Source organism: Glutamicibacter sp. MOO4 (genome assembly GCF_056934395.1).
On sequence record NZ_CM167800.1, the window covers coordinates 2,297,049 to 2,754,813 of the forward strand.

General features: G+C 55.7%; 421 protein-coding genes, 1 tRNA gene, 8 pseudogenes, 3 riboswitches and 1 other annotated feature (1 of these 434 running past the window's edge). Of the genes and pseudogenes, 166 read left to right on the top strand and 264 right to left on the bottom strand.

The genetic code is table 11. The features are described from left to right. The first annotated feature begins 15 nt into the window (after window positions 1–15). The 3 genes from AC1Z3F_RS10730 (at window position 16) to AC1Z3F_RS10740 (ending at window position 2,259) form a co-directional block, all read left to right on the top strand. Window positions 16–729 (top strand): SDR family oxidoreductase, encoded by a 714-nt coding sequence (locus tag AC1Z3F_RS10730; protein WP_262199411.1) that lies wholly within the window; start codon window positions 16–18, stop codon window positions 727–729. Between the two features lie 119 nt (window positions 730–848). Next, the gene (locus AC1Z3F_RS10735; RefSeq protein WP_262199410.1) at window positions 849–2,027 is read left to right on the top strand and encodes a S8 family serine peptidase; all 1,179 of its coding nucleotides are present in this window, start codon (window positions 849–851) and stop codon (window positions 2,025–2,027) included. Window positions 2,028–2,031: 4 nt separating this feature from the next. Continuing rightward, on the top strand, window positions 2,032–2,259 hold the full coding sequence (locus AC1Z3F_RS10740) for a hypothetical protein (RefSeq protein ID WP_131089082.1): 228 nt from the start codon (window positions 2,032–2,034) through the stop codon (window positions 2,257–2,259). A gap of 19 nt (window positions 2,260–2,278) precedes the next feature. Here AC1Z3F_RS10740 and AC1Z3F_RS10745 read toward each other — a convergent pair whose 3' ends face one another. Genes AC1Z3F_RS10745 through AC1Z3F_RS10760 form a run of 4 tightly spaced genes read right to left on the bottom strand, consistent with a single transcriptional unit; the run spans window position 2,279 to window position 7,299 of the window. Then, window positions 2,279–2,884 carry a sarcosine oxidase subunit gamma gene (locus AC1Z3F_RS10745; RefSeq protein ID WP_262199409.1) on the bottom strand — a complete coding sequence of 202 codons (606 nt, stop codon included), beginning with the start codon at window positions 2,882–2,884 and terminating at the stop codon, window positions 2,279–2,281. Beyond that, entirely contained in the window at window positions 2,877–5,774 is a 2,898-nt protein-coding gene (locus tag AC1Z3F_RS10750; RefSeq protein WP_483565686.1) for a sarcosine oxidase subunit alpha family protein, read from the bottom strand. Before AC1Z3F_RS10750 ends, AC1Z3F_RS10745 begins: the two co-directional genes overlap by 8 nt. Beyond that, complete coding sequence (locus AC1Z3F_RS10755; protein ID WP_262199408.1) at window positions 5,771–6,070, bottom strand: sarcosine oxidase subunit delta; 300 nt, start codon at window positions 6,068–6,070, stop codon at window positions 5,771–5,773. Before AC1Z3F_RS10755 ends, AC1Z3F_RS10750 begins: the two co-directional genes overlap by 4 nt. Before the next feature lie 11 nt (window positions 6,071–6,081). Then, on the bottom strand, window positions 6,082–7,299 hold the full coding sequence (locus tag AC1Z3F_RS10760; RefSeq protein WP_262199407.1) for a sarcosine oxidase subunit beta family protein: 1,218 nt from the start codon (window positions 7,297–7,299) through the stop codon (window positions 6,082–6,084). A gap of 152 nt (window positions 7,300–7,451) precedes the next feature. Between AC1Z3F_RS10760 and AC1Z3F_RS10765 the strand changes: the two genes are divergently transcribed. Next, a complete protein-coding gene (locus AC1Z3F_RS10765) occupies window positions 7,452–8,084 on the top strand; it encodes a GntR family transcriptional regulator (RefSeq protein WP_262199406.1) in 633 nt (210 codons plus the stop codon). Between the two features lie 105 nt (window positions 8,085–8,189). On the opposite strand, the gene AC1Z3F_RS10770 is transcribed toward AC1Z3F_RS10765, so the two are convergent. Both AC1Z3F_RS10770 and AC1Z3F_RS10775 read right to left on the bottom strand, forming a co-directional pair. Further along, window positions 8,190–8,606 (bottom strand): hypothetical protein, encoded by a 417-nt coding sequence (locus AC1Z3F_RS10770; RefSeq protein ID WP_262199405.1) that lies wholly within the window; start codon window positions 8,604–8,606, stop codon window positions 8,190–8,192. 216 nt (window positions 8,607–8,822) lie between these two features. Then, window positions 8,823–8,895 (bottom strand) — tRNA-Ala (locus tag AC1Z3F_RS10775). Window positions 8,896–9,086: 191 nt separating this feature from the next. Between AC1Z3F_RS10775 and AC1Z3F_RS10780 the strand changes: the two genes are divergently transcribed. Further along, window positions 9,087–9,512: a VOC family protein gene (locus AC1Z3F_RS10780; protein WP_262199404.1), complete on the top strand. Its 426-nt coding sequence runs from the start codon at window positions 9,087–9,089 to the stop codon at window positions 9,510–9,512. On the opposite strand, the gene AC1Z3F_RS10785 is transcribed toward AC1Z3F_RS10780, so the two are convergent. Next, on the bottom strand, window positions 9,509–10,735 hold the full coding sequence (locus AC1Z3F_RS10785) for an MFS transporter (protein ID WP_262199403.1): 1,227 nt from the start codon (window positions 10,733–10,735) through the stop codon (window positions 9,509–9,511). The two genes, AC1Z3F_RS10780 and AC1Z3F_RS10785, sit on opposite strands and share 4 nt — an antisense overlap. Before the next feature lie 143 nt (window positions 10,736–10,878). Here AC1Z3F_RS10785 and AC1Z3F_RS10790 point away from each other — a divergent pair, with 143 nt between their 5' ends. Further along, on the top strand, window positions 10,879–11,820 hold the full coding sequence (locus tag AC1Z3F_RS10790) for an endonuclease/exonuclease/phosphatase family protein (protein ID WP_131089090.1): 942 nt from the start codon (window positions 10,879–10,881) through the stop codon (window positions 11,818–11,820). Window positions 11,821–11,825: 5 nt separating this feature from the next. On the opposite strand, the gene AC1Z3F_RS10795 is transcribed toward AC1Z3F_RS10790, so the two are convergent. After that, window positions 11,826–12,500 carry an alpha-ketoglutarate-dependent dioxygenase AlkB family protein gene (locus AC1Z3F_RS10795; protein WP_483565687.1) on the bottom strand — a complete coding sequence of 225 codons (675 nt, stop codon included), beginning with the start codon at window positions 12,498–12,500 and terminating at the stop codon, window positions 11,826–11,828. A 290-nt stretch (window positions 12,501–12,790) separates the two neighbouring features. Here AC1Z3F_RS10795 and cobA point away from each other — a divergent pair, with 290 nt between their 5' ends. The 6 genes from cobA to AC1Z3F_RS10825 all read left to right on the top strand — a co-directional run bounded on the left by cobA (window position 12,791) and on the right by AC1Z3F_RS10825 (window position 19,672). Further along, window positions 12,791–13,792, top strand: coding sequence for a uroporphyrinogen-III C-methyltransferase (gene cobA / locus AC1Z3F_RS10800; RefSeq protein ID WP_131089092.1), 1,002 nt, complete (start codon window positions 12,791–12,793; stop codon window positions 13,790–13,792). Further along, complete coding sequence (locus tag AC1Z3F_RS10805) at window positions 13,792–14,892, top strand: uroporphyrinogen-III synthase (RefSeq protein WP_131089093.1); 1,101 nt, start codon at window positions 13,792–13,794, stop codon at window positions 14,890–14,892. The genes cobA and AC1Z3F_RS10805 overlap by 1 nt, the downstream gene beginning before the upstream one ends. Window positions 14,893–14,975: 83 nt before the next feature. Beyond that, complete coding sequence (locus AC1Z3F_RS10810; protein ID WP_131089094.1) at window positions 14,976–15,755, top strand: IclR family transcriptional regulator; 780 nt, start codon at window positions 14,976–14,978, stop codon at window positions 15,753–15,755. Between the two features lie 154 nt (window positions 15,756–15,909). Continuing rightward, complete coding sequence (locus AC1Z3F_RS10815) at window positions 15,910–16,938, top strand: S66 family peptidase (protein ID WP_131089095.1); 1,029 nt, start codon at window positions 15,910–15,912, stop codon at window positions 16,936–16,938. Between the two features lie 361 nt (window positions 16,939–17,299). Further along, complete coding sequence (gene hutU, locus AC1Z3F_RS10820; RefSeq protein ID WP_131089096.1) at window positions 17,300–18,970, top strand: urocanate hydratase; 1,671 nt, start codon at window positions 17,300–17,302, stop codon at window positions 18,968–18,970. A gap of 228 nt (window positions 18,971–19,198) precedes the next feature. Then, window positions 19,199–19,672, top strand: coding sequence for a hypothetical protein (locus tag AC1Z3F_RS10825; RefSeq protein WP_483565688.1), 474 nt, complete (start codon window positions 19,199–19,201; stop codon window positions 19,670–19,672). Window positions 19,673–19,847: 175 nt separating this feature from the next. On the opposite strand, the gene AC1Z3F_RS10830 is transcribed toward AC1Z3F_RS10825, so the two are convergent. Further along, window positions 19,848–20,357 (bottom strand): Dps family protein, encoded by a 510-nt coding sequence (locus tag AC1Z3F_RS10830; RefSeq protein WP_131089098.1) that lies wholly within the window; start codon window positions 20,355–20,357, stop codon window positions 19,848–19,850. A 187-nt stretch (window positions 20,358–20,544) separates the two neighbouring features. Further along, on the bottom strand, window positions 20,545–20,772 hold the full coding sequence (locus tag AC1Z3F_RS10835) for a hypothetical protein (protein WP_483565689.1): 228 nt from the start codon (window positions 20,770–20,772) through the stop codon (window positions 20,545–20,547). Between the two features lie 901 nt (window positions 20,773–21,673). On the opposite strand from AC1Z3F_RS10835, the gene hutH reads away from it, so the two are divergent. Then, window positions 21,674–23,215: a histidine ammonia-lyase gene (gene hutH, locus AC1Z3F_RS10840; protein WP_483565690.1), complete on the top strand. Its 1,542-nt coding sequence runs from the start codon at window positions 21,674–21,676 to the stop codon at window positions 23,213–23,215. Between the two features lie 108 nt (window positions 23,216–23,323). Then, window positions 23,324–23,746, top strand: coding sequence for an aspartate 1-decarboxylase (gene panD / locus AC1Z3F_RS10845; protein WP_131089101.1), 423 nt, complete (start codon window positions 23,324–23,326; stop codon window positions 23,744–23,746). A gap of 6 nt (window positions 23,747–23,752) precedes the next feature. On the opposite strand, the gene AC1Z3F_RS10850 is transcribed toward panD, so the two are convergent. Together AC1Z3F_RS10850 and AC1Z3F_RS10855 are read right to left on the bottom strand one after the other, a co-directional pair. After that, entirely contained in the window at window positions 23,753–26,209 is a 2,457-nt protein-coding gene (locus tag AC1Z3F_RS10850; protein ID WP_131089102.1) for an excinuclease ABC subunit UvrA, read from the bottom strand. 83 nt (window positions 26,210–26,292) lie between these two features. Continuing rightward, window positions 26,293–26,643, bottom strand: a complete 351-nt coding sequence (locus tag AC1Z3F_RS10855) for a hypothetical protein (protein ID WP_483565691.1) — start codon at window positions 26,641–26,643, stop codon at window positions 26,293–26,295. Between the two features lie 166 nt (window positions 26,644–26,809). On the opposite strand from AC1Z3F_RS10855, the gene AC1Z3F_RS10860 reads away from it, so the two are divergent. Next, the gene (locus AC1Z3F_RS10860) at window positions 26,810–27,292 is read left to right on the top strand and encodes a DUF6328 family protein (RefSeq protein ID WP_262199393.1); all 483 of its coding nucleotides are present in this window, start codon (window positions 26,810–26,812) and stop codon (window positions 27,290–27,292) included. A gap of 9 nt (window positions 27,293–27,301) precedes the next feature. On the opposite strand, the gene AC1Z3F_RS10865 is transcribed toward AC1Z3F_RS10860, so the two are convergent. The 4 genes from AC1Z3F_RS10865 to AC1Z3F_RS10880 form a co-directional block, all read right to left on the bottom strand. Next, complete coding sequence (locus AC1Z3F_RS10865) at window positions 27,302–28,108, bottom strand: oxygenase MpaB family protein (RefSeq protein WP_483565692.1); 807 nt, start codon at window positions 28,106–28,108, stop codon at window positions 27,302–27,304. Between the two features lie 109 nt (window positions 28,109–28,217). Further along, on the bottom strand, window positions 28,218–28,481 hold the full coding sequence (locus AC1Z3F_RS10870; RefSeq protein WP_483565693.1) for a GH32 C-terminal domain-containing protein: 264 nt from the start codon (window positions 28,479–28,481) through the stop codon (window positions 28,218–28,220). Window positions 28,482–28,529: 48 nt separating this feature from the next. Beyond that, the gene (locus tag AC1Z3F_RS10875; protein ID WP_483565694.1) at window positions 28,530–28,925 is read right to left on the bottom strand and encodes a hypothetical protein; all 396 of its coding nucleotides are present in this window, start codon (window positions 28,923–28,925) and stop codon (window positions 28,530–28,532) included. Between the two features lie 52 nt (window positions 28,926–28,977). After that, complete coding sequence (locus tag AC1Z3F_RS10880) at window positions 28,978–29,406, bottom strand: hypothetical protein (protein WP_483565695.1); 429 nt, start codon at window positions 29,404–29,406, stop codon at window positions 28,978–28,980. 196 nt (window positions 29,407–29,602) lie between these two features. Here AC1Z3F_RS10880 and AC1Z3F_RS10885 point away from each other — a divergent pair, with 196 nt between their 5' ends. Next, the gene (locus tag AC1Z3F_RS10885; protein ID WP_483565696.1) at window positions 29,603–30,541 is read left to right on the top strand and encodes a carbohydrate kinase family protein; all 939 of its coding nucleotides are present in this window, start codon (window positions 29,603–29,605) and stop codon (window positions 30,539–30,541) included. Between the two features lie 32 nt (window positions 30,542–30,573). Here AC1Z3F_RS10885 and AC1Z3F_RS10890 read toward each other — a convergent pair whose 3' ends face one another. The 7 genes from AC1Z3F_RS10890 to AC1Z3F_RS10920 form a co-directional block, all read right to left on the bottom strand. After that, window positions 30,574–31,017: a hypothetical protein gene (locus tag AC1Z3F_RS10890; protein WP_131089112.1), complete on the bottom strand. Its 444-nt coding sequence runs from the start codon at window positions 31,015–31,017 to the stop codon at window positions 30,574–30,576. 159 nt (window positions 31,018–31,176) lie between these two features. Next, window positions 31,177–31,560, bottom strand: a complete 384-nt coding sequence (gene rbsD / locus AC1Z3F_RS10895) for a D-ribose pyranase (protein ID WP_262199389.1) — start codon at window positions 31,558–31,560, stop codon at window positions 31,177–31,179. Between the two features lie 35 nt (window positions 31,561–31,595). Next, a complete protein-coding gene (locus AC1Z3F_RS10900) occupies window positions 31,596–32,519 on the bottom strand; it encodes a ribokinase (protein WP_483565697.1) in 924 nt (307 codons plus the stop codon). A 74-nt stretch (window positions 32,520–32,593) separates the two neighbouring features. Then, a complete protein-coding gene (locus AC1Z3F_RS10905) occupies window positions 32,594–33,532 on the bottom strand; it encodes a substrate-binding domain-containing protein (RefSeq protein WP_262199387.1) in 939 nt (312 codons plus the stop codon). 40 nt (window positions 33,533–33,572) lie between these two features. Continuing rightward, window positions 33,573–34,541 carry an ABC transporter permease gene (locus AC1Z3F_RS10910; protein ID WP_483565698.1) on the bottom strand — a complete coding sequence of 323 codons (969 nt, stop codon included), beginning with the start codon at window positions 34,539–34,541 and terminating at the stop codon, window positions 33,573–33,575. Next, entirely contained in the window at window positions 34,542–36,056 is a 1,515-nt protein-coding gene (locus tag AC1Z3F_RS10915) for a sugar ABC transporter ATP-binding protein (RefSeq protein WP_483565699.1), read from the bottom strand. A 19-nt stretch (window positions 36,057–36,075) separates the two neighbouring features. After that, entirely contained in the window at window positions 36,076–37,110 is a 1,035-nt protein-coding gene (locus tag AC1Z3F_RS10920) for a LacI family DNA-binding transcriptional regulator (protein ID WP_483565700.1), read from the bottom strand. Between the two features lie 252 nt (window positions 37,111–37,362). Here AC1Z3F_RS10920 and AC1Z3F_RS10925 point away from each other — a divergent pair, with 252 nt between their 5' ends. Together AC1Z3F_RS10925 and AC1Z3F_RS10930 are read left to right on the top strand one after the other, a co-directional pair. Beyond that, entirely contained in the window at window positions 37,363–38,052 is a 690-nt protein-coding gene (locus tag AC1Z3F_RS10925; protein ID WP_483565701.1) for a metal-dependent transcriptional regulator, read from the top strand. A 200-nt stretch (window positions 38,053–38,252) separates the two neighbouring features. Then, window positions 38,253–39,212, top strand: coding sequence for an HNH endonuclease family protein (locus AC1Z3F_RS10930; RefSeq protein ID WP_483565702.1), 960 nt, complete (start codon window positions 38,253–38,255; stop codon window positions 39,210–39,212). Window positions 39,213–39,303: 91 nt separating this feature from the next. Here the strand turns inward: AC1Z3F_RS10930 and AC1Z3F_RS10935 are convergent, their stop codons facing one another. The 6 genes from AC1Z3F_RS10935 to AC1Z3F_RS10960 all read right to left on the bottom strand — a co-directional run bounded on the left by AC1Z3F_RS10935 (window position 39,304) and on the right by AC1Z3F_RS10960 (window position 44,546). Continuing rightward, complete coding sequence (locus tag AC1Z3F_RS10935) at window positions 39,304–40,179, bottom strand: metal ABC transporter permease (protein ID WP_483565703.1); 876 nt, start codon at window positions 40,177–40,179, stop codon at window positions 39,304–39,306. Then, window positions 40,176–40,931 (bottom strand): metal ABC transporter ATP-binding protein, encoded by a 756-nt coding sequence (locus AC1Z3F_RS10940; protein WP_483565704.1) that lies wholly within the window; start codon window positions 40,929–40,931, stop codon window positions 40,176–40,178. Before AC1Z3F_RS10940 ends, AC1Z3F_RS10935 begins: the two co-directional genes overlap by 4 nt. Next, window positions 40,928–41,872 (bottom strand): metal ABC transporter substrate-binding protein, encoded by a 945-nt coding sequence (locus tag AC1Z3F_RS10945; protein WP_278184785.1) that lies wholly within the window; start codon window positions 41,870–41,872, stop codon window positions 40,928–40,930. Before AC1Z3F_RS10945 ends, AC1Z3F_RS10940 begins: the two co-directional genes overlap by 4 nt. 134 nt (window positions 41,873–42,006) lie before the next feature. Beyond that, a complete protein-coding gene (gene hutG / locus AC1Z3F_RS10950; protein ID WP_483565705.1) occupies window positions 42,007–42,963 on the bottom strand; it encodes a formimidoylglutamase in 957 nt (318 codons plus the stop codon). A gap of 86 nt (window positions 42,964–43,049) precedes the next feature. Next, complete coding sequence (locus AC1Z3F_RS10955; protein WP_483565706.1) at window positions 43,050–43,703, bottom strand: peptidyl-tRNA hydrolase; 654 nt, start codon at window positions 43,701–43,703, stop codon at window positions 43,050–43,052. 24 nt (window positions 43,704–43,727) lie between these two features. After that, entirely contained in the window at window positions 43,728–44,546 is an 819-nt protein-coding gene (locus tag AC1Z3F_RS10960) for a hypothetical protein (RefSeq protein ID WP_483565707.1), read from the bottom strand. A 462-nt stretch (window positions 44,547–45,008) separates the two neighbouring features. On the opposite strand from AC1Z3F_RS10960, the gene AC1Z3F_RS10965 reads away from it, so the two are divergent. Beyond that, entirely contained in the window at window positions 45,009–45,797 is a 789-nt protein-coding gene (locus AC1Z3F_RS10965) for a MerR family transcriptional regulator (protein ID WP_131089126.1), read from the top strand. Here AC1Z3F_RS10965 and AC1Z3F_RS10970 read toward each other — a convergent pair. After that, a complete protein-coding gene (locus AC1Z3F_RS10970; protein ID WP_131089832.1) occupies window positions 45,784–45,990 on the bottom strand; it encodes a helix-turn-helix domain-containing protein in 207 nt (68 codons plus the stop codon). The two genes, AC1Z3F_RS10965 and AC1Z3F_RS10970, sit on opposite strands and share 14 nt — an antisense overlap. A gap of 236 nt (window positions 45,991–46,226) precedes the next feature. On the opposite strand from AC1Z3F_RS10970, the gene AC1Z3F_RS10975 reads away from it, so the two are divergent. Beyond that, the gene (locus tag AC1Z3F_RS10975) at window positions 46,227–46,715 is read left to right on the top strand and encodes an Lrp/AsnC family transcriptional regulator (protein ID WP_131089127.1); all 489 of its coding nucleotides are present in this window, start codon (window positions 46,227–46,229) and stop codon (window positions 46,713–46,715) included. On the opposite strand, the gene AC1Z3F_RS10980 is transcribed toward AC1Z3F_RS10975, so the two are convergent. From AC1Z3F_RS10980 to AC1Z3F_RS10995, 4 genes are all read right to left on the bottom strand, one after another. After that, entirely contained in the window at window positions 46,712–47,116 is a 405-nt protein-coding gene (locus AC1Z3F_RS10980; RefSeq protein WP_131089128.1) for an arsenate-mycothiol transferase ArsC, read from the bottom strand. The genes AC1Z3F_RS10975 and AC1Z3F_RS10980 overlap by 4 nt on opposite strands. Before the next feature lie 64 nt (window positions 47,117–47,180). Next, the gene (locus AC1Z3F_RS10985) at window positions 47,181–48,704 is read right to left on the bottom strand and encodes an APC family permease (protein WP_131089129.1); all 1,524 of its coding nucleotides are present in this window, start codon (window positions 48,702–48,704) and stop codon (window positions 47,181–47,183) included. An 88-nt stretch (window positions 48,705–48,792) separates the two neighbouring features. Then, on the bottom strand, window positions 48,793–49,665 hold the full coding sequence (locus AC1Z3F_RS10990) for a universal stress protein (protein ID WP_131089130.1): 873 nt from the start codon (window positions 49,663–49,665) through the stop codon (window positions 48,793–48,795). A 3-nt stretch (window positions 49,666–49,668) separates the two neighbouring features. Further along, window positions 49,669–51,096: a flavin monoamine oxidase family protein gene (locus AC1Z3F_RS10995; protein WP_131089131.1), complete on the bottom strand. Its 1,428-nt coding sequence runs from the start codon at window positions 51,094–51,096 to the stop codon at window positions 49,669–49,671. 105 nt (window positions 51,097–51,201) lie between these two features. Between AC1Z3F_RS10995 and AC1Z3F_RS11000 the strand changes: the two genes are divergently transcribed. Then, window positions 51,202–51,858, top strand: a complete 657-nt coding sequence (locus AC1Z3F_RS11000; protein ID WP_131089132.1) for a TetR/AcrR family transcriptional regulator — start codon at window positions 51,202–51,204, stop codon at window positions 51,856–51,858. After that, complete coding sequence (locus tag AC1Z3F_RS11005; RefSeq protein ID WP_131089133.1) at window positions 51,851–52,072, top strand: LapA family protein; 222 nt, start codon at window positions 51,851–51,853, stop codon at window positions 52,070–52,072. The genes AC1Z3F_RS11000 and AC1Z3F_RS11005 overlap by 8 nt, the downstream gene beginning before the upstream one ends. Here AC1Z3F_RS11005 and AC1Z3F_RS11010 read toward each other — a convergent pair. The 9 genes from AC1Z3F_RS11010 to AC1Z3F_RS11050 all read right to left on the bottom strand — a co-directional run bounded on the left by AC1Z3F_RS11010 (window position 52,069) and on the right by AC1Z3F_RS11050 (window position 58,297). Continuing rightward, on the bottom strand, window positions 52,069–52,257 hold the full coding sequence (locus AC1Z3F_RS11010) for a hypothetical protein (protein ID WP_131089134.1): 189 nt from the start codon (window positions 52,255–52,257) through the stop codon (window positions 52,069–52,071). The two genes, AC1Z3F_RS11005 and AC1Z3F_RS11010, sit on opposite strands and share 4 nt — an antisense overlap. Window positions 52,258–52,419: 162 nt before the next feature. Continuing rightward, on the bottom strand, window positions 52,420–52,791 hold the full coding sequence (locus tag AC1Z3F_RS11015) for a hypothetical protein (protein ID WP_131089135.1): 372 nt from the start codon (window positions 52,789–52,791) through the stop codon (window positions 52,420–52,422). Between the two features lie 266 nt (window positions 52,792–53,057). Then, entirely contained in the window at window positions 53,058–53,303 is a 246-nt protein-coding gene (locus AC1Z3F_RS11020; protein ID WP_131089136.1) for a hypothetical protein, read from the bottom strand. A gap of 196 nt (window positions 53,304–53,499) precedes the next feature. Then, complete coding sequence (locus AC1Z3F_RS11025; protein WP_131089137.1) at window positions 53,500–53,988, bottom strand: Lrp/AsnC family transcriptional regulator; 489 nt, start codon at window positions 53,986–53,988, stop codon at window positions 53,500–53,502. 53 nt (window positions 53,989–54,041) lie between these two features. Further along, a complete protein-coding gene (locus tag AC1Z3F_RS11030) occupies window positions 54,042–54,554 on the bottom strand; it encodes a DedA family protein (protein WP_262199373.1) in 513 nt (170 codons plus the stop codon). Between the two features lie 2 nt (window positions 54,555–54,556). Then, entirely contained in the window at window positions 54,557–55,813 is a 1,257-nt protein-coding gene (locus AC1Z3F_RS11035; RefSeq protein ID WP_262199372.1) for an MFS transporter, read from the bottom strand. Next, the gene (locus tag AC1Z3F_RS11040; protein ID WP_483565708.1) at window positions 55,810–56,952 is read right to left on the bottom strand and encodes an NAD(P)/FAD-dependent oxidoreductase; all 1,143 of its coding nucleotides are present in this window, start codon (window positions 56,950–56,952) and stop codon (window positions 55,810–55,812) included. The genes AC1Z3F_RS11035 and AC1Z3F_RS11040 overlap by 4 nt, the downstream gene beginning before the upstream one ends. After that, the gene (locus AC1Z3F_RS11045) at window positions 56,953–57,270 is read right to left on the bottom strand and encodes a bifunctional 3-phenylpropionate/cinnamic acid dioxygenase ferredoxin subunit (RefSeq protein WP_131089141.1); all 318 of its coding nucleotides are present in this window, start codon (window positions 57,268–57,270) and stop codon (window positions 56,953–56,955) included. It abuts the gene before it with no gap. Between the two features lie 97 nt (window positions 57,271–57,367). After that, on the bottom strand, window positions 57,368–58,297 hold the full coding sequence (locus tag AC1Z3F_RS11050; RefSeq protein WP_483565709.1) for an N-acetylglucosamine kinase: 930 nt from the start codon (window positions 58,295–58,297) through the stop codon (window positions 57,368–57,370). Between the two features lie 565 nt (window positions 58,298–58,862). Here AC1Z3F_RS11050 and AC1Z3F_RS11055 point away from each other — a divergent pair. Beyond that, window positions 58,863–60,806, top strand: coding sequence for a S8 family serine peptidase (locus AC1Z3F_RS11055; protein ID WP_483565710.1), 1,944 nt, complete (start codon window positions 58,863–58,865; stop codon window positions 60,804–60,806). Window positions 60,807–60,904: 98 nt separating this feature from the next. On the opposite strand, the gene AC1Z3F_RS11060 is transcribed toward AC1Z3F_RS11055, so the two are convergent. Genes AC1Z3F_RS11060 through AC1Z3F_RS11080 form a run of 5 tightly spaced genes read right to left on the bottom strand, consistent with a single transcriptional unit; the run spans window position 60,905 to window position 66,675 of the window. Next, window positions 60,905–61,957, bottom strand: a complete 1,053-nt coding sequence (locus AC1Z3F_RS11060) for an ABC transporter ATP-binding protein (RefSeq protein ID WP_262199360.1) — start codon at window positions 61,955–61,957, stop codon at window positions 60,905–60,907. Next, complete coding sequence (locus AC1Z3F_RS11065; RefSeq protein ID WP_483566955.1) at window positions 61,954–63,015, bottom strand: ABC transporter ATP-binding protein; 1,062 nt, start codon at window positions 63,013–63,015, stop codon at window positions 61,954–61,956. Before AC1Z3F_RS11065 ends, AC1Z3F_RS11060 begins: the two co-directional genes overlap by 4 nt. Beyond that, entirely contained in the window at window positions 63,015–64,037 is a 1,023-nt protein-coding gene (locus tag AC1Z3F_RS11070; RefSeq protein ID WP_483565711.1) for an ABC transporter permease, read from the bottom strand. The genes AC1Z3F_RS11065 and AC1Z3F_RS11070 overlap by 1 nt, the downstream gene beginning before the upstream one ends. After that, window positions 64,037–65,077 carry an ABC transporter permease gene (locus AC1Z3F_RS11075; protein WP_262199357.1) on the bottom strand — a complete coding sequence of 347 codons (1,041 nt, stop codon included), beginning with the start codon at window positions 65,075–65,077 and terminating at the stop codon, window positions 64,037–64,039. The genes AC1Z3F_RS11070 and AC1Z3F_RS11075 overlap by 1 nt, the downstream gene beginning before the upstream one ends. A gap of 26 nt (window positions 65,078–65,103) precedes the next feature. Further along, the gene (locus tag AC1Z3F_RS11080) at window positions 65,104–66,675 is read right to left on the bottom strand and encodes an ABC transporter substrate-binding protein (protein WP_483565712.1); all 1,572 of its coding nucleotides are present in this window, start codon (window positions 66,673–66,675) and stop codon (window positions 65,104–65,106) included. A gap of 274 nt (window positions 66,676–66,949) precedes the next feature. On the opposite strand from AC1Z3F_RS11080, the gene AC1Z3F_RS11085 reads away from it, so the two are divergent. The 3 genes from AC1Z3F_RS11085 to AC1Z3F_RS11095 all read left to right on the top strand — a co-directional run bounded on the left by AC1Z3F_RS11085 (window position 66,950) and on the right by AC1Z3F_RS11095 (window position 70,030). Continuing rightward, complete coding sequence (locus AC1Z3F_RS11085; RefSeq protein ID WP_483565713.1) at window positions 66,950–67,942, top strand: 2-hydroxyacid dehydrogenase; 993 nt, start codon at window positions 66,950–66,952, stop codon at window positions 67,940–67,942. 198 nt (window positions 67,943–68,140) lie between these two features. Beyond that, window positions 68,141–69,274, top strand: a complete 1,134-nt coding sequence (locus tag AC1Z3F_RS11090) for an L-talarate/galactarate dehydratase (RefSeq protein ID WP_483565714.1) — start codon at window positions 68,141–68,143, stop codon at window positions 69,272–69,274. A 69-nt stretch (window positions 69,275–69,343) separates the two neighbouring features. After that, window positions 69,344–70,030 carry a FadR/GntR family transcriptional regulator gene (locus AC1Z3F_RS11095; protein ID WP_483565715.1) on the top strand — a complete coding sequence of 229 codons (687 nt, stop codon included), beginning with the start codon at window positions 69,344–69,346 and terminating at the stop codon, window positions 70,028–70,030. 109 nt (window positions 70,031–70,139) lie between these two features. On the opposite strand, the gene AC1Z3F_RS11100 is transcribed toward AC1Z3F_RS11095, so the two are convergent. The 5 genes from AC1Z3F_RS11100 to AC1Z3F_RS11120 form a co-directional block, all read right to left on the bottom strand. Then, window positions 70,140–71,498 (bottom strand): gluconate:H+ symporter, encoded by a 1,359-nt coding sequence (locus tag AC1Z3F_RS11100; protein ID WP_483565716.1) that lies wholly within the window; start codon window positions 71,496–71,498, stop codon window positions 70,140–70,142. Between the two features lie 424 nt (window positions 71,499–71,922). After that, window positions 71,923–72,315, bottom strand: coding sequence for a universal stress protein (locus tag AC1Z3F_RS11105; RefSeq protein WP_131089152.1), 393 nt, complete (start codon window positions 72,313–72,315; stop codon window positions 71,923–71,925). After that, on the bottom strand, window positions 72,312–73,847 hold the full coding sequence (locus AC1Z3F_RS11110) for a tripartite tricarboxylate transporter permease (protein ID WP_262199351.1): 1,536 nt from the start codon (window positions 73,845–73,847) through the stop codon (window positions 72,312–72,314). Before AC1Z3F_RS11110 ends, AC1Z3F_RS11105 begins: the two co-directional genes overlap by 4 nt. A gap of 21 nt (window positions 73,848–73,868) precedes the next feature. Next, on the bottom strand, window positions 73,869–74,450 hold the full coding sequence (locus AC1Z3F_RS11115) for a tripartite tricarboxylate transporter TctB family protein (protein ID WP_262199350.1): 582 nt from the start codon (window positions 74,448–74,450) through the stop codon (window positions 73,869–73,871). A gap of 42 nt (window positions 74,451–74,492) precedes the next feature. Beyond that, window positions 74,493–75,494, bottom strand: a complete 1,002-nt coding sequence (locus AC1Z3F_RS11120; protein WP_131089155.1) for a Bug family tripartite tricarboxylate transporter substrate binding protein — start codon at window positions 75,492–75,494, stop codon at window positions 74,493–74,495. 150 nt (window positions 75,495–75,644) lie between these two features. Between AC1Z3F_RS11120 and AC1Z3F_RS11125 the strand changes: the two genes are divergently transcribed. The 6 genes from AC1Z3F_RS11125 to AC1Z3F_RS11150 all read left to right on the top strand — a co-directional run bounded on the left by AC1Z3F_RS11125 (window position 75,645) and on the right by AC1Z3F_RS11150 (window position 82,604). Further along, the gene (locus AC1Z3F_RS11125) at window positions 75,645–76,544 is read left to right on the top strand and encodes a LysR family transcriptional regulator (RefSeq protein WP_262199349.1); all 900 of its coding nucleotides are present in this window, start codon (window positions 75,645–75,647) and stop codon (window positions 76,542–76,544) included. A gap of 132 nt (window positions 76,545–76,676) precedes the next feature. Continuing rightward, window positions 76,677–77,615 (top strand): 5-dehydro-4-deoxyglucarate dehydratase, encoded by a 939-nt coding sequence (gene kdgD / locus AC1Z3F_RS11130; protein ID WP_483565717.1) that lies wholly within the window; start codon window positions 76,677–76,679, stop codon window positions 77,613–77,615. Between the two features lie 38 nt (window positions 77,616–77,653). Continuing rightward, the gene (locus AC1Z3F_RS11135; protein ID WP_483565718.1) at window positions 77,654–79,255 is read left to right on the top strand and encodes an aldehyde dehydrogenase (NADP(+)); all 1,602 of its coding nucleotides are present in this window, start codon (window positions 77,654–77,656) and stop codon (window positions 79,253–79,255) included. Between the two features lie 3 nt (window positions 79,256–79,258). Then, window positions 79,259–80,587: an enolase C-terminal domain-like protein gene (locus AC1Z3F_RS11140; RefSeq protein ID WP_262199346.1), complete on the top strand. Its 1,329-nt coding sequence runs from the start codon at window positions 79,259–79,261 to the stop codon at window positions 80,585–80,587. Between the two features lie 128 nt (window positions 80,588–80,715). Then, complete coding sequence (locus tag AC1Z3F_RS11145) at window positions 80,716–81,657, top strand: AEC family transporter (protein WP_483565719.1); 942 nt, start codon at window positions 80,716–80,718, stop codon at window positions 81,655–81,657. A 17-nt stretch (window positions 81,658–81,674) separates the two neighbouring features. Next, window positions 81,675–82,604: an AEC family transporter gene (locus tag AC1Z3F_RS11150; RefSeq protein WP_262199344.1), complete on the top strand. Its 930-nt coding sequence runs from the start codon at window positions 81,675–81,677 to the stop codon at window positions 82,602–82,604. 31 nt (window positions 82,605–82,635) lie between these two features. Here AC1Z3F_RS11150 and AC1Z3F_RS11155 read toward each other — a convergent pair whose 3' ends face one another. Further along, entirely contained in the window at window positions 82,636–83,589 is a 954-nt protein-coding gene (locus tag AC1Z3F_RS11155; protein WP_131089162.1) for a LysR family transcriptional regulator, read from the bottom strand. Between the two features lie 167 nt (window positions 83,590–83,756). Here AC1Z3F_RS11155 and AC1Z3F_RS11160 point away from each other — a divergent pair, with 167 nt between their 5' ends. Genes AC1Z3F_RS11160 through AC1Z3F_RS11170 form a run of 3 tightly spaced genes read left to right on the top strand, consistent with a single transcriptional unit; the run spans window position 83,757 to window position 86,465 of the window. After that, window positions 83,757–85,013: an enolase C-terminal domain-like protein gene (locus AC1Z3F_RS11160; protein WP_483565720.1), complete on the top strand. Its 1,257-nt coding sequence runs from the start codon at window positions 83,757–83,759 to the stop codon at window positions 85,011–85,013. Further along, window positions 85,007–86,011 carry an NAD(P)-dependent oxidoreductase gene (locus AC1Z3F_RS11165; RefSeq protein ID WP_483565721.1) on the top strand — a complete coding sequence of 335 codons (1,005 nt, stop codon included), beginning with the start codon at window positions 85,007–85,009 and terminating at the stop codon, window positions 86,009–86,011. Before AC1Z3F_RS11160 ends, AC1Z3F_RS11165 begins: the two co-directional genes overlap by 7 nt. Before the next feature lie 10 nt (window positions 86,012–86,021). Next, the gene (locus AC1Z3F_RS11170; protein ID WP_131089165.1) at window positions 86,022–86,465 is read left to right on the top strand and encodes a MarR family winged helix-turn-helix transcriptional regulator; all 444 of its coding nucleotides are present in this window, start codon (window positions 86,022–86,024) and stop codon (window positions 86,463–86,465) included. A gap of 15 nt (window positions 86,466–86,480) precedes the next feature. Here the strand turns inward: AC1Z3F_RS11170 and AC1Z3F_RS11175 are convergent, their stop codons facing one another. Beyond that, window positions 86,481–89,696, bottom strand: a complete 3,216-nt coding sequence (locus AC1Z3F_RS11175) for a DEAD/DEAH box helicase (RefSeq protein WP_483565722.1) — start codon at window positions 89,694–89,696, stop codon at window positions 86,481–86,483. 138 nt (window positions 89,697–89,834) lie between these two features. Continuing rightward, window positions 89,835–89,955: riboswitch (SAM riboswitch) on the top strand. Between the two features lie 33 nt (window positions 89,956–89,988). On the opposite strand from AC1Z3F_RS11175, the gene AC1Z3F_RS11180 reads away from it, so the two are divergent. Beyond that, window positions 89,989–90,543 (top strand): OsmC family protein, encoded by a 555-nt coding sequence (locus tag AC1Z3F_RS11180; RefSeq protein ID WP_262199340.1) that lies wholly within the window; start codon window positions 89,989–89,991, stop codon window positions 90,541–90,543. A gap of 74 nt (window positions 90,544–90,617) precedes the next feature. Here AC1Z3F_RS11180 and AC1Z3F_RS11185 read toward each other — a convergent pair whose 3' ends face one another. The 3 genes from AC1Z3F_RS11185 to AC1Z3F_RS11195 all read right to left on the bottom strand — a co-directional run bounded on the left by AC1Z3F_RS11185 (window position 90,618) and on the right by AC1Z3F_RS11195 (window position 93,521). Continuing rightward, the gene (locus AC1Z3F_RS11185) at window positions 90,618–91,673 is read right to left on the bottom strand and encodes an L-idonate 5-dehydrogenase (RefSeq protein ID WP_483565723.1); all 1,056 of its coding nucleotides are present in this window, start codon (window positions 91,671–91,673) and stop codon (window positions 90,618–90,620) included. Beyond that, window positions 91,663–92,433 (bottom strand): SDR family oxidoreductase, encoded by a 771-nt coding sequence (locus tag AC1Z3F_RS11190; RefSeq protein ID WP_262199338.1) that lies wholly within the window; start codon window positions 92,431–92,433, stop codon window positions 91,663–91,665. Before AC1Z3F_RS11190 ends, AC1Z3F_RS11185 begins: the two co-directional genes overlap by 11 nt. 608 nt (window positions 92,434–93,041) lie before the next feature. Further along, window positions 93,042–93,521, bottom strand: a complete 480-nt coding sequence (locus AC1Z3F_RS11195) for a MarR family winged helix-turn-helix transcriptional regulator (protein ID WP_483565724.1) — start codon at window positions 93,519–93,521, stop codon at window positions 93,042–93,044. 64 nt (window positions 93,522–93,585) lie between these two features. On the opposite strand from AC1Z3F_RS11195, the gene AC1Z3F_RS11200 reads away from it, so the two are divergent. Next, entirely contained in the window at window positions 93,586–94,428 is an 843-nt protein-coding gene (locus AC1Z3F_RS11200) for an SDR family NAD(P)-dependent oxidoreductase (protein ID WP_483565725.1), read from the top strand. A gap of 145 nt (window positions 94,429–94,573) precedes the next feature. On the opposite strand, the gene AC1Z3F_RS11205 is transcribed toward AC1Z3F_RS11200, so the two are convergent. Together AC1Z3F_RS11205 and AC1Z3F_RS11210 are read right to left on the bottom strand one after the other, a co-directional pair. Further along, on the bottom strand, window positions 94,574–95,281 hold the full coding sequence (locus AC1Z3F_RS11205) for a FadR/GntR family transcriptional regulator (RefSeq protein ID WP_262199335.1): 708 nt from the start codon (window positions 95,279–95,281) through the stop codon (window positions 94,574–94,576). A gap of 26 nt (window positions 95,282–95,307) precedes the next feature. Next, window positions 95,308–97,020 (bottom strand): L-lactate permease, encoded by a 1,713-nt coding sequence (locus AC1Z3F_RS11210; RefSeq protein WP_483565726.1) that lies wholly within the window; start codon window positions 97,018–97,020, stop codon window positions 95,308–95,310. 111 nt (window positions 97,021–97,131) lie between these two features. Here AC1Z3F_RS11210 and AC1Z3F_RS11215 point away from each other — a divergent pair, with 111 nt between their 5' ends. Genes AC1Z3F_RS11215 through AC1Z3F_RS11225 form a run of 3 tightly spaced genes read left to right on the top strand, consistent with a single transcriptional unit; the run spans window position 97,132 to window position 99,994 of the window. Then, a complete protein-coding gene (locus AC1Z3F_RS11215; RefSeq protein WP_483565727.1) occupies window positions 97,132–97,896 on the top strand; it encodes a (Fe-S)-binding protein in 765 nt (254 codons plus the stop codon). Window positions 97,897–97,913: 17 nt separating this feature from the next. Further along, a complete protein-coding gene (locus AC1Z3F_RS11220; protein WP_483566956.1) occupies window positions 97,914–99,365 on the top strand; it encodes a LutB/LldF family L-lactate oxidation iron-sulfur protein in 1,452 nt (483 codons plus the stop codon). Beyond that, complete coding sequence (locus AC1Z3F_RS11225) at window positions 99,362–99,994, top strand: LutC/YkgG family protein (RefSeq protein WP_483565728.1); 633 nt, start codon at window positions 99,362–99,364, stop codon at window positions 99,992–99,994. The genes AC1Z3F_RS11220 and AC1Z3F_RS11225 overlap by 4 nt, the downstream gene beginning before the upstream one ends. A gap of 80 nt (window positions 99,995–100,074) precedes the next feature. On the opposite strand, the gene aztD is transcribed toward AC1Z3F_RS11225, so the two are convergent. The 4 genes from aztD to aztB are packed head-to-tail and all read right to left on the bottom strand — an operon-like array spanning window position 100,075 to window position 104,297. Beyond that, complete coding sequence (aztD, locus tag AC1Z3F_RS11230) at window positions 100,075–101,241, bottom strand: zinc metallochaperone AztD (RefSeq protein WP_483565729.1); 1,167 nt, start codon at window positions 101,239–101,241, stop codon at window positions 100,075–100,077. Window positions 101,242–101,260: 19 nt separating this feature from the next. Further along, window positions 101,261–102,184: a metal ABC transporter substrate-binding protein gene (locus tag AC1Z3F_RS11235; RefSeq protein WP_131089176.1), complete on the bottom strand. Its 924-nt coding sequence runs from the start codon at window positions 102,182–102,184 to the stop codon at window positions 101,261–101,263. Then, window positions 102,184–103,431 carry an ABC transporter gene (locus AC1Z3F_RS11240; RefSeq protein ID WP_483565730.1) on the bottom strand — a complete coding sequence of 416 codons (1,248 nt, stop codon included), beginning with the start codon at window positions 103,429–103,431 and terminating at the stop codon, window positions 102,184–102,186. The genes AC1Z3F_RS11235 and AC1Z3F_RS11240 overlap by 1 nt, the downstream gene beginning before the upstream one ends. After that, window positions 103,428–104,297 carry a zinc ABC transporter permease AztB gene (gene aztB, locus AC1Z3F_RS11245; RefSeq protein WP_483565731.1) on the bottom strand — a complete coding sequence of 290 codons (870 nt, stop codon included), beginning with the start codon at window positions 104,295–104,297 and terminating at the stop codon, window positions 103,428–103,430. The genes AC1Z3F_RS11240 and aztB overlap by 4 nt, the downstream gene beginning before the upstream one ends. A gap of 53 nt (window positions 104,298–104,350) precedes the next feature. Between aztB and AC1Z3F_RS11250 the strand changes: the two genes are divergently transcribed. Next, window positions 104,351–104,998 (top strand): metal ABC transporter ATP-binding protein, encoded by a 648-nt coding sequence (locus tag AC1Z3F_RS11250; RefSeq protein WP_444614231.1) that lies wholly within the window; start codon window positions 104,351–104,353, stop codon window positions 104,996–104,998. 58 nt (window positions 104,999–105,056) lie between these two features. On the opposite strand, the gene AC1Z3F_RS11255 is transcribed toward AC1Z3F_RS11250, so the two are convergent. Next, window positions 105,057–105,710 (bottom strand): LysE family translocator, encoded by a 654-nt coding sequence (locus tag AC1Z3F_RS11255; RefSeq protein ID WP_483565732.1) that lies wholly within the window; start codon window positions 105,708–105,710, stop codon window positions 105,057–105,059. A gap of 158 nt (window positions 105,711–105,868) precedes the next feature. Here AC1Z3F_RS11255 and AC1Z3F_RS11260 point away from each other — a divergent pair, with 158 nt between their 5' ends. Continuing rightward, window positions 105,869–106,315 (top strand): hypothetical protein, encoded by a 447-nt coding sequence (locus tag AC1Z3F_RS11260; RefSeq protein ID WP_483565733.1) that lies wholly within the window; start codon window positions 105,869–105,871, stop codon window positions 106,313–106,315. Window positions 106,316–106,431: 116 nt separating this feature from the next. Here AC1Z3F_RS11260 and AC1Z3F_RS11265 read toward each other — a convergent pair whose 3' ends face one another. The 5 genes from AC1Z3F_RS11265 to AC1Z3F_RS11285 all read right to left on the bottom strand — a co-directional run bounded on the left by AC1Z3F_RS11265 (window position 106,432) and on the right by AC1Z3F_RS11285 (window position 110,955). After that, window positions 106,432–106,980: a YceI family protein gene (locus tag AC1Z3F_RS11265; protein WP_483565734.1), complete on the bottom strand. Its 549-nt coding sequence runs from the start codon at window positions 106,978–106,980 to the stop codon at window positions 106,432–106,434. Between the two features lie 379 nt (window positions 106,981–107,359). After that, window positions 107,360–108,337: a glycine betaine ABC transporter substrate-binding protein gene (locus tag AC1Z3F_RS11270; RefSeq protein ID WP_131089182.1), complete on the bottom strand. Its 978-nt coding sequence runs from the start codon at window positions 108,335–108,337 to the stop codon at window positions 107,360–107,362. Continuing rightward, a complete protein-coding gene (locus tag AC1Z3F_RS11275) occupies window positions 108,334–109,062 on the bottom strand; it encodes an ABC transporter permease (protein ID WP_131089183.1) in 729 nt (242 codons plus the stop codon). Before AC1Z3F_RS11275 ends, AC1Z3F_RS11270 begins: the two co-directional genes overlap by 4 nt. Then, a complete protein-coding gene (locus AC1Z3F_RS11280; protein WP_483566957.1) occupies window positions 109,059–110,261 on the bottom strand; it encodes a betaine/proline/choline family ABC transporter ATP-binding protein in 1,203 nt (400 codons plus the stop codon). Before AC1Z3F_RS11280 ends, AC1Z3F_RS11275 begins: the two co-directional genes overlap by 4 nt. A gap of 52 nt (window positions 110,262–110,313) precedes the next feature. Continuing rightward, entirely contained in the window at window positions 110,314–110,955 is a 642-nt protein-coding gene (locus AC1Z3F_RS11285) for an ABC transporter permease (RefSeq protein WP_444614234.1), read from the bottom strand. Between the two features lie 215 nt (window positions 110,956–111,170). Between AC1Z3F_RS11285 and AC1Z3F_RS11290 the strand changes: the two genes are divergently transcribed. From AC1Z3F_RS11290 to AC1Z3F_RS11305, 4 genes are all read left to right on the top strand, one after another. Further along, the gene (locus AC1Z3F_RS11290) at window positions 111,171–112,028 is read left to right on the top strand and encodes a fumarylacetoacetate hydrolase family protein (RefSeq protein WP_131089186.1); all 858 of its coding nucleotides are present in this window, start codon (window positions 111,171–111,173) and stop codon (window positions 112,026–112,028) included. Between the two features lie 100 nt (window positions 112,029–112,128). Continuing rightward, the gene (locus tag AC1Z3F_RS11295) at window positions 112,129–113,169 is read left to right on the top strand and encodes a GTP-binding protein (protein WP_483565735.1); all 1,041 of its coding nucleotides are present in this window, start codon (window positions 112,129–112,131) and stop codon (window positions 113,167–113,169) included. Between the two features lie 38 nt (window positions 113,170–113,207). After that, complete coding sequence (gene ykgO, locus AC1Z3F_RS11300; RefSeq protein ID WP_131089188.1) at window positions 113,208–113,330, top strand: type B 50S ribosomal protein L36; 123 nt, start codon at window positions 113,208–113,210, stop codon at window positions 113,328–113,330. Window positions 113,331–113,505: 175 nt separating this feature from the next. After that, window positions 113,506–114,996, top strand: coding sequence for an alanine/glycine:cation symporter family protein (locus AC1Z3F_RS11305; protein ID WP_262199323.1), 1,491 nt, complete (start codon window positions 113,506–113,508; stop codon window positions 114,994–114,996). Window positions 114,997–115,120: 124 nt separating this feature from the next. On the opposite strand, the gene AC1Z3F_RS11310 is transcribed toward AC1Z3F_RS11305, so the two are convergent. Continuing rightward, the gene (locus tag AC1Z3F_RS11310) at window positions 115,121–115,966 is read right to left on the bottom strand and encodes an HpcH/HpaI aldolase/citrate lyase family protein (RefSeq protein WP_131089190.1); all 846 of its coding nucleotides are present in this window, start codon (window positions 115,964–115,966) and stop codon (window positions 115,121–115,123) included. Window positions 115,967–116,146: 180 nt separating this feature from the next. Here AC1Z3F_RS11310 and AC1Z3F_RS11315 point away from each other — a divergent pair, with 180 nt between their 5' ends. Beyond that, window positions 116,147–117,649, top strand: coding sequence for an amino acid permease (locus AC1Z3F_RS11315; protein ID WP_396268417.1), 1,503 nt, complete (start codon window positions 116,147–116,149; stop codon window positions 117,647–117,649). Between the two features lie 561 nt (window positions 117,650–118,210). Here the strand turns inward: AC1Z3F_RS11315 and AC1Z3F_RS11320 are convergent. Both AC1Z3F_RS11320 and AC1Z3F_RS11325 read right to left on the bottom strand, forming a co-directional pair. Further along, window positions 118,211–118,729: a hypothetical protein gene (locus AC1Z3F_RS11320; RefSeq protein ID WP_483565736.1), complete on the bottom strand. Its 519-nt coding sequence runs from the start codon at window positions 118,727–118,729 to the stop codon at window positions 118,211–118,213. A 161-nt stretch (window positions 118,730–118,890) separates the two neighbouring features. After that, window positions 118,891–120,066, bottom strand: coding sequence for an NAD(P)-dependent malic enzyme (locus AC1Z3F_RS11325; RefSeq protein ID WP_483565737.1), 1,176 nt, complete (start codon window positions 120,064–120,066; stop codon window positions 118,891–118,893). Between the two features lie 380 nt (window positions 120,067–120,446). Between AC1Z3F_RS11325 and AC1Z3F_RS11330 the strand changes: the two genes are divergently transcribed. Next, window positions 120,447–120,836, top strand: coding sequence for a helix-turn-helix domain-containing protein (locus tag AC1Z3F_RS11330; RefSeq protein WP_131089194.1), 390 nt, complete (start codon window positions 120,447–120,449; stop codon window positions 120,834–120,836). A 178-nt stretch (window positions 120,837–121,014) separates the two neighbouring features. Beyond that, window positions 121,015–122,256, top strand: a complete 1,242-nt coding sequence (locus AC1Z3F_RS11335) for an aminotransferase-like domain-containing protein (RefSeq protein WP_483565738.1) — start codon at window positions 121,015–121,017, stop codon at window positions 122,254–122,256. Between the two features lie 14 nt (window positions 122,257–122,270). On the opposite strand, the gene AC1Z3F_RS11340 is transcribed toward AC1Z3F_RS11335, so the two are convergent. The 3 genes and pseudogenes from AC1Z3F_RS11340 to AC1Z3F_RS11350 all read right to left on the bottom strand — a co-directional run bounded on the left by AC1Z3F_RS11340 (window position 122,271) and on the right by AC1Z3F_RS11350 (window position 125,786). After that, window positions 122,271–123,041 (bottom strand): IclR family transcriptional regulator domain-containing protein, encoded by a 771-nt coding sequence (locus tag AC1Z3F_RS11340; RefSeq protein ID WP_444614241.1) that lies wholly within the window; start codon window positions 123,039–123,041, stop codon window positions 122,271–122,273. 18 nt (window positions 123,042–123,059) lie between these two features. Then, window positions 123,060–124,913: a bifunctional sugar phosphate isomerase/epimerase/4-hydroxyphenylpyruvate dioxygenase family protein gene (locus tag AC1Z3F_RS11345; RefSeq protein WP_483565739.1), complete on the bottom strand. Its 1,854-nt coding sequence runs from the start codon at window positions 124,911–124,913 to the stop codon at window positions 123,060–123,062. Further along, window positions 124,913–125,786, bottom strand: a pseudogene (locus AC1Z3F_RS11350) (shikimate dehydrogenase). The gene AC1Z3F_RS11345 and the pseudogene AC1Z3F_RS11350 overlap by 1 nt, the downstream one beginning before the upstream one ends. Window positions 125,787–125,938: 152 nt before the next feature. Between AC1Z3F_RS11350 and AC1Z3F_RS11355 the strand changes: the two are divergent. Then, complete coding sequence (locus AC1Z3F_RS11355; protein ID WP_483565740.1) at window positions 125,939–127,276, top strand: MFS transporter; 1,338 nt, start codon at window positions 125,939–125,941, stop codon at window positions 127,274–127,276. A gap of 113 nt (window positions 127,277–127,389) precedes the next feature. Here the strand turns inward: AC1Z3F_RS11355 and AC1Z3F_RS11360 are convergent, their stop codons facing one another. Then, the gene (locus AC1Z3F_RS11360; protein WP_131089200.1) at window positions 127,390–128,319 is read right to left on the bottom strand and encodes a LysR family transcriptional regulator; all 930 of its coding nucleotides are present in this window, start codon (window positions 128,317–128,319) and stop codon (window positions 127,390–127,392) included. A 72-nt stretch (window positions 128,320–128,391) separates the two neighbouring features. Here AC1Z3F_RS11360 and AC1Z3F_RS11365 point away from each other — a divergent pair, with 72 nt between their 5' ends. Continuing rightward, window positions 128,392–129,453: a YeiH family protein gene (locus AC1Z3F_RS11365; RefSeq protein WP_483565741.1), complete on the top strand. Its 1,062-nt coding sequence runs from the start codon at window positions 128,392–128,394 to the stop codon at window positions 129,451–129,453. A gap of 348 nt (window positions 129,454–129,801) precedes the next feature. Here AC1Z3F_RS11365 and AC1Z3F_RS11370 read toward each other — a convergent pair whose 3' ends face one another. From AC1Z3F_RS11370 to AC1Z3F_RS11405, 8 genes are all read right to left on the bottom strand, one after another. Next, window positions 129,802–130,026, bottom strand: coding sequence for a hypothetical protein (locus tag AC1Z3F_RS11370; RefSeq protein WP_131089201.1), 225 nt, complete (start codon window positions 130,024–130,026; stop codon window positions 129,802–129,804). Between the two features lie 76 nt (window positions 130,027–130,102). Beyond that, on the bottom strand, window positions 130,103–131,107 hold the full coding sequence (locus AC1Z3F_RS11375; RefSeq protein ID WP_165477301.1) for a sugar phosphate isomerase/epimerase family protein: 1,005 nt from the start codon (window positions 131,105–131,107) through the stop codon (window positions 130,103–130,105). Further along, entirely contained in the window at window positions 131,104–132,243 is a 1,140-nt protein-coding gene (locus AC1Z3F_RS11380) for a Gfo/Idh/MocA family protein (protein WP_483565742.1), read from the bottom strand. Before AC1Z3F_RS11380 ends, AC1Z3F_RS11375 begins: the two co-directional genes overlap by 4 nt. Window positions 132,244–132,321: 78 nt before the next feature. Beyond that, the gene (iolC, locus tag AC1Z3F_RS11385) at window positions 132,322–133,296 is read right to left on the bottom strand and encodes a 5-dehydro-2-deoxygluconokinase (RefSeq protein WP_242632494.1); all 975 of its coding nucleotides are present in this window, start codon (window positions 133,294–133,296) and stop codon (window positions 132,322–132,324) included. Then, on the bottom strand, window positions 133,293–134,204 hold the full coding sequence (locus tag AC1Z3F_RS11390; protein WP_131089204.1) for a hypothetical protein: 912 nt from the start codon (window positions 134,202–134,204) through the stop codon (window positions 133,293–133,295). The genes iolC and AC1Z3F_RS11390 overlap by 4 nt, the downstream gene beginning before the upstream one ends. Next, window positions 134,201–135,169, bottom strand: a complete 969-nt coding sequence (locus AC1Z3F_RS11395) for a cyclase family protein (RefSeq protein WP_131089205.1) — start codon at window positions 135,167–135,169, stop codon at window positions 134,201–134,203. The genes AC1Z3F_RS11390 and AC1Z3F_RS11395 overlap by 4 nt, the downstream gene beginning before the upstream one ends. 95 nt (window positions 135,170–135,264) lie before the next feature. Then, complete coding sequence (locus AC1Z3F_RS11400; RefSeq protein WP_131089206.1) at window positions 135,265–136,140, bottom strand: Gfo/Idh/MocA family protein; 876 nt, start codon at window positions 136,138–136,140, stop codon at window positions 135,265–135,267. Between the two features lie 118 nt (window positions 136,141–136,258). After that, window positions 136,259–137,728: an APC family permease gene (locus AC1Z3F_RS11405; protein WP_131089207.1), complete on the bottom strand. Its 1,470-nt coding sequence runs from the start codon at window positions 137,726–137,728 to the stop codon at window positions 136,259–136,261. A gap of 256 nt (window positions 137,729–137,984) precedes the next feature. Here AC1Z3F_RS11405 and AC1Z3F_RS11410 point away from each other — a divergent pair, with 256 nt between their 5' ends. The 5 genes from AC1Z3F_RS11410 (at window position 137,985) to AC1Z3F_RS11430 (ending at window position 143,964) form a co-directional block, all read left to right on the top strand. Next, a complete protein-coding gene (locus tag AC1Z3F_RS11410) occupies window positions 137,985–139,274 on the top strand; it encodes an FAD-dependent oxidoreductase (protein ID WP_131089208.1) in 1,290 nt (429 codons plus the stop codon). Between the two features lie 57 nt (window positions 139,275–139,331). Continuing rightward, on the top strand, window positions 139,332–140,990 hold the full coding sequence (locus AC1Z3F_RS11415) for a cytochrome P450 (protein WP_483565743.1): 1,659 nt from the start codon (window positions 139,332–139,334) through the stop codon (window positions 140,988–140,990). A 264-nt stretch (window positions 140,991–141,254) separates the two neighbouring features. Then, window positions 141,255–141,965 carry a TetR/AcrR family transcriptional regulator gene (locus AC1Z3F_RS11420; RefSeq protein WP_131089210.1) on the top strand — a complete coding sequence of 237 codons (711 nt, stop codon included), beginning with the start codon at window positions 141,255–141,257 and terminating at the stop codon, window positions 141,963–141,965. Window positions 141,966–142,098: 133 nt separating this feature from the next. After that, window positions 142,099–142,617: a VOC family protein gene (locus tag AC1Z3F_RS11425; RefSeq protein ID WP_131089211.1), complete on the top strand. Its 519-nt coding sequence runs from the start codon at window positions 142,099–142,101 to the stop codon at window positions 142,615–142,617. A gap of 138 nt (window positions 142,618–142,755) precedes the next feature. Next, complete coding sequence (locus tag AC1Z3F_RS11430) at window positions 142,756–143,964, top strand: MFS transporter (RefSeq protein ID WP_131089212.1); 1,209 nt, start codon at window positions 142,756–142,758, stop codon at window positions 143,962–143,964. Window positions 143,965–144,006: 42 nt separating this feature from the next. On the opposite strand, the gene AC1Z3F_RS11435 is transcribed toward AC1Z3F_RS11430, so the two are convergent. Continuing rightward, the gene (locus AC1Z3F_RS11435) at window positions 144,007–144,786 is read right to left on the bottom strand and encodes a 3-hydroxybutyrate dehydrogenase (RefSeq protein WP_131089213.1); all 780 of its coding nucleotides are present in this window, start codon (window positions 144,784–144,786) and stop codon (window positions 144,007–144,009) included. 257 nt (window positions 144,787–145,043) lie between these two features. Between AC1Z3F_RS11435 and AC1Z3F_RS11440 the strand changes: the two genes are divergently transcribed. After that, window positions 145,044–145,751, top strand: a complete 708-nt coding sequence (locus AC1Z3F_RS11440) for an NUDIX hydrolase (RefSeq protein ID WP_131089214.1) — start codon at window positions 145,044–145,046, stop codon at window positions 145,749–145,751. A gap of 7 nt (window positions 145,752–145,758) precedes the next feature. On the opposite strand, the gene AC1Z3F_RS11445 is transcribed toward AC1Z3F_RS11440, so the two are convergent. Both AC1Z3F_RS11445 and AC1Z3F_RS11450 read right to left on the bottom strand, forming a co-directional pair. Next, on the bottom strand, window positions 145,759–146,895 hold the full coding sequence (locus AC1Z3F_RS11445; RefSeq protein WP_483565744.1) for an acyl-CoA dehydrogenase family protein: 1,137 nt from the start codon (window positions 146,893–146,895) through the stop codon (window positions 145,759–145,761). 74 nt (window positions 146,896–146,969) lie between these two features. Next, window positions 146,970–147,353 (bottom strand): winged helix-turn-helix transcriptional regulator, encoded by a 384-nt coding sequence (locus AC1Z3F_RS11450; protein ID WP_131089216.1) that lies wholly within the window; start codon window positions 147,351–147,353, stop codon window positions 146,970–146,972. 84 nt (window positions 147,354–147,437) lie between these two features. Here AC1Z3F_RS11450 and AC1Z3F_RS11455 point away from each other — a divergent pair, with 84 nt between their 5' ends. The 5 genes from AC1Z3F_RS11455 to AC1Z3F_RS11475 all read left to right on the top strand — a co-directional run bounded on the left by AC1Z3F_RS11455 (window position 147,438) and on the right by AC1Z3F_RS11475 (window position 153,173). Continuing rightward, complete coding sequence (locus tag AC1Z3F_RS11455; RefSeq protein WP_483565745.1) at window positions 147,438–148,046, top strand: NAD(P)-dependent oxidoreductase; 609 nt, start codon at window positions 147,438–147,440, stop codon at window positions 148,044–148,046. 131 nt (window positions 148,047–148,177) lie between these two features. Further along, window positions 148,178–149,839, top strand: coding sequence for an ABC transporter substrate-binding protein (locus tag AC1Z3F_RS11460; protein ID WP_131089218.1), 1,662 nt, complete (start codon window positions 148,178–148,180; stop codon window positions 149,837–149,839). A gap of 6 nt (window positions 149,840–149,845) precedes the next feature. Next, on the top strand, window positions 149,846–150,778 hold the full coding sequence (locus AC1Z3F_RS11465; RefSeq protein ID WP_483565746.1) for an ABC transporter permease: 933 nt from the start codon (window positions 149,846–149,848) through the stop codon (window positions 150,776–150,778). Next, window positions 150,775–151,572: an ABC transporter permease gene (locus AC1Z3F_RS11470; protein ID WP_483565747.1), complete on the top strand. Its 798-nt coding sequence runs from the start codon at window positions 150,775–150,777 to the stop codon at window positions 151,570–151,572. Before AC1Z3F_RS11465 ends, AC1Z3F_RS11470 begins: the two co-directional genes overlap by 4 nt. After that, window positions 151,569–153,173, top strand: a complete 1,605-nt coding sequence (locus AC1Z3F_RS11475; RefSeq protein ID WP_483565748.1) for a dipeptide ABC transporter ATP-binding protein — start codon at window positions 151,569–151,571, stop codon at window positions 153,171–153,173. Before AC1Z3F_RS11470 ends, AC1Z3F_RS11475 begins: the two co-directional genes overlap by 4 nt. On the opposite strand, the gene AC1Z3F_RS11480 is transcribed toward AC1Z3F_RS11475, so the two are convergent. The 6 genes from AC1Z3F_RS11480 to AC1Z3F_RS11505 form a co-directional block, all read right to left on the bottom strand. Then, entirely contained in the window at window positions 153,170–154,858 is a 1,689-nt protein-coding gene (locus tag AC1Z3F_RS11480) for a long-chain-fatty-acid--CoA ligase (protein ID WP_483565749.1), read from the bottom strand. The genes AC1Z3F_RS11475 and AC1Z3F_RS11480 overlap by 4 nt on opposite strands. A gap of 53 nt (window positions 154,859–154,911) precedes the next feature. Next, entirely contained in the window at window positions 154,912–155,541 is a 630-nt protein-coding gene (locus AC1Z3F_RS11485) for a hypothetical protein (protein WP_483565750.1), read from the bottom strand. 45 nt (window positions 155,542–155,586) lie between these two features. Further along, window positions 155,587–157,128: a nicotinate phosphoribosyltransferase gene (locus tag AC1Z3F_RS11490; protein ID WP_483565751.1), complete on the bottom strand. Its 1,542-nt coding sequence runs from the start codon at window positions 157,126–157,128 to the stop codon at window positions 155,587–155,589. A gap of 16 nt (window positions 157,129–157,144) precedes the next feature. Beyond that, window positions 157,145–157,972: a ribose-phosphate pyrophosphokinase-like domain-containing protein gene (locus AC1Z3F_RS11495; RefSeq protein WP_444614262.1), complete on the bottom strand. Its 828-nt coding sequence runs from the start codon at window positions 157,970–157,972 to the stop codon at window positions 157,145–157,147. A gap of 114 nt (window positions 157,973–158,086) precedes the next feature. Next, window positions 158,087–159,187 carry an alanine racemase gene (locus AC1Z3F_RS11500; protein ID WP_483565752.1) on the bottom strand — a complete coding sequence of 367 codons (1,101 nt, stop codon included), beginning with the start codon at window positions 159,185–159,187 and terminating at the stop codon, window positions 158,087–158,089. Window positions 159,188–159,293: 106 nt separating this feature from the next. Beyond that, window positions 159,294–160,082, bottom strand: a complete 789-nt coding sequence (locus AC1Z3F_RS11505; RefSeq protein ID WP_483565753.1) for an IclR family transcriptional regulator — start codon at window positions 160,080–160,082, stop codon at window positions 159,294–159,296. 70 nt (window positions 160,083–160,152) lie between these two features. Here AC1Z3F_RS11505 and AC1Z3F_RS11510 point away from each other — a divergent pair, with 70 nt between their 5' ends. The 5 genes from AC1Z3F_RS11510 (at window position 160,153) to AC1Z3F_RS11530 (ending at window position 166,095) form a co-directional block, all read left to right on the top strand. Further along, the gene (locus AC1Z3F_RS11510; RefSeq protein WP_262199287.1) at window positions 160,153–160,608 is read left to right on the top strand and encodes a VOC family protein; all 456 of its coding nucleotides are present in this window, start codon (window positions 160,153–160,155) and stop codon (window positions 160,606–160,608) included. Window positions 160,609–160,771: 163 nt separating this feature from the next. Next, window positions 160,772–161,476, top strand: coding sequence for a CoA transferase subunit A (locus AC1Z3F_RS11515; RefSeq protein WP_483565754.1), 705 nt, complete (start codon window positions 160,772–160,774; stop codon window positions 161,474–161,476). Window positions 161,477–161,478: 2 nt separating this feature from the next. Beyond that, on the top strand, window positions 161,479–162,129 hold the full coding sequence (locus AC1Z3F_RS11520; protein ID WP_131089230.1) for a CoA transferase subunit B: 651 nt from the start codon (window positions 161,479–161,481) through the stop codon (window positions 162,127–162,129). Then, the gene (locus AC1Z3F_RS11525; protein WP_483565755.1) at window positions 162,126–163,295 is read left to right on the top strand and encodes an acetyl-CoA C-acyltransferase; all 1,170 of its coding nucleotides are present in this window, start codon (window positions 162,126–162,128) and stop codon (window positions 163,293–163,295) included. The genes AC1Z3F_RS11520 and AC1Z3F_RS11525 overlap by 4 nt, the downstream gene beginning before the upstream one ends. Before the next feature lie 238 nt (window positions 163,296–163,533). Continuing rightward, window positions 163,534–166,095: a hypothetical protein gene (locus AC1Z3F_RS11530; RefSeq protein WP_483565756.1), complete on the top strand. Its 2,562-nt coding sequence runs from the start codon at window positions 163,534–163,536 to the stop codon at window positions 166,093–166,095. A gap of 70 nt (window positions 166,096–166,165) precedes the next feature. On the opposite strand, the gene AC1Z3F_RS11535 is transcribed toward AC1Z3F_RS11530, so the two are convergent. Together AC1Z3F_RS11535 and AC1Z3F_RS11540 are read right to left on the bottom strand one after the other, a co-directional pair. Then, entirely contained in the window at window positions 166,166–166,726 is a 561-nt protein-coding gene (locus AC1Z3F_RS11535) for a histidine phosphatase family protein (protein WP_262199279.1), read from the bottom strand. 63 nt (window positions 166,727–166,789) lie between these two features. Further along, window positions 166,790–167,623, bottom strand: a complete 834-nt coding sequence (locus AC1Z3F_RS11540; RefSeq protein WP_483565757.1) for a metallophosphoesterase family protein — start codon at window positions 167,621–167,623, stop codon at window positions 166,790–166,792. Window positions 167,624–167,867: 244 nt separating this feature from the next. On the opposite strand from AC1Z3F_RS11540, the gene AC1Z3F_RS11545 reads away from it, so the two are divergent. The 6 genes from AC1Z3F_RS11545 to AC1Z3F_RS11570 all read left to right on the top strand — a co-directional run bounded on the left by AC1Z3F_RS11545 (window position 167,868) and on the right by AC1Z3F_RS11570 (window position 174,118). Continuing rightward, entirely contained in the window at window positions 167,868–168,818 is a 951-nt protein-coding gene (locus tag AC1Z3F_RS11545; protein ID WP_131089235.1) for a beta-ketoacyl-ACP synthase III, read from the top strand. Window positions 168,819–168,959: 141 nt separating this feature from the next. After that, on the top strand, window positions 168,960–169,664 hold the full coding sequence (locus AC1Z3F_RS11550) for a FadR/GntR family transcriptional regulator (protein WP_483565758.1): 705 nt from the start codon (window positions 168,960–168,962) through the stop codon (window positions 169,662–169,664). Continuing rightward, window positions 169,661–170,656: an asparaginase gene (locus AC1Z3F_RS11555; protein WP_483565759.1), complete on the top strand. Its 996-nt coding sequence runs from the start codon at window positions 169,661–169,663 to the stop codon at window positions 170,654–170,656. The genes AC1Z3F_RS11550 and AC1Z3F_RS11555 overlap by 4 nt, the downstream gene beginning before the upstream one ends. 46 nt (window positions 170,657–170,702) lie before the next feature. Then, a complete protein-coding gene (locus AC1Z3F_RS11560; RefSeq protein WP_483565760.1) occupies window positions 170,703–172,118 on the top strand; it encodes an aspartate ammonia-lyase in 1,416 nt (471 codons plus the stop codon). A 14-nt stretch (window positions 172,119–172,132) separates the two neighbouring features. Beyond that, on the top strand, window positions 172,133–173,611 hold the full coding sequence (locus AC1Z3F_RS11565; RefSeq protein WP_483565761.1) for an amino acid permease: 1,479 nt from the start codon (window positions 172,133–172,135) through the stop codon (window positions 173,609–173,611). Window positions 173,612–173,791: 180 nt separating this feature from the next. Next, window positions 173,792–174,118, top strand: coding sequence for a hypothetical protein (locus tag AC1Z3F_RS11570; RefSeq protein ID WP_444614275.1), 327 nt, complete (start codon window positions 173,792–173,794; stop codon window positions 174,116–174,118). Between the two features lie 69 nt (window positions 174,119–174,187). On the opposite strand, the gene AC1Z3F_RS11575 is transcribed toward AC1Z3F_RS11570, so the two are convergent. After that, window positions 174,188–174,958 carry a hypothetical protein gene (locus AC1Z3F_RS11575; protein WP_483565762.1) on the bottom strand — a complete coding sequence of 257 codons (771 nt, stop codon included), beginning with the start codon at window positions 174,956–174,958 and terminating at the stop codon, window positions 174,188–174,190. A gap of 280 nt (window positions 174,959–175,238) precedes the next feature. Between AC1Z3F_RS11575 and AC1Z3F_RS11580 the strand changes: the two genes are divergently transcribed. After that, window positions 175,239–177,305, top strand: coding sequence for a S9 family peptidase (locus AC1Z3F_RS11580; protein ID WP_131089240.1), 2,067 nt, complete (start codon window positions 175,239–175,241; stop codon window positions 177,303–177,305). Window positions 177,306–177,344: 39 nt separating this feature from the next. Here the strand turns inward: AC1Z3F_RS11580 and AC1Z3F_RS11585 are convergent, their stop codons facing one another. From AC1Z3F_RS11585 to AC1Z3F_RS11620, 8 genes are all read right to left on the bottom strand, one after another. Next, on the bottom strand, window positions 177,345–179,840 hold the full coding sequence (locus AC1Z3F_RS11585; RefSeq protein WP_483565763.1) for a hypothetical protein: 2,496 nt from the start codon (window positions 179,838–179,840) through the stop codon (window positions 177,345–177,347). Between the two features lie 80 nt (window positions 179,841–179,920). Then, window positions 179,921–181,420: a hypothetical protein gene (locus AC1Z3F_RS11590; RefSeq protein ID WP_131089242.1), complete on the bottom strand. Its 1,500-nt coding sequence runs from the start codon at window positions 181,418–181,420 to the stop codon at window positions 179,921–179,923. A gap of 58 nt (window positions 181,421–181,478) precedes the next feature. Next, complete coding sequence (locus AC1Z3F_RS11595; protein WP_131089243.1) at window positions 181,479–182,396, bottom strand: sigma factor-like helix-turn-helix DNA-binding protein; 918 nt, start codon at window positions 182,394–182,396, stop codon at window positions 181,479–181,481. A gap of 8 nt (window positions 182,397–182,404) precedes the next feature. After that, a complete protein-coding gene (locus AC1Z3F_RS11600) occupies window positions 182,405–182,839 on the bottom strand; it encodes a carboxymuconolactone decarboxylase family protein (RefSeq protein ID WP_242632495.1) in 435 nt (144 codons plus the stop codon). Window positions 182,840–182,976: 137 nt separating this feature from the next. Next, window positions 182,977–184,392, bottom strand: coding sequence for a dihydrolipoamide acetyltransferase family protein (locus tag AC1Z3F_RS11605; protein WP_131089245.1), 1,416 nt, complete (start codon window positions 184,390–184,392; stop codon window positions 182,977–182,979). 21 nt (window positions 184,393–184,413) lie between these two features. Next, window positions 184,414–185,391, bottom strand: a complete 978-nt coding sequence (locus AC1Z3F_RS11610) for an alpha-ketoacid dehydrogenase subunit beta (RefSeq protein ID WP_131089246.1) — start codon at window positions 185,389–185,391, stop codon at window positions 184,414–184,416. Then, window positions 185,392–186,534 (bottom strand): pyruvate dehydrogenase (acetyl-transferring) E1 component subunit alpha, encoded by a 1,143-nt coding sequence (pdhA, locus tag AC1Z3F_RS11615; RefSeq protein WP_131089247.1) that lies wholly within the window; start codon window positions 186,532–186,534, stop codon window positions 185,392–185,394. It abuts the gene before it with no gap. 121 nt (window positions 186,535–186,655) lie between these two features. Then, window positions 186,656–187,771, bottom strand: a complete 1,116-nt coding sequence (locus tag AC1Z3F_RS11620; protein WP_483565764.1) for a histidinol-phosphate transaminase — start codon at window positions 187,769–187,771, stop codon at window positions 186,656–186,658. A gap of 82 nt (window positions 187,772–187,853) precedes the next feature. Between AC1Z3F_RS11620 and AC1Z3F_RS11625 the strand changes: the two genes are divergently transcribed. Beyond that, complete coding sequence (locus tag AC1Z3F_RS11625; RefSeq protein ID WP_131089249.1) at window positions 187,854–188,240, top strand: phage holin family protein; 387 nt, start codon at window positions 187,854–187,856, stop codon at window positions 188,238–188,240. A 97-nt stretch (window positions 188,241–188,337) separates the two neighbouring features. Here AC1Z3F_RS11625 and AC1Z3F_RS11630 read toward each other — a convergent pair whose 3' ends face one another. Together AC1Z3F_RS11630 and AC1Z3F_RS11635 are read right to left on the bottom strand one after the other, a co-directional pair. Beyond that, on the bottom strand, window positions 188,338–189,693 hold the full coding sequence (locus AC1Z3F_RS11630) for a hypothetical protein (RefSeq protein WP_131089250.1): 1,356 nt from the start codon (window positions 189,691–189,693) through the stop codon (window positions 188,338–188,340). A 2-nt stretch (window positions 189,694–189,695) separates the two neighbouring features. After that, a complete protein-coding gene (locus tag AC1Z3F_RS11635) occupies window positions 189,696–189,968 on the bottom strand; it encodes a hypothetical protein (RefSeq protein WP_131089251.1) in 273 nt (90 codons plus the stop codon). A 139-nt stretch (window positions 189,969–190,107) separates the two neighbouring features. Here AC1Z3F_RS11635 and purB point away from each other — a divergent pair, with 139 nt between their 5' ends. After that, window positions 190,108–191,517 (top strand): adenylosuccinate lyase, encoded by a 1,410-nt coding sequence (purB, locus tag AC1Z3F_RS11640; RefSeq protein WP_444614289.1) that lies wholly within the window; start codon window positions 190,108–190,110, stop codon window positions 191,515–191,517. 96 nt (window positions 191,518–191,613) lie between these two features. Here the strand turns inward: purB and hxlA are convergent, their stop codons facing one another. Beyond that, complete coding sequence (gene hxlA / locus AC1Z3F_RS11645) at window positions 191,614–192,237, bottom strand: 3-hexulose-6-phosphate synthase (RefSeq protein ID WP_483565765.1); 624 nt, start codon at window positions 192,235–192,237, stop codon at window positions 191,614–191,616. A gap of 63 nt (window positions 192,238–192,300) precedes the next feature. After that, on the bottom strand, window positions 192,301–192,897 hold the full coding sequence (gene hxlB, locus AC1Z3F_RS11650) for a 6-phospho-3-hexuloisomerase (RefSeq protein ID WP_444614291.1): 597 nt from the start codon (window positions 192,895–192,897) through the stop codon (window positions 192,301–192,303). A gap of 161 nt (window positions 192,898–193,058) precedes the next feature. Between hxlB and AC1Z3F_RS11655 the strand changes: the two genes are divergently transcribed. Then, entirely contained in the window at window positions 193,059–194,375 is a 1,317-nt protein-coding gene (locus tag AC1Z3F_RS11655) for a helix-turn-helix transcriptional regulator (protein WP_483565766.1), read from the top strand. Here AC1Z3F_RS11655 and AC1Z3F_RS11660 read toward each other — a convergent pair. The 6 genes from AC1Z3F_RS11660 to AC1Z3F_RS11685 form a co-directional block, all read right to left on the bottom strand. After that, window positions 194,372–194,881, bottom strand: coding sequence for a flavin reductase family protein (locus AC1Z3F_RS11660; protein WP_483565767.1), 510 nt, complete (start codon window positions 194,879–194,881; stop codon window positions 194,372–194,374). The genes AC1Z3F_RS11655 and AC1Z3F_RS11660 overlap by 4 nt on opposite strands. Beyond that, a complete protein-coding gene (locus tag AC1Z3F_RS11665; RefSeq protein WP_483565768.1) occupies window positions 194,878–196,212 on the bottom strand; it encodes an NtaA/DmoA family FMN-dependent monooxygenase in 1,335 nt (444 codons plus the stop codon). Before AC1Z3F_RS11665 ends, AC1Z3F_RS11660 begins: the two co-directional genes overlap by 4 nt. 96 nt (window positions 196,213–196,308) lie before the next feature. Further along, window positions 196,309–197,508 (bottom strand): MFS transporter, encoded by a 1,200-nt coding sequence (locus tag AC1Z3F_RS11670; RefSeq protein ID WP_483565769.1) that lies wholly within the window; start codon window positions 197,506–197,508, stop codon window positions 196,309–196,311. A 64-nt stretch (window positions 197,509–197,572) separates the two neighbouring features. Next, a complete protein-coding gene (locus AC1Z3F_RS11675) occupies window positions 197,573–197,968 on the bottom strand; it encodes a MerR family transcriptional regulator (RefSeq protein WP_483565770.1) in 396 nt (131 codons plus the stop codon). A 146-nt stretch (window positions 197,969–198,114) separates the two neighbouring features. Further along, complete coding sequence (locus tag AC1Z3F_RS11680) at window positions 198,115–198,864, bottom strand: hypothetical protein (RefSeq protein WP_483565771.1); 750 nt, start codon at window positions 198,862–198,864, stop codon at window positions 198,115–198,117. A gap of 92 nt (window positions 198,865–198,956) precedes the next feature. Beyond that, entirely contained in the window at window positions 198,957–200,393 is a 1,437-nt protein-coding gene (locus AC1Z3F_RS11685; RefSeq protein ID WP_131089254.1) for an amino acid permease, read from the bottom strand. A gap of 129 nt (window positions 200,394–200,522) precedes the next feature. On the opposite strand from AC1Z3F_RS11685, the gene mmuM reads away from it, so the two are divergent. Then, the gene (gene mmuM, locus AC1Z3F_RS11690) at window positions 200,523–201,470 is read left to right on the top strand and encodes a homocysteine S-methyltransferase (RefSeq protein WP_483565772.1); all 948 of its coding nucleotides are present in this window, start codon (window positions 200,523–200,525) and stop codon (window positions 201,468–201,470) included. On the opposite strand, the gene AC1Z3F_RS11695 is transcribed toward mmuM, so the two are convergent. Then, window positions 201,467–202,306 (bottom strand): helix-turn-helix transcriptional regulator, encoded by an 840-nt coding sequence (locus AC1Z3F_RS11695; protein ID WP_483565773.1) that lies wholly within the window; start codon window positions 202,304–202,306, stop codon window positions 201,467–201,469. The two genes, mmuM and AC1Z3F_RS11695, sit on opposite strands and share 4 nt — an antisense overlap. 149 nt (window positions 202,307–202,455) lie before the next feature. Between AC1Z3F_RS11695 and AC1Z3F_RS11700 the strand changes: the two genes are divergently transcribed. Further along, a complete protein-coding gene (locus tag AC1Z3F_RS11700) occupies window positions 202,456–203,637 on the top strand; it encodes an MFS transporter (protein ID WP_483565774.1) in 1,182 nt (393 codons plus the stop codon). Here AC1Z3F_RS11700 and xdhC read toward each other — a convergent pair. The 5 genes from xdhC to AC1Z3F_RS11725 form a co-directional block, all read right to left on the bottom strand. Next, window positions 203,634–204,476 (bottom strand): xanthine dehydrogenase accessory protein XdhC, encoded by an 843-nt coding sequence (xdhC, locus tag AC1Z3F_RS11705; RefSeq protein ID WP_131089258.1) that lies wholly within the window; start codon window positions 204,474–204,476, stop codon window positions 203,634–203,636. The two genes, AC1Z3F_RS11700 and xdhC, sit on opposite strands and share 4 nt — an antisense overlap. 2 nt (window positions 204,477–204,478) lie before the next feature. Then, window positions 204,479–206,806 carry a xanthine dehydrogenase molybdopterin binding subunit gene (xdhB, locus tag AC1Z3F_RS11710; protein WP_262199256.1) on the bottom strand — a complete coding sequence of 776 codons (2,328 nt, stop codon included), beginning with the start codon at window positions 206,804–206,806 and terminating at the stop codon, window positions 204,479–204,481. Next, a complete protein-coding gene (locus AC1Z3F_RS11715) occupies window positions 206,806–208,293 on the bottom strand; it encodes a xanthine dehydrogenase small subunit (protein ID WP_483565775.1) in 1,488 nt (495 codons plus the stop codon). The genes xdhB and AC1Z3F_RS11715 overlap by 1 nt, the downstream gene beginning before the upstream one ends. 178 nt (window positions 208,294–208,471) lie before the next feature. After that, window positions 208,472–209,956: an NCS2 family permease gene (locus AC1Z3F_RS11720; protein WP_483565776.1), complete on the bottom strand. Its 1,485-nt coding sequence runs from the start codon at window positions 209,954–209,956 to the stop codon at window positions 208,472–208,474. Between the two features lie 9 nt (window positions 209,957–209,965). Continuing rightward, window positions 209,966–210,451 (bottom strand): nucleoside deaminase, encoded by a 486-nt coding sequence (locus tag AC1Z3F_RS11725; protein WP_262199253.1) that lies wholly within the window; start codon window positions 210,449–210,451, stop codon window positions 209,966–209,968. 367 nt (window positions 210,452–210,818) lie between these two features. Between AC1Z3F_RS11725 and AC1Z3F_RS11730 the strand changes: the two genes are divergently transcribed. Genes AC1Z3F_RS11730 through AC1Z3F_RS11740 form a run of 3 tightly spaced genes read left to right on the top strand, consistent with a single transcriptional unit; the run spans window position 210,819 to window position 215,783 of the window. Beyond that, window positions 210,819–212,201 (top strand): MFS transporter, encoded by a 1,383-nt coding sequence (locus AC1Z3F_RS11730; protein WP_483565777.1) that lies wholly within the window; start codon window positions 210,819–210,821, stop codon window positions 212,199–212,201. 1 nt (window position 212,202) lies between these two features. Beyond that, entirely contained in the window at window positions 212,203–214,317 is a 2,115-nt protein-coding gene (locus AC1Z3F_RS11735) for a molybdopterin oxidoreductase family protein (RefSeq protein ID WP_483565778.1), read from the top strand. Next, window positions 214,314–215,783, top strand: a complete 1,470-nt coding sequence (locus AC1Z3F_RS11740) for an FAD-dependent oxidoreductase (protein ID WP_483565779.1) — start codon at window positions 214,314–214,316, stop codon at window positions 215,781–215,783. The genes AC1Z3F_RS11735 and AC1Z3F_RS11740 overlap by 4 nt, the downstream gene beginning before the upstream one ends. A 212-nt stretch (window positions 215,784–215,995) precedes the next feature. Here the strand turns inward: AC1Z3F_RS11740 and nirD are convergent, their stop codons facing one another. After that, window positions 215,996–216,373 (bottom strand): nitrite reductase small subunit NirD, encoded by a 378-nt coding sequence (nirD, locus tag AC1Z3F_RS11745; RefSeq protein WP_131089266.1) that lies wholly within the window; start codon window positions 216,371–216,373, stop codon window positions 215,996–215,998. Between the two features lie 359 nt (window positions 216,374–216,732). Between nirD and nirB the strand changes: the two genes are divergently transcribed. Further along, a complete protein-coding gene (gene nirB / locus AC1Z3F_RS11750; protein WP_483565780.1) occupies window positions 216,733–219,336 on the top strand; it encodes a nitrite reductase large subunit NirB in 2,604 nt (867 codons plus the stop codon). A 37-nt stretch (window positions 219,337–219,373) separates the two neighbouring features. On the opposite strand, the gene AC1Z3F_RS11755 is transcribed toward nirB, so the two are convergent. Next, window positions 219,374–220,363, bottom strand: coding sequence for an aldo/keto reductase (locus AC1Z3F_RS11755; RefSeq protein WP_483565781.1), 990 nt, complete (start codon window positions 220,361–220,363; stop codon window positions 219,374–219,376). Window positions 220,364–220,477: 114 nt separating this feature from the next. On the opposite strand from AC1Z3F_RS11755, the gene AC1Z3F_RS11760 reads away from it, so the two are divergent. Then, window positions 220,478–221,359, top strand: coding sequence for an SPFH domain-containing protein (locus tag AC1Z3F_RS11760; protein ID WP_483565782.1), 882 nt, complete (start codon window positions 220,478–220,480; stop codon window positions 221,357–221,359). A gap of 67 nt (window positions 221,360–221,426) precedes the next feature. Here AC1Z3F_RS11760 and AC1Z3F_RS11765 read toward each other — a convergent pair whose 3' ends face one another. The 3 genes from AC1Z3F_RS11765 to fdhD form a co-directional block, all read right to left on the bottom strand. After that, entirely contained in the window at window positions 221,427–222,908 is a 1,482-nt protein-coding gene (locus tag AC1Z3F_RS11765; protein WP_483565783.1) for a nucleobase:cation symporter-2 family protein, read from the bottom strand. Between the two features lie 84 nt (window positions 222,909–222,992). Further along, window positions 222,993–225,314, bottom strand: a complete 2,322-nt coding sequence (locus AC1Z3F_RS11770; protein WP_483565784.1) for an FdhF/YdeP family oxidoreductase — start codon at window positions 225,312–225,314, stop codon at window positions 222,993–222,995. 57 nt (window positions 225,315–225,371) lie between these two features. After that, window positions 225,372–226,202 (bottom strand): formate dehydrogenase accessory sulfurtransferase FdhD, encoded by an 831-nt coding sequence (gene fdhD / locus AC1Z3F_RS11775; RefSeq protein WP_483565785.1) that lies wholly within the window; start codon window positions 226,200–226,202, stop codon window positions 225,372–225,374. Window positions 226,203–226,265: 63 nt separating this feature from the next. Here fdhD and AC1Z3F_RS11780 point away from each other — a divergent pair, with 63 nt between their 5' ends. Next, a complete protein-coding gene (locus tag AC1Z3F_RS11780; protein WP_483565786.1) occupies window positions 226,266–227,063 on the top strand; it encodes a GNAT family N-acetyltransferase in 798 nt (265 codons plus the stop codon). 15 nt (window positions 227,064–227,078) lie between these two features. Here the strand turns inward: AC1Z3F_RS11780 and AC1Z3F_RS11785 are convergent, their stop codons facing one another. After that, window positions 227,079–227,807: a VOC family protein gene (locus tag AC1Z3F_RS11785; RefSeq protein ID WP_483565787.1), complete on the bottom strand. Its 729-nt coding sequence runs from the start codon at window positions 227,805–227,807 to the stop codon at window positions 227,079–227,081. Between the two features lie 207 nt (window positions 227,808–228,014). On the opposite strand from AC1Z3F_RS11785, the gene AC1Z3F_RS11790 reads away from it, so the two are divergent. From AC1Z3F_RS11790 to AC1Z3F_RS11800, 3 genes are all read left to right on the top strand, one after another. Then, window positions 228,015–229,562 carry a long-chain-fatty-acid--CoA ligase gene (locus AC1Z3F_RS11790; RefSeq protein ID WP_444614317.1) on the top strand — a complete coding sequence of 516 codons (1,548 nt, stop codon included), beginning with the start codon at window positions 228,015–228,017 and terminating at the stop codon, window positions 229,560–229,562. 35 nt (window positions 229,563–229,597) lie between these two features. Then, window positions 229,598–230,098, top strand: a complete 501-nt coding sequence (locus tag AC1Z3F_RS11795) for a DUF456 domain-containing protein (RefSeq protein ID WP_131089290.1) — start codon at window positions 229,598–229,600, stop codon at window positions 230,096–230,098. Window positions 230,099–230,505: 407 nt separating this feature from the next. Continuing rightward, the gene (locus AC1Z3F_RS11800) at window positions 230,506–231,153 is read left to right on the top strand and encodes a DedA family protein (protein WP_483566958.1); all 648 of its coding nucleotides are present in this window, start codon (window positions 230,506–230,508) and stop codon (window positions 231,151–231,153) included. Between the two features lie 3 nt (window positions 231,154–231,156). On the opposite strand, the gene AC1Z3F_RS11805 is transcribed toward AC1Z3F_RS11800, so the two are convergent. From AC1Z3F_RS11805 to AC1Z3F_RS11815, 3 genes are all read right to left on the bottom strand, one after another. Next, a complete protein-coding gene (locus tag AC1Z3F_RS11805; RefSeq protein ID WP_483565788.1) occupies window positions 231,157–231,513 on the bottom strand; it encodes a DUF2695 domain-containing protein in 357 nt (118 codons plus the stop codon). Between the two features lie 108 nt (window positions 231,514–231,621). Beyond that, a complete protein-coding gene (locus AC1Z3F_RS11810; RefSeq protein WP_483565789.1) occupies window positions 231,622–232,818 on the bottom strand; it encodes a pyridoxal phosphate-dependent aminotransferase in 1,197 nt (398 codons plus the stop codon). Between the two features lie 139 nt (window positions 232,819–232,957). Beyond that, window positions 232,958–233,221, bottom strand: coding sequence for a hypothetical protein (locus tag AC1Z3F_RS11815; protein WP_483565790.1), 264 nt, complete (start codon window positions 233,219–233,221; stop codon window positions 232,958–232,960). A 154-nt stretch (window positions 233,222–233,375) separates the two neighbouring features. Here AC1Z3F_RS11815 and AC1Z3F_RS11820 point away from each other — a divergent pair, with 154 nt between their 5' ends. Beyond that, a complete protein-coding gene (locus tag AC1Z3F_RS11820; RefSeq protein ID WP_483565791.1) occupies window positions 233,376–233,633 on the top strand; it encodes a hypothetical protein in 258 nt (85 codons plus the stop codon). Window positions 233,634–233,697: 64 nt separating this feature from the next. Here AC1Z3F_RS11820 and rlmN read toward each other — a convergent pair whose 3' ends face one another. The 5 genes from rlmN to AC1Z3F_RS11845 all read right to left on the bottom strand — a co-directional run bounded on the left by rlmN (window position 233,698) and on the right by AC1Z3F_RS11845 (window position 238,729). Further along, window positions 233,698–234,996 carry a dual-specificity RNA methyltransferase RlmN gene (rlmN, locus tag AC1Z3F_RS11825; protein ID WP_242632499.1) on the bottom strand — a complete coding sequence of 433 codons (1,299 nt, stop codon included), beginning with the start codon at window positions 234,994–234,996 and terminating at the stop codon, window positions 233,698–233,700. A 111-nt stretch (window positions 234,997–235,107) separates the two neighbouring features. Further along, entirely contained in the window at window positions 235,108–235,704 is a 597-nt protein-coding gene (locus AC1Z3F_RS11830) for a hypothetical protein (protein WP_483565792.1), read from the bottom strand. Between the two features lie 356 nt (window positions 235,705–236,060). Further along, window positions 236,061–236,723 (bottom strand): GOLPH3/VPS74 family protein, encoded by a 663-nt coding sequence (locus AC1Z3F_RS11835; RefSeq protein WP_444614325.1) that lies wholly within the window; start codon window positions 236,721–236,723, stop codon window positions 236,061–236,063. A 53-nt stretch (window positions 236,724–236,776) separates the two neighbouring features. Further along, window positions 236,777–237,934: a hypothetical protein gene (locus AC1Z3F_RS11840; protein ID WP_483565793.1), complete on the bottom strand. Its 1,158-nt coding sequence runs from the start codon at window positions 237,932–237,934 to the stop codon at window positions 236,777–236,779. Window positions 237,935–237,985: 51 nt separating this feature from the next. Beyond that, window positions 237,986–238,729 carry a sulfite exporter TauE/SafE family protein gene (locus AC1Z3F_RS11845; RefSeq protein ID WP_483565794.1) on the bottom strand — a complete coding sequence of 248 codons (744 nt, stop codon included), beginning with the start codon at window positions 238,727–238,729 and terminating at the stop codon, window positions 237,986–237,988. Window positions 238,730–238,835: 106 nt separating this feature from the next. On the opposite strand from AC1Z3F_RS11845, the gene AC1Z3F_RS11850 reads away from it, so the two are divergent. Beyond that, window positions 238,836–240,008, top strand: a complete 1,173-nt coding sequence (locus AC1Z3F_RS11850; RefSeq protein ID WP_483565795.1) for an FAD-dependent oxidoreductase — start codon at window positions 238,836–238,838, stop codon at window positions 240,006–240,008. Between the two features lie 11 nt (window positions 240,009–240,019). Here the strand turns inward: AC1Z3F_RS11850 and AC1Z3F_RS11855 are convergent, their stop codons facing one another. Beyond that, on the bottom strand, window positions 240,020–241,042 hold the full coding sequence (locus tag AC1Z3F_RS11855) for an agmatine deiminase family protein (protein WP_483565796.1): 1,023 nt from the start codon (window positions 241,040–241,042) through the stop codon (window positions 240,020–240,022). Beyond that, complete coding sequence (locus AC1Z3F_RS11860) at window positions 241,035–242,012, bottom strand: nitrilase-related carbon-nitrogen hydrolase (protein WP_483565797.1); 978 nt, start codon at window positions 242,010–242,012, stop codon at window positions 241,035–241,037. Before AC1Z3F_RS11860 ends, AC1Z3F_RS11855 begins: the two co-directional genes overlap by 8 nt. 143 nt (window positions 242,013–242,155) lie before the next feature. Here AC1Z3F_RS11860 and AC1Z3F_RS11865 point away from each other — a divergent pair, with 143 nt between their 5' ends. Then, entirely contained in the window at window positions 242,156–242,761 is a 606-nt protein-coding gene (locus AC1Z3F_RS11865) for a TetR/AcrR family transcriptional regulator (protein ID WP_131089306.1), read from the top strand. Window positions 242,762–242,763: 2 nt separating this feature from the next. Here the strand turns inward: AC1Z3F_RS11865 and glsA are convergent, their stop codons facing one another. After that, complete coding sequence (glsA, locus tag AC1Z3F_RS11870) at window positions 242,764–243,792, bottom strand: glutaminase A (RefSeq protein WP_131089843.1); 1,029 nt, start codon at window positions 243,790–243,792, stop codon at window positions 242,764–242,766. A 209-nt stretch (window positions 243,793–244,001) separates the two neighbouring features. Here glsA and AC1Z3F_RS11875 point away from each other — a divergent pair, with 209 nt between their 5' ends. Both AC1Z3F_RS11875 and AC1Z3F_RS11880 read left to right on the top strand, forming a co-directional pair. Then, window positions 244,002–244,424, top strand: coding sequence for an acyl-CoA thioesterase (locus tag AC1Z3F_RS11875; RefSeq protein WP_131089307.1), 423 nt, complete (start codon window positions 244,002–244,004; stop codon window positions 244,422–244,424). Window positions 244,425–244,627: 203 nt separating this feature from the next. Next, complete coding sequence (locus AC1Z3F_RS11880) at window positions 244,628–245,050, top strand: VOC family protein (protein WP_483565798.1); 423 nt, start codon at window positions 244,628–244,630, stop codon at window positions 245,048–245,050. 4 nt (window positions 245,051–245,054) lie between these two features. Here the strand turns inward: AC1Z3F_RS11880 and AC1Z3F_RS11885 are convergent, their stop codons facing one another. Further along, the gene (locus tag AC1Z3F_RS11885; protein WP_131089309.1) at window positions 245,055–245,894 is read right to left on the bottom strand and encodes an SGNH/GDSL hydrolase family protein; all 840 of its coding nucleotides are present in this window, start codon (window positions 245,892–245,894) and stop codon (window positions 245,055–245,057) included. Between the two features lie 220 nt (window positions 245,895–246,114). Here AC1Z3F_RS11885 and AC1Z3F_RS11890 point away from each other — a divergent pair, with 220 nt between their 5' ends. From AC1Z3F_RS11890 to AC1Z3F_RS11900, 3 genes are read left to right on the top strand one after another with little or no spacing between them, the layout of a single operon-like run. Next, on the top strand, window positions 246,115–247,389 hold the full coding sequence (locus AC1Z3F_RS11890; RefSeq protein ID WP_483565800.1) for a sensor histidine kinase: 1,275 nt from the start codon (window positions 246,115–246,117) through the stop codon (window positions 247,387–247,389). Next, window positions 247,377–248,066, top strand: a complete 690-nt coding sequence (locus tag AC1Z3F_RS11895) for a response regulator transcription factor (RefSeq protein ID WP_483565801.1) — start codon at window positions 247,377–247,379, stop codon at window positions 248,064–248,066. Before AC1Z3F_RS11890 ends, AC1Z3F_RS11895 begins: the two co-directional genes overlap by 13 nt. After that, a complete protein-coding gene (locus tag AC1Z3F_RS11900; protein ID WP_483565802.1) occupies window positions 248,063–248,926 on the top strand; it encodes a DUF4097 family beta strand repeat-containing protein in 864 nt (287 codons plus the stop codon). The genes AC1Z3F_RS11895 and AC1Z3F_RS11900 overlap by 4 nt, the downstream gene beginning before the upstream one ends. Window positions 248,927–248,999: 73 nt before the next feature. Here the strand turns inward: AC1Z3F_RS11900 and AC1Z3F_RS11905 are convergent, their stop codons facing one another. The 3 genes from AC1Z3F_RS11905 to AC1Z3F_RS11915 all read right to left on the bottom strand — a co-directional run bounded on the left by AC1Z3F_RS11905 (window position 249,000) and on the right by AC1Z3F_RS11915 (window position 251,456). Beyond that, entirely contained in the window at window positions 249,000–249,827 is an 828-nt protein-coding gene (locus AC1Z3F_RS11905; protein WP_483565803.1) for a PspA/IM30 family protein, read from the bottom strand. Window positions 249,828–249,908: 81 nt separating this feature from the next. Then, window positions 249,909–250,628: an AAA family ATPase gene (locus tag AC1Z3F_RS11910; RefSeq protein ID WP_483565804.1), complete on the bottom strand. Its 720-nt coding sequence runs from the start codon at window positions 250,626–250,628 to the stop codon at window positions 249,909–249,911. 150 nt (window positions 250,629–250,778) lie between these two features. After that, entirely contained in the window at window positions 250,779–251,456 is a 678-nt protein-coding gene (locus AC1Z3F_RS11915) for an Abi family protein (protein ID WP_483565805.1), read from the bottom strand. Between the two features lie 488 nt (window positions 251,457–251,944). On the opposite strand from AC1Z3F_RS11915, the gene AC1Z3F_RS11920 reads away from it, so the two are divergent. Both AC1Z3F_RS11920 and AC1Z3F_RS11925 read left to right on the top strand, forming a co-directional pair. Continuing rightward, entirely contained in the window at window positions 251,945–252,715 is a 771-nt protein-coding gene (locus tag AC1Z3F_RS11920) for a hypothetical protein (RefSeq protein ID WP_483565806.1), read from the top strand. A gap of 29 nt (window positions 252,716–252,744) precedes the next feature. Then, on the top strand, window positions 252,745–253,329 hold the full coding sequence (locus AC1Z3F_RS11925; protein WP_483565807.1) for an RES family NAD+ phosphorylase: 585 nt from the start codon (window positions 252,745–252,747) through the stop codon (window positions 253,327–253,329). An 80-nt stretch (window positions 253,330–253,409) separates the two neighbouring features. On the opposite strand, the gene AC1Z3F_RS11930 is transcribed toward AC1Z3F_RS11925, so the two are convergent. Then, window positions 253,410–255,305, bottom strand: a complete 1,896-nt coding sequence (locus tag AC1Z3F_RS11930) for an FAD-dependent monooxygenase (protein WP_483565808.1) — start codon at window positions 255,303–255,305, stop codon at window positions 253,410–253,412. A 273-nt stretch (window positions 255,306–255,578) separates the two neighbouring features. Here AC1Z3F_RS11930 and AC1Z3F_RS11935 point away from each other — a divergent pair, with 273 nt between their 5' ends. The 3 genes from AC1Z3F_RS11935 to AC1Z3F_RS11945 all read left to right on the top strand — a co-directional run bounded on the left by AC1Z3F_RS11935 (window position 255,579) and on the right by AC1Z3F_RS11945 (window position 259,316). After that, window positions 255,579–257,276: a purine-cytosine permease family protein gene (locus AC1Z3F_RS11935; RefSeq protein ID WP_483565809.1), complete on the top strand. Its 1,698-nt coding sequence runs from the start codon at window positions 255,579–255,581 to the stop codon at window positions 257,274–257,276. Window positions 257,277–257,464: 188 nt separating this feature from the next. Further along, a complete protein-coding gene (locus AC1Z3F_RS11940) occupies window positions 257,465–258,133 on the top strand; it encodes an IclR family transcriptional regulator (RefSeq protein WP_483565810.1) in 669 nt (222 codons plus the stop codon). A 415-nt stretch (window positions 258,134–258,548) separates the two neighbouring features. Beyond that, window positions 258,549–259,316, top strand: coding sequence for a DUF2786 domain-containing protein (locus AC1Z3F_RS11945; protein ID WP_262199204.1), 768 nt, complete (start codon window positions 258,549–258,551; stop codon window positions 259,314–259,316). Window positions 259,317–259,472: 156 nt separating this feature from the next. On the opposite strand, the gene AC1Z3F_RS11950 is transcribed toward AC1Z3F_RS11945, so the two are convergent. Continuing rightward, window positions 259,473–259,931, bottom strand: a complete 459-nt coding sequence (locus tag AC1Z3F_RS11950) for a GatB/YqeY domain-containing protein (RefSeq protein ID WP_483565811.1) — start codon at window positions 259,929–259,931, stop codon at window positions 259,473–259,475. Between the two features lie 83 nt (window positions 259,932–260,014). On the opposite strand from AC1Z3F_RS11950, the gene AC1Z3F_RS11955 reads away from it, so the two are divergent. Continuing rightward, complete coding sequence (locus tag AC1Z3F_RS11955) at window positions 260,015–261,382, top strand: DUF4232 domain-containing protein (RefSeq protein WP_483565812.1); 1,368 nt, start codon at window positions 260,015–260,017, stop codon at window positions 261,380–261,382. Between the two features lie 34 nt (window positions 261,383–261,416). Here the strand turns inward: AC1Z3F_RS11955 and AC1Z3F_RS11960 are convergent, their stop codons facing one another. Together AC1Z3F_RS11960 and AC1Z3F_RS11965 are read right to left on the bottom strand one after the other, a co-directional pair. After that, entirely contained in the window at window positions 261,417–262,691 is a 1,275-nt protein-coding gene (locus AC1Z3F_RS11960) for a carboxylate--amine ligase (protein ID WP_483565813.1), read from the bottom strand. A gap of 14 nt (window positions 262,692–262,705) precedes the next feature. Then, the gene (locus AC1Z3F_RS11965; RefSeq protein ID WP_483565814.1) at window positions 262,706–263,848 is read right to left on the bottom strand and encodes a lipid II:glycine glycyltransferase FemX; all 1,143 of its coding nucleotides are present in this window, start codon (window positions 263,846–263,848) and stop codon (window positions 262,706–262,708) included. A gap of 96 nt (window positions 263,849–263,944) precedes the next feature. Between AC1Z3F_RS11965 and AC1Z3F_RS11970 the strand changes: the two genes are divergently transcribed. The 3 genes from AC1Z3F_RS11970 to AC1Z3F_RS11980 are packed head-to-tail and all read left to right on the top strand — an operon-like array spanning window position 263,945 to window position 266,955. Beyond that, entirely contained in the window at window positions 263,945–264,274 is a 330-nt protein-coding gene (locus AC1Z3F_RS11970; protein ID WP_131089326.1) for a metal-sensitive transcriptional regulator, read from the top strand. A 56-nt stretch (window positions 264,275–264,330) separates the two neighbouring features. Beyond that, on the top strand, window positions 264,331–264,651 hold the full coding sequence (locus tag AC1Z3F_RS11975; protein WP_483565815.1) for a heavy-metal-associated domain-containing protein: 321 nt from the start codon (window positions 264,331–264,333) through the stop codon (window positions 264,649–264,651). A 57-nt stretch (window positions 264,652–264,708) separates the two neighbouring features. Next, on the top strand, window positions 264,709–266,955 hold the full coding sequence (locus AC1Z3F_RS11980; RefSeq protein WP_483565816.1) for a heavy metal translocating P-type ATPase: 2,247 nt from the start codon (window positions 264,709–264,711) through the stop codon (window positions 266,953–266,955). Window positions 266,956–266,962: 7 nt separating this feature from the next. Here AC1Z3F_RS11980 and AC1Z3F_RS11985 read toward each other — a convergent pair whose 3' ends face one another. Together AC1Z3F_RS11985 and AC1Z3F_RS11990 are read right to left on the bottom strand one after the other, a co-directional pair. Beyond that, on the bottom strand, window positions 266,963–267,202 hold the full coding sequence (locus AC1Z3F_RS11985) for a hypothetical protein (protein ID WP_483565817.1): 240 nt from the start codon (window positions 267,200–267,202) through the stop codon (window positions 266,963–266,965). A 57-nt stretch (window positions 267,203–267,259) separates the two neighbouring features. Continuing rightward, window positions 267,260–267,730 carry a hypothetical protein gene (locus AC1Z3F_RS11990; protein ID WP_483565818.1) on the bottom strand — a complete coding sequence of 157 codons (471 nt, stop codon included), beginning with the start codon at window positions 267,728–267,730 and terminating at the stop codon, window positions 267,260–267,262. A gap of 191 nt (window positions 267,731–267,921) precedes the next feature. Further along, window positions 267,922–268,020, top strand: a riboswitch (glycine riboswitch). A 1-nt stretch (window position 268,021) separates the two neighbouring features. Then, window positions 268,022–268,129, top strand: a riboswitch (glycine riboswitch). A 175-nt stretch (window positions 268,130–268,304) separates the two neighbouring features. Here AC1Z3F_RS11990 and cycA point away from each other — a divergent pair. Beyond that, the gene (cycA, locus tag AC1Z3F_RS11995) at window positions 268,305–269,810 is read left to right on the top strand and encodes a D-serine/D-alanine/glycine transporter (RefSeq protein ID WP_483565819.1); all 1,506 of its coding nucleotides are present in this window, start codon (window positions 268,305–268,307) and stop codon (window positions 269,808–269,810) included. 172 nt (window positions 269,811–269,982) lie between these two features. After that, the gene (locus AC1Z3F_RS12000) at window positions 269,983–270,387 is read left to right on the top strand and encodes a 4a-hydroxytetrahydrobiopterin dehydratase (protein WP_483565820.1); all 405 of its coding nucleotides are present in this window, start codon (window positions 269,983–269,985) and stop codon (window positions 270,385–270,387) included. Here the strand turns inward: AC1Z3F_RS12000 and AC1Z3F_RS12005 are convergent. Then, window positions 270,358–271,389 (bottom strand): FUSC family protein, encoded by a 1,032-nt coding sequence (locus tag AC1Z3F_RS12005; protein WP_483565821.1) that lies wholly within the window; start codon window positions 271,387–271,389, stop codon window positions 270,358–270,360. The two genes, AC1Z3F_RS12000 and AC1Z3F_RS12005, sit on opposite strands and share 30 nt — an antisense overlap. Beyond that, window positions 271,389–271,838, bottom strand: a complete 450-nt coding sequence (locus tag AC1Z3F_RS12010) for a MarR family winged helix-turn-helix transcriptional regulator (protein WP_483565822.1) — start codon at window positions 271,836–271,838, stop codon at window positions 271,389–271,391. The genes AC1Z3F_RS12005 and AC1Z3F_RS12010 overlap by 1 nt, the downstream gene beginning before the upstream one ends. A 474-nt stretch (window positions 271,839–272,312) precedes the next feature. On the opposite strand from AC1Z3F_RS12010, the gene AC1Z3F_RS12015 reads away from it, so the two are divergent. Further along, entirely contained in the window at window positions 272,313–272,861 is a 549-nt protein-coding gene (locus tag AC1Z3F_RS12015; RefSeq protein ID WP_483565823.1) for a CGNR zinc finger domain-containing protein, read from the top strand. 183 nt (window positions 272,862–273,044) lie between these two features. Here AC1Z3F_RS12015 and AC1Z3F_RS12020 read toward each other — a convergent pair whose 3' ends face one another. Then, complete coding sequence (locus AC1Z3F_RS12020) at window positions 273,045–273,662, bottom strand: TetR/AcrR family transcriptional regulator (RefSeq protein ID WP_483565824.1); 618 nt, start codon at window positions 273,660–273,662, stop codon at window positions 273,045–273,047. A gap of 83 nt (window positions 273,663–273,745) precedes the next feature. Between AC1Z3F_RS12020 and AC1Z3F_RS12025 the strand changes: the two genes are divergently transcribed. Then, entirely contained in the window at window positions 273,746–274,081 is a 336-nt protein-coding gene (locus tag AC1Z3F_RS12025; RefSeq protein WP_483565825.1) for a putative antibiotic biosynthesis monooxygenase, read from the top strand. Window positions 274,082–274,237: 156 nt separating this feature from the next. Further along, window positions 274,238–274,549: a WCX domain-containing protein gene (locus AC1Z3F_RS12030; protein ID WP_131089339.1), complete on the top strand. Its 312-nt coding sequence runs from the start codon at window positions 274,238–274,240 to the stop codon at window positions 274,547–274,549. A 39-nt stretch (window positions 274,550–274,588) separates the two neighbouring features. Here the strand turns inward: AC1Z3F_RS12030 and rraA are convergent, their stop codons facing one another. From rraA to AC1Z3F_RS12075, 9 genes are all read right to left on the bottom strand, one after another. Further along, on the bottom strand, window positions 274,589–275,065 hold the full coding sequence (gene rraA, locus AC1Z3F_RS12035; protein ID WP_483565826.1) for a ribonuclease E activity regulator RraA: 477 nt from the start codon (window positions 275,063–275,065) through the stop codon (window positions 274,589–274,591). A gap of 80 nt (window positions 275,066–275,145) precedes the next feature. Then, on the bottom strand, window positions 275,146–276,540 hold the full coding sequence (locus AC1Z3F_RS12040; protein ID WP_483566959.1) for an amino acid permease: 1,395 nt from the start codon (window positions 276,538–276,540) through the stop codon (window positions 275,146–275,148). A gap of 181 nt (window positions 276,541–276,721) precedes the next feature. After that, on the bottom strand, window positions 276,722–277,015 hold the full coding sequence (locus AC1Z3F_RS12045; RefSeq protein WP_483565827.1) for a hypothetical protein: 294 nt from the start codon (window positions 277,013–277,015) through the stop codon (window positions 276,722–276,724). Window positions 277,016–277,053: 38 nt separating this feature from the next. Further along, entirely contained in the window at window positions 277,054–277,647 is a 594-nt protein-coding gene (locus AC1Z3F_RS12050; RefSeq protein WP_483565828.1) for a DUF308 domain-containing protein, read from the bottom strand. Window positions 277,648–277,738: 91 nt separating this feature from the next. Next, window positions 277,739–277,963 carry a hypothetical protein gene (locus AC1Z3F_RS12055; RefSeq protein ID WP_483565829.1) on the bottom strand — a complete coding sequence of 75 codons (225 nt, stop codon included), beginning with the start codon at window positions 277,961–277,963 and terminating at the stop codon, window positions 277,739–277,741. A gap of 181 nt (window positions 277,964–278,144) precedes the next feature. Next, window positions 278,145–279,368 (bottom strand): alpha-hydroxy acid oxidase, encoded by a 1,224-nt coding sequence (locus AC1Z3F_RS12060; RefSeq protein ID WP_483565830.1) that lies wholly within the window; start codon window positions 279,366–279,368, stop codon window positions 278,145–278,147. 135 nt (window positions 279,369–279,503) lie between these two features. Continuing rightward, window positions 279,504–280,232 carry a phosphatase PAP2 family protein gene (locus tag AC1Z3F_RS12065; RefSeq protein ID WP_483565831.1) on the bottom strand — a complete coding sequence of 243 codons (729 nt, stop codon included), beginning with the start codon at window positions 280,230–280,232 and terminating at the stop codon, window positions 279,504–279,506. 143 nt (window positions 280,233–280,375) lie between these two features. Next, window positions 280,376–280,918 carry a DUF2127 domain-containing protein gene (locus AC1Z3F_RS12070; protein WP_483565832.1) on the bottom strand — a complete coding sequence of 181 codons (543 nt, stop codon included), beginning with the start codon at window positions 280,916–280,918 and terminating at the stop codon, window positions 280,376–280,378. Between the two features lie 83 nt (window positions 280,919–281,001). Then, window positions 281,002–282,342 carry an MATE family efflux transporter gene (locus tag AC1Z3F_RS12075; RefSeq protein WP_483565833.1) on the bottom strand — a complete coding sequence of 447 codons (1,341 nt, stop codon included), beginning with the start codon at window positions 282,340–282,342 and terminating at the stop codon, window positions 281,002–281,004. A gap of 575 nt (window positions 282,343–282,917) precedes the next feature. Between AC1Z3F_RS12075 and AC1Z3F_RS12080 the strand changes: the two genes are divergently transcribed. Continuing rightward, a complete protein-coding gene (locus tag AC1Z3F_RS12080; protein ID WP_483565834.1) occupies window positions 282,918–283,331 on the top strand; it encodes an MBL fold metallo-hydrolase in 414 nt (137 codons plus the stop codon). Window positions 283,332–283,367: 36 nt separating this feature from the next. On the opposite strand, the gene AC1Z3F_RS12085 is transcribed toward AC1Z3F_RS12080, so the two are convergent. From AC1Z3F_RS12085 to AC1Z3F_RS12135, 11 genes are all read right to left on the bottom strand, one after another. Beyond that, window positions 283,368–284,570 carry an MFS transporter gene (locus tag AC1Z3F_RS12085; protein ID WP_483565835.1) on the bottom strand — a complete coding sequence of 401 codons (1,203 nt, stop codon included), beginning with the start codon at window positions 284,568–284,570 and terminating at the stop codon, window positions 283,368–283,370. A gap of 4 nt (window positions 284,571–284,574) precedes the next feature. Then, entirely contained in the window at window positions 284,575–285,345 is a 771-nt protein-coding gene (locus AC1Z3F_RS12090; RefSeq protein ID WP_131089345.1) for a CPBP family intramembrane glutamic endopeptidase, read from the bottom strand. A 173-nt stretch (window positions 285,346–285,518) separates the two neighbouring features. Further along, the gene (aqpZ, locus tag AC1Z3F_RS12095; RefSeq protein ID WP_483565836.1) at window positions 285,519–286,283 is read right to left on the bottom strand and encodes an aquaporin Z; all 765 of its coding nucleotides are present in this window, start codon (window positions 286,281–286,283) and stop codon (window positions 285,519–285,521) included. Window positions 286,284–286,492: 209 nt separating this feature from the next. Beyond that, window positions 286,493–287,545 carry an FUSC family protein gene (locus AC1Z3F_RS12100; protein ID WP_483565837.1) on the bottom strand — a complete coding sequence of 351 codons (1,053 nt, stop codon included), beginning with the start codon at window positions 287,543–287,545 and terminating at the stop codon, window positions 286,493–286,495. A gap of 175 nt (window positions 287,546–287,720) precedes the next feature. Beyond that, window positions 287,721–288,641: a LysR family transcriptional regulator gene (locus AC1Z3F_RS12105; RefSeq protein ID WP_483565838.1), complete on the bottom strand. Its 921-nt coding sequence runs from the start codon at window positions 288,639–288,641 to the stop codon at window positions 287,721–287,723. 154 nt (window positions 288,642–288,795) lie between these two features. Continuing rightward, window positions 288,796–290,880, bottom strand: a complete 2,085-nt coding sequence (locus tag AC1Z3F_RS12110) for an ABC transporter ATP-binding protein (protein WP_483565839.1) — start codon at window positions 290,878–290,880, stop codon at window positions 288,796–288,798. After that, window positions 290,881–292,614: an ABC transporter ATP-binding protein gene (locus tag AC1Z3F_RS12115; protein ID WP_483565840.1), complete on the bottom strand. Its 1,734-nt coding sequence runs from the start codon at window positions 292,612–292,614 to the stop codon at window positions 290,881–290,883. A 250-nt stretch (window positions 292,615–292,864) separates the two neighbouring features. Beyond that, window positions 292,865–293,515 carry a 4a-hydroxytetrahydrobiopterin dehydratase gene (locus tag AC1Z3F_RS12120; protein WP_483565841.1) on the bottom strand — a complete coding sequence of 217 codons (651 nt, stop codon included), beginning with the start codon at window positions 293,513–293,515 and terminating at the stop codon, window positions 292,865–292,867. A 143-nt stretch (window positions 293,516–293,658) separates the two neighbouring features. Next, window positions 293,659–293,919 (bottom strand): hypothetical protein, encoded by a 261-nt coding sequence (locus AC1Z3F_RS12125; RefSeq protein ID WP_262199189.1) that lies wholly within the window; start codon window positions 293,917–293,919, stop codon window positions 293,659–293,661. A 103-nt stretch (window positions 293,920–294,022) separates the two neighbouring features. Next, window positions 294,023–294,181: a hypothetical protein gene (locus AC1Z3F_RS12130; protein ID WP_483565842.1), complete on the bottom strand. Its 159-nt coding sequence runs from the start codon at window positions 294,179–294,181 to the stop codon at window positions 294,023–294,025. A gap of 35 nt (window positions 294,182–294,216) precedes the next feature. After that, window positions 294,217–294,483 (bottom strand): DUF7218 family protein, encoded by a 267-nt coding sequence (locus AC1Z3F_RS12135; protein WP_483565843.1) that lies wholly within the window; start codon window positions 294,481–294,483, stop codon window positions 294,217–294,219. Window positions 294,484–294,780: 297 nt separating this feature from the next. Here AC1Z3F_RS12135 and AC1Z3F_RS12140 point away from each other — a divergent pair, with 297 nt between their 5' ends. Beyond that, window positions 294,781–295,671: an SDR family oxidoreductase gene (locus tag AC1Z3F_RS12140; protein WP_483565844.1), complete on the top strand. Its 891-nt coding sequence runs from the start codon at window positions 294,781–294,783 to the stop codon at window positions 295,669–295,671. A gap of 28 nt (window positions 295,672–295,699) precedes the next feature. On the opposite strand, the gene AC1Z3F_RS12145 is transcribed toward AC1Z3F_RS12140, so the two are convergent. Beyond that, window positions 295,700–296,800 carry a hypothetical protein gene (locus tag AC1Z3F_RS12145; protein ID WP_483565845.1) on the bottom strand — a complete coding sequence of 367 codons (1,101 nt, stop codon included), beginning with the start codon at window positions 296,798–296,800 and terminating at the stop codon, window positions 295,700–295,702. Between the two features lie 245 nt (window positions 296,801–297,045). Between AC1Z3F_RS12145 and bcp the strand changes: the two genes are divergently transcribed. Then, the gene (gene bcp, locus AC1Z3F_RS12150; RefSeq protein WP_444614361.1) at window positions 297,046–297,522 is read left to right on the top strand and encodes a thioredoxin-dependent thiol peroxidase; all 477 of its coding nucleotides are present in this window, start codon (window positions 297,046–297,048) and stop codon (window positions 297,520–297,522) included. An 85-nt stretch (window positions 297,523–297,607) separates the two neighbouring features. Here the strand turns inward: bcp and AC1Z3F_RS12155 are convergent, their stop codons facing one another. Next, on the bottom strand, window positions 297,608–298,984 hold the full coding sequence (locus tag AC1Z3F_RS12155) for an NAD-dependent succinate-semialdehyde dehydrogenase (RefSeq protein ID WP_483565846.1): 1,377 nt from the start codon (window positions 298,982–298,984) through the stop codon (window positions 297,608–297,610). A 306-nt stretch (window positions 298,985–299,290) separates the two neighbouring features. Then, window positions 299,291–299,962, bottom strand: a complete 672-nt coding sequence (locus AC1Z3F_RS12160) for a flavodoxin (RefSeq protein WP_483565847.1) — start codon at window positions 299,960–299,962, stop codon at window positions 299,291–299,293. Window positions 299,963–300,068: 106 nt separating this feature from the next. Here AC1Z3F_RS12160 and AC1Z3F_RS12165 point away from each other — a divergent pair, with 106 nt between their 5' ends. The 9 genes from AC1Z3F_RS12165 to AC1Z3F_RS12205 all read left to right on the top strand — a co-directional run bounded on the left by AC1Z3F_RS12165 (window position 300,069) and on the right by AC1Z3F_RS12205 (window position 310,515). Continuing rightward, window positions 300,069–300,380, top strand: a complete 312-nt coding sequence (locus AC1Z3F_RS12165; RefSeq protein WP_418908600.1) for a transposase — start codon at window positions 300,069–300,071, stop codon at window positions 300,378–300,380. Further along, window positions 300,338–300,469 (top strand) — a sequence feature (AL1L pseudoknot). (Overlaps the previous gene by 43 nt.) Then, entirely contained in the window at window positions 300,380–301,300 is a 921-nt protein-coding gene (locus AC1Z3F_RS12170; protein ID WP_483566960.1) for an IS3 family transposase, read from the top strand. It overlaps the preceding feature by 90 nt. The genes AC1Z3F_RS12165 and AC1Z3F_RS12170 overlap by 1 nt, the downstream gene beginning before the upstream one ends. A gap of 92 nt (window positions 301,301–301,392) precedes the next feature. After that, window positions 301,393–302,676, top strand: a complete 1,284-nt coding sequence (locus AC1Z3F_RS12175; RefSeq protein ID WP_483565848.1) for an MFS transporter — start codon at window positions 301,393–301,395, stop codon at window positions 302,674–302,676. Window positions 302,677–302,892: 216 nt separating this feature from the next. After that, the gene (locus AC1Z3F_RS12180) at window positions 302,893–304,434 is read left to right on the top strand and encodes an ABC transporter substrate-binding protein (protein WP_483565849.1); all 1,542 of its coding nucleotides are present in this window, start codon (window positions 302,893–302,895) and stop codon (window positions 304,432–304,434) included. A 1-nt stretch (window position 304,435) separates the two neighbouring features. Further along, the gene (locus AC1Z3F_RS12185; RefSeq protein ID WP_131089366.1) at window positions 304,436–305,389 is read left to right on the top strand and encodes an ABC transporter permease; all 954 of its coding nucleotides are present in this window, start codon (window positions 304,436–304,438) and stop codon (window positions 305,387–305,389) included. Continuing rightward, on the top strand, window positions 305,382–306,233 hold the full coding sequence (locus AC1Z3F_RS12190) for an ABC transporter permease (RefSeq protein WP_483565850.1): 852 nt from the start codon (window positions 305,382–305,384) through the stop codon (window positions 306,231–306,233). The genes AC1Z3F_RS12185 and AC1Z3F_RS12190 overlap by 8 nt, the downstream gene beginning before the upstream one ends. Next, window positions 306,226–307,758, top strand: a complete 1,533-nt coding sequence (locus AC1Z3F_RS12195; RefSeq protein ID WP_483565851.1) for an ABC transporter ATP-binding protein — start codon at window positions 306,226–306,228, stop codon at window positions 307,756–307,758. Before AC1Z3F_RS12190 ends, AC1Z3F_RS12195 begins: the two co-directional genes overlap by 8 nt. Before the next feature lie 287 nt (window positions 307,759–308,045). Then, a protein-coding gene (locus AC1Z3F_RS12200) for an IS3 family transposase (RefSeq protein ID WP_483565852.1) occupies window positions 308,046–309,193 on the top strand; the annotation gives its coding sequence in 2 pieces (ribosomal slippage) (window positions 308,046–308,319 and window positions 308,319–309,193; 1,149 coding nt in all). Window positions 309,194–309,378: 185 nt separating this feature from the next. After that, window positions 309,379–310,515, top strand: a complete 1,137-nt coding sequence (locus AC1Z3F_RS12205) for a ferrochelatase (protein WP_483565853.1) — start codon at window positions 309,379–309,381, stop codon at window positions 310,513–310,515. A 181-nt stretch (window positions 310,516–310,696) separates the two neighbouring features. Here the strand turns inward: AC1Z3F_RS12205 and AC1Z3F_RS12210 are convergent, their stop codons facing one another. The 6 genes from AC1Z3F_RS12210 to AC1Z3F_RS12235 form a co-directional block, all read right to left on the bottom strand. Further along, window positions 310,697–310,900 (bottom strand): cold-shock protein, encoded by a 204-nt coding sequence (locus AC1Z3F_RS12210; RefSeq protein WP_131089371.1) that lies wholly within the window; start codon window positions 310,898–310,900, stop codon window positions 310,697–310,699. A gap of 468 nt (window positions 310,901–311,368) precedes the next feature. After that, entirely contained in the window at window positions 311,369–312,466 is a 1,098-nt protein-coding gene (locus tag AC1Z3F_RS12215) for a fatty acid desaturase family protein (protein WP_483565854.1), read from the bottom strand. Between the two features lie 251 nt (window positions 312,467–312,717). Then, window positions 312,718–312,954, bottom strand: coding sequence for a hypothetical protein (locus AC1Z3F_RS12220; RefSeq protein ID WP_483565855.1), 237 nt, complete (start codon window positions 312,952–312,954; stop codon window positions 312,718–312,720). Between the two features lie 638 nt (window positions 312,955–313,592). Beyond that, complete coding sequence (locus AC1Z3F_RS12225; RefSeq protein WP_483565856.1) at window positions 313,593–313,910, bottom strand: hypothetical protein; 318 nt, start codon at window positions 313,908–313,910, stop codon at window positions 313,593–313,595. Then, window positions 313,907–314,278 (bottom strand): hypothetical protein, encoded by a 372-nt coding sequence (locus tag AC1Z3F_RS12230; RefSeq protein ID WP_483565857.1) that lies wholly within the window; start codon window positions 314,276–314,278, stop codon window positions 313,907–313,909. Before AC1Z3F_RS12230 ends, AC1Z3F_RS12225 begins: the two co-directional genes overlap by 4 nt. A gap of 48 nt (window positions 314,279–314,326) precedes the next feature. After that, complete coding sequence (locus tag AC1Z3F_RS12235) at window positions 314,327–314,728, bottom strand: hypothetical protein (RefSeq protein ID WP_483565858.1); 402 nt, start codon at window positions 314,726–314,728, stop codon at window positions 314,327–314,329. Here AC1Z3F_RS12235 and AC1Z3F_RS12240 point away from each other — a divergent pair. The 3 genes and pseudogenes from AC1Z3F_RS12240 to AC1Z3F_RS12250 all read left to right on the top strand — a co-directional run. After that, window positions 314,712–314,945: a DDE-type integrase/transposase/recombinase gene (locus AC1Z3F_RS12240; RefSeq protein ID WP_483565859.1), complete on the top strand. Its 234-nt coding sequence runs from the start codon at window positions 314,712–314,714 to the stop codon at window positions 314,943–314,945. The genes AC1Z3F_RS12235 and AC1Z3F_RS12240 overlap by 17 nt on opposite strands. Further along, window positions 314,876–315,118 (top strand): integrase core domain-containing protein, encoded by a 243-nt coding sequence (locus tag AC1Z3F_RS12245; protein ID WP_483566961.1) that lies wholly within the window; start codon window positions 314,876–314,878, stop codon window positions 315,116–315,118. Before AC1Z3F_RS12240 ends, AC1Z3F_RS12245 begins: the two co-directional genes overlap by 70 nt. A gap of 96 nt (window positions 315,119–315,214) precedes the next feature. After that, a pseudogene (locus AC1Z3F_RS12250) lies at window positions 315,215–316,361 on the top strand (IS3 family transposase); the annotation flags it as partial. 173 nt (window positions 316,362–316,534) lie between these two features. Here AC1Z3F_RS12250 and AC1Z3F_RS12255 read toward each other — a convergent pair. The 4 genes and pseudogenes from AC1Z3F_RS12255 to AC1Z3F_RS12270 all read right to left on the bottom strand — a co-directional run bounded on the left by AC1Z3F_RS12255 (window position 316,535) and on the right by AC1Z3F_RS12270 (window position 321,924). After that, a pseudogene (locus AC1Z3F_RS12255) lies at window positions 316,535–317,731 on the bottom strand (IS1249 family transposase). Between the two features lie 116 nt (window positions 317,732–317,847). Beyond that, the gene (locus tag AC1Z3F_RS12260; protein ID WP_483565860.1) at window positions 317,848–318,159 is read right to left on the bottom strand and encodes a putative quinol monooxygenase; all 312 of its coding nucleotides are present in this window, start codon (window positions 318,157–318,159) and stop codon (window positions 317,848–317,850) included. Beyond that, a complete protein-coding gene (locus AC1Z3F_RS12265; protein ID WP_483565861.1) occupies window positions 318,152–318,715 on the bottom strand; it encodes a type 1 glutamine amidotransferase domain-containing protein in 564 nt (187 codons plus the stop codon). The genes AC1Z3F_RS12260 and AC1Z3F_RS12265 overlap by 8 nt, the downstream gene beginning before the upstream one ends. 563 nt (window positions 318,716–319,278) lie before the next feature. After that, window positions 319,279–321,924 carry an excinuclease ABC subunit UvrA gene (locus AC1Z3F_RS12270; protein WP_483565862.1) on the bottom strand — a complete coding sequence of 882 codons (2,646 nt, stop codon included), beginning with the start codon at window positions 321,922–321,924 and terminating at the stop codon, window positions 319,279–319,281. 553 nt (window positions 321,925–322,477) lie between these two features. On the opposite strand from AC1Z3F_RS12270, the gene AC1Z3F_RS12275 reads away from it, so the two are divergent. Then, window positions 322,478–323,671, top strand: coding sequence for an alcohol dehydrogenase catalytic domain-containing protein (locus tag AC1Z3F_RS12275; protein ID WP_483565863.1), 1,194 nt, complete (start codon window positions 322,478–322,480; stop codon window positions 323,669–323,671). A gap of 685 nt (window positions 323,672–324,356) precedes the next feature. On the opposite strand, the gene nhaA is transcribed toward AC1Z3F_RS12275, so the two are convergent. The 13 genes and pseudogenes from nhaA to AC1Z3F_RS12340 form a co-directional block, all read right to left on the bottom strand. After that, window positions 324,357–326,195 carry a Na+/H+ antiporter NhaA gene (gene nhaA, locus AC1Z3F_RS12280; protein WP_483565864.1) on the bottom strand — a complete coding sequence of 613 codons (1,839 nt, stop codon included), beginning with the start codon at window positions 326,193–326,195 and terminating at the stop codon, window positions 324,357–324,359. Between the two features lie 340 nt (window positions 326,196–326,535). Beyond that, window positions 326,536–327,838, bottom strand: a pseudogene (locus AC1Z3F_RS12285) (ISL3 family transposase). Between the two features lie 539 nt (window positions 327,839–328,377). Further along, a complete protein-coding gene (locus AC1Z3F_RS12290) occupies window positions 328,378–329,451 on the bottom strand; it encodes an alkene reductase (RefSeq protein WP_483565865.1) in 1,074 nt (357 codons plus the stop codon). A gap of 170 nt (window positions 329,452–329,621) precedes the next feature. After that, window positions 329,622–331,007 carry an ABC transporter ATP-binding protein gene (locus AC1Z3F_RS12295; protein WP_483565866.1) on the bottom strand — a complete coding sequence of 462 codons (1,386 nt, stop codon included), beginning with the start codon at window positions 331,005–331,007 and terminating at the stop codon, window positions 329,622–329,624. Next, entirely contained in the window at window positions 331,007–331,765 is a 759-nt protein-coding gene (locus AC1Z3F_RS12300) for an energy-coupling factor transporter transmembrane component T family protein (protein ID WP_483565867.1), read from the bottom strand. The genes AC1Z3F_RS12295 and AC1Z3F_RS12300 overlap by 1 nt, the downstream gene beginning before the upstream one ends. A gap of 11 nt (window positions 331,766–331,776) precedes the next feature. After that, a complete protein-coding gene (locus AC1Z3F_RS12305; protein WP_483565868.1) occupies window positions 331,777–332,583 on the bottom strand; it encodes an ECF transporter S component in 807 nt (268 codons plus the stop codon). Between the two features lie 128 nt (window positions 332,584–332,711). Beyond that, the gene (locus AC1Z3F_RS12310; RefSeq protein ID WP_483566962.1) at window positions 332,712–333,755 is read right to left on the bottom strand and encodes a nucleoside hydrolase; all 1,044 of its coding nucleotides are present in this window, start codon (window positions 333,753–333,755) and stop codon (window positions 332,712–332,714) included. Window positions 333,756–333,861: 106 nt separating this feature from the next. Continuing rightward, a complete protein-coding gene (locus AC1Z3F_RS12315) occupies window positions 333,862–336,849 on the bottom strand; it encodes a DEAD/DEAH box helicase (protein ID WP_483565869.1) in 2,988 nt (995 codons plus the stop codon). After that, window positions 336,846–337,235, bottom strand: coding sequence for a (deoxy)nucleoside triphosphate pyrophosphohydrolase (locus AC1Z3F_RS12320; protein ID WP_131089377.1), 390 nt, complete (start codon window positions 337,233–337,235; stop codon window positions 336,846–336,848). Before AC1Z3F_RS12320 ends, AC1Z3F_RS12315 begins: the two co-directional genes overlap by 4 nt. Window positions 337,236–337,449: 214 nt before the next feature. Next, a complete protein-coding gene (locus tag AC1Z3F_RS12325; protein ID WP_483565870.1) occupies window positions 337,450–338,772 on the bottom strand; it encodes an MFS transporter in 1,323 nt (440 codons plus the stop codon). A 5-nt stretch (window positions 338,773–338,777) separates the two neighbouring features. Then, window positions 338,778–339,926: a galactonate dehydratase gene (gene dgoD / locus AC1Z3F_RS12330; protein WP_483565871.1), complete on the bottom strand. Its 1,149-nt coding sequence runs from the start codon at window positions 339,924–339,926 to the stop codon at window positions 338,778–338,780. Then, window positions 339,923–340,567, bottom strand: coding sequence for a 2-dehydro-3-deoxy-6-phosphogalactonate aldolase (locus AC1Z3F_RS12335; protein WP_483565872.1), 645 nt, complete (start codon window positions 340,565–340,567; stop codon window positions 339,923–339,925). The genes dgoD and AC1Z3F_RS12335 overlap by 4 nt, the downstream gene beginning before the upstream one ends. A gap of 42 nt (window positions 340,568–340,609) precedes the next feature. Continuing rightward, window positions 340,610–341,602 (bottom strand): 2-dehydro-3-deoxygalactonokinase, encoded by a 993-nt coding sequence (locus AC1Z3F_RS12340; protein WP_483565873.1) that lies wholly within the window; start codon window positions 341,600–341,602, stop codon window positions 340,610–340,612. A gap of 150 nt (window positions 341,603–341,752) precedes the next feature. Between AC1Z3F_RS12340 and AC1Z3F_RS12345 the strand changes: the two genes are divergently transcribed. Next, entirely contained in the window at window positions 341,753–342,550 is a 798-nt protein-coding gene (locus tag AC1Z3F_RS12345; protein WP_262199170.1) for an IclR family transcriptional regulator, read from the top strand. A 13-nt stretch (window positions 342,551–342,563) separates the two neighbouring features. Here AC1Z3F_RS12345 and AC1Z3F_RS12350 read toward each other — a convergent pair whose 3' ends face one another. The 3 genes from AC1Z3F_RS12350 to AC1Z3F_RS12360 all read right to left on the bottom strand — a co-directional run bounded on the left by AC1Z3F_RS12350 (window position 342,564) and on the right by AC1Z3F_RS12360 (window position 346,655). Next, complete coding sequence (locus tag AC1Z3F_RS12350) at window positions 342,564–343,247, bottom strand: response regulator (RefSeq protein ID WP_483565874.1); 684 nt, start codon at window positions 343,245–343,247, stop codon at window positions 342,564–342,566. Further along, window positions 343,244–345,127 carry an ATP-binding protein gene (locus AC1Z3F_RS12355; protein ID WP_483565875.1) on the bottom strand — a complete coding sequence of 628 codons (1,884 nt, stop codon included), beginning with the start codon at window positions 345,125–345,127 and terminating at the stop codon, window positions 343,244–343,246. The genes AC1Z3F_RS12350 and AC1Z3F_RS12355 overlap by 4 nt, the downstream gene beginning before the upstream one ends. 79 nt (window positions 345,128–345,206) lie before the next feature. Continuing rightward, window positions 345,207–346,655: a TrkH family potassium uptake protein gene (locus AC1Z3F_RS12360; RefSeq protein WP_483565876.1), complete on the bottom strand. Its 1,449-nt coding sequence runs from the start codon at window positions 346,653–346,655 to the stop codon at window positions 345,207–345,209. 565 nt (window positions 346,656–347,220) lie between these two features. Here AC1Z3F_RS12360 and AC1Z3F_RS12365 point away from each other — a divergent pair. Continuing rightward, window positions 347,221–349,032, top strand: a complete 1,812-nt coding sequence (locus tag AC1Z3F_RS12365) for an APC family permease (RefSeq protein WP_483566963.1) — start codon at window positions 347,221–347,223, stop codon at window positions 349,030–349,032. 48 nt (window positions 349,033–349,080) lie between these two features. Here the strand turns inward: AC1Z3F_RS12365 and AC1Z3F_RS12370 are convergent, their stop codons facing one another. From AC1Z3F_RS12370 to AC1Z3F_RS12390, 5 genes are all read right to left on the bottom strand, one after another. Continuing rightward, complete coding sequence (locus tag AC1Z3F_RS12370) at window positions 349,081–350,466, bottom strand: alanine racemase (RefSeq protein WP_483565877.1); 1,386 nt, start codon at window positions 350,464–350,466, stop codon at window positions 349,081–349,083. Window positions 350,467–350,495: 29 nt separating this feature from the next. After that, complete coding sequence (locus AC1Z3F_RS12375; RefSeq protein WP_483565878.1) at window positions 350,496–352,091, bottom strand: FAD/NAD(P)-binding protein; 1,596 nt, start codon at window positions 352,089–352,091, stop codon at window positions 350,496–350,498. Then, window positions 352,088–353,080: a pyridoxal-phosphate dependent enzyme gene (locus tag AC1Z3F_RS12380; protein WP_483566964.1), complete on the bottom strand. Its 993-nt coding sequence runs from the start codon at window positions 353,078–353,080 to the stop codon at window positions 352,088–352,090. The genes AC1Z3F_RS12375 and AC1Z3F_RS12380 overlap by 4 nt, the downstream gene beginning before the upstream one ends. Before the next feature lie 170 nt (window positions 353,081–353,250). Beyond that, window positions 353,251–354,633: a purine-cytosine permease family protein gene (locus AC1Z3F_RS12385; protein WP_483565879.1), complete on the bottom strand. Its 1,383-nt coding sequence runs from the start codon at window positions 354,631–354,633 to the stop codon at window positions 353,251–353,253. Next, complete coding sequence (locus AC1Z3F_RS12390; protein WP_483565880.1) at window positions 354,630–355,079, bottom strand: YybH family protein; 450 nt, start codon at window positions 355,077–355,079, stop codon at window positions 354,630–354,632. Before AC1Z3F_RS12390 ends, AC1Z3F_RS12385 begins: the two co-directional genes overlap by 4 nt. 215 nt (window positions 355,080–355,294) lie before the next feature. On the opposite strand from AC1Z3F_RS12390, the gene AC1Z3F_RS12395 reads away from it, so the two are divergent. The 3 genes from AC1Z3F_RS12395 to AC1Z3F_RS12405 are packed head-to-tail and all read left to right on the top strand — an operon-like array spanning window position 355,295 to window position 357,508. After that, window positions 355,295–355,903, top strand: a complete 609-nt coding sequence (locus AC1Z3F_RS12395; protein ID WP_131089391.1) for a helix-turn-helix domain-containing protein — start codon at window positions 355,295–355,297, stop codon at window positions 355,901–355,903. After that, window positions 355,893–356,612, top strand: a complete 720-nt coding sequence (locus AC1Z3F_RS12400; protein ID WP_483565881.1) for a B3/B4 domain-containing protein — start codon at window positions 355,893–355,895, stop codon at window positions 356,610–356,612. The genes AC1Z3F_RS12395 and AC1Z3F_RS12400 overlap by 11 nt, the downstream gene beginning before the upstream one ends. Then, the gene (locus tag AC1Z3F_RS12405) at window positions 356,609–357,508 is read left to right on the top strand and encodes an EamA family transporter (RefSeq protein ID WP_444614397.1); all 900 of its coding nucleotides are present in this window, start codon (window positions 356,609–356,611) and stop codon (window positions 357,506–357,508) included. The genes AC1Z3F_RS12400 and AC1Z3F_RS12405 overlap by 4 nt, the downstream gene beginning before the upstream one ends. Before the next feature lie 228 nt (window positions 357,509–357,736). Here AC1Z3F_RS12405 and AC1Z3F_RS12410 read toward each other — a convergent pair whose 3' ends face one another. From AC1Z3F_RS12410 to AC1Z3F_RS12420, 3 genes are all read right to left on the bottom strand, one after another. Next, window positions 357,737–357,964, bottom strand: coding sequence for a hypothetical protein (locus tag AC1Z3F_RS12410; RefSeq protein ID WP_483565882.1), 228 nt, complete (start codon window positions 357,962–357,964; stop codon window positions 357,737–357,739). 259 nt (window positions 357,965–358,223) lie between these two features. Then, the gene (locus AC1Z3F_RS12415; protein WP_483565883.1) at window positions 358,224–358,601 is read right to left on the bottom strand and encodes a VOC family protein; all 378 of its coding nucleotides are present in this window, start codon (window positions 358,599–358,601) and stop codon (window positions 358,224–358,226) included. 134 nt (window positions 358,602–358,735) lie between these two features. Then, on the bottom strand, window positions 358,736–360,199 hold the full coding sequence (locus AC1Z3F_RS12420; RefSeq protein ID WP_483565884.1) for an amino acid permease: 1,464 nt from the start codon (window positions 360,197–360,199) through the stop codon (window positions 358,736–358,738). Window positions 360,200–360,526: 327 nt separating this feature from the next. On the opposite strand from AC1Z3F_RS12420, the gene AC1Z3F_RS12425 reads away from it, so the two are divergent. Continuing rightward, window positions 360,527–361,462 (top strand): hypothetical protein, encoded by a 936-nt coding sequence (locus tag AC1Z3F_RS12425; RefSeq protein WP_483565885.1) that lies wholly within the window; start codon window positions 360,527–360,529, stop codon window positions 361,460–361,462. On the opposite strand, the gene AC1Z3F_RS12430 is transcribed toward AC1Z3F_RS12425, so the two are convergent. Then, entirely contained in the window at window positions 361,434–362,741 is a 1,308-nt protein-coding gene (locus AC1Z3F_RS12430) for an ISL3 family transposase (RefSeq protein WP_483565886.1), read from the bottom strand. The genes AC1Z3F_RS12425 and AC1Z3F_RS12430 overlap by 29 nt on opposite strands. Window positions 362,742–362,981: 240 nt before the next feature. Here AC1Z3F_RS12430 and AC1Z3F_RS12435 point away from each other — a divergent pair, with 240 nt between their 5' ends. From AC1Z3F_RS12435 to AC1Z3F_RS12445, 3 genes are all read left to right on the top strand, one after another. Beyond that, window positions 362,982–363,950 carry a GGDEF domain-containing protein gene (locus AC1Z3F_RS12435; RefSeq protein ID WP_483565887.1) on the top strand — a complete coding sequence of 323 codons (969 nt, stop codon included), beginning with the start codon at window positions 362,982–362,984 and terminating at the stop codon, window positions 363,948–363,950. A gap of 699 nt (window positions 363,951–364,649) precedes the next feature. Further along, on the top strand, window positions 364,650–365,186 hold the full coding sequence (locus AC1Z3F_RS12440; protein ID WP_483565888.1) for a hypothetical protein: 537 nt from the start codon (window positions 364,650–364,652) through the stop codon (window positions 365,184–365,186). Next, entirely contained in the window at window positions 365,186–365,653 is a 468-nt protein-coding gene (locus AC1Z3F_RS12445) for a DUF421 domain-containing protein (protein ID WP_483565889.1), read from the top strand. Before AC1Z3F_RS12440 ends, AC1Z3F_RS12445 begins: the two co-directional genes overlap by 1 nt. Before the next feature lie 9 nt (window positions 365,654–365,662). Here the strand turns inward: AC1Z3F_RS12445 and AC1Z3F_RS12450 are convergent, their stop codons facing one another. The 3 genes and pseudogenes from AC1Z3F_RS12450 to AC1Z3F_RS12460 all read right to left on the bottom strand — a co-directional run bounded on the left by AC1Z3F_RS12450 (window position 365,663) and on the right by AC1Z3F_RS12460 (window position 366,632). Continuing rightward, window positions 365,663–365,986, bottom strand: coding sequence for a hypothetical protein (locus AC1Z3F_RS12450; RefSeq protein ID WP_483565890.1), 324 nt, complete (start codon window positions 365,984–365,986; stop codon window positions 365,663–365,665). Continuing rightward, window positions 365,967–366,314, bottom strand: a pseudogene (locus AC1Z3F_RS12455) (isochorismatase family protein); the annotation flags it as partial. The gene AC1Z3F_RS12450 and the pseudogene AC1Z3F_RS12455, both read right to left, overlap by 20 nt. 33 nt (window positions 366,315–366,347) lie before the next feature. After that, a complete protein-coding gene (locus tag AC1Z3F_RS12460; protein WP_483565891.1) occupies window positions 366,348–366,632 on the bottom strand; it encodes a hypothetical protein in 285 nt (94 codons plus the stop codon). A 191-nt stretch (window positions 366,633–366,823) separates the two neighbouring features. Here AC1Z3F_RS12460 and AC1Z3F_RS12465 point away from each other — a divergent pair, with 191 nt between their 5' ends. Beyond that, window positions 366,824–366,958 carry a hypothetical protein gene (locus AC1Z3F_RS12465; RefSeq protein WP_483565892.1) on the top strand — a complete coding sequence of 45 codons (135 nt, stop codon included), beginning with the start codon at window positions 366,824–366,826 and terminating at the stop codon, window positions 366,956–366,958. 123 nt (window positions 366,959–367,081) lie between these two features. On the opposite strand, the gene AC1Z3F_RS12470 is transcribed toward AC1Z3F_RS12465, so the two are convergent. From AC1Z3F_RS12470 to AC1Z3F_RS12480, 3 genes and pseudogenes are all read right to left on the bottom strand, one after another. Beyond that, complete coding sequence (locus AC1Z3F_RS12470; RefSeq protein ID WP_483565893.1) at window positions 367,082–367,327, bottom strand: hypothetical protein; 246 nt, start codon at window positions 367,325–367,327, stop codon at window positions 367,082–367,084. Window positions 367,328–367,354: 27 nt separating this feature from the next. Further along, window positions 367,355–367,504 (bottom strand): hypothetical protein, encoded by a 150-nt coding sequence (locus AC1Z3F_RS12475; protein WP_483565894.1) that lies wholly within the window; start codon window positions 367,502–367,504, stop codon window positions 367,355–367,357. 34 nt (window positions 367,505–367,538) lie between these two features. Then, window positions 367,539–367,797, bottom strand: a pseudogene (locus tag AC1Z3F_RS12480) (DUF7218 family protein). A 284-nt stretch (window positions 367,798–368,081) separates the two neighbouring features. Between AC1Z3F_RS12480 and AC1Z3F_RS12485 the strand changes: the two are divergent. Beyond that, the gene (locus tag AC1Z3F_RS12485; RefSeq protein ID WP_483565895.1) at window positions 368,082–368,975 is read left to right on the top strand and encodes an SDR family oxidoreductase; all 894 of its coding nucleotides are present in this window, start codon (window positions 368,082–368,084) and stop codon (window positions 368,973–368,975) included. A 38-nt stretch (window positions 368,976–369,013) separates the two neighbouring features. Here AC1Z3F_RS12485 and AC1Z3F_RS12490 read toward each other — a convergent pair whose 3' ends face one another. Further along, window positions 369,014–370,114, bottom strand: coding sequence for a hypothetical protein (locus AC1Z3F_RS12490; RefSeq protein WP_483565896.1), 1,101 nt, complete (start codon window positions 370,112–370,114; stop codon window positions 369,014–369,016). 458 nt (window positions 370,115–370,572) lie between these two features. On the opposite strand from AC1Z3F_RS12490, the gene AC1Z3F_RS12495 reads away from it, so the two are divergent. After that, window positions 370,573–371,745 (top strand): alcohol dehydrogenase catalytic domain-containing protein, encoded by a 1,173-nt coding sequence (locus AC1Z3F_RS12495; protein WP_483565897.1) that lies wholly within the window; start codon window positions 370,573–370,575, stop codon window positions 371,743–371,745. Between the two features lie 4 nt (window positions 371,746–371,749). Here AC1Z3F_RS12495 and ku read toward each other — a convergent pair whose 3' ends face one another. Then, a complete protein-coding gene (gene ku / locus AC1Z3F_RS12500; protein ID WP_483565898.1) occupies window positions 371,750–372,703 on the bottom strand; it encodes a non-homologous end joining protein Ku in 954 nt (317 codons plus the stop codon). A 159-nt stretch (window positions 372,704–372,862) separates the two neighbouring features. On the opposite strand from ku, the gene AC1Z3F_RS12505 reads away from it, so the two are divergent. Together AC1Z3F_RS12505 and AC1Z3F_RS12510 are read left to right on the top strand one after the other, a co-directional pair. After that, on the top strand, window positions 372,863–375,379 hold the full coding sequence (locus AC1Z3F_RS12505; RefSeq protein WP_483565899.1) for an ATP-dependent DNA ligase: 2,517 nt from the start codon (window positions 372,863–372,865) through the stop codon (window positions 375,377–375,379). Window positions 375,380–375,393: 14 nt separating this feature from the next. Next, window positions 375,394–375,651, top strand: coding sequence for a DUF4235 domain-containing protein (locus AC1Z3F_RS12510; protein WP_483565900.1), 258 nt, complete (start codon window positions 375,394–375,396; stop codon window positions 375,649–375,651). Between the two features lie 327 nt (window positions 375,652–375,978). Here AC1Z3F_RS12510 and AC1Z3F_RS12515 read toward each other — a convergent pair whose 3' ends face one another. The 5 genes from AC1Z3F_RS12515 to AC1Z3F_RS12535 form a co-directional block, all read right to left on the bottom strand. After that, window positions 375,979–377,061, bottom strand: coding sequence for a carboxylate-amine ligase (locus tag AC1Z3F_RS12515; protein WP_483565901.1), 1,083 nt, complete (start codon window positions 377,059–377,061; stop codon window positions 375,979–375,981). 158 nt (window positions 377,062–377,219) lie between these two features. Further along, on the bottom strand, window positions 377,220–379,316 hold the full coding sequence (locus AC1Z3F_RS12520; protein WP_483565902.1) for a catalase: 2,097 nt from the start codon (window positions 379,314–379,316) through the stop codon (window positions 377,220–377,222). 491 nt (window positions 379,317–379,807) lie between these two features. After that, window positions 379,808–380,023, bottom strand: a complete 216-nt coding sequence (locus tag AC1Z3F_RS12525; protein ID WP_334122047.1) for a CDGSH iron-sulfur domain-containing protein — start codon at window positions 380,021–380,023, stop codon at window positions 379,808–379,810. Next, on the bottom strand, window positions 380,020–381,048 hold the full coding sequence (locus tag AC1Z3F_RS12530) for an iron-containing redox enzyme family protein (RefSeq protein ID WP_483565903.1): 1,029 nt from the start codon (window positions 381,046–381,048) through the stop codon (window positions 380,020–380,022). The genes AC1Z3F_RS12525 and AC1Z3F_RS12530 overlap by 4 nt, the downstream gene beginning before the upstream one ends. Before the next feature lie 638 nt (window positions 381,049–381,686). After that, entirely contained in the window at window positions 381,687–381,995 is a 309-nt protein-coding gene (locus AC1Z3F_RS12535; RefSeq protein ID WP_483565904.1) for a DUF4193 family protein, read from the bottom strand. A gap of 277 nt (window positions 381,996–382,272) precedes the next feature. On the opposite strand from AC1Z3F_RS12535, the gene AC1Z3F_RS12540 reads away from it, so the two are divergent. Together AC1Z3F_RS12540 and AC1Z3F_RS12545 are read left to right on the top strand one after the other, a co-directional pair. Continuing rightward, a complete protein-coding gene (locus AC1Z3F_RS12540) occupies window positions 382,273–383,400 on the top strand; it encodes a glycosyltransferase (protein WP_483565905.1) in 1,128 nt (375 codons plus the stop codon). Next, entirely contained in the window at window positions 383,397–384,464 is a 1,068-nt protein-coding gene (locus AC1Z3F_RS12545; RefSeq protein WP_483565906.1) for a glycosyltransferase, read from the top strand. Before AC1Z3F_RS12540 ends, AC1Z3F_RS12545 begins: the two co-directional genes overlap by 4 nt. Window positions 384,465–384,469: 5 nt before the next feature. On the opposite strand, the gene AC1Z3F_RS12550 is transcribed toward AC1Z3F_RS12545, so the two are convergent. Further along, window positions 384,470–385,327 (bottom strand): glycosyltransferase family 2 protein, encoded by an 858-nt coding sequence (locus AC1Z3F_RS12550; protein WP_483565907.1) that lies wholly within the window; start codon window positions 385,325–385,327, stop codon window positions 384,470–384,472. Between the two features lie 94 nt (window positions 385,328–385,421). Here AC1Z3F_RS12550 and AC1Z3F_RS12555 point away from each other — a divergent pair, with 94 nt between their 5' ends. Together AC1Z3F_RS12555 and AC1Z3F_RS12560 are read left to right on the top strand one after the other, a co-directional pair. Further along, window positions 385,422–386,537, top strand: coding sequence for a glycosyltransferase family protein (locus tag AC1Z3F_RS12555; protein WP_483565908.1), 1,116 nt, complete (start codon window positions 385,422–385,424; stop codon window positions 386,535–386,537). A 445-nt stretch (window positions 386,538–386,982) separates the two neighbouring features. After that, window positions 386,983–387,213 (top strand): IS3 family transposase, encoded by a 231-nt coding sequence (locus AC1Z3F_RS12560; protein WP_483565909.1) that lies wholly within the window; start codon window positions 386,983–386,985, stop codon window positions 387,211–387,213. Window positions 387,214–387,286: 73 nt separating this feature from the next. Here the strand turns inward: AC1Z3F_RS12560 and AC1Z3F_RS12565 are convergent, their stop codons facing one another. After that, window positions 387,287–387,547, bottom strand: coding sequence for a GlsB/YeaQ/YmgE family stress response membrane protein (locus tag AC1Z3F_RS12565; RefSeq protein WP_334122054.1), 261 nt, complete (start codon window positions 387,545–387,547; stop codon window positions 387,287–387,289). 1,283 nt (window positions 387,548–388,830) lie between these two features. On the opposite strand from AC1Z3F_RS12565, the gene AC1Z3F_RS12570 reads away from it, so the two are divergent. After that, entirely contained in the window at window positions 388,831–389,097 is a 267-nt protein-coding gene (locus tag AC1Z3F_RS12570; protein WP_483565910.1) for a hypothetical protein, read from the top strand. A 220-nt stretch (window positions 389,098–389,317) separates the two neighbouring features. Here AC1Z3F_RS12570 and AC1Z3F_RS12575 read toward each other — a convergent pair whose 3' ends face one another. From AC1Z3F_RS12575 to AC1Z3F_RS12585, 3 genes are all read right to left on the bottom strand, one after another. Next, on the bottom strand, window positions 389,318–389,752 hold the full coding sequence (locus AC1Z3F_RS12575; protein ID WP_483565911.1) for a hypothetical protein: 435 nt from the start codon (window positions 389,750–389,752) through the stop codon (window positions 389,318–389,320). Window positions 389,753–391,616: 1,864 nt separating this feature from the next. Then, the gene (locus AC1Z3F_RS12580; protein ID WP_483565912.1) at window positions 391,617–391,907 is read right to left on the bottom strand and encodes a hypothetical protein; all 291 of its coding nucleotides are present in this window, start codon (window positions 391,905–391,907) and stop codon (window positions 391,617–391,619) included. 1,090 nt (window positions 391,908–392,997) lie between these two features. After that, complete coding sequence (locus tag AC1Z3F_RS12585) at window positions 392,998–394,164, bottom strand: YihY/virulence factor BrkB family protein (RefSeq protein WP_483565913.1); 1,167 nt, start codon at window positions 394,162–394,164, stop codon at window positions 392,998–393,000. Between the two features lie 194 nt (window positions 394,165–394,358). Between AC1Z3F_RS12585 and AC1Z3F_RS12590 the strand changes: the two are divergent. Both AC1Z3F_RS12590 and AC1Z3F_RS12595 read left to right on the top strand, forming a co-directional pair. Beyond that, window positions 394,359–395,543 (top strand): annotated as a pseudogene (locus AC1Z3F_RS12590) (IS3 family transposase). Between the two features lie 243 nt (window positions 395,544–395,786). Further along, window positions 395,787–396,182 carry an ankyrin repeat domain-containing protein gene (locus tag AC1Z3F_RS12595; protein ID WP_483565914.1) on the top strand — a complete coding sequence of 132 codons (396 nt, stop codon included), beginning with the start codon at window positions 395,787–395,789 and terminating at the stop codon, window positions 396,180–396,182. Between the two features lie 98 nt (window positions 396,183–396,280). Here AC1Z3F_RS12595 and AC1Z3F_RS12600 read toward each other — a convergent pair whose 3' ends face one another. From AC1Z3F_RS12600 to AC1Z3F_RS12610, 3 genes are all read right to left on the bottom strand, one after another. Next, a complete protein-coding gene (locus tag AC1Z3F_RS12600; RefSeq protein WP_483565915.1) occupies window positions 396,281–397,780 on the bottom strand; it encodes a catalase in 1,500 nt (499 codons plus the stop codon). Window positions 397,781–397,784: 4 nt separating this feature from the next. After that, complete coding sequence (locus AC1Z3F_RS12605; protein ID WP_262199115.1) at window positions 397,785–398,249, bottom strand: Fur family transcriptional regulator; 465 nt, start codon at window positions 398,247–398,249, stop codon at window positions 397,785–397,787. Window positions 398,250–398,494: 245 nt separating this feature from the next. Continuing rightward, complete coding sequence (locus tag AC1Z3F_RS12610; RefSeq protein ID WP_483565916.1) at window positions 398,495–399,529, bottom strand: IS630 family transposase; 1,035 nt, start codon at window positions 399,527–399,529, stop codon at window positions 398,495–398,497. A 908-nt stretch (window positions 399,530–400,437) separates the two neighbouring features. Here AC1Z3F_RS12610 and AC1Z3F_RS12615 point away from each other — a divergent pair. Continuing rightward, complete coding sequence (locus AC1Z3F_RS12615; protein WP_131089396.1) at window positions 400,438–400,800, top strand: hypothetical protein; 363 nt, start codon at window positions 400,438–400,440, stop codon at window positions 400,798–400,800. A 53-nt stretch (window positions 400,801–400,853) separates the two neighbouring features. Here AC1Z3F_RS12615 and AC1Z3F_RS12620 read toward each other — a convergent pair whose 3' ends face one another. The 3 genes from AC1Z3F_RS12620 to arsB are packed head-to-tail and all read right to left on the bottom strand — an operon-like array spanning window position 400,854 to window position 403,803. Then, a complete protein-coding gene (locus tag AC1Z3F_RS12620) occupies window positions 400,854–402,266 on the bottom strand; it encodes an FAD-dependent oxidoreductase (protein ID WP_483565917.1) in 1,413 nt (470 codons plus the stop codon). A gap of 35 nt (window positions 402,267–402,301) precedes the next feature. After that, entirely contained in the window at window positions 402,302–402,715 is a 414-nt protein-coding gene (locus tag AC1Z3F_RS12625; protein ID WP_131089398.1) for an arsenate reductase ArsC, read from the bottom strand. Window positions 402,716–402,729: 14 nt separating this feature from the next. Next, window positions 402,730–403,803 carry an ACR3 family arsenite efflux transporter gene (arsB, locus tag AC1Z3F_RS12630; RefSeq protein ID WP_131089852.1) on the bottom strand — a complete coding sequence of 358 codons (1,074 nt, stop codon included), beginning with the start codon at window positions 403,801–403,803 and terminating at the stop codon, window positions 402,730–402,732. 123 nt (window positions 403,804–403,926) lie between these two features. On the opposite strand from arsB, the gene AC1Z3F_RS12635 reads away from it, so the two are divergent. Further along, window positions 403,927–404,298, top strand: a complete 372-nt coding sequence (locus AC1Z3F_RS12635) for an ArsR/SmtB family transcription factor (RefSeq protein ID WP_483565918.1) — start codon at window positions 403,927–403,929, stop codon at window positions 404,296–404,298. A 56-nt stretch (window positions 404,299–404,354) separates the two neighbouring features. Here AC1Z3F_RS12635 and AC1Z3F_RS12640 read toward each other — a convergent pair whose 3' ends face one another. The 12 genes from AC1Z3F_RS12640 to purU form a co-directional block, all read right to left on the bottom strand. Further along, window positions 404,355–404,870: an N-acetyltransferase family protein gene (locus tag AC1Z3F_RS12640; protein ID WP_483565919.1), complete on the bottom strand. Its 516-nt coding sequence runs from the start codon at window positions 404,868–404,870 to the stop codon at window positions 404,355–404,357. Between the two features lie 69 nt (window positions 404,871–404,939). After that, window positions 404,940–405,761, bottom strand: a complete 822-nt coding sequence (locus tag AC1Z3F_RS12645; protein ID WP_483565920.1) for an enoyl-CoA hydratase/isomerase family protein — start codon at window positions 405,759–405,761, stop codon at window positions 404,940–404,942. 116 nt (window positions 405,762–405,877) lie between these two features. After that, window positions 405,878–407,377 carry an aldehyde dehydrogenase family protein gene (locus AC1Z3F_RS12650; protein WP_483565921.1) on the bottom strand — a complete coding sequence of 500 codons (1,500 nt, stop codon included), beginning with the start codon at window positions 407,375–407,377 and terminating at the stop codon, window positions 405,878–405,880. Between the two features lie 36 nt (window positions 407,378–407,413). Beyond that, complete coding sequence (mmsB, locus tag AC1Z3F_RS12655; RefSeq protein ID WP_483565922.1) at window positions 407,414–408,328, bottom strand: 3-hydroxyisobutyrate dehydrogenase; 915 nt, start codon at window positions 408,326–408,328, stop codon at window positions 407,414–407,416. 62 nt (window positions 408,329–408,390) lie between these two features. After that, a complete protein-coding gene (locus AC1Z3F_RS12660) occupies window positions 408,391–409,527 on the bottom strand; it encodes an acyl-CoA dehydrogenase family protein (RefSeq protein WP_131089403.1) in 1,137 nt (378 codons plus the stop codon). 202 nt (window positions 409,528–409,729) lie between these two features. Beyond that, entirely contained in the window at window positions 409,730–410,146 is a 417-nt protein-coding gene (locus tag AC1Z3F_RS12665) for a helix-turn-helix domain-containing protein (protein WP_483565923.1), read from the bottom strand. A gap of 138 nt (window positions 410,147–410,284) precedes the next feature. After that, entirely contained in the window at window positions 410,285–410,620 is a 336-nt protein-coding gene (locus AC1Z3F_RS12670) for a type II toxin-antitoxin system HicB family antitoxin (RefSeq protein WP_483565924.1), read from the bottom strand. 94 nt (window positions 410,621–410,714) lie between these two features. Next, complete coding sequence (locus tag AC1Z3F_RS12675; protein WP_483565925.1) at window positions 410,715–412,592, bottom strand: glycerophosphoryl diester phosphodiesterase membrane domain-containing protein; 1,878 nt, start codon at window positions 412,590–412,592, stop codon at window positions 410,715–410,717. Between the two features lie 175 nt (window positions 412,593–412,767). Beyond that, complete coding sequence (locus tag AC1Z3F_RS12680; RefSeq protein ID WP_483565926.1) at window positions 412,768–413,244, bottom strand: hypothetical protein; 477 nt, start codon at window positions 413,242–413,244, stop codon at window positions 412,768–412,770. A gap of 156 nt (window positions 413,245–413,400) precedes the next feature. Continuing rightward, window positions 413,401–415,311, bottom strand: a complete 1,911-nt coding sequence (locus tag AC1Z3F_RS12685) for a glycerophosphoryl diester phosphodiesterase membrane domain-containing protein (protein WP_483565927.1) — start codon at window positions 415,309–415,311, stop codon at window positions 413,401–413,403. 755 nt (window positions 415,312–416,066) lie between these two features. Continuing rightward, entirely contained in the window at window positions 416,067–417,110 is a 1,044-nt protein-coding gene (locus AC1Z3F_RS12690) for a M14 family zinc carboxypeptidase (RefSeq protein ID WP_483566965.1), read from the bottom strand. A 261-nt stretch (window positions 417,111–417,371) separates the two neighbouring features. Continuing rightward, entirely contained in the window at window positions 417,372–418,244 is an 873-nt protein-coding gene (gene purU / locus AC1Z3F_RS12695) for a formyltetrahydrofolate deformylase (protein ID WP_131089410.1), read from the bottom strand. Window positions 418,245–418,594: 350 nt separating this feature from the next. Here purU and AC1Z3F_RS12700 point away from each other — a divergent pair, with 350 nt between their 5' ends. After that, a complete protein-coding gene (locus AC1Z3F_RS12700) occupies window positions 418,595–419,257 on the top strand; it encodes a GntR family transcriptional regulator (RefSeq protein ID WP_483565928.1) in 663 nt (220 codons plus the stop codon). Between the two features lie 44 nt (window positions 419,258–419,301). Here the strand turns inward: AC1Z3F_RS12700 and AC1Z3F_RS12705 are convergent, their stop codons facing one another. The 3 genes from AC1Z3F_RS12705 to AC1Z3F_RS12715 form a co-directional block, all read right to left on the bottom strand. Further along, complete coding sequence (locus AC1Z3F_RS12705; RefSeq protein WP_131089412.1) at window positions 419,302–421,125, bottom strand: BCCT family transporter; 1,824 nt, start codon at window positions 421,123–421,125, stop codon at window positions 419,302–419,304. 234 nt (window positions 421,126–421,359) lie between these two features. After that, window positions 421,360–422,574, bottom strand: coding sequence for a formaldehyde dehydrogenase, glutathione-independent (fdhA, locus tag AC1Z3F_RS12710; RefSeq protein WP_131089413.1), 1,215 nt, complete (start codon window positions 422,572–422,574; stop codon window positions 421,360–421,362). A 130-nt stretch (window positions 422,575–422,704) separates the two neighbouring features. Next, window positions 422,705–423,640 carry a LysR family transcriptional regulator gene (locus AC1Z3F_RS12715; RefSeq protein WP_483565929.1) on the bottom strand — a complete coding sequence of 312 codons (936 nt, stop codon included), beginning with the start codon at window positions 423,638–423,640 and terminating at the stop codon, window positions 422,705–422,707. 156 nt (window positions 423,641–423,796) lie between these two features. Between AC1Z3F_RS12715 and AC1Z3F_RS12720 the strand changes: the two genes are divergently transcribed. The 4 genes from AC1Z3F_RS12720 (at window position 423,797) to AC1Z3F_RS12735 (ending at window position 429,647) form a co-directional block, all read left to right on the top strand. Beyond that, window positions 423,797–425,101: an aromatic ring-hydroxylating oxygenase subunit alpha gene (locus tag AC1Z3F_RS12720; protein WP_483565930.1), complete on the top strand. Its 1,305-nt coding sequence runs from the start codon at window positions 423,797–423,799 to the stop codon at window positions 425,099–425,101. After that, a complete protein-coding gene (locus tag AC1Z3F_RS12725; RefSeq protein WP_483565931.1) occupies window positions 425,098–426,486 on the top strand; it encodes a flavin reductase family protein in 1,389 nt (462 codons plus the stop codon). The genes AC1Z3F_RS12720 and AC1Z3F_RS12725 overlap by 4 nt, the downstream gene beginning before the upstream one ends. Window positions 426,487–426,534: 48 nt before the next feature. Further along, window positions 426,535–429,054 carry a GcvT family protein gene (locus AC1Z3F_RS12730; RefSeq protein ID WP_483565932.1) on the top strand — a complete coding sequence of 840 codons (2,520 nt, stop codon included), beginning with the start codon at window positions 426,535–426,537 and terminating at the stop codon, window positions 429,052–429,054. Window positions 429,055–429,386: 332 nt separating this feature from the next. After that, window positions 429,387–429,647, top strand: a complete 261-nt coding sequence (locus tag AC1Z3F_RS12735) for a GlsB/YeaQ/YmgE family stress response membrane protein (protein ID WP_131089418.1) — start codon at window positions 429,387–429,389, stop codon at window positions 429,645–429,647. A 375-nt stretch (window positions 429,648–430,022) separates the two neighbouring features. Here the strand turns inward: AC1Z3F_RS12735 and AC1Z3F_RS12740 are convergent, their stop codons facing one another. Further along, window positions 430,023–430,583, bottom strand: coding sequence for a MarR family winged helix-turn-helix transcriptional regulator (locus tag AC1Z3F_RS12740; RefSeq protein ID WP_131089419.1), 561 nt, complete (start codon window positions 430,581–430,583; stop codon window positions 430,023–430,025). Between the two features lie 238 nt (window positions 430,584–430,821). Between AC1Z3F_RS12740 and AC1Z3F_RS12745 the strand changes: the two genes are divergently transcribed. Together AC1Z3F_RS12745 and AC1Z3F_RS12750 are read left to right on the top strand one after the other, a co-directional pair. Beyond that, complete coding sequence (locus AC1Z3F_RS12745; RefSeq protein WP_131089420.1) at window positions 430,822–431,214, top strand: hypothetical protein; 393 nt, start codon at window positions 430,822–430,824, stop codon at window positions 431,212–431,214. A gap of 103 nt (window positions 431,215–431,317) precedes the next feature. Next, the gene (locus AC1Z3F_RS12750; protein WP_131089421.1) at window positions 431,318–431,791 is read left to right on the top strand and encodes a hypothetical protein; all 474 of its coding nucleotides are present in this window, start codon (window positions 431,318–431,320) and stop codon (window positions 431,789–431,791) included. 149 nt (window positions 431,792–431,940) lie between these two features. Here the strand turns inward: AC1Z3F_RS12750 and AC1Z3F_RS12755 are convergent, their stop codons facing one another. From AC1Z3F_RS12755 to AC1Z3F_RS12770, 4 genes are all read right to left on the bottom strand, one after another. Further along, window positions 431,941–433,344, bottom strand: a complete 1,404-nt coding sequence (locus AC1Z3F_RS12755; RefSeq protein WP_131089422.1) for a cryptochrome/photolyase family protein — start codon at window positions 433,342–433,344, stop codon at window positions 431,941–431,943. A gap of 1,349 nt (window positions 433,345–434,693) precedes the next feature. Further along, window positions 434,694–435,581, bottom strand: coding sequence for a bifunctional 5,10-methylenetetrahydrofolate dehydrogenase/5,10-methenyltetrahydrofolate cyclohydrolase (locus tag AC1Z3F_RS12760; RefSeq protein ID WP_131089423.1), 888 nt, complete (start codon window positions 435,579–435,581; stop codon window positions 434,694–434,696). Further along, window positions 435,578–436,201, bottom strand: coding sequence for a cyclodeaminase/cyclohydrolase family protein (locus AC1Z3F_RS12765; RefSeq protein WP_165477314.1), 624 nt, complete (start codon window positions 436,199–436,201; stop codon window positions 435,578–435,580). Before AC1Z3F_RS12765 ends, AC1Z3F_RS12760 begins: the two co-directional genes overlap by 4 nt. A 280-nt stretch (window positions 436,202–436,481) precedes the next feature. After that, a complete protein-coding gene (locus AC1Z3F_RS12770; RefSeq protein ID WP_131089425.1) occupies window positions 436,482–437,387 on the bottom strand; it encodes a LysR family transcriptional regulator in 906 nt (301 codons plus the stop codon). A 279-nt stretch (window positions 437,388–437,666) separates the two neighbouring features. On the opposite strand from AC1Z3F_RS12770, the gene AC1Z3F_RS12775 reads away from it, so the two are divergent. The 6 genes and pseudogenes from AC1Z3F_RS12775 (at window position 437,667) to AC1Z3F_RS12800 (ending at window position 444,461) form a co-directional block, all read left to right on the top strand. After that, window positions 437,667–439,025 (top strand): PrpF domain-containing protein, encoded by a 1,359-nt coding sequence (locus AC1Z3F_RS12775; protein ID WP_242632506.1) that lies wholly within the window; start codon window positions 437,667–437,669, stop codon window positions 439,023–439,025. Beyond that, the gene (locus AC1Z3F_RS12780; protein ID WP_165477315.1) at window positions 438,959–439,936 is read left to right on the top strand and encodes a type 2 periplasmic-binding domain-containing protein; all 978 of its coding nucleotides are present in this window, start codon (window positions 438,959–438,961) and stop codon (window positions 439,934–439,936) included. The genes AC1Z3F_RS12775 and AC1Z3F_RS12780 overlap by 67 nt, the downstream gene beginning before the upstream one ends. Before the next feature lie 102 nt (window positions 439,937–440,038). Next, window positions 440,039–442,038: pseudogene (locus tag AC1Z3F_RS12785) on the top strand (tripartite tricarboxylate transporter permease). A 9-nt stretch (window positions 442,039–442,047) separates the two neighbouring features. Beyond that, window positions 442,048–442,425, top strand: coding sequence for a universal stress protein (locus tag AC1Z3F_RS12790; protein WP_131089426.1), 378 nt, complete (start codon window positions 442,048–442,050; stop codon window positions 442,423–442,425). Window positions 442,426–442,584: 159 nt separating this feature from the next. Beyond that, on the top strand, window positions 442,585–443,019 hold the full coding sequence (locus AC1Z3F_RS12795) for a MarR family winged helix-turn-helix transcriptional regulator (RefSeq protein ID WP_131089427.1): 435 nt from the start codon (window positions 442,585–442,587) through the stop codon (window positions 443,017–443,019). Continuing rightward, the gene (locus tag AC1Z3F_RS12800; protein WP_131089428.1) at window positions 443,016–444,461 is read left to right on the top strand and encodes an MFS transporter; all 1,446 of its coding nucleotides are present in this window, start codon (window positions 443,016–443,018) and stop codon (window positions 444,459–444,461) included. The genes AC1Z3F_RS12795 and AC1Z3F_RS12800 overlap by 4 nt, the downstream gene beginning before the upstream one ends. A 52-nt stretch (window positions 444,462–444,513) precedes the next feature. Here the strand turns inward: AC1Z3F_RS12800 and AC1Z3F_RS12805 are convergent, their stop codons facing one another. The 8 genes from AC1Z3F_RS12805 to AC1Z3F_RS12840 form a co-directional block, all read right to left on the bottom strand. Beyond that, a complete protein-coding gene (locus AC1Z3F_RS12805) occupies window positions 444,514–444,810 on the bottom strand; it encodes an antibiotic biosynthesis monooxygenase family protein (RefSeq protein WP_131089429.1) in 297 nt (98 codons plus the stop codon). Between the two features lie 120 nt (window positions 444,811–444,930). Further along, the gene (locus AC1Z3F_RS12810; RefSeq protein ID WP_131089430.1) at window positions 444,931–445,461 is read right to left on the bottom strand and encodes an ASCH domain-containing protein; all 531 of its coding nucleotides are present in this window, start codon (window positions 445,459–445,461) and stop codon (window positions 444,931–444,933) included. A 78-nt stretch (window positions 445,462–445,539) separates the two neighbouring features. Further along, on the bottom strand, window positions 445,540–445,887 hold the full coding sequence (locus tag AC1Z3F_RS12815) for a hypothetical protein (protein WP_262199087.1): 348 nt from the start codon (window positions 445,885–445,887) through the stop codon (window positions 445,540–445,542). A gap of 161 nt (window positions 445,888–446,048) precedes the next feature. Further along, window positions 446,049–447,434, bottom strand: coding sequence for an allantoinase AllB (gene allB, locus AC1Z3F_RS12820; RefSeq protein WP_131089432.1), 1,386 nt, complete (start codon window positions 447,432–447,434; stop codon window positions 446,049–446,051). A gap of 147 nt (window positions 447,435–447,581) precedes the next feature. Further along, complete coding sequence (gene gcl, locus AC1Z3F_RS12825; protein WP_131089433.1) at window positions 447,582–449,375, bottom strand: glyoxylate carboligase; 1,794 nt, start codon at window positions 449,373–449,375, stop codon at window positions 447,582–447,584. A 59-nt stretch (window positions 449,376–449,434) separates the two neighbouring features. Beyond that, entirely contained in the window at window positions 449,435–449,557 is a 123-nt protein-coding gene (locus AC1Z3F_RS12830; RefSeq protein ID WP_262199085.1) for a hypothetical protein, read from the bottom strand. 70 nt (window positions 449,558–449,627) lie between these two features. Continuing rightward, window positions 449,628–450,527 carry a 2-hydroxy-3-oxopropionate reductase gene (locus tag AC1Z3F_RS12835; protein WP_483565933.1) on the bottom strand — a complete coding sequence of 300 codons (900 nt, stop codon included), beginning with the start codon at window positions 450,525–450,527 and terminating at the stop codon, window positions 449,628–449,630. Window positions 450,528–450,536: 9 nt separating this feature from the next. Further along, a complete protein-coding gene (locus tag AC1Z3F_RS12840; protein WP_131089435.1) occupies window positions 450,537–451,355 on the bottom strand; it encodes a hydroxypyruvate isomerase family protein in 819 nt (272 codons plus the stop codon). A 662-nt stretch (window positions 451,356–452,017) separates the two neighbouring features. Between AC1Z3F_RS12840 and AC1Z3F_RS12845 the strand changes: the two genes are divergently transcribed. Together AC1Z3F_RS12845 and AC1Z3F_RS12850 are read left to right on the top strand one after the other, a co-directional pair. Beyond that, window positions 452,018–453,547, top strand: coding sequence for an NCS1 family nucleobase:cation symporter-1 (locus AC1Z3F_RS12845; RefSeq protein WP_483565934.1), 1,530 nt, complete (start codon window positions 452,018–452,020; stop codon window positions 453,545–453,547). A 7-nt stretch (window positions 453,548–453,554) separates the two neighbouring features. Next, the gene (locus AC1Z3F_RS12850; protein WP_483565935.1) at window positions 453,555–454,292 is read left to right on the top strand and encodes an aspartate/glutamate racemase family protein; all 738 of its coding nucleotides are present in this window, start codon (window positions 453,555–453,557) and stop codon (window positions 454,290–454,292) included. A gap of 130 nt (window positions 454,293–454,422) precedes the next feature. Here the strand turns inward: AC1Z3F_RS12850 and AC1Z3F_RS12855 are convergent, their stop codons facing one another. Further along, window positions 454,423–455,154, bottom strand: a complete 732-nt coding sequence (locus AC1Z3F_RS12855; protein ID WP_483565936.1) for a YoaK family protein — start codon at window positions 455,152–455,154, stop codon at window positions 454,423–454,425. A gap of 386 nt (window positions 455,155–455,540) precedes the next feature. Next, entirely contained in the window at window positions 455,541–456,227 is a 687-nt protein-coding gene (locus AC1Z3F_RS12860; RefSeq protein WP_483565937.1) for an SDR family oxidoreductase, read from the bottom strand. 185 nt (window positions 456,228–456,412) lie between these two features. On the opposite strand from AC1Z3F_RS12860, the gene AC1Z3F_RS12865 reads away from it, so the two are divergent. Then, a complete protein-coding gene (locus AC1Z3F_RS12865) occupies window positions 456,413–456,622 on the top strand; it encodes a hypothetical protein (RefSeq protein WP_131089443.1) in 210 nt (69 codons plus the stop codon). Here the strand turns inward: AC1Z3F_RS12865 and AC1Z3F_RS12870 are convergent. Next, window positions 456,619–457,212 (bottom strand): GNAT family N-acetyltransferase, encoded by a 594-nt coding sequence (locus AC1Z3F_RS12870; RefSeq protein ID WP_483565938.1) that lies wholly within the window; start codon window positions 457,210–457,212, stop codon window positions 456,619–456,621. The two genes, AC1Z3F_RS12865 and AC1Z3F_RS12870, sit on opposite strands and share 4 nt — an antisense overlap. Window positions 457,213–457,474: 262 nt before the next feature. Here AC1Z3F_RS12870 and AC1Z3F_RS12875 point away from each other — a divergent pair, with 262 nt between their 5' ends. Further along, window positions 457,475–457,765 carry the beginning of a siderophore ABC transporter substrate-binding protein gene (locus AC1Z3F_RS12875; RefSeq protein WP_483565939.1) on the top strand. Its footprint extends 696 nt past the window's final position, so the window shows 291 of its 987 coding nt (coding positions 1–291); its start codon is at window positions 457,475–457,477; its stop codon lies off the right edge, out of view.

Below are 457,765 nucleotides of genomic sequence, written 5' to 3' on the forward strand. Positions count from 1 at the left end.
GTAGGAAGCATTCTCATGACTTCACTTAAAGATGCAGTAGTTCTAGTCACCGGCGCAAACGGCGGAATCGGTGGACACTTTGTCCGCGAAGCTCTGGCCCGTGGCGCAGCCAAGGTCTACGCCTCGGCCCGCAACCCACAAGTTTGGGATGACGAGCGTGTTGTACCGCTGACCCTGGATGTCACCGACTCTGCATCCATCAAGGCCGCCGTCGAAGCCGCACCAGATGTCACCGTATTGATCAACAACGCAGGCGCAGGCGTAAGCACCTCAGAAATCCTCGTCCAGAGCGACGAAGAAATCCGGGCCAATGTCGAGACCAACTTCCTCGGCCCACTCTTCCTGGCTCGTGCCTACGCACCAGTGCTTTCGGCCAAGGGCGGGAACACCGCGATCATCGATATCCACTCGGCGCTCTCCTGGTACGCCGTGGCAGGGATCTACTCGGCTACCAAGGCAGCCCTGTGGTCAGCGACCAACTCCCTGCGCCTCGAACTGCAGCCAGCAGGCGTTCAAGTAGTCGGCGTGCACGTGGGCTACGTTGATACCGCAATGGCGGCGCATGCCACCGAACCAAAACTGGATCCATCAGTTCTGGTGACCAAGGTGCTTGACGCTACCGAGGCTGGAGAATTTGAAGTTCTAGCTGACGAAACCTCGGTTCAGGTGAAGTCCGGACTTTCTGCTCCTTTGGAAGCCTTGTACCCACAGCTGGCACAGGTCAAGTAAAGCAGCCAAGTAAAAGCTCGCTGGGTATTGGACGGCGGGCATGGTGACTTGTCGGGCCTTGCTTGTACAGTACGAAGCACTCGCAGGTGCAACGTCCACGAACCAGCAAGGAGCCCGACATGTTCAGCAAAAACTCTCCACGCTCAGCAGCCACCGAAGTTCCCGACCGCTTTGTGATCATCTTTGATTCGGCGGATCCGGCAACCCCGGGCATCGCTGCCGAAGCTCGCGAGCAGCAAGTTCCTCAACTGCTAACCGAACAGGGCTACTCCATCAGCGAGTACTTCCCAATGTTGGGCATCGCGGTGGTCACCAGCAAAGCTGACCAGCTTGATGATTTCCGCCAACGCTGCGCAGGCCACCAATTGCCAGCCGAGGTGGTACCCGAACTGATCTACCGCATCCTTCCGGATGCTGTAGCCAAGGACAGTTTCACCGACACGGGGCAGTTCACTTGGGGACTGCAAGCTGTGGGCGCAGATCTCAGCTCTTACACCGGCAAGGGCATCAACCTCGCGGTTCTGGATACCGGCTTTGATGCTAACCACCCGGATTTTGCCGGACGCAACGTCACCACCAAATCCCTGGTGGACGGCGAAGATGCTGCCGACAGCCACGGTCATGGAACCCACTGCATCGGCACCTCCTGTGGACCACGCACTCCTGAGCAAGGCCCGGGTTATGGCGTGGCCAGCGAGGCGAATATCTTTGCCGGCAAGGTGCTCGGCGCCGACGGCTCAGGTTCTGACTCCACTATCCTCGCTGGCATTAACTGGGCCTTGGAAAACAAATGCCAAGTCATTTCGATGTCTCTGGGCGCAGATGTTAAAACCGTGCACCCGCCCTATGTCACCGCAGGCCGGCGCGCCTTGGAACTAGGATCTTTGATCGTGGCCGCCGCCGGCAACAATGCCCAGCGGTCCGCGGGAAACCCCGGCTTTGTAGGTGCACCAGCTAATAGCCCGTACATCATGGCGGTGGCCGCGGTGGACTCAAAACTGGCGGTCGCTGACTTCTCGGCCCAAGCGATCAGCACCGAGGGCGGCGAGGTGGACATTGCCGGTCCTGGTGTAGATGTTTATTCTTCGTGGCCAGGCTCGCAACGCTACAACACCATCAGTGGTACCTCCATGGCTACCCCGCATGTGGCCGGGCTTGCTGCACTGCTGGCCGAATCCACCGGACTACGAGCCCAAGAACTGTGGGACAAGTTAGTCCAAGAAGCTCGCAGCCTGTCTTTGCCGACCACCGATGTGGGTGCCGGCCTGGCCCAAGCCCCCACCAGCGCAGAAAGCTAGGCTCATGTCCGACTCTGAATTACCGGTATATGTCATCACGCTGGCCGAAGGCATTGAAGCCACCGGCGCGGTGAGTGAACTTGAATCTCACGGTTTACAAGTTAAACGAGTGCTCGCTGCCCTGGGCCAAGTTATTGGTCAGGGCAGCGAGCAGGTTGCTACACAGTTACGTGGATTAGATTCCGTGCAATCGGTGGATGCCCAACGCACCTACCGCGCACTAGACGAGTAGCCCGTCCAGGCTAACCCGGCTAGATCGATTCGGTACGAAATTCGATCATCGCATCAATGAGCCAACGCGCGGTGTGCTCGGTGAAGGAAGCTCGCGGCATGATCCGCCAGCTTTCTTCACCGGTACGCCAGAGCAATACTGGAATGTTAGCCAGTGATGTAGTGATCGCGTGATTCACCGCAAATGCTCGTGGATGAAGATCTGCCGGACAGCTCTTGCGTAGCACCAGCGGGGCTTTAGCGCCGGTAAGTTCCAGCACGCTGCGGTTGGCCGAAAGGTCCACTACCTGTCCTGGATTTTCCCCTAGAGCTTGATCGAGTTTAGCCGCCAGTTGCGCATCCTCCGGGGCCGCCACCAAGAACTCGTCCGGGCCCAACCAGAGCACTGCCACGGTATCCACTTCACCACGCACCTCTCCGACCTTTTGAGGCAAACCCACACCGGTAGCTGTTGCCACGGCGTCAAAGCCAGCACTGCCCGGTGCACAACGCACCGAGACCTTGGTGCTGAAGGCAACTTCACTCAACGACAATGCCCCGGGCACCGAAGCGTCAGCCATTTCTTGGTACAGGTGCGCTGCAGGGGACACACGTGTTTCATTTTTGATCAAAGTGTCATTAGCCATCTCGACGGCTTCCTTCCGGGTCAAAGAGGACGGTTTCACCGATGGTGACCTCAACAAGCTGGCCATTTACCGGGGTTCGCAGGGTTTCACCAATGCGGTTGCGCCCATTTTTGATTAGCGCCAAACCAAAGGTTCGGCCCAATGCAGCCGAGTTATAGGAGCTGGTGACCCAGCCGTCCATTGGGGTGATCCCCTCGGCAGCCAGTTCCTCCACCGATACCAGTGCTGCACCTTCTGGCAAGAGTAGGTTCTTATCTACCGGCAACACCGAGACCAGGTGCTTGCGGTCCTCGCGCTGGTTATCTGCTCGTGAGTAGGAGCGGTTACCGACAAAGTCCTTAAGCTTGGAAACAACCCAATCCATACCGGCATCTTGCGGGGTGACCGTACCGTCGGTGTCCTGACCGACAATAATGAAGCCCTTTTCTGCACGCAGTACGTGCATGGTTTCGGTGCCATAGGGGGTGATACCAAATTCTTGGCCGGCCTCGTACACGTCCTGCCAAACCTTGAGTCCATGCCAAGCCGGGATGGCAATTTCAAAGGCTAATTCTCCAGAGAAGGAGATGCGCGATAGTCGTGCTTCAATCCCGGAATCCAGCACGATGTCTTGGAATGCCATGAACTTAAAAGCTTCGTTGGAGACATCAACGCTGGAGGCGAGCTTGGCGATTACTTCGCGGGACTTTGGCCCCACTACTGCTACGGTGGCTAGCTGTTCGGTCACCGAGGTGCACACCACGTCCAGCTCTGGCCATTCGGTCTGCAACCATTCTTCCAACCAGTCCAGTACCGCCGCCGCGTTACCGGTGGTGGTGTGCATCAAGAAGCGATCTTCAGCCAAACGCAGGGTTACACCATCATCAAAGATCATGCCGTCGGGCTTGCACATCACGCCGTAGCGCCCCATGCCAACCTTGAGCTTGGTGTAGCCGTTGGTGTAGATGCGGTTCAGGAATTCTGCGGCGTCTGCTCCGCGAATTTCAATTTTGCCTAAGGTGGTGGCATCAAGCATGCCCACCGATTCACGTACGGCCTTGGACTCACGGTAAACCGCGGTTTCCATGTCTTCGCCGGCTTGTGGGTAGTACCAAGGGCGCTTCCACTGTCCAACATCTTCAAATTCTGCCCCGCGCTCTACATGCCAGGAATGCATGGCGGTCAACCGTGCAGGATCCAACTGGTCCCCGCGGTTGCGTCCAGCCAAGGCGGCAAATGCCACCGGGGTGTACGGGGCACGGAAGGTGGTGGTGCCAACGGTGGCCGGGTTTTCAATGCCCAGAACCGCGGCAATCACACCGATAGCAGCTACACCGGAAGTCTTGCCCTGATCATTAGCGGTAGAGATCGAGGTGTAACGCTTGATATGTTCCACCGACTGCATGCCAGCGCCTGTAGCGCGCAGTACGTCAGCTACTGTCTGGTCACGCTGCAGGTCCACAAAGTGGAACTTGTAGTTTGCTGCGTCATCACCAAATCGTGAGGGCACCAGCCAGACCGGACGGGTTTCACCCATCGTTGCATCCAGGGCCTGTGGCACCCGAGCAACGGTGTCAAAACCGGCAGCGCTCGCTGCGGCTGCACCGGTGGCAGCGCCCGTGGACAAGGCGCTAGCGGTATCAAGCAGTCCAGTCACGGCACCAGCCAAATGCTGCTTGGCTACCGCGTTGGCGGGGACAAAAGCATGAATGCTGGTATTCCAGTCCAGCTTGCCCTGGCGCTGCGAGTGCAGGTGTACTACCGGGTTGAAGCCACCGGCCACAGCCAGCACGTCGACATCAATGCGGGTTACTTCGCCCAGCTCACGCTGTTCATCTAAGGTGGCAACAAAGATGGCTGAAAGCTCCCCCTCCTCATTGGCTTCGGTATCAACCACAGCAGAGCCCGAGATGACTTGCACCCCGTCGGCTACCGCTTGAGCGGCCGCGGCGGAAATGTTCTGCCGTGCATCAATGACTGCCACCACCGAACCGGAGGCAGCTAATTCGCTGACCAATTGGTAGGCAGAGTCGTTGGTGGTGAAGACCGCGATCTTCTCCCCTGCACGAACCCCGTAACGGTTCAAGTAACTGCGCACCGCACCGGCAAGCATGATGCCCGGGCGGTCATTGTTTTCAAATACCACCGGACGCTCGTGGGCGCCGGTAGCCAGCACGACCTGTCCGGCACGGATGTGCCAGATGCGTTCGCGGGAAACACCGGGTGCAACCGCAGCATCGAGGTGCACGGTGCGACGTTCAACAGCCACCAGGTAGTTGGCATCATAGGAGCCAAAAACCGTGGTGCGCTGCAGGTGTGTGGTCTCCTCGGCCTGCGCCAAGTCACCGACCACTTCGCTGATCCAGTCGGTGGAATCCTGTCCATCAATCTGCTCGCCGGCAGTATCCAGAAGTGTTCCGCCAGCTTCGGGGCGCTCATCGAGGAGCATTACCCGGGCGCCGGAGCGCGAGGCTTCACGCGCTGCGGCCAAACCGGCAGGACCTGCACCAACCACCAGGACATCGGTGTGTACATGTACGTGGTCATAGTAGGCAGTGTCGGTATTTGGATCCAGCACACCCAAACCGGAGAGCAGGCTAACGGCTACGCCCTCGGTGACCGAGACGGTCGTTGCCGGAAGCATGGATTCGTTGGTGTCTGCTTCATGACGAGCAGCCACGGTAATCAGTGCATTGGGCTCTTCTACCCCGGCGGCCAGAATGCCGCGCGGGCGCTTCAGGTAGAGCGAGGGACCACAGGCACGAATCCCGTTGGCCAACATCGCACTGGCGACGGTGTCTCCGCGGAAGGCGGAGATTTGGTGACCATCGATGCTCAAGTTCAGCGGTTCGTCTCGGTTGATCCGGGCACGTGAGCTGAGTTCTTCGCTCAGACGTTGCGGCTTGCTCATCGGGTGCCTCCTTGAAGCTGCTGGATCTCAGGTTGCGCCTCACCGGCGCCATAAACGGCCAAAAATTCGTAGCTGACGGTATCGCGTAGGGCGTTGAACCACTTGCGGCAGCCACCGGAGTGGACCCAGCGTTCGGCAAAAATGCCTTTTTTATTGCCTCGGTAGAACAGGTAACGAGACCATTCTTTGTCGCTTAGCTCGGCCGGGTTTTCTGGATAGGCAACGTGTGCTTCTCCGCCGTAGCCGAATTCGTTTTCATTGCGTGGCCCGCAGTGCGGGCAGTCAATTAGCATCATGGTGGCTGCTCCTAGTGTGCGACGGCTGCCGCGCCGTGTTCATCGATCAGGTGGCCGGTTTCAAATCGTTCCAAGCTAAATGGGGCATTTAGCGGATGGGCCTCATCGTGGGCGATGGTGTGTGCCAGCGTGAAGCCAGCACCCGGGGTGCCCTTAAACCCTCCGGTGCCCCAGCCGCAGTTCACATACAGGTTCTGGATTGGGGTCTTGGAAATAATCGGTGAGGCGTCCAAGGTGGTGTCCACAATGCCGCCCCAGGTACGCAATACGTGGGCTCGGGCGAAGATTGGGAAAAGTTCCACGGCCGCTGCCATCTGCTCTTCAATCACGTGGAACGCACCGCGCTGACCGTAACCGTTGTACGAGTCAATGCCTGCACCCATCACCAGTTCACCCTTGTGAGCTTGGGAGACGTAGACATGGATGTGGTTGGACATGACTACCGTGGGGTGTACCGGTTCAAAGAGTTCGGAGACCAGTGCCTGCAGTGGGTGGGACTGGATGGGCAGTTCAAATCCGGCCATTTCGGCCAGTACCGAGGAGTGCCCGGCGCCAGCTAGTGCGACCTTGCCGGCGTTGATGGTGCCACGGGTGGTCTTCACTCCGGTAACCTTCTCGCCATCCTTGATGAAGCCGGTGACTTCGCAGTTCTGGATGATGTCTACGCCCAGCTCATTGGCTTTGCGGGCGAAGGCCCAGGCAACGTGGTCGTGCTTGGCGATACCGGCGCGTGGCTGCCAGGTGGCGCCCATGACCGGGTAGCGGATGTTGTCGCTGGTATTGATGATGGGGCAGGCTTCCTTGACCTGGGATGGGTCAAGCCATTCTGCGTCTACCCCGTTGAGCTTATTAGCTTCCACACGACGTACCGATTCGCGTACGTCGCCTAGGGTGTGAGCCAAGTTTAGAACACCGCGCTGGGAGAAGAGGAAGTCGTATTCCAGATCTTCGGGTAGTTGTTCCCAGAGTTTCAGTGACTTTTCGTAGATGCCAGCCGATTCATCCCAGAGGTAGTTCGAGCGGATGATGGTGGTGTTGCGGGCCATGTTCCCGCCAGCCAACCAACCCTTTTCTATGACTGCCACGTTGGTGATGCCGTGGTTCTTCGCCAAGAAGTACGCAGTAGCCAAGCCGTGGCCACCTCCGCCGACGATAACTACGTCATAAGACTTTTTAGGGTCCGGGTTCGCCCACAGGAACTCCGGGTGCTCAGGTAGCAGATCAGCCACAGTGAATCTCCAATCTCCGCCAGGACCATTTCAATGTATGAATTGCCGACAACTGATATATCAATCTGCAATTCACTGTATGATAGAAAACGAAACCCGGTCAATGGGTTGGCGAAAATTACGTGGATGCTACGCACAGCAGGAGGACTTCAGTGAGTGAATCTCTCTCAGATCGCGCCTACCAGATACTGCGCGACCGTTTAATCATGTTGGACATTGCTCCAGGTGAGCCGATCAATGAGGCTGCCTTGGTGCAAGAACTGAACATCGGGCGCACTCCCCTACGCGAAGCTCTCAAGCGCTTGGAAGTTGACCATCTAGTTCATTCTTATCCGCGTCGCGGAACCTTTGCCACGCGGGTGGACATCACTGAACTTGCGGCCATCACCGAAGTCCGCCTTGCCCTAGAGCCACTGGCAGCTGATCGCGCGGCAGCATTAGGCGGCGGATCGTTACGTGCCCAGATTGAACAGACCCTGCACGCCATTACGAACTTCAAGGGTGATGAGTCACGGCGCACGCTGATGGAAAATGATTTGGCCGTACACCGGCTGATCTACCAAGCTGCAGCAAACCATCACATGGAAGAGACGCTGATCAGGTTGGACAACCTAGCTACCCGCATCTGGTGCCTGACCTTGGATCGCTTGCCAAGCATTGAGGAACACATCGCTGAACATCAGGCGTTGTTACAGGCCGTACTGGATCAAGACCCATCTACCGCCAGCGAGCTTGCCCGCGAACATATCGCCAGCTTCGAGTCTTCGGTGCGCGCAGTACTCTAGGTTCCGCCTGTCGGTGCCTCTCACCTGCCTCGCGTGAACCATCCATTCTCTTGGGCCCCTCGCCACGATTTCGGGTTCATCATGGGAAGCGATCAAGCAGGATCACTAGCGACGGTCTGGAAAGTCTCCTTCGTAGTCATTCCATGTACCTGCTAGTTCTTGCATCGCCCATAGCTGGTGCTCCACAGAAGCGTCTTTGCCCGCAAAGTCCATGACGATGTAGTTCATTGTGAACCCGTCCTGAAGCGTATCGCCGAATTCCTTGGCGCGGTCTTTGCTCTCGAATCGAAAATAGTTGGCCTCTGTGGTGCTGTAGCTTTCAACGCAATCCACCGATGCTGCGCAGGCAATTTCAGTATTTTCTTCCGGCTGAGTCGTGACATCTACTGATCCCTGGCTGTCGGAGTTTACAAGCTCCTGCAGAGTCAGAGCACGCTGCGGGTCCGCTATCGAACACCCAGCCAACGATGGCACAGCGAGAAATACTGCGCCTAAAAGGACGAGACCCGAGCGTGAATTCATTCTTTTATTTTCACACCTTCACTTGGGAAGTACACCCTACTTGCGGATGATTTACCCCGAGCAGCGAGTGTTCTTGTCATCCTGCATACACAAAGAATCCGATACCCTAGGCCAACGTTGAAGGTCCTAGGAGCCAACCAGAGGAGATCTTCGGATTCGCGTGAGGAAAAGAAAAATCTCCCGGTCAATTGACCGAGAGATCTTTATTCAAATTTGTGGAGGTAAGGGGATTCGAACCCCTGACCTTCTGCATGCCATGCAGACGCGCTACCAACTGCGCCATACCCCCAATAGAGTTGGATTCATTGATATTTCTATCGTTGAACCGAGATAAAACTCTACCGGAGGGTATCGAAAAACACCAAATCCGCTCTCAGAGACCCTAATCACAGGCCACTATTCTAATTGTCCGTGCACAGTGGTAAGAATGATCTCGGGGCCGATCGGTTCCAACAGACATTGAGTGAAAGGCGCGTTCCCATGGCCATTGGAATGACCCCATACCTTCGCTTCGCCGGTGATGCCCGCGAAGCCATGGAATTCTATAACGCAGCCCTCGGCGGCGAGCTATCGATGATGACTTTCCAGGAGGGAATGAACGACGGCAATCCAGCTACGGCTGATTTGATCATGCATTCTTCACTGTTCATTGAACGCGGAATCCACCTGATGGCCTCGGATACCCCACCAGAAATGAACGTCACCGGCAACGGCGTCATCGCGCTAAGCAGCGACGCCACCAACACCGCCGACGACGACGTGCTCCACAAGTGGTGGGAAACCCTCGGTGAAGGCGCCACTATCGAAATGCCATTGGAGAAGGCCCCGTGGGGCGACTCCTTCGGTCAGCTCCGCGACAAGTTCGGCGTGGTCTGGATGTTCAATATTTCAGCTGTTCGCGGCTAATCAGCAACGGTATGCTCGCGGGCCGCGACAGCGTCTCGGCCCACGAGCAGGCCAATCTTCTTGGCACGCATCTGCGTAATCAAAGCAATGAGCAAGCCCAAGACGGCCAACCCTGCGCCCACCAACGACGGTGCACGGTAACCGAAGCCAGCGGAAATCACTGCCGCGCCCAAGGCCGCGCCCAAGGCATTAGCCACGTTCAGTGCCGAGTGATTCAGCGAGGCAGCTAGGGACTGGGCATGCGGTGCCGAGTCCATCAGCAGGGTCTGCAAACTTGGAATCAACAGGGACCCAACGGCACCCAAAATGAAGACCATGATCATCGTTGGGATGACCCAGCTAGCCACAGCGGCGAAGACCAGCATGGTTGCAGCCATCAGGATGCTCGAAAGCTTGATGGCACCAAACACCGACCAGTCAGCCAAGCGGCCACCAATCAAAGAACCAATCACCATGCCCAGGCCATACAGCGCCAAGGCAATAGGTACTAGGTTGATGGCCAGCCCGGACTCTTCGGTCAAGGTTGGGGAGATGTAGGAATACACCGCGAAGAAACCACCGAAGCCCACGATTCCGGTGGCCATGGCCAACCAGATCTGGGGACTCTTCAAAGCGGTAAGTTCACGTCGAATACTTGCTCCGGCTTCTACCTTGCGCCATGGAACAAAGAGCGTAATCAGTGCGGCGGTCACCAATCCGATAAAGGCAACAATGTAGAACATTGAGCGCCAGCCAGCTTGCTGTCCAAGCATGGTTACCAGCGGAACACCACCGACGTTGGCTACCGACAACCCCAGCATGACCCACGCAATGGCGCGGCCACGCATGGTTCCTGGCACCAAGCTACCGGCCAGCACACCGGCCAAGCCAAAGTACGCACCGTGGGGAAGCCCAGCAAGGAAACGGGTAATAAGCATGGTGTTGTAATCAGGAGCAAAAGCCGAGGAAAGATTTGCCAGGGTGAAGAAAAGGATCAGCAGCTGCACCGCACGCTTGCGTGGGATTTTCGCAGCCATAGCGGTCAGTACGGGCGCACCAATAACTACACCCATGGCGTAAGCGCTAATCATCAGACCCATTTGTGAGTTGCTGACATTTAGATCGGTGGCGCCTTCCTGAAGCAGGCCCATCATTGAAAATTCGGTAACGCCGATACCAAAGCCACCCATGGCCAGAGCGAGGATCGCCAATAATAATTTTCCGCCGGACAGGTAGGCAGTCATTTAGTACTCAATTCTAGGCTGTTGCTTGATCGCGGCATCCTCGGCGCTCTATTCCTATCGTAGTGACTGTGTCGAATCGCCGGGGTACTTCTCCAGCTGAAAATTACGAATCCCACAGTATTTTGTGCCACTGTTTAAGTCCTATGTCTCATGCATCGCACCAACGCCTTCCGATCTCGCTGATTATCGCGAGGATCTTTTTTGTTCTGCTCTGCCTAGCGCTGGCAGGGCTTTTGGTATTCCATCAACAGATCCCCGATGTCTTGGGACTTGGACTTGTTGTAGATAATTTGGCTCCCTGGGCGGGACTGGGCATCCCGGTGCTATTCCTTATCGCCCTGGTGGTGCGAGGCCGGGCTAGCTTCATCGGCCTACTTGTTCCTGTGGTTGTCTGGGCGGTCCTGTTTGGGCCAAACTTCATCCCCGCTACCCAACATGCACCGCAGGCTGCCCTGAAGGTCGCAACCCAAAACGTGCACGAATCAGCCGGAGTGCAGGCAGCCAAGGAGCTAGCTGACGCAGGGGCAGAGGTTATTACTCTGCAAGAAATCGGCGAAGGCCAAGAAGACCAGATCAGTGCAGAACTGGCCAAATCTCATCCCTACAAGTACATGGTCAGTACCGTAGGTGTATGGAGCGCCTACCCGCTGGAGAACCCGGAACCACTAGATTTGGGGCTGGGTTGGAATCGAGCCCTACGCGTTGATGTGAATACCGGGCAAAGTACCGTGCGGCTGTATTCAGTTCATGCTGCCTCGGCACGTCCCACCGGACACGATGAACGCGACATGATGCTAGCGTCGCTTGCTAACTTCGTCTCCAAAGATCAGTCGGCGAGGATTGTTGCTGCCGGCGACTTCAACGCCACCAGCACCGACCGGCACTTTGCACCCATTGCCAAGGCCATGGATGAGGCCAAATACAGCAAGTGGGGACTGGCCTTGACTTGGCCGCGCTCCCCCTTCCCGATGCTGGGCATTGATCACGTGATGCTGCGTGGGGTGGATTCTGCCGGACTTGAACGCCTAGAGATTGGCGATTCTGACCATTACGCCCTGCAAGCCACCGTCGATTTGGATAGCTAAAGCAGCTAACTGTCGCTCAGACCGGTCTGTCGGAGGGTGATGTTGATGCGTCCGGCGCCCAACTGACTTTCGGCCGGGGCGGTACCCGGATGGATCTTTGTCACCCCGTGATAGGCAAAGCGCGCCGGGCCGTCAAAGATGAATAGGTCTCCTGAAGCCAAGCGCAGTTCTTGCCAGGGACGATTGCGATTTTCCGTATTGCCAAGCCGGAAGGTTGCCGAGTCCCCGATGGAAAGAGATACCACCGGGGCGTTGATACGTTCCTCGGCATCTTGATGCATGCCCATCGTGGCGTGCTGATCATAAAAATTCACAATGGCTGCGTCCGGTTGGTAGGCGGCAGCACGTGCGGCATCACCGGTAGCTTCTGCGAGTGCTTGCTGGCCTAAACGAACCAACCATTGTTCCATGGGTGCCACTGGTGCACCGCCGAGGTCATCGGCGGTTTTTGAGTACCGGTTGGGACTCCAGTGCCAGCCCAAACTTAAAGATTGCACGCTCATGGGATGACCATTAATTTGCGTGCGGTGGGGAGGAACGGGTCCGTGTCCCCACTGGAAAAAGCGTGCGACAATCCAATCCTGCGCGGTAGGGCTTAGCCAACCGGGCAGGTGCCACGCTCCGGGACGAACTTGTCCCCCGGTGCGTTCAAAGGCACTGTCATCAAATAGTGACTCCATGTACCCAGCGTGCCTGTTGCAGGCATCGACCGGCAAGCTCCTGTGTATTCGCTCACTGAATTTTGCAGGTTGACCGGCCCAGTGCCTTGCAACACTAATCACACTAATGTCGTTGTGTTTCTTCCTACCGACTCGAAGATTTCCAGAAGGTTAACCTTTATTCGAATTATTACAGCCGAAACATTTGCGATACCTCTGGGAAAAGCTGGCACTCTAGGCTGGAAAGCACCTACTTATTCCAAGGAGCACACCATGTCATACACGAAATTCCGGCAAGGATCGAGGCAATCATGATCGGCGTTGACCTCGAACTTGCCCAGTGCATGGTGTTGATTGTTGGTAACCGCATCGCAAACAGAACCGTTGCGGAGCGCTTTTTGGCCCAGGGAAGCACACTGCTGTTCGCCGAGGATCCGCAGCAGGCCGCTGAGCTAATCGGCCAGGCCGGCTTGCTGGTGGTTTGTGATGCAGAGCCAGAACGCTTCGACGCTGTGGTGAGCACCGCGCGAATCCCGGTGATGCGCGCTCAGCCAGCTGCTCCTGCCGGTTCAATTACTCTGCTCGGCGGAGGCCCCGGAGCTTTGGATCTTATGACCCTTCGCGGAGTGCGTGCGCTGGCCGAAGCAGAAGTGATCTATGCTGACCGATTAGGTCCTAGCGAGCACCTGGCCGTTCTGGCACCGCAGGCAAAAATTATTGACGCCGGCAAACTGCCGGGGCACCACAAACTTACCCAACGTGAAATTGAAGCCCAGATGATTCAGTCGGCCAAGGCCGGAGCCAAAGTGGTTCGACTAAAAGGTGGAGACCCATTTGTCTTCGGTCGCGGATTTGAAGAAGTTGCTGCGGCCACCGACGCTAATGTTCCAGTCAGCGTGATTCCAGGGTTGAGCTCCTGCATCACTGTGCCTGGCGCAGCCGGTATCCCGGTCACCGCACGCGGGGTGAACACCATGTTTACCGTCGTTTCCGGCCATGACCCGCTGAGCCTGGATCAGCTAGAACACCTTGCCAAGCTTGGTGGCAGCATCGTGATTCTGATGGGCATGGGCACCGTGGAGCAGACCGTCTCTGGACTTCTTCAAGTAGGCATGCCCAAGGATATGCCGTGTGCCATCATCCAGTCCGGAACTACGGACATCCAACGCACCAGCCACACCCAACTTGATCAGTTGGCTGGCACAGCCCGCAATCACTCCAATCCTGCAGTGATTGTCATTGGTGAAGTTGCCGCCTTGCCACAATCACTGGTTCAAGCGGTACCTACAGAACAAATTTTGGAGACCGCCTAATGAATATCGTCAAACCTTTAGCCGGATTCCGAATTGCGGTTACCAGTGACCGTCGCTCAGCTGAACTGATTGAAGCTTTTGAACGCCGTGGCGCCGAAGTCACGCACACCCCCCTGCTTCGCCTGGCCCCGCTAGATGATGAACAACAGCTGCTTGCCCAGACGCACAAACTCATCGAGGCTAAACCTCAAGTTGTGGTGATTACCACCGCTTACGGGTTCCGCCGCTGGCTGGACACCGCTGAGGCTGCTGGTATTGGTGATGAACTGATTACCGCGTTCAGCCAGTCCGATCTCTATGTTCGTGGGGCCAAAGCCCACGGTTCGGTCCGTGCACTGGGTCTTGAACCTGCCGCGTTGGCTAAGGATGGACGCAGTTCCACACTCATCGAGTTGCTTAAGGGCAAGCTTGAAGGCGCCACGGTGGCCCTGCAGTTGCACGCTGACTCGGATCACGGGATGCCGCAGCAGCTTCGTGAGCTAGGTGCCAAGCGAGTGATCAAGGTTGAACCCTACCGTTGGCAAGACACCAGCAGCGACACCGGGATCTCCGCCTTGGTTGAAGGACTATGCGCCGCCCACTTTGATGCGGTGACCTTCACCAGTGCACCAAGTGTGCACGCACTGTTTGCGGCAGCCAATGCTCGCAATCGCCTGCCTGCCCTGCAGCGCTCACTAGCCGAGCGTGTAGCCGTGGCCACCGTTGGGCCGGTCACTGCCTCGCCTTTGGAAGAAGCCGGCATCAGCCCCTTGGTTCCCGAACGCCACCGCATGGGTGCGATGATCGGTCAGCTCGTTGAGCACCTCGGCTCGCTAGGTACTTTGCAAGCAGAAACGGTCCACGGGCAGGTACAACTACGCGGACGAACGCTGTCCATTGATGATCAAAACTGCGAGTTGACTCCCGGTCAGGCCGAATTGGTCCGGGCCCTAATCGAGGCCGGCGGCAGTGTGCTCTCACGTGATGAACTAGGTGCCGCTTTGCCTGAGGTGAGCTCGCGTCATGCCTTGGATATGACCCTGAGTCGTTTGCGCCGGGCCTTGCCACAGCCGGAAATCATCACCACCGTGATCAAACGCGGCTACCGGCTGAACGTATAAACCATTGACGGGACCTCAATAGCTACCTGAGCTCTGCCCAAGACTAGAGTGTCTTGCAGAGCACCATGTACTAAGGAGGTCCCATGGGCAGTAAGGTCCCCGCAGCTGATAACACCTTGAGGATTCTTAGGCTTTTAGCTAGCAGGAAAACTCCCACTCCGGCCGCGATGATTGCCACCTTGTTGGAACTTCCACGTTCTAGCGTCTACCAGCTACTCTCGGTCATGCTTGATCAAGGATTTATCACCCATTACCCGGAAGAAAAATCCTACGGTTTAGGCATTGCCGCCTTCGAATTATCAAGCGCCTACACCCGCCAGGAACCTCTGGCTCGACTTGGGGCACCACTAATCGCGCAGCTGGTGGATAAGGTCGGAGAAAGCGCGCATCTGGCCATCCTCCATGGCTCGGACGTTCTGTACATCGTGGAAGAACGCGCCAAGGGCCGCCCCTCGCTAGTCACCGACGTAGGTGTTCGTCTACCCTCGCACCTTACCGCTTCGGGGCGTGCCATTTTGGCGGCGCTGCCCAAGTCCCAGGCTCGTGCCCTCTACCCCAATGCGGCCAGCTTTTCGGATCGAGTAGAACACTCATCGATCACCAACTATTCGCAATTGCGGCGCGAACTAGAACAGTGTGCGCAACGCGGATATGCAATAGAACGCGGGGACGTCACCCCAGACTTCCACTCTCTTGCAGTGGAAATTCGTGACGCGAATAATTGGCCAGTTGCTGCTATCGCAGTCACTTTCCTCGCAGACCGGGTCCCAGAGCAACAATGGGACAAACTGCTGACACAGATCCGGTCCACGGCGGCAGCCTTGACCACACGGATCCAAGGACGCCGACTGAGTCAGGCGTAAATACGACCGGCAGTCAAGGTTTACACTTGCCAGGGATTCATGCCGAAAGCGGTGGTTCAGCTACGTATTCAAATTCAACACTAACGTCAGCTTAAGAAGACGACACGTGGAATGTATTCTGGGCTCACTTGGATTGGCATGGGAGTATGAATCCATGGAGATTCGATACCCGCAGCCGCTCATGACCGGTGACATCATCGGCGTTACATCACCATCAAGCGGTGTTCCAAGCGAGCTCGTGGGGCGTCTTGACTTCGCTCTACAACACCTGCGAGATCTGGGTTTTGTGGTGGATCTTGGTAACTGCATGGATGGCGCTACACACATTAGTGCGCCGGTCGAACAACGCGCCGAAGAACTCATGAGGATGCTCCTTGATCCGAAAATCAAGGCCGTCGTTCCGCCTTGGGGTGGAGTCACAGCTATCGACATATTGCCTCATCTGGATTTTGAGGCAATCTCCGCGGCGGAGCCGACCTGGATTGTGGGATACTCCGACATTTCAACGTTGATCGCGCCCCTCACCTTGCTAACCGGAAATGCAACCATCCACGGCGGCAACCTGATGGACACGCCTTATCGGGTTCCCGATTCTTTGCGGTCCTGGCTTGATGTCGCTTCATTATCTGCTGGTGACACTTTCAAGCAGTCTCCACCAGGCGTTTACAGAATCAACGACTGGGATGACTGGAGCGTGGAGCCAGAAGCCACCGAACATGCATGGAACGGCAAGGGAACTTGGGAGCGCTTGGATGCAGGGCTCGATGAAGTGAGCGTGTCAGGTCGGTTGATTGGCGGATGCATCGAAACGCTGGCCAATCTTGCCGGCACTCCGTATCTGAGAACCGAATCCTTGCGGAACGACCCGGCTGATCCGCTAATCGTTTACATTGAAGCCTCCGGCGTCGAGGCCACCACGATCTGCCGTCATCTGCACGGCATGCGTTTGACTGGATTCTTTGACGGTGCCGCCGCCATCATTGTCGGACGTACTGGCGCACCAGATTCTGACACTCTCACCCAAAACGAAGCAGTTCTCGACGCTCTGGGAACGCTCGACGTTCCCATCATCGGTAACGTTGAATGCGGTCACGTTCCACCACATCTAGCCATCATCAACGGAGCCCAAGGACGGTTAGTGTTCACCGACAAGGAGCAATATTTAGCACAGACGCTGGCCTGATTCGAGCCGGCTAGTTCAGTCCACGGCGTCAAAAATGGTCCCATTCCTAGTTCATGCCCCACTGGCGGCGAGTGCGGCCCCTGCTAGGAGTTCGGCATCGTATGGAACTCGAAGCTCCAAATTATTGGTCATTAGCTCAAGTGATCTGTTGGACCACATGCTGGTAGGCATGTGGTCCTCCTGGCACGGCGTCGCTTTGCTGATCTGACCGGCCAACGAATCCTGGCTGGTCCAATTCAGCGGACCCAAATTCTTACGCATTCTGAAATACCGGACAGCTCTACCTGTTCGGAGGTACTCAGCGGATGCCCCATGACCAATGATGTAAATAGTTAGCTACATTACATTGTTAGGAATTGTCATGAGCCACGAAGCCCGCGTCGTCCGCGCCCCCAGGGGTACTCAACTCAATGCAAAGTCATGGGCCACCGAAGCCCCCTTGCGCATGCTGATGAACAACCTTGACCCCGAGGTGGCAGAGCGCCCTGATGATCTAGTGGTGTACGGCGGCACCGGTAAAGCAGCCCGCTCTTGGGAAGCCTTTGATGCCATCGTGGAAACGCTCAAGGATCTTGAAGACAATGAAACTCTTCTGGTGCAGTCGGGTAAACCTGTTGGCGTCTTCAAGACCAACAAATGGGCACCACGAGTACTCATCGCCAACTCAAATCTCGTAGGTGATTGGGCCAACTGGGAGCACTTCCGCAAGCTGGAAGCCGAAGGCCTGATGATGTACGGGCAGATGACCGCTGGATCTTGGATCTACATCGGAACTCAAGGCATCTTGCAGGGCACCTATGAAACCTTCGCTGCCATTGCTGACAAGCGTTTTAATGGTTCTCTTGCTGGAACCCTCACGCTGACCGGCGGTTGCGGTGGCATGGGCGGGGCACAACCACTAGCGGTGACGCTCAATGGCGGTGCCGTACTGATCATCGATGTTGATGAGGCACGCTTGCGCCGTCGCTTGTCCAAGCGATACTTAGACGATGTAGAACTGGATTTGGAGCAAGCTCTTAAAAAGGTGTTTGCTGCCAAGGCCGAGGGCAGGGCGCTGTCCGTTGGCTACGCTGGCAACGCGGCAGAGATTTTCCCCGCCTTGCTCGAACGCCACAAGGCCGGTGAGTTCACCTTCGATATCGTCACCGATCAGACCAGCGCCCATGACCCACTGAGCTATCTTCCGTTGGAATTCTCTCTGGATCAGTGGCAGTCGCAGGCCTCGGCGGATCCTGCTGGCTTCACCAAAAAAGCTCAAGCATCCATGGCCAAGCACGTCGAAGCCATGGTTGGCTTCCAAGATGCCGGCGCCGAAGTCTTCGATTACGGAAACTCCATTCGCGACGAAGCCAGAAAGGGTGGTTTCGACCGCGCTTTTGAGTTCCCTGGTTTTGTTCCTGCCTACATTCGTCCGCTCTTCTGTGAAGGACTTGGCCCATTCCGCTGGGTGGCTCTGTCCGGTGATCCGGAAGACATCAAGGTCACCGACCAAGCCCTGAAGGATCTCTTCCCCAACAATGAGCATCTTCATCGTTGGCTCGACGCCGCTCAAGAGCATGTCGAATTTGAAGGGCTGCCCGCTCGAATCTGCTGGTTGGGTTACGGCGAGCGCCAAAAGGCAGGGCTACTGTTCAACCAGCTAGTTGCCGAGGGCAAAGTATCAGCACCAATCGTCATCGGCCGCGATCACTTGGACTCAGGCTCTGTAGCTTCGCCTTACCGTGAGACTGAAGCGATGAAGGACGGCAGCGATGCAGTTGCGGACTGGCCGTTGCTCAATGCGCTGACCGCTGCCAGCTCAGGCGCATCGTGGGTATCGATTCATCATGGAGGCGGAGTTGGCATGGGTCGCTCGATCCACGCCGGCCAAGTGTCGTTGGCTGACGGCAGCGAGCTAGCAGCCGCGAAGCTGGAAGCCTTGCTCACTAATGACCCAGGCATGGGTGTCATCAGGCATGTGGACGCCGGTTACGACCGGGCCATTGAAGTCGCCAAAGAGCGCTCCGTGCGTATTCCTATGAACGGTAAATGATCTGATGATTAGTTAGCGTGCATTGCCTGTTGATCTACTGGCAATGCACGCTAACCCCTTGCTTCGTCAGCTGTCAAAGAACGAAACATTGCGTCTGACATGGACGCAATGAACGGTTCCTTAACGTGTAATGACGAATACCTCAAAGCTTCCGATTATTCCTTGAAGGAGAATTTACTCCTGCATAGCGTGGGTCAGGTCAGGAACTACCGACCTACGGAGGACATCATGTCTGAGCAGGATTCAAACCAGCAGTTCGGAAATTTCGAGAACAACCAGTCGGAAGAAAACGACAGCTTCGGCTCGTCGAATGACCAGCAGAACGGTCAAGAACAGTCGTACGGCGGCGGCAACGAAGAGCAGTCGTACGGTGGCGGTAACGAACAGTCCAGCGAGCAGTCCTTCGGCGGAGGCCAGGACCAGCAGTCCTTCGGCGGCGGCAATGAACAGTCGAGCGAGCAGTCCTACGGCGGTGGCCAGGACCAGCAGTCGAGCCAGGACTCCTTCGGCGGAGGCAACGAACAGTCCGGCGAACAGTCCTATGGCGGAGGCCAGGACCAGCAGTCGAGCCAGGGCTCGTACGGTGACAGCAACAGCGAGCAGTCCTTCGGTGATGACAGCGAACAGTCCAACCGCGGATCGTTCGGTGACGGCAACGAGGAACAGGGCTTCGGCAACCAGGGCCAGAACGAAGGGTTCTAATCTTCGCTCTAGCAATCGACTGCATTCACTGATTGCAGTTGCGGTGTTTCCGTAGAGCTAGGCTCTACGGATCCAGTTCAATAAGACGTCGCCTTGTCTCTGAATTTTCAGAGACAAGGCGACATTTTACTATCTAAGCGGCATTCGTTTCAGTGGCCGGTCGGAATGGCGCTAATTATGGGCGTCGGGTTTCCGCGCTGATGAACCATGCCTGCTGCTCTAGATCAGCAATGTACTGGTGCAAGATGTCAGCGGTGGTTGGATCCGCTTCGTCCACCGGATCATGCACTTCTCGGATGACACCCACTGTGCTCTGCAGTGCCTTGACCACCATGTCAACTGCATCTGTGGTCAGGATTTCGGTGTTAACTGGTTGCTCCAGCTTGCTGTACTTGGTGACCGTTGCAGCCAATCCATCTGGAGTGACGTGAAGTGCACGCATGCGCTCAGCAATTTCGTCTGAGCCACGGCGGGCAATGTCTACAATCTCGTCGAGGTTCTGATGTAGATCCCTGAAGTTTGGACCCACTACGTTCCAATGGATCTGTTTGCCAACCAGTTGCAGGTCAAGAAGCTGGACAAGCACGTTCTGCAAAGCGTCGCCAAGTGAGGCTGGAGCGATAAAGCCCTGCTCGGCATTTTCCTTCGTCGTTTTCTTAGCTGTGGTTTTCTTGATGTCTGTCATGGCATCTCCCTTGCATTGAAGTTGACGTTGCCGACACCGGTTGAGTTCCGGTGCACTTCTTTGCACGTTACTTCCGCTGCACGGCGATTCCGAATTGAATCAACAATTTTGAGAAGACATTCAGCAAGTGACCATAACGCGTCAAGACTCAAAAAACTGGCGAGCAATGATTGCTCGCCAGTGATCGTTATGCTCCGGCGTCGGTTCCACCGTTCACACGGTCCAACGTTGAAGGACCGACGATCATCCGGAAGATTCCCCATGCCATGGCCAAGCCACCCCAAATGACTCCGAGCCACATTGGAGTCAAGGCGCCGGCCCCGCTTACTGAGGCGGTGAATATGAATAAGAGAAACAAGGTGGCGATGAGTCCTCCACCAACAACAAGACCTATCCCGTGAATTTTTTTAGGCATCTGTCCGCTCCAAGGTAATTCATCATTGAATGGACCACTGGATACGCCGTAACTCGTGATGGCTACAGTTTCCCAGGCTGTCCTTGGACTGTTGTTTCCACATTGCCTCCCGTTCGCGTGCACTTGGCACACAGAGTTGATGATAGGTACAGGGTAGGCCTGTTTACTGCGCAGAACTAGTGGCATTTGACCTGCGCTTTCCCGCAAACGCCAATTTGATTTCTACATCGTTGATCTTTTAGCTCAGCGCAGATGGACAATGAATATTCAGACGCTAACACCTAAACGACAAGCTACTGAACCGGGAGGTTGGCCATGGACTCATCCCTAGCAAGACACTACGGGCTCGCAGTAGCGATCGGACTTCTCGCAACCTCACTTGCAGGGTGCGTGAGAATTCAAAGCTCCTCCGAATCTGAGCCATCATCCTCAAGTTCTGCAAAAACTATTGTTCGCAATGCAGCGCCGATAGACGGCGCTGTCAATGAGCGCCGCAAGAATCCAGAAGGCGTGGCTTCCGGAACAGGTATTGTTCCCAAAAAGACTTCAGAGGATTCCATCCGGAGGAATTTTAAGCGGCTCGAGTCTCAAGCCACCGAGAAAAAGCGCTCTGGAGAATGAACCTGAATGGCGATGGACAGATCTTCAGACTCGTTGGGAACTGCATGCAGGTGAAGATCAGTGGCTTGGCGAGATAAGAATGCTTCGGTTCATGCCTCTGGCCAGTCCAATTCTCTTGGTGCCACCGCTCATTCTCGCGTAGATCAAGGTTTCTAAAAACCGATCACACCACATCCGGTATTTCAGACATAACCCCTGATTATCCCCCACCAACCAATCGTTACTGCCGAACAATAGAAGCTGGAGACCACCTTGTACAGTAACGAACGGACTGATTTTCATGACTTCTTCGCCCCAAGTAACCCTTGAACTTCGCGGTGTCACAGCCGAGGATGTCATCGCAGTAGCCCGCCATGATGCGCACATCGAGATTTCCGCCTCGGTACTTGAAGAACTCGCTTCTGTCCGCGCTCATATTGATGCTCTGGCTTCCGCAGACACTCCCGTGTACGGAATATCTACCGGGTTCGGTGCTTTAGCAACACGCCACATTGCGCCAGAAGACCGCGCCAAGCTTCAGCGTTCACTGATTCGTTCCCACGCTGCGGGCATGGGTGCACCAGTGGAGCGCGAGGTCGTGCGTGCACTGATGTTCCTGCGCGCCAAGACTCTGGCATCGGGCCGCACCGGCGTCCGCCCTGTAGTGCTAGAAACCATGATTGGATTGCTCAACGCTGGAATCACTCCAGTTGTGCGCGAATACGGTTCCTTGGGATGTTCAGGGGATCTCGCCCCACTCTCCCATTGCGCCCTTGTACTCATGGGTGAAGGCGAAGCAACCGACCGCTTCGGTGTGCAGCGCCCAGTGCCCGAGCTGCTAGCTGAAGCCGGAATCGCCCCAGTTGAATTGGCCGAAAAGGAAGGTCTGGCGCTAGTCAACGGCACCGACGGAATGCTCGGTCAGCTATTGATGGCCCTGGCAGATCTTGAAGAATTAGCCGATATCGCTGACGCCACGGCAGCCATGAGCGTTGAGGCTCAGATGGGCACCGCACAGGTATTCCGCGCTGAACTACATGAGGCGCTTCGCCCGCATCCGGGCCAAGGCCGAAGCGCTGCCAACATGTATGCGTTGTTGTCCGACTCCCCTATCGTCAATTCCCACCGTGAAGGTGATGGCCGAGTTCAGGACGCCTACTCACTTCGCTGCTCACCGCAGGTTACCGGCGCGGTGCGCGACACCATCACCCACGCGCGAATGGTTGCCACCCGCGAACTTGCCGCAGCAATTGATAACCCAGTGGTTCTTCCTAGTGGAGAAGTCACCTCAAACGGAAACTTTCACGGTGCACCGGTGGCCTACGTCTTGGACTTCCTGGCCATTGCAGTAGCCGACTTGGGTTCTATCGCCGAGCGTCGCACCGACCGCATGCTTGATCCTGCCCGTTCGCGTGACCTGCCAGCCTTCCTGGCCGATGATCCCGGAGTTGATTCGGGCATGATGATTGCCCAATACACCCAAGCTGGTCTGGTCGCGGAAAACAAGCGTCTGGCAGTTCCGGCCAGCGTTGATTCCATTCCCTCCTCTGCCATGCAGGAAGACCACGTGTCCCTCGGCTGGCATGCAGCTCGCAAACTGCGCACCTCGGTAGCAAATTTGCGCCGTATCTTGGCAGTGGAAATGCTCATTGCTGGCCGAGCACTAGACATGCGAGCTCCGCTGCAGCCGGGCGCCGGCACCGGCGCGGTACTTGAACTGTTGCGCACCAAAGTTGCAGGTCCAGGCGAGGACCGCTTCCTTTCCGCTGAGCTAGAAGCTGCAGATCAGCTACTGGCAACCGGTGCGGTGCACCGAGTACTGCGAGAGCACCTTCCCGCCTAGAGAAGTAGCCAAGGGATGTGATTTCGCAGTCAGAAAAGTTCTGTGCACTAGAAGAAGCGTAAACTTTACTACTGGGAAACCACTCACCTGATGTGAAAGAAACGTCTTATGCAACGCACCATGTTCAAGTCCAAGATCCACCGGGCAACCGTCACCCAAGCCGACCTGCACTACGTCGGCTCAGTAACCGTTGACTCGCAGTTGCTGGAGGCCTCGGATATTTTGCCCGGAGAACTGGTGAGCATCGTGGACATCACCAACGGCGCACGCTTGGAAACCTACACCATCGCTGGTGAACCAGGCAGTGGTGTCATTGGAATTAATGGTGCTGCTGCACATTTGGTTCACCCCGGCGATCTAGTCATCTTGATCAGCTACGCACAAATGGAAGATGCCGAGGCCCGCAACTACGTGCCTAGCGTGGTTCACGTAGATGCTGATAACCGCATCATTCACCTCGGTGATGACCCGGCTGAAGCTGTAGCCGATGGTGTGCAGACTCCCCCATTCGCTCAGCTACGCAGCAATTAACTACGTTTACGAGGCCAGTCGACGCGCAAGATATTGCGCAGTTCGGCTGGCCTTGTTTTGTGCCACCTGTTCTGGTGTGCCCTCAGCAACGATGCGTCCACCGCCGTCGCCACCTGCTGGACCCATATCAATGACCCAGTCACTGGCAGCAACCACATCCATATGGTGCTCAACCACGATCACCGTATTATCTTGATCCACAAGCTGTTGCAACTGGGAGACCAGAAGTTGAACATCGGCAGGATGCAATCCCGTAGTCGGCTCATCAAGCAAATAAAGCGTATGACCACGGCGCTGACGTTGCAGTTCGGTAGCCAACTTGATGCGTTGGGCTTCACCACCGGACATTTCAGTTGCCGGTTGGCCAAGGTGAAGGTAGCCCAATCCGACTTCTCGCAAGGTCGCCAGTGCTCGGGCAGCAGCAGGTATATCAGCCAGAAATTCCTCGGCTTCGGTGACACTGAGTTCAAGAATCTGCGCGATGTTCTTGCCCCGGTATTCAACTTCTAAAGTTTGTTCGTTGTAGCGAGTCCCATGACACTGCGGGCAGGGGCCGTAAGTTCCTGGCAAAAAGAGCAACTCAATTTCCAAGAATCCTTCGCCTAGGCAGTTTTCGCAGCGTCCCCCTGCAACGTTGAATGAGAATTGGCCAGCGTTGTAGTTCCGTTCCTTAGCCAAAGGCAGCTGCGCATAGATTTTCCGGACCGCGTCAAAGAGCCCGGTGTAAGTAGCCACATTTGAACGTGGGGTCCGGCCAATAGGTTTCTGATCCATGAGCACCACACGATTAACCTGCTCAGCACCCGTGATATCTGTAATGGATGCGTGCTCAACTACCTCGGCGTCGTCGTCGGAAGCTTGACTAGCTGCCCCGCCAACGGCTTGGGCCAATGCTCCGGTGACAAGGCTTGATTTTCCTGAACCTGATACCCCAGTCACGCTGGACAAAACTCCCAAGGGGAATTTCGCTTCCACGTCCACTAGGTTGTGCAGATTGATCCCGCGCAGTTCAAGCCATTGTGTTGCCGTCCTGAGCTCACGGCGTGCAACCGGTTCTGGATCCAAGAATTTTCGAGTCACCGACTCTTCAATTTTATTAAGGCCCGCCACGTCCCCGCTGTAGAGAACGCGGCCACCTCCACTGCCAGCTCCAGGGCCCACATCGACTATCCACTGTGCACGGCGAACCACATCCATATTGTGCTCCACCACAAAGACGGTATTTCCTTCCGCTTTGAGTGCAGAAAGTACCTCAATGAGCGGTTGAACATCAGCCGGGTGCAATCCTGCCGATGGTTCATCAAGGACATAGATGACCCCGAAGAGACCTGCGCGTAGCTGGGTGGCGATACGCAATCGTTGAGTCTCACCCGGCGACAGGGTCGGGGTGGCACGGTCCAAGCTCAAGTAACCCAATCCGAGATCTACAAGGACTTCAATCCGACCCAGCAGATCAGCGCTGATGGTGCTCACCACATCGGCTTTCGCTTCACCACCGGCTTGGTGGGCGAAAGGACGCAACAACTGCGCCAGTGCCTGCATGGATTCATTGTTGAATTCAGAGATGTTCAGCCCAGCAAAGCTGACCCGTAGTGCTTCTGGTCGGAAACCGGTCCCGGAACATTCAGGGCAGTCCTGAGAGATCATGAATTCCAGTGCTTTTGCCCGGAGGTTCTCGCTCTTGGACGTCGCGACGGTATGGCGAACATAGCGTTCAGCGCTCCAGAATTTTCCCTTATAGGGTTTGGCAACACGGTCTCGCTCTGGGGTGACTTCCACGACAGGCTGTTCCTCAGTGAATAACAACCAATCTCGTGTTTCTTTAGAAAACTGTTCAAAGGGCAAGTCAATGTCATAGCCCAGGTGTGAGGTGATGTCCCGAAGATTTTTTCCTTGCCATGCTCCGGGCCAAGCCGCGATTGCCCCGTCTCGAATACTCAATGAGGGAACCGGAACCAGAGTCTTCTCGGTGACTGAATGAACTGTGCCTACACCGTGGCACTGGGGGCAGGCACCCACCGCAGTATTTGTAGAGAACGCATCAGAGTCCAGCCGGGAAGCACCCTGAGGATAGGTGCCCGCACGAGAGAACAGCATGCGCACCGAATTCGACAGGGTTGTCAGTGTTCCTACTGTTGAGCGAGAGCTTGCGGCACCACGTCGCTGTTGTAATGCGACCGCTGGAGGCAAACCGGAGATGAACTCAACCTTGGGTGTGTGGCCCTGGGCGATGAGTCGACGTGCGTAAGGTGCTACCGATTCTAGGAAGCGGCGCTGGGATTCGGCAAAAATTGTCCCGAAAGCCAGTGATGACTTTCCCGACCCGGAGACCCCGGTGAAGGCGACCATTGAATCTCGTGGGATCCGCACTTCCACGTTGTCCAAGTTATTTTCGTTGGCACCACGAACATGGATAAATCCGTCCTGCGTGGCCGTTGGCTGAGGCGATGCAAAGCTGTTCATCTTCTCCACAGTATCCGTCCGGTTCAACTCAGCCCAATTTCTGCGTCTGCAGCTCAGTGCCCCGACTCATCGTCCCAGCTGGATCAGTCTGCCTCTGGACAGCCCTGCCACGTTTTGGAGAAGTATCCGACAATGGATAGGGCTTCGCGCAGTGGATATCTTTCATCGATTCCACCATGAATCCGTTGTGCTGATTCTTCGAGTGCAAGGTGGAAAAAGCGACAGACTTCGTCGTAGCTCCACACTTCTGCGGTCAGCTCAACAAGCTCACTGTGGGTGAGCATGTGTGATGGGTTCAGCCCGATATCTATCAAGGTATTGAACACATGTTCTTCGGTTAGCTCGTGGTCCGCTCCGCAGTCACACCACGTGATCCCTCGGCTAGGCACGCTCCAAACATCAAGGCGGCTACTTGAGCTATTTGCCGGCGCCATCGTTTCCTCCCTGGTTAGTTGATGCGGGTCTGCCCAATCTAGCCGTGAGCGCCGACACTTTAGGCTCGCCGACTATATTTGTTAGCAGGTGAGGTGCCAACAATTAACATAGTCTTTGAGATCAGATGGCAGTTTCGAATTGACGATACTTCTCAGGAGTCTTCTAATGAACACACCTTCTTATCCGGATAGCCAAGATAGCGATTCGCACCGCAAGTGGAACGAACTACTTCAAGAAATGCGTGTGATGCAGACCGGCGTGCAGATCCTTGCTGCGTTCCTGGTTGTGCTGCCCTTCCAGGCTAGGTTTGACATTCTCAACCGGCCCGAGGAGATGATCTACATAGCGCTATTGATCGCTGCAACGTTACTAATTCTTCTGATGATTACCCCTGTGGCTGTCCACCGTTATTTCTTCGGTCAACGCCTCAAGGATCAGACCGTCCAGCTGGGCCACATTGTGCTAAAAATCGTTGGCATAGGCGTGGGCCTGCTAGTTTCGGGCTGTGTTTGGTTTGTCCTGCAGGTGCTTTTTGGTTGGCAACTTGGAGCGTGGGTCGGTGGCTCACTGGTTGTAGTCACCCTGTTCCTTTTGCTCGCACTGCCACGGATTTTGATTCCAAGTCACGCACGCGAATCTGGCGACTAATTCCCGAAGCTAAACCATACGATCGATTCGTCGTAGCATCATGCGCATGGGTAAGCGCCTAAGCCGAACAGGCAAGATGCGCGTACCCATGCGCACAAAACTCACCGTCACCCGGTTGCGTCGTTGGACTTTTTGGGTGAGATCAAACCCAAATTGTTCATGCACTGCCCGCGGCAGTTGAGCGATAGTCACGTCCCGCATCAGCGGTAGCCCTAGCCGAATCCACCACGGCGCATTGCGGCCTAGAAACAATTCGTTGGCTAAGGCTCTTGTTTGGTCAGTGACCTGTAAGGACGCCAACGTTGTGGTCATGTACTGGTCAAACTCTTGAAGCGTTGAAGGCCAATAGTCCGTTGGCATTTGCAGGGCATCACCTAGCTGGGCGTATTGCCGATACAGCTGTTCGTCATGCTCAACTTCGTGAGGCAACACTTGAGCGGCGATCACTCGGGCTGAGTCGTAGAGCGTAGCGGCAACCCACAATTGCAACTTGGGATCCAAGGCAGAATAGGCCGGCGTTCCCTTGCCCAGATCCCTCGTGCCGCGCACGTTGCGGTGTGCGTTATCTACATGACGGATCATCTTGCGCTGTTGTTCGGCGGTGCCATTACTGAGCGCATAAATGTAGCCCAAGGTGTGAATTAGCCGGCTAAGTGGGTTGCTGGCAAAATCCGAATGTTCTGCGATAGCTTGGCCGATCTGCGGGTGGGCCAGCTGCATGAGGATTGCGCGTCCAGCGCCTAGTAGCAGGCCGGCTTCCGGGGCAATTCGAGTGAACTGCTCGCGACCTCGGCTTTCAGAACCTTGCTGACTCATGACTCTGATTTTAGGCGTCAAAATAGATGGTTCGCTTAAAAGTGCAGTGTGGATGCTGCCACGAATTTCTTTCGTGGCAGCATCCACACTGGTTTACACCGATGTGTTGCTATTTATCGGTGTTGGTGAACATCGATTGCTGCAATGGGGTGACCTTCAGTGTCTTGAGTTTCGCAGTGCCTCCCTTGGCAAAGAGCGCCAACTGATCTGCTCCCTGGTTCGGGAAGACCTGGTCGGTGAGGGTGCGCTGCCCGTTCTGAGCGAAAACTTCTACCGAAGAACGGTCAAGGTAAACCTGTAGGGTTACCTCGCCATTGCTGTTGAGCTTCACCGGCATTTCTTCAACGGAAGCGAAGTTAGGGTTGAAGCCCACGTTCCCTGAATTGGTGCGGTCAACGTAAACCTTCTTTGAATCCGCGTCCTAACCGATCACTGTTGAACTCTTAGCATCCCCATGTACGGTGATGCCCGAAGTCTTTGCAGTTCCTGGATCAAAGGTCAGATCCACCTTGGCGATAGATCCTGAGGCCTGGGATGATAGCGTGCGGGTTCCTTCAGCGATCGAGCGATTGCTTTCGATGTAGCTTGGCTTGCTTCCTAAGGTCTTGACCTGGTCAACCGGCTTCTGGGTAAGCCGAGGTCCTTCTGCGGTTTGAGTCAGTCCTACCTGGTGTGGCAGCGAATTTGCACTACGCCACGGATCAGTGGGAATGTCATTGGCATAGTCCCAGTTGTTCATCCAACCAAGCATGATTCGCTGGTCCTGTGGCATGTTCCCGAAGGAAACCGACGCGTAGTAATCACGTCCGTAGTCCAACCAGTCATAGCTCTCCAAAGAGGACTTTGCTGCAGTGTCCGAAAGCGTAAATTCATCGGCAAGGATATGCCCCCCAACCGTCCCGATTGTTATCAACAATCTCGATTTGGGCCTGCTTGCCAGCGAACTCTTTAACATTCCATGAGGAGAAGTCCAGGCTCTCACTATCTGAGCCTGTAGTGGTGCGCACGGTCTTATCGTCAACCACCAGATTCACTGTGGTCTCATCTGAGCGTGGAACAACTTGTTCATCGGTCTGAACTAGATTGTCCAAGGTGAGGTGTCCCCAACCGCCGGTAGCCTGATCAACGACCTTGATCTGGGCTTTCTGGCCTTTGTATTGGGCCACTTCCCATGATTTCCAGTTCATTGCCCCGGCGTTGTCTCCGGCGATGGTGTCCACGATCTTGCCGCCCACCATCAACTGCACTTCTAGTTGTTGGCTAGGGTCATTACGCCGGTGTCCACCACCAACGAGCATGCCAATGCGATCCTTAGAGATGGTGAATTCTGGGGAGGTGGCGGTGCCGACCTGGTCATCATGACCGGTGCCGCCACGGCCTAAGTTGGGCTAACGCCCTGTACTATCTAGGGGCACTGGGCACGGAACCACACACCGTGCCCAGTGCCCTAATTTCCGCCATTTTCGCCCCACCGCCCAGCTAAGAGAAGACATAATGACTACCAACGCCGCACCAACCCCATCGCACGAGATCCTGGTCATCGGCGAAGCGCTGATCGACATTGTCGCAACCGATCAAGGCTCTGTTGCCCACCCGGGTGGTTCACCTGCCAACGTAGCCTTTGGGTTGGGGCGACTCGGTGTACCTGTTGCACTGCATACCCCCTTGGGCGATGACGAATTTGGCGCAAAAATTCAGTCACATCTAGCTACCGCCGACGTACAGTTGCTGCCCGGTTCGGTGAACCTAGAGCGCACTGCCTCGGCGACCGCGGTACTGGCACTTGATGGTTCGGCCCGCTACGAATTTGATATCAACTGGGATCTCGCACCACACACCATTGACCCGATGCCAAAGATTGTTCATGCCGGATCCATCGCTACCTTCTTAGAGCCTGGCGCTGAAGCCGTGGCGGCACTGTTGGCCCAAGCCAAGGGTCAGGCATTGGTCACCTATGATCCGAATATCCGTCCGGCGTTGGTGGGCGAACACGACTTGGCCCTGTCCACCTTTGAACGTATGGCCTCACTGTGCGATGTGGTGAAACTCAGCGATGAAGACGCCGAATGGTTGTACCCAGAACTAGATCAGCAGCAGGTCGCTACGACTATTCTGGCCCTTGGCCCCAAGCTCGTCGTGCTCACTCGTGGCGGCGACGGAGCAGAACTGACCAGCGATACTTCGCAAGTGCAGATCCCTGCAATTCTCAGCGAAGTGGCCGATACTATCGGCGCTGGAGACGCGTTCATGTCAGCCCTGCTTCATGGCCTGCTCGCACTCGGAACGGCAAATCTGACAACTACGCAGCTCGAAAAGCTGGGCCACAGTGCCGTCGCCGCAGGCGCCGTAGCTGTTCGTCGCTCGGGCGCCATGCCACCAACTCTCCAGGAGCTGACGGCATTGTTGGAAGAGCAAGAACTAGCTGCGAACTAGTTCGGTCAGATTAGAAAAGTAGCTCAGCAGCACTAGTTTGCACCATGCCGGATTCGAGCCCGTCGCTGCAGTGAGTATTCAATGACTCCCGCGATAACACCGAACAATGCCATGACAATAATGCCAAGCATCGGTGAATAGACGAGGCCAAGGCTGTTATTCCAATCGGCTGTGTCAGCTTGATGGCTGCTCGGATTCCAAGTGGCAATACTGACCACTACACCGAATAGCGTCGCGCCCGCAAAAACTCCTACGAGATCACGAATCACCGAGCGAGTCTTTCTAAGAATTGTCGGCGCAAAAGCAAAAAACATGACAGAGGTAAAGGGAATGAGGACGCCGCCCCACAGGGTGTAGTAACCAAACGGAGTGTCCTGCGACTTACTTACTCCCAGATCGACAAATAATGCTAAAAGTGTGAAAACCGGCAACGACAGAATCTGCGCATAGAGTCGGTTTCTAACGTACGTTTCCAACCCTGTGGACCTTTCAAAATATGCGGAAAAGCTGTGATTCATCTAATCGGCAACTTCGCTGTTCGGCCCTATGCATTGGTGCCACAAGTTACGACAAGCCATCTTGCCAGTCTTTTATGGGCCGGTACCTTTATCGTAGTCACCGGCATGCCGGGAGTACTAAAAAGCGACTCCACAGTGCAGGATCACGTTGGCGTAGGGAGTTGATTCCCCAGTGCGCACAATGATTTTGGCTGCAGGCAGTTCTGCTTTGAGCTCTTCATGGGAGATGAATCCAAGCTCCAGCCCCTTGATCTCGCAGAGCTCTTGGACTGAACTGTCTTTGGCTTCCGTAGCCAAAGTGCTGTGCTCGATCACCATATTGCGGACCAGCACATCAAGCACCTGCTCAAAGCTCAATAGACCTTGAACCAGAGCCAGGTCGATCACCGTTGGTCCTTTGGGAAGCGGCAAACCACAGTCGGCAATCACCACGGTATCGGTATGGCCACAGGTAGCCAGCGCTCCAAGTAATGGCGCGTTGAGAATTTCAGATTTCAGCACGAAGGCTTCCTTTGAGTCTTGCTTAAAAAGTTGTTTTAGAGGTTCGTGATCGAACGCGGGTAGGAAGCTTGGGCACCGTGTGCCTGTACCGTCAGGGCCGCAAATTTACCGGCAAATTCTGCGGCCTGAGCAAGGTCGTCACCATGAGCTAGCCGTGCCGCCACGGCACCGGTGAATGCATCACCGGCACCGGTGGTATCTACTGCTTTGACCTTTACCGCGGGCAGTGCACGAACTTGGACCCCACCATTGTCTAGGGCCACACGGTCCGCAACTAGGCAGCCGTTGGCCCCGAGCGTGATGACCACGCTGGCGATGCCCTCTTCCACCAGCATGTTGGCCAGTCGCTCATACTTGCCATCAAATCCACGGGCTGGGTGCGGGTTCAGCTGCTGGAGCACCGCTTCAGCCTCATGCTCGTTGACTACCAAAGGGTTGGCCTTGAGCAGGTATTCACGTTCCAGTTCAATCACTGGTGCCAGGTTCAGCACAATGCGATCGGTGGCCGCATCCATCGCGGCTTTGATGCCGGAAGCAGGGATTTCACCTTGTAGAACCAGAATGCCGTTAATAGCCCCTGCTGCTTTGACCGCCTCATCGGTGACGGTGGAGTTGGCTCCTGAGACCACGGCGATGGAATTTTCTGCCGCCGAGTCCACCTGAATAATGGCCACACCGGTCGGTTCGCTACTTCGGGCCACCCGGTCCAGTTTCACGCCTGCTTCTTGCATTTGACCCAAGGCAACTTCAGAGTGTGAATCGTTGCCTACAGCGCCGATGAATTCGGTAGCCGCTCCGGCCAGTTGAGCAGCCAAGGCTTGGTTGGCACCTTTGCCGCCGGGTGAGAGTTGGTAGGAATTAGCCAGCACGGTCTCTCCTGGGCCGGGCAAACGTGCCATCAACGCGGTGATGTCTACATTGCTTGAGCCCACGATGGTGACCTGGATGTCCTGCTGCATAGTTATTTCCTTCTGATTCTCTCAACCGGCGGCCGCTGAATGCCGGTGTTTAGCTTGATACTGCTACTTGAAGATTACTTGCCGGAGTACTCTGCGATGTTCTTCGAATCAACAGTATCTACTGCAACCTGCACATTAGCCTCAACGTCTTCACCGTTAATAGCCTTGGACAGCATCTGCACCGACTGCTTGCCCAACTCTGCTGGGTTCTGCGCGATGGTTGCCACCATGCTGCCAGCCTTCACTGCTTTGAATCCGTCTTCGGTGCCATCAAAGCCCAAGACCTTTACGCTCTTGCCGGCCTTATCCCCCAAAGCCTGAATTGCGCCCAAGGCCATTTCATCGTTCATGGCCAGTACGCCAACGGCGTCCGGGTTGGATTGCATCAGGTTGGTGACTACGTCCAGGGCTTCGGCACGGTCAAAGTTAGCGGTCTGCTTGGAAACAACTTCGATGTCTTTGAACTCTTTGAGACCCTTGGTGAATCCTTCACCGCGTTCGTTGGTTGCTGAGGCACCAGGAACGCCTTCAAGAACGATGATCTTTCCCTTGCCCTTGAGCGACTCGGCCAGCGCCTTAGCTGCCTGTTCGCCTCCGGCCACGTTATCGGAGGCGACAAAGGAAGCGACCTTGGTGTTGCCTACCGCGCGGTCCACTGCAACGATTGGCAAGTTTGCCTTCACCACTGGGGCCAGGCCGGCTTCTGCGGTTTCAGTATCAACAGCGTTGATGATGACGCCAGCGGAACCGTTGGTTGCAGCGGTAGCCAGCTGGTTGGCCTGGGTAGCGGAGTCGTTCTGTGCATCTACTACAGAAAGATCCATGCCCAAAGCATCGGCTTCAGCCTGAGCGCCGTCTCGCAGGTCCACGAAGAATGGGTTATTCAAGGTGGAAACTGCCAAGGTCGCCGAAGCTCCGTCGGCTGCGGTTTCGCCACGGTTGCAGGCTGCCAAAGAGGCAGCAAGGCCGAGTGAAAGGGTGATGGCTGCGGTGGTGCGAATCAGTTTTTTCATGAGTTGTTCTCCTTTGAACAGAGGCTGAGTATTTGAAAAATTAGTGTTTGACGTTCTTACGGCGCAGCACGTCAAAGCCGACGGCAATCGCGATAACCGCGCCAATAACTACTTGCTGCCAGAAAGCGGAAACTGAGAGCAGGTTCAGGCCGTTACGAATGACGGCTAGGACCAAGGCACCGATGAGCGTGCCGGAAATTCGTCCGACGCCACCTGAAAGCGAAGCGCCACCGATGACGACGGCTGCAATGGCGTCCAGTTCGTAGCCTGATGCCAAGGTTGGCTGCGCCGAATCCAAACGACCAGCCAAGATCATGCCCGACAGTGCGGCGAACAGTCCGGAAATCACAAAGACGGTCACCAATACACGCTTGACTGGGATACCCGAGAGTCGAGCCGCTTCGGTATTGCCACCTACCGCAAAGGCATTCTTGCCCATGACGGTCCGGTTCAATACGAAGGCAGCCAGCAAACCGGAAACTACCAAAATGATGATTGGCATAGGGATCGGACCAAGGTCATCACCTAGCCAAGACACCGAGGAAGCGGTGGAAATTGGACGGCCGTCGGAGATGACCAAGGTCAAACCGCGAACCACCGTGAGCATTGCCAGCGACGCGATGAAGGTAGGCAACTTACCGTAGGCGCTCATTGCGCCGGTGACCCAACCCGAAAGAGCACCGATGGCCAAACCGACGGGGATAGCCAGAGCATCTGGCAGACCGGAGGTGGTCACTGCATAGGAAGAACCCATGGCAGAAAGGGCCGCGACCGAACCGACCGAGAGATCAATGCCGGCGGCAACAATCACGAAGGTCATGCCAAAGGCCATCACTGCGATGGTGGAAACCTGGATGCCAATGTTCAGCAGGTTAGGCCCGGTCAAGAATCGAGGTGTGGCGATGAAGAGGGTTAGGCAGAGAATTACCAAACCAACCAGCGCGCCGTTATTGGCCAAGAATGCTTTGAAATCGAAGCCCTTCTTCGGGGCAGTAGCTACGCTGCTCATTTACTTAATTCCCATCTCTTCTTCGCGATGCACATTGCTAATAGCCAGGGCCATGATGGCGTCCTGGGTTGCTTCTTTAGTGGATAGTTCTCCGGCGATCCGCCCTTGGCTCATCACCAAGATGCGGTCAGACATGCCCAGTACTTCGGGCAGCTCGCTGGAAGCCATTAAGACACAGCCTCCGGAGGCCGTGATTTCGTTGATTAGTTCGTAGATTTCTACCTTGGCGCCGACGTCCACGCCACGGGTGGGTTCATCGAGCAGTAGCACCTTCGCCCCTGCAGTGAACCAGCGGCCAAACACTGCCTTTTGCTGGTTGCCACCGGACAATGAACGGATTGGCGCATCGATGCTGCCCATGCGAATGCGTAGGCGCTCAGCGACTTTCTGTGCACGAGCCTTCTGACCCTTGCGATCCACCAGACCATTTTTTGCGGTGGCAGCCATGGTGGCGTAACCAATGTTTTCGGCTACCGACGCATCAAGGACTAATCCCTGAGTTTTGCGGTCTTCAGGAACATGTCCGATCCCCGCGCGGGTAGCGGCCGCCACGTCATAGCTGGTTAGCTTTTTACCCGACACCTTCACAGTGCCCGATGCGTACTTGTCAGCCCCTGCGATGGCCCGAATCAACTCGGTACGCCCAGCGCCCATCAACCCAGCCAGTGCGACAACTTCACCGGGACGAATCTGCAGTGAGATGTCCTTGAGCGCTCCTTCTGACAGGTGCTCAACGGTCAATAACGGCTGTCCGCTGACCTCGGTGGCTACGCGTGGGAACTGTGCATCGATATCCCGGCCGACCATCAGACGAACAAGTTCATTTTCGTCGGTGTCCGCAGGAACTGTGGCGATAAATTTACCGTCGCGCAGTACGTTGACGTAGTCACCGATGGCGGCGATTTCATCGAGGTGGTGGCTGATGAAGACCATGCCAACACCTTGGGTTTTCAGCTGGTTGACCACACGGAACAGGTGCTCGATCTCCGTGGTGGTCAATGCTGCGGTGGGCTCATCCAAGATCAGCACTCGCGCATCAAGACTCAAGGCTTTGGCGATTTCCACCAATTGCTGCTGGGCTAGGCCCAACTCCCCCACCGGGGTGTTCACGTCTAGGTCCAGTTCCAGCTTGGCCAATGCATCGCGGGCAATCTTACGCATTTCACGGCGGTTGATAATACCGAATTTGCGGGGCACTCGTCCCAGCGTGATGTTCTCGGCGATAGTCATCGACGGGACCAGATTTAGTTCCTGGTGAATGGTCGCGATACCTAGCGCCTCGGAGGTCTTGGTGTCGCGGATCCTTACGGGCTGTCCCTTGAACAGGATCTGCCCCGCATCAGGTTCATGCACGCCTGCGATCATTTTGATCAGCGTGGACTTACCTGCACCGTTTTCGCCGAGCAGTACCGAGACTTTGCCGGCATACACTTCGACTGTCACGTCCTCGATGACCTGTACTGGGCCGAACGACTTGCAGACCTTGTCCAGGACCAGCAGAGCGTCATTACTCATTTTTGTTCCTTCCATGCACCTACGCGCCGGTAGTTTCCGGGGCTTGGGCGAGGGACGCCCGGTTGGTGAATTGGCTAATAAATTCTTGGGGTTCTGGTTCATTGCTGCCCATCACAGCTTGCAAGGCAGTGACAGCTGCACGACCCATTGCGCGCAGGTCATGGCTGATGGTTGCAATCGGCGGATGGTGCATGAGCATCGCATCCACCTCGTCAAAAGCGATGACCGATAGTTCCGGGCCCACCCGAACTCCGGCCTCGCGCCAAACTGTGAGAGCACCGATAGCCATAGGCGCATCTGCGATGATGACCGCAGTGGGTTTCAGCGGGTGGTTCAGCAGCCAGCGAGCTCCGTCCGCGCCTGACTCGGCTTGGAAGTCACCGGCGAAGTGCAGATTTGCGTTTGATTCCAGAGCATTTGCCAGCAGCGCGTCATCAAAGGCACGGTGGCGTTCACGAGCGGTGGAAGCGTGGGCTGGTCCACCGAGGAAGGCGATATTTCGGTGGCCCAATTTTTTGAGCTCACCAATTGCCTCCCCCAATGCTTCGCTACTTGATGCTGAAACGGAAGGAACGTTCAGTTCAGGAAGTGTGCGGTCCACAAAGACCATTGGAGTACCTGAACTGATGATCCGCTGCATCATTTCGCTAGGGCGTTCGTCTTCTTCGTCCAGTCCCTGAGGAACCACGATGAGACCGTCTACTCGACGCGAAAGCATTGCAGCGAGGAACTGGTCCTGCTGGGCGGTGTCTTCATTGGCGTTACCAATGAAAGTCATCATGCCGGCCGCCAGCGCTTGCTGTTCTACGGCATGAGCCAAATCAGAGAAGTAGGGGTTGCGCACATCAGAAATCAGCAGTGCGATGGTGTCAGTTTTGGTGGAGCGAAGGGAACGTGCCTGAGCGTTGGGAACGAAGCCCAGATTCTTGGCAGCGGCTTCAACTTTTTCGCGGGAATCGGCAGAAGTTGCAGAGTGTCCGGAGAGAACGCGCGAGGCAGTGGCCGAAGATACTCCGGCTGCCAGTGCCACGTCTTTGATGGTGACGGCGTTCATCGCGTTAAGCCCCTTTGCTTACGTGTAATCGATTCCATGGAATCGATTACACAGTCTCCACCACGCGGAAAACATTGTCAACACCAACGTTCTCAAGATCCAACTAGCCCAGCGATCATCTCCAAAATTATTGATGTTGATCTGAGGCTTTATCACGCATGTCGCACAGCGCACTTAATAATTCAGATTTATTCACGCACAAAAACGACAATCAACTCACTACTTTTCACACCACGCCACCGACCGATGACTATGATTGAAAACGTGTCGGTAAACCAGCTCTCAGATAGCGCGCAAAACTATCTCAAGATCATCTTTGGACTCACTGAGTGGTCCAGCGATCCAGTGACAGCCAGCGTCATTGCGGCCAAAGCTGGCATGAAGCTTTCCACGGTCTCCGGCGCATTGAGTAAGCTGCGACAGCAGGGTCTTTTGAACCATGCTCCATACGGTGCCGTCACCCTCACCAACTTAGGCCGTGGCTACGCGATGACCATGGTTCGGCGCCATCGATTAGTTGAGACTTTCCTTGTCCAGATGCTTGGCTACCGCTGGGACCAGGTGCATGACGAGGCCGAAAATCTAGAGCACGCCGTCTCTGATTTCATGATTAAGCGCATTGACGATCTCTTGGATCATCCAACCCGTGATCCTCATGGCGATCCCATTCCCACCGCCGAAGGTCACATCAGCATCCCAGAAGCAATCAATCTCAGTGACGCTGCAGACGGCAGCCGCGTTGTAGTCGAGCGCATTGCTGATGATGATTCGCAGTTACTTCAGTATTTCTCGGATCAAGACATCCGAGTTGGAGTTCAGCTCAGCGTTTCGGTTGCAGAGGACTTCTCTGACACCATCACCGTCAAGGTCGCTGGAAAAAAATCAGCCGCTCAGCTCGGAGCCCGTGCAAGCACCGCAGTTTGGGTCTCCCACGTAGCTTGATGCGGTACCTACAAAGCATTTGTCGAAGCTTTCAAATGCTGCGCTAACACAAGTAACAATCCCCAAACGGCTTATTTGTCGGAATGTGGATTAGAGTATGAATCAACCAAACTTACTGAAAAGTTCAAGTTTCTTATCCTTGGATCGATCCACCGAGTTTTGGTCATCACTCGTATTCCTTCCTGCCGAAAGACTTCACCTTGCCTAGGAAAATCTTTGCCCTGCTCTGCGCTGCAATTCTGGTTCTCGCCGGTTGCAGTGCCCCAGCAGATTCGCCGTCGTTGGCCAGCGTTTCTGAAACAGTTCCAGCGCCGTTGTCCGCAGGTCAGACCTTGGTCATCGAACGCGCTTCGACCAGCTCCAAGAAGGTCAGCGCCGGGCCCAAGCTCAACGGTCCCAAAGCCACGACTATGCTCAAGTCGCTATCGGTCAAGGGTAAAGCTGCCGCTACTGGATACAACCGAAACAAGAAATTCGGCAACGGCTGGAAAGACTTCGACAAGGACAAGTGCGACGAACGCCAAGACACACTCTCCCGAGATATGTCTAAGGTGAAGTTCAAGGATCGCAAGAAGTGCACGGTCGCTTCCGGTACGTTGAACGACAAGTACACCGGCAAGAGGATCAATTGGAAGGTCAAGTCTGGAAGCGTCGATATTGACCACGTGGTTGCCCTGAAAAATGCGTGGATTTCCGGTGCGCAAAAGCTTTCACAATCTCAGCGTCAGGCGCTAGCTAACGATCCGCTGAACCTTATTGCTGCTGATGCGTCCGCTAATCGCCAGAAGGGCGAGAAGAATACCGCCGAGTGGTTGCCAAAGAATAAGAGCTTCCGCTGCCAATACGTGGCCACACAAATTAGCGTCAAGAAAAAGTACGCGCTTTCGGTGACAAAACCCGAAAAGAACGCCATGAACAAGGTACTGAGCTCTTGCAGGAACCAAAAGGGCGCCAAAGTCACCGCGATTAAGCCTGCTGGTTCAACACCAAAAACTACTCCAAAGAAAAAGACCACAAAGTCTCCTAGCACGGTCAAGGGCACCGTACATCCCGGTTCTTACTGCAAGAACGTGGACAAGGGCAAGCGTGGAAAATCTGCCGCAGGCAAGCTGTACACCTGCAAATACGATGCCAACGGAAAGCTTCGCTGGCGCGCATAATCAAGAAATGAACGTGGCGGAGGTCAAAGACCTCCGCCACGTTCATTTCTGCTGAAGCGACAACCGATTCGTTGATATTCGAGAACTTGATCTAGCTAGCTGCCGCCAACGACTTGCGTCGATTTTTTGTTGCTATGTAAGCGGCAATCAATCCTTGCCGAGGGCTGAACAGGTAGACCACCGTGAAGATTAAACCTTGAGCTAGCACCACCATGCCGCCGGTGGATGCGTCGAGGAAGTAGCTTACGTAGACGCCCAATATTCCGGCAGACGCAGCGAGCGCCGGTGCAATGATCAACATCTTTGAAAACTTGTCAGTCAGCAAGAACGCTGCGGCCCCGGGGATGATTAGCATCGCGACCACCAAGATGACTCCGACAGCTTGCAAGGCAACCACTGATGTCATGGCGAGCAACCCGAGAAGCACTGCACCAATCAGTCGTTGGTTCATTCCCAGTGCGTGTGCATGCGTCTGATCAAAGGCGTAGAGCGTGAAGTCCTTACGTTTAAAGATCAGTATTGAGAAGGTCACCGCACCCAAGACCAATACTTGCCACAGATCCTCTGCAGAGACACCCAAGAGGTTGCCGAAGATAATGTGGTTGAGATCGATGTGGCTTGGTGTGACAGAGATGAGAACCAGTCCGAAGGAAAACAGTGTGGTGAAGACAATGCCTATCGCGGCGTCTTCTTTCAGTTTGGTTGTGTCCCGCACTCCCCCGATGAGGGCCACGGCTAAGAATCCAAAGATCAATGCTCCCAGTGCAAACGGCGCTCCAACGATGTAGGCCAAGACGACCCCTGGAAGTACTGCGTGAGAGACCGCGTCTCCCATCAAGGACCAGCCAATAAGCACCAACCAGCAAGAAAGTACCGCGCACAGCACGGACGCAATAACCGTCACCGACAAGGCGCGGATCATAAATGTGTAGCTCAGTGGCTCGGCGAGCAGTTCAATCAGGTTCATGAGACATCTCGTTTCATCGGATCTAGCCCGAAGGCCAACGCCAAGTTCTCTGCCTGCAGCACGACCTCGGGTGCACCGTGCATCAGGACCTTGCGCATCAACAGCACCGCTTCATCAGCTAGCTGTGGCAGGGCCTGCAAATCATGGGTGGAGATCAAGATGCTTCCACCATCATCGGCAATTTCGCGCAGTAGCGTGGTGATGGTCGCTTCACTGCGTTTATCTACGCCGGCGAACGGTTCATCAAGCAGCATGATGCTGGCACCTTGGGCGATGCACCTTGCGACGAAAGCACGTTTCTTCTGGCCACCGGAAAGTTGGCCGATTTGCCGGTCTACGTACTCGGTCAGTTCCACCCGTTCCAACGCTTCGTTGACTGCCGCATGGTCCTTCTTCTTGGCCCTTCGACTCCATCCCATCTGTCCGTACCGGCCAGTCATCACTACATCGCGTACCGATATGGGAAAGTTCCAATCCACCGCTTCGCTCTGTGGAACATAGGCGAGCATTCCGCTCTTACGCGCTTGGAGCGGATCGGTACCACCGATTTTTACGCTCCCACTGTCGGGCTTGATTTGGCCCATGATCGTTTTGAAGAGTGTGGACTTCCCGGATCCGTTCATGCCCACCAACCCGCAGACGGTGCCTTGGGCCAGCGCCAGCGATGCGTTATCCAAAGCCAGCACGGGACCGTAATGAACGGTGGCCGATGAAACGTCAACGGCCAACTCAGTAGTACTTGTGACGATCATGGCGTTTGGCCTTTCAACGATCGGGCGATGAGCTGAGTATCGTGCGTAATCAGTTCTAGGTAAGTCGGAACCGGTCCATCAGCTTCTGAGAGTGAATCTACGTACAGTGTTCCGCCGTATTTTGCGTCGGTAGATTCCACCACTCGTTGCATCGCTGCATCAGATACGGTTGATTCGCAGAAGACTGCAGGAACGTGGTTCTCTCGCACATAGTCAATGGTGGAGGCGACTTTGCGTGGCGTCGCCTGAGATTCCGCGTTGACCGCCCAAAGGTACTTTTCCTTGAGCCCGGCATCTTTAGCCAGGTAGCTAAAGGCACCTTCACAAGTAACCAAGACCCGCTGCTGCGCGGGAATTGATTTGAGTTCGGTGGCAAGATCATCTTGAACTTTTTGTAGTTCAGCTTGATACCGCTTGGCGTTAGCTTGATAGTCAGCGGAATTGGTTGGATCAAGTTTGCTGAAGGCCTCTGCCATCCGGTTCACGTATTTTTGCACGTTCATTGGACTCATCCAGGCGTGAGGGTTTGGTTTGCCAGCACCTTCCCCCTGAACAATTCCAATCGGCGTAATGTCGTCACTGACGGTGACATGCGGTGCCGGGCTCTCTTGAACAAATTGAGCGAACCACGCTTCAAGGTTTAGCCCGTTATCCAAGATCAAATCAGCTTGGGAGGCACGGCGCAGGTCATCGGGGGTTGGCTCATAGCCGTGAATTTCAGCTCCGAGACGAGTCAGCGATTCCACCCGCAGGTGATCGCCTGCAACGTTTTGAGCGATGTCCTGCAGCACGGTGAACGTCGTGATCACCACTGGACGGGAGTCAGCTGATTCGGCCATACCCGGCTGCGACTCACTTGCCGGAGTACATCCCGTAGCCACCACCAACAACGACACAACAAGCAATGCCATCATGCGCGATGGCTTGCGCAGTCCAGACATTATTAGCACTTGTGTCCTCAAATCCTGAGCTTCGTGGCGCTGCTCCTGCCTCGTTGCAAGAGAACGCGAGCGACAAACTTCGCTTACTCACAGGATAATGTTTGAGGGGTCAAACAATCAATCTAATGACGCCGCTACCCCACTGCAAGATCGTAGATCAGTCGCGCTGCGCTACGCGCGGTTCGAGAGTCAACATCAAATTTCGGGTTGAGCTCAACAACATCTGTGACCGCTAGTTTTCCACTTTGCACAACCTGACGGCACACGGCATCAATGACTTCAAAAGCGACGCCAAATCCGGCGGGAGCACTGACCCCGGGAGCCACGCTTGCGGGCAATACATCAAGGTCAATGGTCAGATACAGCACGTCGATACGATCCAAGAATTCGGATACAAAACGCTGCGCGCGATCTGGCTGACACTGCTCATCAAGCAAGTAGCTAACACTTAGCTTGTCAGCCCTGGCGAAGAGAGCCGAGGTATTGCTCGGACGGCTGATCCCCACAACGGCATAGTTGAATTCTCGCCCAGATTTTTCCATGACTCGGGCAATGTCAAGAAACGGTGTGCCACTGCTGCGCCGAAGTTCATCACGCAGATCAAAGTGGGCATCAAGATTAAGAATGCCAATGCGTTTCGACGTCTGCGTAGCCAGGAAATTCAGTAATCCGCTGGCTGTCCCGTAGGCGGTTTCATGCCCACCACCGAGCACTATCGGCAGAGCGTCAGCATCCAAGGCTTGCTCCACCACTGCTGCTAACCGATCCTGGCCCTGCTCCAAATCGTCACCGGTAACCACAACGTCGCCTAAGTCCACTAGTGCCCGCTGGCTATGGATGGCCAAGGGGCTCAGCGCGGCCCGCAAGCTAGCGGGGCCATCAGCTGCACCGGTGCGTCCTTGATTGCGTTGCACCCCTGCATCCGAGCAGAACCCGATCAGCGCTACGGCGCCAGAAAGATCTGGCTGAACCTGCTCACTCACACGCTGATGCCAGCGGGTGTGTTCAGGTCCATCTCCGTCGACTCGACCAGCCCATTTTGGTGCCACACGGTCCACGGAGTTTTGTTGTGCTTCTGGTAGTTCGCCCATAACTACAGCAGAACAGACTCAGCAAGAATCAACCAGAGCATTGTTTCAGGCGCTGTCTGACATTCCAGACTCAACAAGAGTTCTCGCTAGTCGGCTTGAACGAGAACAAATGCGGTAGTAGATCCGGGTTCAATCTCGGTACGGCCGGCATCCTGGATCACCGGCCCACTTGCTCGCCGTGACAATACTTCAAAGTCCTTTTTAGGCAGGTGTCGAATCCCTACCGGAGCATGCACTTTGAGCCATCCCTCAATGTCTTGACCTCTGCTTTCGGTCAACCATGCAAACAACGCGTGGGCACACTGAGCGGCTGCCTTGCCGGTAGACATTTCAAGGGAGGCATTGACGGCGATGATTACTTTAGAATCAAGGATTTCATCGCTCTTGGGTAGCTGCGTGCCTGAGACCTGAAGCTTGGCAATAAGCTTGGGAAGATCCGCGGCCGGAAGCGGTGGCAAACCGACAGCTTGAGCCTTGCCCACTTCGCTAACCATTTGCTCTGGGAACATTTCAAGGACCTTGGCGAACATCTTCGGATTCGCTCGCCGCACCGACTTAGCGAAAGCTTGTTCCGCCCACTTCTGCCAGTCCTCGTTATGCGGGTCCTGAAGGTATGCAATGACCGCTGCGCGAGAAACTGCCGAAAGCCCCTCATCTTCAGTTGAAGGATCTTCTTTGTCGATCCTCAAGATTATGGGTTGGACCAGTTCCTCGGGATCGCATTCGCGCAGTTCATCCATAAGTTCATTCTAGGTCGTATCGCCCTAGCGCCTACGTGCCTTGCGAACGATCACGATAATGACGCTGGTGAGCATGGCCGTAGCAAGGCTGACAATCAATGGCGTTTGCCATGGCACCTCAAGCACGGTTGCGCTGAAGTTCTTACCAAAAGCACGCAGCCCCTTGGCGAAACCAACCTCTGATTGGATGACGCGCGCTGCACTGTCCACTACCGCGGGCATGACCCATTGGATAGCTAAGGACAGTACCCAAAAAATCAGATTCGAGGCACGCAGGAATCCAACAAAACCAAGGATGAGGCCCAAGATCAAAGCACCTGCATAGCCCAGATAGATCGCATAACTTTGGGCGCCGGCGATGAGCGAAGCAACGATCTGCAACCAGTACCCAAGGCTGACCGCCAACATGGCGTAGAACAGTGCTGCCACGGGTAAACGCAACTTTGCGCTCAAGAAGTACCACGCTTGGCTAATGACCAAAAGCGAACCAAATACCCAGAGCTGGTGTACTGAAGCTTTGGACAGATCTCCACTAAACGCCGCCGGGTTTGTCGCTTGAATTCCTTGAGCACCAAGGGCAAGCATGCCCAGGAACATTCCTACCGCGGTCACCACCGCGAATCCGGTTCGTCCTCGACCTATTCGGCGAACACACCAGCTACCAAGCAGTGCTGTCAAAGCGAATACGATAATCAATCCAAGAGCATCGTCACTAGCTACCGGGAGTATCGCTCGGTCTTTTTCACCGATCCACAACCACGGCAAGACAGCGATGGCCGCCATCAAAATGCCACCGACTAATTGCATCCACCAGTTTTGCCAGACGCGCCTCATTGAACCCACAATGCTCCTTCATGTACCTACGGGCTCATTGTTCCAGAGCCGACCGGGCACTGCGCGAAGGGCACGAGGTATGTTCGCAGTTTAGGTGGGCTCACAAAAAGATGGCCCGCAAGCATTCCAGCAAACAGGAATGCTCACGAGCCATCGATAAAGTTCTTTCACCAAGTCCTGGCGTGGGTGGCCAGTTCTTCTTCAGCGATGTAGATGCAGGTGGTCTACAAACACGTTAGGTCGTAATTGGATTCGGCGATTACCTTTCCAACGTCGTCTGATTTCATTGAACTACACATGATTCACCGTGCGCAACGGACGGTCGACACAGTAGTCAATATGATCAACGAGAATCACTTTTGCTCAGAATTTTTCGCCATTCTGTCGAGAGACCTGAATCACAAGTTGCGAATAACAGATTCTTAGCTACCCGTTGACATTGACGTAGCGTCAACCGGTAGCGTGTGGCATATGAACGAGCCAACGAACTTTGAAGAGCCTGACGAATTCTCTATTGCGTACTTGGCTCGGACTGCAGGGATCAGCAGCCGCACCCTGCGCCATTACGACCACATCGGACTGTTTAGCCCGCACCGCGTGGCTTCAAACGGCTACCGCTTCTACGCCCAAGACCAGCTGGTTCGACTTCAACGAATTCTGGTACTCAAGGACATGGGACTTAGCTTAGAAAATATCGCCGAGATCTTAGAGCGCCAAAGCGATGAACGTGAGGCGCTCAAGAAGCACGTCGAGCAGCTGCAGCTTCAACGAGAAACGTTAGACCGGCAGATTCTCGCCCTGAAGCACTCAATTACCGCACTAGAAACTGGAGAGACTATGAAACCCGAAACGAGCTTTGACGGATTCAATGAGCAGTACAAACAAGAAGTCACCGAGCGTTGGGGGTCCGAGGCCTACAACAGCTCAAATAAATGGTGGCGCAGTAAGACTAAGCAAGAGCAGAGTGAATTCTTCGCGCTGGTTCAAGAACTAAACGACGCGTGGATCCAGGCCGGCAACGACCAAGTGAGTGCAGAAAGCGAGGTGGCCCAGTCGCTGGCCGCACGTCACGTGCAATGGTTATCTTCCGTTCCGGGAACGCCACTGGGTGCTGAAGATCCTGAGAAACATGCTCAATACATTGAATCTTTGGCCGACATGTACGTCGCCGACGAACGGTTTGCTAAGAACTATGGCGGACATGCGCCGCTGGTACGTGACGCCCTGAAGTTCTATCTGAAGAACACTACTCAGCCCTAAGAGTGGAGTCGTTCGTGATCTCTTCGCGAGCTTGCGCATAGCGTTGCTGAATATAGTTTTCCAACTCGACGCGTTCTACGCGCCACATGCCACGGCCACCAATTTGGATTGCTGGTAGCTCGCCGCTTTTTACTAGGGCGCGGACTTGAGGAAGCTTTACATTAAGCTCCTCAGCAACATCTTCCAAGCGCATAAACCTCATAGCAATAGGGTACTTGGATTACTTCCCAAAACATCGGTGAAGCACGCTTATGTGGACAAGAGATCACGGATGACGCGAAACCGCTTTTACTGGCATGGAGCGCCGGTTTTTACGCAACATTATCGGGCAGTCCGCGCAACACATTTGGGCTCAACTGGTCATATTGACTAAAATCCTAAGAAGGTACTTACGCACGTGCATCACAACCTGTCACAGGAGACCAGTATATGAATTCGGATACGTATCAGCTCGATGAAACCGACCGACGTATCCTGCTGGCGCTTGATGCTGATCCACGTGTTCCGATCATGATGTTGGCGCAGCAACTGGGCCTAGCCCGAGGCACTGTTCAGACTCGCTTGGAACGTCTGGCCCACTCCGGTGCATTGCGTCCAAACACCGCTCGCATCCTGCCTGCATCCATGGGGCGCGGTGTCAGTGCTTTTGTCAGTGCTGAACTGAATCAGGCCAGCCTGAATGAAGCCATCGCAGCCCTTCGCCAGATCCCTGAGGTTTTGGAATGTGTTGCACCTGCTGGCGACACCGATTTACTGATTCGTGTTTCGGCGACGGATCCAGATGATCTCTACCGCGTCAGTGAAGAGATTCGACTGTGCCCGGGCATTACCCGCACCTCAACCTCAATGATTCTGCGCGACGTAATTCCTTACCGCACCACTGAACTGCTAAAGAAACTCAGCAAAGACAAGCACTAGTCTTCCAGCTCGTGGAAGAGTTCCCTGACTCGCTCAGCAATTTCATCTCGGATGAGATTCATGCGCTCGGCGCCGGTGATTCCATCTTCACTGGGTTCATAGGTCACCCAGCGTTCCGCGTTCACCGTCGGGGCAAGGTTCGGGTGCGCATCTGTACCTAAGATGATGACCCGGTCCACCTGATCCACAATCTGCGGATCAATAGGCTTCGGCGTTCCGCCTGACATGTCGGCCCCGGCCTGCGACAACGCGGCCACAGCTTCTTGATTGATGCCAGAGCCCGGATTAGTGCCAGCCGAATAGCTGGTGACTTTGCCGTCAGAAATATAGTCCATGAGCGCGGCAGCCATCTGAGATTTGCCGGCATTGCGTGAGCAGATGAAAAGCACCGAGTTAGCCATGAACCAATTGAACCACCCACGAAGAGTTTCGTGGGTGGTTCAATGCCAAAGATTCTTTTTGTAGTTACTTGATTGGCTTGTAGGTCTTGATGGTTTCTCCCTTGAAGAAGGATGGCTGGGTGATCCGCATGTAGATCATGACTACGACACCAAGCAGCAGAACTCCGACGCCAAGAATGAAGACCATTCCTACTCCCCCAATGTTGGATCCTGAACCGTAGTCGGGGTCCATCGACTCGAAGGCCGTGGCGAAGAACAACACCAGCAAAACCACGCCACCAATGAGTGGTGCCAGGAATTTGAAGATGACGTTTCTTGCACTGCTGAAGAGCTCTGCACGGAAATACCAAACGCAAGCGAGTGCGGTCAGCCCGTAGTAGAAGCAGATCATCAGGCCAAGCGCGGTGATCGTATCCCAGAGGGCATTTTCAGAGACCAGACGGGTAACCACGTAGAACACTGCAGCTGCGGCAGCAGTAACAAAGGTAGCCACCGAAGGCGACATGAATCGTGGAGAGATCTTTGCGAAGCTGGTGGGCAAGGCCTTGTAGTAGCCCATGGCCAGCAAAGTACGTGCCGGGGAAACCATGGTGGACTGCAGCGAGGCTGCCGAGGAGGAGAGGATTGCCAAAGACATCAACAAGGCCAGCGGACCCATCACTGGACCGGAGAGCACAGCGAAAATTGATTCCTGATTTTCCGGGTTTCCAGCGCCTAAGCCTGTGGTTCCCACGCCCGCCCAGTACAGCACACCGAGGGATACTGCTACGTACAGCGCCATGATCAGCAGAACAGTCCACGTCGCACCTCGGCCCGGAACCTTCTTAGGATCCGTGGTTTCTTCGTTCATGGTCAGGGTGACATCCCAACCCCAGAAAACGAAGATAGACAGTGAAATGCCGGCGGCAAAGGCCGAGAAACTCTCAACGCCAGCTGGGTTGAACATTTCCAAGGTAATCGGGGTTCGGTCAAAAGGTTGGTTTGAGGTAAAGGACATCACCGCGAACAGCAACAGCACCGCTACCTGGAACGCGACCAGACCGTACTGGAAGACCTTGGTTGCGTTCATGCCTCGATAGGAGATGAAGGCGGCAACAGCGATGAAGATCAAGGTAGTGGGAATGTTGATCCACAGATTGGTGGTCAGCTCAGCGATCTCGTCGTGACCGGTCAGTTGGGCCAGCAGGATGTAGAAGAAATCAACTGCGACAGCGGCCAGATTTGAAAGGACAATCACCGTGGCAGCCACCAGCCCCCAACCGCCCATCCAACCAATCATTGGTCCGAAGGCACGGGTAGCCCAGGTGAACGAGGTCCCTGAGTCGGGCATGGCATTGTTTAGCTCTCGGTAGCCCAAGGCCACCAACAGCATGGGCAAGAACCCTGCTAGCAAGATAGCTGGAAGACTGGTGCCTACTTCAGCCACCGTTGCGCCCAGTCCTGCGGTGAGGGTGTATGCCGGGGCGATACTGGAAATTCCGATGACCACCAGGCCCATAACGCCTACGGTGCCCTTGGAGAGCCCTTTTTCGTGCAAACCGGTTTCAGCGGCTGCAGGATTAGAATCCTGCCTCAAGTCTTGCGACATGTTGGTTTACCTTTTGCTTTAGTGAGGCGATAAGTGCGTCGGTCAGAAGTACCGAGCCACCCTTCCTTCAAGATCTAAAAAAGTGAAGCTAGTTGCCTGATCCCGGGTTAGGGATAACACCCATGGGCACCGAAAGCTTGCCGAGGATACGTTGGGCTTTAGGCCCGATAAAGAGCCTGCGGGCAGCCGCTAAGCGTGCTGAGCCAAGCAAGGCGAGATCGCCGTCTTGCCAGGAAAGCTGGCCAGTTGCTTCATCGAGGTTGCGCCCAACAACAACGTCAATAGTGGCGTCCAATTCCATGGACGCTGTCAGTTGCGAAAGGTAATCGCTGGTTGCCTGAACGTGGGCATCAAGATCCCGGTCTGGGTCTTGAACGTCGTAGGGCAAAACTAGGGTTGCTACTCGAAGTGGTACTGCGCAGGCTGTAGCAATTTGGGCCGAGAGTTCAATGACGTCTTTAGCTCCGGGCCGGTCCCCCACAAAGGCGGTCAGCCTGGTGAGCTTGCCGTTGGCAGCTCGCAAGGTTTCTATAGCAGTCGGTGAGGACATGAACACCGAAACTGGCGAGGAGTGCAATAACGCGTTGGCGATTGCCCCGGGCATGAAGAACCCTGCCCGGTGACGTTTGCGGCCGCCGAGCACGATGCCGTCAGCATCAACCTGTTGAGCCAGCGAAATCAGCCCTTCGGCCACGGAGGAGACTGATCTCGCCACCACCGAGGCCTGGATTCCTTCGGGCACCAGCGTCAGGGCGTGTTTTGCCCACTGGTCTACTTGAGCGGAGAGAATGGTTGAATATCCATGATCTCCACCCGGGTAGACAGCGCTAAAGGGTGCAGCAGCCGGAAGCACAATGGCAATGTGCAAGGACGCATCCGGGGTGGATGCAACAAGCGCGCTGGCCAGTTCGATAGCTTCGGCACCGCGTTCTTCGGCGGTGTAACCTACAAGCAATTTCATGATTTAGGCGTTGACCTTATCTGCGGTAGAGGTCAGTGTCTGCACGCCATCGTAGTTCTCGTCGTAGCTGGTGCCATCAAGTTCTGCGATGATGCGTGCGGCCGAGCGGCGACCCATACGTACCGCGCCATCCACGTGCTGGTAGCCTTCGCCGGCCAAGTCCGAGGAGGAGAAATAGATTGGTCCGAGGTTATCGTTCTGGACTGGGCCAAAGCGGTGCAGGCCACCTAGGTCATAGCTGGTTGCGTAAGCTCCGCGGGTCCATTCTTCAGAAGCGAAATCCGAGAGGTAGAAGACCTTTGGATCTAGCGCTTTCTCGCCAAGGTAGTCGGCAATGCCCTGCAGGATGGCTTCGCGACGTGCCTCATCGTCCAGTTCCCACATCTCGTCAGCTTTCAGATCCGAGATGAAGCCCACCAAGGTTCCGGTGCTTTCTCCGGTGTAGGTGTTGTCGTAGAGTTCCTGGACTAGTGCGTTGGGCCCGAAGCAGGTTCCCGACAGTCCATCTTCGCGCCAGAACGGGGTTTCGTAAACGGCGTGCACCTTGATGACCAAGCCCATGGACTGGTGCTGATGGGTGACGTGCTGCTTGCGTGGAAGCGCAGGAACGTAAGTGATTCGCGAGTACAGGTTAGGTGGAATTGCCACCACAACCTTCTTGGCGGACACGGTGACGGTCTCACCGTGAGCTACCACCCCGTCATCATTCCATTCCAGCTTCAGCACTGGGTTATTCAGGAATACGATTTCTTCACCCAGCCGCGCAGCAACCGTCTTGGATACGCCCTGCATGGTGCCAACGATGCGGCGGTCAAGGATGAAATCTTCATCAACGAGGTTGTCGAAGGATCCCGCCGAGGAAGCCATCAATACTGCTTGAAGTGCAGAGAAGGTATGGGCTGGTTTGGTGAGCATGCCACCGGCAATAAAGAGGCCGACGTTGTTGCAGGCTAGTTCGTCCGAGGAGTGCTGACGCAGGAAGTGGTGGAAGGAAACCATGTCCAGCTCTTGGGCCTGTGGGTGTTCCCATGGCTTGTCTGGATTCATTTGTGCGGCCAGTTCGTTCATGATGCCGATGAGCTTGTTCATTTCGGCCACGCTGTCTTCGGAGACGGGGAAGTCTTCGCCCTCATAAACGATGGCTTCACCCTGCTCGTTGAGGTAGACACTTTTGCCGGCCTTGTAGCGTTCAAAGGTTTCGATGCCCAACTCGTTGATCAGCGAGTAGAGACCAGTTTGATCGGGACTGATCCACTGACCGCCGATTTCGATGGTGGCTCCGTGCATCTGGTCGCTCCAGGTGCGGCCGCCCACACGATCTCGAGCTTCGAGTACGGCGACAGACTTGCCTGCTTTGTTCAGCTCGTAGGCTGCGGTCAGACCCGATGGGCCAGCGCCAATGACAACTACGTCGCGTTCCAGATGTTCCATGAAAAGCTCCCTCAAACAATAAAATGAATTCGGTTCATTTACTTGTCATATAGCATAGGGGAAGAACATCGAGTTGTGAAGCAACCCACGTCAGGGAGAGAACGAATGACAGAATCCGGAACCAGGCGCGCAGGGCGACCACGCAAGGCGGTGCTCAACAGGGAACGTATTACCGTCAACGCGTTGGAACTGGTTTCCGATGGTGGTTATGAATCACTAACAATGCAGCGCCTGGCCAAGTCATTAGGTGTTTCACCCTCGGCTTTGTATAACCATGTGGATTCAAAACATGATCTGATGCAGTGGATTCAGGAACTGATCATGGCAGATATCGATACGTCAGTTTTTGATACAGAACCACTGCGAAATGCCTTAGTTCTTTGGGCGACCAACTACCGTAATATTTTCAGTCGGCACATTCCGCTCATCCCCATTATTGCGGTGCTTCCAGTCTCGGATTCGCCACGCACCTTGGGCATGTATGAGCGTGTAGCTCAAGGTCTCAAAGACTTCGGACTGGCCGAGAAGACGATCATTCCGACCATTGTTGCTTTGGAATCTTTTATCTTTGGTTCGGCCATGGACACCGCAGCACCCCACGATATTTTTGATACCAGCAACCACCAAGATCTCACCCCACACTTCACCCAAGCGGTGGCGGCACAACGCGAAACACAGCTCAATACCAGCGATGATTCATTCCAGCGTGGTCTCGCGGCCATCATCGATGGGCTCTTAGCGACAGGAAAAAGCAATGACTGACCCGGAGCGCAAGCCCAGCCGATTCGCGCTAAACGCCAAGCAGATCACGGCCATCGCCTTGGTGATTCTCGCTCTGGTATTTATCTTGCAGAACCTGACCTATGTGCGTGTGGAGTTTTTCTTGATCCACTCCGCGGCACCACTATGGCTGGTCCTACTAGTAACCCTGGCGGTCGGCTATGTGATCGGATGGATTTCCAAGCGCCGAGATTAGTCTTCTAAGATTGCCCATTCTCCGACTTCTTCATTCTGCGAGTCGTAGACATCTTCTTGAGACCCCGGTTCCAGCGGATACATGGCCACGCGTTGCGACCAGTCCCCCAGAATCCGTTGAAGCTCTTCTAGCGGCTTGAGTTGCATGTTCTCGGTATCGAAGTTGACTTCCAAAACAAAACGCATGGCCTGCTCCTTGTTCGCCTAGTTCTGGTCATCCTATGCCTGCGGGTGAAGAAAAACGAGAGCTATAAGGCGTGCCGCGTTCAAAGTTTTCTGCCCACAAAAAAGAAATGGCGAGCTCCCAAGTTATCTTGGAACCTCACCATCAATTTCGCACCGCAGGGTCTACTGAGCGCCACCCATATATGTCAGCGACTGGATCGCTTCGTTTCCGCCGACTTTGTACAGAGCCAAAACCAGTCCGCCAAAAACAATGCCCATCACAGCGCTGAAGCCAAAGGAAATCTTGATCAAAGAACGGACCTCACCGCGGCTCACTTCAGCTTCATCATTCAGGTACCGCACCGCACCTCGACCAAAGCTGGCGGCCGGGCTCAGTGATGGGGTGGAAAAGGTGAGCAAGTTGGATGCGGTATCCATCTGACCATCACGCAACACAGCAACAGTTGAACGGGTCTTACGATCCTGGCGAAGCTTAACGATGTTGGCACCGTGCCGTGCCAAAAGAATATCTTCGCCCAAAGGGATCGTTGCCATACCTGTTGCTCCTAGTTCATTTCCATCACGTCTTTCCAGCTATAACCATCATTTCTGAACCGTTTTAGCTGCGGAAGTCTTTTGTCGAGAACCACACACGCACTTGTGATGCAATCCGCACGGTTCTGGGGCTAAATCGAGTTTTTCGGTGACCGGGGACATAGCGCCAAAACAATTGACCTACATTTTTGTGGCAGCTTTTTGGCATGCAAAAGCCCCAGGCTGTTTGATCAACCTGGGGCCGAATGCTCTAACGATGAATCTGTTTAGACAGTTTTCAAATCGTTCTCATTGTTCTTGCGCTGGCGCTTGGCCTCGCGGATCTGCATGTTCAGATCATGGTTTGATAGGTCCTCAGGCGAGGCAATCCCATACTTATAGGCCTTGGCCACCAGAGCCTGGCGAATTTCTGTCTGGTGTTCTTGCTTGTAACGAAGAACCATCACGATGCTCACGATGGCCAAAACCGCCAGAGTCACCACGGCCGTTACGATTGTTGTTTCCAAATTCATTATCTTCTCGACCTCCCCATTCTTCAGTCGCTTCCGTATGTGGTCCATCCGTTTGGTCAAAGTAAATCTTTGACGGCCAGAGGACCGCGGTATTGCTAAGAGAAGAACAACAAGTTTAGCACATTTCTTCGAAGTAGGCCCATTGCGTGGATCACTCCTACGAAAATCTGCGGGGTACTTCGCCTGAGCTTAAGGCCTAAAATTCGCCACTTCCCTGCCCGTGTTCGAACACCAGAGAAGTTTGTGTGGTCGCAACGGCAGGATTAGCTGAAAGGTTATCAAGTACAAACTGTCGCACGTCGGCAGAGTTGCGCACCGCCACATGCAAGACAAAGTCATCGGCACCACCCAAGAAGAACAGCTGGCGCACCCCAGACTTGGAACGCATTTCACTAGCAAAGTTAGACATAAGATGTCGGGCGCCCGGGCGGATCTTCACAAAGATCAACGCCTCCAATTCGCGCCCCAAGACCTGCGGATCCACCTCGATGGTGAAGCGAGAAATCACTCCGGAATCGCGTAAAGCATTCAACCGTGCCAAACAGGTCGAAGCCGCGATACCGAGCTCCTGCGCCAACGAGTTATTTGTTCGCCGTGAGTTCTTGCTCAGCAAAGCTAACAGCTTGCGGTCGATTTCATCGAGCTGCACAGGACTATTCTCTGACTTGGATAAGTTCAGCGACATTTGCCGTACCTACTCTCAGTGTTCGCGGTTTGACCCACTCATCATACGGCCGGTCAGCCCTTTATTTCTGAAGGTTGTTCTGCATCCGGCGCCTGCTTCTCGCGCTCGCGAGTGCGCCAGCGAAGGACAACAAACGCGACTATGGCTAGCAGGACAATGCCTGCCACAATCCATGGCCAGTCCAACGCCAACCACGCGTAGAACACAGCCATACCAATACTTGTGTAAATCAAGGCCCACAATGCCGCGCCAAGTGCCACGGCCGGGACATATCGACGCAGTGGCATCTTACTTATCCCAGCAGAGAGGTTGACCGCGCTTTGCACACCCACAGTCAAGAAACTCAACGGAACCGCTAGTGCACCCCAGCGTTGGATGAACCTTTGGGCTTTGAGATACCCCGGAGCGTGAAGCCGCTTCTCAAAGCGGCTACGCTCCACACCCTTGGCAATCCCGCGGCCCACCCAGTACGTCGCGTTGCCACGAGTGAAGGCGCCAAGAAAGAAGAACAACAACGTCACCCCAAAAGGTGCGTCGTTGATCAACCACGAGATAGAGTCACCCAAGGCTATGGAACACACTTAATTTTTCGCACCAGCACTGCGCCAAGAAGCGAGACGACTACCGAGCAAAGGAATAAGGTCGGATAGCCACCAAGCCAAGTCACTGCCAGCCAAGCCACCAGCGGGGCGACCACCTGAGGCAAGGAATTGGCAATATTGATCATGCCAAGATCCTTGCCGCGTGAATCGGCTGTAGGAAGCACCTGCGTCAGCAAGGCGAAGTCCACCGCAAGGTAGGCACCAAATCCGATGCCTAGCAGCACCGCAGCAATCAGTGCCATGGCAAAGGTAGATGAGACTGCCATAACCCCTGCTGCACAGGCGACAATCACTGAAGAAATGATGACGTACTTCTTACGCTTACCATCGCGATCCGAAAGTTTTCCGGATATCACCGAAGAGAAAATAACGCAGAACGCATAGACGGCGGTCAGCACCAAAACACCCTGTGCCGGGTTTGGATGACCAATGGCGTCTTGCAGGAAGTACAAGAGGTAGACCAGGCACAGCTGGCTGCCGAGGTAGAGCAAGAACCGAGTCAGCCAGGCCCAGCCGAAGTCCTTGTGCTTGACCGGGTTGATCCAGAAACTTTGAGCAAACTGCAACGCCGTGATGGGTTCCAATGCTGCCTTGGGTAGCACCGAGTCCTTGCGCATCAAGACAAAAGGTACCGCGCAAATGGCCACAGCGATGGCGACTAACGCGTAGCCGAAGACTAGATCTCCAGCGGCAACCATGCCGATGACCGCACCGATGAGCGAACCGCAGGTTTGTCCCAACGCTACTAATCCACCCACAATGCCGCGTTGTTCTACCGGGACACGATCCGGAATGGCAGCAAAGATGGCAGCTACCGCAGCGTTTCCAGCAGCCTGCATCAAGGCCCAGCCAAGGACCAAAAGTCCCACGGTATGGGCCGTTGACATGAGCAACAGTGCGAGAGCCCCGCAGAGGGTTCCGCACAATACCCACGGAATTCGACGGCCAAATCGAGAGGTAGTGCGATCACTGAGCGCACCAAAAAGTGGATTAGCAACCATGGACACGGCCGCTCCCACGCCGGTCACCAAGGACAAGATGGCGCCCTTTTGACTAGCGTCCAGTTGCTCGGCATGCAGTCCGAGGAGCACCTGAATGGGGGCGAAGAAGCCGACATTGATACCAATGTGGACGGTGACTACCGCTGCAATCCAGCCGCGGCTCACTCGCTGGGTAGGCACCTGCAGAGCCAAAGGTAGCTTCGCTGGTTCGGCTGTGCTCATTGTCCGTTCCGCCCTAATTCGCGAGGTCCCACACTCGGGTCCTCCAATTCTTCAACGCTGAGCGAGGCAGACCGAGCGATCAGCCGCTTCACGGCCTTGGCCATCAGCCCACCATCAATCATGCTAGCTGCCACCAAAGCACCCTGAGCATTTAGCCCGAAGGTCACTTGGATCTTACCGCGACGGTTGTAACGATGAACGGTACGCACCGCTTGATCAAAATCGCCGACACTTTCCACATGCATCTCATGGCGGTCGGACCAGAACCACGGCACCGAACGCTTTACTGGGTCCGTGCCGAGGATGGTTGCTGCCGCTTGGGCCGCATCTTCCATAGCAGCTTCCCAGTGCACAGCCCGGCGAGCGCCCTGGTGCCGGGACGCATCCCCGATGGCCAGTACCTGTGGCTGTGTGATGGAGCGTTGCTGCGCGTTGACCACAATGCCGTTGTCCACGGCTAATCCCATGGAGGCAGCCAACGCGGTATCTGGTTGGACACCGATGGCGCTAACGATAAAGTCAGCTTCGATGCGCTCACCGTCCACAACTACATGATCCGCAGCGATGCTGCTTGTAGTTCCGGTGATGGTTCGAATGCCACGTTGTGCATGTTCAGCGTGTAGTTGTTCGGCCAAATCCTGGCCGAGCATGGCGCTTAGTGGAGCGTCATTATTAGAAATCAGGGTGACCTGTGCGCCGAGCATGCTAGCGGTGGAAGCAAATTCGGCACCAATCAGTCCGGCCCCGATGACCACCACTTGGAAGCCAAACATGGCCGAATCGATAATTTCTGCCAGTGCCACAGCGTCGGCCGCGGTGTGCAGCGTGTGTGCGTGTTCAGCCCCGGGCAGACTTAGCCGATTCGGCACGGTACCGTTAGCGAGGACAACCCAATCCGTTTCCGAATCTGGCAGTTTAACCTCGGTGATTGTTTCTTGGATGAGGTTGATACGGTGCTGCTGGTACCAAGCAACCGGAGCAAAGGGCTCAACCTGCAAGGCTTTACTCAGCGCCGGACGATCATAGGGTAAGCCCTGGGCGTCGCTGATCGTAATGGTACCGGCATACTGCTTTTGCACCAGTTCGCGCGCCAAGGTGTAACCGGCAACGCCACCGCCGATGATGTGGACCGAAGGCATTTAGACTTCGAGCTCCAAAAAACCATCCACGACGTTCACCGTGTAGGTGCGCGCGTCTACCGTTGCTGGCATGCACTGCACTCGGCCGGTCTTTAGATCAAAGGTTGAGGAGTGAATTGGGCACTCCACCGAGCAGTCTTCAATCCACCCATCGGAGAGGGACGCGACCTCGTGGGTGCACTCGTCTTGAAGGGCATAGAAGTTGCCGTCTTCGGCATGGAAGATCGCAATGTCTTCGGTGGCACCGCTGTCCTTGGAATCTACCAGCAGGGATTCGCCTTCTGGGACTAGATCTACGGGACCGACTCGATAGCTCACGATGACTCCTTTAATGCTCAATACTGATCAGTCTCATCTTGTCATCTATTGATCGCCAGCACCTAGCTGGCAGATCACGATGACTGTGCTTTTCTGACTAGTTCCCAAAGCCGTAGCGCGAGACCAGCTCCTGCAGGGCATGATCGGCGGGTAGTTGCGCCAACAGTTGCACTCCGTCCAACCCTGATCCGGTGACAGACTGAATTTGCGCCCCGGGGTGCAGTCGGTGCAGCTGTTCCTCGAAGGCAGCTTTCAGATACGTACCTTCAAACACACCACCGATTGCAGCGACCGGAACGTTCCCGTCGGCTTTCTCTAGGCCCACACGTCGCAAGGCTGTGGCAATCGAATCAGCCAGTTCTTCTCCGGCTCTGCGACAGATCTGTGCAGCAATGGCATCGCTGAAAGCAAGTTCGGCAACGGTGGTGGCAAAGGAGGCCACCGTAGAAACCCTGTCGGGAAGTGCTTGTAAGTCAATGTAGGCCTCGGATAGATCGGGCCAACGTCCTTGCACAGCAGCGGTGAGTGCGGTGGCTTGTCCGCGTCCGTCAAAGTCACGCATCACTGCGATCAGTGCTTGCTGGCCAATCCAGTAACCACTACCGGCGTCGCCCATAATATGGCCCCACCCATCAACTCGGGCTACGCTGCCAGGGCCAACACCGAGGGTTACCACTCCGGTACCGGCAGCAACCACGGCGCCGTGTTCGTTACCCATGGCCCCGAGGTAGCTGGTGACCGAGTCATGGGCCAAGGCAACACGTTCAACTTTGGTTGATTCGATCAGCTTGAAGAGTTGATGTGAGTCGTGTTCTTCTTTGACTAACCCGGTGGTGCCTACGGTTACCGTGCCAATGTCCACCGGGCTTGCTGCGATGAACTCATTGATCACGCGCGCCAACTGGGGCAGGACCGGCTCGTCGGTTTGGACACCAGGAAATTTCGAGTCAGTGCGCTCACCATCAAATTCAAGACGAAGTTTGATCCCGCTTTGCCCACCGTCAACGGCCAATAATCCAGTTGTCATCTACCTGCTCCTGTTTGTGCTTGGTTTTCAGATTACTTTGAGAACCCGTCCGGGTGCCCCAAGAGCTCGCATTTTTGGACCGAGGACTTCGCTGCGAGTCACGCAATCGTCAGGTGAGCAGTCGTAACTACTTGACGTAGCATCGTCAGAAAAATCATCGTACCGATTACTCAATGAATTAGGCAATGAACCATAGACCCGCTTCTCCGCGCTAGAAGTCGTCGAAACTTTCACTTTATTCTCGGCCTAACCCACGGTACGTCTCGAATAAATTCCATGAGTCACGAAAAATAGTTAGGCGTTTGCCGTAGTCAGTGCGAATCTGAAATTTTTAGAACACCTTATCGCGCAGGTAACTGGCATTCATTTTTCGAAGCCTTGAAAATCGTTGGATTCCCTGCAGCGAAAGTGTGAAGTGAGTTTTTAGCACATGCAGGAATATAAAAGATTTATTTGAGAACTACTTCCTTTCTGGATATCGCAGGCGCTACGCTCCATATCGGCACACCCCATTTCGCTTGATCACCGAACCTTGTGCGCCCAAAACCCACTAAGGAGAACATCAATGGCACGTTTTTCTACCCCACTTCGACGATCCTTGGCTGCGTCCACCGCAGTCGTGATCGGTTTGGCCGGCTTAGGGGCCGGCGCAATGCCCGCCTCAGCACAGCCCGTAACGGCACCGGCAGAAAAGTCCGCTCCCGCACCAAGCAACGATGCGAAGGTTACGATCGGTTCACCCCAGTCCGGTGAGTCCTACGACCAGTTCATCGTCACTTACAAGGCGTCAACCCAGAGCGCCGACAAGCAGGGCCGGGCCAAGGCTTGGGGCAAAGCAGCCAAGGACGCCGGAGTTTCGGTCAAGGAACTGCGCGCCATGGCCACCGGAGGTTTTGTTCTCAAGGCTGACAAGAAACTCAAGGGCGCCGACGCCGAAGAGTTTATGGCAGAAATTGCCAAGTCTGGACTGGTTGAAGCAGTCGAGCCTGATGCCCTGATGAAGATCTCCCTATCGCCCAACGACACCCGCTACAGCGAACAATGGGACTTCCACGGAACCAACGGCATGCGTATCCCTTCTGCGTGGGACATCGGCACCGGCACCGGAAGTATCGTGGCCGTCTTGGACACCGGAATCACCTCCCATACGGATCTGAACTCCAACGTGATTTCAGGCTATGACTTCGTTTCCAGCTCAACTTCGGCGCGTGACGGCAACGGCCGAGATTCCAACCCACAAGACCAGGGCGACTGGTACGCAGCTGGCGAATGCGGCAGCAGTTACGCCGGAAACTCCTCATGGCACGGCACCCACGTAGCTGGCACCGTCGCGGCAGTCACCGGCAACTCCAGCGGCGTCGCCGGAGTTGCACCCAACGCCAAGATCCAACCGGTACGCGTCCTAGCGAAGTGCGGTGGCAGCCTCTCGGATATCGCAGATGCGATCATCTGGGCCTCCGGTGGCACCGTGTCTGGCATCCCAGCCAACTCGACCCCGGCTGACACCATCAACATGTCGCTCGGTGGCGGTGGAGTCTGCGGAACCACGTACCAAGCAGCTATCGATAGCGCAGTCTCTCGTGGAACTTCCGTAGTGGTAGCGGCAGGTAATGAAAGCCAAAACGCTTCGAACTCACGCCCAGCAAACTGCAACAACGTGATTACGGTAGCTGCCAGCAACCCATCGGGAGCACCGTCGTATTACACAAACTACGGCTCTGCAGTTGACGTGACCGCACCTGGTGGCGACACCCGCTACGCAGGTCAAGGCATTCTTTCCACTATCAACACCGGCACCACCACCCCATCAAGCCAGGGTTACACCTTCTACCAAGGCACTTCCATGGCTACACCACACGTGGCAGGAATGGTGGCTCTGATGAAGTCCGTCAGCCCATCCATGTCCCCTGCTCAGGTGGAAACCGTGTTGAAGAACGGCACCCGCGCTATGCCAGGCGGTTGCAGCATCGGCTGTGGTGCAGGCTTGGTCGATGCCACGAAGATCATGACAAACCTGGGTGGAACCACCCCGGAGCCAACTCCCGAGCCCAGCGGCAATCTGCTGAAGAACCCAGGCTTTGAAAGCGGTGCCGACTCCTGGACCGCCAATCGTGCCGACACCTTTGAAACCGGAACAGCTGCTCGCACCGGCAACGGTTTGGCCGGTCTCAACGGATGGGGTACAGCAAGCACCTACACCCTGGATCAGCAGGTCGCCATTCCTTCTACTGCTACCACTGCAGATTTGAAGTTCTACCTGCGGGTGCTGACTGACGAAACCACTGCGTCTACCCAATACGACAAGCTCACCGTTCAGGTACTCGATGGTTCAAGCACCTACAACGTCGGTACATGGTCAAACCTCGACGCAAGCTCGTCCTACGCGCAGAAAAGCATCAACCTGAACAACTACCGCGGCAAGACCGTCACCTTGCGTTTCAGGGGTGTTGAAGACAGCTCCCAGGCAACAACCTTCCGCATCGACGACACCTCGCTAGCCACCAGCTAGTCCTCTAAAGAAGTATCAAGAACCAAAAAATAGTGAAGCCGGTCAGCGCCGGCTTCACTATTCTTGTATTCAAGACTTGGCTCCCACTGCCCCTTGAGTTAGGCAGAAACTGCCAGTCCGGCTTCCGCGGCCGATTCGACCGGGAAGTGGCACTCCGCGAACTGTTGCCCGGCATTGACGCTATCGCCGGGCATGCCCAACAAGATCTTGCCACCAGCTTCGCGGGTTCGGCTTTCCGGTCGCTCTGCCGAGCAGATCGGCTGCGCCTTCCAGCACCGCGTGCGGAATCGGCAACCCGAGGGCGGATCTAAAGGAGAAGGCAATTCACCCTGAAGCACTATGCGATTCACGGGTCGTAGCGCAGGGTCCAACTTTGGCGAGGCCGACATCAACGAGGCCGTATAAGGATGCAGGGGTGAATCGAAGACCTGCTCGGTAGACCCGGTTTCAATAATTCGTCCCAGATACATGACAGCCACTCGGTCCGTCACGTGGCGAACTACAGACAGGTCATGGGAAATGAAGATATAGCTGACGCCAAGTTGCTGCTGAAGATCGTTGAGCAGATTTAGCACCTGAGCCTGTACCGAAAGATCCAAGGCAGAAACTGGTTCGTCCAAGATGATCAAATCCGGACCCAAGGCCAAAGCGCGAGCAATACCAATGCGCTGACGCTGCCCGCCGGAGAACTCCTGCGGTGATTTATCAGCATCGGTGGCGCGCAGTCCCACCAAGTCAAGCAGTTCGTTCAAGCGCTGCTTTCGAGTTGCAGCGCTGGGATACAGATCTTTGTGGGTAGCAAAAGGTTCGGTGATAATTTGCCCGGCGGTCATTCGTGCGTTCAGCGAGGCAAAGGGATCCTGAAACACCATTTGCACCCTACGCCGCCATGCCAGCAACTGCTTGCCGCGCAGCGCAAAGGGGTCCTGCCCATCAAAACGCACCGTCCCACCATCGGGCTGCTCCAGCATCATCAGGGTACGAGCTAGCGTTGATTTTCCGCAGCCTGACTCCCCAACCAGGCCTAGGGTCTCTCCGCGTTTTACGCTCAGATTGATTCCGTCTAGTGCCTTGAGCTCTCGTGTTCCCGCGGCGCCGGAGGCCACATGAAATGTCTTGGCAAGATCTTGAACTTCAAGAACAGTACTCATTTTTCATCATCTCCTACAGCAAGACGTTCTTCAGTGGTTTGGCTCGTGGCGACCTGCTCAGCAAAATGGCAAGCAGCACTCTGCCCCGGGCCGGTTTCACGCAGGGCCGGACGTTGCTCGCGGCAGACGGCCGCAACCAACGGACAGCGGTCCTGGTAAACGCACCCCGAGGGAATCTTGCTCAGTTCTGGTGGACTGCCCGGGATGGAATTCAGGCCTGCTCCGCGCTGCGAATCGGTGGGGACGGAAGAAAGCAAACCTTTGGTATAAGGGTGCGTTGGCCGAGTGAATACGGTGTCAACGCTTCCTTGTTCCACCACATTGCCTGCATACATCACGCACACGTCATCAGCTTCTTCAGCAACTACAGCGAGGTCGTGGGTAATGAGCACCACCGCCATATCTTCTTGCTCGCGAAGATTTCTCAACAACTGCATGATCTGCGCCTGAACCGTGACATCCAGCGCCGTTGTTGGTTCGTCAGCGATCAACAAGTTGGGGCTCAAGGCCACCGCCATGGCGATCAGAATTCGTTGGCGCATGCCACCGGAGAACTGATGCGGGTACGAATTAACCCGTGTCTCGGGTTCCGGGATACCAACCCTGCGCATTAGTTCAATGGCCTCAACTTTGGCCTGTTTTCTGCTGGCCCCACGGTGGATCCTGAACGCTTCTCCGAGTTGGGTTCCAATGGTGTACACCGGGTTGAGTGCGGCAAGGGCATCCTGAAAAACAATCCCTAGCCCTTCTCCCGCCGCTTTCCGGCGCTGCTTAGCAGTCATGGACAAGAGATCTTTTGAATCAAGACGCGCAACGCCTCCAGCAACAGACGCCACCGGATCAAGCAATCCGGCGATAGCCTTTGCCGTCATCGATTTACCGCAGCCAGATTCCCCCAGCAACGCCAACGTTTTGCCGCGACGTGCGCTGAAGCCGACCTGGCTCACCACACGAACAATTCCTTTGGGAGTGCGAATGTCGACATCCAAACCTTTGACTTCAAGAACCGCCTGGTCCGCTGACTGAGTTCGGGAGGTTGGTTCAAGTATTTCGGTCATCATTTGTCGTTGCCTTTCTTGGTCTGCATCTTTGCAGCCTGGCGCGTGGCCTTTTCAAACGCCTTGGTACTTTTACGGTCCAGTTCCAGGCGCCAGCGTTGGGCTGGATCCGTAGCAATACGCATCCATGCAGCGAGCACGTTGGCGGCTACCGCGGTGAGCACAATGGCTAGGCCAGGAAGGATGGATAACCACCATGCGGTCTGCAGATATTGCCGGCCTTGGGCAACCAACAGTCCCCAAGAGACGTCTGGTGGCTGGATACCAATTCCAAGGAATGAAAGTGAGGACTCGGCGAGCATGACAAAACAGAATTCCAAAGTAGCCAAGGTTAACAGTGTCGGAGTGACCACTGGAATGACGTGGCGAACAATAATCGCGTTGGGATTTGTTCCGAAGGTGCGGGCTGCATCCACAAAAGTTCGTGACTGCAGTTCGGCCGATTCTGCTCGTGCGGTACGAAGGTAGATCGGGATGCGAGTGATCGCCAGGATCAGCACGATATTTGCTGCCGAAGGGCTGAAGACAAAGAGCACCACCACAGCCAGCAACAATGAAGGGAAGGACATGATGATATCTGCGATGCGCATGGAAATGGCTTCGCGACGTCCACGGTGGTAACCCGCCCAGACACCCCACAGTGATCCAAGGATCAAGGCCACCAATACTGCAGGGACTGCAACTAGGAGAGTTGTCTGGGTAGCAACCACAATGCGGGCCAGTACTGAACGGCCCAGAGAATCCGAGCCTAGGATGTAAAGCCATCCGTTGGCCGGGTCAAAAGGTGCCTTATTCATGAACATCAAGTTCTGCGCTGTGGCGTGTTCACCCATCAGTGCGGGACCAAAGATCGCGGTGAGCACCACCAAGCTGAGGAAAATTGCAGCCACCGTGGCGAATCTGTCGCGTAGCAACATGGTGAACATCGAAACACGACTCTCACTTTGAGTCTTCGCCTTGCGCCGATTCTTCGGCTCGGGACGTTCATCCTTAGCTGGCGGTGCCATCTCTAGTGCTGACATCAGTGATTCCCCCTCGAAGATTCGCTCGTGCTCAGCGCTGGTCCAACTGGCGCCAGCGTGCGGTTTTCAGATCCTTGGGTTGGACCTTGAGCGGCGCGTGCCTTGCGACGTTGACGTGCGCCGGCGCTTGGCCGGACCCGAGGATCTAGTAGCGCGTAGCCAAGATCAATCAGGATATTGAGCACAAAGATGGCCACCGCGGTGAGCAGCACACAGGCTTGGAGCACTGCAAAGTCTCTTTGCAAAATTGAGTCGATCATGAGCTTGCCGATTCCCGGCCAGCCAAAGATCGTCTCAACCACCACTGCGCCGTTGACCAGTCCAACGGTCAGGTCCCCTGCCACCGTCAGCCCAGGGGCGGCGGCGTTGCGCAAGGCATGCTGGGCAATAACCCGATACTCGGTCGCGCCTTTGGAACGTGCCAGTTTGATATACGGTTCAGATAACGCCGAGACCATGGCCCCGCGAATCACCTGGACCAGCGTGCCAAAGGGGCGCATGACCAAGGTGGCTACGGGCAGGAACCAGGCTGCTGCACCGACTACACCGGAGGTTGGAACCACCCCTAGCGTGATGGCAAAAACCCAGATGCCTACGATGGCCAACCAGAAGTCCGGGATCGAGGCAGCGGTCATGGAGATGAAGGAGCTGCAACGATCCAGGATGCCGTTGGGCTTCATCGCAGCGGCCGAGCCAACGATGAGCGCCAAGATGATGGCGATGATCATCGTGGTGGCCGCCAGCTGCAGGGTTGCCGGGAAGGCCCGCAGCGCCATCTGCGCAGCGTCCTGTCCGGTGCGCATGGACGTTCCAAAATCGAAGCGGAAGATCCCACCGAAATACTGGGCCATCTGCACCCAGATCGGTTGGTCTAGCCCGTTTCGTGCAGCGAACTCTGCGCGCATTGTGTCAGTGGCATTCAGCGGTAGATACAGTGCTGCCGGATTACCGGTCATTCTGGCCAGCGCGAAGACACCAACGATGACAACCACCAGTGGCAGCGCCGAGGCGATGATTCTTTTACGCAAATAGGTAAGCATGTTGCTGTACTTTCAGTTGCCGTTGGTTACTTTGCCGCAGTGACTTCAGCAAGACGCAATTCGTCTCCACTGGAAGAATTCGGCTCGTAAGCTACCGAAGAGGAAATACCGAGCATGCCGGTCTGGTGAGCGATGTGAGCAAATTGAACAACTTCGTCATTCTGGTACTTGAAGACCTTTTCGAAGGCAGCTTGGCGGTCATCACCTGATGCGGCATCAGCCTGGGCAATGAGCTCGTCCAGTTCCGGGGTACCAAAGGCTGACTGCGCGCCCTTGGAAGTCATGTACTGATCCACGGTGAAGGCTGCGTCACCGGCTTGGTTTCCGTGCTGGGTCATCAGCATGATGGCCCCATCATCCTTGGTAGGGAATGGACGAACCTGGTAGGTCAGGTGCTGGCTGGTCTCAAGCATCTTCAAATTCACGGTGAGTCCGGCTTGGGTAAGCTGTTCTTGGATCACCTGAGCTAGTTCCTGAATCTTGGGGAACTGTGCGGTACGAACTACCAAGTTGATTGGAGCTGACACGTCCGTGCCATCAGCTTTGGCTTCCGCAACTAGCTCCTTGGCCTTGTCGAGGTTGAATTCCCAGACGGGCAAGTCATCGCTGTGTCCAACTACTCCGGAAGGTACCAGCTGGGCCGCGGCCTTGTCGCGTCCTGCGTAGAGGGAAGCGACAATTGAATCTTTATCTATCGCGTAGTTCACCGCACGACGGATGCGGATGTCATCAAATGGTGCAGTGTCGGCGTGCATGCGCAGAGCCACGGTTTCATTGTTTGGGTAGGAAACTCCCAAATCCCCAATGTTGTCTTCTGGGCTTAGCCCTGTTGCGATATCGGCTTCACCCGAGGTGATCATGGCTGCCCGGACGCTACCTTCCGAACGCCACTGATAGTTGGCCTTGGAATAGGCAGGGGCCTCGCCCCAGTAGTCGGCGAACGCTGCCACATTGATGCTTTGCCCTGCCTGCCAGTCTTCAATCTGGTAGGGGCCGGTGCCAATTGGTTCGCGTACTTTTTCGGTCGTAGATGTCTCTTTAGGGACAACTTCTAGGAAGGACAGGCGCAATGGAAGGATCGGGTCCTTCTTGGCTGCTGTCACTTCAATAGTGTAGTCATCGACTTTTTTGAGTTTCAGGTCATCGTCGCCAAAGACGTAGCCTTCGACGTTGCAGCCGAGCTTGGAATTGACCGCGCGGTCGATGGTGGCAATGGCGTCATCTGCGTTGAAGTCAGATCCGTCATGGAATTTCACACCCTCGCGTAGCTTCAGCGTCCAGGTCTGATCATCTTTGCTGGACCATTGGGTAGCAAGCTTGGGCTCCAGTTCACCGCTGGTTGGGTTTCTTTCTACCAGTGGTTCGGTGATGGTGGAACGAATGACCACACCGGTACTGGTCAGGTTGGACTCGCAGGCTTCGAGGGTAGGTGGCTCCTGCTGGAGCACAACGCGCAGGGTGTCGCTGGGTGCCGATGACCCACCGGCAGCATCTTCAGAGTTGGCGACCGAGCAACCGGACAGTGCAGTGGTGCCAAGTAGCGCAGAGGCGGCTAAGGCCAGTGGGATGCGGCGGGAGCGTGGAGTTACTAAGAGCATTGCGTTTCCTTCGCGACGGTGCGATGAGCAAGGGTGATCAGGCGGGTTTTCCGCCGAAGTTCGTAAGCACAGCTTTGACCGCTCGATGGGCCCGGTCAAGGCTTTGGGCAGTCCAAGGAATCGCCTGATGAGGCACGGGAGTGCGTACCGCACAGTAGGCCAAGTGTGACTTGCGCTACATTCCAGGGCTTACGGGGCATCCATGCCTCAAGAGCATTGATCTATCCAATTTGCGTGTTGGACGTGAATCGATCATGATCCCTACGATGCAGTTATGCCCACGAATATCAGCGCGTCCGCGCCACAAGTCACCGCACCCATCACCGGCGAACAGATCCTTCGCGTTGGACCAGTAAATCCCACTGTGGCCCAAAGCTTGTCCGAGGATTTCTCCAGCCTTGCTCTTCCGGAAACCGAGCCGGAACGCGAGGCGTTCCTCACGGCCCACGGCGAGCAGATCCGCGTGGCAGTCTGCTCTGGACGCTTTGGCGTGGACACCGATCTTTTATCTCGATTACCTGCGCTGGAGGCGATCATCAACTTTGGTGTCGGCTACGACGCCACGGACACCAAGACGGCCATCGCTCGTGGCATCAAGATCAGCAACACCCCCGAGGTACTCAATGATTGTGTTGCCGACACCGCCTTAGGTCTCTACCTGGTCACCCTGCGCAGCTTGGGTGCAGCCGAGAGATTTGTCCGCAATGGCTCATGGGTTCCGGGCAAGAATTTTCCCCTCGCCACCCGCGCCAGCGGAAAGAAGGTCGGCATCCTTGGGCTGGGGCGCATTGGCCAAGCCATTGCCACCAGGCTGGAAGCCTTTGGGTGTGAAATCCACTATCACAACCGCAACCAGAAGCCCGACTCGAACTACACCTACCACCACTCAGCAGTTGACCTCGCAGCCAAGACTGAAGTCCTTATTGTGGCAGCGGCCGGAGGAGCACAATCGGCCAAGTTGGTGGATGCCCAAGTTTTATCCGCCGTTGGACCACAAGGCTTTGTCATCAACATCGCCCGCGGAACCGTGATTGACGAGTCAGCCCTCATTGACGCACTGAGCACTGGGAAAATCGCCGGCGCCGGGCTGGATGTTTTTGAAAACGAACCACATGTGCCGGCAGAGCTTTTGGAATTAGAGAATGTTGTCCTGCTCCCCCACCTTGGTAGCGGGACCAACGAAACACGAGCCGATATGGCCGCACTGACTTTAGATAACCTGCGTTCCTACCTTGCGGATCGTTCGCTGCTTACGCCAATTTCATAACCAAGAAGCGCTCCACAGATCCCCTTCGAGTACCAGCCCATCCGGAAAATACGGATGGGCTAGTACTCGTGCGCGCCAATTTACCGGGTAGAAAAAATCAAAGATATTTCTCTGCAAAAAACACTTGTGAGATAAGTTGCCAACTTATACGATAAGTTGAAAGCAATGTTCACCCCTGTTCATCGGAGCACAGATTTCATGACTTACACCCCAGACGCCATTCGCCACGTTAAGCTCTCCACGGCACGACTGCCGCTGGCCACCCCGATCTCAGATGCCAAGGTCTTCACCGGGCGCCAAAAGCCGATGACCGAAGTCGTCTTCCTCTTCGCAGAAATCACCACCGAGCAGGGCCATGAAGGCATGGGGTTCTCGTACTCCAAGCGTGCTGGCGGTCCAGCTCAGTACGCTCATGCCAAGGAAGTCGCCGAAACCATGATCGGCGAGGACCCCAACGACATCGCCAAGCTCTACACCAAGCTACTCTGGGCCGGCGCTTCCGTTGGACGCTCAGGTGTTGCCACCCAGGCCCTGGCTGCCTTGGATATCGCACTTTACGATTTGAAGTCCAAGCGTGCCGGACTTCCACTGGCCAAGTTCTTGGGCTCGCACCGCGACTCGGTACGCACCTACAACACCTCCGGCGGCTTCCTTAACGCTTCAATCGAAGAGGTCAAGGAACGCGCCAGCCAGTCCATCGAGGAAGGAATTGGTGGCATCAAGATCAAGGTCGGCCTGCCAGACAGTGCCGAGGACTTGCGTCGTGTCGCTGCCGTGCGCGAACACATCGGCCCCGACGTGCCCCTCATGGTCGACGCCAACCAGCAGTGGGACCGCGCCACCGCACTTCGCATGGGCCGCAAGCTAGAGCAGTTTGATCTGGTCTGGATCGAAGAACCATTGGATGCTTACGATGCTGAAGGACATGCGGCTCTCGCCGCAGCCCTAGACACTCCCATCGCCACCGGCGAGATGCTGGCCTCGGTCGCTGAGCATGAACGATTGATCGAAGCCCGCGCCTGCGACATCATCCAGCCGGACGCTCCACGCGTTGGTGGCATCACCCAGTTCCTGCGCCTAGCCACGCTTGCCGATCAAGCCGGACTGGACTTGGCACCTCACTTCGCCATGGAGATCCACCTTCATCTGGCGGCAGCTTACCCACGCGAGCCATGGGTAGAGCACTTCGACTGGTTGGACCCACTGTTCAACGAACACTTGGAAACCAAGGACGGTCGGATGCTGGTCCCGAACCGCCCAGGCCTCGGGTTCACCTTCAGCGACCAAGCTCGCGCGTGGACCACGGACACCGTTGAATTCGGACGCCCATAGTTCCTCCTCCACCAGCGCCGATGCCCGCCTCTCGCGGGGATCGGCGCTTATGCTTTAAGGATGCAGAGCATGAAACCCAATCTGGCCTCTTCGTTGGTAGAGCACCTACGTGAACGAATCAGCTCTGGAGACATAGTCGCTGGCGAAAAGCTTCCGAGTGAAAACACGTTGATCGCTTCCCATGGTGTTTCTCGTACCGTGGTGCGCGAAGCCATTACGCGCCTGCAGGCTGAAGGTCTGATCTACACTCGGCGCGGAGCCGGTAGCTTTGCACTGACTCCCCCACCTGCTGCCATGGCTGAAACTCAGCCACTGATCCCACGCACCTTGGATGAACGCCGAGAACTGATCGAATTCCGCATGGGATTTGAAACCGAAGCCGCGGCCAGTGCGGCGCTTAGCGCTTCTGAGTCAGACCTCTCGGCAATGGAATCGGCGCTTCAGGGTTTTGAAGCTTCCTTGGGCAACGCCTCGGTGAGCATGAGCTGCGATTATGAATTCCATCTTGCCGTGGCTAGGGCCACCGGCAATCCGTACTTTGCTCAAGCCGTTCAAACATTTGGCCCCGGCATGATTGCCATGCCTCGTCGCCGACTAGATGCCACAGATTCTATCGACAGCCACAGGTTAGATTCTGTCGCAGCCGAGCACCGCGCTATCCATGAAGCCATCGCATCGGGCAACCCTCAGTTGGCCTCTGCGGCCATGAGATTGCACCTAGCAAATTCAGTGAAGCGACTACAGGCTGAGGCCTAAGCCGAGCTGAGCAAAGCACGTTGCTTTCAGCGGCAGCCCCAGTTATAGACAAACCCTTCGTGGCCTGTGCGGAGTTCTCCGCACAGGCCACAAAGGGTTTCTGCATTTTTTAGGCAATGAACTGGCTGAGTAACAGAACCCCACCCAGGCCCAAGACCGCCAACGTGGTGGTGTAGGTAGTGCGCACCGCGATGGCTTGGCCCACGTTGAGGTTGAAATATTCTTTGAACATCCAGAACCCCGGGTCATTTACGTGACTGAATGCAATGGAACCACAAGCCGTAGCCAGGACCATCAGCTCCGGCGAGGCCCCGGTGGCCACAACCAGTGGAGCGGCGATGCCGGCCGCGGTCGAGACAGCAACAGTTGCCGAGCCCAGTGCAATACGCAGAATCACGGCAATGAGCCACGCAAGGACCAACGGGCTAAGATCCCACCCAGACGTCGTTTCCGCAATGTAGTCGGCAATTCCCGCCGAGACCAGAACCTCCTTGAATGCACCACCGGCACCAATAACCAAGAGGATCATGGCCATCGCACGGGCTGCCTCGCTCATGGATTTAGCAACTTGGCTCATGCTGCGATTACTCATCGGCCCAAAAGCGAAAATTGCGACGATCAATGCGATCAGCAAGGCCATCTCAGCTGAACCAAGAAGCTCCAAAACATTGCTGAAGCTTTCACTCATCTCCAGCGTCATACGCGCTACTTCCGATCCGGCAATCAGCACGATGGGAAGCAGAGCAACGATAAAGGACATCGCAGTGGACGGAAGTTCTTCATCCTTGAATTCTTTTTCCGCCAACAGACCAGCGGGCATTTGCGGATTCATCTTCTTCACGAAAGCCAGACGTGGCCAGGTCATCGCGATGGCAACACCGACCGGGATAGCGATCATCAGCCCGTACGCAAGAGTCAGACCTACTGAAGCGTTATATAGCCCCGCAACGGCCGTTGGACCCGGGTGCGGTGGCAAGAACGAATGCATTGTCGACAGCGAGATCGACATAGGCAATCCCACCCACAACAGATTGACCTTGGTGGCGCGAACAAGGGTAAATGCCACCGGTACCAAAATCACGAACGCGACTTCGTAGAACATGGTGACACCGATCAGCATCGCCGAAATGACCATGGCCCACTGGACACCACGTTCTCCAAAAACAGAGAGAATCTTTTTCGCAATGCGTTGCGCTGCGCCTGCGTCACCCATGACACGGCCAATCATCGCGCCAAGGCCAATGACGATAGCCGTTCCGCCAAGCTGCCCGCCCAAACCGTCCGCGATGATATCGGGGATATCTGCGATCCCGGCCGCCTCTCCGTCGATGGTGAGCGAGTCAGTAGCCACCGCCCAGAATGCGACAAGTGTGGCGACAAGAATGAGGGAAATGAATCCGTTGAGCTTGAACCTCATCATAAGGATCAACAGAACAACGACAGCCAGCGCGACGATGAGCAATGGCATTGAGGCTCCAATCTAGAGCAGGGGCAGGAAAAGAATCTGGGCATCGAATGGACTGCGCTCACAGTGCTACAAAGTGAGCTGGCGCATAAGTCCATGTGCCACCAATCACGTTAGTGAGTTCATTTCTGTCCGTCCAAGACTCGAACCGCATTCATTGATACCTAGCTGGCATCAGTGCGACTCGAACTCAGGTCGCCGGCTTCTGAAATCCGCGCAGATAAGCCAAGAAATCCCCTCCGCCTACCGTTCGACTCGCCCTCCACCCTCGCCAATTTTCCGCAGTTTTGTGATCAGCATCACCATACTTTTTGAATCTTCTCTACAGTTAGTCGCCCTCGTTTTTGACGCAAAAAAGCAGGCCGCGGGACTCTCCAACCGAGAGCCCACGACCTGCCGAATATATCTTTTGACTACGCCTAACGAGTCATGACGCTTTGACGGCCAGAACTGGGTGCTCCGCCTGCAGTAGGATCCGCTGAGCCTGGGATCCCATGATGAATTTGCCGACCTGAGAACGCTGGCGCAATCCAATGACAATGAGCGAGACCTGATGCTTGTCAGCAAGCCCCAAGAACTCTTCAGTTAGATCATCGCGATAAGTTGACTCGATGACCTGTGCTTTGACTCCAGCACTAAGTGCCGCGTCCAAGACACGGGCCAGGTCTTCTTCTGAAGCAGTGTTCTTGTCTACTAACGATCCCTCGCGAGAGGAATTAACGATGAGCAACTGCTCATCGCGCAGACTTGCTTCTTTGATCGCCGCAGCCACGGCGGCTTCCCCTACATTCGAGGGAACGTATCCGACGATGATACTCATGCGTTTTCCTTTTCTTTGTCTGCAACTACAGCACTGGTAGTTGAGCTCGTCTTTCGCTTATCAATTGCGCTCTTTATAACTGGCCAAATGGCGACGAAGACAAACAGCACCAACAGGGTCGCCGAAATCGGACGGGTGAAGAATCCTGTTGGGTCGCCTTCAAGCACAAGCAATGACCGACGAAGATTCGATTCGAGCAAGCTACCGAGCACGAACGCCAACACCAGAGGACCTGGTTCAAAACCAAACTTTTTCATGAGATAACCAATGGCACCGAAGAGCACGACCAGCAACACGTCAAACATTGAATTTCGAATGGTGTATGCACCAAGCATGGTGATCAGGGCAGTGATCGGAGCCAAGATTGCAGCGCGCACACGGAGGATTTTTACGAATACACCAATGAGCGGAATCGACATGATCAACAAGAGAATATTGCCGATATACATCGAATTCACAACGCCCCAGAACAACTGAGGATCATCATTGATCAGCTGCGGCCCAGGGGTAATGCCCTGAATTAGCAGTGCACCAAAGATTATTGCCATCGTCGCATTGGCCGGGATGCCCAGCGTCAGCAGAGGAATGAATGAGCTGGTAGCTGCGGCGTTGTTGGCCGATTCTGGTCCAGCAACGCCTTCAATGGCGCCCCTTCCAAAGCGCGAAGGATCCTTTGCGGTCTTCTTCTCCATTGCATAGGAAGCTAGCGAAGCAATGGTTGCCCCACCACCAGGAAGAATGCCGAGGAAGAAGCCGAGAACTGAGCCACGACCGATGGCCCCGGATGCTTCCTTGATGTCTTTGCCTTTCGGCCAAACATTTGAAACCTTCACCGGCGCAGTGGCTGCACGATGGCGTTCTTCAAGGTTGTATAGGATTTCGCCGAGACCAAATAGTCCCATGGCGATGGGAACAAAGTCGATGCCATCGGCCAGCGAGAGATTACCGAAGGTAAAACGCTCGGCTCCAGTAAATCCATCGCGACCGATTGTTGCCAGGAACAAGCCAACAGCAGCGGCGATGATTGCCTTGATTTTGGTTCCGCCGGAGATCGTTGCTACCAGCAGGATGCCGAGCATCGCCAGAGCCGTGTATTCCGGCGGACCGAAATCCAGAGCGAAGCTGGCAACGAGTGGCGCCAGAAAGGTCAAACCGATAATCGAGACGGTGGCGCCAAAGAATGAGCCAATGGCAGCGATACCTAGGGCCGCCCCTGCTCTACCCTGCTTAGCCATAACGTAACCGTCAAAGACAGTGACCACTGAGCTGGCTTCACCGGGCAGGCGGAGCAGTACCGAGGTAATGGTTCCGCCGTATTGTGCACCGTAGAAAATTCCGGCCAACATGATGATGGCGGTGACTGGTTCAACGCCGTAGGTCATGGGAAGCAAGATGGCGATTGTAGCTGCCGGGCCCAGGCCCGGCAGCACACCAATGAGCATGCCAACAACAACGCCCAGCAAACAGTACAAAAGGTTGGTGGGGTCCAGGACGACGTTAAATCCGTCTAGGACTGGTCCAAAGAATTCCATGCGAGTCAGCCTTTGCGTGCTTTAGAAGAGTCGAGGGATCGTTGTGCCCAGGGCAGCGATGAAGATTGCGTAGAAGGCTGCAACGATCAGAATTGAGTAGATCGTTGCGGACCTCCAGCGTTCACCGCCTAGCCATCGCATCCATACGAAGCACAGGAGTAGTGATGGGATTTCAAAGCCGATGACTGGCATCAGTACAACCATCAAGATCAGCGTTGCGAACCCGATTGCGGCGTACCAACTCATTGCGCTGAACTTCTCGCCGTCTCTGCCACCAGCGCGCCCAATAATTATTTGCGCGACTGCCATGACCGCTGCGATGAGTGAAATGACAAAGGGCCACATGCCCGCCGCCGGCGCAGCTGGTGTACCTAGGCCCAGACCCACGGACAGCACCATGCCAGCAATGCTCAGGCCCAAAACTACCAACGAAGAGAGCAAATTTGCGATTGGTCCCGCTGGTTCAGCCGCTTCAGCTTCCCACTGAGCTGCCAATTCATCTGGTGTGAGCGCCTCAGCTTCCTGAACCTGTTCTGCCGGTTGCGCGCTGGTAGCTTGCTCTTTTGAATCTTGCCGCGAGTGTTTCGCGTCTATGAGTTTCATCCTGAGATTCTCGCTTTCGAGTTTCCTATCGGTGTCTACCGGCTACTTGCCAGCGAGGGAAATCTCGTGCTCATCGGTTAGTTTCTTATAGGTCTCTGCCAACTCCGTCCATTCCGAGACAACCTCTTCGCCGCTGATCTCGTGGGTGCTGAGCAGGTTCTTTTTGTTGAAGGACTTGTAGCTATCAGCTGCGGTGGCGTCCTTGATGGAAGCTACCAACTTCTCCTTTGCTTCATCACTCAAGCCCTTAGGAGCCGCTATGGCACGGTACTGCGAGACTGGAACTTCATAGCCGGATTCGACAGCAGTCGGAACATCGGGCAGAAACTCATTGCGTTCCTTGGAGAAGACCGTAATTGGCACCACGGTGCCAGCATCAATCTGTGGCTTAGCTTCGCCCAGCTGAATGGTTGATACCTGGACTTGGTCACCCATGACTGCGGTCAATGCCGGTGACCCTGAGTCGAACGGTACGGTGGTGCCTTCGATATCAGCTTGAGCGAGCAACAGCTCCTGGGCCAGCTGCGATCCGGTTCCCACCCCGGTGGTGCCGAAGGACAGTTTCTTCTCGCTCTTCTTGATGTCGTCAATGTTCTTCAGGCCCGAGGCCTTGCTTGCAACCATGACGTAGTCGTCCTGCGAAAGTCCCATCAGAACATCGAGGTCATCAAGGGAAACAGTTTCGTTTTCAGAAACAGCCAGCGGCGTGATGGTGATCAGTGAAGCGTTGAGCAAGACCAGGTTCTGGCCATCTGCCTTCATAGCAGCTACCTCTTTAGTAGCCAATGCGCCGTTGGCCCCTGGCTTGTTGACCACTGGCATTGATACACCGAGGGAATCGGCCATTCCTTCAGCGGCAGCGCGGGCAATCAAATCCGTAGACCCGCCTGGAGCCTGTCCTACGGTGAGGGTGACCGGGCCAGATGGGAATTGCGCCGAGTCGGCGCTCCCTCCCCCAACGTTTCCACCGCAAGCGCTGAGTGCCAGCACAACACCGGCGGACGAAAGGGCAAGTAGCGTGCGACGAGCCATACGGTTTTTCATGTTTTTCTCCTGCGAGTTTGAGTGCGAGCGACCAATTTTGAATCCTTACGTGAGGCGAGTCACCTTGTTGGTCTCGGGTATAGCGTAGAAACTTGAAGTGATGCATGTCCAAGGTTGAATGTGCATGGAGTGATTCCCGAAAGGTATTGAATGTTTACTCTGGATCAGGCCAGAAGCTTTGTTGCGGTGGCAGAAGAACTACATTTCGGCCGCGCTGCCGAGAGGCTGAACATGACTCAGCCCCCGTTGAGCCGCCAAATCCAGAAGCTGGAACGCACCGTTGGCGTCGAGTTATTGGAAAGAGATAACCGCAGGGTCGCCCTCACCGTGGCGGGCCAGGCATTTTTGCAAGACGCCCGAAGACTGGTCATCGCAGCCGAACGTGCTCCGGATAATGCGCGAAGGATCGCAGCTGGCCAACTCGGCGAACTGCGCATTGGCTTTACCGCCGCTTCTGGCTTCAGCCTGCTCGGGCCAATGCTTGGGGAAATTTCGGCACAGATGCCGCAGGTTCATGTGGACCTATCTGAAATGGTGACCAGCGAACAAGTAGTCGCATTACTTGATGGCGACCTAGACCTTGGACTAGCCCGCCCACCCTTTGACGAAACCTTATTTGAGTCTGCTCTGCTGTTCTCGGAAGGTTTGGTAGTGGCAGTGCCATCGGATCATCCATTGGCTCAACTGAATCGAAGTCTCACCTTTGAAGATCTACGCGATGAACCGCTGATCATGCATTCGCCTACCAAGGCCCGCTACTTTTATGACCTCGTTGTGCGCATGATTGATATCGAGCATAAAAACGTGCGGCATACCGTGAGCCAGATTTTGACCATGATCGCTTTGGTCGCAGCCGGACGTGGAATCGCTTTTGTTCCAGAGAGCGCCAAACTTCTCGGCGTTTCCGGCGTGAGTTATCTGCGCCTACCCGAGGTCCGCGAGGACCCGGTGCAGCTGCACGCCATCTGGAGTAGGACTTCCAAAAACCCCGCGCTGGAACGACTGGTCTCCATAGTTCGCGGAAGCTTGCACGACAATGATGCCGAGTAGGTATCAAACAATACAAATATGGGCTTGGACATGCATCACTGAGTGTTCCTAGGGTGAGAGTAATAGCAATTCAACTCTTACTTGATTCCTACGGACTACGGACGTTGGAAGAAAAACACAAAGGAATCCTCCATGGCTCAGTACACACCTTCCGAACTTGCAAACAAGCTCAAAGACGGACTGCTCTCATTCCCAGTCACCGCCTTTGATGAGAACCTCGAAATCGATGAGGCCAACTACCGCAAGCACCTAGCGTGGCAGTCCAGCTTCGATGTGGCGGGCTTGTTCGCAGCCGGTGGCACCGGTGAAGGCTTCACCTTGACCCCGGAAGAATCAGCCAAGGTTGTTCGCATGGCCGTTGAAGAAGCCGGTTCCAGTGTGCCAGTTCTTGCCTCGGCAGGTGGATCAACCAAGCAGGCCATCCAGAACGCCCAGGACGCCGAGGCTGCTGGCGCCGAGGGACTGCTGCTCCTGCCTCCTTACCTGACCGAATGTGACCAGGAAGGCCTGTACCAGCACGTCTCCAAAATTTGCTCCTCGACCAAAACTGGCGTGATTGTTTACAACCGTGCCAACGCTGTCTACTCCGCAGACACCGTGGCGCGACTGGCAGATAACCACGAAAACTTCATTGGCTTCAAGGACGCATTGGGCGACATTGAGCAGATCACCAAGGTCTACGCGAAGAACGGTGACCGCCTGTTCTACCTCGGTGGCCTGCCTACCGCAGAGACTTTCGCACTTCCACTGTTGCAGCTGGGAATGAGCACCTACTCCTCAGCCATGTACAACTTCGTTCCTGAATTTGCACTGGACTTCTACAAGGACGTTCGTGCGCAGGACCGTGTGGCAATCAACGAAAAGCTGAACCGTTTTGTTCTGCCGTACTTGGATATCCGCGACCGCGTCAAGGGCTACGGAGTGTCCATCGTCAAGGGCGGCCTGAAGGCCATTGGTCGCGACTCCGGCTCGGTGCGCCCACCACTGCAGGACCTCACTGAAGCTGATCTAGCGGATCTTTCGGCACTGATCCAGAAGGTCGGCATCGTTCCTGCCGGCGCCGCACTGTAAAACCTGAACTGGCAATTTTTCGAATCGCAAGGAGCACCATGACTACCAATACCGAGCAACTCACCGGGCAGTCGATTCTCGCTGGTCAAAGCACTACCGGCACCGGACGGACCGTCAACGGTTTCAACCCCGCCACCAACCAGCCCCTAGAACCGGGCTACAGCCTGATCGATACCGAGCAACTGAAGCTTGCCACCTCCGCGGCGGCCGAAGCCTTTGATTCCTTCCGTGCTCTGGATCCAGAAAAGCATGCAGCTTTCCTCGAAGCCATCGCCGATAACATCGAAGCTGTCGGTCAAGAGCTCGTGGAACGCGCCATGGCCGAAACCGGCCTGCCCGCAGCGCGCCTGAACGGCGAGCGCGGCCGTACCACCGGCCAGCTGCGTCTGTTCGCAAAGGTCGTTCGCCAGGGTGATTTCCGTGGTGTGCGCATCGATCCAGCATTGCCAGAGCGAACCCCATTGCCTCGCGTAGATATTCGACAGCGCAAGATCCCGCTGGGTCCAGTGGCCGTCTTTGGTGCCTCGAACTTCCCGCTGGCCTTCTCCACCGCCGGTGGCGACACCGCTTCTGCTTTGGCTGCCGGTTGCCCGGTAGTTTTCAAAGCGCACAATGCTCATCCGGGCACCAGTGAAATTGTTGGCCGCGCCATCACCCAGGCGGTCACCGACGCTGGCCTGCACGCCGGTGTTTTCTCCTTGATCTATGGTCCGGGAGCCTCCATCGGTCAGGCGCTGGTAGCTGATCCAGTGATCAAGGCTGTTGGCTTTACCGGATCACGTTCCGGCGGTACCGCGTTGATGGCCACCGCAGCAGCACGACCTGAACCGATTCCGGTGTACGCAGAAATGAGCGCCATCAACCCTGTCATCTTCTTCGAAGGTGCCTTGGCTGAAGATCCAGAAGGCCATGCCAAGGCGTACCTAGGATCCGTCACCGGGTCCTCCGGTCAGCTCTGCACCGCTCCAGGTTTGGTCTTTGCTCCACAGGGTGCGGCAGGCGACGCCTTTGTAAAGGCTATTGCTCCAGCTACTACGTCTAGCACCGGCCAGACCATGCTGACCGAGGGGATCTACAACGCGTGGACCGAGGGTGTTTCTGCCCTTGAAAAGCAGGACGGCGTAGAACTGCTCGGACGTGGTGCCGAAGGTGACAGCGAAAATGCACCTGGACCGGTCATCTTCGCTGCTGGTGTAGAACAGCTTTTGACCAATCCTGTCCTTCAGGAAGAAATTTTCGGAGCAGCTTCGCTGGTCATCCGCTACAACAGCGCTGAAGAATTGGTTAGCACGCTCTCGCAGCTCGAAGGCCAGCTCACCGCGACCTTGCAGCTCAACGAGTCGGATTATCCGGTTGCTGCCCAAGCTCTTCCCGTCTTGGAAACCAAGGCTGGACGTATCTTGATCAACGGCTGGCCTACCGGTGTTGAAGTTGGCGATGCGATGGTCCACGGCGGTCCGTTCCCGGCTACCTCTGCCCCACAGACCACTTCTGTTGGCACGTTAGCAATCGAACGCTTCTTGCGTCCTGTGGCTTACCAGAACTTCCCTGATTCGCTCTTGCCCCAGCCTTTGGCAGATGAGAATCCATGGAATCTGAATCGTCGCATCGATGGCACGCTGAAGTTAGCAGGAGAATAATCTATGAGTGCACAACCAACTATTGCTTCGGTAGAGGTCATTCCGGTCGCCGGCCACGATTCGATGTTGCTGAATCTTTCCGGTGCCCACGGCCCCTTTTTCACCCGAAATATTGCCATCATCACCGACTCTGATGGACGCACCGGTTTAGGTGAAGTACCTGGAGGCGAAGCAATTCGCTCAACTATTGAAGAAGCTGGAAAGCTCATCCATGGGGCACCAGTAGCCAAATACCGTTCCTTGCTGCGACAGATTTCCAGCCGTTTCGCAGACCGCGACAAGGGTGGACGTGGAGCGCAAACTTTTGATCTGCGCACCACGGTCCACGCAGTTACCGCCGTTGAGTCTGCGCTGTTGGATCTGCACGGACAACACCTTGGTGTGCCGGTAGCAGAGCTACTGGGTGACGGTCAGCAGCGTGAAGCAGTACCAATGCTGGGCTACCTCTTCTACGTGGGCAATCCCGACGCCACCGATCTTCCATATCTTCGCGAACCTCATGGCGCGGATGACTGGGAGAAGGTTCGCCGCGAAGAGGCTATGACACCAGAAGCTGTGGTCCGCTTGGCTGAAGCCGCTCAGAAACGTTACGGGTTCAAAGACTTCAAGCTCAAGGGCGGTGTCCAGGCAGGCGACGCTGAAGTGGATGCGGTGATTGCGCTCAAGGAACGATTCCCTGATGCGCGTATTACCTTGGATCCTAATGGCGGATGGTTGTTGGAAGACGCTATCCGTTTGGGCAAGCGTATGCGCGGAGTTGTGGCTTACGCTGAGGATCCTTGTGGACCTGAGGGCAGGTTCTCGGGACGCGAAGTGATGAGCGAGTTCCGTCGTGCCACCGGCTTGCAGACCGCTACCAACATGATTGCCACCGACTGGCGCGAAATGTCCCACGCAGTGCGCACCAACGCCGTGGATATTCCACTGGCGGATCCGCACTTCTGGACCATGTCCGGTTCCGTTCGGGTTGCCCAATTGTGTGACGAGTTTGGGCTTACGTGGGGTTCTCACTCAAATAACCACTTTGATATTTCCTTGGCCATGTTCACCCAAGCCGGGGCTGCAGCGCCAGGAGACATCACGGCGTTGGATACCCACTGGATCTGGCAGGACGGTCAAGAGCTGACCGAAGAACCACTGCAGATTCGCGACGGAGAAATCCAAGTTCCGCAACAGTCCGGTCTTGGGGTCACCCTGAACCGAGCGCGTGTCAACGAGGCTCACGAGCTGTATTTGCAGCACGGACTCGGATCACGCGATGACGCGGTATCAATGCAATATCTGATTCCAGGCTGGAGCTTTGATTCCAAGAGCCCAGCGTTGGTTCGCTAAGTATTGACTCTGAATAAGTGATGACCATGGGGGGCGGTTGGAACAACATTTGATGTTGTCCCGGCTGTCCCCAATGTGGTGTTGGTAGGCCTCAACGCAGTCATAGAGAAGTGTAAGCAGGAGAAGATATGCACGGCGTGATGCAAGGGTTCGCGATAGTCCTAATCCTTATCGGGGTAGGTCTGGCGACAGCAAAATTTCTCCCGAGTAAGCGGCAAGCCATTTCCACCGGGCTGACCCCGCTGATCTACTACATCACCAACCCTGCCTTGATGTTCATCTTGCTCGCAGACGCCGACCTTGGATTAGTTCTGGGTGTGTTCACACCTATAGCGCTGTTGACTGCCGTGCTCACCGGTGCGCTCTTCGCGGTGGTCTCCAGAATTTTCCTCAAGACTCCGGCCCGCCATCTCCCGGCGGCCGCCATGGCAACCAGTTACGTCAATGCCGGGAACATCGGCATTCCCCTGGCGCTGTATGCGGTGGGTAGTACTACCCCTGCAGTTTCCGTCTTGATAGCTCAGTTGTTGATCATCGCGCCAGCCTACCTGTGTATGTTTGCGGTGATCTCGCGCAAACTGAACCCGGATACGCAGAACCTTCCGCTGGGCCGAACCGTCTTGAAATCCATCGCTAACCCGGTGACTGTCGCAACCGCCATTGGTGCCTGCTTTTCTTTCATCCATCTCAGACTTCCCGAAGTGTTGCACGCACCTTTGGAGATGCTCGGTAATGCCTCCATTCCGTTGTTGCTGATGGCCTTTGGCATGTCCTTGTATGGGCAAAAGCCATTGGCTGAAAAGGAAGGACGGCCTGAAGTCTTTTTGGGTAGCGCGTTCAAAGTGTTGCTCATGCCGTGCATTGCTTGGGCTTTGGGTCGGTTTGTTTTTGGTCTTGAGTTAACGGATCTCATGGGTGTAGTTGTCATGGCCGCTTTGCCCACCGCGCAGAACGTTCTGTTGTTCAGTCAGCAGTTCTCACTGAAACCTACGGTTCCTCGTGAAGTGATTCTGGCCAGTACATTTTTATCCATCCCGGTAGCATTGCTCGCAACGTTCCTTTTGAGCTAGGAGTTCAAGCCCGTCTCATGTTTGGTGTCTTCGAGGGATTTTTCGGTATCTGGGCCATTATTGGCATTGGCTATTGGGCTGGAAAGAAGAATGTCTTCGGCCCTGAAGGGCGAATGATCCTCAATCGTCTCACCTTCTTCATTGCCTCGCCCGCTTTGCTTTTCACCACAATTGCCGGCGCCAATCCTCAAGAAGCCCTCGGCTCTCAGCTGTTTATCGCCGGAATTTCGTCCAGCGTTGTGTTTGTACTTTTCCATTTTCTCTCGCGGTGGCTCTTTAAACGCTCTGCTGCAGAACGAACAATCGGCTCCATGGCCGCTTCCACGGTGAATGCCGGAAACCTAGGCCTGCCCATCGCGCTCTATGCGTTGGGGGATATCTCTATCGCTGCACCCGTGGCCCTGTTTCAGATGGCCATCATGACTCCGGTGTCACTGTCGATGATGGAAAAGGCTACAAGCAACCGGGAAGCCGGTGCGCGAAGCCTCCTGATTCGCACGCTATCAAACCCGATGATTATTGCTTCGGCAGCCGGGTTGGCTTGTTCCATCTTCCATTGGATGCCACCACAGTTGTTGCTGACACCCATAGAACTGCTTGCCGGAGCTTCGATTCCGGCCATGCTTCTTGGCTTCGGCATTTCTCTGGTGGGCTCTAAACCATTGCAAAAGGCAACACAACGCCGAACCGAAGTATGGGTGGCAACAGCACTCAAGCTGGTTGTTCACCCACTCCTAGCTTGGGTTCTGGCAGCCTGGTTGTTCAGGCTCGACGCCACCGGTCAATACATCGCGATTATCATGGCGGCACTGCCTACCGCGCAGAATATTTTTGTCAACGCTGATCGCTACAACGCCGGAATTACCATTGCCAAGGACACCGTTCTGGTCACCACGATTCTAGGTATTCCGGTCATGTTGGCCTTTGCTGGTTTGTTGCACCACTAATTCACCAATGACCCGGCAACACAGCTTTGGCCTACTCAGGCCGATCGGTTGAAGCAGTCTTGTCGGGAATCGCTGTTCCTTCAACATTTTCCAGAGAGTCAATAAAGACTTCGCGTAGTCGTTGCGCAGCCGGATTCACCGAACCTTCTTCCCAAGCAATAAAGATGTCAGAATGGTTCAAATTTTGTAGTCCGTCAGGGCTAGTTAGTTCTTCAAAAACCACTCCAGGTGGCGCAAAGTCCATGGCGCTGGCCGGCACCAACGACACCCCGAGCCCCACGGCAACCAAAGCCATGAGCGCAGGAATCTGGCTGGCAATTTGGGTAATGGTTGGTTTGCTTCCCACGGAATCGAAGAGCCGAATCACCAGATCGTAAAAGTACCTAGCTTCATTGGTTGAATACATCATCAGTGGGAGCCCCACCAATTCTTTGATCAAGACACCCTTGCCGGTGGCCAAATAGTGTCCTGCTGGAAGAGTCACCACCAGTCGGTCCTTTTTCACCAGACATGATTGCACTCCTCCCCGATTGACGACTGGGCGCAATAGACCAACATCAATATTTCCGCTGCTCAACGCGTCGAGTTGGTCAATGGAAACGGCTTCTCGCAGAACCAGCGTGACATCCGGCAGATGACGGGCAGCGGTAGACAGTAAGGCCGGCAGAACAGATTGGCCAGCCACTGAGGTGTAACCAACGATCACCGTTCCAGAGTCCCCGGTAGACACACGGGAGACTTCCATGCTGGTGCGTCGGCTCAACTCCAAAAGTCTGCGGGCATTGGGGAGCAGCACCTCGCCAGCAGCGGTTAGTTGCACATTGCGCGAGGTGCGGGTGAAGAGCTTGGCGGATAATTCACGTTCCAGCAATTGGATCTGTCGGCTCAGCGGCGGCTGAGTCATGTTGAGTCGTTCAGCGGCAGCACCGAAGTGGAGTTCTTCAGCAACAGCGACGAAGGACTCCAGTTGAATGAGCGAAAACATCAATGCTCTCCTTGAATCGTTGATTGCATAAATTAGCTTGGACAGGTATCAATAACGGCTTCTATGGTGAGTCTAGACCTACACGACCAAGGGAGCCCGCCATGCTGGATGCAACGACGCAGCAAGTCTCTAGCCAATCGCCGCAGAGCGAATCAACATCATGCCGAGTGGAAAGAATTGAAGTCACTCCCGTCGCTTTCGCGGATCCGCCCTTGCTTAATTCCGTGGGAGTACACGAACCGTTTGCGTTGCGAGCAATCGTGGTGGTGCATACAAATACAGGACACTACGGGCTAGGTGAAACCTACGGCGACGAGGCCCACGTCGCGCGGCTACGTCGAGCAGCTTCTGCTCTGAAAGGTGCCGACCCGTTTAATCTGAATCTCATCTCACGACTCGTCTCTGAGTCTCTAGTGCAGGACAACGGACAAGGCGGACACGGCACCGGAGGCATGGTCACAACGACCTCGTTAGATGACCGAGTACTGTCCGCATTCAACGTTGCGTGCCTCGATATCCAAGGCAAGGTCCTGGGAGTACCGGTCAGCACGTTGCTCGGCGGCGCAATACGCGAATACGTTGATTTCAGTGGCTATCTCTTTTACAAGTGGGCAAATCATCCCGGACGTGAAAGCGACAAGTGGGGCGAGGCCATAGACCCTGCAGGGATCGTGGCCCAAGCCCGCAAGATGGTCACTGACTACGGATTCAAGGCATTGAAACTCAAGGGTGGGGTCTTCCCGCCGGACCAAGAAGCTGCCGCCATCGAGGCGTTACACCAAGAGTTTCCCGACATCCCACTGCGTTTAGACCCCAATGGTGTGTGGAGCGTGCCAACGGCAATAGAAGTCGGGCACCGTTTGGAAGCATCCCTGCAGTACTTGGAAGATCCTTGCCTGAGGATTGCCGATAATGCTGCCGTGCGCGCAGCCATCAACCTGCCAATCGCCACCAACATGTGCGTGGTCTCTTTTGCTGATCTTCAGCCAGCCATCAAAGCGCAAGCTATAGACATCGTCCTGTCCGATCATCACTTCTGGGGCGGCTTGAGCCGGTCCAAACTACTTTCCGGCATCGCAGAGACCTTTGGTCTGAGCCTTTCGATGCACTCGAATTCTCATTTAGGGATCAGCTTCGCGGCCATGATTCAGTTAGCGGCGGCCACCGAGAATATTGACTACGCCTGCGATACCCACTGGCCTTGGAAACTCGAGGAAGACGATGTCATCGTGGCCGGAACACTGACGATTCAAGACGGTAAGGTCCAAGTTCCAACCGGTCCTGGACTGGGCGTGGAACTCGATACGCAAGCCCTTGAGCGGATGCATCAGCAATACCTTGACTGTGGGCTGAAGCAACGTGACGATACCAGCTACATGCAGTCCATCGATCCCACCTATGAGCTGAAGAGTCCACGATGGTAAGGCCACTACAGATCGTGGTGACCGACCCCATCGTCAGCCGCTTTGAATCCCTTTTCCGTCAGTTGGGCACCAGACACACCTGGAAGTTTGTTGCATCGCTTGACCCCCACGAACAGTCAAGGCAGATCGCCGAGGCGGACGTTTTGGTGTGCGCAAGACTTTCCGACCAAGACGCACAACGCTGTACAGCCGGTCTAGTGCATGTCACCGGAGCCGGCACTGACCGCGTGGCGCTGAAGTACCTGCCCGAGTCCACCCAAGTTGCGACGACCTCCCACCACGAACGTTCCATCGCAGAATACGTAGTGATGGCCATCCTCGCCCACGAACGGCGCCTGCTCAGCATCACCCGTGAATTGACCGAGGGCACCTGGCGCACTCTCGCAACAGATCCCAACATTTCCCTGTTCCGTACCGTCAAGGACCTAACCGTGGGATTCATTGGAATGGGGGCAATTGGCCAACACACCCTCTCGGCAGTCACAGCCCTGGGGGCCAAAGCGGTAGCGGTGCGCCGAAACCCGAGCGAGCCTTCAACTGATAACCAAAATCTTCACTGGGTGAAATCCATGGAGCATCTGCCCGAACTTCTTGAATGCAGCGATGTGGTGGTTCTTTGCCTACCACTGACTGATGCAACAAGAGATCTTATCGGCGCTACTGAACTCTCGATGATGCGTAGTGACGCACTGTTGGTCAATGTTGCGCGTGGACCGATAGTGAACGCGCCAGCGCTCATTGACGTATTAGATCAACAGCTCATTGGCGGAGCAGCACTAGACGTCTGGTGGGACGCCCCGACAGGCACCGTTGTGCCCGCGCTAACCCAACGGTTGGCTGCACATCCATTGGTCATTGCCACACCACATTATTCGGGGCACTCGCGAGAAACTTTTCTTTCACGGGTGAAGGAAATCTGCTCCAATATCAATGGCTTTGCCTCGGTAGCTGAACAGCGCAAAGGACTAAATTCTCCTGAGGTGGCCTCGACTCCCTAGAATAGTGACTATGCAAGATGAAACGCTGTTGCAGACGGTTGAAGATGAGTTCACTGCCATACTTTTGCACGCACGAGATATGATCGTTCGCCGCGCAAAAGCGGTCCACCCGGACTTGCAAGCGCCTGGTTACCGCCTGCTCGGACTTGTCATCCGCGAAGATGCTCAGCAACAGGGCGCTTTGGCCGAGAAGCTTCGTCTAGATAAGGCAACTATTTCTCGACTGGTTCAGCAGCTAGAGTCCTTGGGCCTAGTGAACCGAACCCAGGATCCCTCTGACGGCCGCGCTCAACTGGTCTCTGCCACGGCACTGGCTAGAGACAAGTGGCGCGACAGCGGAAACACCCTGCGTCAGGAACTGCGCCGCCAGCTCACCGAATGGGAAGCTAGCGAACTACAAAACTTTGGACAGCTGTTGCACCGACTGAACATCAGTTTCGAAGAGCTGACCTAAAGACAACGATTCAAGCTACTGCATCAAAGCTAAGAAGTCATCAGCGCTCAAGGCAGACTGCTGACCAGCCTCCGATTCGTCACCCAAAACGTCATTAAACAGCTGCGTCTTTTTGGCTTGTAAGGCCAGCACCTTGGACTCGATGGTGTCCTTGGCGACCAGACGATACACGTAAACCGGCCGTTCCTGACCAATGCGGTGTGCACGGTCAATGGCCTGAGCTTCCGCAGCCGGATTCCACCAAGGATCCAACAAGATGCAGTAATCAGCAGCGGTGAGGTTGATACCAAAACCGCCGGACTTCAACGAGATGAAGAAGACCGGGAAGTCCCCATTGCTGAACCCATCGATCATTTCTTTTCGCTTGATTCCACTAGTGGAACCATCTAGGTAACCGTGCTCAATATCTAGCGATACGGCAACGTCCCGCGCCTTGGTCAAGAAGCTGGTGAACTGGCTGAAGACCAAGATCTTGTGTCCTTCAGCCACTGCGTCGGCCATCAGTTCTCGTAGTAGCTCAAGCTTGGCGCTCGGGCCGTCACCTTCACCGACCAAGGACGGATCTAAGGCCAGTTGGCGTAGCAACGTGAGCGACTGCAAAATCTTGAAACGGTTGGAATCTACGTCATCAACCAATCCGAGCACTTCTTGTCGTACCCGCTGGAAGCGACGGTCATAGGCCTTACGGTGACTTGGTTCCAGCTCAACTTCCAGAATCTGTTCGGTTTTTGCTGGAAGTTCCGGAACCACCTGTTCCTTGGTGCGTCGAAGTACAAATGGACGCAACCGGCTCTTGAGACGATCGAGTCTTTCTTTATCACCGTCGGAAATCTGCTTCTGATAAATATCCTTGAAGGCCTTCTGTCCGCCCAACAGTCCAGGGGCAGCCAAGGAAACCAGAGCCCACAGCTCAAGGAGATTATTTTCCATCGGCGTACCAGTGACAACGAACTTACAAGGCACCGGCAACTGGCGCGCTTGCTTATAGCCCTTTGAGGTGTGGTTCTTCAGCTGTTGCGCTTCATCAATGATCATCACGGAGAACCCGGCAGCTTCAAACTCTTCATAGGACAGTCGGAAGATCGTGTAGCTAGTGACAATCAGCTGCGCGTCACCCAACTGATCCTTGATGCTCTGTCCGGCCTTTTTTGACGTGGAGCTAATCCCCCGCGTACGAAGGTTCGGCGCGAAACGCTGCGCTTCATTAATCCAGTTACCCACCACCGAGGTCGGGGCAAGAACCAAGAACTTTTGATCAGGGTTTTCCGTGCGAGCTTGTTCCAGACAGGCCAGCAACTGGACGGTTTTACCCAAGCCCATGTCATCTGCGAGCACTCCACCCAGTGAGTGGGTACGCAAGAAATTCAGCCAGGCCAATCCCTGCTCCTGGTACGGGCGCAAATTCGCTTTGAAACTTTCTGGCAGAGCTACGGGCGCAAGTTCCTCGCCACTGGTCAGCTCGTTCATGGTTTCTAGCCAGGCGTTGTGCTGAGCTTCAATGATGCCCAAGTCCAGCAGTTCTTGCCACCAGTCGATGCTCAGCTTGTGGATGCGAATCGTATCGCCTTCAACTGTGCCCAGTTCCCCAGCTTCATTGACCAACTGACGTAGCTGAGCAAAGTCAGCACCGGCGATGGGAATGACGGTCAGATCATCTAAGACAAGGTAGTCCTCATGCCGAGTCAGCGCTGCGAGTAGTTGAGGGAAAGGTACCTTGACCTCATCAATGGTGACTTCAATGGAAAGGTCGAACCAGTCTCCGGTGCTTTCTCCGGCTTCAACGGCAACGGTGGCTGGTGCATCATTTATTTGGTACTTGGGCAGTCGGTTTTGCGCTTCGATCAATACGTCCGGGTGCTCTTCGAGCAGCGGAAGGGTATAAACCAAGAAGTCGATGGACTGAGAGATGCTCAGGTCTTGATCTTCAAAAATGCCCGAGGAGTTCACCGGTCCCAAGGCAGCGTCGTCTCCAAGCTTGTCCTTGATCGAGGCAAGGATTTCCTTCTCGATGCCACGTTGCCGTGGTGCTTTGGACGGGTACTTCCACGAGTAACACAGTGCGACAACTTCTGGGCTGCTAGATACAGCCAGCCGCAGGACAGGACGAGCGGGGGCAGGAATTTTATAGCTCACGTCGACGCTTTTCAGCGGGGCCAAGTGGCGCATGCGTTCCAGATGTTTTTCCTCAAAACGCGGAACGTCTGCTGCTGGAACGAACTGAACTCCAGAAGCAATAAAAGAGGCAAGTTCTGCTGAAACAGGCTCAGCAAATTCTGCCAGTCCCCAGTCTTTAGCCTTGGCCAACGGCTTAGCCGAGTACACCAAAAATGTCGGTGGATTTCCGACGGGCAGTACATGTGAGTCTTGTGGATCAGGTGCGGAAATGAACCCCTCCATGGTCAACCCGTCTTCACCACGGCGCAGATCTACAAAAGCATTCGCCGGCTCAGGGCTGAAGGTCACAGCGGGCTTGGCGTTGCTACTTCCGTTGATGATCTGCACTCCGGCTGCTTGCAGCGCAACGAAAGCTTCGAGCAAATCTTTGCCCGGCAGATCCATTAGCGAGATCCAGTCTTTGACGTCCCAGACATAACCGTATTTTTGCTTTTCAGCCTGCTCTCGCAGCTGGTCCAGTTCACTTATGGCGCGGCGCTGTTCTTTGGAGAACCGCTTGTCAAAGGCCACAGACTTCCAGCTTACTCCGGTCTGAATCCATGGGCTCTTGGTACCTTGTCGCGCCGGGCGAGCCTGAAGGGTCAGGGCATCATCGCTACCGTAGCGTGGTTCGCTAACGATTTTTAGAATGAGGCCCAGCGGCTCTTGGGCGACGTCCGGTTCATCATCGATGACGGGCAATAGGCGGTTAAGACTACGTTCCCACTGCGGCACCGCTTGACGTTGCCAGTCATGCGGCCGCACCGCACCGTCGGTAACGTACAGAGGCTCATCATCTTCGTTAATGGTTTCAATCAATAACGCGGCGACTTCTTCGCAGCGAGTACTGGTGGGGTGTTTGCTGCAACCACCTTCAAATGAAATCCCTTGCGCTTCAAATCGGAAGGTTGCGTTCACCTGCGCGCCGAGCACCTGTCCGCGCACTTGAGTAAGACCGGCTTCAACGTGGCGTTCAACGTGCGAGACCTTTCCCGACTGATAGTAGAACGCACCAATCTCCAACGTGTCCTGGTCCAGTACCAAGTCCAAGTTTTTGATAGTCAGCTGGTATTCCATATCCGCCAATCGTTGTGTACGCAATAGAGCCGGTTGCTACCCTCCATCCTATCGACGGTTACCGACAGCTTCGTAATGACGAAAAGTTAAGCGAATGCTTTACTCGCAGCGGTACTCAAGGATAAAAATGAATCACTGAATCACGAGTTCCACTCACTACGGCCCTGGCTGAGTGGACGGCAACCCTCTAGCCATTGTGCCGGGTGCCCCAGGTGAAGATTCGACGCATCCTGAGAGTCAAGAAGCGTAAACGATGGCGCACCCTTGCGTCAGAAAAGGGAGAACACCTCTTATGCCTACCGCAACCAAGAAACTTTCCGTGGCCGAAGATCGCTCTGCGCGCTTACAAGAAGCTGGCACTGGATGGGGTGAACGCATTTCGGCAGCCCCACAGAGCGCACAACTCACCTTTAGTGTTCGTGGCGAAGGATTCGACTCTGTAGCCAGTAACATCAGGGCCGGCAAGCACAGCTTTACCGTTGATGAACCAGCTGCACTGGGAGGCAGCGACATCGCGGCCAGCCCGGTGGAATATGCCTTGGCAGCGTTGGTTTCCTGCCAAGTAGTTGTTTACCGTCTGTACGCGGAAAACTTGGGCATCCAAGTAGATGATGTGCAGATCACCGCTGATGGCCAGCTTGATGTTCGTGGCCTGTTTGGCATTGATGAAACAATTCGTCCGGGCTTCTCCTCCGTGGACTTGCAGGTGCACATTGCGGGTCCTGAATCCGCAGAGCGTTATGAAGAACTACGCCAGGCTGTGGATGCTCACTGCCCAGTATTGGACTTGTTCGTCAACCCGGTGCCGGTGACTACCTCGGTGCACGTTGTTGAAGCTAATAATTAGTCTCAGCTGAACCAAAAAACGCACTGCGGTGACCCGAATTTCAGGGCCACCGCAGTGCGTTTTACAGTAATGGATTATTCGCTAAGGAAATCCAGTAGGACCTTGCCCGAGGTGGAAGCATCCTTGGCCGTTTCAAAGGCTTCAAGACTTTGGCCCACTGGGAACTCGTGGGTGACAGCATCCGAGATCCGTAACGACCCGTCGGCCAAGGCAGCAAGAACGTGGTCAATTTCGTCGTTAAAACGGAATGAACCGACGAGTTCTAGTTCACGGGTGATGACAAGCGAGATCAGTGCTGGCTGCTCACCGGTTGGTAGCAGGCCAACCATGACTACTCGTCCACCGCGCGTAGCACCGCGTACTGCCGAGGCCAGACCACGGTAGTTGCCACTAGCCTCGATCACCACGTCGGCATTAACCTTGGCGATGGACTCTTGATCATCCGCCCGCAGGGTTGAGGTCGCACCGAGCTTTGTTGCGATCTGAAGTGGCTTGTCATGCATGTCCACCGCAATGATTTCTGCGGCTCCGGCGCGCTTGAGCACGGCGACTGCCAAAGCTCCAATGGGGCCGGCACCGATGACCAGTGCGCGCTTTCCAGCAACATCTCCCGCACGTGAAACTGCATGCCAGGCCACTGCTGCTGGTTCCGCCAACGCGGCATCACGTAGTGAAAGGGACTCGGGTAGAGCGCGCAACATCCGAGCAGGTAGGTTGACCTCGCGGGCGAACGCACCTTCGGTGTGTGGATAGCGGGCTGCAGATCCTAAATAGGTGCAGCCTGGAGACAGGTTGGGACGTTCGGTTGGATAAGGTTCTCCAGTTTCGCCGGGAGTTGCCGGATGCACGGCGACTTTGGTGCCGGCGGCTGGCCCAGTGCCATCGGCGGCCGTCTGCAGGACGGTGCCAACAATCTCGTGGCCTAAGACCATAGGTGCTTTAAGAATGGATTCACCGGCAGCACCATGGCTCCAGTAATGCAGGTCTGATCCGCAGATACCGCCGTAGGCGATGGAAATGCGTGCTTCATCTGCAGCCGGTGCGGCTAGTTCGATCTGCTCAACGCGTAGATCCCCTGCCGCGTGGGCAACAACGGCTTCGGTGCTAGTAGCTAGGGTGTTAGACGACAACGCTCATGCCTCCGTCGATAAAGATAGTCTGTCCGTTGACGTAGTTGGAACCATCCGAGGCCAGCCATACGGCCGGGCCCGCCAAGTCCTCAACGGTTCCCCAACGGGCTGCTGGTGTGCGGCCCAAGATCCAAGAGTTGAACTTCTCATCATCAACGAGGTTCTGGGTCATTTCGGTGTGGATGTAGCCAGGTGCGATGCCATTAATTTGCAGTCCGGAACCAGCCCATTCGGCGGTCATGGCGCGGGTGAGGTTTCGCAGGCCACCCTTGGCCGCGGTGTACGCGGAAATGGTGGGGCGCGCCAGGTCGGTTTGTACCGAGCAGATGTTGATGATCTTGCCTTCACCGCGCTGCACCATGCCACGGGCAACTTCGCGTCCTACCAAGAACGCGCTGGTCAGGTTGGTATCAATGACGCGCTGCCAGTCAGCTAGTTCCAGCTCAAGCATTGGCACACGGTGCTGAATTCCAGCGTTGTTGACCAAGATGCGGATGGCACCGATGTTCTTTTCGATGGCCTCGATATTTTCACGTACTGCCGCGTCATCAGTGACGTCAAAGCATGCACTGTGAATTTTTTCGGTGCCGTAATGGCTGCTAAATTCGGCAACGGTTTGGGCCAAGCGTTGCTCATCGCGTCCATGAAGAATGACGGTCGCGCCGGCATCGGCTAGCGCTCGGGCAAGTTCGCGGCCAATGCCGCGGGAGGACCCGGTGACCAGGGCCAAACGTCCGGATAGGTCAAAAAGTTGACTCATGAATTCCCTCGCAAGAAGTGTCGATAATTCACCGACGGGAACCCATCACCGGCCTTGGCCTAGTGGTGTATCCAAAAAGTAGCCCCGTCGCTCCCTCAAAAGATATCAGATATATGTAACGCACGTTGCAATAAAGTACGATTTATGAATTGCTGGACGAGCAGTTGATGGCTTAAAGAATCTCCAGCCGCCATGGGTGGCTGGGAATGCTTTTCCGCAAGTTCGGCAGGGTCACCCTGTCGAGCAGCGCACATTTCCGCCAGTCACACTATGGGTCCACGAAAACTAACTTTTCGCGATGGAACAGTTTTTGAATACCAGAACGTTCTCATTTGCCACCATTCGGCACTCACCGGTGAGCACGAGACGACCTTCTGGCGCGATGCCCTCCAGAGTTCGGAACGAAGCTTTAGCCTTGGATCCATGAGGAAGAACTAAAACTGCAAGTAGCTCGCCGTGCGATCGATCGGATCCCTCAATTACCGGCGTCGAGTACATGCTTTGCCCCGCGCGAGGTGAGGTCAATTCGACGGCAAGTTTGCGCCCAAGGTAATTCTTTTCAGATGCTTCCGGATCTTCAAGGAACTCATTGAGCAACGCCCCTGATGTCAATCATTAGCCACTTCGTTTCCGGTGCGTTCTGCAGGCAATAGCTCCGCCAGCCGATCAAGGACCACCCGCAGATGCTCGCTTTCTTCGGCACCGAGCAATTCAACAACCCGTTCTTCAAGGTCATCTACGATGGCCTCGCCTGCGTTCAACGCGGTACGCCCTGCATCAGTCAAATGCAATTCCTGCACTTGCGCGTGCCGCGGATGAACCTTCCGCTCAATGAGGCCGAGTGTTTCCAACCGGGTGGCCAGAGAAGCGATTGCCTGAGGAGTGACGTTGAGTCGACGTGCAAGCGTGGCTCCAGCAAGCCCCGGTTCGGCGCTCACCGATGCGAGCAACGCGTAGTGCGAGGAGCGTAACCCCACTGCTCGAAGCTGACGGTCTTTCAGGTTCTGCACTGCCAGCTCCGCCCGACGCAACGCCCAAATTACTCGGGCTCGGGGATCCGGGGTCTCCGCCATAGAATTTTCACTCATAACTTTAATGTACACTCATTGTCATCTATCAAACGCTTTATACTCGTCAACACTTCGAGTCAATATGTCTCGACCAATCGCATTCATCACAGGAGCTAGTTCTGGGATCGGCGCCGCCATGGCAACGGTTCTTGCCGAGGCGGGCCACGACTTAGTACTTGTCGCCCGGAGAGCAGACAGGCTAGCAGCGCTAGCCGAGCGACTTTCCGACGCGGGAGCAAGCTCAGAAACCCTGACCGTAGACCTCTCCGAGAAAGCAGGCCTGAAACGCGCAGTTGAACGTGCCGCTGCCGGTGACATTGATGTCCTCGTATCAAATGCAGGAGTCAGCGCTTATGGGCCGTTCGCAGAAATCGACCCCGGTGAGCTGGATCGAGCTTGGACACTAAATGCTAATGTCACACCGGTCCTGGCCAGAGCAGCACTCCCCGGCATGCTGGGACGCGGGCGGGGTGGAATCATCAGTGTTGCCTCCAACCTCGCATTTAGTGCGGGTGCCGACCAACCCCCGGGTACTAACTCGTCGTCGGGAACGCCCGGCACAAGTGCAACGTTGCCACAGCGCGCGCTGTACGTGGGAGCTAAGGCAGGGACGATGGCTTTTACCCGAGTTCTCGCATCGGAGTTGCACGGCACCGGGGTGCAGGCAACTGTAGTGTGCCCGGGTTTGGTGTCCACGGAATGGAACGGTGGAAAGTCGCAGGGCCCCCGTGCCATGACGGCCGAAGACGTAGCTCAGGCAGGGTGGGTAGGATTCTCGCTCGGGGAAGTCGTTTGTCTTCCCGGACTGGAAGATGAACAACTAGTAGAGCAATTTACCGGAATTGAACGCCGCATCATGGGCGAAAATCTTGGATCTGAGCTCGCGACTCGCTACCGGAATCAAGAAGCCAGCGCCTCCGAATAATCGCCAACCAAACAGGGCGGTCCCTAAAGGCTTGGAGTAGAGCAGGGCCGCCACCATGAACACATATTTAAGATCGATGTCTTCCTGCTGCGCCTTGGGGTATTGCCCGTAGACGAAGACGTGGGTTCCGGACTAATTTGGGGATCTAGTGCGTCTGCGAGTAGAACCAAGTGATGTGTTCTTCGAGCAGCTGCGCTGCTCGTTCACGCTGGCCAGTAGCAAAAGCATGGTGGATGGCCTTGTGTTGGCGGCGTAAAACCTTGACCACAGGTTGCCACGATTCGTCGTCAGGAATCGATGCCGCAACATAGTCACTAATCGAGTTGCGCAGCGATTCCATCATGGACTCCACCACCGCATTGCCGGCCATGGAAGCCAGCAGTACGTGGAACTCGGCATCAATACGATGGAAGGATTCGCGGGACAGTTGCGCGTCATCCATACGCATAATCAACACAGCAGTGCGCTCAATGACCTGCTTTGCCTGGATTGGATCGCGCGGAGTCATTTGCGCAGCCCAGGTCTCGAGCAGAATGCGCGATTCAACGATCTCGCGAACATTGATGCCCTTAGCCGCCAAATGCAGGCGCAAGGCCTGGGAGATCCCGGCCGAAGGGTTGGAGATGATCACGGCCCCGGAGTTGGGTCCGGAGCCCGTGGAAGTCTTAATTATGCCCATCACATCAAGGATGCGAATGGCATCTCGCACCGAGGCACGAGAAATCCCATGTTGCTCCGCGAGCGCACGTTCGCCTGGAAGCTGGTCCCCAACGGACAGCTTCTCGGTCAGCAGATCTTCCTCAATTGCTTGAAGCACGACCTGGTACGCACGCGGAGCTGGGTTAATAGGCATCGAATCTATTTTAGCCGGTCAAAGAACTACGGAAGCATCCACGAAAGCACCGGGGTGGACTGCAGGTAAACCAAACAGCACAGCACCAGCAGCATGCCTACAGACCATCCGGCGACCTTCTTGAGGATGACCGATTCCTGGCCTTCCATCTTCACGCTGGTTGCGGCGATCGCAAGGTTCTGCGGGGAGATCAGCTTGCCGACCACACCACCTGAGGTATTAGCAGCCACCAATAGGTTGGGGTCAATACCCGCATTCACACCAGCGGTCTGCTGCAGCTTGGCAAACAACGCGTTCGCAGAAGTATCCGAGCCGGTCACGGCGGTGCCGATCCAGCCAAGAATTGGTGAAAGGAACGCAAAGAATCCACCGGCTCCAGCCAGCCAAGTGCCCACCGTAATGGTCTGGCCGGACAGGTTCATCACATAGGCCAAGCCGAGCACCGAAAGGATGGTCAACGCGGCAAATCGCATGTTGTAGATAGTCTTGCCGATTTCCGACAGACCTTCACCAAAGGTCAAGGCGTACTTGCCGCCGGAGGTATTGCGTGAATATACAAAAGCAACAATCACGCCGGTGATCAGCAGCAGAGTACCCGGCGAGGACAACCACGAGAAGGTGTACATGGTTGACGAGACAGCCTTGCCGCTGGAGTCCACCACTTCCCCATATAGTCCTGGCCAACCGAACTTGATGTCAGTACTAGCCAGCCACGCTGGGATGTCGATTCCCAATTTCCACAGTTTGGCCAGGCCGAAGATGACGATGACCAGCAAGTATGGGAACAGCGCCATCCAGGTATTTAGTCCGTGCAATTTAGTGCCCTGCTCCACCGGCAATGCAGCAGCCTCAGCGGTCAACACGCGCTGGCGTGCTTCGGATGCACCCTTAGGAGTCCAGAAGCGCAATAAGATGACCGCTGCGGCCAATCCAACCAACGAGGCCACGATATCAGTGAGTTCGTACGAGAAGTAGGTGGAGCACAGCCACTGGGCGATACCGAAGGAAATACCGATAGTCAGGGTCGCTGGCAGCACCTGGCGCACACCGCGCCAACCGTCAAGGATCAGCACCAAGATAGTTGGTACAAACAACGCCAACAGCGGCGACTGGTGGCCTACCACGGCACCAATTTCATGAGCCGGGATTCCGGTCAACGCACCAGCGGTAGTGATGGGGATGGCCACCGCACCAAAAGCCACTGGTGCAGTGTTGGCAATCAGCACGGCACAAGCCGCACGCAGCGGAGACAGCCCCAAAGCCAGCAGCATGGTGGCGGTAATGGCTACCGGTGCACCAAATCCAGCCAGCGCTTCAAGCAACCCACCAAAGCAGAAAGCGATCAACACAGCCTGAATTCTTACGTCCCCGCCGCCGATCACGTCGAAGACACGACGCAGGTCTTCAAAGCGTCCGGATTTGACGGTGACTTGGTAGAGGAAGATGGCCATGACCACGATCCAGACGATCGGGAAGGCCCCAAAAACCATTCCCATCGCCCCGGAGTTCAGTGCCATCAATACCGGCATTTTCCATCCAATAATGGCGACGATAATGGCGACTGCCAGAGATCCCAATCCGGCCCAGTGCGCCTTGGTTTTGATCACAGCCAACAGTACAAAGAAGGTGATCAAAGGGATTAAAGCAACAAGCGCCGAGAGGGCAACACTGCCCGCTATCGGCTCGGTAGATGGTGTAAACACGGTGTGGGCGTCCTTACTAGAAGATGGTCTGACCATATGTGGTCCGACCATCAAGAGTACAACGTGAGTGTCATCACAACAAGTCTTGACTATTACGAATTTCTTCGCATAGTATGGTCAGACCACACTCTGAAAGAGTCATTTATTATGCGAATCGCTCTCTTTGCCACGTGCATAGTGGACGCTATGTATCCAGAAACCGCCAAGTCGACAGTGAAGTTGCTCGAACGCTTGGGACATGAGGTAATTTTCCCCAGGGCACAAGCCTGCTGCGGGCAGATGCACATGAACTCCGGCTACATGCCCGAAGCCTTGCCCGTGGTCGAAAACCACATCAATGCCTTCGACACCGACGACTACGACGTTGCAGTCGCCCCTTCCGGTTCCTGCGTTGCCTCGGTTAAGCACCAGCACCCCTACCTAGCTGATCGCTTGGGCAAACCAGAACTCAAGGAACGAGCCAAGGCCGTTGGGGCGCGCACCTATGAACTGACCCAGCTACTGGTGGACGTTCTGGGCGTCACCAACGCGGCCGAACAATTGGGTAGCTACTTCCCCGAAACCATCACCTACCACCCGTCCTGCCACGGCATGCGGTCCTTGGGACTAGGCGATCGACAGCTGGACCTACTCAAGACCGTCGGCGGTATTACCGTCAACGAGCTGCCCGAAGCTGACCAGTGCTGCGGTTTTGGTGGAACCTTCTCGATCAAAAACGCGGACGTCTCCTCGGCCATGCTTGATGACAAGGTGAAGAACATCTGCTCCACCGGCGCTTCGGCCTGCTCCGGCGGCGACGCCTCCTGCCTGATGCACATCGGCGGCGGCCTCTCCCGCACCGGCGCCAAGCCCAAGACCCTGCACCTGGCCGACATCCTGGCCAGCACCATGGAAGAGACGGTGTCACTGTGACTCAGGTATTCCTCGGCATGCCCGCTGGCGGACAGGGCAACCTGTTCGAATCCGAGCCTTTCCCCAAGGCAGCGCACCGCGAGCTGGGCAACACCCAGATGCGCAAAAACCTGCGCCATGCCACCCACACCATCCGCGATAAGCGCCTGAAGGTCGTTGGTGAACTCCCCGACTGGGAAGCCCTGCGTGATGCGGGCAGCGTCATCAAGAACAATTCGATGGCCACCCTTGAAGAGCGTCTGCTGGAATTCGAAAAGAACTTCACGGCACGCGGCGGTATTGTCCACTGGGCCCGTGACGCGGATGAAGCGAACCAGATTGTCACCGATCTTGTTAAAGCCACCGGCTCCACCGAGGTGGTCAAGGTTAAGTCCATGGCCACTCAGGAAATTGGTCTCAACGAGCACTTGGAAACCGAAGGTATTAGTGCTTTTGAAACCGACCTTGCCGAACTGATTGTCCAGCTAGGCCACGACAAGCCAAGCCACATCCTGGTTCCTGCCATCCACAAAAACCGCACCGAGGTGCGCGACATCTTCCTGAAGGAGATGCCGGTGGTGGATCCGAACCTGACCGATGAGCCAGCCAAGTTGGCCGAAGCGGCTCGTGCCCACCTACGCAAGAAGTTCTTGGCTGCCAAGGTCGCGATCTCCGGAGCCAACTTTGCCCTAGCCGATACCGGCACCTTGGGCGTGGTCGAGTCCGAAGGCAACGGCCGCATGTGCCTGACCCTGCCAGAAACCCTGATCACCGTGATGGGTATCGAGAAGGTACTGCCGCAGTGGGAGGACATCGAGGTCTTCATGCAGCTGTTGCCACGCTCCTCCACCGGTGAGCGCATGAACCCGTACACCTCACTGTGGACCGGTGTCACCGAAGACGACGGCCCGCAGAATGTGCACATCGTCTTGCTCGATAACGGACGCACCCGAGCCCTGGCTGACCGCTTTGGCCGCACCGCGCTGAACTGCATCCGCTGCTCGGCCTGCATGAACGTCTGCCCGGTCTACGAGCGCACGGGCGGTCACGCCTATGGTTCAACCTACCCGGGCCCGATCGGCGCGATCCTCTCCCCGCTGCTCACCGGCATCGAGGTTGAGGAAAACGGATCTCTTCCTTACGCTTCCTCACTGTGTGGGGCTTGTTATGAAGCCTGCCCGGTAAAGATCAACATCCCAGAAATCCTTGTGCACCTGCGCGGCGAAGATGTGGATGCCAAACGTGAGAAGCACAAACTGCCTACCCAGATGGATCTATTGATGAAGGGCGGATCTTGGGCTTTGGGCAAGGGCAAAAATATTGGTCTGCTCGAAAAAGCACTGCCACTGGGTCGATTGGCCGCCGGTAAGGATAAGAAGATCAAAAAGCTGCCGGGCATCGCTGCCGGGTGGACCCAGAGCCGCGACATTCCCGCACCACCAAGTAAGTCTTTCCGCGACTGGTGGAGCGACGAAAAGGAGTCCAAGTGAGCGCCAAAGATGAGATCCTCTCAAGGATTCGTACGGCCCTAGCCGATACCCCGGTGACCGAAGAAGTGCCGCGCGAATACCGCACCACCTCCGCCATGAATGAAGAGCAGCTCATCGAACTCGTGGTAGACCGTTTGGTGGATTACAAGGCCGGCGTTGAGGTCATCGATGCGGCGCAGATTCCTGAATTTGTGGCAGCCAAGCTCAAGGACGCCAGCAGTGTTGTCTACCCGCAGGGCCTAGATACCCACTGGCTTTCGGCGCTAGACAAAGATGTGGAACAGCGTCTTGATGCTCCCGGCGCCCGCTTGAGCGTGGCCGAACTAGATGCCACCAGTGCGGTGGTGACTTCTTCAGCAGTCTCCGTCGCGGAGTCGGGCACCATCATCCTTGATGGTCAGCCAGATCAGGGACGTCGTGCCATCTCGTTGGTACCGGATCACCACGTGTGCATTGTGCCGATCTCCACGATTGTGCAGCTACTGCCCGAAGCCATGCCACGGCTTTCTATCACCCGCCCGCTAACTTGGATTTCTGGGCCTTCGGCCACCAGTGATATCGAGCTCGAACGTGTTGAGGGTGTGCACGGTCCACGAACCTTGGATGTACTGATGGTGCGCGGTCTGTAATTCGACGCGCTCAGACTTGTGGCCGATTCCCCACCCAGATTCGGGCGGGCAATCGGCCACAACTATTTCTTCTGCAAGCTCTACTTGGTGGTCACAGCCATTTCGTTAGGCTCCGCGTCCAGTCTCACGGTCGCAGTCTTTTTACCGGTCTCAAGGTCGATGGCGTACACCGACTTCTTAGCTGGTTCGCTGACGTAGGCGGTGTTGCCATCAATGCGCAGGGACGGGTGGGCTTCCTGCCATTCGGCCGGTCCTTCCCACGGGTCAATAACATCGATGTCACGGGTGATCTTCTCGGTGCTTGGATCAATCACGTGGATCTTACCGTCGGTACCTAACAGGTAACCAAGATCCTGTGGACCACGGGTGACTCCGCGCCAGGTGTATTCAATTCCCTTGGGCAGATCTACTACCTTGTAGCTGAGCTTGGCGGTATCGATCAGAGTGATCTGGTGCAGCAAATTGCCCTCGGCATCTGGGTCATCCTTGTAGTCGCCAATGACTAATTCACTGGTTGGTGAGACGTAGGCGTTGCCCATGCGACCGTAGGTATCAGGTGCGGTGAGCTTCGTGAATTTTCCGTCAGCAAATACCAATGCCCCGTCCTCACAGCCGAAGACTGCACGGCCATCTGCAGCGGTACCTTCACCGTGCACTGCCGGGCAATCGGTGCTTTCGGCGATCTTCTGCTGTTTGTCATCAAGCAGTTTCACACCGGTACGTGAGGTGTCATCACCAACGGTGGTCAACAAGGAACCGTCGTCCAAGGTCACCGAGACCCCGTGATGAGCTGGGGATTCGACAGTTTGAACTTCCGGCAGTTTTCCATCGGCCTCTGCGAGCTTATTGGTGTCGAAGATCGTGGTGGTTCCGCTGCCGTCGTCAAAGAGCGCTGTCTTGCCAGCATGTGGAACCACATGTCCAGCAGCTCCGGCGACAAAGGTGGTCTCGGTCAGTTCAGGAGCCGTTGCATCCAGAACTTGGAATCCTTTGGAGGTGGTGAGCAGGAAGTTTTTGCCATCTCCTGCCGAGTTCAATCGCGTGAATTTTTCGGTGTCAAAACTCTTGAGTACTTTCAGTGACTTCCCGTCGAGTACTGAGACGCCGTCTTTATAGGTCACCGCGATCCTAGTTGGTGACACAGTTTCGGATTCGGCAGCACTGGGTGCGGTGCATGCGGTGGCCAGTAGACCTAGGACGGCTAGAGCTGACCCGGCTTTGAGGGTGCGAGGCGAGATGAGATTCATGATTCCTTTCTTGTTGCGCTTAGTTGCGCAGGGCATGGGTGATTCGTTCGGTGTTCACTTGCATCATCTGCAGATAGCTATCGGCCCCTTGATGCGGTGGCGTGAGCGATTCTGAATACAATTCGACGATTTGTACCTCTACTTGGGCTTCATCGGCCAGGGCGCGTGCCAGCTTGTCCGGCTGGGCCGACTCAACAAAGATCGCGGGGACCTTTGAACTACGAATGGCTTCGGCCAGCGACGCTAGATCCGCTGCACTTGGAGAGGCGAGTGTTGTCCCCGAAGGGATCACTGCCCCAATGGTTTTGAATCCGAAGCGTTCGGCGAGATAACCAAAAACATGGTGGTTGGTTACCAACGCCCGAGACTGTTCGGGAATCTGCGCGAAAGAAGCGGTCATCTGCTGTTCAAGCTCAGTGAGCTCGGCGCGGTACCCCTGGGTATCGGAAGCCAACTGTTCCGCAGAAATTCCGGGGAGATCCTTGAGTTGCTGGTGTAAGGCGTCAACCACCTGGATCATCTTTGCTGGGTCGGTCCAGAAATGTGGGTCGGCTGCACCGTTAGACCCTGCAACCTCTAGAACCTCAAAATGATCGCTGGCGACAAAGTGGTTGTTTTCGGCCTCATCAACCGCGTCCAGCTGATGTTGCAGGCCTTCTTCCAAATTCAACCCGTTGGAAACCACCAGGTCTGAATCATGGAGCAAGGCGGCTTGCTGCGCGGAGATCTCAAAGGAGTGCGGATCAACATTTGGGGGCATCAGCGTGTGAACTTGGGCTTGGTCACCGACTAGGTTCTGCACAACATTTCCAAGAATGTTGGTGGTGACCACAATGCTCGGTTTCTCATCTTGCTGTGCCGTGCCGATGCAGCCAGTCAGTAACAGCGATACGCCCAGCAGCAAGGCCAGCGCTTTACCTGAGTGCCTTATATTGTTGCTCATCAATTCCCCACCTGAGTCATCCAGGTCGGATCTATTTGCGGGCTAAGGGTGCGGGCGATCCGTGCTGAATCAGCAAAATCGATTTCAAACACTCTCTTCTGCGCAGGGGCATTCACGTAGGCTCGCTGAGCATCGACGACCAAATTTGTGCTCGCCAAGGCCTGAGGATTTTTCACAGTTTCCTGAAGCACTGGCTTGCTGACTCCGGTAGTTTTTCCGGCTTCTGTGGAGTAGACCAGCACCCGTCCGCTTGCATCTACAGCCACCACGTTGCCGTCTTTATCCCCCACGGCAGTGACCTTCAGGAGGTTCTGATCCTCCATAATTCTGTTCATGCTCAGGTCTCGGGTATTAATAACCCAAGCCCCTCGCTCCCCTGCCAGACCAGCCACCACAGGGCGGGCCTTGCGATGTTCAAGCTGGTCAACTCGTTCATCAGCGGTAGTCCCTTGGGGATATTTCACCAGTTCAAATTCTGGGTGTCCAGGCTGTTCTTCGTTGGCAACGAGGATGCCTTCTTCACACGCGATAGCGAGTCCTGCAGCAGTCTGTGTGGCATCACTCGGGTTAGCGCAGGGAGCGTTTGCACCGTCTACCGGGTGGCCCTCGGCGTCCAAATATTGCACTTGTGCCGGAGCCGTTTCACTTTTAGCTTCGCTAGTTATGGCACCTTCTCCCAGCGGAGTCAGTAGACCTTGATGAGGTGAGGCTTGAGTAGTGAATTGTTCACTGACGTTACCCTTGGCCAGTTCAGAATTCTTTAGAAGAATTCCCCTTCCCGTCTTTGGGAAATAAACACCGGTACTTCCTGCGGTGGAGAGCGGTCCACCGATGATCTGCGCTGGTCCCTCGCCATCGAGATGACCGAGAGTTTGCGGTGTGCCGCGGTAGTAATGGAAATGGTCCGTGTGGTTCCAGCTCCACATCCCGCTATCAACGATGTCTACCCCTGCCCCCGTATCGGCAAAGAGGTAGCGTCCCTCGGTTTGTAGATTCTGGAAGTTCTTTAGCTCGCTCAGTTCAGTTTCTTCATCGGTGAGCAGATCCAGCATTCCGCTTGTGCCGCTAGCGTCCACTGTCACTAGATGTAGTGGTGCCTCGGGCATTTCTTGTGCTCCTTCAACGGCTCCGTGATCTGCCGGTTCCACGGCGCTATCGTCGTTGGTGGCGGACGGAGAGGCGGCGCATCCCGCCAGTAGTACTGCGCTTAGTAGTACTGCGGTAAGTGAGTAGGACTGAGCCTTCATGTGGCACTTTCAACGTGTAGTAGCGATTTATTGTGTGCCGTTTCAGGCATGCACTTGTGAGTACTCAGAAGCTTTTGAATCAAGGCCGAAATGCCGGCCAACGCAATGGCCAGGCAAGAGATTGAAGGCCCCGCTGCCGTTTGTGCGTACCAAGAAATTAGTAGTCCGCCGCTCACACCGAGCACTCCGAAAACGGCGGCCAGGATCATGATGGCGGGAATGCGCGCTACCCAAACCTTGGCCGCTACGACTGGCGCCAGAAGCATGCCAACCACCAGCAACGTTCCGACAGACCGGAAAGAGGCTGTGATAGCCAGCGCTACTAAAAGCACCAGCATGATTTGTGCTAGTCCTGGCTTGAAGCCCAAGGTCAAGGCGATTCGAGTGTCGAACGCACTAGCTACGAAGGCTCGGTGAAACTTCACGGCAATGGCCACGCTCAGCAACAAGGCTCCGGCTAGAAGCCACAGGTCCGCAGTGTTGATGGCCAGGATGTCGCCAAAGAGCATGCTTGTGGCGTCCGTGGCAAAGCTACGTGAGTGGGAGACGATGATGATTCCCAGTGACAGCATGCCCACGAAGACCAGACCGATGCTGGTGTCGTAGGAAAGTTTTCCTTTTCGTTGCATTGCACCAAGTAGGCCAGTCATCACCACGGCACTGGCCGCAGCGCCGAGCATTACCGGCAGTCCCAATACGGTCGCGAGGGCAACTCCAGGGAGCATGCCGTGGCCTATCGCTTCGCCGAGAAAAGCCATCCCACGAATCACGACCCATGTACCGGCGATGGCACAAATAACTGCGACCAAGCTGCCGCCGATCAGGGCGCGCTCCATGAACTCAGAAGTGAAAGGAAGTATCAACACATGACACAGAGTAACCTTAAATGAGAATCATTATCAATTGCTACACTGGAGCTATGACAACACCCAACACTTTGATCCACGTTCGCTCGGTGCATTTTTCCTATGCTCAGGAAGAAATGCTGCATGGAGTATCACTGACTATCAACAAGGGAGAAATCCTGGCCATCACAGGCGCCAATGGGTCAGGAAAGTCAACATTGCTTGAACTGATTGCTGGTGTCATGCTGCCCAGCCACGGTCACATCGAACGACCGGTTCCAGTTGCGCTGGTGGTTCAAAGACCCAACACTCCCCCGGCTCTGCCACTGAGTGTGGCCGATGTTGTAGCGATGGGGACATGGCACACTCGATCCACACGAATAGAACGCAATCGGGTCGTCGCACAGGGACTAGAGCGCGTGGGCCTTAGTGGATTTGAACGCCGAAATTTCTCCACGCTTTCCGGCGGGCAGCGCCAGCGTGCGCTAGTGGCTCAAGGATTGGTCCAGCAAACCCCGGTGCTGCTGCTTGATGAACCGCTAGCTTCGCTGGATACATCAAGCCGAGATGCGATTCATAAGATTTTGCGCGACGAAGCGGACCGTGGACGAGCAGTGGTGCTGGTGACCCATGATCACGACTCTCAAATGCTTGCGGATCGAGCCATCGCTTTGCGCGACGGTGCCATCGCGCAGTGCCCAGCACCAAGTCTGGCCACCTAACGCTAGCTATCGATGCTACAGATGCCTTCTCGATATGAGTGTTATGCCACGCCTCGGTCTACAAGAACGCGTGAACAAGTACGCCCACACCCATGATGAATAGCGCTGCGCAAGCAACCCATTCCAAGCGCAAAGCGATCTCTGGGCGCTTGAACCAGTGCATCGCTTTTGACGCTGCCGTGCTCAAAATCAGCATGTAGATGAATCCAACCGAAGCGAAGATTGCGCCCAGCCCCATGCCCCACACGAAGGTATTAGAACCTTGGGGAATAAAGGTTGGCATCATCGCTAGAAACAGTAGGCCCAGCTTCGGATTGAGCGCAGCCGAGAGCATGCCGGCGGTAAAAGTTTTGCCCAGCGAGTGAACCTGCCGCGCGGTGGTGGAACGGGTTTCGGTGCGAGCGATAGCGCTGTCGGCTTTAGCGACCGCTCGTGATTTGAAAAAACCAGAGAGCCCGAGATAGATCAGATACAGTCCACCGAGAGTCGAGATGACCGTCTCAACGATAGGGAATCGTTGAATGACCGAAGCTGCTCCAGCCCCTGCCAGAGTGGCCCAAGCAAAGATGGCCACCATCATCCCGAGAGCCGCGATGACTCCGTGTAGCTGACGAACCAGCGAATAGCGCAGTACCAAAAAAGTATCCGGTCCGGGTGAAAGTGTCACCATCACGCACACGCCAAGATACGCGCAAAACGAAGCCCAAGTCATGATTCACCATTCTAGAAACCAATTGGCTTGCCCGACTAACTGATGACTTTTCTAGCGCCCCGAAGTGACATCTCATTGGCCCAAACACAATCTATTTGGGTCAATTGGCCGCATGATTGATTTAATGAACTAACCACCTAGTTTGAAAGCAGGCCGCAATGTCGACTCCGAATGGCGAACCACAGAATCCGTACACTTCAGGCCAGCCAAACCAAGAACAAAATCAGCAGTATGGCCAGTCCCGTCAGTATCAGCAGTTCGGATACCAGCAGTCGCCTAATCAGAACTCGCCGTACCAACAGGGTTTTCAGGGTTACCCAAATCAGGGGTACCCAAATCAGAATCAGTTCGTAGGCAGCCAGCTCGCGCAAACTTCAATGATTCTGGGCATCATCTCACTCTTCCTTCTCGGAATCATCCTCGGCCCCATCGCCATCATCAAGGCTCGTCAGGCCGAGCGCGAGTTTAATACTCCAGCAACCGTTGGCAAGGTAACCGGCTGGATCGGCTTAATCCTTGGCCTCATCTACGTGCTGAGTTTTGTCGGTGTGATCGTATTTGCGATCATGGCACCGGAAGCGCCTGAATCCGCTTACAGTTACTAAGCTCAGAAAACGCTTCATACAACAACAAAGCCTCCGAACCACGAATGGTTCGGAGGCTTTGTCTGTATCGGCCCTCTATTCCGTCACCCCATGCGACGGCCTTCGGGAAGTTTTATTTAGGCTTCGGTTGGAAGCACGAAGGAAGCATCGATTTCGATCTTGACCTTGTCGCTGACCAAAACACCGCCAGCTTCAAGAGCTGCGTTCCAGGTGATGCCGAATTCCTTGCGGGAAATGGTGGTGCTTGCGAAGAAGCCAGCGCGGGTTGCACCGAATGCGTCCACTGCCTGGCCACCAAGCTCTACGTCGAATTCAACTACCTTCGAAACGCCACGGACGGTCAGCTCGCCGACCAAGACGAATTCTTCCGAGTCACCCTTGATGCCGGTGGACTTGAAGGTCATGGCTGGGAACTGCTCGGCGTCGAAGAAGTCAGCGCTCTTGAGGTGTCCATCGCGGTTTGCGTCCTTGGTGTTGACCGAGGCGATCTGAACGTTGGCAACAACGCTGGAGTCAGCCAGGGTTTCGCCGACGGTCAGGGTTGCATCGAATTCGGTGAAGCTACCGCGAACCTTGGAGATACCAGCGTGACGGACCGAGAAGCCGACCTCGGAGTGTGAAGCGTCAAGGTTCCAGGTGCCGGAAGTCAGTGCAGATGCAGTCATATCTAAGTCCTTTCATCACGCCAACAATTAGTTGACGGTTCAATTTGTTTTGCTGATACAAGTATTGCACGAAGAAAGTTGAAGCGTCAACAACTTTGCTAAAAATTTTCCTCGTTTTAGAGACTCAACCCGATAAATCGTTTCTGACTTGAATGTTTGCCAGAAAACTTATTTTGCCTCGGCTCCTGTGACGCCCTGAACGTGTCCGCGAACAGCCACACCAGTCTCATTCACCTTTTCAATCATGCGCCCATCACTTGCCGTTGGGAATAACTTCCCGTGAATCTTCAATGACAAAGGCTGGATCCCGACACTTTCAAGTGTCAGGATCCAGCCTTTGGTAGTGAGCAGTTGTCATTGAGCAGTAAGAAGATCAGGCCTACGGCTTGGAGACTAGCCCCTCGCCAACCATCCATTCAAAGGCGACGTCCGCCGGTTCGCGCCCAACCACATCAACTTGGTAGTTCAGTTCCATCAACACCTCATCGGTGAGCAATGGAGCGATCTCACCCATGATCTTTTTGACGTCTGGATGTTCCTTCAAGAATGCCTCGTTGAAGGCCGGAGCAGCGTTGTAACTTGGGAAGTACTTCTTATCGTCCTCCAGCACCGTCAGATTCAGCGCCTTGATACGACCGTCGGTGGTGAACACCTCTCCGAAGTCACAGGCTCCTGAAGCCGTTGCTTGATAGATGGCACCTACGTCGTAGAGACCGATGTTGTTCTCAGATACTTGAGACCCACGATCAATGCCATAGTGTTCCAGCATTGGAGTCAAACCATCACGACGTGAGTTGAATTCAGGATCAACACAGAAGGTTAGGTCTTTCGTATCCAAACTCTTCAGCTCTGAGAGCTTAGTGATGCCCAGACGCTTTGCCGTCTTTTCGTTCATGGCCATGGCGTACGTATTGTTCAGTGGTGCCGGCTTGCCCCAGTTGATGCCATTGGGCACGTCTTCCTTCTGCACCGCTTCCCACTGAGCTTTTTCGCCAACCACTGGTTTCTCATGCCCGAGGTACGTCAACCAGGCTGTGCCGGTATATTCCCACAGCATGCTTGCATCTCCAGAGAGCAAGAGCTGACGTGCAGGCTGAGATCCCGGAACGTTGGTCAAGTCGGTGACATCATATCCGGCAGCTTCCAAGGCAATCACGGAGATCTTGCCCAACAGCAGCTGCTCGGTGAACGACTTAGAAGTCACGGTCACCTTCGGAGCATCAGCAGCGTCGGCAACCGGCTGAATTTTCCCGGGCCCCACTTCTGGAACGGTGCCAGTGGATGGACTCAGGCCACAACCGGTCAAACCGATCACGGCGGCAACGGACAACACCGATAGTTTTAGTACGTGTTTCATGACAGTCCCTTCGGACGTGCAACCTGTTCAACTACTCGCCCCAGCCAATCAATGGTCAGAGCCAGCAAAGCCACCAGCAAGGAACCGGTAATCAGTACGACGTTCAGGTTCAGGTTCACGCCGGTAGTGATCAAGATGCCCAGTCCACCGCCGTTGATGAAAGTGGCCAGCGTTGCTGTACCCACCAAGAGGACCAACGCGGTGCGGATGCCCGAAAGCATGACCGGAACTGCCAGAGGCAGCTCTACCTTGAACAGCACAGACATCAAAGACATGCCAATACCGCGCCCGGCTTCCACGATGCGCTGGTCAACCTGTTGCAATCCCACGATGGTGTTGGAGAGCACCGGAAGAATCGCGTAGATCACCAGTGAAACGATGGCAGTTTTCGATCCAAAGCCAAGCCAAAAAGCTAACAAGACAATGACACCGATAGCCGGTGCAGCTTGCCCGAAGTTAGCGATGGCGCGAACGATTGGGGCAGCGCGCCGCAATGAGGGACGGGTCAGTAGGATGCCCAACGGGATGGCGATAATCAGAACAATGATCGTTGCAATCACCGTCAGTTGCAGATGCTGAAGCGTGTAGCCCCAAATGGTGGCGGGATCCAGTGTCTGGCGCTCAGTCTCGGTGAGATCTGCGCTTAACAGCCAGATAACCAGCACCGCGAAGGCGATGGCAATGCCAATGATCTGCCATATCAGGCTTCGTTTTTCTCCGCTCATACGGGTTCACCATCCGGCGTGATGGCTTCACTTTCAATGTCCACCACATTGATCGCACCAGAATTCAAACCGACCGGCGCGTTGTGGGCTCCATCCTGGGAACCGTTAGCTGCCGCAATGGCTTCCATAACGGTCTGCACCGAGATGACGCCAAGAAGCACGTCGCGACGACCGGTGACCAAAGCGGACTCGGAACTGGCTACCAGCATCGTATCCAGCGCGTCATTCAGGGTTGCCTGCTCGCCAACTACTGGAAGATTCTGATCACGCGTGCCATCGATGATTTCTGCACGCGATAGCTGACGTCGATCCAAACGACGCAATGGGCGGCCACGCGAGTCCAAGACCACAGCGTGTTTGCGCCCGGCACCCTGCAGTTGGGAAAGCACCTCTGAAGCTCGCTTGCCCGGAGTGGTTGTGACTGCTTCTTCCAGCTCAACTTCGTTGACTCGGGTCAAGGTCAGCTGCTTGAGCCCGGCGCCTGAGCCGATGAAGTTTTCGACAAACTCGCTGGCGGGGTTGGCCAGAATTCGTTCTGGCGAATCGTACTGCTCCAGTTGTGCACCTTCGTTGAAGATGGCAATCCAATCCCCCAGCTTCACGGCCTCATCAAAGTCGTGGGTGACACAGACGATGGTTTTCTGAACTTCAGACTGAATATTCAGAAGCTCATCCTGAAGTCGCTGACGGGTAATCGGATCCACCGCGCCAAAAGGCTCATCCATCAGCAAGACCGGTGGATCAGCGGCCAAGGCGCGGGCTACACCAACACGCTGCTGTTGTCCGCCGGAAAGTTCCTTCGGGAAGCGGTCGCGGTACATCTCGGGATCCAGCGAGACCAACTCGAGAAGCTCATCAACACGAGCAGCGATCTTTTCCTTTGACCAGCCCAGCATCTTAGGAACCATGGCGATGTTAGTTGCCACGGTCATGTGCGGGAACAGGCCGCCAGCCTGAATGACGTAACCGATGCGACGACGTAGTTCATCGCCGTTCATTCCGGTCACGTCTTCGCCGTTGATGACGATTTTTCCGCTGGTGGGCTCGATCAGACGGTTGATCATCTTCAGTGTGGTGGTCTTGCCACAACCGGAAGGACCAACAAACATCACGATTGAACCGGCTGGAATTTCCAGGGTGAGTCCCCCGACGGCAGATTTCTTCTGCCCGGGGTAGGTTTTGGTGGCTTCTTCAAGCATGATCGAAGCGCCAGTGACATTCTGGGCAGTCAAAGTTTCGGAATTCTTATTTTCAGACACGGATACCTCGCGGGGTAGTTAGTCGGCCGATGCCGAGCAAAATCAGGTCAAGAATGAGAGCCAGAATCACGACGCCGACAACGCCGGTAACCACTGATTCAAGGGCATTAGCGCCGCCTAAACGGGAAAGACCTTGGAAGATAAATCCGCCAAGTCCAGGGCCCAAGGCGTAGGAAACAACGGCGGCTACACCCATCACCATCTGCGCCGAAACACGCACGCCGGTGAGGATCACTGGCCAAGCAATGGGCAGTTCAACGGAAACAAGGGTTTTCATTCGGCTCATGCCGATGCCCCTGGCTGATTCGACAATGGTTGGTTCAATGTTGTTCAGGCCTACGATGGCGTTGCGCAGAATCGGCAAGGCGGCAAAGAAGGTCACAACGATCACTGCTGGTCCGACACCAAAACCAAACGGGACAATGAGCAAACCGATCAGTGCAAAGGATGGGACGGTCAGGCCGATGGCACTGACGGAGTTCGCGATTCCAGATAATGCCTTATTGCGATACACCAGTACGGCAAGCACTACTGAAATGATGGTTGCCAGAATCAGGCACTGCAGGACAAGCGAAAAGTGTTGCCAGGAGGCGAAGAGGATATTGCGATATCGCTCCTCAAAAAATTCACCCACATTAAAACCTACTTCACTTTAGTTACGTATCAAGCTCGATCTCAGGACGCATAAATCGCCCTGTTCCTGCCCTGAGCTTACCGGGGGTTATCTAGCTCACCAAGGTTCGCGGCGTTTCCTGACTTGGTACATGGGCAGTTAGCTTGCTCAAAACAATGCTTGTGGGAACCTGAAACAGGGTGTGATTTCAACGAGAAATGTAGTGAGATGGAATCATGAAACTTGCAACGCTCCGCCTCACCAGCGAACCAGGACACACCACCGCAGCCGTCATCGAAGATGGCCGAGCCTACTACCTAGACAACCTTGATACCGTCCAGCGATTCCTGCGCTTGGATGAGCCAACGCAGCAGGAAGTCATCGCTCGTGCACTGGTGGGTGAGTCTATTGCTGAAGGTGAAGCTCACTACGCGCCGCTGATTCCTAACCCGTCAAAGATCTACTGCATCGGACTGAACTACAAGTCCCACGCTGCTGAAGTTGGTCAAGAGTTGCCTAAATACCCCACAGTGTTCGCGAAGTTCGCTTCGTCGCTGTGCGGCGCAAACGACGAAGTAGAAATCCCTGTCGAAGATCACCGGGTGGACTATGAAGCTGAACTAGCAATCATCATTGGTACGCCGGGCCGGCGTATCGCCGAAGAAGATGCCGCATCACATATCGCGGGTTACGCCGTATCCAGTGACGTGTCGATGCGAGGCTTCCAAGGACGAAGCTCCGAATGGCTTCAAGGAAAGATTTGGGACCACTCCACTCCGCTAGGTCCATGGCTGGTGACGCCAGATGAGCTAGATCCGGCAGCAAAAATCACCAGTGCCGTGAACGGAGTTATCGTCCAGGAAGGCCAGATTGATGATTTGATCTTCAACGCTGAGCAGTTGGTGTCCTACTTGTCGACGTTTAACGAACTTCAGCCAGGCGATGTCATCCTCACCGGCACGCCTGCCGGAGTGGCGCTGGGACGTCGCGATGAAAATGGCCGTCACCCGTGGCTCAAGCACGGCGACGTGTTGGAGACTCGCATCGACGGTCTGGGTGTCGCCCGGACAACCTTCAACGCTGCACAGCACTAGCTAGCTTTCCCTCATGGCCTGTCAGTTAGAACTGGCAGGCCATTTTTGTCCGCGCTTCATTATTTGTTATTGAGACTCATTCTCATATAGTCTTCAAGACGTGAATGTTATCGTCCTCTCTGCCCTCGACACCTCCTGCCGCGATGCTGGGCTGGAACACCTACGGCGCCACTATCCAGAGGCCATAATCCTTTCCTACGATTTCATCGAGGGAAATCGTTTGGTACGCACCGTTGCAGGGAACGCTGCAGCCGAGCATGGTGAAGCGGTCCTCGAACATCCGTGCATCGGTTGCGCCGTCAAATACGAAATCTTTCCCGCTATTGAACGGCTGGCGCCCCAGGATAACGAAGCCACAATGCTCCTAGGTCTGCCCGCAACGTGGCATAGCGGGTCAGTGCTGGAAACATTGGCCCAAAAGCTTGCCACTGTTGACATCAGCATCAACAGCATCGCACTCTCGCTGGACCCCACTGAACTTGAAGATCACATGTGGGACAAGCACTCCTTATGGGAGTCAGGATTCAGCTCCATGGAGCGCGACCAACGCACCGCCGGAGAGTTTTTCTTCACCGAGCTCATGCAAGCTGACACGGTCCTACCCGTAGAAGGGATGCACACACGGCTGCTGGAATCCCCCAAGGGGCCTCGTCGCATTGGCGGCGAAGACTTTGACACCGGACTTGGCGTGGTTCAACAGATGGCCCCACACGCCACTATCTGCAGTCATGACAGCCAGGTCGGCTCGTTCAATCCCGGTGCCGCCCAGCAACGTACCAGTGCTGGGCACATACCTGATATCTCAGAAGCCTCGTCACCAACAAAACACGCACCAATCCACCTAATCGCAGAACGACCCCTTCATCCCGAACGGTTCCGTGAAGCGCTCCCTGCGCTAGCCGCGACCTGTACCTGCATCCGGGGACGACTCTGGGTGGCCAGTGCACTAAGTGAACGAGTAGCCATCGGAAGTGCAGGACCGCGTCTCTGGATGGAAAATACCGGCTCATGGTCAACTGAAATCGCCGCTTCCGAGCTCTTGCTCTACGGCTCAGAACACGAAGCAGACGAGATTACTAACCTATTCCACCAATGCCAGGTGACAGAGGAAGAGCTGCAAGGGCTATTCTCCGCATCCTGAGTTACCGCCAACATGACCTGCCCCAAAGGAGGTGAAAAATGAAAGTTCGCAACTCTCTTCGCGACCTCAAAAATGCGCCAGGATCCCAAGTGGTTCGGCGTCGCGGACGTATCTACGTCATCAATAAAAAGAATCCAAGACTCAAGGCTCGTCAGGGCTAACGGTCCTCTCTTGCCGGCATCGCGTCTTCGATGCCGGCAAGGCGCCGTCCATCGTGATGATTACCCCGCTCACCAGAGCATTCAGTGACACACATCGCACTCTGCCATAAGATGTCAGCTATGGGAGCTACAAGCTTTCTCTTTGTCACTCACTCGCACAAGGGATGTTGTATACATGGAAGCTCTGGGAACTCTCTTCGGAGATATTTCATCAGTTATTTGGGGACCATTCTGTCTGATCCCGTTGCTACTAGGCACTGGCCTGTACCTGACCATTCGCCTCGGAGGATTGCAATTTATCAAGCTCGCCGCTTCGCTTCGCCTAGGATTGCTCAAACGCAAAGATGATGGTGCTGAAGGCGACGTCTCACAGTTCCAAGCGTTGACGACGGCCTTGGCCGCCACGGTTGGAACTGGCAATATCGTCGGCGTGGCAACAGCCATCGGCATTGGCGGACCGGGCGCGCTGTTCTGGATGTGGGTCACCGGCCTGCTGGGAATGGCATCCAAGTACTCCGAGGCTTACCTCGGCGTCCGCTACCGCGGCACGGATATTGCAGGTGAAAAATCCGGCGGACCGCAGTACTACCTGCAGCGCGGTATCAAAGGCCCATTCGGTAAATTCTTGGCTTTGTTCTTCGCTGTCGCCGCGACTCTGGCCAGCTTCGGCATCGGCAATATGACCCAGGGAAACTCGATCGCCGCCAACCTGGATAATTCCTTTGGCGTCACCCCGTGGGTCACGGGCCTGATCCTCACCATTCTGTCACTGGCTGTCCTTGTTGGTGGCATCAAGTCCATCGGCAAGGTCACCGCCGGCTTCGTGCCGATCATGATCGTGTTCTATGTGGTTGCTTCGATCTACATCTTGATTGCCAATGTCGGTGGCATCCCCGCCGCTTTTGCAGAGATCTTCACTGACGCCTTCACCGGCACCTCGGCCGTAGGTGGCTTCGCCGGGTCTGCAATCATCATTGCCGTACAGTACGGTGTTGCTCGCGGTATTTTCTCCAACGAATCCGGCATGGGCTCGGCGGCTATCGCGGCTGCCGCGGCACAGACCACCCACCCGGTCCGTCAGGGTCTGGTCTCCATGACTCAGACCTTCATCGACACGATCATCGTAGTTACCTGCACCGGATTGGTGATCATCACCACCGGTACTTGGAACAAGATTGATGAAGCCACCGGCGCGCAAGTCTCCGCCGCGTTGATGACCGGCCAAGCCTTCACCCACGGCCTGCCCGGCCAGTGGGGACACTGGGTTGTCACCATCGGCCTGGTTATGTTCGCCTTCTCAACCATCCTTGGCTGGTGCTACTACGGTGAACGCAATATTGAGCGTTTGATTGGTCGACGCGCAGTGATGCCATTCCGCGTTCTCTTCTCGTTGATTGTCTACGTAGGTTGCACCACCGAGCTGACCGCCGTATGGAACTTCTCCGACATGATGAACGGTCTTATGGCCCTACCAAACCTCGTGGGCTTGCTCATCATGTCCGGTTTGATTGCTCGTGAAACCCGCTGGTACCTCAAGAATGATCCGAAGCTGGAAGCCAACAAGGCACAGATTGAGGACTTCATGAAGGACCGCGATGGCTGGAGTGAGTGGAAGTCCGGTGACGTTGTTGGTTCCTCCCAACATCGTCAAGCACATAGCGGATAACACCTCGCTTAATGAGCTAGGCGCGAATTGATGCAAAAAATGATCTCGGTGCGGATCCTGTTTCCAGGATCCGCACCGAGATCATTTGCTGTTAAACCAGGTTCGCAACTAGCCCTCGGAAAGCTTAGGCGTTCCACAGTCCGTAGGAGTCAGCCAGATCCGCAATCTTCTGCGCACGGGCCAAACGCGGCAAGTACGAGCCGTCACCCACCGAAGCGCCAGCGGCGTGGGCTTCGAGAAGTTCCATTGCCCAGGACAGCTCATCTTCGCTAGGTGCCAACGCAGCGTTGATGCCGTCCACGTGGTCGCGGGAGAGCGAGAGCTTACCGGTCATACCCATGGATGCGGTGACGCGAGTTTCCTCAGAAACCTTAGCCGCATCAGAACCAGCTGGTGGTGGACCATCAATGGCGCCGGGAAGCTTTCCAACACGTGATGCGATGACCAGCTTGCCGCGAGCATAGGCCAGCGCCAGTGGGTCATCGGAGACACCGGTGTCTTTGCGGAAGTCATTCACGCCGAAGGCTAGACGGAAAGTGCCAGGAGCCGATGCGATCGAGGTAGCATTCTCGATACCCAATGCGGTTTCGATCAAGGCCAGCACCGGGGTGCCCGCGCGCAGACGCATGGCGCTGTAGGTGACCTGCTCTGGCTGCTCGGTCATGGCCAGCATAATGCCGCGCAGACCTGGTGCCTCAGACAGGGCTGCAAGATCATCGGCCCAGAAGTCGGTATCAATGCCGTTGACGCGCACCCATGCGGTCATGCCATTGGACAGCGCGCGGACTACATTGTCGCGAGCTTGAAGTTTTTTGTCATCAGGGACAGCAGCTTCCATATCGAAGATGACTGAGTCGGCCTCGCTCGCGAGAGCCGGCGCAAAGTCCTCCTCTTTTGCTGCGTTCACCAAAAGCCAGGAACGGGACAGTTTTGCCGGAAGAGCCGCTGCTCGACGATTTCGAATTGCCATAGTTCCCAGACTACTCACTTGGGCCTGAGGGCTTCCACTAGGTATGTACACTATTTGCCTCAATTGAGCCGACCAACACAGTCTGATGTGAGGACAATTACAAACAACGAGACGTTTTCCGGTAATGTCACTAGACGTGGCACTAGGCGAATCTGTCTCCACAAAGATTTATGCTTCACGATGAAGCTGCACGATAAAGGACCCTGCGTGGCAAATATAGAAACTACTGATCCCGCAGAGACTGGACCCGAGCTTAAACGAGCGTTGTCCAACCGACACATTCAGCTCCTTGCCATTGGCGGTGCAATCGGCACTGGCCTATTCATGGGCTCGGGAAAAACCATCTCTGTTGCTGGCCCATCGGTCATCCTGGTCTACATGGTCATCGGCTTCATGTTGTACTTCGTGATGCGCGCTATGGGCGAATTACTGCTCAGCCGCACCGATTACCGCAACTTCTCCGACTTCGCCGGAGACATCCTTGGACCATGGGCTGGCTTCTTCACCGGCTGGACCTACTGGTTCTGCTGGATTGTTACCGGCGTCGCCGACGTCATTGTGATCGCCTCGGTGTACGTCACTTACTGGCTGCCAACCATTCCGCTGTGGATCCCAGCATTGGCAGTCATCGTGCTGCTGATTCTGCTGAACCTACCTTCAGTACGCGGATTTGGTGAAACCGAGTTCTGGTTCGCATTGATCAAGATTGTCGCGATTGTTGTCTTGATTGTCGTCGGCCTGGTCATGATCGTCACCGGCTTCGAGCACGATGGCGCTCAGGCTTCCTTCCTGAACCTATTCAACGGTGAAGGCGGATTCTTCGGTGGCGGACTCATGGGCTTCGTTATGGGCTTCCAAATCGCCGTCTTCGCCTTTGTTGGTATTGAGCTAGTTGGTACCGCAGCTGCTGAAACAAAGAACCCGGAACACAACCTGCCAAAGGCTATCAACGCCATCCCAGTGCGTATTCTGCTCTTCTACGTAGGTTCGCTGGCCATCTTGATGTCGGTCGTTCCTTGGGATCGCTTCACCGCTGATCAGTCGCCATTCGTGATGCTCTTCTCGCTGGCAGGCCTTGGCGCTGCAGCTCACCTGGTTAACGCCGTGGTGCTGACTTCTGCGACGTCATCGGCTAACTCGGGCATCTACTCAACTTCGCGTATGGTCTTTGGACTGGCAACCGACGGTGATGCACCAAAGCTCTTCGGCAAACTCACCAGCCGTCAGGTTCCACGCAATGCGTTGTTCCTTTCCGGCGTTGTGTTGCTCAGTTCGATTGTTCTGCTGGTCTTCGGTCTGGATAAGTCCACCGGCTTCTCGGTAGTCACCACGATCTCCTCGCTGTGCTTCATGTTCGTCTGGACGATCATCTTGATCAGCTACTTGGTCTACCGCAAGCGTCGTCCGCAGGCTCATGACACGTCGGTCTTCAAGATGCCGGGCGGCACCTTCATGCCGTACGTAGTCATGGCGTTCTTCGTGTTCCTACTGTGGGCTTTCACTAAGGATGCAGACACCTTGACTGGCCTGTTGTCAACGCCAATCTGGTTCGTTGTGGTTGGTATCGGCTATCTGTTGCTGCGCAATAATCCTCAGCATCATAAGCTGCGTCAAGCACATGTGGAGCGTGTAGCTGCAGAGAAGCGTGAGGCAGCAGCCTACCTCGCTTCGAAGAAGCACTAATAAGGATCAATCTTCCTTTTTAGGCAAAGCCGTGATCATCCGAATCCATTCGGGTGATCACGGCTTTTCTTTATCCAGGCAAGGACTGCAACGGGTCAATTATTTGGGGATATCATCGCGCCAAAGGGAAGATCTCGACTCACAAAGAGCACTTCTAGCAGTCTCATATTCTCGCCGTACCGACTAAAAGCCCATGGTGCCTCGTGCCTGATCCCTCTGGAAATCTTCGAGAAGTACAACAACGTGGTCTCATTCCACGAACAGTTATGGCCGTGCGCAAAAACTTCATTGTCCTCTAACACTGATCCTGAAAGGCCGTTGAGCAGGTACAAACTATCGGCAAAGTTCAGGCCACGAACCAAAATTCTGGATGCCCTCGCAGGCTGAGCCCGATGGTGTAGGCGTAGGGCTGGCTGAATCGGCCCGGTTCTACAAAAAGTACCTGACGTCCAAAATCACGAATGCACTGATCGCTTCTGGCCTCCACATCTGCAAGGCTCATCCCATCACACATATCGCACATGCTTGCGCTCCTTCTTACTTCGATTGCTGTCCATGAGCTCAGGCTGCTTTGCATTGGACCAGGTGCAGCGCCTTGCGTGCCGGCGTTGATCTGCGCGATGGAGACTCGCAAACTAACAAACGTGGACGATACTCGCCCAGCGCGTCGTCGAAGTCATCAAGATCGTCAAAGTCCTCAGGGTCTTCAAAGTCGTTAAAATCCTCAAAGGCATCAAGGAGATACGCCTCGGCAGACAAGTCGTGGAACTTCAATTCTCCAAAGAAGGCTGTTCCGCTGGTTCCCTCTGTGAAATGTCGGCCGTGGTCGAGGACTTGTTCAGCAAGGTACTTCAATAAGCCAAAGGCTTCGTCTTCACTGCCGGCAAGGGTGGCGATTTCAGCGTGGCCCGAATCCTCAAGACCCTTGGTTGATGCCATGACAAGCGGCGACAGAGGAATACGGTAGGCAAACAACGCATAGCCGCGGCGCTTTATCTCTAATTCGGCCAGAAAGGCCGCTTCTTCCGCAGTGGATAAGGTGCTTCTGATCGTGCACCATTTCGTTACGAAGTCTCTCACTACTACTCCTCCTTGCATGATGTGATGTCAGCAAGTCTCACGCTGATATCAGGCTTGGAGGTTAAGAATCAAACTAGGTGTGGACAACAAAAAAGCGTTGCCCGCAATCACATCGATTGCAGGCAACGCCTTAGGTGCGACACCGACAGGTGCCTACGAGACTACTTAGCCGACTGTGCTTCAGCAGCCACCGCGGCGGCTACAGCTGGCATCACTCGATCATCCAGAGCCGAAGGAACAATGTAGTCCTCAGCCAAGTCATCACCGACCAAATCAGCGATGGCATGAGCCGCGGCGACCTTCATTTCCTCGGTAATTCTCGTGGCGCCCGAGTCCAGCGCACCACGGAAGATTCCAGGGAAGGCCAGAACGTTGTTGATCTGGTTTGGGAAGTCACTTCGTCCGGTGGCAACCACTGCCGCATACTTCTTGGCCACATCCGGCATGATTTCCGGAGTCGGGTTAGACAGCGCAAAGATGATGCCATCTTTGTTCATCTTGGCCAATGCTGCTTCGTCAAACTTCGACGAAGATAGTCCCACCACTACGTCAGCGCCTTCCAAGGCTTCAGCCAATCCGCCCATCACGTCATCACGGTTGGTGCGTCCTGCCAATTCGGCCTTGATGGGGTTCAAGTCATCACGCTCGCGGTGAATGGTTCCCCGCGAATCGAGAACGATCACGTCATCCACTCCTGCCTTGAGCAACAGGTTAGTCACGGCTACACCGGCTGAACCCGCACCGGAGACAACAACCTTCAGCGAGCTGATGTCCCGTTTGGTCTGACGAGCGGCCCCAATAAGTGCAGCCAGGACCACCACGGCGGTGCCGTGCTGATCATCGTGCATCACTGGGATATCCAACGCTTCTATGAGGCGCTTTTCGATCTCGAAACAACGGGGCGCCGAGATGTCTTCGAGGTTTACCGCACCGATGCTTGGGCGTAGACGAATCACTGTCTCAACGATTTCATCAACGTCGGTGGTGTTCAGTACCAGCGGGATGGAATCTAGTTCAGCGAATTCTTTGAATAGTGCGCTCTTACCTTCCATCACCGGCAGCGACGCTGCTGCACCGATGTTGCCTAGGCCTAGCACTGCGGTGCCGTCGGAGATGACGGCAACCAGACGCGAGGCCCAGGTGTGGGTGGAGTGCATGGCTGGATTATCAGCGATCGCTTGGGAAACCTTGGCTACTCCGGGAGTGTACGCAATGGACAGATCACGCTTGGACTTCAGTGGCATCTGCGACTGAACGGTGAGTTTGCCACCGATGTGAGCGTCGAATACTTCTGCATCGGTGATGGTGGACAGGTCTTTGGCGGATTCAATCGACATTGAATGATTCTTCTTTCAAGAAAGTTTTGAACGACGAAAACGCAGTACCCACAAAGCTTGTGGCATAGCGTAGGAACGCGCATGACCATTCATCCGACCGCAACAGAGCTTGACCCGACGCAATTAAGGAGGGCATCAAGCTTCTATGTACACAGTTCCCCGAGGAGCTCAGCCGGGTAAGGCTGAAGGTTCCGTCGTGGTGTGCCGGAAGATGGCTGGTCAGTACTTTCTTTAGACCTACAATTTCCACCATACGGGAACCGTTTGCCGCAATACAACCCCCTTTCGTCGTGGAGCTCTAATATGACTTGTCGTAGCAATATCCACCTCTGGTGCTCATTGCACGCACTTGGTGCGCATCTTGAGGCAAAATGAATTCCATGGCATCACCGACTTCAGCCTTGGGCAGAGTACGTACTTTCGAGTCACTCGACGAAAAGACCACCACACGGTTACGACGCGCGCTGGATGAATCAAACGACACCACGGTGTTTGTGAATGGCACTGCACTACAGCTACCTAAGGAAGCTCATCAGGCGCTCATTGAAGTGCTCGCGCGTTTTGCCAATGGAGAGTCGGTCAGCATCGGAACTCCAGAGTTACTGCTGAACACTTCTCAGGCCGCTCAGATGGCTGGCATTTCAAATAGCTACCTTCGAAAGCTTGCTGATGCAGGAATTATCGAGGTGGAATACCGCGGCACACACCGGCGTATCCGCCCTAGCTCCATTCAGGATTGGTTAGATTCTCGCGCCGAATCCGAGAAGTAGCCGGACGAATACCTGTCCTAGGTTAAGGGCAATGGCCGCACATTGCTGAAGTTCTTGCCAACCGCGAGTTTTCCTGTTGGAATACCAAAGTATTCTATTTGAAAACACATCCTCGCATGGAGCCTGAATGCGAGGAGCGCGCTCCTTACATCAGTGGGAGCCTTGGCCAAGGAGGACCATGAGCACCGCACCCCAGTCCCTAACATCTGCCCACGAAGAATTGCTCTCCGAGCGGGCAGCAGGTATCAAACAGTCTGCGGTACGAGACGTTTTTGAACTCTCCTTGGATCCTTCATTGGTTTCCCTTGCTGGCGGCAATCCTTTTTTGCAATTACTGCCACTGGAAAAGATTGGTGAAATCTCCCAGCGCGTCATCACCGAGCAGGGGCCTGAAGCGTTACAGTACGGCTCCGGTTTGGGCACCGCTCAACTCCGCGCGCAGATCCTCGATGTCATGGCCGCAGAAGGAATCACCAACGTCAAAGTTGAAGACGTAGTGGTAACCAACGGATCCCAATCGGCACAAGATATGGCCTGCAAGGTCTTCTGCGATCCTGGGGATACCGTACTGTGCGAGGACCCGACCTATGTTGGTGCGCTGAATACTTTTGAGGCCTACCAGGTCAAAGCACGTCCGGTAGGCACCGACGATAATGGTCTGATTCCTCAAGCGTTGCGTGAGCGCATCACTGAGCTGCGAGCCTCCGGGGAACGCATCAAGTTCCTCTACACCATTCCGAATTTTAACAACCCTTCAGGCATCACGCTGGCAGCCGAGCGACGCGAAGAAATCGTGGCCATCTGCCGTGAAGAAGGCATTCTGATTCTGGAAGATAACCCTTACGGAATGCTGCGTTACGAGGGAGAAGCGGCGCCAACCCTGCGCAGCTTGGATCCCGAGAACGTCATCTACATGGGTTCCTTCTCCAAGATCTTTGCACCCGGTCTACGCATTGGCTGGGCCGCAGTGCCTACCCATCTGTTCCGTCGTTTCTACTTGGCTGGCGAAGCTGTGGCGCTGTGCCCACCAACCCTGAATCAGATGATCATCAGTGCTTATCTTGAAGAGCATGACTGGAAGGGACAGATCACTAAATACAACGATCTGTACCGTTCCCGTCGCGACGCAATGCTTGATGCCCTAGAAAAGTACCTACCAGCAGAGGTCAGCTACACGCGACCTGAAGGTGGATTTTTCATCTGGTTGACTCTTCCCCAAGGAATCGACACGTATGCGCTGCTGCAACTTGGCGTGAAGGCCGGAGTCATTTTCATTCCAGGAGCGGCGTTCAGCCCAAGCGGACAGGCAGATAACAAGCTTCGTCTAGCGTTCTGCGCCGTTGATGAGGCCACCATCGCTGAAGGTGTGCAGCGTCTATCGACCCTGCTAGCTTCCGCTATCGAAGCAAACGCTAGCTAGGGTCCACCTCTCGCTTAGCTCAGGCGACCGCCAAAGTCATCAGCGATTTCTTTGGCGGTACGTCGCAGCCTTGGCAACAGCTCTTCTTCGATGACTTCAGAGTTGTTCCGGCTGGTCTGTACCGAGATGTTCAGCGCGCCTAGAAGTTTCCCACCGCGAAGCACCGGAACAGCCAGTCCGCGCAGTCCCTCGTCGAGTTCCTGATTAACCAGTGACCATCCCTGCTCGCGGACCTTTGCCAGTTCCTTCTTTAATGCCGCAAGATCAGCCACCGTGTGTTCGGTGTACGGGTGCAGATCTACCCGCTCAAGGAATGTCTCTTGCTCGGCAGGCTCTAGGTGAGCGATCAGCACACGGCCCATCGATGTCACCCAGGCCGGCAGTCGATTGCCGATGGAGACGTTTAGCGCGTGCAGTCGTGGTGCAGTAACGCGTTCAACGTACAGAATGTCTTGGCCTTCAAGCACACATAATGAAGCGGTCTCTTCCAAGTCGCGCGCCAGAGACTGTAGGTGACCCACCGCTGCCTGTGGCAGAGTGAGTCCCGACAAATAGGCAGCACCGATATCCAAAACGCGCGGGGTCATCCGATACGCGTTGCCGTTAGCTTGTAGATAGCCAAGGTCCGTAAGGGTCAGCAGGAACCGGCGAGCCGAAGCGCGGGTCTGGTCCGTTGCCGTAGCCACTTGAGAGACTGTCAATTCGGTGTTGCCAGCTGAAAATGCGAGCAGCACGGCCAAAGTCTTATCCGCAGACTTAACAAAGTAATCTGGCCGCTCTGCCACGTGTATTTCTCCCCAGCTTTATAGGTTTCTGCTCCAGCGGTTGCTCTCAAACTGAGAGGCCAGTCGCACCGGAGCATTAGGCGCTCCATACCCATCGTAGCTAGAACGACGTTCAACTACCTCCAAGAACATGTTGCCAATGGTCTTGGTGTAGAAATGCAAGAATTCCCCCGCTTCATCACGATCATAGAGCAGGTGCAATTCCTTGAGTGTTGTGAGCAGTTGCGAATCAAGGTCAAAGCGTGCGGCCAAGTCTTCATAGTAGTTCGCCGGAACCTGCAAGAACTCCATGCCTCGTGCGCGAGCATCCTTGGCCAACCCAATAATGTCCTCGGTGCGCAGGGCTACATGTTCTGGATATTCATGGTTGCGCTCGATGGCGCTCTCCAGACCATGCGGAACAATATTCAACGCCAGACGCACGCTGGAATCCTCGGTGGAAAGCACCTGCGAACGCACCAGACCCATGGGGCTAGGAACTTCGGTTCCCGGCTGTGCTTTGAGGTTGATGACACTGCTGTAAAACAGCACGGATTCATCAAAGCACTGCCATGGTTGAGCCAGGTTGATGTGGTCAATGCACAGGATGGGCCCATCGTTGACGCCCGTATTAGGCAGCGTCGCTTCTTCAAATTCAATGATCCAGTTTTGTGTATTCTCTGGCGAACTAAAGAAAATCTCGGTGCTGTCAGGGGCAACAAATCCTGGAAGTTCTTGTTCATTAAAGGTTCGCAAGCGCGGGACCTTGGTGGCCAACAAGCTGTTGCCCCGTTCGCCGCTCGCACCGGGATCTAGTACCTGAACGCCAAAACCGGACACCGCTGCTTCAACTCCGCGACTGCGCTGCGAGTTGATGATGATCCGCGCGTCCCCCGAGGTCCATAGCTGCACCGGCTTACGGCGGTGTTGGCCGCGGAAACTAAAGCCCAGTTGGGCCAGCATCCCGCCGACAAGTTCAGGATCCTCGGTACGAATCTCAGCAAAGTCGAATCCGGTGGCGTCTTGAATGCCCGGAAGTTCTTTGAGCTCCAGCGCGTACTGTTCGCCGTTGGATTTTAGTAGCTGTGCCGTCTGAGACTGAAGCCATTGCAGGGACCGCAGGCCGTCGATGGCAGTACGCTCTACGTTGGACTGACGGAATACGTCATTGAAGATTTCAAGGGAAATGATGCCACTGTATCCCGAGCGCACCAGTTCCGCCAAGAACTGATCGAGTGCAAATCCACCCTGCCCCGGGAAGAGCCGGTAGTGGCGGGACCACGACAAGATATCCATCGAAAGCACTGGGGCGTCAGCCAACTGAACAAAGAATATTTTCTCGCCAGGGATATTCGCAATCTCTGCCGGGTCATCCCCGCGCGAAAGAATGTGAAAGCTATCGATGCACAGGCCCACATTCGCGCGGTCCACCTTCTTCACGATCTCCCAAGAGTGCTGATAGGTGTCAACGTACTTGCCCCAGGCCAGCGCCTCATAGGCAATGCGCACATTGTATTTTGCCGCCAGATCCGAGAGCTGTCGGATCTGCTCGATAAACACTTGGTCGTCGTTGATGGTTGCGGTGCCAACGTTGGAGCACAACAACATCAAATCCATGCCCAGTCGATTCATGAGTTGGAACTTCGCTTCGGCCCGATGCAGGTTAGCTTTCAGCTGACTCTCGGTGACTCCCTCAAAATCTCTGAAGGGTTGGAACAGATCCAAGGTTAGCCCCAGGCGTTGCGCCATGGCTTTGACTTCTTCTGGTGACATCGGGCTAACCAGGAGGTCTTGTTCAAAGATTTCGATGCCGTCAAACCCTGCTTTGGCGCAGGCCAGCAGTTTCTCTTCGAGTGTTCCTGAGAGGCATACGGTGGCGATGGATGTACGCATTACAGTCCCTTTTCCAGCAGTTCCAGCAGGTGCTCGCGCACCTGCTGGGCATCTGGCTTGATGCCGGTGATGATTTCAAAAGCGTCCACGGCTTGTCCCACAGCCATATGTCCGCCGTCCAGAACTTGGCAGCCCAAGTTTCGAGCGGCCACGATCAGTTCTGTATCCACCGGGCGGTAGATGCAATCTGCGACCCAGTGTCGGGCTTCCAGAGCGGCAATATCTAGTGGCACCCCTGGGTGGTGATGCATGCCAATCGGCGTGGCATTAAGTCAGCCCATCAACTTGTGCCAGCAACTCAGGCACCTGATCTGGCGTGGCAGCGTGGATGCTGGCCTTGGGGAAGTTTTTGCGAAGTTCTTGGACTCGATGATTCACGCGCTCTTCATCAAGATCAACGGTATGCAGTTCTTGGGTTCCAGAATCCAGCAATGCGTACGCGACGGCGGCACCGGCGCCGCCGGCTCCTAGCTGCAGGACGCGCTGCTTGTTAGCTGCGGGAAGACCGGTGTCGAGAGCGCGAGAGAATCCTGAGGCGTCGGTGTTGTGCCCGTGGAATTTGCCGTCGGTGATGACCACGGTGTTAACCGCACCGATGGCTTTGGCGGTGGGTGAGATGTCATCTAAGTGATCAAGTACGAGTTGTTTGCAAGGATGGGTAACGTTGAATGCGTTAAAACCAAGCTTTGCTCCGGCAATGAGCAATTCTCCGATGTCGCTGGCCGGTAGTTTCAGTTCGGTCAGGTCAATAGGCCGGTAGAGGTATCGCAGACCGTGAACCTCGGCAGCTCTTTCGTGCATCGGTGGGGTGAGCGACGGCATCACACCATCACCGATCAAACCGACCAGATAAGACTCAGCACGTGTACTCATTTTCTCCCGCAACTCTTCTTGTTTACTTCAGGTATTGCCTGAGATGTGATTTACATCTACTGTAATGCAATGAACACATTCCGAACAAGTGTACGCATAGCGAACACTGTTCTTGAGCTTCAGCTTTAAACACTCGACGAGGAGTACCTCCGATGCCATCTCCAGATAGCCTCAACGCATCAGCCGATTCAGGCAGTCAGGGCCGCACCCCGGTCAAAGCTGCCGTCGCTAGCTTCATGGGAAGCGCTGTTGAATACTATGACTTCTTCATCTTCGGTTCAGCGGCTGCACTGATTTTTCCGCACATATTCTTCCCTGATACAAACACCAACGCCGCCGTTATGTCGCTGGCTACCTTCGGCTTCGCCTATGTCGCCCGGCCAGTTGGCGCGATCTTTGTGGGCCACTTTGGTGATCGGATTGGACGGCAAAAAGTCTTGATGTTCACCCTCATCTTGATGGGTGCTTCAACCTTCCTTATCGGCTGCCTGCCTACCTTTGACCAGGTCGGCTGGCTGGCGCCTATCTTGTTGGTCTTCGCCCGCCTCTGCCAAGGACTGTCGGCAGCTGGCGAGCAGGCAGGTGCTTCCTCTATGTCACTGGAACACGCGCCGGATAACCGCCGTAGCTTCTTCACCTCGTGGACGTTGACGGGCACTCAGGGTGGTCAGATTCTTGCCGCCATGATCTTTATTCCTGTGGTGGCCTTGCCTGATGAGATCAAGTACGGCATCGGCTGGCGTATCCCGTTCTGGCTTTCGGCCCTGGTTGTTATCGTTACCTTCTTCATTCGTCGTTCGTTGAATGAGACTCCAGAATTTGAAGAAGCCAAGAAGAACAATGAAATCGCCAAGCTTCCGTTGGCTGTACTGCTTCGTTTCCACTGGAAGGACGTTCTGCGCGTCGTATTCTGTGCCTTCATCGCAGCCGTTTCTACCGTTTATGGAACCCTGGCTATTTCCTACGGCAAGACCATCGGCAACATGGACGAATCCATTACTCTCTGGCTGGTTGTCGCCGGTAATATCGGCGCCCTGATCACGCAGCCATTCTTCGGCATGCTCGCGGACAAGATTGGCCGCAAGCCGGTATTCATCTACGGCGCGCTAGCATCAGCGGCCATCATGCCGTTCTACCTGCGCTCCATGGAATCAAGCAACGCACTACTGCAGTTCGCGCTGTCGGTCCTAGTCTTCTCCTGCGCATACGCTGCAGCGAACTCGGTATGGCCAAGCTTCTACGGCGAAATGTTCTCCTCGCAGGTACGATTCTCCGGACTGGCAATCGGTACTCAGTTGGGCTTCCTCATGGCAGGCTTCGCGCCATCCATCGTGGCTGCCTTGGGCGGGCTTGAAGCCAATGGCTGGGTCCAGATCAGCCTGTTCACCGCGGCGATCGCCGTCATTTCCTCGCTCTCGGCGTTGACTGCACGCGAGACCTATCGGGTTCCCACCAAGCAGCTGGGCCACGCGGTCGAGAAGGTCTCCTAGCCGTCTTTGCAAGCATCCCGGCCCGTTTGGCCTGCCTTCCCTTCAAGGAATGCCAAACGGCCGGGATACTGATTTTAAGGGACGCAAGAATGCCGCCCGGGACCGCCTGGATCTCAAGCGTTGGGAGACTCGTTGATGGCGATGCCAAGGAGCGTCCGCTCATTGGCATTCAGCGCACGCTCTTCACGCCAAATGGCGCGCAACTCGCGCATTAACGCCGGGCCGGCAAACGGTACTTCAACCAACGACCCTTGATTGAGCAGGTTCTCCACCGCCAGCTGGCTGAGCACTGCCGGCCCCATGCCTCCGGCTACCAGCTGGGCGATGGTCGCATTGCTATTGAATTCCGCAATCGGCTTGGCCCGTTCAACGGCGGACAAGGAATTCAAAAAGGCCCTGGTCCCCGAGCCTTCCTCGCGCTCGATGAGCGCGGTTTCCTGCAGCTCTTCCAAGGTCACCGGATTCTTCCGCGCTGCCCAAGGATGGGTAGGCGAAACCACGACCAGCATTTCATCGCGGAACACTTCACGGCTCCTGAGAGACGTGGGCAGCTGAGGTGTTTCAACAAATCCGAAGCCGAGCTGCTCCTGTTCCACCGCCTGGATCACGTCGTGGGAATTCATGATCCTCATTCGCGGAATGACGCTGGGCAGCTTCTCATGCAGCTGCCCGATCCATGACGGGGCCAGGTATTCTGCCACCGTCATGCTGGCCCCGAATTCCAGCTCCTTGTTGCCATGTTCGGCCAGCGAGCGCACACCGGCGGAAAATGCGTTCAACCCGGCGAGCGCCTCACGCGCCCACTGGACGGTCAGCACTCCTTCTGCGGTCAGAGTTGATCCGCTGGTTTTCCTGGTCACCAGCGCATATCCCAATCGGCGCTCGAGGGTTTTCAGCGCCCGCGAGGCGTTGGATTGCGCCATGCCGGCCGCCCGGGCGCCTGCGCTGAGGCTCCCGTGATCGGCAATGCCAACCAGCAACTCCAATGATGAGAATTGCAGCCAATGAGACAGGCTCTGCCCTGCTGGCGAATCGCTATCCATATCATGATCATATGCCCGCGATAGCCAGGAGGCGAATACCGCTGGCTAGCGCATCGGCGGAGAATGGTGAGCATGAACCACCTCTCGGGCTCGACCAGCACTGCTTCTGCTTCCGATGCCGGCATGGCCAGCAGAACGCCGCTGGCCACCCGGCTGCTCTCCGGCCCGGTCCCTGGCGTGCTGTTGTGCCTGGCCGTCGGCGCGCTGTGCATGCTCGCCCGCCATTTCACCAGTTCCGTGAGCGCGTTGCTCATCGCCATTGTGCTTGGCGCCCTGTGGCGCAACCTGGCGCCAGTGCCTCATGTTGTTGATTCCGGAGTGGCACTTTCGGCAAAGAAGCTGCTGCGGTGGGGAATCGTCTTTCTGGGATTCCAATTGTCCTTGGAATCCATCCTTGCTCTTGGCCCCGGCGTGCTGCTGGTGGTGGTTTCATCGGTGACCGTCACGTTCCTGCTCACCGCCTGGATCGGCAAGCTGATGGGTCTGGACCTGGAACAACGGCTGTTGATTGCCATTGGCTTTTCCATCTGCGGCGCGGCAGCTGTGGCTGGGGCTGAAGGAACAATCAAGGCCAAGGAGCATCAAGTAGCCACAGCAGTTGGCCTAGTGGTGCTTTTCGGAACCCTGATGATTCCGGCCATGCCCGCGCTGGGCCTGCTTTTGGGTTTGGATGAACGCGGCATCGGCATGCTCGTGGGCGCTTCAACCCATGAGGTGGCACAGGTTGTGGCCGGCGCTGGCTCGGTGTCGGCAGCCGCCTTGGCCGTGGCCGTCACCGTGAAACTGGCCAGGGTTCTCCTGCTCGCTCCGGTGGTTGCCGGAGTCGGAATCTATATGCGGCGCAAGCACAGCGTTCGCGGCGACAAGAATCCGCCGCTGGTGCCCTTGTTCATTATTGGTTTCCTGGCCACCATGCTGGTGCGCACCACCATGGATCTCCCCGAGGTGTTCATCGACGGCGCTTCCACCGTGCAAACCCTGCTCTTGTCTGCGGCCATGTTTGCCCTGGGGCTCGGGGTCCACCTGCGCAGCATCTTCACTACCGGCGTCAAGGCGTTGCTTCTGGGCGTGATCGCAACACTCATCATCATCACGGTGGCAGCCAGCGGAACCGTGCTTTTCCCACCGGCCTAGTTTTGTAGCCAGCAGAGGACGTCGGCCACGCGAGACTTTCCTCGAAACGGGCCTTGGCCAAAAGCCAATATTGACGCGCTAGTTCTATTGGCAAATATTAAGCCAAGTTGTCTTTTAGGACCCTTCATCACGGATTGCGGGTCACCTTCTGGGAGCGGCACGACTTTGCCTCTTGAAGTCTCCAGAGAATGCGGCAAAGGAACTTGCCTGAATTCAGAACTCGATCATCCGAAGCTCTGAATCCTGGACAAGTCCCTTTGCCGCGCACTTTAAGACCAAGGATCACGATGGCGCACCAAGCCGGTCCGCTGTAAACCTTTCCCACTAACCCTCTGGTTCCGTTGTCGTTTAGTCAGACGCTATCTCGCGATGTTGTCTCTTGAAGAACGACAAAATCCTTTCCGCAGGAGTGGCAAGGAATTCGAAATCTACATGATCTTCTCTCTCGACGACTTCTTCGTCATTTTGCCGGCTACGCCCCGCGGCTGGTATGCCTCGCTCGCCTGCAGCATTTACGCCTTGGGGATCCAAAGCACGTAATAGAGTATTGATGACTACATCTTCGTAAGCCATGGTGATGCCTCTTAACCCTTGCTCCTCAGGCACTATGAAATTACCGAACTGCCTTAAGAGACCGGAACATTAGTGATCAATTCTGGGAGAGTTCAGAATCGTAGTATTCGATTCCATCACGAATTTCACGAATCGGATCAACAGACATATCGATTTCCGCTACACCCCAGCCAGACCACTGCTGTTCTTTCAGAGTCATGGTCCATTTGCGCCAATCAACAATTCCCTTTTCACCCATAACTCGGAACGATTTGATCATCACGTCATGTCGTTCCATCGGTGTTCCGCTCAATTTGTGCGGGGGTAAATGTGCTGCACAGTCTTTCCAATGAAGTATCGGCGCACGTAGAGCATGCTTGCGAACCACGCTCACCGCGTCGCTTCCGTCAAGAGCGATATGCCCCGCATCTATGCACAGCTTCACCAAATTCGGATCCGTAATGCTCATCAGGGTGTCTATATCCTCGACTCGTGATGCCAGTGAATAGGCGTCTGTATGAATCGCGAGATGCACTCCGCTCTCGGAAGCAATTTTCCCTGCGCCTTCCAGCACGTCAGCGATGGATCCCATAAGATCAGGATCGGCAGGCTTCGCGAATGAATCGGCCGATGCTTCGACTCCGGCCGTTTCCGAGAACTCTGCCCTGGGCACGGTGCTAGTAATCAACGTTTGGCATCCCACCTCACGAAGAAATTCGGCATGTTGCGCCGTCTCCTCATGAAGCCGGTTCAGGGCAACGGCCCTGCTCTTGGCGTCTGGGGCGTCCACGACTGCCTTGAGCGCTATCGGCAACACATAGCTCGATGAAAGTACGAGGCCGCGCCGGTCTAGCTCCTTCTTGAAAGCAGTAGCGGTCCCATAAGCACGCAACGCATTAACCCAACCACCGGGTGCTGGCGCTAATTCGATGCCGCTAAGTTGTGCTTCGGCAGCGCCGTCCAGCATTTTGTCAAAGAATCGATGAGGGTCCTCGTCAACTTTTCTTTCCCACTCGCTGTAGGCCTGTTCAGCGGGCATATCCCAATATTCAGGGTTGAAAAAAGTGACAATGTCAGTGCTCCATCTCAAGTCCAGGCTCATGCCGTCACCTCGTCTACCGCTACCCATTGGTGGCTATCAGCAGATTGCATTACAGCTTCAATGACGCGCTGAGTACGTGTCGCTTCCGCGAACCCTGGCGTACCCGGCCGTCCTTCGACGATGGCACGTACGAACTTTTGAAGCTGCAGGGATGCATCATCTGCATAACCCGTTCCCATACCGCCCAATGGGTACCAGTAATCCTGGTGATTTTCGTTCAACGTGATAGTCCGGAAGCCTTGCTTGTCTGGGTCATCACTGACCAAGCTGAGCTTGATTTCGTCAGTGTGGTTCCAGTCAAATTCAACGGTGCCGCCCGTGCATTCAAGTTCAAAAAATAGCCGGTTCTTGCGCCCCGAGGCGTACACCGTCGCCGCGAATGAACCAATTGCGCCGTTTTCGAATTTGGTCATCCACAAAGCCGCGTCATCGAGATGGTCTCCGGCTTTCCTTTCTTCGTCCGAAAGCCACGCAGTGTTACTTTTCGGATTCTTTGCGCCGACAATTGCGTTAACCGATTCAATGTCTCCAACGAGATACGAAGCCAAATCGATGATGTGAGAAGCGATATCGCCTGTAACGCCAGATCCACCGGCAGACTTCTTGGCGCGCCACCCGCTCAAGACACGTCCGAGCGCTCCGACATCTTGCGTGTAGTGAGCACGGAATTGCAATGGATGGCCCAGGGTCCCGTCGTCAAGCATGTTCTTGATCAAGGTAATTGCAGCTGCATGGCGATAGTTGAAGCCCACTTGGCTCACCGATGAGCTCTTTTCGGCCGCTGCTTGCATGATCTCTGCGTCCTGAAGCGTATTGCTGATGGGCTTCTCGACGAACACATGCTTACCGGCCTGCAGAGCTGCCACAGCGATTTCTGCATGCGACCCTGGAGGAGTCACAATATCGACAACATCAATGTCGTCCCTGGCGATAACAGCACGCCAGTCATCCGACCATTCTTCCCAATTGAGTCGTTGCGCTGCCGACTTTGCCCGTTCTTCATCGGCTTCAACAAGTACGGCCTTGCGAACGACTGCACCTGCATCGGCTGTGATGGGAGCCAATGCCCATCCAAGGCTGTGGGCATACCCCATGAAGCCGCCACCACCGATAATTGCAACTCTAATCTCGTTCATTGTTTTTCCTTATGCTCGTTATTTCTGTTTTATGCAGATCAGATGGGAATGCACCTGGTAATCCTGCAGAGTCGTTCATCAGTTGGCTGGAATGCCGTGTGCCTGAACGGAAAACTCATGGAGCTCGTCCCAGCTCGGCATGGCCAATGAACATTGCGGTCTCGTCGCGACCAGAGCGCCTGCGGCATTAGCGAGGTCCAGTGTTTCCTGCAACGACATCCCTCTGAGCAGCGCATGGCACAATGCACCTCCGAATGCGTCACCTGCTCCCAGGCCGTTGATTACATCTACTGGAATCGGCTTGGACTCAACGCGTTGCGTACGGGTTCTTGCCATTACGCCTTCGGGGCCCATCTTGACGATCGCCAATTCCACGCCACGATCCAGCAAGGCCTCTGCTGCCCGGTCCGGGTCAGTTTCCCCTACTGCAACTCGACACTCTTCGAGATTTCCAACTGTCACCGTGACATGGTCCAGCGCCTTGGAAACGGCTTGGTGCGCTTGGTCCTCGTCTTTCCAGAACATCGGACGATAATCCAGGTCCAAGATGGTGTTGGGCTTACGCCCGCGTTTTTCCCAGGCCATGATGTGGGCAGACTGCGTCGGTTCCTTAGACAAGCCCGTGGCGGTTGCCCAGAAAATAGGGCTCTTCGCAATGAGGTCCAAAGGCAGTTCGTCACCATTAATGTACATATCCGGAGCAGTAGGCTCGCGATAGATATACAGAGGGAAATTATCCGGTGGGAAGACTTCGCAAAAAGTCAGCACCGATTTCATTCCGGCTACGGCTGTTATCCCCGTGTTGTCTACACCAAGGCGGGCAATTTCATTTTTGGCATACTCCCCGAACGGGTCGTCACCGACGCGACTGATCAGCCGTACGGAATTTCCGAGCTGTGCTGCAGCTACCGCAACGTTCGTTGCGCTGCCTCCAATCGACTTGCTGAAGCTGGTGATTTCCTCAAGCCCGACTCCGAATTGTTCCGGATACAGGTCGATGCAAACTCGACCTATCACCACGACATCGGCTTTTTGGTCCATCCTGTTGTTCATCGTTCTTCTGTCTTTCGAATTCGCTCTGCTATTGATTGCAAGTTCTTTGGCGCATGAGAGCGCAGGTAATCGCCAGGATCTGCCGCCCTCGTTGCACGGCTCCAAACAGCCCGACCAGCCAGAAACCCGCTTGCTCCACCCGTCACTGCTGCCAAAACCGCTTCAGGAAATTCTTCGGCAGAAACGCCGGAGGAAAGAACAACCCAAGGGCAGTCAAGTTCGCGAGTGATTGATTTGGCTGTTGCTACTGCCAGTGCTCGATCTTGTTCGCCACCATAGAGGACCTCGGTCTTATATAGGTCTGGCTGCACCTTGGACAGGTCCGATGCGGCCATGATGAGCGCTTCCGAGAAGCCTTCGGCCGATTCCAGATGCCCCTCGCGTGGCCTGACAACGCCCTCGAGCACTCCCGGAATTCCAAACTCGCGGCACCGCTCCATGAAGGCATGAGCAAGCTCGACGGCTTCGGTTCTGCGGTTGGGCTGCCAGGGCAGTAGAAACTTCAAAGCCTTCGCGCCAAAAGCTTGAACAGTTTCGAGAGTCACAGAATCATCAAGTTGAGCGATGTCCATGGGACCACCAGGCTGGCTGGAGCTCAAGATATCGGCGGCCAGGATTACCGGGCACTGTGCGTTTCTCGCTGCTGCTAGCCCGTAATCTTGGTCAAGCAATAGGCCGCTTGCCTGGTCCCCGATAGCCAGAGCCAAGTCAGTCTTGAAACTGGACAATTCATCGTCCGCAATTGCAGCACCCTGCCGGCCTTCACTCAGCATGTGACGTAGCGAGCCTCGCTGATCTACTGCGACCATACTGAACATTCCGTACTCATCACGGAACACATCGATTGGGCCACGTGGGACAGGATCGACATTTGTCTCGTAGCTTGTTTCTTCGATATGAGCGCTCATCGGATCACCACCGGATTAACTGGGGCGCCGCTTGCGCCAACAATCTTGAGGGGCGCAGCAGTGTAGAGAAACTTCCACCGCTTGTCTGCTGCACAGGCATCAGCCAACGAATCCAATTGGCACAGTTCAGTGAAGGCGACCCCGAGATTGCGCATCAAGGCGCAATGCAGCGGAAGCTGGAGCCCCCCGGGGTAGAAGCTCAATTCGTTCGCAATGGTGTCAGTAACCAAGTTCGGGATTTCCATTTCCTGGAACCAATCCACTAGTTCGGGACTGTAGATCAATCCTGGTTCGTTCCAATCGTCAAAGAACTCAGAGCTCTGGGTCCGATAGTACGAGCCAATCCAGCCGGTTCTAATCAGCAATATGTCGCGATTGGAAATTTCGATATTTTGAAGCTTGGCGACATCCAAAAGATCTTGCAGAGTGATGGTTTCACCGCGTTGAAGCGCATCTTTGCCGCGGGCACGCGCCACGTCGATCAGAACACCTCGGCCAACGACACCGCGTTCAGCAATTGGCAGTACCGATGCCTTGCTCAATTCGCCCACAGTGCTTTCCGCCGGATAACCATTCCAGACCTTGCCGTCGTACCAGTAGTGAGCTAGCGCGTCGTACTGCGTCGACCCCTGCGTGAACATTTCGATCTTGTCGTCCGCCCAATGATGGCCATCGGACGGTTCTTCTTCTTCACCCCTGATGAAATAACCTTCGTCCATGACTGGGGTGCGTACTGCGGGCTCACGGCCGGGCCACACCGGATCAGGAAGGTCGGGGTCACCGATGGGTACCTGAAGCGTATGAACCTCACCGGACTGGACTGATGCAATTCCTTTCAGAATTTGGGCTGCATCCAAGTAATTGAGGCTGCCGACCTCATCTTGCTCGCCCCACTTGCCCCAATTCTTCGGCGCGTTCGGGCCAAGCAGTTCGTTGATAGTAGTGGCAATGACGTTCTGAGACATGTGTCCACCTTTCAAATTTGAGTGGCCATCAAGGGCCCGCGTCCAATTTTGTAAATCTTCGGATACCGCCTATGGCACCAGGCAATCCGAATTACTTAGTTGGCGGTCTTTGCTTGTTCAAGCAATCGCTGGATATAGAGGGCTCGATTCACGTCAATCTCGTGAGAATTGCCAGACCTTACGACTTCGGCGAATTCTCGGCGAATAACGTGAGGCGTCTCAGGGTCACCGTCTTTGCCCACGAATTCGCATTCGAGTTCGCCGTCTTCGGTATATACCTTGACGCCGGCTACGTCAGTGACGACGGGGCTAGTGAGCGACAAAGCGGCCTGGCTCAAAACCCCGTTCTCATGAGTAGCCGTCAAGATGTACCAGCGCTGTGGATCGCCTTCACCGCGAACTTGGGTAATAGGCCCAACTGCCGCGTCCAAAGTGTCCAGAACGTGCGGCCCAAGATCGAGGAGGCCGCCTTTTTCAATTCGCCAAGGAGTTGCAAAAGTGCCACCTGGAAGTGCTGCCTGATTGATGTAGCTTCCAACAGCGCCAATCGGCTTCTGTTTCCGTGCATCAGCCAAGAATTCACGAATGCGTGGGCTGAACCGGTTAGTGAACATGACCTGCGTAGCTACGTTGGCTTCGTTCAGGGTGCTCGTTAATTTCTCGGCCTGTTCAAGATCCACACCAAGTGGTTTTTCCAACAACATCGGTTTGCCGGCCGGCGCGGCCTTTGCCGCCAGTTCCGCCTGAATGAATGGCGGGACGGCGAAGACAATTGCATCTACGGACTCGACCAAGTCTTCGAAGGAGCCGGAGACCACGCCTCCGAACTCATCAACGATTTCCTGGGCAGCTTCTTGTCGACGAGCCCAGACAGCCGTAAGCTCCGCTTCAGGGCCTCCGGTGATCATTGGCGCATGAAAAATCTTTGCCCACGGGCCGGCGCCAACGAGTCCAATTTTTACTGCAGTCATCTTGTCCTACTTTCTTTTGTTGTTTCTGTTCATTGCGGAGACAGTCGACGTCTTCCGCAATGCAATGAATTCAATGAGCGATTTAGCCCACTTCAAATTTCCGAGCTTGAAAGCTCCGCTAGGATCGGTCACCTTCTGCACGGCCAAGGCAGCCATACAAATTGGGATGCAGACGTTTCATCCGAATCGCAACCAGACAGCCCGCGCTGATGAACAGGATCGGGATCAGCAGGAGCCAAAGCCGTTCTCCTGGCTCTCCGCCGACGAGAAGATCGAATCGAACAAGCGCAAACACTACGACTGCACAAAGAATGAATGCGGCGATCAGAGGCGCAGTTTTCACCCTCCACACTGATTCGCCTGCCGGGCGGCCAGCCATAGCGAAGTATCGGACCACTGCAAAACTCACCAAGGCCATCAGGGACAGAACCCCTGCCGTTCCCAAGCCACTGCCAGTTCCGATAACTAGGTCCTCGTCGTGAATGATGAGCCCACCAAGAATGAGAAGTACGCCAACCAGAACGGAGTTCGTTCCCGACGCTTTGTATGGCGACTTGTGAACCGGGTGTACAGCAGCCAAGAAGCTCGGAAGAGCATGATCTGCACCGAGGTTTTGAAGGTATCGTGCAACCACATTGTGTGTAGATAGCACCGATGCCAGCGCTGAAGTTGCTACCAAAACCAGCGTCACTGTGGCCAAGCTGTTGCTGACGTAAGTTGCCATCGCTGAATCAAACATCGTTGTTGGGTCATCAACCGCATGCGAGACCGCGCTTGATCCATAGGCGGTAATCATTGAGTACGCAGAAATCGCGTAGAACCCGCCGATGAGGAAGACAGCCATATACGTTGCCCGAGGAATCGTCTTTCCTGGATTTCGAACTTCGTCCCGATACAGAGCAGTTGCTTCAAATCCGACGAAATTTCCGAAAGCAAACAACAATGCCATGCCTGTGCCGGCATTCAAGAACTTGGCTGGGTTCAGGGGCTCAACTGACAGCCCGCTTTCACCGCCCTTGCCGAGAACGACGACGTTGAAAATTGCTACCAAGATAATCTCCAGGACCATGACGATGCCCAGTACCTTGGCGGAAAGTTCAATTTGGAAGTGGCCAAGGACGGTGATGACAATCCAACTGGCTGCAGTGCACAAGTACCACGGGATAATTGGTCCGCCTAAGGCTTCCACAGCAGAAGAAACCATTGTCCCGGTAAATGTATAGATGCCAACCGTAATCAGCATGTACGAAACCGTTGCTAGGTAGGCTCCGCCAAGTCCAAGCGTCTTCCCGAGCCCCAGTGAAATGTAGGCGTAGAAAGCTCCTGGGCGTTTGATGTGCTTAGTCATGGTGGTGTAGCCAACCGAAAAGATCGCTAGACCGATAGTTGCCACGACCCAGGCCAGAGGCGCCGTTTCACCAACAAAGCCAATTGCGAAGGCAATATATCCCGAAACGGTCACAATGGGAGCGGAAAAGGCGAGGACGCTCAGAACTAGCGACGTTGCACCTAGATTTCCTGACAATCGAGTAGTTGATGACGGGAGTTGCGTAGGCAACGCCCCTACATCCTTGGATGTTTTAGTCATGGTGGGTTCCTTGGAGAGAGGGAGGGAACGAACCGCACTTGCCGGTCGTGTGATGCGCAGCACCGGTGCGATTGTCACCACGCTACCTAACGATCGTAAGTTAGGGAAGAGGTTGTTTGTTTTTGTTTACAAGACGTTTACGAACTCCGAAAAATTCACCCTAGACATCCTAACGAACGTTAGGTAGCGTTATGGTAATCAAGAATCATGTTCTACATAGATACTAGACGTGTCTATAGTCTCATTAGGAGATATTATGTCCATTTCTACAAATTATTTGTCAGGCATCATGCCGGACAGTGGACAAAATGATGAAAAAATTTCAGCCCACGTTGCGATTGTTGGCTCCGGCCCAACCGGATGTTTCGCCGCACTCGCAATGCTCAAATGTATCCCCGAAGTACGCATTACAGTCTTCGAAGCCAGGCCTGCTCCATACGGACTTTTACGCTACGGAGTGGCTCCTGACCATCAAGGAATGAAAAACGTGACTCGGCAGTTTGAGCGGTTATTCGGATCGAACCAAGTCGAATTCGTAGGCAACGTTCGAATCGGGCAAGATCTCCCTTTTGAAGTCCTCCAGGAAAACTTTGATTTTGTAGTCATAGCGACAGGGCTTCCTTCTGAACGGGCACTTCCTGTGCCGGTCCACCCCGGTGCCAAGATTTGGGGTGCCAGCCAGTTGCTTCGCTACCTCAACGCCGATCCAGACAGTGACCTTCGCACAAAAGAAACTGTGGAGTTAGGCGACTCTGTTCTCATCATCGGCTCAGGAAATGTCGCAATGGATGTAGCGAGATTACTCGCCAAGTCAGATGAGGGTTTTGATGGATCGGATGTCGATGACGCGGCTCGAGAAGCGTTAGCGCCGTCGAAAATCACTCGCATCACGTTGCTCTCCCGAAGCCCCTACGAACAAGTTCGTTGGGACCCGTCGATGTTCAAGGAGCTGTGCTCCATCCCCGGTGTTGAGGTCTATCTGGACGGAAGACGCTCCACGGAAAGGACTGACACATTCTCGGGGCCAACGCGCCATCAACGACTTCGCGTCGAAGTTTTCTTCAACCAGAAACTGCGCGAAATCGACCTCCAAGAAGACAATGCCTATGCCAATCAAATAACTGTCAGAACTCAAAATGGAACATCTGACGCTCACCTGTCCGCAGAGTCTCCCAAAACGTCCTTTCGGGCATCGGCTGTCATTACTGCGATTGGCTTCGAAGAGCGTCGTATCGGTTTTGGCGAAGTTCCTGCCGACAATGTATTTCGCGCCGGCGGGTGCGCTACCGGCCGGCTAGGAAACCTCGCCGAAAACCGAGCGCTTGCAAAACAGACTGCGCAACTGGTCGCCGCAAAGGTGGGAAAACAATCTAAACTCACGGGTTTGGCCGGCGTTGCACCATTCCTGGCTCAAACTCCGGTTTCGTTTTCTGATTGGAAAGCCATTGATGAAGCTGAAGTAACTAGGGCACGGCCCGGTCGCATCAGGCAAAAGTTCACATCATGGTCCGAAATGAGCGACGTAGTCGCACAGACGCGCAGCTAATAACTTCTTGCTTCACCGCACTAATCAACCAACACCTAATCACAAAAGGAAACACCGATGACTCGAGTCAACGTTTGGTATGGAACAGAATCCGGAAACGCAGAAATGGTGGGAGATGAGATCGCCGCAGCGCTTTCCTCCACGGGGTTCACGAGCAATTTAGGCGAACTGCCCGACACCAGTGTTTCAGACGTTTCCAACGCAGAACTCACCATTTTCGTTACTTCCACCTACGGCGAGGGCGGGCTGCCGGCAACGACAGAACCTTTCTACGACGCGCTGTCGGCTGAACGCCCAGATCTAAGCGGACTCAAGTTCGCCGCTTTCGGATTGGGAGATCGCACCTACGAAAACTACAACAACGCGGTAGCAACAGTTTCTACGCTTTTGATCGACCTAGGAGCTGAACAAATCGGGCCAACCGGAAAGCATGACGCAGTGACCGGACTCGATCCCGCGCAGGTTGCCCAAGAATGGCTCACGAACGAGATCCTGCCCATCCTCAATGCCGAAGGTGAATCCGAACAAGTGGAAAAAAGCTCACACTCTTCAGACCTGTTCCCATGGAGCAACGAAGACTTCCAAAAAAATCCTCATCCCTGGTACGACGCAGCTCGCGAACTGGGCCCCGTTCATCAGACTGACGACACGACATTCGTCGTTCTTGGCTACGATGAGGCGATGAAATTCGTCAAGGAACCAAGCATGAGCATCCGTGAGCCAGATTGGATTCAAGAGAATCCATGGAAGGCTTTTGGAAATACCGTTCTCTCTCTTGACCCGCCTAATCACACAAAGGCACGTCGATTGTTTTCTCGCTGGTTCACCCCGAAGCTGATCAAGCAGTGGGTCGAAGCGACGAAGACTTCCATGGAGGAAATCCTCGCTGGGTACAAGCCAGGACAGGTAATCGACGGCCACTTCGATTTGGGCGTTGTTCCGACTCATACAACCATGGCGCAGGTACTGGGATTCCCAGACGGCGAAGTAGAGCCGCTGTTCTGGGCACTGTGGAATGCAATGTTGATTCAGGCAACTGATCCTGCCCCTGGAACGCGCGAAAAGTCCATCGAAAGCCTAGACTACATGTTTAACACAACCGCGAAGCTGCTCAAGGAAAAGGAAGAGAGTCCAGGCAACGGTTTGGCAGATGAGCTGCTAGCGGCAAGCAAACGGGGTGAAATCACCGAACGAGAAGTTCTGGAAAATATGGTACTTTTCTACATGTCAGGCGCCCCGAATCCAGCATATCTAGTAGGCGCCGGACTTGAGATCTTCGCCGAGCATCCAGAAGTCCTTCGAGAGTACCGGGATAATCCAGGAGCCCGCGAACAGATTGTCAACGAGATCGCTCGGCTAAATCCCGTCGAACTCCTGCTTACCCGATTCCCGACCCAAGACATCGAAATTGCGGGCATCTCCATTCCGGCTGGTTCAATGGTCAAATTCCCTATCGGGGCCGTGAATCGCGATCCGAAAATTTTTGACAGCCCACACAAGTTTGATTTCACGCGGCCGATCGATGCGAGCCGAAACCTTACCTTCGGTTTGGGTACCCATAGTTGTGCAGGTCAGTTGATTGCCCGTGCTGAAATTGACATCATCTTCACAATGATTGCGGAGCGATTTACCGAAGTCACGATTGCTCAGGAGCCAATTCGCGTCATCACGGATCGATTAGTCGCATACGACAAGATGCCTGTCACTCTGTCGTAGTAACCCGTTTTGCTTGGTGGAGAGCTCCGCAAAGCTCTCCACCAAGCGATCGCCTTGATCGCACCAACGCAAACTAGTCAGCTTTTGCCTCAATGAAGGTCTAATGATCAGCTCCAACTGGACTCGACTTTTACGTAGGAAAGATCATTGCGTCGAAAACTCGCAATCTCGAATTGAACAGTACATTCGAACGGGAGACAACAGTTTTTACAGTGGAGCAGAGCAAGCTGCGAGCAAGTTAGATTTGCAGGATAAACAGATAAGATGATGGTTATGACCGCTAATGGAGCAACGACAAAAAAGAAAAAGACAACGTCAGAGCCTATGGCGACAACTTTTCGCCAGCTTGCGTTGGATGAATTCGCGCGTCAGTTCGATACCGCTCATATAGACGACATGTCTCCTGCTAAGCGTCGTGTCGTCGAAGCATTCCTAAGGCTGTGCGTAGTACACGGGATGCAGTCCGTTAGCATGCGTACGTTGGCAAAAGAACTTGATATCAAGGCACCTACAATTTATTCGCATTTCCCAGGTGGTCGCGACGAAATCATCGCGGAATCCCTGCGCTGGCACTTCCATCATTTTTGCAGCGCCCTTGTTGATGCAGTTCGCCCCGCGAAGGACGCTTCGTCCTTTCTCGACTCGATGATCCGGCTCCACTTCGTACGCCAGGTTCAATTGCCCGAAAGCAATTTGTGGGATTTGATTGTTGGTATCGACCGATCAGTGCAAATCCTTCCTGTGGATCTCAGCGTGCAAGTGGCGCATTGGGTCGATCTATACGAATCGCTGTACATTGCGGTTGCTCGTGACCTCGGACTCGAAGATGTCTCGATCAAGGTGAAAATGGTCAACACACTGCTGGAGGGTTCAACCAGATGGTTCGAACCTACAAAGACAGCCAAGGGCCTGTCTCGAGGCGCTGATCAAGCCGTGGCCATCGCCCGTCAAATTCTCGGATTGGCCGCTTCCTAACCGGCCCGATCACCACCAGAATCAACACTTAGTTTCTTTGTCCAATTCTCAACACAAATCCTTATATCCATCTCTGCCTACCGACCGTTAGTTAGCAGAAGATGCTTTCGCAACCCTAGACATCGAGAGATAAATGATCACAGTTAAAAGAGCATTCGACCATATCGGCATGTCTGTCCCCGATCTTGAGGAAGCAGTCGACTTTTTTGTCGATGCCCTAGGATTCGAAGTGGTTATCAAGGCAGGTCCGTTTGATGATTTTGGATACGTCTGGCCTGGTGAGCTGGAACCCGAGCCAGGAACACTGCGACAAGCGAACCTGGTACTGGGTAATTCATTCAATATCGAGCTACTTGAGTACACGAATCGAACTGCCACCCTTCCTGATGCAGCGCCTCGACCTGCGGATCCAGGAGGCTGGCACCTATGCCTGCATGTCGACGACATTGATAAGGCAAGCGACGAATTAGCAAGTCGTCTAGACACCACTCAAATTTCGGACATCATCCAGGAAGAACAGGATATGGAAGGACTAAGGTGGGCCTATTTCAGAACCACATGGGGGTTAGTACTCGAACTCATTCAGTGGTCTCCTGGAATGCCTTACGAATCAACGACGCAGGCACGAATGGCATTGCCCCGCTGGGCCTAATTCCCAAGAAACTGAAAACTGCTGATGTTTTCCGCTGAAGGCATCCGGTAGTTTCCAAGTTCACTGAACCACTCCCCTACAAGTTCTCAAGCGTTATGCCACACCCGGCTTCCACAATCTTCAAAGGTTAAAATTGCAATGCACATTTCGAATTCTCCGGCACGAGGCGAACTGACTCGACGTCGGCGCGCCGTGTTCGCGGCATTTGTCGCTTTCGGTCTGGTTCTGGGGTCGTGGGCAGTTCACCTGCCAATTTTGAAATTCAATCTACACGCAAGTACATCCGAATTAGGGATCATCCTGCTCATACTGGGCGGTGGCGCATTTTTCGGAATGCAGGCCAGCGGATATGCCGCCAACAAATTCGGGAGCGGGAAAGTCGCAGCCATCGGCTCATTGGCGCTCTCGATAACCATCGTTCCTCCACTTTTCTGCTCGACCTGGGCATCTGCAGCGATAGCTTCACTGGCATTGGGCATTAGCGTGGGGATCATTGAAGTAGGAGCTAATGCCGCCGCCGTAGAAGTTGAACGCGAGTACCAACGGCCCATCATGTCGTCTTTCCACGGCATGTTTTCCGTAGGCAGTGTGCTGGGCTCAGTGATCGGAGCCGGCGCATTTGCTCTAAACATCAGTTATCGGTTCACGCTGCCTACCATTGCCCTAATGGTGCTCATTTTGCTTGTTGTCTCAGCAAAAACGCTGATGACAATTCAGACAGACCCGACTCCACCAATTGTGACCGGCTCAACCGCTACCTCAAGCAAGGTTCACCGAAGCAAACGCCATACGATGCAGCTCATCGCTTACGGATGCTTGGCGTTCCTGCTCTTGCTGACCGAAGGATCTGCCATGGATTGGAGCAGCCTTCACGCCCAGGAGCACTTGGACGCGACATCCAGCGGTGCTGCACTAGCCTTGGCGTGCTTTGTGAGCGCAATGACAATTGGACGATTCACAATCGACCGTCTCGCGGAACGAATCGGTCCCGCGCGAATTCTCCGTTATGGCGCTGCCCTGTCGATCGCCGGGCTCATAGCCGTCATTTGCTCTCCAGTCCTTCCGCTTGCGTGCATTGGCTGGGCTGCTACGGGGCTAGGCCTCTCTGGCTGTGTCCCGCAGGTATTTACCGCAACAGGAAACCTTCATGGTTCAAATGCCAAAGAATTAGCCCGCGTCGTCGGCGCTGGATATATTGCGGTGCTCGCCGGTCCCGCGATCATCGGTTGGCTCGCCGACCAGCTTGGAATCAACAACGCCTTCATCCTGCCAATCATTGGCATGGTTATCTGCCTAGCATCCGCCAACGTATTGGAACCGAAGAAAGAGCCAGTAGCGACCCACTAAGCAAGTACGCACAGGCCTGCTTCGGGGAAACGCCCCCTGAATCTACCGCGCGCTCCACCCGCCGTCCATGGTGTAGGAGGCACCGGTAACCATGCCGGCCTTATCGGAGCTGAGCCAAGCAGCCAGGGAAGCGACTTCATCAGGCTCGACGAGCCTCTTGATTGCGGACTCGGTGAGCATGATTTTCTGTACCACTTCCGACTCCGGAATCTGATGCAGCTTGGCCTGGTCTGCGATCTGCTTTTCCACCAGGGCCGTACGGACGTAGCCCGGGTTGATGCAGTTGCTGGTGATCCCATGCTCCGCGCCTTCCAGCGCAGTGACCTTGGACAACCCTTCCAGACCGTGCTTGGCCGAAACATAGGCGCTCTTGAAAGCGCTGGCGCGCAGGCCATGAATCGATGAGATGTTGATGATCCGCCCGAAGCCGCGCTCGCGCATTCCGGGAAGGGTTGCGCGGATCAACAGGAAGGGCGCTTCCAGCATCAGCCGGTGGATCAGCCGCCAGGCTTCGGGTTCGAATTCGTGGATCGCGGCCACTTTCTGGATGCCGGCGTTGTTGATCAAGATGTCGGTATCAATGCTGAGCTGCTCCAGTGCCGCGGTATCCGAAAGATCCACTGCCCACGCTGTTCCGCCGATCTTGCTCGCCGCTTTTTGGGCTGCTTCCTCGTTCAGGTCAGCGATTGTCACCTTGGCACCGGCTTGGGCCAAGGCCTGGGCGCAGGCGAAACCGATTCCCGAGGCTCCCCCGGTGACCAATGCGCGCCGGCCGTGCAATCCGCCCGTGGTGCTCGTTGGCAGTTCTGATTCTTGAGTCATGGCCGGTGATATCCCTTCATGCGCACCATTGCGGCAGGCACCCGAACCTCGGGTGTTTACTGCAAAGTTATGGCCAGTTCCCGACACGGGTCAACGATTCACGCTGTGCAGATTCCGCAGGTCAATGTGCGTTCATGCACAAGGAAGGATCCGAGGCAGCACACAGCGGTCAACCTCCGGAGGATATGCTGAAACAAGATCACCTGCCCCTGCCTCACAAGTCAGGGCCGTACATCATTCAAAGGAATCGGCAGCCAATGACGACTTTACCGACCAACGATCCAGCACCTGCGGTTCCAATTCGGCGCGCAGCCAGTGTCCTGATGCTGCGCGAAGGCGCTGAAGGCTTTGAGGTTTTTGTCCAGCATCGCGTAGCCACCATGGATTTTGCCGCTGGCATGGTGGTTTATCCCGGGGGCAGGGTTGATCCCAAGGACAGCGAAACGGCCGGCAGCGGCCAGCTGGATCCGATGATCATCAGGACTCACGCCGAACGCTGGGCGCGTACCTCCGTTTGGGATCAGGGCGAAGCCAACGCCCAGCAGAAGGCCGGTGAAATCCTGGCCGCCGCCCTGCGCGAGGTGTTCGAGGAAACCGGATTGGTCCTCGACCCCGGCCAGCTCTTCCCGTGGGCCAATTGGGTGACTCCCGCGGGCTTCCCTCGCCGGTTCGATACCTACTTTTTTGTCGCGGCGCTGGCTGCGGATCAGGAACCTGCACACCAGACCACCGAAGCCGTGCGCTCCGACTGGGCTAAGCCGCAGGAGCTTTTTGCGGCGCTTGAACGCGGTGAGCTGAAGATGATGCGCCCAACCCAGCGGACCCTGCTTGATGCCATGGAGCTGGGAACAGTGCAGGCCATTATCGCCAATGATGCGGTGATCACCGCGGTGCATCCAGACCCCCGCGATTCGTATTCCGCGCACCCGGTGCGCGCCAGCGAAATCGGCACACCAGGTTCCTGATTCCTGCTCAGTTATCGAGCAGGCTGCGCCCGACAATCAGGGACATGATCTCGTTGGTTCCTTCCAGGATCTGGTGCACTCGCAGATCACGGAAGATCTTCTCCATGCCGTAGTCCGCAAGGTACCCATAGCCTCCGTGCAATTGGATGGCGCTATTGGCCACGTTGAATCCGGCATCGGTGGCAACCTTCTTGGCCATGGCGCACAGTCGTACCATATCGGGGCTTTTGGCATCCAATGCGCTGGCCGCGCGGCGCAGCAGTGATCTCGCCGCTTCGAGTTTCATGTCCATGTCGGCGAGCTTGAAGACCAGCGCTTCCTGCTTGGCCAGCGGGCCGCCGAAGGCTTGGCGTTCTTTGAGGTACGCGGCCGATTTTTCCAGTGCCAGCTGGCCGCCGCCCAGCGAGCAGGCGGCAATGTTCAGGCGCCCGCCGTTCAGGGCTTTCATGGCCATGGAGAATCCTTGGCCTTCCTCGCCCAGCAGGTTTTCGGCGGGAATGCGCACGCCTTCCATGATGACCTGGCGTGTGGGCTGCGCCTTCCAGCCCATCTTCTTCTCATTGGCGCCAAAGCTCAGTCCCGGCAGATCCGCTGGAACCAGGAAGGCGCTGATGCCACGAGCGCCGGTATCCGCGGTGCGGGCCATGACGATGTAGAGTCCGGAACTTCCGGCACCAGAGATGAATTGCTTGACACCGCTGAGCACGTATTCGTCTCCGTCTTTGCGGGCGCGGGTGCTCAGGGCCGCGGCATCGGAGCCGATACCCGGTTCTGTCAGGCAGTACGAGCCGAGCTGTTCCATGCTGATCAGGTCCGGCAGCCATTTTGCGCGTTGTTCGTCGTTGCCGAAGCTATCGACCATCCAGACCACCATGTTGTGGATGGAAATGTAGGCGGCAAGGGTCGGGTCTGCCTTGGCCAGTTCCTCGAAGACCAGCACCGCGTCGCTGCGGGTGAGCGCCGAGCCGCCGTGCTCCTCCGAGGCATAAATGCCACCCATGCCCAGTTGTCCTGCCTGGGCGAGGACATCAATGGGGAAATGCTGCTCTTCATCCCATTTTTGGGCCATCGGTGCGATCTTGGTTTCCGCGAAATCATGGACCATGCCGATCAGCGATTTCTGGTCGTCGCTTATTTCAAACACCACCGGCTCCTTTGCCCGTTATTGCTCTATGTGAGCACAGTCTATGTGACTTGGGCGACAACTCAAGGGCGAGGTCAGCTACGGATCAGATCATCGCGGGCATCGAACTCGTCTCGCGCTTGGAGCACCTTGGATGCGTGGCTCTCGGACCACTTGCGCAGTATTTCCATCGGACCCAAGAGGCTGTGGCCGATGTCGGTGAGCTCGTAGTCCACACGAACCGGCACCTGCGCAAAAACCGTACGCTTGACCAGTCCGTCGCGTTCTAAGGTGCGCAGGGTGCTGGTCAGTACCTTTGGGGTGACGCTACCGATCCGCGAACGTAATACAGAGAAACGTTGTGGTCCTTCAGCAAGCGCGAGCAGCACCAGAGGTGTCCATTTATCCCCTAGTCGTTGCATAATTTCACGTGAAGGACAGTTTTGCACGAAGACGTTAAATGACTCATGGCTATCCATTAGGAAACCTAGTTTCGTTGTAGTAGTCAGTATTCAAAGGATACCATCGTGTCATAACGCATTCCACTACCAAGGAGATTCACTATGAAGATTGCAGTTTACGGAGCCACTGGCATGGTCGGCACTGAAGTTGTTGCAGAAGCCATTTCCCGCGGACACGAAGTCACCTCGGTAACTCGTTCAGGCAACGAAGTTGCCGGCACCACCGCCGTCGCAGCTGAACTCAACGACATCGCAACCTACCGCGATCTAGGCAAGAACAATGACGTTATCGTCATTTCCGTGCCACCATCGCGCACCGGCGGGGACCACCAGGAATACCTAGATGCCTTCGAGGAAATCACCGAAACCCTCACCCCAGCTCGCCTGATCGTTGTTGGCGGCGCAGGCGCAACCGAAGTTAACGGTGTTCGCTTGGTCGAAAGCCCAGACTTCCCAGAAGCTTACAAGGCTGAAGCACTGACCGCAGCAGCTGTTTATGACATGTTCACCTCGGTCTCTGGAATCACCTGGACCGTTGTTGCACCAGCTCCAGTGATCGCACCAGGTCGCCGCACCGGTAGCTACGCGCAGGGCACCGATTCACCTGCTGGCCATTTTGTTTCCAGCCAGGACTTCGCCGTCGCAATTCTCGACGAAATCGAAACTCCAGCTCACGAGAACCGTCGCCTGACCGTAGCCAGCGAAAAGTAAAAACTGGCGCTGCCCAACCTGCGTTGAAGTTCGTCAGATCGGCGCCATAGTGCGCCGATCTGACGAATTCTCTGCACAGGGCTAAAGTTGGAATGGTCATTCCACTAGCTCACCGAGGTAAGTCACTTCTCATGCAACGCAACTCGCGCTCTTCGCGCATTCTGGCCGGGGCTTTTGCCCTGCCTCTGATCGGCGCACTTCTGGCCAGCTGCTCATCTGCGGGCAGCACCGGCTCATCAACACAAGATGCAAAACCGGTCACCGGCGGCACCATGGTTTACGCTTCGGGCGATGCCGAGCCAAGCTGCCTCGATCCGCATGTGGGCGGCAATTACCCACAAGCCCTGGTAGCAAGCCAATTCCTTGAATCCTTGTTCACCAAAGATTCTGAAGGCAAGATCATCCCTTGGCTGGCCGAAAAGACCGAAGTCTCCGAAGACGGATTGACCCGCACGATTACCTTGCATGACGGTATCAAGTTCACCGACGGCACCAAGCTCACCGCCGAGGCAATCAAAAAGAACATTGAACACCTCAAGGACCCAAACACCGCTTCCTCCACCGGCTACCTCGCGGTGGGCAAGGTTGTTCGGGTTGAGGTTAAAGATGAGCTGACCGCGACGCTGAAACTCTCCTCCCCAGATAACGCTCTGCTTGAATCGCTCTCTATGCCTTGGACCGCCATCGAGTCCCCCAAAGCACTAGAGCGAGATCAGGCCACCAATTGCACTTCGCCAGTTGGCACCGGTCCCTTCAAGGTGGCTTCGTGGGAACACCAGAAGGCCGTCAATTTGGTCCGCAACGATGACTACGTCTTGCCGGTCCCTAATGATCAGCGGGCTAATTCCACGTCTTACCTCGACGGCATTACCTGGCGCTTCATCCCGGAAGCGGCCACCCGTTATGCGGCCCTGCAGTCCGGCGAAGTTGATGTCATTGATAACGCCCAGCCAGATACCATCGCGTCTGCAGCAGATGCTGGCCTAGGCCACCTGGATGCACCGCGTCCGGGTTCGGCAAACCGCATTGAGCTCAACAGCTCCAAGGCACCATTTAATGACCAAAAAGTGCGTGAAGCCTTTATCCGCGCAGTGGACGCCAACACCGGTGTTGGCGCATTATTCTTCGGCACAGCGAAACGTAGCTACTCGTTGCTCTCCTCGGTAGAACCACTGGGTTACTCCGATGAAGCGCTCTTTGGCACCGATACTGCCAAGGCCAATACCCTGCTTGATGAGGCCGGCTGGAGCGAACGTGATGCTCAGGGTTACCGCACCAAGAATGGCAAGCGCCTTTCCGTGCGTTTCCCGGTATCCACCAACCAGTCTGTACCTGCCGAGCAGTCCCTGTTTGAGCAGTTCCAAGCACAGGCCAAGGCCGTGGGCTTTGAAGTGAAGATCGACTTGCTTGACCTGTCCAGCTGGTACGGCGCACTGGCCAAGCATGAGTACAACCTAGTCTCGGCTCCTTACACCAAGGTTGGCCCATCGGTACTGCGCGTGCTGTACCACTCCGATTCCACCGTTCCAGCACCGTCGGGTTACTTCGCCAACAATGCACAGGTGAAAAACGACAAACTAGACAAGTTGCTGGTGCAGGCCGAGGAGACCGAGGACGAAGCGCAGCGCGCATCGCTCTACGAGCAGGCACAGAAGATTGTGCTTGAGGGCTACTACGTTTTGCCGCTCTATGACCAGCAGAACCACTTCCTCTACGGCAAGAACGTGCACGGTGTCGGCGCCACCACTGCGGTGTCCTCCCCGATCTACTTCGACACCTTCTTGGATCAGTAACATCTGATGAACACGCTGGCTTGGGCCGGTCGCAAGGTCGGCGGGGCGTTGGTGGTGTTATGGCTGGTGGCTTCGGCCATCTTCATCGCCATCCGGTTGATCCCCGGCGACCCGGCCGAGGCAATTATGGGCGGACCAGGCTCTCAAGCCTCCGCTCAAGCTTTGGCCGCGGCCCGAGCCGAGTATGCACTGGACCAACCGGTCATCACCCAGTACTTGCTGTACCTAGGCAAGCTCGCCACCTTTGATTTTGGCACCTCCTATTCGCTGAAACAGCCGGTGACCCAGGTAATGGGCGAGGTACTGCCCAACACCTTATGGCTATCGTTGATGGCGCTGGCCGCCGCCTGGCTTTTGGCGCTCTGTTTTTCTGCACTGGCCATGCGTGCAGGCCGCATCGGATCCCAGGTGGGTAACCTGCTAGAGATCATTGCTGCTGCGGTTCCACACTTCTGGCTTGGTGCCGTGCTGATCATGCTCTTCTCCTCAGCGCTGGGTTGGCTTCCAGCGGTGGATAACGGCACCGGCCACGGGTTGGTACTTCCGATTCTCACCCTGGCTCTGCCTTTGGCTGGATTCCTCACCCAGCTAATGCGAGATTCACTCAGCGAAGCGATGGGTAGCCAGTTTGCGCTGGCCGCCCGAGCTCGCGGTGAAAGCCGACTGAAACTCTTCTGGCGCCATGGCCTGCGCCATGCCACCCTGCCCGCACTGAGCCTGACCGGTTGGGCATTTTCTTCATTACTCTCCGGCGCGGTAGTGGTTGAGGCGATTTTTGCCCGCCCGGGACTGGGACGTTCTTTACTCTCAGCGGTGCTGGCCCGGGATATTCCCATGGTTACCGGCATCGCTTTGTTCTCCGCGTTGGTTTACATCGTGGTCATGGCCATCTCCGAAGGCATTGAACGAATGATCAATCCAGCAGGTGAGTCACGATGAGCCGCACCGCAAAAATCTGTTGCCTACTGGTTATCGGCCTATGGCTACTGATGGCGTTGGCACCATCTGTTTTGGCTCCCGGTGACCCACTGGCCATCAACCCAACGCAAGCGTTTGCAAAGCCAGGGCTGGCCCACTTTTTCGGTACCGACGAATCGGGCCGCGATATCTATACTCGCGTCATCCACGGGGCCGGCGATTCGCTAGCCATTGGTTTGGCCGCGACGGCATTGGGCATGGGACTAGCCATCGTGCTAGGCACCATTGCTGCGCTGTCTCCGCGCTGGCTTGATGAGATCATACTGCGCATCCTTGAGGCCCTCTACGCTATTCCATCTCTGTTGATGGCCCTGCTGATAATTGCTTTCACCGGGCCCGGCGTCGGACCGGCCATCGTTGCCGTGGGCCTGTCAACGGCCCCTGGTTATGCCCGACTGGTACGCAGCCAAATCCGTAGTCTGAAGAATTCAGAGATGCTTGAAGCTGCCACGGTCCTAGGACGTGGCACGTGGCGCAAGTCGCGCAACCACTTAATCCCGAACGCACTGAAACCACTGTTGGCGCTGGTCACCTTGGGCATCGGTCAAGCAGTGATTTGGGCGGCAGCGCTATCCTTCCTCGGATTGGGCACGCCCCCTCCAGCACCTGAGTGGGGCGCCATGTTATCGGCAGGACGCACCTACCTTCACCTCGCGTGGTGGATGAGTCTGTTCCCTGGCTTGGCCATCGTTTCCGTGGCAGTTTCTGCAACCCTGATTGGCCGCGCTTTGGGCGGAAAGGTGAAGTCACTATGAGCGAGCAAACTCTGATCACCGTCAAAGATCTGTCCGTAAGTTTTGACGGAACACCGGCAGTAAAAAACATTTCCTTTACCGTTCAGGCGGGAAAGGTCCTTGCCTTGGTGGGCGAATCAGGGTCTGGAAAATCGGTGACCGCACGAAGTCTTCTCGGACTTTCCGGTGGCACCGTCACCGCAAGTACCTTGGACATCTGTGGGCACGATGCTCGTTCGCTTTCGGACCGAGCCTGGCAGAAAATCCGCGGAAATACTCTCTCCCTGATCTTGCAAGATGCCTTAATGGCGTTGGATCCTTTACGCCCGGTGGGACGCGAGATCAATGACGGGCTCAAAGAACACACTGCGTTGAAATCCGCAGAACGCAAACAGCGAGTTCTCGAAGTGCTCAAATCCGTACGCATGCCAGAACCTGACGTGCGAGCCAAGCAGCGCTCCACCGAACTCTCGGGCGGTATGCGTCAGCGTGCGTTGATTGCGCAGGCTTTGGTTGGCAACCCGCAGGTGGTCATTGCCGATGAGGCCACCACCGCGTTGGACTCGCAACTTACCGCTCTAGTCCTCTCGCAGCTTCGCGCGCTGAAACAACAGGGCCGTGGCATCCTCATGATCAGCCACGACTTGGCCCAGGTAGCCCACCTCGCCGATGACATTGCAGTGATGCGCCACGGTGAGATTGTTGAGTCCGGGCCTACACAGCAAATCTTGGAACACCCGCAACATAACTACACCCGCAAGCTCTTAAGGGCCGTGCCTTCCTCGGTCCCTCGCTTCACCGCGCTCTCGGATCTTGGAGCCGAGGAAACAACAAGTCCGGCACGAAAGATTCAGGACTCCGAACAACACTCCCCGGCATTGTCGGTAAAAGACTTATCCAAGAGCTTCGGCAAGCACCTAGCCGTCAGCTCGGTCAGCTTTGAGCTACCGCGAGGTAAAACGCTGGGCATTGTGGGCGAATCAGGCTCGGGAAAAACCACGACCGCGCGTATGGTTTTGGGTTTGGAAAAGCCCGATAGCGGCACCGTCGAATTGCTCGGCGAGCGCTTCTCCCCCAGCACTGCCTCACAGCGACAGAACCTGCGAGAGCAGATGGGTGCGATCTATCAGAACCCGCTGGGCTCATTTGATCCGCGCTACACCGTAGGACAGTTGCTCACCGATGCGTTGAGCCGCGGAAAATCCAAGCGCGCCAGCGAATACCGAAAGCCCGTAACTCAGCTTTTGGAACAGGTAGAACTTTCCGCAGACCTCTTGGCCCGCAACCCATGCGAGCTCTCCGGGGGTCAGCGCCAGCGCTTAGCTATCGCCCGTGCGCTGGCACCGGAACCCTCGGTGTTAGTTCTTGATGAACCGGTATCGGCGTTGGATGTGTCCATTCAGGCCACCGTGCTGGATCTGCTGGATCGGATCCAGTTGGAGACCGGAACCAGCTACCTGTTCATCAGCCATGATCTGTCGGTCATTGAACACATGAGCGACACCGTGGCCGTGATGCACCAAGGAAAGCTCATCGAGCACGGTGATACCGCCTCGATCTTCGGCTCCCCGCAGCGCGAGTACACCCAGAAGTTGCTCTCGGCGATGCCACGCTTACGTTAGATCGTGTCGGTCAGCTCGTCTTTGACTTGCTTGCGAAGGATCTTGCCAAGCAATGAGCGGGGCAATTCCTCGACCGCCACTACACGCTTGGGTACCTTGTAGGCAGCTAGTAGTTCACGGCAATGGGTCCGCAGGCCGTCTTCGTTCAGTTCAACACCTGGTTCCAGCTGGACCGCCGCTACAACCATCTCGCCACCGCGAGCCAAAGGCTTGCCGAAGACCGCCGCGTCAACCACATCGGCGTGCTGGCGCAGGGCTACTTCAACTTCTGTGGGGGAAACATTAAACCCACCGGTAATGATCAGTTCCTTGGCACGGTCAACCACCTGGGTGAAACCATCTTCATCCACGGTGACCACATCACCTGAGTGTAGCCAGCCATCGGCAGTTTTGGTTTTGGCAGTCTCTTCAGGATTGTTCCAATAGCCTTGGAAGACCTGCGGTCCCTTGATCATCAGCTCGCCAGCTTCACCTTGAGCTACTTCCTTGGAGGGATCTTCCACGTCAACAACCTTCATCAGGGTTGATGGGAATGGAACACCAATGGTTCCGGTACGACGGGTTGGGTGGAAAGGATTGCCCAGTGCTACCGGGGAGGACTCGGTCATACCGTATCCCTCAACCAATAGGCCGCCGGACATCGATTCCCACAGTTCCACTACGTGGTCTGGAAGATTCATCGCGCCAGAGATGCAGTACTTGGCACTCTTGAGCGACATGCCACGTTCCTTAGCAGCCAACGCGGTGCGCTCATAAATTGGTGGAACTGCGCAGTAAACCGTGGCTGGAGATTTCTTCCAGGCATCAATAATCATCTCGGCATCAAACTTCGGGAACAGCACCAGCAGGCCCTGTTTTTTCACCCCGAAGGTTAGATAAAGGGTCATGCCAAAGGCATGGAACATTGGCAGGATCGCGTAGAGAATTTCTTCGCGTTCCTTGGCCCCTAGCATCCACGCTTCACCCTGCAAGGCGTTGGAATAAAGGTTGAAGTGGGTGAGCATTGCGCCCTTGGGATGGCCGGTCGTTCCAGAGGTGTACTGGATGACAGCCAGGTCATCTACCCCAGGGTGTGGATGACTCGCATCCAGACGTCCGCCGCTGAGCAGCTCTTTCCAGCTGGTGGTTCCCGAAATGCGCACCGTCAGCGAAGCCTTGGTTTCACGCAGTTTTTTGACCGGAAGATTTAGTGCCAAACGCTTGATCGGTGGGAACGCGTCAAGTAGGTTGACCGACACAATGGCGTCGATCTGCACGTCCTGAGGGAACTTTTGCACCGTTGAAACAACTTTGTCCCAGACAATGACCACACGTGCTTGGTGGTCCTCAAACTGGTGGCGAAGTTCGCGGGAGGTATACAGCGGATTGTGTTCCACTACAACTGCGCCAAGACGCAATACCGCGTAGAAGGCGATGACGTGCTGTGGGCAGTTGGGAAGGATCAGCGCCACGCGATCCCCGGCACGCACTCCCAGTTTGCGCAAGCCTTCGGCAGCCTGTTCAACCTGTTCGCCTAGTTGCGTGTAGCTGGTGCGGCGACCGAAAAATTCAGTGGCTGGACTGGCTCCGGCTTCTGCCACCGATTGCTCAAACATACGACTCAGTGGCTCAGTAGGCAGATCGATCTCGGCAGGGACACCGGGCTGATAATTAGCTACCCAAGCGGGCGCAGCGCTTTTCTCCATAGCCTCTATCATGCCCTACGCGGCGGTAACCTTGCGATTTTTTGTGCAGGTTTTTATGCGTTCTCGGTCCACTGCCACCGTGCCGGTGGGCGACCGGTGCCCACGGCCACGGCCGGTAGTTTGGCTACCGACTTGTTGGTGGCCAGTGCGCGGCCAACATTGTTCATCACCGGTTCGGGGCGGCCAGCAGCGACAGCCAGCTCTTTCATGCGTGCCACCACATCTGCGGTGGTGAATTGCTCACCCAGCAGAGCCCTAGTCACTTCCTGATTGATCCACAGCGAGTCCAATAACATTGCTGCGGTGCGGGTGATGATGATGTTGTGGTCAAACGGAAGGACTGGCAGGTTCAGCAGGGGTTCCGCTGCAACGTTCTCATCCGCGGGCATGTGGCTCAGGATCACTAGGTGCGCCATGGACAACGTGGGCCCACGCTCATCACGCTCAAAGTCGTCAAAGACAGCAACCAGCTGGGGAGTGACTTTTTCAGTGACTCCGGCCTTGTCGGCCAGTGCCCGTGCCACGGCTTCATTGAGTCGTTCGTGTGCGTTGAGCAAAACACCTGGCAGTGCGTACTGCCCGATAAATGGGTCCCACTGGCGACGTGCGGTGATCACGTGCAGTGAATCGTCCACGACGATAAAGGGTACGGCGTCAATGGAGACCAGGGGCTGTTGCGGCATAACTCCCATCTTATTCGCCTGCTCCTGTCCTGTGCTCAATGCCGACTACGCGATGTTGCCCAAGACGTTGCGGACATCCTTGAAGGACTGGGTCTTGAGGAACTCGCCGTCCTTCCACACAGGCTCCAATAGTGAGGCTGCTTGGGCCTTGGCATCTGCACGTTCTACCAAGTACAGCTCCCCTTGTTCATCACGTAGCACCGCTAATCGACCCGTTGCGGACTTTTTCATGCCCGAGTCAGTGACTGGATCTTTGAGCAAGTCATACCCCTGACCATCAATTTCTGCCCAGGTGGCCTTGACTGCCGAAGAGAAGGTATCGCGGGTGACGTACTGGTAGGTGAATGAGCCAACACCAAAGACAATATTTGCGGCGGCAAACCCAGCCTTCTCCAACCGTACGGTGATGTCCTTGGCCCGAGCCGGGGTAATGGAGTCCCCGTAGATCAGTCCGATGTGCGGATCGAGTTCTTTAAAACCTGCGGCGTTGATAGTGCCACCAAATTCATTCCAGAGCAGTTGCACGGCTCCGAAGTAGGCGGGGTTTTGTTCAGGTGTTTGATCCTGCTCGGGCTCTGGGATCTCGGGGTTGCTTCGGGTACCGCAGACGATGTCAGCGGGGTCTCCCGAATCCGGGCGGATCACCAGTTTTCCTTCGCGGGCCATGATCTTGTTCTTAAGCGTTGGCAGGATTTCTCCCAGTACAGTCCAGAAATTCATGGTGTCCGAAACTACCGACACATTGCCTACCGGGTGCTTTTCGAGGATGCGTTCAAAGGTTGCTTGTTCATCTTCGTGGGCAATTCCGGCACACATGACCGAGTGCTCGGTGGCAGGGATGGATCCAAGGATCTGTCCGTTCTCGCTTCCAGCAGTTGATGGGTAGTAGCGGTTGACCCAGTCGATGGTTCCTAGTGAATCTGACCCGGTGAAGGAGAGTAGGTGACCGGCGCCGGACATGGCTGCTGCGTGTGCTCCACCCATTCCGCGGAAGCTGAAGTCGTGGAGTTGCCAATTCACAAATGCCGAGTCGCCGCCGGTGCGCTGCGCGGCTGCGTCCAGTAACTGGCGGTAGACATCTGCGGTGGTTGCCGAGGTGGAGGCCTGCCAGATTTCAGCCGACAGGATGGTCTCGATGTAGTTGGTCAACCAGAAGAAGTCAGCTTCTGTGTTTTCCACGGTGAAGCTTGGTACACGCAACGGGACGCGTGTGCCTTCAGGCAACGAGCGGAAGACCAGCGGCAGGTAACCGAGCTGGTGCAATTCGCGGATGTGGCTGGTATCAATGACGTGCTCCGGGCCCAAGACGCTCACTAAAGTTTTTTCATACTCGGCGATAGCTTCGTCTTCATCAGCGGCAAAGAAGGGAGCAAAGGCTTCAACACAGTAGGACTGGATGAAGGCTTGTAGACCAAAATGCACTACGTGATCTACCCCGTCGATGCGGGAGGCACGGTTGGTGTAGTTCGAGTAGACCTTGGTGGTGCCGGTCGGGTAGAGGTCCTTGTGTCCGAGCTTGTAGCAGTCGGTGAGGAACAGCGGTGCGGTGATCGCTGCAGTGGTGGTGGTGTCGGCGAGCAGGTTCATGATGACTCCCTGAGGATTAGAGGTAGGTGGGGATGATTGAGGCGATGGGCAAGATGCGGGCGTTGACCTCTGGGTTGGTATGTCCAGGGTGAGAGTCGGTGGTGAAGATCTGGCCGAAGTGATTTTTCAGTTCACCGGCGGCTCCCGAGAACACCCCGTGGCTAACCCAGAGATCCAGGTTTTCCTTTGGCAGCCCGGTCGCAGCGGCTAGACCTCTGAAGGTCCCTCCCCCGTCGCAGATATCGTCAACTACTAGGTAGCGGCCGCCAACAGGAAGCTCTTCGCAGTGAAAGCCGGTGAGCTTCCCGGTTTCAAAGTCGCGCTTCTTTCCTGCTTTATAGACCGGCAGTCCGAAGGCCTTGGCTGCCTTAGTTGCCCGGTTCACCGCTCCGGCGTCCGGAGCGATAATGCCGTCGTAGTGCTGGCCGAAGTGCCCCAGCCATTTGGCTAGCGGTTCAGCTGGATCAATAACAGTCAGGTTATTGACCAAGGTGGTGATCACTGGTGAGTGTGGATCAAAGCAGATCACCCGATCAGCTTCAAGCGCGTTGATCATATTTGCGTAGACCTTGGCACCGAAGGGTTCTCCACGGTCGGCCCGCGCTGCTGGCAGATATGGAATGACCACACTGACCTCGTGACCATGCTGGTGTGCGTAGTCAATCCAGAGACCAGCTCGCATGAAGTCGTTGGCGTCAGTACCGGTGATGATGATGTGGCTTGGGGTCTGCTCGTTGGCTGCGGATCCAATTTTGAAGTGTGCTTCCCCGGCAGGAAAGTTCATGAATTCAACGTCGGAGTAGACCGTGTATCCGGCTGCAACGGTGGCGTATGGCTTGATCATGAATTCAGCGTAACACATAAACATCACTTGATGTTTATTGCTGGCAAAAAAACTTCCCTGCCTACTTTTGGGGTCAGCTAACCGCCAAACCACCTTAGAGAGCTAGGGAAGTATTTAGTAGTTCAGCCCGCGAGCAGCCACGTCCCACACCTCGGTGGAATCATCGGGGTGCACGGCCAACACAGAATCAAGCAGGTTCACTGCCTGGCACACATGATTCGGGATCACCTGCAGGCGAGTGCCGTGCGCAGGCAGCTCAAGATTTTCGGGCCACAGGACCGTGGAGTGGTGTTCGGAGAGTGCACTAATTCTGGCGTCCGGACATTCCACAATGCGCCCGTACCCGGTAGCCCAGCTGGGACGGTCACTGCCAAGAATTTTGCTACCGGCATCCAGTACTACTCGGCGAGGGATCTGCTCATTTCCTTCATGACGGCTCACTACGGTTGCCGCAACAGTCAATGAGATCTCGTCAAAGCCAATACGTCCAAGCTCAAATTGCTGAGCGTCCCCAAAAACGTAAACCCCGGGACGTACTTCGGTCAGCACAGAGCTATCGCTCAAGGCAGCGGTCGGTGAGGAGCCACCGCTGATGCGTTTGATTTCAAATCCGGCTTCACGCAACAACCTTGTCGCCTCGGCCAACGCTTTAAATTCATCATTAACCGCAGCGTCGATTCCATCGGGATCATAGCTGTGCCCAGGGAAGGTAAAGACTCCGTGCACGCGCATGCCAGCTGCGCTGGCGGCTTGGGCGATGGCCACCGCATCTTGTGGTCGCACACCGCTGCGGTGATGCCCGCTATCAATCTCAATCATGAGCCTGATTTTTGCGGCCTTCTCCCCCAGCATCTGGGACATCTGCTGGACGGCTTCGACCGAATCAGTACCGATGCTCAGCTTCGCACGTCGCATCAACTCCACAATGCGAGTTGCTTGAGACTCATCAACCCATAACGGATAAGCAATAAAGATCTTGGCCACGCCCTGCAGCGCAAAGCTTAAGGCCTCACCGACGGTAGCCACGGTCAGCCCGACGGCACCAGAGTCTAGTTGACGGCCAGCGACTTCCAGCATCTTGTGGGTTTTTGCGTGCGGGCGTAATTTCAAACCTTGGCTGGCGACCCGTTGGGCCATTTTGGAAATGTTCTTTTCCAGCTGGGCCACATCGATCATGATGTGTGGCGTGCTGATGCCAGCAGGGATTGAGACCACGTCTACCGTTCCTTTAATACTTGTACTGCGTCGCGGTGACGGTCGTGTTTTTGTTGAATCCGCCGATCAAAAAGATTACCGCAGATTTCTAGCAACCAGCTAAGCGCTACATCCGAACACCACTGGTCCGCGCGGCCAGCTTGGTCGAGAGCTCATGGGCGTGGTGCAAAAGAAGTTGCCCCAATTCCTCGCGACGATCTTGTTCAAAGCGCGTGTGGATGCCGGTCAAGCTCAACGCCCAGGCAGGTTGTCCAGAGCTATCAAAGACCGCTGCACCCATACCCCAGCTGCCCTCAACGATGAGTCCGGGGTTGATGGAGTAACCAGCTTTTCTGGTTTCGGCGATCTTCTTACGCAATTCCTTAGCACTGTGCGCAGAACCGTATTCGGCCTCTAACTGAGCTCTAGCGAGATAGCGCTTCATACTCTCCTCGGGCAGGAAAGCAAGGATGGCCATGCCCGCCGATGCCACACCCAGCGGGAAGCGACGCCCTTCGTAAAGCACAAAGGAACGAATGGGGAAGGCGCCATCTTGACGTAGGAGGCACACCGTTTCATCTGAGCGTCGCGCAGAAAGAAAGGCAGATTCTCCGGTAGCTTCTGCCAATGCCGTGACGTGTTCACGAGCCAGCTCGCTGATGTCGTATCGCTCGGCGGCCACCGCTCCCATGAGGTAGAGCTCCGGGCCAAGTAGCCACTTGCCGGTCTTTCGGTCGTGGTCACAGAAACCCTCGGTGGCCAAGGCCGATAGCAGTCGATGCACTGTAGGCCTGGCCAAGCCTGCGGCACGTGCGGCCTCACTGGTTGTGATGCCCTGCGGCATCGAGGCGCTCACCGTTCTCAGTACGGTAGCCAGTCGGCCAACCACTTGGGCTCCGGCCGGTAAATTGCTCATGCCCATATTATGGACGATTCTTTTTGACTCTCCCTCTTTTATGTCGCCAACTAGGTGCATACTGTGGGGCATGAAGAGTTCATGGCAATTGGTAATTGACTGTAATGATCCGCGCGTAATGGTCGAGTTCTGGTCGCAGGCAATGCACTACATCCCCGAACCACCACCAAGCCCCCACACCACCTGGCGTTCATATTGGCAGGCCATGGGCGTGCCCGCCGAAGAGTTGCCACCAGGCGCCGGCGATATCCCCGAGTCGCTCATCGATCCGCAAGGACACGGACCGCGCTGGTGGTTCCAGCAGGTTCCTGAATCCAAGAGCATCAAGAATCGTCTGCATGTTGATCTCTTAGTTGGCGGAGGACGCAGCGTCCCATTTGAAGAACGCAAGGCGCAGGTCAACAAAGAAGCCGAACGTTTGGTGGCTCTCGGCGCGAGCATCCGCAGCGTGATGGATCTACCGGAGATGGATCATTTCGCCGCTTGCATGGCAGATCCTGAAGGCAACGAATTTGATGTCGTCTAGCTTCAAAACTTGCGTTCATATTATGGACAAGCTGTCTAACTTTCTTCACCATCCGATCAATATGCGCCCAATCCAGTGATCACTATTGAATGCTCATCTGCGACTACGTAGGTTTATAGCAAGACATAACCGCTCTCCACATAGTGGACGCAGGGAGAAATCGATGACAACGAAGTTTCGAGAAGACGCGGCAGCAGAACTAGCCGCAGTAGTAAAAGATGGAATGACCATCGCCGTGGGCGGCTTTGGCCTTTCCGGCATTCCCAACAGACTGATCACCGCATTGCGGGATTCCAAAGCAACCAACCTCACCATCGTCTCCAACAACATGGGCGTGGACGGTAAAGGCTTAGGGATCCTTCTAGAAAATCATCAGGTATCCAAGGTTCTGGCCTCCTACGTTGGCGAAAATAAACTCTTTGCCAAACAGTTCCTCGACGGAGAACTTGAAGTTGAGTTTTGCCCGCAAGGGACACTAGCCGAAAGATTGCGTGCTGGCGGAGTGGGCATTCCTGCGTTCTTCACTCCGACCGGAGTCGGAACGCCGGTGGCTGAAGGCAAAGAAGTCATGGAATTCAATGGAAAGCCTGCAATCCTAGAGCGCGGGATTTTTGCTGACATCGCTTTGGTCAAGGCCTACCAAGCAGACGCCGAAGGCAATCTGCGCTACCGCATGGCCTCAAAGAACTTCAACCCGTTGGCTGCCATGTCTGGCCGCCACACCTTCGCCGAAGCCGAAGAAATTCTTGATGACTATCTTGACCCTTCATTGGTAGAGACCCCGGGTATTTTTGTGCAGACCTTGGTGGCCACCGACGGAGTCAAGGACATTGAACAGCGCACCGTACGCAGCAAGCAGGAGGCCTAAACATGTGGACACGTGATGAAATGGCATCCATTGCAGCCAGCGAATTAGCCGATGGACAATACGTCAATCTCGGTATTGGAATTCCTACCTTGGTCGCCAATCACCTACCCGAAGGTGTCTCGGTCAAACTCCAAAGTGAAAATGGTCTGCTGGGCATGGGCCCGTTCCCCTATGAGGGTGAGGAAGACGCAGATCTAATCAACGCCGGAAAACAAACCGTCACCATCTTGCCTGGCGGAAGCTTCTTCGACTCAGCAACCTCGTTCGGAATGATCCGTGGAGGACACGTACAGACCGCTATTCTTGGTGCATTACAGGTAGCCGCCAACGGCGACCTCGCCAACTGGACCATCCCTGGCAAACTCGTCAAAGGTATGGGTGGCGCCATGGACCTTGTTGCTGGAACGCCACGAGTGATCGTGCTAACCGACCACACAGCCAAAGACGGCACCAGCAAGATCGTGGAGAGCTGCGATTTACCGCTGACCGGCGTTGGCGTAGTCAACAGAATTATCACCGACCGGGCAGTGTTCGACATTGAGAACGGCGCCTTGACCTTGCGCGCAGTGGCCCCCGGTGAAACCGTAGAAACTATTAAAGAGATCACGGCAGCTAAGTTTGCCGTCGACATCCTGGAGGATCTGAACGCATGAGCGCAAAAATTGTTGGTTACGCCCGCACACCCTTTGTAAAGTTCAACGGCGTTTTCGCCAATGTTCCAGCCACAGAGCTTGGTGCACACGCGGCTAAAGCCGCGTTGGAACGCGCCGGCGTTGACCCCAAAGAAGTAGAGCAAGTTATCGTCGGTCAGGTACTTCAGGGGGCAGCCGGTCAGAACCCTGCGCGCCAGTCTGCAGTCGGCGCAGGCGTTCCACTGAACGTTCCATCCATTGCGGTGAATGCAGTCTGCCTCTCCGGTGCCGAGGCAGTAGTTGCCGGTGCCCGACTCATCAATAGCGGTGAAGCAGATGTAGTTCTTGCCATCGGACAGGAGTCCATGACTCTTGCTCCCCACGCACAACGAGCTCGTGCTGGCGTTAAGTACGGTGCCATCGAAATGATTGACACCATGGCCCACGATGGTCTGACCGACGCGGCAGAAAAACGTTCCATGGGTGCTTCGACGGAAGAGCACAACGGCGAACTTTCCATCACCCGTGAGTCCCAGGACAAGATTGCCGCGCAGTCGCACCAGAAGGCTGCAGCCTCTCGCGAATTTACCGCCGGTGAAATTGCTCCGTTCACCGTCACCACCCGCAAGGGCGAAACAACCTACTCCGAAGATGATGGCATTCGTGACACCACCACTGTAGAAACCCTAGCTAAGTTGCGCCCCTCATTCTCGAAGGACGGAACGATCACGGCTGGTAACTCTTCTCAGATCACCGACGGCGCTGCCGCCGTGGTCTTGGCCAGCGACGCCGCCATTAAACGTCTTGGCCTGACCGCTTCGGCCGAAATCGTCTCGCACGCATTTGTCGCTGGCCCAGGACGCACCTTGCATGAGCAGCCTTCAAATGCGATTGCCGCCGCCTTGCAGAAGGCCGGCGAAAAGGCTGAAAACCTGAAGGCCGTTGAAATCAATGAAGCCTTCACCGCGGTAGTTGTTGAGTCCACCAAACTTCTGGGCATCAATGAGTCCATCGTAAATCAGCATGGTGGAGCCACCGCTTTGGGTCACCCGATCGGCGCTTCGGGCGCTCGCATCATTGGCACCTTGGCTCGACAGCTGCAGGAGCTACCTGCCGGTTCCTTGGGCGCCATTGGTATTTGTGGTGGTGGCGGACAAGGCACCGCGGTACTGCTTCGTTCTCTCTAAATCGGAGTTCCGGTGACCAAGCCGGGGTCAATGAATTTTGATATTCATTGACCCCGGCTTTTTATGTGCGTAATGAAAAGCGAATTCAGGCTTTGAAACAGCGTCACAGTCTCTATTCGGAGGTATTTTGTCCGCGTTCTGTGATATGAAATTGGTAGGCCAAATTTCAACTCGTTCGACTTTAATGCGACGAGTTTTGCCATTGCTTGATCATCATCGCACCACGTCAGGACTTCCATTGGAAAATTTGCAACAACCGGATGAACCAAAGGCGCCTCAAACGCCCTCCATTCCTCCGCCACCACCGCTGGCACCAGCCGGACAAAATCCGCAGGTAAAAAAGGTTATTGACGCGCTAGTGGACCTCAAGTCCAAAGCTAGCCTTCAATTGCTCGCAATTCAGGCCGGCGCTATTGCGGTTATCGCTATCGTACTTGCCCTTTGTTACCTTATTCCGTTGGCATCCGCGGCTAAGGAATCAGGGGCTAGCGATTACTCTGACTACTCAGACGCAGGGTTAGCCTCGCAACTCAACTCATTCAAAGCCTTCATCTTGCTATTTAGCACCATGCTCGGCGGTGGCCTGAAGATTTCGGGCAACGGTGGTGGCTTCGGCATGTCCGGAGAAGCGCACCTAGCGCTCTCGCTTGTCTCGATCACTGCGATTCTCGCAATCTGCATTGCAAACTACCTGGTAGTTCGCAAACTCAAGCGAGGCGTTCCTGCCGGTGGTTGGAAGAGCGCCGCTCTGAATTCGGGACTGCACGCACTGGTTCTTGCACTGGTCTTCTTGATCATTTCGCTCTTTGGCAAGCTCAGTATGGAAGCCATGGAATTCGTGAGTGCAACGATTTCGCCGCGGTACGCTGGCGTCTTCTTCACTGTTCTGCTCACTGTATTCTTCTCACAGTTCATTGCCACTGCCCCAGCTCGATCCAGCGCTGAAACTCCGCTGATGAACGGTGTACGTGAGGCAATTACTCTTGTTGTTGCTGTCTTGACGGTCTTTGCCGTAGTCGGCGTCATCATCGTATTGGTCAACAAGAGCGAAGACATGCCGTGGAGCATGACTCTGATGTTGCTTCCTTTGCTTGGAACCCTAGGCGCCTACCTTGGTGCTTTGGGCTTCCTCGGTGCGGTGGCTCCAAACATTTCTGGTGCCGCTTCGACCCTGGAAAACTTCACCGGAGATTCCATCCCAACCTCCGCGTACCGGATCTGGGACTTCGCCGACGGTAAGGGCGCTTGGCTGATTGTCCTTACTGTTCTCTTGGTTGTTGCCGTGGCGATTCGAGTCGGCATTCACCGCACCCGTACCAGTGGAATCAACTGGCAGCGGGTATGGCAGCTACCGGTTGTCACACTCGTCCTATGGATGATTCTCGCGTGGCTAACCAGCCTTTCCTTGGGCGGCAAGATCAGCGCTGGCGAACTGGGCAACATGAACGCAGATGTCTCCTTCGGCATCACTTGGTATTCCGTGATTTTCCTAGCCATCGGTGCAGCTATCGTCTCGGTGCTCGCCGAACTTCTGCCGCTTCAGGTCTACCGCTACTTCCCAGCGCTACTCGGCGTTCTGGGTGGTAAAGCTGCTACGGAACGCTGGATCTCCGGACAGTCACAGGCTCCAGTCGCGACGGCACCTGCAGCACCAGCAGCCTCAGTAGCACCAGCGCCAGCTACTCCGACCACCACCATGCCGGTCACCACCACCGAACCGGCCACAACTTCGTTTGCCGCAGCACCAGCTGCGAGCGCCAACACCGCACCGGTCTCCCCTGTAGGCCCAGCGCCTGCACTTCAGCCAGCCTCCGCAGCTTCCAAGACGAAGGCAAAAGCTGTTGGATTTGGCGTACTCGGTTTGGCGGTCCTTGTAGGTCTCGGCATTGGTGCCGTGACCTACCTGAATTCTCAGCGAAAACCAGAGGCACAGGTTGAGCAGTATCTGTCCCTGCTGGCTGATGGAAAAGCAGACAAGGCCGGGGAAATGGTTGACCCGGGCATTGATAATGCTTCCCGCGTTCTGCTCACCGATGACGCAATGGCTGGGGCCGAGCAGCGTTTGGAGGTTGTCGATGTTAAACGTGAGTCCAAGGACGACAGTTCAGCAACTATCCGCGCGACCTACGCCATTAACGGTGAACAGCATGAAAAAGTCTTTAGCGTAGACCGCGGGGACAAAGAGTTCGGGCTGCTTGATACCTGGGAACTGAACGAACCGCTACTGGTGCCAGTAAAAATCAGTTCGGGTCTAGTCTCGGATGTCACCGTTGGCAAGGAACAGGTTCACCTTGGTGAGGGCGAATCGTTCTTTGATGAAACTTCCTCCTCCTACAGCGGTGACTACTACGTTTACCCTGGCATCTACAACGTCACGGCTCCAAGCACTGAATACCAAGAAACTGATGTTCAGCAATTGCGCGCAAATCACCCAGATGATCTGGAAGCCGCCGTTACTCTGAGCACCGTGGCCACGGCAAAGGTTGATCAACTTGTGCTGGAGAAGGTACGAGCGTTTTCTACCGCTTGTGTCACCGCACCGACCAATCTCGATGAGGGCTGCCCTTATGAGTTGCAGGCCAAAGATCTAGAGTCCTTCTCGGTGAAGAAACAGGCCGAGCAAGTAGCGCTTGAAGGAATGGATACCTTCGAAAGCTCGCCTGTCACGTTCAAATACAAGCAAACGGACAAAGAGTACATCGACTACGACGAGGAAGAAATCGAACGGAGCTTCACGGGCAACATCGATTGGAGCACCGGACAACCGGTTGTTACCGTCACCGATTCATCTTGGTGGTAAAAACGCCTAGCAAATAAGTCCGCGGGTTGGTCTCTTGACCAGCCCGCGGACCTATTTAGTGCAGTCGCTTTTAGTGGCTCAGTGGTTCTCGGGACACGTAGTTGTTCAGCAACCGCGCATCTAGTTCGCGATAGGTTCCGTTGGCTACCCGCGGATCAGATTCACCGGTCAGTGCGCTAAGTACAGAGCTGATCAGTGCTCCATGGCTGACTACCAAAACATTTTCGCCTGCGTGCTGCTGGCAAATCTTGAACAAGGCGTTGACCGCTCGCTCCACAAGATGTTTCTCCGTTTCGCCGGAACCAATGTGTAGCTGTCGCTGCTCATCAGCAGGGTGGCCAACAAGCTTGCCTTCCCAGTCGCCAAAGTCTTGTTCCATGAGTTCAGGGTTTTCGTACAGGGCACGGGTGCCGATTCCCTTGGAAATAATCTGTGCAGTTTGTAATGCCCGGAAGAGCGGGGATGAATACACGGCGGCCCACGGACCCTGTACGGCAAATTCCTGAGCCAGCTGCTGGGCTTGGCGTACGCCGGTTTCGTTCATTGGCAAGTCGCTTCGTCCATGAAGTCGGCCTGCTTTGTTCCATTCGGTCTGTCCGTGGCGGATCAATACAATTTTCTGTTCGCTCATCGTCTTCTTCTTTCTGGCGTGCACCGCTAGTTTTCTTTCCTGCGGTGCGAAGTTCTCTGTGGATCAGTCAGTGTTCTCGTAAATACTGACTGGAGCGGGTAAGGCCACGTCCCGTGGCATACCGGTGAACTGATCGCTTGAAGCACCGGACCAGTTCACTGTGTTCAGTCCCAATTGCAGGAGCGCAAATTTCGCTCCGGATTCTTCCAAAACTTCATCTGAAGCAAATGGATTCATGTTGTAGGAGACAGCCGGCGCCATGAATACCGGAGTATTTAGTAGCTGACTGCTTGCGGCCTGGTGGTAGTGCCCGCACAAGATGGCTCTGATGTCACTGCCCGCAATGACCGCGGCCAATGCCATGGGATCTTTGAGTCCTCGGCCGGCTCTAAACTCGCTGGTTGCTTCCACCGGGGGATGGTGAATCAGTAGGAGCGAACCGCGCGGAGCTGGAACCGTCAGCAACGATTCGAGCCATTGCAGCTGGGCGCGATCCAGCTCTCCTTGCCTTTGCTGGTACCCACCACTGTCTAGACCAATAATTCTTAGGCCCATAACCTCGTGCACGGTATTGGCCGGGTGAGGTCCAGTTGAAAGTCTTCGGGTATTAAATTCAGCTCCAACACTTCGTGCTGGATCGTGGTTGCCTGGAATGCTGATCACCGGACAACCCAGTTCCTCTTGGAACTCGTTGAACAGTTTGGCTGCCCGAGAGTGAATTGGCGCTCCGCGGTCCGCAATATCCCCGGTGAGGACAATCGCGTCGGGCGAGAACGCATGTGCTGCTTCTAGCGCAAGTTCAATTTGCTGCCACGAATCGATGGTCTCGCGGAGCAATTGCCCGTCGCGGCAGAGGTGAGTGTCGCTCAGATGAATAACTGTCAGTGGCTTCATCATTCCCTCCCCGCGTCGTGCTGCTGTTCATTCCATTGAACTGTTCTGTTCTAAAGAAGAGATGAACAAGGAACTGACGCGATGTGAAGTCCTAACAAATCCCAGCTTCTCGATAACCGAACGAATTAGGACAAAATACACGGATGTATCCAGCAATACATGCATTCTGAGGTACATGAACAGCGAGTAGCACATTAAACGACTAACCTTAGAAGAGCAGATTTGAATCCACCGAGGAGCTATATCCATGACCGGCAGCAAAGTCGTCGCCTTTGGCCATTTCCAGCCAGAGCGCATCGTCCCTAACACCGAGCTGGAAAAGTTGGTGGAAACCAGCGACGAGTGGATCACTCGTCGCGTTGGCATTGAAGAACGTCGTTGGGGCACCGGAGTAGAAACCGTAGACTCCATGGCTATCAAGGCCGCCGAGATGGCATTGGGCAACGCCACCGATATCACCGCTGCTGATATCGACATGGTTATTGTCGCCACCTGCACCGCCACCGACCGCTCGCCTAATATGGCAGCTCGTGTGGCCAACGCATTGGGCATGGACCAGGGTCCAGCCGCACTGGACGTCAACGTCGCTTGTGCAGGCTTTGCCCACGCAGTTGGTCTAGCCCAGGGCGCCATTGCTTCAGGCTCAGCCACCAAGGCATTGGTTATCGGTTCGGAAATGCTGACCGATTACACCGACTTCACCGACCGCACCACCTGCGTTTTGACCGCAGACGGCGCCGGCGCTTTCATCATCACCGCTTCGGAAGACAACGGCATCTCACCAGTTGTTTGGGGCTCGGTTCCTTCCCTGTCGGACGCGGTCCGCATTGAAACCGAAAACAACATGAAGTTCGCGCAGAACGGTCAGAGCGTTTACCGCTGGACCGTCACCCAGCTTCCAAAGATCGCTTCGAAGATCATTGACCGTGCAGGTCTGAAGCCAGAGGAGCTGGACGCTATCGTCCTGCACCAGGCTAACTTGCGCATCATTGAGCCCCTGGCCGAAAAGATTGGTGCTCCGAACGCACGAGTCGCTACCGACGTGGTTCACTCGGGCAATACTTCAGCTGCTTCCATGCCGCTGGCTTTGTCCAAGATGATGGCATCGAATGAGCCATTGGCATCCGGTTCCAAGGTATTGCTCTTCGCTTTTGGTGGCGGACTGGCCTACGCAGGTCAAATCATCACCATCCCGTAAGTAGCTGAAAAAGACTTTTCTTCTATCTACCCAAATCAGGGGCTTGGTTTACGTGCCGTGAACCAAGTCCCTAATTTTGTGCAAAAAATTAGTGACCCAGCGAACTTGACGTTGGGTGGATCACACCGCAGACTGGTAAACGTGAACCTGTCAGACAGCTGGACACCCGGACAACGGCCGATTGAGCGACGCTCTGCTGCCGAAGCCGTATTCCACGCACTCCGCTTGGCCATTGAAGCCCAAGAAATCCCACTTGGCAGCAAGTTGGGCTCAGAAGCCGCCCTTGCTGCCGACTACCAAGTCAGCCGCTCGGTGATTCGCGAAGCCCTTCGCTCCTGCGCAGCCCTTGGACTGACGCGGACCGAAACCGGCCGTGGCACGTTTGTTATTTCGCACCGTCCCACCCGCGAACTCAAGCTGGGCACCTTCTCCTCCGATGACTTATTTGAAGCCCGCCCACATATCGAGATTCCGGCCGCCACGCTCGCCGCAACCCGACGCACTTCCGAAGACCTAGAACGCATCAGCGGGTTGATTGAGCAGATGGATCAGGAAGATGACGCGGCCGCCTGGGTAGAACTAGACGCAGCCTTCCACGCCGCCATCGCCCAAGCCAGCGGCAACTCGGTGTTCACCAAAGTGGTAGCCGATATCCGCGAAGCCATGGCCCGCCAGTCCGAAACCGTGAACCTCGTGGCCGGTCGCCGAGACCCTTCTAAAAACGAGCATCTGGCCATTTTCCGGGCCATCGAAGCCAAAGATCCTGATGGCGCCAACCAAGCCATGAGTGATCACCTTTCCGCAGTACAACACGCAGTGTCCACCATCGTCAGGAGCAATCAGTGAACCCCGCCCCGTCCCAGCCGCAGACCACCCAGCTAGAAAACCCGGTGCTGGCCAAACATGAGCCGTTGGTTGTGGCTACCCGTGGTGATGCGGTCGAATCAATCCACTACGGCTCGGCAGTTCTGCTTGATGCCAACGGTGAGGTCCGCGCCAGCTACGGTGAGCCCCAAGCTGCGTACTACCCACGCTCAGCCCTGAAGCCACTGTTCGCGGTAGGCATGCTGCGTGCCGGTCTTGAACTTGATGACCAGCAGTTGGCCCTGGCTTCGGCTAGCCACTCCGGTGCACCGATCCACCAGCAGGTGGCCGCTTCCACACTGAAGGCTGTTGGCCTCGACGCTACGGCCTTGGGCAATTCCACCGACTTGCCCTACGGTGTGCCCGAACGCCAAGCCTATGTGGCACAGGGCGGCACCGCTACCCAGCTGGCACAGAACTGCTCGGGCAAGCATGCAGCTCTGGTAGCGCTGAGCGAACTAAAGGGTTGGGATACCGCCAACTACCTGCACGATGAGCGTTTGCTACAGATGCTGCAGGACACCGTTGAAGAGCTCACCGGTGAAAAGATCAGCGGGGTGAGCACCGATGGTTGCGGCACCCCGGTGTACCTGATCAGCCTTGTTGGTTTGGCCCGCGGTTTTGCTCGCCTGGCATCTGCCAAGGCCGGCACCCCCGAGGCCCGCGTGGCCAAAGCGATGTCCACCCACCCAGAATTGGTGGCCGGTGAGGGCCGCGATGTCACCGCCCTCATGCGTGCACTTCCCAGGGCCGTAGCCAAAGACGGCTTCGAAGGCATCCAGGCGGTCGCACTACCCGATGGCACCGCGCTGGCAGTAAAAATCGCCGACGGCGGGGACCGTGCACGCATGCCGATCACCATCAAGCTACTCACCGAGTTCCTCGGCGAAGCAGCACCCGCGGCCCTGGCCGAACTGGCCACCAGCCCAGCACTTGGTGGCGGTGCACCCGTCGGGGTGCTCAAGGCTCTCTAGATTTCTCTTTTTCTCACACAACTACATTTTTGGAGATACATTCACCATGTCTGAAACCTTGCTCAGCGACGAAACGCGTAGCGAGCATGATCTGATTGGCGACCTCGACATTCCCGTGGAGGCCTACTGGGGCGTGCATACCCTGCGCGCCAAGCAGAACTTCAACATCACCGGTACTGACCTTTCTGGCAACCCGCACCTGATCCGCGCACTGGCGCGCGTGAAGCAGGCTGCAGCGCGCACCAACCACGAGTTGGGATTGCTGGATGCAGAACGTGCCCGTGCCATCGATCAGGCCTGCGAGTCCATCGCTCATGGTTCGCTGCATGGCCAGTTCATCATTGACCCCATCCAGGGTGGTGCCGGCACCAGCACCAACATGAATGCCAACGAGGTGATCGCCAACCTGGCGCTGGAAATCTTGGGCCACCAAAAGGGTGACTACCAGTTCCTGCACCCGAACGATCATGTGAACCTCTCGCAGTCCACCAATGACGCGTACCCCACCGCGGTGAACATCGCCACCCACTTTGCTACCCAGCCGCTGCTGGCAGCGATGCAGGTGCTCGAAGATTCGTGCAACGCCAAGGCCGCGGAATTCCGCACCGTGGTCAAGATGGGCCGCACCCAGCTTCAGGACGCTGTGCCAATGACCGTGGGCCAAGAGTTCCACGGTTGGGCCGTCACCCTGGGTGAAGACCGGGCACGACTAGCTGAGTCACTGTCGCTCGTGACCGAAATCAACTTGGGCGCTACCGCCATCGGTACCGGTCTGAACGCACCGGCCGGTTACGCCGAAGCCGTCTGCCGTCACTTGCGTGAACTGACCGGTCTGCCGCTGACCACCAGCCCTGACCTAATCGAAGCCACCAGCGATGTGGGCGCCTTTGTGCACCTGTCCGGTGTGCTTAAGCGTGTGGCGTTGAAGATCTCCAAGATCTGCAACGACCTGCGTCTACTTTCTTCCGGTCCGCGCGCTGGCCTGAACGACATCCAGCTGCCAGCGGTGCAGTCCGGCTCCTCGATCATGCCCGGCAAGGTCAACCCAGTGATCCCTGAGGTTGTTAACCAGATCGCTTACCAGGTGGTCGGTCATGACTTGACCGTCACCATGGCGGCCGAAGGTGGTCAGCTACAGCTGAACGCCTTTGAACCAGTGATCACACATTCCATCGGACTTTCACTTAAGCACCTGACCAATGGTTGCTTAACCCTAGCCGAGAAATGCATCGACGGCATCACCGTTGATGAGCAAGCGTTGCGCCGTGAGGTGGAGAACTCCATCGGTCTGGTGACCGCGCTGAACCCACGCCTCGGCTATGCCGCATCCACTTCGGTGGCTCTGGAGGCATTGGCTACCGGACGTGGCGTGGCAGAGTTAGTACTCGAACGCGGGTTGCTTTCTGCACAAGACCTCAATGAGTTGCTCTCCCCTGAGCGCCTCGCAAACCTCTCCGACTAATTTCAAGGATCCTCATGGACTCATCTACCCCGCACGCCACAGCGCCGCACGTGCCTGATGCCGCGCTCACCGCTGGCGATAATGATTACCACAAGGGCTTGTCCTCGCGACAGATGCAGATGATCGCCATGGGCGGCGCCATCGGAACTGGCCTGTTCATGGGTGCCGGTGGCCGACTGGCCGATGCCGGCCCGGGCATCGTGGTCAGCTACGCAGTCTGCGGCTTTTTTGCCTTCCTGATTCTGCGTGCGCTGGGCGAACTGGTCATGCACCGACCATCCACCGGCTCCTTTGTTTCCTATGCTCGTGAGTTCTACGGCGAGAAGGCTGCCTTTGCCACCGGTTGGTTGTACTGGCTGAACTGGGTGATGACCGCGATTGTCGACATCACCGCGGTCGCCTTGTATATGGGCTTCTTCGGCAAGTACGTCGCCTGGATCGGCGCGGTGCCACAGTGGGTTTGGGCGCTGGCAGCGCTGGCCGTGGTGCTGGCTCTGAACCTGATTTCGGTCAAGGCCTTTGGCGAGATGGAATTCTGGTTTGCGCTGATCAAGGTCATCGCACTGGTGGCCTTCTTGATCATCGGTTGCTACTTTGTCATCTTCGGTACCCCGGTTGAGGGCCAAGAAGTTGGCTTCTCACTGATCACCGGCAACGGTGGCATCTTGCCTAACGGCTTTATGCCGGTGCTGGTTCTGATGCAGGGCGTGGTCTTCTCCTACGCTTCGATCGAGCTGATTGGTACCGCAGCCGGTGAGGCAAAGAACCCCGAGAAGGTTATGCCTAAGGCCATCAACACCGTGATCATCCGTATAGCTGTGTTCTACATTGGCTCGCTGGTTCTGCTTTCGCTGTTGCTTCCTTACTCCGCTTACAGCTCCGGAGAGTCACCATTTGTAACCTTCTTTGGTTCCATTGGCGTCAAGGGCATGGACGTCATCATGAACCTCGTGGTGCTCACCGCAGCGCTGTCCTCATTGAACGCTGGCCTGTACTCCACCGGTCGCATCATGCGCTCCATGTCGCTAAACGGTTCGGCACCAAAGTTCGCAGGCCGCATGAACAAAGCTGGCGTTCCATACGGTGGCATCGTGATTACCGCGGTAGTTGCTGTGCTCGGCGTTATCCTCAACGCTATTGTTCCGGCTGCGGCGTTTGAGATCGTCTTGAACTTTGCTGCCATTGGCATCATCGCCTCGTGGGGCATGATCGTGCTGTGCCAGATGGCCCTGGTGAAGTCCGTCAAGCGTGGTGAGCAAGATCGACCAAGCTTCCGCATGCCTTGGGCACCGGTGTCCGGTTGGGTCACGCTGGCCTTCTTGGTGATGGTGCTGGTCATGATGGCCTTCGATAACCCGGTAGGCACCTGGACCGTCGCCTCACTGGTCATCATCATTCCGATGATCATCGGTGGCTGGTACCTGTGCCGCGGCCGTATCAACGAGCTGGCACAGGCTCGCATGAACGCCAAAGCGCCGGCGAACGAGGTCTAAGCGACTTCGCTTTTACCGCGTAAACTGCGGCCCGGGAAACACAGCTTCAAGCTGATTTCCCGGGCCGCTGTTTTGTTTTGAAAGACCCGCCAAGGTACTGACTCCGATAATTGCTGGTCTTGTTTTAAGCGTTGAATCCCGCGACGCATAACCCCGACTTACTGGTGCAATCGGCACAAGATGATGTTGCGCTTTGCGAAGCTATTCGAAGCGCCGCTGGTCCTCAGAGTGTTCATCGCAAGTCCAGATTTTCTTGGAACCGCTGGTCTACCAGAAGCTAGTTCGCTCCACCTGTCTGACAAGGTCACTTGGCAGGGAAAAATTCGCTGGCTACCTATCGAAGAAGGCTGGCGTCTCTTCGTCGAAAACTTCGCCAACCTTCTTCAACAGAACCTATTGCGTGGTCCTACTCCTGGCGCTGTGAATCGCGGTCCAGATGAGACGTTTCTCGAGCTGAAAAACCCACCAAAAATTGTCGAACCAAAAAGACAACGAACGTCACGATAGCAATAGCGATTATTGCAACGACAATCTGCCACGGTTGCATTTCAAATACTCTCTTTCAATATGCTTCGATCATGAACCGAACGATGAGGTGGAGCCACCACCAGTATTGACGTTTAGGATCACTCCTCCATCGCGACTAGTTGGTATTCCTGCAATTTTCACGGTTTGTCGGGCCTTCAACTGAGCTTTGGCCGTCTGACTTGAGTATGCAGAGCGCTTGATGTAGCTCAACGAGCCTTTTCCCATCCCGATTCCGCCTGTTTTGGGGTTGCTAATACTTTTGATGTAATGACCATTGCTCAGACTATAACGGAAGCTGGCCGTAAAACCTGCTGACCAAGTTACTGCTTGGTGCCACACCTGGCAACTGCTTTTATGCGTCATACCTACTTCGTACTTGGTTGTGCATCCCTTGACGCTAGCAGGCAATGCTAGCGGGAAACCACCCGTTGAAGCAGCGGCAGACTTGTCAGGAAATACGGTTTCACTGATCGCCGAACCATCCTCCCAAGATTTGGTAACGGTTTGCGAACCATCAGGATTTAATGCCTTGGTGACCTTCACAGGCGATTTCATCGTCTCAGAATCCAATTTTCTTCCTGATGAAATTTTTTCGAGAAGAGCACTTTGTTTAGCAACAGGGATATTCAGCTTTTCGAATGATTTCTCGATATATTCTAGGTCGTCCGCGCCCAAGAGCGATTCCGCATCAGAGATCCTTGTCTGCGATGACTGGACTGTTGAGGTGGCTGCGTAGGCCGGTGACATGCTGACAGCGAGACCCGCTGTTAATGCGCAACTAGCAACGGCAACTGACACTTTTTTGACTGCAATTCTCACTTATCCTCCAACTAGATTTTCTGGATACTGTAAAAATTACCGGCGGACAGCCTGGTTCCATCTGTACAAAAGTACAGAAGCCGAGAAGTTCTTAACTGTAGGTTCCTGGCCACAGGTTCTGGACAGAAATCGGGAGGTCAAGATCATTTACTCAACAACATCGGGGCAAGGCGTGGGTTACGTGAATCGTCCAGAAATCCTTCGCCTCAATCGGCTGGCACATTATCGGTTTAGCGTAACTTTGCCCCGACAGTAGTTTCGGGCTCTTATCAGTGGCAAGATGAGTGAGGTGGAACACTCTAAGCATTCATTTCATAATTTAGACAGCTACATCGGACTAGCCCGCGTCGGCGGATTGACGCTCTCCCCCGACGGAACACAATTGGTCACCACCATGAGCACCCTGTCCGAGGATGAAACTAGCTACGACAGTGCACTGTGGTCTATCGACCCCAAAGGACAGTTGCCAGCGCGCCGGCTCACCTTCGGCGAACACGGCGAATTCCAACCTCAGTTCACCGCTAACGGCGACCTACTATTCGTGGCCAAACGTTCCAGCAAGGACGACGCCAAACCTGAAGGATGGCTACTACCAGCGGCAGGTGGTGAAGCCCGTCCGGCCATTTCTCACCCGGCCGGCGTGCAATCACTAAGCGTCTGCAGTAAGTCACCGCAAACCATTGTGTTAAAAAGCAGCGGCCACAGCCGCGCCAAAGACCTTGAAGCCGAAGAAAAACTGCGCACGGACCGCAAAGACAAAAAGGTCTCCGCCATTTTGCACACCGGATACCCGGTGCGTTATTGGGACCATGATCTGGGTCCAGCAACTGCCCACTTCTATTCGGGCAACCTTCCTGAAGTCCAAGATTCTAAGCGCGCAGAACTCACCGATCTGACACCAGGCATCGGTGCCAACCTGCAAGAAACAGCCTTCGATGTTGCCTCGAACGGTGATTTTTTGATCACCGAATGGCAAGTTCCTGAAGGTCGAGCTTCCAGCGCACCGGGTCTGATGCGTATCGATCTACATACCGGCGCACAAGAAATGTTGTTGAGCCCGGATGACACCTACGAATACACCATTGGCAAGATCAGCCCAGACTCCAAGGAGCTGGCCTACGCACGCTGGCACCGTTCCACTGCGCAGACCGCCCCGGTCTTCGAACTGTGGCTGATGCATTTGGCCGATGGTTCAACCCACCAGATCGCCGATGGCTGGGACCGCTGGGTCAACGACATACAGTGGGTGCCCAATGGGCGTTCGCTGCTGCTCACCGCGGATGACAACGGGCACAGCCCGATCTTCCACCTGAGCCTGTACAACGACAAGATCACCCGGCTCACCGATGACGGCAGCTTCACCGACGTCACCATCAGCAGCGATTCACGCACCGCCTACGCGCTGCGTTCCAGCTACCTCTACCCGGCAGAGCCGGTGGCCGTGGACCTGACCCACGTCCACGAGCTCGAAGCCGGCGACTTCGCCGAAGCCACGCTACTGATCTCCCCCGCCGAGCGCCCCGCGCTTCCCGGCACTCTGACCGAGGTCAGCACCACGGCCGAGGATGGTTCCACCGTCCGCGCCTGGCTGGCCCTGCCGGAGACGGCCTCGGCGCAGAACAAGGCGCCACTGCTGCTCTGGATCCACGGCGGTCCGCTGGGTTCGTGGAATGCTTGGAGCTGGCGTTGGAGCCCCTGGTTGCTGGTGGCCCAAGGCTACGCGGTATTGCTGCCGGACCCCGCCCTGTCCACCGGCTACGGCCAGGACTTCATCCAGCGCGGCTGGGGCCGCTGGGGCCAGGAGCCCTTCACGGATCTCATGGCCATCACCGATGCGACCGAAGCCCGCGAGGATATCGACGAAACGCGCACCGCCGCAATGGGCGGTTCCTTCGGCGGCTACATGGCCAACTGGGTGGCCGGGCATACCGACCGCTTCAAGGCCATCGTCACCCACGCCAGCCTGTGGGCTTTGGAAGGTTTTGGCAAGACCACCGATGCGGCGTTCTACTGGACTCGCGAGATGAGCCCACAAATGCGCGAGCAGAATTCCCCGCATCATTCGGTAGGAAATATTGTCACCCCAATGCTGGTCATTCATGGAGACAAGGACTACCGCGTTCCGATCGGCGAAGGACTTCGTCTTTGGTACGAACTTCTTGCTGACTCAGGCTTGCCACAAAAGGAAGATGGCAGTACCGAGCACCAGTTCTTGTACTTCCCGGATGAGAACCACTGGATCCTTACTCCGCAGCACGCCAAGATCTGGTACCAAGTGGTCACCGAATTCTTATCCCAGAAGGTCTTGGGAAATGAGCCAAGCGAACTACCTGAGCTTCTAGGCTAGTTAGTTCCCGAGTTCTCTAGCTACTTGCCGGGGTGGCAGTTATGGCTGCCCCGGCAACACTACTTGCCCAGGCGTATCTCCACCGGCGCCGCGGCTGGCTACCACCAGTTCACGCGCCCGCTTGGCAACATCAGCATCTCGCTCATCGAGCAAAGCCACGAGACGTTCTAGGTGTGTGGTTCGAGCCGCGAAGCCCGAGCCCATCCGTTGGGACAGGCTCATTGATGAGAGTTCTTCAGCTTCTCTCCATGCCATCATCAAGGCGCGTTCAGAGAGTCGTTGCCCAGCTTCGTCGGCACGGCTGGAAGTTGTAGCTCCTAGGACTGCCACTGCATTGATCTGTGAATCCTCCAGCCCCAGTGCCAGATGTTCCAGGCGCTTTCGAGTCTTTTCCAGCGAACGGGAGCCACGAGTGAATCGGGTGAACTGACCACTGGCGCCGAGGATGAATTGGATCAGCTGGAAAAGGTTGAGCACGGTGAAGAACAGCATGAAAGTCAGAATCCAGAACAGTAAAGCTACGCTGAAATCGGGTTTTTCGTATTCTGCTCGTTCCAGCACCCTGGCGAAGTCCCCGGCTTCATTTGAAACCTCCATGGACGGATATCTAGATTCGGTGATACTTCCGAAATCCCACGCGGTGGTTGAGCCCCACGATGCGTTTCCGCTGAGCACCGTGCCAGAGATCAGCCCTGGCACGATCCCTCGACCTTTGTCCGTAATCAACAAGGGAATGATCGTTAGGCCTTCGGGCAACTCTTTACTTTGTGAATCCGCACGATCCTGATATTCGTTCCTGATTCGCCAAATAGCTGAACGCACACTTTCAGCCGTTGACTCTCTGTATTCTGAACCTTCGATCGATTGTATTTTCAGGTAGGACTCTGCATCACGGACAGCAACCAACAGGTGCTGTTCCTGATCAAAGTCTTCCTCCATGTACCGTCGAATTTCGGCTTCATCGACTAGTCCTGCTTTGTCATCAATCTCTAAGACCATGCCCCGGCCAGTACCGTCATAGTTGCTCTGAGGTTTTTTGCTCACCTGATAGGTAATGATTCCGGCTGCTATCAAAGAACCGCAGAACAGTATTGATAACCATGCAACGATCTTGATGGTGCGGGCTTTGCTTGGTTCTTCGCCTCGACTAGCTCGTGCGCTGATCTGCCCGGCCACTTTCCTCAGCCAACCAGCCGATGAATCCTGAGCCGGTTGAGAAGCCTGATCCGTACTCAGGGTGTCTCCGAGAATGGCTCTGGCTAAGGAGTTTGCGGTCTTCAGCTGGTTCAGCGCTCCGTTGGCGGAAACCGGCGGCAGGCCCAAGGTGGAACGCAACTGATTGTGTTCAGCACTAACTTCTTGAACCGCAGGGCGCGTGCCGTGAGGATAGCGCCGTAGACGCCGAATAATCTGACTGGTGTGCCGGGCCAGATTCTTCTCCGCCGCAGACCAGGCCTTGACGGCGTCGCTCTGCGGTGAGTCCTTTTGGGCTGCATCGAGAAGTGCACCTAACGAGTCACGTAATCCTTGAAGATCCTCGCCAGAGATCATCTTGCCCGGTGCATCTTCGAGTCTGATGAGAAGTTCGGTGGCCGCATCATTGATCGGAGTGCTCAGCTTGTCCATGGTGGATCCGGTGCCGGCCAACTTCGCATGCACCGAGCCGGCACCCATGAGACTATCCGCCAAGGCCGTCAGCTTGCGTGCCATCGCTTCGAAAGCAGTTAGCTCGTCACCGGTCTTTTGACTCAGCGATGTCTGGCGGTCATACACAGCTATAACCAGCGGGTCTTCACCACGTGCTGCGCTAAGAGACATTTCTTGTAGCTGTTCCCAGGCTTCGGTGAAACCTTTCGGGCGACGAGATTCTTCAGCAGCTACATAGGTTGCTTCCAAGGCTTCAAGGTCCAAAACCACGCGGGCCAATTTTCGCTGCGCCACGGTCAACCGACGACGGCGTGATTCCCAGCGAGATCGGAAACGCAGTGCTGTCACTAGAAATGCAGCGGTCACCATGGCGCTCAAGCCCACTAAAGAAAACCAGAAAATCGGTGAGCTTGTCTGCGAATCATCTAGTAACACTGCTGCTGTGTCTGCCGCCGCAATGACAGCCTTTGGACCATGACCGACCGATACGTTGGACTTGAATGCGTCGTGGATGTCATAACGCATGTCTGAGTTTTTATCATCGTTTGGCGCCAGGTCATGAGCTATCCCGACACCGCTGAAACGTTCATCGATCTTGTAGTTCTCGGTCTTCAGATGATCCATTTTCGAGGTAATTAGGACCTGATCGTTAGGGACCATTGCGCGCTGGGTTTCATCTGCAGTAAGCCAGCGATCAACAAGAACTAATTTTAATGGCTTTGATGATCGAACCGGGTGTGCGGCCAGTTGCGCATTAACACGCTGTTGAGTGATGTTGTAGTCATGTTTGCCTTGGATCTCTACCGTCACTTCATAAGGAAGCGGCACGCTCGCCGCGTGCACCGCAACGGCGGCACGCACACCCAACAGTGCGGTTATGAGCGCCATGAAGAGCGAAGCAATCGCGGCCCAATGGACGGGCCGGCGCAGGCGCCGACCCTCAGAATCATGCATCAACCGTGCTCGCATCAGTTGCCCCGGCTTTCCGGTACGAACCTGCGGAGCACTGAAATCGGATCATCATCCTGAACTTCAGAGTTTGTCAGTAGCCCGCGAATTTTCGCAGCCAGCTTGGGTTCTAGTCTCGCTGGCCCGCTAGCCGCCTCATTTAGGCAGGAGGCCAGCACATTTTCGAGTTCATCTCGCAAGACCCAGAAGTCTTGAAGAAGTGGCAATGCCGACTGCGTTGCGGACTTTTCCTTGGTCAGTGCACGAAGTTGTTCTAGCTCATCGGTGTGGGTAACGATGATGGTGCGCGCAGCACGGGAGACCTCTAGCTGGCTTGTTCCAGAACCGTCGAGGAAGGCAACAAGCAGTTCTATTCCTTCTTGATGCTTACTGATAATTTGATTCCAGATAGGCAGCGCTGCCCGCGGCCCACCAGTCAAACTGTTGGACACCTCTACTGCCCGGCTTAGGAGTCTGAGCTCTTCAGCTTTTTGTTCTAGCGCGCGTGCCTGCGTTGGAGATAGCTGCTCTGTTGAGTTCTCATCAGTGTGCACCACACTAGTTCCAGGACCTTCGTGCAACGCTTGCTCTCGCTGTGACTGAACCTCACCGATTGCCCTAGAGCTGCTGAGATTCTGCGTGGTTTCTATTCTTTCCATCTTGGAATCGCGCAGTTTTTTCAGATGTCGCTGGATCGAGTTTTCCCACCGCTCTGAGTCCTTACCGAGTTGTTCGATTGCAACCTGTTGTGCCTTGCGGCGTTTAGATCTCAAGGCAACAAAGACGATGGCTAAGGCAATCACGGCAAGAAAACCCAAGGCGATGCTCAACGAGATCTTCTGATCCAGTGGTGCGTCGAGCTCTTGGGTGGAAGACAGTGCTACCGCACTGATTCCTTCCGTATAGTTTCCGGCGGCAAATTGTTCTTTGCCTGCGTCGACTATTTCTTGTTTGCTTCCGGGATCAACTTCACTTACGTTGCGTCCGGGGTCAACAGATACTTCAACTTCACCTCCGGGCTTTTCCGGAAGCATCACACCGATGACTATCCACCCGGCACCGACGTAGCCCTGCGTTTTGCCATCTTCCAGCCAGTCATCACTGAGCGCGTCGGTGTCGCCAAACAGCAGCATGCCGCGCACCAATTGGCCTGCGCCCTTGAGGTTATTTGGCTTCTGATCCACGCCAAGAAGAATCTTGGCATGCTGGTCATCCACCGCGGCCCGGACCTCGTTCATGATTTTTTCTGAATCAACGTTATCGATGGCCGCATCTGTCACCGCTAGATAGAACTTGCCCTCTTGCGAAGTGACAGTAGGGATCAGAATTGATTCATCGTCTTCTTCTTCATCACTAGGCGAAGCCGAGGGGTAGACGGGCTGCGAAGACTCTGAGCTCGCTGCAGGGACACTGGCTTGAGCAGGAATACCAACTGCCCCGACGCCACCGCCGAGCAAGATGATGGCGCTGCCCAGCCACGCTGAGAAACGAAACGGCAGAGCGGTACGAGTGCGAGTCATGGACTCAACTGTAGCAACAAGAGGTTGATTAACTCGGCGTCATGACAAACCGCCAGATCTAGCGTGGAAGTGGAGTCCAGTTGCGTCCTACTTGACCTAACTTCTCAGGATTGGATACCTGCAAAATTCGTTGAATCACACCTTCAGCGATATCAATGATCACAACGTCTCGTCGGCCTTCCATAGTGAAAAGCAACGCTGGTTCACCGTTGACCTGTCCCGAGAAAATGTTCCGTCCCGGGTTCTTCCGCTCAATACCAATGAGGAAACGAGCAATCCGGCGCGCTCCAAATACTGGGTTAATCGCAGCTCGCACCTTTCCACCGCCATCAGAGTAGAGCGCCGCGTCTTGGGCTAATAGCCTGACTACGCCTTCAGCATCTGTTTGGTGGATCGCTTGAACAATCTGACTGAGCATTGCCGATAGCCCGGTGTCTTCGCGTTCGGGCGCTGGTGATTGACCTAGCTTCTTGGAAGCCCGGCTGAGCATTTGGCGCACCGCGCCCGGACTGGTTTCGAGCACCTCGGCGATGTTCAGGGCCGTATACCCCATGGCGTGGTGCAGCACGTATGCGGCCCTTGATGAAGCAGGGAGCTCTTCGAGTAAATGGAGAACTCCCAGCCTGAGCATTGAATCGTTAATTGCAGCGTCTTCCGGCAGCACTGCCCGATCTATTGGCTCGGGCAACCACGAGCCAACATACTGCGTTCGTTGGTGCTGGGCCGAACGCAGCACGTCGATGGCTCGTCTGGTGGTGAGCGTGGTGAGGAATCCGGGCCAATTGTGCACTTGTGCTGCCGAGGTCGGCGCCATGGTGAACACTTGTTCACCGACGGCACCGACGATGTCTTCGGCTTGGGCCCAGACGCCGAGCATGTTGTAGGCCAGCACGGTCAGCCGAGGCTTCTCAGCCTGCCAGTGCGCAAGTACTGCGTCGGTCTCTGGTTGCTCCACGCGCCCGATCGTATCAGTCATGAAGGCAGCTAGCCGCGTACTGGTGGTTCGATTCGGGTGGTGATGGCAATGCGGTTCCAGACGTTGATCGTGGCAATCGCAAAAATCAAGTTGCCGATTTCTTCTTCACTGAATTCCTCGGCCGCCGCGTTCCACACCTCGTCGCTGACTCCGGTTGACGGGTCTAGCCGGGTCACCTCATCGGTCAAGCGCAGGGCAGCACGTTCGGCATCACTAAATAGTGGTGAATCGTTGTAGGCGGCGACGGCAAAGAGCTTGGCTGCGGAGATGCCTATTTCCAATGCATCATGTGAGTGCATGTCTGTGCAAAAGGAGCAACCGTTAAGGATTGAAGCCCGTAACTTGACCAGTTCGTAGAGGTCTTTAGGCATCGAAGTACTGGCGTAGGACTCTAAACCGAGTACGGCGGCGTAGCCCTTGTTGTGGGTTTTGTTGAGGTTCATGCGCATGGTGCGCCTCCTGGAAATCGACTCTCCGGCAGGTTTCTGCCTTCTATAACTCCGTCGATTCAGAAGCATTAAACGTGACAGCCCCAAGGAAAAACTTTTTGAAAGTTTTCCTTGGGGCTGTTCTGGGCTAACTAGTCCAGCAGCATGGCTGGCTCTTGCAGGATCGATGCGACGTCAGCCATGAAGCGAGCCGACAGGTCACCGTCCACTACACGGTGGTCGAATGAACCACCCAGGGTGGTGATCCAGCGTGGGACCACTTCGCCGTCAACAACCCAAGGCTTTTGGCGGATCGTACCGAAGGCAACGATGGCCACCTCACCCGGGTTGATGATTGGGGTACCGGTGTCGATGCCCAACACACCAATGTTAGTGATGCTCAGCGATCCATCTCGCATATCTTCTGGACGGGTCTTGCCTGCACGAGCGGTTGCAGCCAAATCGTTCAGTGCGATAGCCAGTTCCTTCATGTTCAGGTCCTGGGCATCCTTGATATTTGGAACTAACAGCCCACGTGGGGTTGCCGCAGCAATGCCCAAGTTCATGAAACGCTTCTGGTGAATCTCTGCACCATTTTCGGTCTCAACCCAGCTGGCGTTCACCGAAGGGTTACGTGCTGCAGCCCAAATAACTGCGCGAGCTAGCACCAGCAACGGTGAAACCTTGATGCCTTCAAAGTCGCGAGACTTCTTCAGTCGCTGCACGTATTCCATGGTGCGGCTGGCATCCACGTCAACAAAGATCGATACATGCGGAGCAGTAAAGGCTGAGTCAACCATCGCCTTGGCGGTTGCCTTGCGGACACCGCGCACCGGGGTGCGCTCTACGCGGGCGTCAGCCAACTGGCCGTGAGCCCAGTAGGTTGGTGCTGCTGCGTGCTCGGCCTCGCGCTGAGCCTGGTAGCTGTTTACATCATCGCGGGTGACTTCGCCTTCGGTTCCGGTGCCCACCACATCATTGATGTCAATGTTCAAGTCCTTGGCCAGACGACGCACCGGTGGTTTAGCTAGCACGCGGTCAACAAAGTTGGCCACTGCTGGCTTACGACGGTCTACTTCTCCGCGTACTGCAGTACCCAAGGACTGGGCACGACGCGAGATGGTGTCAGCCAGTGCCGATCCTGATGCGCGGACAGCATTCGAACGCTGTGCAGCGGCCGATGGTGCTGGGCGGCTGGTTCGGGTGCGGCGTACCGACGAATCAGCGGTAGGACCGGAGCCCACCAACGGGCCGGGTTCTTCCGAGGCCTGAGGCGTTTCGGCGCTTTGCACTTCGGCACGTTCTGGAATGCCAGTTGGAGCCGCCGCATTGCCGTCTTGGTCAATGCTGATCAGCGGGTGATCCACCAATACGGTGTCACCCTCAGATGCGTGCAGTTCAGTGACGACACCGGCAAACGGGCACGGCAATTCAACAAGTGACTTTGCGGTTTCAATTTCCACAAAAATCTGGTTGACCTCGACGGTGTCGCCGACCTTGACCTTCCAGGAAGCAATGTCCGCTTCGGTCAGGCCTTCGCCCACATCGGGGAGATTAAAGACTGTCATGTTTACTCCTTGGGTTCCGCTTTAGTAAGCGAAGGACCGGTCGAGGGCTTCAAGCAACTTGTCGATGTCCGGCAGGTATTGGGACTCCACCTTGGAAATTGGATACGGCATGTGGAATCCACCAACACGCAGTACCGGAGCTTCCAATGAAAGGAAAGCACGTTCGGTGATTCGAGCAGCGATTTCGCCACCAATACCGCCGAAGGTCGGAGCCTCGTGGGTGACGATCAGGCGTCCGGTCTTCTGCACCGACTCGGTGATGGTGTCAAAGTCGATCGGTGAAATCGAGCGAAGATCAATGACCTCAATGCTGCGGCCATCTTCCAGCGCAGCGTCCGCGGTAGCCAAGGCAATTGGTACCAGTGGACCGTAAGCCACGATGGTGGCGTCGGTACCTGGGCGAACTACCTGTGCTTTGAATGCATCCAAGGCCGGAGTTTCGGTATCTACTTCACCTTTGAGCCAGTAACGGCGCTTAGGTTCAAAAAAGATCACCGGGTCCTGGCAAGCGGCAGCTTGCTGGATCATCCAGTAGGCGTCGTGTGCGTTGGATGGGGTGATGATGCGTAGGCCTGCGGTGTGGGCAAAGAGCGCTTCCGGGGATTCCGAGTGATGCTCAATGGAACCGATGCCGCCACCGTAAGGAATGCGGATGACGACCGGAGCAGTCAAGCGTCCCTCGGAGCGTGCGTGCATTTTGGCCAGCTGGGTAGTGATCTGGTTAAAGGCAGGGAAAACAAAACCATCAAACTGGATCTCAACAATGGGGCTGAATCCACGAAGGGCCATGCCCACCGCGGTGCCAACAATGCCCGCTTCACCCAGTGGTGAATCGATCACACGATGTGCGCCGTGCTTGGTGATCAGTCCGTCGGTGACACGGTAAACGCCACCAAGACGTCCGATGTCTTCACCCATGAGCAACGACTTGTCATCACTCTCAAGAATCTTGTCCAGGCCGGAGGTAATTGCTTTGGCCAGGGTCATTGTGGTGGTCATTTACTGCTCTCCCTCGGCCGCATCAGCGAATCCTGCTTCATATTCCAAGTGCCAGGCCAGTTCTTCCTGGATCAGTGGATGCGCTTCTGCATAAACCTGTTCAAAGGACTTCGCCAGTGGTGGAACAGGGAAGGCCATGGCGTCTTCACGGACCTTGGCTGCCATTGCGTCTGCGTCGGTGGAAAGCTGTTCAAAGAACGCTTCATCAACGAGGTTGTTTTCGCGTAGGTAGGTTTCGAGTCGAATCAGCGGATCCTTGGGAGCCCACTGCTTTTCCTCTTCGCTCATGCGGTACTTGGTGGGATCATCGGCGGTGGTGTGTGCACCGAGTCGGTAGGTCACCGCTTCGATCAATACCGGTCCCTTGCCACTGCGGGCATGTTCCAGTGCCCAACGAGTTACTGCAAGAACGGCCAAGACGTCGTTGCCGTCAACGCGTACACCAGGCATGCCGTAGCCGATGGCACGGTTGACCAATGGGACCTTGGACTGCACTTCGAATGGCACAGAGATGGCGTACTGGTTGTTCTGGCAGAAGTACACCACTGGGGCGTTGAACGAGTTGGCGAAGACCATGGACTCGTGGGTTTCACCTTCGGTGGATGATCCGTCACCGAAGTACGCTACGACTGCGTTGCCTTCGGCTGCACGGCGCTCTTCGTCCCAGCCATGCTGTTCCATGTTCATCGCCATGGCGTAGCCAGCTGCATGTGGCATCTGTGCGGCAAGGACCATGGTGTACATGTGGAAGTTGTTTTCCCGAGGATCCCAACCGCCACCGGAAATGCCGCGGAAGAGGCGGAGCATCTCCGAGAATGAAACGTCGCGGGTCAGCGCTACACCGTGTTCGCGGTAAGTAGGGAAGATATAGTCGTTCGGCCGGGTGGCACGACCCGAACCGATCTGGGCTGCTTCCTGTCCGCGCAGCGGAACCCAAAGCGCCAGTTGGCCCTGACGCTGCAGCGCCGTGGCTTCTTGGTCAAAACGGCGAGTCATTGCCATGTCGCGGTAGAAACCGCGCAGCATCTGATCGTCAACGTCACCCAGATACGCGTCATACGTTTCGTGGGAGTGACGCTGGCCGTCCGGGGTCAGGATCTGAATTAGATCCGACTCCGTCGCCTCGGTAGCAGCACGCGTCATTTATCTTCCTTTGATCATAAATATGCCCCAGACGGAATACATTCCGCATGGGACATATACGGCTTGTCTAACTCCTAAGCCTATAGCTATTGACCGCTAAAACGCGAGATAACGAGTCCGATCAGCTGTCCGCCAAATCCCGTGATTCGTTGCACAGTTCAATGAATCGATCATTCGCTTCGATTTCACCGATGGATACTCGCACACCTTCGTTCGCAAAACCGCGCACCGAAAGCGCCACAGCATTAGCTCGCTCAACGAACTCCCCGGTCTTTTCGCCCAGTGGGAGCCAGACGAAGTTTGCCTGTGTTGACGGAATATTCCAGCCTTGTTCCACCAAGGCAGCAACCACTCGTTCGCGCTCCTGAACTAACGATTCAACGCGTTCCAGAACTTGATCAATATGTTCTAGCGACGCCACCGCTGCATCTTCGGCGACGCTGGATACCGCAAACGGCGTAGCCATCACACGAATGTTGTTGGTGATTGATGGGTGGGCAACCGAGTAACCCACGCGAAGATTAGCCAGACCATGAGCTTTAGAGAAAGTACGCAGCAGAACCACGTTTTCATTCTCGTTGTAGGTATGAATTCCATCCACGGATTTCTCATCACGGACAAACTCGATATAAGCCTCATCCAAAACCACAAGGACGTTCTTGGGCACCCGGGCCAGGAAGTCATCAACTTCGGCCTGAGTCAGAATTGGACCCGTTGGGTTATTTGGGGTGCATAAGAGAATCACCGATGTGTTTTCGTTCACGGCCGCGATCATTGATTCAAGATCATGGCGACCATCCTCAAGCAACGGGATCTCAACAGGAAGAGCACCCGCAGTCTGAACCAGAATCGGGTAGGCCTCGAAGGATCGCCAAGCGTAGATCACTTCATCTTGGATGCCATCTTCATTCTGTCCTGCAAAGGTATTCAGGATCTGAGTCAGCGCACCGAGGGAACCAGCCCCGGTCACGATATCTTCGGCTGGCACATCCAAGTAATCAGAGAGTGCTTCGCGCAATTTGCTCGATAGCGGATCCGGGTAACGGTTCAAGTTGCTCTGCTCAATGACCGCTTGCTGCACCGCTTCAAGCGGTCCAAAAGGGATCTCATTCGACGAGAGCTTGTAGGGCGTAATGCCTTCCACCACTTTTGGTGGCTTGCCCGCTGCGTACTTTGGTAAACGTGCAACAACGGGACGTGGCTGCACCTGGCCTGGGGTCACCGGATTCTCAGTCATGCTTCAAAGCCTAGTACGCAATTCAAGGCTGATTACACCCATCCCACATTCTTGTCTCAGCTTTTTATGCCAGAGTTAAAGCATGAGCTTCCTGATTCGAGTCATCATTAATGCTTTGGCTTTGGCCGCGGCAGTCTGGATTGTCCCAGGCCTGCAGATTGGCGCCGTAGGCGACGGTGCAGTAAACACCGCCATCGCGTACCTGATCGTCGCAGTGATCTTCGGTTTGGTGAACGCCCTAGTTCGCCCAATCGTCAAGTTCTTCACCCTGCCCATCACCTGCTTGACCTTGGGCTTGTTCACCATTGTGATCAACGCACTGATGCTGCTGCTGACTTCATGGCTGACAACTTTCACGCCCATCGAATTTGTTATCGAACATTTCTGGTGGGATGCCATTGCCGGCACCATCATCATTGCGATCATTTCGGCAGTGCTGGGATTGTTCGTCAAGAGCGACAAGAACTAAACGGCAAAAACTAAACACAGCAACTTCGCTGAGCTGCACAGAAGGTGGTTTCCATTGGAAGCCACCTTCTTTTTTGCCTCCTCACGCCGTCCTCTATTTAGTGCCCGGGCGAGATGGTGCCGAGATGTTTGACGACCTTTTCTTGCTGTTCCTTAGTCATCGTCCTGGGCTTTCGCTGGATTTTGAACTTTTGTGTCTTGATCGGAGTTCTCGGCAGGTGAAAAGCATCAAGCCGCTCCCTGACTTCTGGCCGAGTGTCCAGATCAAGTTCTTGTAGGTGATCTCCATAGTTGATGAGCTTGTGGGGTGTCCCGAAAGTGGATTCCTCACGAGTGAGCCGTTTGATTCGTTCGCTTGGCCCATCAAAAATCGTGGTGAGGTGGTGACGCCCACGATTCTTATTCGGGGTGCCATCTAGGCCTGGAACCATGTCTTTCTTATCTTCAAGGGACAAGCTGCGCACGTCATCCGGGATGTCGATACTGGCTATCGGCGAGCCCAAGGTAATCATCTTGTTCAGTTTGAACTTGCCCTTCAGTTTCTTGTTCTTCATCAGCTGCGCGGCGTGAATACCGCCTTGAGAATAACCCGAGAACGTCACCTCGGACCCATCTTTGGCTCCGCTGTCTTCTAGAGCTTGAGCTATGGCATCTGCGTAGTTCTCGGACTCATACCCGAAGCCATCCCCTACGCCCACATCATCAAACGGCGACTCGTATTCTCGTCCGTCCTGAGTTCCCGGCAGCATAACGATATAACTGTCCTTATCGGTCTGCACGACCATGAACTTTCCATTTTCTTCAGGTCCTTGGTCTTCAAGCATGCTGTGTAACTCGTAGTAGCTGTCTAACCCGCCGTCCACGCTGACGTATTCAGGTGGATCTTTCTGCGTAATCACGATTTCTTTGTTCTGCTGGTTTCTGAAATGCCGAAGCACTGTTGCAAGATGTTTGGTTTGGTTCACGATTTGCTGCCCAAAAGTCTGCCCCCATCCCGAAGTCAGATCTATGCGGAAGAACATCATCAGCCGGAGCGCCGTTTCCATATCTTCGGTGGGCGGGCGCATGTCGTTGTCTTTCATCCCGGAAAAAATCTCGGCGATCGCGTGTGGAACGGAGGTCAAGAGAATCTCATGCTCAACTCTGGCCTCCGCCGCTTCGTAATTCCCGCGGGCCTGACCAATAGTCGCGGTGATGTCTTTGCTGTCCTGACTGGAGAGGTTAACCAGCGCCAGTCCCCCAACCAATTTGGAGGCCAGGACGTCAAGGCTCGGGCTACGCACAACTTTGCACACACTCATGCCCAGCGCGCTGAGCCGATGTTGACTTTGCTCCGCAGCACGCTGCGCTGCTTTGACCCGCTCTTGAACTTCTTCAAGATCTCGGGTGACCTTCTGACACACCAGATAGGCCTTGGCGTAATCAAACTCGTTGTAACTGACTTCATACCCCATGATCAGAAGACCAATTTCTGCTTCATGATTTCTAGTTCCAGCTCCTGAATCTCACGTGTCGCACTGCTCATGTAACCCTCGGCGTCAGCCAGCACCTGGTTGAGCTTCTCAAGCCATGAGCTCAGATTAACTACGCGATCATAAAAGGCCTGTCCAGCCTGAGATTGCCAAGTCAATGACCCAATGGAATCAAGCTGAGTAATGGCAAATCTCGTAGTCTTCTGAGCATCATCCAGCTGAAACGCCATCGAGTCCAACGTCGCCGAGAACATCATTTTCTTGCTCCTTATCAATCGATTCTTGAACCTCATCATGAGCGCGAGAGGTTAGTTAGAACCGAGGAATGCTCCCCGTTGTGGAAACCTGTCGGATGTAAAAGATGTGATGGACGGCAAGGGATGGAAGAATATGAGTATGGCTGAGATTGCGCGCACTTCCCTTGCTAATGAACCACTGGCACTAACTGCCCTAGACGGTCGCTACCGCAGCGCCGTGGCACCGCTGGTTGACTACCTATCCGAAGCGGCTCTGAACCGCGATCGTGTTCACGTTGAAGTTGAATGGCTGATCCATTTGACCGACAACTCCGTTCTTCCGGGCACCTCCCCGCTCACCGATGAGCAGAAGGCGGCCCTACGCAAGATCGTTACCGACTTCAACGCAGAGTCCGTGAAGGAACTGGCTGAAATTGAAGCAGTAACCGTTCACGACGTGAAGGCAGTCGAGTACTACATCGCTAACCGTCTAGAAGCGATTGGCATTGGCAACCTCAAGCCATTGGTCCACTTCGGTTGCACCTCGGAAGACATCAACAACCTCTCCTACGCACTGGGTGTTCAGGGCGGCGTCACCGGCGTTTGGCTGCCAGCAGCCCGCGACCTGGTAGCTCAGATCACCAAGATGGCTGAAGAGTCCCGCGAAGTTCCAATGCTCTCGCGTACCCACGGCCAGCCAGCGACCCCAACCACCTTGGGCAAGGAACTGGCAGTACTTGCATGGCGTTTGACCCGTCAGCTGGACCGAATCGAGAAGACCGAGTACTTGGGCAAGATCAACGGTGCCACCGGTACCTACGCTGCTCACTACGCTTCGGTTCCATCCGCCGACTGGCAGCAGGTTTCCCGCAGCTTTGTTGAGCACTTGGGCCTGACCTGGAACCCCCTGACTACCCAGATCGAATCCCACGACTGGCAGGCCGAGGTCTACGCAGATATCGCGCGCTTCAACCGCATTCTGCACAACCTCTGCACCGATGTGTGGAGCTACATCTCCATTGGCTACTTCGTACAGATCCCAGTGGCAGGTGCCACCGGTTCCTCGACCATGCCGCACAAGGTCAACCCAATCCGTTTCGAGAACGCAGAAGCGAACTTGGAAATCTCCAACGGCCTACTGGACACCTTGGGTTCCACCTTGGTCACCAGCCGCTGGCAGCGAGATCTGACCGACTCTTCCTCGCAGCGCAACATCGGTACCGCTATTGGTCACTCGGTGCTTGCTATCTCCAACGTTGCCAAGGGTCTTGACCGTTTGGACGTTGCCGAGGCTGTACTGGCTGACGATTTGGACCACAACTGGGAAGTTCTTGCAGAGGCTATCCAGATGGTTATGCGCGCCGAGGCTATCGCCGGCGTTGAAGGCATGGACAACCCATACGAGCGTCTGAAGGATCTGACCCGCGGACACCGTGTGGATGCAGCTCGACTGAAGGAATTTGTTGGTGAGCTTGGATTGTCCGCAGATGCGCAAGAGCGTTTGCAGAACATGACTCCAGGTACCTACAACGGTATTGCTTCGCAGTTGGTTGACCACCTGAAGAAGTAGATCCTCAAGGATCTCGGGATCAAAAATAGAACGGTGTCGCAGCCATCTGGCTGCGACACCGTTCTATTTTTAGGTCGGCTAACTGCTCTTCGCAGTTTAGACCAAGGCCTCGCGCAGTGCGCGGGCAGCAACTGCAGGATCTGCAGCGCTGTAGATTGCTCCACCGGCAACAGCCACGTCGGCTCCGGCCTTCTGAACCTCGGCAATGGTGCTGATGCTAACTCCGCCGGCTACCGAGAATGGAACGGCAGCTAGGGTTCCAGCGGTGAGCAGTGAAGTCAGGTCATAGCCTGGTTGCGCCTGCTCATCAAGACCTGCATGGAACTCAACAAACTGAGCACCCAAGGCAATAACTTCCTTGGCACGTGCAGCCTTGTCGGCAACGCCGATCAGGTCAACAACGATGCCCTTGTTACGCTCGTTGGCTGCCTTGACGGCGCCGGCCACGGTCGAGTCATCGGCGCTGCCAAGAACAGAAACCAAGTCTGCTCCTGCGGCGAAAGCAATGTCAGCTTCCAGTTCACCGGCATCCATGGTCTTCATATCGGCGAATACTAGCTTGTCTGGGTGAGCACTCTTGATCGCTGCAACCGCAGAGAGGCCCTCAGCCTTGATCAACGGGGTACCCAATTCAATGATGTCCACGTACGGTGCAACTTTCGCTGCAAGTTCCAGTGCTTCCTGAGTGGTGAGCAAATCGATAGCTACTTGAATTTTCATGATGATGCCTTTCAATCGGTTTTTTGGGTCAAAAAATTTGGGGTCTTCGCCAGTACTTGATGACTATTCGAGGTTGGCGTGCCGCAACCAGAGTTCTTCTGCGGATGCCTCGACGGTGTCCCACAAGCTGTGGAACAAGGACTCGGTCACCAAGAACAGGGCCTGTTCAAACAGGCTTCCGGAGTACTGAGCAGATACTGCCGAACCATGATCAGTTTTGCGCGCTGCTGGTACTTCAATCACCGCGTTGGCCAACAGTGCCAAGGGCGACTGTGAGTCAGTGGTTACAGCTGCAATAGTTGCGCCGAGCTGCGCCGCGGTCTGCGCGTTGCGCACTACCCCTGCAGTAGTTCCTGAACCGGAAGCCACCAGCAAGATGTCGGATGCGGTGATTGCTGGCGTGGTGGTATCGCCCACCACGTGCACATTCATTCCTAGATGCATCAACCGCATTACTGCCATACGCAGGGCCAATCCACTACGTCCCGCACCGGTGACAAAGACACGTTCCGCTGCGCGAACTAGCTGTGCAACTTCCGCCACTTGCGCCGGATCTACCGCCTGCAAGACCTCGGTGATCTCGCGTTGGATCAAGTCTTGTGCGGCCGAGATATTTGCGCCGCTAATCTGCTGCCGTGGTTTGCTTTGCGTGGTGCTCATGGCGCTCCCCTCGATTCTCTGACTCGGGTTTCGCATGAAATCCCGTCTGCTTCTATTCCATCTTCGCCAAAACAAGGAGTGGGCAATACTCCTTTTTTTGACGGTCTTTCCCTACCCATACGGGTAGGGGCATTCGGGTTGCGTGGCCTACACTCGAGACTATGGCCCCACCTTCTAAAGCAACTTCCGGCGAACGGATCTCCCCGGAGCGACTCTGGACGCTACTCGACTCGATCTCCCAGTTGGTCAGCGCCCCACTACTGGAAATTGCTGAACGACTACATACCGCATTGCTTCCGTCGCTGCGCTGTTCCGCGCTGCTGATTTTCACCGAAGAATGTACGGGCAGGCCGCAAAAGAAGTCGGGTCCCGAAGCCATCACCTCCCGGGTGACCATCAATGAATTAGATGAGATTCGCAGCTCAAACCCACAGCAGAATCGGTGGTTAGGTCGGGCCATGATTGGCGGGGAACAGCGCGAGATTCTTGCTGTACGTTATCCGCCGAGCAATGCCATCTTGGTACTTATCAATCCGGTACTGGCACAAGATGTAGTCGATGCCGGTGATACCCGTGATCTGCTTGGCTACCTCTGGGAGCTGGCGGCAGCTCGAATCCGCGAGAAGGTCGCGGACGCCTCCCCTTCTTACCTTCGGGAATCTCGGGCCATGTCTACCGAACGTACTCGGGTGACCACCGAATTGGTGGACCAGTATTCCACCAGCCTGGAATTGATGCTGGCGACCCTGCGCAGCCCTGCGATCAGTGATGCGTTGGCACGAAACAAAACCACCGACATGGCGGCCAAAACCCTGGTCGGATTACGCTCACTTGATGACCGCGTTAATGGGTTGGTCGAGGAACCTGTTGTCAGTGCTTTCACCCGGTTGCGCGAGGACTTACGTCCATTGATCGAATCAGGCGGCGTTGAATTGCAGCTTGTTGAGCCGCCAGCCAATGGCCGAGCCCTGCCCGGCGAAGTCGCTCACGCAGCTCGCTCAATTATGCGCGGGCTAGCGCTAGAGATGATGGAACAAAAACAGATCACCAGGATCCGTGCCCAGTGGGACTGCGATGGTGAAAACTTACTGATTAACGTGCGTGATGACGGACGCGGTGCCTTGGACCACGCGTCCGCCACCATTGCGCGGCTCAACCGTCAGGTGCAAGCCCTCGCAGGCAAAATGCAACTGGAAGCCATCCCTGACTGGGGTACCGATGTATCCATCGCGCTCCCGCTCGATGCCCCTGAACAAACACCGGCCGATCTGGCGCAGTGGAAGCTGGCTGCCCGAGAATTCGAGGTGCTGCAGCTACTGGCCGCAGGTCAATCGAACCGGGCAATTTCCAGTGGCCTGGGCATCAGTGAGAACACGGTAAAGTTCCATACGCGCAACGTGTTCAAGAAGCTGGGAGTGCGTTCGCGCGTTGAAGCCGCTACATTAGCGCACAACGCGGGCATCGTGGCTTCAGCCTAGAGAACACGTGCTTCGTTGGCTAGCGTTCGATACTGAGCGTCAAAATAAACCAGTGGCGCCGCAGTATCGGTTTGCTCCGTGTGAATTTCGTGGACTTGTCCGATCACTATCACGTGGTCTCCGGCGTCGTGCTCGGCCCAGATCTTGCGGTCGAGCCAGCCGAGCGAGCCATCGATGACGGTATTGTTTTGTGCGGTTGGTTTCCACACAATATTCACCCATTTGTCGTCGCCGCCGCGCGCAAGTTGATTGGCCACCGACTCTTGCACCTCGGACAAGATATTCACTGCGAACTTGCCGGTGTCACGAATTTTTGGATAGCTGCTCGAACTCTTCATAACGCTGAAGGAGATCAGTGGCGGCTCCATGGAAACGCTATAAAAAGACTGGCAGGTAAAGCCGATGGGTCCGGCCTCATCCAAGCCACTAATCACCGTAAGACCCGACGCATAACGACCGAGCGCACGTCGAAAATCTACCGCATCAATTTTTGTGGCCGGACTCATGCATCGGCACCATTCAGCCGAGGATCCAGCCCATACTGCGCTGGAGCACCCAAATGATCCCGAAGTGTCGCTCCCTCATAATCATGATGATAAAGTCCCCGTTCTTGAAGCATGGGAATCACCTCGTCAACAAAGGTATCGATGCCGTCTTCATTAACATCAATTTTGATCCAGAAACCGTCGCAGGCCCCAGCTTCAAACCATTGCTGCATGTGATCAGCGGTGACCTCGGCGGTACCCACAGGGGTCGGATGATAATCAATGACCCCGTGCGCAAGAATGTCTCGAATAGTCCAACCCTCGCGAGCAATTTCCAAGGCCCTCTGTGAGCGTGGATCAAATCCACTAGCCTGCGCGACGGCGAGCTGGCCTGGACGCAACGGTTCGTCAATCTGGCTCACATCCAGCTCCAGCCCCAACATGCTCCCCAAATATGGAACTCGTGACGGTGCGGTCTGATCGCCGAGCGCTACACTTCGGTCCAGTGCCGCCCGCTTGGTTGCTCCGATGGCAGGTTGCACACCAGCGAAGAACTTAATTTCATCTGGGTTACGCCCAGCGCGGCTGGCCGCAGCCCGGTAGGCATTGCGCTGCCTGCGGGCGTCGTCAATCGTGTACGTGGCACCGATGACGGCATGGGCATAAAGCCCGGCGAGTTCAGTTCCGTTCTCCCCGCCGCCGGCCGAGAAAACAACCGGTTGACCTTGTTCCGAAGGCGGAATAGCCAAGGGGCCGCGGGAGGCTACCTGCTTGCCCTGCATGTTGATCGGTTGGATCTTTGGTGCATCAGCCAAGCATCCTGCGGCGGTGTCCTTGATCCAGGCTTCCTGACCCCAGCTGCCCCACAGACCTTGAACAATTTGAATGGTTTCGTGGGCGCGTTCGAAACGTTGCGGGCGTGGTGCAACATTCTTGCCAAAATTAGCTGCCGATACTGGATCACTCGTGGTGACAGCATTCCATCCCACTCGCCCGTGGCTCATCACGTCCAATGTCTTATACATGCGGGCTAAGTTGTAAGGTTCGTTGAAGGTTGTCGACCCGGTGGCGACCAGCCCTATCCGCTCGGTTTCCCGGGCAATGGCGGCCAGCGTCAGCATGGGTTCCAGGGTGATCGGTGGAGCGTCGCGTTCCACATCTGCCTGCAAACCTAAGAAGTCGGGAAGAAAGAGGAAGGCGAACTTGCCACGTTCAGCAGCCTGCGCGTAACGCACCTGAGCGTCAAAGTTGGTGTAGTTGTTCGGGTCGACTCCCGGTGCACGCCAGGCAGTGCCCTGTGTGCCGTATCCGTTGGCCAAAGTCATGCCTAAGATCATCTGTGGCTTATCCATGGTGGTTATTGCTCCTGCCTCGATGAGGACTTATGAAGTTTAATTGCGCTGATGCCCTGACCAACGGTCGGACATCAGCGCAAAACTGTTGGGTGGTTACTTGGTATTTGGTGCCGGGAATGCGTGACGTCGGGACATCACGACCACAACAAATACCGGTACCAAAAGTGCCAAAGTGGCCCACGGGAGGGTGGACGGTCCACCGTTAGCTAGCACGATTCCGCCAAGTACTCCGCCGGCGGCAATGCCAAGATTCCAGCCGGTGACCAAGACGGCCTGTGCCGTATCCACTGCGCTCCCCGCGGCATTGGTCAGCGCGGTTTGCTGAATACTGCCGGATCCACCAAAGGCGATGCCCCACGCGGCGACCGTAACAAACACTAGTGCCGGCGTTTGTGAAAGGGTTGCCAGGACCAACATGCCCAGTGCAAAGAGCAATACGCTGCCGATCATCATTCGTCGAAGATGACGATCGATCATCAGTCCGACACCCCAAAGTCCCAATAACGCGGCGAGACCAAATACCAGCAGGACAGCGCCGACGCTAGTGGACATACCTAGCGGATTAAGGAATGCCGCAACATAGGTGTAGATCAAGATGTGGGCGGTGATGTAGAGAACCGAAGTGATGACGATCGGGGCAATTCCAGGCAGGGCAAGAGTTTTGAGTGGTGAAGTGCGTAGAGACTTTTCTTGACCCGGGAAGTTGGGAACGACTGCCAGGACCCAGACGAGCACCGCTGCGCTGAGTACCGCCATCAGGACAAAGGTTAGTCGCCAACCGATGGCATTGGCGCAGATCACTCCGGCCGGTGTGCCTAGCGCCAAAGCAATGGGCGTGCCGGCCATGGCGATGGTGACGCCGCGGCCACGTTGTTCAGCAGGTACTAGACGGCCAGCGTAGGCGGCCAGACTGCCCCATAGAACTCCGGCACTGATACCCGTGAGAAAGCGGACTACCAAGGTGAACACATAAAAAGGTGAGACGGCTACCAACAAACTGGTGATCACAAAGCCCGATAGGGCTAGAACAAGCAGCCGTTTACGTGGCCATCCCATCGTGGCACTAATGATGGGAATGGCACCGGCGATGGAGCCGATGGCGTAAACCGTAATTGTTTGTCCGGCGGAGGCTTCTGATACGCCGAGATCCGCGCTGAGTCTCGGCAGGATTCCGGCCGGCAGCGTTTCAAGCATTGCGGTAAGGAAGCCAGCGGCGGCGAGCGCAAGCAAGCTTCCAAGTGGCAGCTTTCGCTTGCTCCGCGCCGTGGAAGAATTAGTGAGTGAAGTAGTCATGGAATCATTTTCTAACCTTCACACCTATGAGAAGGTCAAGTAATTCCAAGCAGATGTGACCTGCTTAACTTGCCAAGACTTTTACGCCGTCCATCGCCTCAACATACCTGGTGATGGAATCCCGGTTTTGAGTCAGTAGATTAATCTGTTTAGCCATGCGATCGCGCTCCCGTAACAGCACTTCGCGTAATCCTGGGTCAGGATCAACAACAACGATTTCCCGCTGCCGATCCAGGCAGGGCAAGATATCGCTGATGATGCGAGTGGGGATACCCGCCTCAATGAGGCCACGGATCTTTTCCACTCGTTCCAGATGTGACGCCTCATAATACCGGTACCCGTTCTCACTGCGACCCGGGGTCAGTAGGCCCTGCTCTTCGTAGTACCGAAGCATCCGCGTGGGCACTCCCGATCGTTCCGACAGTTCACCAATGCGCACAATTCCCCCCCCTTTTTGCATTTTAGAACCTTAACACTACTGAAAAGGTTGGCCAAGGGCCACAACTGTGTTGCAGATCCACCTTGTAGCCACAGTGCAGCTTGCGCAATCACTGAAAAAGCTGGCAGCCACGCGCTCTGCGTGACTGCCAGCTTTTGCTGAACTATTTAGAACTCGAAGCCACCAAAGTCGCCACCAGATCCGCCGAGGAAGTCGCCCAGACCGCTCTCGCCAGCTGCGGAGATCTGATCCCCGGCACCTGAGAGGCTCTCACCGAACCCATCGGCGATCGAACCAAATTCGTCACCGATACCAGAGAATCCTTCCAGCAATGGTCCGGCAATCGCGGTGCCAATGAAGGCGCCTGCGACACCACCGAGCAGACCTACACCGAGTCCACCGGCACCGGCAGCCAAGCCACATGCCATGCGTGAGCGTCCCGAGCCAGAACCTAGGATTTTCTCCATGAACCCTGGACGCGATACCTCGGCGCGAGTAGCAGCGCGGGCCAAGTCTTGAGGCTGATCGCTAACTGGTCGTTCTGCCGCCGGCAATTGTTCGGAAAGTTCATTCTGCAACAACGCACGCTGTTGCGGGGTCAGCCGTGAGAAAGCTTCAGTGTGGGCACGCTCCATATCCTGAGGTGGAGCGGTGCGCAGCATGTACTTGTACTTCTCGATAGCTGCTTGGTCTTCTCGCGAAACCCCAGAAGCCGCCGTCTGCTGATCGGCATAATTCTGATTGCCGTAGTTCTGATTGGAGTAGCCCTGATTGCCGTAGCCTGACTGCTGCTGCTGTCCATAAGTCGGAGCATTGCCACGCGAACGTTGCGACCCATTAGAGCTACGCTCATTGAGTTGCTCGCGCACGTACTCGCCGGCCATTTGCTTGCCCTTGCGGATCAATTTATTAAACATGGACACGACTATCACTCCTCATATAGGGGAAAGCGGAGCGCTCTGCGCCCGCGTTTCCCCTTTAACTCCTCAGCAGTGAACTAAGTTCCCTTTTACTGGGCAACGCGTGCTACTTCACGTTCTGGGGTGAAGACTCCGGCACCATGGCGCCAGCGGTAGTACCCAAGGCAGACCAACGTGAATGGAATACCAAACCACAACGCAGGACGCTGGACCGGATCAAAGGCCACGCCTACCAGTGAAGCGGTCAGCAAGACCAAGGCGATGATTGGCAAGATCGGGAACAGCGGAGCCCGGTAAGGCAAAGAATCAGTAGAGCCGTGCACCGCTACATAGTGGCGTCTAAATGACAGGTGAGAAGCGCAGATGACTATCCAGACAGCCACTACAGCAAAACCCGCCACAGAGACCAAGGCGAGGAACAACGACTCGGCAGCGATAAAACTGGAGAACAGTGAAACCAGTCCGCCGAGCATGGATAGGCTCAACGCCAGCATTGGAATGCCACGGCTATTGGTCTTGGACAGTACCTTCGGCGCCTGCCCGGCAACACCCATCGAGTGCAGCATTCGAGCGCAGGAGTACAACCCGGAGTTACCGGCGGAGAGCAACGCAGTGATGATGACAAAGTTCATCACGTCAGCTCCGGCAGGTAAACCGGCCACGTCAAGCACGGTGACAAACGGAGACTCATTCGCTCCAGCTTCAGCAAAAGGAATGATCGCGGCAATCACAACAATGGCACCGATGAAGAAAATGGTCAGACGAACCACAGCGGTACGGATGGCCCGAGGGATGCTCAACTGTGGGTTCTTGGCTTCTCCGGCGGCCACGCCAATCAGCTCGGTACCGCTGAAGGCGTAGAACACCGACAAGATCGTTACCAACACCCCGGAGATTCCGGTGGGGAACAGACCGTCTTCGGTGTTGAAGTTAGACAGACCAATAGTCCCGGCATCACTGGCTGGGTTAATTCCAAAGATGGTCGCAGCACCCACAACGATCACCAGGAGCACCGCGGCAACCTTGATCAGCGCAAACCAGAACTCTGTCTCACCAAAGACACGTGAGGAAATGGCGTTCAACGCAAAGAGGATGGCGGCGAAGATCAGTGAAAAGACCCAAACCGAAACCGAGGGGAACCAGCGCTGCATCAGCAGACCGGCCGCCGTGAACTCACTGGCCAAGGCTACTGCCCAGCACAACCAGTAGAGCCATGCGGTAGCAAAGCCCCAAGCCGGACCAAGATCTCGGGTGGCGTGGGCGTGGAAGCCGCCGGCCACCGGATAGCGTGCTGACAGCTCACCCAATCCGCTCATCACCATGTAGGCCACCAACGCGCCCACCGCATAAGCCAGCACCGCGCCTAGTGGTCCAGCTTGAGCGATGGTGTAACCAGAGGAAACGAATAGACCCGAACCGATCACACCGCCCAGCGCGATCATCACTAGGTGACGCGAGGTCATAGTTCTTCGCAGCCCAGACTCAGATTCTGAGGTCTCTTGGTTGCTGATGGTGCTCTCGGTCATGGGGCTCCTTCTGAAATGAATGCGTTTCAGAATATCGGGATTTATCACTTTGTTTCGCTGTGCACGTCATCTTCAGTCATGCGACGTCAAACTCAGTCTTTCAGCGTCGTGGGCTGTACCCTCGAGGACGTGAATAACACTGTGCATCCCGCTGATTTCCTTCAAGCCCTGCGTGCCGAAGGCACCACACCGATCATCCTCGATGGTGGTCTGGGCACCCATCTAGCAGAGCGTGGCAATGACGTCACTGGGGAACTTTGGTCAGCGCAGATCCTCATGGACCGTCCCGAAGAAGTCCGCGCTGCACACCAAGACTTCTTTGCTGCTGGCGCGCAAGTTGCGACCACTTGCTCCTACCAAGTAAGCCTCGAGGGGCTGGCGGGTGTCGGTTCCTCCGACAAGTTCGAAACCATGCTGCACACCAGCGTGCGACTGGCTAAAGAAGCGGCCGCGACTGAAACCTCAGAAACTCCACGCTGGGTCGCCGCCTCGGTCGGACCCTACGGTGCAGGACCCGGTGCCGGCACCGAATACGATGGCGCCTATGATCTAGATGCTGCGCAGCTGGCTCAATGGCACCGCGCACGAGTAGAAATTCTGACCGAGTCCGACGCGGATCTGATCATTTTTGAAACGGTGCCTAGCCTGGCCGAGGTGGAAGCCTTAGCCTCAGTGGCCAAGGAGCTGACGCTGCCAGTTTGGCTCAGCCTTGCGGTTCGGGCCGATGAGCATGGAAATGTGGTGCTGGGTGATGGCACCGATCTTCGCGCAGCTGCCAAGCTGATTGAAGACTCTGGTGTCTGGGCAGGTGTGGGTGTGAACTGTTGCCCAGTGCCTCAAGCGGTGGACGCCCTGAAAATTCTTGGCGAAGAAACTAATCTTCCACTCTCCGCCTACCCGAACAGCGGTGAGATTTGGGATCATGAAGCACGCGTCTGGATTCCGGGAACTGAAGGCAACGACCTTCCTTCCGCTGTCCCTGCGCTCATCGCCGCTGGCGCCCGGCTGATCGGCGGTTGCTGCCAGGTCAGCCCAGAACAGATCACCCGGGTGCGCGAAGCAGCACAACAAGGCTAACGCCCGGAAAGCGTGTTAATCGCTAGTCGGCTTGGGCTATCAGCTTCGGTGGTATAGAACTCGACCCGATAATCCGGGAATGCCGGCTGGCTCAATACGTGATAGGTCAGCTCGATGGTTCCTGCTTGTGGATGATGCAAGATGCGTTGTCCAAAGCTGCATTCGCGGACCTTGGTACTCGCCCAAAATTCTGCGAACTCACTGCTGCGCATCATCAGCTCACCAATGAGCTCGGCTAAGTCCCGGTCCTCGGGGTAACGTCCGCTGAGCATCCGCAAGAAAGCGACATGGGTCCCGGCATAGTGCTCCCATTGACCCTCTTGGGCTCGAGTCTGGGAATCAAGGAACAGCATGCGGGTGGTCGATGGACGCGTTGCTGGGTTCAGCGGTGCGTCAAAGTCTAAATGGCTACCAAGTAATTGATGCCCGAGGTGATTCCACGCAAGGATGTCATTGCGACGGCCTAACAAGAGTGCCGGCACCTGCGGCATCGCAGCCAATAAATCCAACATCGGTGCCGGTGCACTTTCCGCCTTGGGTCGGCGCAACTTTACGGCGGGCCGCACACCATTCAAATCCTTCAGATGTGCACGCTCAGCTTCGTCGAGCATCAGCACCTTAGCTAGCGCTTCTAGTACCTGTTCCGAAGCGTTGGTACTACTGCCCTGTTCCAAACGTGTGTAATAAGCAACGCTCACACCTGCCAGGTGGGCAATTTCCTCTCGTCGCAGGCCCGATACCCGGCGTCCTCCACGCACTGAAATGCCATGGTCTGCTGGCGAAACGGCGGCCCGGCGGTGTTTGAGGAAGGTTCCTAGGTCATTGGTTTGCGTCACGCGGACAGTCTAGTCCTCCACCTAGCATCCGGACGAAGATCAAGGTAACCCTGCCAGTAGTACCAAAAGCAGGTGTCTGTTTGCGCCGGGAAAAACCAGCGAGCATGGATTCTAAGACAATAACTACCCATTAAGGATCCCGCACTCTTATGCCTCTGGCTCTGCTCGCTTTAGCTCTTGGCGCTTTCGCCATCGGAAGCACAGAATTTCTGACCAATGGACTGTTGTCATCGCTCTCGGGCGAATTCGACGTCACCATTGCGCAAGCCGGCATGGTCAGTACTGCTTACGCGTTGGGTCAGATGTGTGGACCAGTTCTGGCGCTGGCGTTGCTGCGTCTTCCAACAAAACGCACCCTGCTCATACTCATGGCGATCTTCACCGTGGGCAACTTCCTCGCCTCTTTAAGCCCGAGCTTCGGATTTTTGCTGGGCAGCCGTTTTGTCACCGCGTGGTCCCACACAGCGTTTTTCGGCGTTGCCTCCGTGGCCGCTTCCGGCTTAGTTCCAGCCAAAAAGCAGGGCAGCGCCATCGCGCTGGTATTCACCGGGTTGACCCTGTCGATGCTCTTGGGCATGCCCTTAGGCACGTTGATCGGTCAGGCCGCCGGCTGGCGAGCGTCCTTCATAGTAGTCACCATCATTAGCCTGATCAGTTTGGTGGGCCTGGCCTTGTTGTTGCCTGCCGATCGCAGTCTCGAACCGGTTAGCTACCGAAACAGTTTGCGCCCCTTCACGAATCCTCGCCTTTGGGTGGCTTTGAGCGCCACTGCGATCGGCTTCGGAGGACTATTCGCCTCATTTACCTTTATTGAACCGATGCTGACACAGGTTTCAGGGTTCAGCAGTGGCCAGGTGATTTGGCTATTGGGAATCTATGGCGCTGGATTGGTAGTGGGCAATTCGCTCTCAGGCAAAGCCGCAGACCGCGCATTGGTCCGCACCACGGTGGTCCTATTACTTTTGCTGGCTACGGTACTTGCTGTCTTGGCTTTTGGCGCCACCCATAAAACGGTGGTCATTCCGTCATTATTCTTGCTTGGTGCGTGCGGGTTTGGATTGCTCACTCCGTTGCAAACTTTTGTGCTGCGTTTTGCAGGATCAGACTCCCCTTTGGTCGGAACGGCCAACACCGCAGCATTGGGCGCAGGGATCATGCTCGGTTCATTGCTCGGCGGATTCATACTGGATTCCTCCGGCAGCTTCACGGCAATAAATCTGGCAGCCTCGGCCATGACCGTCCTTGGCTTGGTGGTGTACGTGGTTGCTGCCAGTACCTCTAGGCAGAAACCACGTACTGCTCACCTTGTTGGGCATCCGGCCGGCGACTAGGCGCGCAGCTCAACCACGTTGTGGCTCTGAGAATGGCTTTGCGTATGGTGATCTCCCAAGAGCTGCATTAGCTGCGCGGCAACACTCACCGCGATCACCGCAGGCTGTTTGCCGGTGACCTCAGGAATGCCAATGGGGCACTGGATCCGTGAGATCTCTTGTTCGCTGTGTCCACTGTCGCTCAGGTTTTTGCGAAAACGGGTCCATTTGGCTTTGGAACCAATCAACCCGATGGAACCCAGCGAAGGATGAGCTAACGCAGCGTCACTGAGGTGGAAGTCCTCTGCATGATCATGAGTCATGATCAGCACGTGACTTCCCTCCGGAAGAGTACTGAGCACCTGTTCACCCATGACCGCCACCTGAGCCTGAATTGAAGCAACACTGGGTTGCAGCAAGGAAGCGGCCTCGATCGCTTCAGGACGCGAGTCCGTGAGATACAGGTCAATCGGGTGGCGGGAGAGGATACGGGCCAGCTCCATGCCCACATGTCCCAACCCGAAAATCGCCACAGTTTTTGGTACCGGCAACGGTTCAAGCAAAAGCTTCACTTCCCCACCACAACATTGCCGACCATAGGTGGCCGGGGTCTTGTCATTAAGCCGCAGCTCCATGGTTTCCGGTCCCGTTACACCTTCACTGATCAGCTGACGGGCACGGGTGATGGCCGCCATTTCCAGGTTGCCACCACCGACCGTGCCAAAGGTTTTATCTTGGGAGATGACCATCTTGGCCCCCGCCTCGCGCGGGGCATGCCCACGCACTGAAGTGAGCGTCAACAAGACCGCGGCCCGGCGCTGGTTGCGCAAAGTGCTGACCGCATCAATCCACGATTCCACTGTTACTCACGCACCGAGTCGATAGCCCAGAACACCGCTTCGGGAGTTGCCGGGGACGCCAAGGTGACCGAGCTACCTTCCGGACCAAAAGCGGCAACCGCTTGGCGCAATGCTTCGCGCACCGAGAAGGCCAACATCAATGGCGGTTCACCAACCGCCTTGGAACCGTACACCACGCCTTCTTCATGCGCCTTATCCAGCAAGGCAACGTTGAAAACTTCGGGCATCTCGGAGAAGCTCGGGATCTTGTAGGTGCTGGCCGCTTGGGTTGCTACCCGTCCACGCCCTGGACCATCAGAGGTGTCCCAACGTAGATCTTCAAGGGTCAGCCAACCGGTGCCTTGAACAAACCCACCTTCGATTTGTCCTAGGTCAATCATGGGCGAGAGCGAATCTCCAACGTCATGCACAATATCGACTCGACGCAAGACGTAGGAACCATCAAAGCAGCTGACTTCTACCTCACTGGCTGCTACACCATAAGAGAAGTACTTAAACGGGCTGCCGGTCATGCGTGCCAGGTCCCAGTGCAGTCCCTCGGTGCGGTAGTACCCGGCAGCCGATAACTGGATGCGCTGCATATAGGCATCACGGACAACGTCATTCCATTCCAGCTCTTCGGTTTTGCCCAACGCGGTGATCTTGCCGTGGGCAAAACGAACATCTGCAGCTGGAACCCCAAACTTTCCGGCCGCCACGTGAGCCAGTCGAGCTTGGATCTGCTCACAAGCGTCCTTGACCGCACCACCGTTAAGGTCACTGCCGGAGCTGGCGGCGGTTGCCGAAGTATTGGGCACCTTGTCGGTACGTGTGGGAGCGATGCGCACGCTGGATAGCGGAACACCCAAACTGGTCGCGGCCACCTGCAGCATCTTGGTGTGCAGGCCTTGACCCATCTCGGTGCCACCGTGATTAACCAGCACCGATCCGTCTTTGTAAACCAGCACCAGTGCCCCACCTTGGTTAAAGGCAGTGAGGTTAAACGAGATACCGAACTTCACCGGGGTGATAGCCAGCGCTCTTTTGCTGTACGGATTATTGGCATTGAACTGGGCAATCTCAGCTTCACGCCCAGCTATATCTGCCGAATCAAGTACCTGCTGCCAGGCGGCATCAATACGTTCTGGATGACGCACCGGCTGGAAGTAGGGAGTGTCCTGGCCTTCGGTGTAAAAATTACGTCGGCGCAGTTCTCTGGCTTCGATACCAAGTTGCGGGGCGACCCGTCCCAAAATATCTTCCATGACCAGCATGCCTTGGGGCCCACCAAATCCACGGAATGCGGTCTGCGAGGTTTTGTGGCATTTAGCTACCCGCCCGGCAACCCGAATATTAGGGATCCAGTACGAGTTGTCGATATGGCACATGGCGCGGGTCAGCACTGGCTCTGACAGGTCCAGGCTCCACCCGCCATCAGCGGTGAGCTGCGCGTCTAAGGCAAGGATTCGGCCTTGGTCATCAAAACCGATTTTCCAGCTGGCATAGAAGCCATGACGTTTGCCGGTCATGGTCATATCCAAGGTGCGGTCCAACCGCACCCTCACCGGACGCCCAGTGAGTTTGGCGCCCAAAGCGGCTACCGCTGCATAACCGTGTGGCTGCATTTCCTTGCCACCAAAACCGCCGCCCATGCGCAGCACCTGCACGGAAATCTCGTGCGCTGGTATTCCAAGCACGTGCGAAACGATGTCTTGAGTTTCGGTGGGATGCTGGGTTGAGCAGTGAATCAGAATCTGTCCACTCTCATCAATCAGCGCCAACGAGTTCTGCGTTTCTAGGTAGAAGTGTTCCTGCCCAGCAAAGTCGAAGTCACCTTCAAACACGTGTGCTGCCTGTTCAAAACCTGCATCCCAATCGCCCTTTTGGATCACCGGCTGAATACCGTGGAAGCTACCGGCTTTGATGGCATCTTGCACGGTGATCAAGGATTCCAGCGGCTCATAGTCCACGGAAACTGCTTTGGCTCCGGCCTTGGCTGCTTCCAGATTTTCGCCGAGTACCCAAGCCACCGGTTGGCCATAAAACATGACCTCATCTACCGGCAGCAGTGGCTCATCGTGTTTGGCGCCTTGGTCATTAACTCCGGGAATATCCCCTGCAGTGATGACCTTGATAACGCCCGGGATATGCAGCGCTTCGCTGGTATCCAGGTTCAAGATTTTGGCGTGGGCCACGGTGGATTGCACTGGGTAGGCGTGTAATACTCCCGAAAGTCGGTGGGCCAGATCATCGGTGTACAGCGCGGTGCCCGTGACGTGGGCAGCGGCCGATTCATGGCGTTGACGCTGACCAACAATGGGCGCTTCGGGTCGTTGAGATAGCTGGCTCATTATTTCGCCTCCTTCATAGGGGCTTGCACCGCTAGTTGTTGGGCGTAGAAACGTTCAAGCGACGAGGCAAGCATCGCTTTGCGATACTTGGCGCTGGCCCGATGATCATCCATCGGTGTGCCTTCTTCAGCCATCACGGCGGCAGCTTCACGAATCGTGGTGATATTCCAAGCCTTGCCTTCCAGCATGGCTTCGGTGGCCACCGCACGGAGCGGGGTTGCGGCCACACCGCCCAAACCAATACGTGCTGTGCTGATCACTCCGTCCACCACGTTCAGTGCGTAGCCCACGGCAACTGAGGAGATATCGTCAAAGCGTCGTTTGGAAATTTTCTGGAAACTGGTGTGTGTAGCCAGCGGCAGCGGAATGCGGATCGCGGTAATCAGCTCGCCTGCACTACGCACGGTCTGTCGGTAGCCGGTGAAGTACTGGGCTAGCTCCACCACTCGTTGACCTTGCACGCTGGTCAAAACTAATTGCGCTTCCAAGGCCAGTAAGGCCGGTGGTGTGTCACCAATGGGCGAGCCGGTGCCAAGATTTCCGCCAATGGTGGCCGAGTTTCTAATCAATCTGGACGCAAACTGTCCAAAGAGCTGACCCAACAACGGCACGCGGCCAGCCAGGTGCCGTTCCACCTCGCTCAAGGTCAGGCTTGCACCAATTTCAAGAAAGTCATCCTCCCAACGAATTTGACGCAATTCTTCCAACCGGTCAATCGCCACCACACTGCGAGCGCGAGCGCCTTTAATATTGACCTCAACACCCCAGTCGGTACTGCCAGCCACGACGGTGGATTGCGGTTCATCGGCCAAGATCTGTAACGCTTCGCTCAGTGAGGCTGGGCGGCGGAAGCGTCCAAGTTCACCGGTGGGAGTATCGGCGGTGTACAGGTCGGTGGCTACCGGTGCCGGTGCGCTGTTGGATTGGCGGGCTGCTAACGGATCATCTGCTGCAGGCTCCCCCAGGGCGTAAGCGGCGTCGCGAATGGGGCGGTAGCCGGTGCAACGACACAGGTTCCCAGATAGTGCGTGCAGGTCAAAACCGTTGGGTCCGCATTCATGGTCTGGCTTCGCTGTGCCCTGCGCCGAACGCTCTGGACGGTAGTACTCAGCTGCCATCGAGCAGATGAAGCCGGGTGTGCAGTAACCGCACTGCGACCCTCCACGCTCAGCCATCTCTTCTTGGACCGGGTGCAGGTTTTCAACCGAACCCAAGCCTTCAGAGGTGATCACTTCTTGACCGTCTAGGGCCGCGGCTGGAACTAGACAGGCGTTCACCGAGGTCCAACGGCTGCCGTCGGCATCGGTGCGTGCCACCAAAATGGCGCACGCACCGCACTCGCCTTCAGCGCAGCCTTCCTTGCTGCCAACCAAACCTTGGTTGCGCAAAAAATCTAGTGCGTTGCTGTGTGGCGGACCATTGAAGTCCAGTGGGTTGCCGTTGACCGTGATCTGGCAATCGGTTTGTAGTGAATTTTCGGCACTCATGCCGTTAACACCTCCTGCACCCAGCTAAATGGGTGCACCATGAATGAAATGGATACTGTGCGGGACGTACCGCGGTTAGTGTCCGTGCGCGATCTGGCCCTTGGACCAGGCGGTGGTTTCACCCATGGGTTGTTTCTCCTTCAACTGCGTACTGGACTCAAATATAACCCGGATCACATCACCCAAGCAGGAGCGTGAGCGGTCCTCGGGCAAAGTAGATCAGGAATCCGAAGGCCACGACCCACATCAGTGGATGCACCTTCTTGTGGCGCCCTGCTGCAGTATTGACCACAACCCAGGCGATGAACCCAGCACCAATTCCGTTGGCAATTGAATAGGTCAACGGCATGGTGATCAGGGTCAGGAATGCTGGCATGGCTGAAGAGAACCGCTTAAAGTTGATCTCTCGGATCTGCGCGCACATCATGGTTCCTACCAAGACCAGCGCTGCGGCGGCCACTTCCATGGGCACCACCGAGGTGAGCGGTGTGAAGAACATGGAGCCAAGGAACAATACTCCGGTGATTAACGAAGCCAGTCCGGTCCTTGCGCCTTCGCCAATGCCGGCGGCCGAATCAACGTACACCGTATTGGACGAACTAGATCCAGCACCACCAGCAACCGCTCCCAAACCTTCGATCACAAAGGCTGCCTTGAGCCGTGGGAACGTGCCGTCCTTGCTGGCTAGTCCGGCGTTTTTGGCCAAACCCGTCATCGTACCCATGGCGTCAAAGAAGTTCGTGAAGACCAGGGTGAAGACCAGCATGGTGGCTGCCAACACTCCGATTCGGCTGAAGGAGCCGAGCAAGTCAAAGTTCCCGGCCAATGACAGATCTGGCAGCGAGACAATATTGCCCTGAAGTATGGGCATGTTCAGATGCCAGCCGTGCAGATTGCTATCGCTGCTCGGTCCGATCTTAAAGACCTGTTCAGCAATGACCGCCAGCACCGTAGAGATGATGATGCCAATCAGGATCCCGCCCTGTACTCCGCGGGCTACCAGCGCCCCCATGATCAGCAGTCCGAGGACAAAGATCATGGTCGGTATCGAAACAATTGATCCACCCTCCCCTAGCTGCACCGGAGGTCCGGCCGGGGTGCGGGTGACAAACCCGGAATCTACAAAGCCAATGAAGGTGATAAACAGTCCGATACCTACGGTGATGGCAGCCTTCAGGTCCTTGGGGATGGCCCGGAAAATCGCAGTACGGATACCGGTCATTCCAAAGATGACAATCAATACACCGTTGATCACTACCAGTCCCATGGCCTCCGGCCAGGTGACATCTTGGACCACCGAAACGGCCAGGAAGGAATTCATCCCCAGCCCGGCGGCCAGTGAGAAAGGAAGGTTGGCGACCATGCCAAACAGGATGGTCATCACCCCAGCGGTCAGCGAGGTCATCGCTCCCACCTGGGCTGCCGGCAACCAGTTTCCTGCCATGTCAAGCGGTGCTGCATCGTTGCTGAATCCACCAAGGATCAGCGGGTTGAGGATGACGATATAGGCCATCGTAAAGAAGGTCACCAACCCGCCGCGAACCTCGCGGGCGAGGGTGGATCCACGGCCGGTGATGTTAAAGAAGGAATCGAGAATCTTCTTTGGTCCGCTTGGTTTTGGTGCGGACGCGACAGGGGCTTGCTGACGACTGAGCGTTGTCATGACCGGCGCCTAGTAATCGGTGCGGGATTCCAAGGAGTCCCAAGCCTGGAAAGGCTTGAGATATTGAACTGATTCGTGCTCGAAGTGCTGCACCGGCATTAGCGAGCGGTTTGATTGCTGTTCGAAATATTCGTAGAAGACTGCGTCATCAAAGCCTGCTTTTGCAGCATCGTGACGGTCAGCGGCGAAGTACACCTTGCCGATGCGTGCCCACAACGAGGTGGCCAAGCACATGGGGCAAGGTTCGCAGCTGGTGTAGAGAACACAGCCGCTCAAGTCGAACGTTTCTAGTGCTGCGGCCGCGGTGCGGATGGCAACTACCTCGGCGTGCGCCGATGGGTCGTTGGTTGCGGTAACGCGGTTGACTCCTTCGAAGACCTGTCCGTCTGCCGTGACCACTACGGCGCCGAAGGGGCCGCCTGCATTGTTCACGTTCTGGGTGGCAAGGTCGATGGCCATCGAAAGATAGTCCTGGCCAGTGGTATTAACGCTCATCGCGTGTCTCCTCATGCTTTCGTCAAGCACGACGCATCACGAGGTAACCCACCACGACCCGACCGTACTTGGCTGCTGAAATTTATCAGTTGCACGCCCGGTAGATAGCGACCCATTAATGGGTGCCCGCCATAGACACGTATGAGAGTATCAGTGTGATCTGGGGCTCGCAATCTTTTTGAGATTGTTTTTTCACATTATGAATAATTCGCCGTTTTTTGCGTTTCCAACGGATTACCAAACTCTATCGGCCCAAAATTGCGGTCGGTGAGATTAAGTTCCCTTCGGTGCAACACCCACCGCACGTAAGTGAAATACCGGTTTGTCATGCTCTAAGCATCAGTCATCTGCGAAGGGATAAACCGCCGTGAGTTCACAAGTCGACCCAGGTACGCAACTGCGCACCTCCAGCGCACCATCCCTTGATATCAGCCCTGGACGCTGGATCAACAACTGGACCCCTGAAGATGCCACGTTCTGGAACGGTGTTGGTCAAACGACCGCCGGCCGTAACCTCAAATGGTCCATCTTCGCCGAGTTCCTTGGCTTTAGCATCTGGCAGCTTTTTGCCATCGTGGTTGTCTACCTGCCAACGGCAGGATTCACCTACAGCACCTCCCAGCTCTTCTGGCTCATCTCCATGCCAAGCCTGGTCGGCGCCACCCTGCGCATCCCGTACACCTTCATGGTTGCTCGCTTCGGCGGACGCAACTGGACCATCGTTTCGGCCCTGCTGCTGCTGATCCCCGCGGTGGGACTCTCTTTCGCCCTGGCCAACACCTCCACCCCATTCGGCGTCATGCTGCTGCTAGCGGCGCTGACCGGTTTTGGTGGCGGCAATTTCGCCTCCTCGATGGCTAACATCACCCACTTCTACCCAGCAGCACAAAAGGGTTGGGCACTGGGCCTGAACGCTGCCGGTGGCAACCTCGGTGCCGCGGTAGCTCAGCTGTTGGTACCCATCGCCATCACCGTTTTTGCAGCCGGATCCCTGCAGTTGCCACTAGCTGGTGTCATCTGGATTCCGTTGATCCTCATCTCCGCTTATGGCGCATGGCGCTACATGCACAATCTGACTTCAGCTAAGTCAGATGTTCGTGGAGCGATTGCCTGCCTGAAGGAAAAGCACCTGTGGATCATTTCCTGCCTGTACGTGGGAACCTTCGGCTCCTTCATCGGGTTCGCTGCGGTTTTCCCTAAGCTGATCGTTGATACCTTCCCGGCCTTCTCTCACCTGCCACTGGGCACCGCAACCATTACCTTGGCGTTCCTGGGCCCACTGGTCGGTTCGCTCTCCCGCCCTTATGGTGGCAAGCTGGCTGACCGCATTGGTGGAGCAAAGGTCACCGTGGCCGCCCTGGCCACCATGGCTCTGATTACCGCACTGGTTGTGGTGACCTTGCCACTGGCGAACTTCTGGCTATTCCTTGTATTGTTCTTGATGCTCTTCGCCTCCACGGGTATCGGTAACGGTTCCACCTACCGCATGATCCCCGCAGTATTTGCCCTCGGTGTCGGCTCCAAGGGTGCCGAAGCATCACGCAAGTCGGCAGCTGCCCTGGGCCTGATCTCAGCCATTGGCGCCTACGGTGGATTCCTGATTCCGCAGGCCCTGGGACTATCGATGTCCAACGCCGGTTCCTACACCCCAGCGTTTATCGTCTTCATCGTGGCCTACCTCGGGCTGATGCTGATGACTTGGTTCAACTACGCTCGTCGCGGGACCCGTTTCGCCCAGCATGGAGTCTAAAATGGCCGACACCCACTGCCCCTACTGCGCACTGCAGTGCGGCATCACCCTCGAAGGCACCGGCGCGCAAACCTCGTTGCGTGGCCGGGACTTCGAGACCAATGGTGGCGCACTGTGCCGCAAAGGATTCAGCGCCGCTAAATTGCTAGAGCACCCGCAACGCATCACCAACCCGATGCAACGCCAAGCCGATGGTAGTTTTGCGCCGGTGGATTGGGATACCGCACTGGATTTGATTGCCCACAAGGCATTAGAAATCCGGGCCGAGTCTGGCGCAGACGCAGTGGCAATGTTTGGTTCAGGCTCACTGACCAATGAAAAGGCCTACCAGTTGGGCAAGTTTGCCCGGCTGGCCCTAGGCACCTCACGGATCGACTACAACGGCCGGTTCTGCATGTCCTCGGCAGCTGCGGGAACCAACAAGGCTTTTGGCTTGGACCGCGGTCTTCCTTTCCCCTTGGCCGATCTTGATAACGCGGCCATGATCTTGATGCTCGGCTCCAACGTAGCCGACACCATGCCACCCTTTGTCCGCCACCTGGAAACGGTGCGGGGACGCGGTGGCCTGATTGTGGTGGATCCGCGCCGTTCGGCCACCGCAAAGCTGGCCGATGAAGGCGCCGGCTGGCACCTGCAGCCCACCCCATCAAGTGACCTAGCGTTGCTTTTGGGCCTAGCTCATGTGGTGCTTACCGAGTCCTTGGCCGATACCCACTACCTGGCAGAGCGCACCGTCGGCTTAGACTCACTGCGTTCTTCGGTAGCCAGCTGGTGGCCGGAGCGCACCGCCAAAGTTACCGGTATTCCAGCCGATCAAATCCGTCGCACCGCTCGCGCCTTGGCCGCTGCGGCCAAGAGTGCCAAAAACGGTGGCAACCCGGTTTACATTCTTACCGGACGCGGCATTGAACAGCATGCCAACGGTACCGATACCGTCACCGCAGCCATCAACCTTGCACTGCTCTTGGGCCTGCCAGGAACACTGGCGGGCGGCTACGGCACCATCACCGGTCAGGGCAATGGACAGGGCGGACGCGAACACGGCCAAAAGTGCGACCAGCTGCCTGGCTACCGCAAAATTTCTGACCCGGAACACCGCGCCCACGTGGCCAAGGTCTGGGGCGTTGACCCAGAGATCATTCCCGGTCCAGGGATCCCAGCCGTTGAACTTCTGAACACTTTGGGTACCAAGTCCGGGGCACGTATGCTCATGGTTCACGGTGCCAACCCGGTCATTTCCGCACCGGATGCCAACCAGATTTTTGCCGCCCTACGCCGCCTAGACTTCTTGGTGGTCAGCGATTTCTTCTTCTCCGAAACTGCCGCCGAGGCGGATCTGGTCCTGCCGGTGTTGCAGTGGGCTGAAGAAGAAGGCACGATGACCAATCTAGAGGGCCGCATCCTTCGCCGCCGCGCCGCGATGCCAGCCCCCGGCCAAGCCAAAAGCGAATTGTGGATCTTCTCCCAACTGGCCCAACGCCTCAATGCCCCAGGCACTTTCTCCCCCAATGCTTCTGAGGTCTTCGACGAGCTAAAGCTTGCCAGCGCCGGCGGCATTGCCGACTACTCCGGAGTGAACTGGGAGGACGTGGATCAGGGTGCAGCCATCTACTGGCCTTGCCCCGAAGGCAGTGAAATCAGTACCAAGACCGGCGAGCGCAACGGCACCCCGAGGTTGTTCCTCGACCGCTTTGCGCACAGTGATGGCAAGGCACAGATCATCGCCGTCTACGCACCTAACCAGCTGCCAAACAAGCAGATTTCCTTGGTGACCGGTCGCCTGCTGGAGCACTACCAGTCAGGGGCGCAGACCCGTCGAGTTGATGAGCTGGCTACCGCCGCACCTGAGACAGCCCTGGAAATCCACCCGAGCACTGCCCTGGCCCACCAGATCAGTGACGGGCAAATGGTCAAGGTTTCCAACCAGCGTGGCACCAGCATTGCCCGTGCAAAGCTGAGCACGGATATGCGTCTGGACACGGTGTTCCTGCCCTTCCACTTCCCGAATACCGGCACCGCCAACCTACTGACCGATCCAAGTGTGGATCCATTCAGCAAGATGCCCGAGTTTAAACATGCCCATGTGTCTCTGAACCCGATTAAAGGGGAATCATGAAGCGTCCTGAACAGATTGTCATCATCGGCTTCGGTCCGGTAGCAGCCTCACTGATCGAAGGGCTGCTGCCCTCGGTCACCGCTGGCGACTGCGAACTGACCGTCATCAGCGCCGAAAAGCACCTGGCCTATAACCGTGTGCTTCTGGCCGAACTAGCTGTCGGGGCTGCAGAACTTGAGCACCTGCTCATGGTGGATGCCGCACGTCTTGATGCCGCTGGAGTGAACGTTTTGCTTGGCGCTCAGGCCACCGGTGTTGACCGTGCACGCCGCCGGGTGCTGGTCCGCGATCACGAACCGGTGTCCTATGACCGTCTGGTCTTTGCTACCGGCGCTAGGGCAATGATCCCGTCACTGAATGGACTGAACTTTGACCCGCACGCCGATACCGCGTTGCCTGACGGAGTCTTCGCTTTACGCACCGTGGATGATGCCCAAAAGCTGCAACATTCACTGAGCATCGGCGGACGAATCTTGATCCTCGGTGGCGGAATCCTCGGCATCGAAGCTGCCCTAGCCATTGCCGCCAGCGGAGGCAAGCCCGTACTGGTTCACCACGGGGCCGCTCCCCTAGGCCGAGTTGTCGATGGTGACGGCGGAGCATTGCTCACCCGCTGTCTCAAAGACGCCGGCGTTGAAGTGATCTCTGAAGTTAAAGCCACCGGTATCAGCAAAGATGAACATGGATTTGCCGCTCTTTCCACCTCCACCCATGGAGAGATCCTCGGCGGTGCGCTGCTGATTTCCACCGGTGTTCGCGCACGCACCGAACTGGCCGAAGGTTGTGGCCTGGCGGTAGGACGCGGAATCAAAACCAACCAATTCCTCTGCGCCGATACCGAACAGCGCATCTACGCTTTGGGTGACTGCGCCGAAGTGGACGGCCAAGCCCCTGTCGGCCTGTTGGCTCCGGGCTGGGCCCAAGCCAGCTGGCTTGCCCAGCACCTATCCACACCTACCGAAGTTCCGGCCCCAGATTTTTCTGCCTCTGATGTGTTGATGCTCAAAGGTCAAGGTATTGAGGTGGCCGCCGCCGGAGATGTCAGCGCTGGCTTCTGGGATAAACCTGAACTACAGGCCACCGTATTTGCTGACCCATCGGCCGGACGTTATCTCAAAGTGGTCACTCGCGATGGTGTGGTGACTGGTTTCCTTTCCATCGGACTGCCACAGACTAGCGCCGAGCTGGTCTTGGCTTATGAGCGCGGAAATCAATTGCCTGTTGATCGCTCAACGCTTCTGCGCCTGGATGATCCTGCCGCTTTGGACTTGAGCTCCGTAGTTCCTAGCGATGAAGATCAGTTGTGCCGTTGTTCGGGAGCTACCTACGGGCAGGTTACCCATGCAGTAGGTGAAGGTTGCACCACTGTCGCGCAGGTTGGTGACTCTTGCCGTGCTGGCACCGGTTGCGGTGGCTGCAAATCCAAGATTGAGGAACTACTCAAGAAGGCTCCCGCGCTGGCCTAAACCCGCTCGCGGTTGGGCGCGTAAAACATAGACAAATGAGCTCACGTACGTCGTCACTATCCATTGACGACCAGCGTGAATTCTCTGTGCCTGGAATCAATACCACCGAATCAGTACTTTCTACGCAACCAAAACGCAGGGACCGAAGTCCCTGCGTTCCTTTTTTGCTATGTCGTTGTTGGCTGGTGGTTTGTGATTCCTGGGTGCGACGTTTATTTGGTCTTCTCCAGCCACAGCTGGCCGGCGACCTCAACCAGTTCATGCATTTGAAGTGCCGGTGAATCCGCGTTCAAACATGAGCCGGTATCCAAACGGTAAACCTCTTTGTGCAGCGGGCAAGCAACCGTTGCCACAGACTGACCATCAACCATGGTGCCACCCAGAATTCCGCGAGCCATCACCTTGGCGCCGGTGGTCGGGCAGTGGTGTGAAGCAGCGTAAAAAGAATTGGATTCGGTGCGGAAGAGTGCCAGCTGAGCACCATCAAGCAAGAGGGCTTCGCCCCAGCCTGCTTCAAGTTCTTCGCTACGGCATACCGGCGCGAAGCTGACTGACTTCTCTAGGGTTTCTTCGGCAAATTGCGTGCTCATGAACCTGTTCCTCTACTAGTGGACGTTCGCTGTTATACCGAGCATAGAAGTCTCATGTTTCGCTCAACTCCGTGAGCGGTTGCTAGGTCGTAAACCCTGACTAACATTCACAATTGGCAGAGTGAGACCGCAAAATTACCGTCATTTCCACGTTTTTGATCTGTCGCGGCCTGCCCAAGTAAGGCGATCATCAGTGCAATGAGTCCACGATGTTTCATGAGTTTCACTGCCCCAAAATCTGTTGGGGAAGAAAGTTACATCGACCGAAACACAAGAGAAATTGGACTGCAAAAACGACTTTCTACAGTAGAGCTATCAGCCTGAAACTCCTCGTTTCCAAGCGAAAGTCGAATTTGATCATGGGTACAACGAACATCGCACGCCGCGTCCTAGTAATTGGTGGCGGACCGGCAGCACACCGTTTCACGGAGTCGCTGTCCAGTCGCGCACCACAGAATCTAAACATCACGGTGCTGACCGAAGAAGTCCACCTACCTTATGATCGAGTTGCTCTCTCCAAGGCACTAACCGACCGCACTGTTGATCTCACCCTGGGTGATACCACTTTGTGGGAAGCAGAGCACGTCACTTTGGAGACCAGCGCTAAAGCGGTAGCCATCGATAGTGACCAGCGCATCGTCACCACCGAAGACGGTCGCACCTTCGGCTACGACGAGCTTGTACTTGCCACCGGCTCCGACGCCACCGCACTGAAAATCCCAGGCAACGAGCACAGTTTTGTATACCGCACCCTAGAAGATGTTTGGTCTATCGCGGAAAAGATCGAGGAACTCAAAACTACCCTTGGCCGTACTCCAGTAGTAGCCACCGTTGGTGGCGGTCTGCTCGGCTTGGAAGCTGCCGCCGGCGCACAGGCTTTAGGTGCCGAAGCGCTAGTTATTGATAGTGGTAACTGGTTGATGCGCTCCCAGCTCGATGAAGGTGCCGGTCAGGCGATGGGCCGATTGATCAAGGAAACCGGCTTCACCGTGCACGGCGGGTTCCGCCCTAAGGAAATCATCACCCACGACGGCGCGGTCACCGGCGTCCTGCTCACCAACGATAAAGTTATCGACGCAGATATGGTCATCGCTTCCATCGGTGTCTCCCCGCGTGATGAGCTGGCCCGCACCTACAACAAGACCCTCGACCAGGCCGGCAGCAAAGCTCGCCGCTTCGGCATGGGCCCACGTGGCGGTGTGGTCATCGCCCCGAACTGCTCCACCGGAATCCCAAACATCTGGGCCATCGGTGAATTAGCCAACTTCGACGGAATGTGCGTCGGTCTGGTCGCTCCGGCCAACTCCATGGCTGAAATTGTTGCCGAACAGCTATCCGGCGGCCACGCAGAATTCCCTGGCTTTGATACCGCCACCAAGCTCAAGCTCTCCGGGGTAGACGTCGCCAGCTTCGGTGATGCTTTTGCCCAATCCGAAGGTGCACTGGAAGTTGTTTACGCTGACGCACCGCGCGGCCTCTACCAAAAACTTGTTGTTTCAGCCGACGCAAAGACCTTGCTCGGTGGCATCTTTGTTGGAGACGCGACCCCGTACCAGTCCTTGCGTCCCATGCTTGGCCGTGAACTTGCTGCCGAACCCGGTGCTTACCTGAGCGCAATTGGCGGAGAAGCACCGGAAGGTGAACTGCCCGATGACGCGGTGATGTGTTCTTGCAACAATGTTTTGGTTGGAGACATCCGCGACGCAGTCTCCGGTTGTGGCAGCTGTGAGGGCAAGGATCCAGTCACCACGGTGGCTGGCCTGAAGGCTTGCACCCGTGCCGGAACTCAGTGTGGTTCGTGTGTCCCGATGATCAAAAAGCTGATGGAATCCCAGATGAAGAAGGACGGAGCCGAGGTTTCCACGGCTCTGTGCGAACACATCTCCTTCTCCCGCCCAGAACTCTTCGAAGCCATCCGCGTTGCCGGTGCGGCCACCTTCGCTGAAGTGATGGAACGCTTCGGCACCGGGCCAGGTTGCGATATCTGTAAGCCGGCCATCGCCAACATCCTCTCCTCGCAGACCTCGGTACACCCCATGGATGCAGGTCTAGCCGGCGCCCAGGATACCAACGACCGCGCACTGGCCAATATGCAAAAGGATGGCACCTACTCGGTAGTCCCACGTATTCCAGGTGGTGAAATCACTCCAGAGAAGCTCGCAGTGATTGCCGCGGTGGCACAGAAATATGGTCTGTACACCAAGCTCACCGGTGGCCTACGTATCGACATGTTTGGTGCCCGACTCGACCAGTTGCCTGAAATTTGGCGTGAACTGGTGGACGCCGGATTTGAGTCCGGTCAGGCCTACGGCAAGTCCCTACGCAATGTGAAAACCTGCGTCGGTTCCTCCTGGTGCCGTTACGGCATGCTCGACTCGGTGGCCATGGGCATCGAAATGGAACTGCGCTACCGCGGGCTGCGTGCCCCACACAAGTTCAAGATGGGCGTCTCAGGTTGTGCCCGCGAATGTGCCGAGGCTCGGGCCAAGGACATTGGCGTGATCGCCACCGCCGAAGGTTGGAACCTCTACGTTGGCGGTAATGGTGGAGCCAACCCGGCCCACGCTCAGCTGCTGGCCGGTGGCCTAGATGACGCCACCCTGCTCAAATACATCGACCGCTACCTGATGTACTACATCCGCACCGCAGACAAGCTGCAGCGTACCGCGCACTGGTTGCAGGATCTGGATGGCGGCCTGGATCGTGTGAAGCAGGTAGTGATCGACGATTCCCTGGGTCTGGCCGAAGAGATGGAAGCGGCCATGGAACGCCACGTTGCCAACTACGAGGATGAGTGGGCCGCTACCCTGGCTGACCCAGTCAAGCTCAAGCGCTTCCGTTCCTTCGTGAACACCGCAGAGCCGGATACCGACTTGGCCTACGTTCCAGAGCGTGGCCAGAAGCGTCCGGCCGAGCCGGTGGCGTTAGGCATCCACATCCCGGTCGGAGCGCCCCAACACTAAGCGGACGTAATCCACCCGTGCTCGTAGCGTCGAAACGTTACCAGCGCGGGTGGATTTGTGCGCGCAGCTTTGCATCGTAGAGATCTCGAACCGCAGTGTTGAATTCAGTTGAGATCTGGAGTGAACCGGCAGCGGCATTGCCGCGTGCCTGCTGCGGATTGCGGGCCCCTGGAATGATGGTGCTGATCCCCTCTTGGGCTGCCAACCAGGCCAACGCAACCTGCGCGCTGGTGGATTCTGGGAATTCTGCTTTAGCTAACTCTGCGAACTCGCCGGCGGCCTGTACACCGGTGGCATAGTCAACGCCTGAGAAGGTCTCGCCCACGTCAAAGGCCGAACCGTCGCGGTTGTAGTTTCGGTGATCGTCCTGGGCAAATTCGGTATTCAGGGTGTAGCGATTGGTCAGCAGACCGCTGGCCAATGGAACCCGAGCAATGATTCCTACTCCAGCTTCGCGTGCAGCTGGCAGGACAACTTCGAGAGGCTTATGGCGGAAGGCGTTGATAATGATCTGCACCGTCGCGATGTTTGGCCGGGCAATAGCTGCCAGTGCTTCATCCACGGTTTCTACCGAAACGCCGTAGTTTTTCATGCGTCCTTCATCAACCATCGTATCCAACGCGTCGTAGATGGCATCGGTGGAATACACCGGAGTCGGAGGGCAGTGAAGTTGCACCAGATCTAGGGTGTCCACTCCAAGATTTTTACGCGAACGGTCATTCCACGCGCGGAAGGCGTCAAGGTTGTAGTTTTCCGGAATCTGCTCAACTCGGCGACCCATCTTGGTGGCCACCGTGATGCCAGCTTCTGGGTTGGCTTTGAGCCACTTACCGATCGTCTCTTCACTGCGTCCGTCGCCGTAGACATCCGCAGTGTCAAAGAAGGTCACGCCAGCTTCATAAGCAGCGTCTAATACTGCCAAGGCGTCGGCTTCATCGACCGAGCCCCAGTCAGCTCCTAGTTGCCACGTGCCGAGGCCAATGACGGAGACCTTGCGATTGCTGCGTGAGAGTTCACTATATTTCATAGGTTTGAGTCTATGGTGCATGAGCAAATAACGATACTGACGGCGGTGTTTCAACCAATCACCTTATGCTCCATTCGATAGAATATTGATTGTCATCACTACTCTGAGGAGATCATGTTTCCCGCAATTTTAACGCTCATCTGCGCCTTCATTGGTCTGATTGCCATCCTTGTTGGCAAGTCAATGAAGCCCGAGAATAAAAACCGCACTTCCACTCGGTTCACCGGCTTCGGCATATTCTTTGTCTCGCTGATCATTCTCGCTTTTATGTGTACCACCATCGTTCAGCCACGAACCGTGGGTGTGAAGGTCGCACTGGGCAAGCCGACCTCGGTCGTAAGCAACGGCTTCCACCTGAAGTGGCCTTGGGAAAAGGTCGAGAAGCTGGACGGGTCGGTCCAAAACGATGTCTACTCCGCGGATAGCGGCATTCCAGTTCGCTTGGGAAACAACGGTCGCGCCAACGTTGATGCCTCGATTCAGTGGCAGTTGAAAACCGATGACGCGATGGATGTGTTCTTGGATTACCGCACCTTTGAAGGTATTCAGTCCAACCTTGTTGATCGAAACTTCCGCGCCACCTTGAACGAAGTGATGGCCTCCTATGACCCGCTGGCTTACACCGAACCGTCCAAGGGTGGACAGGATCTTGAGGGGCTTGCTAAGTCCGTTCAAGAAAAGATGCAGGCCAAGGTCAAGACACAGATTGAGATTCGCTCGGTAACCCTGCCAATCATCAACTTTGATGAGCCAACGCAGAACCGCATCAATGAGCTGCAATCTGAAGCCGCCAAAACGCGTGTTGCTGAACAACGCAAGCAGACCAGCACGGCTGAAGCAGAGGCGAACAAGATCTTAGAACGGTCCTTGACTCCAGAGACGCTGACTTCTAAATGTTTGGATATCGTTGCTGAATCCAACCAGAGTCCTATTGGTTGCTTCCCTAATTCGGGAGTTCAGCCCATCACCATGACTGGTAATGAGAAGACGAAGTAGTTTCGCCTAGATACAACAATCGCCGCAACATGTGTTGCGGCGATTGTTGTATCTATACGCTATGGCTTTAGCCTTGCGGCATGGGCCGGTCACCGGCCTGGCCGGGCTGTTCGGTAATAACCTGAACTTCAAGACCCTGATGGTCAAAGAGCTTGCCATCAATAAGGCGGTCACCGTCCTCGAGTCCGGCAAGCTGGTACTTGTAGACCGAACGCGTGGAGGCTTCTTCTTTGCCCCAGGATAGTTCGTTGAAGATGATGTTCAGCAGTACCGCCATGATGGTGGCTGAAGAAATGCTGGACTGGAAGATGGTGCCCACCCACGTTGGGAACGCAGCATAGAAGTCAGGCTTCACCATAGGGATGCAGCCAAAGGCCAGTGAGGTCGCGATGATCAGCATGTTCATGTTGTCGTCTTTGACCTTGGCCAAGGTGCGAATACCAGCCGCTGCCACCGAGCCAAAGAGCACGATGCCTGCGCCGCCGAGCACCGGTTGCGGTACCGAGGCGATGACGCGTCCAAGCACCGGCAGCAAGCCCAGAACCACCAGAATGCCACCGCCAGCTGCAACCACAAAGCGGCTCTTCACACCGGTGATTGCTACCAGTCCCACATTCTGCGCGAAGGCCGACTGGGTGAAGGTGTTGAACACTGGCGCGACGGTCGAGGAAAGCATATCGGCGCGCAGGCCATTGGCGATACGACGGGCATCAATCTTGGATCCCGTCACCTCAGCAACCGCGAGCATGTCCGCCGTGGTTTCGGTATAGGTCACCAAGATGACGATCATCATGGAAATAATGGCACTGATTTCAAAGACTGGGGCGCCAAAAGCGAATGGCGTTGGTACCGCAAAAATGTCACCGGTAAGTACCTGAGAGAAGTCAGCCATGCCCATAAAAACGGCCACAACCGTACCCAAGACAATGGAGAGCAGAATCGACAAACGCGAGAGTGCCGCAACCCCGGACTTGGATAGCGCCAGCAAGATAAGCAGCGTAATAACGGCCAGGGTGATGTTTTTCATCGACCCGTAGTTATCCCCTGCGGTCGATCCACCCATGGCCCAATCGGCCGTCACTGGGAAGAGCGAAACTCCAATAATGGTGATCACCACGCCGGTAACCACCGGCGGGAAGAACCGCAAGAGCTTGGCGAAGAACGGGGCAATCACAATGCCAATGGCACCGGCCGCAAGCACCGCACCAAAGACCGCGGGCATGCCACCTCCACCGTTCATGATGGCGATCATTGTGGCCACACCGGAGAACGAGGTGCCCTGAACCAGCGGCAGCTGAGCTCCGAAGAACGGAATGCCTAGGGTCTGCAAGATGGTAGCCAGACCACCAACAAACAGGCAGCACGCGACCAGCACACCCATCTGGGCGGTATCCATTCCTGCGGCTCCACCCATCACCAGTGGCGGGGCAATGATGCCGCCGTACATGGTCAACACGTGTTGGAAGCCGTAAGCCACCGTGCGACCGGGGCTCAGGCGTTCATCTTCGGGTCTTGTACTCAGTGCAGGTTGGCGACTGGCAGCACTCATGGGGTTGTTCCTCTTCGGTTCGCTGCGGTAGCTGATGCTTTTAATTCTCGCCCATCACCACCGTCGGCCTATGGACCTGAGGTTTTACGAGTCCAATGTTGCGCCCGGCTGTTGGGTATGTTCGACGAAACGCACCATCATTGCTTTAAAACCTGGAGTGTTGGATTCGCGGGCCACCAAATCACGATGTACCAGCGCATTGGCTTCTGGATAGTAGGCGGCCACACAGCCTTTAGCCGTTGGGTACGAGACCAATCGGAAACGGTTGGCCCTTCGCTCGGTGCCTGCAAAGGTGGAAATCACGTCAACCAGCTCACGGTCGGCAAAACCGGATTCTGCCAGATCCTCTGGGTTGATCAAGATGACACGACGACCGTCTTTGATGCCACGGTAACGGTCATCAAGTCCGTAGAACGTGGTGTTGTACTGGTCGTGACTGCGCATGGTCTGCAAGATCAGGTGACCGGCAGGAGCTTCCAACGCTTCAAAAGGTGAGACGGTGAAGCGGCCCTTGCCGATATCCGTGGCGAAAGAACGCGTATCGCGTGGCGGGTTGGGCAACACAAAGCCATTCTTTTCGCGTACCCGGCGGTTGAAGTCCTCAAATCCTGGCAGCACCTTTTCAATGTGGTCGCGGATGACGTCATAGTCCTCGGCCATGGCACGCCAGTCAATGGGGTGCTCGTCGCCCAGAATCGCTTGGGCCATACGCGCCACAATCACTGGTTCGGCCAGAAGATGATCAGAGACTGGGCTGAGCCGTCCTTGGGTTGATTTGATAACCGACATCGAGTCTTCCACCGAAAGGAACTGTGCACCGCCCGGGTGCTTATTGTCCTTATCGGTGCGTCCCAAGGTGGGCAGGATCAGGGAGGTCTTGCCGTGCACCACATGTGAGCGGTTTGGTTTAGTGGAAATATGCACGGTGAGCTTGGCCCGTTGCATGCCCGCTTCTAGCGCGGCTGTATCGGAGTTGGCTAAGGCAAAGTTTCCGCCCATGGAGACAAAAACATCAACCTCGTCTTTTTCAAAGGCGTGCAGGGCTTCGGTGGAATCGTAACCATGCGCGCGTGGTGAGGTGATGCCAAATTCTTTATCAATGGAAGCCAACAGCTTTTCGGTGGGCTTCTCCCAAATGCCCATGGTGCGGTCTCCCTGAACATTGGAGTGACCGCGTACCGGGCAGGCCCCAGCGCCGGGCTTGCCAAAGTTGCCCTGGAGCAACAAGAGGTTGATGATTTCCTTCAGCGTTGGCACCGAGTGTGGCTGCTGGGTCAATCCCAGCGCCCAGCAGATGATAGTTGCTTTGGACTTGATCAGCAGTCCGGCGATTTCGGTGATTTCCGCACGGGTGAGACCGGTGGCCTCTTCGGTGGCATCCCAGTCCAAGGTTGCGCGCGCTTCACGGTAGGCCTCAAAACCATCAGTGGATTCGGCAATGAACTGGTGATCCGCCACGGTGCCGGGGTTCTTGGCTTCTTCTTCAAGCAACAGGTGTCCGAAGGCTTGGAACAGTGCCAAGTCTCCGCCCACCTTGATCTGCAGGAAGTCGCTGGCTACCGGGTCTGGACTACCGAGCATGCCCTTTACGGTCTGCGGGTCTTTGAATCCAAAGAATCCAGCCTCAGGCAGTGGGTTGACCGCAACAACTCGTGCTCCTCGCTTGCGAGCATCGGAGAGCGCCGAGAGCATCCGTGGGTGGTTGGTGCCGGGGTTTTGACCCACTACAAAAATCAGTTCGGTGCGCTCAAAGTCTTCAAGGCTGACCGTGCCCTTGCCGATACCGATGGTTGGGTTCAATGCGGTGCCCGAGGATTCGTGGCACATGTTTGAGCAGTCCGGCAGGTTGTTGGTGCCCAAGCTGCGCGCCAGCAACTGGTACATAAACGCGGTCTCGTTGGCGGTACGACCGGAGGTGTAAAAAACGCAGCGTTCAGGGGTGGAATCATGCACGTGCTGTGCAATGGTTTCAAAAGCGTCGCCCCAGCTGATTGGCTGGTAGTGGCTTTCACCTTCACGAATGATCATGGGCTGGGTGATGCGGCCTTGTGAACCCAACCAGTATTCGGTCTTGTCCTGCAGTACCGAAATTGGGTGCTGCGCGAACCACTCAGGGGTGACGGTGCGGGAGCTGGCTTCTTCAGCGATCGCCTTGGCACCGTTTTCGCAGAACTCTGCGGACTTACGACGTGCGGTAATGGATTCAGGCCAGGCGCAACCCGGGCAGTCGAATCCGCCATGCTGGTTAACTCGCAACATCGCATGCAGCGTTCGGCTAGGGCCTGCCTGGCTGAATCCGCGCTCCATGGATACCATGACAGCCTTCAGACCGGCCGCCGCGTGGGCTGGTTCGCTGACTTTCAGATCATCTTCGTTGATGTCTTTTTTAGGTGCCGAACGATGCATGAGGCTCTCCTCTGGTTGTGTAACCTGGTCCTGATATCCAGCTCACATATTACTAGGCTACGCCTCGATCACTCGATGCGCATGTGTATAAATGTTCACGCTGGTATTGCGCGAAAATGCTGCCAGCGTCAGACCTGTTTCCTCAGCTAGATCTACTGCCAAGGACGAGGGAGCACTAACTGCGGTGAGCAGCCCGATTCCTGCCATCGCAGCCTTCTGAACCAGCTCAAAGGACGCCCGCCCGGAAACCTGCAGTACCGCGTCATTTAGTGGCAACATCCCTTGGCGCAGGGCCGCGCCAATCACCTTATCCACCGCATTATGCCGTCCCACATCTTCACGCAGAATTAGCAATTCCCCGGCAGTAGTAAACAGTCCGGCGGCATGTACTCCGCCGGTGGAAGAGAAGAGTTGCTGGGATTCACGTAGCGTATCGGGTAGGTCCAGCAAGGTGTTGACATCAATGATCCCGCTGCGATCAGCCAGCTTAAATCCGGCCTTTTTTCGCACTTCATCAATGGAATTAGTTCCGCAGATTCCGCAGGCAGAGCTGGTCACCACATTGCGGGCCGCCCCTAGATCCGGCGGCGTAGCTCCTGCACCTAGCTGCACCTCAATGACGTTGAAAGTCTGATTACCTTCCTCGTCGGTGCCCGCGCAGTAGCGCATGGAAACAAGTTGTTCTGCTTCGCGAATGATGCCTTCACCCACCAAGAAACCGGCGACCATATCAAAGTCGTCTCCGGGGGTGCGCATGGAGGTGGTGTAGGAGGTGTGCCCAAAACGAATTTCCAGCGGCTCTTCGCCCGCCAGTTTCTCCTCGCGGGTACGCCAGCCGCCCTCACGGGTTGCACGAATAACTCGACGGCGAACGATCTTTCGACCCATGCTCTGCTCCTACACTGCTAGTTCACTGCTCCGAGTCTTCCACCGTGGTCGTAGACTGAGCAAATGCCCTCACCAAGTGAAGAATTTTTGGCCCTCTACGACGCGCAGCTACGAACCGACGCAGAGACACCCAGTGCGCTGTCCGTGACCATGCTCGGTGAACTGCGCTTGGTCACCTTCGCCAACGGGCGCGGGTTCATTACCTATCCGCACATCACCGACCAGGCACCGCAGTCTTTGGCCGAACTAGTGCCTGCTGCGCTGGAACACTTCACCCAACAACCTGAGATCCGGACGGTGGAATTCAAAACTCGCGGTCATGACCATGCGCCGGGTTTGGCTCAGCGCTTGGAAGAGCTGGGCTTTGTTGCTGAACCGACCGAGTCAATCATGATCGGTTTAATGCAAACTCTGATCAGTGATCAGCCCACGCCCGAAGGTGTGGAAGTCCGGCAGGTAACCACTCCGGCCGAGATTGAACAAATGTGTCGCATGGTTGATCAGGCTTTTGGCGAACCCTATGACCCAGCCACCACCGATGCGTTGATCTCTCGTTCAGCCACAAAGGATGGCATGGAACTGTGGGTTGCGATCATCGATGGGCGCATGGTGGGTGCAGGACGTTTGGAGCCGGTGGTGGGTACCGAATTTGCTGGTCTATGGGGTGGCGGCATTTTACCCGAGTACCGCGGCCGCGGAATCTACCGCGCGCTCACCGACGCTCGGGCACGCAGCGCCTTGTCCCACGGCTTGCGCTACGTCCATAGTGACTCCACCGAATACTCGCGCCCCATTTTGGAAAGCCGGGGCCTGCTCAAAGTTTCCACCACCACGCCATACGTTTGGAATCGCGAAGTGTAGTTAGTTGCGCGCCAGCTATTTGTGAGCTGGTGCGATCACCGCAAATTCGGCGTCACCCCGATCACTGAGCATGGCGGTGCGCCCAAAGTACGAATCATGCGGTGCGTTCACCACTTGTCCACCCAGGCTTGTACAGAGCTGCGCTACTTGATCTGCGTCATCTACCGCGAAGTAGGTTCGCCAGCCCTCGGTAGAGTCTTGGCCGCTGATGTCATAGAGTCCTGCGGCCGCATCGGCTCCTTGGCCCAGGGTGTAGTAACGGAAGTCGGGAGAATCAACGACCTGGTTTAGATCCCACCCCAAGGCTTCGCGGTAAAACCGGCAGGCGGTTTCAAAGTGTTTGGTATGCAGCTCATTCCAGATGCGGTGACCGTGAATTTTCCGTGCCGGATAGTTAGTCGGGTCAAAGGACTGCCAAAGTCCCACTCCGATACCTGCGGGATCCCCAATTAGGGCCACGGTCCCCTGACCGGGCATGGCCACAGGTTTCAGATAACGCTGACCGCCATGTAAATGGGCGGCAAAGACGGCCGCATGAATATCGGCCACATTCAGATACGTGGTCCACGCATCCGGGGCCGCCGAATCTTGGTCGTTGAGCACAAGGCCGGTGACCGGTTGATCATCCAACGTGACTGGAAGGTATCCGTCACTGCGAGTTTGCGGATCATCGTGAATTTTCCATCCAAAGAGTTCCGAGTAAAACTCGATGGCACCATCAATATCGCTGGTGAGTAAATCCACCCAGCAAGGTTCGGCTCGTGGACCTCTGACTACCGGCATCGCTACCCCATTTCGCGCTCATACCAGCTCAATGCGCTGAGTCTATTCCGGTTCGTTGCTGAAACGAGCATTATTACGAAACTTAGTACCTTGATTTGAATCGCGGTTCCATTAGGCTTGTTTGTGACATGGAGCACATCTAAACTCTGCAGCGTCGAGGAGACTTCTATGACCACTTCAAACCTCACCCTTTCGGTAGCCGCCATCGTGGCCGAAGGTGCCAACCGTTTCCCGGATCTGAACGCCATCACCATGAACGGCGTAAGCACCACCTACCGTGAGCTTTGGGAGGAAACCAAAGCCTACGCAGGAGCTCTCAAAGAACAGGGCATCACCGAGGGTGACCGGGTAGCAGTGCTCATCCCCAACGTCACCGACTTCGCCCGCGTCTACTACGCGGTGCTATCCCTCGGCGCCACAGCAGTTCCCATCCACGCGCTACTCAAGGCCCGCGAAATCTCCTATGTATTAGAAGACGCTGAAGCCAAGATCTTGGTCTGCGCTGCAGGACTCTTAGGCGAAGGCGCCAAGGGAGCCCAAAACTCCGGGATCAACTTGGTGAGCGTAATGGAACCTGAAGCCGGGGAAATCACTCGCTTAGAAGACTTGGCAGCCAAGGCTGAACCAATCACCACTTACCTACCTCGCAAGGCCGAAGACATTGCCACGATCCTCTACACCTCGGGCACTACCGGCAAACCCAAGGGCGCCTTGGGGACACATCTGGCACTAATCGAGCAGACCCACTCCACACTGCTAAACACCATGGACATTCGCCAAGGTGACAAGCTATTTGGCGGATTGCCACTGTTCCATACCTTCGGCCAAACCTGTGTACTGAACACGGGCCTGAGAATCGGTGCAGAAGTCATGTTGCTGCCCAAGTTCACCGCGGACGCTGCACTAGATCTTGTACTGGATGCCGAGATTGACGTGTTCTTTGGTGTGCCAACCATGTACGTTGCCCTCGTTGAAGCCGGGGCAAACCGTGAAGGCAAACCAACCAACCTTCGCTATGCCATCTCGGGTGGTGCCTCCTTGCCACTGTCGGTACTCTCCGCCTTTGAACAGCGTTTTGGCGCACAGATCTACGAGGGTTACGGACTAACTGAAACTTCACCGGTAGCCTGCTTCAACCATGTCGGGCGCGAGCCTCGTCCAGGCACCGTCGGCACGCCGGTATGGGGCGTGGACGTGGAAATTGCTGACCCCGCCTACCCCAACGAGATCCGGTTGATGCCACGCGGAGAACTGGGTGAACTGGTGGTACGTGGTCATAACCTGTTCTCCGGCTACCTCAACCGCCCCGACGCAACCGCCGAAGCAGTAGTGGATGGATGGTTCCGCACCGGAGACTTGGGAACCAAGGACGAAGAGGACTACCTGCGGATCCTAGACCGAACCAAAGACATGATTCTGCGTAATGGCTACAACGTCTACCCGCGCGAAGTTGAAGAGGTGCTCACCAGCCACCCAGAGATTTCCAACGCTGCCGTCTACGGAGTAGCTCATGACAAGCACGGTCAGGAAGTGGTTGCCTCGGTGACCTTGGTGCAGGGTTCAACACTCAGTGTCCAAGAACTGATCCGTTGGTCTAGTGAGCAGATGGCTGCCTACAAGTACCCGCGCTTCATCGAGATAGTCAAAGAATTCCCGCTGGGCCCCAGCGGTAAGATCCTCAAGCGAGAACTGATCGCGCAGTTCGACCAGGAATAGCCCGCTCACCGGGAACTTCGTGCCACACTGGGTGAGTGGATACACAGATTATTTACACCATCCTTGCCGGACTACTACTGGTAGTTTCGGCCTTTGGCACCATTTTCCCGGTGCTGCCCGGTTCATTATTGACCATCGGCACCCTGCTTGCGTGGGGTTGGCTCTTAGGTTCCAGTGCTTCATGGTGGGCAGCTGGCCTGGGCATGGCTATTACCTTCTTGGGATGGTCAGCCTCCGCAGTACTCACCGGACGCAAGCTCAAAGAGCATCAAGTTCCCAAGGGAACAATTCTCTTTGCGGTGATCGGAGCCATCGCCGGAGCCTTCATCATCCCCGTGCTGGGTTTGTTCATCGGCTTTGCTGTGGGCCTGTTCCTCGGAGAGAGCGTGCGGCGTCGTGAAGTCTCCGGTGCGTTCAGTTCTTCTTGGGCCGCACTGAAGGCTATGGGACTAGGCATTGTAGTTGAATTCGGCTGTGTACTTTTGGCTTCATCCATTTGGGTGATCGGGCTAATCGCGCACTTCGCGACCCGCTAGAGCCAGCGAATCCGCTTGGCCCTACAGACCACTTAGATCCGGGTGGCAGCATTGGATTTGCCGATCGCCTTAGACAGGTGATTGCGCACTGTCCCGACTGTTGTCTTAAATTCAACAAACTGGTTGCAACAAAACAACCATCTGGCCTGAGCTTTAATATGTGCCGTGACTTAGACAACAGTTCGTGGCGAAGTGGACCGAGGCTGTTGGAGTGAGAATTTCAAAGAAGTAGTGATCAATACCGGTTAGCGATCAAAAGGTCGATCTCTTGCCTTGCGAACCTCTGATCTGACAAACCTTTCTCTGCCGAGTCCTATGGGAAACTCACAGTGACTTCCCGTAGGATTTTTTCTGTGCTTGATCAAACTTCTTTCCTTTCCACGCTGACGAATTACGTCTCACCAACTATGGGTGCCGCGTTCCTACCGGACTGGCTTAACCCTGCGGTTTTCCTAGATAACCCAGACCTCGGCCCATGGGTCGTCGTGCTTGTCTGCGCCATCGTTTTCGCTGAGACTGGCTTGCTCGTTGGCTTCTTCCTCCCTGGTGACTCAATGCTTTTCACCGTGGGCATGCTCATCGCAACTGGCACCATCCACATCCCACTGTGGCTCTTCGCGCTAGCAATCTTCATCAGCGCTTTTGCAGGAGATCAAACTGGATTCATGATCGGTAGGAAGTCCGGCCCGGCCATCTTCAACAAGCCTGACTCACGGTTCTTCTCGCAAAAGAACGTAGAACGTGCCCACGAATTCTTTGAAAAGTTCGGTGGTCGTGCAGTGATCCTCGCACGCTTCGTCCCAGTGGTACGTACCTTCGTCCCGGTCATTGCCGGTGTCGCGAAGATGGACCACAAGACTTTCGCCACCTTCAACCTGATCGGTGCCGCCCTGTGGGGTATCGGCGTCACCATGCTGGGTTACTGGCTGGGACAGTTCACTTGGATCGAAGAAAATATCGACATCATCTTCATCTTGATCGTGCTGGTCTCGCTCATCCCGATCGGTATTGAATTGCTCAAGTCCCGCAAGCCAAGCAAGAACATCGAAGACTAATTTCTAAGCACTTCGGCGGCTAAAACGACCGCCACCCCACTGTACGCCGCGGCGCATCAACCAGTTCTCACACGGTTGGATTGTGCCGCGGCGTACTCCTTTGCAGACCAAATCTTCGCCCGCATCGATCAAACGCATGGCCTGGATCGATGCCGGCCGCACCGCGTTGAGCAACACCTCGCAGTCGCAATACCCGCCCAACAGACGCATCTTTTTCTCTAGCGCGCTGGCCCGCGGCGCGCACTGATCCCGGTAGTGACTGAGTACCTGTAGGGTCCCATCGCAGGACTGCGACCCGGCAACCCGGTACAGATAACAAGGCAAACATTCGTGTTCAACTGGCAATGGCAGCTGGGACATCAGAACTCCTTAAAAACGTAATGGCAGGAGCAACCAATTTGTTGCTCCTGCCATTACTTTCCAGCGCTGCGCCGGCCCAGCACGCTAAGACTGACGAGTTGTGGACATCTACGCTCCAGCAAGGCTCTGCCGCAAGAAGGCATCTACTCGTTCCAGAGCCTCAGCTACTTGCTCATATCCGGCAGCAAAAGACAGCCGGATAAACAGGTGACCTTCAAACGGATCAAAGTCTCCACCAGGGGTCAGGGCAACATGTGCATGCTCAAGGACTGCCTGAGAATATTCGCTTGCCGAGCCAAAATGTTCCAGTACTTCCGGAGCCAACCGTCCGTAGAGGTAGAACGCGCCATCAGCCGGCGCGGCTTCAGCGATTCCTAGCCTCTTCAGGTTTTCAAGAACCAGCGTGCGAGTGCGAGAGAACTCTTCAACTCTTTGGTTTGCTTCCTTCAGACTCTGGGGCGTGAAGGCAGCAACCGCAGCGCGCTGCGCTGGAGCAGGTGCGCACAACGCAAGATTGGAAGCCAAGGCGTCAACGGCTGACAGCAGGTTGTCGGGAACAACCATCCAGCCCAGTCGCCACCCAGTCATTCCCCAATATTTAGAGAAGGATGAGACAACAATGGACGTCTCGGAGAACTCCCATGAGGTGTGCCCCTTACGCTCAGGATCAAACTCGATGCCGTGATAAATCTCGTCGCTGATTAACCGAACCCCGTTGGATTCGCACCACGTAGCCAACTCGTTCAGCTCCTCGGAACTGAACATGGTTCCGGTGGGATTATTTGGCGAGGCGACTACTAGCCCATCCAAACGGCCATGCTCTTTTTTGGCCTGTTCCAAGTTGGCGATAGTCGGCTGGAAGCGTTGTTCGGCGTTGGTAGGAAGATCCACTACCTTCAGGCCCAGCGCTCTGAGGATGTTGGCGTAGGCCGGGTAGCCCGGACGTGCCAGTGCGACGACATCTCCGGCATCAAAGGCCGCGAGGAACGCCAGCTGGAAAGCACCCGAGGAGCCAGTGGTCATCACGAAGTTTTTCGCCGGAATCTGCACACCGTAGGAATTGCGGTAATGCTCGGCGAGGGCTTGGCGGGTTTCAGCCAAACCAGCAGTAGAGGTGTACCCAAAGTCGGCCTGCTCAGCGTGCAGTTGCGCCGCAAGCCCATTGACCGCAGCCGGTGCTCCCCCACCAGGTTCGCCGACGCATAAGGAGATCACGTCGTGACCCGCTTGGCGCATTGTGGACACCTGATCAACTATTTGCATCACTTCAAAGGGAGCAACTTGGGCGCGCTGGGATACCTGCACTTTTTGTCCTCACTACTTGCACTCGCGCTTGACTTGCGCCTAACTCTCAGCCTCCAACGCTACACCGGCTGGCCTTGAGCCAAGCGCATAGTGCCAATCAGTCGTCCACTTCATCTTGAGATCTTGATCCTGAGCACTACTAAAGCGTCGGCGCATCTACAGGCAACTCGAGCAGGACCTGACGAAGTTCGGCCGTTTTAGCTTCAATGGCTGCGCGGCTGCGCGGGTTAACCTCACGCGCTTCCTTCTCCACCCGTAGCCATCCCTCGCGCCAATGATTCGCCTCGCCATCATTGCTCGCTTGATCTTCCCAAGCAACATATCTACCGGCAACCTGGGTGCTCAGCTCGCGCATGACGTCGTACATCATCGGGTCAAAAATCCGGTCATCATTCTGATTCATACCATCCCCTTATCCCTACTTCACCAAATCTATCAAGACGTAGAGATCAGAGCTTTATTGCGGCCGGGCAACTGACCATCAAGGACGAGTATGGTGGACTATTAACGCAGACGGCAGGATTCTGCCCCGACAACGCAGAGAGCAAAGGCAACACATGAGCGAGCAAAAAGTATTCCAAGCCGTCGTCGGCAAAGAAGGCGGCTGGTGGAACATCTGGGTCCCGGAAATTGATCAAGTAACCTGTACCCGAAAGTCCCGCAAGATCGCCGGTTATACCCGCACCCTGATTGCAGCGGTGCTTGGTATCCCAGAATCGTCCTTCCGCGTTGAGCGCGAATTGGTCTCCGCCGAAGAATTTGAACGTCGCTTCACTGCGGCCGCTCGCAACGTTGACTCGCAGGAAAAGCTGTAGCTTCCAGGTTAATGAACTTAACCAAAAAATCGGGACCCTTTCGGGCCCCGATTTTTTTCTTGGCTTACTTGTCGCCGTCAGCTGCGAGCTGGCCGCATGCTCCGTCGATTTCCTTGCCGCGAGTATCGCGCAAGGTGGTTGGAACACCCAACTCATCGAGGCGACGCACAAACTTGGAAGTGATGTCCGGTTCGCTTCGGGTCCAGATGGAACCCGGTACTGGGTTCAACGGAATTGGGTTCACGTGAACCCATCCGCGACCGCGAGCGTTCAGCTTCTTGGCTAACATTTCTGCACGCCACTCGTGGTCATTCATATCCTTGATCAACGCGTACTCAATGGAGACACGACGTCCGGTCTTCACGTAGTAGTCAAATGCGGCGTCCAGTGCCTCGTCGACCTTCCAGCGCGAGTTCACTGGGATCAGCTCATCGCGCAGCTCATCATCTGGTGCGTGCAGCGACAGCGCGAAGGTCACTGGGACGTTCTCTTCGGTCAGCTTGCGGATGGCCGGAACCAAACCGACGGTGGAGAGGGTAATGCCACGGGCGCTCATGCCCAGGCCTTCAGGTGCTTCAGCAACCATGCGGTGCACGGCGTTCATGACGCGCTTGTAGTTAGCCAGTGGCTCACCCATACCCATGAACACGATGTTGCCAACGCGCTCCTCTGGGTGCTGCTGTCCACCCAGACCGCCTTCGGCGATCACGCGGTTAGCCTGAACGATCTGGTCCAGGATCTCAGCGGTGGACATATTGCGAGTCAGGCCCGCCTGTCCGGTGGCGCAGAATGGGCAGTTCATGCCGCAACCACACTGTGAAGAGATGCACAGGGTGATGCGGTTTGGGTAACGCATCAATACGGATTCAACGAGCGAACCGTCAAAGAGACGCCAAAGGAACTTGATGGTCTTGCCATCATCGGTCTCTAGGCGCTTAACCTCGGTGAGCAGCTTCGGGAACATGGCCTCGGCCAGTTCTGCACGGCGCTCCTTAGGAAGATCACTCATCTTCTCAGGATCGGTGGTGTAGTGCTGGAAGTAGTGCACCGAAAGCTGCTTAGCGCGGAATCCTGGCAGACCCAGTTCCTTCAGCTTGGCCTGACGCTCAGCTAGCGACAGGTCGGCTAGGTGCGTTGGCGGCTGGGAGACGCGGCGCTTGGTCGCGAACTGTAGTTCGGGACGACCATCGGCACCCATCTCCTGCTTCCAACCTTCAGCGGTTGGGATGACCTGGGCGCGCCCTTCGGCGTCGGCTCGGGACTTGGAGATGCGCAGCTGCTGGGCGCGCTGAGCTGCGGCCTGCTCGGTGCGCAGTGCCTTGCGTTCGTCAGCGGAAAGTGGGGTGGAATCGATGGAAGTCATTACTACCTATTGTTTCACGTATCGGAAGCGTCTTGGCGGTGAGTTTGGGCACGCGCTAATGGTGCTGCACCGTCAGCTTAGCGACAATGCAGCACCAATTGATTCGAGCGGCTAGTACTTGTAGATTTCTTTCACCTGTTCAATCTTTCCCACGCTGCCAGCCAGGTCCAATTCACCGACTTGACCACTGGTGACCACGGCAGGACGTTCCCTATCGGTGCGAACGTATCCGTCCTGCCGGTCCTTCGTGGTCACGAGATCACCGGTGGCCTGCATGGTGAAGTTCAGCTGTCGAGCTTGGCCCCAGATCGGCTCACCTGATTCAGTTTCACCTTCGTAGACGCGAACCGTTGAATCAACCGTGGCCTGTGACAGCTTCTTATTGATGCTGACATCAGCGGCGTAGCCATACATGCCAACTATCCCCACTTCTTCACACCCGCTGTCCGGATCCCATGATGGAAGTTGACCCTCAGGGCAGTTGAAGCTCACCACCGAAACGTCACTAAAGCCGTCGGTGTTCCCGGAAAATCCGATCAGGTGCGAGGTGCCAGTGAACCCTTCTAGTTCCCCCACCTGCGCAATCTCGGCAGTGGCCCAGGTGACGTTGCTCTTTTCAGGTGGCGCTGCAGAGGCAGGAGCGAATGCGGTCACTGCTAGCGCGAGCGCCCCAGCTGCGGGCAGAACTTCGCGAATCTTCGTATTCATGCTGATTCCCTTCTTTCTCCGCATGCGCCGTTGCACGCGAATGTAGGCTCAGCCAGTCTCCAACTCCTCACACCATTAATGCAATAGATTGATATAACAGTTACGGTTCCTAGACCTACCAGCGGTCAGAAAAGCGAATTTGGCATAGCTAAATTTCGCGTCGTCATGTCGGTTCGAAGCCACGAAGTTCCGTCGCTGATTCAAGACACTCATTCGACTCCCGTCAGTGGAATCCATGGCTGGCCACTGCAGGGAGAATTCCGGTGGGAGCGAGGACCCAAAAGGTAGATCCGTTCACGTAAGTGATCAAAACGAGTCGTAGTTGTTATGACCTAGTTACCCGCCACCGGGGTTTTCTACTTGGATCCCGTCGCGGGAGGGATGACTTGCGCGCTGGTGATGATCGCATTCATCTCGGCCACAGCCCGCTGGGCAGAATCTGCTGCCGGCGAGTCTTGGGCTAGTTCAGCGATACGCGTTTGTGCTTGCCCGGAACTCATCGGAGAGATCTCATCGGCTAGTACTTTTTGAGCGATTCCCAATGCTTGCAGGATTGCTAGCACCGTGGTGTCACTGATCCCCGAAGGCCGCTTGCCGTGGATCTGGGCGCTGAAATCCGCGCGCATCTGACGCTCAATTTGTTCGTTGAGAATATTGACCCGCTCTTTACCCAAACCGAGCATTGTCCGCGGACCGTATTCAACGATGCCCTGCTTGGCTAAAGAATCGGTAACCCGACGAACATTGCACAGACCTGGAATCTTGACCGCAGCGTCTAAGGTGAGACTGCCCTTTTTCTCCAACTTTTCCAGCGAAGAAGCCAAGACCGGATCCGGGCAAGGACCGGCGCCAATGAGTTTGATCCGTGGAACCGTGTCATCACTGAGCGCAACCCGTCCAGCAATCATTAAGTCAGAAAGTACTGCGGCATTCATCCCGTAGCCGGCAGCTGTCATCACCGCTTCGGGCTTCTGTTGATTATCGGCCATCAGTAGGTAGAGCTTTTCTGAGATCAGCATGCCTACAGGCTACCTACCCGACCAATGCTCAGTCCTCAGCATTTCGACGGATATTAGGAACTAATTTTTGTCGCAGAGTCGTGCGAAAAACCGGCAGGTTCACGTTCTTCACCATCTCGGGTCATCGCCGCTGTGGTACGAATGAACACCGAGATCCACGCAAACATGATGGCTACGACGGAGAGTTCAAACCCGGTCAAGTTGTAGTAAGCCCAGTCATTCCACAGCAGGAAGGCCACCCAAACTGCACCAACAGCCGCATAGGACATCAGATGGAATACGGCAGGATAACCCGGCAGCAAGACTGCCGTACCTGCCAAAAGGATGATCATTGCTACCGAAGCGAGCTGCACAAATACCGAATGTATTTCCATAGACACATTCACCGGCACCAGACCGATCCCGATAATGCCCACGGCCACCACTACCAAGCACCAGCGCACAATCCTTGGACGGGGACGTAGTTTCCGTGCAAGTTTATATCTGCGTAGTGCTGGTCGGCAGCGATAGGTCCGAGAGAGCAACATAAGATCACGGGTGAGGAACTCGGTGAAGGCCGCCAAGACCAAACCCGAAATGATTAGCGTCAGGTTAAACGTCCAGAAGGATCCTCGGCCAGCCTGCGCAGTACCCAAGAAGGAAAACATGCTGCGCCACCAGCCTTGTTCTTCAGCCAGCAACATGCTGATCAAAACACCGGCGGCCATGAAGATTCCTAAGACCACCGAGAGCGTTTCAGCACTCGTACGAGCGGTGGCCACCAAGCATAGGTAGGCCGTCAATCCAGTCACCGCGCTGACCGCCAACGCCCCAGCAAGAACATCAAGGTGCAAACCAAAAAATGCTTGTTGGAACAGGTGGAAGACCACCAAAATGATCATGACTGAGCTGGCCATATGCACAACGATCAACCCGATACCGGTGACCAATTGGCGCCATACCGGAATGCGCCACAACCACGGTTCGCGATATCTAAGGATCGAACGGAAAGCATAGGCACTACTTGATGCTGCTGCGGTTGCACCGCAGACCGCCGATACAAAGCCCACCGACCAACGTCCAAAAAGTGCGGGACGTTCACCGGCAAAGAAGATCAGCGCCGCGGTCAGGCCAAAAAGAGAACAGAACAGTCCAGCCCACAGCGCACGCCGCTCAATAGCAAGCTCGCTGATCCGGCGGTTAGCTGGGACTTCGGAATACTCGTATGGCACGTGTTCTATTCTCTCATTACCGTAGAGAAACTGTCGTGGCACCGCTAGCCATCAGCGAGCTGCGAGCGCGGTGATTCCTTCAACCATCAGACTCAGCGCACCGGCAAAGGCAATCAGTACAACAAATGCGCGACTGTATTTGGACGGGATCTTTGGTGCCAAATAATTACCCAGCAAGATGCCTATCAGCATGGCAGTGAAACAACCGATCCACTGACCAGCGGGTAAATGTGGCAGTCCGCCTTTAGCCACCAGGGAAGTGCACGAGAGCACCAGGAAATACAGCTGCACCGAGACAGCGAATTGGCGTTGTGGCCAACGGCTGGCCACCGCGTAGCCGGCAATGGCAGGACCCGAGACTCCGGCGGTCACCGACATGAATCCAGAGACTGCGCCGGCGCAAATAGCCAGTGACTTGCCTTGGGCCGCGGGAAGGTTGCGGATCATAAAGCTAGAACCCAGTGCCAAAAGCACCATCAGAGCAATGCCAATGGATAACCACGGACCCTGAACTCGGGCTGCTACCCAGGCACCGGGAATGGTCATGAGCATTGCCGGGATCAAGATCAGTGCAACCTTTTTGTATTGCACCTTTCGGAAGACCTGAACAAAAATCATCAGGCTACTGCATGCTCCGAGCAGGTTGACCAAGGTAATTCCTGCATGCGGTCCGAGTAGCAAGACCAGGAACGGGGAGGCCACCATGGCGAAGCCCATTCCGGAGATGCGCTGAGTGGAGGCTCCAAGGAATACCGCTGCTGCCAGCAAAAGCACCGTTGCTAATTCCCCGCTCAAACCCACTCTTCCTCTGTGTCTTTGGATGTCCTGACTATTACGTTAGCCCAGCGAGAATACGACTCATTGCGCAGCTAGGCACTGACTAAGGTTTTAAGCTTTAAACGTGAGCAACAACGTAGAATTTTTGATCATCGGCGGCGGTGCCATGGGCTCAGCAACGGCTCTGTCTTTGGCGCAGAGCGGGCACGACGTCTTGTTACTTGAACGCTTTGAACCGGGGCATCAGCAGGGCGCTTCCCATGGGAGCACCCGCAACTTTAATCCTGCTTACGCACGGCCCGAGTACCTGCGACTGCTACAGCGAGCCAATATCCTCTGGGATGACATCTCGGCTCAGGCAAACACCCCACTGCTGACTCGTACCGGGCTGGTCAACCACGGCGTTGTCGCGGAACAACGGCACATGCATGAGGTACTGGCCGGTGCAGATTTTGCTAGCGAACTGTTGAGCATCGATGAGGCTCAAGAACGCTTTAGTGGCATGAAGTTTGAAACCGAAGTGCTGCACATTCCAGCGGGCGGGCAGATCAACGCTGATGCCGCCGTGGCCGCAATGCAGCGATTGGCAGCCGAGGCCAGCGCGAGAATCCAGCATGAGCACCCAGTCGTAGGCATCGAGGTGATCAACGACGAACAGGTAGCGGTGCGCGTCCGTGATAAATCCGGCGAGCGCACTGTGTTTGCCAAACATCTGATCGTCACCGCTGGAGCTTGGACTCAGCAGCTATTGGGTCAGCATGATTTGCCAGCCATCCACGTCACCGAAGAGCATCCAGTGCACTTCGCGTTGCGCTCCTCCGAAGCTAAGTTCCCCGGCTTTAACCATATTCTGGACGGCACGCGGGATATTGGTTCCCCGGTCTTCGGTCCCGTGTACGGCATGCATACTCCGGGACTGGGGATCAAGGTCGGTTGGCATGGTTCCGGGCAACTGACCGATCCTAACCACCGTGAACATCAGGCCATCGAGGAACAGATCCGCGGATTGCAAGACTACGCTCAGCGCTGGCTGCCCGGCGTGGACTCAGAAATCTATGAATCGATTTCCTGCACCTATTCCAATACTGATGATGAGAATTTCATCTTGGATCGTCTAGGACCAATCACCATCGGTGCGGGCTTCAGTGGTCACGGATTCAAATTTGTTCCGGCAATCGGCGAGTACCTCGCACAGCTGGCCGTGGGCAGTCGTGGCACAGAAGAATTGTTCTCGGCCAGACGGACCCAGCGCGAGCCATTGTTCTTAGAACGTCGGCGCGCGCTGGGCATCAGCTAGCGAGATATCCTCTAGCTGCGTGGCAGCTGCTGGGTGATGCAGTGGATGCCACCACCGCGGGCGAATAGTTCACGGGCATCGACGCTGACTACTTCCCGACCTTCATACGCTTCGGCCAGGATCTTTGCTGCTTGCGCATCGTTGGGATCATCAAAGGCACAGGCAATGACTCCCCCGTTGGTCACGAGATGGTTGATATAGGAGTAATCCACCCATCCTTCGTCGTCGCGCAGCACCGTAGGTGCGGGCACGGCAATGAGCTTGAGCTTTCGACCTTTGGCATCCGTGGATTCTTCAAGACGTGTGCGCACCTCTTGGGAAATCAGGAAATCTGGATGTTCTGGGTTCTGCTGATCGTGGTACAGCACCACACCTGGGGCAGCAAAGCAGGCCACAATATCCACGTGCCCTCGGGTCCCAAGCTCCTCATTGTCGCGGGTCAATCCCCGATCCAACCAGATCACCTTTGAGGTACCCAGTAACCGGGCGAACTCTTCCTCGATGTGCGCTTCGCTGGCCTCAGGATTTCGTCCTGGATCAAGCTGCACACTGCGGGTAGCCAAGATGGTGCCTTCACCATCTACATGGATTCCGCCGCCCTCATTGGTGATGTTCGCGCGGGCAACGGGCAGTTGAGTCAACTGCGCTAGGTGGTCTGCGATGAGTTGGTCCTTGTCCCAGCTCGCCCAGCTTTGGGCACCCCAGCCGTTGAAGTTCCAGTTCACTGCGGCCAGTTCGTTGTCTGCGGTGCGCACAAAGGTTGGTCCGATATCGCGCATCCATGCATCGTTGAGTTCATGGAACGAATAGCTGACCGAGCCCCCTAAGTGGCGGCGTGCGTCGGCTTCGCTCGAAGGATCCACCACCATGGTCACCGGGGTGAACTTGGTGATGGCCCGGGCTACCTGACTCCACGTGGATCGTGCCGCTTCTGCTTCTTCTTCGGTATCCCCCAGCGTGTAGCCACTGGCAGGGAAGGCCATGAAGATTCGATCATGGGCTTCGGTTTCTGCAGGCATGAAAAACTCAGACATTGCTGGAGCTCCGTTCTCCCAAACCAGTCTCTTCGCGCGCTTCACGAAGCGCTGCGTAAGTTTCTGGCCGGCGGGTACGTAGGAATGGGAAGAGCGTCAGCCAGTCTCGGCGCGCGTCAAGATCTAGCGTAGCGACCAGTACCGCAGATTCATCGCGTGGTGCGCGGGCCAGGATGCGTCCGTAGGGATCAGAAATGAAGGAAGAACCGTAGAAAGTTAATGCTCCTTCATCTCCCCACCGGTTAGGGACCACCATGAACAGACCATTGGCAATGCCATTGCCAACAATGGTCTGACGCCACAGTGGTTCGGTATCAAAGTCCGGGTGATCTGGCTCCGAGCCGATAGCCGTTGGGTAGGCAAGCAGATCCGCACCGGCCAGCGAGTAGATGCGTGGTGGCTCACTGAACCATTCATCCCAGCAAGTGGGCAGGCCCATGGCCACATCCCCTAGGGCTGGAATACGGTGTACCGGATAGGGATCTTCGTTGGGTCCTTCGCGGAAGTACCTGTCCTCGTAGTAGCCAGCGGTGCGCGGAATGTGCAGCTTGTTAGTCGCTGCCACCAGCTCACCTTCCGGAGAAACAATAATGGCGGTGTTCAGTCCTAAACCGTCGGCCTCTGGGGCCTTGCGGAACAGTGAAATGTGAACCTGCAGCTGGTAGATCGCGGCCATTTTCTTCGCGAAGCTAAAGGTCCTGCCGGTGAGCAGATCTTCCGCCGTTGCGTCCGCTGCGTTGGCATCCGGGATTTCAAAAGCCGGGTACTTGCTCAAGGTGAGCTCGGGAAGGAAGGCAATTTTGGCGCCGTGCTTGGCTGCCGATTTGATGCCTTCTTCTAGTTCGGCTTCGGTGTCTGCCGGGTTTTCATGCCAGCGGTGCTGGACCAACGCTACGGTCAGTGTGCCTCGGGTGGCTTCTTCGGCGCGGGCCGGGGACACCGGTGGTTCTAGGGCCAGAATTTCTTGCATGGTTCACCTTCACGGTTTTAAACGAATGTGATTCGTTTTATAGCGTAGATGCTTCCGCGGGGTGAAAGCAAGAGGTTTAACGAATGCTTTTCGTTTATTTTGTGTATGCTCATGTCAAGAGATTTCCACCTACAGGAGTGAGTATGGCCCGGCCATCACAACCCAAGCTGAGCACCGACGCCATCGCTAAGGCAGCCCTGAAATTAGTGGATGCCCACGGAGATTTCACCCTGCCCCAGTTAGCCAAGGCTTTGTCGGTTTCCGCTTCCTCGCTGTACAACCACGTTCAGGGTCGCGATGAAATCATTGAGTTGATGCGTGGCCAAGCGATGTCTGCCATCAAGCTGCCTGACCTAGAGAATTCTTCATGGCAAGACACCGTTCAAGGAATCGCCATCGAGTACTGGGCTTCGTATTCAAAGCACCCGAGGCTCATCCCGTTGATGACCAGCTATACGGTGCGCGATAGCACCACACTGCGTGTTTACGATGCCTTGGCCGAAGCCCTCGCAGCTGCCGGTTTTGAACCAAAACAGCGGTTGCAAGCGATCACCATTATTGATTCCTTCGTCCTGGGCTCAGCCCTCGACGCGGCAGCCCCGAGTGAAGTCTGGGTTGCCGACACCGAGGTCTCCACCGCCTTCAGGCAAGCCTTGGACTCAGGCCAAGATGTTCAGGACCGCTCCGTGGAAACGTTCCGACTCGGCTTGGACATCATCTTGGACGGTCTTCAGAGCTCACTTGCTTGAGTTCAGCGCAGTAGGCTGGGCGCAGAAGCGAAGAGGTTCAAACCCATGGCACGCGAAAGCTGACCGATAGCCAACTGAGCTCGCACCGAGTTTCCCGCCATATCTAGAGGTGGTGAGAACGAGCAAATAGCACCCTTACCCGGGGCCACTGCAACGATGCCACCGGAAACACCAGACTTTGCTGGCAAACCAATTTCAAAGAGCCATTCACCGGAGCGCTCATATAGTCCGTTGGATGCCACCGCAGCCAAGGTATCGCGGCAAACATCGGCATCCACCACTCGTTTGCCGGTCACCGGATTCACCCCGCCATCGGCCAGGGTTGCGCCCATGATGGCTAGGTCATGTGCCGTGACGTTCAGTGAGCACTGCTTTGTGTAAACATCCACGGCATCGAACGGGTCATCCTCTAGCCGACCATAGCTTTTGAGCAGACGTCCCAAAGCCTTGTTGCGCTCATTGGCCAAGGACTCGGAGTGATACACCTCGTCATCCAAGCTCAGCGAGTGACCAACAAAAGCGGAGAGACCTTCCTGCACGTTCTCCCACTTTTTGGCTGCCGTCTTTCCCGGAATCAACGAGGTGGTGGCAATTGCGCCAGCATTAACCATCGGATTCATTGGGTGCCCATTATTGAGTTCAACAGCCATCACCGAGTTGAAGGACATTCCGGTGTTGTTCACGCCAATGCGTTCGCGAACCGTTTCGCGCCCATGTTCCTGAAGGACCAGCGCGTAAACGAACATCTTAGAAATCGACTGAATGGAGAATGGATGAGCGCAGTCGCCCACCGAGTGCATCGAGCCACCCACGTGCGACATAGCGATACCGAAGAGTCCTGGGTCCGCTTGTCCGAGAATCGGAATGTAGTGCGCCAGCAGGCCTTCATCTACATCTGCGTAACGTTCATGGGCTTCTTTGAGCAGTTTGTCGATTTGGTCATTTTTCAGCGCACCGGTAGATACCTGCTGAACTACGTCGTCAAAATCCGTAGGAATGGTCTCGTTATTGCCTTCCGAAGGATAGTTCAATGCCACCTGCCTCTGCTTCTAAAAAATGCCTAATCATGCCTATCTGACTTGAGACTACCAACAGCTCTGCCTATTGGCACCAAAAGTCGCAACCTAAAGAACGCTATCGCTAGCACAAGGCCCGGTTCCACGGTAAGGCTATGTGTTTTCGGCGACAGTGTGGATCACATAACAGCGCAATGACCCGTATCTGACTTAGCATTTTGAGTATGGCTAAGGGTATTACTTTTCATACGCGTAAGTGGGTTCGCCCAGAAGATCTGAATGCAAACGGCACGCTATTCGGCGGTAGCCTCTTGCGATGGATTGATGAAGAAGCGGCGATCTACTCCATCATCCAGCTGGGCAACAAGCATGTTGTCACCAAGTTCATGTCCGAGATCAACTTCATTGCTTCGGCTAAGGAAGGCGACCTCATTGAAATGGGCCTCACGGCCATCGACTTCGGTCGCACCTCGATCACCTTGCGTGCAGAAGTACGCAACATCTTCACGCAGGAATCAATCCTGACCATCGAAAAGATCGTGTTTGTGAATATCGGTGAAGACGGTAAGCCACAGCCACACGGCTTCGACCACATCACCTACACCCGGGATCGCATCCCGCTGGAAATCACCACTGCGCTCATCTAACTTTCAGTACCAAAGACCCTAATCCCACACTGCATTCAGGGTGCTTCCAAGACCTCGATCACGAACACATCTAATGTGTTCGGGTCGAGGTCTTGTGCTTTGTCCATGGCAGTTGAGGCAAAGCACTTGATCTAGCTGGCAGCATCCCGCAAAGTAGATCTTGCCGTTAGATATCACCCGCATAGAGACAAGCGAGCATCACCATGGGACAAATGATTTTCGTCAATCTGCCAACCGCAGATCTGGCCGCAGCAGACAAGTTCTACGAAGCGCTTGGATTCACCAAGAACCCCACCTTCTCCGATGATCATGCAACCTCGTGGGTTATCGATGAAAACATCTTTGTGATGAGCTTGAAGCAAGAATTCTTCGCTACTTTCCTAGTCAATGGCGATAAGCCAGGACTGGATTCAGGATTCCGCGAAGCACTCAATTCCCTGACCGCCGAGATTCGTGAAGGCGTGGATGATTTTGTCTCCCGCGCTCAGGCCGGCGGCGGCAAGACCTACCGTCCAGCCAGCGAACCATTCCCGGGCATGTATCAGGCAGCAGTTCAGGACCCTGACGGACACGTGTGGGAAATTGCTTGGATGAGCCCTGAAGCCATGGAAGCTCCAGCAGGCTAAGTACTCAAGAAACTTCTGAATTCCGCAAAGGCTGCGCCACGAACGAGGCGCGGCGCTTGCGGAATTGTTTTTTCATGCCCTTGGCCGGGTACATGGGTTCTGGCCAACGTGGTGCAAGCTCGTCCCCCAACGTCACTCCGCGCATCCGTCGACCAAACATTGGTAGCACCCATTGTCGCAACCACTCCACGTCCCGCTGGGTGGCCTGCCAGAATCCCGCGCGCTCGGCATGTGCCAGCGGGTCAAATTCCAACTGGTGCTCAGACTCTAAAATCTCAAGAATTCGGATGGCCATATAACGATGGCCCGCACGATTCATATGCAGCTTGTCGATATCCCACATGCGCCGGTCTCGGTAGGCATCCCATTGCCAGTAATCCACCAGCACGACACTCTCCGGATACTTTTGCGCCAGCGTACGCACGCAGTCATTAAACCGCCAGTTGCGACGTTTAAACGGTGCCAGCACCGGATGTACTGGGATATCAAATCCGGTGAACAACAGTACTTTGGCCCCGGTGGAGACTAGGTCATCCACTGCCTGCGAATATCGTTCAAGGAAAAATCTCATGTCTTTGCGGAACTCTAAGATGTCGTTTCCGCCAGCGTAAAAAGTGATCACGTCCGGCTTGAGCTCAAGGGCCACAGGGATCTGTTCTTCAATGATTTGTTCAAGTCGGCGGCTGCGAATCCCCAGGTTCATGTATTGCCACTGCGGATCCGCTTTAGACAGCTGTTTGGCCACTCGGTCCGCCCAGCCGCGCACCCCGTTAGGTAACCGAGGCTCCCAGTCCCCTACTCCTTCGGTGAAGGAATCACCTAGCGCCATAAATAGCCGTCCCATACTAAAGACGCTATTGGGTCAATGTGCATGGCGATCAGATTCGAGTTGAACACCGGGTAAATGCTGGAATCAGCACGCAGTCAAAAACTCCTTGCACATGTTCAGTCCCGACATCCGGCTGGCTACCAAGTCGCTGAAGCCAAATACTTCGGGTTTTCCATAATGAACTTGTATGGTTCCCTGTGTATCGGCGCTGATCTGCGCAATCTACTGTTGAATTATGACTTCGACATCACTGTCTTCCCCGGGAACTACGCGCTCCCGCCCACCACTGAGATTAGGCTTCACGTTGCTACATCTAGCAGTGATGGGCACTTTCGGTGTCATCGGGCTTTGCCTGCTGGTTACCTGGCTGGCCCTAGGAATTGGGCTCATTCCACTGCTCGGTATTGGCCTGCTTGTACTTGTTGGCTTGCTCGGCGCGATGTTCGTTGTGGCCCGATTTGAAATTTCACGAATCGGCGGACTGTACGGCATTGATGCGGTGCCACTGCGCTGGCCGGCCCGACGCGGTCCAGACTTTGGCGGCTTTATCCGCACCCTTGGCCGGGCGGTCTCCGATTCACGCATGTGGGCGGCGCTGGGCAGCTTGGTGCTTTCCTGCATCACCGGCACCATAATGCTCGGAGTTTTGCAGTGGAGTGTGCACTTCGCGATTCTTTCCTTCGCTCCGCTCACCGGCACAGACACAGTGTCCGGACCGTTCAACGTGGACACCCCTGTAAACCAGGCCCCATGGCTGATGCTCCTGGCCATCGCCGGCGCAGGCATAGTCATCGCCTTAGCTTTCCTGCACCGCAGCATCACCGTTGGCATCATTGGATCCTTAGCCCGGGAAACCGCGCTCACCGAACGGGTACGCAGCACCGCGGTACAGCGGGAAGGCGCGGTGCGTGCTGCCGAAGTGGAACGCACTAGGATCGAACGCGACTTACACGACGGCGTCCAACCACGACTGGTCTCCGTGGCCATGACCTTGGGGTTGGCGCATCAGCAGATCGATTCCAACCCCGAACAGGCCAAAGAGCTGGTGGCCGAAGCTCATGCCTCCACTAAGTCCGCCATCACCGAGCTACGTCAACTGACCCGAGGCATCTACGCCTCAGTGCTCGATGATCGTGGCCTGGACGCAGCACTCTCGGCGGTGGCCGGACGTTCACATATTCCGGTCCAGCTTGATGTGCAGTTAGAAGGTCGCTACCCGCGGGTGGCAGAAGCAGCCGTGTACTTCGCCATCGCTGAGGCCTTGACCAACTCGGCCAAACACTCACGAGCCCAACGCTGCCAAGTAACCGTAAGGGTGCGCGAAACGAACGGTCAGCCACATTTGTGGGCACGAGTTGAAGACAACGGCGTGGGCAGCGCCCACATCACTGCCGGCGGCGGATTAGATGGAATCAATAACCGCGTGCTGGCTGCCGGTGGAACCCTGCTTCTGCAAAGTCCGGCCGGCGGACCAACAACAGTGGAAGTGAGCGTGCCATGCGCGTACTAATTTGTGAGGATTCGGTGCTGCTGCGCGAAGGACTGGTGCGCTTGCTGGATCACAGCGGTCACCGTGTGGTGGTGGACCTACCCGACGCCACCGGGCTAATGAGCTTCTTGGAATCGGTGGATGCCGAAGACTTCCCGCAGATCGCCATCTTGGATGTTCGGCTGCCGCCGAGCTACACCGACGAAGGCATCCGAGCAGCTCTTGAAGTGCGCAAAGCCTATCCGGATCTGCCGCTGCTGGTGCTCTCCCAATACGTTGAGGAGCGCTATGCTTCGGAGCTGATCTCCACTCAGTCCGGGGCCATTGGCTACCTGCTCAAGGACCGGGTGGCTGATGTTAGTGAGTTCATTGCGTCGTTGGAACAGATCGCTGCCGGCGGCACCATCCTGGATCAGGAAGTTGTCGCTCAGTTATTAACCCGCCGCAATCATGATGACCGGATGCAACGACTGACCGATAGGGAACGCAGTGTCTTGGCCGCGGTGGCCGAGGGAAAATCCAACCAAGCGATTGCTGCGTTGCTTTTCCTCTCGGAAGCCAGTGTTGAAAAGTACATCACCTCCATCTTCCAGAAACTCGGCTTAGAGGCCGACGGAACGGGCAACCGGCGTGTGCTGGCCGCCCTGGCACATATGCAAAATCTGGGCAGCAACCACACAGATCGGAACGGATCATGACTGATACACAAACCACGACGAGGCCGCCGGTTCCCCCTACGTCTAACGGCAACGGCACTGCACTGAATATCATTCTCGCTGTGATTGGTGCGCTGGTGATCCTCACCTTGTTGATCAGCTCCGCACGTAGCGCCTTTGCCACCTTGAGCCGTGAAAACTCCACACAGAGTGCCGACGTTGCCGGTGTCACCAACTTAGAGATCAGTGCCGGTTCGGGACGCTTTGATCTGCACTTTGCCAAGGTCCAAGAAGCTACCTTGGAAGTGGATAGCTCGGATTCTCAGGACTGGCAGCTGAAGCGCGAAGGCAACAAGTTATCCGTTGATTCTCCGGATTCATGGGGTAACTGGTGCTTCTTTGGCTGCAGTTCCTATGAAAATAAAGCGGTGCTCACGCTACCTGAATCCATGAATGATGGAAGTATGGATGCCTACTTTGACCTCTCCGCCGGTGAACTTAACGCTGTCGGTTCCTATAAGAATCTCGAGGTTGAAGTTGGTGCAGGTTCTTTGGACTTGTCCGGAACCGCGCAGAACGCCAAAGTGCAGATCGGAGCAGGAGACGCTGAAGTGTCCTTAGAGGATGTTGAACAAGCTGACTTTGATATTTCCGCGGGGCAGCTTCAAGGCACCCTATCCGGCAAGGCACCGAAACAAATCAACGCTGAAGTCAGCGCCGGTTCCTTGGAACTTGAGCTCCCCGACGTCACCTATGACCTGCGTCAAGATGTCTCAGCCGGGGACGTGAGCAACAAACTAGCAACGGATATGGATTCACCGAATAAGATCTCGGTCAATGTATCGGCTGGCAATGCCACCTTCTACCCGCAGGACTCTGGTCCTGGTCCTTGGAATAACTAATCCGAGAACAAAAACAGCATGGGCTGCAGATTTGATCATCTGCAGCCCATGCTGTTTGTGTCTAAAGAAAAGCCTAGGCCTGCTTGTTCTTCAAAGCAGCCAAACGAGCTTCAACCTCTGAAAGATCTGGCGCAGCTGCTTCCAACTGAGGATCAGCCGGTGCCTGCTCGATGACATCTTGAGGATTGTTGCTGGACTTCAGCGCAGCCAAACGGGCATCAATTTCGGAAGCCGCACCTAGATCTTCAAGCTGAGCAAACTGCGCGTCAAGCGAAGAAGCTGCGAGTTCCTGAGCACCACGGACCTTGGCCTCGTCCTGGCGGATCTTCTGCTCAAAACGGCTGATTTCGCTGGATGGATCGTTGAAGTCCAAAGCCTTCATGGTGTCCATCATCTGGTTCTGGGTCTTGGCGTTGCGTGCACGAGCCACCAGCTCATCGCGCTTGGCCACCAGTTCCTGGCGCTTGGCCTGCATGGTGTTCAAACCGGTCTTGAGCTTATCTACTACGTCGCGCTGGGTGGCGATGGTCGACTGCAGCGAAGTAGCTTTCTTCTCAGCATCCATCTGTCGCTGGATAGCAACGGTGGCTAGCTGGTTGAACTTCTGCTGGCTGCTGGCATCTCCTGCGGCAGCATATTCATCGGCCTTATTGGAGGCAGCGACGGCCTTGGAACCCCACTCGGTGGATTCCTGCTGTAGCTTGGCGTAGTCGTCCTCGGCCATGCGCAGGTTGCCGATAGTCTGGGCAACAGCCTGCTCTGCCTGAGCAATGTTATTGGTGTAGTCGCGGACCGTCTGGTCCAGCATCTTCTTTGGATCCTCGAGGGCGTCCAGTGCCGCGTTGGCGTTGGCTTTGCCGATTCCGAACATTCGAGCCCAAATTGAGCGCTTCTGTGCCATGGTGCGTCCCTTCGTTGTCCTTTGCTTAAAAGCTTAGGGGAAGAGTGCGCGCCTCAATAACTGAAGGCCAATTCGATGAACCTAGGCGTCAAAGTGGCGCAGGTAGCGTCCTGGTGCATCAAGGAATAAACGCCAGTTGCTGACCATTTCCAAGTCGTCATAACTGGCCGAGCGGATCCCCCACTGGCCGATTTCGTAGATTCTTGCCTGCGGCAGCGAGGCGAGAATGGGTGAGTGGGTGGAGAGAATGACTTGGGATCCGCTGCGCAGCAGATCGGAAATGTGCGATAGCAACATCAGGCAGCCGTTAAAGGAGAGCGCGGATTCGGCTTCGTCAAAAACCCAGAGCCCGTTGATGCTGGAGCGTTGGGTGAAGAATTCGATGAAGGATTCACCATGGCTCTGGAAGTTGTGCTTGCCGCGCGTGCCGACGGAACCCAAATAAGCGAAGTGTCCGTGCATGGTTTCGGCACGCAAAAAGACCCCTGCCTTCGAAGCCCCGGCTCCGCGTTCTAATTGCAGGTGCGAAGATAACCCTGATTCGGTCATTTGTGTATGGTGCATGGAATCGCGAGTTCCGCCCTCTGGATTCAGCCCGAAGGCCGCCGCGATACCTTCAACCAGCGTTGATTTGCCGGCACCGTTTTCACCAACCAACACGGTCAGCTGCCCCAGCTCCAGACCGTCGTCCAGGACTTGTTGTACCGCTGGGATCTGAGCCGCCCAATCGGAACGATCCATGGGCTCTCTGGCGTGCTCTGAGATTCGGCGTATCGGCAAGGAATCAAAGAACGCGTTCATGCCACAGAGAATATCAGCCCGGTACGACAGGACGATTTGCCGGGCGTCGGATCTGGGACTGCGCATGACGAGGCCATTGCACATTGGTTGTCAGTAAATGAAAGTTGGTACTGGGTGCTTGCGTGGCCTGCCGCATGACATCGGCCCGCGTTATATGGGCCGCTCCGACAGAATAAGTGGCACTCGGCTTTCGACCTTGATCCAACGCCCGAAATCTGGATGTATGTAACCGGCTAGAGCAACGAGGTCCTCAAATTTTTGATCCAGATCTGAGGCCCAGATTCGGTGGTGATGCCCAATCCTGTTTCGCAACTCGCGTAGTTCTCCAACTTTGGTGCTGACTAGCAGTTGATTGCGTCCTTTCATATAGGGGAAGGCCGCAACGAGGTCCGGCCACAGGAACATCTGACTTTTCGAAACCATTTGGTGCCAAAACCCGAACGAGATTTCAGAGATGATCTGTCCTGGGTCAATAGGCATAAGGTTCCTACGTACACGAGAAATTGCTGTATCAATATCGGCGTATGGATAGGCGTGAGTTCGCTGTCCCCTGCCTGCGTTACGTCCTAGCTCTCGGGAATCATCAAAAATCCAATTTCCTGATCGCCCTTTAGCTTCATGTCGTAAATTCATCTGTCGATCAATGGCGTTTCTCAGCCCGACTTCTAGGTGGCCCAGCGATTCCCAAAAAGCCGCGGAGATATCGGAGTTCCATTCATAAAGGAGCATTGCTTGGCTTTGTACGTCATGGCTTTCAGCTAAATAGTGTTTGAGACGCGCAGCCCCAAAGTGAAACTCGTAAAAGTCCCAGGATTGTAGGTTGCCCATCGATAACCACCTCGTTTAGAATGGAAGAGAACACCCCGGAACCGTCCCTGTAGTCTTTTGGTAGACCGATCAGACGGCCGGGGTTCTGCTTTTAATTCATGCTCTCAGGGTTATGTCCGTTTGATCAGGGCAAGGTTCAAATTATGTGCATAAGTAGCCGTAGATGCTGTCAACGAACTCTTGAACTGACGCCACGGACCTGTACTTAATTCTCCTCAGACATTCCTTTCAGGGAGTAGCTATCCCAAGACTTGGCGCACGCCCTGGACCTAGGACGCCCAAGCGGTACGGTCCATGGGCTCTTTGGGATGCTCTTCGATGTGGCGTATCGGCAAGAAATCAAGGAACGGGTTCATGCCCCCAGAATGCCAACCCGTATGACAAGACGAGTCTGTTTCACGCACTTTCAACATGCGTTCCTCGCTCCAACTCTTCTCACTGACGCTCCTGACGCGTAGAGTAAATGTACATACCGTCAGGAGGATGCGATGAGCACCCCAAAGCGATCAGTTTCGAAAAGACGGGCCCCCAAGGCCATCGTGCGATCGAAAGCAACCGGCGTTAGAAAGCTAGTTGGAGAGTTTCGCTCTGCCCTGGATCAGAAAATGGCGCAGGACGATCAAAGCCTGCGTGGGATCACTGTTAAGCAAAGAACAGTCATCACCAACAAAGCGAGCGAGGCTTTCGAAGGTGTAGCCGTGAAGGTCCGGCACAATCATCGTTTGCAGGATGAAGACCATAAAGCAGGCATAGAAGATCGTAGCGATCCATCGTTCGTAGGTATCGCAGTCGAGATGGAGCAAAGCCTTTCCGCGTTGGGCCCAGCCCTGGCAAAGATACCTACATCCGTGTCACCGCAGCTGGCCCGCGCGAGCGCTGCAACCGAACACGCTTGGCGTGAGCTTGAGAGCGAGTTCGGTCTACTCACCAGCACAGAGGTTTCCGATCTTGTCGGTTCCGATTCGCCTAATCGCTCCTATGCATCAAATCAGCGTTCCCAAGGGAAGTTGATTGCGGTGAAACGTCCTAAGGGGCTGCGCTATCCGGGCTACCAATTCGACAGGACAGAGCACGCAATTCTTCCTGTGATCGAAGAGCTGATCGCGCTGGCCCAAGCCGCTGGGCGGAGCGAATCGAGCTTGGCGTTATGGATCATTCGGCCCACCGGATATCTCGATGGTGACCGTCCGGTTGATAGATTCTCGGATCCTGAGCGAGTTCTGGAGGTCGCAAAACAGGCCTTTGAAATCCAATGGTGAATCGTGAACCGGGTGATCAATTTGATCCGATGACTTATGAGCTCCAGCCAGATGTGCAGCTTTACCGAGTTTTCAGTAACCGGAGGACTGGACCCATGGAATTCAACCCGGGTTTGGGGTCCCCAAGCCGCTTCGCTTTCTTTGACGATCCCCTAGTCCCCGTACTGTATGCGGCAGAAACCGAAGAGGCCGCAATCTGCGAAACCATATTGCATGATGTGCCGCCGGGGCCAGGGTATGTGCTGTATGACGACGTCAAGAACAAGGTCTGCGCGCAAATAACGCCTACCCGAGTCCTGAAACTGGCGTCCTTCATGGGCGACGGTTTGCGGAAAATTGGTACCGAGGCAAGGCACGTAACTGGAACAATGTCCTCGGAATATCACCGCACAGTTCTGTGGGCACAAGCTGCCCACGCCGCAGGTTTTGACGGACTAGTGTGGATGAGCAATCGAAGAAATACTGATCGCGCTTACGTCTTTTTTGGCGACAGAGTGACCGACAGAGACTTAGGTATTGTGCCGGAGCAAGGACGTATCTACGCAGCCGGTCCGGGATTCGACAGAATTGTTGATTACCTCGCAGGCGTGGAAGTTGAAATTCTCATGGCTTAGAGAGGGCTTCCGCTGTTGATACCCTCGCCCTAAAAAGTCGCCATCCGCAATGGCGCCTTAGGTAGGTATCGAATTCAGCTTCAGGACACCGGCAGCATGTTCCGGGCGAAGAACTCGCTGATTTCCTCACGGGCATCAAGCGGGAAGATGCCAGCGACATACTGATCTGGTCGAACCACGACGATGGCACCATCGCGGCTGATTTCGCGTTCGCTGAAGATATCGCGTCCATGTCCGGCAGCAAATACCTGGTTGATATCGTGCAGCCCAAAAGGCACCTTCAGCGGCTGGAAGATCTTGGGCACATCATGCAGTTCAACCTCGGTGTAGTCCTGTTGGTAGATGGCCTTGGTATCAAAGACCGCGTCCTGATCTCCTTCAACCTGAGTGTAGAGGTTGCGCGGGGAAGCAGGATCCGTCTCCCACCAGGCGGCGAAGTCAGCCATGGCCGTGCCTTGAAGCGCAGGAGCTGCGGCATCAGCGAAGACGTAAACTCGCCAGCGTCCATCGGCCTCATGCTGGTGACCCAGGTGCTGCCAACGGTTATCGGCTCGGCGAATCACCTCAGCCGATTTGAAGCGCTTACCTACCGGGAATCCAACGGCCAGCTCCAGGTGTTCCACACCGGTAGTGATGGCGGATTCGGTGTACTGGGTCATGAAGCCGGCAGGAAATTCCATAGTCTTCAGATAGTACTTTTCCAGTTCGTCTGGGTCTTCCCAGTCATCTACCGACTTGGCCATCAGTGAGGACCATTCCTTATCGAAGTCGATTAGATTCTGGGCAATCACCTTGCGCTCCTCGGCGTAGGTATCCAGCAGCGCTTCGGGTGCACGGCCTTCGAGCACTGCGGCGAGTTTCCAACCGAGGTTAAAGCCGTCTTGAATGGACACATTCATGCCCTGACCGGCTTTGGCCGAGTGCGTGTGGCAGGCATCGCCCATGATGAAAGCGTGCGGAGCACGGGTTCCACGCTCCTGATCCGAGACATCATCAAAGCCATCGGTGATGCGGTGCGCCACCTCATAGACAGAGAACCACGCTACGTTTTTCACGTCCATGGTGTACGGGTGGATGATGCGGTTGGCGGTGGCCACAATATCTTCCACCGGAGTATTACGGACCGCTCCAGCGTCCTGTGCGCTCAGCTCTCCTAGGTCAACGTAGAAGCGGACCAGATAGCCTCCCTCACGGGGAATCAAAAGAATATTGCCCGCATCATGGGACTGGATGGAGCACTTAACCTGAATGTCTGGGAAATCGGTATTCACCATGACATCCATAACGCCCCACGCATGCAACGCCGAATCGCCATGCAGCTTGTGGCCCAGCGAGCGGCGCACCTGACTGCGGGCACCATCGCCACCAACCAGGTACTTAGCCTTGACGGTGCGCTCTTCACCGGCACGCTCGCCGGAAACATATTTGATCGTCGCGGTCACCGGGTATTCGGCGCTAGGGTCGATTTCGCAGCCGAGGTATTCCACACCGTAGTCCGGGGTGATCTTGCCCGGAGCACGTTCTGCATCGCGCAGGAAGTAGTCAAGGATGCGTGCTTGGTTCACGTAGATATGAGGGAATTCGCTAATGCCGTTGGCGTCATCGGCTGCCCGTGAGTGGCGCTTAATGTTGGCAGGATTTTCCGGATCAGGGGTCCAGAAGCACATCTCCACATTTCGGTAGGCCTCTTCAATAACTTCATTGGCAAAGCCGAAAGCTTGGAAGGTTTCCACCGAACGGGCTTGGATGCCGTCGGCTTGGCCTACATCGAGGCGACCGGGACGTAGTTCGATGGCGCGAGCGTTGATGCTCGGAAAGCGAGAAAGCTGAGCGGTCACCACGGAGGCAGCCGGGCCGGTGCCAACAATCAGCACGTCCATTTGATCAGGAATATCCGTTGCTCGATTGATCCCATAACCTGCGGCCTTCTTGACGCGTGGATCTCCCGAAACATATCCCCGGTGGTGAATCTGCATTACCCGACTCCTAGTTCTGTGCCGCAAAACGTCATTGTCTCTATAGTTGCGACACTGTTCTAACTATAGAAGCAAGTGTAGCTTCATGCGACCACTTACACCATGCTCCTTGACCTCTTTCCTGAGCAACCAACCCAGAACCATAAATCAGACTGCACGCGGAGTTGGGTAGTCACCCACGTAACCAAGGGTTCACGTGGGGCGGACGTAATTTACGTGCCGGACACAGAACGACAGCAATCGGCGAAACATCAGATCCATAAGCTGAGGAACATGACAGCGACGAATGAACAACAGCAGACACCGGTAGTCGCCGGCGCTACTGCCGGGCAAGACCAACTGAATGCGGCCAAGGAATCTTTAGAGGATTACACTCTCCGGTTCGCACCACGCTCCTACCGTCGATGGGTTCCTTCGGTAGTGGCCACCAGCGCACTGGGCGGTATCGCTTACCTCGCGGACTTCTCCATTGGCGCAAATATCGCTTTGGCCCACGGAACGGCGAGCGCAATTACCGGTGTGCTCATCGCAGCGGTCATCATCTTCGTTACCGGATTCCCGCTGGCTTACTATGCGGCCCGCTACAACCTTGATCTGGATTTGATCACCCGTGGCTCCGGGTTCGGCTACTACGGTTCAATCGTCAGCAATGTCATCTTCGCGACCTTTACCTTTATCTTCTTCGCTTTAGAAGGTGCCATCATGGCCCAGGGTCTGGAGCTGGGACTCGGAATCCCTAAGGCGCTGGGTTATGCAATTTCAACGCTTATGGTCATCCCGCTGGTTATTTACGGCATGAAGACTTTGGCCAAACTACAGGTGTGGACCACGCCGCTATGGCTGATCTTGATGGTTGTACCCATGGTGTATCTTGTGGCTAGCCACCCCGAATCCGTAGATAACTTTGTGAACTACGCCGGTGCCCAGGGCACCGGCGAGGGCGTGAACTTCGCCTCGGCCATGCTGGCCGCCGGTGTGTGCCTCTCGCTGATGGCTCAGATCGCAGAACAGATCGACTACTTGCGATTCATGCCACCAAAAACTTCAGCCAACGCACGCAAATGGTGGACCGCAGTCATTCTTGGCGGCCCGGGTTGGGTCATCTTCGGTGCGATCAAACAGATCACCGGTATGTTCATTGCTGTCTACCTGATTGCCACGCTGGATCCGCAGGCCTCGGCTACCGCGAACGAGCCGGTGCACCAGTTCCTCGGTGTCTACCGTGAAATGATGCCGGCCTGGTTGGCCATGAGCTTGGCCGTGGTTCTTGTGGTCATCTCGCAGATCAAGATCAACGTCACCAACGCCTACTCGGGATCACTGGCCTGGACCAACTCCTTTACCCGCGTGACCAAAACCTATCCCGGCCGCATGGTCTTCGTGCTGGTCAATCTGGGCATCGCCCTGATCCTGATGGAATCGAATATGTTCGACTTCCTCAATACCGTGCTTGGCTTCTACGCGAACTGCGCGATGGCTTGGGTGGTCACCGTGGCCAGCGACATTGCGATCAACAAGTATCTGCTTAAGCTCTCCCCCAAGGTGCCAGAATTCCGTCGTGGCATGCTTTACGCGGTCAATCCGGTGGGCTTCGTTTCGATGCTGGTCTCCGCCATCGCTTCCATCGCGGTCTTCTTCGGACTGCTCGGCCCTGAGCTCCAGCCGTTCAGCCCACTGGTGGCCGTTGCTCTGGCCTTGTTCCTACCACCGATTTTGGCTATCGTCACCAAGGGCCGTTACTACCTGCGCCGCAGCGACGACGGTATCAACAGCGCACTACTGGATGCTGAAGGCAACCCGAGCGATGAGCTCTACACCTGCTGCGTGACCGGTTTGCGCTTCGAGCGTCCAGACATGCTGGCCTCGGCGGTCCCTGGTCCGAACGGAGAACTGCAGTACATCTCCTCACTGGCACTGGCTACGGACCGAACCGGCGAGCACCTGTTGCCAGCCGATCCGCCCATCCGCTAACAGCTTCCTTTCGGTCATGCTTCGCAGATAAGGCCTGTCTCACCAAGTTTTGGTGGGGCGGGCCTTTGGCTTCTGATTAAGTTCAAAGCAGGCCAAGCCAAAGCATTGAGCTAGGCTGTGAGCAAATATAGTTCGGACGACTAAGTAGCTTGTCGCTCAAGGCGCGGACGAGATGAAATGATGAAGTTATGACCAAATCCACCGAAGGCGGGTCCCAAACTTTGGGCCGCGGACTAGAAGCGCTGACCCTCATCGGTGAATCGCAGAGGCCACTGAGTGTCGCTGAGCTTGCCACGCAACTCGGGATCCACCGCTCCATGGCCTACCGCCTGGTCAAGACCTTTGAACAGTACGGCTTTGTAGAACGTCTGGCTTCAGGCGATCTTGAACTCGGAGCACGCCTCGGCGCACTGGCACGCAATGTCGCCAAGTCTTTGCAGTCCGCAGCGGCGCCACACTTGGCAACAGTTTCTGATGAACTGCGCATGACCGCCATCCTGGTGGTCTTTGATGTTGAAGCTGCTGTCACCTTGAGCACCGCGGAACCTCGAATGGCCGATGCCACGGTGGCTCAACGCCCCGGCACTCGTCACCCCATTGATAATGGTGCACCTGGCCGAGTGATCCGTTCACAACTGAACCCAGAACAGTACCCAGCCAAGAACTTTGAATCCAGCCACGACGAAGTCATCCCGGGACTGACCTCCATTGCTGTTCCGCTATTGCTGCCACAGAACAAACCGGCGGCCATCGCGGTCATCTATCCGCCACTAGAGTTGGATGAGAAGCACATCGCCCAGGTGCTCACCAACGCTTCCGAACGTATCTCGGAGGCGTTGGGGATTCGGTTGAACTAAGCACCTGAGTGATGGGTTGATTCATCAGCACCTAGGCAGTGCAGGCCTCATTGGAGCATCCAGCATCACGTGGCCTGTAGGTTTCGGTGCCTTCAACTTTTTCCCACACGATGTGGCGATGCTGTCCACAACGTTGGCAGGAAGGAGCTAAGTAAGTGCCCCGCTCTTCCATGGTGTACGTCCGAAAATCACCCATCAGAACCTCTTCTCAAATGGCCCCCGAACCAGGGTCGCGGGGCATGCTGGACCTGCTTGGTGCCTTCACTCTACGCGCGGATATCACTACCGGCTAGAGCCGTTGCCAAACAGTTACCCACAGCCCGTCAAGCAGTATTTTCACTCTCCTGCCACACTGGGGCAATGAACCCACAAAACTTGCTTCGTTGCCCGAAGCAAAGCCCGGAAAGAAGGCGTCATGAGCACCTCTGAACACAAGCTTCAGCGACTCAAAGAACGCATCGCGTTACTGCTTAATAAGGCTGAAAACACCAACTTCCCCGCTGAAGCCCAGACCTTCCAAGAGCATGCTGAGCGCCTCATGGTTCGTTACGGTATTGGCCGTGCAGAACTTGATGCCATGGCCACCGGCCCGGACAAGAAAAAAGAACCGATCATTGAAGAACGCTTCGATATGAGAGGTACCTACCGCTTAGGACAACGCGACGGGCTAGCTACCGTCGGGCATGCTTTCCGCACCGTGACTCTGCTGCAGACGAACTATTCGAACTTCTGTCGTTTGTACATCATTGGTCATGAGTCAGACGTCAGTACCGTGAAAAACCTGTTCTCTTCATTAGTAATTCAGGCAAGCCTCGCGATGAGTCACTGGTGGAGTGAAGAAGGCCGACACATCGCTTGGGATCGAACCGATTCTGAGAAGGTCATTGAGCGCCGTGAATTTCAGCGAAGTTTTTATCTGCAAGTTGCTGAGCGCATTCGTGGGCTTTACCAAGAGGAAAGCGAACACAGCGGCAGTGGTACCGAACTTGTCCTCGTTAGTCGCAAGGAACAGGTTGACGAATTTGTCAGCGAAAAATATCCATCCTTGCGTCGCAGCCGTAATCGCGCAGCCTCCGGTAGCTTGAACGCTGCCCTGGCCGGACGGGTCGCGGGAAGTCGTGCGGATCTTGGCTTTGGCAAAGATGTTGAGTCCAACGGGCCTGCGGGAGAAGTTGCTAGCTAAGGTCTCTTACTGGAAATATTGCCCCAAAATTCCGAGTTAGATTTTCTAAGTGGAAATTTCTTCTGGCAGTTCTTCGTCTTCTTTGGCCTTGCACAACAGCAGATATGACAAAGGGCCGTTCCGAAGAACGACCCTGATCACTACTTCTCGGCGTTATTAGCCCAGCTTGTCGCGAACCATCTGCGATACGGCCTTGCCGTCAAAGCGGCCGGCGATTTCGGCACCGACCAGTTTCATGGCCTGTCCCATATCTTTCATGGTCAACTCATGATCAGCAGAGAGTTCTGCCATCACCTTGTCAACGATGCTCTGAGCTTCGGCTTCATCAAGCAGCTTTGGCAGGTAGGTAGAAATGAATGCTGCTTCTGCCAATTCACGTTCGGCAAGCTCGGTGCGTCCATCTTTGGCAGCCAGTTCGGCGGTTTCCTCGCGGTTGCCAACTTCCTTGCGCAACAGATTCTCTACGTCCTGATCGTTCAGCTCGCTAGGGTTCTTCCCTGACTTCTCACGAGTGCCGATAGCGCTGAGGATATTGCGTAGGGTGGTCTTCTCCAGCTCGTTGCCTGCTTTCAGGTGGACGATGCTGTCTTCGCGCAGGCGATCTTTCAAACTCATGGGGACTCGCTTTCAAAGTACGTGTGCTTGAAACTCTACTCGCTTTAAGCCACCGCATTTTTGCTTCTTGGTATGGTGACTTCATGAAACCACTGCGTGCTGGCGCGATAGTCGCGGCCCTCATCCTCGTAGTGGCGCTCATCGTGATCACCAAACCATGGAAGCTGCTAGATAGTTGCCATGCTCCCGATGAATTCTGCGCTATAGCGTCCCAGCTTGAAGAAAAAGACGGCGTCGAAGCAACTGCCGTGGACTATGACGTTACCGCCGTTGATGCCAAAGATGGCGACCGGTCCACAGTCAGTTGGACCGTTGAGCTAGCTGAAGATCTCGACAGTGCACAGGCCGGCGAACTCGCTTCCACTGTTTCGGCACAAGTCCAAAGCTTCGTCGCTTCGCGCCCGTTGGTTCGAAGCTCGTTGCGTTTTGTCGCTGGAGAATCCCTAGAATCATCGATCCCTGACTTCAAGTTATATCCGTTGGACGTCTCGGATAGTTCAGAGGCCAAGGCTCAAGTCGCACACGCTTTTGCGCTACGTGAGCTCGGCGCGCAAAGAGCCGGCCAGAATTCCGCGACCGCCGAAAATACTCAAGTACTAAAGACCTTGGGAGACTACGCTTCGAGTCAGGGTGCTCCAATTACCTTGGAACTAGCCGATGGTTCCATTCGCTACACGCCCGCCACAGAGTTTGATATCGCCCAGCTTGATCTAGCTATTGAAGCCGCTGACCATGAATCCGTGGAATCGGCAATCATGGATTCTTCTGGGCTTTCGGTGCATACCAAAACTGCTGCTGGTTCAAAGGAAACCGCTCAGATCAAGAAGTGGCTGACCGAGCATGAGCCACTCAAAGAACCGATGGCATTCACCTTATCCAGCCCCGGTTTTGCCGACATCACCGAAGGTGGGCTTGGAGACAAACTTCCTGAATCCCTGATTGCTCGACCTGTGCGGTTGCCTGACGGGGTGGCACCTTGGCCGCAGGACGCTTCCGCCCAAACCTGCACCGACAAAGATCTTGCCCTAAGCCTCGGCTCTCCCGATGCAGCAACTGGTTCACGCTATCTAGCCGTATACGCCAAGAACATTTCTGGCAGTGCCTGCGCAGTTAATGGCTATCCGCAGATTCAATTTCTCAACGCTGACGGTGAGCTACAGCAGGACGTCACGCTGACCAAGATGCCGCAAATTCAATCTCAGCGCGTTGTGATTCCTGCTGGTGAAAGCATCATGTCCGCTTTGCAGTGGAAGGCCATGTCCACGGCCAACAACCCGGATCAAACTACGACCTTGCGCATCAGCGTAGCTACAGGTTTTAGCGCCACCGAGCTAGCCAGTAAGTATGAGCAATCAGCAACCAGCCTGGACATTCTAGATGGCGGAGAAGTCAGCCAGAGCCCGTGGGTTCAAGCATTAGATGGCTGGGCGCTACCGGATTCTTCCGGTTAGCGGCCAGCCATCTAGGGGTACCGAACTGCGCAGACTACTGCTCGCGCGGCGGGAACTTCTTGTACTTGCGGTAGTGGTTAACCGCGTTAAGCACTAGGTAGGCTTTACGGCGCGGGTGCTTCTCTGCGGCAAACTTCAACGGGTTAGATACCTTGCCAGCCTTGAGCAGGGCAGCTGCCTTCTTCCCGGTTGCACTGCCAAAGAAACGTCCCAGCAGGTGGTGTGGCAAGACGGTGAACAGGTGCTCACGACGCAACTGCAGCACGCCGGCAGGAGTTTCCATGACCGCGTCGGTTTGTGGGTCACCACTATCAAACTCAGGACCCAAGAATTCGGTGACGTAGAAACGGGCCGGGTTCACCCCAGCAGCGGTCAGGTAGAAGTGGTTGCGGCCCAAGCGTGGGTTGATCTCGAAGAATTTCACCGTGTTGTCTCGGCGATCAAACTTCGCATCAATCATCGCGATACCGCTCCACCCGAGTTCTTCAAGCATGCGCGCACCATCGGCAGCCATCTGATCATTTTGACCGGTGACGATTGCCGCTGAATTGCCCAGTACCAGCGGGGCATGTTCTTCAATGACTACTTCCCCATAACCAGCAAAGATGACCTTGCCTTCCTTGGTAGCGAAGTAGGTGCACAAACGCATGGCGTCGTCCCCGCCAGGCACGTATTCCTGCAGGACGTATCCGGAGGTATAACCGCTGGCGTCAATCTTGGACAACAGTGTTTCCAGATCATCACGGTTATTGATGGTGTGGATTTTCTGTTTGCCCTCAAACTTCGCAGCGATCCAATCCGCGGAGCTTGATGGCTTACCGATCACCGGATAGGTGAACTCCTTGGCCATGACCCCAAGGTCATTGCCCGGGTAGTACACGGCGGTGCGTGGGTGCGCGATCTCAAGCGTTTCTGCCAGCGCGTAGAAGTTTTCCTTCAGCGCGGCCGCTTCAATGATCTCCAGCTCTGGGTAGGGAATCACGAAGTGTGCTTCGAGCTGTTCACGGTGCTTGGCAATGAGCATGATGTGGAAGTCCAACGAGCCAAAGAGCATCAGTGGGCGCGCAGTGTTTGCGGTGAGTTCTGCGGCCAACTCGATCAAGGCTGCCACGACGCGGGCCTCGTCAGCCATGGAGCCGATGGGGCGCAGTTCGATGGCTACCGAATGCTCGATAACACCGTTGCCCGCTGCGGGCAGGACTACCGAGCGAACACCGTAGGCTTCATAAAATTCGCGCGCCAGTGTGTAGGTGCCAATGTCGCCGCCGAGAATGACGGGGACGAATGGCTGGGTTTCTTCGATTGCCATGAGTACTGTTTTCCCTACTTCTTGCGCCAGTTCATGTACTTTTCGAAGGCCCAGGCCAGCGGCTTGTTCAGCGCTAGGTCCCATTCGCCGTTGGTCTGCACGATGTCACAGCCGGTATTGGTTTTGAACTTGGTCAGACCCGAGAGGTGGTGTTCCTTATCCAAGGTTGCGCTCACGCCGCCCTGATCAAGGTAGCGGCAACCGGCAGCGATGGAGTCTTCCACCATGCGGTTCATAATCGCCTTAGGGGCAAAGAGTTTGCGCTGCTCATTGGAGGAGGCACCGTACAGGTACCAGGCTAGGTTGGAGGAGCGGATCACGATGGAGGCGGCCAAGTCCACGCCTTCGTTACTCGCGATGTACAGGGTGCAAGAACCTGGAACGGCTTCGTTGAGCACCTTGTGCATGGTCTCGAAGTAGCTCAGTGGACGGCCGGTGAAGTCTTGGCGGTCTGCGGTGGTGTTGTACAGGGCATGGAATCGAGCCATGTCCGCGGTGTCGCCCACTTCAACTTCCAAGGTGCTCTTGAGCGCCTTACGAGTTTCGTTGCGGGTGGTCGCGGAGTAGCTGGCCATCACTTGCTCAACGTCCAGCTGGGTGCCATTTTCATCCTGCAGGGCAACCCGTGCGACGTATTCGGGCTGGCCGGCGCCGAAGTCTAGGCCGACGTCTTCCTTGGTGAAGCCCAGGTCTAGCAGGGCGTCGTTCAAGGCCAGTGCCTGGGCCGACGAGCTTTTCAGCTCTAGGTCCGACAGCCGGGTGAAGCCTTCCTTGCCAAGGTTTTTGCGTACAGCTCCGGCAGCCCAGGTGCGTACTTCGCGTCCTGGTCCCATCTTCAGCTGGAAGGCACCGCGATTGCGCAGGTAGGCAGCCAGTGGGCGGATGACCTTTTCGGCTGGGTGCGCTTGGAAGTCAATCACTGGACCATCTGGCACATAGGCCAGGGTCTTCTTGATGACTGGGGCGGCGCGGTGCAGTACTAGCGCGGTGCCAACCAGTTCGTCTTGGTCAAACCAGCCGATGGATTCACCACGCCAGCCGCCCTTGACTCGGGCCCATTCTGGACGCTGCAAAAAGCTAACGTCGAGGGCGGTCTCAAGGAAAACTGAGTGTTCGGCGCTGGTAATCGGACGCACGTGCAGGTCGTTGTGGCTCACGGGTGAAATCTTATCGTGCTTCGTGGACTTAAGTAGGGAGGTTGAATACCCCTAGGGGGTACTTGATTTAATACCCCATAGGGGTATTCTAGGAATATGGAAACCACGCAGAGCGTTGATGAGCATGCACAGCATCATGGCTACCACGCAGATAAAGCCGCGCTGGAACGCCGACTGAAGCGTATTGAAGGCCAAGTTCGCGGAGTGGCCAAGATGGTTGATGAAGACAAATACTGCATCGATATTTTGACCCAGATTTCGGCGATCAACGCAGCATTACACAAGGTCAGCGTGCAGCTGATCGATGACCACATCGGCCATTGTGTGGTTGATGCGGCGAAGTCCTCACTGGAAACCGGGGACCCGAGCATTGTGCAGGAGAAAATCTCCGAGGCCACCGCAGCGATATCGCGTCTGGTCCGATAAGCGTTTTTCACCTAGATTTCCGATTCACACAAAATTCATCGAAAGAGAGCAAGATCATGAGCCACGACTGCAACTGCGGATGCTCCAGCGAGAACAATTCGAACACCTCTCAGGGCCTACAGATCACCACTCGTGATCAGGCAACTCCCCTGAACATCCAAACGGAACTGAAGATCTCCGGCATGACCTGCGGTCACTGCGTCGCCTCGGTCACCGAAGAACTCAAGGAACTTTCCGGCGTACAAAACGTCGATGTCGTTCTCGATGCCAAGGGCATCTCCACGGCCACCGTCACCGCAACGCAGCAGCTGAGTGAAGCAAGCCTGCGCGAAGCGATTGACGAGGCCGGTTACACCCTCGAAGCAATCAACGCCTAGCCACCCGCGCCAGGCACAGCCCGTGAACAACGGGCCAGAAAGTGCAAGGTAGAAATAATGAGCTCCCACGCACCCCAGAAGCCAATCGCAGAACTGCGTACCGTCGATCTTGATATTCAAGGAATGACGTGCGCTTCCTGCGTGAACCGAGTGGAACGCAAACTGGGCAAGTTGCCCGGTGTCAGCGCCTTGGTAAACCTCCCGCTGGAAACGGCAAAGGTTCAGGTACCGGCTGATGTCAGCGACGAAACGCTGATCAATACCGTTGAAGCTGCCGGCTACGGTGCCTCGGTAAAAAAGCCAGTACAGCCCGAGCATCACCATGATGGGGATGAACATTCGGGTCATGAGCATTTGGTCCCCAACCATCTGCTGCGACGGCTGATTGTTTCGGCGGTGTTCACCATCCCGCTGTTTGTGATCTCCATGATCCCCGCCTTGCAGTTCCCGCATTGGGGCTGGGTAGCCTTTGCACTGGCCACGCCGGTGGTCTTCTATGGTGCGTGGCCTTTCCATAAGGCAGCAGCAATCAACGCCCGGCACTTATCCTCCACCATGGATACCTTGGTGTCTCTCGGTGTGCTGGCCGCCTATCTCTTCTCGGCAATCCAGCTTGTTCTGGATCCGCAGATGACGGCACACGTTGGTATGGCCATGAGCGAGCATGCCCTCTACTTTGAGACCGCAGGTGTTGTGGCCACCTTGCTGTTGCTCGGACGATTCCTGGAGCATCGCGCCAAAACCTCAGCATCTGATGCGCTGAAATCCTTGCTCAGTCTGGGCGCAAAGGAAGCAGTTGTGCTGCGTGATGGCCAAGAAGTGAAGATTGCGGCCAGTGCATTGCAGCCAGGAGATCACTTTGTGGTGCGCCCCGGTGAGAAAATCGCCACCGATGGCACGGTTATCCACGGTGATAGCGCGGTAGATACCTCATTGCTCACTGGCGAATCCGTACCGCAACAGGTTCGCGTGGGCTCCGAAGTTACCGGTGCAACTCTGAACACTTCTGGCCGTCTAGTAATTGAAGCCACCCGCGTTGGTGAAGAAACAACCCTGGCGCAGATGGGCAAACTGGTCTCCGAGGCACAGTCTGGCAAGGCACCCATTGCCCGGCTTGCTGATCGCATCTCGGCCGTCTTTGTCCCGATCGTTCTGGGCATCGCCGTACTCACCTTTGTTATTTGGTGGCTGGTCTCGGCTGATCCATATCAGGCATTCAGTGCAGCTGTTGCTGTGCTGGTCATTGCTTGCCCTTGTGCTTTAGGTCTTGCCACTCCCATCGGTTTGTTGGTGGGTACCGGCCGCGGAGCTCAACTAGGCATCTTGATCCGTGGTCCACAGATTTTGGAGGACACCCGCAAACTGGACACTATCGTTCTAGATAAGACCGGCACCGTCACCACCGGAGTGATGACACATACGGGTACAAGCACCGCACCTGGCGTGAACGCAACTGAAGTTTTGCTGTTGGCCGCAGCAGTGGAACACCATTCAGAACATCCAATTGCCCAGGCTATCGCCACTGCCGGGGCCAACGTTGGACCGCTGGCCGAGGTGAGCAATTTCCGCTCGGAACCCGGTGGCGGAGTCATGGGTACCGTAGAAGGCAAGAGCATTGTTGTTGGCCGGCCCAGCTGGCTTGAAGCCCAGGGAACGCTACTTGATTCTTCGTCCCGCTCTTTGCTCGAAGAGGCTGAAGTAGCGGGCGCCACGGCCATCTTGGTTGCGGTCGACGCCCAGTTCCAAGCGGTGATTTCCGTTGCTGATCAAGTCAAAGCAACTTCTTCAGAAGCGATCAAGGAACTGCAATCCCGTGATCTGCGCGTAGTTTTGCTCACCGGCGATAACCCGTCGGTAGCCGCCAAGGTGGCAGCACAAGTTGGCATCAAGGCAACCGATGTTTTTGCTGGTGTACTGCCAAGTGAAAAGGCCAAGGCTATCTCTTCGCTGCAGGAGCAGGGCAAGGTTGTGGCCATGGTGGGTGACGGTGTGAATGACGCTCCGGCGTTGGCTCAAGCCGATCTTGGCATCGCCATGGGCTCCGGCACCGACGTTGCCATTGAAGCTGCAGATATTACGCTGATGGGCAATGACCTTCATCAGGTCGCTGCCGCCATTGATCTATCGGATAAAACCTTGGCCACGATCAAGATGAACCTGTTCTGGGCTTTCGCCTACAACACTGCGGGTATCCCGATCGCGGCCTTGGGTTTGCTCAATCCAATGATTGCTGGTGCCGCTATGGCAGCCAGCTCCGTCCTGGTGGTGGCCAACTCACTGCGCCTCCGCAGCTTTGGCAAATAACACCCGGTTACGGAGTCTCCCTGACGCTGGTCAGGACTTTCTTCAGAGTTGAGTACTGCTCACTTGCCACGAAAGTCTTGGCCTCGTCGAAGGTGGTATCCCCGTCGTCGTCAAGTCCCAGTGCCTGCAGATACTCAGGATTCATGGCCATAATTGGAGTTTTCTCGGCACTGGTTTTGAAGTAATCAATTGCCGGTGCTTTGGTCCAGTTTTGCCATTCATCATCGATGATGACGGCAACGCTCAAATCCCTTTCACCAAAGCTGGCTTCCCAGTAGTAGGAGACCACACTGGTCGGTGCGTACTACAGATCAGGCGCTGGGGCAGAGTCAAGCACTTCACGCTGATAGGTGTTCGGGCCATCACTGTCCCTGAAACTAGTCGTTTGAAGATCCAACGCGAGATTCTTCTTTGAATCCAAGATCTTGTAGACCGAATAGTCGTCTTGGCATCCGTATTCACAATCTTCAACGATTTCCCAGTCCTGCGGAAGGTCAAAGGTGACGTTGTAGAGCGAAACGGTGCGCCAGCTATCCCCCGGATCTTCCGTTGGTTCCGTTGGTTCAGGTGTCGGAGTTGGCTTGGCAGTTGGTGGCCCGGCGTGCTCCGGTGCCGGCGCCCAACTCGGTGGACCTGCATGGCCCGGTGGGCCAACATGATCCGGACGTCCGGCATGATCAGGTGGCGCTGCGATGGCAACTGCACTGCTGGTAAGCAGAAGACTCGCTGCCAGTACTGCGCCACCCTTGGATAGCGACTTGAGAATGGGTTTCATTGTAGGGTCTTCTCTCCCATCCACAATGATGAAACTGACCCGACCTTTAATCAAGAGTCCGGACATAAAGATACTGCCTCGGTTTGGTATCACTAATGTCTCGGTGCTGCCCCAAAGAAACCTTGCACCATGAGACTTGCGTCACATTCACTGCTCGGGGCATACTGTGATGGCATCACCACATATGCCATTGATACGTGGCGGGAGAGTCCCGTCCTCACCAAGGGCGGGCGCCGTAGGAGCAATTTCCTCCCCGGGAAACTCTCAGGCCCCCGTACCGCCACGAGAAGGCAACTCTGGAAAGCAGCGCAGAATGAACTGCGCTCACCGAAGGAGCAAGCTTCGCCCAGTAGTCGGGTTGAAGTGAAAACTCTCAGGTTCATATACAGATTGGGGAGGGACCACGAACAGTGACGCTTTGTGCGCATTAGATTCGACGGCTCTCTCCAGTGGCATAGGCAGTTGCTGCTCTTAGCGCAGCGAGCTGACGTTGCCTTCCCGGAGCCGGCGAATCTGGCGTCTTGAGCAAAGCAAGTTGCTAGGCGTCACGCCACACTCCTGGAAGGCAACCAGCATGAGTACCACCAGTTCTGATCCCACACTTGAACGCGGACTATCAAACCGACACATCCAGCTCATCGCCATTGGCGGTGCCATCGGCACCGGCCTGTTCATGGGTTCGGGTAAAACGATCTCCGTCGCCGGCCCGTCAGTCATCTTTGTCTACATCATCATCGGCTTCATGCTCTTCTTCGTCATGCGGGCGATGGGCGAGCTACTGCTGAGCAACCTCAATTACAAGACTTTCGCCGACTTCGCAGGAGACCTGCTGGGCCCCTGGGCGGCGTTCTTCACCGGCTGGACCTATTGGTTCTGCTGGGTGGTCACCGGCATTGCCGACGTCGTGGCCATCGCCCACTACGTTGCTTACTGGTGGGGTGAGCTATCACTGTGGATTCCCGCTCTGGGCTGCATCGCGCTACTACTCGTGCTGAATCTGGCCACCGTGAAAGCCTTCGGCGAAACCGAATTCTGGTTCGCGCTGATCAAGATCATCGCCATCGGCGCACTGATCATTATTGGGCTAGTCATGATCATCACCGGGTTCCAACACAATGGTGCCACCGCATCGGTGAGTAATCTGTGGGCCAATGGCGGAATGTTCCCTACGGGCTTCATGGGCTTTGTCGCAGGGTTCCAAATCGCCGTATTTGCTTTTGTGGGCATCGAATTAGTGGGTACAACTGCCGCCGAAACAAAGGATCCTGAGAAGACCCTGCCCAAGGCCATCAACTCCATCCCGATCCGCATTCTGTTCTTCTACGTCGGCGCCTTGATCATCTTGATGACTGTCCAACCATGGAAGCTGTTCTCCCCGGAAAACTCGCCATTTGTCGGGATGTTCACCCTAGCCGGGCTGGCTGGGGCGGCCGCCATCATCAACTTTGTGGTGCTCACTTCCGCGACCTCCAGCGCCAATTCCGGCATCTACTCCACCTCCCGCATGCTGCGCGGTCTAGCCCTAGAAAACGATGCTCCAAAAAGCTTTGCCAAGCTTTCGCACCGCAAAGTTCCCAAGAACGCCCTGATGTTCTCGTGCATGTTCCTGCTGGCTGGGGTTGTCCTGCTCTACAGTGGCGATTCGGTAATGGGAGCCTTCACGTTGGTTACTACCGTTTCGGCCTTGTGCTTCATGTTTGTATGGACGATCATTCTGCTCAGTTACCTGGTGTTCCGCGCCCGCCGCCCTCACTTGCACGATGCATCGGCCTACAAGGTTCCCGGCGGTCGAGTGATGCCGTACGTAGTTCTGGGCTTCTTCGGATTTATTCTGTGGGCCTTGACCACCCAGCCTGATACTCTTGTTGCCCTACTGGTCACACCCATCTGGTTCCTATTACTGGGTATTGTCTACCTCGTGATCCGCCGCCACCCGAGGCATCAAGCGCTACGCATGGCGCACGTGGGCAAGGTCGCTCACGAACGCTATGAAGCCGCGGCCTACCGAGATGCTCAGGCGTTTGGCCACCGCGATATTCCAGCCACAGAAAAGGTTCTGGAGCGAAAGGTGCATAAGTAGCCCTAGATACCTCAGCGCGACAGTCGGCTGCCCCGGACCTTAGGCCTAGGGTCCGGGGCAGCCTGCGTATTCACTGTGGACGCTGTACCCCGGGACTAATTACTGCGATGATGAAATTTGGCGGCCTCTGGCCAGCACCATGGGATGACCCTCCGCCTTCAGGAGATACACCATGACTGTCCTTCGACAGATTCCTTTTCATGAATCACCAGCAGCATTAAATCTGAAGCAGCGTTTAGCCGCTCTTGATGATTGGATGGCAGACGAGGATTCATTCACAGCTTCCTACCGATTTGAATCCAGCAGCACCGCATTAGAATTCATTACCCTCGTGGGCTTGCTCGCTGAAAAGGTTGACCTTCACCCGCAGGTGGATTGGCGTGCGGATGTTGTCACGCTTCGTTTAGCCCATGAATTGAATACCGAAATTACCGAGCAGGATCTTTCACTGGCCCGCCGCATTTCCACGGACGCGCACCGACTGAGCTGCGTGGTGCTCAAGCTAAAGCAAGACACCGCAGCCCAACCCAAGGGCAAACCAGAAGTACTACGCGGCGGTCTTTCGGCGACTCGCTAATATTCCGATCACGATGCTCTGCACTGCGCCAACCCCGGCGCCCAGTGCGGTCATCGCGATACGGTCAATCAGTAAGCTAGAAGCCGGTTCCGGGCTGACCATGTGAACCATCAATAGCGCGGTGACGGTCATAAAGATCATGCCAATGGCGTAGTTGCGCAAGATGACCAGCTCAATGCAGATCTGACCAATAATCGCCACCAGCAAGATGACCCAGATGGGCGGCTGGAAGGCAAAAACTGCGGCGGCCAGCAGTACACCAACGCAGGTTCCAACACTTCGTTGTAGACCTCTGGCCACACGCGCATAGGCATCAATTCCAGTTACGGCTGCTATGGCACCGAGGCTGGCCCAGTACCAGTGCCCACCACCAACCAGCTGAGCGACAATGCCCGCCAGCAGCACGCCCGATCCCATCTGGAGTGATTCAGGCAGGGCGCGTGCCGATGGGGCCCAAGAGATCCCTCGGCCCAACGTGTGGAACAGGTGCGCCCGTCGCAGCGACAGACCAAGCATAAACAGCAGGCTGAAGATCATCGTTCCGCCACCAACTAGCAGCACACCGATGAACGAGTTAGTTGTAGCGGGAACGGTGATGCAAGCGCCACCTGCGAAGACCGCAAAGACGGGTCCTGGTGGCATCCATCGGGCTGCGTGAGAAACATAGTGCGCACCAAAACCAATCAGCGCCAGCACGACGACGCAGATGAAAAATGGCGCGTGGATGTACGAGAAGTAGGTTCCGAGCAGCATGGCAGCCAGCTGCACCAGACCTACGGAAAGCTGCTGCCAAAAACGTGGCGCGTAGGAATCGTAACGTCCAAAGACCGAACAGAAAGCACCAAAGGCGGCATACATTGCCCAGTCCAGGTGGCCGGTGATGGTGACCAACACCAGCGGGACGGTCAGTGCCAGCGCAGCCTTAGCGGCCGGGATCACCGAGGGTTTAGGTGGCGCGACAACAACACTGCGTGCGAGGACTTCTTTGACATGTTGTTTCATTAGCGTGCCTCGCCATCTTTGGTGGCTACCTGCTGAAGCAATGAACGCAGGGTTGCTTGTTGCTTGGCGTCAAGCGCACCAAAGACGTCAGCTTCGCTACGTTGCGCCGCGGCGGTGGCCCGTGCGGTGAACTTCTTGCCGGCGTTCGTCAGTGTGACGACGTTGCGCCGGCGGTCCGCCGGGTCAACACTGCGCTCTAAGATCTTTCGTTCGGCCAGTTCGTCTAAGTAGGCCACTAGGTGCCCGCGGTTCAGGTTTGAATGCTTGGCCAAGTCATTTTGCGACATTGGCCCGAACTCGGCGAGCGCGCAAACGATCATGAAGTGGTTGCGTGTCAGTGATTCTGATTCCATGAGCTCGGTGAGTTCTTGGGTGCCTATACGTCCAGCCCGCGAGGTCAGGTAGCTCAGGGAGTTCCATTGGAACTGGGGAATCAGAAAGTCGTTCATCCCTTCAAAATATCATTTCATCCCGAAACTATTTCCGTATGAGCCAATAACCGAACGAACGTCACATCCGTATGACGGCAACAGCAACACTGAGGGATGAGCACAAGCTAAAAACGCTGACGTGCAAAGAAATCTGAAAGTTAAACAGCTAGACCCCCTTGATCTCAAGAATATGAGGGGGGTCTGCGCCATTAACTATATTCCTGCTTCACTCAGATTTTCAACGTTTCGTTGACTCACAAGAAAACCTCCGCGAAAGCACCTCTTGATTCCTGGACTCTACGGTTGCCAGACTCAGCAAGGGCAACAAGTATGCCACCAATGGTGGCATACTCAGATCAGTACTTTCGCTCATGCCTAATAACATCTCTTGAGAAGAATTTTCCGTCCCACACAAGGGCAACTAAACAGACGGGCATCTCGATGCGGTTAGGCTTGTAATGCAGTCAATCCACCCTCATTCAGGAACGAATTATGACCTTTGCTCCAGATATCGAAGCTTCGCTGAAGACCGTCGTGAACCTCCTGAACACCGAGGTACAAATAATCGACATGCTCTCCACCGTGGCTGATCTGGACGAGTTCCTTGACTCTGAAAATTTTGAAGGCTCCCGCGCTCACAACCAGGCCGAGCTACGTTCTATTCGCCAGTTGCGTTCCCAGCTCAAGAGCATCTGGACTGGAGATGAAGAGGAAGCAGTATTTAGGGTCAATCAGATCCTTCGTAACGCTAACGCCCAGCCGCAGTTGATCAAGAGTGAAAATCTCGGTTACCACCTGCACGCTACAACCACCAGCACTCCACTCTACGACCGGTTGGCAGTGGACGCAGCCATGTCACTTGCTGAGGTCATTCGTGCTGGCGGTCTAGAGCGACTGCGAATCTGTGCTTCTTCCGATTGCCACAATGCCCTGCTAGATCTGTCACGAAACCGTTCAAAGATCTATTGCGATATCGGCAATTGTGCTAACCGCGAGCACGTTCGCGCCTACCGTGCGCGCAAGGCAGCAAAGCTCTCGTAGTCACCGCCTTACAGGTTAAGCGGCATTATCCGCGACAACGGTGACTTCGGAATTTCCCGCAGTCACCTCAAGACCTGCCCAGTCATGATGCTTGTTTGTCTTAGATTTCTTCTGACGGATAATTCATGCAGGACCAGTTACTGCTAGACCTTGCCGGATCATTTAAGCGCCTGCCTCGAGCTCTTAGCTCTGCGGGATTTTGGCGATGCTCAATTGTCCTTCGGATTCGTCATCAACTAGATCCTGTGCCAGCGAACGAACCGTGTCTGCCACGATTTTCTTGTGGCGAGCCACTGAATTTTTCCCCAAGATCACTTGGTGAACGTTGGGGGTGGCCAGCAGCGAATTGCACAGCGACACTACAACAAACAGTAGGTTCTGCGCGTCCTCTAAATTGCTGATACCCAGAGCAAGTCGAATCTCTTGAACTTTGGAGTCAGCTCGCACCGAGCGCTCTTTAGCGCCGGCTGCACTGCCATGTTCGAGACCTTCCCAGTGGGTTAGCCGTGCCAGCTTTGAGTTCCGCGAGGAGAAGTCAAAGTATTTTTCAGCGAATGCCACAATGCTTGCGACACCTTGGCCCGTCACTGTGACGGCATCAAGGGCAGTGGACAATTCGTGCACCAGCGCCGCCTCAAAGAGCCCCTCCTTGTTGCCGAAGTAGAAGTAAATCCGTTCTGGGTTGCATCCCGATTTATTTGAAATCTCTCGAATCCGGGCGCCAGCAAACCCACGGTCTACAAACTCTTCAACTGCAGCCGTGAGCAATTTTTGACGAGTCGCCCCCGTATCCCAACTCATGAATCAATTCTATCTCCAAACAAGTGTTTGGAGATTATTCCATGGCCCACGTAAACTGACCTCACACATATAGTTGGAGATTCATGACCCCCACGAGCAACGAGCTAGCGACTGCCGAGACGTCTGCAGATCCGCAGACTCCACCAAAACTCCCCTCCATACACACCAGAGCAGCCTTAACGTGGCTAGCCATTTTCCCGATGGTGTCTGTGGGAATGTTGGTGTTGGCGTGGCTTGCTCCCCCATGGCATCCAGTTCTTCGCTCCCTGGTGCTGACGTTGATTGTCGTTCCGCTGACCGTTTACATCACCGTGCCAGCCTTGCTCAAAGCGCACCACAAGACGGTGAACCGCACCTGGCGCAAGCCTCGTCCTATGATCACTGAGGTAGACAGCGCCCTACCTACCGAAGGTGCCTAAGTAACGGCATCCGGCGACGCACCGGCGGCCCAATTTGCGCTTGTGTACGGTGATCGCCGGTTTTGACTCGGTGATTCCTCGCCTTTAACCCGATCAGCACCCTATGATGAACACACCACCGGTACACCGGAGTTGTAGTAGCTGAAAGGACAGGTCATGTCACAGGGAACGCACGCATCAGATGACTACGAGGCACGTCTGGAAGCCGGTCATAGCAATCCATTAATGGCCGCTGGTCGCTGGGTAGTTGCACTGGCTTCAGCAAGTTTTGGTGACGGTGAATTCGAAGCCAATGAGCCACAGGTTGTTGTGCATTCACGTGTGGATGATTCGGTACTGTTGCGAATGACCACTTCCAGTTTGGAAGAGGCCGAACGCTTGATCGTTCAGATCCGTGAAGACTTAGAAAATCTCAGCCCGGAAGAATTCCGTAATGAGTGGGAATCCGCAGGCGACCAAGAACGCTAGCCGTGATCGAGCGCTAACCGAGGTTAGCGCTCGATGAGGTTAATGCTCAACAAGGATCCCGTCGATGTCTGCGTAGACCATCGCACCTGGGCGCACCTTCACGTCCCCAATAGTGATCACTTCATCTACCGCACCATGTGAACGTTTGACCGTCTTGCGCGGGTTGCTACCAAGCGCCTTGATGCCCACCTCAAGCTCCGCCAGCGCTGCGCGGTCGCGCACCGCGCCGTGGATAATGACGCCAGCCCAGCCATTAAGTTCCGCACTGGCGGCAATCATGTCGCCCATCAGTGCAAAGCGCAGGGATCCCCCACCATCAACGACCAGGACTGCACCCTCACCGGGGAAGCTCAAGAGCTCCTTGATCAGCCCGTTGTCTTCAAAGCACTTCACTGTGCGCGCTGGACCGTTAAACGATAGGCGTCCGCCGAAGTCTTGGAATTGCACACTGACGGACTGTAAAGCCTCACCATGCTGGTCATAGAGGTCTGCAGTGCTAATCGGTTCCTGCTGCATTCGGGCTCCTTAGAATCTGCGAAAGTGTTCCACAACACAGCATATCGGTGCCCCACGTACCAGCCAGTACAAGTTAGTTGTTACAGATCCAGTTCTGCTTGGTAGGCCTTAGCGTTCAGTGAGCCTAGGCGTGAATGGCGTCGGCCGTAACCAACGTAGATGCCGATGCCCACAACCATCCAAATCCCAAAGACCACCCAGGTAATTCCGGCCAAGTTGAACATCAAGAACAGACAAGCTGCGATGCCCAGAATGGGGGTGACCGGGTACAGCGGAACACGGAAAGTACGTGGGGTATCTGGCTGAGTTTTACGCAGGTACATCACCGAGACACCAACCAGCGCAAAGGCAAAGAGCGTACCGATGCTGGTTGCTTCGGCCAGCTGACCCAAGGGGATCAGTGCGGCGGCAATTGCCACCACCAATCCAGTAACCCAGGTACCAACTACCGGTGTGTGGGTCTTGGGTGAAACCTTGGCGAAGAACTTTGGCACCAGCCCATCGCGCCCCATGGAGAGCAAGATACGCGTCTGTCCGTACAGGGTGGTGAGCACTACCGAGATAATCGCGATGACCGAAGCTAACGCAAAGGCCAGCACCAGCCACTTCTGTCCGGTGATCTCCGAAACGATCTGAACCAGCGCCGCTTCAGAAGTAGCGAACCAGTCCCACTGGCGGGCACCAATAGCGGCAACGGCTACCAGTACATAGATCGCGGTGACCAGCACCATGGCGATCATGATGGCCCGGGGCAGATCACGCTGCGGGTTTTTTGCTTCCTCGCCCGCGGTGGAGGCAGCATCAAAACCGATGTAAGAGAAGAAGACCATGGAGGCTGCACCGGTGACTCCGGCAGCGCCCATCGGTAGCAACGGAGCAAAGTTTCCGGCATCAAAAGCGGTAAAAGCAACAATGACAAAGAAGATGAGGATGGCGATTTTCACCAACACCATCACGGTGTTTGCTAGCGCAGATTCGCGCGCTCCGCGCACCAATAGCAGGGTTGCAAGAACCACCACGATCAGCGCCGAGAGGTTGATAACCCCGCCGTCACCCGGGCCGCCTGCCAAGGAATCAGGCAAGGACAGGCCAAAAATTTGCAGGGTCTGGTTAACATACGCGCCAGCGCCCACGGCAACGGCGGCCGCTGAAACCGCATACTCCAAGACCAGACACCAACCGCAGATCCATGCCACACCTTCACCCAAGGTGGCATAGGAGTACGAGTAGCTAGATCCGGAAACCGGAACCATGCCAGCCATCTCGGCATAGGACACTGCCGAAAGAAGCGCCGTGATACCGGCAAGCACAAAGGCAATCCAGATCGCTGGGCCAGCCACTGGAACGGCAGATCCAAGGATCACCAAGATGCCAGTACCGAGGGTGGCACCAACGGAGATCATCACCAGCTGCAAGACGCCCAGTGAGCGCTTAAGCTGCCCGAGCCCTGCGTTGTTGGCTGCGTCATTGCTCATCGCCTTGATGGACTTGCGGCGGCGCAACTGCTTGCCCAGAGGGGTGCTGCCTGATGGCTCGGTGGTGCTGGTGCTGGTGCTACTCACGGGGAATCCTTGAACGTGTTACGGCAAACGAGAACGCGCTGAGACTATCTATGGTGGACAGTCCCAGCGCGTGATGCGTGGTTAAGCTTTATTATCAGTCTTCAAACTTCTTGTCCGGGTTCAAGGAAGATCGGTTCACGCCGGTCCCCTTGCCCAAATCTGGATCATTCTCCTTGCCGGCCATGGTCATCACCGAGATGACCAGCAGGCAAGCGATAAAGGTGATGCCGAAGCACGCTAGGCCGATATCAAAGCGCAAAGGATTTTGTGATCCGCCGGTGGAGCTAACCAAGCCGACAACTCCTGCGATGAGCGCCATGATCAGCGAAAAGCTCAGTGGACCCTTGATTGACTGGCTCCACGGCTGCTTCTTCTTGTTGTTTCCCACCAAGAACTCCGTTTCTACTTTTCGTGCAGACCTTAAGACTAGTTGCTTTCCGGCTCTGGTGTGTCGCTTGTGTTCGCGGTTGCTGCCTTCATTTCGTGGCGATGCCCAAAGCCAGCAATCAGCTCGAAGACCGCCAGAATAATGGTGCCACCGCCAATTAGGCCGAAGAGCGCATGGGCGTCCATGCCACCGGACAGGCTCAGTGCAATGGCCAAGATCACGCCTACTGCACCGGTTACCAGCTGGTTTCTAAACGGCGGGAACTGCTCGCGCAGCTTCGTAAAGACATAGAGCTCAGCGATACCGGTGATCAAGAAGGCGAATGCGGCAATGTAGCTAATCCATGCCACCGAACTAACAAAGATAGTTGCGATACCTGCCAGCATCATCAACCCGGCACCCAGAACGTAAGGGCTACGCGACTTCGCAGGCGCGCTTTCCACTGCTACGTATTGCCACATCAAAGCGGCGGTGACCACGAAGAACGCTGCGGTTACATAGGCCAGAGCATTCTGGTCCGCGCCGATCCAGAAGATGGAGAGCAGAGCGTAGATAACGGCAGTGACACCGCGCAGAAAGACTGGGCGGAATACTTCTTGGGCTTGAACTGGGGTGGTTGTTGGTGCAGGCACAATTTCTATTCTACCGCTCATAGAACTAACTGCCAGCTCAGCGAGAACGATAGCCGTATCCCCAGGAGTGCAAGGCTCTCCGAACAGTTGGTTATTCGGCTACAGAATTCTGACGGTTTGATTCATTCTCTTTTTCACTGGCTCGTTCAGGATTACTTCTCGCACGAATGTAAGCGGTGACAAGGTAAACGGTTGACCCGAACAAGAACAAGACACCGACAAAGTGATCGTGCGTCGACAAGTTCCAAATGCCGACTGCAGCCATCAGAATGGCCAGAACCAGGTACATTTTCCACGACATCTGTGAATTCCACATTGTCCAAACCTCCTCCGTCGTCCCAAAGGCAATGGTGCGCTTCTTGAAAACCCTAGCGTTTTTGCTGACAGGTCTAAACTTCTTGTGACTAGCTTGATTGCACAGCTCCAGAGAAAATCATCTCGATCACGGAGCGGATTCGGAGAGGGAGAATCCGGCTATTAGGCCGACGCTGTTTCTTTCAGCGACTGCGCCTACGGATCATCGACTCGTCCAGATCGGCGATGCTGCCCGCACCCATCAGTTGCATGGCGACTTCCACTTCCTTGGCCAACAATTCGATTGCGCGGGAAACTCCCTGTTCACCGCCGGCCATCAGACCGTAGAGGTAAGCACGCCCGATAAGCACAAAGTCCGCGCCCGCACACAGCGAGGCGACGATGTCGGCGCCAGACATGATTCCTGAGTCCAGAATGATTTCCATATCGGAACCTACCTCGGCGCGAACCTCGCCGAGCGCTTCAAAGGCCACCGGTGCACGGTCTAGCTGACGTCCGCCATGGTTGGAAACCACCAGCCCATCGGCGCCAGCTGCTTTCGCCTTGGCAGCGTCTTCGGCAGTGAGGATTCCTTTGACGAAGAGCTTTCCTTTCCACAGAGCGCGGATCCATTTCAGATCCTCAAAGTCCAAGGAAGAATCAAACATAGAGTTGATGATGGTCGGCAGATCTGCCGAGGTCTCCGAGAGTGAAGCGAACTTCAACGAATCAGTGGTGAGAAAGTTGAACCACCATTCGGGACGATACGATGCGTCAACAATTGTTTTCAGTGTCAGCTCTGGTGGGATCTTCATACCGTTGCGCGTATCGCGGTGACGTTGTCCAGCCACCGGCGTATCCACAGTGACCAGCAAGGTATCAAATCCGGCCGCCGCGGCGCGTTCCACCAGCTCTTGGGACTTCTGACGGTCTTTCCATAAATAAAGCTGGAACCACTTGCGTCCAGAAGGTGCGGTAGAGGCAACCTCTTCAATAGAGCGAGTGCCCATGGTGGACAGGCTGAAAGGAATTCCGGCTTTTTGGGCTGCTTTGCAGCCACCGATTTCCCCTTCAGAGTGCATAAAGCGAGTAAAACCGGTAGGTGCGATCCCAAATGGTAGTTGCGAAGATGCGCCAGCAATTATGGTTGATAGGTCCGAATGCGCGGTCCCGTGCAGGATGCGCGGCAACAACTCCACGGAGTCAAAAACTTCGCGTGCCCGTTGTGCGGTAATCTCCCGGCCGGCGGCTCCATCCACGTAATCAAACGCGGCAGCCGGCGTCCGACGTTTGGCTATGCTCCTCAGGTCCCAAATATCAGCGGCGGATCCGAGCCTGGCAGCACGTCGATCAAGCGAGGGCATGGTGAATCTCAGGAGATTGGCCAGCTCGCCCAGATCGGGTACTTGGCGTTTGAGGTTTCCCATCCGTTATTCCTTTACTCGTCGATGACCTGCGAGTTCCACAACTGACCGGAACTCTACACGTGCTCTTTACTGCACAGTGCCACATTATCGATGAGAATTCACGCTAAATACGTACAACTCCGGGACGTTACCTTCCTAGCGGGAAGTCTGCCCAGGAATGGGACCAAACCATTTGAGGAAGCGCAGTTTGGCAAGAATTCTGGTTGCGAATCGATTCCAGAGACCCGAAAAAAGCATCACTGCGGCCGAGGCCGTGATGATTGCTGCTAAGACGTCTGTCGGATAATGCACGCCAATATATATCCGTGAAAAGGCCAGCACAAGAACCATCGCAGGACCGAGAATCAATGCAAGTTTGTTCCACCGCGTCCCGCGGGCCAGATAGTAGAAGGCAAATGTCAGGCCAACTGCCAAACAGACGTGGCCGCTGGGGAAACTATCAAATCCGGTTTCTGGGGCAAGTGGGTCAGCAAGCAACGATGGATTGGGACGAGGCCGCCCGACGATGACTTTGAACAGTTGGGAGGAAAGCCAACCAACGGACGCCACGGCACCAAAGCCAATTGCACTCACCGGAGAACGCCGGACCAACAGTAGGAATAGGCAAATGACAGCTATGAAAATCGCCCCACCTAGAGGGCTAAATACAGTACTCAACAACAGCGCTACGGTGTTCAGGATCGAATCGTGATGCCGGCTAATCTCTTGATCAACTGATAGATCAGCAGTCGTGTAACCGGGTAAGTCCTTTGCGATAAACCCCAGAATCAATACCAAGAGCAACATAATGCAAGGGATCACGACCCAAGATTTCAACTGTGGAACAGTAAGCATCCGCTGGCGGAAATGGATCGGATCACTCATGTGGCGGCACTCTTTTCAAGATCACTATGACTCATCATCGGCGTGCACCATGGCAGCCAACCTGATGAGCCTACCGACTGTTTCCGTGTGTTCACCTTGAGCAGTTGCCATGAAAGCTGAACGATCTCCGGACGGAGCCTTGGCTACTGCCCGTCGTGTCTTGGGCTTTCCAACAGATCAGATGCTTGTTCCTGTCGCGCTCGATGTACCCGCGATTCATGCCAGGTGAGCCAAACGATGAATAGATCAAACACTGTAAGTACCAGGATGCCCCAAGAGAAAGCGTCGATCATCTGGTGAATCTGATACCCAATAAAGAGCAGCAAGAAGGCAATCATCCATGGATACGCCCACAATTTGTCTTTGAGTACCGCCCATACCAAGACGACTTTCACCAGCCCATGCAGCAATAAATATAGTGCTCCAAAGATGGACGCAGACACAGCTAAAGAGCTTGATAGGTGGACAAGCGCACCAGCTATAAGATCATTCGGATCCTCTGATAGTTCGTGCTGAGTCAGCAGCCTCACAACAGATCCGATCTGCTGGGGCGTGACCAAAAGCAACAGAATCCCACCGATCAGTTCAAGTAATCCGTCCGCGCCCTTCAGGATCAGGCTGATCTGAAATGTCCGGTCCAACACTGTCTGTTCGCGATTGTTGTGAGTGGCGCGCTGACCCTTCATGTGCTCCCCTGTCTTCACAGTCATAACTTCTATTATTTGGCACCCAATAAATAGGAGGGTTCTGTGAACTTGCGCGGTGACGCTCAGCTTCCCAATCGCATCCAAGCGGTTTTCCGCGCTCTCAAGGAAAGCGTTACACCACGTGCAGCCATGAACCCGATGGCAAAAGCCATCCAGATCCACCAGATTGAGGCGCGCGGATCCTGCGCGAAGGTTAATACAGCCCAGAGCAATGGAACGTAAACCACGAGGTTCACCACGCTCGCCAAGCCAAGGTATCGGGCATCCCCGGCCCCAATCAGCACACCGTCCAAGACGAAAACCAAACCGCACAGTGGTTGCGACAACGCCAGCGCCCACAACCCCACGGTAGTCAGTTGACGGATCTGCTCATCACTAGTGAACATCATCGGGAACACCCACGAGGTAGTCAACAGCAACAGACCGGTGACCATTCCGAAGTAGATCCCCCAACGACTCATGATGCCGGTGAGTTTGCGAACTCGTTGCGCATCGCCTCGACCTAATTCTTGGCCAATCATCGCTTGGGCAGCAATCGCCAGGGCATCGAGTGCAAAGGCTAAGAAGCTGAAAATCGTGAACACCAGCTGGTGGGCAGCTAATGTTTGGGTACCGGCACTGGTTGCAACAAAGACCGTCAACAATAACGCAGCACGCATGGTGAGGTTGCGCAGCATCAACCACGAACCCACTTGCCCGGTGGAGATGAACCCCGCCCAGCGCGGTGCTAAAGAAATCCCCTGTCGAGCAATCCGAGGTAGCAGCATCCACAGATAGACTGCGGCCATCAGCCACTGGGCGATTGAGGTACCCAATGCGGCTCCGGCCACCGACATGTGCGCGCCGTAAACCAGCACAAAGTTCAAGACCACGTTCAGTCCAAAGCCGATGGTGGCTACCACCAGCGGGGTCTTGGTATCTTGCATTCCGCGCAAGACGCCAGTTGCCGCCAGCACTAACAACATCGCGGTGAGCCCGGGCAGTGAATAGTGGATATAGTCCACCGCAAAATCTGCTGTTGCTCCCTCAGAACCCATGGCATTTACCAAGGGTCTGGCTGTGAAGTAGCCGATCGCGGAGAGCAACACACCAAGAACCACGGCAAACCACATGCCATCACGCCCAGCGGCCATCGCTACTTCCGGCTTCCCGGCACCAATAGCTCGAGCAACGGCAGGAGTGGTGGCATATGCCAAGAAAATCATCAGCCCAACAGCGGTCTGCAACACCGTGGTTCCCAGTGCAGCACCGGCCAGCTCGTTCACACCGAGGTGGCCAACAATGGCCGAATCAGCCAACAAAAATAGTGGCTCAGCAATGAGCGCTCCCAATGCCGGCACGGCCAAGGCCAAGATCTGTCGAGAAATGCTCCGCGGGGAGTCGGTGGGGGTTGATGAGCTCACGAACTCCACTCTACGAAGCACCAGCAGCTTTCACCATTCATGCTCAGCTGGCAAGACAGAAACTGGTAAATTTTGTCTACCGCATGCCTCTGCTAGGCAATACGTTGGAATCAACCCAGCGATGACCGGACCTGAAGCGAAGAAGCTTTGGAGCCAATGAACCTACAGCCCCATGATCAGTGGCAGTGCGCCGGATGCGCTGTCGAGTTTCCGCCAGGCGAACAGCCCGAAGGCTTATGCCCGATCTGTGCCGATGAACGCCAATATATCCCCGGCGGTACTCAACGTTGGATACGTAGCGAAGACTTGGTGGCACGCGTCCACGAGTTGACGCTGACAGAACTTGAACCAGGTCTAACCGCTATTTCTTCACCGGAAATTGGTATCGGGCAAAGTGCCTTGCTGGTTCAAACCACCGGTGGCAACTTACTCTTTGATGTTCCCGGCTTGCTCACTGAACAGATTATAAGTTGGCTGAATGCCCAGGGAGGTTTAGCTGCTATCGTGGCCAGCACCTGCACATGTATGGCGTGCAACATCAGTACAGGCAAGCTTTTAGCAACGCACCCATCTACGTGGCTGAAAAGGATGCCCAGTGGGTTCAGTATTCTTCATCCGCGGTTCAACTCTGGAACGATGATTTTGAAGTGTTACCGGGCATCACGCTGAGACAAGTGGGCGGTCATTTCCCGGGAAGCACTGTTGCCTGTTGGGAAGCTGGCGCCGATGGAAGTGACGTGCTTTTAGCGGGTGATGCAATATTCCCCGTGGCAGATGGCAACGTGACTTTTCTGCGCAGTCACCCCAACCGGATTCCGCTCTCGGCAGCTGTGGTGCGACGTCTTGCCACGAAGTTGGAAGGTGTGGAATTTGATCGCCTGTACAACAACTTCGCCTCGCGCATTCCAACAGATGCACGCCGAATTGTGCAGTTCTCAGCGGACCGCTATGCCCGTTGGGTCTCAGGTGAGTTCGATGATCTAACGTGAGTGAAGCCCCAATGAAACATTCCGATAACGGAATATCTACTTATTGGCCAGCGACGGATCCTGCTTGGAAAGGAAAGACGCCAAGACAACTGCTAGAGCCTGCAAAGCGATGACGCACAATACGACGCTGCCCCACCCCAAGTGCATAAACGGAATACCGATGAGCCATCCGAGCACTGAGGAACCAACGTAGTAGAACAAGTTGTACAGGCTGGATGCTTGGGCACGGGCCGTGGCGGCGAGCACCGGGACCCATCCGCTGGCTACCGCATGGGCTGCAAAGAAACCTGCGGTAAAGATCAGCAAGCCCACAACGATGACTATCAAGTTACCGGACAGAGTCAGCGCCAGACCGATGGCGCTGGTCAAGGTACTCAAACGCAGTGTATTGCGACGTCCGATTTTGGCCACGACTTTGCCGCTGGCCACCGAAGTGTAGGTTCCCGATAGGTAGGCCAAGAACACCAGTGCTGCCAGCAAAGATGGAATCAGGTATGGCGGGGCTTCCAGACGGAATGCCAAATAGTTATACACCGCGACAAACCCACCCATGAGCAAGAAACCTTGGGCGTACACCAACGCCATTTTTCCGCGCAACGCCTGTGCAAATTTCGCTGCGATCCCCTTCAGATTCTGATTAAGGATCGGATCAAAACCTCGGGCCGCCGGAGCTTTGAGTAAGAAGAACAGAGTAGCCAGCCCTGCCATGATGCTCACCGCTGCAATACCCCAGCGCCACCCAGCAGGCTCACCAATGAAGCTGGCCACCAAGCGTCCAGCTAGACCACCGAGCGTGGTTCCAGAAATATAGGTACCGCTAGCTACGGCGACGGCTTTCGGATTGACCTCATCCACGAGGAAAGCCAGTGCTGAACCCGGTACTCCGGCCAGGGCAAGACCTTCAAAGAATCGGATGACAACCAGAGCTTCGAAATTAGGTGACTGGGTGCTAAGCAATCCCAGTAGCACCGAAGCAATCAAGGCTGCGCAGATGACTTTACGTCGACCGATTCGGTCCGAAATGATGGCCCACGGGGTTACCGCCAGCGCCAAGCCCAAGGTGGCCGAGGAAACTGCCAAGGCAGCTTGAGATGAACTGATCTGGAAGTAGTCGGAGATGACTGGAAGCAGTCCCTGCACCGCGTATAGCTGAGAGAAGGTGGCGACACCACTAGCAAATAACGCCAGCAGCATGCCACGGTAGGCCGGGGTACGTGGAACATGTCCGGTAAAAGACACTTCTTTAGACTCCTGCAGGAAGTAACGGGTAGATCAGATACACAACTAGCAAAGCCACGGTGTTATTCAGCACGTGGAACATGTAGGAGTAGGCCATCGACTTACCGCTGAGGATATAAGCAAGGCCCATCATGATTCCGAGCATGAAGTACGGAACGACTTCTAGCCACGAACTGACGCCAGCCCCAACAAAGTGGATTCCAGCAAACAAGAGTGTGGAGATCAGTAACGTGATCCAGACATTGAGTTTGCGAGAGAGCTTGCCGATGAGCAGATGCCGGAAGAAGTATTCCTCAACAAACGGGCCAAAGAACGCGGTGACAACTAACATCACCGGTAATGGGACGGTTCCGGCCATGCTTTCTAGGGCGGCCTGGTTTTCGCTGGTGACCGCTTGGCCGGTAAGTCCTGCAACCAGCGCGTTGAGCATGATGGTCAGCAGCCAGCCACCGGGCAGCATCAGCCATTTTGCTAACGAGTGGTAACGCATGGTCTTGAAGGACTCGAAGAATTGCGGCCCACACTGGATCATGGCCAGCACAAAGAACGTGACATACAGGATCAGGTTGATCCCGAACAACGCCTGATCTTGGGTGTCGAAGGCATCCATATATCCAGGGATCAGGGCGATGAGGCTAGCGGCTCCCCCGATGAAGAAAATCAGGTAAGCCAAGACGGTGAACAGGTCGCCCTTGCTGAATTTTCCAGCGTTGAATACACGTTGTTTGGGCCTGAGCGGCGCATACTGAGTCGGGTGTTCGGGCCACTGTTGCATGGTACAAGCCTACTGTCGTTAGCTATGGAATTCGTAAACTGTAGGCCGTCTGGCCTATGAATCGCTTCACGTAGAACTTGCAGACATGACAGACCCCGGAACTGGTGCTGTGTGCACAGCACTCATCCCGGGGTCGCTTCGAGCCACGGCCGTAGCCCTAGCTCAATGCAAAACTAGTTGCGGTCGAAACCTTCGCGACCCCTGTCCACAAATGCTGGGAACAAGATCTTGTAGGTTACGCCTGCGATGGCCGCACCAATAATTGGAGCGAGGATAAATAGCCACACCTGGCCCAAGGCTTCTGGCCCAGCGAACCAAGCAACACCCAACGAACGCGCTGGGTTAACCGAAGTATTGGTGACTGGGATGGAAACCAAGTGGATCAACGTCAAAGACAGACCAATAGCAATTGGACCGAAGCCCTTTGGTGCACGCTCGTCGGTGGAACCCAGAATCACGTATAGGAAAATGGCGGTGAGCACGATTTCAGCAATCAATGCTGCGACCAGCGAATAGCCATCTGGTGAGCGATCGCCATAACCGTTGGAAGCAAATCCTGATTCAACCGCGTTGAAACCGTCCTTGCCTGAGGCAATCGCGAACAGCACTGCACCTGCTACCGAAGCGGCAACAATCTGCGTAACGATGTATGGTCCAACGTCCTTCCACGGGGTACGGCCGGCGAAGGCTGTTCCGAGGGTGACCGCTGGGTTGAAGTGTCCGCCTGAAATATGGCCAACCGCGTAGGCCATGACCAGCACAGTTAGACCGAAGGCCAGTGAAACACCGACAAATCCGATCCCCATGTTGACCGATTCATCAGCGATGACCTTTGCTGCGAAGATGGCCGAACCACAGCCACCGAAGACCAGCACAAATGTGCCCAAGAATTCTGCCGAGAGTTTTGCGCCCACAGTGGGCACGGCAATGTCTGACATGCGTTCTTTCCCTTTCCTCGATGAATAATGCGAGTTCACTGTCAGCTTATGTCCATCGAAGGACACCTGAATAGAGATTTCACCAATTATTTCGATACATCTCGCGAAGTATTCTCTTGTCAGGTCGCTTGCCTGCAGTTCCGGGGTTGCTTGCGACAAACGCTGGTAGTAAAAGACAAATCCTCACTAGCGGTGGAACTAACCGACAGTTACGCGACTACAGGCCGGCGTTCAACTATGGCTGCCGCCAGAATACCGACCACAACACCAAGGAGATTGCCCATGGCGCAGTCCCATATCAATTGGGATCCCGCCGACGGATTCGCTGCTTGGAGCATCAAGATGACCAGCGGGGTGAAAAAGCTGAGGGCAAGACCGTAGTTACGCACCATATAGGCTTCAGTCGGGAACATCAGTCCGATAATCAGGCACCCGGTCGCGGCTTCATTGGGCTGAAGATAGCTAATTCCCATCAACACGACGATGCCGGCTAGGGTTCCGGCGATGCGGTTGGCTCCTCGTTGCAGTCGACCTCGGGCGTTGCCGACGGCCAGCGGAACGGCCGCTCCAGCCAGGGTCCACTGAAGGTGCTCAACCTGGAGGAAAATCCCCAACGCCCCAGCTAGGAAAATAACTATCAGGTAGGTCCTGACCCTGCGCAGGATGCCTGGCCAATAAATGTCGTGGACGGCTACTAACCGTTGCGCCGCGCGGTCGAATCGCGCCGCTTGGCCGAGCAATACACTGAACAGCGCGGTGACCACAAACGCCATGAGTCCATCCACAGCGGGCAGGTCTTTCACCGGCAAGGTTCCCAAGGCGCCAAACGCGAAAAGCGGAAAGAAGGCGCCGCCTGGTTTGATCCCAAATCGATCGGCGACCAGCGAGCTGAAGGCAGCCCAGAACATTGCCCCGGCAAGCAACAGCCACCCATGTATTGCCATCGGGGCGACAAGGATCCCGCAGATTCCGGCACCGAGCATCAAAGCCATGGCAATCAGCTGGTTCTTCAGCCGTTGCCAACGATGCGGATCGCGCCCATACATTCCGACGATTGACCCAAAGACCGCATAGGCAAGTAGATCCACCCGACCCATCAGCAACAGCAAACTGCCTGGGATACCCAAGCCGAGGCCTACGCGCAGGGCCGGACGGAGCTCGGGGCTGTGCGCGATGAGGAAGAGTTGCCAGTCCACGAGTGAAGCCATCTTCGACTTGGCCTTTGGAATGACCGCAAAAACGTCGGCCGGTTTTCCAGCCATCAGCACGCCGGCCTAGGCGGCACGGCGCTTGGCCGCTTGTTTGAACTGACTTGTCCCACTGTTCTGTCCCCGCATCTAGTCGCATGACCCGATTCGCTTCTCGGGCTCGGGTCTGCCTCTAGGATCAAGGATCAGACTTGATCAATTCCAACAATCAGAATCAATGATTCAATAATCATTCATTATGATCACTAGTGATTGCCTTATCGATCAACTCAAATGTGTCAAAAATAATCTCCTGTAACGCCTGCGTCATCAAAGTTAACGGTTTGTCATCGACCATGACCAAAGAGATTTGAGAGGTGACTTGTGGATTGTCCAGCCGGGTTAACTCGATTCCTGGAAGGGCTCCCAATGGAGGCAGCCATTGGCGAGGGACAATGCTGGCCCAGTGTCCGGTCGATACATGCGCCAAGAGGGTCACTATCGAATCACATTCAATTCGTGGTGAAACCTCCAGAAAATTCTGGCTGAGGGCCTGGTCCAAGACTTGGCGTCCGCGAAGAGAAGAATCGAGAAGACACAGCGGCATTTTCAAGGCTGTCGCCCATGAGTCAACAGCATCTTTCTTACGCATGCCCGTCGCGGTGAGCAGCACATGCTCCTCTGCATACAGCGGGTACACCAGCAACCCGGCCACATCCTGTGGCTCTGCGTAGATTAGGCCCGCATCAAGCTCGTAGTTCCTGATCTGTCGGACAATCTCTTGTGAACGCAGGCTCGCTTGAACATTGATGCGTGTCTCGGGATAGGCTCGCGCAAACTTGTCAGTGAGCATCGCGACCGTGGAAGAGGCGGCGGGAACAGCACCAATGCGCAGCGTGCCGTTCAGACCATGAAGATGATGAGAAACTTCCTGTTTCAGCGACTCACGGTCTTTTAAGATTTTTCGCGCCCATTTGAGCACGGTCTGCCCTTCGGGGGTCAGGCTCTGGAACGCGTGGTTCCTCCTAACCAATGGGACACCGAGTTCTTTCTCAAGTTTTCGGATCCCCTCGGATAAGGCCGGCTGGGACACCGCGCATTCTTCAGCGGCCCGGGCAAAATGCCCTTCATTGGCCAAGGCCACCAGATATTCCAGCTGTCTAAGCATCATGATCACATTGCATCATCATCGGGATGAGAAACGCTATTGGTGACCTACTGGCGTGCCATACCAATCGAGCCCGGGACACTGTCAGATATAACAAAGGACCCCGATATCTGACAGAAAATCTGTCAGATATCGGGGTCCTAGAAGCGAAGAAAACCTACTCGGTTTCTTCCTTTGCTTCCGGCGCCAACTCAGCAGCCACCGGAGCGCCGGCAGCTACTGCAGGAACGGCAGCGGTATCTGGATTTGCATCCACATCCTCAGCCGGACCAGCAAACTGCGACTGGTACAACCGGTAGTACGCACCCTGCGTTTTCAGCAGATACTCGTGGTTGCCCTGCTCCACAATCTTTCCTGATTCCATCACCAAAATGGTGTCGGCGTCACGGATTGTTGAGAGGCGGTGAGCAATCACGAAGCTGGTGCGGTCACTGCGCAAGGCAGCCATGGCCTGCTGCACCAGCAACTCGGTACGTGTATCCACCGAGCTGGTTGCCTCATCAAGGATCAGCAAGGAAGGGTTGGCCACAAACGCGCGAGCGATGGTGATCAGCTGCTTCTCGCCGGCCGAGACGTTGGTACCTTCTTCATCGATGATGGTGTCGTAGCCATCAGGCAGTGCACGCACAAAGCGATCAACAAACGTTGCCTTAGCTGCCTCGATGACTTCCTCATCGGTAGCGTCCAGACGTCCGTAGCGGATGTTCTCCATGATGCTTCCACCAAACAGCCACGCATCCTGAAGCACCATGCCCACCTTGGAGCGCAGATCTGCACGCGAGAGCTGGGTGATGTCATGGTTATCAACCAAGATCTTCCCGGAGTTCAGCTCGTAGAAGCGCATCACCAGGTTCACCAGAGTGGTCTTACCCGCACCGGTAGGACCAACAATGGCCACGGTATGCCCCGGATCCGCGTCAAAGGACAGGTCCTCGATCAGTGGCTGCTCCGGGGTGTAGGAGAAGGAGACGTTCTGGAAGGACACGTGACCGTCGGTGCGTTCAGGCAGTGCTACCTGTGCGTCTTCCGGATCTTGTTCCTCAGCATCCAACAGCTCAAAGGTACGCTCAGCCGAGGCCACACCGGACTGCAGCATATTTGCTACACCAGCGATCTGGCCCAGTGGCTGGGTGAACTCACGCGAGTACTGGATGAATGCCGTGGCATCACCAAGGCTCATCGCACCCGAGGCTACGCGCAACCCGCCCACCACGGCGATGCCGACGTAGGACAGGTAGGACACGAAGTTCATCACTGGCATGATCATGCCTGAGACAAACTGTGCACCGAAGCTAGCTTTGTACAGCTCTTCGTTGCGGGTAGTGAAACGGGCAACCATGTCCTCTTCACGGCCGAAGACCTTCATCAGCTCGTGGCCGGAGAAGGACTCTTCGATCTGACCGTTCAGTGCACCGGTGTTTTTCCACTGGGCGGTGAACAGCTTCTGTGCCTTGGAACCAATGAAGCCTGCAGCCACACCGGATAGTGGCAACGCCACCAAAGCGATCAACGCCATCTGCCAAGAGACCACAAACATCATGATGACAATGCCAATAACCGTCATGATGGACTGCACCAACTGGCTCAATGCCTGCTGCAATGCGTTCTGGATGTTGTCCACGTCGTTGGTCACGCGGGAGAGGATGTCTCCGCGCTGGCGGGTGTCAAAGTAGTTCAACGGCAGACGGTTGATCTTGTCTTCAACATCCTTGCGCAGGTTGTAAACCACGCGCATGACCAGCTTGTTCAGCAACCAACCTGAAGCCCAAGAGAAGACTGAGGCCACGAAGTACATGGACAGCACAATCAGGATGAACTGCGAGAGCTGGGTGAAGTCGATGCCCTGACCGGGCACAAAATTCACCTTCGACAGCATGTCGGCCTGGGTGTCCTGACCGGAGTCACGCAGCTGCTGAACAATGACGTCGGCAGGAGTTCCCGCAGGAAGTTTCTTGCCGATTAGACCAGCAAAGATCACGTCCATGGCTTTACCCAGAACGCGAGGGGCAATCACCGAAAGCACTACGTACACGGTGATCAGTGCAAAGACGAGAACCATCCCCCACTTGTAGGGGGACATCAGTCCTACCAGGCGTTTGGCCGATGGCCAGAAGCGCTCAGCTTTACGCGCTGGAGCACCACCGCTCCAGTCGTCTGCACCGGCGGCGACTTCAAATTCATCAATTGCGGCGAGCTCGCTATCAAGCTGCTCTGGTTCCACATTTTTCTGTTTTTTCGCCACTTAGGCCACCTCCTCCACGCTCAGCTGGGATGTCACAATTTCTTGGTAGGTTTCCGAGGATTCCAAGAGTTCTTCATGGGTTCCTCGGGCCACGATTTCTCCGTGATCCAAGACGAGGATTTGATCCGCCTCGGTAATGGTGGAGACTCGCTGGGCCACGATGATGACCGCTGCATCTTTGGTTGGTTCAGCCAACGCCGCACGAAGCTTGGCATCGGTGTTCACGTCCAAAGCAGAGAAGGAATCATCAAAGAGGTAGGTGTTTGGCTTGGCAGCCAAGGCACGGGCGATGCATAGTCGCTGACGCTGACCGCCGGAGACGTTGGTACCGCCCTGAGCAATGGTGGATTCCAGCTGGCCATCACGTTCAGAAACAAAATCTGCTGACTGCGCGATTCTCAAGGCTTCCCAAAGTTCTTCATCGCTTGCGTCCTGAGCACCAAAGCGCAGGTTGCTGGCAATGGTTCCGGAGAACAGGTAAGGGCGCTGTGGCACAGCGGAAATATTCTGCGAAATTGCCTCTCGGCCCAGTTCCTTCAGTGGAGCACCGCCGATGAGAATCTCACCTTCGGTAGCGTCATAGAGCCTAGGAATCAGGTTCAACAAGGTGGTTTTGCCAGCGCCGGTAGAACCGATAATCGCGGTGGTCTGTCCAGGTTTGGCAGTGAAGGAAACGTTGGACAGTACCGGAGCTTCTGCACCCGGGTAGCCAAAACTCACGTTTTTGAATTCAACGGTGCCAGGCTCTGGAAGAGCAACTTCGCGATCTTCCGCGTCCTTCATCGAAGGCTCGCTGTCGAGGACCTCAGAAATACGGTCAGCTGAAACCATTGCGCGTGGAATCATCATGGCCATGAAGGTACCCATCATGACTGCCATCAGGATCTGCAGCATGTACTGCAAGAAAGCGGTCAGTGCGCCAACTTCCACCTGGCTGTTATCCACACGATGCCCACCGAACCACAGCACTGCTGCGGTAGAAAGGTGAAGGATCATGGTGATGGCTGGGAACATCAGCACAAACAGGTTACCGACCTTCACACCAAGGTTGGTCAGTTTCTGGTTGGCGTCAGCATAACGTTCGGTTTCGTGCTCTTCACGGACAAAGGCGCGAACAACGCGGATACCGGTGATCTGCTCGCGCAGTACCCCGTTGATCCCATCAATTCGTACCTGCATGTCACGGAATAGCGGCATCAGTTTGATGACCAGCAGGCCAACAACGATCAGTACCATTGGCACCGAAACCCAGACCAGCCATGACAGTCCGGGATCTTCGCGGATAGCCATGACGACGCCACCAATGGACATGATTGGTGCGTTGATCATGAAGTTTAATGCCATCAAGGTCAGCATTTGGATTTGCTGCACGTCGTTGGTGCCACGGGTGATCAGGGTGGCGGCACCAAACTTGTTGACGTCCTGAGCTGAGAAGGTGGAGACCTTTTCAAAAACAGACTGTCGGATGTCACGGCCCACGCTCATGGCGGTTTTGGCTCCGAAGTACACTGCAGCCACAGCGGTGACTACCTGAACGAGAGCAACAATGAGCATCAGTCCGCCGGTACGCCAGATGTAGTCAATATCTGCGGACTGCACGCCTACGTCAATAATTTTGGCGTTCAGGCTAGGGAGATAGAGAGTGGCCATGGTGGTGGCCAACTGCAAGATGATTACGGCAATAATCCAGCCTGTGTAAGGCTTGGAGTGTTTCAAGATGAGCTTGAGAAGCATGTGGAAAAATCCTCGCTGGCATCAGGCTCTCCGGCACCGGGCCACTTCGGTTTAAGGGCGCGATGATTGAAGAGCGATTGCCAGTCTAACCCGGTGCACCGACAAGTAGAATCATCCCTGCGATTGATTTTTGTCAATCGCTATCTTGCCACTCAAAAACCGCATGATCTCAGGGTCTGGTGGTGCCGATCATAGGCGCTAATCAAGCACCTTATCTTGCTTCTCTAACTATTTATGGCACCCTAGTTAGTTACCGGTCTTTCTCTGTGCAGATGCAGAATCTGTTGTTCTGAGCATCGGTAGCAATCACAAAGCTGGGCGCGCTTTCGTGATCAAGTTTGGCTCCGGTTTGTTGCAGTTCATCAAGCACCGGCTGGCTCTCGGAATGGGCGCGCCAGATATCTAGGTGCAGACGATTATCGTTCGGGGTTTGCGTCTCTTGGAACCAGATGGCCGGTAGCCGATGGTTAGGGTCGGCCAAGCTGCCATCGCCCTGCTCTTTATATCCAAGACCGGCAGCCCACTGAGCACTAATCTCACTCACGTCTGCAGTGTCTACCGCAATCTCCACAACACCAATCAGATCGGTTCGTGCGGTGGCTCCCAAGGCTGCAGCGCGCTCAGAGATTTTGCTCGCCAAGGCGACATCGCGGGTGGTGACTTGTGAGCCAACATCATGGGATGTTGTGGTGACAAAAAGAAGGTTGTATCGCCAGTCAACGTCCGGATGATGATTATCTAGTTCAGCAACGCTGGCAATATCTGCAAACAGCTCAATGGCTGCAGCTGCAGTCTTGGTTTGAAAAACTGCGGCGATAGCTCCGGGAACTAATCGCCATTGGGGCAGCTCCTCAAGGTATTGATTTACTTGCTGCCTATCAAGAATGTCGTTGTCACTCATGGTTATCCTTTCCGTGACAAATTGCTATAAACAAAAAGCTGATCCGCCACTGCACTAGTGGCGGATCAGCTTGGCATTCCAGAGCACCGGGCTCTGGCAGTTACTCACTTACGAAGCTACCTATCCCCTCCCGCCAGAGAGGATTACCGCTCGTCTTGTCGGTACTGTGCCTCATCTGGTGCATCCAGTTCTGGATCCACTCCGGTGATTGGTTCGGCGTGATCAGGGGTGACCGGCTCTGCATCGGTCTCGGAATATTCGGTCAGATCTACGCCGTCCTCAGGGACATGCTCGTCATCTGGCTCCCCGGCTGGCCAGGTATTTTCAACCAGGTTCTTGTCTGGGTCTTTCAACGTTTCTTTAGCACTGCCGAACAAATCTTTTACCTTGTCCAAAAATCCCATGATCTTTCTCCATTTCTGTGGGGCGTGCAGATCATCTATTTCAATGCCACAAGTGGCATCTGTGGTCGGTGTTTTCGGTGCTTACTTGCCAGAACCGTAGTGGCTATCCGGCATCAAACCGATCATCGTCGGTTGAGGTTGCTGATTCTTCGTTGTCGCTTTGTACTTCGCCACGACGCACAACGCGCTCGTCGCCGGGTTCTGCGGATTCGCCCGGATCTGCCGTGCGTGCTGGTTCTTCTGGATTCTTGCGGTCACCCATCACGATCTCCTGCTCTGTCTGACTAGATTCGAGAATTAGGAATTGCGTAGAGCCTTGATCAATTCACTCTTGACCATTTTGGAACGACCCTTGATGCCAATTTCACCGGCCCGCTTGCGAAGTTCGGCAACGCTCCAGTCGTCATAGTCGCCAGCTTCTCCTCCTCGCTTGCCTACCTCGGAACGTCCGTCGCGAGCTGCGGCATTAGCGATTCGTGCTGACTTCTGCTTGGAGTTGCCCTCTTCGCGCAGTTCTTCATAGAGTTCTTCGTCTTTGATAGGGCTTTGTGCTTTCCCTGCCATCTTGAATCTCCAATCCTGCCGATACCAACAAGTTCCCTGCGCGACCCACGGTAGCTAAGAGAGCGATCAGATGAAAGGGGTAAAGCGTGGTTTTGTGCCAGGACTCAGAATTGAGCACTAACACATTGAATTTCTTGGTGCCTGACGCTGAATTTGAACCGGACGCATACTGGCCATTGCCTACAAAAACAGCAGTGGAGCTGTCACTATGCACCTATTAAGCCAAGACTGGGCATTGTTCGAAGATGCCTCGGGGCAAATTCCGGGCATCATCCACCAGCTGAAGGAGGACTTCTCATGACAGATCCAACACCAGAGACTCAGCGGGCAGGTAAAGAACGCATCAGCCCACCTGAACAGCGTCAGCCTGAACCAGGTCTTGATAGCAAAATGCAGCCGAAGGCAGATCACGGCGAGCGCACTTACAAAGGGCACGACCGGTTAAAAGATAAGCGTGCTTTGATCACCGGTGGTGACTCAGGAATTGGGGCAGCGGTAGCCATCGCTTTTGCCCGAGAAGGTGCCGACGTTGCGCTGGCTTATCTTCCGGCTGAAACCTCTGATGCCCTCACCGTGGCACAAGTACTAGAAGACGCTGGGGTGGAAGTTATGCATCTGCCCGGAGACTTACGGAACAGAAGCTACCGGGATTCATTGGTAGATGAAGCCGCCATCGCTTTGGGTGGCTTAGATATCTTGGTAAATAACGCCGGTAAGCAGATCAGCGTTGAGTCCCTGCAGGATCTCAGTGATGAACAGGTCGAGGCGACTTTTGACGTGAATATCTTTGCGATGTTTGCACTGTCGCGTGCCGCGCTGAAGGTCATCGGCGAAGGAGGCTCCATTATCAACACCACCTCCATCCAGGCTTTTGACCCTTCGGATCATTTGATGGATTACGCGGCCACCAAGGGTGCCATCAGTAATTTCACCAAGTCCTTGGCTTCACAAGCTGCCAAACAGGGGGTGCGGGTGAACGCTGTGGCGCCGGGTCCAATTTGGACTCCGCTGCAGCCAAGTGATGGTCAGCCCATCGAGGCCCTGCCCGAATTCGGGCACGATACCTGGTTGGGCAGGGCTGGACAGCCGGTGGAAGTGTCGCCGGCGTATGTATTCCTTGCCAGTGATGAGGCCTCCTACGTGGTGGGTTCCACCGTGCATGTTAACGGTGGCAAGAACCAGCCATAGATAGTGCCTTTCGAGGACTCCGTCGTACTTAGGCGGAGTCCTCGTTTGTGCCATCTACACTGAAGTCCATATTGCGGCGCTCATATTCGCGCTGACTGAAGGTAGCCCGCTGCACTCGTGCCACGTCATCAAAGCTGGAGCCGACCGCACCACCCATCAAACCCAATGAGGAAGCTAGCCAGGCTAGGTTGAAGTATTCGGCCAGCCCCACTTGATGGGCCAGTTCCGAGGCGAGGTATTCCTGATCAATGACAATCAGCGAACCAAGGAATAGCGCCAAGAAAAGCAGTATGTACATGGTGAAGGCAGCAATGGATACAGTGAGCAGCGTAGCCAGGTTGTAGACCACGAGCTTTTCTCGTCGGCGGCTACCCTGAGGGCTCTCCCATAATCGGTTATGCAGTACCAGCCAGATGGTCAGCACCAGAATGCTGAAGACTGTAATCAGTGCCAGTCGAGGCGAGGACGAGTAGTCAGCCATGGACCAGATGCTCGTGTAGAACACACCAAAGGCACCGGTAGCTACGGCACCGGCCATTGCCGAAGACAACCTTGGCACTAACCGCCAAGGACGGTTGCTACGTACCATGCCACCAATGAGCAAGATCCTGCCACGTAGTCCTTCGATACTGGAGACTCGATCCTGGGACTCATCCCCGTCAGCAAGACTGCCTTGAATGCTCATCGCCTTGGCCAGCTGTGACCCATGACGGTTGGGTTCTTGACCAGTGGCGAGTTCATGGACTAGCTCTGCTAGTTGATTTGCCAAGACACTGATCCGTGCAAAACCCATGGTGGGCACACTGAGCACCGCAGAGGAGTCATTGGGACTGATCACTGAACGCACCGGGCGTTCTTGCACATAGTGCGGTACGTCGGTGAGGTAGATAATGAAATTCCAGCCGTGCTTTTCACGTAGTTCAGGGACTTTTTCATTCAAAGCCACTCGCCCGCTCTCACCCAGCGGCAAGGTATAGGTATCAGTATTAACTTGCCAGTGGTAGTCACTGTCATAAACGTTGTTGAGCTTAATTTCTAAGCGCTTGGAGACACGGTTTGATAGGGCCCGGGCAATGCCTGGGTCCGCGATTAGCCCTACTGTGCGTATCGATGTCATGTTCTCAGTCATCGAGCTCCCATCCGTCCTAGAGTGATCAATTGATCGCCCATTCCTGCCGATTCAGTGGAACACTTCTATCAACAGAATGTCGCCAACTGCTCGTGATTGGCAGGTAGCGCGGAGGTTTACGCAGTGCAATGCCAAGGTATCGCCTTGCTCTTGAACATAAAAACTATTCAAGCACTCCCCTCTAGCCTCGGACAGCAACAAGCCATAGGATGAAAACCAAATATCACAATCCGAAAGTTGGGATCATGTCAGAGCAATCCACCGCACTTTCCGTTGGACAGCAAGCACCAGCCTTTTCGCTGCGTAACGCCGAAGGTGAGACCGTATCGCTTTCGGACTACGCGGGGCAGAACGTCATCGTGTACTTCTACCCGAAAGCAGCCACCCCTGGCTGCACCACCGAAGCCTGCGACTTCCGTGACAACCTGAATTCTCTACGTAGCTCCGGCTATGCAGTACTGGGCATTTCACCAGACGAGCCAGAAACCTTGGCTAGTTTCTCCAGCGATGAATCATTGAATTTCCCGTTGCTCTCAGACCCAGGAAATGAAGTGGCCAAGGCCTACGGTTCTTATGGCACCAAGACGTTTGGTGAAAAGACATCGGTTGGCACCTTGCGCTCCACCGCGGTGGTTGATCCGGAAGGCAAGATTTCGCAGATTGAATACGGTGTGGACGCCAAGGGCCACGTAGCCCGACTGCGCGAAGTCTTGGGCATCTAACGACTAACCGCAAATAAGTGCAACGATGGCCCGGTCTGCAGGAAGATTTTCCTGTAGACCGGGCCATTGCTTATTGACGCTGAGTTTAGCGGCCGGCGATCTTCACCAGCTTGCGGTTGATAAATTCATCCATGCCAAACTTGCCCAGTTCACGGCCGATGCCAGAACGCTTCACGCCACCAAATGGCAGTTCAGGTGAGGTGGAGGATGGTTCATTGATGGCCACCATGCCACTGCTCAGCTGGGTGGCAATACGTTGTGCGCGCTCGGCGTCCTGCGTATGTATGGAGGCTCCCAATCCGTAGTCCGAATTATTTGCCAGTTCTACGGCTTGTTCCTCGCCGTCAACCTTGTACAGGACGGCGACTGGGCCAAAGAGCTCTTCGGAGAAGGCACGCATTTTCTCGGTGACACCAGCTAATACCGTTGGTTCATAGAAAGCGCCCGGACCATCAATTGGCTTGCCGCCGGTCAGTACCGTTGCTCCCTTGTCGATGGCATCCTGTACCTGCTCAGCTAATCCGTCGCGAGCTGCCACCGAGGAAAGTGGGCCCACGAAGTTCTCTTCCACCGTTGGGTCTCCGACCTTGATGCCGGCAACCTGCTCAACCAGTGCAGAAGAGAAGTCTTCATACACTGAGGAATCCACGATGAATCGCTTGGCCGCGTTGCAGGCCTGACCGGTATTGCCATAACGTGCGCGCAGTCCTAGCTTGGCGGTGCGAGCGATATCAGCATCGTCAAAGACTAAGAATGGATCAGAGCCGCCCAGCTCCAGTACAACCTTCTTCAGGTTGCGTCCGGCAATCTCGGCCACGGCCGAACCTGCACGCTCGGAACCGGTCAGCGAAACACCCTGGACCCGGCGGTCAGCAATGATGTCAGCAACCTGATCATTGGTGGCATAGATATTCACGTAGGCACCTTCTGGGGCACCAGCCTCGCGGAAGATCTCTTCCATGGCGGCAGCCGATTCAGGGCACTGCGGTGCGTGCTTGAGCAGAACCGTGTTGCCGTTCATCAGGTTTGGAGCGGCAAAGCGGGCCACCTGGTAGTAAGGGAAGTTCCACGGCATGATACCCAGCAGCACACCCACGGATTCCTTGCGTACCAGGGCTCGACCGCCCGAAGCGATTTCCAGCTCTTCGTCTTCTAGGAACTTGGGACCGTTCTTGGCGTAGTAGCGGTAGATCGCCACCACAATGCTGATTTCACCGAGTGACTGCTTGATCGGCTTACCCATTTCGCGGGTGATGATCGCTGCCAGTTCATCAGCACGCGATTCATAGATGTCTGCAACACGATTGAGTAGCGTTACACGCTCATCCAAGGAAGAAGTCGACCAGCCGCGGTAAGCCTGATGAGCAGTGGTCATCGCCTGCTGGATCTGTTCGTCGGTTGCGGTGGGGAATTCTGCTTCCACCTCTCCGGTGGCTGGGTTGGTCACTGTGTAGGTGCTCATTAGTTGCTCCTGATCATGTAGCAGGTGTGTTGGTTGCGGCAGAGCTACTGGCTTGGTTCAGCGATGCCGCTTGCATTCCACACTTTCACGTCCGGCACGTCTTCGACAGTCCCGCAGTGCAACTATCGGCAAATGTTCATGGCCAGCGAACAGTACGACGGCGGCCAGCCGATAAAAACAGCCAAGATGACTTAGATGATGCTGCCAAGGCACATCGATCCCGCCTAAGTGCAGAGCTAGAAATTTCAGACTCAACAGCTTGATGCACTAAAGCCGCTGCCATGATTTGAGGGCAGCGGCTGTTGACTACTTAATCAGATGATGTTGACGTAACCAGCTCGTCAGCTCGGCTGACGCTTGCTCAACTTCTTCCCCACGCACCGCAAGCCCGACCATGACGTGGGCGGAGGGCAGCTTGGCTCGGTAGTCTTCATCAATACCGGCAAGGCCACTGACCGCGTAGGTGACAAAGGGCAACACCGTTTTCCCTGCAAGATCTACTTTCTCTAGGAATGTAGAGATGATCATTGGGGCTGCGACATTCCACACCGGAGACCCTAAGATCACCGTGTCGTATTTGCTGATATCTGGCAACGTGCCGGCTAAGGCCGGTCGTACGTCCTCTCGTTGTTCCAGCCTGTTGCGCTCCACCGTCTCATCATAAGAATCGGAGTAGGCTTCGGCAGCTTGGATTCCATAGACGTCGCATTCAACCAGTTCGCTGATCATGCCAGCTACAACCTTGGTGTTACCCGTCTGCAGCACGCGCCGTCCACCATTAAAGTAATTCTCGCCAGCCCTAGAAAAGTAGACCAACAATGTCTTGGAGCTTTCGCCCGCAGCACTGGTGGTGGGTTGTTCCACCGGTGTGGGCCGCGTGCTCTGCGATTCAGGTGCACACCCAATCAGTGAGGAAGCGGCGGCACCTGAAATAAGCGCGGTGGTGCTTAAGGCTGTTCGACGGCTCATTGAGCTCATTACTTCTCTCCTGTAGAAACGTCTGGGGCTAATCCGGGTTCTATGCGTTGTTGAATCGCACCGGGTTTACTAGAGGCAAGGAAATTGGAAAAGGAACACTTCTCTCTTGCCGATCAAATACACCGACGAACTCAAGACCCGCGCCGTTGACCTAGTGATCCACGCGCAGGCCGACCCCAGCACCGCGAACGGCGCAATCCGACGCGTCGCCAAAGAACTAGGGTTGAGCAGCGAAACGCTGCGCACCTGGGTACGCAACCACAAGAACAGCGGCGCAACAACACCAGCGCAGTCCATCGACTTGGAAGCCGAGAATAAGCGACTGCGGGCCGAACTGGCCGAGACCAAACGAGCCAACGAAATCCTGAAGAAAGCAGCGACTTTCTTCGCGGCGGAGCTCGACCGCCCCTCAAAATAATTGTTGATTTCGTCGATCAGCACAAAGACGAGCTCGGGGTCGAGCCGATCATCCGCGCGTTGCAAGGAACCCGCGCGCAGATCGCCGTGAGCTCGTACTATGCCTTCAAGAAACGACAGCCCTCAGCCCGCAGCGTGCGGGACGATCAATTACTTCCCAAACTTCGTGACGTATACGAGGAGAACTATTCCTGCTACGGAGTACGGAAAATGTGGCATGCAATGAACATCAAGCATGCCGATCAGTTCGGGCCCATTGCTCGGTACACCGTGGAACGATTAATGAAAATCGCTGGTATTGACGGGATCCGCCGCAAACGGAGGAAACCGAGAACTCGCTCCGCTGATCCAGAGTCATGCCCGGTGGATCTGGTGGACCGCCAGTTCACCGCGGCAGTCCCCAATCGGCTGTGGGTGGCTGACATTACCTATGTTCCGACCCAGGCCGGGTGGGTCTATGCCATGTTTATCCTTGATGTGTTCACCCGCGAAATCGTGGGATGGCAAGTCACCAACCATATGCGGGAGTCATTGGCCAGAGACGCTTTGATGATGGCACTGGCAAGGAAGTATCGGGATGGTGAGGACGTGACCGGCCTTGTGCATCACAGCGACCGCGGCGTGCAATTCCGGTCTATTAGGTACGGGCAGGCCTTGGCCGAGTCTAAGGTCGTTGCTTCGGTGGGTTCCAGGGGCGATTCCTACGATAATGCCATGGCCGAAGCGCTGAATTCGGTCTATAAGGCGAAGCTGATCGACCGGAAGCAGTGGTCTGGACAGGTCGAGGTCATGGCTGAGACGTCTAGGTGGGTTGGCTGGTACAACTCCCAGCGGCTGCATTCGGCTCTCGGGTATAGATCGCCGGCTCAGGTCCATCAACAGTGGACCGAACTGTCCCTGACGGACCTTGCGGCTGCTTAGAAAAACAAGTTAAAGAGCCTCTACAAAACCCTGGGCTTAACAATCCTTTAGCTAAGATCAGACAGGTCATCATCACCGCGTCCCAGAGGCCCATGAAAACTCGCTCGCAACGCTTAGAAATTCCCGTGCTCCTGGGAACCCAGACGCTGTTTAATATCGGCTTTTACGCCGTAGTTCCCTTCCTTGCGGTAGTCCTCACCAATGATTTCCTGTTGGCATCTACCGCGGTGGGTCTGATCTTAGGAATCAGAACTTTTGCCCAGCAAGGACTGTTCTTAGCTGGTGGCACTCTGGCGGATCGCTTCGGCGCCCGCACCATGATTCTGATCGGCTGCGCGGTACGTGCCGCAGGTTTCCTCACTTTGGCCGCATCCCTATGGCCTAGTACTCCACACTTGGGACTGTTCATTCTTGGCACACTGCTCACCGGATTTGGTGGGGCACTATTCTCCCCGGGACTAAACATCTTGGTGGCGGCTGCCCAAAGCGCACGGGATCAAGGACAAGTCCAGCACGTGCGGCGGGCTACGCTCTTTGCGTGGCTGAGCATCACTGGTGAAATTGGTGCCGTCACCGGACCTTTGGTGGGCTCGGCCTTGTGGGGCTGGGGATTTTCTACCGTGGCAGGTTTCGGCGCAGTATTCTTTGTGGCCATTGGAATCTTCTTGGCACTGACCCTTGGCAAGGCTGATACGGCGGGCGCACTGTCGGCTGCTACCGGTGCAGGAACTAAAGCATCGAAGCCTCGCAGTAGCTTCCGAGAATGTCTGCGCGACCGCCAGTTCTTGGCCTTCTGTTCGCTGCATGCCGCGGACCTATTGGCCTACAACCAGCTGTATCTAGCTATTCCTTTGGAACTTGAACGCCAAGACATGCCTACCCAGTGGTTGGGGCTGATCTTTGCGTGGATCTCCATTTTGACCCTGAGCCTGCAGATTCCCTTATCGTGGCTTGCTGCAAGAATCGGCCCAGCTGCAACGTTGCGCATGGGCTATATTCTCAGCGCCTTGGGGTTTAGTGTTTTGGCCTTCATCCCTTCATCAGCCTTTGGTGAGGAAACCAGCTTGGTGCGAATTCTTTGCGCAGTCACCCTGATGACCCTGGGTCATATGAGTGTTCATCCCACCGCGCTCAGTCTTGTTCCAAAATTTGCCGGGCTCAACGCTACCGGCTCCTACTTCGGATTACTCTCCACCTGCGGCGGCCTAGCAGTACTTCTAGGCAACATGCTCTTTGGCTGGTTACTCTCACACACCGCAGGCGCAGCCGAGTTGTCCTTTATCCCTTGGCTAGTCATGATCATTCCGCTGTTGCTGGCTTCGTGGCTTGCTTCTCGGTTGGTTCGTGACCGCATGCTACGCACACGCAGTGCGTGAACTGCGACACATAACGCAAAATGTCCTCAGAACTTCCACGGTTGACACCAACTTTCTACTACTCAGCTAGCGTTCTATCGCAGTCCAGAATCCCGAAGTTCTAAAGGGGTTTTCATGGCCTTTTATTGCTTCATGAGAAATCAAGGAATTAGGGTACGCTTACCAAGGCTCTAAGACATTGGATGCCAATTCATCACGTATTGCCGAAGGATTTCCATGAACCTTGGACGATTGAGCGTAGCTGCAAGTTTTGCAGCGGTAGCCCTCGCACTAACTGCCTGCAGTTCCACCGCCACCCCCGCTCCGGATGCAGCAGCGGATGCCGAAGCCCGCGTAGTTGTAGCGAACTTCCGTGCCCCAATTTCCAACTGGGCTTTGGAAAGCGATGACGCTTATGTGCTCTCAATCGCCGGTTGCTTGGAAACCCTGACCAAGTATGACCAGACCGAGAAGAAGGTAGAGCCAATGCTCGCCACTTCTTGGAAGCAGACCTCGGATACCGCATGGGAATTCGACCTGCGCAAGAACGTAAAGTTCCAGGACGGCACCGACTTCAACGCCAAGGCTGTTGCTAATTCACTGAACCATGTTCTTGATGCCACCGCACCAGCACGTGCAGTGAACCCTAAGACCATCAAGAAGGTAGAAGCCCTCGACGCTGATACCGTACGCGTCACCACCCCGGCAGCTGATCCGCTCTTGCCGTATCGCATGGCCAGCGTGAATGCCGGCGTGCTCTCGGGTGCTGCGTACACCGACAAGGGCATTGATCCGATGAATCACTGCACCGGGCCTTTCGCTCCGGTTTCAGAGAAGGCCGGACAGTCCTTGACCTTGGACCGCAACAAGAATTACTGGGATGGTGAGGTGAAACTGGCCGGCGGAGAAATCCGCTACATCACCGACGGCGCCACCCGCTCCACCCAGGTACAGACCGGTGAAGCGGACATCTCCATGTCCATCCCGGCCACCAGCCTGGCTACCTTGGAAGCCGACGAGAAGATCAGCGTGCTCAAGGACGACTCTCCTCGCACCTCGACCCTGTACCTAAACAACTCGCGCGCACCATTCAACAAAGTGGAGCTGCGCAAGGCCGCCACCATGGCTCTGGATCTGCCAGCCATGGCAGCCAGCATCTATGAAGGTGCAGCACAGCCTGCCACCGGACCCTTTGCTCCGAGTGAACCATGGGCCAACCCAGATCTGGCCGTACCTGCAGTGAACATCGACGAAGCCAAGAAATTGGTAGAAGCCTCCGGCTACAAGCAAGAGAAGCCTTTGGAGATCATTGCGATCACCGAACGTGCTGAATTTGCTGGTGTAGGTGCCATCATCCAGGAGCAGTTCAAGCAGATTGGTTTGAAGGCCAATGTGGTGACCAAGTCCTACGGTGCTGTAGAGCCAGATGTTTTGGCCGGCAAGTACGACATGATCCTCAGCCAGCGCAACCGCATGATTGATATTGCTGACCCGATCGGTTTCCTGCAGGCGGACTACACCTGCGAAGGTGGCTACAACCTGAGCCACTACTGCAACAAGGACTACGACAAACTGATCAGCCAGGCAATGGGTGAGAAGGACGAAACTAAGCGCCACGACATCTACCGCAAGGCCGGAGATATCTTGGCTAAGGATGCCGCCAACGTGTGGCTGGTCAATGAGCAGGCCATCGACGGTGTGGGCTCCAAGGTTCAGGGCTACGTCCAGGATCCACTGACCCGCTACGTACTGACCAAGGATCTGGCGAAAACCAAGTAACGTGTCCCCACTAACTGCCGTGCTGCGCCGAGTTGTAGGACTCGGCGCAGCCGTTCTGCTTTCATCCTTTGCGGTGTTTCTTGTCCCCTTCGTTTCCCCAGGGGATCCGGTGCGTGCCTTGTTGCGCGCGCGAATGGACTTCGGCGAAGCAGATGAGGCTACAGTGCAGGCCTATGCAGAGCAGTTTGGACTTCACGACCCGATGCTGGTGCAGTTCGGGCGATGGCTTGGACGGTTCTTCACCGGAGATATGGGGCTCTCTCATATCAGTGGAACCCCAGTAGCTGACCAAGTCCTCCCGGCCATTGGCGTCACCCTATCGCTGGCCGGCAGCGCACTGCTGGTGGCGATACTTGTTTCTATTTTCTTGGGTGTCATTTCAGCTACTCATGCCGGGAAGTGGACCGATAAACTCATCACTTCAGTGACCCACGCACTAATCGCCATTCCCGAATACGCGCTGGCACCACTACTGGTCTTACTCTTCGCGGTGCGCTGGTCACTGCTTCCTTCAGCAGGCTACGACTCCCCTGCATCGCTGGTGCTTCCAGTATTCATTTTGGCGTTGCGGCCTATCAGCTTCTTCACTGTTGCGGTGCGCTCAGGCGTGCTCCAAGCCTTGGATTCTGAACATGTACTCGCAGCTCGCGCCCGCGGTCTAAGCCGCACTCAGGCATTGACCCGCCACGTAGTTCCCCACGGATTATTGCCAATGTGGACCATGGTGGGTGTCTGGTTTGCTGGACTGCTAGGTGGCTCAGTCATTGTTGAAGTCATCTTTGCCATCCCCGGAATGGGGCGATTGATCTTTGATTCAATCGTTGATTCCGATATTCCCGTGGCCCAAGGTGGCGTAGTGGTCGTGGTGACCTGCGCCGTTCTGGTCACCGGAATTATTGATTTGATTCACAAGCTCAGTGATCCCACCGTGAGGATTGGAGTTCGACATGGCTAAGAGCACTGCTTCAAAGATTCTTCTTTCCGTTCCAGCGTTCATCTTGCTAGTGATAATTCTTTTGACCATCACAGCTCCCTTGATTTCCCCCTATGACCCTGACGTTCAGTCGCTAGCAGATAGGTTGCAGGGCCCAAGTGCAGCGCACCTCTTGGGCACCGACGCCCTGGGCCGCGATACCTTGAGCCGGGTGCTGCATGGCGGACAGTTCTCCCTGTCCGTAGCACTGATCACCACGCTGTTTTCACTGTTGGTCGGCACGGTGCTGGGATTGCTCAGCGCACTGCGTGGCGGATGGCTGGACGAGATCTTCCTGCGCATCAATGACCTGCTGCTCGCGCTGCCCGAAATCGTCATCGCCCTGTTGATTATTGCGGTCATGGGTCCTGGCTTCTTCACCATGGTGCTCTCCGTTGGCGTGGTGGCGTGGACCCCCACCGCAAGGTTGGTGCGTTCCATTGCTGCCCAAGCCTTGTCCACGCACCATGTGGAAGCCTCCAAACATGTGGGCGCTTCACGCTGGTTCATCCTGCGCCACCACGTCTTGCCCTTCGTTGCTGGACCGGTGCTAGCCCAGGCCGCATTACGTTTTGGTTTGCTCCTTGTTTTGCTCGGTTCGCTGTCCTACCTGGGCATTGGCGTACAACCACCGCAGTCCGACTGGGGATCCATGCTGGCCGAAGCCCAACCACATGCCATCCGCTCCCCCTGGGGCTTACTTGTCCCTGGAGCTGCCATTTTCTTAGTCAGCTTCTGCGTCACCTTGCTGGGCAACCGCATCACCCACGTGCTGGGCGGAAACGACGTTCTGTACATCAAAACCAAGGCGGAAGCCCATGGCTGAAGAACTTGAATTCATTGATCTATCGGTCAGCTCGGGACAGAAAATGTTGCTGTCCAAGGCTCGTGGCGCACTGCGCTCCGGAGAACTGGTGGCCGTGGTGGGGCGCTCCGGTTCAGGCAAGACGCTGCTCACCAAAGCGATCATGGGACTTCTCCCAGAACAGTTGCAGGCCGAGGGTCAGATCCTGCTCGATGGCCAGCGGCTAGATCAGCTCAGCGATAAAGCCATGAACCAGGTGCGTGGGCACCGTATCAGCATGCTGTTCCAACAGCCTAAGCGCGTCATGAATCCTCGGATGACCATCCGCGCGCACTTGCTTGAGGCCATGGGTGCCCATGGTTGGGGCAAGGCCCGAAAGCATGCGGCTGAGGTCCTAGCTCTGTTAGAAGAAGTTGGATTGTCCCCTGCCGCGCAGATTGCTGGCCAGCGCCCGAATCAACTTTCTGGCGGGATGGCTCAACGTGCCATGTTGGCCCTTGCTTTGGCCGCGGATCCAGAATTCATTCTGGCTGATGAGCCGACGTCTTCTCTGGATTCAATTCTCAAGGCTGAAGTCTTGCAGCTACTGCGCCGCAAGCAGCAAGAACGTGGCGTTGGTGTTCTTTTTATTACCCACGACATCGCCAGCGTCCAGCATATTGCTGACCGCGTAGTGGTGGTCAGTGACGGTCAGATTGTTGACCAGTGCCCCACCGCACAGATCTTCTCCAAAGACCGTCACGCAAAAACCCGTGAATTAGTTGAGGCCAGCCTGCCTGCAGTTCGTGAACCACGGTCCGAGAATTCCGGCTGCCTGCTCGAAGCAGTGGAAGCGAGCAAGAATTATTGGCGCCGAGCCAAGGGTGAAGCAGCGTTGAAGCCCACTACCCTTTGCCTCCATGGCGGGCAGGTATTGGGCGTTGTGGGACGTTCCGGCTCTGGCAAGAGCACCTTTGCCAGACTCCTTGCTGGACTGGAGCAACCAACTACCGGACAGATCATCGATAAGCACGAGGGTGCTACGGCAACGCGAGTACAGATTATTGCGCAGGAGCCGTTCTCTTCATTTGATCCGCGGCTTTCTATCCGTACCAGCATGAGCGCCGCAGTACACCGGCTACCTGCAGATCAGGCCCGGGAGCGCATGGCACAAGCGATGGTTCAGGTTGGATTACCCGATGAATTATTGGACCGGTATCCGGGCCAATGCTCAGGTGGACAGCTACAAAGGTTAGCTATTGCCCGGGCGCTTCTGACCGATCCACAGGTATTGATCTGTGATGAATCAACCTCGGCGTTGGACTCGGTGGCGCAGCGCCACATCCTTGATCTGTTGCTGGATCTACGCGAGCGCATGGGTCTGAGCCTTGTAGTCATTTCCCATGACATGGACGTGATCCGTTATGTCAGTGATGATGTGGCCGTGTTCTATGAGGGTGAGCTAGTAGAGCAGCGCCCACTCAACGAATTCTTGACCAATGCGGAACATCCGCACAGCAAGGACCTAGTGGCCGCGCTAAATATCACCGCGGCAATGCGGGTGTGAAGCAGCCTTCACAAAGAGAGTGGCAATGGAAACACGAGTTGGAATGCCACAGATTGGCTATCCTCAAAGCTGATTCCATGTGCCAGTGCTTCACGGTCCGGCAATTGGAGGATTCATCGGTATGAGCGAGTGAGAATTATCCGGTATTCGTCACCAATCATGTCTTCGAGCTCCCTGCGAAGCTCTTCAGCTTCCACCCAATGCACTGGTTGGGTCCCGGGAAAGTAGTCCAGTGACTTTGTGAGTATTCGTGTCCGACAATGGACACAGGAGGAATCACAGAAACAATGGCACGCAGACACACACCAGACCAGGTCATCGCTAAAGTCCGTCAAGGACAGAAGATGCTCAATGAAGGCCACCCGATGATCGAGGTCATCAAGGAACTTCAGATCACTGAAGCGACCTGGTACCGCTGGCTCAACCAGTACGGGTCCGAGAAGAACGCTGAAGCCAGCAAACGTACCAAGGAGCTGGAAAAGGAAAACGCCCGCCTGAAGAAGCTGCTCGCCGATCAGATGCTCGCCAACGACATCTTGACCGAGGTTGCTAAGGGAAAATTCTAAACCCTGAACCACGCCGTCGTGCCGTACGGACGGCGATGGAAAAATTTGGGGCATCCGAACGTTTCGCATGCCAAGTTCTGGGCCAGAACCGTTCTGCGCTGCGTAAGAAGAAATCACCGATGAGCTTCGACGAAGCGCAGCTGAGAGCCGATTTGCGCGCCGTCGCGTCCGAGTATCCGGTCTGGGGCTGGCGCAAGGCCCGCTGGCACCTATTGAGCACTGAACGATGGGCAGGCACAGTCTTGAACAGCAAGCGTGTCCGACGGTTGTGGCGCGAGGAAGGCTTGGTCTGTAAGCCCAAGCGTCGAAAGAAGCGCCGTACCGGCCCTGGAGCCGGGGAGCAGAAGCGACTGACCGCAACGTATCCAATGCATGTGCTCAGTTTCGACTTTCAGTCGGATGTCACCTCCTGCGGACGTCACGTCCGCTTTTTCAATGTCATTGATGAGTACACGAGAACAGCGTTGGCGATTATTCCGCGGCGGTCTTTCAAGGCTGAGGACGTGGTGGCAGTTTTGGAAGGGATCATTGCCGAGACAGGAACCCAACCAACATTCGTGCGGTGTGATAACGGGCCTGAATTCGCTGCCGGTGCGTTGGTGAACTGGTGCAACACTGTTGGAGTTTCTACTGCGTTCATTGATCCGGGTTCGCCTTGGCAGAACGGTTTTATTGAGTCGTTTAATGCGCAGTTCCGACGTGAACAACTCTCCGGAGAAATCATGGGCATCATTGCGGAGGCGAGGTATTTGGCTGATGAATGGAAGGACATTTACAATCAGGAACGTCCCCATGGCTCCTTGGATGGGTCGACGCCGTCCCGTTTTTGGGATGAATGGGTTAGAGAGAATCAGTTAGCTATCGCATAGTTGCTGGACTGCTCAAAGGGACCCAACCAGTGGTAATTGCCATACCGCCTCCTAGTGGTACTAGATATGGCACGACTTTAGTTATTCTCTCAGACCATCTTCAAGAATGAAGCGACGAGCTGAGCAAAGCTGGAGATATCCTGAACGAATGGCACAGTCTTTTCTACAGTACGTAAAATTCAGGCATGGAAAGCAACAACCTAGCACCCTTCGACGCAGTCATCCTCATGTCCTTCGGCGGACCGGAGAAAGATAAAGATGTTCTTCCGTTTCTCCAGAATGTCACTGCGGGACGAGGCATCCCCGATGAGCGACTAGTCGAAGTAGGTGAACACTATTACGGGTTCGGCGGAAAGTCCCCCATCAACGACCAGAACCGCCAGCTACTAGAAGCCCTACGTCAAGAGTTCGAACAACGTGGAATCACGACGCCAGTATTGTGGGGCAACCGCAACTGGGATCCTTATCTCACAGACACCGTGCGCGACTTCGCCAAAAGGACGCGAGGGTCGCGATTCCTTGCTATCGACACTTCCGCATATTCTTGCTACTCCTCGTGCCGCCAGTATCGCGAAGATTTCGCCCACACCCAAAATGTGCTAGCTCAAGAAGGTATCGAGGTATCTTTCGAGAAGATCCGCCAATACTATAACCATCCGGGCTTTGCTTATGCGGAATTGGATTGCGTGCATCGCGGGCTCACAGACTTGATCCAGAAAGTCGGAGTCCTGGATCCGCAGAAGCACAGCTTGCTCTATGTCACCCATTCGATCCCTCTAGCAATGCAAGAAGCCTCGGAGCGCCAGACTGTTGGGTATCGGGAGCAGCATCTGCAGCTGATCGAATGGATCAATCAAGAACTGGGAGAAAAGCAACCGTTGAATGCTGAGCTTGTTTTTTGTTCTCGTTCTGGTTCGCCGCGGACTCCGTGGTTGGAGCCTGATATCAATGATCGACTTGAGGAGCTCGCTAGCTCAGGGGTGGAAGGTGTGGTCGTTGTTCCGTTAGGATTCGTATCCGATCATATGGAAGTAAAATACGATCTTGATACCGAGGCAGCACAGACTGCCAAAGATCTTGGACTTGATTATGTGCGGGCCGCGACTGTTGGGGTTGACCCGATATTTGTGTCGGGGCTTGTCGATGCTACCTTGGAGCGGGCGGCTCAATATCGCGGGGAAACGGTCGATTCTCCGTCGGTCACTCCCGAAGGTCCGTTGAGCCCAGGGAGTGGTTCCTGTTCTACGACTTGCTGCATGGGAAGGGATCAGAAGCCGACAACACCTAGCTGGGATTTCTTACCGGCAAGCCACAGATCTTAGCAACCCGAAGGGTACCTGCGAGTTCGAGATTTGTGAGAATTGAAGACACTACACGCCCTAAATCTTGATGGCGTGGCACGTAGCTTCATGGAAGGAAGAGCCTGAAAGAATCAACCATATAAAGATGGCGGGATGGGCTCACAGCCCATCCCGCCACTCTTCATAGAATTACTAGGCGTGCTTAGCGCACCTGAATCTCGGTAGCCTGAGGACCCTTAGGGCCAGCTTCAAGCTTGTATTCAACGGTTTGGCCTTCTTCAAGGTTCTTGAAGCCGAAACTCTGGATCGCACTGTAGTGTGCGAAAACGTCTGCGGATCCGTCTGAAGGAGCGATGAAGCCGAAGCCCTTTTCGGAGTTGAACCATTTTACAGTGCCAGTAGCCATGTGTATTCCTAAATCTTAACCAGCGAGTAAACGATGGTTTGAGCATGTGCCGCCGAAGCGGCACGAAGTAAGTCTGTGATGCATCGAATGATTCTTCATCAAGCCAGATTAGCCTCTACGTTCTGGACATCGATTTTGAGTCCGGACGTAAAGAAATATCAATGCAGATGCATGTGTTAGCGGTAGAAGAGGTCCTATAGAAACACAGTTTCCAACCGAATGCCCGACACGATAAGCCGGGACGAATATTTCAAGTGACGCGATTCGCTCTCATGGAAGTCTCTTCCGAGGAGGCGCTTATTAAAAATCCAAGGGGAAGCAATACTACTTTTTTTATTTAGTCGCATTGAATCCATTAATAACTATACCACGCCTAGCGTGATTGCTTTCCACCCACATGCTTATAGTCCGAGATGAACATCATGCGTAGGACTATATTCAACGTTTCACCTGAGGGCGGCAGTCTGCTTATGGAAGCCGGTAGCCGGAGACCATTGGGCAGTCGAACGGGTCGCGGGCCGAGAGGCCGACCTTGTTCAGGTAGGTGATGACCTGGGCGTAGGATTCGCGCACGCTGGCCACGGTGTAGGGGATCTGGTGCTCGGCGCAGTAGGCACGCACAATGTTCGATACCCCGGCCAGGTTGGCGCGTGGCATCGAAGGGAACAGGTGGTGTTCCACCTGGTAGTTCAGGCCGCCGTAGACGTGGGAGAGCACCCTGTTGCCGAAGTCGGTGCGGGCCATCACGTTGCGTCCGGTGAGTACCTGACGGGAGAAGAAGTCGATGCGGGCGTCGGCGGGGACCATTGGCATGCCCTTGTGGTTGGGGGCGAAGGAGGCTCCCATGTAGACGCCGAAGACCGCCAGCTGCACGCCGAGGAAGGCGAAGGCCATGCCGACCGGGAGGAAGAGGAAGACCGCGCCCAGGTACAAGGCAATGCGGGTGAAGATCGAGATGATCTCGCGGCGGCGGTGCTTGACGCGGTCCCCGAGGAACAGGTGCTTGATCGACTGGGCGTGCAGGTTCAGCCCTTCGAGGGTCAGCAGCGGGAAGAAGAGGTAGCCTTGCCGCTGGGTGATCCATTTGAGCAGGCCACGTTGGCGTTGGGCATCGGCGGGCTGGAATGAGATGGTGTCCCATTCGATGTCCGGGTCCTTGCCGATGGTGTTGGGGGTGGCGTGGTGTTTGTTGTGCTTGTTCATCCACCACTGGTAGCTGATGCCGACCACGATATTGGCCAGGAAGCGGCCGAGTTTGTCGTTGGTTTTGCCGGAGGCCAGGATTTGGCGGTGTGCTGCTTCGTGGGCCAGGAAGGCGAATTGGGTGAGCAACAGTCCCAGGGCGGCGGCCATGAGCAGTTGGAACCAGCTCTCGCCCAGCAGTACCATGCCGGTGATGGTGCCGGCTAGCAGTGTGGTCAGGACGATGCTGATGCCCAAGTAGTGTCCGGGGCGGCGGCGGATCAGTCCTGCTTGGCTGACGAGTTGTTTGACGTGGAAGAAGCTTTTGGGGTCACCGGGTTTTGCGGTGGGAGCTGGAGATTCCAGCAGAGAACTGCGAGGCAAATAATATCCTTGATAGGGGCGACTCACGATGTCTTGAAAATGTTTGAGCAAGATTCGGAGCCAGTAGGTTACAGTCTAGCCGGGCGTAGGAGCTTTACGATAGCGCCAGACTCATTTTGACCATCACAGAATCGCAGTCTTTGAAAAGACCGCGATCGATTGGTGCACGCCGAGTCTGTGCTCAATGCTACGCAGCAAGACTCCCCAGCTCTCACTTATGGAGGTTCTGTTTCTGATCCCGATTTTTGGTGCTAGTTGTTGCTCAGAGCGATGGAAGCTGCAATACGCGTGAGCGCTTCCTCATTGCTGATCTGCAGCAGGTCAGCAATCATGGCAACCATCGCCTCACCTAGCCGCGCGAGGATGGCCACAGCTTGAGCATTACCGCCTTCAACCTCAGAAGCGATGATCAGGAACGCTTCACGGTCTTGGCGCACAAGTGAAGTGAGAAGTGCAATTCCTAGTGCTGCTTCAGGGCTATTGCCCATGAGATATTCCCGTCGATGAAGATGAAATCGGATGTTTCTTCAGTAATTGCGGCGTAACGTCAGCGGCTCCTTGAGCCTAGCAGGATATCAAGACGCTCAGATTTTATTCCGGCCTGAGCAAACCCGATCTAGAACCATCCATGGTAAATACAAGCTGGGTGTTATCTCTGTGAAACCTGCTTTTTCGCTGTGATGCTCTAAAGTTCAGTAGGTGAATGACTCGAAGGCACCGCCTCAAGGTGAAAACCCTGACGGAAGGAGGTTTTCATATAAAGGGGTGACCTATGGCCTGCTCCGCTTTACCCCAAATATGAACGCAGAAACGGTCTGCTATTCCCCTTCCAAGGTGGTATCGGCAACGCTTCCCATTCTCGGGGCAAACCTATGTTTAAAGGGACTAGCGGCTAAGCGTTCCCACGGACTGGTCTATGTTTTTGTTGCAGATGACGCGGATGAGTTTTTCGGTATTTGGTGTTTCGCAGAGGACATCATCTATCCCGAATAAAGGCACAGCAAGACTGTGGTGAGACACGGAGTCCATCTCGCACAGATCCCTGCGTATACGCGCAAAGAAGGATTATTTCTCGTGCAGGCCTTGAACTTCTCAAGAACTCCAAATAAACCAGAGTTAACACACCTCACAGCCCTCGTGCTACTGCGACACCCGCTGCCAGCCATGCGCGCTGCGTGCTTGGGCGTAGCACGTCGTAGCGAAGAATGCGGTCCACCATTGCTGGGTCAAATGGGATCGTTGCTACGTCGCGGGCCAGAGTCTTGTAGCCGTCTGCGACGCGCTTCACGTCTGCGGTGGTGGCTTTAGAATCAGCTTGGGATACTACGGCGACGGCGTTCTGTGCCAGGGCGTGGGCCTTGTCGTTTTGCTGCGCGAGTGATTCCAACAGCAGCGCGCCGGCTTCGGCGTGGTCATCGCGGGTGGTGGTGGCTTCTTCGCTCATTGTTGGTTCTGCGGTGCCTGCTGGTTCTTCGATGACAGCCGTTTCAGCACTGGCCCGTGCGTAACCGGACTATCGACACGGCGGCGCGCGGCAGGCTTGTCACTGCTAGCCGGCGGCGTGGTGGTGTCTGGTTCCTCGGTGACATCGGGGTGGACTTTGACCGGCCAGGAGCCTTGGTCATCATCATGCATCACTGCGCGCACAGACGTACCGCATTGTGTGGCGTGCTTGCTGACCAGTTCCACGGTTTGTGCCCGGGCGGCAGCTTCGGTGGTTGCGGTGAACTCGTGGGTGGTGCCCTGGATGTTCACGTTGGCGGTGCCGTCTTTGTTGACGGTCGCTTCAATGAGTTCTTCGGTGGTGCTCATGATGTACTCGCTTTCTTCACACTGGGATCGCTCTGTGGGCGATACGGCTCAGACGGTGGGGCTGGTTAGCGGACGGAGGAAACGTAGTCGCGGATCTTGTACGGTGTCGATGTCGGTGTCGGCGATGGTGTCTTGCTCGCGGTGCTCTGTCATCAGCTTCGCCGTGGGTTTGCTGGTGGCGTTCTTTTCGGCAGCGGTCAACCATTCAACGCCGGTCGCGGGCCGCTCGGGGGCGATGACCTCCTTGGCCCGTTCGGGAGTCATGAGCGAGCGCGCGCACAGCTCGGCGGCGGTGCGGTTGAAATCCTTGCTCGGGTTCCAAGTGGTCATGATCGTGGCCGCTTGCTTGGCCAGCTCGACCTTGGCCGGATCTTCGGTGGCATGGCCTTGGGAATGACTGCTCTCGCTGCCGCTGCTGCTGGGGGCTGACGTGGTGGGGTGGTCGATCACCGATCACCTACGTACCGAGCTGGTCGTCGAGGCCCTGAAAGCCGCCGCACCGGCCCGTGGTGGCTTGGAGGGCGTGAGGAGGCACACGGATCATGGGCGGCAGTACACCTCCTCGCAGTTCCAGACGGTGTGCCGCGATTGGGTGTGGTGCAGTCGATGGGCCGACTCGGGTCCAGCGCTGATAATGCCATGGCCGAATCGTTCAACGCGGCACTGAAGCGTGAGACCCTTCAAGGAGCCAACGGGTGGGCTTCCAAGGGGGCCTGTCGGTGCGAGGTGTTCCGGTGGATCGTTCGGTATATAAATCGTCGGAAGCACTCCTCGTTGGGTTATCAATCACCGATTGATTTCGAGCGGGATCATGAGGTTATAATCGAGCTCGCTGCTTAGCGATTAATCCCCGGTGTCCACTTCCCGGGGCAACCCCCCGAATAAGCGGGATCAGCAGATCCTAATTTTTGAGAGGATGTCACTAATGAGCAATACGAAAAGCAACGTAGGTCCTTCACTGAGGAATACCCTCCAGAAGCCGCCGGCGTCGTCATCGATACCGGACGCAGCATCAGCGCAGACGCCAAGGAGTTAAACCTCGGCGAGCAAACGCTGGGCACCTGGGTGAAGAAGGAACGACCCCGCCGAGGCCTGGACGGTGAGCCGACCGGCGCGCTGGACGAGTCCGAATGCGAGGAACTCAAGCGCTTGCGCAAAGAAGTCTTCGAGCTACGGGAGGACAACCGCTTCCTGGGAAAAGCAGCGTCCTTCTTCGCGTCGAAGCAACATCGGTCCAACGGTTCGAACTGATGCACGCTTTGAAGAATGACTTCGCCCTAACACGGATGGCGACATTGCTTCAGGTTTCCAAATCAGGCTACTACGCTTGACGGCACCACCAAACCACGGAGCCGTCCCCGCGGTCTCTCGTGCAGCGGGCCCGCGAAGGATTCCCAGCGGATCCCAAGACCGTGGCTGCCTCGATGCTTCGGCACTGCATCGAAGGGATCAGCCCCAAGAGGTTCACCCCGGTGACCACGATCTCAGGCGTTGACACCTATCGCCTGCCGGATCGGGTGCACCGCCAGTGGGACCAAGGCGCTATGGACAAAGTCAGGATCAGCGACATTACGTATCTGCGCACCAATGAAGGCCGGCTGTACTTGTGCGCAGTGCGTGATGGGTGCTCCCGCAAGGTGCTGGGTTGGGCGCTGGGCAGCGCGCAGAACACCGATTTGGTGCAGCGGGTCCTGCGCATGGCCAAGACCTTGCGAGGACAGCTTCCGGGTCAGGTGGTGTTCCATGCGGACCGCGGCGCGCAGTTCACCTCGGCTCAGCTGCATTCGGTGGCGGTTGAGCTGGATCTGCTGCAGTCCGTGGGGCGCAGTGCGGGCGTGTGCTGAGATAATGCCATGAGCGAGTCATTCTGGTCGACGTTGAAGAGTGAATTCTATGACCGGTACCGGGGGCTACCCGAGCGGACGCCAAGCAGAAAGTAGCTTAGTGGATTGAGGATTTCTATAACCGTCGCCGGTTGCATTCAAGCCTAGGGATGGTTCCTCCGGTGGATGTTGAGCAGAAGCTTCGTGGTCAGCAGGAACGCGTTGAACAGCACAGGACTGTGCTAACGCTAGCAGTATGAGCTAGATCACGTGTCCACTAGTTGCGGAGAACCCCCTGCCCAGCTCTGGAGTACTATGTGACGTCAGCTGACTTCCCGGTGTGTGGGTTAAAGCAGACCCATGAAGGCCTATAGGACAAAACGTGTGTCTGGCCCGGGCATGTCGCTCGGACCAAACCACCTCAAACCAGGTTTTAGCGGCTGCGCCCACCCCAACCAGATCTGGCGTACAAGCCTTCCTCAGCACCAGAAGCAGTGCCGTAAAGCTCGGGACCAACAGGCCCCTCAACCGGCGCTTTCTTCGCCTCAAGCTCCTTGAGAAGCTTCTTTGATTCCTTGATCAGGAATGGCAGCTTCGCCCTCTCGGCCTCGCCGTATGCGTCCAGCAAAACCATTCACACGCACGGCGACGATGTTCAATAGGCATCCCACGATGAAGCCTGATCATCTCCCTGATGCCGGAGTTAATCGTTCCTTCAATCATGTTCGTCGTCGCGATAATACCGAGCCCAGTATGCTCCGGCTTCAGATACGTGAACAGATGACCACGCTTCAACACTTGGCTCATCGAGTCATACGCCTTGAGCAATCGCTCGTGAGTTGGCCAAGACTTCCGAGACCGGTGAATTCCTCTAGACCGAGGTCCCGTCCAGTCTTTGGCATAGATGTGCTCATCAAGAAGATACTGATATTGGGCTTGCCAATTTGCTAACTCAGCCGCCCAGCGGGCGGCCTCTTCTTGGTCCTTGATTTTGCTTAGTTGTAAGCATAATTGCCGTGGTGACTTGCCTGCTTCCGTTCTTGGGTTCTTCGTCAGATAGGTTCTGACGGTGCGTTGAATATGCACCAGGCAGCGTTGCGCTTAGACTCCTGGCCAGAGAGTTTTCAAAACTTTGAGCAGCCCTGAGTCACCATCAGTGACCACGACTTTAGGCTCCGGAAAGTGCTTGAGAAGTTCGAGCCAGGCTGCTGATTTTTCATGATCACACCACTGCCAGCCAATGACTTTGCCGCCCGCGATAGCGATCAGCAAGCACCATCCAGGCCGGAGGTAAATACCGTCGACTTGGATCTCGTCAAAGGCTTCTCCGGTCTGGTTCAGGAATGGATACACGTTCCAACACCCCTGCGTGGTGCCTCTGAAAGTCCTCGCGCTCGTCGCGGCATGTTCGGCTTGGGAGTGCTTGCTCAGCAGCCAGTTGACGAAGCCGATGAGGACGTTGCGTTCGGTGGTGTCTGGTCGGTTGAAACTCGTGCTGGCGTTGCAGTTGATACATCGCCATCGTTGGGTTCCAGCCGGTGTCTTGCCGTTCATTTTTCATGGGCGAATGGCAGATAATACAAGAATGAATTTGTCCAGTAAGGGTCACACCTATGGGAACAAAACCCATGAGGAACTTGATCCTGCCCCGGAATGCCGGGGCAGGATCAGTTTTTTCAGACACACTTTATGGCCTATAGCCCAGCCCTGAAGACCACACCCGGTAAAAACACTACAATTAGTCCTCTACACGCTTTCACCGGGCAGCTTATATGCAAGCACATCGACGTTCTCAATGTTCGGGTCTACGCTGAACAGATCTGCCCCCTGGGCAGCGAGCGCCTGGCCAACGCCTCCAGACAAGTGAGTCTGGCGGGCCTCGTCGTCTGGGAACACGTCAAAGATCCCGAAGGTCGATGCATCGAACTTCAAAGCGAACCAGGCCCGCGTCCCTTCTTCTTGCTCTACAATGGAGCGCGCGCTACGGAGAAACTCCGCCACTTCCTCTTCTTTGCCGGGCTTGGCCCGCAGTACTACCGACAATGCAACCTCAATCATGGTCGCCTCCCTTGGCCTCGCTGAGCTGTTCTACGATCGCGGAGCAAAAAGCCGGAAGATCGTCGGGCCAGCGACTGGTGATGAGGTTCCCATCACGTGCGACCTCTTCATCCACGACATTCGCACCGGCATTGCGCAAGTCGGTGCGGATGCTCGGGTAGGAGGTCAGCGTCCGACCGTTCGCGACACCGGCTTCGATCAGCGTCCATGGGCCGTGGCAGATCGAGGCGACCAGCTTGCCGGTGGCCACGAAATCGCGCACAAAACCTACCGCATCGGCATCCAACCGAAGCTGGTCCGGGTTGACCGTGCCACCAGGAAGCAACAGTGCATCATAGTCATCGACCGACGCTGATTTCACTAGGGCATCTACCGAGAATGTCCCCGCTTCATCCAGGTCATTCTTTCGGGCTTTGATCTCGCCCTCGTGCAGCGACAGCAACTCAGTCGTGGCGCCGGCGTCAAGTAGCGCCTGTCTCGGCTGTTCCAGCTCGACGCGCTCCACGCCGTCTGCGGCAAGGATCGCGACCCGCTTGCCTTTCAATTGGTCTGCCATCTTGCGCTCCGTTCTGTAAGAGGTGGTGACCTGCCTGTGTAGGCGGGTCATCAGCTGTCCATAAAGGACAACATAATCTAGGTGCAGCACTACCATAGGCCAGTCGTCAGTGTACTCATCGAAGTTCCAATAGGCATCAGCCCGCCTGCCCAAGGACAAGGCCTAGGTGACTACCTGATGCGACTTTGTCTTGTCGCCAACGATGAGATCCCTGTGTCGACTGTTCAACTTTTATATCAGGGCCAAACTTGCGATAACGGCTGGCCCTTCAAGCAGTGTATACCGTCAAAGAACCACTGCATATGGCAATCCCGGGTGCTTTGACTTTCCTTTCTCATTTGATCCGCCCCAGGGTTTTGAGGCATAAAACGCCTGGCATCTGATGCCACCAGTGAACTGCATCAACTGCACCAGACGATTCAGGGAATTTCCTCCGAGCCCACCGGATCATCGTCAATGCCTGCGCCACAAGCACGCAACCTGGTTTTCATATCAGGCACAGCACATACTCTTTTGATGTGCTCACCAGTCGGGTCAGCTCCCTCCGCGAAGCCCACCGGCACTCACCCGCGGGAGACAGCCTCGTGCAATGCCGCTTCGAGGTACGGTGCCGACGCGCCGACTCCGCGCGAGGCGACTTCCTCGGGAGTTCCTTTGGATACCACTGTGCCACCGTCCTCACCCGCGCCCGGCCCGAGGTCGATGACGTAGTCGGCCACTGCGACAACGCGCATGTCGAGCTCGACCGCGACAACAGTATTTCCTGCTTCAACGAGTGTCTGTAGGTGAGCCACAAGCCGGTCGGAATCTGCACAGTGGAGCCCTGACGTAGGTTCGTCAAGTACATAAAGAGTGTCTCCACGCTGGGATCGTTGAAGCTCAGAAGCAAGCTTGACTCGTTGCGCCTCACCTCCGGACAGCTCGGTAGCCGGCTGTCCGAGCCGCAGGTACCCGAGACCGACGTCGATCAGCGCCCTGAGCGAGCGCATGATATCGAACTCCCCATGGAAGAAATCGTGGGCCTCCTCAACACTCATGGCGAGAATCTGCGCGATGTTGCAGCCGCGCCAGATGATCTCCAACGTGCTGGATTGGTAGCGGGTACCGTGGCAGTCGGGGCATTCGGTGTAGACCGAGGGCAGGAATAGCAGTTCTACCATCACCGACCCTTCTCCCTTGCAGGTAGGACAACGGCCACCAGCGACGTTGAAGGAGAATCGACCCGGTTTGTACCCGCGTGCACGAGCCTCGGGCGTTTCGGAGAACCTCCGTCTCACATGATCAAACAGCCCGGTGTAGGTGGCGACGTTCGAACGCGGGGTACGTCCAATAGGCCTCTGGTCAATGCTTACGACGCGGCGCACCGCAGAGAGGTCTCCACGGACCGATCCTTTGACCTCCTCGGGTTCATCCGACAGCAAAAGCTCGTCATCTTCGGGCGTGTCAGTATCCTCCGCCTGCGCAGTCCGACCCAGTCGTTCGCCGATCAGCGCCGGTAGCGCCTGGCTGACTAGGCTCGACTTGCCTGATCCTGAAACTCCGGTGACCGCGGTGAACACCCCGAGCGGAATGGACATCGACACATTGTGCAGATTGTTACGCGTGACTTGCTCGAGGCGCAGCCATCCCTGTGGCTGGCGGGGCGTCCGCTGAAGCAGTCCGCTGCTCTCGAACAGATACCCGCGGGTGACGGATTCCTCCACCTCTGCGAGCCCTTCGGTAGGCCCGCTGTAGACGACGCGACCGCCGCGTTCTCCCGCGCCCGGTCCGATGTCGACCAGCCAGTCAGCATGACGCATCACGTCCACCGAATGTTCGACGACGAATAGACTGTTGCCTCGCCGCTTGAGCCCGTCGAGAATGCCGAGCAGCGCGCTGACATCCTGCGGATGCAATCCAGCGGAAGGTTCATCGAGAACGTATACCACCCCGAAGAGTTCAGAGGTCAGTTGGGTCGCCAGACGCAGTCGTTGCAATTCTCCGCCGGAGAGTGTGGGAGTGGTTCGCCCCAGGGAAAGATACCCCAGCCCTAGGTCAATGATGGGCCGTAGCCTATTGACGAGTTCTGCGCCAAGCCGGGCTGTGGCGGCCAGCCTTCCCGCTGAGTGGTTCGCTTCTCTGACATCGACGCGTTGCTGCGCTGCATCTGGTTGGGCTGCGTCATCTGTTGTGTGACTTGCTTTCTCGATCCCGTCGAGATCAGCGGTGGCCTGCTCGACTGCTTTTTCGATCAGCACCGAGAGTTGTGCCAGCGGCAGGCTGGAGAGATCTGAGACATCGAGGCCTTCGAACGTCACCGATAGGGCCTCCGGCTTGAGCCGTTTACCATGGCAAGCGGGGCAAGGAGAGACTGTAAGGAACTGCGCCACGCGTCGCTTCATTGCCTCGCTCTTGGTATTCGCGAACGTGTCGAGCACGTACCGGCGAGCACCGACGAACGTCCCAGAGTAGCTAGGCTCTACACCCTCCGCGATTGCGGCCCGTGCCTCGGCGAGAGTCAGCCGCGAATGGACCGGGACATACGGAGTCTGATCTGTGTAAAGGATCCAGTCCCGCTCTTCCTTCGGCAGATCCTTCCAGGGGACGTCCACGTCGTACCCGAGGGCCACAAGCACATCGCGCAACTGATGACCGTGCCAGGCCTTTGGCCACGAGGCGATAGCCCGCTCGCGAATCGTAAGTGAGGGGTCAGGCACCATCTTGTCTTCAGGGACTTCGTACACCCGGCCAATGCCGTGACACTCCGGGCAGGCTCCCTGCACGGTGTTGGCAGAGAAGTCTTCGGCGTAGAGCATCGGCTGATTTTCGGGATAGTGTCCGGCCCGGGAATAGAGCATGCGCACTAGCGAAGACACCGTAGTGATGCTACCGACCGAAGAGCGAGCGCTACGACCTCCACGTTGCTGCTGAAGAGCAACGGCGGGTGGCATACCTGTAATCGAATCGACGTCCGGAACGCCAGCCTGGTCAATCAGACGACGCGCATAGGGAGCGACCGACTCTAGGTAGCGGCGCTGGGACTCTGCGAACAGCGTTCCGAAAGCCAGAGAGGACTTCCCCGAGCCAGAGACCCCGGTGAAAACCACCAGCGCATCACGGGGCACCGTGAGATCGATATTTTGAAGGTTATGTTCACGAGCGCCTAAAACACTCACGTTTGGCTGAACGGGCGAGGACTGCGCTGACGCGGGCACGGATGCTTTGACCATACTCGCGATATTAGCAACTACTAGCGACGCGTTTGACCAATCTCGCGGGCTCCGGGGACTAAATTTCTGACGGTTCACGTGTCTGTGGCACGCTTTGTGAACGCGAGGAAAGACCAATCCGCTGGGCGTGACGTTCTACCTTTAAGGCGGTCCTCATGTAATTCAAGAACGGACCAACCAAGGCCTCTTCGCAAAAAGGTGTTTACCCAATGCTTATGTCTATGCATTGACCCGATTCATTTATGGCCCGACCAGCATGGCTAAGGAACCGAAACCCATGGATTTCCGAGTTTCACACCGAGCGATCAGTCCCTGACACGCGTCGCACCGCCTCGCAACGATACCAACTCAAAGGAGAACACCACCGCCAACCTGGGATCCAGCTCCTAAGCGACCGGTAAAACACCTAGCAACGTGCCACAGTAATCAAATAACCCTTGATCTGAATTTCTGGCGGGTCTAGGCTCGGCAATGGTTAGAGTCGCGGACCACGGACTCCTAAATAATTGGGGCACCGTCGCGCTCAGGCCAACCACCAATAAAGGAGATCGTCATGGCAAGTAGTAATCGCGCCGTCGTATTCGACGGCGTCAAGAACATGCGCGTTGAATCCCTCGACTTCCCGAAACTAGAAATGCCGAACGGCAAGAGAGCACCTCACGGAGTCATCCTCAAGATCGTCGCCACTAATATCTGCGGATCCGACCTGCACATATACCGTGGCTCTTTCCCCGTCCCCCAGGGCATGGTGATGGGTCACGAGATGACCGGGGAAGTCATCGAAGTCGGCGCCGACGTCGAGTTCCTCTCCGAGGGTGACATCGTCTCAGTCCCCTTCAACGTCGCCTGCGGTCGTTGTCGCAACTGCCGCGCTCGTCGAACCGATGTTTGCGAGACCGTAAACCCCGACACGGCCTGCGGCGCCTACGGGTTCAACCTGGGTAACTGGCAGGGTGGACAGGCTGAGTACATGTTCGTCCCCTATGCAGACTTCCAGCTGCTGCGCTTCCCCGACAAGGACCAGGCTATGGAGAAGATCCGTGAGCTCGCCCTGCTCTCGGACATCCTGCCAACCGCGTTCCACGGCCTCGTGGAGGCCGGCGCCAAGCCCGGCTCGACCGTTTACATCGCCGGCGCCGGACCCGTCGGCCGTTGCGGGGCAGCAGCTGCCCGGCTATTAGGTGCCTCATGCATCATCGTCGGCGACTATCACCAGGACCGTCTTGACCTGATGAAGAACAACGGCTGCGAGACCATCAACCTCAACGAAGATGTGCCCTTGACCGACCAGATCGAGGCTATCCTCGGCGAACCCATGGTGGACTGCGCTGTCGACTACGTTGGTTCTGAAGCCCACGGTATCGGCCGTGAGGCAACGGATATGAACCCCGCGTACGCCATCAACCAGGTCATCGACGCTACCCGTGCCGGCGGCGCCACCGGCATCATCGGCGTCTACGGCCCCGACCCGTTGGCCACGTCCAAAGCCGAACAGGAAGGTACATTCTCTCTCGACTTCGGCAAAGCGTGGATCAAGTCCCCTAGAATTTCAGGCGGCCAAGCCCCGATCATGCACTACAACCGCGACCTGATGATGTCGATCCTGTGGGATCGGATGCCCTATCTGAGCAGCATGCTTAATACCAAGGTCATCAGCCTCGACGAAGCTCCGGAGGCCTATGCGACCTTCGATAGCGGCGTCTCGGAGAAGTTCATCATCGATCCCCACGGTATGATCCCGTCCTGATCCGGGGCCGTGATCCCCGCTCGGAGCTGTTCTCAAACCGGGTCCGTTCGGGGCCGACCCCGCCTCTGCTACTCTGATACCCTTCGCAACTCAGATCACCACACGAGCGGTGAGGTTGATTGCTGGCGGCAGGCCCGCCAAAAAGCGTACCGTTTGGGCAGGTTAGATCCCCTCAGCGCTGAGTTCAGAAGGTCGAACTGAAGAAGCCAGAAGGCAGACATTGATCTGTCCAGCAAATCAGTGCGCTCGCAAGATGACGGTGAACAAGATGATCTCTATTTGCTGTTCCCGATTCGGGGTTAGTACGCACAGGTAGCGCTCGCTCCCACGGCGACGGCGCGTTCACTCGTGCCGCCGCCGTGGGTGCCAGCAACTTTCGTTGGTCGAAGACTTCCGGCTTTGATGCTGTGCAGAGATCGGTCGTTGCTTGGCCCACGCCTTTCGCCCCTGAACTCGGCGAGGAACTGTCATTCGCTCGGTCGTCAGATCGCCAACTTTTAACACAAGGTGATTATCGGCGAGCGTCTGGAAACCCACAAAGATCAACCGATGTCACGATAACGGCCAAACCGCCCGTTCCTTCACCGGCAGCCTCGCCGTTGCTAGCAGCTAATGAGTCACAGGCAGGGAACGGCGATCGAGCGCCTGCCTTGCCGTGCTTTGGACCTGGTATTCAGCAACAGGCTTAGCTCACCTGAGTACGTGCCCCACGACGGCTGGATTCCAGAGTCGCGGTCAAAGTTCGTGCATCATAGCTTCCCGTCAGTCGGCAACCATCAACGAAGAACGTCGGGGTCGCGTGGGCGCCACTTGCCGTTGCGCTTGCCTTATCCCGCTCGACCCTCGCCGCAACTTCAGCGCTGTCCAGGTCTTTAACAAACCTCTCGACATCGAGGCCCAGCTCAGCGGCATAACTGATGAGATCCTCACGTTCGAGGGCGTTCTGTCGGGCGAAGACGAAGTCCAACCAAGTCCAGAAAATGTCCTGCTTCGCGGCCGCTTCTGCGGCCCGTGCGGCGAGTGGCCCGTGCGGATGGTGAGGAAGATGCCGTACGACGTAGCGTAAGTCGTCCCCGAGGCGCTCGTGGAGGTCCTCCCACGAACCGGTGGCGTGCGCACAGTATGAACACTCAAAGTCCACGTACTCCACCAAGGTGAGCTGGGCGTCTTCGGGGCCGCGAATGTGGTCCACTTCGGGGTCCACCGGGGAGTCAAGTGTCATCGGCAGATCCGCTGTCTCTTCTCCCCACCGACGGGCCGCAACCTTGAAGATCGTCCAGCCCAGAATGGTGGCGAGCACCATGGCAACCAAAACACCAACAGTCGCCTGACGCCCCAAAGCCGAGGACGCATCGAAAGCAAGCCCGATGATTAGCAACGACATGGTGAAACCGATCCCAGAAAGAGCTGCCCCACCAAACACGCTACCCATACCGACTCCCTCCGGCAGCCGGCCAATGCCCATCCGAACAGCGAGGAACGTTGCGATCCCGATCCCGAGGAACTTACCAAGCACAAGACCCGCGATAACACCCCACGTCACCGACGAGCTCAAGGCTTCGGCCATCACCCCACCGCGCAGGTCAACCCCGGCATTTGCCAAGGCGAAGATCGGCACGACCACCAACAGCGTGGGTAAACGAAGATACTCGTGCAACCGCTCATTGACTGACACGCCTTTGGACAACCCTCGTCCCACGGCACGCGCCGAGGAAGCGCTAGGAGACTGCCAAAAGTCACGAAATAGCTGCCGGGCTGCGACCACTTTATGCCTCTGCGTCGGGTAGGCCGGGATCAGAAGCCCAGCAATCATGCCTGCTAGTGAAGCGTGGATGCCAGAGGCGAGCGTCGCTAGCCACAGCACGATGACGATCCCTACGTACGGGACAGCACTCCACTGTCGAGAGCGATCAAGTAGCCACAGCGCAACAAGGCAACCAACAGCAATCAGCAGCGGGACGAGCCGGATCTCATCACTGTAGAACACGCCAATAATCGACACGGCAAGGAAATCATCGACCACCGTGAGGGTCAAAAGGAAAACGCGTAACTGCCCTGAAAGTCTGGGACCAACGATCGCCAGAGCACCGAGCATGAACGCCGTGTCCGTGCCGACAACCGCTCCCCAACCTTGAAGCCCCTCGCCACCGGACGAGCCCACGACTAGTAGATACACCACCGCGGGAAGCACGACACCAGCAATACCTGCGATCGCAGCCAACCGAGCGCGACTACTGTCCCGCAGAGCCCCGTGCGCAAATTCCTGGCGTACCTCGAGACCCACGACGAAGAAAAACACGACCATCAGCCCGTCGTTGATCCAGTGGCGAAGATCCAAGTGCAACCCGAACGGGCCAACGTCGATGCCCACGCTCTGGTGCCACAACTCGAAGTAGGAAGAGGATAGTGGTGAATTCGCCCATATGAGAGCGAAGGCTGTGACGACGATGAGCAACACGGCCGAGCCGGACTCTGTGCGTAGTTTTCCGGCTATGCCGCGTGGGGGCGAAATTGAGTGAGACACAGGTTAACTATGCATGATTGTACTGGTCTCCAGTAATTACGCATCGCACAAAACCCATAGTATTCTCGCTGAATCGTTCCGTCTCCATCAGTGCGGTCTGACGGCGTGGTTCGGAACTTGGAATTTTCTCTCGGCCACCTCGGCGAGGACGTCGTTAGTCGATCATCGCTAGCCTATTTTCGCCGTTAGCGCTGGTTCCGGCATCCACTAGGTCCACTGCTCCGGCAGGCGAGCCTGCCGGGATGGACATGCAGAAACCCTGGATTACATAACTTCACCAGGTTCTAAGAAGCCGCCCGCAGTGCTCGTCGAGTACGGTATCTTAAGTGGCTCTTCGCAATCAAGGGTGTAACACCGGTCTGAACCCACCAGACTCCAACAGGAACCTCGCGATGTAATTCGCGAGGTTCCTGAACCCCAACGCCGAACCCCGAAGATGCCCCAACCGCCCATTGATCGCTTCGGTTGACCCATTCGATGACCCCATGTGATCGAAATACGCCAAGATATCCGAAGCGCGTTTCTTCAACGCTGTCGTCAAAGATCTCACCCCGATCATGTCCTTAGGCAAGGTTCTGGTCAGGTCATGGATCAAATCCCTCAACCGCTCCTTCCCCTCCCGTGGCGAGGGAGCCCGGTACGCGGCGACCCTCCTTCGATACACCTTCCACGTCGCTTCCACGACCTGATGGCCTGGAACAGCAAACAACGCTTCCAGATGCACTTTGCCACGTTCGCCGAGCAGTTCCTCACCGGTCAGCAGCGTCTTGCAGGCCCGATACAACGGATCCTTGCTCCGGCCCCGACATCCCAGGGTTTCATGCTGGATCCGCTGCCGGGCTTTCTCCAACGCGGTGCCGGCCAGCTTCACCACATGGAACGGATCCATCACTTCCACCGCAGACGGCAGTTCTTCCACCGCTGCGGTCTTGAACCCGGTGAATCCGTCCATCGCAACGATCTGCACCCCGGCACGCCAAGCCGGGTCCCGATCCTGCAGCCAGGACTTGAACACCTGCTTCGACCGCCCTTGGACCATGTCCAGCAGCCGTGCCGGTCCGCTCCGCTGATGCACCGGGGGCAGGTCAATGATGACCGTGACGTAAATGTCGCCGTAGCGGGCATGACGTCACACGTGCTCGTCAACCCCGATCACCTGGACTCCGTCAAAACGGGTCGGGCTGCTGATCAGCACCCGCTGCCCTTCGGCCAGCACCCCCGTGTTCGCGGTGTTCCACGAAACCCCCAGCCCATCAGCGAGTCGGGCCATGCTCAAGTGCTGGCAGACAATCCCTTTCAACGCCCATCGCAGCCCTCCGCCGGAGATCTTCGCTTTCGGTGCGGCGGCCAAGGAGGTGTCCTGCACCCACATGTGCTTGCAAGTAGCGCACCGGTAGCGGCGCACCCGAACAGCCAAGGTAGTGGGCCGCCATCCGAACGGTGCATGGGACAGCCGACAGATCCTGGTATCGCGAGCAGTACCCTTGGGCCCCGCACCGGTGGCAGAACTTGCCATCATCAACGACTCGGCACTCGATCACTGCGCGGGTTTCGGTGATGTGCTGGCCGGTGGCGGTCAGTCCGAGGTCTTGAAGGCCGCAGAATGCCGTCAACTCCGGGGTGCAGTAGGTAGCATTGAGCATGGCCGGGAGCTTTCGACGGTGGTTGTGTAGGAACTTTCATTCTCGTGAAGCTCCCGGCCTTGTCCATGCCGTGACACGCTACCTGATGCCCGGGATCTGTTGAGGTTCTTACACCTTAGATTGCGAAGAGCCTCTAAAGCGCCTTGGATCAACTGTGCATAATGCCCGGATGAAATCCTGCGTCACTCTATCCTGACCGAGGCGGGCCCCTTTCCTGCCAGGATCCTTCTAGGCCATGAACCACCAAACTGAAAGTGATAGCAACACCGATCCTTACTATCACTTTGGAGGGACCCATGACTGGCTCTCATGACGCCTAACCGGCTTTCAGGTTCCCTCTGCTGAAGTACCAAAAGCATTTCTGGAGGCCTTCAAATCCACACATCTGCTCCAATGCTGAAATCATCGACGGCGATCAATTGCTTTTTAAGCAAATGAAAAACTCCCCAAAAGTTGGACTGACTGTTCATGTGGCAGTCCACCTTTTGAGGAGTAGTTCAAGGGTGGCTTTGTCTAATCACTGTTAGACGTTTTGCAGGTTAGTTCTCCCAGAATGGGTAGTCGATGTAACCCTTTGGACCTTCGGTGTAGAAGGTCGCAAAGTCTGGTTCGTTCAAAGGTAGCTGTTCCTTCCAACGACGGACCAAGTCCGGGTTGGCAATTGCTGGACGTCCAACAACTACAGCGTCTCCCCAACCTTCACCAGCAACGCGTGCCGCTTCTTCATAGGTGGTGATCTCTGCGAAGCCGGTGTTCAGCAGGACTGGACCACCGAAGGACTTACGCAGCGATTGAACTAGCTCGCCGGCTGGATCGTGGTGCAGGATGCTCAAGTTCGCTAGGTTCAGCGGAGCAATACCTTCCAACAGTGCGGTGTAAGTCGCCAACACGTCCTCGCGGTCATTTTCCACGGCGCCCTGCACGTTGTGCTCTGGCGAAATACGCAGGGCGGTCTTGCCAGCGCCAATTGCTTCAGCAACAGCGGTAACTACCTCGATGACAAAGCGGGCACGGTTTTCAGGTGATCCGCCGTAGTTGTCCGTACGAGTGTTAGCCGATGGGGCCAAGAACTCGTGCAGTAGGTAACCGTTGGCTCCGTGAAGTTCTACGCCATCAAAGCCGGCAGCGATTGCGTTGCGTGAGCCGGTGACAAATTCCTCGATGATGGCTGGTAGCTCATCGGAAGTTGGTGCCACTGGCACTGGGTAGTCATATTTGCCGGTGTAGGTGCGGGTCTGTCCCTCAATTGCGATGGCGCTTGGGCCAACAACGTGGTCAACGCCGGTGGTCTCTGGGTGGGTTACACGTCCTGCGTGCATGACCTGAGCGACAATGAGTCCGCCTTCGGCGTGCACTGCATCGGTGACCTTCTTCCAGCCGGCAATCTGTTCTTCGGTAACCAGACCTGGCTGGCGCACAAACCCCTGGCCAACAAAGCTTGGGTAGGTGCCTTCGCTGACAATCAGGCCGAGGGAAGCACGCTGGCGGTAGTACTCAACAACGTCATCGTTTGGCACGCCGTCTACACCGGAACGCGAGCGGGTCAGTGGTGCCATGACCAAACGGTTAGAGAGCTTGAGGTCGCCAAGGGTTAGCGGGGAAAACAGATCCATGCGTGGAACTCCTTAAGTGGAATTGGAAAATTGCAGTTGCTTGGTGCAACCAAGGCAACCGCTGAGGTATTCCACTTGTGGTTAAAAATTGAGTTGACTCACGTTTGGTTGACAGCGAAGCCCCTAAGAGTGCCAACCTCATGGGAAGGCACAACAACGCTAGAGTTCCGCTAGTTCATCACGTGGACGCGGTCGGCAGTTCTTTGCATGAACTGCTCATCATGCGAAGACAGGACCACGGCTCCCCCACGTTCCAGCACCGAGTTAATGACTTCCTGAAGGATTGTCTCGCCAGCTTCATCCAAGGCTTCCGTTGGTTCATCTAGAAGCAGGATCTGCGGTTCGCGGACCAACACGGTGGCCAGAGCAACAAGCCTGCGGGCAGAAGCTGGCAGCTCGTACGGATGTGTATCACCAAAGTGGTCTAGACCCAGTTGGGCAAGAACCTCCGGGACGCGTTTGCGCAGAGGACTCTTCTTTGGAATTCCAAAGGACACTTCTCGAAGAACTGTGCGTTCAAAGAGTTGATCAGAAGAATTCTGTAGCAATAGCCCAGTTTGTCCAACGGTGTCCAGCGTTCCTGTTGTGGGTTTCAGCAATCCGGCCATAGCTTTGAGCACGGTTGTTTTGCCTGAACCATTGGCTCCGGCCAGACCCAGGCATTGCCCCGCACGCACCTGGAGATCAAGATCTTGGACTGCAGGGCGAGCAGCTCCAGGGTATGCCAATTGCACTGAAGCCATGTTCAGCAGCACGCGAGAATCGTCCGACGCCGGCTGACGCTCAACCTTCGAGGTTTTCGCCTGGTGTTGTTGATCCACAGTTGAAAGTCGTTGGAGAGTCCCCTGTTCTAAGGACCAAAGAGCGTCTGCTTCATGAGACCAGAAGTGTACTGAATCGGCAAGGACCACCAAGGCAGTTCCTTGAGCGCGCAAAAGATTGATCATCTGCGAAACCAACGCAGTAGCCTGCTTATCTAAGCCAGCCAGAGGCTCATCAAGAACTAGGACTTCTGGTTCACTGATGGCCAATGCGGCCATCGCAACAAGTCGTTCTTGTCCGCCAGAGAGCTGTTGCGGGTGGCGGTCTAGTAGATGCTCCAAACCAAGCCGCTGGGCAAGTGCAGTGACCAGTTGATGCATCTGCTCACGGGGCATCCCTTGATTTTCTAGGCAGAAGACCAGTTCCTCAGAAACTGTCCCGCGAATCCCGGATAGGTAGTGCCCTGCTTCCTGAGGCAGTAGACCTACATGCTTTGACCATTGCGCGATATCAACGCGAGGCTGCAACGAATCAGAAAACTCAACCTTCGTGCCGTTCACACTGACACTGCCGACAAGCTGATCCATGTCATAACGCGGAAGCAGGCCAGCCAAGACGGCGCCCAACGTTGATTTCCCGGAACCTGAATGACCGGAAATAACAGTCAAAGAACCTGGCTGAATTTCTAGACGAATATCGCTCAGGACGGAGCTCTGTGCGTGCAAATATGTGTAGCTGTGCAGGTCCAGACCGAGGACGGTGGTCGACTGTGCGGAGAGATTACGGTCCATCATTAGTTAATCCCAAACCAGGTGGGAGCCAAGATCATGACTGGACCAAGCACCGCGCAGATCACAGCAGCCCAGCGGATTCCGCGTTGGACCGAAGTATCTGGAACTTCGCGCAAGCGGGTGCGAACTCCAGTGGCTGGGAATCCCCGGGCGGATAAGTGGACGGCTCGGTCTTGAGCGTCTTGCATAGAAGTCAGCACCAACGGCACAGCCCGTAACCGCACCCGCTGAAACCATCCTGTCAGGCCCGTACCAGTGCCCGCATTGCGCAGAGTCTGCGCTTCACCAATCTGCCGTTGTTTCTCAGTCATCTGCGGCAGCAAGAACAATGTCGCCGCCAGCAGATAGCCCAGCTGGGGTGGCACTGGAGATAGATCAATCGCTGCCACCAGCTGATGCTTATCAATGAGCAGCCCGCATAGCAGACCCACCACCACGAGTACTGCGGTACGCAGTCCTAAAGACAGCGCCACTTCAAGTCCGTGGACAGTAACCCGCAGTGGTCCCCACTGTGCAACAGCAGGCGACGGGACTCGGGGGATTAATCCATGAATCAACAACAGAGAAAGGAACGTTGGTAGCAACATGGCACCGCTGAGCAATGCCAGTTTTTTGGTGTGCCCCGCCCATCCCGTGATGAGAAAGCACAGTCCAATGACGGCGCAACTCAACCACCATTGGCTTGCTGCGGTAGTCATAGTTACGACTGCCACGGCAATAGCCAGAATGGTAAACGGATGAAGCTTATTTGAGCGGGGCATGAAGTTTTCGCTTACTTGCTGACGCGCTTCCCCAAGACCCGGTAGCGACGGACAAAGGCGAAGCTACCGCTCAGACGCTTTGGCAATGCGTAAACCAAGAGAGCTGCAACCAAGAAGACCACTGCTTTATCCCCTGGGTCAGAAATCAAGGCCTGCTTGGTGACTGCGGAGAGCAGTGAATCACCCATAGAGCTGAAGGCAGCAACCAAGGCACCGGTGCCAACGCCGGAGGTTCCACCGTAAACAAAGGTAGCTACCGGCGAAGAGACCACACCAACTAGTACACCGGAAACAAGGCCAGCAATCGGCGCCAGGTAGACACGACGCAGCGCACCGTATCGCGCTGCGGTTCCGGCAAGGAATCCTACAAGGGCCGCTCCTGCTGCGAAAGGCAGAACAGTTGGAGCGAACAAGGACCAAACCAAAGTGCTCAATACACCGGTAGCCGCGCCGGCACGGCGGCCAGCCAAGAAGCCAACGATGACAGTACCGATGGAGTCAATGTAGAGAGGAATAATTACCGAGCCAACAAACTGACCAAGAATGATATTCAGTGCCAAAGCGACTGGGATCAAGGTCAAAGTTGACACTGGAAGGTCAGGTAATACGGCCAGCAAAAGAAGAACAGCCGAGACGAGGTAAGCAGCGAAAGTACCAAGTGCGACGCCCTGACCCAGTCCCTCAACGATTCCCATTGGCTGGGTAATGATCAAGGCCAGATAGGTGGAAACAAGGATTACGGTTCCTGCGACAGCCATGAGACGGCGGCGAAGAGTTTGCGACGAAGTTTCTTCGGGCAACAGAAGATTTGATGACATGATGAGGCAGTCCTGAGGTACGGGTATGACTGCGCACCAAAGGTCGTACTGGCGCGCGCGAGCTGCGGGTCTATGTCACCTCGACCCAGTAGACAATTCTAGCCCACCACACTCAGCGTTCAGGAGTCTTAGTTCAGTTTCCGGGCCAAGGTACCAAGCCGTTTCACCAGTTCCGCAAAGCCAGCTTCTGGATCATTTCTTGAGACCACGTGCGCATTTGCTGGTTTGCCCCAAAGACCTCTGAAGTCAGCAACGGTGGTTCCAAACAGTAATTGTGATTCTGTCTCAACATCAATGGTTGCTGGACGCGTTTCGTAATCCAAGGTTCCTGCAGCAAGACCGGCGGCGAAGTAGTCGTGTACGTGAGCGATATAGCCCTGGTCATAGTGACGGTGGAATTCAAAGTAAAAGCGCAACGCATCCGAGAGGTAGCGTACCAGTGGATTTGATGCTTTGCTTAGCGTTCCTTCAACATCGCTTGGCTGAACCAGTTCGGGCTCTGCGCATCCGGCTTCTTCGGCAAGCTTGGTCAGAAATTCAGGCTGCATCTCAAAGCGTTCGGTGGTGTCCAAGGAACAGACAATGGGAAGTTTTTCAGATTCAAGGCCTTGCTCAGCAGCAGCGGTGTAGGCGGCAAAAACTTCTTTGGCAGCGTGCGGATCCACGTGGGTGTTCCACTCTGCAGTGGGTGTGGTGTTGCCTTGGTAGTAGAAGGCGCCACCCATGATCACTACTTTGCGAAGAAGCCAAGGAAGTCTTGGTTCACGTCGGAGAGCCAACGCGAAGTTGGTCAGAGGCGCAGTCAGCATAACGGTTAGCTCACCGGGGTTCGCGCGGGCCGCTTGAATCCAGTAATCAACGGCATCGTTGTTCGCCAGCGAATCAGGACCAGGAGCTGGAAGAGTCGCGTAACCGACGCCCTGAGGGCCATGCGTTTCCGGAGTTGTCACCAACGGAATGTCAAGTGGCTTTCGCGCACCAATGAGCACCGGAACATCAGGCTTGCCGCAGAGCTTGAGGAGTGCGCGGTTGTTGGCCGTGACCTGCTCAACATCGACGTTGCCCGGAGTACTGGTGATGGCTCGGATATGTACGTGGTCGAGCGAGCAAAGGTATGCCAAGGCTAAGGCATCGTCGATGCCGGTGTCGCAGTCGATAAGAAGACGGATCAAATCGTCTTTCGTTCCCGGCGCACCCGCGTAGTTGGTCAGAGCCAAGGTCCCTTCGTTCTCATCACTCAATCGCGTTTGAAACTTGTCGTTTCTACCTGCTTCTGTATTACGTGAGGTCATTGTTCGGACTTAGATAGTCGTACAAGGCGCGGTCGATGGCCTCTTCAAAATGCAAGTCCATGATGACTACGTCCAGCGGCACGCCGTCCTTGTCGGGCATCCGCGCTTGCTGTGCATTTCTTGAGTCCGCCTTGCCGAGATAGAAGAACTCAGTACCTTCAGCATCGTCTTTCTTAACGAAGATATGAAGGTCCACTTCATTATTTACGATGCGGCGAACCTCATCACTGCGCAACGTACGACGTGATCTCGTGAACCACCTCAGGTGAGACGGGTCCACTAATTCGTCTTGGTAGGCCGTACTAGCCGAGATGTCGTCAGACTTGTGGAGAGTCACGAAAATCGGACAGGTCTTTGAATCCATGTCGACCTTGTACCCGTACAAAGTTGAAGTCCACTTTCGCGGGACACCCAACAGTCTCGTGACCTCTTTACGCGAGTATTGACCGCCGACGATGAACGGACTGCCGCCGACATACCGATCGCTGACCAAAGACAAACCTGTTTGGATAAGGTCGTCGACCTCCTCGGTGAAGGAGCCATGGGTGCGGTACGCATGGATGAAACCCGGGTTAGCCGAAACGGTTTCATTCTCAATCGAGGCTAGTTGAGTTCCGTACCGGGTCTGGTCCACCTGAGCGTGATTAGCCAGGTTCAGAGTCTCAACCGCGCTGCGCATTTCACGCTCGGTGGTTTCCACGCCATACTCACGCAGAGCCATCTTGAATTGGTTCAGCGTAATTGATTCGTGTGTAAGCAGTTCTCGCACCAGGACGAAGTCGTGGACTCGTTTCGCGGTTAGCACTTCGTGTGAAAGCAGCGACAAGGCTCTCAGCTCATCCCGATCAAGATCATGATCGATCCGAAGGAGACTTTTCACGAGAGTCGGATAGTTTTCCTTTTTCGTCGCGAGCAATACTGGGTCTACGGACTCAAAGCGGTAGAAGTCGAACAGCCGAGGCGATTGCCCAACACGATTCTGCATTGCTTGCATTGAACTACGTAGCTTTTGAATGCTGTCCAAGGCAGTCGTGCGGATAGAGTCTAGGACTCTTTGCTGAGCGATCTTATCGAAACGGACACTCGACAGACCTGCCATCACTCCGGCTTGCTCTGTTGCGATCAGCTTTTCCTTCAGAGACTCCTTGTTCAACGATTCATCGCCAAACAAGGCGATGGGAATCATGTAGTTATTCGCGTAATTACCAATGAAGTCAATAACAACCAGATAGTCCTTCATTGGCGCCTTGCGAAGGCCTCGACCAAGCTGCTGAACGAAGACAATCGCTGACTGCGTTTGTCGGAGCATGACCACTTGATTCACGGTCGGGATGTCCACGCCTTCGTTGAAGATATCCACGGTGAGTATGTAATCGAGTTCGCCAGCTTCCAGCTGCGCAACGACCTGTTCCCGGCGTTCAATCGAATCGTCGCCGCTCAGATTCAAAGTCCTCAGCGTCTTTCCGCGTAGTTGTTGCTGGTTCAGTGCGGCTGACAAAGCGTTGGATTCATCTTTTCGAGAACAGAAAATCAGTCCCTTTGGTGCAACGCCCGCTTGCCCGTACTTGGTCAATGCATCGACTACGTGGTGTACACGTTCCGGAGTCACCAAATGTGAAAGATCTTCGGAACTGTCACGCACCGATTCATCGTCTAGAGTCACATCTGCAATTCCGTAATAGTGGAACGGGCTCAGCATGTTCTCTTCCAGAGCATGGCTCAGGCGAATCTCATAGGGAACGTTGTAGTCAAAAAACTCGAATACGTTGAAGCCATCGCTGCGTTCTGGGGTTGCAGTCAATCCGAGCAGGAACGACGGTTCCAGGTGAGCCAAGACTTTCTTGTAGGTCGGCGAACCGACACGATGAGCTTCATCGACAATCACATAGTCAAAGGCATCAGACTCGATAGTTTGGAGTACTGAATCTTGAGATAACGTCTGAACCGTCGCAAAAACATATTTTCGGTCGCTTTGCTTGGATGCGCCGGCGAGCTTGCCGAACTGTTGGGCATCTCCGCCAATGACGCGTCGATACTCCTTGATCGTCTTGTCTAGAATTTGTTCGCGGTGAACAACAAACAGGAATCGTTCAGGATGGGCGGCTCGCACTTCAAGAGCAGACAGAATTGTCTTTCCCGTGCCCGTCGCCGAAATTACGATTGCCTTGGATTCGCCGCTTAGTCGAACCGCTTCCAGGGCTTTGAGCGCTTCAGACTGCATCTGGTTGGGAAAAATCGGCATGAGCTGGTCGGCCCAATTGACGTCGCCACCCAGTCCAGTGGATTCGGAAAGTCCTGCGGCAACTTCGTCGATGAGTTGCTCGTCTGCTTGTTTCAGTTTTCTGGCAATCTCTATCTTTTTGCGCGGTGGAGGCGGCGTGTACTGCTCAGCATAAAGATCAATCCAGTCCTGGCTCAGCGACACTGAATCGGCAAGTTGGTTACCAGCCAGTTCAGCTAGCTGACCTGCTAAGTCACTATCGGTCGCCGCAGTAACCTTCAAATTCCACTCATGGTTCTTGACGATGGCGTTGCCCGTGAGGTTCGAGCTTCCAATCATCGCCGTGACTACGTCAGTCGACTTAAAAATGTAGCCTTTCGGATGGAAGGCATCAGCGCTATGGATTCGGACGTCAATGCCGAGTGCTTCCAGGTTCAACAGCTCGCTAAATGCTGCGGGCGAATTGAACCCCAAGTAGTCCGAGGTGATTATTGTGCCGTGGCCAGAAAACTCCACCAATTCTTGTTTGAGCATGGCGATTGCGTTGGGAGTTACGAAAGCTACAGAGAAAATGAACTCGTCGCATCGAGCTAGTTCTTCTCGGAGAATACGCAGAACAGTATTGCCGTCAGCGTTTAGAACCACCCGTGGGTGATGATGGCGGCGAGATTGCCTCGCTCCATCCAGAAATCCATAAGTGACATCGCCAGAAAGACCGACCGCGAACGAGATATCGGGGTTGGATGACATCATGCAGCCTGAATAATCTCTACAGCTGGGATATCAGCTGGGGCCCACTCAAGTGTGGAGAGCTCATCTCGCTTGAGCCACTTTGCGTCTTCGTGTTCGGTGAGCTGCGGTTCACCGTCGACTAGCTCGCAGTAGAAAGTCGTAAGGGTGACGATCCCAAAGTCATATTCGTAAGTTGTGCTGGTGACCTCGTCAGCTACCGTAACGGTGCAAAGTAGTTCTTCTTGAATTTCGCGTTCAAGGGCTTGTCGAGGAGTTTCACCGGATTCGATCTTGCCGCCCGGGAACTCCCACATTCCGCCGAGGCTGCCGCCAAGGCCACGCTGCGCGCAGAGAATTTCGTCGTTCCGAACAATTACTGCCCCGACAACATTGATCTGTTTCTTCAACCCAATCCCCCATTGACGTCTCTTTTGATCAGAACCTTCCGCTACTTGCGATCATATCGGGCGAGAAGGACAGATTGCGGACTGCGCGTGAATTGGTGTCGTCCGTCGATACCGCCACCAGCCCTGGTCGTCATTTACACCTTCGCAAAATGAAAAGGCCACGCTTGTTTTCCCGAATGAATAACGAAGCGTGGCCTCTACCTGATAGGAGCGATTACCCCTCGACGCGCTGCACCTTACCTACCAAGAACACGTAGGAAAGAATGCCAACCGCCGCAATGACCGTCATGTAGATGAAGGCCGGACCGAAGTCAGTTGCCGAGACCAGCAGGCCAATCACGATTGGGGTGGCAATCGAGGACAGGTTGCCGATGAAGTTGAACATGCCACCGGTCAATCCAATCAGGCGCGACGGTGCCAGTGCAGATACCAAGGACCAGGTAATCGATGCCAGACCATTACCGAAGAAAGCAATGGACATGAACGTGATAACCAGAGCAGTGCTGTCGGTGAAGATTGCCCCGATCATGCTCATGGAAAGCAACAGGCCGGTGATGATTGGTAGCTTGCGAGAAGTCCCCAGACTTACTCCACGCTTGAGCATGAAGTCAGAGAGAACACCACTGATCAATACACCCACCAACGCTGCAACAAACGGCAGTGACGTCAAGAAACCAGTCTTGATGTAGTCCATGTGGCGGTAGGTCACCAAGTAGGTTGGGAACCAGGTCAAGAAGAACCACAAGGTAGAGGTCAAGCAGAACTGACCAATGTAGATGCCCCAGAGCTTGCGTCGGCCCAGCACCAGAGCGAATTCTGCTTTACTCAGCTTTGCAGCAGGCGCCTTGGCCTGCGCGCTGCCCAAATCAACCAGTCCGCCACCCTCTCGGATGTACTGCAGTTCAGCAGCATTGGTCCGCTTGGAATCCACCGGATTGCGGTACATGAAGAACCAGATCAAGCCCCACACAATGCCAACAGCACCAGTGACAACAAAGACCCAGTGCCAGGTCAGCGCATGCTGCAACCACAGCAGAACTGGGGTCAGAAGCGCAAGACCAATGAATTGGCCCGAGGTGTAGAAACCAATGGCGGTGGCTCGTTCACGTTCTGGGAACCAGGCGGTGACTACCTTGTTATTGATTGGATACGCAGGTGCTTCAAAACCACCAACGGCCAAACGCAAAACGATCAAGGCAACGAAGCTTCCAGCCATGCCCATAAAGATGGTCGCTACGGACCAGAGCACGAGGCAGATTGGGTACAGCAGGCGGGGCTGTACCCGGTCTACCAACCATCCGCCAGGCAGCTGCATGGCGGCGTAGGTCCAACCAAAAGCGGAGAGCAGCAGACCTTGCTGTGCAGTATCGAGACCGAATTCCTCGGAGATCAATGGAGCTGCAACCGAAAGGTTTGAACGGTCCATGTAGTTGATGACTACGGTTAGGAACAACATCAACGCTACGACGTAGCGCATCTTTGTGGCTTTGTCAGTGCTCTTAAGTGTGGCAGCTGACGACACTGTCGACTGAGACATTCGATTTACCATTCTGCGAAGGATCCGTCCTTGTGACGCCAAATTGGGTTGCGCCAGCGGTGACCTTCAGCTGCGCGTTCAATGACGTACTCTTCATTTACATCAACACCCAGACCCGGGCCGTCAGGGATAGCAACCATGCCATCCTCGTAGGCGAAGACCGACGGATCATTGACGTAATCAAGGAGATCGTTGGATTTGTTGTAATGGATTCCCAGGGATTGTTCCTGGATAAAGGCGTTGTATGCGCCGGCGTCAATCTGCAGGTTTGCTGCCAGAGCGATTGGGCCCAGTGGGCAGTGCAACGCTACGGCCACGTCATAGGCTTCAGCCATGGCCGCGATCTTGCGCGCTTCGGTGATGCCACCGCAGTGCGAAGGATCAGGCTGGATGATATCTACTGCTCCACTGGCCAAGACATCCTTGAAATCCCAGCGTGAGAACAGACGCTCACCCAACGCAATAGGAGTGCTGGAATTGCGTAATGGCTCCAGCATTGAGTTCACGTTTTCACTGAGCACTGGCTCTTCAATGAACATCAACTTGTAGGGTTCTAGTTCCTTGAGCAAGACCTTGGCCATAGGCTTGTGGACCCGGCCGTGGAAGTCGACACCAATACCTACGTTTTCACCTACGGCATCGCGAACTGCCTGAACGTTTTCCAAGCAACCCTGAACCTTGTCCCAGGTATCAATGTACTGAAGTTCTTCGGTACCGTTCATCTTCACCGCGGTGAAGCCACGATCAACCGCGGCCTTGGCGGCGGCAGCGGTGTCCGAGGGGCGGTCGCCACCAATCCATGAATACACACGGATCTTGTCGCGGACTTTGCCACCCAGCAGCTCGTAGGCAGGAACGCCAAGTGCCTTGCCCTTGATATCCCATAAGGCCTGGTCGATACCGGCCAGCGCGCTCATCATGATTCCGCCACCGCGGTAGAAACCGCCACGGTACATCACAGTCCACAGGTCCTCGATGTTTCGTGGATCCTGGCCAATGAGGTAATCAGAAAGTTCTTCCACAGCCGCAGCTACAGTTGACGCACGACCTTCAAGAACTGGTTCGCCCCAGCCGGAAATTCCCTCGTCGGTTTCGATCTTCAGGAACAGCCAACGCGGTGGCACCATGTAAGTGGTCAGTTTGGTGGTTTTCATGCAGACATCCTCATCTCATGGATCGTTTGGTAAGCGTGAACAATCTTGTCCGCTCTGGTTTTCAAATCTTCTAGGCTTCGTCCCGCTTTATAGAGCGAGGAGCCAATACCAAATCCGGTGGCACCTGCTTCAACCCATTGCTGCATGTTCTCTTCGGTAATACCGCCTACTGGTATCAGGCGAATATCGTTGGGGAGCACTGCGGTCCAGGCTTTGAAGCCAGCCAAGCCAACTTGCTCGGCCGGAAAAATCTTTACGTTTGTGGCACCAGCTTCGATGGCGTCAAAGGCATTGCTCGGAGTCGCGGCTCCGGGGAATGATTCCATCCCTAGTGCCACGGTTTCGGCGATAACCGCGACGTTGGTATTTGGCGAAACAACGATCTGCGCTCCCGCAGTGTGGCAGGCGCGAACCTGATCCACGGTAAGTACGGTTCCTGCACCAACAACGGCATCAGCAGGTAGTGTGCGGCGCAAGATTTCAATGCTCTTCAGCGGCTGTGGTGAATTGAGCGGCACTTCTAAGGAGCGAAAACCACTGGCATAGAGACATTCACCGACGGCCTGCGCTTCAGCCGGGTCAAGGCCACGCAAGATGGCGACAAGTCCGGAGGGACGCAACGAGGATGGATCTTCATTCACGGTGTGAGCCTTTCTATAAGAGTTGTTGGCAAGAAAAATGACTTAGACCGATGTGGTCTGGAACAGGCCGAGTGCACTGGCCACGGCCCAGACTCCACGAGGCGCGGTGCCCTGAAGTGCGCGGACTTCGGTGACACCAAAGACCTTGAGCGCCCGTGTGTATCTGGCGCTAAGTTCTTCGTTGCCGCAGATGGTCAGCGCTGGAAGTGCTGAGTCTTGCCAGACACCAAGGACCGAACGAATCTCGGCACCAATCATCAATCCAGACAGATAGTCACTGACTTCGGTTTGTTCCAGGCGTCCGGTGAGTACCAAGGTGCGCGCCGAAAACGACGTCAGCATCAGGTCTGCATCCCCATTAGAAGACTTGGAGATGTTCACCCCACGTTCAAAGGCATCCCAGCTCACCGAGTCTGTTGGCTGGATTAGTTTGGACAAGATGGACTGGGTGCTGAGCAATCCAAAGGTCTCCCCCGTCATAGAGGTAGAGAATCCGGTGATTGTCCGCCCTTGAACTGTGGCCCACTTTGAGTGGGTGCCGGGGAGCAAAAAGAGCTGTACCGCCGCATCATTTGCAGCTGCGTCACCAAGCTCGATTGCGCCGAGAATCTGAGTCTCTTCTCCACGCATGACATCGGGAAGTTCTTTGAGGTCAAGGACGCCGGGAATGATGTACATTCGTCGGTTCTCGGAAATCTGGACCGAGGCTAGTTCAAAGGTGGGGTCTGCCAAATCGGCGGGCACCTGACGGTAGGTTGCTTCAACCCAGCCCTGTTGGCTGCCAATCATTCCGCAAGCAATCACGGGGATCTGAGGATAGTCTTCCAGCCAGTTATCGCATAGTTCGGCCAGGGCCTGCTCGAATGCTTTATTCAGTGTCAGGGACTGTTCTTTGGCTCGTGTCGCGACCTGCATGATTCCTAGAGCTGCACTTCGTTCGGCCACAATGCTCGCGTCGTTGCCCATGAGGTAGGCACGTGCGGAGGTGGTTCCCCAGTCAAGGGCAATCAGCTGGGCTTCGGCGATGTTTGTCATAACTCCTGTTTCATCTCGTGCACTGCACGAGCTCACTTGAATGTGGTCCCATTCACATGTGAATATTCTCTGAGTCATCCCAATACTTCAAAGAGCGTTGCATATAGTGGGATACAGGATCTTGTTGATTATCAAACCAAGGGGACGTCAATGGCACTCGAAGCTGAACTCAAAGACGAAAATTCAGTTGACTCTCCGCCCGCCGGCACCCTCACACTTGCACGCGGACTAGACATTTTGCGTGCTGTTGGGCGCGGTGCAACTAACCTCAATGAAGTTTCAGCTGAAGCGAACATTGGCAAAAGCGCCGCCCAGCGCATGGTGAAGCTCTTGGTGCAGCGTGGATTCCTGCGCAGCACCCATGGCACTGATTTCAGTTTGGGCCCAGCGCTCATTGAGCTTGGTTTCCATGCGCTCTACCAAAGCCCGGTTCCAGTCATTGCCAAACCAATCCTTGAAGAGTTGGCCCGCAAATATCAGGACACCGTGCACCTAGCAGTGGAAGACGAAGCGCAGGTGCTCTATGTAGACAAAGTTCCCGGAACTCGTGGCGCACAGATGCGCTCTCGGGTAGGTCAACGAATGCCACTAAGCCGCACCGGCATTGGCAAGGCCTTGCTATTAGACACCCCTGACAGATGGGAATCAACCTTCGATTCAGAGTCGCCCATCGAGCAAGCACCGCACCAAACTAAGGCAGCCTTCCTCAAGCGCATGAAGTCCTACGCCAAAGAAGGTATCGCCTTGGATCTGGAAGACAATGAACCTGGAATCCGTTGCGTGGCTGCGCCAATTCGTGATGGCAGTGGAAAAATCATTGCCGCCATCAGCATGTCGGCCACCAATCCATATATGCCGGATGAACGCATGAAGGCACTGAAGACGGTCATGGGAACTACCGCAGCGCAAATTTCGCGCAAGCTGGGATATTCGGGCAAGACCTTCTAATCGTGCTCGTCGCTCACGGCGTAAAACGGTACCCCATCCCTAGCTCGGTCAGGAAGTACCGAGGGTTAGACGGCTCAGGTTCCAGTTTGGTGCGCAGCTGCGACATGTATACCCGCAGATAGTTCGCTTCTTCGCCGTATTCTGGACCCCAGACCGTGGTGAGCAGCTCGCTACCGCCGATCAACCGATGCGGGTTGCTGGCCAGCACTTCCAGCACTCGCCATTCCAAACGGGTCAATCGCACTGCCTCGCCATGAACGCTCACCGAGTGGCTGGATAGATCAATGCGTAGCCGACCGTCCGAGGTTTCCACCACGGCTTGGCCCGGGTTCGGAAGTGCACGGCGCAGTGCTGCACGCAATCGTGCCAACAGCTCATCCATGGCAAAGGGCTTGGTAATAAAGTCATCCGCTCCCCGGTCCAGGGCATCTACCTTGCTGTGGGACTCATGCCGGGCGGAGACGACAATAATTGGCACACTTGACCAGCCACGGATTCCGTCAATAACATCCCCGCCTTCAAGATCGGGTAACCCCAGATCCAGCAGGATCACGTCCGGGTGCGCGTCCGCAGCCAACTGCAGGCACTGAAGTCCGGTGGCCGCATGCAGCGCACGGTAGCCTCGGGCCTTGAGGTTCACCAGCAGGGCACGAGCGATCTGCGGATCATCCTCCACGATCAATACAGTGGTGGTCATGTTCTGTCCTCGAATATCGGCAGGATGAAGACCATCGTGGCTCCCCCGCCCTGAGTATCTTGCGCTTGGACGTCTCCGTCCATGCCCGCGGCCAGACCTCGGGCTACGGCCAATCCCAGCCCCAGCCCGGTGGTGTTATCCCTATCGCCATGCCGCTGGAAGGGGCGGAAGATCCGGTCTTTTTCTTCCTGCGGCACCCCTGCCCCATGGTCGATGACCTGAATACGCACGTCGGTGGAGCTGGGGACCGCGCGCAGCTGCAACGGGCTCTCCCCGCCATAGCGCACCGCATTTTCCAGCAGGTTGGCCAACACTCGCACGGCCAGTCCGTAGTCTGCACTGACCGGTGGGCAGTCTGGGGGAATTTGCACCTGTAGGTGCGCCGGACGAATCTGCCCGGCCAGATCGCGCACGGCCGAAGCCACCAGATCCTCAACTTGGATCCGGCTACGGTGCACCACCAGCTCGCCGGCCTGGATCCGGCTCATGCTTAGCAGATCCTCGATTCGTTCGCTGAGCTGGTCGGCCGACTCCTCGATGGTGGCCAACAGGTCCGAGGTGTCTTCCTCACTCAGCACCACATCCTGCATCCGCAGGCTGGAGGCCGAAGCCTTGATGCCCGACAGCGGTGTGCGCAAGTCATGGGAGACCGCGGCGAGCAATGCGGTGCGCATGGCATTACCGGCGGCCAGTTCCCGGGACTGCAAACGCGCCTCGGCGAGCGCTCGATGTTGCAGCACTGCGGCTATGCGCCCAGCAAAGGCCTCAAAGATTCCCTGATCCGAGGCTTCACGCGGAATGCCATCGATCAACAGCAGATGTTCTGCATCTACCGTGATGGCGTAGTCGCTGGTCTCTGCCTTCGCAGGCGCTACTCCAGCCGATGCTACGGTGACCGGAGTCGGCGAGGACTCACTACCCCGCCGAACCAGTGCGGCCCCGCGCAGCTGGTAGGAGCGGCAGAGCCATTCGAGCAGTGCAGGTACGCGCAGTCCTTCGCGGATCACCCCGCCGGATAATTCAAAGAGCGTGTCCGCCTGGTGCCGGGCTTGGCCGGCCTCGGCGGTGCGCCGTGCTTCGATGTCCACCACCCGTGCCACGCCGGCCGCGACCAGCAAGAAAAGACTCAGAGCCACGACATTGAATGGCTCATGGATATGCAATTGCCCCGTCGGTGGGGTGAAGAACCAGTTCAGGATGGCGGTGCCCAGTAAGGCCGTTGCCAGCGCTGGCCACCAGCCTCCCAACAGGGCTACAAAGACCACCAGTGTGAGCTGGCTAAGGAAGATCAAGGTCAGCAGTTCGCTTTCACTGCCGCCCAGTAGAAAACCGCTGGCTAGCAAGGGTGGTCCGCAAGCGGCTAAGAGCCAGCCCAGCAGTCGCCGGGTGCCGTTAAGCCGTTGGCGTTTCTGGAAAACATCACGCATGGCCCTTCCTTCGCTACCTGGAAGTGCGGGACTGGGAATGATCATGATGCTGGGATCAGCCGGTGCGGTGGCCTGCTGCGCAAGCCTCAGGGACAGCTGATCGCGCATCCGCCGGCGTCCAGAGCCTGGGAGCTGGGCTCCGATGACCAGGTGTGTGGCTTGTGTGCTTCGGGCGAATCCCAGTAGCGCTTCGCTGATGTCTTGGCCCAGCACCATATGCCAGGTGGCCCCGGCGCTTTCCGCGACCGTGCGCAATCTGGCAAGCTCGGCTTCTTGGCCTGCTTGATTTGCACCTATGCCGCGTTGTGGAACATGGACCGCCATCACCTCGGCCCCCGGCATCTGCACGGCCTCGTGCAGTGCTCGGCGCAACAGGGACTCGGACCCGACACGGCCCGACAGCGCTACGATCAGAAGCGGGTGGACCTGTGGCCCGGTGTTCGACACGTCCATGATGCTCCTTGGCGTTCGGGATCCTAGCCAGTACCCAGTGATCGTACCGGAATACGGTAGCTCAGACACGGTGCCCCACTCAGCCTATGACCGGCTGCTCTTCTGGCAACCTAAACAGCAACCGTCGGTGGCTCAGGGCCAGCGCGGCGGCAGCCGAAACGATCCCCACACGGCCGATGAACATCAGACTGATAATCACCAGTTGGGCGCCGGTGGACAGATCGGCAGTAATTCCCATACTTACTCCGACAGTAGCGAACGCCGAGATGCATTCAAACAAGACTTCTTCCAACGAATGCTCGGTGAGCACCAGCAGTAACAGCGAACCGACCACCACCGCGCCAACGCCCAATAGGGCTACAGACAGCGCTTGGCGCTGAATCACTGTTCCAATAGCACGACGTCCCACGGTGATCTGCTCATGGCCGCGCGCCTCACTCCACACTGCGAAGGCGAGCACCAGAAAGGTGCCGATCTTAATGCCACCGGCGGTGCTTGCGCTTCCTCCACCAATGAACATTAGGACCTCTGTAACCAGCAAGGACTCAGACGAAGCCTGCCCATAGTCAATATTGTTAAATCCTGCGGTACGTGGAAAGACGCTCAATCCCATCACGCCCAGTGCTTTACCTCCTGGGGAAAGGTTCCCCAAGGTCTCGGGCCGGTTCCATTCGAACAGACCCAGAAGCAGTGCACCTACTGTCAACAGTCCGACGCTGCCCCAGAGGGTCAGTGTGGTGTGTACGGACCAGCTCTTCTTTGAGCCATTGCCCCGGAGCAAATCGTAGATCACCGGAAATCCCAATCCGCCCAGAACCACCGCGACGCACAGCGGGACCATAATCCACGGGTCACCTGCGTGGCTGATCAGGCTATCGCTGTAGAGGGCGAATCCAGCATTATTAAAAGCAGAAACCGAGTGGAAGACACCGCCCCAGATGGCGCCAGCCGGATCTGAGGGATTGACCACCCAGAACCGCACCGTCAGCACCAGGGCTATCGCTGATTCGATGGCGAAGGTAGTTTTGGCGACAAAAACGAGTATCCGGCGCACATCGCCTAGGTTTATTGCTTGGGTCTCCGAAGCGGCCACCAGTTGTGTGCGCAATCCCAGTTGTTTGCGCACTAACAACGCCAGAAGTGAACTCAAGGTCATGATCCCGAAACCGCCCACCTGGATCAGCAGCAGGATAAAACCTTGACCTATCTCAGTCCAGTAGGTAGCAGTATCTACCGTAACCAAGCCGGTGACGCAGACAGCGGATACTGCAGTGAACAAGGCTGGCATGAAGCCGCCAACCTCTGGGTCAACTCGCGAGATGGGCAAAAGCAGCATGAGCGTTCCAAACGCAATTGCGGCTAAAAATCCTAGAGGAACCAGGCGGACAGGATTATTCAGCAATGCTTTGCGAACTGGTCCGGTCAGAGCACTGATGACCTGCGCTGCGTCGTGGGAACGCTGGACCCTCATGAACACGATGCTGTCCACCTTTGTGCACTCTGCGAAGTTTTGGTCATACCAATGCATGACGCTGATACATTCCCATTGCACCTCCCCAAGGCCCCGCCAAGACCGGCTCTTAACGCCGTCTTAATGCGCCTTGGAGGAATCTTGATAATGGCTTCACATCACGGCCATTCCTGTGCTCAACGACACAATTTCTTTCGTTTGAATGCTCCCACTGCCAAAGAAAAGAGACTCTCGATGCCGAGATCTCAAATCTCGCCATCAACCAATCGTATGGATTTTAAAGGTATAGATCAAAGGGATTTCCCTCTGGACAGTTCCGGGTCGGCTTGCGCACCAATAGAGTATTTCTGACGCCTCATAAACGTTCACCCTAACTTGCGCACAATCACTATTTCCTGCGTTGACTGGGCTTTTAAAAATATTCCTCCCAAAGGGGCGCTTACTTGCCAATTGAGGCGTACTGTACATTTTCGTGAACAAAACAAATGCGCAGATCCAAGGGTCGAATCAGGCACCAGCAGCCAAGGTGCCATCTCGATTGCGCCTGTGGCTGACCGACAGTTCAGTCGGCCAGGAAGACACCAGCAACGAGGGCAAGCATGGTGCCAAATGGTGGCAGGTAATGTGCCTTTCAGGTCTGGATTACTTCTCTACGCTCGGCTACCAGCCAGCTATTGCCGCGCTTGCTGCCGGCGCACTCGCACCCTTTGCAACATTGATACTTGTTGCCGTCACCTTGGGCGCCGCTCTGCCGGTATACCGCCGCGTTGCCCAAGAGTCCCCCCACGGCCAAGGTTCCATTGCCATGCTCGAAAGGCTCATGCCGCATTGGAAGGGCAAAGTATTTGTCCTCATCCTCTTAGGATTCGCAGCCACCGACTTTATGATCACCGCAACCCTGTCGGCCGCGGACGCTTCAGCACACCTCATTGAGAACCCGTTCACCCCAGACTGGTTCACCGGCAAGGAAGTGCCGATCACCCTAGTTCTACTGATCTTGCTCGGTGCGCTGTTTTTGCGTGGCTTCTCCGAGGTCATCTGGATTGCCGTAACTCTCGTGTTCTCATTCTTGGCACTGAACTTGGTCATCATCATCGTTTCGGCCGCCAACATCATTGGACACCCGGTCACGGTCAGCAACTGGGTGGACTCACTGTTCACCGCGCACGGGGATCCGATCATGATGTTGCTGGTCTGCCTGCTGGTGTTCCCCAAGCTAGCTTTGGGCCTGTCCGGCTTTGAAACCGGCGTTGCTGTCATGCCCCAAATCTCCAAGGCTCCAGGTGATACCGAAGCGAACCCTGCTGGACGCATCAAGGGCGCAAAAAAGCTCTTGACCACAGCAGCGCTGATCATGAGCGGCTTCTTGGTCCTGTCATCTATCGTGACCACCATCTTGATCCCAGCTCAAGAATTCCAAGCCGGCGGTGAGGCCAATGGCCGTGCACTATCGTGGCTAGCTCACCACCTGATGGGTGACGCATTTGGAACGATCTATGACATTTCCACGATTCTCATTTTGTGGTTTGCTGGCGCTTCAGCGTTGGCTGGCATGCTGAACCTTATTCCGCGTTACCTACCTCGTTTTGGCATGGCTCCGGCGTGGGCCAGCGCAGTACGCCCCCTGGTTCTTGTTGTCGTCCTGGTAGCCATCGGCATCACCGTTCATTTTGATGCAAGTGTTGATGCGCAGGGAGCCGCCTATGCCACCGGTGTTCTGGTGCTGATGAGTTCCGCGGCCATTGCGGTAACCATCTCGGCACGAGGGCACGGTGAAAGAGCAAAAACAATCCTCTTTGGAACTGCCAGCCTGGTCTTCGTCTACACGACGATTGCCAACTGTGTTGAGCGCCCGGATGGTCTGAAGATTGCCGCCTTCTTCATTGCAGCGGTGCTCTTGGTCTCGATACTTTCTAGGTTCCGCCGTTCCACTGAACTTCGCGCCACCTCGGTCATGTTTGATGACTGCGCAGTGGACATCATAAAGAAGGCCAGCACCGCTGGGTTGCTCCGACTGATCGCCCATGAACCGGTGAAGATCTCCAAGCGGCGCTACCTGCACAAGCACCAGCACGCTATCCTTGCTAGCCATATCCCGCAACGTGCACCGGTGGTGTTCCTAGAAATCAAGGTCAGCGACTACTCGGACTTCGCCCAAGATATTGAAGTTCACGGTATCACCCGACACGGTCAATGGATTCTTGAAGCGACAGCCCCCTCAGTTTCTACCTCGATTGCGGCCATCTCCATGGCGATTCGAGATCAGTACGAGGTAATGCCACACATCTACTTCCGCTGGACCGAAGGCAATCCACTGTTGAACCTGGCCAAGTTCATTTTCCTTGGACAAGGTGAGATTGCCCCCTTGACCCGCGAAGTTTTGCGCGAAGCAGAGCCTAATCTGCAGCGCCGGCCCTGGGTGCACGTGGGCTAGTCCAAATCATCCGCTTCTGCGCACCATGCACCAGGTCGGTACCAGCCATCAATGGCCGGCGCCGACCTGGTCAATATCGTCAAGACTCGCGTTGGCACCATCCAATACAACATTTTTGGCTAGCGGCAATTGATGCGAAGCACTTTCGATAATGTGCATCAAGTATCCCCCGGTATTGGGGAAAGCCACTACATCGCCTTTGGCTACCCCTTGCGGGAATTCGAAGCGCCGGCGCAGGATGAGTTCTTCCTCGATGCAGTACGCACCTACGAGGAAGCCACTGTATGGGGAACGATCGTGCGCATGCCTTCCCGAAGCTTTGATGAGAATCGGGTCGACCAAGAAGTCCGCGGCAGTAGAACGGCACTGGGTGCGATTCATATGAAGTCCCACCAGGCTCACCCCGTCGTTGCGTTCCTTGGTAAACGCCACCTCGGACAGGGTCAGTCCACACCCATCAAGTAGCGAACGTCCCGGTTCGCAACGCAGCTGGATCCCCCGGGCATTGAGCATCTGGCCCACAGTCTGGGACCCATCAGCACCCCGAGCGATGAGAATCTTCTCCAGCCATGGGCCGCGAATCAGTTCTTGGTGATACGGATACAAAGCGGTGCTGGCCTGCGGCCCAGTGGCGCCCAGCCGGTCAGATTTCCAAGTTAATGTTTCATCACCCTCGGGTACTTCGGCGAGCGCTTCCCAGAACCCAGACCACTGCTGCGAATCATCAAGATAAGACATGGGAATACCGCCACCCATATCTACAAATTTCACCTTATGACCCAGCTGTGCCAGGGCGTCTGCAAATTCCAAGGACTCTTGCAAGACTAGTGCCCGCTGTTCGCCGCTGTAGCCGTTAAGGTGGAAGTGCACACCAACAATGCTGAAAACTTCGGGACTATGTATCTGGGCAAAGAAGTCCAGCCATTGCTGAGCGCTCAGCCCAAACCTGGTGGGCGCAATCGCCGGGTTGCTTGAGGCCAGACGCAAAGCCGCCGGCACCGGCGTTCCGTCACTCGTAGTCAATTCCAAGAGATCCATGACTTCATCGGTGTTGTCCAGACTCAGCACGACGTCATTCTCTACCGCCAACTTCAGCAGAGCTCTAGATTTCACCGCGGCGGTGACAATCAGCGACTCTGGGCTGACACCGCGTCTCAAGCATTGATCCAGCTCATTGAAGCTCGCCACATCTACACCGCATCCCTCGGCCACGGCTTTGTCGATGGCACCCAGGGTCTTGTTGGCCTTGCGTGCCAAATAGATTTGGAAATCAATGTCATGCACTGCCGCGGCATCCCGTAATTCAGCGACGTTCCGGGCCATGGATGAGTAATCATGAACGTTCAGTGGTGACCCGTAATCGGACAGCAATTCTTTGCATAGCTCCGGATCCTCAACCAGGCTCTCCATCCATGGTTCTAGTCGGGCAGTCATGGGCAAGGTTCCGTGCATCAGCGGTGGCATCAGTTGGCTACTTTCTGGCTTCGAGCGTTCACTTGCGCCATGATGCGCCGGGCCCAGCCCCGGTACTCCAGGTGCAAGGTTCGATTCAAGGTGTCATGGCCCAAGGTGGGGTCTTCGGTGGGGCGTCCTAGAGCACTCAAGGATTCGTTGCGTGAACCTTCGGCATTGATACAGGTCCCGTCGGCATCTGTGAGCAGCCCGCGCTCGCCGGTCCTGATCTTGACCTCGCCGGCAGAGAGTAACGAGCTGATCAATTCGTTGGCGGGTTCTCCGTCAGGGAAGGCAGCTGCGAGCACACCGGGAGGTGCGGTCACGGCATCGATGGTTAGGACGCCGTCGGTATGTTCCATGCCGGATGTTTGGTGCTGGAGCATTCCGGCGTCGTACAGGGCCAGCAGTTTCTGCGCCGTCGGTTCTGGCGGTCCGAAAGCCATGCGTTCAAGATTAGTGGCCGCCGCGTTGAACTTCTTCCGGTCCGCCGGGGGCCACTGGTATCTAGCCAGTGCGGTCACTAGTTCTGAATACAGGCCAGACCAAACGATGGCCCACACCCATTCATGGGTTTGCGGCTTCAGCCCACGGTGCGCATCAAGGGTATATCTCATTTGTTCAAAGGGACTGGCCAGAGTGGAGAACTGCTCTGATCTCCCGTTATCCACCGTTTGTTTTAGGGATTCTTCGTTCGCCGGAACTCCGGCGCTACCGGCGATGTCCATGGCGCAAGCTAAAAGGATCCGCCACATCTGCTCGGTGTGGTGTTCGCTAGTGTTGCTCCACTGGCGCAGTTGTAACCGGTAGTTATGAAGAATGTCCTGCGCTTGGGTTGGAAGGCCCATGGGTTTGGGTGTCATCGGGATACAGTGACGCGAGAGCATGGTCATGTGCCGTGGTTCTTTTCCGCTGGGCACATATCTCAAGCGGCCCGGTGTCCCGTCCTTCGAAGGTGCCCATTGCCCGCCACGTCCCTCGGTCAACGTCATGACCACGTCGTAAGCGGTCAGTGCTGCACCGCGGATCCGCACCGTGCTTCGGTCGGGAACCTTCTGCTGAGCATCGGCCGAGCGCTCTACCGTTAGTTCAGCCGCAGTTATGGTCGTTGCCGACTTCTGCTCGTGTTGGTAGCCAGCGAGTCCATGCCCAGTGGCGATGACTACCTCGTCATAGAGGTCGTACCAGGAGTCGCTGGTCACCAACCACTGTCCTGCTTGGCGTTCCACTTTGTGCACTGCTGATGCCCGATGTGTGACCGGCAGTTTCCCGTGCTGTACCAATCGTTGAAATTGCTCGCTGAGGTACTCCCCGACAAGAGCCCTCGGCGGAAAGACCTCATCGGTAGTTCCCTGCAATGCGTTATTTCTGAATTCGTTGAATCTCTGATCGCACAGACTGGATGACGCGTCGATAATGCGCGAGTTGACGTTCAATCTCAGTTCTCTGGGCTGCATGGTATTCCATACCCGTCCGGCTCCCGGCGGGTATGGGTCATAAACATCAACCTGAACTGTTTGGGCTTCGTTGTCGCTGAGCACATCGTTCAGTTCCAGCAAAGCAAACAAACATTTTGGTCCGCCTCCGATCATCGCTATGCGGATCATCGTTCAGCATCAACTTCTAACTCAGCTAAATTTGCAGACTGAGGCGACTCACCGAGAGTTTTTTGCACCCAATCGTCGTTGTAGACCGTGTGGAGATAGGGAACCCCCGAATCGTGCACGAGGAAAGCAACCCGTGATCCTTGGGGAATTTCTGGGAGCATTTTCCCCATGGCAGCGACGATTGCTCCGGTAGATGCTCCAGCAAGGATGCCTTCCCGCTTGGCCAGTAGTCGGCAGCCACGAACCATTTCGATCTCAGGTATACGTAAAACTTCGTCGGGCTGTACTTCTAGGGACAGCTCAGGGACGATTCCTGCACCCAGACCAGGCAGGCGCCGTTCGGCCGATTGGCCGCCAAAGAGCACCGAGCCCAGCGCATCCACCGCAATCAGTTTTGTTTTGAGCTGATGTTCTCGCACGTACTTTTGGCATCCGAGAATCGTGCCAGTGGTGCTGGTGGCGACAAAGAGCATATCTAGATCCCCACCCATCGCCTCCATGATTTCTGGCATGGTCGTGGAGTAATGAGCCTCGGGGTTGCGCGCAGACCCGTACTGGTTGGTGGTCACCGCACCAGGGTTTTCTGCCAACAGGGTAGCGACCCGTTTCCGGCGTGCGGCAAGTCTGTTGCCATCGGGTGGATCCACCACTAGGTCCACGGTTGCTCCATAGGCACGCATGATGTCTAGGGCTGATTTGTTGGCGTTTTCATCAACAACGGCAACAAATCTGATGTCTCGCACGATGCATTGCCGGGCCAGGGAAATCCCCAAGTTACCTGAAGTTGATTCCACCACCATTCCGCCAGGTTTCAGTTCACCTGTCTCTAGGAATGCTGTGATCAGGGATTCCGCGGTGCGTTCCTTGGTGCTACCAGAAAGTTGTAATGAGTCCAGTTTGGCGAATATTTCAATTTCGTTGGCATCGAAGAGACGCTCAAGTTTCACAATGGGTGAATTGAAGGGTGTTAAAGCACCGGTAACTTCCATAGTCACTACTCACATTCTTACGGCGGAGAACACTGCTGGCGGTCATTTCGATGTCAGTAGCTATGAGCTTGACTCGTCCCGTTTTTTAGCAAGTCTATGTGTAGAAGTGAAGTGGTGGCTACCGGTGCCAGAGATTCAGATATAAGCTCCAGACCTTGCTCTCTTGCCGGTCAGCTGGCGTTCTGAGATTCCTCACTTACTAGGTGCTCATGAGCTACAACTTGGCCTCGGTCTCGTTGTTTCCAGGACAGACCCAGATAGAGCAGGAAGCTGACGAAGAAGCACGGAAGGGTGGCGCCAATTGGGCTTGGGAAGAGGTAAGTCAGCAGGTAGGCGACAACCGCACCTGCCACCCATACGGCAACGGCAATCGGGTTCACTCCGTTGCGGTACCAGTAGGCTCCACCGGTGTGGCGCAGGATGTCACGCGTGTAGCGCGAACGCTTGAGCAGGTAGTAGTCCACAATCATGATGGCGAAGACTGGAACGAAAAATGCACCGATGAGCGTCAAGAAATCAGTGAACTGATCCAGTAACGCTAGCCAGGTGGCTCCGAGGATGGAAACTGTACCGACCACCAAAGCTGTAGCCAAGAACGGCAGTTTACGTTCGGGACGAGAGTTGACCACCGAGGTGATCATTCCGTAGACCGCCATCGTATTGGTGGCCATCACCGATAAGAAAATGGCAATAGCCAGTGGGGCGCCAAAGGCTTCAACAAGGATTGTTGGATCAAACTCTGTTGCTTGGTCACCGGAAAGGATGACGTACCCAATAGCGGTGGCGCCAAGGATCATTGCCAACACGGTGGAAAACGTATAGCCAATGCCTGAACCGACAATGCTGGCGCGAGTATTGCGCGCCATGCGGTTGATATCGGCCGATAGCACAGTCCATGAAATCGCCGTGGCAATCACGATATCCAGAACGATAAACGGTGTGTACCCCAGCGAGGTATCAACTGGGATCGCAGCAAACTCCGCAGGATTGTATTTGCCGAAGGCCATGGCAAAGACGTAGGCCATGATGGCCAAGATCAATACGGCAAGCCAGGGTTCAACTCTCGAGATTCCTTCGTGCCCAAACAGTGCCAGTATCACTACGAAGACTTGGCAAAGCACTGAGAATAGGACAGGATTGCTGAACCCGGTCGTGGAGGCAATTAGATAGTTGACGGTGACGCCCGCCAGCATGGCTTGCACCCAGCTCCATCCCATCAGCACGATGACATTGGCCGCCACGGGTAACAAGCTGCCTCGCGTGCCAAAAGCTCCGCGGGTGATGGCCATGGTCGGCAGCCCGGTGCGGGTGCCAATGTTTCCGATCAACACCAAGATGACGGCACCGATCAACGTTCCGGAAACGATCATCACCAGCGCCAGTGAGAAGTTCAGTCCGGGTACAAAGAAGGTTCCGGTCAGAAGTGTGGTTACCACGAGGTTTGCTGCTAGCCAGATCATGCCGATGCGGCCGGTGCCCAGCTGTCCGCGCATCGGGCCGGAGCTTTCGGCGCCGGCTTCTAGCTTCTGTTCAAATTTGCGGTAGAGATTCATGCGTTCTCACCGGTGGCTTCAGCTGGTGCTGTCTCCGGCACCGTTGAAAGGTGCTCGTGGATGGCTATCAGTGAGCCGTCTGTTTCGTGGCGGAAAACGATAGTTTCACGTTCTACATAGGAATCAGTGGTGTAGTTCTCTGGATCATTTCCAGTGCGGGTTTGTGTTGCCACGGTGTGGCTGAAGACTGCACCGCCAACGAAAACATGAACCAGTTGCTCAGTGGACTGGCATCCGGTGACCTGCCATCCATCACTGAGCCAGCTGTCCCAGAGTTTTTCGTAACTAGCGCGGTCATCTAAGCGGGATGCTTCGGGGTGAAAAATGAATGATGCTTCGGGCGCGAAGAGTGAGAAGTATTCTTCAGTGTTAGTCGTGCCAAATGCTTTCACGATTTTGGCGGCGGCGGCCAGAACGTCTTGTTCGGTAGGTGCAACTGTGTTCAACGGTTCTCCCAAGGATGAGGTCCGGATTCGGACGCTTCGAGGTGGGCATATGGCGTGAGATGGATTACCTATATGCATTTTTTGTTTACCCTAGGTGATCAATTGGTGTCGGTCAATGAATTTTGCGCATGTGACAGGCGTCCCATTACCCCGAAGTTACGGCCATTCCAGACACCGGTATGGAATTTGCACTTTCAGTGCAATATGATGCACTCATGGAGACCAGCGCGGAGCGGCTCGCTCAAACCATCGGCACGCGAGTAAAAAACGAACGCAAAAAACACGAATGGACGCTGGATCAGCTCGCTGAGCATGCCGGGGTCAGCCGCCGCATGCTCATCAACGTTGAGCAAGGGACAGCCAACCCCAGCGTCAGCATTTTACTCAAACTTTCTGATGCTTTAGGACTAGGACTGCCCGCCCTGGTCGAACCGCCGGAAGCACGCCACTCTAATGTGACGCGCGCAGGCGAAGGTGCCGTCTTGTGGAACGGTGAGAATGGCGGCCGAGGAATTCTGGTGGCCGGCACCCAAGCCCCTGAAGTCGTTGAGCTATGGGACTGGAATTTAGCCCCCGGCGAGCGCCACGAGAGCGAAGCCCATGTTGCAGGAACCCGCGAACTTCTACATCTGCTCAAAGGCTCTATCACCGTAGACGTTGATGGTGAAGCCCATGAGCTCAAAGCCGGTGATGCCATGTCCTTTGACGGGGACACCGCCCACTCTTACTCAAACATTCACAAGACCACCGCCATATTCAGCCTGTGCGTATTCGAACCAGGCGTGGGCCACACACATAAGACGGAGAACACCCATGACGAATAGACTGACCCCCACCGAATTCCTCCACGGCTGCTCCATTGACCCCTCGGCCATAGAACTACGCACCGACTACCGCGCACTACTGTTGGTGGTTGAAGGTATCGACCCACAGGCGAATTCTGAGATCGCTGATGAATTGATCAACAAGGCAGAAGCTCACGCCAATGAGTTATTGGTCTCCACCCCAGTGGATCAGCTACCGCAGATCAGCGCTTGGCGCGAAGCTTACCGCGGGTTTGGCGCCAAACCTCAACGCACCCGCAACAGCCTCGAAGCACTCACTCGTCGCGCAGGCGCAGGCTTACCGCGTGTGAATGCATTGACTGATATTTACAACGCCATTTCCGTACTGCATCAAATTCCGCTCGGTGGCGAAGACTTTGATCTCTACGACGGACCGGCCACGCTCACCCGTGCCACCGGTGACGAATCCTTTGATACGAGTGCTGGCGGCGAAGTGGTGCTAGAGAACCCTGAAGCAGGCGAAGTGATTTGGCGGGATAACACCGGGGTGACCTGTCGCCGCTGGAACTGGCGCCAAGGTAAGCGCACCGCGCTGTCCCAGGACACCACTATCGCTTTTTTCATCTTGGATTCTTTAGCCCCCATGACCGATGAAGAGCTGGAGGCAAGCGGCGAAGCCTTGAGCCAAGCCCTAGAGTCTTTGGGCACCGCAGTACGAGTTTCCAAGCGGATGGTAGGTGCCCAGTGAACCCTCGCTCCACACTCAATGGCCTGCCGCCGTGGACCTTGGCGGTTACCGCGATGCTGGCAGTCCAGCTATCCAACGCCACGTCCGTCTTTGTCATCGGGCAGGTTGGCGCTGGCGGTACGGCATGGCTTCGCATGTGCTTTGGCGTTGTTTTCCTCTGGATCATAGCGCGCCCAAATTTCCGCTCTATTCGCAAGCAAGACATTCCAGCGTTGATCGCACTAGGTGTGGTCACCGGTTTCATGACCGCGTTGTTCCTCGAAGCCGTTGACCGCATACCCCTGGGCACTGCCGTATCCATCGAGTTCCTCGGTCCGCTCACCGTTGCGGGAATCATGAGCAAAAACCGCAAGGCGTTGATGTGGCCAATATTGGCTGTCCTAGGCGTTGTACTGCTCACCGAACCGTGGCACGGGAAAATTGACGCAGTAGGTGTGATGTTCGCACTGGGCGCCGGAACCTGTTGGGGCTTATACAACATACTGACTCAACACGTTGGTGATCGCTTCTCGGGAATCAGCGGCTTGTCATTGACCATCCCCGTGGCTGCCTTCGCAACGATGCCGGTGGGCCTGCCACAAGTTATCAGCCACGATTTTGCGTGGTGGACTCTGCCCGCTGCAGCGGGCATTGCCCTCATCACCCCGGTCATCGCCTTTGGTTTGGAGATGTTGGCCCTCAAGCGGATGACGCACACCGCTTTTGGCACATTGCTTTCCATCGAACCGGCCTTTGGCATTCTTATCGGCTTGCTCGTTTTGGCCCAGACCCCAACCTGGTTCCAAGTCTTTGGCATCATTATCGTGATCGCGGCCGGAGCCGGGGCACAGCGCGGAGGGCGCCGCACGAGCGATGACTTACCTCTGTCAGATCTGCCGCTGGAAACTCAAAAATAGTTTGTTGGCTACTGCTCAATTTCGCGTAAAGATATCGCCCAAGATCTTCTTGATCTTGGGCGATATCTTTAGTCCAACTAGCGGATCCTGAACTCGGAGAACGACTGGGGACTCTCCGGGAGGTCAGAGCTGATCGAACGTTTTCTGTTCGTTTGCAACATAGTCACGGATAGCACTGCCGGCAACACTCGCCGAAGCCATCGCGCTAATACGTCCAGCACCGCCGAATTATTGGCCGGCCGCCGGAAAACCCAGGGCTGTAGTGCCATCAACAACCAATGGAAGAATGCCGGCGCGCAGGCCCGAGCCCACTTCATTGAGCTCAGCAAAAACCGTACTGCATTCTTTGCAAACTTTACTGTGCTGCTTTAATGCCTTCTCCTCTTTGCTTTTATTAGAGCCAAGGATCAAAGGGAGAAAATGCTTGCGCGCATCAACGCCCCGCTGGGACAGCACGCACGGATCCTTCAGATGTGCTGCAAGATACGCCTAACGCTGACCGTCACGTGCGCGGATGGCGAGGGCTGAAACGGCAAAAGGCGTCACACCAAGAATCGGAGCAAACTCACGCTGCGGCAGGCGCCCCATCTTTCCATCACGCCCACCTCGCTGATAAAGCAAGAGGCTGGGGATACGGTGCGTCGATTTTGGGGTTCACCGGCAAGGAACTCGGTAAAGAAATACCCCTCTATTATCTGCCCAGAAAGGCCAAGAATTAGTGAACCGGAGGATGCTCCGCAATGCAGAAGAGGTTGCCTTCTGGATCTGTCAGAGTAGTCCACTGAACGTGCTCAAATTCTTCGAGGACATCCCATTTGTGTGTAGCGCCCAGTTCGATCACCCGCTGAACTTCTTCTTCCCGTGTTCCCCAAGGGACCGTGAGATCCATATGAGCGTCCTGCGACTGCAAACGTGGCCCGGTGGCAGGCTGGAAGAACATTCCAAAGCCGTCAGCACTGGCAGGTGCCAGGTAGAAGCTGTCGCCTCCACCAGAAATTTGGTTGCCGGTTACTGCTGCCCAAAAGGTGGCCTGTGTTTGTGGGTTGTCGGCGGTCATGTTGATTGCGCCCAAGGAAATCTTTGCTGAGGTCATGCCTTTACCGTACTCCTAGGCACCCACCAGATGCCCTTTGGTTCTCACTTCGGGTCACTCACTCCGGGCCAGAACGGCAATCGCCCTCAACCATGATCAATGGTTGAGGGCGATTCTCATTTGTTCAATGATTCCTAGTGTTCGCTGACGCGCTCACCTTCGGTGCCGTTGTTCAGCGCCAGGGCGTCTTGAGACGTTCCGCGCTTCTTCAGGTTCTTGCGCACTAGCGGCCAGAAGGCGACGAGCACCGCGGTGGCCAGCAAGCTGGTCCACACCTGGGTTCGACCGCTCTCGGAGCTGAGCATGACTCCCAGCACGCCCGCGATAGCAACAAACAGCACAATGTTCAGCCATGGGTGCAGCCAGACCTTCAGCTTCAGATTCGCAACCTCTTCGGGGGTCATCTTCTGGCGCAAGCGCATCTGTGTCAACGAAATGAAGACGTAGACGAACAACGCCACCAGGCCGGCAGAGTTCATGATGAAGTCGAAGACTCCCGAATCGGGAGCAGCGAAGTTCACAATAGTCGCAATCACCGCACCGGAAGTGGAAGCCACCAAAGCCCACAATGGGACGCCGTTCTTGGAACGGCGGGCCACAAACTTAGGAGCGAACCCTTGATCAGCCAGCGCGGCGAACATGCGCGAGGCAGAATACAGTCCAGAGTTGAGCACGGAAATCACCGCGGTGAAGATGACCAGCTGCATGATGATCGCAGCTCCCGGCAAACCGAGCAGTTCAAAGACCTTGGTAAACGGGGCTGCGGCTACGTTCACTGGTTCAGGCAGCTCATCCCATGGAATCACCATGGTGATGATCAATACGGCTCCGACAAAGAAGAGCAGGATACGCCAGATCACGGTACTGGTCGCCTGTTTAATTCCCTTGGCTGGGTCCTCAGACTCGGCCGCGGCCATCACGGCGATCTCGGTGCCGAAGTAGGAGAAAATCACCAGTGCCACACCGGTGAGCGCCACCCCATAGCCATTCGGGGCAAACCCGCCATGATTCCACAAGTTGCTCACCGAAATTTCGGTATCAGGCCACAGGCCCAACGCGAAGAGCAGACCAGCGCCGAGGAAGACCACGATGGCCAAGACCTTGATGCTTGCCAGCCAGAATTCGACTTCGCCGAAGGTACGCACAGAGATGGCGTTAGTGCCGATGAAGATTAGGATCAGGATCAGCGACCAGGTCCAGGCAGGGAGGAAAGCAAACCAGGAGTTCAGGGTTTCACCGCCAAGCACCGCTTCGTAGGCGAGCACTCCGACCCAGAAATACCAGTACAGCCAACCCACCAGGTACGCGGCCCAATTGCCCAGCCCTACTCGGGCATACTCCATGAAGGAACCGACCGCAGGGCGGGTAGCTGCCATCTCACCGAGCATCCGCATGGCAAGAAATACCAGCAAGCCGCCGATGAGGTAAGAGATAATTGCCGCTGGACCCACCGAACGGATGACGTTGCCCGAACCGACGAACAAGCTTGCGCCGATGATTCCGCCGAGGGTAATCATCATGACGTGGCGCGAGCGAAGCTGCTTGGGCTTCACTGTCGTTCCGGTTGGGGTGCTGGAGGGATCTTGTGTTCCTGCCATGGTGCCTCACTAGAGAAAGGTTCAATCTGCACGCGTTGCTGCAATGATTTTTCGTACGGTTCAGCATAAACGGTTCGCTGTCAGCGAAGAAATTGCGTGTCTACGCATGCAGAGCGGCGGTGGGAATCTGTACCGCCCAATGAACCGAGCAAGTGCGGCTCCTGGACGTCTTCACTTGGATCCCGCCGCAATCCCGAATGCAACTGTGAATCCACGCGGAATCCAGCGGGATATCAACGCGACGTACGTCCAAACCCAGTCCAAAAAGTCTTCCGGGTATGCCCGAAGGAAGATGGATTCACGAAGCGTTCTCGATAAAGAAGCAACGTGGATCATGCGCATCAAAGACCCGAACGAAATCACCTTTTAACAAGTCAGTTATGGCTCTCATATATCAACCAACTGAGAAGAATCCTTACCAGCCTGGAGGCACTCGAAGATTATGGCAGCAGGGTCGAGCGATTCGAAACGTGGCTAGAGGCCAAGCTCAGCGACGTGCCAAACCGGGCGCATCAGAAATTGATACAACAATTTGCCACCTTCGTTTACTTGAACAGGCTGCGTACCTTAGAGAGCCAAGGGCAGCTGGAAGAAGGAACGTTACTGCGTGCTCGGCAATCCACCACAGTATCAATCGACTTCCTTGCGTTCCTGCAGGAACGTAAAAAATCAGTAGCCGGTTACACCCAGCAAGACATCTATGACTGGTTGGCGTCAGGGCCCACGACTCGGAGCATCGCTAGAACTTTCGTCCGGTGGGCAATCCAAACTCAACACATGCCCAAGCTTGATTTCCCCTACCGTGTTGCCCAAACAGATCCGCGAATCAGTTCTGAAGAACGTAATGAGCTGATACTTCACGCATTGGAAAGCCCCGAGTTCGGCGCGGGTGACAGAGCTGCAGCGATTTTTCTGCTCGTTTTCGAGCAGCCTTTATCCAGGATCGCCGCGCTGCAGGTAGACCAGTTCGAGTACTCGGATGACGGCCGTCTAAGTGTTACTTTCAAGGCATCGCCAGTCGAGATCCCTCCCCCATTCGACGAGATAATCAAAGATTTTCTGGCTAGCAGGATGAACAAGAACACCGTAGCGAATCAAAATTCCTCATGGTGCTATACAGGATACGCTCTGTTTAGGGTGGAATTCGCGGTTCAGCAGTATCTCTGTTCAGCAGTTATCAATTCAGCATCTGACGGTTGTTATGCTGTTCAGCAGGAAATGGTTTCACGGCTCTTCACAAATGAGGGTGTAAAACCTTCCTAAATCCACCGGTCTCCAACAATGACCGTGCGACATAGTGCGTCAAATTTCGGAACCCCAAAGCGATACCCCGCAAATGCTCCAACCGCCCATTCAACGCCTCAGTAGGACCGTTCGAACAGCCAACATGGTCAAAATACGCCAGAATATCGCTCTTCCTACGCCGCAGAGTTCCACCGAGCTTCTTCAACTCCGGCAAACCCTTGGGCACCTTCGTTCCTATCTCCTCAATCAACTGCCCCATAGCCCACCGACCGACTTCTGGTTTCGATTGCCGGTACGCATCAACCATCTTCTGATAAACACTCCACACCAGTTCAACCGGCTCATACTCAGGTTTCTTGAACAACGCTTCAACCTTGGCTTTCTGCTTCTCCGTAGCCAATGACAGCCCGGTAGTCAGGGTCCGCCGGCACTGATACAGCGGATCATCTTTGCGCCCTCGATGACCGTGCTGCACCCGTTGAACCCGCTGCCTTGTCTGGTCCAACGCGTTAGATCCGAGCTTGACCACATGAAAAGGATCCAAAACTTCCACGGCTTGAGGTAGCTCTTCAGCGGCAGCGGTTTTGAAGCCTGTGAAACCATCCATCGCGACGACCTCAACAGTGTTTTTCCATGCTTCATTGCGTTCAGCAAGCCAGGTCTTAAACACGGCCTTGGAACGGCCGGGAATCATGTCTAATAAACGGGATGCTCCGGTGTCTTCCATGACGGGCGTGAGGTCCACGATGACCGTTACGTATTTATCCCCGTCGCGGGTATGACGCCACACGTGTTCGTCAACGCCAAGGACTTTGACCCCGTCAAAGCGGGTGGAATCATTGATCAGTAACCGTTGACCCTCGGCCAACACCGCGTCATTGGCCGTATTCCACGAAACGCCTAATCCTTCAGCAATCCGTGAGATTGAAAGGTGTTGGGTGACCAGGCCATAGAGCGCCCAACGCAAACCAGTTTTACTGATTTTCTGTCGTGGTGATACAGCTTGGGTGAGGTCTTCACGCCAGACATGGTGGCATTGCGTGCACCGGTACCTGCGGTGACGGATAGCTAGGGCGGTGGGCCGCCAGCTGAACGGTGCGTGCGCGATACGTCTGATGACGGTATCGCGTGGTATTCCTTGGGCTCCGCAGGATTGGCACCATGGGTTTGGGGTGGTGACTTCGCAGAGAATCTCAGCCCTGGCTGAGGTTATGTGTTGAGCGATAGCCGTTAGTCCTAGACTGTCGAGGCCGGTGAAAGTCGTCAGATCCGCTGGGGAATAGATAGAATGGTGCACAGTCGAGGTCTTTCAAGAATCGTTAGTGTGGTAACTTCCATTCTCGTGAAGGCCTCGACTTTTTATTGATTTATGACATGCCTGTGAGCTGTGGTGTTGGGTTTAGGTATCTACACTCTGAATTCGGAAGAGCCGGTTTCACACCAGATCGCTGTTCTCGTTGAGGATTTAAGTTTGATTAATTTCGAATGGTGCTCTGAGGGTATTATCGCCTGAGCTGCATGGAGGTTAAAACCTAAGATGACACGCATTGCGAAAGATGCACAGGAATTTAACGGTGCTCAGATATTCACAGATTCGGCCGAACAGGCTATTTCTTACCTTAAAAAGCATACTCCGCTGACAGATTGGTCAGTTTCTCGCGTAATCGATGGAGAGCAGATCCACTTGCACGTGCAACCGGATCAGTTGCTCAAAACTGGTCAACGTGTTGAGTGGGAGGAATCTTTATGCAGTCGAATGGCCAACGGCGCTGCTCATATTGTGGAAAATACGCAACAAGATCCTGACTATTCGTTTATGCGATTTTCAGCCGAGGTGGGGGCCTATGCCGGGTACACCATCAATGATGACCGGGATGAGATGTTTGGTGTCCTGTGCGGGGTGCGTACCGATCCGCTCATTGAAGGAGAGGAAATAGATGAAGAGCTCGTTTCCCTCATCAGTTCACTTCTATCTGCCCAATTGAAGTTAGCAAGAGTAGCTGATAGAGAACGGCGAAATTGTGAGCTATCCGATGCCCTAGCGCAAACAGATGCTCTGACTGGTCTGTTGAACCGACGCGGCTGGGATAAGATCGTCAGTGATGCGCAAGAACGACTCGACGCTTTTGGCGATTCCGTCTCGGTTGCTGTGATAGACCTCAATGGACTTAAGCAGGTCAATGACAGCCAAGGTCATTCAGCAGGAGATCTATTGTTGCAGCGCGCTGGTGGGATCCTGAGAGGTAAAAGCACTGGGTCCTGCCACGTCGCTCGATATGGGGGCGACGAGTTCATGATTTTGGCCAATGGAGTAGCTCCATCCCAGACAGAGGCTTATTTCTCAGTATTCAGAGATTCCTTGGAAGAGGCAGGGATTCCTGCAGCCATGGGATTTTATTCAGCGCAGCCAGGTACTACCAACCTTGATCAGTGTATTGCCGCGGCGGATGCCCTAATGTATCAGCAGAAATATCAGTGTCGAGACCGTGCCAGGGAAAACAGCTAACAGGCTGTCCTTGCAACGGCCTGCAGAGAACTATATCCATCTAAATGCCCTCTTGACAGTAAAATCTAAGGATCGAAAGCGGTGTTTACTAAGGCACTACCGGTTCTTTAGCCAAATGCTACCCGTATTGTGTTTTCCTACTTTTTTCCAGTATGCGCGGGAGGGGCGGCACGTACGATATGCGTAGGTTTTGCGGTTAATTCAGGGCGCGGCATGCCTATCTGAGTCGTTAACCCGTCCCGTCTTGGGCCGGGGCTGCAGCAGTCTCCGTTCAGACAACTCGCAGATTCCCTGCCGCAATTGTGCGGCAGGGAATCCTCTTCTGTTTTTGCTCAAGCCAGTCTGGCCCATCCCCGGAATCTTCTTCCCGAGCACCGATGCATTCTGAAAGGTGTACCGTCTCGCGCCTTGCACTATTCTCTGCCATGACTAGTGGTCGAAAGAATGTTACTGCTGAGATTCGTGAACTAAGCGAGTGTTTCGCTTAACGAGACTCAGTGATCCGTCGCAAGTGATTCCGATTAGCTCACAGAGCCGGTAGTGAGCATACATGACCAATCCATGACCCTGATTCCCAAAAATTTGCGCTGAAGTGGCGGCCGGGAGCTGAAAATCTACTGTGAACTCGCGTTATCCAATCGAGCACGCTCGGGGGAAGTCCTAGCCTAAAATTCAGAGGAACAAGGGGGAACCAGCTCCATGCAAAACATCTACCAGGCCACAGTTGATGACTCCACCTTGGATGACATCACAGCAGAAGAGGACAATCGTGGCCGCCGCCGACTGAGGCTGGCTACGCTGCTTGCAGTAGCAACGCTCGTGATGATGGCCCTCATAGGTGCATTTGACCAGAGGAAGACCATCAGCCAACGCTCCGGGAACCTGGAGGTCCAGGTGGAATACCCGTCGGTCGTGCGGGCAGGCAACGAAATCCAGCTACGGATAGCCCTCAGCTCGTCGCAGCCGCTGTCGGAAACGGTTAAGCTATCGGTCAGCGAGGACTACCTGACGCTGTTCGAGGATTTCTCGGCCTTCCCGGAACCGGAATCCCAGGCAAGCCGGGGCGATGGCACGGTGGAATTCGAGGTGTCCCCGGTCACAGGGGCGCGGGAGATGGTCGCCACGTTCACCGGGCGGGCCTCGGACCAATGGAACCCCAAAACCAAGGGATCCATGGGCATCATTGCGGATGATATGCAGATAACCCTCGACATTGAAATCTGGAGGACCCCCTGATGGAAATCGTCATCCGCGCGGCCGCCGCGTTGATCATCCTGTGGCTGGTGACCCGAGCCTCCGGCAGGACCACCCTAGGCGAGCTCAGCTCCTTCGAGCTGGTCCTCTTCGTGGTCCTGGGCGATCTGGTCCAGCAGGGCATCACCATGGAAGACCGTTCGCTCACCGGAAGCCTGCTGGCGGTATTCACCATGCTGGTTCTGGCAGCGGGCCTGAACTATGCGAATATGCGTTGGCCCAAGGTGGGCAAATTAATGCAGGGACGGCCCATCGTGCTAATTCGCGACGGGGTAGTGGATCGTAAAGCGCTATACAGGGAGCGCATCGGCTTGGACGAGTTGAGCATGCTGGCCCGACAATCGGGCATCGAGAACTACAGTTCCGTTCGGATCGCGATCTTGGAGGCCAGCGGGAAGGTCTCCTTCTTCACCGGGGAGGCGAAGGCCGGCCCCCAGGTCGTGCCCTGACCCGCCGTCCTACTGCTGGTCCGGATCCTCGCGCTGGTCGGGCAGATTGGCGATACGCCCCTCGTCGCTCCCTAGGCTTTCAGCTGGCCCGGCTTCCTCGCGTTCGATTTCGTCGACAGTGCGCTGTTCATCGAGCGGTTCGGGGTTCAAACCCAGCAGATCGTGGTCGTTCTCGTCCAGGACCTTCTCCACCCCATGCAGGGGATCCTCTGCATCCAGAGCGCCGGGAGCATCTGATGAACCGGCCGCGGGCTGGCTGTCGCGCCCATCCAGTGGCTCATCGGCATCCAGATCCTGGCGCACGTCGTCAAATTCAGAATTTTCCAGTGACATGTTTTGTCCTTTCGGTGTTTGTCAGGGAACTATCGCAAAGATGAGAGCATTTGGCATAGCTTCCCGCGTTCATCAGTTTTGCCGGTGCTACTGCATGGATTTCAGCGTGGTCTGCTCGGAAACCGAGTCGGAGCAAGCAATGGCATCCGTAACCAGTGCCAGGGATGATCGTGGCAAAGGCGTCTGCGGCAGTGGACACGATACAGGTCTCTAGCCAGAGCCCGGTCAGAACCATCGAGTTGGCGCGCCGCTGCGTAGGCAGGGCTAGCAACCCGGTATTCCAGAAAGCGCTATCTCGGTGCTTGAGTATGTCGACGCTTTCAGGGGCATCCCTAGCCTCCTCAGCCGTGGCGGTTGCTGTCTAGCTTCTACCCTCGTTATCCTCATGGCCGGGCTGGTACTGATCTTCAATCGAGTGATCCAGCTCGGGCTCGGCGCCGGTTACCGGCTCGGTGTGAGGTGGCTGCGGCTCTGTTTGGGCTGTGCCTTGCTCCACGACATCTTCAGCCCCGTCGGTTTGCGAGGGAAGATGCTCATCATCTGGCTGGCCCGCAGGCCAGGTATTCTCCACTAGATTCTTGTCTGGATCTCTCAGGGTCTCCGTGGCATTGATGATGAGGTCTTTGGCCTTATCCACAATTCCCATGGTCCGGCTCCTTTCTGTGGTGTCCTTGCCTTCCGTTCTACCGAATACCAGCTTTCTCGCCCGCAAGTACATGGTTAATCAGTTGTTGCCAGCTTGGGACCGGTCGCGCCTTAAGGTCGGTGGGAATCGCCGGAAAGAGTCAATGAGCGGCACACCGTCCAGAGGCGACACAGAGGTTAAAGTACCTCTCGGTGGGCGTGCTGCTGATTGCCGGAAACGATCATCGCTTGATGGGGACGATCACCATCCGGAACACCGCGGTCCATTGCGTGGCCGAAGGCATGAAAAACACCACGCCCAAGGCCTGCGACTATTCACAGGCCTAACCGGCGAGTATCGGGGTCGACGACTCCGTAGATGAAGCCATCCTCGCCGTGCAGGAGCTCCAGCTATACCGATTTCCAGTCATCGACGGGCATAGTCTAAGTAGAGATACTGGCTCAGGAAGACTACTGACCATTCACATCGGTCCCTCCCCGCGGGTGGTCCACTGCGCTACGGCCACGAATGACCCGGTACAGGCCATAGAAGAAAACTAGCGCTCCCCAGCCCACGACAATCCATAGTGGGCCCGAGGTGCTGTCGGGCGCTGCGAGCAACGCGTAGACAGCGAATCCCACGGCCAGTAGCCCGCCGATAATCATCAGCCACAGCCCGGGCCGATGGCGGTTAGTACCTCTCAAACGATCCTGCATGCCAGCTCCTCTCTGTTGCTGCGGATTTCATCCTGCATCGAAGCGCTCCGCATCCCCATCATCCTGCTCTTCGGAGTTTTCGTTGATGGTTCCCTGACGGGCAACCTGTTCTTCACCTTGCGGTGATTCCTGCTCTGGCGGGTTTTGAACATTCTTCCGGTGCTCCTGATCAGCCATCGTGACGCCTTTCTGCTAGATCCCGGGCTAAGAGTTACAACGCGTTGATGAGTTCGGACTTGCGCATTTCCGAACGTCCCTTAATACCGATCTGGGTGGCTCTGCTCTGCAAGTCTTCCACGCACCAGTCTTCGTAATCGCTGGATCGTCCTCCCCCGCCTGCCCACCGCGGAACGACCGTCGCGGGCAGCGGCATTGGCGATGCGGGCGGATTCCTGCTTGGAGTTACCCTCCTCGCGCAATTCCTCGTAGAGTTCTTCATCCTTGACCGTGCTCTTTGCCGTGCTTGGCATGCTGCTCCCCTCAGGTCTATGGCGGGCTAGAACTCCACCGTAAGCAATCGTGGACCAGCCCGAAAGCGCCGTCTCCAGGCTTTGCGCTAAATCACAGACTTCGGCTTTAGCACACTCTCTGGGGCCTGGTGCGAAACTGAGTTGCACCCGGTAACCAGCTGGTTGTTCGCGCTAAAGACACAACACCCTGTTCATCTGCCGGTCGGCCGGCGAAACACTGTTTATCCCGGGCGACGGGAGGGAACGCTCCCAACGCCCGCAAGAAAATTCGAGGAGGACATCCCATGACACAGACACCATCGCAGCAACCGGAGCGTGCAGGCAAGGAACGCATCAGCCCGCCGAAACAGCAGCAGTCGGAACCAGGATTAGACCTTAAAATGCAGCCGAAGGCTGATCACGGTGAAGGCAGCTACCAGGGTCGTGAGAGGCTGACGGGAAAGCGGGCACTGATCACCGGAGGTGACTCGGGCATCGGCGCGGCCGTGGCCATCGCCTTTGCGCGCGAAGGCGCGAAAGTGGCTCTGGCCTATCTGCCCTCAGAGGAACCGGATGCTCGGGCGGTTGCAACGGTGCTGGAGGATGCAGGAGTTGAAGTGCATCATCTTCCCGGGGACCTACGCGAGCGTAGCTACCGCGATACGCTCATCGACGAGGCCGTCACCGCGTTAGGTGGCCTGGATATTCTAGTCAATAATGCCGGCAAGCAGATCAGCGTCGAGTCACTTCTTGAGCTGAGCGACGAACAGGTGGAAGAGACCTTTGATGTGAATATCTTCGCGATGTTTACGCTGAGCCGTGCGGCGTTGCAGGTGCTGCCCGCGGGAGGGTCGATCATCAACACAACCTCTATCCAGGCTTTCGATCCGTCGGATCACCTGATGGATTATGCTGCGACTAAGGCCGCGATCAGCAACTTCACCAAGTCGCTGGCCTCGCAGGCGGCCCAGCGTGGAATTAGGGTCAATGCCGTGGCGCCCGGCCCCATCTGGACTCCATTGCAACCTTCCCATGGCCAGCCCATCGTGGCCTTGCCGGAATTTGGGCACGACACCTGGCTTGGTCGCGCAGGCCAGCCAGTGGAAGTGGCCCCGGCCTATGTCTTCCTGGCCAGCGATGAGGCTTCCTACGTGGTCGGTGCCACAGTGCACGTGAACGGTGGCAAGAACCAGCCGTAGGGCCGTGCACTGGCTCCTAGGAGGTTAGGGCAAGAGGATCAATCCACGTCATCCTCGCTGATGGTGAAGTCCATATTCCTCCGCTCGTATTCGCGCTGGCTGAAGGTAGCGCGCTGCACTTCCTTGGCTCCGTCAAAGCTGGATCCTATGGCGCCGCCCATGGTTCCTAGCGAGGATGCCAGCCACGCCAGGTTGACGTATTCAGCCAGCGTGACATCGTGGCGTAGCTGGTAGGCAAGGTATTCCTGGTCAATGACAATCAGCGAGCCTGCCAGCAGGGTAAGGAACAAGAGCACGTACATGATTGTTGCGGCAAACCCGACAGTCATCACGGTGGCCGCGTTGTAGACGAGCATCCGCTCGCTACGGCGGATGCCTTTGGGACTTTCCCATAACCGGTTGTGGAATAGCAGCCAGAGAGTGAGGATCGAGATGCTTGCGACGGTGATCAGCGAAAGCCGCGCTGCAGGTAAGTAGTCGGCCATGGACCAGATGCTGGTGTAAAAGACGCCGAATGCTCCGGTCGCTGCAGCGCCGGCCATCGCTGAGGACAATCGCGGAACGAGCTTCCAGGGACGGTTACTGCGCACCATCCCCGCAATCAGCAGCAACCGACCACGCATCCCCTCAATGCTCGAGATGCGGTTTTGCTCGTTCTGTCCGTCCTGCCGGCTGGCGTGCACGCTCATCGCCCGTCCCAGCGGGGTCAGCGACGCAGCCGGAGCTTTGCCAGTAGCCAATTCCTTGACCAGTTCTGCTAGTTCCCGTGCCACGGTGCCCGGCCGGGCTATCCCGAGGGTGGGCAGGGAAAGCACAGCTGAGGCATCCTCGACGGAAATTACCGAACGAACCGGGCGGTTCTGCACATAGTGCGGTGCATCGGTCAGATAGATGATGAAGTCCCAGCCATGCTTCTCTCGTAACCTTGGCACTTTGTCGTTCAGCGCGACCCTACCGCTCTGCGCTAAGGGCAGAGAGAAGGGAGCTACCTGCACCTCCCACTGGCGCTCCTGCTCCTGTAGCTTCTCCAAGCCCACTTCCAGCCGGACAGCGATCCGATTGGCCATAGCGGTGGCTATGCCAGGGTCTGCAATCAATCCCACCGTGCGTTTCTCGGGCTCTTGCACCTTCTTCGACACCTCACAGCCTTCTGGGTAGCAGCTTGCCCCCACTCTTACAGCACATACTAGGAAGTCGTGTCCGCGCCTGCAGATCCGTTCAGCAACTTTGCAGAAATCAGTGCCGGCAATCCACGATGGGTCCCCTGAAATCCGAGGATCCCCGACTCACAGGAAATGCCCATCAAACTTGCCTTGTTGCCCACGGACCAATGTGGGATGCTCGGGACCAACAAGTAGCCGACGAAAAAGCACGGTCAATGGAATCCAACAAGGCAGAAGACGAGTAGTCCCCGGGGATCACTCCATCGCCCCATGATCCCGCAGAGGAAAAGGAAAATTTCTGGCGGAGAGCAACAGGAGACGGTTGAACCGCCAGCTGAAAAGAAAGACCTGGCCCAGATGCGCACAGACCAGTTCAATACTGACTGATCAGCACTCCATTTCCGCCAGGAACGATACGACTAGGAGACCAACTTTTGAAAGCATTGACATGGCAAGGTAAGCGAAAGATCGGTTTCAGCGATGTCCCGGATCCGGTGATTCAAGATCCCGGGGATATCATCATCAAGGTCACTTCCACCGCAATTTGTGGATCAGACCTGCATCTCTATGAGCTACTGGGCCCCTACATGCATGCCGGCGATGTGCTGGGCCACGAAACCATGGGTATCGTCCAGGAGATTGGCAGCGGCATTACCAAGCTGTCGGTAGGTGACCGAGTCGTCATCCCATTTAATATCTCCTGCGGTCACTGCTGGATGTGTCAGCACGACTTGCAGTCCCAATGCGAGACCACCCAGGTGCGCAAACACGACAAAGGCGCCCAATTCTTCGGATACTCCGAACTCTACGGTCAGGTGCCAGGCGGTCAAGCTGAATATTTACGCGTGCCCCATGCCGACTATGGTGCTGTGCGAGTAGGCGACCAGCTGCCCGACCACCGCTACCTTTTCCTTTCCGATATCCTTCCCACCGCGTGGCAGGGCGTGCACTACGCCGACGTCCCAGAAGGTGGAAGCCTCGCGGTATATGGGCTGGGGCCGGTGGGTCAGCTCGCCGCCCGCATAGGCCGCCACCTGGGCTATGACGTGCTGGGCATCGATCCCGTGCCAGAACGCCGCGCCATGGCCGAGCGTCACGGCATCCAAACCCTAGACTTCACCAAAGACACCGCGGGCGAATTGCGCGGACGCACCGGGCGCGGCCCCGATGCTGTGCTCGATGCCGTGGGCATGGAAGCTCACGGTTCCCCCGTCTCCTCGATGTTCCAGCAAGCGACCGGGTTACTGCCGGACAAGGCCGCGCAGCTGGCCATGGAGAACGTCTCCGTGGACCGCACCAGCGTGCTAGATTCGGCCATCGATGCGGTGCGCCGTGGCGGCACCCTGTCGATCAGCGGTGTCTATGCAGGGGCCGCCACCCCGATGCCGATGTTGAAGCTGTTCGACAAGCAGATCCAAATCCGCCAGGGCCAATGCAACGTGCGGTCTTGGACCGAGAAGTTGCTACCACTGGCCGAGGACGCAGCCGATCCGCTGGGCCTGGACGATTTGGTCACGCACGAGCAACCACTATCGAATGGCCCGCAGATGTACGAGACCTTCCAGAAGAAGCACGATGCGTGCATCAAGGTGGTGCTCAAGCCCTAGCAAGCTAGGCACTTTTCTTCCCGGAACCGGAGGCCTTCTTCTTGTGTAGCGAGGAGGAGGCCTCCTTCGCTGCCGCCTTCTTCTTGGCTGACTTCCGGGCAGCAGCCGTCTTCTTCGCCGGTTGTTTCTTCCTCGCAGAGGCCTTCACATCCTTGGCTGTGGCCTTAGCATTGCGCCCGTCAATGCTGCGCTTGAGTGCCTCCATCAAATCGATGACTTCCCCGGACTCGCTGTCCTGGTCCTGGGAGCCGAATGTCGCCTCTGTATCCAGCTCCTCGCCCTGCTCAATTTTTGCTTCGATCAGCGCCTGCAGCTGGACCTGGTAGTCATCCTGGAACTCGTCCGGCGTAAAATCACTGCTGTACTGGTCCACTAGAGCGGCAGACATCTTCAACTCCTGCTCGCTGATCCGCGGTAATTTCTCCGGAGCCACCGCCTCAGCATCGCGCAACTCGTCCGCCCACATGACCGCTTGCAGCACCATCACTTTGGAACGCACACGCAAGATACCCAAGCGGGTCTTCTGGCGCAGGGCGAAACGCACCACCGCTAGCTTCTCAGTATTTTGCAGTGTCCGGCGCAACAGCTCGTAGGCCTTGGGCGACTGCGAGTCCGGCTGGAGGTAGTAGCTCTTCTCCAGCATCAGCGGATCTACTTGCCCGGCTGGGACGAACTGGAGCACCTCGATTTCGCGGCCCTTGTTTGCAGGCAACGCGTCCATGTCCTCATCGGTGAGCACAATGCTCCGATCCCCGTCTTCATAGGCCTTGTCCAGATCCTTGTAGGCGATTTTCTTCCCGCACACTTCGCATCGGCGCTCGTAGCGGATCCGTCCGCCGTCCTTGTCATGGACTTGGTGCAGGTCGATGTCGTGGTCCTCGGTAGCGCCGTAAGCCTTGACCGGCACGTTCACCAGGCCGAAGGCAATTGATCCAGTCCAGATAGCTCGCATGGGCATAGTGAAGCATTTTTCTAGCCAGCGTGTCACGGCCCCCAGCGATACTGGCAGGCGCTGCTGAGGTTCGACAGCGCGAAACGCAAAGCTTGCTTGGAGCACTAGATTCCCCGGCGCGGTTCGGGAAGATTGATCCTCATAAGGCAAAGCAAAGGACAGCGCATGGCACGCAGGGAGCAAACCGTCACAGTCGCGGGGCACACGCTGAAGGTGAGCAATCTGGACAAGATCTTGTACCCGCAGACCGGAACCACCAAGGCCGAAGTCATGGACTACTTCCAGCAAGTCGCCTCGGTGCTGATTCCACATGCCGCGTGGCGCCCCGCTACCCGCAAGCGCTGGGTGGACGGTGTGGGGACCCCCGAAGAACCGGGCAAGGTGTTTTTCCGCAAGGATCTTGAAGACTCCGCCCCCAGCTGGATTCCCTCCGCCAAGTTGCAGCACAAGACCCATTCCAATACCTATCCGCTGGTCAACAACGAGGCGGTGCTGGCCTGGATGGCCCAGGTGGCTGCGCTAGAAATCCATGTTCCGCAGTGGCGCTTCGATTCCTCGCTGGAACAGGCGAACCCGGACCGGTTGGTGCTGGACCTGGATCCCGGCCCGGGCGCAGGCCTGGAGCAGTGCGCTGAAGTCGCCTTGATCTGTCGGGAGATCCTCGACGGGATGGACCTGCCCAGCTTTCCGGTGACCTCCGGCTCCAAGGGCATCCACCTCTATGCCGGACTGGATGGCCAATACACCTCCGAGCAAGTCAACGAGGTGGCCAAGGAACTTGCCTTCACCTTGCAGAAGCAACATCCGCAACTGGTTCTCGCCAGCATGAAGCGCTCGCTACGCGAAAACAAGGTGTTCGTGGACTGGAGCCAGAACAACGCCTCGAAGACTACCGTCTGTCCGTATTCGCTGCGTGGCCGCGCACGGCCCACTGTCGCTGCCCCGCGGACCTGGGAGGAAATCGAAGCGCCGGGGTTGGAGCAGCTGGACTTCCACGAGGTGCTGGACCGCATTGCTGATGGAATCGATCCGCTGGTGCAATTGGCCTCGGTACAACAAGAGGACCTAGATCGTCTGGCGGTATACCGCTCCAAGCGTGATGCGGCGCTGACACCTGAACCGGTGCCGGAGCGATCCGGGAATTCCCAGTCCGTGCAGCCGGGCGGAAAGGACGGCACCGGCTTCTCATTTGTTATCCAGGAACACCACGCCCGCGCGCTGCATTGGGATTTCCGCCTGGAGCACGACGGAGTGCTGGTCTCCTGGGCGGTGCCCAAAGGCCCGCCTCTGGCACCTGGAATCCAGCGCCTGGCGGTCATGACCGAAGACCATCCGCTGTCCTACGCAAGCTTCGAAGGCAGTATCCCGAAAGGGCAATACGGTGCCGGGGAAGTAACGATCTGGGATTCGGGCAGGTGCGTTATCGAGAAATGGCGCGAAGGCAAAGATGTCATCGCGGTACTCACCGGTGATTCAGCAGGAGGACTGGGCGGCGTGCCTCGGCGTTTCGTGCTGATCCTCGCCGCAGGGATGGGCGGAAAGGACAACTGGCTGCTGCAGCTGGCCAAGGACCAGCCTTCGGCGGCCGAGGGCGGGGCGTCCGCTGATTCCAGTGGCGCAGGACCGGATGCTGCTCGCGAGCCCAGCACCAAACAGGCCGTGGCTGATCTGGCGGGCCAACCGTTGCGCCCCATGCTGGCTACACCTGGCACGGCGCGGGACATTGGCGTCGAGCAGAAATGGAGCTTTGAAATGAAATGGGACGGCTACCGCGCAATGGCAGTAGTCGGTGACGGGGGAACGAAGCTGGTCAGCCGTAACGGCCATGACCTGACCGGCGATTTCCCGGAACTCAGAATTCTCGGATCGCTACTGCTGGACCGCTCCGTAGTGGATGGGGAAATCATCGCCCTGGATTCTTCGGGACACCCGGATTTCTCGTTACTTCAGCAACGGGTGTCCCACCAGCGGAAGAAGCGCACGAAGCAAGCTTCGGCCATCAGGATACAATACATGCTTTTCGACGTGCTGCAATTGCCTTCTGGCAAGGGCGCAGGACTAGAGGATCTGACCTCGTTGCCCTACATGCAACGCCGCCAGCGACTTGCAGGCCTAGATATCGACCACCAGTACGTACAGGTTCCCCCGGCCCACACCGGGACCTTGGAACAAGCCATCGAGACCAGTCGCGCGCTGGGCCTGGAAGGGGTAGTGGTCAAGGAATGCGACTCGGTCTACGAGCTGGGCCGACGCAGTGGCAGCTGGGTGAAGATCAAGCACCAGCTGCACCAGGAAGCCGTGGTAATTGGCTGGCGAGCAGGGAAGGGATCGCGCAGCCGCAGCCTGGCCTCGTTACTGCTGGCCATTCCGGGACACGCCGGTTTGGAGTATATCGGCCGGGTGGGCACCGGATTCAGTGACGGGCAATTGGCCGAAATCCGAGAACGCCTTGAAAAGATCGAACGCAAGTCTCCCCCGGCCAAGAACATCCCGACAGCACACCAAAGCGATGCGCACTGGGTGAGCCCGAAATACGTAGCAGAAGTCCGATACAGTGAACTGACCTCCGACCGCATACTGCGCCACCCCGTATGGCGCGGTTGGCGCGAGGAGAAGCAACCGGATGAGGTGCGCTGGGAAACGGCGGATCCGGCCGGAAATCAAACTCCAACTAACCGCTAATGAAGGAGCAAAACATGAAAATCCTGACAAAGATCTTCGGAACCCTGATCTCGCTCGGTACAGGCTGGCTCGGGGCCAAGCTCGTCTCCGGGGTCTGGCATAAAGCCATGGGTGAAGAACCACCATCGCTGTCCAACCCCGATAAACAGCAGCAGGCGGCCTTGGGCAAGGTGCTGGCATTCGCGGTCATCTCTGGAGCTAGCGCCGCTGTGATTCAGGCGCTGACTAAAAGATGGACACAATCCCTTGAGAACAAAGCTCAAGCAAACTAATTCTCCTCATCCCAGCACCCAGACAATCATCACGAAGATGAAAGCTCATCACACTGCGTTGGGACGCACAAGAAGAAGGACCAAGGTCAAGAAACAACTACGGAAATCTCGGGACGCACCAAGAATCTTCCCGGACGAGTGGGTTCTCGGGATCCGCTAGGTCTCCAAGCCAGTTGGTCCGAGCGCTCTTCAGATGGACTCTGCGCCAGCCGCCGGCGCGATGTTTAGCCGCCGGCCGGCTGGTCCGCCTTGCAGCTCAGGGGTTCTCAGGCAATCTCCCAGTACTGTAGTCCCTGAACTGCCCCGTCATCTGACTTCCTCCCTTTGCTACATCACCAGTTCCGCATGGGCGGTCGCCAGCACGTGACTGAGCGCTCCACGGCTGTAGGCCTGTCTCTGACGGATAGCACCGTTACCGAAGGCTAGCAGCTTGCGCACCGAGTGAACGACGAAATCCTGGTCGCCGCTGGCCTGCAGGGCGGGTTGTACCAGTTGCAGCAACTGTACTATTTGAGCATGAATGCTGCGTGCGCGCCCCGTGAGAGGGTCGATTTGGTTGCCTTCGCATCCGTGTTTTGAAGCCTGCCAGGCGGCTAAATCGAGGATTTCGGGAAAATATCGATCTGAGACGCTGGTGGTTTCCATGGCCGTGTCCACCAGCGCTCGGGCGAGTATTGCCAGTAGCACTGAGTCTTGGGCTCTCATCTGGGCATCGGCCACCCGTAGTTCAATGGTCGAGTATTTTTCTGACAATCGTGCGCCCCAGCTGATGTGTCCCAGGTCCAGCACTGACTCCGTGTCCATGATTCGATCTATTCGAGTATCGTAGTCTTGCGCATTGGCAAAGTGCGGTGGGATTCCCTGGACTGACCATTTGCGGTATTGGATATTGCGCCACGAGGAAAATTTACTGTCCTTTCCTCGCCAATAAGGCGAATTAGCTCCTAACGCGCTCAGCGTCGGCAACCATGGACGAAGAAAATTCAGTGCATTGACACCTGCCTCACGATCCGGGATCGACACGTGGATGTGCAGGCCGCATATATAGTGTTCACTCGTGAGCCCAGCGAATATGCTGTCGATCTTGCGGTAGCGCGCCCCATCAGCCAGTTGTGGGGCACGCTGGGGAATCATCGGGGCTGTGCCCAATCCGGCGGCAAGCATGCCAGCCCTCTCCACTTGTCGAGCCAGGTCGGTACGGAAGCTACGCAGCTCACGCAGGGCTTGGTCACGGTCCTCACAGACCGAAGTTGCATGCTCGATCTGACAAGCAAGCATCTCGGACTGTACCGAGCCATCACGACACTCTTCAAGCTGTTTCCTGAACGCAATCGAGACCGCATCGGCGGGCATCCCCGTTGCCGCATCAAAGACGAAAAATTCCTCTTCGATTCCGAAACTGCTCATCATTTGCCCCATTTCCCCAGTGTGCCCCCTGCGATTTCAGTTTCAGCGCCCAGCCCGCTACGAATATGTAGCTGTGTCTGTGCTAACCAAAAACGACAAGGAGTAGCAGGACTGCACCCCTATCCGCTGCGGTTCCGTGATCCGGTTCGGCAACACGGACCTCAAATGAAACGCTCCCAGACCCTGTGAGCGGAGAGTAACTCTCGTGCCTTTTCCGCCAGGCCACGTGCATCCACTGAGTCAACTCCCGGAGCATTCAGACTGATTCCCGCATCGGTTAAGACCTGCAGCGACCCCTCCCCCACGCAGAGAATCGCCTTACTATGCCGGTACGTTTCTTGGAGAAACAAGAGCACCCGGGGGTCGGTCTGTGTTCCATCTGTCGGGACGGCCCCAGCTTTTGCGTCAAGTGATACCCGTATGCCCGGGGCTACAGGTAAGGCTCCGAGCAGGACCACAGCATCGGCTTCAATAGAGCGGGCTGTAAGATAGCTGCGGTCAATGGATATTCCAGGTGCAGCTTCTCCATGCGTTGGAGAGATTAGCAACGGAGTCAAGTTGCGTTCTTTGAGCTCTTCGACAACTGTCGAGACGGTCCTTGAGTCAGCGCCATCGACGAATAGTGCGACCTTGCGCCCATCAACAGGCCAAGTCTTACCCAACTGGGAAAGCGCGGGGCTGACCGTTGCGTCCGCTACTTGTTGCTGTGACTGCGGCACCGGCAGACCCAGGGCGGTCGCTACCCCTTTGGCTAGGTCCACATCAATCTCGGCTAGGCATTGGACCTGTCGTTCGAGGACCGCCGGCTCGGTGCACTTGCCTAGCTCAAAGGTGTAGGCCTGTTGGACGTGCAGCTGCTCGGTAGGAGTTAGACTCCGATAGAACAGTCGAGCCTGACTGAAGTGGTCCGAGAAACTAGCAGGTTCACGACGTTCCTTCTTTGATTCGGGTACCTGCTGTGGGAAATCCAGTGGCGGGTGTCCTCCCTCTCCCAGTTGCGCCATAAATGGACACCCACCATCCAGGGAGTTCGGTTTGTAAGGCGCAATACCTTCGGGGACGTTGTGCTGGTGGAACCCATCGCGGAACAAGTCATTGACCGGAGCAACCGGACGGTTGATGGGGATCTGAGAGAAATTTGGGCCACCTAGCCGAGTGAGCTGGGTATCAAGATAAGAGAACAACCGAGCTTGTAACAACGGGTCATCCGACACATCAATTCCGGGGACCAAATGGCCAGGATGGAAGGCGACCTGCTCGGTCTGCGCAAAGTAATTCTCCGGGTTGCGGTTCAGCACCATCTTGCCCAGGACCTGGACGGGGGCGAGTTCCTCGGGGACAAATTTCGTCGGGTCTAACAGGTCGATACCTTCGAAGACCGCAGTCCCATCGTCGGTAAAAATTTGAACACCCAACTCCCATTCGGGGAACTGCCCAGCATCAATGGCTTCAGCCAGATCCCTGCGATGATAGTCGGGGTCAGCACCAGCCGTCAGCTGAGCTTCTTCCCAAGTCAGAGAGTGTACGCCAAGCCGAGGCTTCCAATGAAACTTGACCAAAGACGAGCGCCCGGTTGCGCTGGTCATTCGGAAGGTATGGACTCCGAAGCCCTCCATCATGCGATAGGAACGCGGAATACCGCGATCACTCATATTCCACATCGTATGCGCTTGAGCTGGGGTATGCAGCGAAACGAAGTCCCAGAAAGTGTCATGGGCCGACTGAGCTTGGGGGATTTCAAGATCAGGATGTGGTTTGACCGCATGGACCACATCCGGAAACTTCACTCCGTCTTGGATGAAAAACACTGGCATGTTATTACCGACTAGATCGAAGACTCCTTCGCTGGTGTAGAACTTAGTTGCGAAGCCTCGAGTATCGCGAGCGGTATCCATGGAACCGCGTGAACCAACCACAGTGGAAAAACGGACGAAAACCTTGGTCTCGCGCCCGGGTTGCAGGAAATCCGCTGCGCACAGCTCTGCAGCGTTGCCATAGCTGATGAAAACACCATGAGCTCCCGCGCCACGGGCATGCACCACGCGCTCAGGGATACGCTCGTGGTCGAAGTGCATGATCTTTTCACGCAGGTGGTGATCCTGTAGCAATGTGGGGCCACGCTCACCGGCCTTGAGCGAATGGTCGGTATCAGTGACCGGCGCACCCTGGTTTGTGGTCATGGTTTCGGAATCCTGCCCGGGTCCTGTGTTTACCGGTCCGCGTTTACCACTCGGTTGCGTTGATAGGGGCTTGCTCATGATGCGCTCCTGTCGAAAATTGGGGTATGACAGTTTCAGATTTTTCCTGGGTACATGGAGCAAAGTCGCTCTGCGTTCCGCCGATGCCTGCTACCTTAGGGGCTTGTTTGCAGCAATACTAGAGCGCACTGCGTTTCTCATGTTTCTCTCAAGATCTCTGCCTGAGCGGCGCATCCGAGCTGATCGTGTTGCAAGATCCCACTCGCAGCAATCTGCGCGTGCCGTCGACAGCGGGTCAGGTCAGAGAGCCTAGCTACGAGTGTGCGATGCGCCGAACTTAGAACCTCGAACTGTCCATAAATCGCAGATGACTACAGGCCAAAAGACTGAATGCTGTTCCGTGGTTTAGCGCCCTTGCGAACACGTTATTGATGTATTTGCTGCTCTGGGAATGACGGTTCCGTGAGAGCAGCGCATGCAGATGCCACGTTGCCACACGAGCTCAACATAGGTAGCTACTCGATATTGATCTGGGGCGTAGATATACGATGCTACTTCCGACCCTCGAATTTGATGAGCTTATGCGTGCCGTCGCAAAAAGGCTTAATAGCAGAGCCCCCGCATCGGCACAGTGCTACCGGACCTTGTCGAGTGTCGATGTGCTGCCCGTCGGCATCGAGGATCTCAAAATCTCCCCTAAGCAGCAATGGGCCCTGGGGGCAGACAGTAATGATGGCAGCCTCCGAGGCGCAACAATCGTCACTCATACGGCTGCCCCGGCCCCGGTATACAAAGCAGATTTTCCAGTTTCCCACGCTTCCAAGTACTTTGCACCGGCTAACGCGTCAACAGCCGCCGCTGCTTGGGCGCCGAAGAATATGTCGCGAACCAGCCCCGGTTCGTCTTCAGCCAGTCCGCCAGCCAGATCACGGCCGGCGATCTGCTCATGGACTGCATCAGCTTCGACATGCTCGTCGAAGTAATCGGTCACCGGGGATTCATATCCCAAGCGTCGGAATCCGCGGGCATAACACGCCTGCGGTATAGAGGAAGTCATCTCGTACAGTGCCAGATGACCAGTAATGGCTCCCCGCAGGCGCCGGTGCATACCAAAGAGCGAAATCATGTTGACAGCCGCCAGCGTCACCGCTGGAATACGGTCGACGTACGCACCGAAGTCATCACGTAGTCCCATGCCCCTCATCGTCTGTCGGAACAGCTCGCTATGCATTCGCGACAGACGCCCATTTCCGTATTCATCAGCCTGGATCTCCACCATTGCGGCTTTTGCACGACCTGCGAGTTTCGGGATCGCCCAAGTATGCGGATCCGCTTCCTTGAGCTGATAAATCGACTTAAGAATCAAGAATTCACGTGCTTGATCGGCATTGGCCTTACGCTGAATGAACTTCGATACCGACGGTCCAGCATCATTTGCTGCAAGTTCGAACAGAGCCCTGGCTACCTCGGATGAACTGGGCTCCACGCTTGAAATCGAACCGGCTACATCGCGAAGCGCATCCTCGAAACCTTCCTCTATCTTGGCCCGAAGTGAAATGAGCCCGGGGTTCCATTCCCAGCGATCATCAACCTCAGCGAATCCCCGATAGTGCAACTCGTAGAGCACGAAAAGGCTCAGTTGCAAGTCCTCGTCATCGATCACGTCCAAGGATGAACCCAACCGATCTTTTGCGACAGTTGCCAGATAAGCTGTGGAATCCTCCGAAGGGTTGCACAGCAACGCATTGTTCAGCGCAAAGGATAGGTCACCGCGGGGCGTAGGCAAATACATGATGCTCCTTAGATCAAACTGAACACAAGACCAGCAATAGTGGCATTACAACGATCGTGCCAGTCCACTGCGAATAAAGCCACTACTGAGAGGAAAAGCCAAGGCATGCTATAAATCAAAGCCCATGGCCTTCCATCGGACTCTCAGGAATCCGGAAATGAGCCTCTGGACAGGCTGCCTAGGGAGGACACCCTCGGGCCGGACTCGGGCTGGAATGGAACGCCGTTTCCAAAAGATGAGCTGACTGAATATCACGGACAGCTCTACCGGACGCGATGGTCCGTTGCTCTCCGGAACACCTCAATGACCGCAACCGACTGAAGCCAGGAACCGGCATTATTGTATGGCCAAGGCCGTCCGAATCCAGACTTTCCGCGCCATAGCGATGAATATCTTAAAGAACCGTGACGACGTTGTTGGAATCGAAGGAAGCTGGCGCAGTGTGCAGAGGAGAACGCACAACTCGACTTCCCCCAAAGGAAACCAGACCATCACCACACTCGTTAGGCCATACCTTCGGTAACTCCACGTTCAAAATAACCTGCAAAGATACGGAAATCGTACTCCATTCAGATGCGCGAGCACCTGAAGATCCGCATCCTGAACGCATTCATGATCCTGGCCCTCAATCTGTAGGACTATGAATACTCAAGGACGCAATCGCGGCAGATGATCCCCTGTTTGGTATGTTCTTCTGCCTGGCTTCGATGGCGAATCGTAAAGCATTCCGCGCAGACGAACTCGTCCTCCCCTGGGGGAATCACATTGACGGAAAGCTCCTCATCGACGATAGCCCCGGGAAGTTCTAACCCGTCGGCAAAGTCGGTCTCTTCAAGCTCCGTTGCCACGCTCTTCGGTGTCGGCGCATCCATCTTCTGCACAGCTTGGAGTGTCTTTTCGGAAGCTTCAGCAACTTCTGGTCGTACCTCGTCGTAATCTGCGGCCATGGTGAGTCCAGTCTCCTGTCATTAATTATCAGAAAAACATCGTAATGACGCTCATTCGTGTGGTCAATGCAATGAAAATACTGTCAGGAATTCTGATTTAGCTTCTAAAGAGATCAAAATTCTGATCGCGCTTAGCCCTGGAAGCGGTAGAGAAGAACCCTTTCCAACAGTCGACTGGGAACTTCGTCGACTGTCGGCGCGGAGACCGGGGGTGAGGATACTCTGCTGGAAGAGACCTACTTTCCCGTGAGAAAACGATCTGAGAACCGGAGATACCGTGGCATTCCAAGTAGTTGATACGCCTGCCCCCCTGAGGATTGCTGTGCTGGCTCACCTGCACCACCCGATCCGCCCGCCCTACGTTGGAGGAATGGAAGCGCATACCGCGCATCTCGTTAAGGATTTGGCCGACCGTGGCCACCATATAACGCTCTTCGCTAAAGAAGGTAGCAATCCTTTCGATCCTTGCAGCACGGGAACCGTCGAGAATGTGCTGGACGAGTCATATACAGTCCAGGGATATCCCGATGAAGATCTGCGTAACCAGCAGCATCGCGTCCTGGACAGTTCCATGAAAGAAGCGGTACGTAGGATCAAGGCTGGGAATTTCGACGTGGTGATCAATAACTCGCTCAGCCCGGTCCCTCACGTCCATCTTCAAAATACGCCGACGCTGCATATCCTGCACACTCCGCCGCTTCCGCGAATCACCGCAGAACTCAGCGCAAGGAAATACACCAGTGAGATGCATCGATTCGCGACGGTTTCGTTATCGAACAGCCACACGTGGCGGCAATGGTTGCCCGAACTGCGCGTGGTTCCTAACGGCATAGATCTTCAGAGGTGGGCTTCGGATCCAGGAACCCGAATCAATGCAGGAACAGCTGCATGGACCGGACGAATTACCCCGGAGAAGGGGCTGCATGTTGCCATTGACGCGGCACGAGCGGCAGGTATGAAGTTAAGGATTGCTGGACCTCTTCAGGACAAAGAGTATTTCAACAGCCTCATCGCCCCGACCCTGAACCAGGATATTGAGTACCTGGGTCATCTCAGGCAAGAAGAGCTAAAAGAACTGATCAGCTCTTGCGAAGTTTTCATCTCATCTCCTTTATGGGCCGAACCATTCGGGCTGACAACGCTCGAAGCAATTGCCAGCAGTACACCCGTGGCTTCACTGCCCTCAGGAGCGATGGGGGAAATTATCGGTTCCAGTGGAGGCGCGCTGGCTTCAGAGCTCACTGCCACTGCGCTTACCGAAGCAATATCAAAAGCAGCGAAGATGGATCGAAAGGCGGTTCGGGAAAGAGCAATGCTGTTTTCGCGAGATCGCATGCTCGACGCCTACGAGTCGCTTGTCGCCGAAATAGTCCCCGGGGTACGTTCGGGAGGACAAAAACGATGAAAAAACCGCGTATTTCCTACTATGCCCACCATATGGGAACAGGCCATCTTCGCCATGCCCGCAGAATCATCGAAACGGGAGCATTTGAAGTGCAAGTGGCAAGTACGGGAGAGAAACACCGAGATTTGCTTCCGCGCGGAGCCGACTACATTTCACTCCCACCGGATACTGATGAACAACGGTCAGAACGTCCAGTGCTCGACGAATTCCTGCATTACGCGCCCAGAGGTAAACATATTGTCGAGCGTTTCTCCGCACTGAATCGGGCGTGGGAACAGTTCGTCCCCGATGTGGTCATGGTTGATGTATCGATGGAAGTTGCTCTTTTTGCACGGCTCAGCGGATATAGAGTTGCATTGCGCCGAATGCCGGGAAAACGCACGGACAAGGCGCACAAGGTGGGGTACGGGATTGCCGACGCATTATTTGCTTACTTCCCCGAAGCCTTAGAGGAAGCGGAGCATTTGGCAGAGTACGGTTCGAAAAGCTATTACTTTAAGACCCCGCAACCGTTTGCTACTTCCGCGGTAGATCTGAACGAGAGCATTACGAAGAGGCGTTCGTCTTCAAACAGACGCAGAGTTGCAGTGCAAACCTCTTTGGGAGCTTTGGTCGGATTATCCAACATTGCGCACGCAGCGAGATCTTCTCCACTGTGGTCCTGGGATGTTCTGGGCGTCATTCGGGAGGACACCGAATTCATGCCCGAGAACCTCACGCTGCATGGGATAGTGCAGGATCCCTCCCAGATGATGGCAAAAGCAGATGTGGTGATCACTTCCACTGGGCACAACGCAGTGGCCGCGGCCGCGGCCTGTGGTAAGCCGGTGCTTCTGATTCCAGAGGAACGGCCTTTTGACGAACAACGATCATACGCTCGGATGCTTCAGCAATCTGCCGGTTGCATGATGCTCGATTCGTGGTTGACGCCTTTGGATTGGAATGCCGTCCTGGAGCAAGCTGCGACAGGCGATCCGCGTGCTCTTTCCCAGCTTCTATTCACCGATGCCGATGAATTTACGCGAAACATCGAAGCCATGATTGGAGAGCTGATGAGCAAATGAACGCCTTAGTAGGCATCCTGGCTTCGCGCGTGTTGAACTTGTACAGGCGTGGGGCATTGCAGGACATCCAACGTTGGGCCATCGGAAGCCCACCGGACCAATCCCATGTGAGCGAACTGACGGAGCCATCCTTGCATCGGCCATACTCCCCATCGGGCATAGAACCTCGATGCATTGGAAAGGATCGCTTCGAAGTGGTTCAAGGGCGGCTTATATACCCCGTGATACTGGTGGAAGACCACTGCCCGCGTGAACACCACGGGGATGCCGAGGTGGCGAGCGGTGAAGGAGAAATCTGTATCTTCTGCCCCGTACCCACTGTATTCGAGGGAAAAACCTCCGATGCGGTCGAAATGGCAGGCAGAGATCGAGAACCCCAGCGACCAGAAATGCTCGTGCATGTCGCAGGGCACGTTTGTCGGAAGTCCTGCTCTTGCATGGTGAGGGACCGAAAGTTCAGCCAGAGCCAAGTCATAAGGTGTTGCTCGGGAAAGTATAGGCTCCCGAAGATATCGTGGTTCTGCCATCGCCAGGGCAGAATTCTCGTCCGAGCTGCGCAGAAGGCGAATAAACGCCTGTGCAGAGGGGATGCAATCCACATCCAAAAAGACCAAGCGTTCCGTGGCGGCGTTGGCCGCAGCCGTATTACGTGCACGGGCCAGGGGCAATCCGCTCTCCCCAGGAAGGCTCCAGATATGGATGAATTTCATTGGTACATCGCACGACACCGGTTCTGGCGTCGGGTCATCCATATAGACCACGATGATTTCCTTGGGAATGAGGCTATTCCTCTGCACCCCATCCAACAACCGTTGCAGGTGGCCCCCTCGTTGGTGCGCTATAACCAAAACGGAAAATTCCATTAAAAATACTTCTTCCTGCCACCAGGCCACCATAGGTGAATTGCAAATCTACCTCGACCCTACCCATCTCACACTAAACAGAGGAGAATTTCGCATGAGTTCCCAGAACGCCGCTTGCGCGTTGCGCGTTGCCTCAGTACCTTGCGATCAGGTCTATATTCGGAATCTGGAGCCTTGGGGAGAACGGAACCCGCGGTTGGTTCGTTTGCCTGATCCTACTCCGGCTTCAGGCTCCCGGAGCAAGCAGTCGCCATGGTGGCCCCCGCTGATGTTGACTCCCTCATGGGTGAGGGAAAACCATGAAAAGTTCGATCTGATGCATATACATTTCGGTTTTGACGCGGTGGACCCTCAAGCCTTGCGTCAGACCATCGCCGAATTGCGACATTTCGGCAAGCCCTTGGTTTACACCGTGCATGATCTGATCAACCCTCATCAGCCCGATGACACGGACCACCGGCGAATGCTTGATATTCTTATCGCTTCAGCAGATGAACTGATAACACTTACCGATGGGGCAGCCGCGGAGATCGCGGCCCAATGGCATCGTGCTGCTCACGTTCTGCCGCATCCCCATGTCGTCGATTTCGCAACGATGGATCGGCTGCGACGGCGCAGAGAGCGCTTGAACGATTCTGCCCAAAAGCGGACCCGTCGTATCGGGGTTCATCTTAAAGGTCTCCGGGCGAACATTTCTCCTGCCATTCTGGAGCCTCTTGCTCGAACTGTCGCGGGAGTCCCAGACACCGAACTGCAGGTGAATATACACCGCCAGGTACTCGAACCAGCAAGCCACGAGTACCGCCCGGATCTGGCAGCACAACTTCTGAAAGGGCAGGAACATGGAAAGTGGCGTCTAGTAGCTCATGAGTACTTCACCGAACAGCAGCTCTTTGCCTACCTCGGATCGCTAGATGTGAATGTCCTTCCCTATCGATTCGGTACGCATTCCGGCTGGCTCGAAGCAGCCTTGGATACCGGAGCTGCCGTCATCGTCCCCGATTGTGGTCAGTATATGGGGCAACATCCTTCGGTGGCCCCATATAGATGGGAAGGTGACCATGTTAATGAGAACTCTCTGGAAAAAGCCGTGAAACACCAATTGGCTTTATCCACCGTGCCAGGAATGGCCTCGGAAGAGCGCAAGCGCCAACGCACAGCACTGGCCGAGGCACATCAACGGATCTATTCGAATTTACTATCAAGATGAGCTGTGGCTAACAGGGTGGCGGGCAACGCGCTGACAGTTAGAACGTTGGTAGGAAGCTTGTGCGTAAGCTCATGCGGATCCTCGGATTCCAGTCCAAAACGCGCCCGAAGCGACGGTACAACTCGTATCAGTGTGAGCAGAGCAAGATCGCTGAAAACCTGCTGCAACGACACTTTGGCGTGGAAGCACCGGAGACCGTTTATGTCAGTGACGTGACTGAGTTTTGGGTTGATCAGAGAAAACTGTACTTGTCGCCCATTATGGATCTGTTTGACCACAGCATCCTGAGTTACACGATCGATCGCCTCGTCACCTACTACGGCGTTCACCAGTCAAAGCTTGGCACTGGCTTTAGGTTCCCGGGACTTCAACAACAAGCTGTTGGTCCATACGGATCAAGGTTTCCAGCATCAGCATCAATGGTGGAAGGCCTTGTTGGAGGAGCATGGTGCGGTGCAGTCCATGTCTCGTAAGGGCAATTGTTTCGACAACTCGGTCATGGAGAATTTCTTTGAACATCTCAAGTCGGGGGTTTCGTGGAGAGCATTTCGCAGATTTTGCGGCGCTCAAGGTGGAGATTGAAGCGTATATCGATTGGTACAACACGGATCGACGTCAGGAACGACTGAAGGGTATGACTCCGATGGAATATCGGTGTCATACCCTTGCAGCCTGAGCAGGACTATTATTTAGTTAGTCCAACTTCCGGGGCCAAATTCACAAATCTGAGGCCCCTTTAGTCGTGCAGGCTAGGCCCTCTTACGCGTCAAGAGCCCCCAGATAACAAGTACAATCAGCGAACCGCCGATGGCCAGCAACCATGTCGAAAGTGACCAGAACTCATCGACTCCCACGTTAAACACTGCGGAACCGATCCAGCCACCAACTATGGCGCCGACTACACCAAGTAGCAGTGTGGCGAGCCAGCCGCCACCCTGCTCACCCGGCTTGATCGCTTTAGCGATCGCACCGGCGATAAGGCCTAAAACAATCCAACCAATGAAACCCATTACTTCCTCCTAAAGGATCGAGTGACTTCGTTCAGCATCAGGACTGAGATGCACCTAGTGAACATTACAGTATTGAGAAGCTGTCGGAGTCCAAGGTATATCCAAAGCGTGTGTAATTCAGCAAGCTGTTAATGACCCGTTCTGGAAATTATGTTCCCAGCTCACTGGTGGCCTCATCAGGTAGAGAGCCGCCCGTTGGCCATAATAGAGTTCTTCAAATTCAGTCAGGGGTGCAGTATCTCAAGGCCGAATGCAACCGGTCGAAAATTTTAGCAGTGCACCTATTCCGGTAAATTTGTAGTCAAGTGAGGCCACTAGTTCTTAGATGATCATTTCCTCCGTCTCTTCCTGCACAGTCGGGTAATTGATCCACGCCGCGTGAGACAACAACTTTTCTTCGGCACCCTATTCTTCCCAAACCGCTCAGGATTCTCAGTAGGGCGTTCGCAAAGTCAGTGAGCGGCACCTAAACCAACCATGGCTAGTAGCGCCTCCGTCTGATGCCTAAGCTTCCGAAGCGCGCACGTAGATCAAAGGAACTGATCACGGTCCGCGAGCTGATCGGCCATCAACGCTATGAGGGCCCGGAGGAGCTGGAGCTACTCAACCAGTTTTGGAAGGTGGATCGGATCTTCACGAACTATCTTTTTCCGTAACAGAAGCTGGTTTCGAAGACCCGTTATGGCGCGAAGATCTAGGACCGGCCAGGGCGCGAGGGCTAGATAAATCCTGCTTGGGTTACTCGGGCAGTGAGAGCTCTCTGAGCGGTGACGAGATGGAGATTCGCGGTCGAAGATGTGCAACCTTTGAGCGTCCCGCTCTCGTGGTTATCGAGGGGTTTACTTCATTGTGAAGTCTCAAAAGCGAGACGGACCATCCTGAGTGTGGGACGTTTCTCCTTGTGAAAAGCTATTTAGTTATTTCTATAGAGCTTAGGAAAACGCAACGTAGTGAGAGGGAGGAGGAGATCCTCCCAGTGAACGCACAGGAACTATGGGGAATGCGTTAGTTACCAAATACGCAAGTCAGCTCGTGGACCCCTTCAGACCTGCGGGCCCGGGATTGCTCGGCAGCCCTTTCTCCAGCGAAGCGACAACTTGAATCATCTAGACTTGCCGAGGAACAATCCCCCGCGAGTCCCGCAGATAAAGGATCAGACATACCTGTTCGTTCTGCCACCGCAGCGTAGGGGATGCTGAGTATCTCTCTGGAGCCTTGACCTATACCCCCTGCCGGCTTTTAGTCTCGGTATCATGGAGAACTATTGGACGACCCGGGAGTTCATGGTGAAAACACCTCGAAAAGACATCAAACTGTCTCTTTCCACTGATCAATACGATGATCTAACCAGCGCCCTAGAAGGCCACCGCATTGGAATCCAGCAGCTGGCTGACGAAGCTAAGCTTGGCTTTGGTTTGGATGAAGCCTACTGGCGCAACAGGGTGGCGGAAGTCCAAGGATTATTAGACACCGTGCGTCGGCTCGCTGCGGGGGAAGACCCCGAGGAACTCAAGCATGCCCCGAAAACCGCCCGGGAAGAACAGTCCTAAAGACCCCAGCGGACCCTCTGAAACCCTTGACATAAAAATAGCTTCAGGGGATTGATCGCAGGATATTGAGAGTGGATTTAAACCCTGGCTAAGCGCTCCCTGCGATGAGCAGGGGTGGAAAATGGGTTGCAAAGCCATCTTCCACCCCTAGACGACCTAGCCGATTACTGGCCTTGGGTCGGGATCAGCTGCAAAGAGCGCCTAGCACCGTATATGGGGCTCAGGCGTAGAAGCGCTGTGCATATGTTTTGGTTTCGGGGGATGGATCGAAGACAGGGATGGGATGGGCAACGGAGCTAGCGTCCCAGTACTTCGAACGGAAGGATACCAAGCCTTCGCGCTCGGCGCGGGAGAAGAGATCACTGATCTGCGTGGCATCTTTCTCGGCCTCGACGCAACGTAACGCCTGGTTCGGTGCGGATAGATACAGGAACTTCAAAGTGTCGATGTGTGCATCGAGCAATGCGATCAGCACAGGACGATTGTGCATGGAAACCAACCCCATCACATCATTAAGCGATTCGCCAGGGAGAGCCATGATCACTGGCATGCCTTCTTCCCACCCGTGTGCCCTGAGATGCTTACGACCCTCTCGCGATCCGAGCAGTTCTGATACACGTTCAGCCGTTTTGGTACGTGCGATACGTCCTGGCATTGGTACTACCTCCCACTGTGTTCTTGAGTTTTCCGAGTGATCCCCATCGACTTGGAACAAGTCACTTTCCCGTGCGGGTCTGCGGCTCCTAGTGTGTGATTTCCACCCTATGAGATTAGGCAGAGAAAGGACAGATGCGCACGTCGGGCTTATTCAGAGTTCATCTTTCTATCTTCAAGAAACATTTCCGAGGTTGGAAATCTGACTCGTCACCACATCCATATCTTGGTGATAGCGTAAATAAGTACTAGTCAAAAAATTTCTATTCCAAGGACCTAAATGTATGCGCGAATTGTAAGGTGGTATATGCGCAGATGCGCAAATGTTGTCAGGAAATTTTCAGCTAGCCGCAGGACGTCGCGGATCATCATGAATCATTTCTTGCGCCTAATTCACTGACGCCGTGCATATCATTCCGAACGAAACAGGGGATCTCATGGATCGCGGCGCTGTGATTCCAAAAGGATACGCGGAAGGGTCGAAGCCGCCTGTGTGCCTGCTTGATGCATAACTGTCCCAGGGTAGTCCCCGGAGACACGGGTGGAACGTGATCGAAGATTGGACTAGGAATCGTGATGTGCCACAGCTGCAGCTCGTTATATTCCGGGATACTCACGGCAAGGAGCACCGCACGTCCGTGGACAGAGGCGAGACCCATGATTTCTTCAACTTGGTCTTGGGGGTTTGCAAAGATGACTGGCATTCCTTCAACCCAACCATAGGTCATCAGATGGCGTATCGCGTCCTTATTGGTAAGCAATCGGGCTAGCTGCTGGGTAGCCCATGCGCGCTGTGCTGTTGAATCCAAGATCCCTCCAAGAAACGGACGCGCTAAGTATCGTTCCTTAACTTCGCCATACCCAGGGTTCGCCATGAGATGACCGACTAGTCCTTTGACGATCACACGGCATGGGTCTTCTTTGAGAATAACCCGAGAATCATTGTTTTCCTACGGCGACCGTGCTTGCCGGAGGGGCATTCTCTGTGTTTTCTCTTGCACTGGCGTTCTGGGTATAGCTCAAAACCTCATTACTTAGCCACAAAATTTGCGGCCTATGCTCCCTGTTCTGGGCTGTGTCCTGTCCGTACGGGGAATGAGCGCAATCGATGCTTTGTGCGCTATTGGGTAGCGCTTAGATGGCTCTGATCTAATGATGGCGGGGCGCACTCTCACAAGTGCGCCCCGGTCTGCGCAGAAAACTCTTACCTATGGGGGTGTAAGGGCATCGTCGAAGGAGTAGCACTTGGGGTTGCTACTCTCCAACCCCGTAAAAATGGGTGACACCGACATGTTCTAGTGTATATGTTTTCGAATCCGCAGGAATTAATTCGTATTCACGTTCCAGTAGTTATGAGCTGCTTGGCCAAATCCACCCAGCTCAAGATGCCATATATATCTTTTACGCTTATTAAAATCACCCACTCAACGGTGTGGCGTGCCCCCAGTTACTCGCGGATCGTTCACGCGGTCTTCCAGGGTTGTGGCGGGACGCTGCGACCAAGGGCAATGGTGCGTCCCGCCTGGTATCAACGCAATAGCGCTCCTGCATCGCTAAATACAGGGAACGCAAGGCAACTTAGAGCTTAAGGTTTCCGAAACTGCCTTCAGGATTCTGTGCGATGGGATCCTGCGCGATACCACTCTTACTATAAGCAGACCTCTCCCATGGAGCCAGCTTTAGGGATCCACATTAAGTTCGAAAAGTCCTCACCAAGACCCAATTTTTCTTGACTAGGCTTTTCGGGGAGACGTAGTAACCAGAAAGCTGAGAATCAGCTGAGTGTTCATTTGTACCACGACAGGTAATTATCGAGTAGAAGCTTCACGGATCCTCATCAGACTGCCCTCAAGGAGGAAAATCGTTCATCTTCGGACCTTCGTCGAAAATGATGTGCGGTTGGCCGTGGCACGGGTAACAGTCGCGGTCCCGTTCAGTAAATACTGATGCCCCATTAAAGTTCCGTAAGACTCAATGACGGCATCGGTACTCGCGAGGTAGATTCTCGATCCCAACTGGTAGAGCGCCACCACGTCCCTGCGCTGCGCCAGTAGATTTTTCGGTTCGTATGCCACCGGTGAAAACGATGGTGCTGTTCGCAACGCGGGTGATGCTGCCAGCGCGAAAAATGAATCGAGCACTGGGATCTCTTTCACTATCCAAGTTCAGCTTCCCCTAGATGACGAATCGTGCAGTGGTACTGCTATAAACTCCGGGCTTCAGCGTGCCGGTGAGTACTGAACCACGGGATGCGATTGCTGGGTTTTCACCAGGGCTGTCCAGGGCTGTATACAGAACGTGGAGGCCGGAGTGCGCATTGCAGGCGCCAGTGGAGTTTCGGTCGGTGCTTTTAGTAATATGCCAGGCCTATAACCCCTCAATTTTCGTTCCCGGGCTGGTGGCAACGCTGCTTTAATTCGTGGTACCAATCGCTAAATTCGGACTGTGCGGGATAGTCTCATGATCCATCACCATGCAGCTGGCGGTTCGACGTAAACTAACTCTGGTAACCGTGCCACCGACCAACTATACTTGGTGTCACTTCTCGAGGTGTATGTGGTGCTGGAATAATCCACCTGGGCTGACAGCAGGCCGGTAGCAGCGACAGCTCCCAGCAACGTTCGTTCTGTATGCCGATCCATCCGCTGAGAAGCCAACAGATCTACGCATAAGCTCAGTATGTGAAATTTCCGCTCGCTTCTCTACGGTAGGGCGTGATCATTCAGGATCTCGTTTGCGGTGAGAGATAGTCCGAGATATCAGGCGTTCTTTCCAAAGTAGATGTGGAATTATCCAGATGGGAGCGCGCCGAGATCAGCATTTTCCGTGTGGATAATCCTGTGTCGAAGATGGTTAAGCTATTTTCGTCTATGCACCAGTAGGCATGTCAGGCCGGACTAGATGGATACCTGAACCACATAGAAAGCTGTTCGTGCTTCTACTCATAGATTTGGGGCGCACCGCATTGAGCACCGTAAGTATTGCAAAACTTCCTTTCAAAAAGGTATCTGGCACGGAATGTTTCCGTGCCAGCTACCAAGTGTCAGGAGAAAAGTTTAGTGACTGTTTTCTCCATCCTGAGCCTTTGCTTCGGAGTGCTGAGCCGGGGCCGCTTCAGGTCCTGCTTCGTTTGGGGCGGTGCTGTTTTCCTCGTCGAAACTCGCCGAGTTGGCTTCACCGCCTGTCTAGGCATGCTCTTCGGTGCCTTCCCGTTATAGAACTGTCCGGAGTTACGATGCTATGCAGTTAGTGTCGCCCTCCTGTTCCATTCCCTTCGAAGGGTTCTTCGTCGGCCTCCTCATTCCGGAGTTCCGCATCGATGCGCAAATCTTTGCTTTCTCTGACGTCTTTTTCTTCCTTCTCTAGTTGCTTTTCGCTAGCTTTGATCTCACGCGGTGGAAGCTGAATCGAGTTTTCTGCGGCAATGCCACTTTGCAATTCGCGCGCGCGTTCAATTTCAGCGTCGAAGACCACACCGAAAAGAAGCGATAGATTGCCTATCCAGATCCACAGCAGCAACACGATTACGCCGCCGATGGCACCGTAGGTCTTGTTATAGTTCGAGAAGTTCGCAACGTAAAAGAAGAATCCCAGAGTTGCCGCCGTCAGGACCAGCAACGCAATGGAAGAACCGAGACTGAGCCAACGGAACTTAGGTTGCCGGACATTCGGTGTCCCGTAATATAGCAGCGCGATCATAAACACAACGGCCAGTACGATGACAGGCCATTTCGCAATATTCCACACCAGGATTGTAGTTTCACCAAGCCCGACATCCTCCCCGATGCTTTGAGCCACCGGTCCGGAAATCACGAGCAAGACAACTAACAAGGCCGCACACAGCAACAGCACCAAAGTGAGCAACAGAATGATCGGCTTCAACTTATACACCGGGCGCCCTTCTTGGACGTCATAGATCTGGTTAATGGAGCGCCCGAATGCGCCCACATAACCTGAAGCGCTCCATAAGGCACCGACCAGACCGACCGCGAAAGCTAGCCCGGCTGATGGTGCTGTGGAGAGCTGTTCGATCGGCTGCTTGAGCGTCTCGACAACTTGGTCGCTAGCGAACCGGTCCAGAATGCTTACCATGTTTTTTGTCGTGCTTTCCGCTTGGCCTACCAACCCCAAGAGGGAGACCATGGCTAGCAATCCGGGGAAGATGGATAGCATCGCGAAGTAGGTAAGCGATGCGGCTAAATCCGTACATTTATTGCGTGAAAACTCACCGATAGATCGCTTGAAGATGTATTTCCATGAACTGGCACGGAGACGGATGGGTGAATCCGGTTTAGAGTCATCCTCTGGTTCAGGAGCGTGATGGTACTTATCTATGGTGTCTGCGGCAGTACCCTCATCCGCCTGGAATTGGTTCTTTTTGTCTCGATCCTTGGCTGGCTGTGAGTGAGCCATTGCGAAACCTCCACGGCATCTTCCCTAATGAACAAACGATGTGCCACATTGAATCAGGATCAAAGAGGTAGTACCAATAGCTTTGCAGTAACCCTCAGGTACCGTGACACTGGTAGGGTTTGGGCTGCTCTGGATATTTCGGACAGCGGTACCCCATGAAATGATGGGGACTACCGAAATGAGAAAGCACCGAAATGTCATCAACACGACGCAGGTTCAGCCAGGAATTCAAGGATGAACTGTGCCGCGAAGTCACCGACTCGTCCAAGCCCATCAAGAACGTCGCCACCGAATACGGCGTGGGCACCGAGACGCTGCGCAGCTGGCTGAAAAAGTACAAGGAAGCGCACGGCAGTACCGACACCGAGCCGTAACTGAGCGTCTCCGAACGGGCCCGGCTCAAGGAACTCGAACGCGAGAACCAGGAGCTGAAGGCCGAGGCTGCGTTCCTAAAAAAGCGGCCGCATACTTCGCACGGGAGCCACGGTAGTGGCGAAGTATGAATTCATTGACTCCTACGCCACTGCCCCAGAAGTTCCGGTGGTGCTGAAGATGTGCCGATGGCTGGAGATCTCCCGTTCCGGGTTCTATCACTGGCGTTCCCGCCCGGTCTCGGCCACCGCGGCCCGCAGACAGGCGCTGGCGGCACGGGTGTGGCATTTCTTCGAGGAATCCGAGGGCACGTACGGCTATCGCCGGATCCACGCGGATCTGGCCGGTGAGGGCACCGAGTGTTCCCCGGAGTTGGTGCGCCAGATCATGCGGCAAGAGGGCCTGGTACCGTGCCAGCCGCGGCCCTTCAGGACCACCACCCTCGCTGATGCCGCGGCGGCCGCAGCCATGCCGGACCTGGTGAAACGGGACTTCACCGCGGATCGTCCGGGCATCAAATTCGTCGGTGACATCACCTGCATCCATACCTGGCAGGGTTTCATCTATCTGCCACGGTCATCGGCTGTTATTCGAAGAAGGTCGTCGGCTGGGCGATCGAGGACCATATGCGCGCGGAGCTCGTGGAACGGGCACTGCGTAATGCCGCAGACACGAACCGGATCGAGCCGAACGCGATTTGGCATTCGGACCGGGGAAGCGTTTATACCTCGGCATCCTTCCGCGCCCTGGTCACCGGGCTGGGGATGCGGTCGTCGATCGGGAAAACCGGGATTTGCTGGGATAATAGCTAGGTTGAAACTTTCTTTTCGGCCCTGAAGAACGAGCGCGTCTACCGCACGACCTACGCCACGAAGGAACGGACCCGCAAGGACGTCATCCGCTACATCGAAGGCTTTTACAACAGTCGCAGGCGTCATTCGGCGCTGGATTACCGGCGGCCGAACGAGGTCCATTATAGTTACCAGCAGCCGGCCACGGCAGCGTAGATAAACCACTAATCCGCTGTCCGAAAACTCCTAAGCAGCCCACTAGCCAACCTAGCGCAGATACTGTCAGGTTACCGAGGTATTGGCCTCGACAGAGTCAGACGTAAACAGATCGATACCTCAACCCTGTGCTTGGATTGGCTATGGGCCGGGTGCGGGTGAAGATCCAGGAACTGGTGGAAGCGTTGATGAGCCGGCTCAACCGGCAATGGAAAATAGTGGCCCATCGCCTACTGTGGAGAAATGAGCAACGATTCCTCCCTCAATAAAGAACAGATTCTTCAACTGACCGCTCTTGCCATGGATTTGGCCCGCGAAGGCAAAAGCACAGAATTGACAGAATTCTTAGACCATGGGTTCCCCATAGATACTCAGGACCCCGACGGCAACACCTTGCTGATGCTCGCCGCATATAAAGGCGAAGTGGACACGGTAACGATGCTGCTCAACCGCGGTGCCAACGTCGACATCCGCAACAACAGGGACCAGTCGCCCCTCGCCGGAGCCCTGTTCAAGGGCGAAGAGACCATTTGCATGCAGCTTGTGGCGGCCGGAGCCGATATAGATGCGGGCACCCCGTCGGCCCGAGCTGCCGCCACAATGTTCTCCCGCGAACACCTGATCAACCCCGCTAGTTGAACCCCAGCCTCAACCGGTGAGGTCCTGACAAACAAAGACGGCACCCACCTCATGCACAAATGCTCAAGGTGGGTGCCGCCAGCGATGGTCAGTATTGACTACACGGCGTCAGAGTTGACATCCACAGTGGAGATCTTTCCAGCCTGCAAGGCCTCAATGGCTGCCCGGACACCTGCACCGTACGCAGGATCGGCCTGAGTGCAGTTGTAGATGTGGCGCTCGATGGTGGCCTGTGAAGCACCGTCGATGGCGCGGGCAGTATTCTCGAAGAGCACCTGACGCTGCTCCTGAGTCATCTTTTCGCGGAAGAGAATGCCGGGCTGCTCAAAGTAGTTAGAATCATCTTCGCGGTAGTTGAAACGGTCCGCGACGGCGCCAATCGACTGTGCTGGATCGGCGTAGGCTGGCTGTTCGGGCCAACGGCCGTAAGAGTTCGGCTCAATGCCAGGGGTGCGACCCTGATTACCATCAACGCGGCCCTGGCCATCACGGTGGTACGTGTTGACCGGGGCGTTCTTCGGCGCGTTCACGGGGATCTGGTGGTGGTTCACACCGACGCGGTAGCGCTGGGCGTCGCCGTAGGAGAACAGACGGCCCTGAAGCATGCGGTCCGGAGAGAAACTGATGCCGGGAACGACGTTGGCCGGGGTGAAAGCTGCCTGTTCAACATCTGCGTGGTAGTTTTCAGCGTTGCGGTTCAGTTCCCATTCGCCTACCTCGATCAGCGGGTAGTCCTTCTTGGACCAGACCTTGGTGAGGTCAAACGGGTGGTACTTGTAAGTCTCAGCATCGGCTTCAGGCATGATCTGTACCATGAGCTTCCACTTCGGGAAGTCTCCGTTTTCAATCGAGTCGAAGAGGTCGCGCTGGCTCGACTCGCGGTCCGCCGCAACGACTGCTGCAGCTTCTTGGTCCGTCAAATTCTTGATGCCCTGCTGAGTGCGGTGGTGGAATTTAACCCAGAAACGCTCGCCCTCAGCGTTGATTAGGCTGTAGGTGTGGGAGCCGAAACCGTGCATGTGACGGTAGCTTGCCGGAATGCCGCGGTCGGACATGACGATCGTAACCTGGTGCAGGGACTCGGGTAGGTTGGTCCAGAAGTCCCAGTTGTTCTCGGCACTGCGCAGATTGGTGCGAGGATCGCGCTTGACTGCACGGTTCAGATCGGGGAACTTCAGAGGGTCACGGAAGAAGAAGACTGGGGTGTTGTTGCCCACCAAGTCCCAGTTGCCTTCTTCGGTGTAGAACTTCATGGCAAAGCCGCGGATATCACGTTCAGCGTCGGCAGCACCGCGCTCACCGGCAACGGTGGAGAAACGGGTGAACAGCTCAGTCTGCTTGCCTACCTCGGAGAAAATGTTCGCCTTGGTGTACTTAGTGATGTCATTGGTCACCGTGAAGGTACCAAAAGCGCCTGAGCCCTTGGCGTGCATGCGGCGCTCGGGGATGACCTCGCGGCTGAAGTGGGCCAGTTTCTCCAGAAACCAAACGTCCTCCAGCAACATTGGTCCGCGGGGACCAGCGGTGAGGCTGTCCTGATTGTTAGCAACAGGAGCTCCTGCAGCTGTGGTCAGTGGCGCAGTGTTCTCGGTAGTCATAATGTTATTTGCTCCTTGTGGTGTTCGACGGTGATTGCGTCAAAAGTTTTTTAGCAGTGCAGTCCGGGCAAATTCCCCAATAGATCACATCGGCTTCGTCAATGCTGTAACCATGGCTGTCAGAGGCATGCAGGCAAGGTCCCTGACCGATGGCACAATCCACGTCGGTGATCTTTCCGCAATCGCGGCACACCGCGTGGTGATGGTTGTCCCCCACCCTGCGTTCATAGCGTGCCGTTGACCCGGAAGGTTTAATGCATCGCAGCAGACCAACATCAACCAATGTAGTCAAAACGTCATAGACAGCCTGTTTCGAAGCACTCTCCGTCCCTTGGTGAATGGCATCAAAAACATCATTGGCATCGGCATGGGGTCGGGCATCGACTGCATTAAGAACAGCAATACGGGTACGCGTCACGCGCAGCGAAGCTGCTCGCAACATTTTCTCGAATTCCTGATCGTTAGCCATGGTTCGACCCTACCTGCTTTTCTGGACTCAGTACATTTAATGAATTGTACATACAGCGCGTTAGGTAAAACCGCCGAGTTTTCAAGTCATTCAGGCTGCGGGTTTATTGTCGGCTCTCTGCGTTCCTCATGCTCAGCGAGCGGTTCTGAGAATAAACCCGCCGTTTTGTTGGCGTCCCGGATAGGCCACAAGCTAATTTGTTGGGAGATATGGCTCTCATATATCAAAAACGGTCAGCCAGAACCTCAAATCTTGTAATCAAACAACCGTGACCGGATATGCGCTTCAAACGCCGCCACCGTCGATTCAAAGTCATCACGTTGAACATTACTGATCGCGTTCTTCGCATCATTCCACACATGCTCAACCGGATTACGATCTGGAGCGTACGGCGGAAAATTGATCAAATGAACATCCTGCAACGTTTCGCCCTGAGCTAGCTCTGCACGTAGCAACTGGTTCTTATGCCACGTCGCGTTATCCCACACAATCACAATCCGTTTCCCTGGATGCAACCCCACCAACGTTTGCACAGCTTCAAGGATCGTGGTGGCGTTCTGCCAATCCAACCGCAACGTCAAACACTGGCCCGTATTCTGATCCAAGAACCCGATAAACGACTGCGAAGCCTTCTGCCGGTCAACCTCCACCACGGTCTTCGTGCCCTTCTCATACCAAGCCCGCCGGACAACGGCTTCCTGATCAATACGCACCTCGTCCGCAGCAAAGACCAACGTGTCCTCGTCAGCTAACGGGACCGTGAGTTCTTCACGGATCTCTTTGATCCGCAGGTCAATGGCCTTGTCATCGCCTCGTCTGCGGTCAAACTTCTCTGGCTTATGAAAAGACAACCCCGCCATGCGCAACAAGAACTGGTACGAAGTCGCAGACGCATATTCAACGTTGAACGTCGTGAATAACCAGTGATCTAGTTTCGGGACATCCCAGAACTGTGCTGGCAAGTACTGGTCACCTGGCGGCTGGGAGAGGACCTGAGCGACAATCTCTCGTTGCTCCTCAGTGAGGCAACTACGGTTCAGGTTTCCTGCATGACCTGTAAACAAAGACGCCATACGCTGCTTACTCCAGTCCCGGGCCCAGTCCTCCAGCGTGGAAGGTTCACGGTCCACGAAGTCAGCAACAATCACCGGATCAACACCCGCAGAAAGCAGGAGTACTGCTTCTACTTTCTTCACCACGAGTTTGTGGGGAGCAGTGTTCTTGTAGTCTTTGAGCAGTCGGCGTTCAGCGTCGGTGACTTCGGGGTTTGGCATACCCACAAATTAACACTCCGTGTGGTTCACGCAGGCATTAACGCGCCGGTCGGGTTTAGGTTATTGAATCCGTTTTTGAAGTGTGCCCGCCATACCTATTTTTAATTGCCTGACACCTCAGCGAGTTCACATTGCGCTCATGTACTAGCAACTCGTGGCTCCTGTTTTATCCATAGCTTCATGGTTGTTCGTCATCAAGGGCACGGCAGTCGGTGCGCTTCCTCAAGAGATGAAAGATTCAAGGGATCAACCCTTCCAGGTTTGAGCCCGCTCCCCCATTTGTCCTATAGATCCACATCCAGGACTTTAGAAGAAGCAACCCCAGGCTGCCGCAGCATTACACCTAGGGTCAGACCGACTGTCAGAGCTAATGCTTAGAGGGCCGGTTCCTTGCTTCACCCCAAACCAAAGGACGCCCACCAAAGGCTTTCAAGCAGACCATGGCTTGCTAGATGTTTTCCGGTGGCCTGCCTCTGGTTAGAGATCGTTACAACACTGAGCAATTAGGGTTGCGCACCTTGCGCTGTAAGGCTATGTCTCGCTGGGGATTTTGCTGGCACCCCTCAGCGTCGCTTGAGTTTTCCCCATCGGAAAAAATCTTCTTGATTCCAATCAATATTGTGTGACAATATTCCTGTGTCATTGGAATTCTCTAACAGTGCGGACAAACACGGCATAGACCGCAGAGATGCATTGAACGCTATTTTGAATTATCAGTATCGCTAAGAGAAATTTGCCAAGCCCAGTGTCGGATCGCACGGTCGCCCCGACCTGTTCATCGGTCCATTACGAGACCGCTCAAAGTTGCTAGAAGTTATGGCGGCAGTTACCCCGCCAAACAAGGTCTTCAACTTTCACGCCATGGAGGCTCGAAAGAAGATTTTGAATATTGTGCGAGGAAGCACTCAGTAGACATGCATAAGAAGAATCCACCCATCAAGAGCTCAGGCACCTTTGACATGTTGAGCGAAACTGAGATCAAAGAGCTAGAGGTTTGGGCAGAAACTGCGCAGATCTCTGAAAATGCGTTGATTAGTAAATCCGAAGCTGCGGGTGCCGGAATGGATCTACTCGCAACTGCCTTAGGTTCGAAAATAGCGGTGCATCGCGCCGTTGGGAAACCGTCCCTCAGTGGACGCGGCATATCTCCCGCCAGATCTGTACGACTACCTGCAGACATGGATGAGAAGTTAATCGAAAGAGCAGAGCATGACCAGATAAAGCCCAGCGAGGTCATCCGTCGCGCCTTGGACGAGTACCTCTCGCGCGCGTCCTGATCTTCTTTGCAGACACCCCGCTGACGGACCGAAGGGGAGCGCCGAAGAAGCACCTAGTCGCTTGAAGTTCCCTCGACCAACTGTGCATTCCCATGCAACGTTCCGGTTGATAGCCCGAAGACCACCGGCTGCGGTCCACTACTGCAGCACGAAGATTCTTCCTGTGCCGGGGCATCACATGAGCCACCCAGATCCGTAGAGCAGACTCCGGTTTCCGGTAGGTCCAGCTCCACCCGGTCAGCGGCTTGGCTATCGCCGGATAACGCGGCGGCAATGGAGCGCACCTGCTCATACCCGGTTGCCATCAAGAAGGTTGGGGCGCGTCCGTAGCTCTTCATTCCGACGATGTAGAAGTTCTTTTCCGGATGAGCCAGCAACTTTTCTCCGTGCGCGGTGACCGTGCCACAACTATGGAACTCGGGATCAATTAGTGGCCCCAACTGTCGTGGTGCTTCAACACTTTCATCCAAATCCAAACGAAGCTCGGAAAGCATCTGCAGGTCTGGGCGGAAACCGGTCGCCGCGATAATGCGGTCCACTACAAGCTCCCGGCCATCGGACAGGGACACCGTCAATTGCTCTTCGGACTTCAGCGAAGCCACAGCCACATTTTCAAGTAGCTGCACGTTGCCGTTTTCTACCAGTCGGCGCAGGCTGGTTCCCAGTTGTCCTCGCGCAGGCAGCTGATCAGCGGCGCCACCGCCATAGAGGCGAATCGGATTCGCGTCCCCACGCAAGCCCCACCCGACCCTGGTCTCGGGATACTGCTTTTGCAATCGACCCAGCGCAATGATGGTGTTGGCTGCCGAGTGCCCGGCGCCGAGAACCAGCAAGGACTTTCCAGCCAATTCCTGCTCATCAGCACCTAGCGGATCAACAAGACCACCGAGGATATGTCCGCGTTCGCGGGCTTTCGCTTCTCCGATGGCTTCGATACCTGCTCGACCTGCTGGGCTGGGCTGGTTCCAGGTTCCGCTGGCATCAACCACGGCGCGACCAATGAGATCTACTTGGTCCTCGTTAGTTTGGGCGCGCACCAAAAATAGTGTTTCGTCCCGATTGGCACCGCGAGTCTTGTCTACACCGCGCCCGTCGGCGGCGATGCGGCTGACCTTGATAACCCGGTGACCGTAACGAATGCGTGGCGCCAGTTCGGGATGCGCGGCCAGCGGCTGAAGGTACTCGCTGACCAGTTCGCCGCCGGTAGGCAGTTTGGTGATTCGCGGTGCTTCCCACTCCCCTGCATAGCCTTCGCTTGCGGTTTCCAACAGACGCTGAGCGGCAGCGTCGATGTTAAACCGCCAAGGAGAGAAGAGCTTGATGTGTGCCCACTGCTTGATGGCCGAACCAGCCTGCTCTCCTGCTTCCAGAACCAATACTTCCTGACCGTGTTCACGCAGGTGTGCTGCGGTGGCCAGGCCAATGGGTCCTGCACCAATTACGATCACCGGATAGGTTGAGCTCATGGCATTCTCCTTAGCGTAAGGACTGCGTTAGGTGGCTAGTTAGCTGGTAGCAACTCGGAAATCAGGGTTTCGATCCGGCTGCGGATCTCGTCGCGGATTGGACGTACGGCGTCCACTCCTTGACCGGCTGGGTCTTCCAGCTTCCAGTCTTCGTAGCGCTTACCCGGGAAGATCGGGCAGGTATCTCCGCAGCCCATGGTGATCACTACATCGGATTCTTTCACCGCTTCGGTGGTCAGAATCTTTGGAGTTTCAGCCGACATGTCAATGCCTTCTTCGGCCATGGCTGCCACGGCTGAAGGGTTCACCGAATCAGCTGGTGCGGAACCGGCTGAACGGACCTCAATCTTGCCCTCGGAAAGATGGGAGAGGTACGCAGCAGCCATTTGTGAACGTCCTGCATTGTGAACGCAGACAAAGAGTACCGAAGGTTTGTGGAGCTCAGTCATGGTTAGTTGATTCCTTAGGCCGAAGTAGTTGCGAGTTCAGTGGATGGGAAGAATTTGCGAGTCCAGAGGGCCACATACACAAGTGCGACCAAAACTGGTACTTCGATCAGTGGACCAACCACGCCAGCGAGCGCTTGTCCACTGGTTGCACCGAAGGTGGCAATGGCCACCGCGATAGCCAGCTCAAAGTTGTTGCCAGCTGCAGTGAAAGCCAGCGTAGTGGTGCGTGGGTAGCCAAGATTCAGGGCTCGACCAATGAGCATTCCAGCACCAAAAACCACCACAAAATAGGTCAGTAGCGGCAGCGCCATCCGCAGTACATCCCACGGTTTGGAGATGATGTTATCTCCCTGCAAGGCAAAGAGCAGAACAATGGTGAACAACAGACCGTAGAGCGCCCACGGGCCAATCTTTGGCAGGAATTTACCCTCGTACCAATCCCTGCCCTTGGCTTTTTCACCCAGGGTTCGGGTCAAGAAACCAGCCAGCAGTGGGATGCCCAAGAAGACGAGTACCGAGGCGGTGATGGCACCTATGGAGAATTCTGCACTGGTGGTTTCCAGCCCTAACCAGGAAGGCAGCAACTGGAGGTAAAACCAACCCAGCGCACCAAAGGCAACGACTTGGAAGATCGAGTTGATGGCTACCAGCACGGCTGCCGCTTCTCGGTCACCGCAGGCCAAATCGTTCCAGATGAACACCATCGCGATGCAGCGAGCCAAACCAACAATGATCAGCCCCGTGCGGTACTCGGGGAGGTCTGCGAGGAAGATCCAGGCCAGGACAAACATGAAGGCCGGTGCCAGCACCCAGTTGATCACCAGCGAAGTGATCATGAGCTTTTTATCAGTGAGAACTCGAGAGGTTTCGTTGTAACGCACCTTGGCTAGGACCGGGTACATCATCACTAAGAGCCCCATGGCAATGGGAACCGAAACCCCACCGACAGTGAAGCGGTCCAACAGTTCACCCAGCGCAGGAAAGATGCGTCCCAACCCCAGCCCGATGGCCATGGCTAGCAGGATCCATAGTGCCAAATATCGGTCTAGGAAAGAGAGCTTCGCCGCCACGGGGGCGGTGTCGGGCATTGGCGCGGGTGTCACTGAATTATCACTCCAAGATTAGACATCGACGACTATCGATATTTCGAGTATCCTTGCATATATCGACGTTTGTCAATCTCTGACCGAACTACGAAAGCGGCCCAAACAATGAGTACGGACACAAGCACCGAGTCGGGCCTGAACCTTCAGCCTTTCGAATCTCCATGTTGTGTTCCAGCTGAGGACAAAGACATCCTTCAGGCAGAAGAAGCCGAGCTACTCGCCTCTCGTTTTAAGGCGCTCAGCGATCCCAACCGGCTTCGCATTCTCTCGATTGTCTCGGCGAACAAGGAATCTGAGACGTGCGTCTGCGACTTGCCCGAACCCCTGGGACTGAAGCAACCCACCGTCTCCCATCACCTGAAAATCTTGGTTGAGGCAGGGCTTTTACACCGCGAAAAGCGTGGCGTCTGGGCCTACTTCTCCGTGGTTCCCGGCGCACTGGAATCCCTAAGCACAGCCTTGGTGGCAAAAAAGTAGCTTCATTAGTTCAGATGACCCCGCCCTAGCGAGCCGGTCAGCTCACTGCCGTCCACTCAAAGCCTCAGCTCGTACAGGTACGTGTCCATCCACTGTCCGGCAACCTCACCACATGCGCCCTTCGCAATACGTTCTCGGCGGCCGACTTCCCGGAAACCAACTTTTTTGTGCAGTGATCTACTACCTTCATTGCCGGAAATAATCGCTGATTGAATCGTCCAATAACCCTGCTCATTGGCCCGTTTGATGAGCTCTTGAAGCAGTATGGTTCCGATCCCACGCCCCGAGCATTGCGGATCAATGTAGACCGAATGCTCAACCACCCCACGGTAGGCGGAGCGTTCTGAAATAGGCGCGGCAGCAGCCCAACCGGCAACATTTCCCTCGGGATCGAGCGCCACCAAGGTCAGCTCCGGGATCTTCGCACCAAAGAATTTTTCCTTGGACGGAACCGCTGATTCAAAAGTTGCCAGCCCGGTTGTGATCCCTTGCCCATAAATAGTGGATACCGACCCCCAGCGATCTTGGGTCATCTGAGCAATCTGAATATCAGCGCTATTGGTCTTCCCCACGGCGGATCCTTCCCAAGAGTTCTGGCGCTATGTGGTGCGGATTTTCGGCGAGCGTTCATTCCCAACACGCTAATCCAAGGCAACCGTACGGTTCCAAGTGAATTCCGGTGCCCGCTTTTCTAGGAACGCCGTAATGCCCGTGGTTGGATCATCCGAGACATCCATCTGCTGTTGCCAATAGGCATTGACCTCTTCTAGGTCAATGCCACCAACAGCTATCGCGTCAACAATGGCTTTCATGGCCTGAATCGACAGGGCTGAACGTCCTGCCAAGTGTTGTGCGTACTTTTCGATTTCTTCCCAAAATCCCTGAACTGGCAAAACGCTTCTAACCAGGCCAACGTTTTTTGCCTCATCTGCGTCGATGAAGTCAGCGCTGAACAGCAATTGCTTGGCTACGCCAGGGCCCACAAGACGCACTAGACGTTCAATGCCACTGGTGGGATAAACGATGCCAATCTTGGACGGAGTAATCCCGAAGTGGGCACGCTCGCTAGCGATGCGGATATCGCAGGCTCCGGCTATCTGCCAACCACCGCCGACACAATAACCATCAATCGCCGCGATAGTTGGTTTAGGGAATGCTGCCAACGCGTTTTCTCCGGCGCTGACATGTCCACCGTCATGACGGCCTGACTCTGCATCATGCAAGATTGCGCGCAAGTCGCTGATATCAGCACCGGCACTGAAGTTCTCTCCGGCCCCGCGAACTACCAGCACGCGTACCGAGTCGTCTTCAGCCAGGGTATAAAGCAGGGTCGCAAACTGTCCCCACATATCTTTGGACACCGCATTACGTCGACGCGGATTATCGATATACAGCGTTGCCACCGCGCCACTGCGTTCTACGCGCAGTCTACCGGTTAGATCCGGTTGCTGTTCGACACTCATAGTCCACCCCTTAGCGCTGACCCATCTCCGGGCCAATTGATCAGTCCTGCCTCTATCAAAGCATCATTCGTTCTTCACCAAGCGAACTAGCTTTTACTCGGCCCATTTTGTTGCTTCTAGCCGCGCAACTTTACGTTGATTTGTTTGGTCTGGGTGAAGCCGGCCAGCATTCCTTCTAGAGATACTTCGCGCCCGATGCCTGACTGCTTGTAGCCACCATAGGATTGGCCCACCACTTGGCCACCTCCCTGGTTGACTTGAACCCAACCTGCTTCCACACGGTGGGCAGTGTTCAGCGCATTATCTAGGTTGTGACTCCATACGTAGGCGGCCAAACCATAGTGCGAATCGTTGGCCATCTTCACGACCTCGTCGACTTCTTTCCAACGAATAGCCACCAGCACTGGCCCAAAAATCTCTTCTTGTGCAAGACGGAAGTCATTGCTTGCTCCGCCAAAAACGGTGGGCTGGTGGAAGTACCCTTCGGTCAGTGGCCCTGAAGTTGGCTCGTCTCCACCCAAAGCTACGGTCAGCGCCGAGTTGTTCCGACCTTCTCGCAAGTAGTCACTGATTTGGTGGTGCTGGCTGGCATTGATGATCGCGCCCATGTCAGTGGCCTCATCCAGCGGGTCACCCACCTTCAGCGCTCCGAGCTTAAGGGTCAGCTTTTCCAAGACTTCGTCATAGACGTCTTCATGTAGGAAAAGCCTCGATCCGGCGGTGCAGCTTTGCCCCTGACGGGTGAAGCGCGAGGCGGCCAGCAGCCCATCAATCAGTTCATCGTCTACGGCATCGGGGAAGACAATCGAAGGATTCTTTCCGCCTAGTTCCAGAGAGACATGTGCAAGGCGTTCGCTTGCGGTGCGGGCGACTCCTCGACCTACGTCGGTTGATCCGGTGAAGGAGACTTTGTCCACGCCAGGGTGCTCGGATAGGGCCTGACCTATCACGGATCCACGACCGGTCAACGCGTTGAGCACGCCCGCGGGCAGGTGCCGGTTGCAGATTTCAGCAAGCAGCAAGATGGTTAGTGGCGCATCGTCGGCCGCTTTGAGGATGACAGTATTTCCGGCTGCTAGCGCCGCTGGAATCTTAAAGCCGGCAATCATCAGCGGTGAGTTCCACGGCAAGATACACGCGACCACTCCCAACGGTTCAAGTCGGGTGTACTGCAGTTGGTTCTCGCCAGCGGGCAGTGTGGTGCCTTTGACTTCGCCCGCGATGCCGGAGAAGTAGCGGAACAGGGCCACCAGCGTGGTGACTTCCGGGCGGGCCTGGGTTCGCAGCGCGTTGCCGGTATCAAGGGAGGTGAGCTTAGCGAAGTCCTCGGCTCGGGCTTCAATGTCGTCGGCGATTTTGGCCAGTGCCCGGGCACGCTCGGTGAAGTGCACCCCGCGCCATGCACCAAACGCCTTGCGAGCTGAGTCAACCGCTCGATCCACATCTTTGATACCGGCGGCAGGCACTCGGGCGATGACACTTTCACGGATCGCCGGGTTGCGGACCTCGCGCCATTCACCGGTACTCGATTCGGTTTTTTCGCCATCTATCCACATGGGCTGGTCAAAACCGTTGAGCAGGTTTTCGGTGCGTGGATCAGTGTTAGAAGTGCTCATTGTTCCTCGTATTCAATAAAGCTAGGGTTGACCAGATCAGTTGGCGGGCTTGGCTGCGGCGGAAGCAGCTCGGATCTCGTTGATAATTCCGGAGAAGTCTTTGCGTGCGCCTTCACCGGCAGCAAAGTCTCGGTAGATCTTTTCGGCGGCCACTCCCAGTCGGGCTTGAACGCCTGCGGCGTCCACCGCCTGGACCGCTAAGCCGAGGTCCTTGGCCATCAATGCACCGGCGAAGCCTGGCTCGAAGTTTTTGTTGGCCGGGCTTGTTGGTACCGGTCCGGGGACTGGGCAGTTGGTGGTCAGCGCCCAACATTGGCCGGTGGCTGCGGAGGCCACATCAAAGAGCGCTTCATTGGACAGTCCGAGGCTTTCACCCAGTACAAAAGCTTCAGAAACGGCAATCATGCTCACGCCGAGGATCATGTTGTTGCAGACCTTCGCCGCTTGTCCGGCGCCAGGGCCGCCACAGTGCACAATTCGCTTGCCCATATCTTTGAAGATGACTTCTGCGTCGGCAAAATCTGCGTCGTTGCCGCCAACCATGAAGGTCAGTGTCCCGTTTTCTGCACCGGTGGTTCCGCCGGATACTGGGGCGTCGACACCGCGATGCCCGGCGGCGCTGAGCATCCGATGCACTGTGTGGGCATCGTCCACGGCAATGGTTGAGCATTCCAAGAACAGCGTGCCTTTGGGGGCTGCTGCGACTAGTCCGTCCGGTCCCTCGAACGCGCCGATTACGTGGCGACCGGCGGGAAGCATGGTGATGACAACGTCGGCATCCGTCACTGCTTGGGCCCCGGATTCGGCAATATTCACGCCGGCCTTGATCGCCGCTTCTAGGGCTGGGGCCGAGAGATCAAAGCCTGTTACCTGATGTCCTGCCTTGACCAGGTTGGCGGCCATATAACCACCCATATGGCCCAGACCGATGAATGCGATGTTCTTTACCATTGAAATTCTCTCTTCTTCATTGAAGGTTTATTCGTTGGGGTTTCAGTCTGCAACCCGGAAGTCTATGAGTCCAGCAAGGTTCTGCCTACGATCAGGCGCATGATCTCGTTGCTGCCTTCAAGGATCTGATGCACTCGAAGGTCACGGGCAATTTTCTCCAGCCCGTATTCAGCCAAGTATCCGTAGCCGCCGTGGAGTTGTATGGCGGAATTGGCAGCATTAAATCCTGCGTCGGTGGCTAGTCGTTTGGCCATGGCACACAGCCTCACTGCGTTGGGTGCGCCTGCATCCAACGCTGCTGCCGCCCGCCACAGTAGAGTGCGGGCGGCTTCTAATTCGGTTTCCATATCGGCAAGTTTGAAAACCAAAGACTGTTGATTAGTTAGTGGGCCGCCAAAAGCTTCACGCTCTTTGAGATAGGCAACTGACTTTTCTAAGGCTTTCTGTCCGCCACCTAGCGAGCATGCACCAATGTTCAGGCGGCCACCGTTCAAACCCTTCATGGCAAAGCCAAAACCGTCACCTTCAGCTCCCAATAGGTTGCCTGCGGGTACTCGGACGTTGTCGAGGATGACCTGTCGGGTAGGTTGTGCGTTCCAGCCCATCTTCTTTTCGTTAGGGCCGAAGGACAAACCTTGAGCATCGGCAGGGACGAGGATCGCGGAGATGCCACGCGATCCGGTGTCCGCGGTGCGAGCCATAACAACGTAAGCGGCCGAAGATCCCGCGCCGGAGATGAATTGCTTAACGCCATTGAGCACGTATTCGTCGCCTTCGCGCACTGCTCGGGTGCGAAGAGCTGCGGCATCTGAACCCACGCCGGGTTCGGTTAGGCAGTAGCTACCCAAGGACTGCATGGAGGCCAGCTGCGGGATCCACTGCTCACGCAGTTCTCTGGATCCGAAGGTATCGATCATCCAGACAACCATGTTGTGGATGGAAATGTAGGCTGCGATGGTCGGATCAGCCTTGGCAAGCTCTTCAAAAATCAGCACCGCATCACTGCGGGTCAGTCCGGAGCCGCCGAACTCTTCGGTGGCGTAGATGCCACCCATTCCCAATTCACCGGCTTGGGCCAAAACCTCTACGGGAAAGTATTTATTTTCGTCCCAGCTCGCCGCGTTTGGTTCCAATGCGGTGGTTGCAAAATCACGCACCATATCTACTAGTGCGCGCTGGTCCTCGGTAATTTCAAACATGCTCGGGCCTTCCAAAGATGCGGTTAGCCACAAATATAGTTGGACATCCTACTAAATACTAGGGCTTCCAAGTAAATACTTGGAGTAAGGAACCAATCCTTGTGCAGCACGCGATTTAGGGCTTGTTTTTCAAAGCAGGAAACTGGACTTGATGATCACGAAGAGGAGGATCTAACCACTGCCAGGCAATCCTGTTGCACAATCAGGAAGACCTTGAATCCTGTCCGGATTGCCGGAGTTTCTCCAAATACTCAACCAGTTCTTTTGGGTTGGCAGCTCTTCCTTCAAGTAGCGTCCCAGTGAGCGTTAACCGTTCGGTTTTGGGTAGAGGTTCGAGCTTGACCCTCATACCCAAAGTTGCAGCCACCTCGGCGAGCGTGCCAAGTGTCGGATTAGACGCACTGCCTGAAAAGAGCCGTCGCATTGTTGCCGGGTCTGCACTGATGGCGCGGGCAAGGCTGGCTTTCGACAATCCTGCAGCAATGCGAGCTTCGTCCAGACCGTTCACGATGCTGTCTACAGTGGCAATCCGGATTGATTCGAGAACATACTCCCTAAGGAATTCCGGATCCTCAAGATCCTTAGCTAGATCATCCCAAAATGTTGCGGGTGCTTCCATTGGACCCTCCTTGACGCGGCCTTGAACGTAACATAAATGATACGCCTCAAACGCTGATCACCGCCGCTCTCTCACGAAAGAACTCCGCGTTCACTACAGCGACACCAGGGCAGCCCCGCTCAACCAGAATTGGCGCCCTTAGAGCAGTTCGTTCAGGTAACGGTTAAGCGAAACGCCTTGCTCCGAGGCCTTGATCGTTAGGTCCCGATGCTTTTGGGGCGACACTCGCAGTCGAATATTTCCGCTGTACTCACGTGTGGCAAATGGGCTTGGTACTTTTTCGCCTGCTTTGGATAAGTCAGCAACCGTACTACTCACCAGATCAAGCATCCCCGACAGTGCAGCTTCTTGAGACTCGGCCAGCCAGGACAGTGACGGGAACTCAGCCACGGTGGCGAGATACTCATCATCTTCAGCGGACCACGCAACGCTGTACTTATAGCGAGTTACTTGCGCAGGTTCTTTAGTTGCCATCTTCCGTTCCCCGTTTCCTCGATAGCCGGAGGCCCTGTTTCATGGTTCCACTATTGGTACCAATTAAACAAGATGGCAAAGAGCCGTCTCGGTATTACCGGAACAGGTCCAGGTACGCCAACGAGTAGCCGACTCGATACTCGCTGGCAGGCTCACTAGCAACCATCTGGCGATCAGTTATCGCCATTTCAATTTGGTCTGTCACGATGCCATCTACCGGCAAGCTCAACAGCTCTCGAATTTTGGACTCGTCATTAACGGTCCAAACATAGACTTCCTGACCCTGTTCATGGGCCTGATCCAGCAAGTCTGGACGGAACGAAGCCTGTTCCAACGTGTAGAAGTCGCAGTTCACCCGTGGCAGCCTGCCAACGCTCATGGCCACGGTGAGACCAACACGAAGCTCGGGGCGTTGGCGCTTAATTTCCTTGACTGCAGGAGCGTTGAGCGAGTGGTAGATATTATCGGTGGCAGTCCCGGCCGCATCGATTTCTTTGAGGAATTCCTTGAGGTATCCCTTATGCTCATACCCGTTGACCTTGAGCTCTACCAGGACTGGAATTCCAAGTTCCTTGGCATGCATCAAGTACTCCTGCATGGTGGGAATGTGGTCGGTGAAGCCACCCTCGCGGACTGTCACCTTTTGTACCTCATCCACGGTCATGTCGTAGATATTCTTGTTGACGCCGGAAACCATCAGCAGATTGGTGTCGTGGCTTGCGACGAACTTTCCGTCCTTGGTCTGCTGGAAATCCGCTTCAACATAGTCGGCTTTGTTTTTGGCAGCGGCATCCAGAGCACCAAGCGTATTCTCCACTCCACCGGCGGCATAACCGCGGTGGGCTATCACCAAACTGTCTTCGGCACTGGAGGTTGTTTGCCCCAAGGCCGGAGCGGCATACAAACTTGCGGAGACCGCAAGACCAAAAGCTAGCGCCCCCACCGAGGCGCGGGTAGCTTTGGCCTGCACAGTGCGCTTGCGCAGCGTGTACTCCTCAAAGACTGAGGTGAGTCCGAGGTGGTCACGTCCCAAAGCGACCAGAATTTGTAGGGCCACCACTGTGGCAGCACCGATGATCATGAACCCTAGGGTGTGGCCTATCCCGATACACAAGCTCGCAACCACCGCAGAGCTTTGCGCAGTCATGATGTTGGTGGCCATCTCGGAGATCCACGCCAGAACTTCTACCAACAGCGAGGCGCTCAACGCGGCTATCCCTAGTGGCAGACCCACAAGCAGAAGATATCGGAAGAAGTTCTTATGCGTTGCTTTGAGGCTTCCGCCCAATGCTGCATATGACTTTTTCTCGCCAATAACCAACAGTGGCAGGGTCAGAATCAGACGTAGATTCAGCCACAAGATCGCGGCGATCATCAATGCATAAAGGCCCGTGCTTAGCGGGACCTTCAGGTACTCACGGGTGATAAACGGCGGAATACCCACACCTTGAATCAATACCGACGAGAGGCCCAAGCCTCCCATTGGCAACGCCAGGAAGAAGTAAACCATCAACAGTGGAGATGGATAGCGCAGCAACTTGCGCATCACCGTAAGCGTATCCCTGACCATGTCAGCCAGGTTTGGTGGGCGGCCTGATTGTTGCCGATTGACCATTACAATCAAGGCCACGAACTGCAAACTAATGGCCGCAAAAGCAAGGATCGCGATGGCCAGTATCAACAGAAGGGAGATCGGATGGGTCAGCAATTCCGTATAGGTACGGTCGGTTACGTTTTCCAAATGACTAGCTTCAAGGGCCAGCCCAAACAGGTACTTGATAGCCGGCAAGACGCCTAGTCCGTTGATCAGCTGAATCACGCTAATGACAGCTAGGTAGCGGAAAACTCGCGCATGGCTAAGACGCCAAATTCGACGAAGGAATCCGGGAATCTGCGAAAAGGTTGGTGCCACCTCGCGGGTCGCCGGGTGCAACTGAGCAGAATGATCCGGGCAAGTAGATCCGAATTTCATTCTGTCGTTCACAGCGTTTTATCCCGTTCCAATCGTTTCGAAAGCTAAAGAAGGCTAACGACTATCTTATCCCGGTCTCTTTTTCTGCGCTGTGGAGGGGGTCTCAGAAACAGCCCCGAATTCTTAGAGTTCTCTGGACGATTCTGGATTCAAAAGCGTTAAGGATGGCAACAATTTATTTTGCGCCAAACGCTGGGGTCGTAGCTTCGCAGTCCACGCGTTGGCTTGGTGCGCCCGTTTCAGAAGCTATTTCTTTAACACCGTCTAGGAGAATCTTGCAGGTTGCCGTTGCGTCTTTCCCCGGCGTGGCAGCAATGGCCGCATCTTGTTCTGCGGTGACCATACTTTCCACGGACCAGACCTTGCGAGATTTCTTCTTCTCGTCGGCATTAGCTGTCACCGTATCTTCGGTGACTTCAGCCGACTCCTCGCCACGCTTTTGCGCCTCAAGATAAGAGACTTCGCTCAAAGTGTCATCGGAGGCACCATCCACGCTGACTTCATAGGTCACAGACCACGCATCGGAAGTTGCTTTGTCGTAGGAGTCCACTGCGCCGCACCCTGCCAGACCTACGCCTAATGCTAAAAATGCTGTGCTCGCCGACATTCGGGCAATGTTGCGAGAAAGGTCGGACGATGAAAATCCACGCATGAAATTCCTTCACGAGATCAAGGTGTGCAATTGCTACAGTCTCAAGCCTAGATCCGTAGGCACTTCCAATACCTCGCATACAAGGACGACTTTAGAGCGCCCGGATCAACCCAAGGGTGGAGACAGAATCAGAACAGCTCGCAAATGTTGGTGCTCTTATCTGAAGAGGTCTAGGTGCGCTAGAGCTACACCAACACGGTAATCAGACCTCGGGTTCTCAGCCACAAAGTCCCGGTCTCGCAGCGCGACGTCCACGCTGTCGGTGACAATTCCATCCACTCCTAGACTTAGGAGCTCTAGGATTTTCTGTTCCTCATTAACCGTCCAGACGTAGACCGGCTTGTTCGCTTCCCTGGCCATCGCCAACAGTTCAGGGTCAAAGGACGCTTGCTCCACGACAATGAAGTCGCACTCAACTTCCGGGATCGCCCCAAGGCTCATGGCCATGGTGAGCCCCACACGAAGTTGGGGACGCCGTTCTTTCAGTTCACTGACCGCCGCGGGATCCAGCGAGTGATAGATGTTCTGCTCGCCGGTGCCGGCCGCGTCAATCTCTTTGAGGAAACGGTCCATAAAGCCAGGCGCCTCATGTCCTGAGACCTTGAGTTCCACAAGCAACGGAGTCTTCAACTCTTTCGCCCGATTCAGATACTCATCCATGGTGGGGATTGTCCCGGTAAACCCGCTGACGTTCTGCTTCACCGAGGTCACTTCATCGACGTTCATTTCATAGATGTTCTGATTGCGCCCAGCCACTACCAAGAGGTTGGTGTCGTGGCTGGCCACGAAGTGCTTATCTTTGGTTTCTTGAAAGTCAGCTTCAACATAGTCCGGATGCAATTTTGCGGCCGCTTCCAAACCGCCAATAGTGTTCTCCACTCCTCCACCCGAGAATCCTCGGTGGGCCAAGATCGCAGTATCTTCTGCTTTGGACGTGGTGCCAGCCATCAGTGGCACGGCACGGACGCTAAAGGCCAGCAGTAACGAGGAAACCACGACCGCCACAATCATGAACAGCATTGAGCGTGCAGTGTGGTTGGGTGTCGATACGCGTGCTAGTCCGTGCGGAAGATCCAACTGGGATCGGGCTGCGACCACGAGGACTTGAATGATGACCACCGTGGTGACGCCTACAAGTAAGAAGCCCAGAACATAACCGGATTGGATGCACACCGAAGCCACAAACGCGGATCGCTGAAGGTCCAGGAGAGTGTTGGCCGTACGGGAAATCCAGATCAGAATTTCCACCATCAATGATGAGAGCAGTGCACAACCCAGCGCCGGAATACCGAACATAAACACCGAGCCCCAGAAGTTGCCGCTTGTGGCACGGAAACTCTCAAAAATAGCGTGCGTAGCTTTTTTCCCGCCCACGACAAACATCGGCAGGCTGAGTATAAGACGCAGATTCAGGTAGAAGATCACCGCGATCAGCAATGAATATCCCACGCCACTGAGTGGAGTCTTCAGATACTCTCTGCTGACAAATGGTGGGATTTCAATTCCTTGAATCAACACCGAGGAAAGACCCAACCCACCCAACGCCAGCACCACAATGAGGTAAAGCGTCAGTGGCAGCGGAGGTCTGCGCACCATACGCCACAGCGTGCCTACGGTTTCCCGCACTACCTCTTTGGTACTCAGCGATAAACCTGATTGCTGGCGATTGACCATCACGATGAGCACGGAGAACTGAAGCCCGAGAGCCAACAGAACAATAAATGCAATCAGCAAGAGTAGGAGCGCGGCCCCCGGATGGCTCAGCATCGTTGGCAGGTCGCGGTTCGTCAGGTTGGCCAGGTCGCTGACGTTTAGTGCGTACGAGAAGATCGCCTTGACCGCAGGGAGCACAACAAAACCGTTAAACGCCTGAGCCAGAATAATGGCACCCAGATAGCGAGGCACATGCGCGTGGCTCAGCCGCAGGGCCTGAACCAATAAGCGCAGCACCAACGCCACGTTCAGCCGCTCATGTTGATCGCTATGGGTCTTAGCTCCAAGCAATGAGGCGCCAAGCCGTTGCTTCTTGGACTTTCGCTGAAGCTTTAGCTCCGAATGCTTTTTCATTGCCGGTCCTGCTTTCAGGTTCGTGCGCAGGCGACTACTGATGCCCTGTAAAGAATGCCGACAGCCAAGGTCACTAGTTACCTTGGTGCTGCATGGCACCCCAACTGATACTTCTTCAGCCTGTTCAACTTTACTGCGGATCTGGCCTCTTAACTACTTCAAATGCAGTACTAGCCCGTACTTCATTGGTCCGATGTAATCCCTGACGATTCCTCAGATAATTGAACTTGCGTGCAACGCACCCCGCACAGGACACTGCTCATCTTGCGTCGCAACCGGCGCATCAAGAATCGCGCCAGAGTTCTTGAACTGCATTCAGGGTTTCAGACAGCCCTAGAACACATCCAAAAGTTTGAACGCCGCATCCGCATCCAGTCCATGATTGTGGCTTTGCTGCTCATTGGATTGGGAATCGGCGCGGTGTGTGCAGGATTCGCCTGTCGAATCCCGCAGGAACAGGTGCTTGGTGCACTGTGCTTTTCCGTCAGTCTTTCTGCCCTGTGCCTGGTTGGTAAAACGTACCGTGCGGCTCAGCGGTCCCAACGTGCTCGACGGTTCACTTGTATTGCTGTCGCGCAGATGTTTGAGGAGCGGAATATTCGCTTCAGTCGGGAGGTAAGTCCTTGCATCAGTGTTTAGTATCGGTCCGAATCGTTCGCAGGACGTGCACGAGTTTAATGTGGCATGCCGTCAGAGAGTAGCGGGACGAACTGCGAGCCGGCTAACGTAACCGGCCCGCATGCATTTTTGAATTTCTATTCGTCTGCTTCTTCTTCACCTGGCAACGTCGACTGCTCCGGCAACGTATCCCAGACGGAAGTGTCTGCCGTTTCAGCCGAGCCGTCGGCCACCGCTTTGATGGTGGATTCCAAGGTCAGGATGGTCTGCTGGCGCAGATATCCGTTGGACTTCTGACCCAGCACATAGTCAGCGTTGTAGTGATCGCTCATTCCGCGCATTTCGAAGAGCAAAGTCGAGATGCCGTATTCGGCCGCGATGCCGTTGCGAGCAATGGTGTTGGCAGTACCGCCCACGTACTTTCCTAGGTGGCCCCATCCCGTGGAATCCACGTTTTGGTAAACGATGGAACCAAGGCGCTTAGATCCTTCGCGCACTTCTTCCGAAACGTCGGCAGTAGTTGGATACAGTATCGACCCCGAGACCAACTCCCCATTGATGGCTGAGCGAGTTCCCTGATGGTGCAAGTCGATCATGTAATCAATGTTGAAAGCGGACAGCACGTTATTGTGCAGAGCCTGAATTTCTGGTTGGCTCTTGGCTATGTGATCGCGGTTTATGTCCACGTTGTTGGCGTTGTATCGGGTGAGGTGACGGTCGCCGGATGCTATGTAGTCATCCAGCGAGAAATCCACGTCTCCCATGGCCCCATCCGGGTTGAGCATTGGCACCACGAGGATATTAACGTTCTTTAGTACGTCTTTCATCCGACCTGATCCGAGATGTTTGATAACTTCAAGAGTTCCCTCGGTAGTCAGTTGTTCGTTGCCATGCTGCTGAGTTAGGAAAAGGATCGTCGGGTTACTCGGGTCCGAGATGTACTTTGCTAAGTACAGGTCACGACCCTTGACCGACTGACCGATAACTTCGAGGTCCAGTGCCGCTTGTTTGGCATCCTGAGTCTTCAGTTCGGCCACCATCGAATCATAGGTGTGCAAGATCGAGGTGTTGGTCGTTCCATTCTGGTTGTTGTTTGGCCCTTCACCTACGGCTTGCGCCGGAGCCAGACCTAGTCCGAGCATCAACGCTGATCCGGCAACGATGCTGGCTCCTTTCTTCATCGCTTGGGTTGGGAACGGTGATGAACTTCTTTGCATGGTTCTTCCTTCGTTCTTCCTCAATAGTGATGGGTGGTGAAAATGTTGACGCCCCTGGTCCAGGTCCATCAATGCAGTGATGTGACGCCAGTCGCACTAGGCGCTGGCACCCATCCATGTCGAATAAATCTTGCCCCGCAAGGGAAAAGAGAAGATTGCTGAACAGCACAAGGCCAGCCGCAGTATCTGTGTGCCACGGCTGGCCTTGTGCCGTTTTTCGTCTTTCTAGCGAAGAACTACGGTGCGCGAACCGTCGAGGAAGACTCGATCTTCACAGTGCCAGCGCACTGCGTCCGAGAGCGCCTTGCACTCGGTATCGCGGCCGGCGGCAACTAGGTGTTCGGGTTCGTAGCTGTGGTCAACTTCCTGAACACGCTGGGTGATGATTGGCCCTTCATCCAGCTCGCTGTTGACGTAGTGAGCGGTAGCGCCCACGGTTTTTACGCCACGTTCAAATGCCTGGTGGTACGGCTTAGCGCCCTTGAACGAAGGCAGGAAGGAGTGGTGAATATTGATCGCACGGCCATTGAGCTTGCGGGTCAAGTCATCGGAGAGCACCTGCATGTAGCGGGCGAGCACCACAAGGTCCACGTCAAAGCGATCCACCAGTTCCATCAGCTTGTCTTCCGCCTCTGGCTTCGTCGCTGCGGTGACTGGAACATGGAAGAACGGAATGCCGTTCCATTCAACCTGCTGACGGTGATCTGGGTGATTGGAAACAACCGCAGCAATTTCTACCGGAAGCTCCCCCATGCGGGCACGGAAGAGTAGGTCGTGCAGGCAGTGGCCGAACTTGGAGACCATGATCAGCACGCGCTTCTTCTGGCCCGCTGGGCGTAGGCCCCACTTGGCGTCGTGTTCTTCAGCCAGGTTTTTCAGGTTGGATTCTAGGTCTGCGATAGCGATTTCATTATTGTCGCTGTCCGCAACCTCAAATTCGATGCGCAGGAAGTAGGTGCGTGAGCGCTGATCATCGTGCTGCTTGAGTTCGCGAATATCTCCATGATGATCAAGTAGCAGACCGGTGACCGCATGCACGATTCCTGCGCGCTCAGCACAGGTGAAGGTCAAGACGTATTTGTTGTTCGGTTCGGTCATCGTGCCGCTCCTTGCGTTCGCCGAGTTAGCGCTAGCTTCGCCATGGCTCGTGGTGGTATCTGAGTTCAAGTTTGGTGGCGTGTGATGGTCAGAGATCTTTGAGAACTCCGTCGATTCCTGACTTAGCAAGTGTCTGAAAGACTGACCATGAGGCTGATATATCAATAGCTGATCACAATACTATGTGTGCACTAGGACAGCGTCAACAACATTTCTCAACAGATTTTTAACTTCTTCATCCGCAGCACTCGCACCGCTTCCGCGGGGCAAAAATCACCCCTGGCGGTTGCAGGCGATACCCTTTGTGTAGTGGCAAGTGCGTTTTGAACAGTGAAGAAAGCGAAATATCGATGGCCCCCGAATTCTCCAGCACCATCACCGAACAAGGTTCGATGGCGGATCGCGCCTACGCGGCGCTACGTGATCGGCTGATGCTGTTAGAGATCGCTCCAACTCACCCGATTCATGAACCGCAGTTGGCTGAAGAATTGGGTGTGGGACGCACCCCGATGCGCGAAGCTCTTAAGCGCTTAGAAATTGATCACTTGGTGGTCTCTTATCCGCGTCGTGGAACCTTCGCCACCGCGGTAGATTTCCATGAACTGAACTATATTTCTGAGATGCGCCAAGCCCTTGAACCACTCGCAGCACGTAATGCGGCAGCGAACAAGGACCCGGAAATCCAGTCCCAACTCACCAGCTATTTGGAACGCATTGATGCACTTGATCCGACGTTGGATCAGCGCTCACTGTTGCTACTGGATGTACAGATTCACCGACTCATCTACAAGGCCGCAGCCAATAAGCATCTGGAAGAAACCTTGGTGCGCCTGGATAATCTCGTAACGCGAATCTGGTGCCTCGTTATCGATCAGATGCCACCAATCGCCGAACACCTCAAAGAGCACTCGGCCCTACTTCGCGCCATCTTGGCCAATGACGGAGATCTTGCCGCCAAGTTGGTCTCTGAGCATGTGACCCACTTTGAGCAGGCGCTGCGCAGCGCCCCTTAGTCCGCAATCTTTCACGGTCCAAGAGGCGCTGTGAGCAGATACTTTTACTTCCCGACACCTTCTGCTTCTAGATCTGGATCAGCAGCTGGCAGGATCACCGGTTCATCGCTGGAAACCTGAACAATAGGCTGCTCGGTGGTCATCAGGCTAAAGTGCTCACCGTCATGGCGGTCAATACCTTCATCCACGGCCTGCTCCAGAACTTCCAGCGCTACCTTGCCACGAAGCACCAAAGGATCCTTACTCAGGTCCTTCCAGATAGCCACGCAGAGCAAGAGCATGACCAGCACAAACGGTAGCGCCGCGACAATGGTGATGTTCTTTAGACCATTCAGCGCTTCTGCCGGATGCTCTCCACCGGCCAGCAGCATCACTGCGGCCACCGCCCCTACGGAGACGCCCCAGAAGATCACTGATTTCTTGGTCGGTTCTTCGGCTCCGCGTTCGCTGAGCGCACCCATCACAATCGAGGCCGAGTCGGCGCCGGTGACAAAGAAGATGGCAATCAGTATGACGGTCAAAACCATCAGTGCCGAGGCGAACCAGCCAGGTAGGTTCAGGCTGCCCAATAGCTCAAAGAGTACCGAGTCGAAGTTGATGTCCGGAGCCCCGTCCACCATCTGAGTGATCGCTTGGCCCATATCGCCCGAGCGTTCAGCACGTTCCTGAATGCCGATGGCACCGCCACCAAAAATCGCGAACCACAGCAGGGTCACTGCCGATGGAACCAGCAGTACGCCGGTGACAAACTGACGGATGGTGCGGCCACGGGAAATGCGGGCAATAAACAGACCAACAAATGGGGTCCATGAAACCCACCAAGCCCAGTAGAAGATGGTCCACGAGGACAACCAGCTGGCCATGTCACCATCACCGGATGATGCGGTGCGTGATGCCATCTGCGGCAGATCAGCAATGAAGGATCCAACCGCGTTCGGGATAACGTTCAAGATGAACAGCGTCGGGCCGCCAATGAAGACCACCAAGGCCAGAGCGACGGCCAGCACCATGTTGATATTGGAAAGCCACTGAATTCCGCGCTCAATACCGGAGACTGCCGAGGCAACAAACAGAGCGGTGAGGATGGCGATGATCAAGACCAGCACGCCGGAGCCTACTGAGGACATGATCCCGGCGGACTGAATACCGCCACCAATCTGCAATGCGCCTAGACCCAGCGAACAAGCCGAACCAAACAACGTGGCCAAAATGGCCAGGATGTTGATGGTTTTGCCGCCCCAACCGTTGACGGCACGTTCGCCAAAAATCGAAGAAAACATTGAAGAGAATAACTGCGGGCGACCCAATCGGAAACTTCCGTACGCCATACCCAAACCAACAATTGCGTACATGGCCCAAGGGAAAAGCGTCCAGTGGAACAGCGTGGTTCCCATAGCGGTTCCCACTGCGGCCGAGGTCTGTCCGCCGACCGTTTCAGGTGGTGGAACCATGTAGAAGTACAGCGGTTCGCCCACACCGTAGAACACCAACCCGATGCCCATACCGGTAGCAAACATCATGGAGATCCATGAGACAGTGCTGAACTGTGGCTTTTCATCATCCTTACCCAGCGGGATGCGGCCAAAGTTCCTGGCGGCCACCACGAGAACAAAGATGGTGAAGACGGTGGCTGCGATAACAAAGACCCAGCCGGTATTGGTGATCACCCAATCAAGGGCAGTGGATGCGACACTACCCAACCCCTCGGGCGAGATGAATCCCCAGGCGATAAACGCCAGAGTGAGAATGCCTGCAATTCCGAACACCCAATAGTCAGTTCCGCTGTTCAGATATCTTCGGGGCTTGCGTTTGCGCGCTGTATGCAGCTCGCTCACAAGATCTACTTCAGGTTGCTCTGTGCTCTTCATAGCATTTCCTTTGCGGTGAGTTGGCGCCCCGCCGGGTGGGTGTGGTCCATGGCGGTTTGCCTAGTGCCAGATCACGGGGGTGAGCCGTGATGAGGGAGTCGGGAGGGCGCATCATTGCCCCAGCCCAAGCTAGAAATGGCAGGCAACCGGCTCCGATGACGTGCTTGCCACAGGTATTGCGGGGCTGAGGCTTCGCTGCCTCAACCCCGCACCTGCTGAAGTTCTTCGTGGCGTTTAGGCGCCAATCATGCCGTGTGGATCAAGCACAAACTTCTGTGCCGCACCCTCATCAAAGGCTGCATAACCCTTCGGTGCATCCGTCAGCGCAATGGCGGTGGCATTGACGTTTTTAGCAATCGAAACCTTGTCGGAAAGGATCGCGTGCATCAGGCCACGGTGGTACTTCATTACCGGGCACTGACCGGTGACAAAGGTGTGAGACTTAGCAAAACCAAGACCAAACCGCATGGACAGCGAACCCTGCTTAGCAGCCTCGTCGGTGGCTCCTGGATCTCCGGTGACGTACAAGCCCGGGATGCCCAAGCTTCCGCCTGCTCGGGTGATTTCCATCAGCGAGTTCAGCACGGTGGCAGGCTGTTCCTTGCCGGCATTGTGTCCGTGTCCGCGAGCTTCGAAGCCCACCGCGTCAATGCCGCAATCTACTTCTGGAGTACCGAGGATCTGGGCAATTTGCTCTCCCGGATCCCCCTTGGAGACGTCCACAGTTTCGCAACCGAAGCTGCGTGCCTGAGCCAAACGATCTTCGTTCAGATCTCCCACAATGACCGTTGCTGCACCGAGCAACTGGGCCGAGGTCGCTGCTGCCAGACCCACAGGGCCGGCACCTGCGACGTAGACGGTAGAGCCAACGGTGACGCCAGCGCCAATGGCTCCGTGATAGCCGGTAGGGAAGATGTCCGAGAGCATGGTCAGATCGAGGATCTTCTCCAAGGCTTGGTCACGGTCAGGGAACTTTAGTGCGTTCCAGTCCGCGTACGGGACCAGCACGTACTCTGCCTGCCCGCCGACCCAGCCGCCCATGTCGACGTAACCGTAGGCTGAGCCCGGACGGTCAGGGTTCACGTTCAAACAGATTCCGGTCTGACCGACCTTACAGTTTCGGCAGCGTCCGCAGGAGATGTTGAAGGGTACCGAGACCACATCGCCTACCTTGAGGAACTCGACGTCGCGTCCGACTTCCACCACCTCGCCGGTGATTTCGTGGCCTAGGACCAGACCTTCGGGTGCGGTGGTGCGTCCTCGAACCATGTGCTGGTCAGAGCCGCAAATGTTGGTGGCGATGGTTTTGAGAATGACGCCGTGGTGTACTTTTCTGCCGATGTTGGCCGGGTGCACTCCCGGACCGTCTTTGAGTTCAAATTCGGGGTACGGAGTGTCGATGAGTTCGACTTTTCCGGCTCCTGCATAGCTCACTGCTAGATTGCCCATGCCAGACCTTTCGAATGAAATATTAGTTGGATACTAATCGGATGTACGAAAGTCTCCACATCTGAGTCAGTCATGTCAATAGGTTGCTGGAACTAAGAAGTGCCCTTAGGTGAGCCCTAGGCCTACCAGCTCAGTCCAGTTCGTCGGCCGAGCGTTGGGAGATAATTCCGCGGGCTGTGTCCTGCAAAATTTTCAAAGACTCGTCAATCATCGGAGAGCCCACGCTGCCTTTTCGGGTGACGGCGAGAATTCGCCGCGAGGGCTTTGCTGCGCCGCTGACCCGTCGACGCACCACGTTTTCAACGTTGCCCAGGGTAGCCAAGCGAGGCAAAAGTCCCACACCCAATCCGGCGCCAATAAACGCGATCATCGTTTCCCACTCCACCGCTTCATGAGCAATATGCGGAGTCACACCCAGGGAGGTAAACGCGGCAACAAACAGTGCCCGGTACACCGAGTGCTCGGCTTCGGTAATCCACGGATCATCGGCCAACTGTTCCAAAGACACCGACTTATTGCCGGCCAAGCGATGGTCAGCAGGCAACACCACATCCAAGGGATCATCAAGCAGCACCGTCTGCTCAAAGCGAGCCTGAACCATGGAACCGGTCTGCGCCTGGCTGGCCACAATCACCGCGAGGTCAATGCGTTCAGAAAGCAGCAGATCTAGACAGCGCTGGGGTTGCGCCTCAACAAGTCGCACTTCCATCTCGGGACGGGTGGTGCGTAGTTTTGCCGCCAGCGGGGCCAAAAGTTCGGCCGCTGCCGTGGAGAATCCACCAAGGCCAAAGCTGGACTGCAGCTGCCCTGAAGCCGTGCGCGAAGAAGCCATCAACAGCTCCCACTGCGTCACAATCGAGTCAACGCCTGCAACAAAATGCCTACCGGTGGCGGTCAATCGCACACCCCGGCCGTCCTTGACCAACAGCTCCAGACCAAGGCCGCGCTGTAGTTCGCGCAGCTGCGCGGATACCGCCGAGGGCGAGTATCCGGTCAATTCCGCGGTTTGGGCGATAGTTCCGGTGGAAGAGAAGACTCGCAGGGTGCTCAGGCGTGGATCAATCATGCACTAATTGTGCATGATTTCATCCAAAATATTGCGCTTTTCATGGACACTAATTCTCCCTAGTCTCGATTCATGCGGTAGATCACAATGGTGTTCCCTTCACCGCTATATCCACAGCAAAAGGGCGCGCATCGCCCCGTGTTTCTAGGAGTACAGATGACCGCTTCGGTAGGTGCCACGCGAAGCTCGCGAGGCAAACTCGTTTCGACACTGGACACGCAACAGCTCGCCGAGATTACCGAACTCTTCTCAAATCGGCGCAAGGGCTTTTCACTCGAAGCCCCTTTCTACACCGACCCCGCAATCTTCAAAGTAGAAATGGAAGCCATCTTCGGCACCCACTGGCTTTTTGCCGCCAGTGTTGCCGAACTCCCAGAGCCCGGCGACTACGTCACCTTGGACTACGGACCACACTCACTGATCGTGCTGCGCACCGATGACGGCGGAGTCAACGTCCTACACAACGTGTGCCGCCACCGCGGAGCCCGCGTACTTACCTCTAGTTCGGGCAGCACCGGCAATCTGGTCTGTGGCTACCACTCGTGGACCTACTCGCCAGAAGGCAACCTAATCCACGCCTCCTCCCCGGGTGAAATCGACTTCGACAAAAACTGCTTTGCGCTCAAGCGTGCCCACGGCCGCATTCATGCTGGCCTAATCTTTGTCTCCATCGCTGACACGCCACCGGCTGACTTTGATGACGTCGCCAAAATCTTTGAACCATACCTCGCTCCTCATGATCTGGGCAGCTCAAAGGTCGCCTACCAGCAGGACATCATTGAAGAAGGTAATTGGAAGCTGGTGATGGAGAACAATCGCGAGTGCTACCACTGCGATGGCCACCCAGAGCTAGCCTGTTCCCTGTTCCCCACCTGGGGTCTCACAGACGAACTGGTCCCACCACACCTCGAAGAGGTCTGGGAACGCAACAAGAGTGCCCAAGCCGCATTGGAAGAACGCTGCCGCCGTTATGGATTGCCCTTTGAAGTTGTCGAGGAACTTGATACCCGCATCGCAGGCATCCGCATCTCCCGTGAATCGTTGGACGGGGACGGCGAATCTTTCTCCGCCGATGGTCGCCGGCTATCCAAGAAGCTGCTTGGCGACCTGCGCGACTTCCGCCTTGGCCGTTGCTCCATGCACCTTCAACCAAACTCGTGGTTCCACTTCCAGTCCGACCACGTGATCACCTTCGCCGCTTACCCGATCAATGAGCACCAGACCCTGGTGCGCACCACCTGGCTGGTGGCCGATGACGCGGTGGAAGGCCAGGACTACGATCTGGAAAAGCTCACCCATACCTGGAAGCAGACCAACCTGCAGGACAAGGCCTTTGTGGAACTGTGCCAAACCGGCGCCGGCAGCCCTGCCTACCAGCAAGGCCCGTACATGAAGAGCGAATACCAGGTCGAGGCCTTCATCAACTGGTACACCCAGCGCGTGCTGGAGCACCTGGCATGAACAAAGGCACGACCGTGGTAGGCCCCTCCACCGCACAGCGCATCCGCGGATTGGAAATGCCGTGGAACCGGGTACTGCGCAGCCCCGAGCAGCCAGCCACCGCGGCTAAGGCGCTGGGACCATGGCACCCGCAGGAATTTTTGGCCGAGTGTGTGCAGAACATCGAGGAAGCCGGCGGGCTGATGACGTTCGTCTTCCGCCGCGTGGACGGCGCTCCTCTGGCCTTCCGTGCCGGTCAGTACCTGAACATCGCTTTCCCGGTCTACGGAGAAAACGAAGAGACCGTTGATCGCAGCTACTCGATCTCCAGCGCTCCGACCGTGCCCTGGACCTTTAATATCAGCATCAAGCGTGATGCCAAGGGATTGGTGTCCAACTGGGCGCACGAAAACCTGCGCCCGGGCATGGTGCTGGATATGCTCGGACCGGTGGGCGCCTTCCACCTCGGTGACTCGGACCGTCGAGCCCGCTACCTCTTTTTGGCAGCGGGAGCCGGCGTCACTCCGATCATGTCCATGGTGCGCACCATTCACACCCTGCCCGGTCAAGCCGATGTGATTGTGCTTTGCCATGGCACCGTCCCGGGAGACTTCCCCTTCTGGCAAGAGCTGGAATATATCTCCAAGGTCGACACCCGCATCAAGGTGTACTACTCCCTGGGGGACCGCGACAAACCTAAAAATTGGAAGGGTTACACCGGCCGACTGTCGGCTTCCATGATCGATGCGGTGGCCCCCGACGCCAACGGGCGCAAGGTTTTTGCCTGTGGCCCCGAAGGCTATTTGAACTCGGCAACCCAACTATTGCGTGACGTCGGGGTGGATGACACCTCGGTCTTTATGGAGTTTTTCTCTGGCGACCGCAAAACCTTACTGGAATACCAGAAGGAAATTGTGCTCGCCGAAACCATCGCCGAGGAAGTGGCCGAGTCGGTAGAAGAGTTCTACGAGAGCCAACCACCAGAACTTGGCATGTACGAGCCGGAATACGATAAGACCGGGACCCTCCAGTCGGTCGGCCAAGAGCTGATTGCGGTAGATTCCTCCGCACCGATTCCCCCACCAGAACCGGTCGATCCGCTACTGCCGACAGATACCTCGGACTTCGAATCAATCGGCGAAGGCAGCCTCACCATGAGCTTTGTGCGCTCCAAACTGAACGTGCTGATCAACCCGGAGCAGAAGATTCTCGGTGTGGCCAAAAGTGCCGGGATCCGTCTGGCCGCTAACTGCCAAGAAGGCATGTGTGGCTCGTGCAAGGTCATCAAACTTTCCGGCGAGGTCACCATGAATCATCAAGGCGGCATCCGCGCCCGCGAAATTGCGGCCGGCAAGTTTTTGCCTTGTTGTTCCACCGCCTCCTCGGACCTGGTCATCGACGCCTAGTTTCCAGATCCACCACAAACTTAGTCATCAAGAGCTTAAGGAGTCACCATGTCCCCCGTTTCCCCTCGGGTCATCATCATCGGCGCCGGCATTGTCGGAGCCAACCTCGCCGACGAACTGGCCACCCTGGGCCACACCAATACCCTGGTCATTGAGCAGGGGCCACTGAACATTCCCGGCGGTTCCACCTCGCACGCTCCGGGACTGGTGTACTCCTCCAACTCCTCAAAGTCGATGACCGAGTTTGCCCAGTACACCATCAAGAAGCTCACCTCGCTGGTGGGTGCCGATGGCACCGGCTCCTTCCTTCCGGTGGGCGGCCTAGAAATCGCCACCACTGCTGAGCGCCTGAATGATCTGCACCGCCGCGCCGGCTGGAACCGCTCCTATGGTGTTGAAGCCAAGGTGATTGACGCGGACGAGTGCCTGAAAAAGTTCCCTATGCTCGCCGAAGGCAAGGTGCTTGGCGGACTCTACACCCCGGGCGACGGCCTGGCTCTGGCAGCTAAGGGTACCCAGCTGGTGATGGAACGTGCCAAGGCGGCCGGCGTTGAATTCCTTGACCGCACCATCGTTACCGACATTGAACAGTCCGGCGGCAAGGTCACCGCGGTGATCTGTGGCGACGAGCGTTTTGAGGCCGACGTGGTGGTCTCCTGCGCCGGCTTCTGGGGCCCAAATATCGGCAAGATGGTCGGCACCTCGATCCCACTGTTGCCCCTGGGTCACCAGTTTGTTTGGACCACCCCAGCCCCTTCGCTGGCCGGCATCAATGAGCTGCCAAATGGCGCCAGCCGTCCGATCCTGCGCTACCAGGACCGCGACCTCTACTTCCGCGAATGGGGAGATCGTATTGGTATCGGCTCCTACGCGCACCGCCCGATGCCGGTTGATCTGGATACCCTTCAGGCCTACCGCCCAGAGGAGATCACCCACGAACGTATGCCTTCCTCGTTGGAGTTCACCCCAGAAGACTTTGCCGCCGAGTGGGAAGCCACCCAGGAGCTACTGCCGGATCTGCGCAACACCCAGATCCAGCGCGGCTTTAACGGCATCTTCTCCTTCACCCCGGATGGTGGCTCACTGGTCGGCCAGTCCAAAGAAGTGGATGGCTTCTACGCCGCCGAGGCCGTCTGGGTCACCCACGCACCGGGCATCGCCAAAGCCGTGGCCGAGCTGATCATCACCGGTACCTCCAAGACCGATCTGAGCGACTGCGATCTGAACCGTTTTGAAGACGTGCAGACCACCAAGGAATACGTCAGCGAAACCTCACAGCAGAACTTTGTGGAAATCTACGACGTCCGCCACCCGCTGGAACCACGCACCAAGCCCCGCGCGGTGCGCACCTCCCCGTTCTACTCCCGCCAGCAAAAGCTCGGCGCCTTCTTCCTGGAAGGTACCGGCTGGGAGCGTCCACACTGGTACGAGGCCAACGCTGCACTACTTGATCAATTGCCCGCCGAATGGGCTGCCCCAGAACGTGATGATTGGTCCAACAAGTTCCACTCGCCCATCGCGGCAGTAGAAGCGTGGAAGACCCGTACCGCGGTGGCCATGTTTGATATGACTCCGCTGAAGCGTGTGGAAATCACCGGCCCCGGCGCCGGCGCCCTGCTTCAGGGTCTAACCACCGCCAACATGCTGCGTGCCCCGGGCATGGTCAGCTACACCCTACTGCTCGACGCCGCCGGCGGTATCACCAGTGATATCACCGTGGCCCGCATTTCCGACGAGCTCTACCAGGCCGGCATCAACTCGAATGTGGATGTTGCCTACCTGAATCGTGAGGCTAAAAAGCACAATGCGGCCAACCCGGGCCAGTGGGCTGCGGTCCGCGATATCACCGCCGGCACCTCGTGCATCGGACTCTGGGGCCCGCTAGCCCCCGAAGTGATGGCCAAGGTCTCCGACGATGACATGAGCAACGACGGATTAAAGTACTTCCGCACCAAGCAGATCACCATCGCTGGCATCCCGGTCACCGCCATGCGCCTGTCCTATGTGGGTGAATTCGGTTGGGAGCTCTACGCTTCAGCCGATGTCAGCGCACGACTCTGGGACGCACTGTTCGAGGCTGGCCAAGAACAGGGCATCATCGCCGGTGGACGCGAGGCGTTCAACTCGATGCGTCTGGAGAAGGGCTTCCGTTCCTTCGGCACCGATATGACCAGCGAGCATGAACCAGAACAGGCAGGCCTGGGCTTTGCGGTCAAGGCTGCCAAGACCGTGGACTTCGTCGGCAAGTCGGCCCTAGCCGAACGTGCCGCTGCCGCCACCAAACGTCTGCGTTGTTTGACCGTCGATGACGGAGTTTCCGTGGTGATGGGCAAGGAACCGGTGTTCGTCAACGGCAAGGCATCGGGCTACGTCACCAGTGCCGCCTACGGCTACACGGTGCGTAAGCCGATCGCCTACGCCTGGCTGCCTATCACTGTTGAAACCGGAGACTCGGTAGACATCGAATACTTCGGTAAGCCAATCACTGCCACCGTGGTCGATGATCCACTGTACGATCCGCAGATGGAACGCTTGCGTGGCCTGTCGCTGGCCACTTCGGCCAGCTAGGCGTAAGAAGTAGAAGAGGCCCGGCTGCCTGCTTGCCGGGTCGAGATTTGCCGGTGCCGAAGCGATCAGGTTCCTTCGCTGTGTTCTCACCGAATGGGCATTTTTGCGCAGTGCATTACTGAACCCGCCCGCTCCAGCAAGATACGTTGCAGCTCTCCTGTTGGATGTGCTAATGACCATGGCTAATTCCCGGGGTACCCCAAGGGTCGATTCCCAGGAAGCACCCAGCTTGGCATCGAGGATTCCACTGCCTCTAGTACCTTACTGATCTGGAAGGCGGTGCCAGCAGGCACCACCGAAGCACCGTGACACTGAACAAAGGAGAAATCTCCATGGGCATTCTAGGATGGATCGTTTTGGGACTGATCGCTGGGGCTATTGCCAAGGCCATTAAGCCCGGGCAACAGGGCGGCGGATGGATCGCGACACTGCTACTGGGTATCGTCGGTGCCCTCGTCGGCGGATGGATCGGCTCCGCAATCTTCAATGTGGGAATCAACCAGTTCTGGTCACTCTCAACCTGGCTACTGGCTATTGGTGGTTCACTCGTGGTCCTGGTCATTTGGGGCTTGCTGACCCGCCGACGCGCCTAGGCCTCATGCCATAGCCCGTGAACGCACCCCGCTCAGGGGTGCGTTCACGGGCAACGGCAATTCCACGTGCCCAGGCAAGGGCCTGCCCTAGTTTTGCGGTTCTTTATGCTACTTGCACTCCAGGCACTGTCCAGTTCCCCGAGCTTGACTCGACTCTTCGCACTCTGCCTATTCTTCGTAGTTATGCTCGGTGAATCTTTTGAGCAAGGTTTGGACTCCCGCGGCCCGGCCCACCCAGTATTCGGGTTCGAGGCGAAAGCCGTTGGACACTTCCTTCGTCATATCCGTCAATCCATTGCGGTGGTCTTCGAATTCGTCTGGGCTGACACTCAGATCAATACGCCTCAGTGGCATTCACATCCCCCTGCCATCGAGCTAAGACGAAGTAAGATTTCCCCGGGAATCAGTGCCAGATGAGTGATCGCCCTGCGCAGGATGGTGCAGCTCGCGGTCGCTATATTCCACGCTGTCAATCAGGCCCTGCAGGAATTTCCCCGCCGCCCTGCGCTCCTGCGCGCTGAGCACGTCAACGGCTTCCATCATCCGCTCGTGCATCTGTTGCAAGGTCTCTCGCACCTCGGTGTCGCTGTACTGGGTGGGGACAATACCCACCGATCTGCGGTCAGCCGGATGCACGATCCGTTCAGCGTATCCGTCACGACACAGCCGGTCGATCATGGCTGACACCGAGGCATTAGAAATACCTAGTTTCTCAGCGAAATCTCGTTGACGGGGCACTTCCCCCTTTCGGTGTACCCTCAACAAAAAACGTAGGGCAGTCATATCGGTCTCGTTCATCCCCATGGATCCGCGAGTCTGCTCGCGCATTTTCCGCTCCGCATCACGATAGCGGCGCATCAGGTTCAACAGGTCAACAGCGTCCGGATCCCAATGGCCGTCACCATACCAATATCCATTTGCCCCATGGCCGCTCATGAGAACTCCTTTCATCGGATTCGAGCACAACAGTTGAGAATTTTGAGGACCGCTCACACCTCACGGTTAAACTCCGCCTTGCATCTTTTGAAAAAAATAATGTAGCCTTTCTAATAGTTAGCTTGTCTAAACATATTCTACTACGAAACATCGACGAGTGCCGGAGTGCAAGATGAAAGAGCATTTAGCAGTTCTCACAGATAACAGGACTACGGTCAAAAAGGCATGGACTGACAGGATGCAAAAGATCGCATCGTTCGGGACAGAGCAATGCCGACTGAGAAGCACAGTGCATTCGGCGATCTGCACCATCCAAGGCACGCCGGAAAAGCTGATCGTCAATCTTGCCTGCACCGCAAAGAGCGAAGAACATGTCACCGAGCACATGAACTTCGTCAATGACACCTTGTTGCCGCAGATGGAGCAGCTCCTGGGTATCCAGTTTGAAGTACGGAATCTACAGTTCGCCGTGGCTGGCCGGGAAAATCTCTTGGCTCAGCCCGAACACCTCCACGGCGGGCAGCGCGCCACTGATTGGCTAGAGAACCCCTTCATTGCACCGACATTGACCCCCGCCCAAGGCCTGCGGCTAGAGACGAGAGGGGCGCACGCGGATTTGAGCATGGCCTAAGGAATCCCAAGGCCAGCGCGATCGATGACATTCCAGTGCATCGATAGCGCACCCTTTGCAGCACCGTATTCACTGAGTAACGTATGAAAGGGAAGTATCTACAATGCCAGGTCGATTTGCTAGAACCCAGACCGCTGATCGGGTCGCTGATTTTCTCGCTACCCGTGAGGGCAAGTCCCATTTGACGTATTTTGGCTGGGCTCCGGGCATGCCCATTGTGATTACTCGCCCCAGCGAACCTCTCCATGATGTGATGGCGATGGTCTCTGTACACGGTCGAGCGGTGCTGGTGGCCACACTCGATCCCCGGAGCGAGGAGCTGCGCATGCTACACATCACCACCCCGCAACCTGCGCTACGCGTGGTTACCCCAGCACCCTCCTCGATGACCATTGGGGAGTTCTTAGACCGTGTCGCTTCGATGACAATTGTCGAATTTCGTGTGAGGTTCTGGCAGCACACCGCCGTAGCCCACGTGATTCCTTCCTGCCCTGCCATGCAGACGCCAAACACCGCTGGCATGAGATACCAGCTACCGACCCAGCGGCTCACTTTGGCAACCACCGACGCGAAATAGCCAGCAGGCTCTTCTCCTTAGAGTCCACCCTGTGGGCAGCTACTGAACACCAACCCCAGCAGCTGCCCACAGGGTGGTTTCTGCCGTGGATGCATCCGCAGCACCATGCTTTGGAAAGACGGTCCCTTTCAAGGCTGAGCGGGCCCCGATCACTGACCTTTGGCGGATTTCATCTGCTGATAAGCATCGAGCGCCATTTGCCGTGATTCCTTCAGGTCCACCACCGGCTCAACGGCCAACGGCGCATAGGCAGCGACGTAGCTACCTGAAGGATCAAACTTCTTGGCTTGAAGTTCCGGATTGAACACCCTGAAATAGGGGGCAGCATCCGCCCCACTGCCGGCAACCCACTGCCAATTGGCCGTGTTGCTCGCCAGATCCGCATCCACCAAGGTGTCCCAAAACCATTGCTCGCCGACCCGCCAGTGCAACCCAAAATTCTTGACCAGTAAGCTGGCCGTCACCATACGCACGCGATTATGCATCCAACCGGTCTGCCATAACTGCGCCATCCCCGCGTCAACCAGTGCGATTCCGGTGCGACCACGTTGCCACGCTTGCGCCAAGTGCGCCGCCCGAGCCGAATCCTCGGGCCAGGCCCAATCAAAATCGTCAAACTCTACGCGCAAATTTTCGGTGGGCATTTCTGGATGGTGGTAGTAGAGATGCCAGCAGAAATCCCGCCACGCAATTTGGCGGCGCATAGCCAACGCACCCTGAGCGAACCCCGGGGTGCTGCTCGCCAACACACTGAGCTCGTTCCATACCTGGTGCGCGCTGAGGTGTCCCCAACGCAGGGCCGCAGACAGCGCGGAGGTCCCGTCGAGGTCCGGTCGATCATGCTGATCCTGATAGTCTTGCGCGATCTGATCACGCACCATGGCCAGGCGCTCGTGGGCTGCTGGTTCGCCTGGCGTCCACGTTTCAGCCAAGCCCGTAGACCAATCCGGAGAGGTCGGCAGTAACTCCCAGCTCTGCAGCTCTTCGTTGAGTGGCAGCTTGCCCTGCGGCACGGATTGTGGGGCAGGCGCGGGCTGGGCAGGGCGAATCTCGGTGTCGCATAATGCCTTATGGAAGGGGGTGAAAACCTTGTATCCGGTCCCTGACTGCGTCAGCAGTTCCCACGGTTCGTGAAGCAAACTCCCGGCGTAGCTGTGCGCGGGAATCCTAGCCTTGCGCATCGAACTCTCAAGCTCGGCATCGACGGCGCGTTCAGCATGGCCATAGCGCCGGTTGAAGTGCACCCCAGCCACAGCACCGTGGGCGATCACGTCGTCGAGGACCTGCACTGTTCTGCCTCGACGCAACAACAGCGGAATGCCGAGCTCTTTGAGCGATGCACGCAAACTGAGCAGTGCGTGGTGCAGCCACCAACGGGCCGCGCCTCCCAACGGCCTGATGCCGGGAGAACTCTCATCAAGGATATACAGCCCCACCACCGGCCCCATCGCACTGGCCGCCAGCAGTGCAGGATGGTCTGCGGTGCGCAAATCATCGCGGAAAAGTACTAGCTGACATCCCTGGGCGGAGGTGAGGCTATGGCTGGGGTTCATGCAGCCAGCGTAAATCACTCTCCGCGGGCAGCCCGAGAACCTGAGTACCAGCAGTGAACGGTGCCGTTTCATCTGCGCTCAGGACATTCCAACAGGGCTGTTTACCTCCGTGGCCCAAAGCACCATCGGCACGTCCAGAGGGAAATAACTGGCTCACCGAACCCGTGTGGCTGTCTTAGCAATTCCCTCGTCCTAGTCAAGCCCATGCGGGGTCTTCGCCCAGACACGCAGCGATGGAGGGTAGGACCCAGTAGGCGGGGTTGAGCACCGCGAACACTGCCACCCTGGTCCCACAGCGGCGCCTCGAAACCAGTGCCGAAAACAGAATCATTCTGCATTACCCAAGAGCATGGTCGCCCAGCCTAAGGCTAAGAGGCCTGCGCGACATCGCAACCCGATCAAGCAGACACCCACAGAGGTGATGATCGTGAATCCGCGAACCAGCGGGTAGGACAGGTTCGTGAGCGGAGCACTGGCAATGAGGCCAACCTATACCCACCGCTCCCCTAGACAGGTGCGCCGCACAAACCCCAGGAGACGACGCATATTCACGGCGGCCGTAACCATATAACCTTTGACCCACGCTGAGACCTTGGAACAGGCTTGCACCCACGTGGTCGAGTCGATGAACCCCAGTCGGAATCCACGCATACTGTCGCGTAGCCCCAAGTCAACGCCCCGGTAACGTTCCACGGATCCCAACCATCGAGCTCACTCAGTTGCGCAGAGCGCAAGTGATTCGACGTGCCACCCAGCGGCAATGGAATTCCGCTGGCCTCGATGCCCGGAATCATGGAAGCACACCAGTGCGAATCTTCCACCGCGAACATTCGAGTGAGCACTTTGTGCCCGGCATTGTAGTAGTTCACGGCTGTTTGGACGCTGACCAGTGGGCGGAGAGTCGGTGGCTGAGCGCGCCGACCCTCGTTGCTCACTGTCATGGCGAGGCGCACGAGGATCATCGACGGTCGAGCATCAGTAAATTCACAGCGTCGATAATCAAGCAAGCAGGACCCTGGCTCCAGATCAGCGCTGCCATAAGTCAAACACGTGTTCAGGCCGGTCTCAACGCGTGCTGTCAACCCCGGCGCTAACAGCTGCGGCACCCGGCCTGCCAATAATTCACGCGGCACCGCGAGCCCACGGCGAAAACCGCCGCATGTTTGACCTCCACATCAACTATGCGGCGGTTTGGCGGGCATTATCCGATCGACAGATCCCACTTCACCACGTCGCCGGAAAAGCCCCTATTCATTCATCGCTTCGCCTGGCATCGGCCCTCCCAGCTTCCTACGCGGCCCGACGGACTGGATTGCCCGCCATGGCCAACCCCAAACGCTGGCGTACAGTTACCGGCGTGTGCTCATGGACTCTCCTCTCCACATGATCGTCTGGCAAACTTTTGTTGCTGCCTGCACGGTGTGCAGCAAAAGTAAGGCGGTGGTCACCGTTCCCACACCGCCAGGTACTGGGCTCAGCGCGCGAACCTTGGGTTGCACCGAAGCGGTGTGGACGTCGCCAACTAGTTGCCCATCGTCATCCACGTTCGTTCCTACATCGATAACCACCGACGAGTCAGCCACTTCATGGGCGGTGAGCAGGTTGGCGCGTCCAACAGCCATGACCGTCACCGCAGCCGTCTTGGTGAATTCGGGCAGTTCTGCGGTTTGCGAATGACAGATGCTCACCGTGGCATCACGCTGTAACAACAGCTGAGCCAAGGGTTTACCCACGACCGCTGAGCGTCCGACTACTGCCACATGGTGGCCCGCGAGCGGGATCCGATAATGCTCAAGAATCTCAATCACCGAACGCGCGGTCGCTGGAGCAAAAGCAGGCTGGCCCACAGTTAGTCGGCCAAGACTCAATGGATTGGCCCCGTCAATATGTTTGGTCGGGTCGATCAACTGCACCAACGCCGCAGCATCCACGCCACTGGGTACCGGGGTCTGCAGGATGATGCCGTGGACTGCTTCGTCCCCGTTCAAGGCCTCAATGGTGGCAGTAAGTTGCGCCTGGGTACCGTCCGGCAGTTCCAGCACTTGACATTCAACGCCTTGTGCAGCGGCGGCTCGCTCGATGGAGCGCACATACCATGTGGTCGCTTCGTTCCGGGTCGCGAGGACGACCGCTAACCGTGCACTGAAGCTATCACGGTTCAGACCGACTACCAACTGAGCGGTCCGCGCCCGAATCTCATCAGCTACCGGTTTCCCACTCAAACGTTGTGCCGTCATACCGTCACCGCCGAGCGCACCTCGCAGCTGAGCTTTTGAGCTTGACCGATCATCTCACTGGCTAGGTTCGTGACCAGACCCAGGCGCTCCCGCTCTACTTCATCCTTGATGGCAGCGATATTCATTTCTAAGGTGACCAGCGCGGTTCCTAAAGCAGCGCGCGCAGACTCCCCTGCGGCAGCAATATCACTAGAAACGGCGCGATTTGCTATAGGCAATAAGTCTTGGGCAAGGTTGATGATTTTAGAAGCGATGTCAACCGTGGATATCAAAGGAGCGGCTGCTTCAATGGTGGCCTTGCGAATCGTTGTACTTCGAATGAGCTTCTGCTCTTCATCATCTTTTGGCAAAAAATACGCATCACTGAGCAGTCCGAACAGCCGCTCATCTTCTTCAGCGGCGTGTATTGCTTCTCGCATATGCTGCTTTGCTCTTTGTGCGATGAGCTCAGCTTGCTCTTGAACCTCGACATACCGTGGGCCGGAGGTAAATTCTGCCACCATTGACACCAGTGCGGCGCCCTGGGCCGCATGCAGTGCTGCCGCCGCCCCTCCGCCTGGAGCGGGCGCTCTAGAAGCGAGCCGCTGAAGATAACTGGTGACAGTTTCAGTGGTGATCATGGAATATCCCATCGCTCAGTGTGCATGGCATGACAGTCCTAGACCAACCGGATCTGGCCGTGTTGGCTGCTTCAGCCCGCACCATAATGGGCCACAGGAATGCTGAATACGACACATAGGGCTTAATATCCAGTTGGTATATCACACTTTATTGAAGTCTAGAACACCACCGCGCGCTGGTCAAGAGCTTTTCCGCTAGCCTCCACGAACGTTAACTTCCAGTCCCAAACAGACAATGAGGCGCAGCCTAAATACTCAACTCGCGCCTGGTTGTTTCGTGCTATTCAATCCAAGTCTTACCCATGTCAACCAGTAACGTCTGGAACGCGTTTTCTGCTGGTGCGCGAACACGATCCCTGCGCTGAGCCAAGACCACACTTCGCGCTGCGGCACCCGAACCAAGAGAAAGGATTTTGACGCCTGGATGTGGGTTCATCACCGCGGACTGCGGCGCCAAGGCAATGCCCAGTCCAACAGAAACCATCGCTTGAGCTTCTTGATAATCGTTAGCCTGGAAGGAGATCTTTGGCGAGAAACCTGCGGCGTTGCAAGAGCGCTCTAGGAGCTCAGCAACCGGATGCATGTTTGCTCTGACGATCCAGTGATCGCCTGACGTGGCAGCCATATCCACTTCATCAAACTCAGCTAAAGGGTGGTCGGCACCAACAACCAAAACAGTAGGTTCGGTAAACAACGTGGTGAGTTCAAAGTCCGTCCGGTTCAGCGGCATCCAGTCATATTCCCACAGCAGACCAAGGGAGATTTCGCCACGGGAGAGCAACCCCATAAGCTCCTGCAATCTCGTACTACGCACGTCGAGATTAATCGACGGGTACATCTTGCGGAACTTGCTGATGACCTGAGGCAAGAACGAACTACCCAGCGTTGGGAAGGTACCCAAACTCAAGCTGCCACTTTTCAGTCCTGCCAGCTGGTCTAAGTCCGCTATGGCCGCATCCATTCGACGCAAGATCGAGCGTGCGTGACCGGCAAGGATATGTCCTGCATCCGTGGGAACCATGCCGCGCGCATGTCGCTGCAGCAGCGGTTGCCCCACTTCTTCTTCCAGCTTTCGCAACTGCTGGGAGACGCCAGATGGAGTGTAAAAAAGTTCATCAGCAGCCGCCGTGACCGATCCGCCTTCTACGACGGCGAGCAGTATTTGCAGTCTTTTGATGTCGAGCACGCCAGCACCTTTCAGTAAAACTTAACTATATTTCAGAAAGCTTACACGCCATGGAATCACTCGAATAGACAACGATCGCTTCAGCCCGCTTCAAGCCCCAGCAGCAATTCTCCACGTCTAAACAGTTTGTAATTTCGCAGTTTTAAACATTACTACAACTATATGCAGTTTTTGTAGCTACTCATTAACTGACTGCTCACGGATCATCAATAGCAGATTATTGTGCTGGCCGTCACGGTCAAGGCTGGCGCGCAGTTCTGAAGAGATTGGCTCAATCCATTGAAACAAGCAGTCACAGCGACTTGGATGCGCGGAGGTACCAGCAAATGCTGGGTCTTCGAAAAAAGCGCACTGCAAGTCCCCGGGTACACTACCGATGAGGTGTTGCTTCGCCTCTTTGGTTCTCCCGACTCCCGCCAAATCGATGGCGTTGGTGGAGGCAGCTCAACGACGAGCAAAGCCGTCATCCTGGAACCAAGCCAGGAACCAGGAATCGATGTTGAGTACACCTTTGCCGAAGTCGGAATCGACCAAGCTGTCGTAGATTGGGGAAGCAACTGCGGAAATTGCTCCGCCGTCATCGCTCCTTACGCCCTGAAACGGGGCTGGGTTCAGGCCAAGGACCAGTTTGTCACCGTGCACATTCGCAACACCAATACGGGACAGCTGCTCGTCGAACAAATGAACCTCGACGGTTCAGAATTTTCGGCCCTCATCCCCGGCGTCCCTTTCACCGCCCAAGGCGTTGAGATAGGTTTCCTCGATCCGGCCGGTGCCACCACCGGGAAGCTGTTTCCTGATAGAAACGAAACGTCAACGCTGAGCATTCACGGCGACACGTCGGAGCAAGTTCAGGCAACGCTCATCGATGCCGGCGCACCCATCGTCATCATTGATGCGCAGTCCGCACGACTTGAAGGCATTGAGTTTTCACACTGGCTCACCGAGTCACTGGATGAAATGCCACGCCTTGACCGCATCCGCCGTGCAGGCGCGGTGGCCATGGGGCTAGCCGACTCTCCAGCCCAAGCCGAACGGGCCATCCCCAAGCTGGCCATCGTCCAAGCCGCCGACACACAGAACCACAACGACCTACTGGTCATGATGCTCTCCATGGGTGCTCCGCATCCAGCCTTGGCCATCACCGGAAGCATTGGGCTGACCCTGGCAGCCCAACATCAAGGAACCGTGCTGGCAAAGCTGCTGAAGCAGACGCCCGGCGAGTTCCTCAAACTACAAACACCTGCCGGTCAGATCACTACCTGGCAGCGCCAGATCGACGGCACATTGGTTGTGGGCACCACCCGCACCGCTCGAGTATTAGCCGAATCTACGCTCAGTTTTGACCCCATCAGCACAGAACATGGTGAACCAACCGTGACTCATCTTGAACTTCCCGACGCCTCAGAAGATCAGCTTCTGCCCGACCCAGAACCTCATCGTCGCCGCACCGTCTTCGCATCGGTGACAGCCTTCGCGGTGCTCGGTCTGGGAGCTACCCTCGTGGGTGGAGGATTACTGAACCCACCAGCCACCACGGCCGACGGTGACTATTCAGGGAAACCATTGAGATGGTCATTCCACTGGCCGAAGGTGGAGGCACCGATACCTGGGCCCGATTTGTCGGCCAAGAACTAGCTCAAGACATTCCCGGGCAGCCCGGATTCGCGCCAGTCAACGAGGCCGGCGGTGAAGGCATTACCGGGAGTAACCGCTTCGCCTCCTCCGCCTCGGATGACGGGACCGAGCTACTGGTCAGCACCGCCACTACGGTGGTCCCTTGGGTCTTGGACCGAAACGTGGTGAAGTACTCGTTCGAGGATCTTACACCGGTTCTGGTCAACGGCACCGGCGGGGTGATCTACGCTCGCACGGCCGCTGGTGTGACGTCCCCCAAGGACCTGACCGACCGGCAGAAGCCATTGGTCTTTGGCGGCATTTCAGCTACCGGCCTTGATCTCACTACGCTGGTTGCCTTCGATCTCTTGCAAGCAGACATCTCGGCAACCTTCGGCTTCGAAGGACGCGGACCAGTCAACTTAGCCCTACAACGTGGAGAAGTAGATATCGACTACACCACCACCTCCTCGTATCAGTCCGCCGTTGAGCCGAGCGAAAAGGACGGGTCAGCTACCGTACTGATGTCCTTTGGCCAGCTCGATGAGAATGGGAAAGTTATCCGTGATCCCAACTTCACGGACACGCCCACAGTGACCGAGGTGTATCAGCAACTGCATGGAAAAGCACCTGAAGGGCCTAAATTTGAGGCCTACAAAACTCTGCTCGGCTTGACCTACACCTACCAAAAGGGACTCTGGGCACCCAAGGATGCACCCGCAGAAGCAGTGACGTTGCTGCGCGACTCCGCCCATGAGCTTTCAGACGATAAAGAATTCAACAAAAAGGCCGCCGAGGTACTCGGTGGTTACCCGATCGTCGCTGATCAAGACCTATCCGAACGCGTTAAAAACGTTTACACCGTGACCGATGAGACCAAGAGCTATGTCACTACCTTGCTCAAGGACTCCTACGGCATCGAATTAGATTAAGAAGGCACGACAATGTTGGATTCCGCATTGGCCGCTTTGGCCTCGCGGGCCGATCCGAGCATGCTATTGATGCTGCTCATCGGCGTTATCTCAGGGTTGGTTATGGGCCTGATCCCAGGCTTGGGCGGCACCGCCGCCGTAGCCATCCTGCTACCGGTCACCTTTGGCATGGAACCTGCGTCCGCGCTGGCCCTGCTCATCGGTGCCTTAGCCGTAGTACATACCTCGGACACGGTATCGGCAGTATTACTTGGTGCCCCGGGCTCAGCTTCTGCCTCGGTCACCATGCTTGACGGGTACGCGATGGCGCGCAAAGGCCAAGCCAAACGAGCCCTGAGCTGTTTATGCTGACCGTTCTCGGCGTGGCGCTGGCCGCGGTGCTCTCTCGAGGCAACGTGATCAAAGGATTAACCGCTGGGCTAGCTGGCATGTTGGTGGGCATGATTGGCACCGCGCCGAGCACCGCTGAAGAACGCTTCACTTTTGGTTCACTCTTCCTCGGCGACGGACTGTCCCTAGTAGCAGTGGCGCTGGGTATTTTTGGCCTGGCAGAAATTGCTTCGCGGGCCAGCCAGCGCCGTGGTGACAAGCAGTCGGTAGAGGTTACCGGTGGGTGGGGCTCGGGCATCCGAGAATGGCTCACCCACTGGTCTCAGGTGCTTCGTGGTGGGCTGATCGGCATTTGGGCCGGAGTTCTACCTGGTGTGGGCGCAACCGCTGGAATTTGGTTGGCTTACGGTCAAGCTGTGGCAACCGCCAAGGACAAGCGCCAGTTCGGTAAAGGTGACCCGCGAGGCATCGTGGGTCCGGAAAGCGCCAACAACTCGCTGGAGGCCGGCGACTTGATCCCCACCTTCCTCTTCGGCATTCCTGGCGGTGTTCCCTCGGCCATGCTCTTGGGCATGCTGTTGACCTACGGCATCCAGCCTGGTCCAAGTATTATCAACGAACACCTTGACCTGCTGTACATGATCATTTGGGCTTTTGCCATTGCCTCGGTACTTGGTGCGCTCTTCTGCTTTATGACGGTACGTCCGTTGTCCTCACTGACCAAGGTTCCCTTCTCTATCTTGGCGGCCGGTCTTGTCGTGATCATGCTGTTGGGCTCATTCCAGGACGGTGGACAGCTCGGAGACCTGTGGGTCATGTTGCTGCTCGGCGTTGCTGGCTGGGTTTTGAAGTCCACCGGTTTCCCACGCGCACCATTTTTAATCGGCTTTGTGCTGGCCATCCCGATGGAACGCTACTACTTCCTTACCGACAGCCTGTACGAGGGCTTCGACTGGATGCTGCGCCCCGGCGCCATGGTGTTCATCGCGATTCTGGTTCTGCCGATCCTCTGGAATATCTTCAAGTGGTTCCGTGCCCGTCGCAAGCTCAGCGCTGATGATGAGCTGAAGTCTGACAGCGCTCCTGATGCTGAGGCTCCGCTGAAGAATTCCATCTGGTCGCTGTGCGCTGCCGCAGTTCTACTGGTTGTATTTGCCGGTTCACTGGTGCTCTCCTCCAGTTACTCGCCGGATGCCAAGCTGGTTCCGCAGTTGGTCGGTTGGGTCGGAGTCATCATGTCCCTGGTTGTGTTGATGACCGAGCTGCGCACCCGCAAGGCGGCGGCAAACACTTCGCAGCAGGTACCCATTGATGCCACCGCGTTCTTGAACGAACAGGCGGCCGTCACCCCTGACGGTGCCACCACTGTCCGCGGCGGATCAGCTGCTTCAGGTAAGCATGCTGCACTGACTAACGAAGCAGTAGTGGGTTCAGCTCGAACTACGGATGCTTTGGTTCCAAGCCTGCCCGGTGTTGCCATGCCCGGCGGCGGAGGTTCGTGGGGTCCGAAGTGGACCGCCAATGCATCCTTCGCACTAAGGACCTTCGCATGGATGGCTGGTTTCCTGATCCTGACAGCACTGTTGGGTTACCTCGCTGCCATCTCCATCTTCCTTCCGACCTTCTTGTTGATCGTGGCTCGCGCCAAGCTCAAAACCACCATCATCTACACAATTGTCTTCTTTGTGCTGATGCTGGCTCTACCTTCTCTGTTGCCCATCGATCTTCCACAGGGCCTGCTGGCCTCGTGGCTCTGTTCCGCTTTTACCTAGGAGAACTCCATGGCAATTCTCGCTTGCTTTAGCAATACGCCCGCAGAAAAAGCTGCAATACGCCGGGCACTGGCCGAAGCCCATAAGGCTCAGGACTCATTGTTGATCGCGAATCTCGATAGGGAACCGATCTCTGAGGCGAACCTTGGCATTGATATGAATGCGTTGTTGGACTTCGGGGTGCCTTTGCAGGTCCTGCCGCAGTCCGACACCGTCCATGATCCCGCCGACTTTGTGCTTCAGTCTGAACAAGATCATCAAGTCTCGCTCATTGTTCTGGGCTTACGTAAACGCTCCAGGGTGGGAAAGTTGTTGATGGGAAGCGTCGCTCAGCGCATCCTCATCGAGGCTGACTGCCCGGTGCTGGCAGTGAAGGCTCAGGATTAGGCTAGGCGTCTAGCAAAATAATTACGGTCCCATTCAAGGTTCCGCGTCCTTTTGATTTGATCAACAAGACGCGGAACCTTTTTGGTCTTCAGCTTCTGGGTGATCGATGAGATAAGACTTCTTCAACAAACTTGTACAAATTAATTGTATTCTGAGGCTATGGAAATTTCTTCGGAGGAATCTGACTTACCTCAAGCGCTCTTCGACGCGCTGTTCCCGCTGCTCGGATTGGTCCATGCAGCCCGCACCCTCTCTCCGGGGAAAATTGGCATCCTCAGAACCCTCGCGGCAGACGAACATGTCAGCGCGACTCGGCTAAGTCAGGTGATCGGAGTCAGCCAACAAGCCATCTCACTGTCCACTAAAGAGTTGGAATCCTTAGGGCTGATCGAACGACACAAAGCTGACGTAGACCGCCGCAAGCTCTGGTTCCGCCTGACCAAAGCGGGCCAGCAAAAACTAGATTCTGAAATTCAACAAGGTCGCGAAGCACTCAAGAAAGCTATTGGAAACGAACTAAACCACAAGGAGCTCAAACTTATCCACGACGCTATTCCTGCACTGACAAAAATCAAGACGGCGGCAGCCCGATGAGCGATACAAAATTAGCAACTGAACGTACGACCCTGCTGCCCACACTCGTCTTCGCAGCCCTAGCTACGGCCATTGTTTCTTCACTCGGCATGTTGTTAGTACCTTCCATCGCCAGCCAATTCGACGTGGATGTGGCGACAGCCCAATGGATGCTCACCGTCAATCTCTTGGCAGGTGCTGTAGCAACTCCCATTCTTGGTCGGCTTAGCGACGGTCCGCATAAAAAGCGTCTGCTCCTAGTTTCTTTGAGCATCATGTTCCTCGGATCAGTCTTGGCCGCCGCGGCACCAAACTTCGGATTGTTCTTGGCCGGCCGGGCCTTGCAGGGCCTGTCTTATGGCATCGTGCCCATCACGATCTCCATTGCCCGTCGCTATGTTGAGAAAAAGAAAGTTCAGCCAACCATCTCCACCCTGTCGGTGACGGTCTCCTCGGGTATTGGCGTTGGCTACCCATTGACCGGTATCATCGCAGGGCTCTTTGATTACAGTTTCGCCTTTTGGTTTGGCGCCATCTTTGTTTTGGCCACCATCATCGTGGTGTGGAAAGTAGTTCCTTCCGGTCCTGATACGCACGCCGAGTCTCGACCCTTCGACTACCTCGGCACTGCCTTGCTGACCTTCGGTTTAGGCTCGCTGCTCTTGGCCATCTCAGAAGGACCTAAATGGGGGTGGTCGTCGTTGCCTACCCTGACATTGATTATTTTTGCCGTGGTCATCTTGACCGTTTGGGTTCTCGTCGAGAACAAACTCGCCTTCCCGCTGATCAACCTGCGCACGCTCAAGCAGGGAGAAGTACTCCTGGCCAATATCTCCGCCATCGCTCTCGGAGCAGCACTGTATATCGGTATGTCGGTCTCTTCGCTGGTTGCTCAGGCCGAAACCTCCACTGGATACGGGCTGAGCTTGCCAGTGTTCTGGGCCGGTTTTGTCATCTTCCCACTCTCGGTTGGTAGCTTCACTGCCAACAGAATTGTCCGAGTTTTGGCTAAGAAAATTGGCATTCAAGTGATGCTGCCCGTCGGTGCCATCATCATGTCCTTAGCCGGCACCCTGTTGTGGCTACTGCATTCCCAGCTCTGGGAAATCTTGTTGAGCATGCTGGTCTTCGGTCTTGGCATGGGAGCCAGTTATGCCGCGATGCCAGCGCTGATTGCCAGAAGCGTGGCGGTCCAGGAACTGGGTAGCTCGGTCAGCTTTAACCAGGTCTTGCGAACTGTCGGCTCCTCATTTGGCACCGCGATTTCTGCGGCCATCATCGCCACCCATCCCGGGTTGCATGGCGAGGCCAGCTCGACCAGTATCAATATGACCTTCTTGATCGGTGCAGTGCTGTGCATAACCCTCGGTATAGCGCTGTTGATCAATTCGGCGCTCCGTTCCTCACCAGCAACCGCATCGGTACCGACCCGCATCAATTCCTCGGGAGCAAACAAGAAGTGACGCCGGAAGATCCGTAGATCCTTCGGCGTCACTTATTGTTCCTGCGCTCAGGCTAGAGCTCGACGACCTCAAACTCCATCAGGTCAGCACCGTGAGCTACCGACTTCTTGCCTTCGCTGCCAGCATGGGCTGCGCCCGAACGCTCATCTCGCCAGTTTTCAAAATCCTCACGTGTGGCCCACTGGGTGTACACAAAGTAGCGGTCTTCGCCGGCTACTGGGCGCAACAGCTTAAAACCTTCAAAGCCAAGTGAGTAATCCACGGACTGTTTGCGTGCCGCAAAGCGCTTTTCCAGTTCTTCACCGGAACCTTCGGGAACCGACAGGGCATTGATGACAACAATCGACATGTTCAACCTTTCTTAGCGGTGCTTCACCGAAACAGAAGCTTCTCAAAGCCACCCTACGCCGGAAGTTTCCCCGGTGGCAGTTCGTGGCGCAGTGCAACGCCCTTGACGCGTATTGACTTTCTAATCAGCGAATTCTTCTGGCCAGCAGATCTCAAAACGTTCCAAAATCAGTTCACCGCCGGGCTTCAGGGTATCCGCCGGTGACCACTCGCGACCGATTGACTTCTGAGTTCGTCGCCAGAATTTCTCGTGTTCTTTTTGCCAATAGCCAAGGCTCAGATCACCTTCGCCCTCGGCCGCTGCGAACTGCTCATCGACCTCGTCGAAGCTGGAACGCTCCACACTGATCACTCGAAGAATGGCTTTGGGTTCACCCTGACCATCACAGATGATGCAGTGATCATCTACTTGCGGAATGCGTTCGTCGTAGTACGCGTATTCACTGGCCAATGACGACGTAGCGCGCTTGGTGCCATGCATAATGGCGTTCAACAGTTCATCGGCCAGCGCTGGGTGATCTCCGAAAGATTCTGCGACATGGTGCGGTGCCGCTTCAGGATTGATGCCCCGATGTGCCAGATGTTCAGCCCACATGGCTTCGGCAGCCGTTGTGTTTACCGGTGGAAGTTCTGGCACAGGATTCTCATTCATAGCTTGATCCTACGGCGTGATGGATTTTCTAGTGCGTTCTGGAATGAAGTGAGGCGACGGTGGGCGACAGGAAATTGGTCAGCTACCGTTTTCAAACTTGCTCATGGCAGGTTCCGAATTTCGTAGTCCAACGGGCATTGGCGGGGCTTCGCGAGTCGCCGCTGGCCGTTCAATCTTTACCGGCAGATCTGCACGGACCGCAGGAGTATCTTCATCCGTTGATAACTTCAGGCAGTGACGTAAGTGAAGGTAGGTCTTGATTCCAAAGCCGATAAGAATGCTCAGGAGTATTGCACCAAAAACTACCGAAACTAGCAGCACGTCGTTGGGAGTGAAATCACTGATTTCTTTGGTCAACAACGACGGAGCAGAGTTCGCATCCGTACTCGTTCCTGAAATCGTAAGCAACCGCGTCATCGTCACCATAGAACTCCACCCTATGGTGCGCACGCAGTGAACTTGGCCATTCTCAGGCAATTGATATGGGTTCGTTACGATACGTTCATGTGATCACGGTTAAATGTCGAAAGGCCACTGCCCGTCAACGATTTTCGTAGAACGGGGCAGTGGCCTTGAACGGTAATTACTTAGTTTTCTCTACGGATCAGTTGACCGTGTGGAGTCTGGAAGTCCACGTCGGTGCCAGCGACGATTGAACGCCTGACTAGCCCTTGCAGTTCCTTGCCCTGGTACGGAGAAATCGGGTTCTTGTGGTGAAGGTTCTGCACATCCACCTCGAAGCTTTCCTCTGGGGCGAAGACGGCGAAGTCAGCGTCGCGGCCTTCTTCGATCACTGCCTTGTTATTTAGTCCGGCGAGCTTGGAGGGATTCACGCTCATCCAAGAAATCACCTGCTCCAAGCTGATCCCGCGCTTCTTAGCTTCGGACCAGATCAACGGCAGGCCCAACTGCAACGATGCGACGCCACCCCAGGCCACTCCGAAGTCACCGTTTTCCACGTCCTTCAGATCAACCGTTGACGGTGAATGATCAGAAACGATGCAGTCGATAATTCCTTCCTGAAGCCCGCGCCACAACAGGTCGCGGTTAGCGTCTTCGCGAATTGGCGGGCAGCATTTGAAGGCGGTTGCGCCGTCTGGGATGTCTTCAGATAACAGCGTCAGGTAGTGCGGGCACGTTTCCACCGTGAGCTTCACGCCCTCTGCTTTAGCCTGGCGGATCATGTCCAACGCATCCGAGCTGGAAAGGTGCAGCACGTGTGCGCGCACCCCGGTCTTGCGAGCACGGTCAATGACCTGCTCAATAGCCGTGTTTTCTGCTGAGCGCGGGCGCGAATCAAGGAAACGCGAATAGGTGGAGCCTGAAGCCTGAGGAGAACTATCAATGATTTCTGAATCCTCGGCGTGTACCACCATCAAAGAGTCAAAGGAGGCCAGTTCAGCCATGTCCTCTTCCATCTCATCAACACTCAATGAGGGGAATTCATCAACTCCCGAATGCAACAGGAAGCATTTAAAACCGAAGACACCAGCCTCGTGTAGCTCGCGCAAATCCTGTTTGTTGCCCGGCACCGCTCCGCCCCAGAAACCCACGTTCACAAACGCATTCTTGCTGGCGGCTTCACGCTTGATGTTCAGCGCTTCAAGATTCACGGTGGGAGGAATGGAGTTCAGCGGCATGTCCACGATGGTGGTTACCCCGCCAGCGGCAGCTGCCTTGGTGGCTGATTCAAAGCCTTCCCATTCGGTGCGACCCGGCTCATTAACATGAACGTGAGTATCCACGAGCCCGGGTAGAAGCACTTCGTCCTCAGCTACCTCGATGACTCGCTCACCAACAAGCTGAGCTCCGAGTTCTTCAATGGCGACGATCTTGCCGTCACGAACACCAACTTCGCGCGGGCCAATTCCCTGCGCAGTTAGTACCTGCGAACCGCGAAGAACCAGATCATAAGCACCGGTTGTTGTGGAGGGTTCGGCGGAATTGCGGTCAACGGTCTCATTGATGCTCATACGTTGTTCCTACTCGTTTTTGGTGGTGTTGTGCTTGGCAGCTCAATGCCAGTTTAGGTGGTAGTGGCGCGGGGCACACCCAGATTGGTGAACCGGTGCCCCGCGCCAATATTTTTTGCGGGTTCGCAAGTCAGCGACGACTGCCTTTCACGCACCCACGGTGGCTACTGCACCCAATGGCACCAATGCGGTTGGTGCGTCATCAGGCAACAGAGCCAGGTCTTCAAATTCATTGACGGAATCCAGCGCAGCGCCCATGGAGATGTTGGTGACCTTCTCCAGTATCACCTCGACCACCACTGGAACCTGATGTTCTTTGGCCAGCGCGTTAGCTTGAGCAAAACCGTCGGCCAGCTGGCTCGGATCCTCAATACGAACCGCCTTGCAACCTAAGCCTTCAGCTACCTTCACATGGTCAACCCCGTACCCGTTGGTCTCGGGAGAGTTGATGTTATCGAAGCCCAACGAGACGTGATAATCCATGTCAAAAGGTCGCTGAGACTGGCGAATCAGGCCAAGGTACGAGTTATTGACGACCACGTGAATATAAGGCAGCTTGAACTGCGCTCCCACGGCCAACTCTTCGATCATGAACTGGAAATCATAGTCACCGGAAAGGGCTACAACTCGTTGTCCAGGCTTGCCACGTACAACGCCCAGCGCGGCAGGTCCGGTCCAGCCCAGCGGGCCTGCTTGCCCGGCGTTGATCCACTTGCGTGGACCATAAACGTGCAGCATCTGTGCGCCAGCAATTTGCGAAAGCCCAATGGTTGAGACGTAGGTGGTGTCTTGGCCGAAGGCTGCATTCATCTCTTGATATACACGCTGCGGCTTGATCGGGATGTTCTCAAAGTTGGTCTTCCGGTGCCCGGTGGACTTACGTGCGGTGCACTCATCGGCCCAGCTGGAGTAGTCCGGCAGGGTGCCTGCGGCCTTGCGCTCACGCACCACTTCGAGAATGGCTTCGATTGCTGCTTTGGCATCAGAGACAACGCCTAGATCCGGAGAAAACACTCGGCCAATCTGCGTCGCTTCGATATCTACGTGGATGAACTTTCGGCCCGCCCGGTAGGTATCCAGTGCACCGGTATGGCGATTGGCCCAACGGTTGCCCAAGCCCAGCACCATGTCTGATTCCAGGAAGCTGGCGTTGCCGTATTTGGTATGGGTTTGGATGCCCACCATGCCTGACTGCAAACGATGATCATCCGGGATGATACCCCAGCCCATCAACGTTGGTGAGACCGGGATGTTCAACTCTTCAGCCAGCGCAATTAATTGCTCGCTGGCGTTGGCGTTGATGATTCCACCACCGGCAATGATGATTGGCTTTTTGCCGCTGAGCAGCAGATCAACAATCTTTTCTGCCTGTCCGCGGGTGGCCTTGGGCCGCTCAAAGGGCAATGGTTCATAGGCATCAATGTCAAAGTCTATCTCTGCCAGTTGAACGTTAATCGGCAGGTCAATAAGTGCTGGGCCGGGACGTCCTGAGCGCATGATCTGGAAGGCCTTGGCAAAGGTTCCGGGAACCAAACCTGGCTCCAAAACGATGGAGGCGTACTTAGTTACCGGCTTGGCGATGGATACGATATCTACCGATTGGAAATCTTCTTTGTGCAATACGTTGGTCGGAGCTTGCCCGGTAATGCACAGCATTGGAATTGAGTCCGCAATAGCTGCGTAGAGGCCGGTGATCATGTCGGTGCCAGCCGGACCCGAAGTTCCTAGGCACAAGCCGATCTTGCCGGTGGCCCGTGAGTAACCGTCGGCGGCATGGGAGGCACCTTCCACGTGGCGGTGCAGGGTGTGGCGAATTCCGCCATGGTCTTTCATGGCTGAGTACAACGGGTTGATGGCTGCCCCGGGAAGGCCGAAGGCTTCGGTGGCGCCTTCCTTTTCCAGGATCTGAACGATGGCATCTACTGCACGCATCTTTGGCATGGGTAACACGTCCTTTGAGAAGAAAGATTGAACCTACGGCGAGCTGCGCGGCGTTTGAGTCACCACAGCATCTGCTCCTTGAGCACCAGATTTTGGTGGCGGGCTGGAACGTAGCCCTCACGGGCCACCGGCGGAACTGGCTGCGACTTACCGTGTACCAAAGTCGCGGCTGTCCGAATCATTCGGTGGCTCGTACCAAGTTCTGAGGAGCTGGCGCTGGCTGCGCTGCTCGCCGTAGGAAATAAGGAAGGCCTAGGCCGGTTGGGGTGCGTCGATCTTTCCGGCCAGGCGCTGTACGCCGTTGTAGAGTGCGCTGTGGTCCAGCGCTCCATCGCCGCAGGCCACGGTGGAGGTCACCAGTTGGGCCACCAAAGCACCGAGTGGGAGCACCACTCCAGCTTCTCTGGCGGCCGAGGTCACGATGCCCATATCTTTGTTGTGGAGGGCAAGACGGAATCCGGGTTCGAATTCGCGGTCCAGGATTTTTTGCGCTTTTTGGTCAAGTACCTTGGAGCCGGCCAGTCCCCCGCCGAGCACCGTGATCGCTGCGTTGGTGTCCACTCCGTAGGCTTCAAGGAACACCACTGCTTCACTGAGCGCTTGAATATTGGCGGCGACAATCAGTTGGTTGGCCGCTTTCACGGTCTGCCCGGAGCCAGCTGGTCCCACCAGCACAACGGTCTTTCCTATTGCATCCAGCACTGGGCGGGCGGCTTCAAAGTCCGCTGATTCCCCGCCGACCATGATGGACAATGCTGCGTTAATAGCTCCTGCTTCTCCACCAGAGACCGGAGCATCTAGTGGACGAAGCCCTGCTTCGCGGGCAGAGGTTACAAGCGAGACTGCCACATCTGGACGGATTGTTGAGTTATCAATCCATAGGGCGCCGGCCTCGGCATTGGCAAAAACTCCGTCTTGGCCAAGGACAACGTCTTGGACGTCGGGAGAATCTGGAACCATGGTGATAATTGCATCAGCGTCCGCGACTGCATGGGCGATGGACGTTGCTTTGGTTCCGCCAACGGCTGCCAGTGCGTCGACTGCCGCGTCGCTGCGGTTATAGCCGGTGACGTTGAAGCCAGCGTGAACAAGATTCTTGGCCATTGGCAGGCCCATGATTCCCAGTCCAATAAAGGCAATATTCTGTGTCATGCGGTGCTCCTAAAGTGGTGTGGACTCGGAATAGGTCGAAGCTTGGGCGGTGGCCAACCAGTCAAAAGCGGTGCTTGCATCCTGCTTGTATTCCAGTGCAACTTTTCCGGTGTATCCCAGTTCGCGAGAGCGAGCGATCCATTCAAGCAGTGGTAGCTCTCCGGTGCCCGGGGCGCCTCGGCCTGGTGCATCAGCGATCTGAATGTGCCCGAAGTCCTTGGCATGTTCTTCAATGACCGCTGCGACATCATCGCCGTTAACGGCTAGGTGGTAGAAGTCAGCCAAGAGGGCAATATTTGACTGTCCCTGAGCTTGAACCGCCTTGACTACGTTGAGAGCCTGAGCTGCAGTTTTTAGCGGGTAGGTTTCCATGCCGGAGACCGGTTCAATGAGCACGGTTCCATCAACCTTGGCCACCGCGGCGGTTGCAGCCAGGAGGTTGTTCAAGGCCAGCGCATCTTGAGCTTCTGGGGCAACATCTGGCAGTCGGTTTCCATATAGGGCATTAAAGGAAGTGCATCCGGTGGCTTCAGCGATACCAACAACAACGTCGAGGTTGTCCTTGAATTCGGCTTCTCGTCCCACCCAGGAAACTAGGCCTCGGTCTCCATCTGGCATGTCGCCGGCGAAGAAGTTCAGTCCGTCGAGTTGGACTCCGGCGTCCATCAGTGAGGCGACAAATTCATCAACCTGCTGATCCGTGGGCACGGCCTGGGTAAATGGCCACCAGAATTCGACACTTTCGAAGCCCGCCTGACGCGCTGCTGCAGCACGCTGCAGCAGTGGCAGTTCAGTAAGAAGAATCGAGCAATTCAGAGTGTAAGACACCGGATTTCCCTCCAAGACCATCTTCCTAAATTTCCGCTTTGTGGAATCTAGGTTTTGCTTTATGAAAACAGTAAGTCTCGACTCGGAGCACTGTCAACCCCTTCAGGAGTAACTTTTACATACTCCTCGATAGCCCACTGCGGAACGCTTTTGTCCCCGGGAAGGCAAGTAATGATTGCTTCATACACGAAACATGATCGACAGAAACCGGGTCTAGCCAGCTCATTCCCCCGTGCAGAATAGCGAAAGCGTTTCCCATATATTTCCACTGGGTGAAATCAGGATTTTCTATTGCGGTAACCAAAACGCAAGCCTACAGTTGGTAACCAGTTGATGTGGCACACATCTCGGAGTGACTTTTTCTAACTCAGGAGCAGCCATGAGCGTACGTCTCATAGGGAGTCCAGCTGGCAGGACGTGGGGGCAATTGCCCTCCGCGACTTTGCCAGTAGTAGGCACCCCGTCCGAGTTCTATCGGAACTTTGGACAACCGATCTACCCGTAGCCAAGGCTCTGGTCCAGTATTCGGACCGATGCAATCGCACGCTACAAATAGATCAGCATGCCTCGTGCATGCACGCTGTAGGCGCAGGCAGTCCCCAGAGATTTCTTTCTTTGCAGACCCCTGCCCTCCAGCATTCTTCTGAGAAGAGGACCTCACCATGAGGCAAAACATTTCGGAGCCCGGCTTGGCCGCGCCAGCAGTTGCACTTACACCCAGCCAGGGAATTGATCCTGCCAACCCGCACGAGCTCAGCCCCACTTTGTACAACCAAGATTTGGCACCAACCACCCGCAATGGACGGTCGTGGAATGCCTACAGCATCTTCACCCTCTGGGCCAACGACGTTCACTCTCTCGGCAACTATGCCTTTGCTATCGGACTCTTCGCCTTGGGCATGAGCGCCGGCCAAATTCTTGGCGCCCTAGCCATCGGGGCGGCCTTACTCTTTGTCCTCCTTAGCCTCTCCGGCTACATGGGTGAAAAGACCGGGGTCCCCTTCCCCGTCATGAGTCGAATTGCCTTTGGCATCAACGGCGCCCAAATTTCTGCGCTGATTCGTGGAGCAGTGGCCATCGCTTGGTTTGGCATTCAAACCTACCTGGCCTCGCAGGTACTTTCGGTGATGGTCGTAGCCGTCGCCCCAGGCGCTGCAACTCTCGAAGAGTCCAGCTTCCTTGGGCTGAACATGCTCGGGTGGATCTGCTTCGTGGCACTGTGGGCCATTCAGTTGGTCATTGTCAGCTACGGCATGGAAATGATCCGCAAGTACGAGGCCTTCGCCGGCCCCGTCATCTTGGTAACCTTCTTGGCGTTGGCCATTTGGATGCTCTTCGAATCCGGATTTAACATCTCGCTGAGCACCGGCGAAACCAAAACTGGTGGGCAGATGTGGGCAGCGATGTTTGGTGCCGCCGCCCTGTGGGTTTCCATCTACGGAACCTTCGTTTTGAACTTCTGCGACTTCACTCGTGGAGCCTCTTCCAAGAAGGCCATCATCAAGGGCAACTTCTTTGGCATCCCGCTGAACATGTTGTTCTTCGGGGCTATCGTTGTGGTTTTGACCGGCACTCAGTTCTCCATCAATGGCAAGGTCATCACCTCGCCTTCTGATGTTGTTGGGGCCATTCCCAATACCTTCTTATTGTTGCTGGCTTCCGCTGCCTTGCTGGTGCTCACCATTGCGGTGAACCTCATGGCCAACTTTGTGGCACCAACCTACGCGCTAACCAACCTGTTCCCGAAAAAACTGAACTTCCGCAGTGCCGCAATGATCTCGGGCATTATCGGTCTGGTGATCCTGCCGTGGAATATGTACAACTCTCCGGAGATCATCAATTACTTCCTTGGTGGACTCGGTGCATTGCTTGGCCCACTATTTGGCATCATCATGGCCGACTACTGGCTGATCCGCCGTGCGCGCATCAACGTCATGGATCTGTACCGGACAAATCCGGAAGGAACCTACTACTTCACCCGCGGGGTGAACTACCGCGCGGTGACCGCCCTAGTGATCAGCTCGGCCATCGCTCTGGTCTTGGCCTTCGTTCCTGCCCTTCACGTTGTTGGATCCTTCGCATGGTTCCTCGGTTCTGGTGCAGGTGCCCTGGCGTACCTTGCCCTAGCTAAGCGCCACAACGATCTTGTCGACATTGACGGTGAGCCTATCGCCGTGGCTCCAACGCACTAGGAGCATCATGCGAATCCTCATTTTGAATGTGAACACCACTGCGTCCATGACCAAAGCCATCGGCGACTCCGCCCGGCAGGTTGCCTCACCCGGCACAGAAATTGTTGAGCTGACTCCGGACTTCGGCGCGGACTCCTGCGAAGGCAACTTTGAAAGCTACCTTGCGGCCATTGCCGTCATGGACAAAGTGGTTCGATATCCAGAACCGTTTGATGCCGTGATCCAGGCTGGCTATGGCGAACATGGACGCGAAGGACTGCAAGAACTTCTTGATGTTCCCGTTGTAGACATCACCGAGGCCGCGGCCTCGACAGCTCAATTCTTGGGCCACAAATATTCAGTGGTCACCACCTTGGATCGTGCGGTGCCGTTGATTGAAGACCGGCTGAAGCTCGCAGGTCTCACGGATCGACTCGCTTCGGTGCGCGCCAGCGGACTGGGTGTTCTTGAACTGGAATCTGACCCAGAGCGTGCGGTAGCTGCCATTGTTGAGCAGTCTCGCATCGCTGTTGAACAGGACAAGGCTGAAGTCATCTGTCTTGGTTGTGGTGGCATGTCCGAGCTGGAGGAACAAGTGCGGCAGGCTACCGGTGTGCCGATTGTTGACGGGGTCCGCGCTGCGGTGACTATCGCGGATTCCTTGGTGCGAATGGGGCTGAGCACCTCGAAGGTTCGCACCTACGCTCCCCCACGTCCCAAGGTCCTGACCGGGTGGCCAATCACTGCCAATTCCCTTACCAAGTGAATGCGCAGGAGCATCCCAGTTGGTGCACAGACAGCGCGTTTAGAGTTGTAAGTACCTCATGAAGGTGCGAGTGATGACATAAGGAAACCCCGATGCTTCGGCATCGGGGTTTCCTTTTCGCGTCAGTGGATTACATGGTGTTCACGCTATCCTCAACCGGCTGTTCAGTTTCCTGATCTGCAGCGTATTTGCGTGATGCCTCTCCAACCAACGCCACAGCGATGGCGAGCACACCGGTCACAAGAATTCCCAACCCAATGTGGATCTGCAAGAAGGCGGCACCGGTTGCTGCACCGGCGAGGATCAATACAACCGCCAGCAATCGTCGCTGCCAGAACTTTCCACTGCCACCGCCTAGGGGCGAATCAGCGGCAAGGCCGGTCAGGGTTGAAGTCACCACGACCGTGGTGACGTCCTTAACGCCTAGGTGTCGCGCGGTTGCTGCTTGGAGTCCCATCGAGGCGGCAATAAAGCCAGTGATCAACAGTGCCACAACGTCTGATGCTTGGTGAAGGTCTAGGAACAAAGCGAGCGAAGTCAGCGCGAGGCACACACCCACCACAGCGATCAACAGTGTAGTTCGTCGGTTCCAGCCAGCTAGTTCCCTCTTCAAAACGCGACCACCGATCATGGCACCCACAACAAATCCGGCCAGTGCCACAACCGGGCCAACCACGGGAAGATCATCCGCACCCAAAAGCGCCATGCCCAGGATTACTACGTTGCCGGTCATGTTGCCGGTGAAGACCCTGTCCAGTCCGAGGTAACCAACGGCGTCAATGATTCCCGTGGTAAAGGTCAGTGCGAGCATCAACCAGAGATTGATTCGGTCAGGGCCGTGAGTCTTGAACAGCTGAGTCATTCTAATTTTCTTTCGCTACTTCCGGACAGGTTTGGGGAGGCGAGGTTCGCGCCGTCCTTGGCTGCCTTCGCAAAAGTGCAGCTCAGTCACCACCGCATGCAAACTCGAAACTCCTGTTTGCATGCTAATCGTCGGGCTGCACGCGAGACTATTTCGATGACGGGGTACTAAAGACCAGCTAACGTAACAAATCGCGCAGCTGGGTAACGCTGCGAATTCTGCCCGCAACCATGCGTCATATCGTTGCTATCTTCGTTCCTCTCTTCGTGGTTTGCGCTGTGAATACCCAACTTAAACACCAACGGCCGCCGTAGCTCCTGAGAATTCAGGAGTTACGACGACCGTAGGTGTTTTGCCCTCTAGGGATCGCTTGGTGCACCAGCTGCTTAGCTAATGGCCTCAGCAATCGGGGTTGATCCGTCGTAGAAGTTCACGGTCTGGCGAACCGCTGCCTTGGTATCAACTACGTGCGTGATGACCTCTGCGACGTTGTCGCGTGATGCCTTGCCGGTCTCTGAACTGGCCGGAGCACCGTCAATGTTTCCGGACTCATCAGCGATGACCAGCTTCTTAGTGGCTGGTTCAAGGGTCAGTGCGCCTGGACCAAGAATGGTGTATTCCAAGTCAGTGTCTCGAAGTACGGCATCCGCATCATGCTTTGCCTTGGCGTAGGTGTAGAAGGAGTTCTCTGGATCGAGGTTGTCCACATCTACTAATGCGCGGGAGTAGGAAACCATCACGAAGCGGCTGACACCTGCTTGTTTTGCAGCTTCCATCGAACGAACCGCAGCATCAAAGTCCACGGCGACGGTGCGTTCTGGGCTACCGCCGCCGGCGCCGGCCGAGAAGACAATTGCGTGTGCGCCGGTGAACGCTTCGGTCAGCTGTTCAACATCAGCGTTTTCGATATCAAGCACCACTGGGTTGGCACCGGTCTCGGTGATCTCTTCAGAATGCGCAGGGTTACGGATCAGGGAGTCTACGGCGAAACCGCGCTCGACCAGTTTTGGTGCAGCCAGCAAAGCTACCTTGCCATGGCCACCAATAAGGACTACTCGACGTTCTTCAGACATGTACTACTCCTTCTGATCGTTGATCTCATCGTCTTATTCGGCACAACGACGATGAGTTGTGAACTATTCCCAAGAGACCACTAAACAGACCCAATCTGATAGTCCGCTCAATGCCAGTTTTATTCAATGCTCACCGAGCGTAGCCTCAATGCAGAAAACAAAACCTCAACCCTGGACGAACGCTCATGAAGCAGAAAACCTTAAATCTGGAACTGACCAATGATCAATTCGCTGATCTCACCAACGCTTTAGAAGACCACCGGGATTACTTCAAAAAGCGTGCCGATGAAGCCATGCTCGGAATGAGCCTAGATACCGGCTACTGGAAATCTCGTGCAGAACAAGTTCAAGAAATCCTAGGGCTTGTTATGCACAGCGCACGACAAGATCATTAGCCTCGGTTAGCCGACCACTCGTCAACGAGCATCGCGTAGGCATAACTGTCCATCCAGGCCCCGCTGCGATGCAGGCTGTTAGCTTTTTCAAAAGCTTCACGGCGCATGCCTACCCGTTCCATGAGTTTCACCGAGGGTTTGTTGGCTGCGAAGCATTCCGCAACAACTCTGCGTAGCCCCAAATCTTCGAAGCAGATTTCCATGACCTTGAGCACCGCCTCGCTGGCATAACCTTGGCCAGCGAACTGGGGATCAAAGCTCCAGCCGAGTTCTGCTTCCACGGATTTAGTCTGTTCCACAATTTCTCGTTGGCCCCGAGCATCCTTGATGTAAACCATCACGGTTCCAAGGAGGCGCAGTTGGCCATCCGGTGTCTGCAGCTCTACTGCGACATCGAGATCGATCTTCCCCGATTCCAGAAATTGCTCTCGGTAAGTCTCAAAGTCGTGAGGTCCGGCAGTGATCCACTGGGTTACTTCTGGCAACTTGCGGTAGCTCCAAGTAGCTTCCAGATCTTGTTCGGTCAGTCGTCGTAAGCGTAGTCTCTCGGTGCGCACGGGCCACTGGATCTGCTCAAGGCTAGGAGTCATGAAGCTATCTTATCCAGTGAAGCCAATTCATGTTTCGTGAAATAGCGAACTGCTACAGCATGTATTTGTCTCGACTTTCGCAATGAATACCGGAAGTAAGCAAGTACTTAACGTTGTTTACTGTGTTTCACGTGCAACATTCGAAGCAGAAGGGTACGGATGGCCTGAATCCGACTTGGCTTAATATAGTCAGATAAGGCTAAGCTAATTATCAGATCATCCACTCGCGCAACCAATGAAGGTTGTCATAAGAAAGGACGCTATGGCCTCCATCAAGCTCCGCGCCGCTGCTCTTCTCAGCATCGCTGCCCTGTCCCTCACCGCTTGCGGCTCTTCCACTGATACCGCCGCAGAAGCTAACGCGGATGATGCCAAGAAAGTTTCCTTCACCGACAACGACGGCGAAAAGAACGTCTCCGTACCAGCCACGTCCATCGTCGCAACCGACAACCGAACCTTCGAAACCCTGGATAGCTGGGGCATCAAGCTCTCCGCAGCAGCCGTCACCCTGATGCCTGATAGCATTTCCTACACCAAGGACAAGGACATTCTT

Coding starts and splice junctions, on each gene's coding strand:
- AC1Z3F_RS10730 (WP_262199411.1), top strand. CDS start 16: ATGACTTCACTTAAAGATGCAGTAGTTCTAGTCACCGGCGCAAACGGC.
- AC1Z3F_RS10735 (WP_262199410.1), top strand. CDS start 849: ATGTTCAGCAAAAACTCTCCACGCTCAGCAGCCACCGAAGTTCCCGAC.
- AC1Z3F_RS10740 (WP_131089082.1), top strand. CDS start 2,032: ATGTCCGACTCTGAATTACCGGTATATGTCATCACGCTGGCCGAAGGC.
- AC1Z3F_RS10745 (WP_262199409.1), bottom strand. CDS start 2,884: ATGGCTAATGACACTTTGATCAAAAATGAAACACGTGTGTCCCCTGCA.
- AC1Z3F_RS10750 (WP_483565686.1), bottom strand. CDS start 5,774: ATGAGCAAGCCGCAACGTCTGAGCGAAGAACTCAGCTCACGTGCCCGG.
- AC1Z3F_RS10755 (WP_262199408.1), bottom strand. CDS start 6,070: ATGATGCTAATTGACTGCCCGCACTGCGGGCCACGCAATGAAAACGAA.
- AC1Z3F_RS10770 (WP_262199405.1), bottom strand. CDS start 8,606: ATGAATTCACGCTCGGGTCTCGTCCTTTTAGGCGCAGTATTTCTCGCT.
- AC1Z3F_RS10780 (WP_262199404.1), top strand. CDS start 9,087: ATGGCCATTGGAATGACCCCATACCTTCGCTTCGCCGGTGATGCCCGC.
- AC1Z3F_RS10785 (WP_262199403.1), bottom strand. CDS start 10,735: ATGACTGCCTACCTGTCCGGCGGAAAATTATTATTGGCGATCCTCGCT.
- AC1Z3F_RS10790 (WP_131089090.1), top strand. CDS start 10,879: ATGTCTCATGCATCGCACCAACGCCTTCCGATCTCGCTGATTATCGCG.
- AC1Z3F_RS10795 (WP_483565687.1), bottom strand. CDS start 12,500: ATGGAGTCACTATTTGATGACAGTGCCTTTGAACGCACCGGGGGACAA.
- cobA (WP_131089092.1), top strand. CDS start 12,791: ATGATCGGCGTTGACCTCGAACTTGCCCAGTGCATGGTGTTGATTGTT.
- AC1Z3F_RS10805 (WP_131089093.1), top strand. CDS start 13,792: ATGAATATCGTCAAACCTTTAGCCGGATTCCGAATTGCGGTTACCAGT.
- AC1Z3F_RS10810 (WP_131089094.1), top strand. CDS start 14,976: ATGGGCAGTAAGGTCCCCGCAGCTGATAACACCTTGAGGATTCTTAGG.
- AC1Z3F_RS10815 (WP_131089095.1), top strand. CDS start 15,910: ATGGAGATTCGATACCCGCAGCCGCTCATGACCGGTGACATCATCGGC.
- hutU (WP_131089096.1), top strand. CDS start 17,300: ATGAGCCACGAAGCCCGCGTCGTCCGCGCCCCCAGGGGTACTCAACTC.
- AC1Z3F_RS10825 (WP_483565688.1), top strand. CDS start 19,199: ATGTCTGAGCAGGATTCAAACCAGCAGTTCGGAAATTTCGAGAACAAC.
- AC1Z3F_RS10830 (WP_131089098.1), bottom strand. CDS start 20,357: ATGACAGACATCAAGAAAACCACAGCTAAGAAAACGACGAAGGAAAAT.
- AC1Z3F_RS10835 (WP_483565689.1), bottom strand. CDS start 20,772: ATGCCTAAAAAAATTCACGGGATAGGTCTTGTTGTTGGTGGAGGACTC.
- hutH (WP_483565690.1), top strand. CDS start 21,674: ATGACTTCTTCGCCCCAAGTAACCCTTGAACTTCGCGGTGTCACAGCC.
- panD (WP_131089101.1), top strand. CDS start 23,324: ATGCAACGCACCATGTTCAAGTCCAAGATCCACCGGGCAACCGTCACC.
- AC1Z3F_RS10850 (WP_131089102.1), bottom strand. CDS start 26,209: ATGAACAGCTTTGCATCGCCTCAGCCAACGGCCACGCAGGACGGATTT.
- AC1Z3F_RS10855 (WP_483565691.1), bottom strand. CDS start 26,643: ATGGCGCCGGCAAATAGCTCAAGTAGCCGCCTTGATGTTTGGAGCGTG.
- AC1Z3F_RS10860 (WP_262199393.1), top strand. CDS start 26,810: ATGAACACACCTTCTTATCCGGATAGCCAAGATAGCGATTCGCACCGC.
- AC1Z3F_RS10865 (WP_483565692.1), bottom strand. CDS start 28,108: ATGAGTCAGCAAGGTTCTGAAAGCCGAGGTCGCGAGCAGTTCACTCGA.
- AC1Z3F_RS10880 (WP_483565695.1), bottom strand. CDS start 29,406: ATGCTCGTTGGTGGTGGACACCGGCGTAATGACCCTAGCCAACAACTA.
- AC1Z3F_RS10885 (WP_483565696.1), top strand. CDS start 29,603: ATGACTACCAACGCCGCACCAACCCCATCGCACGAGATCCTGGTCATC.
- AC1Z3F_RS10900 (WP_483565697.1), bottom strand. CDS start 32,519: ATGCAGCAGGACATCCAGGTCACCATCGTGGGCTCAAGCAATGTAGAC.
- AC1Z3F_RS10905 (WP_262199387.1), bottom strand. CDS start 33,532: ATGAAAAAACTGATTCGCACCACCGCAGCCATCACCCTTTCACTCGGC.
- AC1Z3F_RS10910 (WP_483565698.1), bottom strand. CDS start 34,541: ATGAGCAGCGTAGCTACTGCCCCGAAGAAGGGCTTCGATTTCAAAGCA.
- AC1Z3F_RS10915 (WP_483565699.1), bottom strand. CDS start 36,056: ATGAGTAATGACGCTCTGCTGGTCCTGGACAAGGTCTGCAAGTCGTTC.
- AC1Z3F_RS10920 (WP_483565700.1), bottom strand. CDS start 37,110: ATGAACGCCGTCACCATCAAAGACGTGGCACTGGCAGCCGGAGTATCT.
- AC1Z3F_RS10925 (WP_483565701.1), top strand. CDS start 37,363: ATGATTGAAAACGTGTCGGTAAACCAGCTCTCAGATAGCGCGCAAAAC.
- AC1Z3F_RS10935 (WP_483565703.1), bottom strand. CDS start 40,179: ATGAACCTGATTGAACTGCTCGCCGAGCCACTGAGCTACACATTTATG.
- AC1Z3F_RS10940 (WP_483565704.1), bottom strand. CDS start 40,931: ATGATCGTCACAAGTACTACTGAGTTGGCCGTTGACGTTTCATCGGCC.
- AC1Z3F_RS10945 (WP_278184785.1), bottom strand. CDS start 41,872: ATGTCTGGACTGCGCAAGCCATCGCGCATGATGGCATTGCTTGTTGTG.
- hutG (WP_483565705.1), bottom strand. CDS start 42,963: ATGGGCGAACTACCAGAAGCACAACAAAACTCCGTGGACCGTGTGGCA.
- AC1Z3F_RS10955 (WP_483565706.1), bottom strand. CDS start 43,703: ATGGATGAACTGCGCGAATGCGATCCCGAGGAACTGGTCCAACCCATA.
- AC1Z3F_RS10965 (WP_131089126.1), top strand. CDS start 45,009: ATGAACGAGCCAACGAACTTTGAAGAGCCTGACGAATTCTCTATTGCG.
- AC1Z3F_RS10970 (WP_131089832.1), bottom strand. CDS start 45,990: ATGCGCTTGGAAGATGTTGCTGAGGAGCTTAATGTAAAGCTTCCTCAA.
- AC1Z3F_RS10975 (WP_131089127.1), top strand. CDS start 46,227: ATGAATTCGGATACGTATCAGCTCGATGAAACCGACCGACGTATCCTG.
- AC1Z3F_RS10980 (WP_131089128.1), bottom strand. CDS start 47,116: ATGGCTAACTCGGTGCTTTTCATCTGCTCACGCAATGCCGGCAAATCT.
- AC1Z3F_RS10985 (WP_131089129.1), bottom strand. CDS start 48,704: ATGTCGCAAGACTTGAGGCAGGATTCTAATCCTGCAGCCGCTGAAACC.
- AC1Z3F_RS10990 (WP_131089130.1), bottom strand. CDS start 49,665: ATGAAATTGCTTGTAGGTTACACCGCCGAAGAACGCGGTGCCGAAGCT.
- AC1Z3F_RS10995 (WP_131089131.1), bottom strand. CDS start 51,096: ATGGAACATCTGGAACGCGACGTAGTTGTCATTGGCGCTGGCCCATCG.
- AC1Z3F_RS11000 (WP_131089132.1), top strand. CDS start 51,202: ATGACAGAATCCGGAACCAGGCGCGCAGGGCGACCACGCAAGGCGGTG.
- AC1Z3F_RS11005 (WP_131089133.1), top strand. CDS start 51,851: ATGACTGACCCGGAGCGCAAGCCCAGCCGATTCGCGCTAAACGCCAAG.
- AC1Z3F_RS11010 (WP_131089134.1), bottom strand. CDS start 52,257: ATGCGTTTTGTTTTGGAAGTCAACTTCGATACCGAGAACATGCAACTC.
- AC1Z3F_RS11015 (WP_131089135.1), bottom strand. CDS start 52,791: ATGGCAACGATCCCTTTGGGCGAAGATATTCTTTTGGCACGGCACGGT.
- AC1Z3F_RS11020 (WP_131089136.1), bottom strand. CDS start 53,303: ATGAATTTGGAAACAACAATCGTAACGGCCGTGGTGACTCTGGCGGTT.
- AC1Z3F_RS11025 (WP_131089137.1), bottom strand. CDS start 53,988: ATGTCGCTGAACTTATCCAAGTCAGAGAATAGTCCTGTGCAGCTCGAT.
- AC1Z3F_RS11035 (WP_262199372.1), bottom strand. CDS start 55,813: ATGAGCACAGCCGAACCAGCGAAGCTACCTTTGGCTCTGCAGGTGCCT.
- AC1Z3F_RS11040 (WP_483565708.1), bottom strand. CDS start 56,952: ATGCCTTCGGTCCACATCATCGGCGGTGGCGTTGCCGGTTACACCTTG.
- AC1Z3F_RS11050 (WP_483565709.1), bottom strand. CDS start 58,297: ATGACAACTGGATTATTGGCCGTTGACGGTGGGCAAAGCGGGATCAAA.
- AC1Z3F_RS11055 (WP_483565710.1), top strand. CDS start 58,863: ATGGCACGTTTTTCTACCCCACTTCGACGATCCTTGGCTGCGTCCACC.
- AC1Z3F_RS11060 (WP_262199360.1), bottom strand. CDS start 61,957: ATGAGTACTGTTCTTGAAGTTCAAGATCTTGCCAAGACATTTCATGTG.
- AC1Z3F_RS11065 (WP_483566955.1), bottom strand. CDS start 63,015: ATGACCGAAATACTTGAACCAACCTCCCGAACTCAGTCAGCGGACCAG.
- AC1Z3F_RS11070 (WP_483565711.1), bottom strand. CDS start 64,037: ATGTCAGCACTAGAGATGGCACCGCCAGCTAAGGATGAACGTCCCGAG.
- AC1Z3F_RS11075 (WP_262199357.1), bottom strand. CDS start 65,077: ATGCTTACCTATTTGCGTAAAAGAATCATCGCCTCGGCGCTGCCACTG.
- AC1Z3F_RS11080 (WP_483565712.1), bottom strand. CDS start 66,675: ATGCTCTTAGTAACTCCACGCTCCCGCCGCATCCCACTGGCCTTAGCC.
- AC1Z3F_RS11085 (WP_483565713.1), top strand. CDS start 66,950: ATGCCCACGAATATCAGCGCGTCCGCGCCACAAGTCACCGCACCCATC.
- AC1Z3F_RS11090 (WP_483565714.1), top strand. CDS start 68,141: ATGACTTACACCCCAGACGCCATTCGCCACGTTAAGCTCTCCACGGCA.
- AC1Z3F_RS11095 (WP_483565715.1), top strand. CDS start 69,344: ATGAAACCCAATCTGGCCTCTTCGTTGGTAGAGCACCTACGTGAACGA.
- AC1Z3F_RS11100 (WP_483565716.1), bottom strand. CDS start 71,498: ATGCCATTGCTCATCGTCGCGCTGGCTGTCGTTGTTCTGTTGATCCTT.
- AC1Z3F_RS11105 (WP_131089152.1), bottom strand. CDS start 72,315: ATGAGTATCATCGTCGGATACGTTCCCTCGAATGTAGGGGAAGCCGCC.
- AC1Z3F_RS11110 (WP_262199351.1), bottom strand. CDS start 73,847: ATGGAATTCTTTGGACCAGTCCTAGACGGATTTAACGTCGTCCTGGAC.
- AC1Z3F_RS11115 (WP_262199350.1), bottom strand. CDS start 74,450: ATGAAACTCATAGACGCGAAACACTCGCGGCAAGATTCAAAAGAGCAA.
- AC1Z3F_RS11120 (WP_131089155.1), bottom strand. CDS start 75,494: ATGAAAAACCGTATGGCTCGTCGCACGCTACTTGCCCTTTCGTCCGCC.
- AC1Z3F_RS11125 (WP_262199349.1), top strand. CDS start 75,645: ATGTTTACTCTGGATCAGGCCAGAAGCTTTGTTGCGGTGGCAGAAGAA.
- kdgD (WP_483565717.1), top strand. CDS start 76,677: ATGGCTCAGTACACACCTTCCGAACTTGCAAACAAGCTCAAAGACGGA.
- AC1Z3F_RS11135 (WP_483565718.1), top strand. CDS start 77,654: ATGACTACCAATACCGAGCAACTCACCGGGCAGTCGATTCTCGCTGGT.
- AC1Z3F_RS11140 (WP_262199346.1), top strand. CDS start 79,259: ATGAGTGCACAACCAACTATTGCTTCGGTAGAGGTCATTCCGGTCGCC.
- AC1Z3F_RS11145 (WP_483565719.1), top strand. CDS start 80,716: ATGCACGGCGTGATGCAAGGGTTCGCGATAGTCCTAATCCTTATCGGG.
- AC1Z3F_RS11150 (WP_262199344.1), top strand. CDS start 81,675: ATGTTTGGTGTCTTCGAGGGATTTTTCGGTATCTGGGCCATTATTGGC.
- AC1Z3F_RS11155 (WP_131089162.1), bottom strand. CDS start 83,589: ATGTTTTCGCTCATTCAACTGGAGTCCTTCGTCGCTGTTGCTGAAGAA.
- AC1Z3F_RS11165 (WP_483565721.1), top strand. CDS start 85,007: ATGGTAAGGCCACTACAGATCGTGGTGACCGACCCCATCGTCAGCCGC.
- AC1Z3F_RS11170 (WP_131089165.1), top strand. CDS start 86,022: ATGCAAGATGAAACGCTGTTGCAGACGGTTGAAGATGAGTTCACTGCC.
- AC1Z3F_RS11175 (WP_483565722.1), bottom strand. CDS start 89,696: ATGGAATACCAGCTGACTATCAAAAACTTGGACTTGGTACTGGACCAG.
- AC1Z3F_RS11180 (WP_262199340.1), top strand. CDS start 89,989: ATGCCTACCGCAACCAAGAAACTTTCCGTGGCCGAAGATCGCTCTGCG.
- AC1Z3F_RS11190 (WP_262199338.1), bottom strand. CDS start 92,433: ATGAGTCAACTTTTTGACCTATCCGGACGTTTGGCCCTGGTCACCGGG.
- AC1Z3F_RS11195 (WP_483565724.1), bottom strand. CDS start 93,521: ATGAGTGAAAATTCTATGGCGGAGACCCCGGATCCCCGAGCCCGAGTA.
- AC1Z3F_RS11200 (WP_483565725.1), top strand. CDS start 93,586: ATGTCTCGACCAATCGCATTCATCACAGGAGCTAGTTCTGGGATCGGC.
- AC1Z3F_RS11205 (WP_262199335.1), bottom strand. CDS start 95,281: ATGCCTATTAACCCAGCTCCGCGTGCGTACCAGGTCGTGCTTCAAGCA.
- AC1Z3F_RS11210 (WP_483565726.1), bottom strand. CDS start 97,020: ATGGTCAGACCATCTTCTAGTAAGGACGCCCACACCGTGTTTACACCA.
- AC1Z3F_RS11215 (WP_483565727.1), top strand. CDS start 97,132: ATGCGAATCGCTCTCTTTGCCACGTGCATAGTGGACGCTATGTATCCA.
- AC1Z3F_RS11220 (WP_483566956.1), top strand. CDS start 97,914: ATGCCCGCTGGCGGACAGGGCAACCTGTTCGAATCCGAGCCTTTCCCC.
- aztD (WP_483565729.1), bottom strand. CDS start 101,241: ATGAATCTCATCTCGCCTCGCACCCTCAAAGCCGGGTCAGCTCTAGCC.
- AC1Z3F_RS11235 (WP_131089176.1), bottom strand. CDS start 102,184: ATGAGCAACAATATAAGGCACTCAGGTAAAGCGCTGGCCTTGCTGCTG.
- AC1Z3F_RS11240 (WP_483565730.1), bottom strand. CDS start 103,431: ATGAAGGCTCAGTCCTACTCACTTACCGCAGTACTACTAAGCGCAGTA.
- AC1Z3F_RS11250 (WP_444614231.1), top strand. CDS start 104,351: ATGACAACACCCAACACTTTGATCCACGTTCGCTCGGTGCATTTTTCC.
- AC1Z3F_RS11255 (WP_483565732.1), bottom strand. CDS start 105,710: ATGACTTGGGCTTCGTTTTGCGCGTATCTTGGCGTGTGCGTGATGGTG.
- AC1Z3F_RS11260 (WP_483565733.1), top strand. CDS start 105,869: ATGTCGACTCCGAATGGCGAACCACAGAATCCGTACACTTCAGGCCAG.
- AC1Z3F_RS11265 (WP_483565734.1), bottom strand. CDS start 106,980: ATGACTGCATCTGCACTGACTTCCGGCACCTGGAACCTTGACGCTTCA.
- AC1Z3F_RS11270 (WP_131089182.1), bottom strand. CDS start 108,337: ATGAAACACGTACTAAAACTATCGGTGTTGTCCGTTGCCGCCGTGATC.
- AC1Z3F_RS11275 (WP_131089183.1), bottom strand. CDS start 109,062: ATGAGCGGAGAAAAACGAAGCCTGATATGGCAGATCATTGGCATTGCC.
- AC1Z3F_RS11280 (WP_483566957.1), bottom strand. CDS start 110,261: ATGCTTGAAGAAGCCACCAAAACCTACCCCGGGCAGAAGAAATCTGCC.
- AC1Z3F_RS11290 (WP_131089186.1), top strand. CDS start 111,171: ATGAAACTTGCAACGCTCCGCCTCACCAGCGAACCAGGACACACCACC.
- ykgO (WP_131089188.1), top strand. CDS start 113,208: ATGAAAGTTCGCAACTCTCTTCGCGACCTCAAAAATGCGCCAGGATCC.
- AC1Z3F_RS11305 (WP_262199323.1), top strand. CDS start 113,506: ATGGAAGCTCTGGGAACTCTCTTCGGAGATATTTCATCAGTTATTTGG.
- AC1Z3F_RS11310 (WP_131089190.1), bottom strand. CDS start 115,966: ATGGCAATTCGAAATCGTCGAGCAGCGGCTCTTCCGGCAAAACTGTCC.
- AC1Z3F_RS11315 (WP_396268417.1), top strand. CDS start 116,147: ATGAAGCTGCACGATAAAGGACCCTGCGTGGCAAATATAGAAACTACT.
- AC1Z3F_RS11325 (WP_483565737.1), bottom strand. CDS start 120,066: ATGTCGATTGAATCCGCCAAAGACCTGTCCACCATCACCGATGCAGAA.
- AC1Z3F_RS11330 (WP_131089194.1), top strand. CDS start 120,447: ATGGCATCACCGACTTCAGCCTTGGGCAGAGTACGTACTTTCGAGTCA.
- AC1Z3F_RS11335 (WP_483565738.1), top strand. CDS start 121,015: ATGAGCACCGCACCCCAGTCCCTAACATCTGCCCACGAAGAATTGCTC.
- AC1Z3F_RS11345 (WP_483565739.1), bottom strand. CDS start 124,913: ATGCGTACATCCATCGCCACCGTATGCCTCTCAGGAACACTCGAAGAG.
- AC1Z3F_RS11355 (WP_483565740.1), top strand. CDS start 125,939: ATGCCATCTCCAGATAGCCTCAACGCATCAGCCGATTCAGGCAGTCAG.
- AC1Z3F_RS11360 (WP_131089200.1), bottom strand. CDS start 128,319: ATGGATAGCGATTCGCCAGCAGGGCAGAGCCTGTCTCATTGGCTGCAA.
- AC1Z3F_RS11365 (WP_483565741.1), top strand. CDS start 128,392: ATGAACCACCTCTCGGGCTCGACCAGCACTGCTTCTGCTTCCGATGCC.
- AC1Z3F_RS11370 (WP_131089201.1), bottom strand. CDS start 130,026: ATGGCTTACGAAGATGTAGTCATCAATACTCTATTACGTGCTTTGGAT.
- AC1Z3F_RS11375 (WP_165477301.1), bottom strand. CDS start 131,107: ATGAGCCTGGACTTGAGATGGAGCACTGACATTGTCACTTTTTTCAAC.
- AC1Z3F_RS11380 (WP_483565742.1), bottom strand. CDS start 132,243: ATGAACGAGATTAGAGTTGCAATTATCGGTGGTGGCGGCTTCATGGGG.
- iolC (WP_242632494.1), bottom strand. CDS start 133,296: ATGAACAACAGGATGGACCAAAAAGCCGATGTCGTGGTGATAGGTCGA.
- AC1Z3F_RS11390 (WP_131089204.1), bottom strand. CDS start 134,204: ATGAGCGCTCATATCGAAGAAACAAGCTACGAGACAAATGTCGATCCT.
- AC1Z3F_RS11395 (WP_131089205.1), bottom strand. CDS start 135,169: ATGTCTCAGAACGTCATTGCCACTACTATCAACGAACTGCTTGGCCCG.
- AC1Z3F_RS11400 (WP_131089206.1), bottom strand. CDS start 136,140: ATGACTGCAGTAAAAATTGGACTCGTTGGCGCCGGCCCGTGGGCAAAG.
- AC1Z3F_RS11405 (WP_131089207.1), bottom strand. CDS start 137,728: ATGACTAAAACATCCAAGGATGTAGGGGCGTTGCCTACGCAACTCCCG.
- AC1Z3F_RS11410 (WP_131089208.1), top strand. CDS start 137,985: ATGTCCATTTCTACAAATTATTTGTCAGGCATCATGCCGGACAGTGGA.
- AC1Z3F_RS11415 (WP_483565743.1), top strand. CDS start 139,332: ATGACTCGAGTCAACGTTTGGTATGGAACAGAATCCGGAAACGCAGAA.
- AC1Z3F_RS11420 (WP_131089210.1), top strand. CDS start 141,255: ATGATGGTTATGACCGCTAATGGAGCAACGACAAAAAAGAAAAAGACA.
- AC1Z3F_RS11425 (WP_131089211.1), top strand. CDS start 142,099: ATGATCACAGTTAAAAGAGCATTCGACCATATCGGCATGTCTGTCCCC.
- AC1Z3F_RS11430 (WP_131089212.1), top strand. CDS start 142,756: ATGCACATTTCGAATTCTCCGGCACGAGGCGAACTGACTCGACGTCGG.
- AC1Z3F_RS11435 (WP_131089213.1), bottom strand. CDS start 144,786: ATGACTCAAGAATCAGAACTGCCAACGAGCACCACGGGCGGATTGCAC.
- AC1Z3F_RS11440 (WP_131089214.1), top strand. CDS start 145,044: ATGACGACTTTACCGACCAACGATCCAGCACCTGCGGTTCCAATTCGG.
- AC1Z3F_RS11450 (WP_131089216.1), bottom strand. CDS start 147,353: ATGGATAGCCATGAGTCATTTAACGTCTTCGTGCAAAACTGTCCTTCA.
- AC1Z3F_RS11455 (WP_483565745.1), top strand. CDS start 147,438: ATGAAGATTGCAGTTTACGGAGCCACTGGCATGGTCGGCACTGAAGTT.
- AC1Z3F_RS11460 (WP_131089218.1), top strand. CDS start 148,178: ATGCAACGCAACTCGCGCTCTTCGCGCATTCTGGCCGGGGCTTTTGCC.
- AC1Z3F_RS11465 (WP_483565746.1), top strand. CDS start 149,846: ATGAACACGCTGGCTTGGGCCGGTCGCAAGGTCGGCGGGGCGTTGGTG.
- AC1Z3F_RS11470 (WP_483565747.1), top strand. CDS start 150,775: ATGAGCCGCACCGCAAAAATCTGTTGCCTACTGGTTATCGGCCTATGG.
- AC1Z3F_RS11475 (WP_483565748.1), top strand. CDS start 151,569: ATGAGCGAGCAAACTCTGATCACCGTCAAAGATCTGTCCGTAAGTTTT.
- AC1Z3F_RS11480 (WP_483565749.1), bottom strand. CDS start 154,858: ATGGAGAAAAGCGCTGCGCCCGCTTGGGTAGCTAATTATCAGCCCGGT.
- AC1Z3F_RS11485 (WP_483565750.1), bottom strand. CDS start 155,541: ATGCCGCAACAGCCCCTGGTCTCCATTGACGCCGTACCCTTTATCGTC.
- AC1Z3F_RS11490 (WP_483565751.1), bottom strand. CDS start 157,128: ATGAACCTGCTCGCCGACACCACCACCACTGCAGCGATCACCGCACCG.
- AC1Z3F_RS11495 (WP_444614262.1), bottom strand. CDS start 157,972: ATGATCAAGCCATACGCCACCGTTGCAGCCGGATACACGGTCTACTCC.
- AC1Z3F_RS11505 (WP_483565753.1), bottom strand. CDS start 160,082: ATGAGCAATTTACCGGCCGGAGCCCAAGTGGTTGGCCGACTGGCTACC.
- AC1Z3F_RS11510 (WP_262199287.1), top strand. CDS start 160,153: ATGAAGAGTTCATGGCAATTGGTAATTGACTGTAATGATCCGCGCGTA.
- AC1Z3F_RS11515 (WP_483565754.1), top strand. CDS start 160,772: ATGACAACGAAGTTTCGAGAAGACGCGGCAGCAGAACTAGCCGCAGTA.
- AC1Z3F_RS11520 (WP_131089230.1), top strand. CDS start 161,479: ATGTGGACACGTGATGAAATGGCATCCATTGCAGCCAGCGAATTAGCC.
- AC1Z3F_RS11525 (WP_483565755.1), top strand. CDS start 162,126: ATGAGCGCAAAAATTGTTGGTTACGCCCGCACACCCTTTGTAAAGTTC.
- AC1Z3F_RS11535 (WP_262199279.1), bottom strand. CDS start 166,726: ATGAGCGAACAGAAAATTGTATTGATCCGCCACGGACAGACCGAATGG.
- AC1Z3F_RS11540 (WP_483565757.1), bottom strand. CDS start 167,623: ATGATGAAGCCACTGACAGTTATTCATCTGAGCGACACTCACCTCTGC.
- AC1Z3F_RS11545 (WP_131089235.1), top strand. CDS start 167,868: ATGACCGGCAGCAAAGTCGTCGCCTTTGGCCATTTCCAGCCAGAGCGC.
- AC1Z3F_RS11560 (WP_483565760.1), top strand. CDS start 170,703: ATGTCTGAAACCTTGCTCAGCGACGAAACGCGTAGCGAGCATGATCTG.
- AC1Z3F_RS11565 (WP_483565761.1), top strand. CDS start 172,133: ATGGACTCATCTACCCCGCACGCCACAGCGCCGCACGTGCCTGATGCC.
- AC1Z3F_RS11570 (WP_444614275.1), top strand. CDS start 173,792: ATGATGTTGCGCTTTGCGAAGCTATTCGAAGCGCCGCTGGTCCTCAGA.
- AC1Z3F_RS11580 (WP_131089240.1), top strand. CDS start 175,239: ATGAGTGAGGTGGAACACTCTAAGCATTCATTTCATAATTTAGACAGC.
- AC1Z3F_RS11585 (WP_483565763.1), bottom strand. CDS start 179,840: ATGGCGCTCATAACCGCACTGTTGGGTGTGCGTGCCGCCGTTGCGGTG.
- AC1Z3F_RS11590 (WP_131089242.1), bottom strand. CDS start 181,420: ATGACTCGCACTCGTACCGCTCTGCCGTTTCGTTTCTCAGCGTGGCTG.
- AC1Z3F_RS11595 (WP_131089243.1), bottom strand. CDS start 182,396: ATGACTGATACGATCGGGCGCGTGGAGCAACCAGAGACCGACGCAGTA.
- AC1Z3F_RS11600 (WP_242632495.1), bottom strand. CDS start 182,839: ATGAACCTCAACAAAACCCACAACAAGGGCTACGCCGCCGTACTCGGT.
- AC1Z3F_RS11605 (WP_131089245.1), bottom strand. CDS start 184,392: ATGACAGTCTTTAATCTCCCCGATGTGGGCGAAGGCCTGACCGAAGCG.
- AC1Z3F_RS11610 (WP_131089246.1), bottom strand. CDS start 185,391: ATGACCACCACAATGACCCTGGCCAAAGCAATTACCTCCGGCCTGGAC.
- pdhA (WP_131089247.1), bottom strand. CDS start 186,534: ATGACGCGTGCTGCTACCGAGGCGACGGAGTCGGATCTAATTCAGATC.
- AC1Z3F_RS11620 (WP_483565764.1), bottom strand. CDS start 187,771: ATGACTGAGAATCCGGTGACCCCAGGCCAGGTGCAGCCACGTCCCGTT.
- AC1Z3F_RS11625 (WP_131089249.1), top strand. CDS start 187,854: ATGAGCTTCCTGATTCGAGTCATCATTAATGCTTTGGCTTTGGCCGCG.
- AC1Z3F_RS11630 (WP_131089250.1), bottom strand. CDS start 189,693: ATGGGGTATGAAGTCAGTTACAACGAGTTTGATTACGCCAAGGCCTAT.
- AC1Z3F_RS11635 (WP_131089251.1), bottom strand. CDS start 189,968: ATGATGTTCTCGGCGACGTTGGACTCGATGGCGTTTCAGCTGGATGAT.
- purB (WP_444614289.1), top strand. CDS start 190,108: ATGGCTGAGATTGCGCGCACTTCCCTTGCTAATGAACCACTGGCACTA.
- hxlA (WP_483565765.1), bottom strand. CDS start 192,237: ATGAAAATTCAAGTAGCTATCGATTTGCTCACCACTCAGGAAGCACTG.
- hxlB (WP_444614291.1), bottom strand. CDS start 192,897: ATGAGCACCACGCAAAGCAAACCACGGCAGCAGATTAGCGGCGCAAAT.
- AC1Z3F_RS11655 (WP_483565766.1), top strand. CDS start 193,059: ATGGCCCCACCTTCTAAAGCAACTTCCGGCGAACGGATCTCCCCGGAG.
- AC1Z3F_RS11660 (WP_483565767.1), bottom strand. CDS start 194,881: ATGAGTCCGGCCACAAAAATTGATGCGGTAGATTTTCGACGTGCGCTC.
- AC1Z3F_RS11665 (WP_483565768.1), bottom strand. CDS start 196,212: ATGGATAAGCCACAGATGATCTTAGGCATGACTTTGGCCAACGGATAC.
- AC1Z3F_RS11670 (WP_483565769.1), bottom strand. CDS start 197,508: ATGACTACTTCACTCACTAATTCTTCCACGGCGCGGAGCAAGCGAAAG.
- AC1Z3F_RS11675 (WP_483565770.1), bottom strand. CDS start 197,968: ATGCAAAAAGGGGGGGGAATTGTGCGCATTGGTGAACTGTCGGAACGA.
- AC1Z3F_RS11680 (WP_483565771.1), bottom strand. CDS start 198,864: ATGTTTAATAAATTGATCCGCAAGGGCAAGCAAATGGCCGGCGAGTAC.
- AC1Z3F_RS11685 (WP_131089254.1), bottom strand. CDS start 200,393: ATGACCGAGAGCACCATCAGCAACCAAGAGACCTCAGAATCTGAGTCT.
- AC1Z3F_RS11700 (WP_483565774.1), top strand. CDS start 202,456: ATGCCTCTGGCTCTGCTCGCTTTAGCTCTTGGCGCTTTCGCCATCGGA.
- xdhB (WP_262199256.1), bottom strand. CDS start 206,806: ATGAGCCAGCTATCTCAACGACCCGAAGCGCCCATTGTTGGTCAGCGT.
- AC1Z3F_RS11715 (WP_483565775.1), bottom strand. CDS start 208,293: ATGAGTGCCGAAAATTCACTACAAACCGATTGCCAGATCACGGTCAAC.
- AC1Z3F_RS11720 (WP_483565776.1), bottom strand. CDS start 209,956: ATGACAACGCTCAGTCGTCAGCAAGCCCCTGTCGCGTCCGCACCAAAA.
- AC1Z3F_RS11725 (WP_262199253.1), bottom strand. CDS start 210,451: ATGAGCGTTAATACCACTGGCCAGGACTATCTTTCGATGGCCATCGAC.
- AC1Z3F_RS11735 (WP_483565778.1), top strand. CDS start 212,203: ATGGCCGACACCCACTGCCCCTACTGCGCACTGCAGTGCGGCATCACC.
- AC1Z3F_RS11740 (WP_483565779.1), top strand. CDS start 214,314: ATGAAGCGTCCTGAACAGATTGTCATCATCGGCTTCGGTCCGGTAGCA.
- nirD (WP_131089266.1), bottom strand. CDS start 216,373: ATGAGCACGCAATTTGCCGAAGAAACCCTAGAGAAGTCAGTCAGCTTC.
- nirB (WP_483565780.1), top strand. CDS start 216,733: ATGGGTACAACGAACATCGCACGCCGCGTCCTAGTAATTGGTGGCGGA.
- AC1Z3F_RS11755 (WP_483565781.1), bottom strand. CDS start 220,363: ATGAAATATAGTGAACTCTCACGCAGCAATCGCAAGGTCTCCGTCATT.
- AC1Z3F_RS11760 (WP_483565782.1), top strand. CDS start 220,478: ATGTTTCCCGCAATTTTAACGCTCATCTGCGCCTTCATTGGTCTGATT.
- AC1Z3F_RS11765 (WP_483565783.1), bottom strand. CDS start 222,908: ATGAGTGCTGCCAGTCGCCAACCTGCACTGAGTACAAGACCCGAAGAT.
- AC1Z3F_RS11770 (WP_483565784.1), bottom strand. CDS start 225,314: ATGCATCGTTCGGCACCTAAAAAAGACATCAACGAAGATGATCTGAAA.
- fdhD (WP_483565785.1), bottom strand. CDS start 226,202: ATGGGTCGAAAGATCGTTCGCCGTCGAGTTATTCGTGCAACCCGTGAG.
- AC1Z3F_RS11780 (WP_483565786.1), top strand. CDS start 226,266: ATGCCCTCACCAAGTGAAGAATTTTTGGCCCTCTACGACGCGCAGCTA.
- AC1Z3F_RS11790 (WP_444614317.1), top strand. CDS start 228,015: ATGACCACTTCAAACCTCACCCTTTCGGTAGCCGCCATCGTGGCCGAA.
- AC1Z3F_RS11800 (WP_483566958.1), top strand. CDS start 230,506: ATGGGTGCCGCGTTCCTACCGGACTGGCTTAACCCTGCGGTTTTCCTA.
- AC1Z3F_RS11805 (WP_483565788.1), bottom strand. CDS start 231,513: ATGTCCCAGCTGCCATTGCCAGTTGAACACGAATGTTTGCCTTGTTAT.
- AC1Z3F_RS11815 (WP_483565790.1), bottom strand. CDS start 233,221: ATGAATCAGAATGATGACCGGATTTTTGACCCGATGATGTACGACGTC.
- AC1Z3F_RS11820 (WP_483565791.1), top strand. CDS start 233,376: ATGAGCGAGCAAAAAGTATTCCAAGCCGTCGTCGGCAAAGAAGGCGGC.
- rlmN (WP_242632499.1), bottom strand. CDS start 234,996: ATGACTTCCATCGATTCCACCCCACTTTCCGCTGACGAACGCAAGGCA.
- AC1Z3F_RS11830 (WP_483565792.1), bottom strand. CDS start 235,704: ATGAATACGAAGATTCGCGAAGTTCTGCCCGCAGCTGGGGCGCTCGCG.
- AC1Z3F_RS11835 (WP_444614325.1), bottom strand. CDS start 236,723: ATGCTGATCTCAGAAAAGCTCTACCTACTGATGGCCGATAATCAACAG.
- AC1Z3F_RS11855 (WP_483565796.1), bottom strand. CDS start 241,042: ATGTCTGAGTTTTTCATGCCTGCAGAAACCGAAGCCCATGATCGAATC.
- AC1Z3F_RS11860 (WP_483565797.1), bottom strand. CDS start 242,012: ATGCAAGAAATTCTGGCCCTAGAACCACCGGTGTCCCCGGCCCGCGCC.
- AC1Z3F_RS11865 (WP_131089306.1), top strand. CDS start 242,156: ATGGCCCGGCCATCACAACCCAAGCTGAGCACCGACGCCATCGCTAAG.
- AC1Z3F_RS11875 (WP_131089307.1), top strand. CDS start 244,002: ATGGCTAAGGGTATTACTTTTCATACGCGTAAGTGGGTTCGCCCAGAA.
- AC1Z3F_RS11880 (WP_483565798.1), top strand. CDS start 244,628: ATGGGACAAATGATTTTCGTCAATCTGCCAACCGCAGATCTGGCCGCA.
- AC1Z3F_RS11885 (WP_131089309.1), bottom strand. CDS start 245,894: ATGGGACGGCTATTTATGGCGCTAGGTGATTCCTTCACCGAAGGAGTA.
- AC1Z3F_RS11890 (WP_483565800.1), top strand. CDS start 246,115: ATGACTTCGACATCACTGTCTTCCCCGGGAACTACGCGCTCCCGCCCA.
- AC1Z3F_RS11895 (WP_483565801.1), top strand. CDS start 247,377: ATGCGCGTACTAATTTGTGAGGATTCGGTGCTGCTGCGCGAAGGACTG.
- AC1Z3F_RS11900 (WP_483565802.1), top strand. CDS start 248,063: ATGACTGATACACAAACCACGACGAGGCCGCCGGTTCCCCCTACGTCT.
- AC1Z3F_RS11905 (WP_483565803.1), bottom strand. CDS start 249,827: ATGGCACAGAAGCGCTCAATTTGGGCTCGAATGTTCGGAATCGGCAAA.
- AC1Z3F_RS11910 (WP_483565804.1), bottom strand. CDS start 250,628: ATGAACGCGTTCTTTGATTCCTTGCCGATACGCCGAATCTCAGAGCAC.
- AC1Z3F_RS11915 (WP_483565805.1), bottom strand. CDS start 251,456: ATGGGCAACCTACAATCCTGGGACTTTTACGAGTTTCACTTTGGGGCT.
- AC1Z3F_RS11920 (WP_483565806.1), top strand. CDS start 251,945: ATGAGCACCCCAAAGCGATCAGTTTCGAAAAGACGGGCCCCCAAGGCC.
- AC1Z3F_RS11925 (WP_483565807.1), top strand. CDS start 252,745: ATGACTTATGAGCTCCAGCCAGATGTGCAGCTTTACCGAGTTTTCAGT.
- AC1Z3F_RS11930 (WP_483565808.1), bottom strand. CDS start 255,305: ATGCAGATTCACCACCGGGGATATGTTTCGGGAGATCCACGCGTCAAG.
- AC1Z3F_RS11935 (WP_483565809.1), top strand. CDS start 255,579: ATGACAGCGACGAATGAACAACAGCAGACACCGGTAGTCGCCGGCGCT.
- AC1Z3F_RS11940 (WP_483565810.1), top strand. CDS start 257,465: ATGACCAAATCCACCGAAGGCGGGTCCCAAACTTTGGGCCGCGGACTA.
- AC1Z3F_RS11945 (WP_262199204.1), top strand. CDS start 258,549: ATGAGCACCTCTGAACACAAGCTTCAGCGACTCAAAGAACGCATCGCG.
- AC1Z3F_RS11950 (WP_483565811.1), bottom strand. CDS start 259,931: ATGAGTTTGAAAGATCGCCTGCGCGAAGACAGCATCGTCCACCTGAAA.
- AC1Z3F_RS11955 (WP_483565812.1), top strand. CDS start 260,015: ATGAAACCACTGCGTGCTGGCGCGATAGTCGCGGCCCTCATCCTCGTA.
- AC1Z3F_RS11960 (WP_483565813.1), bottom strand. CDS start 262,691: ATGGCAATCGAAGAAACCCAGCCATTCGTCCCCGTCATTCTCGGCGGC.
- AC1Z3F_RS11970 (WP_131089326.1), top strand. CDS start 263,945: ATGGAAACCACGCAGAGCGTTGATGAGCATGCACAGCATCATGGCTAC.
- AC1Z3F_RS11975 (WP_483565815.1), top strand. CDS start 264,331: ATGAGCCACGACTGCAACTGCGGATGCTCCAGCGAGAACAATTCGAAC.
- AC1Z3F_RS11980 (WP_483565816.1), top strand. CDS start 264,709: ATGAGCTCCCACGCACCCCAGAAGCCAATCGCAGAACTGCGTACCGTC.
- AC1Z3F_RS11990 (WP_483565818.1), bottom strand. CDS start 267,730: ATGAAACCCATTCTCAAGTCGCTATCCAAGGGTGGCGCAGTACTGGCA.
- cycA (WP_483565819.1), top strand. CDS start 268,305: ATGAGTACCACCAGTTCTGATCCCACACTTGAACGCGGACTATCAAAC.
- AC1Z3F_RS12000 (WP_483565820.1), top strand. CDS start 269,983: ATGACTGTCCTTCGACAGATTCCTTTTCATGAATCACCAGCAGCATTA.
- AC1Z3F_RS12005 (WP_483565821.1), bottom strand. CDS start 271,389: ATGAAACAACATGTCAAAGAAGTCCTCGCACGCAGTGTTGTTGTCGCG.
- AC1Z3F_RS12010 (WP_483565822.1), bottom strand. CDS start 271,838: ATGAACGACTTTCTGATTCCCCAGTTCCAATGGAACTCCCTGAGCTAC.
- AC1Z3F_RS12015 (WP_483565823.1), top strand. CDS start 272,313: ATGACCTTTGCTCCAGATATCGAAGCTTCGCTGAAGACCGTCGTGAAC.
- AC1Z3F_RS12020 (WP_483565824.1), bottom strand. CDS start 273,662: ATGAGTTGGGATACGGGGGCGACTCGTCAAAAATTGCTCACGGCTGCA.
- AC1Z3F_RS12025 (WP_483565825.1), top strand. CDS start 273,746: ATGACCCCCACGAGCAACGAGCTAGCGACTGCCGAGACGTCTGCAGAT.
- AC1Z3F_RS12030 (WP_131089339.1), top strand. CDS start 274,238: ATGTCACAGGGAACGCACGCATCAGATGACTACGAGGCACGTCTGGAA.
- rraA (WP_483565826.1), bottom strand. CDS start 275,065: ATGCAGCAGGAACCGATTAGCACTGCAGACCTCTATGACCAGCATGGT.
- AC1Z3F_RS12040 (WP_483566959.1), bottom strand. CDS start 276,540: ATGAGCAATGACGCAGCCAACAACGCAGGGCTCGGGCAGCTTAAGCGC.
- AC1Z3F_RS12055 (WP_483565829.1), bottom strand. CDS start 277,963: ATGTGGAATTCACAGATGTCGTGGAAAATGTACCTGGTTCTGGCCATT.
- AC1Z3F_RS12060 (WP_483565830.1), bottom strand. CDS start 279,368: ATGGGAAACCTCAAACGCCAAGTACCCGATCTGGGCGAGCTGGCCAAT.
- AC1Z3F_RS12065 (WP_483565831.1), bottom strand. CDS start 280,232: ATGAGTGATCCGATCCATTTCCGCCAGCGGATGCTTACTGTTCCACAG.
- AC1Z3F_RS12070 (WP_483565832.1), bottom strand. CDS start 280,918: ATGAAGGGTCAGCGCGCCACTCACAACAATCGCGAACAGACAGTGTTG.
- AC1Z3F_RS12090 (WP_131089345.1), bottom strand. CDS start 285,345: ATGCAACAGTGGCCCGAACACCCGACTCAGTATGCGCCGCTCAGGCCC.
- aqpZ (WP_483565836.1), bottom strand. CDS start 286,283: ATGTCAGACATTGCCGTGCCCACTGTGGGCGCAAAACTCTCGGCAGAA.
- AC1Z3F_RS12100 (WP_483565837.1), bottom strand. CDS start 287,545: ATGGCTGGAAAACCGGCCGACGTTTTTGCGGTCATTCCAAAGGCCAAG.
- AC1Z3F_RS12105 (WP_483565838.1), bottom strand. CDS start 288,641: ATGATGCTTAGACAGCTGGAATATCTGGTGGCCTTGGCCAATGAAGGG.
- AC1Z3F_RS12115 (WP_483565840.1), bottom strand. CDS start 292,614: ATGCTTCTCAAGCTCATCTTGAAACACTCCAAGCCTTACACAGGCTGG.
- AC1Z3F_RS12120 (WP_483565841.1), bottom strand. CDS start 293,515: ATGAGTGACAACGACATTCTTGATAGGCAGCAAGTAAATCAATACCTT.
- AC1Z3F_RS12125 (WP_262199189.1), bottom strand. CDS start 293,919: ATGGGATTTTTGGACAAGGTAAAAGATTTGTTCGGCAGTGCTAAAGAA.
- AC1Z3F_RS12130 (WP_483565842.1), bottom strand. CDS start 294,181: ATGGGTGACCGCAAGAATCCAGAAGAACCAGCACGCACGGCAGATCCG.
- AC1Z3F_RS12135 (WP_483565843.1), bottom strand. CDS start 294,483: ATGGCAGGGAAAGCACAAAGCCCTATCAAAGACGAAGAACTCTATGAA.
- AC1Z3F_RS12140 (WP_483565844.1), top strand. CDS start 294,781: ATGACAGATCCAACACCAGAGACTCAGCGGGCAGGTAAAGAACGCATC.
- AC1Z3F_RS12145 (WP_483565845.1), bottom strand. CDS start 296,800: ATGACTGAGAACATGACATCGATACGCACAGTAGGGCTAATCGCGGAC.
- bcp (WP_444614361.1), top strand. CDS start 297,046: ATGTCAGAGCAATCCACCGCACTTTCCGTTGGACAGCAAGCACCAGCC.
- AC1Z3F_RS12155 (WP_483565846.1), bottom strand. CDS start 298,984: ATGAGCACCTACACAGTGACCAACCCAGCCACCGGAGAGGTGGAAGCA.
- AC1Z3F_RS12160 (WP_483565847.1), bottom strand. CDS start 299,962: ATGAGCTCAATGAGCCGTCGAACAGCCTTAAGCACCACCGCGCTTATT.
- AC1Z3F_RS12175 (WP_483565848.1), top strand. CDS start 301,393: ATGAAAACTCGCTCGCAACGCTTAGAAATTCCCGTGCTCCTGGGAACC.
- AC1Z3F_RS12180 (WP_483565849.1), top strand. CDS start 302,893: ATGAACCTTGGACGATTGAGCGTAGCTGCAAGTTTTGCAGCGGTAGCC.
- AC1Z3F_RS12190 (WP_483565850.1), top strand. CDS start 305,382: ATGGCTAAGAGCACTGCTTCAAAGATTCTTCTTTCCGTTCCAGCGTTC.
- AC1Z3F_RS12195 (WP_483565851.1), top strand. CDS start 306,226: ATGGCTGAAGAACTTGAATTCATTGATCTATCGGTCAGCTCGGGACAG.
- AC1Z3F_RS12205 (WP_483565853.1), top strand. CDS start 309,379: ATGGAAAGCAACAACCTAGCACCCTTCGACGCAGTCATCCTCATGTCC.
- AC1Z3F_RS12210 (WP_131089371.1), bottom strand. CDS start 310,900: ATGGCTACTGGCACTGTAAAATGGTTCAACTCCGAAAAGGGCTTCGGC.
- AC1Z3F_RS12220 (WP_483565855.1), bottom strand. CDS start 312,954: ATGGGCAATAGCCCTGAAGCAGCACTAGGAATTGCACTTCTCACTTCA.
- AC1Z3F_RS12225 (WP_483565856.1), bottom strand. CDS start 313,910: ATGAGCGAAGAAGCCACCACCACCCGCGATGACCACGCCGAAGCCGGC.
- AC1Z3F_RS12230 (WP_483565857.1), bottom strand. CDS start 314,278: ATGAGCACCACCGAAGAACTCATTGAAGCGACCGTCAACAAAGACGGC.
- AC1Z3F_RS12260 (WP_483565860.1), bottom strand. CDS start 318,159: ATGATTGAGGTTGCATTGTCGGTAGTACTGCGGGCCAAGCCCGGCAAA.
- AC1Z3F_RS12265 (WP_483565861.1), bottom strand. CDS start 318,715: ATGGCAGACCAATTGAAAGGCAAGCGGGTCGCGATCCTTGCCGCAGAC.
- AC1Z3F_RS12270 (WP_483565862.1), bottom strand. CDS start 321,924: ATGGTCAAAGCATCCGTGCCCGCGTCAGCGCAGTCCTCGCCCGTTCAG.
- AC1Z3F_RS12275 (WP_483565863.1), top strand. CDS start 322,478: ATGGCAAGTAGTAATCGCGCCGTCGTATTCGACGGCGTCAAGAACATG.
- AC1Z3F_RS12290 (WP_483565865.1), bottom strand. CDS start 329,451: ATGGATCTGTTTTCCCCGCTAACCCTTGGCGACCTCAAGCTCTCTAAC.
- AC1Z3F_RS12295 (WP_483565866.1), bottom strand. CDS start 331,007: ATGATGGACCGTAATCTCTCCGCACAGTCGACCACCGTCCTCGGTCTG.
- AC1Z3F_RS12300 (WP_483565867.1), bottom strand. CDS start 331,765: ATGCCCCGCTCAAATAAGCTTCATCCGTTTACCATTCTGGCTATTGCC.
- AC1Z3F_RS12305 (WP_483565868.1), bottom strand. CDS start 332,583: ATGTCATCAAATCTTCTGTTGCCCGAAGAAACTTCGTCGCAAACTCTT.
- AC1Z3F_RS12315 (WP_483565869.1), bottom strand. CDS start 336,849: ATGATGTCATCCAACCCCGATATCTCGTTCGCGGTCGGTCTTTCTGGC.
- AC1Z3F_RS12325 (WP_483565870.1), bottom strand. CDS start 338,772: ATGTCTCAGTCGACAGTGTCGTCAGCTGCCACACTTAAGAGCACTGAC.
- dgoD (WP_483565871.1), bottom strand. CDS start 339,926: ATGAAAACCACCAAACTGACCACTTACATGGTGCCACCGCGTTGGCTG.
- AC1Z3F_RS12340 (WP_483565873.1), bottom strand. CDS start 341,602: ATGACAAACATCGCCGAAGCCCAGCTGATTGCCCTTGACTGGGGAACC.
- AC1Z3F_RS12345 (WP_262199170.1), top strand. CDS start 341,753: ATGGCACTCGAAGCTGAACTCAAAGACGAAAATTCAGTTGACTCTCCG.
- AC1Z3F_RS12350 (WP_483565874.1), bottom strand. CDS start 343,247: ATGACCACCACTGTATTGATCGTGGAGGATGATCCGCAGATCGCTCGT.
- AC1Z3F_RS12355 (WP_483565875.1), bottom strand. CDS start 345,127: ATGGACGTGTCGAACACCGGGCCACAGGTCCACCCGCTTCTGATCGTA.
- AC1Z3F_RS12360 (WP_483565876.1), bottom strand. CDS start 346,655: ATGCATTGGTATGACCAAAACTTCGCAGAGTGCACAAAGGTGGACAGC.
- AC1Z3F_RS12365 (WP_483566963.1), top strand. CDS start 347,221: ATGTGCCTTTCAGGTCTGGATTACTTCTCTACGCTCGGCTACCAGCCA.
- AC1Z3F_RS12370 (WP_483565877.1), bottom strand. CDS start 350,466: ATGACTGCCCGACTAGAACCATGGATGGAGAGCCTGGTTGAGGATCCG.
- AC1Z3F_RS12375 (WP_483565878.1), bottom strand. CDS start 352,091: ATGATCCGCATAGCGATGATCGGAGGCGGACCAAAATGTTTGTTTGCT.
- AC1Z3F_RS12380 (WP_483566964.1), bottom strand. CDS start 353,080: ATGGAAGTTACCGGTGCTTTAACACCCTTCAATTCACCCATTGTGAAA.
- AC1Z3F_RS12385 (WP_483565879.1), bottom strand. CDS start 354,633: ATGAATCTCTACCGCAAATTTGAACAGAAGCTAGAAGCCGGCGCCGAA.
- AC1Z3F_RS12395 (WP_131089391.1), top strand. CDS start 355,295: ATGGAGACCAGCGCGGAGCGGCTCGCTCAAACCATCGGCACGCGAGTA.
- AC1Z3F_RS12400 (WP_483565881.1), top strand. CDS start 355,893: ATGACGAATAGACTGACCCCCACCGAATTCCTCCACGGCTGCTCCATT.
- AC1Z3F_RS12415 (WP_483565883.1), bottom strand. CDS start 358,601: ATGACCTCAGCAAAGATTTCCTTGGGCGCAATCAACATGACCGCCGAC.
- AC1Z3F_RS12420 (WP_483565884.1), bottom strand. CDS start 360,199: ATGGCAGGAACACAAGATCCCTCCAGCACCCCAACCGGAACGACAGTG.
- AC1Z3F_RS12435 (WP_483565887.1), top strand. CDS start 362,982: ATGACACGCATTGCGAAAGATGCACAGGAATTTAACGGTGCTCAGATA.
- AC1Z3F_RS12440 (WP_483565888.1), top strand. CDS start 364,650: ATGCAAAACATCTACCAGGCCACAGTTGATGACTCCACCTTGGATGAC.
- AC1Z3F_RS12445 (WP_483565889.1), top strand. CDS start 365,186: ATGGAAATCGTCATCCGCGCGGCCGCCGCGTTGATCATCCTGTGGCTG.
- AC1Z3F_RS12450 (WP_483565890.1), bottom strand. CDS start 365,986: ATGTCACTGGAAAATTCTGAATTTGACGACGTGCGCCAGGATCTGGAT.
- AC1Z3F_RS12460 (WP_483565891.1), bottom strand. CDS start 366,632: ATGGGAATTGTGGATAAGGCCAAAGACCTCATCATCAATGCCACGGAG.
- AC1Z3F_RS12470 (WP_483565893.1), bottom strand. CDS start 367,327: ATGCAGGATCGTTTGAGAGGTACTAACCGCCATCGGCCCGGGCTGTGG.
- AC1Z3F_RS12475 (WP_483565894.1), bottom strand. CDS start 367,504: ATGGCTGATCAGGAGCACCGGAAGAATGTTCAAAACCCGCCAGAGCAG.
- AC1Z3F_RS12485 (WP_483565895.1), top strand. CDS start 368,082: ATGACACAGACACCATCGCAGCAACCGGAGCGTGCAGGCAAGGAACGC.
- ku (WP_483565898.1), bottom strand. CDS start 372,703: ATGCCCATGCGAGCTATCTGGACTGGATCAATTGCCTTCGGCCTGGTG.
- AC1Z3F_RS12505 (WP_483565899.1), top strand. CDS start 372,863: ATGGCACGCAGGGAGCAAACCGTCACAGTCGCGGGGCACACGCTGAAG.
- AC1Z3F_RS12510 (WP_483565900.1), top strand. CDS start 375,394: ATGAAAATCCTGACAAAGATCTTCGGAACCCTGATCTCGCTCGGTACA.
- AC1Z3F_RS12515 (WP_483565901.1), bottom strand. CDS start 377,061: ATGATGAGCAGTTTCGGAATCGAAGAGGAATTTTTCGTCTTTGATGCG.
- AC1Z3F_RS12520 (WP_483565902.1), bottom strand. CDS start 379,316: ATGAGCAAGCCCCTATCAACGCAACCGAGTGGTAAACGCGGACCGGTA.
- AC1Z3F_RS12525 (WP_334122047.1), bottom strand. CDS start 380,023: ATGAGTGACGATTGTTGCGCCTCGGAGGCTGCCATCATTACTGTCTGC.
- AC1Z3F_RS12530 (WP_483565903.1), bottom strand. CDS start 381,048: ATGTATTTGCCTACGCCCCGCGGTGACCTATCCTTTGCGCTGAACAAT.
- AC1Z3F_RS12535 (WP_483565904.1), bottom strand. CDS start 381,995: ATGGCCGCAGATTACGACGAGGTACGACCAGAAGTTGCTGAAGCTTCC.
- AC1Z3F_RS12545 (WP_483565906.1), top strand. CDS start 383,397: ATGAAAAAACCGCGTATTTCCTACTATGCCCACCATATGGGAACAGGC.
- AC1Z3F_RS12550 (WP_483565907.1), bottom strand. CDS start 385,327: ATGGAATTTTCCGTTTTGGTTATAGCGCACCAACGAGGGGGCCACCTG.
- AC1Z3F_RS12555 (WP_483565908.1), top strand. CDS start 385,422: ATGAGTTCCCAGAACGCCGCTTGCGCGTTGCGCGTTGCCTCAGTACCT.
- AC1Z3F_RS12560 (WP_483565909.1), top strand. CDS start 386,983: ATGGTGCGGTGCAGTCCATGTCTCGTAAGGGCAATTGTTTCGACAACT.
- AC1Z3F_RS12565 (WP_334122054.1), bottom strand. CDS start 387,547: ATGGGTTTCATTGGTTGGATTGTTTTAGGCCTTATCGCCGGTGCGATC.
- AC1Z3F_RS12570 (WP_483565910.1), top strand. CDS start 388,831: ATGGTGAAAACACCTCGAAAAGACATCAAACTGTCTCTTTCCACTGAT.
- AC1Z3F_RS12575 (WP_483565911.1), bottom strand. CDS start 389,752: ATGCCAGGACGTATCGCACGTACCAAAACGGCTGAACGTGTATCAGAA.
- AC1Z3F_RS12585 (WP_483565913.1), bottom strand. CDS start 394,164: ATGGCTCACTCACAGCCAGCCAAGGATCGAGACAAAAAGAACCAATTC.
- AC1Z3F_RS12595 (WP_483565914.1), top strand. CDS start 395,787: ATGAGCAACGATTCCTCCCTCAATAAAGAACAGATTCTTCAACTGACC.
- AC1Z3F_RS12600 (WP_483565915.1), bottom strand. CDS start 397,780: ATGACTACCGAGAACACTGCGCCACTGACCACAGCTGCAGGAGCTCCT.
- AC1Z3F_RS12605 (WP_262199115.1), bottom strand. CDS start 398,249: ATGGCTAACGATCAGGAATTCGAGAAAATGTTGCGAGCAGCTTCGCTG.
- AC1Z3F_RS12615 (WP_131089396.1), top strand. CDS start 400,438: ATGCATAAGAAGAATCCACCCATCAAGAGCTCAGGCACCTTTGACATG.
- AC1Z3F_RS12620 (WP_483565917.1), bottom strand. CDS start 402,266: ATGAGCTCAACCTATCCGGTGATCGTAATTGGTGCAGGACCCATTGGC.
- AC1Z3F_RS12625 (WP_131089398.1), bottom strand. CDS start 402,715: ATGACTGAGCTCCACAAACCTTCGGTACTCTTTGTCTGCGTTCACAAT.
- arsB (WP_131089852.1), bottom strand. CDS start 403,803: ATGCCCGACACCGCCCCCGTGGCGGCGAAGCTCTCTTTCCTAGACCGA.
- AC1Z3F_RS12635 (WP_483565918.1), top strand. CDS start 403,927: ATGAGTACGGACACAAGCACCGAGTCGGGCCTGAACCTTCAGCCTTTC.
- AC1Z3F_RS12645 (WP_483565920.1), bottom strand. CDS start 405,761: ATGAGTGTCGAACAGCAACCGGATCTAACCGGTAGACTGCGCGTAGAA.
- AC1Z3F_RS12650 (WP_483565921.1), bottom strand. CDS start 407,377: ATGAGCACTTCTAACACTGATCCACGCACCGAAAACCTGCTCAACGGT.
- mmsB (WP_483565922.1), bottom strand. CDS start 408,328: ATGGTAAAGAACATCGCATTCATCGGTCTGGGCCATATGGGTGGTTAT.
- AC1Z3F_RS12660 (WP_131089403.1), bottom strand. CDS start 409,527: ATGTTTGAAATTACCGAGGACCAGCGCGCACTAGTAGATATGGTGCGT.
- AC1Z3F_RS12665 (WP_483565923.1), bottom strand. CDS start 410,146: ATGGAAGCACCCGCAACATTTTGGGATGATCTAGCTAAGGATCTTGAG.
- AC1Z3F_RS12670 (WP_483565924.1), bottom strand. CDS start 410,620: ATGGCAACTAAAGAACCTGCGCAAGTAACTCGCTATAAGTACAGCGTT.
- AC1Z3F_RS12675 (WP_483565925.1), bottom strand. CDS start 412,592: ATGAAATTCGGATCTACTTGCCCGGATCATTCTGCTCAGTTGCACCCG.
- AC1Z3F_RS12680 (WP_483565926.1), bottom strand. CDS start 413,244: ATGCGTGGATTTTCATCGTCCGACCTTTCTCGCAACATTGCCCGAATG.
- AC1Z3F_RS12685 (WP_483565927.1), bottom strand. CDS start 415,311: ATGAAAAAGCATTCGGAGCTAAAGCTTCAGCGAAAGTCCAAGAAGCAA.
- AC1Z3F_RS12690 (WP_483566965.1), bottom strand. CDS start 417,110: ATGAAGAAAGGAGCCAGCATCGTTGCCGGATCAGCGTTGATGCTCGGA.
- purU (WP_131089410.1), bottom strand. CDS start 418,244: ATGACCGAACCGAACAACAAATACGTCTTGACCTTCACCTGTGCTGAG.
- AC1Z3F_RS12700 (WP_483565928.1), top strand. CDS start 418,595: ATGGCCCCCGAATTCTCCAGCACCATCACCGAACAAGGTTCGATGGCG.
- AC1Z3F_RS12705 (WP_131089412.1), bottom strand. CDS start 421,125: ATGAAGAGCACAGAGCAACCTGAAGTAGATCTTGTGAGCGAGCTGCAT.
- fdhA (WP_131089413.1), bottom strand. CDS start 422,574: ATGGGCAATCTAGCAGTGAGCTATGCAGGAGCCGGAAAAGTCGAACTC.
- AC1Z3F_RS12715 (WP_483565929.1), bottom strand. CDS start 423,640: ATGATTGATCCACGCCTGAGCACCCTGCGAGTCTTCTCTTCCACCGGA.
- AC1Z3F_RS12720 (WP_483565930.1), top strand. CDS start 423,797: ATGACCGCTTCGGTAGGTGCCACGCGAAGCTCGCGAGGCAAACTCGTT.
- AC1Z3F_RS12725 (WP_483565931.1), top strand. CDS start 425,098: ATGAACAAAGGCACGACCGTGGTAGGCCCCTCCACCGCACAGCGCATC.
- AC1Z3F_RS12730 (WP_483565932.1), top strand. CDS start 426,535: ATGTCCCCCGTTTCCCCTCGGGTCATCATCATCGGCGCCGGCATTGTC.
- AC1Z3F_RS12735 (WP_131089418.1), top strand. CDS start 429,387: ATGGGCATTCTAGGATGGATCGTTTTGGGACTGATCGCTGGGGCTATT.
- AC1Z3F_RS12740 (WP_131089419.1), bottom strand. CDS start 430,583: ATGAGCGGCCATGGGGCAAATGGATATTGGTATGGTGACGGCCATTGG.
- AC1Z3F_RS12745 (WP_131089420.1), top strand. CDS start 430,822: ATGCAAAAGATCGCATCGTTCGGGACAGAGCAATGCCGACTGAGAAGC.
- AC1Z3F_RS12750 (WP_131089421.1), top strand. CDS start 431,318: ATGCCAGGTCGATTTGCTAGAACCCAGACCGCTGATCGGGTCGCTGAT.
- AC1Z3F_RS12755 (WP_131089422.1), bottom strand. CDS start 433,344: ATGAACCCCAGCCATAGCCTCACCTCCGCCCAGGGATGTCAGCTAGTA.
- AC1Z3F_RS12760 (WP_131089423.1), bottom strand. CDS start 435,581: ATGACGGCACAACGTTTGAGTGGGAAACCGGTAGCTGATGAGATTCGG.
- AC1Z3F_RS12765 (WP_165477314.1), bottom strand. CDS start 436,201: ATGATCACCACTGAAACTGTCACCAGTTATCTTCAGCGGCTCGCTTCT.
- AC1Z3F_RS12780 (WP_165477315.1), top strand. CDS start 438,959: ATGGTCATTCCACTGGCCGAAGGTGGAGGCACCGATACCTGGGCCCGA.
- AC1Z3F_RS12790 (WP_131089426.1), top strand. CDS start 442,048: ATGGCAATTCTCGCTTGCTTTAGCAATACGCCCGCAGAAAAAGCTGCA.
- AC1Z3F_RS12795 (WP_131089427.1), top strand. CDS start 442,585: ATGGAAATTTCTTCGGAGGAATCTGACTTACCTCAAGCGCTCTTCGAC.
- AC1Z3F_RS12800 (WP_131089428.1), top strand. CDS start 443,016: ATGAGCGATACAAAATTAGCAACTGAACGTACGACCCTGCTGCCCACA.
- AC1Z3F_RS12805 (WP_131089429.1), bottom strand. CDS start 444,810: ATGTCGATTGTTGTCATCAATGCCCTGTCGGTTCCCGAAGGTTCCGGT.
- AC1Z3F_RS12810 (WP_131089430.1), bottom strand. CDS start 445,461: ATGAATGAGAATCCTGTGCCAGAACTTCCACCGGTAAACACAACGGCT.
- AC1Z3F_RS12815 (WP_262199087.1), bottom strand. CDS start 445,887: ATGGTGACGATGACGCGGTTGCTTACGATTTCAGGAACGAGTACGGAT.
- allB (WP_131089432.1), bottom strand. CDS start 447,434: ATGAGCATCAATGAGACCGTTGACCGCAATTCCGCCGAACCCTCCACA.
- gcl (WP_131089433.1), bottom strand. CDS start 449,375: ATGCCAAAGATGCGTGCAGTAGATGCCATCGTTCAGATCCTGGAAAAG.
- AC1Z3F_RS12830 (WP_262199085.1), bottom strand. CDS start 449,557: ATGATTCGGACAGCCGCGACTTTGGTACACGGTAAGTCGCAGCCAGTT.
- AC1Z3F_RS12835 (WP_483565933.1), bottom strand. CDS start 450,527: ATGACACAGAATATTGCCTTTATTGGACTGGGAATCATGGGCCTGCCA.
- AC1Z3F_RS12845 (WP_483565934.1), top strand. CDS start 452,018: ATGAGGCAAAACATTTCGGAGCCCGGCTTGGCCGCGCCAGCAGTTGCA.
- AC1Z3F_RS12850 (WP_483565935.1), top strand. CDS start 453,555: ATGCGAATCCTCATTTTGAATGTGAACACCACTGCGTCCATGACCAAA.
- AC1Z3F_RS12855 (WP_483565936.1), bottom strand. CDS start 455,154: ATGACTCAGCTGTTCAAGACTCACGGCCCTGACCGAATCAATCTCTGG.
- AC1Z3F_RS12860 (WP_483565937.1), bottom strand. CDS start 456,227: ATGTCTGAAGAACGTCGAGTAGTCCTTATTGGTGGCCATGGCAAGGTA.
- AC1Z3F_RS12865 (WP_131089443.1), top strand. CDS start 456,413: ATGAAGCAGAAAACCTTAAATCTGGAACTGACCAATGATCAATTCGCT.
- AC1Z3F_RS12870 (WP_483565938.1), bottom strand. CDS start 457,212: ATGACTCCTAGCCTTGAGCAGATCCAGTGGCCCGTGCGCACCGAGAGA.